The sequence below is a fragment of the Sphingorhabdus sp. M41 genome (assembly GCF_001586275.1).
Lineage (GTDB): Bacteria > Pseudomonadota > Alphaproteobacteria > Sphingomonadales > Sphingomonadaceae > Parasphingorhabdus.
In genome coordinates, this window is record NZ_CP014545.1 from 2,323,075 (window position 1) to 2,784,447 (window position 461,373).

435 protein-coding genes and 4 tRNA genes (2 of these 439 cut by a window edge) are annotated in these 461,373 nt (G+C 56.9%); 200 read left to right on the forward strand and 239 right to left on the reverse strand.

From position 1 onward, the window contains the following. From AZE99_RS11030 to AZE99_RS11070, 9 genes are all read left to right on the forward strand, one after another. Window positions 1-6,017: the 3' portion of a hypothetical protein gene (locus AZE99_RS11030; RefSeq protein WP_156472223.1), read on the forward strand. It extends 3,205 nt beyond the left edge of the window; only the last 6,017 of its 9,222 coding nucleotides appear in the window; its start codon lies off the left edge, out of view; its stop codon occupies window positions 6,015-6,017. Window positions 6,018-6,075: 58 nt separating this feature from the next. Then, window positions 6,076-7,527 carry a cysteine--tRNA ligase gene (gene cysS / locus AZE99_RS11035; protein ID WP_067200997.1) on the forward strand — a complete coding sequence of 484 codons (1,452 nt, stop codon included), beginning with the start codon at window positions 6,076-6,078 and terminating at the stop codon, window positions 7,525-7,527. 150 nt (window positions 7,528-7,677) lie between these two features. Next, entirely contained in the window at window positions 7,678-8,628 is a 951-nt protein-coding gene (locus tag AZE99_RS11040; protein ID WP_231862594.1) for a D-2-hydroxyacid dehydrogenase, read from the forward strand. A gap of 145 nt (window positions 8,629-8,773) precedes the next feature. Next, the gene (locus AZE99_RS11045; protein WP_067200998.1) at window positions 8,774-10,420 is read left to right on the forward strand and encodes an acetolactate synthase large subunit; all 1,647 of its coding nucleotides are present in this window, start codon (window positions 8,774-8,776) and stop codon (window positions 10,418-10,420) included. An 11-nt stretch (window positions 10,421-10,431) separates the two neighbouring features. Further along, the gene (locus tag AZE99_RS11050; protein WP_067201001.1) at window positions 10,432-11,871 is read left to right on the forward strand and encodes an aldehyde dehydrogenase family protein; all 1,440 of its coding nucleotides are present in this window, start codon (window positions 10,432-10,434) and stop codon (window positions 11,869-11,871) included. Between the two features lie 313 nt (window positions 11,872-12,184). Then, on the forward strand, window positions 12,185-13,489 hold the full coding sequence (locus tag AZE99_RS11055) for a cytochrome c family protein (RefSeq protein ID WP_231862736.1): 1,305 nt from the start codon (window positions 12,185-12,187) through the stop codon (window positions 13,487-13,489). Between the two features lie 11 nt (window positions 13,490-13,500). Then, complete coding sequence (locus AZE99_RS11060) at window positions 13,501-15,540, forward strand: heme-binding protein (RefSeq protein ID WP_067201007.1); 2,040 nt, start codon at window positions 13,501-13,503, stop codon at window positions 15,538-15,540. Window positions 15,541-15,854: 314 nt separating this feature from the next. Further along, window positions 15,855-17,651 carry a hypothetical protein gene (locus AZE99_RS11065; protein WP_443027820.1) on the forward strand — a complete coding sequence of 599 codons (1,797 nt, stop codon included), beginning with the start codon at window positions 15,855-15,857 and terminating at the stop codon, window positions 17,649-17,651. After that, window positions 17,651-21,847: a hypothetical protein gene (locus tag AZE99_RS11070; protein WP_067201009.1), complete on the forward strand. Its 4,197-nt coding sequence runs from the start codon at window positions 17,651-17,653 to the stop codon at window positions 21,845-21,847. Before AZE99_RS11065 ends, AZE99_RS11070 begins: the two co-directional genes overlap by 1 nt. A gap of 125 nt (window positions 21,848-21,972) precedes the next feature. Here AZE99_RS11070 and AZE99_RS11075 read toward each other — a convergent pair whose 3' ends face one another. Then, entirely contained in the window at window positions 21,973-22,377 is a 405-nt protein-coding gene (locus AZE99_RS11075) for a glycine zipper 2TM domain-containing protein (RefSeq protein WP_067201011.1), read from the reverse strand. Between the two features lie 232 nt (window positions 22,378-22,609). Between AZE99_RS11075 and AZE99_RS11080 the strand changes: the two genes are divergently transcribed. Beyond that, window positions 22,610-23,386: an SDR family NAD(P)-dependent oxidoreductase gene (locus AZE99_RS11080; RefSeq protein WP_067201014.1), complete on the forward strand. Its 777-nt coding sequence runs from the start codon at window positions 22,610-22,612 to the stop codon at window positions 23,384-23,386. A gap of 43 nt (window positions 23,387-23,429) precedes the next feature. Here AZE99_RS11080 and AZE99_RS11085 read toward each other — a convergent pair whose 3' ends face one another. Continuing rightward, a complete protein-coding gene (locus AZE99_RS11085; RefSeq protein WP_067201016.1) occupies window positions 23,430-23,648 on the reverse strand; it encodes a hypothetical protein in 219 nt (72 codons plus the stop codon). Between the two features lie 240 nt (window positions 23,649-23,888). Between AZE99_RS11085 and AZE99_RS16435 the strand changes: the two genes are divergently transcribed. The 3 genes from AZE99_RS16435 (at window position 23,889) to AZE99_RS11090 (ending at window position 24,734) form a co-directional block, all read left to right on the forward strand. Next, window positions 23,889-24,011, forward strand: a complete 123-nt coding sequence (locus AZE99_RS16435) for a hypothetical protein (protein ID WP_257721883.1) — start codon at window positions 23,889-23,891, stop codon at window positions 24,009-24,011. A 24-nt stretch (window positions 24,012-24,035) separates the two neighbouring features. Beyond that, the gene (locus tag AZE99_RS16440) at window positions 24,036-24,158 is read left to right on the forward strand and encodes a hypothetical protein (protein WP_257721884.1); all 123 of its coding nucleotides are present in this window, start codon (window positions 24,036-24,038) and stop codon (window positions 24,156-24,158) included. A gap of 105 nt (window positions 24,159-24,263) precedes the next feature. Next, window positions 24,264-24,734, forward strand: a complete 471-nt coding sequence (locus AZE99_RS11090; protein ID WP_231862596.1) for a thermonuclease family protein — start codon at window positions 24,264-24,266, stop codon at window positions 24,732-24,734. Here the strand turns inward: AZE99_RS11090 and AZE99_RS11095 are convergent. Continuing rightward, complete coding sequence (locus AZE99_RS11095) at window positions 24,731-25,087, reverse strand: hypothetical protein (RefSeq protein ID WP_067201018.1); 357 nt, start codon at window positions 25,085-25,087, stop codon at window positions 24,731-24,733. The genes AZE99_RS11090 and AZE99_RS11095 overlap by 4 nt on opposite strands. A gap of 224 nt (window positions 25,088-25,311) precedes the next feature. Between AZE99_RS11095 and AZE99_RS11100 the strand changes: the two genes are divergently transcribed. Continuing rightward, window positions 25,312-25,677, forward strand: coding sequence for a hypothetical protein (locus AZE99_RS11100; protein WP_067201020.1), 366 nt, complete (start codon window positions 25,312-25,314; stop codon window positions 25,675-25,677). A 226-nt stretch (window positions 25,678-25,903) separates the two neighbouring features. Here the strand turns inward: AZE99_RS11100 and AZE99_RS16515 are convergent, their stop codons facing one another. Together AZE99_RS16515 and AZE99_RS11110 are read right to left on the reverse strand one after the other, a co-directional pair. After that, a complete protein-coding gene (locus AZE99_RS16515) occupies window positions 25,904-26,383 on the reverse strand; it encodes a DUF1294 domain-containing protein (RefSeq protein WP_082788342.1) in 480 nt (159 codons plus the stop codon). Window positions 26,384-26,574: 191 nt separating this feature from the next. Beyond that, a complete protein-coding gene (locus tag AZE99_RS11110; RefSeq protein WP_067201022.1) occupies window positions 26,575-26,958 on the reverse strand; it encodes a DoxX family protein in 384 nt (127 codons plus the stop codon). A gap of 225 nt (window positions 26,959-27,183) precedes the next feature. On the opposite strand from AZE99_RS11110, the gene AZE99_RS11115 reads away from it, so the two are divergent. Next, the gene (locus AZE99_RS11115; RefSeq protein ID WP_067201024.1) at window positions 27,184-27,522 is read left to right on the forward strand and encodes a hypothetical protein; all 339 of its coding nucleotides are present in this window, start codon (window positions 27,184-27,186) and stop codon (window positions 27,520-27,522) included. Window positions 27,523-27,814: 292 nt separating this feature from the next. Here the strand turns inward: AZE99_RS11115 and AZE99_RS11120 are convergent, their stop codons facing one another. From AZE99_RS11120 to AZE99_RS11135, 4 genes are all read right to left on the reverse strand, one after another. Continuing rightward, window positions 27,815-29,344, reverse strand: coding sequence for an ATP-binding protein (locus AZE99_RS11120; RefSeq protein WP_067201027.1), 1,530 nt, complete (start codon window positions 29,342-29,344; stop codon window positions 27,815-27,817). A 2-nt stretch (window positions 29,345-29,346) separates the two neighbouring features. Further along, window positions 29,347-30,399 (reverse strand): ribonucleotide-diphosphate reductase subunit beta, encoded by a 1,053-nt coding sequence (locus AZE99_RS11125; RefSeq protein ID WP_067201029.1) that lies wholly within the window; start codon window positions 30,397-30,399, stop codon window positions 29,347-29,349. Window positions 30,400-30,606: 207 nt separating this feature from the next. After that, complete coding sequence (locus AZE99_RS11130; RefSeq protein ID WP_082788343.1) at window positions 30,607-32,679, reverse strand: ribonucleoside-diphosphate reductase subunit alpha; 2,073 nt, start codon at window positions 32,677-32,679, stop codon at window positions 30,607-30,609. A gap of 508 nt (window positions 32,680-33,187) precedes the next feature. Beyond that, window positions 33,188-33,532, reverse strand: a complete 345-nt coding sequence (locus AZE99_RS11135; protein WP_067203586.1) for a hypothetical protein — start codon at window positions 33,530-33,532, stop codon at window positions 33,188-33,190. A gap of 431 nt (window positions 33,533-33,963) precedes the next feature. Between AZE99_RS11135 and AZE99_RS11140 the strand changes: the two genes are divergently transcribed. Both AZE99_RS11140 and AZE99_RS11145 read left to right on the forward strand, forming a co-directional pair. Further along, the gene (locus tag AZE99_RS11140; protein WP_067201034.1) at window positions 33,964-34,290 is read left to right on the forward strand and encodes a DUF6481 family protein; all 327 of its coding nucleotides are present in this window, start codon (window positions 33,964-33,966) and stop codon (window positions 34,288-34,290) included. 218 nt (window positions 34,291-34,508) lie between these two features. After that, entirely contained in the window at window positions 34,509-36,032 is a 1,524-nt protein-coding gene (locus AZE99_RS11145) for a fumarate hydratase (RefSeq protein ID WP_067201035.1), read from the forward strand. 157 nt (window positions 36,033-36,189) lie between these two features. Here the strand turns inward: AZE99_RS11145 and AZE99_RS11150 are convergent, their stop codons facing one another. Beyond that, window positions 36,190-36,414: a hypothetical protein gene (locus AZE99_RS11150; RefSeq protein ID WP_067201038.1), complete on the reverse strand. Its 225-nt coding sequence runs from the start codon at window positions 36,412-36,414 to the stop codon at window positions 36,190-36,192. Window positions 36,415-36,794: 380 nt separating this feature from the next. Between AZE99_RS11150 and AZE99_RS11155 the strand changes: the two genes are divergently transcribed. The 8 genes from AZE99_RS11155 to AZE99_RS11190 all read left to right on the forward strand — a co-directional run bounded on the left by AZE99_RS11155 (window position 36,795) and on the right by AZE99_RS11190 (window position 47,337). Beyond that, a complete protein-coding gene (locus AZE99_RS11155) occupies window positions 36,795-37,064 on the forward strand; it encodes a hypothetical protein (RefSeq protein WP_067201040.1) in 270 nt (89 codons plus the stop codon). Between the two features lie 139 nt (window positions 37,065-37,203). Continuing rightward, window positions 37,204-39,345, forward strand: coding sequence for a TonB-dependent receptor plug domain-containing protein (locus tag AZE99_RS11160; RefSeq protein ID WP_197460173.1), 2,142 nt, complete (start codon window positions 37,204-37,206; stop codon window positions 39,343-39,345). Window positions 39,346-39,410: 65 nt separating this feature from the next. Next, window positions 39,411-41,219 carry an ABCB family ABC transporter ATP-binding protein/permease gene (locus AZE99_RS11165; RefSeq protein WP_067201045.1) on the forward strand — a complete coding sequence of 603 codons (1,809 nt, stop codon included), beginning with the start codon at window positions 39,411-39,413 and terminating at the stop codon, window positions 41,217-41,219. A gap of 80 nt (window positions 41,220-41,299) precedes the next feature. Next, window positions 41,300-43,078, forward strand: coding sequence for a DNA helicase RecQ (gene recQ / locus AZE99_RS11170; RefSeq protein ID WP_067201048.1), 1,779 nt, complete (start codon window positions 41,300-41,302; stop codon window positions 43,076-43,078). Between the two features lie 104 nt (window positions 43,079-43,182). Then, window positions 43,183-43,608, forward strand: coding sequence for a TIGR01244 family sulfur transferase (locus tag AZE99_RS11175; RefSeq protein WP_067203588.1), 426 nt, complete (start codon window positions 43,183-43,185; stop codon window positions 43,606-43,608). Window positions 43,609-43,654: 46 nt separating this feature from the next. Further along, on the forward strand, window positions 43,655-44,554 hold the full coding sequence (locus AZE99_RS11180) for a sterol desaturase family protein (RefSeq protein WP_067201050.1): 900 nt from the start codon (window positions 43,655-43,657) through the stop codon (window positions 44,552-44,554). Window positions 44,555-44,776: 222 nt separating this feature from the next. Then, window positions 44,777-45,817 carry a phosphatase PAP2 family protein gene (locus AZE99_RS11185; protein ID WP_231862597.1) on the forward strand — a complete coding sequence of 347 codons (1,041 nt, stop codon included), beginning with the start codon at window positions 44,777-44,779 and terminating at the stop codon, window positions 45,815-45,817. Beyond that, window positions 45,751-47,337, forward strand: a complete 1,587-nt coding sequence (locus tag AZE99_RS11190) for a GMC family oxidoreductase (protein WP_067201053.1) — start codon at window positions 45,751-45,753, stop codon at window positions 47,335-47,337. Before AZE99_RS11185 ends, AZE99_RS11190 begins: the two co-directional genes overlap by 67 nt. A gap of 25 nt (window positions 47,338-47,362) precedes the next feature. On the opposite strand, the gene amaB is transcribed toward AZE99_RS11190, so the two are convergent. From amaB to AZE99_RS11250, 12 genes are all read right to left on the reverse strand, one after another. Further along, window positions 47,363-48,871 carry an L-piperidine-6-carboxylate dehydrogenase gene (gene amaB, locus AZE99_RS11195; protein WP_067201055.1) on the reverse strand — a complete coding sequence of 503 codons (1,509 nt, stop codon included), beginning with the start codon at window positions 48,869-48,871 and terminating at the stop codon, window positions 47,363-47,365. Between the two features lie 220 nt (window positions 48,872-49,091). After that, window positions 49,092-50,402: an ammonium transporter gene (locus AZE99_RS11200; RefSeq protein ID WP_067201058.1), complete on the reverse strand. Its 1,311-nt coding sequence runs from the start codon at window positions 50,400-50,402 to the stop codon at window positions 49,092-49,094. Between the two features lie 15 nt (window positions 50,403-50,417). Next, window positions 50,418-50,756, reverse strand: coding sequence for a P-II family nitrogen regulator (locus AZE99_RS11205; protein WP_067201060.1), 339 nt, complete (start codon window positions 50,754-50,756; stop codon window positions 50,418-50,420). A gap of 142 nt (window positions 50,757-50,898) precedes the next feature. Then, on the reverse strand, window positions 50,899-51,729 hold the full coding sequence (locus AZE99_RS11210) for a patatin-like phospholipase family protein (protein ID WP_067201063.1): 831 nt from the start codon (window positions 51,727-51,729) through the stop codon (window positions 50,899-50,901). After that, window positions 51,726-51,938: a putative signal transducing protein gene (locus AZE99_RS11215; RefSeq protein ID WP_067201066.1), complete on the reverse strand. Its 213-nt coding sequence runs from the start codon at window positions 51,936-51,938 to the stop codon at window positions 51,726-51,728. Before AZE99_RS11215 ends, AZE99_RS11210 begins: the two co-directional genes overlap by 4 nt. A 3-nt stretch (window positions 51,939-51,941) precedes the next feature. Further along, window positions 51,942-52,499 (reverse strand): pyridoxamine 5'-phosphate oxidase family protein, encoded by a 558-nt coding sequence (locus AZE99_RS11220; RefSeq protein WP_067201069.1) that lies wholly within the window; start codon window positions 52,497-52,499, stop codon window positions 51,942-51,944. 12 nt (window positions 52,500-52,511) lie between these two features. Next, on the reverse strand, window positions 52,512-53,030 hold the full coding sequence (locus AZE99_RS11225; RefSeq protein WP_067201072.1) for a CPBP family glutamic-type intramembrane protease: 519 nt from the start codon (window positions 53,028-53,030) through the stop codon (window positions 52,512-52,514). Next, window positions 53,024-53,557, reverse strand: a complete 534-nt coding sequence (locus AZE99_RS11230; RefSeq protein ID WP_067201084.1) for a DUF924 family protein — start codon at window positions 53,555-53,557, stop codon at window positions 53,024-53,026. Before AZE99_RS11230 ends, AZE99_RS11225 begins: the two co-directional genes overlap by 7 nt. 36 nt (window positions 53,558-53,593) lie before the next feature. Then, on the reverse strand, window positions 53,594-55,021 hold the full coding sequence (gene tldD, locus AZE99_RS11235) for a metalloprotease TldD (RefSeq protein WP_067203590.1): 1,428 nt from the start codon (window positions 55,019-55,021) through the stop codon (window positions 53,594-53,596). A gap of 48 nt (window positions 55,022-55,069) precedes the next feature. Next, complete coding sequence (locus AZE99_RS11240; RefSeq protein WP_067201087.1) at window positions 55,070-55,279, reverse strand: zinc-finger domain-containing protein; 210 nt, start codon at window positions 55,277-55,279, stop codon at window positions 55,070-55,072. 46 nt (window positions 55,280-55,325) lie between these two features. Then, window positions 55,326-55,871: a DUF4402 domain-containing protein gene (locus tag AZE99_RS11245; RefSeq protein WP_067201091.1), complete on the reverse strand. Its 546-nt coding sequence runs from the start codon at window positions 55,869-55,871 to the stop codon at window positions 55,326-55,328. A 168-nt stretch (window positions 55,872-56,039) separates the two neighbouring features. Next, a complete protein-coding gene (locus AZE99_RS11250; protein ID WP_067201093.1) occupies window positions 56,040-56,573 on the reverse strand; it encodes a DUF4402 domain-containing protein in 534 nt (177 codons plus the stop codon). A gap of 194 nt (window positions 56,574-56,767) precedes the next feature. Between AZE99_RS11250 and AZE99_RS11255 the strand changes: the two genes are divergently transcribed. The 3 genes from AZE99_RS11255 to AZE99_RS16545 all read left to right on the forward strand — a co-directional run bounded on the left by AZE99_RS11255 (window position 56,768) and on the right by AZE99_RS16545 (window position 59,818). After that, window positions 56,768-57,706, forward strand: coding sequence for an ABC transporter ATP-binding protein (locus AZE99_RS11255; RefSeq protein WP_067201095.1), 939 nt, complete (start codon window positions 56,768-56,770; stop codon window positions 57,704-57,706). A 94-nt stretch (window positions 57,707-57,800) separates the two neighbouring features. Beyond that, window positions 57,801-59,402, forward strand: a complete 1,602-nt coding sequence (gene nadB / locus AZE99_RS11260) for an L-aspartate oxidase (RefSeq protein WP_067201097.1) — start codon at window positions 57,801-57,803, stop codon at window positions 59,400-59,402. Window positions 59,403-59,404: 2 nt separating this feature from the next. Beyond that, window positions 59,405-59,818: a DUF4279 domain-containing protein gene (locus AZE99_RS16545; protein ID WP_067201099.1), complete on the forward strand. Its 414-nt coding sequence runs from the start codon at window positions 59,405-59,407 to the stop codon at window positions 59,816-59,818. Window positions 59,819-59,922: 104 nt separating this feature from the next. Here AZE99_RS16545 and AZE99_RS11270 read toward each other — a convergent pair whose 3' ends face one another. Together AZE99_RS11270 and AZE99_RS11275 are read right to left on the reverse strand one after the other, a co-directional pair. Then, window positions 59,923-60,213: a GIY-YIG nuclease family protein gene (locus AZE99_RS11270; RefSeq protein WP_067201102.1), complete on the reverse strand. Its 291-nt coding sequence runs from the start codon at window positions 60,211-60,213 to the stop codon at window positions 59,923-59,925. A gap of 110 nt (window positions 60,214-60,323) precedes the next feature. Then, window positions 60,324-62,528 (reverse strand): acylase, encoded by a 2,205-nt coding sequence (locus AZE99_RS11275; protein WP_335339208.1) that lies wholly within the window; start codon window positions 62,526-62,528, stop codon window positions 60,324-60,326. A 159-nt stretch (window positions 62,529-62,687) separates the two neighbouring features. On the opposite strand from AZE99_RS11275, the gene clpB reads away from it, so the two are divergent. Together clpB and AZE99_RS11285 are read left to right on the forward strand one after the other, a co-directional pair. Continuing rightward, entirely contained in the window at window positions 62,688-65,282 is a 2,595-nt protein-coding gene (gene clpB / locus AZE99_RS11280; protein ID WP_067201108.1) for an ATP-dependent chaperone ClpB, read from the forward strand. Between the two features lie 37 nt (window positions 65,283-65,319). Next, window positions 65,320-66,366, forward strand: a complete 1,047-nt coding sequence (locus AZE99_RS11285) for a hypothetical protein (protein ID WP_067201110.1) — start codon at window positions 65,320-65,322, stop codon at window positions 66,364-66,366. Between the two features lie 14 nt (window positions 66,367-66,380). Here AZE99_RS11285 and AZE99_RS11290 read toward each other — a convergent pair whose 3' ends face one another. The 3 genes from AZE99_RS11290 to AZE99_RS11295 form a co-directional block, all read right to left on the reverse strand. After that, window positions 66,381-66,746, reverse strand: a complete 366-nt coding sequence (locus AZE99_RS11290; protein ID WP_156472226.1) for a hypothetical protein — start codon at window positions 66,744-66,746, stop codon at window positions 66,381-66,383. A 6-nt stretch (window positions 66,747-66,752) separates the two neighbouring features. Beyond that, window positions 66,753-67,076: a hypothetical protein gene (locus tag AZE99_RS16155; protein ID WP_156472227.1), complete on the reverse strand. Its 324-nt coding sequence runs from the start codon at window positions 67,074-67,076 to the stop codon at window positions 66,753-66,755. Window positions 67,077-67,300: 224 nt separating this feature from the next. Beyond that, on the reverse strand, window positions 67,301-70,282 hold the full coding sequence (locus tag AZE99_RS11295) for a TonB-dependent receptor domain-containing protein (RefSeq protein ID WP_067201113.1): 2,982 nt from the start codon (window positions 70,280-70,282) through the stop codon (window positions 67,301-67,303). Between the two features lie 354 nt (window positions 70,283-70,636). Here AZE99_RS11295 and AZE99_RS11300 point away from each other — a divergent pair, with 354 nt between their 5' ends. Beyond that, window positions 70,637-71,206, forward strand: a complete 570-nt coding sequence (locus AZE99_RS11300; RefSeq protein ID WP_156472229.1) for a hypothetical protein — start codon at window positions 70,637-70,639, stop codon at window positions 71,204-71,206. A gap of 19 nt (window positions 71,207-71,225) precedes the next feature. Here the strand turns inward: AZE99_RS11300 and AZE99_RS11305 are convergent, their stop codons facing one another. From AZE99_RS11305 to xseA, 3 genes are all read right to left on the reverse strand, one after another. After that, window positions 71,226-72,107 (reverse strand): M23 family metallopeptidase, encoded by an 882-nt coding sequence (locus AZE99_RS11305; RefSeq protein WP_067201116.1) that lies wholly within the window; start codon window positions 72,105-72,107, stop codon window positions 71,226-71,228. Continuing rightward, entirely contained in the window at window positions 72,104-72,313 is a 210-nt protein-coding gene (locus AZE99_RS11310) for a DUF2093 domain-containing protein (RefSeq protein ID WP_067201117.1), read from the reverse strand. The genes AZE99_RS11305 and AZE99_RS11310 overlap by 4 nt, the downstream gene beginning before the upstream one ends. A gap of 82 nt (window positions 72,314-72,395) precedes the next feature. Continuing rightward, complete coding sequence (xseA, locus tag AZE99_RS11315) at window positions 72,396-73,862, reverse strand: exodeoxyribonuclease VII large subunit (RefSeq protein WP_067201119.1); 1,467 nt, start codon at window positions 73,860-73,862, stop codon at window positions 72,396-72,398. On the opposite strand from xseA, the gene purD reads away from it, so the two are divergent. Next, a complete protein-coding gene (gene purD, locus AZE99_RS11320; RefSeq protein ID WP_067201121.1) occupies window positions 73,861-75,141 on the forward strand; it encodes a phosphoribosylamine--glycine ligase in 1,281 nt (426 codons plus the stop codon). The genes xseA and purD overlap by 2 nt on opposite strands. Before the next feature lie 649 nt (window positions 75,142-75,790). Here purD and AZE99_RS11325 read toward each other — a convergent pair. The 4 genes from AZE99_RS11325 to AZE99_RS11340 all read right to left on the reverse strand — a co-directional run bounded on the left by AZE99_RS11325 (window position 75,791) and on the right by AZE99_RS11340 (window position 78,749). Then, entirely contained in the window at window positions 75,791-76,408 is a 618-nt protein-coding gene (locus AZE99_RS11325; protein ID WP_156472230.1) for a hypothetical protein, read from the reverse strand. A gap of 180 nt (window positions 76,409-76,588) precedes the next feature. Then, window positions 76,589-76,897 carry a CcdB family protein gene (locus AZE99_RS11330; RefSeq protein ID WP_067201125.1) on the reverse strand — a complete coding sequence of 103 codons (309 nt, stop codon included), beginning with the start codon at window positions 76,895-76,897 and terminating at the stop codon, window positions 76,589-76,591. Beyond that, window positions 76,884-77,147 carry a type II toxin-antitoxin system CcdA family antitoxin gene (locus AZE99_RS11335; RefSeq protein WP_067201128.1) on the reverse strand — a complete coding sequence of 88 codons (264 nt, stop codon included), beginning with the start codon at window positions 77,145-77,147 and terminating at the stop codon, window positions 76,884-76,886. The genes AZE99_RS11330 and AZE99_RS11335 overlap by 14 nt, the downstream gene beginning before the upstream one ends. Before the next feature lie 306 nt (window positions 77,148-77,453). Then, the gene (locus AZE99_RS11340; protein WP_197460174.1) at window positions 77,454-78,749 is read right to left on the reverse strand and encodes a M20/M25/M40 family metallo-hydrolase; all 1,296 of its coding nucleotides are present in this window, start codon (window positions 78,747-78,749) and stop codon (window positions 77,454-77,456) included. 228 nt (window positions 78,750-78,977) lie between these two features. Here AZE99_RS11340 and AZE99_RS11345 point away from each other — a divergent pair, with 228 nt between their 5' ends. After that, complete coding sequence (locus AZE99_RS11345; protein WP_067201130.1) at window positions 78,978-80,264, forward strand: OmpP1/FadL family transporter; 1,287 nt, start codon at window positions 78,978-78,980, stop codon at window positions 80,262-80,264. Between the two features lie 33 nt (window positions 80,265-80,297). Here the strand turns inward: AZE99_RS11345 and AZE99_RS11350 are convergent, their stop codons facing one another. Further along, window positions 80,298-81,767, reverse strand: coding sequence for a UdgX family uracil-DNA binding protein (locus tag AZE99_RS11350; protein WP_197460175.1), 1,470 nt, complete (start codon window positions 81,765-81,767; stop codon window positions 80,298-80,300). Window positions 81,768-81,781: 14 nt separating this feature from the next. After that, complete coding sequence (locus AZE99_RS11355; protein WP_067201133.1) at window positions 81,782-83,023, reverse strand: putative DNA modification/repair radical SAM protein; 1,242 nt, start codon at window positions 83,021-83,023, stop codon at window positions 81,782-81,784. A gap of 361 nt (window positions 83,024-83,384) precedes the next feature. Here AZE99_RS11355 and AZE99_RS11360 point away from each other — a divergent pair, with 361 nt between their 5' ends. Next, the gene (locus tag AZE99_RS11360) at window positions 83,385-84,146 is read left to right on the forward strand and encodes an OmpA family protein (protein WP_067201136.1); all 762 of its coding nucleotides are present in this window, start codon (window positions 83,385-83,387) and stop codon (window positions 84,144-84,146) included. Between the two features lie 149 nt (window positions 84,147-84,295). Continuing rightward, the gene (locus tag AZE99_RS11365; protein WP_082788347.1) at window positions 84,296-84,889 is read left to right on the forward strand and encodes a hypothetical protein; all 594 of its coding nucleotides are present in this window, start codon (window positions 84,296-84,298) and stop codon (window positions 84,887-84,889) included. 12 nt (window positions 84,890-84,901) lie between these two features. Here the strand turns inward: AZE99_RS11365 and AZE99_RS11370 are convergent, their stop codons facing one another. Beyond that, window positions 84,902-86,218: a hemolysin family protein gene (locus tag AZE99_RS11370; protein WP_067201140.1), complete on the reverse strand. Its 1,317-nt coding sequence runs from the start codon at window positions 86,216-86,218 to the stop codon at window positions 84,902-84,904. Window positions 86,219-86,373: 155 nt separating this feature from the next. Here AZE99_RS11370 and AZE99_RS11375 point away from each other — a divergent pair, with 155 nt between their 5' ends. Both AZE99_RS11375 and AZE99_RS11380 read left to right on the forward strand, forming a co-directional pair. Then, a complete protein-coding gene (locus AZE99_RS11375) occupies window positions 86,374-87,054 on the forward strand; it encodes an OmpA family protein (RefSeq protein ID WP_067201143.1) in 681 nt (226 codons plus the stop codon). Window positions 87,055-87,121: 67 nt separating this feature from the next. After that, the gene (locus AZE99_RS11380; RefSeq protein WP_067201147.1) at window positions 87,122-87,889 is read left to right on the forward strand and encodes an SDR family NAD(P)-dependent oxidoreductase; all 768 of its coding nucleotides are present in this window, start codon (window positions 87,122-87,124) and stop codon (window positions 87,887-87,889) included. A gap of 9 nt (window positions 87,890-87,898) precedes the next feature. Here AZE99_RS11380 and AZE99_RS11385 read toward each other — a convergent pair whose 3' ends face one another. Beyond that, window positions 87,899-89,131: a UbiH/UbiF/VisC/COQ6 family ubiquinone biosynthesis hydroxylase gene (locus AZE99_RS11385; protein ID WP_067201149.1), complete on the reverse strand. Its 1,233-nt coding sequence runs from the start codon at window positions 89,129-89,131 to the stop codon at window positions 87,899-87,901. A 172-nt stretch (window positions 89,132-89,303) separates the two neighbouring features. Here AZE99_RS11385 and AZE99_RS11390 point away from each other — a divergent pair, with 172 nt between their 5' ends. The 4 genes from AZE99_RS11390 (at window position 89,304) to ribA (ending at window position 94,522) form a co-directional block, all read left to right on the forward strand. Continuing rightward, window positions 89,304-91,619, forward strand: coding sequence for a DNA translocase FtsK (locus tag AZE99_RS11390; protein WP_067201152.1), 2,316 nt, complete (start codon window positions 89,304-89,306; stop codon window positions 91,617-91,619). 94 nt (window positions 91,620-91,713) lie between these two features. Further along, complete coding sequence (locus AZE99_RS11395) at window positions 91,714-92,343, forward strand: LolA family protein (RefSeq protein WP_067201159.1); 630 nt, start codon at window positions 91,714-91,716, stop codon at window positions 92,341-92,343. Between the two features lie 290 nt (window positions 92,344-92,633). Further along, on the forward strand, window positions 92,634-93,428 hold the full coding sequence (xth, locus tag AZE99_RS11400) for an exodeoxyribonuclease III (RefSeq protein WP_067203597.1): 795 nt from the start codon (window positions 92,634-92,636) through the stop codon (window positions 93,426-93,428). Next, window positions 93,425-94,522 (forward strand): GTP cyclohydrolase II, encoded by a 1,098-nt coding sequence (ribA, locus tag AZE99_RS11405; RefSeq protein WP_067201164.1) that lies wholly within the window; start codon window positions 93,425-93,427, stop codon window positions 94,520-94,522. Before xth ends, ribA begins: the two co-directional genes overlap by 4 nt. Window positions 94,523-94,637: 115 nt before the next feature. On the opposite strand, the gene AZE99_RS11410 is transcribed toward ribA, so the two are convergent. Together AZE99_RS11410 and AZE99_RS11415 are read right to left on the reverse strand one after the other, a co-directional pair. Then, window positions 94,638-94,982 carry a YXWGXW repeat-containing protein gene (locus AZE99_RS11410; RefSeq protein WP_067201167.1) on the reverse strand — a complete coding sequence of 115 codons (345 nt, stop codon included), beginning with the start codon at window positions 94,980-94,982 and terminating at the stop codon, window positions 94,638-94,640. A gap of 35 nt (window positions 94,983-95,017) precedes the next feature. Further along, on the reverse strand, window positions 95,018-95,635 hold the full coding sequence (locus AZE99_RS11415; protein ID WP_156472232.1) for a hypothetical protein: 618 nt from the start codon (window positions 95,633-95,635) through the stop codon (window positions 95,018-95,020). A gap of 129 nt (window positions 95,636-95,764) precedes the next feature. Here AZE99_RS11415 and AZE99_RS11420 point away from each other — a divergent pair, with 129 nt between their 5' ends. From AZE99_RS11420 to AZE99_RS11430, 3 genes are all read left to right on the forward strand, one after another. After that, a complete protein-coding gene (locus tag AZE99_RS11420) occupies window positions 95,765-98,224 on the forward strand; it encodes an outer membrane beta-barrel protein (RefSeq protein ID WP_067201176.1) in 2,460 nt (819 codons plus the stop codon). Window positions 98,225-98,321: 97 nt separating this feature from the next. Beyond that, window positions 98,322-99,524: a hypothetical protein gene (locus AZE99_RS11425; RefSeq protein WP_067201177.1), complete on the forward strand. Its 1,203-nt coding sequence runs from the start codon at window positions 98,322-98,324 to the stop codon at window positions 99,522-99,524. A gap of 122 nt (window positions 99,525-99,646) precedes the next feature. Beyond that, the gene (locus AZE99_RS11430) at window positions 99,647-100,240 is read left to right on the forward strand and encodes a CC0125/CC1285 family lipoprotein (protein WP_067201179.1); all 594 of its coding nucleotides are present in this window, start codon (window positions 99,647-99,649) and stop codon (window positions 100,238-100,240) included. Window positions 100,241-100,326: 86 nt separating this feature from the next. On the opposite strand, the gene ssb is transcribed toward AZE99_RS11430, so the two are convergent. From ssb to AZE99_RS11450, 4 genes are all read right to left on the reverse strand, one after another. Further along, window positions 100,327-100,854: a single-stranded DNA-binding protein gene (gene ssb, locus AZE99_RS11435; protein ID WP_067201181.1), complete on the reverse strand. Its 528-nt coding sequence runs from the start codon at window positions 100,852-100,854 to the stop codon at window positions 100,327-100,329. Between the two features lie 47 nt (window positions 100,855-100,901). Next, on the reverse strand, window positions 100,902-102,761 hold the full coding sequence (gene feoB, locus AZE99_RS11440) for a ferrous iron transporter B (protein ID WP_067201183.1): 1,860 nt from the start codon (window positions 102,759-102,761) through the stop codon (window positions 100,902-100,904). A 3-nt stretch (window positions 102,762-102,764) separates the two neighbouring features. Then, entirely contained in the window at window positions 102,765-103,034 is a 270-nt protein-coding gene (locus tag AZE99_RS11445) for a FeoA family protein (RefSeq protein WP_067201185.1), read from the reverse strand. Between the two features lie 131 nt (window positions 103,035-103,165). After that, complete coding sequence (locus tag AZE99_RS11450; protein ID WP_067201188.1) at window positions 103,166-103,831, reverse strand: COQ9 family protein; 666 nt, start codon at window positions 103,829-103,831, stop codon at window positions 103,166-103,168. Window positions 103,832-103,961: 130 nt separating this feature from the next. On the opposite strand from AZE99_RS11450, the gene AZE99_RS11455 reads away from it, so the two are divergent. Next, window positions 103,962-105,062: an alkene reductase gene (locus AZE99_RS11455; RefSeq protein WP_067201190.1), complete on the forward strand. Its 1,101-nt coding sequence runs from the start codon at window positions 103,962-103,964 to the stop codon at window positions 105,060-105,062. A gap of 15 nt (window positions 105,063-105,077) precedes the next feature. On the opposite strand, the gene AZE99_RS11460 is transcribed toward AZE99_RS11455, so the two are convergent. Together AZE99_RS11460 and AZE99_RS11465 are read right to left on the reverse strand one after the other, a co-directional pair. Continuing rightward, window positions 105,078-105,533 carry a DUF1465 family protein gene (locus tag AZE99_RS11460; protein WP_082788349.1) on the reverse strand — a complete coding sequence of 152 codons (456 nt, stop codon included), beginning with the start codon at window positions 105,531-105,533 and terminating at the stop codon, window positions 105,078-105,080. A gap of 160 nt (window positions 105,534-105,693) precedes the next feature. Next, entirely contained in the window at window positions 105,694-105,891 is a 198-nt protein-coding gene (locus AZE99_RS11465) for a YdcH family protein (protein WP_067203599.1), read from the reverse strand. A gap of 193 nt (window positions 105,892-106,084) precedes the next feature. Here AZE99_RS11465 and AZE99_RS15955 point away from each other — a divergent pair, with 193 nt between their 5' ends. From AZE99_RS15955 to ftsH, 6 genes are all read left to right on the forward strand, one after another. Beyond that, complete coding sequence (locus tag AZE99_RS15955) at window positions 106,085-106,237, forward strand: YdcH family protein (protein ID WP_082788350.1); 153 nt, start codon at window positions 106,085-106,087, stop codon at window positions 106,235-106,237. Window positions 106,238-106,346: 109 nt separating this feature from the next. Then, on the forward strand, window positions 106,347-108,629 hold the full coding sequence (ptsP, locus tag AZE99_RS11470) for a phosphoenolpyruvate--protein phosphotransferase (protein ID WP_067201192.1): 2,283 nt from the start codon (window positions 106,347-106,349) through the stop codon (window positions 108,627-108,629). Between the two features lie 173 nt (window positions 108,630-108,802). Next, window positions 108,803-109,639 (forward strand): helix-turn-helix domain-containing protein, encoded by an 837-nt coding sequence (locus AZE99_RS11475; RefSeq protein WP_067201195.1) that lies wholly within the window; start codon window positions 108,803-108,805, stop codon window positions 109,637-109,639. A gap of 120 nt (window positions 109,640-109,759) precedes the next feature. Further along, entirely contained in the window at window positions 109,760-110,641 is an 882-nt protein-coding gene (locus AZE99_RS11480) for a hypothetical protein (RefSeq protein WP_067201198.1), read from the forward strand. A 3-nt stretch (window positions 110,642-110,644) separates the two neighbouring features. Further along, entirely contained in the window at window positions 110,645-111,598 is a 954-nt protein-coding gene (tilS, locus tag AZE99_RS11485) for a tRNA lysidine(34) synthetase TilS (protein WP_067201201.1), read from the forward strand. Window positions 111,599-111,765: 167 nt separating this feature from the next. After that, entirely contained in the window at window positions 111,766-113,718 is a 1,953-nt protein-coding gene (gene ftsH / locus AZE99_RS11490; RefSeq protein ID WP_067201202.1) for an ATP-dependent zinc metalloprotease FtsH, read from the forward strand. A 102-nt stretch (window positions 113,719-113,820) separates the two neighbouring features. Here the strand turns inward: ftsH and rpoZ are convergent, their stop codons facing one another. Next, window positions 113,821-114,168, reverse strand: coding sequence for a DNA-directed RNA polymerase subunit omega (gene rpoZ, locus AZE99_RS11495; protein ID WP_067201203.1), 348 nt, complete (start codon window positions 114,166-114,168; stop codon window positions 113,821-113,823). Window positions 114,169-114,329: 161 nt separating this feature from the next. On the opposite strand from rpoZ, the gene AZE99_RS11500 reads away from it, so the two are divergent. Next, complete coding sequence (locus AZE99_RS11500; protein ID WP_067201205.1) at window positions 114,330-115,541, forward strand: phospholipase D-like domain-containing protein; 1,212 nt, start codon at window positions 114,330-114,332, stop codon at window positions 115,539-115,541. A 126-nt stretch (window positions 115,542-115,667) separates the two neighbouring features. After that, the gene (locus AZE99_RS11505) at window positions 115,668-116,792 is read left to right on the forward strand and encodes a serine hydrolase (protein WP_067201206.1); all 1,125 of its coding nucleotides are present in this window, start codon (window positions 115,668-115,670) and stop codon (window positions 116,790-116,792) included. Window positions 116,793-116,795: 3 nt separating this feature from the next. On the opposite strand, the gene AZE99_RS11510 is transcribed toward AZE99_RS11505, so the two are convergent. Both AZE99_RS11510 and AZE99_RS11515 read right to left on the reverse strand, forming a co-directional pair. Further along, window positions 116,796-116,990 (reverse strand): hypothetical protein, encoded by a 195-nt coding sequence (locus AZE99_RS11510; RefSeq protein WP_156472235.1) that lies wholly within the window; start codon window positions 116,988-116,990, stop codon window positions 116,796-116,798. A gap of 90 nt (window positions 116,991-117,080) precedes the next feature. After that, window positions 117,081-117,416: a hypothetical protein gene (locus AZE99_RS11515; protein ID WP_067201209.1), complete on the reverse strand. Its 336-nt coding sequence runs from the start codon at window positions 117,414-117,416 to the stop codon at window positions 117,081-117,083. 235 nt (window positions 117,417-117,651) lie between these two features. Here AZE99_RS11515 and AZE99_RS11520 point away from each other — a divergent pair, with 235 nt between their 5' ends. The 5 genes from AZE99_RS11520 to AZE99_RS11540 all read left to right on the forward strand — a co-directional run bounded on the left by AZE99_RS11520 (window position 117,652) and on the right by AZE99_RS11540 (window position 124,465). Next, entirely contained in the window at window positions 117,652-118,671 is a 1,020-nt protein-coding gene (locus AZE99_RS11520; RefSeq protein ID WP_067201212.1) for an ArsR/SmtB family transcription factor, read from the forward strand. Beyond that, window positions 118,668-119,624 (forward strand): methylenetetrahydrofolate reductase, encoded by a 957-nt coding sequence (gene metF, locus AZE99_RS11525; RefSeq protein WP_067201215.1) that lies wholly within the window; start codon window positions 118,668-118,670, stop codon window positions 119,622-119,624. The genes AZE99_RS11520 and metF overlap by 4 nt, the downstream gene beginning before the upstream one ends. After that, window positions 119,621-120,670 carry a homocysteine S-methyltransferase family protein gene (locus AZE99_RS11530; protein WP_067201216.1) on the forward strand — a complete coding sequence of 350 codons (1,050 nt, stop codon included), beginning with the start codon at window positions 119,621-119,623 and terminating at the stop codon, window positions 120,668-120,670. Before metF ends, AZE99_RS11530 begins: the two co-directional genes overlap by 4 nt. Before the next feature lie 101 nt (window positions 120,671-120,771). After that, window positions 120,772-123,387, forward strand: coding sequence for a methionine synthase (metH, locus tag AZE99_RS11535; protein ID WP_067201218.1), 2,616 nt, complete (start codon window positions 120,772-120,774; stop codon window positions 123,385-123,387). A gap of 133 nt (window positions 123,388-123,520) precedes the next feature. After that, window positions 123,521-124,465, forward strand: a complete 945-nt coding sequence (locus tag AZE99_RS11540; RefSeq protein WP_082788501.1) for a hypothetical protein — start codon at window positions 123,521-123,523, stop codon at window positions 124,463-124,465. Between the two features lie 16 nt (window positions 124,466-124,481). Here the strand turns inward: AZE99_RS11540 and AZE99_RS11545 are convergent, their stop codons facing one another. Then, window positions 124,482-126,140 carry an alkaline phosphatase family protein gene (locus AZE99_RS11545; protein ID WP_156472351.1) on the reverse strand — a complete coding sequence of 553 codons (1,659 nt, stop codon included), beginning with the start codon at window positions 126,138-126,140 and terminating at the stop codon, window positions 124,482-124,484. A gap of 99 nt (window positions 126,141-126,239) precedes the next feature. On the opposite strand from AZE99_RS11545, the gene AZE99_RS11550 reads away from it, so the two are divergent. Next, window positions 126,240-128,327, forward strand: coding sequence for a protein-disulfide reductase DsbD family protein (locus AZE99_RS11550; RefSeq protein WP_067201227.1), 2,088 nt, complete (start codon window positions 126,240-126,242; stop codon window positions 128,325-128,327). A 40-nt stretch (window positions 128,328-128,367) separates the two neighbouring features. Beyond that, window positions 128,368-128,982, forward strand: a complete 615-nt coding sequence (locus AZE99_RS11555; RefSeq protein ID WP_067201230.1) for a thioredoxin family protein — start codon at window positions 128,368-128,370, stop codon at window positions 128,980-128,982. Between the two features lie 614 nt (window positions 128,983-129,596). Here the strand turns inward: AZE99_RS11555 and AZE99_RS11560 are convergent. Then, the gene (locus AZE99_RS11560) at window positions 129,597-130,394 is read right to left on the reverse strand and encodes a class I SAM-dependent methyltransferase (protein WP_067203603.1); all 798 of its coding nucleotides are present in this window, start codon (window positions 130,392-130,394) and stop codon (window positions 129,597-129,599) included. 113 nt (window positions 130,395-130,507) lie between these two features. Further along, window positions 130,508-132,685 (reverse strand): excinuclease ABC subunit UvrB, encoded by a 2,178-nt coding sequence (gene uvrB, locus AZE99_RS11565; protein WP_067203605.1) that lies wholly within the window; start codon window positions 132,683-132,685, stop codon window positions 130,508-130,510. A 139-nt stretch (window positions 132,686-132,824) separates the two neighbouring features. Here uvrB and AZE99_RS11570 point away from each other — a divergent pair, with 139 nt between their 5' ends. The 11 genes from AZE99_RS11570 (at window position 132,825) to pal (ending at window position 140,746) form a co-directional block, all read left to right on the forward strand. After that, window positions 132,825-133,367, forward strand: a complete 543-nt coding sequence (locus tag AZE99_RS11570; RefSeq protein WP_067201232.1) for a DUF3617 domain-containing protein — start codon at window positions 132,825-132,827, stop codon at window positions 133,365-133,367. A gap of 256 nt (window positions 133,368-133,623) precedes the next feature. Continuing rightward, complete coding sequence (locus AZE99_RS11575) at window positions 133,624-134,970, forward strand: amidohydrolase (protein WP_067201235.1); 1,347 nt, start codon at window positions 133,624-133,626, stop codon at window positions 134,968-134,970. Between the two features lie 2 nt (window positions 134,971-134,972). Beyond that, window positions 134,973-135,320: a TraR/DksA family transcriptional regulator gene (locus tag AZE99_RS16405; RefSeq protein ID WP_067201238.1), complete on the forward strand. Its 348-nt coding sequence runs from the start codon at window positions 134,973-134,975 to the stop codon at window positions 135,318-135,320. A gap of 84 nt (window positions 135,321-135,404) precedes the next feature. Continuing rightward, window positions 135,405-135,764: an ArsR/SmtB family transcription factor gene (locus tag AZE99_RS11585; RefSeq protein ID WP_067203606.1), complete on the forward strand. Its 360-nt coding sequence runs from the start codon at window positions 135,405-135,407 to the stop codon at window positions 135,762-135,764. After that, a complete protein-coding gene (locus tag AZE99_RS11590) occupies window positions 135,751-136,263 on the forward strand; it encodes an SRPBCC family protein (protein WP_067201241.1) in 513 nt (170 codons plus the stop codon). The genes AZE99_RS11585 and AZE99_RS11590 overlap by 14 nt, the downstream gene beginning before the upstream one ends. Before the next feature lie 108 nt (window positions 136,264-136,371). Next, on the forward strand, window positions 136,372-136,836 hold the full coding sequence (locus AZE99_RS11595) for a YbgC/FadM family acyl-CoA thioesterase (RefSeq protein WP_067201244.1): 465 nt from the start codon (window positions 136,372-136,374) through the stop codon (window positions 136,834-136,836). A gap of 64 nt (window positions 136,837-136,900) precedes the next feature. Beyond that, entirely contained in the window at window positions 136,901-137,548 is a 648-nt protein-coding gene (tolQ, locus tag AZE99_RS11600; RefSeq protein ID WP_067201247.1) for a protein TolQ, read from the forward strand. 2 nt (window positions 137,549-137,550) lie between these two features. Then, a complete protein-coding gene (gene tolR, locus AZE99_RS11605) occupies window positions 137,551-138,003 on the forward strand; it encodes a protein TolR (RefSeq protein WP_067201250.1) in 453 nt (150 codons plus the stop codon). A gap of 15 nt (window positions 138,004-138,018) precedes the next feature. Then, complete coding sequence (locus AZE99_RS11610) at window positions 138,019-138,813, forward strand: hypothetical protein (RefSeq protein ID WP_067201252.1); 795 nt, start codon at window positions 138,019-138,021, stop codon at window positions 138,811-138,813. Between the two features lie 10 nt (window positions 138,814-138,823). Then, window positions 138,824-140,164, forward strand: a complete 1,341-nt coding sequence (gene tolB / locus AZE99_RS11615) for a Tol-Pal system beta propeller repeat protein TolB (protein ID WP_067201255.1) — start codon at window positions 138,824-138,826, stop codon at window positions 140,162-140,164. A gap of 75 nt (window positions 140,165-140,239) precedes the next feature. Then, window positions 140,240-140,746, forward strand: a complete 507-nt coding sequence (gene pal / locus AZE99_RS11620; protein ID WP_067203608.1) for a peptidoglycan-associated lipoprotein Pal — start codon at window positions 140,240-140,242, stop codon at window positions 140,744-140,746. Window positions 140,747-140,822: 76 nt separating this feature from the next. Here the strand turns inward: pal and AZE99_RS11625 are convergent, their stop codons facing one another. The 3 genes from AZE99_RS11625 to AZE99_RS11635 form a co-directional block, all read right to left on the reverse strand. Continuing rightward, window positions 140,823-141,119, reverse strand: a complete 297-nt coding sequence (locus tag AZE99_RS11625; RefSeq protein ID WP_067201258.1) for a hypothetical protein — start codon at window positions 141,117-141,119, stop codon at window positions 140,823-140,825. A 47-nt stretch (window positions 141,120-141,166) separates the two neighbouring features. Further along, a complete protein-coding gene (locus tag AZE99_RS11630; protein ID WP_067201260.1) occupies window positions 141,167-144,079 on the reverse strand; it encodes a M16 family metallopeptidase in 2,913 nt (970 codons plus the stop codon). 110 nt (window positions 144,080-144,189) lie between these two features. Further along, window positions 144,190-144,816, reverse strand: coding sequence for a class I SAM-dependent methyltransferase (locus tag AZE99_RS11635; protein ID WP_067201263.1), 627 nt, complete (start codon window positions 144,814-144,816; stop codon window positions 144,190-144,192). 105 nt (window positions 144,817-144,921) lie between these two features. On the opposite strand from AZE99_RS11635, the gene AZE99_RS11640 reads away from it, so the two are divergent. Both AZE99_RS11640 and AZE99_RS11645 read left to right on the forward strand, forming a co-directional pair. Further along, window positions 144,922-145,242, forward strand: coding sequence for an antibiotic biosynthesis monooxygenase family protein (locus tag AZE99_RS11640; RefSeq protein ID WP_067201265.1), 321 nt, complete (start codon window positions 144,922-144,924; stop codon window positions 145,240-145,242). Between the two features lie 18 nt (window positions 145,243-145,260). Next, window positions 145,261-146,622 (forward strand): MFS transporter, encoded by a 1,362-nt coding sequence (locus AZE99_RS11645; protein WP_067201267.1) that lies wholly within the window; start codon window positions 145,261-145,263, stop codon window positions 146,620-146,622. Window positions 146,623-146,644: 22 nt separating this feature from the next. Here AZE99_RS11645 and AZE99_RS11650 read toward each other — a convergent pair whose 3' ends face one another. Continuing rightward, window positions 146,645-148,972, reverse strand: a complete 2,328-nt coding sequence (locus AZE99_RS11650) for a CDC48 family AAA ATPase (protein ID WP_082788351.1) — start codon at window positions 148,970-148,972, stop codon at window positions 146,645-146,647. A 344-nt stretch (window positions 148,973-149,316) separates the two neighbouring features. Between AZE99_RS11650 and AZE99_RS11655 the strand changes: the two genes are divergently transcribed. Then, window positions 149,317-150,195: a LysR substrate-binding domain-containing protein gene (locus AZE99_RS11655; RefSeq protein WP_067201269.1), complete on the forward strand. Its 879-nt coding sequence runs from the start codon at window positions 149,317-149,319 to the stop codon at window positions 150,193-150,195. A gap of 10 nt (window positions 150,196-150,205) precedes the next feature. On the opposite strand, the gene AZE99_RS11660 is transcribed toward AZE99_RS11655, so the two are convergent. Beyond that, window positions 150,206-150,769: a carboxymuconolactone decarboxylase family protein gene (locus tag AZE99_RS11660; protein ID WP_067201272.1), complete on the reverse strand. Its 564-nt coding sequence runs from the start codon at window positions 150,767-150,769 to the stop codon at window positions 150,206-150,208. A 9-nt stretch (window positions 150,770-150,778) separates the two neighbouring features. Further along, window positions 150,779-151,228, reverse strand: a complete 450-nt coding sequence (locus AZE99_RS11665) for a peptidylprolyl isomerase (protein WP_067201275.1) — start codon at window positions 151,226-151,228, stop codon at window positions 150,779-150,781. Window positions 151,229-151,389: 161 nt separating this feature from the next. On the opposite strand from AZE99_RS11665, the gene mgtE reads away from it, so the two are divergent. After that, a complete protein-coding gene (gene mgtE, locus AZE99_RS11670) occupies window positions 151,390-152,799 on the forward strand; it encodes a magnesium transporter (RefSeq protein WP_067201277.1) in 1,410 nt (469 codons plus the stop codon). Here the strand turns inward: mgtE and AZE99_RS11675 are convergent. Beyond that, on the reverse strand, window positions 152,796-153,206 hold the full coding sequence (locus AZE99_RS11675) for a hypothetical protein (RefSeq protein ID WP_067201280.1): 411 nt from the start codon (window positions 153,204-153,206) through the stop codon (window positions 152,796-152,798). The genes mgtE and AZE99_RS11675 overlap by 4 nt on opposite strands. A gap of 156 nt (window positions 153,207-153,362) precedes the next feature. On the opposite strand from AZE99_RS11675, the gene AZE99_RS11680 reads away from it, so the two are divergent. Then, complete coding sequence (locus tag AZE99_RS11680) at window positions 153,363-153,776, forward strand: DUF1489 family protein (RefSeq protein ID WP_067201283.1); 414 nt, start codon at window positions 153,363-153,365, stop codon at window positions 153,774-153,776. A 36-nt stretch (window positions 153,777-153,812) separates the two neighbouring features. On the opposite strand, the gene nudC is transcribed toward AZE99_RS11680, so the two are convergent. Genes nudC through AZE99_RS11695 form a run of 3 tightly spaced genes read right to left on the reverse strand, consistent with a single transcriptional unit; the run spans window position 153,813 to window position 157,186 of the window. Continuing rightward, window positions 153,813-154,718 (reverse strand): NAD(+) diphosphatase, encoded by a 906-nt coding sequence (gene nudC, locus AZE99_RS11685; protein ID WP_067201286.1) that lies wholly within the window; start codon window positions 154,716-154,718, stop codon window positions 153,813-153,815. Window positions 154,719-154,778: 60 nt separating this feature from the next. Next, the gene (locus AZE99_RS11690; protein WP_067201289.1) at window positions 154,779-156,122 is read right to left on the reverse strand and encodes a serine hydrolase domain-containing protein; all 1,344 of its coding nucleotides are present in this window, start codon (window positions 156,120-156,122) and stop codon (window positions 154,779-154,781) included. After that, complete coding sequence (locus AZE99_RS11695) at window positions 156,119-157,186, reverse strand: A/G-specific adenine glycosylase (RefSeq protein ID WP_067201292.1); 1,068 nt, start codon at window positions 157,184-157,186, stop codon at window positions 156,119-156,121. Before AZE99_RS11695 ends, AZE99_RS11690 begins: the two co-directional genes overlap by 4 nt. Window positions 157,187-157,213: 27 nt before the next feature. Between AZE99_RS11695 and AZE99_RS11700 the strand changes: the two genes are divergently transcribed. From AZE99_RS11700 to smc, 4 genes are all read left to right on the forward strand, one after another. Next, a complete protein-coding gene (locus AZE99_RS11700; RefSeq protein ID WP_082788352.1) occupies window positions 157,214-157,897 on the forward strand; it encodes a DUF721 domain-containing protein in 684 nt (227 codons plus the stop codon). Next, window positions 157,894-158,586, forward strand: coding sequence for a DsbA family protein (locus AZE99_RS11705; protein ID WP_067201295.1), 693 nt, complete (start codon window positions 157,894-157,896; stop codon window positions 158,584-158,586). The genes AZE99_RS11700 and AZE99_RS11705 overlap by 4 nt, the downstream gene beginning before the upstream one ends. A 32-nt stretch (window positions 158,587-158,618) precedes the next feature. Continuing rightward, window positions 158,619-159,362, forward strand: a complete 744-nt coding sequence (locus AZE99_RS11710; protein WP_067201298.1) for a thioredoxin domain-containing protein — start codon at window positions 158,619-158,621, stop codon at window positions 159,360-159,362. Window positions 159,363-159,434: 72 nt separating this feature from the next. Then, on the forward strand, window positions 159,435-162,872 hold the full coding sequence (smc, locus tag AZE99_RS11715) for a chromosome segregation protein SMC (protein WP_067201301.1): 3,438 nt from the start codon (window positions 159,435-159,437) through the stop codon (window positions 162,870-162,872). 129 nt (window positions 162,873-163,001) lie between these two features. On the opposite strand, the gene AZE99_RS11720 is transcribed toward smc, so the two are convergent. Next, a complete protein-coding gene (locus AZE99_RS11720; protein ID WP_067201303.1) occupies window positions 163,002-163,439 on the reverse strand; it encodes a hypothetical protein in 438 nt (145 codons plus the stop codon). Between the two features lie 320 nt (window positions 163,440-163,759). Here AZE99_RS11720 and AZE99_RS11725 point away from each other — a divergent pair, with 320 nt between their 5' ends. Together AZE99_RS11725 and AZE99_RS11730 are read left to right on the forward strand one after the other, a co-directional pair. Beyond that, window positions 163,760-163,945 carry a BrnT family toxin gene (locus tag AZE99_RS11725; RefSeq protein WP_231862598.1) on the forward strand — a complete coding sequence of 62 codons (186 nt, stop codon included), beginning with the start codon at window positions 163,760-163,762 and terminating at the stop codon, window positions 163,943-163,945. Window positions 163,946-163,991: 46 nt separating this feature from the next. After that, window positions 163,992-164,273 (forward strand): BrnA antitoxin family protein, encoded by a 282-nt coding sequence (locus AZE99_RS11730; protein WP_067201305.1) that lies wholly within the window; start codon window positions 163,992-163,994, stop codon window positions 164,271-164,273. Between the two features lie 14 nt (window positions 164,274-164,287). Here the strand turns inward: AZE99_RS11730 and AZE99_RS11735 are convergent, their stop codons facing one another. The 3 genes from AZE99_RS11735 to soxR all read right to left on the reverse strand — a co-directional run bounded on the left by AZE99_RS11735 (window position 164,288) and on the right by soxR (window position 166,191). Beyond that, complete coding sequence (locus tag AZE99_RS11735; protein ID WP_082788353.1) at window positions 164,288-164,884, reverse strand: DUF1989 domain-containing protein; 597 nt, start codon at window positions 164,882-164,884, stop codon at window positions 164,288-164,290. After that, window positions 164,881-165,510, reverse strand: a complete 630-nt coding sequence (gene gntA / locus AZE99_RS11740) for a guanitoxin biosynthesis heme-dependent pre-guanitoxin N-hydroxylase GntA (protein WP_231862599.1) — start codon at window positions 165,508-165,510, stop codon at window positions 164,881-164,883. The genes AZE99_RS11735 and gntA overlap by 4 nt, the downstream gene beginning before the upstream one ends. 237 nt (window positions 165,511-165,747) lie before the next feature. Continuing rightward, window positions 165,748-166,191 carry a redox-sensitive transcriptional activator SoxR gene (soxR, locus tag AZE99_RS11745; protein WP_067201314.1) on the reverse strand — a complete coding sequence of 148 codons (444 nt, stop codon included), beginning with the start codon at window positions 166,189-166,191 and terminating at the stop codon, window positions 165,748-165,750. Window positions 166,192-166,494: 303 nt separating this feature from the next. Between soxR and AZE99_RS11750 the strand changes: the two genes are divergently transcribed. From AZE99_RS11750 to AZE99_RS11760, 3 genes are all read left to right on the forward strand, one after another. Further along, complete coding sequence (locus AZE99_RS11750; protein ID WP_067203613.1) at window positions 166,495-166,896, forward strand: VOC family protein; 402 nt, start codon at window positions 166,495-166,497, stop codon at window positions 166,894-166,896. Continuing rightward, window positions 166,893-167,273, forward strand: a complete 381-nt coding sequence (locus AZE99_RS11755) for a VOC family protein (protein WP_067201316.1) — start codon at window positions 166,893-166,895, stop codon at window positions 167,271-167,273. Before AZE99_RS11750 ends, AZE99_RS11755 begins: the two co-directional genes overlap by 4 nt. 241 nt (window positions 167,274-167,514) lie before the next feature. Next, the gene (locus AZE99_RS11760) at window positions 167,515-167,898 is read left to right on the forward strand and encodes a hypothetical protein (protein ID WP_197460177.1); all 384 of its coding nucleotides are present in this window, start codon (window positions 167,515-167,517) and stop codon (window positions 167,896-167,898) included. Window positions 167,899-168,132: 234 nt separating this feature from the next. Here AZE99_RS11760 and AZE99_RS11765 read toward each other — a convergent pair whose 3' ends face one another. From AZE99_RS11765 to ubiA, 4 genes are all read right to left on the reverse strand, one after another. Further along, on the reverse strand, window positions 168,133-169,266 hold the full coding sequence (locus AZE99_RS11765) for a zinc-binding dehydrogenase (protein ID WP_067201322.1): 1,134 nt from the start codon (window positions 169,264-169,266) through the stop codon (window positions 168,133-168,135). 24 nt (window positions 169,267-169,290) lie between these two features. Further along, on the reverse strand, window positions 169,291-170,226 hold the full coding sequence (locus tag AZE99_RS11770) for an NAD(P)H-dependent flavin oxidoreductase (RefSeq protein ID WP_067201323.1): 936 nt from the start codon (window positions 170,224-170,226) through the stop codon (window positions 169,291-169,293). A 30-nt stretch (window positions 170,227-170,256) separates the two neighbouring features. Further along, window positions 170,257-171,273: an aldo/keto reductase gene (locus tag AZE99_RS11775; RefSeq protein WP_067201326.1), complete on the reverse strand. Its 1,017-nt coding sequence runs from the start codon at window positions 171,271-171,273 to the stop codon at window positions 170,257-170,259. 95 nt (window positions 171,274-171,368) lie between these two features. Further along, window positions 171,369-172,286: a 4-hydroxybenzoate octaprenyltransferase gene (ubiA, locus tag AZE99_RS11780; RefSeq protein ID WP_067201329.1), complete on the reverse strand. Its 918-nt coding sequence runs from the start codon at window positions 172,284-172,286 to the stop codon at window positions 171,369-171,371. Between the two features lie 140 nt (window positions 172,287-172,426). Between ubiA and AZE99_RS11785 the strand changes: the two genes are divergently transcribed. Both AZE99_RS11785 and AZE99_RS11790 read left to right on the forward strand, forming a co-directional pair. Continuing rightward, on the forward strand, window positions 172,427-173,191 hold the full coding sequence (locus AZE99_RS11785) for a 16S rRNA (uracil(1498)-N(3))-methyltransferase (protein ID WP_067201332.1): 765 nt from the start codon (window positions 172,427-172,429) through the stop codon (window positions 173,189-173,191). 115 nt (window positions 173,192-173,306) lie between these two features. Beyond that, the gene (locus tag AZE99_RS11790; RefSeq protein WP_231862600.1) at window positions 173,307-175,259 is read left to right on the forward strand and encodes a proprotein convertase P-domain-containing protein; all 1,953 of its coding nucleotides are present in this window, start codon (window positions 173,307-173,309) and stop codon (window positions 175,257-175,259) included. Here AZE99_RS11790 and AZE99_RS11795 read toward each other — a convergent pair. The 3 genes from AZE99_RS11795 to AZE99_RS11805 all read right to left on the reverse strand — a co-directional run bounded on the left by AZE99_RS11795 (window position 175,256) and on the right by AZE99_RS11805 (window position 179,004). Continuing rightward, window positions 175,256-175,711, reverse strand: a complete 456-nt coding sequence (locus tag AZE99_RS11795; protein WP_067203617.1) for a YaiI/YqxD family protein — start codon at window positions 175,709-175,711, stop codon at window positions 175,256-175,258. The two genes, AZE99_RS11790 and AZE99_RS11795, sit on opposite strands and share 4 nt — an antisense overlap. 20 nt (window positions 175,712-175,731) lie before the next feature. Beyond that, complete coding sequence (locus AZE99_RS11800) at window positions 175,732-177,720, reverse strand: DEAD/DEAH box helicase (protein ID WP_067201334.1); 1,989 nt, start codon at window positions 177,718-177,720, stop codon at window positions 175,732-175,734. A 99-nt stretch (window positions 177,721-177,819) separates the two neighbouring features. After that, a complete protein-coding gene (locus AZE99_RS11805) occupies window positions 177,820-179,004 on the reverse strand; it encodes an NAD(P)/FAD-dependent oxidoreductase (protein ID WP_067201337.1) in 1,185 nt (394 codons plus the stop codon). Window positions 179,005-179,401: 397 nt separating this feature from the next. Between AZE99_RS11805 and AZE99_RS11810 the strand changes: the two genes are divergently transcribed. Continuing rightward, window positions 179,402-179,641 carry a hypothetical protein gene (locus AZE99_RS11810; protein WP_156472238.1) on the forward strand — a complete coding sequence of 80 codons (240 nt, stop codon included), beginning with the start codon at window positions 179,402-179,404 and terminating at the stop codon, window positions 179,639-179,641. A gap of 25 nt (window positions 179,642-179,666) precedes the next feature. Beyond that, the gene (locus AZE99_RS11815; protein ID WP_067201342.1) at window positions 179,667-180,791 is read left to right on the forward strand and encodes an AI-2E family transporter; all 1,125 of its coding nucleotides are present in this window, start codon (window positions 179,667-179,669) and stop codon (window positions 180,789-180,791) included. Window positions 180,792-180,916: 125 nt separating this feature from the next. Here the strand turns inward: AZE99_RS11815 and AZE99_RS11820 are convergent. Together AZE99_RS11820 and AZE99_RS11825 are read right to left on the reverse strand one after the other, a co-directional pair. Continuing rightward, window positions 180,917-180,992, reverse strand: a tRNA-Ala gene (locus tag AZE99_RS11820). A gap of 50 nt (window positions 180,993-181,042) precedes the next feature. Continuing rightward, window positions 181,043-181,366: a TIGR02300 family protein gene (locus AZE99_RS11825; protein WP_067201345.1), complete on the reverse strand. Its 324-nt coding sequence runs from the start codon at window positions 181,364-181,366 to the stop codon at window positions 181,043-181,045. 183 nt (window positions 181,367-181,549) lie between these two features. Between AZE99_RS11825 and aroA the strand changes: the two genes are divergently transcribed. From aroA to AZE99_RS11860, 7 genes are all read left to right on the forward strand, one after another. After that, window positions 181,550-182,896: a 3-phosphoshikimate 1-carboxyvinyltransferase gene (gene aroA, locus AZE99_RS11830; protein WP_067201349.1), complete on the forward strand. Its 1,347-nt coding sequence runs from the start codon at window positions 181,550-181,552 to the stop codon at window positions 182,894-182,896. After that, entirely contained in the window at window positions 182,896-183,156 is a 261-nt protein-coding gene (locus AZE99_RS11835) for a CBU_0592 family membrane protein (protein WP_067201352.1), read from the forward strand. Before aroA ends, AZE99_RS11835 begins: the two co-directional genes overlap by 1 nt. After that, the gene (locus AZE99_RS11840; RefSeq protein WP_067201355.1) at window positions 183,153-183,797 is read left to right on the forward strand and encodes a (d)CMP kinase; all 645 of its coding nucleotides are present in this window, start codon (window positions 183,153-183,155) and stop codon (window positions 183,795-183,797) included. The genes AZE99_RS11835 and AZE99_RS11840 overlap by 4 nt, the downstream gene beginning before the upstream one ends. 208 nt (window positions 183,798-184,005) lie before the next feature. Further along, entirely contained in the window at window positions 184,006-185,709 is a 1,704-nt protein-coding gene (gene rpsA, locus AZE99_RS11845; protein WP_067203619.1) for a 30S ribosomal protein S1, read from the forward strand. A gap of 229 nt (window positions 185,710-185,938) precedes the next feature. Beyond that, window positions 185,939-186,220, forward strand: a complete 282-nt coding sequence (locus tag AZE99_RS11850) for an integration host factor subunit beta (protein WP_067201365.1) — start codon at window positions 185,939-185,941, stop codon at window positions 186,218-186,220. A gap of 96 nt (window positions 186,221-186,316) precedes the next feature. Continuing rightward, window positions 186,317-186,403: transfer RNA gene (locus AZE99_RS11855), tRNA-Leu, on the forward strand. A 97-nt stretch (window positions 186,404-186,500) separates the two neighbouring features. Next, window positions 186,501-186,974 (forward strand): TspO/MBR family protein, encoded by a 474-nt coding sequence (locus AZE99_RS11860; protein ID WP_067201367.1) that lies wholly within the window; start codon window positions 186,501-186,503, stop codon window positions 186,972-186,974. A 3-nt stretch (window positions 186,975-186,977) separates the two neighbouring features. Here AZE99_RS11860 and AZE99_RS11865 read toward each other — a convergent pair whose 3' ends face one another. Further along, window positions 186,978-188,159, reverse strand: a complete 1,182-nt coding sequence (locus tag AZE99_RS11865; protein ID WP_067201370.1) for an acyl-CoA dehydrogenase family protein — start codon at window positions 188,157-188,159, stop codon at window positions 186,978-186,980. Window positions 188,160-188,238: 79 nt separating this feature from the next. Here AZE99_RS11865 and AZE99_RS11870 point away from each other — a divergent pair, with 79 nt between their 5' ends. Genes AZE99_RS11870 through AZE99_RS11880 form a run of 3 tightly spaced genes read left to right on the forward strand, consistent with a single transcriptional unit; the run spans window position 188,239 to window position 191,718 of the window. Further along, complete coding sequence (locus AZE99_RS11870) at window positions 188,239-189,780, forward strand: peptide ABC transporter substrate-binding protein (RefSeq protein WP_067201372.1); 1,542 nt, start codon at window positions 188,239-188,241, stop codon at window positions 189,778-189,780. Beyond that, the gene (locus tag AZE99_RS11875) at window positions 189,780-191,264 is read left to right on the forward strand and encodes an ABC transporter substrate-binding protein (protein ID WP_067201374.1); all 1,485 of its coding nucleotides are present in this window, start codon (window positions 189,780-189,782) and stop codon (window positions 191,262-191,264) included. Before AZE99_RS11870 ends, AZE99_RS11875 begins: the two co-directional genes overlap by 1 nt. A gap of 31 nt (window positions 191,265-191,295) precedes the next feature. After that, a complete protein-coding gene (locus tag AZE99_RS11880; protein WP_067201376.1) occupies window positions 191,296-191,718 on the forward strand; it encodes a DUF4112 domain-containing protein in 423 nt (140 codons plus the stop codon). 80 nt (window positions 191,719-191,798) lie between these two features. Here AZE99_RS11880 and AZE99_RS11885 read toward each other — a convergent pair whose 3' ends face one another. Next, complete coding sequence (locus tag AZE99_RS11885; RefSeq protein WP_231862601.1) at window positions 191,799-192,470, reverse strand: ribonuclease T2; 672 nt, start codon at window positions 192,468-192,470, stop codon at window positions 191,799-191,801. A gap of 115 nt (window positions 192,471-192,585) precedes the next feature. Beyond that, on the reverse strand, window positions 192,586-193,446 hold the full coding sequence (gene nadC / locus AZE99_RS11890; protein WP_067201379.1) for a carboxylating nicotinate-nucleotide diphosphorylase: 861 nt from the start codon (window positions 193,444-193,446) through the stop codon (window positions 192,586-192,588). A 149-nt stretch (window positions 193,447-193,595) separates the two neighbouring features. Here nadC and AZE99_RS11895 point away from each other — a divergent pair, with 149 nt between their 5' ends. Beyond that, complete coding sequence (locus AZE99_RS11895) at window positions 193,596-193,871, forward strand: BrnT family toxin (protein ID WP_067201382.1); 276 nt, start codon at window positions 193,596-193,598, stop codon at window positions 193,869-193,871. Beyond that, complete coding sequence (locus tag AZE99_RS11900; RefSeq protein WP_067201385.1) at window positions 193,852-194,121, forward strand: helix-turn-helix domain-containing protein; 270 nt, start codon at window positions 193,852-193,854, stop codon at window positions 194,119-194,121. The genes AZE99_RS11895 and AZE99_RS11900 overlap by 20 nt, the downstream gene beginning before the upstream one ends. Window positions 194,122-194,467: 346 nt before the next feature. Here AZE99_RS11900 and nadA read toward each other — a convergent pair whose 3' ends face one another. The 14 genes from nadA to leuC (AZE99_RS11970) form a co-directional block, all read right to left on the reverse strand. Next, window positions 194,468-195,481: a quinolinate synthase NadA gene (gene nadA / locus AZE99_RS11905; protein ID WP_067201388.1), complete on the reverse strand. Its 1,014-nt coding sequence runs from the start codon at window positions 195,479-195,481 to the stop codon at window positions 194,468-194,470. A gap of 132 nt (window positions 195,482-195,613) precedes the next feature. Further along, complete coding sequence (locus AZE99_RS11910; protein WP_231862602.1) at window positions 195,614-196,360, reverse strand: adenylate cyclase; 747 nt, start codon at window positions 196,358-196,360, stop codon at window positions 195,614-195,616. A 107-nt stretch (window positions 196,361-196,467) separates the two neighbouring features. After that, on the reverse strand, window positions 196,468-197,547 hold the full coding sequence (locus tag AZE99_RS11915) for a Kelch repeat-containing protein (RefSeq protein ID WP_067201394.1): 1,080 nt from the start codon (window positions 197,545-197,547) through the stop codon (window positions 196,468-196,470). Further along, complete coding sequence (locus AZE99_RS11920; RefSeq protein WP_197460179.1) at window positions 197,544-198,176, reverse strand: DUF4230 domain-containing protein; 633 nt, start codon at window positions 198,174-198,176, stop codon at window positions 197,544-197,546. Before AZE99_RS11920 ends, AZE99_RS11915 begins: the two co-directional genes overlap by 4 nt. Before the next feature lie 80 nt (window positions 198,177-198,256). Then, window positions 198,257-199,129, reverse strand: a complete 873-nt coding sequence (locus AZE99_RS11925; RefSeq protein ID WP_067201400.1) for an MBL fold metallo-hydrolase — start codon at window positions 199,127-199,129, stop codon at window positions 198,257-198,259. Window positions 199,130-199,228: 99 nt separating this feature from the next. Further along, window positions 199,229-201,097, reverse strand: coding sequence for a M56 family metallopeptidase (locus tag AZE99_RS11930; RefSeq protein ID WP_067201402.1), 1,869 nt, complete (start codon window positions 201,095-201,097; stop codon window positions 199,229-199,231). Continuing rightward, window positions 201,094-201,462 (reverse strand): BlaI/MecI/CopY family transcriptional regulator, encoded by a 369-nt coding sequence (locus AZE99_RS11935; protein WP_067201404.1) that lies wholly within the window; start codon window positions 201,460-201,462, stop codon window positions 201,094-201,096. The genes AZE99_RS11930 and AZE99_RS11935 overlap by 4 nt, the downstream gene beginning before the upstream one ends. A gap of 424 nt (window positions 201,463-201,886) precedes the next feature. Beyond that, window positions 201,887-202,219: a Grx4 family monothiol glutaredoxin gene (gene grxD / locus AZE99_RS11940; RefSeq protein ID WP_067201407.1), complete on the reverse strand. Its 333-nt coding sequence runs from the start codon at window positions 202,217-202,219 to the stop codon at window positions 201,887-201,889. Between the two features lie 10 nt (window positions 202,220-202,229). Further along, complete coding sequence (locus AZE99_RS11945; protein WP_067201410.1) at window positions 202,230-202,463, reverse strand: BolA/IbaG family iron-sulfur metabolism protein; 234 nt, start codon at window positions 202,461-202,463, stop codon at window positions 202,230-202,232. Between the two features lie 4 nt (window positions 202,464-202,467). Continuing rightward, a complete protein-coding gene (locus AZE99_RS11950; RefSeq protein ID WP_067203623.1) occupies window positions 202,468-202,794 on the reverse strand; it encodes a DUF1476 domain-containing protein in 327 nt (108 codons plus the stop codon). Window positions 202,795-202,864: 70 nt separating this feature from the next. After that, window positions 202,865-203,866 carry an NADPH:quinone oxidoreductase family protein gene (locus AZE99_RS11955; protein ID WP_197460180.1) on the reverse strand — a complete coding sequence of 334 codons (1,002 nt, stop codon included), beginning with the start codon at window positions 203,864-203,866 and terminating at the stop codon, window positions 202,865-202,867. A 30-nt stretch (window positions 203,867-203,896) separates the two neighbouring features. Further along, window positions 203,897-204,490, reverse strand: coding sequence for a 3-isopropylmalate dehydratase small subunit (gene leuD, locus AZE99_RS11960; protein WP_197460181.1), 594 nt, complete (start codon window positions 204,488-204,490; stop codon window positions 203,897-203,899). Next, a complete protein-coding gene (locus tag AZE99_RS11965; protein ID WP_067201415.1) occupies window positions 204,490-204,828 on the reverse strand; it encodes a hypothetical protein in 339 nt (112 codons plus the stop codon). Before AZE99_RS11965 ends, leuD (AZE99_RS11960) begins: the two co-directional genes overlap by 1 nt. 3 nt (window positions 204,829-204,831) lie before the next feature. After that, entirely contained in the window at window positions 204,832-206,268 is a 1,437-nt protein-coding gene (leuC, locus tag AZE99_RS11970; protein WP_067201417.1) for a 3-isopropylmalate dehydratase large subunit, read from the reverse strand. A 103-nt stretch (window positions 206,269-206,371) separates the two neighbouring features. Between leuC (AZE99_RS11970) and AZE99_RS11975 the strand changes: the two genes are divergently transcribed. Beyond that, window positions 206,372-206,887 carry a sterol desaturase family protein gene (locus AZE99_RS11975; protein ID WP_067201420.1) on the forward strand — a complete coding sequence of 172 codons (516 nt, stop codon included), beginning with the start codon at window positions 206,372-206,374 and terminating at the stop codon, window positions 206,885-206,887. Here AZE99_RS11975 and AZE99_RS11980 read toward each other — a convergent pair. The 4 genes from AZE99_RS11980 to AZE99_RS11995 all read right to left on the reverse strand — a co-directional run bounded on the left by AZE99_RS11980 (window position 206,884) and on the right by AZE99_RS11995 (window position 210,922). Further along, window positions 206,884-207,747, reverse strand: coding sequence for a DMT family transporter (locus tag AZE99_RS11980; RefSeq protein ID WP_156472242.1), 864 nt, complete (start codon window positions 207,745-207,747; stop codon window positions 206,884-206,886). The genes AZE99_RS11975 and AZE99_RS11980 overlap by 4 nt on opposite strands. 6 nt (window positions 207,748-207,753) lie before the next feature. After that, window positions 207,754-208,386 carry a glutathione S-transferase family protein gene (locus AZE99_RS11985; protein ID WP_067201424.1) on the reverse strand — a complete coding sequence of 211 codons (633 nt, stop codon included), beginning with the start codon at window positions 208,384-208,386 and terminating at the stop codon, window positions 207,754-207,756. 188 nt (window positions 208,387-208,574) lie between these two features. After that, window positions 208,575-210,062 carry a SulP family inorganic anion transporter gene (locus tag AZE99_RS11990; RefSeq protein WP_067201427.1) on the reverse strand — a complete coding sequence of 496 codons (1,488 nt, stop codon included), beginning with the start codon at window positions 210,060-210,062 and terminating at the stop codon, window positions 208,575-208,577. A gap of 176 nt (window positions 210,063-210,238) precedes the next feature. Next, window positions 210,239-210,922, reverse strand: a complete 684-nt coding sequence (locus tag AZE99_RS11995) for a glutathione S-transferase family protein (RefSeq protein ID WP_067201429.1) — start codon at window positions 210,920-210,922, stop codon at window positions 210,239-210,241. Window positions 210,923-211,002: 80 nt separating this feature from the next. Here AZE99_RS11995 and AZE99_RS12000 point away from each other — a divergent pair, with 80 nt between their 5' ends. Then, window positions 211,003-212,412, forward strand: coding sequence for an alkaline phosphatase PhoX (locus tag AZE99_RS12000; RefSeq protein WP_082788355.1), 1,410 nt, complete (start codon window positions 211,003-211,005; stop codon window positions 212,410-212,412). A 25-nt stretch (window positions 212,413-212,437) separates the two neighbouring features. On the opposite strand, the gene AZE99_RS12005 is transcribed toward AZE99_RS12000, so the two are convergent. Next, window positions 212,438-213,286, reverse strand: coding sequence for a hypothetical protein (locus AZE99_RS12005; RefSeq protein ID WP_067201434.1), 849 nt, complete (start codon window positions 213,284-213,286; stop codon window positions 212,438-212,440). Continuing rightward, the gene (locus AZE99_RS12010) at window positions 213,286-214,449 is read right to left on the reverse strand and encodes an isovaleryl-CoA dehydrogenase (RefSeq protein WP_067201437.1); all 1,164 of its coding nucleotides are present in this window, start codon (window positions 214,447-214,449) and stop codon (window positions 213,286-213,288) included. The genes AZE99_RS12005 and AZE99_RS12010 overlap by 1 nt, the downstream gene beginning before the upstream one ends. Before the next feature lie 93 nt (window positions 214,450-214,542). Here AZE99_RS12010 and AZE99_RS12015 point away from each other — a divergent pair, with 93 nt between their 5' ends. Further along, window positions 214,543-215,580, forward strand: coding sequence for a quinone-dependent dihydroorotate dehydrogenase (locus AZE99_RS12015; protein WP_067203626.1), 1,038 nt, complete (start codon window positions 214,543-214,545; stop codon window positions 215,578-215,580). A gap of 14 nt (window positions 215,581-215,594) precedes the next feature. On the opposite strand, the gene ggt is transcribed toward AZE99_RS12015, so the two are convergent. Continuing rightward, the gene (gene ggt, locus AZE99_RS12020) at window positions 215,595-217,331 is read right to left on the reverse strand and encodes a gamma-glutamyltransferase (RefSeq protein WP_067201440.1); all 1,737 of its coding nucleotides are present in this window, start codon (window positions 217,329-217,331) and stop codon (window positions 215,595-215,597) included. Between the two features lie 247 nt (window positions 217,332-217,578). Here ggt and AZE99_RS12025 point away from each other — a divergent pair, with 247 nt between their 5' ends. From AZE99_RS12025 to AZE99_RS12040, 3 genes are all read left to right on the forward strand, one after another. Next, window positions 217,579-219,336, forward strand: coding sequence for an AMP-dependent synthetase/ligase (locus AZE99_RS12025; protein ID WP_067203628.1), 1,758 nt, complete (start codon window positions 217,579-217,581; stop codon window positions 219,334-219,336). 823 nt (window positions 219,337-220,159) lie between these two features. Then, window positions 220,160-220,522: a type II toxin-antitoxin system RelE/ParE family toxin gene (locus AZE99_RS12035; protein ID WP_067201445.1), complete on the forward strand. Its 363-nt coding sequence runs from the start codon at window positions 220,160-220,162 to the stop codon at window positions 220,520-220,522. 2 nt (window positions 220,523-220,524) lie between these two features. Beyond that, window positions 220,525-220,842: an XRE family transcriptional regulator gene (locus tag AZE99_RS12040; RefSeq protein ID WP_067201448.1), complete on the forward strand. Its 318-nt coding sequence runs from the start codon at window positions 220,525-220,527 to the stop codon at window positions 220,840-220,842. A gap of 275 nt (window positions 220,843-221,117) precedes the next feature. Here AZE99_RS12040 and AZE99_RS12045 read toward each other — a convergent pair whose 3' ends face one another. After that, window positions 221,118-222,125 carry an acyl-CoA thioester hydrolase/BAAT C-terminal domain-containing protein gene (locus AZE99_RS12045; protein WP_067201451.1) on the reverse strand — a complete coding sequence of 336 codons (1,008 nt, stop codon included), beginning with the start codon at window positions 222,123-222,125 and terminating at the stop codon, window positions 221,118-221,120. A gap of 559 nt (window positions 222,126-222,684) precedes the next feature. Between AZE99_RS12045 and AZE99_RS12050 the strand changes: the two genes are divergently transcribed. Beyond that, window positions 222,685-223,428, forward strand: a complete 744-nt coding sequence (locus AZE99_RS12050) for an extensin-like domain-containing protein (protein ID WP_231862603.1) — start codon at window positions 222,685-222,687, stop codon at window positions 223,426-223,428. Between the two features lie 353 nt (window positions 223,429-223,781). On the opposite strand, the gene AZE99_RS12055 is transcribed toward AZE99_RS12050, so the two are convergent. Both AZE99_RS12055 and gloB read right to left on the reverse strand, forming a co-directional pair. Then, a complete protein-coding gene (locus AZE99_RS12055) occupies window positions 223,782-224,192 on the reverse strand; it encodes a hypothetical protein (RefSeq protein ID WP_067201454.1) in 411 nt (136 codons plus the stop codon). Between the two features lie 84 nt (window positions 224,193-224,276). Then, entirely contained in the window at window positions 224,277-224,999 is a 723-nt protein-coding gene (gene gloB / locus AZE99_RS12060) for a hydroxyacylglutathione hydrolase (protein WP_067201457.1), read from the reverse strand. Window positions 225,000-225,110: 111 nt separating this feature from the next. Between gloB and AZE99_RS12065 the strand changes: the two genes are divergently transcribed. Further along, the gene (locus tag AZE99_RS12065; protein ID WP_067201460.1) at window positions 225,111-226,835 is read left to right on the forward strand and encodes a sensor domain-containing diguanylate cyclase; all 1,725 of its coding nucleotides are present in this window, start codon (window positions 225,111-225,113) and stop codon (window positions 226,833-226,835) included. A gap of 14 nt (window positions 226,836-226,849) precedes the next feature. Here the strand turns inward: AZE99_RS12065 and AZE99_RS12070 are convergent, their stop codons facing one another. Then, window positions 226,850-227,269, reverse strand: coding sequence for a VOC family protein (locus AZE99_RS12070; protein ID WP_067201462.1), 420 nt, complete (start codon window positions 227,267-227,269; stop codon window positions 226,850-226,852). Window positions 227,270-227,402: 133 nt separating this feature from the next. Between AZE99_RS12070 and AZE99_RS12075 the strand changes: the two genes are divergently transcribed. Next, entirely contained in the window at window positions 227,403-228,122 is a 720-nt protein-coding gene (locus AZE99_RS12075) for an SIMPL domain-containing protein (protein WP_067201465.1), read from the forward strand. A 55-nt stretch (window positions 228,123-228,177) separates the two neighbouring features. Here AZE99_RS12075 and AZE99_RS12080 read toward each other — a convergent pair whose 3' ends face one another. The 7 genes from AZE99_RS12080 to AZE99_RS12110 all read right to left on the reverse strand — a co-directional run bounded on the left by AZE99_RS12080 (window position 228,178) and on the right by AZE99_RS12110 (window position 233,085). Further along, entirely contained in the window at window positions 228,178-229,626 is a 1,449-nt protein-coding gene (locus tag AZE99_RS12080) for a peroxidase family protein (RefSeq protein ID WP_067201468.1), read from the reverse strand. A gap of 245 nt (window positions 229,627-229,871) precedes the next feature. Further along, complete coding sequence (locus tag AZE99_RS12085; protein WP_197460182.1) at window positions 229,872-230,600, reverse strand: tetratricopeptide repeat protein; 729 nt, start codon at window positions 230,598-230,600, stop codon at window positions 229,872-229,874. Window positions 230,601-230,743: 143 nt separating this feature from the next. Further along, on the reverse strand, window positions 230,744-231,490 hold the full coding sequence (locus AZE99_RS12090; RefSeq protein WP_067203632.1) for an alpha/beta hydrolase: 747 nt from the start codon (window positions 231,488-231,490) through the stop codon (window positions 230,744-230,746). Window positions 231,491-231,670: 180 nt separating this feature from the next. Further along, a complete protein-coding gene (locus AZE99_RS12095) occupies window positions 231,671-232,018 on the reverse strand; it encodes a hypothetical protein (protein ID WP_067201474.1) in 348 nt (115 codons plus the stop codon). Window positions 232,019-232,070: 52 nt separating this feature from the next. Beyond that, window positions 232,071-232,262, reverse strand: coding sequence for a helix-turn-helix transcriptional regulator (locus AZE99_RS12100; RefSeq protein ID WP_067201477.1), 192 nt, complete (start codon window positions 232,260-232,262; stop codon window positions 232,071-232,073). Continuing rightward, the gene (locus AZE99_RS12105) at window positions 232,259-232,654 is read right to left on the reverse strand and encodes a hypothetical protein (RefSeq protein ID WP_067201479.1); all 396 of its coding nucleotides are present in this window, start codon (window positions 232,652-232,654) and stop codon (window positions 232,259-232,261) included. Before AZE99_RS12105 ends, AZE99_RS12100 begins: the two co-directional genes overlap by 4 nt. Then, a complete protein-coding gene (locus AZE99_RS12110) occupies window positions 232,651-233,085 on the reverse strand; it encodes a hypothetical protein (RefSeq protein WP_067201482.1) in 435 nt (144 codons plus the stop codon). The genes AZE99_RS12105 and AZE99_RS12110 overlap by 4 nt, the downstream gene beginning before the upstream one ends. 336 nt (window positions 233,086-233,421) lie before the next feature. Here AZE99_RS12110 and thrS point away from each other — a divergent pair, with 336 nt between their 5' ends. Together thrS and infC are read left to right on the forward strand one after the other, a co-directional pair. Further along, a complete protein-coding gene (gene thrS, locus AZE99_RS12115; protein ID WP_067201485.1) occupies window positions 233,422-235,428 on the forward strand; it encodes a threonine--tRNA ligase in 2,007 nt (668 codons plus the stop codon). A gap of 136 nt (window positions 235,429-235,564) precedes the next feature. Continuing rightward, complete coding sequence (infC, locus tag AZE99_RS12120) at window positions 235,565-236,104, forward strand: translation initiation factor IF-3 (RefSeq protein ID WP_082788356.1); 540 nt, start codon at window positions 235,565-235,567, stop codon at window positions 236,102-236,104. Window positions 236,105-236,317: 213 nt separating this feature from the next. On the opposite strand, the gene msrA is transcribed toward infC, so the two are convergent. The 5 genes from msrA to AZE99_RS12140 all read right to left on the reverse strand — a co-directional run bounded on the left by msrA (window position 236,318) and on the right by AZE99_RS12140 (window position 240,545). Next, entirely contained in the window at window positions 236,318-237,055 is a 738-nt protein-coding gene (msrA, locus tag AZE99_RS12125; RefSeq protein ID WP_231862604.1) for a peptide-methionine (S)-S-oxide reductase MsrA, read from the reverse strand. 6 nt (window positions 237,056-237,061) lie between these two features. Beyond that, window positions 237,062-237,217 carry a hypothetical protein gene (locus AZE99_RS16160; protein ID WP_156472245.1) on the reverse strand — a complete coding sequence of 52 codons (156 nt, stop codon included), beginning with the start codon at window positions 237,215-237,217 and terminating at the stop codon, window positions 237,062-237,064. 475 nt (window positions 237,218-237,692) lie between these two features. Then, the gene (locus tag AZE99_RS12130) at window positions 237,693-238,895 is read right to left on the reverse strand and encodes a pyridoxal phosphate-dependent aminotransferase (protein WP_067201491.1); all 1,203 of its coding nucleotides are present in this window, start codon (window positions 238,893-238,895) and stop codon (window positions 237,693-237,695) included. A gap of 73 nt (window positions 238,896-238,968) precedes the next feature. Next, window positions 238,969-239,271 carry an alkylphosphonate utilization protein gene (locus AZE99_RS12135; protein WP_067201494.1) on the reverse strand — a complete coding sequence of 101 codons (303 nt, stop codon included), beginning with the start codon at window positions 239,269-239,271 and terminating at the stop codon, window positions 238,969-238,971. Next, window positions 239,271-240,545: an O-acetylhomoserine aminocarboxypropyltransferase gene (locus AZE99_RS12140; RefSeq protein ID WP_067201497.1), complete on the reverse strand. Its 1,275-nt coding sequence runs from the start codon at window positions 240,543-240,545 to the stop codon at window positions 239,271-239,273. Before AZE99_RS12140 ends, AZE99_RS12135 begins: the two co-directional genes overlap by 1 nt. A gap of 217 nt (window positions 240,546-240,762) precedes the next feature. Here AZE99_RS12140 and AZE99_RS12145 point away from each other — a divergent pair, with 217 nt between their 5' ends. Further along, a complete protein-coding gene (locus AZE99_RS12145; protein WP_231862605.1) occupies window positions 240,763-241,257 on the forward strand; it encodes a pyridoxamine 5'-phosphate oxidase family protein in 495 nt (164 codons plus the stop codon). Between the two features lie 48 nt (window positions 241,258-241,305). Further along, on the forward strand, window positions 241,306-241,497 hold the full coding sequence (locus tag AZE99_RS12150) for a DUF3008 family protein (protein WP_067201500.1): 192 nt from the start codon (window positions 241,306-241,308) through the stop codon (window positions 241,495-241,497). A gap of 105 nt (window positions 241,498-241,602) precedes the next feature. On the opposite strand, the gene AZE99_RS12155 is transcribed toward AZE99_RS12150, so the two are convergent. The 3 genes from AZE99_RS12155 to AZE99_RS12165 all read right to left on the reverse strand — a co-directional run bounded on the left by AZE99_RS12155 (window position 241,603) and on the right by AZE99_RS12165 (window position 244,372). Then, window positions 241,603-241,968: a PRC-barrel domain-containing protein gene (locus tag AZE99_RS12155; protein WP_067201502.1), complete on the reverse strand. Its 366-nt coding sequence runs from the start codon at window positions 241,966-241,968 to the stop codon at window positions 241,603-241,605. A 319-nt stretch (window positions 241,969-242,287) separates the two neighbouring features. Beyond that, window positions 242,288-243,295: a DNA topoisomerase IB gene (locus tag AZE99_RS12160; protein WP_067201505.1), complete on the reverse strand. Its 1,008-nt coding sequence runs from the start codon at window positions 243,293-243,295 to the stop codon at window positions 242,288-242,290. Between the two features lie 114 nt (window positions 243,296-243,409). Continuing rightward, window positions 243,410-244,372 (reverse strand): sulfite exporter TauE/SafE family protein, encoded by a 963-nt coding sequence (locus tag AZE99_RS12165; protein WP_067201508.1) that lies wholly within the window; start codon window positions 244,370-244,372, stop codon window positions 243,410-243,412. Between the two features lie 425 nt (window positions 244,373-244,797). Between AZE99_RS12165 and AZE99_RS12170 the strand changes: the two genes are divergently transcribed. The 3 genes from AZE99_RS12170 (at window position 244,798) to AZE99_RS16550 (ending at window position 248,712) form a co-directional block, all read left to right on the forward strand. After that, the gene (locus AZE99_RS12170; protein ID WP_067201511.1) at window positions 244,798-245,772 is read left to right on the forward strand and encodes a HamA C-terminal domain-containing protein; all 975 of its coding nucleotides are present in this window, start codon (window positions 244,798-244,800) and stop codon (window positions 245,770-245,772) included. Beyond that, a complete protein-coding gene (locus AZE99_RS12175) occupies window positions 245,772-248,375 on the forward strand; it encodes a DEAD/DEAH box helicase (protein ID WP_067201513.1) in 2,604 nt (867 codons plus the stop codon). The genes AZE99_RS12170 and AZE99_RS12175 overlap by 1 nt, the downstream gene beginning before the upstream one ends. A gap of 103 nt (window positions 248,376-248,478) precedes the next feature. Further along, on the forward strand, window positions 248,479-248,712 hold the full coding sequence (locus AZE99_RS16550; RefSeq protein WP_443027821.1) for a DCL family protein: 234 nt from the start codon (window positions 248,479-248,481) through the stop codon (window positions 248,710-248,712). Between the two features lie 56 nt (window positions 248,713-248,768). Here AZE99_RS16550 and pabB read toward each other — a convergent pair whose 3' ends face one another. Beyond that, window positions 248,769-250,601, reverse strand: coding sequence for an aminodeoxychorismate synthase component I (pabB, locus tag AZE99_RS12180; RefSeq protein WP_067201516.1), 1,833 nt, complete (start codon window positions 250,599-250,601; stop codon window positions 248,769-248,771). 70 nt (window positions 250,602-250,671) lie between these two features. Between pabB and AZE99_RS12185 the strand changes: the two genes are divergently transcribed. Then, window positions 250,672-252,612, forward strand: coding sequence for a S9 family peptidase (locus tag AZE99_RS12185; protein WP_067201519.1), 1,941 nt, complete (start codon window positions 250,672-250,674; stop codon window positions 252,610-252,612). Window positions 252,613-252,653: 41 nt separating this feature from the next. Beyond that, complete coding sequence (locus AZE99_RS12190; protein WP_067201522.1) at window positions 252,654-253,022, forward strand: VOC family protein; 369 nt, start codon at window positions 252,654-252,656, stop codon at window positions 253,020-253,022. 17 nt (window positions 253,023-253,039) lie between these two features. Here AZE99_RS12190 and AZE99_RS12195 read toward each other — a convergent pair whose 3' ends face one another. The 10 genes from AZE99_RS12195 to AZE99_RS12240 all read right to left on the reverse strand — a co-directional run bounded on the left by AZE99_RS12195 (window position 253,040) and on the right by AZE99_RS12240 (window position 267,184). Further along, on the reverse strand, window positions 253,040-253,726 hold the full coding sequence (locus AZE99_RS12195; RefSeq protein ID WP_067201525.1) for a crotonase/enoyl-CoA hydratase family protein: 687 nt from the start codon (window positions 253,724-253,726) through the stop codon (window positions 253,040-253,042). A 142-nt stretch (window positions 253,727-253,868) separates the two neighbouring features. Next, entirely contained in the window at window positions 253,869-254,990 is a 1,122-nt protein-coding gene (locus AZE99_RS12200) for a kynureninase/PvdN C-terminal domain-containing protein (protein WP_231862606.1), read from the reverse strand. Beyond that, complete coding sequence (locus AZE99_RS12205; RefSeq protein WP_067201530.1) at window positions 254,987-255,784, reverse strand: tryptophan 2,3-dioxygenase; 798 nt, start codon at window positions 255,782-255,784, stop codon at window positions 254,987-254,989. Before AZE99_RS12205 ends, AZE99_RS12200 begins: the two co-directional genes overlap by 4 nt. A gap of 42 nt (window positions 255,785-255,826) precedes the next feature. Beyond that, window positions 255,827-257,341 carry a type II secretion system ATPase GspE gene (gene gspE / locus AZE99_RS12210; RefSeq protein WP_067201533.1) on the reverse strand — a complete coding sequence of 505 codons (1,515 nt, stop codon included), beginning with the start codon at window positions 257,339-257,341 and terminating at the stop codon, window positions 255,827-255,829. Between the two features lie 213 nt (window positions 257,342-257,554). Then, window positions 257,555-260,260 (reverse strand): TonB-dependent receptor domain-containing protein, encoded by a 2,706-nt coding sequence (locus AZE99_RS12215; protein ID WP_067203637.1) that lies wholly within the window; start codon window positions 260,258-260,260, stop codon window positions 257,555-257,557. A gap of 73 nt (window positions 260,261-260,333) precedes the next feature. Beyond that, window positions 260,334-261,863, reverse strand: a complete 1,530-nt coding sequence (locus AZE99_RS12220) for a hypothetical protein (RefSeq protein ID WP_197460183.1) — start codon at window positions 261,861-261,863, stop codon at window positions 260,334-260,336. A gap of 313 nt (window positions 261,864-262,176) precedes the next feature. Further along, window positions 262,177-262,560 carry a hypothetical protein gene (locus AZE99_RS12225; protein ID WP_067201536.1) on the reverse strand — a complete coding sequence of 128 codons (384 nt, stop codon included), beginning with the start codon at window positions 262,558-262,560 and terminating at the stop codon, window positions 262,177-262,179. Between the two features lie 328 nt (window positions 262,561-262,888). After that, window positions 262,889-264,220: a DUF1552 domain-containing protein gene (locus tag AZE99_RS12230; RefSeq protein ID WP_067201538.1), complete on the reverse strand. Its 1,332-nt coding sequence runs from the start codon at window positions 264,218-264,220 to the stop codon at window positions 262,889-262,891. Beyond that, a complete protein-coding gene (locus AZE99_RS12235) occupies window positions 264,217-265,968 on the reverse strand; it encodes a DUF1592 domain-containing protein (RefSeq protein WP_067201540.1) in 1,752 nt (583 codons plus the stop codon). The genes AZE99_RS12230 and AZE99_RS12235 overlap by 4 nt, the downstream gene beginning before the upstream one ends. After that, window positions 265,961-267,184, reverse strand: a complete 1,224-nt coding sequence (locus AZE99_RS12240) for a hypothetical protein (protein WP_197460184.1) — start codon at window positions 267,182-267,184, stop codon at window positions 265,961-265,963. Before AZE99_RS12240 ends, AZE99_RS12235 begins: the two co-directional genes overlap by 8 nt. 204 nt (window positions 267,185-267,388) lie before the next feature. Here AZE99_RS12240 and AZE99_RS12245 point away from each other — a divergent pair, with 204 nt between their 5' ends. Together AZE99_RS12245 and AZE99_RS12250 are read left to right on the forward strand one after the other, a co-directional pair. After that, window positions 267,389-267,976, forward strand: coding sequence for a TetR/AcrR family transcriptional regulator (locus tag AZE99_RS12245; RefSeq protein WP_067201545.1), 588 nt, complete (start codon window positions 267,389-267,391; stop codon window positions 267,974-267,976). Beyond that, complete coding sequence (locus tag AZE99_RS12250; protein ID WP_067201547.1) at window positions 267,973-269,277, forward strand: cytochrome c; 1,305 nt, start codon at window positions 267,973-267,975, stop codon at window positions 269,275-269,277. The genes AZE99_RS12245 and AZE99_RS12250 overlap by 4 nt, the downstream gene beginning before the upstream one ends. Window positions 269,278-269,471: 194 nt before the next feature. On the opposite strand, the gene AZE99_RS12255 is transcribed toward AZE99_RS12250, so the two are convergent. Beyond that, window positions 269,472-269,545, reverse strand: a tRNA-Cys gene (locus AZE99_RS12255). 251 nt (window positions 269,546-269,796) lie between these two features. Between AZE99_RS12255 and AZE99_RS12260 the strand changes: the two genes are divergently transcribed. From AZE99_RS12260 to AZE99_RS12285, 6 genes are all read left to right on the forward strand, one after another. Further along, entirely contained in the window at window positions 269,797-270,450 is a 654-nt protein-coding gene (locus AZE99_RS12260; RefSeq protein WP_197460185.1) for a protein-L-isoaspartate O-methyltransferase family protein, read from the forward strand. 21 nt (window positions 270,451-270,471) lie between these two features. Continuing rightward, window positions 270,472-271,935: a TolC family outer membrane protein gene (locus tag AZE99_RS12265; RefSeq protein WP_067201550.1), complete on the forward strand. Its 1,464-nt coding sequence runs from the start codon at window positions 270,472-270,474 to the stop codon at window positions 271,933-271,935. A 56-nt stretch (window positions 271,936-271,991) separates the two neighbouring features. Then, window positions 271,992-272,477: a DUF2497 domain-containing protein gene (locus tag AZE99_RS12270; RefSeq protein ID WP_082788360.1), complete on the forward strand. Its 486-nt coding sequence runs from the start codon at window positions 271,992-271,994 to the stop codon at window positions 272,475-272,477. 55 nt (window positions 272,478-272,532) lie between these two features. Further along, window positions 272,533-274,626, forward strand: a complete 2,094-nt coding sequence (locus tag AZE99_RS12275; protein ID WP_067201555.1) for a dipeptidyl-peptidase 5 — start codon at window positions 272,533-272,535, stop codon at window positions 274,624-274,626. Beyond that, a complete protein-coding gene (locus tag AZE99_RS12280) occupies window positions 274,623-275,294 on the forward strand; it encodes an enoyl-CoA hydratase/isomerase family protein (protein WP_067201557.1) in 672 nt (223 codons plus the stop codon). The genes AZE99_RS12275 and AZE99_RS12280 overlap by 4 nt, the downstream gene beginning before the upstream one ends. A gap of 134 nt (window positions 275,295-275,428) precedes the next feature. After that, window positions 275,429-278,149 carry a valine--tRNA ligase gene (locus AZE99_RS12285; protein ID WP_067203642.1) on the forward strand — a complete coding sequence of 907 codons (2,721 nt, stop codon included), beginning with the start codon at window positions 275,429-275,431 and terminating at the stop codon, window positions 278,147-278,149. Window positions 278,150-278,253: 104 nt separating this feature from the next. On the opposite strand, the gene AZE99_RS12290 is transcribed toward AZE99_RS12285, so the two are convergent. The 9 genes from AZE99_RS12290 to AZE99_RS12330 form a co-directional block, all read right to left on the reverse strand. Then, window positions 278,254-278,688, reverse strand: coding sequence for a hypothetical protein (locus AZE99_RS12290; protein WP_067201559.1), 435 nt, complete (start codon window positions 278,686-278,688; stop codon window positions 278,254-278,256). 129 nt (window positions 278,689-278,817) lie between these two features. Then, window positions 278,818-280,521: an ATP-binding protein gene (locus AZE99_RS12295; protein ID WP_082788362.1), complete on the reverse strand. Its 1,704-nt coding sequence runs from the start codon at window positions 280,519-280,521 to the stop codon at window positions 278,818-278,820. Between the two features lie 113 nt (window positions 280,522-280,634). Beyond that, complete coding sequence (locus AZE99_RS12300) at window positions 280,635-281,354, reverse strand: TIGR02186 family protein (RefSeq protein WP_067203646.1); 720 nt, start codon at window positions 281,352-281,354, stop codon at window positions 280,635-280,637. A gap of 50 nt (window positions 281,355-281,404) precedes the next feature. Beyond that, a complete protein-coding gene (locus AZE99_RS12305; protein ID WP_067201562.1) occupies window positions 281,405-282,319 on the reverse strand; it encodes a sulfite exporter TauE/SafE family protein in 915 nt (304 codons plus the stop codon). Window positions 282,320-282,422: 103 nt separating this feature from the next. Next, window positions 282,423-283,106, reverse strand: a complete 684-nt coding sequence (locus AZE99_RS12310) for a hypothetical protein (protein ID WP_067201564.1) — start codon at window positions 283,104-283,106, stop codon at window positions 282,423-282,425. A gap of 442 nt (window positions 283,107-283,548) precedes the next feature. Further along, window positions 283,549-284,976, reverse strand: a complete 1,428-nt coding sequence (locus tag AZE99_RS12315) for a glycosyl transferase family protein (RefSeq protein ID WP_082788505.1) — start codon at window positions 284,974-284,976, stop codon at window positions 283,549-283,551. Between the two features lie 87 nt (window positions 284,977-285,063). Further along, window positions 285,064-285,507: a hypothetical protein gene (locus AZE99_RS16165; protein ID WP_156472246.1), complete on the reverse strand. Its 444-nt coding sequence runs from the start codon at window positions 285,505-285,507 to the stop codon at window positions 285,064-285,066. Window positions 285,508-285,569: 62 nt separating this feature from the next. Continuing rightward, the gene (locus AZE99_RS12325) at window positions 285,570-285,932 is read right to left on the reverse strand and encodes a hypothetical protein (protein ID WP_197460186.1); all 363 of its coding nucleotides are present in this window, start codon (window positions 285,930-285,932) and stop codon (window positions 285,570-285,572) included. Between the two features lie 84 nt (window positions 285,933-286,016). Next, window positions 286,017-286,751 (reverse strand): helix-turn-helix transcriptional regulator, encoded by a 735-nt coding sequence (locus AZE99_RS12330; RefSeq protein WP_197460187.1) that lies wholly within the window; start codon window positions 286,749-286,751, stop codon window positions 286,017-286,019. A gap of 109 nt (window positions 286,752-286,860) precedes the next feature. Here AZE99_RS12330 and AZE99_RS12335 point away from each other — a divergent pair, with 109 nt between their 5' ends. Further along, window positions 286,861-288,285: a spinster family MFS transporter gene (locus AZE99_RS12335; RefSeq protein WP_067201575.1), complete on the forward strand. Its 1,425-nt coding sequence runs from the start codon at window positions 286,861-286,863 to the stop codon at window positions 288,283-288,285. A 38-nt stretch (window positions 288,286-288,323) separates the two neighbouring features. Then, a complete protein-coding gene (locus AZE99_RS12340) occupies window positions 288,324-288,758 on the forward strand; it encodes an acyl-CoA thioesterase (RefSeq protein WP_067201577.1) in 435 nt (144 codons plus the stop codon). A gap of 111 nt (window positions 288,759-288,869) precedes the next feature. Here AZE99_RS12340 and AZE99_RS12345 read toward each other — a convergent pair whose 3' ends face one another. The 6 genes from AZE99_RS12345 to AZE99_RS12370 form a co-directional block, all read right to left on the reverse strand. After that, complete coding sequence (locus AZE99_RS12345) at window positions 288,870-289,694, reverse strand: crotonase/enoyl-CoA hydratase family protein (protein ID WP_067201580.1); 825 nt, start codon at window positions 289,692-289,694, stop codon at window positions 288,870-288,872. Between the two features lie 106 nt (window positions 289,695-289,800). Further along, window positions 289,801-290,424, reverse strand: a complete 624-nt coding sequence (locus tag AZE99_RS12350) for a 2-hydroxychromene-2-carboxylate isomerase (RefSeq protein ID WP_156472247.1) — start codon at window positions 290,422-290,424, stop codon at window positions 289,801-289,803. 75 nt (window positions 290,425-290,499) lie between these two features. After that, window positions 290,500-291,189 (reverse strand): glutathione binding-like protein, encoded by a 690-nt coding sequence (locus AZE99_RS12355; RefSeq protein WP_067201586.1) that lies wholly within the window; start codon window positions 291,187-291,189, stop codon window positions 290,500-290,502. A 49-nt stretch (window positions 291,190-291,238) separates the two neighbouring features. Beyond that, window positions 291,239-292,450, reverse strand: coding sequence for an LL-diaminopimelate aminotransferase (locus tag AZE99_RS12360; protein ID WP_067201589.1), 1,212 nt, complete (start codon window positions 292,448-292,450; stop codon window positions 291,239-291,241). A 171-nt stretch (window positions 292,451-292,621) separates the two neighbouring features. Then, the gene (locus AZE99_RS12365; protein WP_067201592.1) at window positions 292,622-294,256 is read right to left on the reverse strand and encodes an alkaline phosphatase D family protein; all 1,635 of its coding nucleotides are present in this window, start codon (window positions 294,254-294,256) and stop codon (window positions 292,622-292,624) included. 4 nt (window positions 294,257-294,260) lie between these two features. After that, window positions 294,261-295,427 (reverse strand): DUF3667 domain-containing protein, encoded by a 1,167-nt coding sequence (locus tag AZE99_RS12370; protein WP_197460188.1) that lies wholly within the window; start codon window positions 295,425-295,427, stop codon window positions 294,261-294,263. Between the two features lie 855 nt (window positions 295,428-296,282). Between AZE99_RS12370 and AZE99_RS12375 the strand changes: the two genes are divergently transcribed. From AZE99_RS12375 to AZE99_RS12385, 3 genes are all read left to right on the forward strand, one after another. Then, a complete protein-coding gene (locus AZE99_RS12375; protein ID WP_067201597.1) occupies window positions 296,283-298,799 on the forward strand; it encodes an ATP-binding protein in 2,517 nt (838 codons plus the stop codon). A 138-nt stretch (window positions 298,800-298,937) separates the two neighbouring features. Then, entirely contained in the window at window positions 298,938-299,711 is a 774-nt protein-coding gene (locus AZE99_RS12380; RefSeq protein WP_067201600.1) for an SDR family oxidoreductase, read from the forward strand. A gap of 81 nt (window positions 299,712-299,792) precedes the next feature. Further along, a complete protein-coding gene (locus tag AZE99_RS12385; protein WP_067201603.1) occupies window positions 299,793-301,334 on the forward strand; it encodes a bifunctional GNAT family N-acetyltransferase/carbon-nitrogen hydrolase family protein in 1,542 nt (513 codons plus the stop codon). A 93-nt stretch (window positions 301,335-301,427) separates the two neighbouring features. Here AZE99_RS12385 and AZE99_RS12390 read toward each other — a convergent pair whose 3' ends face one another. Beyond that, window positions 301,428-302,333 carry a LysR family transcriptional regulator gene (locus AZE99_RS12390; protein WP_067201607.1) on the reverse strand — a complete coding sequence of 302 codons (906 nt, stop codon included), beginning with the start codon at window positions 302,331-302,333 and terminating at the stop codon, window positions 301,428-301,430. A 102-nt stretch (window positions 302,334-302,435) separates the two neighbouring features. Here AZE99_RS12390 and AZE99_RS12395 point away from each other — a divergent pair, with 102 nt between their 5' ends. The 8 genes from AZE99_RS12395 to AZE99_RS12430 all read left to right on the forward strand — a co-directional run bounded on the left by AZE99_RS12395 (window position 302,436) and on the right by AZE99_RS12430 (window position 311,513). Next, the gene (locus AZE99_RS12395; protein ID WP_067201610.1) at window positions 302,436-302,933 is read left to right on the forward strand and encodes a lactoylglutathione lyase family protein; all 498 of its coding nucleotides are present in this window, start codon (window positions 302,436-302,438) and stop codon (window positions 302,931-302,933) included. A 132-nt stretch (window positions 302,934-303,065) separates the two neighbouring features. Beyond that, on the forward strand, window positions 303,066-303,740 hold the full coding sequence (locus AZE99_RS12400) for a type 1 glutamine amidotransferase domain-containing protein (protein ID WP_067201613.1): 675 nt from the start codon (window positions 303,066-303,068) through the stop codon (window positions 303,738-303,740). A 22-nt stretch (window positions 303,741-303,762) separates the two neighbouring features. Beyond that, a complete protein-coding gene (locus tag AZE99_RS12405) occupies window positions 303,763-304,371 on the forward strand; it encodes an SDR family oxidoreductase (RefSeq protein WP_067201614.1) in 609 nt (202 codons plus the stop codon). Continuing rightward, on the forward strand, window positions 304,364-306,049 hold the full coding sequence (locus tag AZE99_RS12410; RefSeq protein ID WP_067203648.1) for an MFS transporter: 1,686 nt from the start codon (window positions 304,364-304,366) through the stop codon (window positions 306,047-306,049). The genes AZE99_RS12405 and AZE99_RS12410 overlap by 8 nt, the downstream gene beginning before the upstream one ends. Next, complete coding sequence (locus AZE99_RS12415; protein ID WP_067201617.1) at window positions 306,046-307,197, forward strand: HlyD family secretion protein; 1,152 nt, start codon at window positions 306,046-306,048, stop codon at window positions 307,195-307,197. Before AZE99_RS12410 ends, AZE99_RS12415 begins: the two co-directional genes overlap by 4 nt. A gap of 4 nt (window positions 307,198-307,201) precedes the next feature. Next, window positions 307,202-308,599, forward strand: a complete 1,398-nt coding sequence (locus tag AZE99_RS12420; RefSeq protein WP_231862607.1) for an efflux transporter outer membrane subunit — start codon at window positions 307,202-307,204, stop codon at window positions 308,597-308,599. A 224-nt stretch (window positions 308,600-308,823) separates the two neighbouring features. Further along, the gene (locus AZE99_RS12425; RefSeq protein WP_082788363.1) at window positions 308,824-310,761 is read left to right on the forward strand and encodes an AsmA family protein; all 1,938 of its coding nucleotides are present in this window, start codon (window positions 308,824-308,826) and stop codon (window positions 310,759-310,761) included. A 167-nt stretch (window positions 310,762-310,928) separates the two neighbouring features. Beyond that, window positions 310,929-311,513, forward strand: coding sequence for a nitroreductase family protein (locus AZE99_RS12430; protein WP_067201620.1), 585 nt, complete (start codon window positions 310,929-310,931; stop codon window positions 311,511-311,513). 68 nt (window positions 311,514-311,581) lie between these two features. On the opposite strand, the gene AZE99_RS12435 is transcribed toward AZE99_RS12430, so the two are convergent. Genes AZE99_RS12435 through AZE99_RS12455 form a run of 5 tightly spaced genes read right to left on the reverse strand, consistent with a single transcriptional unit; the run spans window position 311,582 to window position 316,663 of the window. Continuing rightward, window positions 311,582-312,292: a hypothetical protein gene (locus tag AZE99_RS12435; protein ID WP_067201622.1), complete on the reverse strand. Its 711-nt coding sequence runs from the start codon at window positions 312,290-312,292 to the stop codon at window positions 311,582-311,584. After that, window positions 312,289-313,782, reverse strand: coding sequence for an aldehyde dehydrogenase family protein (locus tag AZE99_RS12440; protein WP_067201625.1), 1,494 nt, complete (start codon window positions 313,780-313,782; stop codon window positions 312,289-312,291). The genes AZE99_RS12435 and AZE99_RS12440 overlap by 4 nt, the downstream gene beginning before the upstream one ends. Beyond that, on the reverse strand, window positions 313,779-314,942 hold the full coding sequence (locus AZE99_RS12445) for an FAD-dependent monooxygenase (RefSeq protein WP_067201628.1): 1,164 nt from the start codon (window positions 314,940-314,942) through the stop codon (window positions 313,779-313,781). Before AZE99_RS12445 ends, AZE99_RS12440 begins: the two co-directional genes overlap by 4 nt. Continuing rightward, window positions 314,942-315,856 (reverse strand): polysaccharide deacetylase, encoded by a 915-nt coding sequence (locus AZE99_RS12450; RefSeq protein ID WP_067201630.1) that lies wholly within the window; start codon window positions 315,854-315,856, stop codon window positions 314,942-314,944. Before AZE99_RS12450 ends, AZE99_RS12445 begins: the two co-directional genes overlap by 1 nt. Window positions 315,857-315,904: 48 nt before the next feature. Continuing rightward, window positions 315,905-316,663 (reverse strand): maleate cis-trans isomerase family protein, encoded by a 759-nt coding sequence (locus AZE99_RS12455; RefSeq protein ID WP_067201632.1) that lies wholly within the window; start codon window positions 316,661-316,663, stop codon window positions 315,905-315,907. A 181-nt stretch (window positions 316,664-316,844) separates the two neighbouring features. Here AZE99_RS12455 and AZE99_RS12460 point away from each other — a divergent pair, with 181 nt between their 5' ends. Then, a complete protein-coding gene (locus AZE99_RS12460; protein WP_067201634.1) occupies window positions 316,845-317,354 on the forward strand; it encodes a VOC family protein in 510 nt (169 codons plus the stop codon). 4 nt (window positions 317,355-317,358) lie between these two features. On the opposite strand, the gene AZE99_RS12465 is transcribed toward AZE99_RS12460, so the two are convergent. From AZE99_RS12465 to AZE99_RS12480, 4 genes are all read right to left on the reverse strand, one after another. Continuing rightward, the gene (locus tag AZE99_RS12465) at window positions 317,359-318,918 is read right to left on the reverse strand and encodes an FAD-binding oxidoreductase (protein WP_067201639.1); all 1,560 of its coding nucleotides are present in this window, start codon (window positions 318,916-318,918) and stop codon (window positions 317,359-317,361) included. Further along, entirely contained in the window at window positions 318,915-319,256 is a 342-nt protein-coding gene (locus AZE99_RS12470) for a hypothetical protein (RefSeq protein ID WP_197460190.1), read from the reverse strand. Before AZE99_RS12470 ends, AZE99_RS12465 begins: the two co-directional genes overlap by 4 nt. Window positions 319,257-319,282: 26 nt before the next feature. Further along, a complete protein-coding gene (locus AZE99_RS12475) occupies window positions 319,283-320,500 on the reverse strand; it encodes a class I SAM-dependent methyltransferase (RefSeq protein WP_067201643.1) in 1,218 nt (405 codons plus the stop codon). A gap of 106 nt (window positions 320,501-320,606) precedes the next feature. Beyond that, the gene (locus AZE99_RS12480; RefSeq protein ID WP_231862609.1) at window positions 320,607-322,109 is read right to left on the reverse strand and encodes an aldehyde dehydrogenase family protein; all 1,503 of its coding nucleotides are present in this window, start codon (window positions 322,107-322,109) and stop codon (window positions 320,607-320,609) included. 193 nt (window positions 322,110-322,302) lie between these two features. Between AZE99_RS12480 and AZE99_RS12485 the strand changes: the two genes are divergently transcribed. Together AZE99_RS12485 and AZE99_RS12490 are read left to right on the forward strand one after the other, a co-directional pair. Further along, complete coding sequence (locus tag AZE99_RS12485; protein WP_067201646.1) at window positions 322,303-322,590, forward strand: DUF1330 domain-containing protein; 288 nt, start codon at window positions 322,303-322,305, stop codon at window positions 322,588-322,590. Between the two features lie 23 nt (window positions 322,591-322,613). Next, window positions 322,614-323,813 carry an FAD-dependent oxidoreductase gene (locus tag AZE99_RS12490; RefSeq protein WP_067203656.1) on the forward strand — a complete coding sequence of 400 codons (1,200 nt, stop codon included), beginning with the start codon at window positions 322,614-322,616 and terminating at the stop codon, window positions 323,811-323,813. Between the two features lie 72 nt (window positions 323,814-323,885). Here AZE99_RS12490 and AZE99_RS12495 read toward each other — a convergent pair whose 3' ends face one another. Next, window positions 323,886-324,692 (reverse strand): IclR family transcriptional regulator domain-containing protein, encoded by an 807-nt coding sequence (locus AZE99_RS12495; RefSeq protein ID WP_067201648.1) that lies wholly within the window; start codon window positions 324,690-324,692, stop codon window positions 323,886-323,888. A 280-nt stretch (window positions 324,693-324,972) separates the two neighbouring features. Here AZE99_RS12495 and leuC (AZE99_RS12500) point away from each other — a divergent pair, with 280 nt between their 5' ends. Genes leuC (AZE99_RS12500) through AZE99_RS12510 form a run of 3 tightly spaced genes read left to right on the forward strand, consistent with a single transcriptional unit; the run spans window position 324,973 to window position 327,840 of the window. After that, window positions 324,973-326,382, forward strand: a complete 1,410-nt coding sequence (gene leuC / locus AZE99_RS12500) for a 3-isopropylmalate dehydratase large subunit (protein ID WP_067201650.1) — start codon at window positions 324,973-324,975, stop codon at window positions 326,380-326,382. Beyond that, window positions 326,379-326,993: a 3-isopropylmalate dehydratase small subunit gene (locus AZE99_RS12505; RefSeq protein ID WP_067201654.1), complete on the forward strand. Its 615-nt coding sequence runs from the start codon at window positions 326,379-326,381 to the stop codon at window positions 326,991-326,993. The genes leuC (AZE99_RS12500) and AZE99_RS12505 overlap by 4 nt, the downstream gene beginning before the upstream one ends. After that, window positions 326,986-327,840: an isocitrate lyase/PEP mutase family protein gene (locus AZE99_RS12510; RefSeq protein WP_067201656.1), complete on the forward strand. Its 855-nt coding sequence runs from the start codon at window positions 326,986-326,988 to the stop codon at window positions 327,838-327,840. The genes AZE99_RS12505 and AZE99_RS12510 overlap by 8 nt, the downstream gene beginning before the upstream one ends. 251 nt (window positions 327,841-328,091) lie before the next feature. On the opposite strand, the gene AZE99_RS12515 is transcribed toward AZE99_RS12510, so the two are convergent. Genes AZE99_RS12515 through AZE99_RS12525 form a run of 3 tightly spaced genes read right to left on the reverse strand, consistent with a single transcriptional unit; the run spans window position 328,092 to window position 332,654 of the window. Further along, on the reverse strand, window positions 328,092-328,715 hold the full coding sequence (locus AZE99_RS12515) for an isochorismatase family protein (RefSeq protein ID WP_067201659.1): 624 nt from the start codon (window positions 328,713-328,715) through the stop codon (window positions 328,092-328,094). Between the two features lie 5 nt (window positions 328,716-328,720). Beyond that, window positions 328,721-330,589: a hydantoinase B/oxoprolinase family protein gene (locus AZE99_RS12520; protein WP_067201662.1), complete on the reverse strand. Its 1,869-nt coding sequence runs from the start codon at window positions 330,587-330,589 to the stop codon at window positions 328,721-328,723. A 16-nt stretch (window positions 330,590-330,605) separates the two neighbouring features. Continuing rightward, entirely contained in the window at window positions 330,606-332,654 is a 2,049-nt protein-coding gene (locus AZE99_RS12525; protein WP_067201664.1) for a hydantoinase/oxoprolinase family protein, read from the reverse strand. 331 nt (window positions 332,655-332,985) lie between these two features. Between AZE99_RS12525 and AZE99_RS16170 the strand changes: the two genes are divergently transcribed. Both AZE99_RS16170 and AZE99_RS12530 read left to right on the forward strand, forming a co-directional pair. Further along, complete coding sequence (locus tag AZE99_RS16170) at window positions 332,986-333,141, forward strand: hypothetical protein (protein WP_156472248.1); 156 nt, start codon at window positions 332,986-332,988, stop codon at window positions 333,139-333,141. Further along, window positions 333,128-333,952: an alpha/beta fold hydrolase gene (locus AZE99_RS12530; protein WP_067201667.1), complete on the forward strand. Its 825-nt coding sequence runs from the start codon at window positions 333,128-333,130 to the stop codon at window positions 333,950-333,952. Before AZE99_RS16170 ends, AZE99_RS12530 begins: the two co-directional genes overlap by 14 nt. Before the next feature lie 62 nt (window positions 333,953-334,014). Here the strand turns inward: AZE99_RS12530 and AZE99_RS12535 are convergent, their stop codons facing one another. From AZE99_RS12535 to AZE99_RS12550, 4 genes are all read right to left on the reverse strand, one after another. Next, complete coding sequence (locus AZE99_RS12535; RefSeq protein WP_067201670.1) at window positions 334,015-334,779, reverse strand: GntR family transcriptional regulator; 765 nt, start codon at window positions 334,777-334,779, stop codon at window positions 334,015-334,017. Between the two features lie 249 nt (window positions 334,780-335,028). Further along, window positions 335,029-335,616, reverse strand: coding sequence for a 3-isopropylmalate dehydratase small subunit (gene leuD, locus AZE99_RS12540; RefSeq protein WP_067201673.1), 588 nt, complete (start codon window positions 335,614-335,616; stop codon window positions 335,029-335,031). Further along, window positions 335,613-337,055 (reverse strand): 3-isopropylmalate dehydratase large subunit, encoded by a 1,443-nt coding sequence (locus AZE99_RS12545; protein WP_335339209.1) that lies wholly within the window; start codon window positions 337,053-337,055, stop codon window positions 335,613-335,615. The genes leuD (AZE99_RS12540) and AZE99_RS12545 overlap by 4 nt, the downstream gene beginning before the upstream one ends. Window positions 337,056-337,241: 186 nt before the next feature. Beyond that, window positions 337,242-338,342, reverse strand: coding sequence for a CaiB/BaiF CoA transferase family protein (locus tag AZE99_RS12550; RefSeq protein ID WP_067201676.1), 1,101 nt, complete (start codon window positions 338,340-338,342; stop codon window positions 337,242-337,244). Window positions 338,343-338,419: 77 nt separating this feature from the next. On the opposite strand from AZE99_RS12550, the gene AZE99_RS12555 reads away from it, so the two are divergent. From AZE99_RS12555 to AZE99_RS12585, 7 genes are all read left to right on the forward strand, one after another. Further along, the gene (locus tag AZE99_RS12555; RefSeq protein ID WP_067201678.1) at window positions 338,420-339,364 is read left to right on the forward strand and encodes a hydroxymethylglutaryl-CoA lyase; all 945 of its coding nucleotides are present in this window, start codon (window positions 338,420-338,422) and stop codon (window positions 339,362-339,364) included. Beyond that, the gene (locus AZE99_RS12560) at window positions 339,361-340,038 is read left to right on the forward strand and encodes an isochorismatase family protein (protein WP_156472250.1); all 678 of its coding nucleotides are present in this window, start codon (window positions 339,361-339,363) and stop codon (window positions 340,036-340,038) included. The genes AZE99_RS12555 and AZE99_RS12560 overlap by 4 nt, the downstream gene beginning before the upstream one ends. After that, window positions 340,038-340,949 (forward strand): polysaccharide deacetylase family protein, encoded by a 912-nt coding sequence (locus AZE99_RS12565; RefSeq protein ID WP_067201681.1) that lies wholly within the window; start codon window positions 340,038-340,040, stop codon window positions 340,947-340,949. Before AZE99_RS12560 ends, AZE99_RS12565 begins: the two co-directional genes overlap by 1 nt. Then, on the forward strand, window positions 340,946-341,875 hold the full coding sequence (locus AZE99_RS12570) for a polysaccharide deacetylase family protein (protein ID WP_067201684.1): 930 nt from the start codon (window positions 340,946-340,948) through the stop codon (window positions 341,873-341,875). Before AZE99_RS12565 ends, AZE99_RS12570 begins: the two co-directional genes overlap by 4 nt. Window positions 341,876-341,891: 16 nt before the next feature. Continuing rightward, window positions 341,892-342,212, forward strand: coding sequence for a hypothetical protein (locus AZE99_RS12575; protein WP_067201687.1), 321 nt, complete (start codon window positions 341,892-341,894; stop codon window positions 342,210-342,212). Continuing rightward, window positions 342,209-343,378, forward strand: a complete 1,170-nt coding sequence (locus AZE99_RS12580) for a class I SAM-dependent methyltransferase (RefSeq protein ID WP_067201689.1) — start codon at window positions 342,209-342,211, stop codon at window positions 343,376-343,378. Before AZE99_RS12575 ends, AZE99_RS12580 begins: the two co-directional genes overlap by 4 nt. Window positions 343,379-343,549: 171 nt before the next feature. After that, window positions 343,550-344,389, forward strand: coding sequence for an alpha/beta fold hydrolase (locus AZE99_RS12585; RefSeq protein ID WP_197460191.1), 840 nt, complete (start codon window positions 343,550-343,552; stop codon window positions 344,387-344,389). Between the two features lie 114 nt (window positions 344,390-344,503). Here AZE99_RS12585 and AZE99_RS12590 read toward each other — a convergent pair whose 3' ends face one another. Next, the gene (locus AZE99_RS12590) at window positions 344,504-345,856 is read right to left on the reverse strand and encodes an LLM class flavin-dependent oxidoreductase (protein ID WP_443027766.1); all 1,353 of its coding nucleotides are present in this window, start codon (window positions 345,854-345,856) and stop codon (window positions 344,504-344,506) included. A 164-nt stretch (window positions 345,857-346,020) separates the two neighbouring features. On the opposite strand from AZE99_RS12590, the gene AZE99_RS12595 reads away from it, so the two are divergent. The 10 genes from AZE99_RS12595 (at window position 346,021) to AZE99_RS12640 (ending at window position 360,753) form a co-directional block, all read left to right on the forward strand. Beyond that, window positions 346,021-347,382, forward strand: coding sequence for an MFS transporter (locus AZE99_RS12595; protein WP_067201695.1), 1,362 nt, complete (start codon window positions 346,021-346,023; stop codon window positions 347,380-347,382). Window positions 347,383-347,408: 26 nt separating this feature from the next. Continuing rightward, the gene (locus AZE99_RS12600; protein WP_067201696.1) at window positions 347,409-348,227 is read left to right on the forward strand and encodes an alpha/beta fold hydrolase; all 819 of its coding nucleotides are present in this window, start codon (window positions 347,409-347,411) and stop codon (window positions 348,225-348,227) included. A 278-nt stretch (window positions 348,228-348,505) separates the two neighbouring features. After that, complete coding sequence (locus AZE99_RS12605; RefSeq protein WP_067201699.1) at window positions 348,506-350,971, forward strand: TonB-dependent receptor; 2,466 nt, start codon at window positions 348,506-348,508, stop codon at window positions 350,969-350,971. A 79-nt stretch (window positions 350,972-351,050) separates the two neighbouring features. Continuing rightward, window positions 351,051-352,775, forward strand: a complete 1,725-nt coding sequence (locus tag AZE99_RS12610) for an N-acyl-D-amino-acid deacylase family protein (protein ID WP_067201702.1) — start codon at window positions 351,051-351,053, stop codon at window positions 352,773-352,775. Window positions 352,776-352,811: 36 nt separating this feature from the next. Then, window positions 352,812-353,990, forward strand: a complete 1,179-nt coding sequence (locus tag AZE99_RS12615; RefSeq protein ID WP_067201704.1) for a M24 family metallopeptidase — start codon at window positions 352,812-352,814, stop codon at window positions 353,988-353,990. Beyond that, complete coding sequence (locus AZE99_RS12620; protein WP_197460192.1) at window positions 353,980-355,320, forward strand: MFS transporter; 1,341 nt, start codon at window positions 353,980-353,982, stop codon at window positions 355,318-355,320. The genes AZE99_RS12615 and AZE99_RS12620 overlap by 11 nt, the downstream gene beginning before the upstream one ends. Window positions 355,321-355,331: 11 nt before the next feature. Continuing rightward, window positions 355,332-356,702: an LLM class flavin-dependent oxidoreductase gene (locus tag AZE99_RS12625; RefSeq protein ID WP_067201708.1), complete on the forward strand. Its 1,371-nt coding sequence runs from the start codon at window positions 355,332-355,334 to the stop codon at window positions 356,700-356,702. A 65-nt stretch (window positions 356,703-356,767) separates the two neighbouring features. Next, window positions 356,768-357,817, forward strand: coding sequence for a DUF3089 domain-containing protein (locus AZE99_RS12630; RefSeq protein ID WP_197460193.1), 1,050 nt, complete (start codon window positions 356,768-356,770; stop codon window positions 357,815-357,817). Between the two features lie 369 nt (window positions 357,818-358,186). Beyond that, entirely contained in the window at window positions 358,187-360,298 is a 2,112-nt protein-coding gene (locus AZE99_RS12635; protein ID WP_156472252.1) for a putative bifunctional diguanylate cyclase/phosphodiesterase, read from the forward strand. Further along, the gene (locus tag AZE99_RS12640) at window positions 360,295-360,753 is read left to right on the forward strand and encodes a BLUF domain-containing protein (protein WP_067201714.1); all 459 of its coding nucleotides are present in this window, start codon (window positions 360,295-360,297) and stop codon (window positions 360,751-360,753) included. The genes AZE99_RS12635 and AZE99_RS12640 overlap by 4 nt, the downstream gene beginning before the upstream one ends. Window positions 360,754-361,619: 866 nt before the next feature. Here the strand turns inward: AZE99_RS12640 and AZE99_RS12650 are convergent. The 5 genes from AZE99_RS12650 to AZE99_RS12670 all read right to left on the reverse strand — a co-directional run bounded on the left by AZE99_RS12650 (window position 361,620) and on the right by AZE99_RS12670 (window position 365,809). Continuing rightward, window positions 361,620-362,495 carry a sigma factor-like helix-turn-helix DNA-binding protein gene (locus AZE99_RS12650; protein WP_067201720.1) on the reverse strand — a complete coding sequence of 292 codons (876 nt, stop codon included), beginning with the start codon at window positions 362,493-362,495 and terminating at the stop codon, window positions 361,620-361,622. Window positions 362,496-362,638: 143 nt separating this feature from the next. Then, window positions 362,639-363,559, reverse strand: a complete 921-nt coding sequence (locus tag AZE99_RS12655) for a peptidoglycan-binding protein (protein ID WP_231862611.1) — start codon at window positions 363,557-363,559, stop codon at window positions 362,639-362,641. Window positions 363,560-363,633: 74 nt separating this feature from the next. Then, the gene (locus AZE99_RS12660; RefSeq protein WP_067201722.1) at window positions 363,634-364,065 is read right to left on the reverse strand and encodes a hypothetical protein; all 432 of its coding nucleotides are present in this window, start codon (window positions 364,063-364,065) and stop codon (window positions 363,634-363,636) included. Continuing rightward, window positions 364,062-365,393, reverse strand: a complete 1,332-nt coding sequence (gene fliI, locus AZE99_RS12665) for a flagellar protein export ATPase FliI (protein WP_067201724.1) — start codon at window positions 365,391-365,393, stop codon at window positions 364,062-364,064. Before fliI ends, AZE99_RS12660 begins: the two co-directional genes overlap by 4 nt. Before the next feature lie 8 nt (window positions 365,394-365,401). Next, window positions 365,402-365,809 carry a flagellar biosynthesis repressor FlbT gene (locus AZE99_RS12670; protein WP_082788369.1) on the reverse strand — a complete coding sequence of 136 codons (408 nt, stop codon included), beginning with the start codon at window positions 365,807-365,809 and terminating at the stop codon, window positions 365,402-365,404. A 165-nt stretch (window positions 365,810-365,974) separates the two neighbouring features. On the opposite strand from AZE99_RS12670, the gene AZE99_RS12675 reads away from it, so the two are divergent. Genes AZE99_RS12675 through AZE99_RS12685 form a run of 3 tightly spaced genes read left to right on the forward strand, consistent with a single transcriptional unit; the run spans window position 365,975 to window position 370,314 of the window. Further along, window positions 365,975-367,270 (forward strand): flagellar hook protein FlgE, encoded by a 1,296-nt coding sequence (locus AZE99_RS12675; protein WP_082788370.1) that lies wholly within the window; start codon window positions 365,975-365,977, stop codon window positions 367,268-367,270. Between the two features lie 23 nt (window positions 367,271-367,293). Continuing rightward, a complete protein-coding gene (locus AZE99_RS12680; protein ID WP_067201728.1) occupies window positions 367,294-369,390 on the forward strand; it encodes a FlgK family flagellar hook-associated protein in 2,097 nt (698 codons plus the stop codon). A 15-nt stretch (window positions 369,391-369,405) separates the two neighbouring features. Further along, on the forward strand, window positions 369,406-370,314 hold the full coding sequence (locus AZE99_RS12685) for a hypothetical protein (protein ID WP_067201731.1): 909 nt from the start codon (window positions 369,406-369,408) through the stop codon (window positions 370,312-370,314). 16 nt (window positions 370,315-370,330) lie between these two features. Here the strand turns inward: AZE99_RS12685 and AZE99_RS12690 are convergent, their stop codons facing one another. Together AZE99_RS12690 and AZE99_RS12695 are read right to left on the reverse strand one after the other, a co-directional pair. Then, window positions 370,331-372,106 carry a hypothetical protein gene (locus AZE99_RS12690; protein WP_067201734.1) on the reverse strand — a complete coding sequence of 592 codons (1,776 nt, stop codon included), beginning with the start codon at window positions 372,104-372,106 and terminating at the stop codon, window positions 370,331-370,333. Continuing rightward, a complete protein-coding gene (locus AZE99_RS12695) occupies window positions 372,103-372,345 on the reverse strand; it encodes a hypothetical protein (RefSeq protein WP_067201736.1) in 243 nt (80 codons plus the stop codon). The genes AZE99_RS12690 and AZE99_RS12695 overlap by 4 nt, the downstream gene beginning before the upstream one ends. Before the next feature lie 91 nt (window positions 372,346-372,436). On the opposite strand from AZE99_RS12695, the gene AZE99_RS12700 reads away from it, so the two are divergent. Then, window positions 372,437-372,835, forward strand: coding sequence for a hypothetical protein (locus AZE99_RS12700; protein WP_067201739.1), 399 nt, complete (start codon window positions 372,437-372,439; stop codon window positions 372,833-372,835). On the opposite strand, the gene AZE99_RS12705 is transcribed toward AZE99_RS12700, so the two are convergent. The 4 genes from AZE99_RS12705 to AZE99_RS12720 are packed head-to-tail and all read right to left on the reverse strand — an operon-like array spanning window position 372,802 to window position 375,648. Next, entirely contained in the window at window positions 372,802-373,386 is a 585-nt protein-coding gene (locus AZE99_RS12705) for a MotE family protein (RefSeq protein ID WP_082788508.1), read from the reverse strand. The two genes, AZE99_RS12700 and AZE99_RS12705, sit on opposite strands and share 34 nt — an antisense overlap. A gap of 2 nt (window positions 373,387-373,388) precedes the next feature. After that, a complete protein-coding gene (locus AZE99_RS12710; protein WP_067201745.1) occupies window positions 373,389-374,078 on the reverse strand; it encodes a DUF6468 domain-containing protein in 690 nt (229 codons plus the stop codon). Next, window positions 374,075-375,121, reverse strand: a complete 1,047-nt coding sequence (gene fliM / locus AZE99_RS12715) for a flagellar motor switch protein FliM (RefSeq protein ID WP_067201747.1) — start codon at window positions 375,119-375,121, stop codon at window positions 374,075-374,077. Before fliM ends, AZE99_RS12710 begins: the two co-directional genes overlap by 4 nt. After that, window positions 375,118-375,648, reverse strand: a complete 531-nt coding sequence (locus tag AZE99_RS12720; protein WP_082788371.1) for a flagellar basal body-associated FliL family protein — start codon at window positions 375,646-375,648, stop codon at window positions 375,118-375,120. Before AZE99_RS12720 ends, fliM begins: the two co-directional genes overlap by 4 nt. Window positions 375,649-375,780: 132 nt before the next feature. Between AZE99_RS12720 and AZE99_RS12725 the strand changes: the two genes are divergently transcribed. The 6 genes from AZE99_RS12725 (at window position 375,781) to AZE99_RS12750 (ending at window position 380,084) form a co-directional block, all read left to right on the forward strand. Continuing rightward, window positions 375,781-376,524, forward strand: a complete 744-nt coding sequence (locus tag AZE99_RS12725; RefSeq protein ID WP_067201749.1) for a flagellar hook-basal body complex protein — start codon at window positions 375,781-375,783, stop codon at window positions 376,522-376,524. A 37-nt stretch (window positions 376,525-376,561) separates the two neighbouring features. Beyond that, window positions 376,562-377,347 (forward strand): flagellar basal-body rod protein FlgG, encoded by a 786-nt coding sequence (gene flgG / locus AZE99_RS12730; RefSeq protein ID WP_067201751.1) that lies wholly within the window; start codon window positions 376,562-376,564, stop codon window positions 377,345-377,347. Window positions 377,348-377,352: 5 nt separating this feature from the next. Beyond that, a complete protein-coding gene (gene flgA / locus AZE99_RS12735) occupies window positions 377,353-377,658 on the forward strand; it encodes a flagellar basal body P-ring formation chaperone FlgA (protein WP_156472256.1) in 306 nt (101 codons plus the stop codon). Continuing rightward, window positions 377,658-378,422, forward strand: coding sequence for a flagellar basal body L-ring protein FlgH (flgH, locus tag AZE99_RS12740; protein ID WP_067201757.1), 765 nt, complete (start codon window positions 377,658-377,660; stop codon window positions 378,420-378,422). Before flgA ends, flgH begins: the two co-directional genes overlap by 1 nt. A 191-nt stretch (window positions 378,423-378,613) precedes the next feature. After that, window positions 378,614-379,501 carry a flagellin gene (locus AZE99_RS12745; RefSeq protein WP_067201759.1) on the forward strand — a complete coding sequence of 296 codons (888 nt, stop codon included), beginning with the start codon at window positions 378,614-378,616 and terminating at the stop codon, window positions 379,499-379,501. Window positions 379,502-379,625: 124 nt separating this feature from the next. After that, window positions 379,626-380,084, forward strand: a complete 459-nt coding sequence (locus AZE99_RS12750) for a hypothetical protein (protein ID WP_156472257.1) — start codon at window positions 379,626-379,628, stop codon at window positions 380,082-380,084. Between the two features lie 194 nt (window positions 380,085-380,278). Here AZE99_RS12750 and AZE99_RS12755 read toward each other — a convergent pair whose 3' ends face one another. Further along, a complete protein-coding gene (locus AZE99_RS12755) occupies window positions 380,279-380,947 on the reverse strand; it encodes a flagellar hook assembly protein FlgD (RefSeq protein ID WP_082788372.1) in 669 nt (222 codons plus the stop codon). Window positions 380,948-380,958: 11 nt separating this feature from the next. Then, the gene (locus AZE99_RS12760) at window positions 380,959-382,107 is read right to left on the reverse strand and encodes a flagellar hook-length control protein FliK (protein WP_067201764.1); all 1,149 of its coding nucleotides are present in this window, start codon (window positions 382,105-382,107) and stop codon (window positions 380,959-380,961) included. On the opposite strand from AZE99_RS12760, the gene AZE99_RS16300 reads away from it, so the two are divergent. Next, the gene (locus tag AZE99_RS16300; RefSeq protein WP_067201766.1) at window positions 382,106-382,468 is read left to right on the forward strand and encodes a hypothetical protein; all 363 of its coding nucleotides are present in this window, start codon (window positions 382,106-382,108) and stop codon (window positions 382,466-382,468) included. The genes AZE99_RS12760 and AZE99_RS16300 overlap by 2 nt on opposite strands. A gap of 42 nt (window positions 382,469-382,510) precedes the next feature. On the opposite strand, the gene flhA is transcribed toward AZE99_RS16300, so the two are convergent. The 6 genes from flhA to fliG form a co-directional block, all read right to left on the reverse strand. Continuing rightward, entirely contained in the window at window positions 382,511-384,625 is a 2,115-nt protein-coding gene (gene flhA, locus AZE99_RS12770) for a flagellar biosynthesis protein FlhA (RefSeq protein WP_067201768.1), read from the reverse strand. A gap of 31 nt (window positions 384,626-384,656) precedes the next feature. Next, the gene (locus AZE99_RS12775; protein ID WP_067201771.1) at window positions 384,657-385,979 is read right to left on the reverse strand and encodes a sigma-54-dependent transcriptional regulator; all 1,323 of its coding nucleotides are present in this window, start codon (window positions 385,977-385,979) and stop codon (window positions 384,657-384,659) included. Further along, window positions 385,976-386,404, reverse strand: a complete 429-nt coding sequence (gene fliN, locus AZE99_RS15965; RefSeq protein ID WP_231862612.1) for a flagellar motor switch protein FliN — start codon at window positions 386,402-386,404, stop codon at window positions 385,976-385,978. The genes AZE99_RS12775 and fliN overlap by 4 nt, the downstream gene beginning before the upstream one ends. Next, the gene (fliF, locus tag AZE99_RS12785; protein WP_197460194.1) at window positions 386,401-387,942 is read right to left on the reverse strand and encodes a flagellar basal-body MS-ring/collar protein FliF; all 1,542 of its coding nucleotides are present in this window, start codon (window positions 387,940-387,942) and stop codon (window positions 386,401-386,403) included. The genes fliN and fliF overlap by 4 nt, the downstream gene beginning before the upstream one ends. A gap of 254 nt (window positions 387,943-388,196) precedes the next feature. Further along, window positions 388,197-388,826: a FliH/SctL family protein gene (locus AZE99_RS12790; RefSeq protein ID WP_067201777.1), complete on the reverse strand. Its 630-nt coding sequence runs from the start codon at window positions 388,824-388,826 to the stop codon at window positions 388,197-388,199. Between the two features lie 3 nt (window positions 388,827-388,829). Beyond that, on the reverse strand, window positions 388,830-389,867 hold the full coding sequence (gene fliG / locus AZE99_RS12795) for a flagellar motor switch protein FliG (protein ID WP_067201789.1): 1,038 nt from the start codon (window positions 389,865-389,867) through the stop codon (window positions 388,830-388,832). A gap of 103 nt (window positions 389,868-389,970) precedes the next feature. Here fliG and AZE99_RS12800 point away from each other — a divergent pair, with 103 nt between their 5' ends. Then, entirely contained in the window at window positions 389,971-392,667 is a 2,697-nt protein-coding gene (locus tag AZE99_RS12800; RefSeq protein WP_067201791.1) for a hypothetical protein, read from the forward strand. A 24-nt stretch (window positions 392,668-392,691) separates the two neighbouring features. After that, the gene (locus AZE99_RS12805) at window positions 392,692-393,096 is read left to right on the forward strand and encodes a flagellar basal body rod protein FlgB (RefSeq protein WP_067201794.1); all 405 of its coding nucleotides are present in this window, start codon (window positions 392,692-392,694) and stop codon (window positions 393,094-393,096) included. A gap of 60 nt (window positions 393,097-393,156) precedes the next feature. On the opposite strand, the gene AZE99_RS12810 is transcribed toward AZE99_RS12805, so the two are convergent. Genes AZE99_RS12810 through AZE99_RS12820 form a run of 3 tightly spaced genes read right to left on the reverse strand, consistent with a single transcriptional unit; the run spans window position 393,157 to window position 395,035 of the window. Further along, on the reverse strand, window positions 393,157-393,591 hold the full coding sequence (locus tag AZE99_RS12810) for a hypothetical protein (RefSeq protein WP_067201796.1): 435 nt from the start codon (window positions 393,589-393,591) through the stop codon (window positions 393,157-393,159). Beyond that, complete coding sequence (locus tag AZE99_RS12815) at window positions 393,591-393,908, reverse strand: rod-binding protein (protein ID WP_067201799.1); 318 nt, start codon at window positions 393,906-393,908, stop codon at window positions 393,591-393,593. The genes AZE99_RS12810 and AZE99_RS12815 overlap by 1 nt, the downstream gene beginning before the upstream one ends. Next, entirely contained in the window at window positions 393,905-395,035 is a 1,131-nt protein-coding gene (locus AZE99_RS12820) for a flagellar basal body P-ring protein FlgI (RefSeq protein WP_231862613.1), read from the reverse strand. Before AZE99_RS12820 ends, AZE99_RS12815 begins: the two co-directional genes overlap by 4 nt. A gap of 83 nt (window positions 395,036-395,118) precedes the next feature. On the opposite strand from AZE99_RS12820, the gene AZE99_RS15970 reads away from it, so the two are divergent. Beyond that, a complete protein-coding gene (locus AZE99_RS15970; RefSeq protein ID WP_082788374.1) occupies window positions 395,119-395,553 on the forward strand; it encodes a flagellar assembly protein FliX in 435 nt (144 codons plus the stop codon). Window positions 395,554-395,557: 4 nt separating this feature from the next. Here AZE99_RS15970 and flhB read toward each other — a convergent pair whose 3' ends face one another. Genes flhB through flgC form a run of 5 tightly spaced genes read right to left on the reverse strand, consistent with a single transcriptional unit; the run spans window position 395,558 to window position 398,451 of the window. Further along, the gene (gene flhB / locus AZE99_RS12830; protein WP_067201806.1) at window positions 395,558-396,631 is read right to left on the reverse strand and encodes a flagellar biosynthesis protein FlhB; all 1,074 of its coding nucleotides are present in this window, start codon (window positions 396,629-396,631) and stop codon (window positions 395,558-395,560) included. Between the two features lie 4 nt (window positions 396,632-396,635). Then, the gene (gene fliR / locus AZE99_RS12835) at window positions 396,636-397,400 is read right to left on the reverse strand and encodes a flagellar biosynthetic protein FliR (protein WP_067201809.1); all 765 of its coding nucleotides are present in this window, start codon (window positions 397,398-397,400) and stop codon (window positions 396,636-396,638) included. Between the two features lie 10 nt (window positions 397,401-397,410). Next, the gene (locus AZE99_RS12840; RefSeq protein ID WP_067201812.1) at window positions 397,411-397,674 is read right to left on the reverse strand and encodes a flagellar biosynthetic protein FliQ; all 264 of its coding nucleotides are present in this window, start codon (window positions 397,672-397,674) and stop codon (window positions 397,411-397,413) included. Further along, complete coding sequence (locus tag AZE99_RS12845; protein WP_067201814.1) at window positions 397,674-398,006, reverse strand: flagellar hook-basal body complex protein FliE; 333 nt, start codon at window positions 398,004-398,006, stop codon at window positions 397,674-397,676. Before AZE99_RS12845 ends, AZE99_RS12840 begins: the two co-directional genes overlap by 1 nt. A gap of 34 nt (window positions 398,007-398,040) precedes the next feature. Further along, window positions 398,041-398,451, reverse strand: coding sequence for a flagellar basal body rod protein FlgC (gene flgC, locus AZE99_RS12850; protein WP_067201817.1), 411 nt, complete (start codon window positions 398,449-398,451; stop codon window positions 398,041-398,043). Between the two features lie 118 nt (window positions 398,452-398,569). On the opposite strand from flgC, the gene AZE99_RS12855 reads away from it, so the two are divergent. From AZE99_RS12855 to fliP, 3 genes are read left to right on the forward strand one after another with little or no spacing between them, the layout of a single operon-like run. After that, a complete protein-coding gene (locus tag AZE99_RS12855; RefSeq protein ID WP_067201820.1) occupies window positions 398,570-398,806 on the forward strand; it encodes a FliM/FliN family flagellar motor switch protein in 237 nt (78 codons plus the stop codon). Beyond that, the gene (locus AZE99_RS12860) at window positions 398,803-399,213 is read left to right on the forward strand and encodes a FliO/MopB family protein (protein WP_067201823.1); all 411 of its coding nucleotides are present in this window, start codon (window positions 398,803-398,805) and stop codon (window positions 399,211-399,213) included. The genes AZE99_RS12855 and AZE99_RS12860 overlap by 4 nt, the downstream gene beginning before the upstream one ends. Beyond that, on the forward strand, window positions 399,210-399,959 hold the full coding sequence (gene fliP, locus AZE99_RS12865; RefSeq protein ID WP_082788375.1) for a flagellar type III secretion system pore protein FliP: 750 nt from the start codon (window positions 399,210-399,212) through the stop codon (window positions 399,957-399,959). The genes AZE99_RS12860 and fliP overlap by 4 nt, the downstream gene beginning before the upstream one ends. Before the next feature lie 65 nt (window positions 399,960-400,024). Here the strand turns inward: fliP and AZE99_RS12870 are convergent, their stop codons facing one another. Genes AZE99_RS12870 through motA form a run of 12 tightly spaced genes read right to left on the reverse strand, consistent with a single transcriptional unit; the run spans window position 400,025 to window position 408,735 of the window. Then, window positions 400,025-400,468, reverse strand: a complete 444-nt coding sequence (locus AZE99_RS12870; RefSeq protein ID WP_067201827.1) for a hypothetical protein — start codon at window positions 400,466-400,468, stop codon at window positions 400,025-400,027. A 12-nt stretch (window positions 400,469-400,480) separates the two neighbouring features. Then, the gene (locus AZE99_RS12875) at window positions 400,481-401,323 is read right to left on the reverse strand and encodes a flagellar motor protein MotB (protein ID WP_067201831.1); all 843 of its coding nucleotides are present in this window, start codon (window positions 401,321-401,323) and stop codon (window positions 400,481-400,483) included. A 1-nt stretch (window position 401,324) separates the two neighbouring features. Continuing rightward, on the reverse strand, window positions 401,325-401,627 hold the full coding sequence (locus AZE99_RS12880; protein WP_067201834.1) for a hypothetical protein: 303 nt from the start codon (window positions 401,625-401,627) through the stop codon (window positions 401,325-401,327). Between the two features lie 33 nt (window positions 401,628-401,660). Beyond that, the gene (locus tag AZE99_RS12885) at window positions 401,661-402,143 is read right to left on the reverse strand and encodes a chemotaxis protein CheD (RefSeq protein ID WP_443027767.1); all 483 of its coding nucleotides are present in this window, start codon (window positions 402,141-402,143) and stop codon (window positions 401,661-401,663) included. A gap of 56 nt (window positions 402,144-402,199) precedes the next feature. Continuing rightward, window positions 402,200-402,589 carry a response regulator gene (locus AZE99_RS12890; protein ID WP_067201836.1) on the reverse strand — a complete coding sequence of 130 codons (390 nt, stop codon included), beginning with the start codon at window positions 402,587-402,589 and terminating at the stop codon, window positions 402,200-402,202. Window positions 402,590-402,613: 24 nt separating this feature from the next. Then, window positions 402,614-403,693 (reverse strand): protein-glutamate methylesterase/protein-glutamine glutaminase, encoded by a 1,080-nt coding sequence (locus AZE99_RS12895; RefSeq protein WP_067201839.1) that lies wholly within the window; start codon window positions 403,691-403,693, stop codon window positions 402,614-402,616. Next, window positions 403,690-404,538, reverse strand: a complete 849-nt coding sequence (locus tag AZE99_RS12900) for a CheR family methyltransferase (RefSeq protein ID WP_067203675.1) — start codon at window positions 404,536-404,538, stop codon at window positions 403,690-403,692. Before AZE99_RS12900 ends, AZE99_RS12895 begins: the two co-directional genes overlap by 4 nt. An 8-nt stretch (window positions 404,539-404,546) precedes the next feature. Continuing rightward, window positions 404,547-405,038 carry a chemotaxis protein CheW gene (locus AZE99_RS12905; RefSeq protein WP_067201842.1) on the reverse strand — a complete coding sequence of 164 codons (492 nt, stop codon included), beginning with the start codon at window positions 405,036-405,038 and terminating at the stop codon, window positions 404,547-404,549. Further along, the gene (locus AZE99_RS12910) at window positions 405,035-407,161 is read right to left on the reverse strand and encodes a chemotaxis protein CheA (protein WP_067201845.1); all 2,127 of its coding nucleotides are present in this window, start codon (window positions 407,159-407,161) and stop codon (window positions 405,035-405,037) included. The genes AZE99_RS12905 and AZE99_RS12910 overlap by 4 nt, the downstream gene beginning before the upstream one ends. Further along, entirely contained in the window at window positions 407,158-407,523 is a 366-nt protein-coding gene (locus AZE99_RS12915) for a response regulator (RefSeq protein WP_067201848.1), read from the reverse strand. Before AZE99_RS12915 ends, AZE99_RS12910 begins: the two co-directional genes overlap by 4 nt. Further along, window positions 407,520-407,858, reverse strand: a complete 339-nt coding sequence (locus AZE99_RS12920; protein WP_067201852.1) for an STAS domain-containing protein — start codon at window positions 407,856-407,858, stop codon at window positions 407,520-407,522. The genes AZE99_RS12915 and AZE99_RS12920 overlap by 4 nt, the downstream gene beginning before the upstream one ends. Then, entirely contained in the window at window positions 407,851-408,735 is an 885-nt protein-coding gene (gene motA, locus AZE99_RS12925; protein ID WP_067201855.1) for a flagellar motor stator protein MotA, read from the reverse strand. Before motA ends, AZE99_RS12920 begins: the two co-directional genes overlap by 8 nt. 212 nt (window positions 408,736-408,947) lie before the next feature. On the opposite strand from motA, the gene flaF reads away from it, so the two are divergent. Beyond that, window positions 408,948-409,310 (forward strand): flagellar biosynthesis regulator FlaF, encoded by a 363-nt coding sequence (gene flaF, locus AZE99_RS12930; RefSeq protein WP_067201856.1) that lies wholly within the window; start codon window positions 408,948-408,950, stop codon window positions 409,308-409,310. Between the two features lie 617 nt (window positions 409,311-409,927). Here the strand turns inward: flaF and AZE99_RS12935 are convergent. Then, window positions 409,928-411,331 (reverse strand): methyl-accepting chemotaxis protein, encoded by a 1,404-nt coding sequence (locus AZE99_RS12935; protein ID WP_335339211.1) that lies wholly within the window; start codon window positions 411,329-411,331, stop codon window positions 409,928-409,930. Between the two features lie 1,040 nt (window positions 411,332-412,371). On the opposite strand from AZE99_RS12935, the gene AZE99_RS12940 reads away from it, so the two are divergent. Further along, entirely contained in the window at window positions 412,372-412,992 is a 621-nt protein-coding gene (locus AZE99_RS12940; protein WP_156472261.1) for a response regulator transcription factor, read from the forward strand. On the opposite strand, the gene AZE99_RS12945 is transcribed toward AZE99_RS12940, so the two are convergent. Continuing rightward, window positions 412,966-413,406, reverse strand: a complete 441-nt coding sequence (locus AZE99_RS12945) for a hypothetical protein (RefSeq protein ID WP_067201863.1) — start codon at window positions 413,404-413,406, stop codon at window positions 412,966-412,968. The genes AZE99_RS12940 and AZE99_RS12945 overlap by 27 nt on opposite strands. A 652-nt stretch (window positions 413,407-414,058) precedes the next feature. Between AZE99_RS12945 and AZE99_RS12950 the strand changes: the two genes are divergently transcribed. Together AZE99_RS12950 and AZE99_RS12955 are read left to right on the forward strand one after the other, a co-directional pair. Beyond that, complete coding sequence (locus tag AZE99_RS12950; protein WP_067201866.1) at window positions 414,059-415,693, forward strand: putative bifunctional diguanylate cyclase/phosphodiesterase; 1,635 nt, start codon at window positions 414,059-414,061, stop codon at window positions 415,691-415,693. Between the two features lie 46 nt (window positions 415,694-415,739). Next, a complete protein-coding gene (locus AZE99_RS12955) occupies window positions 415,740-416,465 on the forward strand; it encodes a hypothetical protein (RefSeq protein WP_067201869.1) in 726 nt (241 codons plus the stop codon). A gap of 452 nt (window positions 416,466-416,917) precedes the next feature. Here the strand turns inward: AZE99_RS12955 and AZE99_RS12960 are convergent. The 10 genes from AZE99_RS12960 to hisB form a co-directional block, all read right to left on the reverse strand. Further along, window positions 416,918-416,993 (reverse strand) — tRNA-Phe (locus tag AZE99_RS12960). 101 nt (window positions 416,994-417,094) lie between these two features. Further along, window positions 417,095-417,298, reverse strand: a complete 204-nt coding sequence (locus tag AZE99_RS12965) for a DNA gyrase inhibitor YacG (RefSeq protein WP_067201871.1) — start codon at window positions 417,296-417,298, stop codon at window positions 417,095-417,097. 3 nt (window positions 417,299-417,301) lie between these two features. Then, the gene (locus tag AZE99_RS12970; protein WP_067201873.1) at window positions 417,302-418,735 is read right to left on the reverse strand and encodes a sodium-dependent transporter; all 1,434 of its coding nucleotides are present in this window, start codon (window positions 418,733-418,735) and stop codon (window positions 417,302-417,304) included. Between the two features lie 52 nt (window positions 418,736-418,787). Beyond that, window positions 418,788-419,168, reverse strand: coding sequence for a histidine triad nucleotide-binding protein (locus tag AZE99_RS12975; RefSeq protein ID WP_067201875.1), 381 nt, complete (start codon window positions 419,166-419,168; stop codon window positions 418,788-418,790). Beyond that, window positions 419,168-419,488: a phosphoribosyl-ATP diphosphatase gene (locus AZE99_RS12980; protein WP_067201878.1), complete on the reverse strand. Its 321-nt coding sequence runs from the start codon at window positions 419,486-419,488 to the stop codon at window positions 419,168-419,170. Before AZE99_RS12980 ends, AZE99_RS12975 begins: the two co-directional genes overlap by 1 nt. A gap of 84 nt (window positions 419,489-419,572) precedes the next feature. Beyond that, on the reverse strand, window positions 419,573-420,334 hold the full coding sequence (hisF, locus tag AZE99_RS12985; protein ID WP_067201881.1) for an imidazole glycerol phosphate synthase subunit HisF: 762 nt from the start codon (window positions 420,332-420,334) through the stop codon (window positions 419,573-419,575). A 96-nt stretch (window positions 420,335-420,430) separates the two neighbouring features. Next, window positions 420,431-421,159: a 1-(5-phosphoribosyl)-5-[(5-phosphoribosylamino)methylideneamino]imidazole-4-carboxamide isomerase gene (hisA, locus tag AZE99_RS12990; protein WP_067201884.1), complete on the reverse strand. Its 729-nt coding sequence runs from the start codon at window positions 421,157-421,159 to the stop codon at window positions 420,431-420,433. Between the two features lie 94 nt (window positions 421,160-421,253). Continuing rightward, window positions 421,254-421,874, reverse strand: coding sequence for an imidazole glycerol phosphate synthase subunit HisH (gene hisH, locus AZE99_RS12995; RefSeq protein ID WP_067201887.1), 621 nt, complete (start codon window positions 421,872-421,874; stop codon window positions 421,254-421,256). Window positions 421,875-421,882: 8 nt separating this feature from the next. Beyond that, window positions 421,883-422,047 (reverse strand): hypothetical protein, encoded by a 165-nt coding sequence (locus AZE99_RS16175; RefSeq protein ID WP_156472262.1) that lies wholly within the window; start codon window positions 422,045-422,047, stop codon window positions 421,883-421,885. Next, on the reverse strand, window positions 422,040-422,633 hold the full coding sequence (hisB, locus tag AZE99_RS13000; protein WP_067201889.1) for an imidazoleglycerol-phosphate dehydratase HisB: 594 nt from the start codon (window positions 422,631-422,633) through the stop codon (window positions 422,040-422,042). The genes AZE99_RS16175 and hisB overlap by 8 nt, the downstream gene beginning before the upstream one ends. Window positions 422,634-422,747: 114 nt before the next feature. Between hisB and AZE99_RS13005 the strand changes: the two genes are divergently transcribed. The 4 genes from AZE99_RS13005 to AZE99_RS13020 all read left to right on the forward strand — a co-directional run bounded on the left by AZE99_RS13005 (window position 422,748) and on the right by AZE99_RS13020 (window position 426,571). After that, the gene (locus AZE99_RS13005) at window positions 422,748-423,233 is read left to right on the forward strand and encodes an SspB family protein (protein ID WP_067201892.1); all 486 of its coding nucleotides are present in this window, start codon (window positions 422,748-422,750) and stop codon (window positions 423,231-423,233) included. Continuing rightward, window positions 423,230-424,624 carry a class II fumarate hydratase gene (fumC, locus tag AZE99_RS13010; RefSeq protein WP_067201894.1) on the forward strand — a complete coding sequence of 465 codons (1,395 nt, stop codon included), beginning with the start codon at window positions 423,230-423,232 and terminating at the stop codon, window positions 424,622-424,624. Before AZE99_RS13005 ends, fumC begins: the two co-directional genes overlap by 4 nt. Before the next feature lie 18 nt (window positions 424,625-424,642). Further along, the gene (locus tag AZE99_RS13015; RefSeq protein WP_067201897.1) at window positions 424,643-424,906 is read left to right on the forward strand and encodes a hypothetical protein; all 264 of its coding nucleotides are present in this window, start codon (window positions 424,643-424,645) and stop codon (window positions 424,904-424,906) included. Between the two features lie 381 nt (window positions 424,907-425,287). Further along, window positions 425,288-426,571: an MFS transporter gene (locus AZE99_RS13020; RefSeq protein ID WP_067201899.1), complete on the forward strand. Its 1,284-nt coding sequence runs from the start codon at window positions 425,288-425,290 to the stop codon at window positions 426,569-426,571. A 9-nt stretch (window positions 426,572-426,580) separates the two neighbouring features. On the opposite strand, the gene AZE99_RS13025 is transcribed toward AZE99_RS13020, so the two are convergent. Further along, entirely contained in the window at window positions 426,581-427,699 is a 1,119-nt protein-coding gene (locus AZE99_RS13025) for an AI-2E family transporter (RefSeq protein ID WP_067201902.1), read from the reverse strand. 118 nt (window positions 427,700-427,817) lie between these two features. On the opposite strand from AZE99_RS13025, the gene gmk reads away from it, so the two are divergent. After that, the gene (gene gmk, locus AZE99_RS13030; protein ID WP_067201904.1) at window positions 427,818-428,486 is read left to right on the forward strand and encodes a guanylate kinase; all 669 of its coding nucleotides are present in this window, start codon (window positions 427,818-427,820) and stop codon (window positions 428,484-428,486) included. A gap of 27 nt (window positions 428,487-428,513) precedes the next feature. Here gmk and AZE99_RS13035 read toward each other — a convergent pair whose 3' ends face one another. Then, on the reverse strand, window positions 428,514-429,131 hold the full coding sequence (locus AZE99_RS13035) for a hypothetical protein (RefSeq protein ID WP_156472265.1): 618 nt from the start codon (window positions 429,129-429,131) through the stop codon (window positions 428,514-428,516). A gap of 100 nt (window positions 429,132-429,231) precedes the next feature. After that, window positions 429,232-429,867, reverse strand: a complete 636-nt coding sequence (locus tag AZE99_RS13040; protein WP_156472267.1) for a hypothetical protein — start codon at window positions 429,865-429,867, stop codon at window positions 429,232-429,234. A 269-nt stretch (window positions 429,868-430,136) separates the two neighbouring features. On the opposite strand from AZE99_RS13040, the gene AZE99_RS13045 reads away from it, so the two are divergent. From AZE99_RS13045 to AZE99_RS13065, 5 genes are all read left to right on the forward strand, one after another. Beyond that, on the forward strand, window positions 430,137-432,167 hold the full coding sequence (locus AZE99_RS13045; protein WP_067201912.1) for a hypothetical protein: 2,031 nt from the start codon (window positions 430,137-430,139) through the stop codon (window positions 432,165-432,167). A gap of 160 nt (window positions 432,168-432,327) precedes the next feature. Further along, complete coding sequence (locus AZE99_RS13050) at window positions 432,328-433,347, forward strand: hypothetical protein (protein ID WP_156472268.1); 1,020 nt, start codon at window positions 432,328-432,330, stop codon at window positions 433,345-433,347. 9 nt (window positions 433,348-433,356) lie between these two features. Continuing rightward, window positions 433,357-433,653: a hypothetical protein gene (locus AZE99_RS13055; protein WP_067201917.1), complete on the forward strand. Its 297-nt coding sequence runs from the start codon at window positions 433,357-433,359 to the stop codon at window positions 433,651-433,653. 283 nt (window positions 433,654-433,936) lie between these two features. Further along, complete coding sequence (gene uvrA, locus AZE99_RS13060) at window positions 433,937-437,008, forward strand: excinuclease ABC subunit UvrA (protein WP_067201919.1); 3,072 nt, start codon at window positions 433,937-433,939, stop codon at window positions 437,006-437,008. Then, window positions 437,005-437,340: a low molecular weight protein tyrosine phosphatase family protein gene (locus AZE99_RS13065; RefSeq protein WP_067201922.1), complete on the forward strand. Its 336-nt coding sequence runs from the start codon at window positions 437,005-437,007 to the stop codon at window positions 437,338-437,340. The genes uvrA and AZE99_RS13065 overlap by 4 nt, the downstream gene beginning before the upstream one ends. Here AZE99_RS13065 and AZE99_RS13070 read toward each other — a convergent pair. Both AZE99_RS13070 and AZE99_RS13075 read right to left on the reverse strand, forming a co-directional pair. Further along, the gene (locus AZE99_RS13070) at window positions 437,337-437,708 is read right to left on the reverse strand and encodes a DUF4345 domain-containing protein (protein WP_067201925.1); all 372 of its coding nucleotides are present in this window, start codon (window positions 437,706-437,708) and stop codon (window positions 437,337-437,339) included. The genes AZE99_RS13065 and AZE99_RS13070 overlap by 4 nt on opposite strands. Window positions 437,709-437,931: 223 nt before the next feature. After that, a complete protein-coding gene (locus AZE99_RS13075; RefSeq protein ID WP_067201929.1) occupies window positions 437,932-439,329 on the reverse strand; it encodes a cytochrome P450 in 1,398 nt (465 codons plus the stop codon). A gap of 168 nt (window positions 439,330-439,497) precedes the next feature. Here AZE99_RS13075 and AZE99_RS13080 point away from each other — a divergent pair, with 168 nt between their 5' ends. Together AZE99_RS13080 and AZE99_RS13085 are read left to right on the forward strand one after the other, a co-directional pair. After that, window positions 439,498-440,229, forward strand: coding sequence for a hypothetical protein (locus tag AZE99_RS13080; RefSeq protein ID WP_067201931.1), 732 nt, complete (start codon window positions 439,498-439,500; stop codon window positions 440,227-440,229). A gap of 336 nt (window positions 440,230-440,565) precedes the next feature. Further along, on the forward strand, window positions 440,566-441,651 hold the full coding sequence (locus AZE99_RS13085) for an acyl-CoA desaturase (protein WP_067201933.1): 1,086 nt from the start codon (window positions 440,566-440,568) through the stop codon (window positions 441,649-441,651). A 19-nt stretch (window positions 441,652-441,670) separates the two neighbouring features. Here AZE99_RS13085 and gspM read toward each other — a convergent pair whose 3' ends face one another. The 10 genes from gspM to AZE99_RS13135 form a co-directional block, all read right to left on the reverse strand. Beyond that, complete coding sequence (gspM, locus tag AZE99_RS13090; protein WP_067201935.1) at window positions 441,671-442,144, reverse strand: type II secretion system protein GspM; 474 nt, start codon at window positions 442,142-442,144, stop codon at window positions 441,671-441,673. Then, window positions 442,141-443,265 carry a hypothetical protein gene (locus AZE99_RS13095; RefSeq protein ID WP_067201938.1) on the reverse strand — a complete coding sequence of 375 codons (1,125 nt, stop codon included), beginning with the start codon at window positions 443,263-443,265 and terminating at the stop codon, window positions 442,141-442,143. The genes gspM and AZE99_RS13095 overlap by 4 nt, the downstream gene beginning before the upstream one ends. A 12-nt stretch (window positions 443,266-443,277) precedes the next feature. After that, window positions 443,278-443,751 (reverse strand): type II secretion system major pseudopilin GspG, encoded by a 474-nt coding sequence (gspG, locus tag AZE99_RS13100; protein ID WP_067201941.1) that lies wholly within the window; start codon window positions 443,749-443,751, stop codon window positions 443,278-443,280. Window positions 443,752-443,772: 21 nt separating this feature from the next. After that, on the reverse strand, window positions 443,773-444,996 hold the full coding sequence (gspF, locus tag AZE99_RS13105) for a type II secretion system inner membrane protein GspF (RefSeq protein WP_067201943.1): 1,224 nt from the start codon (window positions 444,994-444,996) through the stop codon (window positions 443,773-443,775). Continuing rightward, window positions 444,989-446,536, reverse strand: coding sequence for a type II secretion system ATPase GspE (gene gspE / locus AZE99_RS13110; protein WP_082788378.1), 1,548 nt, complete (start codon window positions 446,534-446,536; stop codon window positions 444,989-444,991). Before gspE (AZE99_RS13110) ends, gspF begins: the two co-directional genes overlap by 8 nt. After that, complete coding sequence (gene gspD, locus AZE99_RS13115; RefSeq protein ID WP_067201946.1) at window positions 446,536-448,683, reverse strand: type II secretion system secretin GspD; 2,148 nt, start codon at window positions 448,681-448,683, stop codon at window positions 446,536-446,538. Before gspD ends, gspE (AZE99_RS13110) begins: the two co-directional genes overlap by 1 nt. Beyond that, window positions 448,683-449,492, reverse strand: a complete 810-nt coding sequence (locus AZE99_RS13120) for a type II secretion system protein N (protein WP_156472270.1) — start codon at window positions 449,490-449,492, stop codon at window positions 448,683-448,685. The genes gspD and AZE99_RS13120 overlap by 1 nt, the downstream gene beginning before the upstream one ends. Before the next feature lie 116 nt (window positions 449,493-449,608). Beyond that, complete coding sequence (locus AZE99_RS13125) at window positions 449,609-450,256, reverse strand: HAD-IA family hydrolase (RefSeq protein WP_067201951.1); 648 nt, start codon at window positions 450,254-450,256, stop codon at window positions 449,609-449,611. Further along, window positions 450,253-450,951, reverse strand: a complete 699-nt coding sequence (locus AZE99_RS13130) for a VIT1/CCC1 transporter family protein (RefSeq protein WP_067201954.1) — start codon at window positions 450,949-450,951, stop codon at window positions 450,253-450,255. The genes AZE99_RS13125 and AZE99_RS13130 overlap by 4 nt, the downstream gene beginning before the upstream one ends. Window positions 450,952-450,960: 9 nt before the next feature. Continuing rightward, on the reverse strand, window positions 450,961-451,881 hold the full coding sequence (locus AZE99_RS13135; RefSeq protein WP_067201957.1) for an SMP-30/gluconolactonase/LRE family protein: 921 nt from the start codon (window positions 451,879-451,881) through the stop codon (window positions 450,961-450,963). Window positions 451,882-451,967: 86 nt separating this feature from the next. Between AZE99_RS13135 and AZE99_RS13140 the strand changes: the two genes are divergently transcribed. Continuing rightward, a complete protein-coding gene (locus AZE99_RS13140) occupies window positions 451,968-453,401 on the forward strand; it encodes an NAD-dependent succinate-semialdehyde dehydrogenase (protein WP_067201960.1) in 1,434 nt (477 codons plus the stop codon). A 195-nt stretch (window positions 453,402-453,596) separates the two neighbouring features. Beyond that, entirely contained in the window at window positions 453,597-455,246 is a 1,650-nt protein-coding gene (locus tag AZE99_RS13145; RefSeq protein WP_197460195.1) for a thiamine pyrophosphate-binding protein, read from the forward strand. A gap of 6 nt (window positions 455,247-455,252) precedes the next feature. Here the strand turns inward: AZE99_RS13145 and AZE99_RS13150 are convergent, their stop codons facing one another. The 9 genes from AZE99_RS13150 to AZE99_RS13190 form a co-directional block, all read right to left on the reverse strand. Further along, window positions 455,253-455,813, reverse strand: a complete 561-nt coding sequence (locus AZE99_RS13150; RefSeq protein ID WP_067201966.1) for a manganese efflux pump MntP — start codon at window positions 455,811-455,813, stop codon at window positions 455,253-455,255. Window positions 455,814-455,861: 48 nt separating this feature from the next. Further along, window positions 455,862-456,359, reverse strand: coding sequence for an EVE domain-containing protein (locus AZE99_RS13155; protein ID WP_335339212.1), 498 nt, complete (start codon window positions 456,357-456,359; stop codon window positions 455,862-455,864). A 13-nt stretch (window positions 456,360-456,372) separates the two neighbouring features. Further along, window positions 456,373-456,942: a fasciclin domain-containing protein gene (locus AZE99_RS13160; RefSeq protein ID WP_067201968.1), complete on the reverse strand. Its 570-nt coding sequence runs from the start codon at window positions 456,940-456,942 to the stop codon at window positions 456,373-456,375. A gap of 178 nt (window positions 456,943-457,120) precedes the next feature. Then, the gene (locus AZE99_RS13165) at window positions 457,121-457,702 is read right to left on the reverse strand and encodes a fasciclin domain-containing protein (RefSeq protein WP_067201971.1); all 582 of its coding nucleotides are present in this window, start codon (window positions 457,700-457,702) and stop codon (window positions 457,121-457,123) included. Window positions 457,703-457,826: 124 nt separating this feature from the next. Continuing rightward, window positions 457,827-458,594 (reverse strand): SDR family oxidoreductase, encoded by a 768-nt coding sequence (locus AZE99_RS13170; RefSeq protein ID WP_067201974.1) that lies wholly within the window; start codon window positions 458,592-458,594, stop codon window positions 457,827-457,829. Beyond that, entirely contained in the window at window positions 458,591-458,962 is a 372-nt protein-coding gene (locus AZE99_RS13175) for a dihydroneopterin aldolase (RefSeq protein ID WP_067201977.1), read from the reverse strand. The genes AZE99_RS13170 and AZE99_RS13175 overlap by 4 nt, the downstream gene beginning before the upstream one ends. A 37-nt stretch (window positions 458,963-458,999) precedes the next feature. Continuing rightward, window positions 459,000-459,884, reverse strand: coding sequence for a class I SAM-dependent methyltransferase (locus tag AZE99_RS13180; protein WP_082788379.1), 885 nt, complete (start codon window positions 459,882-459,884; stop codon window positions 459,000-459,002). Then, window positions 459,877-461,280 (reverse strand): threonine synthase, encoded by a 1,404-nt coding sequence (thrC, locus tag AZE99_RS13185; protein ID WP_067201979.1) that lies wholly within the window; start codon window positions 461,278-461,280, stop codon window positions 459,877-459,879. Before thrC ends, AZE99_RS13180 begins: the two co-directional genes overlap by 8 nt. Window positions 461,281-461,293: 13 nt before the next feature. Next, window positions 461,294-461,373, reverse strand: partial view of an SURF1 family protein gene (locus AZE99_RS13190; protein WP_082788380.1) — the 3' portion only. 526 nt of this gene lie beyond the right edge of the window; the window shows 80 of its 606 coding nt (coding positions 527-606); the start codon falls outside the window, past its right edge; it ends in the stop codon at window positions 461,294-461,296.

Below are 461,373 nucleotides of genomic sequence, written 5' to 3' on the forward strand. Positions count from 1 at the left end.
GCGGAACCGCAACCTTCAATCTGGACGGGACCGCAACCATTGCGGCTGGCACCGTTGTTATCAGCGCCAGAGCCGACGGTGGCTATGGTGGTTCTTCCACTTCCACAACCGACGGGGCTGGCACGACACTTCTGGCCGGCGTGGGCGGCGCGGGCGGGAACGCAACGGGCGGCAACGCGACGTTCAACAACACCACTGGCACGATAAATTTTGCCCAGTTATCGGTAACGTCGGTCGGAACCGGCGGTCTTGGCGGCAATGTTTCAGGCCTGTCCTCCAGCGACGGGGACAATAGCGGCGGCGCTGGCGGCTCCGGCACCGGCGGCAATGCCACCATCAACATCAATCAGGACGATCTCAATAATGCGGTTTACGTAATCAATGCCAGCGGCATCGGCGGTGATGGCGGAGATGGTCTGGACGGAGGCAATGGCGGCGCAGCCGCAGGCGGTGTCGCTGCGATCAATATCAATAATGTTACGGCCCAACTGGACGATCCGACGATCATCGCCAATGCCACAGGCGGAGACGGTGGAGAGGGGCTGCGTAATTCGGCGAATAGTGCCACCGGCAATGCTGGTGATGGCGGCAATGCAACGGCGGGAACGGCCCGCTTGCAAGTCACCGGCGCCAGCGGCAATATCGACATTGCCGCCCTCACCTTGCAAGCCAATGCCAGCGGCGGAAACGGCGCGGAAGGCTTCTATCAATTCGGCGGCGGCATCGAAGCAGGCGACGGCGGATCGGGCGGTGACGCGACAGGCGGCACGATCGAACTGATCGCCCGGACGGGTGGAACGCTGTCCATCACATCCGACGATTTCACCATGACCAGCACCGGCACTGGCGGAACTGGCGGAGATGGAGGCAATTCTTATGATAGTGCCGCCGGCGACGCCGGTGACGGCGGCGACGCCACGGGAGGCACCAGCCGAATCTTGGCGCAAGGCGGCACCATTACCGGCAATAATCTGACGATAACCACAACCGGCCTGGGCGGTAATGGCGGAGCTCGCGGTCAATATAGTGTGTTCGGCACCGACGGGGCTGACGGAACAGGCGGAAACGGCTCGGGCGGAACCGGGATTATCGAGATTCAGGAAGGCAGCCCCGGTATCGTGACATTCACCGATGTTGCCATGAATGCCAGCGGTACGGGCGGCGGCGGCCCCACTGCCGGGACCGGCGCGGGTGGACGTATCGAAATTTCCGACAGTTCGACCGATCCTGCGGGACTGATAAGCTTCGACAGCCTGACAGCGAATGCCTTTGATACCGCAATAGGTACCGGCACCGGCTCGAGTTCGGCCACTCTTGGTGGCTTCTTCACCACCGCCGACAGCGGAGCTATATCGATTCTCGGCAATCTGACCGTGAACATGGCGGGCAATATCTTATATGATCTCGATGGCACGGCCCAGATGACGGTCGGCGGCAATGCCAGCCTGATCAGCGGCCAGAATATCCAGATCGACCATATAAATAATGCAACAGCGGTGAATTCCCTGGACATTGCGGGCACATTTTCCGCGACGGCGCAGGGCAATTTTGTCAGCACGGACGGATCGGTCATCGATGCGGCGGGTACCGCTTCGGTTCGCGCAGAACAAAATGCCACGGTTGCCGACCTCTCCGGGGTGGACTCGGTAAATATTACCGCGCTGCAGAATGTGACCGTCGATAACGCTGCCGTCACCGGTACTCCGGACATTTTCTTGTCAGGTTCGCCACCCTTTGTTTTTACCCCGTCATTGACGATCAATGCTGGCTATAATCCGAACAGCTCACCCTCGCCGACCTTCGATCCCGTTTACAACGCGACCATTACCGGCGACCTTACATCGACCGGGATCATCACGGTTGGCGCCGGCGGCAGCGCATTTTTCCGCACGGGAGCTGCCGTTGTATCGGACAATAGTCTGGCAGTTCGGACCGGTGATGATATTGTCATTGAGTCCGGTGCCAGCTTGACGGCAGCAAACAATCCGGGACTCGCCGCTGATCCTACCTTCACATTCACCAATCCGGGCAATCTGATCCTCCAGGCGGGCGACTTTACCGGCCTGTTCGGCTCACCCATCGGAACGCTTTCCACCACCATCCTGACGCCGATTTCCTCCATCACTGCGGCAGGGAATCTCGACGCCAACAGCTATGCGGTCGTGATGACCGCAAATGCGATCGACGGCCTTGGCGGAACGATCACCGCCAGTTCGATCAGCGTCGACATCAATGATGCTCCCGCCAATGGTGTGATTCAGAGTAATGATGATGGGCTGCTGAGCGCGCAATGTGTCGAGGGCAATGTCTGTCTTGGCGCGCTGAACGCGGACAATCTTGTTCATATCGGACAGGCGAGCAACAATGACGTGATTCAGGGCATCGTGGAATCGGGCACGGTTTCTGCCAACGACATATTGGTCACCATCCGCAACGACATCATCATGGGTAGCGACGGCATTGCCACAGTGCTCGATGCGTCCAACCAGTTCCTCGTCGAAAGTACCGAAGGCGATGTCGATCTGCGCGATGCGTCGATCACCAGTGCGAGCGTGCAGGTCAGCGCGGTGAACGGCAGCCTGCTGGGCTCCGCGTCGCTGACCAGCGGGAATGATATCGGCATCACCGTCGGGTCGGACATAGGCGCGGCATCGATCACGACCGGCGGACAATTGACGACCATTGCACTGGTCGGTGGTGCATCGGAAAGCCTTTATACCGTTTCAGGCAGCATCAACGTCGACGCCTATACGCAGGGCACCGCCCAGCGCTTCCGCGTGGAAGCGGGCAATGATATCTCATTTGGTCAGGTCACTGTCCCGGATAGCGCCATCGAGTTGATTGCCGCGCAAGCCGGATCGGGCGACGTGTTCCTGGGCACGACCAGCGGCGCCAGCAGCATCGTGCTAGAGGGCGACAACGCCGGTTACACAGATCTCGATGCCACCGTATCCGCAGCCAGCAGCATTAGCATAGCGGCGACCAACGGCGATATCAGCGGCGGCGATTCCGTCTCCAGCTCCACTACAAATCTGGATGCAACAGGTGGAATCTCTTTCGGTTCGCTGACTGCAACTGGGGCGGTAACAACAGACGCTGGCGGAGATATTGATTTCACTGCCGTTGACGGGGACGATACTATCACGATGACCGCTGGCGGCGGCATCAATGGCGGTGACCTGACGGCGGCCGATACGCTCAGTCTGAACGGCGGCAATATCACCATCGGCGATGCAAGCGGCGGAAATGTCGGGATGACCAGCGATCTGGATATATTGTTCGACACCATCAGTTCGGCTGGTTCAACCACGATGACCGCAACCAGCGGGACCATAGGCGTGAACACGGCCGCAGGGGATATCACCGGGACGGGCCTCGGCTCGGGAATCAATCTGTTCGCAAATGATGTCACGATTGGCGCCATCACGACCAATGGCGGCGATATCCTGATTTCAGCGGCACAGGACATAACGCTCGGTTCGGCTGCGACAGGCGCCGGAACCCCGACTGCTGCAACTATTGGCTTGCTGGCCGGAAACGATATTTCCGCAACGGGTTCGCTCAGCGCTGGCGAGGATGTTTCTATCCGGGCGCTGGGCGACCTTGCCCTGGGGACGATATCGGCCGGAGACGATTTCACGGTTCAGGCAGATGGCGCAATTACGCTGGACAGCGCCACGACCAGTGGAACCGGAGTTGACCTGTTTGCGCTATCGTTCAACTCCGCCAGTGCCGGTCAGGCCGGATCCATCGCCTTTGCTTCAGAAACCTCCACAGGCTCGAACATTCGATTGACCGGCTCAAGCGATGTGACAGCCACTGGTACGCTTAACGCGAATGAAGCTATTATCATTGTCGCGACCGGTACGCCAACGCTGGCCAACGCCGTCAGTGGCGGCGACACCAGCATCACCGGTGCTGCGGTAACGCTGAACAGCGGAACGATCAGCGGCGACCTGATTCTCAACGCAACCGCTGGCAGTCTCGATGGCAATGGTACGGTCACAGCCGGCGGCAGCATCGATCTCGACGCGACCAGCGATATCGGCTTTGGTGATCTTGACGCGCAGGGCGGCACATTCACGATCGACGCGGGAGGCAATATCAATTTCAGCCGCGCCGCAGCTAGCGACGATATAACACTCAACGCATTCGGCAGCATCGACGGCGGCGATATAGACGGAGCCGCTGCGGTGATGATCGACTCCGGCAGTGATATCATTCTCGACGATATCACTGGCAGCGGCGATATCGGGATCGTTGCCAATAACGTCAGCGATGTGACGGTCGGATCAGTGGATAGCGCGGCAAACATCAGCGTGCAGATGCAGGGGATGTTTGTCGCCGACGAAGTGACCGCGGCACAAGCCGGCGGAGGACAGGTTGCAATCCTCGCCGATAATGGGATTGTCATGCGCAATGTCACGGGCAACGACATCGACCTGCAAGCCATCAATGGCTTGATCAACGTAACCAACGATGTCGATGCCACTAACGTCCTTACCGTTTCCGGTGCAGCCATTTCTGTCGTAACGCAGCATGACATGCGGGTCAGCGCGGAAGCCACCGGTGGCAACATGATATTGTCCTCGACGGCAAATCTGGATATTCAGGGCGCGGAGGCGAGCGGAGATATTGTCCTGTCCGCCGGCGGTTCGGTAACGATCAACGACACGCTTTCCCTCACCACCTCTGAGCCGATCATCTTCACGGCACCGCTAAATGTCGCTTCAACCGGCGGGGACATTTCGGTCAGTGCAGCCAACGACGTTGCAATCAACAATCTGGTGAACGCAGCAAATAATTTGCAGATCACGGCAGGCAGCCTGATCAACATTGATGCCAGCACGGTGGCTAGTGATATTCGAACGGTGAGCGCGGACATGAATATCGGTTCATCAGGCAGTCTTGGCCAGAGCGCTGTGACCAGCGATATCCGGATATCCAGCAACGGCACCACGCAGATGATGCTTGGCGACGGGACGGATTTGAGTGGAACCTTCTCACTCAGCAATGACGAGTTCAGCCGCATCCAGTCGGGCGGTGACTTGACGATCTACGCCGCCGAGACAGGTGTCGTAGGGTTTGACCTGACGGTTCAGGACCTTTCGGCAAGCGCCTTTTCTGACGGCAATTTCGGCACGGATGGAAACTTCAATCTCTCAGCAGACCAATCGATTAGAGTGAGCGGCAATTTGTCGGTCCAGGGTGGTCTGGACACAAACCTCAATCTCGCCGCTGGCGATGATCTGTTCGTCAATGCTACGACCGGCTCGATCGGAATGGGAAATGACAGCAGCCTGTCGGGTAATCTGTCCCTCACCGCTCGCAATATATATGCGATGACGGATCAGGCCTTTGACGATATTCAAGGTCTGAGCACCGCCGATATTGATGCGCGACTTTCCGAGAATGATGGCAATGTTCGAGACAGCGGTTTCATCATGGCGGACGCGATCAGCGTCACTCTGCTTGCCAGCCAGATCTACGTCCAAAATACGGGCAGCGGCACGGATTTCGATGCTCGGCGAGGCTTTGTCGCCGGCGCTGGCGGACTTGCCATCAATGCTGGTCCCAGTGGGATCACACCCATTGTGATCAATGGGACTGTCAATGGCGCAACGGGCATTTCGGCTATTCCAGCCACCACGATAACGGGATCTGGTTTTGACCAACAATCAACAATCAACGGCTGTGTAATCGCCAACCCTGCGAGTTGCGCGCCGACACCGACGCCAACACCAACCCCGAGCCCGCCGACACCGAAAATCGACGATCCGGTTCAGGATGTGATCGAAGAAGAGGTGACGCCGGAAGAATATGCGGCCGACCCATTCGCTTCCAATCCGATCGAGATTAAGGAGAATGAGGACTTGGCCGAAGAACCGATAATCGACGAGCCGGTAACCGGCGCAGGTAATGATGACCTGTGGGCGGGCGGATCAGAATGCGAGCTTGATGACAGTGGCAAATGCCTGAGCGATAAAGACGAGGAAGTGCTCGAACCAGCAGAATGATGCTGCCGGCCAATTGATCTGTTGACCTTTTGCGCGGAAAGCCATTAGGCGATGAGGGATGAATGACACTGCCGCACATCCGCTGAAACTGTTCAACAGCCTGACTCGCCAGATGGAAGAGTTCGTGCCTGTCCATGCAGGCGAAGCGCGCGTCTACACCTGCGGTCCGACCGTCTATAATTATCCCCATATTGGCAATATGCGCGCTTATGTGTTCGCCGATCTTCTAGGGCGAACATTGAGCTGGAAGGGTTACAAGCTCACCCATGTCATCAACATCACCGATGTCGGACATCTGACCGACGATGCGGACGCTGGCGAAGACAAGCTCGAAAAAATGGCGGCCGAGAAAGCCCAGTCGATCTGGGAAATCGCGAAACATTATACCGAAGCCTATTGGCAGGACATCAAGGCGCTGAATATCCGGCAACCGGCCCACTGGTCAATTGCCACCGATTATGTTCCGGCGATGATCGAATATGCCAAGGGCATCGCCGAAAAACATTGCTACGAGCTCGACAGCGGCCTCTATTTCGACGTGTCGACCGTGGCAAATTACGGCACCCTCGCCCGCGCATCGACCGACGATGGCGAAGGCCGGATCGAAACGGTAGAGGGCAAGCGCAACGCCGCCGATTTCGCGATCTGGCGCAAGACTCCGCCGGGCGAGAAACGGCAAATGGAATGGGACAGCCCCTGGGGCAAGGGCGCGCCGGGCTGGCACCTGGAATGTTCGGTCATGTCGGAGGCCTTGCTCGGTCTCCCGTTTGACATCCACACCGGCGGCATCGACCATCGCGAGATTCACCATCCCAACGAGATCGCCCAGAACCAGGCACATAGCTGCTCCGATCATTCGGGCGCAAAAATCTGGATGCACAATAATTTCCTGATCGACCGGACCGGCAAAATGTCCAAATCGTCTGGCGAATTTTTGCGGGTGCAGTTGCTGATCGACAAGGGCTTCCACCCCCTCGCCTATCGCCTGATGTGCCTGCAGGCCCATTATCGCAGCGAGCTGGAATTTAGCTGGGACAATCTGGTCGCGGCGCTGACTCGGCTGAAACGGATCGTGATGGGCGTCGAACGGCTGCGGGAGAAAGCGGATGGACAGACAGCGACGATAGAACATCCAGCCCTCCTGCAATTGCGGGACAAGTTCGATGCCGCCCTCAGCGAGGACCTGAACAGCTCGAAAGGCCTGCCGCTGCTCGAAGAATTGCTCGGGCTGAAGAAAATTCCCGCTGACCAAAGACTCGCTCTTCTCACAGAAATGGATTCAGTTCTGGGTCTTCAGCTATCATCCCTGACGCGCAGTGAATTACGGGTTCGCCCCGCAGATGCATCAATCGACGAAAGCAGTATCGAAGCGAAACTTGACCAGCGCCAGCAAGCGAAAGCCGAAAAGGATTTCGCAACCGCCGACGCGATCCGCGATGAACTGACCGCGAAAGGCGTGGAATTGATGGACGGCGACCCGCTACGCTGGGACTGGAAGATAGAGATATAGCCCAATTTATAAGCCCCTCCTCTTCAGAGGAGGGGTTGGGGTGGTGGCTTACCTCAAAAAAATTCAGAAAGCGGCATCGAGCCACTTTCATCATATTCCACCCCTTCCCCTCCCTTGAAAGGGAAGGATAAAAAAGGAAGAGATGACTTTATGACCGTCAAACCAAAAGCCGCCATGGCTTCCCTCGTCCGTCCCTTGGTCGAACCGCATTGCGGCGATCTGGATGTGACATGGTTCAACACCACCGAGGAAGCGATGGAAATCGCGCCGCATGCCGAGATCGGCTGGTTCGACATGTATGACAAGGACAAGATGGCGGAGATCATCGGTGCTGCAACCAGCCTCAAATGGCTCAACAGCATCTATGCCGGAGTCGAGCATTTCCCGCTCGAGCAGCTCAAGAACCAGGGCACGATCCTGACCAACGGCGCTGGCCTGAACAGCGCGCCCATCGCCGAATTTGCGGTGATGATGATGCTGGCCGCCGCCAAGCGCAGCGATATCATTCTCGACAACCAGCGCCAGCACAACTGGCTGGAAACGCCCCCGGGAACGGCAGAGATTGACGACAGCAAGGCGCTGATCATCGGCTATGGCGGCATCGGCCAGCAGATAGCCCAGAAGCTGTCGGGCTTTGACGTCGCCGTAACCGCTGTCCGGCGCACCGCGACCGGCGAACCCAATGTCATCGGGCTGGACGACTGGCGCGACCGGCTCGGCGAATTTGACTGGGTCTTCGTTTCCGCCCCCGCAACCAGCGACACGAAACATATGTTCGGAGCGGACGAGTTCGCCGCGATGAAATCATCTGCCTGGCTGGTCAATGTCGCGCGCGGGTCTCTGGTCGATCAGAATGCCTTGCTGGCAGCGCTCAATGACAAGGCAATCGGCGGCGCCGCTCTCGACGTTGCCGATCCCGAACCTTTACCGGCTGACCATCCATTATGGGACGCGCCCAATTGCATCATCACCATGCATTTGTCGGGGGTAGCGCAAACCCGGATGTTCCAGCGTGCAGCGGCCCGCTTCGTCGAAAATCTGAAACGCTACAGGAATGGCGAGACGATGATTGCCGTCGCGGACTTCGACCGCGGATATTGAGGGCGTGACTTTCCGCCTAATTTGACTTATCAACCAAGAACATAGGGGTAGAGTGAGTCTCGTTCTTGAGGGGGATTGAGGGTCATTGGGGTCGTTGCCATTTACTCGCACAAACACTGGTCCTCGCGATCAGGGAAGGACCCACATGACCAAAGCATCCGATCTGTTCGTAGAATGTCTCGAGAATGAAGGCGTTGAATATCTGTTCGGCGTTCCCGGCGAAGAAAATCTCGACATGCTCGACAGCCTGTCGCGCTCCAAGAAAATCAAACTCATTCTCACTCGCCACGAACAGGGTGCAGGCTTCATGGCGGCAACCTACGGACGGCATACCGGCAAGACCGGCGTCTGTATGGCGACACTCGGCCCCGGCGCCACCAATCTGGTTACTGCTGCGGCTTATGCGCAGCTCGGCGGCATGCCGATCCTGATGGTCACCGGCCAGAAACCGATCAAGAAATCCAAACAGGGCCGGTTCCAGATTCTCGACGTCGTCGACATGATGGGCCCGATCACCAAATTCACCCACCAGCTGGCCTCGGCGGACAATATCCCGAGCCGCGTGCGCGAAGCGATCCGTCTGGCCGAGGAAGAAAAGCCCGGCGCCACCCATATCGAATTCCCGGAAGATATTGCCGACGAGGAAACGGATTCAACCCCGATCACACCCAGCCTCGCCCGGCGGCCTGTCGCAGAAGCAAAAGCCGTGCGCGCGGCAACCAAGAAAATCGAAAATGCCAAATCCCCGATCATCGTCGTCGGCGGCGGTGCCAACCGCACCACCACCGGACGCATGCTCACCCAATTTATCGAGAAGACCGGCATCCCCTTTGTCACCACCCAGCTCGGCAAGGGCGTGGTCGACGAAACCCACAAGGAATTCATGGGCTGCGCAGCGCTGTCGGCCAATGACTTCGTCCATCGCGCGATCGAATCCGCTGACCTGATCATCAACGTCGGTCATGACGTGATCGAAAAGCCGCCCTTTTTCATGGCCACCGGCAGCACCGAAGTGATTCACGTGTCGATGAACAGCGCGGAGGTTGATCCGGTCTATTTCCCGCAGATCGAGGTGATCGGCGATATCGGCAACGCGATCTGGCAGATGAAGGAAGATATTGTTCCCTCCGGCAGCTGGAATTTCGACGCCATGTACAAGGCGCGCCGGGCCGAGGAAGAGCATACGGATTCGATGGACGACGATGTCCGTTGTCCGATCTATCCCCCTCATCTCGTGAAGGTTGTTCGCGAAGCGATGCCGGCCGACGGCATCATCTGTCTCGACAATGGCGTTTATAAAATCTGGTTTGCCCGCAACTACAAGGCTCGCCAGGCCAATACCGTATTGCTGGACAATGCACTGGCCACGATGGGCGCCGGCCTACCCTCTGCCATGGCTTCGGCGATGGTCTATCCCGACCGCAAGGTCATGGCGATTTGCGGCGATGGCGGGTTCATGATGAACAGCCAGGAAATGGAAACCGCTGTTCGGTTAAAACTCAATATCACCGTGCTGGTTCTCAACGACAACAGCTATGGCATGATCCGCTGGAAGCAGGCAAATATGGGCTTCAAGGACTGGGGACTGACTTATGGCAATCCGGATTTCGTCAAATATGCCGAAGCTTATGGTGCCAATGGCTACCGGATCAGCAGCGCCAAAAACCTGCGGGAAACAATCGACAAATGCCTTAACAGCGAAGGCGTGCATCTGATCGAAGTGCCGGTTGATTATTCGGACAATGATCGGATCTTGAATCACGAGATCAAGGAACTCAGCGCAAAGGTTTAAACGAGACACGTATGACAAAGTTAAAAGACGTCTATCCGCTTTATCTGAACAACGAAGCGGTCCAGCCCAATACCGATCTGGAAGTCACCGACAAATATACCAATGAAGTCGCCTTCCGGACCGCATTGGCGACACCCGATGTGATAGAAGAAGCGATTGCGGGGGCCGTAGCCGCCACGGAACCGATGGCCAGGATGGCCAGTTACGAACGGCAGAATGTGCTGCAACATTGTGTTGACCGGTTCAAGGAGCGGTTCGATGAACTCGCTTATTCGCTGTGCATCGAAGCCGGCAAACCGATCAAGGATGCAGAAGGTGAAGTCGGACGTCTGATTGATACATTCCGGATCGCCGCCGAAGAATCCGTGCGCAATTATGGCGAAGTGCAGCCGCTGGACATTTCGGCGCGGGCCAAAGGCTATATGGGCATGTGGAAACGTGTGCCGATCGGCCCGTGCAGCTTCATTTCTCCGTTCAACTTCCCGCTGAATCTGGCCGCGCATAAAATTGCACCAGCCATTGCCGTGGGATGTCCGTTCGTCATGAAACCGGCCAGCAAGACACCGCTGGGCGCGATCATCATGGGCGAGATATTGGCAGAGACCAATCTGCCGAAAGGCGCCTTCTCGATTCTGCCCGCTAGTCGGGACGGCGCCGATTTGTTCACGGTCGATGAACGCCTGAAGCTGCTTTCCTTCACCGGTTCGCCCGGGGTTGGCTGGGATCTGAAAGCCAAGGCCGGCAAGAAACCGGTCATCCTGGAACTGGGCGGCAATGCGGCTGTCATCGTCGATGCGGATGCCGATCTTGACGATGCGCTCGAACGGATTGTCTTTGGCGCCTTTTATCAATCCGGCCAAAGCTGCATCGGCGTGCAGCGGATCATCATTCACGAGCGCATCTACGACAAGTTCAAGGACATGCTGGTTGCCAGGACCAAGACGCTGGTCTCCGGCGATCCGAAAGATCGCGACACGTTCATCGGCCCGATGATTTCCGAAGGCGAAGCCAGCCGCCTGCACGGCTGGATCGAAAGCGCCGTGGCCGGCGGCGCATCGCTGCTCTGTGGCGGCAATCGCAAAGGCAATATGCTCGAAGCCACGCTGCTGGAAAATGTCGACACCAATGCGGATGCCTATCGCGAAGAAGCGTTCGGCCCACTCGCCCTGCTTTCCAAATTCAGTGATTTCGGCGCAGCGCTGGACGAGGTGAATGACAGCAAATTCGGTCTGCAGGCCGGTATCTTCACGCGGGACCTGTTCAAGACACTCGATGCCTGGGATCATCTCGATGTCGGCGGCGTGGTAATCAATGACGTGCCATCCTACCGGGTTGACAATATGCCTTATGGCGGCGTCAAGGACAGCGGACTGGGCCGTGAAGGCATCCGTTTCGCGATGGAGGACATGACCGAAATCCGCAATCTGGTGATCCGGCGCAAGCCGGGCTAGCTACCTGGCCGACAAACGTGGCCGATCTGCCACACCATGGCTCCGGTGCTGCATGCTTCCGTTGGCAAGGTCCTAGAAAATAGAAGAAATCGGTCCTTTTTCCTTTGCATTAGGGGTCGGTTGGCGGATAGGTAATCAGACCGTTATGATAAACGGCAAGGGTCGCGTCGCGCTGAACGAGGGGCCGGTTTGAAAACCGGATTGGCCAACGATGCAAATGGGGGATAAAATTTTGTGGGTGCCTAGCTGGTCCGTACTGGCCGCTAGCCTGTTCTGTTCGGCACTGGTCGCAACGGCATTTTTCCTCTCGACCATGGTAAGCCCCGCTCCGGTGGAGGCCGCCACCGACCTTCCCGGCGGAACCTATCTGGGCGTCGCGACCTGCGGCGGATCCACATGCCACGGGCGACAGGAAGCCGATGGCAAGATTGTCCGGCAGGACGAAATCATGCGCTGGCAGGAAGATTCCACACCCGGCGGCGCCCATAGCCGCGCTTTCCGGGTCCTGCGCGAACCGCGCAGCATCGCGATAGCCAAGCGTCTCGGCATCAAGGATGCAGCGTCTGCTTCCGAATGCCTCGGCTGCCACAGCACCGCGGCGGCGAGCAAGGGGCCGCGGTTCCAGACCAATGACGGTGTCGGCTGCGAATCCTGTCATGGTGCTTCGTCCGCCTGGCTCTCCAGCCATTATGCGGTTGGCGCCAGTCACGCCCGCAATGTTTCGCAGGGTCTGGTACCGCTCGACAATCCCAAGGCCCGCGCCAGCGTCTGCCTCGACTGCCATTTCGGCAGCGCCAAGAAAGGCCAGTTCGTCGATCACCGGATCATGGCCGCCGGCCATCCCCGCATCTCGTTCGAGATGGACCTGTTCTCGACCCTGCAGCAGCATCATGACGAGGATGTCGACTATATCCGCCGCAAGGGCCGGACCAACAGCGTCCAGTTCTGGGCCGTCGGTCAGGCGATGGCGCTGGAGCGTTCGCTCAATCTGTTCACCAAACCGGCTCTCGCCACCGAAGGCATATTCCCGGAATTTTACTTCTACGACTGCCACAGCTGTCACCGCCGGATCTACGACGACGCGTCCGCCCGTCCGACGTCCGTCGCCAATCCCGGACGTTCGATCCCCGAAGGCATGCCGCCCTATAATGACGAGAATATGATCATGCTCAGCGCCGCAATCAAAGTGGCAGCGCCGGACATTGCGGGTGAATTCGACGGCCGGTCGAAGGCATTTCATGCCGCCATGGCGCAAGGCCGCGGTCCTGCGGTCGAGGAAGCCGCCCGTTTGCGGCAATATGCTACCAGGCTTGCGGACCGTTTCTCCCGCGCCAGCTTTGGCCGCGACCAGACCTTCCAGATCATGGAAACCATCGCCGGCCAGGCAATCTCGCCGCGCTTCACCGATTATGAAGGCAGCGTACAGGCGGTCATGGCGATCGACACATTGCTCAACGGACTGGTCAATAGCGGTCAGGTCAGCGAAGCCGCAGCCGCCAGCCTGCGCGGCCAGATCAATGTCGCTTATGCTGCGGTCGCCGAACCCAATGGTTACGAGCCGCTGAAATTCCGCCGCGCGCTGGGCAGCGCCGTCCGCACGATCCGGTCGCTCAGATAAGGGATTTGGTGATGCGCAAACCCTTTTTTACATCTGCCATTTCTGCCGCAGCACTGCTGCTGACCTCATGTGGCGGCGGTGGTGACAGCAATGATTTTGGCGGCACACCGGCACCTTCCCCAGCACCGTCTCCAGCCCCTGCCCCGCCGCCGACCGGAACCGGCGGCCTGTTCGCGGCACCGTTACAGAGGTCGCTGACGGTAACCGATGTACAAACAATCATTGCGCAGGCCGTTGGCGAAGCCCGGGCCCGTAATTTGCCTTCGGTGATCGCCGTGGTCGACCGGGTTGGCAATGTGCTGGCCGTATTCGACATGAATGGCTCGAACAACGGATCGACCGAGATCACGATCAGCAACAGGCAGATTGGCGGCCTGGCCGGTCCGACGGACCTTGTCGGGCTGCAGGGCCAGCAAGTCCCGGCTGCAGCAGCGGCAATCGCCAAGGCGGTAACCGGTGCCTATCTGTCCAGCGGTGGCAACGCATTTTCCAGCAGGACGGCCAGCCAGATCGCCCAGGAACATTTCCCTCCTGCACCAACCACAGTCGGACTCGAGAGCGGACCATTGTTCGGCGTCCAGTTCAGCCAGCTCCCCTGCTCGGACCTGTCGCAGCGTTTCAGTTCCATGGGCGGTACCGGAGCGCTGATCGGTCCGAAAAGATCGCCGCTCGGACTCGCCGCTGATCCCGGCGGACTGCCTCTGTACAAGGACGGTGTCGTCGTCGGTGGCATCGGCGTCATGGGCGACAGCGACTATGGCTTCGACCCCAATATACTTGATGTCGATGTCGATAACGAGGAAGCCATTGCTCTGGCTGGAATGCAGGGCTTTGCCCCGCCTGCATCTATTACCGCCAACCGGATATCGGTCGATGGCACATCCTTGCGCTTCAGCGACATGGTGGTCTCCGACCTGTCACCGCTGCAGAATAATTTTGCCGCCATCAACAATATCGCCATCGGCCAGCTGATAGCCGTCACGGGCTATACCAATGGCCCGATCATCGCCGGCACCGCTTATGGAACCGAAGCGTCCGGCATCCGGGCCTCCAGTGCAGCCGAATTCAAGAATAGCGATGCCTTTGTGCTGACCGACGGCACTGGCGCCAATCGCTATCCGATCCGCGGCGGCACAGATGCTGCTGCAGTGACCACGCCGCTGTCGGAAGCCGAAGTGCGCGCCATATTGGAAGAAGCCTTCATCGTCATCAGCCGGGCAAGAGCGCAGATTCGCCAACCGCTGGACAGCCGAATGCAGGCCACCGTCAGCGTGGTCGATACCCATGGCCAGATATTGGGCATCGTACGGACACCCGACGGTCCGATCTTCGGTACCGACGTGTCCCTGCAAAAGGCAAGAACGGCGGCCTTTTTCTCGAACACAGTCGCAGCCCAGCAATTGCTTGCAACACCGGTCTTCGCTCCCTTCGCCAATGTGCCGGTCCATGTCCAGCGGGTACGCAATTTTCTCGGCGACCCCAATGCCCTGACCGGCACTGTCGCTTTCGCCGATCGTTCCGGCGGCAATCTGTCCCGGCCCTATTTTCCCGATGGTGAAATCGGCCGTCCTCCCGGGCCGTTGTCGATCGATCAGTCATCCAGATTCAGCCCGTTCGCGGTTGGCCTGCAGCTTGACCTGGTCTTTCCCAATATTGTCCAGCATGTCGGCTTTGTCCGGTCCAACGGTGCCAGCGCCGACACCGACCAGCGCTGCACGCAATTGCCGGCCATAGCCGGAACCGGCGGACAGAACCGTCTCTCCAACGGCATCCAGATTTTCCCGGGCAGCGTGCCAATCTATCGCGGTGACAAGCTGATCGGCGGCATCGGCGTCTCCGGCGACGGTATCGATCAGGACGACATGGCCAGCTTCCTCGGCCTTAATAACGCCGCTGTCCGGCTGGGGACTATCAGCAACGCACCAAAAGCGATCCGCGCTGACAATGTCGTTGTCGATCTGGGCAATGCCAATGTCCGGCTGCGCTATGTAAACTGCCCCTTCGCGCCGTTCCTCGACAGCAACGAACAAAATGTCTGCGAGGGGCTGTAGGACTGATGGCGGGACTTTCAGCCTCCTTTGTACCGATCCTGGCGGTGATGTCCGGTCAGGCCGAGCAGATGGAGTCCCAGCGTGCCTCAGTCGAGGATATGGAAGCGTCATTGGCTGCTTTGCTGGCAGGGGAAAGATTTGCCTGGATTCGTTCAAATTCTGCCGATTTTGGTACAAAATTTGGCATGGGCGGACCAGATCCGGACGAAGAAGAGGCAGAAAAGGACGAAAAAACCGCAGCGGACCCTACGGCCCTGAAACATGCCTCCAATTCTTCCAATCCGGAGCAATCCGAAACCCCGGATCAGCTGGAAATGGACTTTGACAGCCTGGCTGCCGATGACGCCCTGATCGACGGCCGACGCCGGCCCGGTGTCCAGAAAAGCCTGCCCGATCCGGTGACCCAGAATAATCCGGGTGCCGTCAATGCCCCGCCGCCCGAAGCTTTCCCCACCGACGAATTTCCGGTCCCCGACCGCTGGCGGATCATGCAAAGCCTCTGCCCCGCCAAGGGCGGCGACCAGTCGATCTACACCCTGTTCGGCGCCTTGCGGAACAACTGCCAAAGCACGCTCAATCCCTATGCCCAGAATGTTCTGAAAGGCGACAAGCCGATCCCGGCGGACAAAAAACCCGGCTTTCTCAAGGGCGATGACTGGTTCTTCGTCGCCAATCTTATTTCCGATACGGTCGTCGAACCCCGCAGCTTTCCTATCCCGGTCGGCGTCCAGACGACAGAACGCCCGAACAGTATCGACGTGTTCGGACGCTCCGGTTCGGAAGTCTATGCCCAGACTTTCATCACCGGATTTGCCCTGATCAAGGGTTCCACCGCTTATAAACCGCCGGACGTGGAATATCGCCTGACACTGGCAACCCAGGTCAATCATGTGAATGTGCCGGAACGCCGGGTCCTGTTCGTCGAACCATCCAAATCCTCGCACCGCACCGACTGGTTCGTCGGCGTGCAGGAGGCGTTTTTCGACTATCATATCCGCAACACTTCGGCGCGTTATGACTTCGACAGTTTCCGCATCGGTATCCAGCCGATGCAGGCGGATTTCCGCGGCTTCCTGTTCCAGGACAACCAGCTCGGTTTCCGCCTGTTCGGTACCCGCGACAACAACCGGATCCAGTATAATCTCGGTGCCTTTGTCCAGCTGGAAAAAGACACCAATTCCGGTCTCAACGACATCACCCAGACCCCGCGCGAAAGCTATATTTTCTTCGCCAATCTATACCGACAGGACTTGCCCTTTGTCGGCCTGACCAGCCAGTTCAGCCTGACCTATAATATGAACCGCGAAAAGTCCGACGTCGAAATTGACGACAACGGTTTTCCGGTCCGTCCCGCATTGCTAGGCGACCTCAGGGGCCGGGCCTATGATGTCGTCTATCCCGGCTATGCCTTTGATGGCCGGATCGGGCGGATCAATCTCACCGGGCAGGTTTACGGCGCCTTTGGCGAGGACCGGAACAGCTTCTTCACCAGCGAACCGGCGAAAATCGAAGCCTATTTCGGCGCGCTGGAAGCCAGCTATGACTTCGATTTCCTGCGCTTCCGCGCATCCGGCCTGTTCGCCAGCGGCGACGGCAATCCCTATAATAATACCGAAGCCGGCTTTGATGCGATCTTCGAGAATCCCATCTTTGCCGGAGCCGACACCAGCTACTGGATCCGCCAGACCATTCCGTTCGCCGGTGGTGGCCGGGTGATCTCGATCAATGGCCGCAACGGCATTCTCAACAGCCTCCGTTCCTCCAAGGAACAGGGTCAGAGCAATTTCAACAATCCCGGCACGATATTGACCGGCGTTGGCGTCGACGCTGATCTGACCCCCGATTTCCGGCTCTCCGGCAATGCCAACCATCTCTGGTTCCACAAGACAGAAGGCCTCGAAGCCTTGCGCGTCGAAGGGTCGATTCCGAAGGATATCGGCTGGGATCTGTCGCTGGCTGCCATCTACCGCCCGAAAGCCACGCAGAATATGGTATTTCGCCTCTCGGGCGCTGCTTTGATACCCGGAAAAGGATTCAAGGATTTGTTCGACCAGACCGATAAACGCGACTTCCACTATTCAATTTTGCTCAATGCGATACTGGCTTTCTGATGCGCTGGCGGAACCTCCTGACCGGCAATAGCAAATTGATCCTCGCAGGACTGGGCGCCTTGGCCCTGACCGTCACTCCGGCATCGTTGTTGCTGGCGGCAGGCAAGGAAAAGCCGCAGAAAGTCGATTACAGTTTCACGCCCCCTGCCCCGCAAAACCAGACCTGGGACGAAGCGCAGGTCAAGAGCAGCGGCTGCCAGACCTGTCATACGGACAGCGACCAGAAAACCATGCACGAGACGCCAGCAGTGGTGCTCGGCTGCGTCGATTGTCACGGTGGCGATGCTTCGGTTGTCGGTGACAACAAGTGGGGCAAGAACAGCCTCGCCTATATGGACGCGCTGACCAAGGCGCATGTCCTGCCCAAATATCCGGAAAGCTGGCACTGGCCCTCTTCCGCCAATCCCAAACGCAGCTATGGCCTGCTGAACAAGGAATCGCCGGAATTCGTGCGTTTCGTCAATCCGTCGGACTATCGGGTTGCGCGCGAATCCTGCGGTGCCTGCCATATGGAAATCATCGAGGCTTCCGAGCGCTCGCTGATGGCAACCGGTGCGATGCTATGGGGTGGCGCTGCCTATAATAACGGCATTGTACCTTTCAAAAATTATGTCTTTGGCGAGGCTTACACCCGCGATGGCGAGGCCGCGACGATCAAGTCTCCGGGCAATCCGCACGGCACCGTGACCGAGGCCGAGAAGAAACGCGGCGCGCTGCCGATCCTCTATCCGCTGCCGACCTGGCACACGGTTCCGCCGGGCGACATCTTCCGTGTGTTCGAGCGCGGTGGTCGCAATATCAACACCCAGTTCCCCGAGATCGGACTGCCCAATATCGGCGGCATCATCCAGCGGCTGGAAGAGCCCGGACGTCCCGATCTCAAGCAATCCAATCGCGGCCCCGGAACCGGCCTGCGCGTCGCCATTCCGGTGCTCAATATCCACAAGACCCGGCTCAACGATCCGTTCATGTGGTTCATGGGCACCAATGACCAGCCAGGCGACTATCGCCAGTCCGGCTGCGCCGGCTGCCACGTTGTCTATGCCAATGACCGCGAACCGCGGCACAGCTCGATCTGGGCGAAATATGGCCGAGACGGCCAGACCCAGACCAGTGATCCGACCATAAGAAACCTGAAAGAGGGCGAGCATCGGTTCGGCAGCTTTGGCACTTATGATGCTGCCCACGGTGCAAAAGGCGTCCATGGGGATGACAAGAAGCCAGCCGCAGATGGGCATGGCAAAGACACCGGCCATGGCGATGATCATGCCGATGAGACGGATCCCGCCAAGCGCGAAAAAGGCCATCCGATACAGCATGCCTTCACCCGCGCCATCCCGACCGCACAGTGCATGAACTGTCACATGCACCAGCCGAATATCTTCCTGAACAGCTATCTTGGCTATACCATGTGGGATTATGAATCGGACGCCCCCTATATGTGGCCGGGTCCGGACAATCTCACTCCAAAGCCAGAGGGAATGAGCGACGAGGAATATCAGAAGAAATATAAACAGCAGAAATATCCCGATGCCGAGGAAGTCCGCAAGGTGCTCGACCGCAATCCCGAAGGCGCCGCACCAAAGGGCCTCTGGGCGGATATCGACTTCCTGCGCAACGTCTATGACCTCAACGGCGATGCGAAGGACACGCAATTTGCCGACTATCACGGCCATGGCTGGAATTTCCGGGCGATCCTGAAACGGGACCGCGACGGCAATCTGCTCGATGCCGAGGGCAATCAGGCAAGCTACGGCACCGATGCCGACAATATCGTCGCCAATGATGACCCGGAAAAATTCCGCAAGGAAGGCGAAGGGAAATTTGTCGAACCGGGTATAAATCCGGGAAAATCCGTCCATATGATGAGCATCCATGCCGAAGTCGGCATGCAGTGCGCTGACTGCCATTTTTCGCAGGACAGCCACGGCAACGGCCTGATCTACGGCGAAGTGGCCAATGCGGTCGAGATCAGCTGCAAGGATTGCCACGGCACCGCCGACGCTTATCCGACCCTGCGGACCAGCAATCTGGCGGCACGACCAAAAGGCAGCAATCTTGGTCTGTTGCGCAACGCCAATGGCGAGCGGCGCTTCGAATGGTTCGAGAACCCCGAGGGCAAGCGGGTGCTGATCCAGCGGTCTATCGTCGATCCCGAGCTCAGCTGGCAAGTCAGTCTGGTCAAGGATAGCGTCGATCGTTCGCATCCCGACTTTAATCTCAAGGCGGCGCGGGCGAAGCTTATGTCCAAAAGCGGAGCAGAAACGGGCAAATATGCATTCGGAAGCGGCGTTCCGAAAGAAGAACGGGCGCATAAAGACGAGAATATGGTCTGTTTCACCTGTCATCTCAGCTGGACGACAAGCTGCGGTGGCTGCCATCTGCCAATCGAAGCCAACTGGCAGGCCGACAGCCACAAATATGAAGGGGGTACGACAAGGAACTACGCAACCTATAATCCGCAGGTCGCCCGCGACCAGATGTTCCAGCTCGGTCGCCACCAGACGAGCAAAGGCAATGTCATCGCTCCGGTCCGCTCGACATCGGCCCTGATCCTGTCCTCGACCAATATCAACCGAGAACGCATCTACGTCCAGCAGCCGCCGATTTCCGGTATCGGCTTTTCATCGCAAGCTTTTGCGCCGCATTTCCCGCACACCGTGCGCAAGAACGAAACCAAGCAATGTTCCGATTGTCACGTCAGCGAGGCTAATGACAATAATGCGATCATGGCCCAAACACTTCTGCAGGGTACGAATTTCGTGAATTTCATCGGCCTTCACGCCTGGGTCGGGCTGGAAAAGGGCTTTGAAGCGGTCCGGGTTACCGAATGGGATGAACCGCAGGCCGTCATCGGCTCCTATCTGCAGAAATATGCCTATCCGGACTATTGGAAGATGCATGTCGAGAATAACAACCGCGAACTGATCGACTGGGTACGCGGTGAACGGCTCGACAAGAATCTGTCCGGCGAAACCAAGGCGCTCGAAGAGTTCAAAAATGTCGTTCAGGGCACCAGCGATGCCGTTCGCTGTCTACAATTGCGCGGCGAATATATGTTTGTTGCCGAAGGCAAAGGCGGTTTCCGCGCCTATGATGTCGCGTCAATCGGCAACAAGGGATTCTCGGAACGCATCGTCAAGGCGCCCTTCTCGTCGCTTGGTCATGACACGCATGTAGACACCAAGAACGCCACCTGCATGGCACTGGCCACCAACCAGCCGATTGCACCAACCCGCAACACCAAGGAACTGCGGGAGGTCAACGAGGAACAGGCTTTCCATCCGATCTATAATTATGCAGTGATCACCGACAGCGAAGAAGGCCTGATCCTGGTCGATATCAACACATTGGCCGATGGCGAATTCCGCAACAACTTCTTCAAGCGCAGCCTGACCTGGAACGAAGGCGGAGTGCTTGACGGAGCACAGCATATCACGCTGGCCGGTCATTATGCCTATATTACCACGGTTGCAGGATTGACTCTGATCGATCTCGATGACCCGCTGAAACCGCGGCATATCATCACCATTCCGATGACCGATGCCAGAGCCTCGGCGCTGCAATTCCGCTATCTATGGGTTACCGATGTCGACGGCGTGAAACTCTTCAATGTTACCGACATGGAAAAGCCCGTTGCAGTGCCTTCAGGGACGATACCGCTGCGCAACGCCCGGCGTCTCTACCTCGCCCGTACCTATGCCTATATTGCGGCGAAGGACGAAGGTCTGGTGATCGCCAATATCACGCGGCCGGAAGCACCTACCGTTTACCTGAAGGAAACCTTCGGCGGTTCCATGAATGATGCAGAGGATGTGATCGTCGGGTCGACCAACGCCACTCTGTTTGCCTATGTCGCCGATGGACGCAATGGCCTGAAGGTGGTCCAGTTGACCACGCCCGACAGTCAGAAAAACTTCTATGGCTTCTCACCCGCTCCCAAGCCGGAACTGATCGCCTTTGCCCGTACTCCCAAACCGGCACTGGCCTTGTCCAAGGGTCTGGACCGCGACAGGGCGGTGGATGAGACAGGCGGACAGATGGCGGTCTTCGGCCGGCTCGGTTCGCGACCATTCACCCGCAGCGAGATGCAGCGCTTCTACCTGAACAGCAAGGGGGAGCCCTATTTTGTGAGGGACGAGCCGGATCTGGCAGACTGGATCGGACCGGTTCCGCCGTTGCTTGCCAGACCATAGAAATGAGCGGGGGCCGCGCTATAAAACAGCACGACCCCCTGTCCCCCAATACGCAACTCGAGGGAATTAACGACCCTGCGCAACATGGCGCCGGATTTAGTTCAAAAAGTTGAAACGCAAAGGCGTCAGCAGTTGCCGTCGATCGCACGACCGGCCAATGCACCTACTGCACCGCCAATGATCGCACCTTCGGTCTTGTCACCGCGACCGGCAATTTCATTGCCCAGCAGACCACCGGCTATCGCACCGATGATCGTGCCACCGGTTCCGCGGTCACAGCCCCGATAGCGACGGTTGCTGGAATAGCGATTGTCACGGTAGCGGCGCTGGTCCCGATAGTCTCGGCGATCACGATAGCGGTCGCCACGATAATAGTCTCCGCGCCGATATTCGCGATATCCGTCGCTACGCGCCTGCTCGTAATATCCGCCATTGTAATAGCCGCCGCGTGCTTCTGCAGGAGCGGCAAAAGCCATTGTTGCAATAGCTGCGGTTGAAATGGCTAGACTTCCCAAAATTTTGTTGATCATTTTCTTCACTCCAAAAGGGTTCTCCCGGAACCCGAATCAATTGCTGCCTGACAAACATGCTTCTAGGAGCGCTGGCTTGACCAATTGCTGAATGCTGACTTTATCTAAGGTTCATATTTGACGCCGTTTTTATGAATATATTGAACCAAAGCATCAGGACTAGCTTTTTAATCCATTGTCGCCTGTCACCCCGTCCGATAGCAATTGGCCGATATAAAAAAAGGGAAGAGCGATGAAATTGAACGGCAAGACAGCGGCGATTACGGGCGGCACGGCGGGTATTGGTCGCGGGATTGCCGAGGCTTTTCTGGCGGAAGGGGCCAATGTTGCCTTGATGGCGCGGAATTCGGAGAAAGGTGCCGAAGTTGTCGCGGAACTGGGGGTTGGGGATCGGGCGATTTTTATTGCGGGGGATGTGATGGAGCAGGATCAGGTTGAGGGGTTTATTGACCGGACCATCGCGCATTTTGGCGCGATTGATATTCTTGTTAATAACGCGGGCGGCGCGGGGGATCTGGCCTCTCTCGTGGATCTGACCGACGAAGCCTTTGATATGGCTATGAAATGGAACATCTATTCTACTTTCTGGGCGACCCGCCGGGCGCTCAAGCCGATGATTGCGCAGCAATGGGGCCGGATCATCAACATCAGCTCGACCGAGGGCAAGATGGGCAAGCCGACCTTCGCGCCCTACACGATTGCCAAACATGGCATCAACGGCATGACCAAGGCAGTGGCCCAGGAAGTTGGCACTTCGGGTGTCACGGTCAACGCGATCTGCCCCGGCCTGATCCTGACCGACCTGATCATGCAGGGTGGCCCTGCGACGGCGGAAGGGCTCGGCATGACGTTCGATGAAATGATCGACATGTTCTCGCAGGAGAGCGCGCTCAAGCGGCCGGGCAAGGTCGAGGAGGTCGCGGCGATGGCGGTGCTGCTGGCATCGGAGGCGGGCGGCGGGATTACCGGCGGGACGCTGAGCGTCGATGGCGGCACCGCGCAATATTGAGGCGAGCTGCCTGAACCGGCGCTAGCATTCCCGACTTCAGGGCTCAGGGCAGCAGTTCTTTGCGCTTGCTGGCGACATCCTTCATGTCGGCCCAGGGATCGGCGGGCTTCCCGTCGGCTCGAGACACGGCCGCATCCGGCGCGGTCGCCACTTCGGCTGGCGGATCGGCGGCGACGCAATAAGCGGTGACCAGCACCATCGCTGACCACCACAGCGCGTTGCCGCGGCTGGCGAAGACTCGTGTGAGGCGGGGTCCGAACATGGCTTTGCCGATAGCATCCCCAGATTAACAACTTGTCGGCGTGAGCTCGCGAAATTGAATGCCAAATATTAGTATATTTCCCCATTATTCAGTTTCGGTTCATATTCGCCCGACTGCTAAATGTAGCTATCCACCTGTTATATATAGTTTTTCCAAAACTGGCACGCCCTGTGCAATGCTATTGGCATCTTCGCAAGATAATTTGCGAAGCAGCAGTTTAAACCAAAAAGGAAATTCAACATGACCAACGCAAACATCCAGAACCAAGTCGCCGCCGCTTTTGCCGCTCTTTTCACCGCCGCAATTTTCGTCAGCGCTTCGATCGCCCCCGCCATGAACAACGCTACCGCTCTGGTCGCTTAATCCACTGATAAAGGAACCCCGAATATGTTGTCCTCCAAATTTCAAAACCGTCTCGCCGCAGCCTTTGCCTCTTTTGTTTCGGCTGCCATCCTGCTCAGCGCCTCGATCGGCCCTGCAGTGAACAACAGCGCATCTTTGGTGATCTGATCACCGAAGATGCCCCGGGCGGCATCAACCGCCCACCTTTGTTTCTCCGCCATTCTGACCGCCAAGTTTAAGCTCTTTTAACATCTCCCCGCTATTTTCCAGCCGGTGAACAACATCCGCTGGCCCACCTTCATCCTGATCACCGTCGCCATGTGCACGGCGCTGTTTCTGGCGATCTTCCTCAGCGGCGGACCGGCCACCACCACAGCAGCGGTCGGCATCGATCCGAACCGCGCCAGCTTCGGCATCTGCTTTGGCCCGGACCGTTACAGCTGCGTCGTCGACGGCGACACGATCTGGTTCGAGGGCCGCAAAATCCGCATCGCCGATATCAACACCCCGGAAATATCCAGCCCCGGCTGCGCCGCCGAAGAGCGGCTCGGCCAGCAAGCCAAGGTCAGGCTGCAGGCTCTGCTCAACCAGGGCGCTTTCTCGCTGCAATCGATCGACCGCGATCAGGACCAATATGGCCGCGATCTGCGCATCATCACCCGCGACGGGCACAGTCTGGGCGAGACATTGGTCGCCGAGGGTCTCGCCGAACGATGGCAGGGCTATCGCCGCAACTGGTGCTAGGCCGCCTGCCCCGCCTTGCGCGACACCAGCCAGGCCAGCGCGAACATAGCCATGAACAATCCGTCGACCATAGCGCCGAAAAATACCGGGCCCATCGCCACCCGTCCCTGCGTATAGAGGATGGTCACCGGCAGGAAAAAGGACAGCTTCTCCAGTATCGAGATCGGGATCAGCGCGCGATAGCGGCCGGGATCGATGGCGATCAGGATGAAGATCAGCTGGAACACCAAAGCGATGCCGATGAAACCATAATAATATTCCGGTCGCGGACCGGCTTCGGCGAACAATCCGGGGACCAGCGCGAGGAAGCCCCAGGCGGCGGCGAGAGCAAAAATGATTCGGATGGATTTCATGGCGACTCCGGGTTGAACTTTACAAACTTTACAGTGTTAAAAGGAAAAATTCCTGCTCGCCCCAAAATCACGATTTATCGCATTTTTTCAAAAGGCTGGATCAAATTGGCGGCATAGTTTCTCATGACCCGGCCTTTAGCATAAAGGCCGGATGTAGGACAGAGCACGCGCCGGAAAATTGCCAACAGGATAGCAAATCCGGCGCGGCGTGATATTGGGCGTTCATGGAAAAATATCGTCACATAATCGGCTGGGGCGCGATCGTCGTTGCGGCGCTCAACTTTCTCCCGCTGCCCCTGCCCGCGCTGCCACCGATGCTGACCGGCTCGATGCTGCTGCTGTTGCCCGGCCTTGGTCCGATCCTGATGATGCTGTCGCCGATGCTGCTCTTTGCCGCTGGCATCGGTCTGGTGAAAGGCTGGGATGGCGGGCGGAAGCTGTTTGTTGTCTGGTCGGTGATTGGCGGATTGTCGGCGCTTGCGGGGCTGGAATATGATCTGGTGCGGGCAGTGGTGGATCTGGCGGTGATTGGGGCTTCGCTGACTGTGGTGCTTTGGGGTGACTGGCGAAGGTTGTTGCCGCGGCGCTAGGGATGTTCGGTTGAAATTGCCCTCTCCCATAGGGAGAGGCAACGAAGACTTCCCCGGATGAAATCCGGGGTTAGTCGTAGTCGATGAGGGGTTGTGCACTTCGGGAGGTTCCGACCCCTCACCGAGTTGCGCTAGTCAGACAAGCTGACAAGCTGACAAGCTCCACTTGCCTCTCCCTATGGGAGAGGGCAATAATCCGGCCCGTTGTTCATTTTCAAATACCAGCTCACCGCCCGCGATAAGGTTCGCAGGCTATGCCGTCACCATCCCGATCCAGTTCGAACCGATAGCCTGGGTCACCAACATATAGCGGCGCAGCGCCGGCGCTACGGGCGGCGGTGCAATTGGGATAATAGGCGCTGGATTGCGGCCGCTGGGCGAAACTCTGCACCATTTCGGCCTGCGCCGGTCGGGACAGACCGCCCGGCTCGTAAAAATAGACGCCGCAGAAGGTCAGGCCGATCAGCTGGATCATCGCGATATTCTGCAATCTGCCATTGAACGGTTGCTTGCGGGTCTTGTGGCGGAACAAAGCCCGGCCGGCATAAGCGCCCAGTGATCCGCCGAACAGCGCCAGTTTCAACAGCGTTGCCTCCGACACCCGCCACCGGAATTTTTCCGCCTGGATCTTGTCCCAGCCGAACAGGACGAACGTCCAGGCGTTGATCAGGATGAAAGCCAGCAGAATGTTGGGCGCGGTCAACATGATGCGAATGTATCGGGGGATGTTTAAAAACTGGTGAAAGGTGCGTTTGGGGTAAGAGGTCCGACAAGAGCAGTCGTCATCCTGAACTTGTTCCAGGACCTCCATCGGCAGCGCGCGAACCTTGAGGGATCCTGAAACGAGTTCAGGATGACAAAGGATGGATGGCGAAGGATGGATGACGATATGTCGCGTTACGCTTTGCCCCGCTTGCCATCGACGCTCCAGATGCCGGCGCCGCGGGTGGCGATGTACAGGAAGAGGAAGCAGTAGAGCGCGATCGTCTCGCCGCCATTGGCGATCGGGAACAGGCCCTGCGAGCCGTGCGCCATCCAGTAGCCGACCGCGCACATGCCGCTGGCGATGAAGGCGGCGGGGCGGGTGAACAGGCCCAGCGCAATCAGCGTGCCGCAGATCACCTCGATCCCACCGGCGGCGTAGAGCATCGGGTTCATCGGATATTCGAAGGCGATGGGAAAATTGAACAGTTTCTGGTCGCCGTGCATGGTGAACAACAGACCCGCGATGATCCGCAGCAGCGCGTAGCTATGCTCTTTATATCCATCCAGAAATTTCATGATTATTCTCTCCCCCTGTTGATGGAGAAAGCTATGGCAGGCCTTTCGTAGCGTCAATGTGGTTTCGTCATTGCGAGCGCAGCGCGGCAATCCTGTGCGTCGCCCGCCGCCCTGGATTGCCGCGTCGCTTTGCTCCTCGCAATGACGGGGCTTCCCTCTGCAACCGCGCTTCACGGAACAAATCCCCCTCCGGGGTGTTGAAAGACCAACAGAAAGAGGAACAGCATGACCGAAGACCAGAACAGCAACCAGTCCCAGCGTGACGATGCGCAGGCGCAGAAATTTGCCGAGAAGGCGCAGCAGCAGACCAAGGCCAAGCGCGAGGATGTCGCGCAGAGTCGCCATGGCGGCGAGCCCGACCCAGCGCAGATCATCCCCGACGACACGCAGGACACGGTCGACCATATGAAACAGATGGTCGAAAGCGGCCGCATCGAAGGCGGCGCCTTCGCCGGCGAGCGCAATGATGATGACGAAGAAAGCGATCTCGGGATTTTGGACGAAGCCGAGGATGATGCGCCGTTGAGCGAGAAGGGTGGCGCGGATTTTGGGAATTCGGGGTGAGGTTTTGAGGGGAGCTTTGGCGCTCCTTTGTCATTCCCGCGCAGGCGGGGATCCAGTTCAAAGAAAATGTCGCGCAGCGGCTTTGTTCATTCACTGGTTTCCCGCCTGCGCGGGGATGACAAGCAGGGAATTCGGGCACTGTCACGGCAGCGAATCGTTATCCTAAACTTGTTTCAGGACCTCCCGAGGGTGCGCGCTCTGTCGGAAGGGATTCTGAAACGAGTTCAGAATGATAAAAAAAGGAATTACTATCTGGAAATTAGTGTATTTATTAAACTGACTCCATAATTCCTTATATACCGAGATCCGTTACAAATTGAGTGGCTTTGTCTAGAACATACTTTTTTATATGAGCTTCAGTGAGTGTATTCTGCGTTGCAACCATTTCACCTTTTATGCCCACACCAGTTGTGCGCCAGGTTGGCTCCAGACAGATAAAATCATTCTCACCAATTTTAATCAATATATCTGGCTTCAATGAACTATTTGGCAAACTCTGCTTTTCTGATGTCACAACTAGAGTTGACGCGTCTTCTGCCAAACACTCCGCTAACAAGCCCCCAACGGCTTTGTTAAGCGGCTTATCGTTGGAAGAGGCGAGAGCTTGGATTCTTTGATATTCATCTGCCGTTTCCTGAACAAACTTTCCGCTACTCTTAAACGGAGTATTAGGTACATTTACCTCGGTCAATATAGCTTTATACAGCCTACTTGCCCTTATGGCCTTCTTCGCGCCCTCCCGATTTGTAGAAGGCTGCTTTAGCTGCCCCTTTACATCCGGCGACCCCATCGATCTGATCGCAGCTAGACATACATTTGGTGGAAGCGGAAAGAGCCTAACGTCAATAGCCCGTAACAAATGAGCAAGACTAGTACGTCTCTCTCGCCATTCTTTAACATAAATGCTATCATTTCCAGGCTGATCTATGAACTCGCCGATAAGGTCAATATCGACCTTATTGCGAGTACCTTGAGTTAAAGCAGAAGCGGTTGCATTTACCGCCTTTAGATCATCTCCTGGCAATACCACCCATAATCTAGCTCTAACTTTTTCTTTTAGAACGGACCAAGTGCTATCTCGGGTTTCATCTGCTATCTCATCCAGTTCAGCGAAATAATCAGATATTGTTTGACAGTTTGGAATGATTTCGTTTGCCGCAGCTCTAGTGATTCCGAAAGCTTCCAAGCCATCACCCGTTAAAGTACGGCTAGTATTATCTGCTAAATCAAAGTATTTCTCTGAGGGCACACCTTTGAAATGAAAACGCCCCCTACTTTTGGCATCAACCATACTATCACGGCCGATCTGCCAAGCAGTTTGAGCCACTTGGGTTGCCTTCTCGTCATCGGTAATAGGCCAAATAACTAGTACTTGCCCTTCTGGAATACGAAATGTTTCTAGAAGATCAGCAAACATTTCTTCAACTTCATCGAGATCACTAGGCTTAGGATTGTCACGCTTCTCAATAAGTATAATTCTTTGTTTCCGATCTTCAGCGAGGTGGTTTTGCTCAACAAACCTCGGCAAGTCCCGAATTGGCCTATCAGATGGGAAAGACTTTACTCGAATTTGTTCAAAGAATCGTGGCAGAGTTTTTAAGAACGTTGTTTTTCCTGAACCAGACAGTCCATAGAAAACCTCAATCAGGCCACCGCCGCCAGTCCTTACACGACGAAGCAGTGAGTCAACTTGCTTCGCTGCACTTTCTACCCTTTCAACAATTTGAGATGGGTCGATCTCTGCAATTTTTGCTTTTTGCTCTAAGAACTCCCATCGCCTTGGCAACTGCAGCTTTGGCAAAATGTTCTCAGCATTATTCATAACTACTCCGCAGCAACCCCTGCCTCTTCAAACATATCCGGCCCGTCATCGGCAACCGCTTCGTCCTCGTTCGCGACCTTGCCCTTGCGCTGGTCGAAGCTCGACCAGACGTCATTCCATTCGCCCTTGGTCGCCCCTTTGGAATATTCGGTGGCGCGGGCTTCGAAGAAATTGGCGTGTTCGACGCCGTTGAGCAATGGCGCGAGCCAGGGCAGCGGGTGTTCTTCGACCATGTAGATCGGCTGGAAGCCGAGCTGGCCGAGGCGCCAGTCGGCGATATAGCGGATATAGCGCTTGATTTCCTTGGCGGTCATGCCGGTGACCGGGCCATCGCTGAACGCGAGGTCGATGAAGGCATCTTCCAGCCGCACGGTTTTCTGGCAGCAGTCGATGATATCGTCGCGGACCGACTTGGTCAGGCAGTCGCGTTCCTGCACGAAGGTGTGGAACATCTTGATAATGCCTTCGCAGTGGAGGCTTTCGTCGCGGATCGACCAGGTGACGATCTGGCCCATGCCCTTCATCTTGTTGAAGCGCGGGAAGTTCATCAGCATGGCGAAGCTGGCGAACAGCTGCAGTCCTTCGGTGAAGCCGCCGAACATCGCCAGCGTCTTGGCGATATCCTCGTCATTCTCGACGCCGAATGTGCCCATATAGTCATGCTTGTCCTTCATCGCTTCATATTCGAGGAACATCGAATATTCGCTTTCCGGCATGCCGATCGTGTCGAGCAGATGCGAGTAGGCGGCGATATGGACGGTTTCCATGTTGGAGAAGGCGGTCAGCATCATCTTGATTTCGGTTGGCTTGAACACACGGCCATATTTGTCGTGATAGCAATCCTGCACCTCGACATCGGCCTGGGTGAAGAAGCGGAAAATCTGGGTCAGCAGATTGCGTTCGTGATCGGTGAGCTTCTGCGCCCAGTCACGGCAATCCTCGCCGAGCGGCACTTCTTCCGGCATCCAGTGGATCTGCTGCTGCCGTTTCCAGAACTCGTAGGCCCAGGGATATTCGAAGGGCTTGTAGGTTTTGCGTGCTTCCAGAAGTGACATGGTTACTCGTTCTCCGCTTTACTCGTCGCCCCGGCATTGGCTGGGGCCTAAATCAATCTTGTTTCACACACCATATTTTGGTCTGGATCCCAGCCTTCGCCGGGATGACAATTGATGTGCTGCGCGCGCCTTTACTTTCAAAAAACGGCCCCCTCCCAAAAGGAGCAAAGGGAGGAGGCAGTGGGCAAACTGCCTGTGCCGCGCCGCCTATTGGCAGGCGAGACATTCGTCATAGTCGGTGGTGCCGGCGGTGGTCATCAGTTCGACCGTTTTCGGATCGAGCGTATTGTCCGCCTCGACGCCCCCCGAGATATTGCCGGTTGCCGGTTCGCTCATCATCGTTTCGCCACCGGCAAAACCGGCGCGCTGGATCGATTTCGAGCGCAGATAGTAAAGCGACTTGATGCCCAGCTCCCAGGCGCGGAAGTGGAGCATCAGCAGGTCCCACTTGTCGACATCGGCGGGGATGAACAGGTTCAGCGACTGTGCCTGATCGATATAGGGCGTACGGTCGGCGGCGAGTTCGAGCAGCCAGCGCTGGTCGATCTCGAAGCTGGTCTTGTACGTGTCCTTTTCCTCGGTGCTGAGGAAATCGAGATGCTGGACGCTGCCACCCTTTTCGAGGATCGAGTTCCAGATATTGTTGCTGTCCTTGCTCTTCTCCTGCAGCAATTTCTGCAGATGCGGGTTCTTGACCACGAAGCTGCCGGAGAGCGTCTTGTGGGTGTAGATGTTCGCCGGGATCGGTTCGATACAGGCCGAGGCACCGCCGCAGATGATGCTGATCGACGCGGTCGGCGCGATTGCCATCTTGCAGGAGAAGCGCTCCATCACGCCCTGATCGGCTGCGTCGGGGCAAGGGCCGCGTTCCTTGGCGAGCATCATGCTGGCTTCGGACGCTTTCGCCGAAACATGCTTGAAGATCTTGAAGTTCCACGATTTTGCCAGCGCGCTTTCGAAGCCGAGGCCGCGGGCCTGAAGGAAGCTGTGGAAGCCCATCACGCCGAGGCCGACGCTGCGTTCGCGCATCGCGCTATATTTCGCCCGCGCCATTTCTTCCGGCGCGCGGTCGATATAATCCTGCAGGACATTGTCGAGGAAGCGCATGACGTCCTCGATAAAGCCCTTCTCGACCGACCACTCGTCCCATTTTTCGAGATTGAGCGAGGACAGGCAACACACTGCCGTCCTGTCCTCGCCCAGATGATCACGACCCGTCGGCAGTGTGATCTCGGAACAAAGATTGGAGGTGGACACCTTGAGACCCAGATCGCGGTGATGCTTGGGCATCATCCGGTTCACCGTGTCGCTGAAGATGATATAGGGCTCGCCGGTGGCCAGCCGTGTTTCGACCAGCTTCTGGAACAGGCTGCGCGCATCGACGGTGCCGCGGACCGAACCGTCTTTCGGCGACTTGAGATCAAATTCCTTGCCGTCGCGGACCGCTTCCATGAATTCGTCGGTCAGCAATACACCGTGGTGCAGGTTCAGAGCTTTCCGGTTAAAGTCACCGGAAGGCTTTCTGATTTCAAGAAATTCTTCGATTTCCGGATGATTGACGTCAAGATAGCAAGCGGCCGAACCACGGCGCAAGGACCCTTGCGAAATCGCCAGGGTCAGGCTGTCCATCACGCGGACGAACGGAATGATGCCGGATGTCTTGCCGTTGAGGCCGACCGGCTCGCCGATACCGCGAACGCTGCCCCAATAGGTGCCGATGCCGCCGCCGCGCGATGCGAGCCAGACATTTTCGTTCCAGGTGTTGACGATGCCGCCGAGACTGTCGTCGACGCTGTTGAGATAGCAGCTGATTGGCAGGCCGCGACCGGTGCCGCCATTCGACAATACCGGTGTAGCCGGCATGAACCAGAGCTTGGAAATCGCGTCATAGAGGCGCTGCGCATGTTCCTGATCATCGGCATAAGCGTCGGCCACGCGGGCGAACAGATCCTGATAGGATTCGCCGGGCAACAGATAGCGGTCGTTGAGCGTTTCCTTGCCGAAATCGGTCAGCAGATCGTCGCGGCTTTCGTCCTGCGTAATCTTGAAACGGCGTTTTTCAACACTGTGGCTGTCACGCTCGGCCTTCAATTCCTTTTCGTCATTGGCCTTGGCCGAAGCGGCCTCTGCGGCTGCCTTCTTGCTGACTTCCGGTTCGCTGGTTGGTCCTGTATTTTCGGTTTTGCTTTTTGGCGTATCCAATACTTCCGCGCCCATTTCACTCTCACTCACATCTGTTCCCGACAAGGTCTCGTTGTCGCGGTTGTCTCTAAAATCCATCAAAGCCCCCTAAAATCACTCTACTAATTCAACAATCACAACGGCCTACAGGCCAATTGACCACCGGGATTTCAATAGGGCATTTGTTCCTGTCTTGTTCGACTCGAGCCGAAGCCCTTATCCTAACAGTATTAACGCCTCAGAGGGCATTTATTTTGCTGCCCAAAACCCCGTTTTTTTCGTTGTCATTTGGCACAAAGGGAGACGTCCACCGAGTCGGCGTTCCATACGACTAATACTATAAGTTGGTGTGCCCCCTATGCCGAACCACAACCTATAGTGGCTGAATCGAAATTTTATGCAAGGGGGTAAATGACGTTTTAAGGACTCAGTTCGTCGTATAAATGAATCGCTTCGTCGAACAGCGATTCTTGCCGACAGGCCGCGACGCGTGGTCGCGCTAGGCCTCCCGCAATGTGCAATAGCAGATAGCAATATTTACAAAAATAACTGTCCACCATTCATGCACAGGGGGTTGTTACGCAATTGTGGCACCATATCTGGTAGCTCACTCTTTCGCTCGCGTCTGGCCGAGCAACAATTTGCGCACATCACCATCCACCTGCCCTGCGACAATGAAAAGATAGACGGACAGAAACAACATCCCGCCCACCGATGCGATTGCGCCAAGCGCGAAGCCGGACGGCGAAAAATTATGGCGCCACGCTACCCAGAGCGCCGACAGCAGCAGAAAGCACATGAAGTCAAAGTTGAACTGGCCGGGCCAGCCCATCGCTACCATGTCACCAAAGAAAATCGGGAGCAGGTTCCAGCCATGGGCGGAAATGGTGATTCCGGTATAGATCGTGATTGCGATAAAAATCATCGCCATGAAAATTCTGAATAGCGTCATGATTTGCCCCTCTCCAGGCTTGAATTTGATCGACATACTATAGGCCAGGAACATCCTGCCATAAATTGTCTGCCACATAAGCGGCGAAAATATCAATTCTTCCTCGCCAGCCCGACAATCGCTTGCCTATATCTAGCCGCCCTGACCAATTTTCATCTTCGCTGCAGGCTCCCCAATCAGACAGCATGATGAGCAGCTCGGCTGGTGGCCCCGTTGCAGAGATCGGCAATCACTCACTCAATATTATATCTGCCGGGCACCCGGTTGCTGCCATTCCAAGGTTCAAACCCACCTGCATCGCCAACGGTTATATTCCCGTTTCGTCTTCTACAACTTGCCCGAAGGCTCTAATGACTGTAGGACTTGCCACGCTTTTCGCGAACTATCCGATGCTTAAGCACCATCGCTCAATCAAGGAATAATGAACTCAGATGCCGCCATTTTCAGAACCGACTTTTCAAGAACGCACTCAAATGGCGGCCAAAGCCAAACAGGCTGCACTCAAAAAATTGAAGGCAAAGGCGCCGCTCAGCCCGGAAGTCATAGCCGAACGCAAGGCAGCCCAGTTGGCACGCGAACAGAAGCAGGCGATCGCACGCGAGGAGAAACGTGCGGCATTCGAGCAGTTGAAGGCCGAACGGAAAGCCGCGAAAGAGCAAGCGAAACCGAAGCTCGCACTTGGCCTGACCGAAACCGAGAAAAAAGCCGCCCGCGACGAGCGCTACGCGAAACGGAAAAAACGCAAGAGCAAGAGATAGGCCGCGCAGGAATAGCCCTTTCGGTTTCGACAGGCTTTCGTAATTCGTCGTGATTGGATTTGCGGCTTCAATGCGCCGATCACGCAACTGCAGGGCCGCTCTCCTGTCTCCGCAATCAGACATGTCTGGTCGCGGGCTGTATCACAAAAACTTGCTCGGTCCGGTCATATCCGTCAATAGGCAGTCCGATCTACAATCGTCAGTTTTTCGGAGCCAATATGACCGTCACCATCAAGACCGCCGATCTCATTGAAAGCGTCGCCGATGCGCTGCAATTTATCTCTTACTATCATCCGATGGATTATATCCGGGCGCTCGGCAAAGCCTATGACGCGGAGAAATCTCCGGCAGCCAAGGATGCGATTGCGCAGATCCTGACCAATTCGAAAATGTGTGCCGAGGGGCACCGGCCGATTTGTCAGGATACGGGTATCGTCAATGTCTTCGTCAAATGGGGCATGGATTGCCGGCTCGACGATACATCGCAATCGATGCAGGAAATTGTCGATGAAGGTGTTCGCCGCGCCTATCTCCATCCGGAGAACAAGCTGCGCGCCTCGATCCTCGCCGATCCCGCCTTCACCCGGCGCAACACCAAGGACAACACGCCAAGCGTGCTGCATGTCGAGATGGTGCCCGGCGACAAGGTCTCCGTCGATGTCGCGGCCAAGGGCGGCGGATCGGAGAATAAATCCAAGTTCAAGATGATGAACCCGAGCGACAATATCGTCGACTGGGTGCTGGAAATGATCCCGCAGATGGGCGCCGGCTGGTGCCCGCCCGGCATGCTCGGCATCGGTATCGGTGGCACCGCCGAACGCGCCGTATTGCTCGCCAAGCAGAGCCTGATGGACCCGATCGACATGGGTCCGCTGAAGGAGCGCGGCCCGCGCAACGATATCGAGGAAATGCGCATCGAGATTTTCGACAAGGTCAATGCGCTGGGCATTGGCGCGCAGGGACTGGGCGGACTGTCGACCATCCTCGACGTCAAGATCAACGACTGGCCCTGCCATGCGGCGGGCAAGCCGGTTGCAATGATCCCCAATTGCGCCGCCACCCGCCATGCCCATTTCACGCTCGATGGCAGCGGCCCCGCCTATCTCGAAGCGCCGAAGCTAGAGGAATGGCCGGACGTCAACTGGACACCGTCATCGGAAGCCAAGCGGGTGCATCTCGACCAGCTGGACGCGGCAGAAGTCGCAACATGGAAGCATGGCGACCGCCTGTTGCTCAATGGCAAGATGCTGACCGGTCGCGACGCTGCGCACAAGAAGATCAAGGATATGCTGGACGCAGGCGAAGAATTGCCGGTCGAATTCAAGGGCCGGGTCATCTATTATGTTGGCCCAGTCGATCCGGTTGGCGAGGAAGTGGTCGGTCCGGCCGGTCCGACCACCGCAACGCGGATGGACAAGTTCACGGACATGATGCTCGAACAGGGCCTGCTGGCGATGGTCGGCAAGGCCGAACGCGGGCTGGACACGATCGGTTCGATCAAGAAGCACAAGAGCGCCTATCTGATGGCGGTCGGCGGCAGCGCCTATCTGGTGTCGCGGGCAATCAAGGGATCGAAGATTGTCGGCTTTGAAGAGCTCGGCATGGAAGCGATCTACGAATTTGAAGTACAGGACATGCCGGTCACGGTGGCGGTCGATGCCGAAGGGCAAAGCGTGCACCATCTGGCCCCGCTGGTTTGGCAGGAGAAGATCAAGAAGGAAGGATTGCTCGAGAGCGCCTGATATCGCGAGACAATCCCAGCCCGCAACCACGAACAATATTCGTGGTTGTTCGTCCAAAAAAGACGGAACGCGAAAATGCGCCGCCAATCAGAGGCGATTGAGCGGCAAGGGCCGAGCTGATCTGATTTGGCGGAATATCGCCCGATCGGTTACGGGTTTAAATGTCCCGGCGTGTTGTCGTGGTCGTCGTCTCTGCAACAGCGGCATCCGGCGACAGGTCGCGCGTACGGGTGCGGTTGGTTGCTGACATTAGCCCTATTCCAACCAGTATAACCGCTCCAACCGCGATATAGGTTGGCGGAGCGCCCAGCAAAAATGCGCCATAAGCCAGCCCGCCAACGAAAACGAAAAAGCCGATCATATAAAGTGAAAAAGACGACATCAACGATACTCCTGTTATACCAGGCACGCGCCCGGCATCATAGATACGCCGGACGCAGTCCGAGGTTGCACCAATGGCGAATTGTTATCGGGCCCTTTATTATCGGGTCCTGCCGGTTGGCCGCATGGGATGCGCCATTCCGATCGACCCGGTTTTCGAGTTTTGACCTCTAATATGGTCAGGCGGTACGTTGTTTTCATCATCGTCGCGGGGAGCCAATTTGCCTTACACCGCGTTTACACCGGGATCAGCCCCCCTTCCCTCCGCAAGACACTCAAGGGAGGGCCGGCCAGATAATTTCTGACCGCTTCTTCGTCCGTGACTGAAGGAATGTTCTGTCCGCGAATGACAATGGCTGCAAATGGGCTTATATTGAAGCCATGTATATTTTTATCATCTTCCTGTGCGGCATCGGCAATTTCGCCATGCACAAGGCCATGCTCGAGAGCAACCATCCGATCATGGCTGAAGCGCGTGGCAGTTTCCGGAAAATACTCGGTCCCCATGGCAGCTATTTTCTGGAGTTTTTCATGCTCGTCGCGGCGATGATTTTTGCCAATATGGGTATGCTCACCGCCGTGATTTTCTATTTTATCTATACGCTTGCCAATTGCGCGGCAGCCTGGGTGCTTTTTTCTAACAAGCATTGAGATTAGAGAGGCTTATCACCCAAGATGGGCAACGCTGTTTGTCCGACTACGAACGTAGTTTATCGAAAGCCGGTATCGGCTGCAACCAATCGAGCATAGCAGCGCTCCATTCGAAACGAACGGCTTTTGGGGGAATATCTTGAACGACAGATTACGGGTTTTGACCGGCATTGCCACAGGTGCGATAATTGCGTCATCCCTCTTCCCCACTGCCGCGCAGGCCCAGACGGCAAGCCTTACTTCCTTGCAACCGCGCACGGAAAGCGGACGCCAGATATATGATGCAGGACAATTTTCCCGTTTCAATCCCCGCACGGCACTGGACATGGTCCGTCAGGTGCCCGGCTTCACCATTGATACCGGAGACAGCGATGAACGCGGCCTGGGTCAGGCCGACGAAAATGTCCTGATCAATGGCGCGCGTATCTCGGGCAAGAATAATGACGCCTTTACGTTTCTCGGCAGGATTTCGGCGGCGAATGTGGTCCGGATCGAAATTGTCGACGGTGCCACGCTGAGTATTTCCGGCCTGTCCGGGCAGGTGCTCAATCTCGTGACCAACGTGAACGAAACCAGCGGCCCTAGTGGCAATTTCAAATGGGATCCGCGATGGCGGCGCTCGGGTAGCAACTGGTTTTCCGGAGAAGCGTCGGTCAGCAGCAAGCTGGGCAAAGGCGATTTCACCCTGTCGATCGAAAATGATGCCGCGCGAAATGGGGTCGAAGGGCCGGAACAGGTTACCGACCGATTTGGCAACCTGCTGTTCGAACGCGACGAGGTCGCCCGCTATTCTCAGGATCGACCGAAACTGAGCGCAGCTTATACCATTGCGAGTGCGGGCGGTTCGGTGTTCAACGCCAATGCTGCCTATCAGCTGTTCCGGAAACGGGAAACGGTCGCCACTGATCGCACGCAGGCTGGCCAACCGGATATTTTCGAGCTCTATTCCAGCAGCGAGAATGAATGGAATGCCGAATTCAGTGCCGACTATGAGTTTTCTCTTGGCACCGGGCGGTTAAAGCTGATCGGTTTGCAGCGGCTGGAACATAGTCCGGTGAGTGATTTTTTCGGTCAGACATTCTTTGACGGAGTCACGCCCGCCAAAAGCAGCCGGTTTGACCCGGTGACCGATGAAGGAGAGTCGATCCTGCGCGCCGAATATGGCTGGAAAACTGCGGGCGGGACCGACTGGGGCGTCAGCGTCGAAGGCGCCTATAATTTCCTCGATAATCAAGCGGCGCTGGCGGTGCTCGATGCCCAGGGGATATTCCAGCCAGTCGCGCTGACCAACGCCAATAGCAAGGTCACCGAATATCGCGGAGAAATCATCGGCTCCTATGGGCGGCCACTTACAGACAATCTGAACCTCCAGGCAACTTTGGGCGGCGAATATAGCAAGATCAGCCAGAGCGGGGCAAAAGGCGAGAGCCGGTCCTTCATTCGTCCCAAGGGATCCGTCTCGCTGGCCTGGCGGCCGGAACCCGGGCTCGATGTCAGCCTGAAGGTCGAACGGTCGGTCGGTCAGCTCAATTTCTTCGATTTTGTCGAGTCGGTCGATGTGTCACAGAATAGCGGAAATGCCGGGAACCCGGGACTGGTGCCACCGCAAAGCTGGCGAGCGGAACTGGAGACGACGCAGAAGCTGGGGCCCTGGGGGTCGCTGACCGTCAACCTTTATGGCGAGAAGATCAGCGATATCGTCGATTCCATCCCGATCACCGCCACCACCGAGGCGCGCGGCAATCTGGACAGCGCGACCAGCTATGGCGTGGAAATGGTGACCAGCATATTGTTCGATCCCATAGGCTGGACCGGAGCAAAGCTGGATATCGAAGGCGAAGTTCGCAAGAGCGCGTTGCGCGATCCGCTGACAGGCATCCACCGGCGGATCAGCGATGACAAGATATTCACCTATGAAGCCAGTTTGCGGCATGATATTCCCGGCAGCAACTGGGCATGGGGCGCCGGCGTTGAAGAATCCCGCTACTCGGATTTTCTGCGACTGGACCAGATCACCCGCTTTCGCACAGCCGCGCCCTATAGCTGGATATTTGTCGAGCATAAGGACGTGCTGGGGCTGACCGTGCAGGCCAATCTGGGCAATCTCTTCGGTCGCGCCGAGAATTTCACCCGCACGGCCTTTGGCGATCTTCTGGGTCAGCCCGGGGATCTGGACCGTGGATTCATCCGGGGCCGGCGCAATGGCCCGATTGCCTTTGTCGAAGATCGCAGCCGCCAATTCGGCCTGATTTACCGGTTGACCGTCAGCGGCAGTTTTTGACGGTCCGGCCCGCTGAAACTTTAGCCGGATAGACTTTATCGGCGGGCGGTCCTACATCCGGGGCCATGCCACCTGATTATGCTACCCAGGGTCAGATCGACCCGCCGATGATCCCCACGCTCAAGCGTTTCCTGCCCTATCTCTGGCCCAAGGGTGAGCCGGGACTGAGGCTGCGAATCATTGTGGCGGGATTGCTGGTCCTGTGCGCCAAGGCAGCGGTCCTCACCATGCCGTTCATCTACAAGGCGGTGATTGATGGCATGTCGGGCGATGCACTGGGTACCGAACTGACGGTTTTGCTGTCGCTGGTCGCTGCTTATGGACTGGCGCGCTTTGGTCAGGTTATGTTCGACAATCTGCGGAACATCGTGTTTGAAAAGGTCGGCCAGCAGGCCGCGCGCCGCCTTGCCACCAATGTCTTCACGCACCTCCACAGCCTGTCGCTGCGCTTTCATCTCGGCCGGCGCACTGGCGAAGTCACCAAGATCATCGAACGCGGCACAAAGAGCATCGATATCATGCTCTATTTCCTGCTGTTCAACATCGCTCCGACGGTCGTTGAACTGACTGCGGTGTTGATCATCTTCCAGATCAAATTCGGCTTCGGTCTGGTCGCTGCGACGATGGCGATGGTCGCCATCTACATCACCTTCACCCGCAAGGTGACCGACTGGCGCAATGCGCTTCGGGCGAAAATGAATGACATGGATACGCGGGTGATTGGCCGCTCTGTCGATGCCCTGCTCAATTACGAGACAGTCAAATATTTCACTGCCGAACAGCGCGAGGCCGAGCGCTATGACAAGGCGATGAAAGACTGGGCTGCGGCGGCAGTAAAGTCGGAAAATTCGCTTGGCCTGCTCAATATCGGCCAGTCGATCATCACCAATCTGACGATGATCGGCGCCATGGCGTTCAGCGTTTACGGCTGGCAACAGGGTGATCTGACGGTCGGCGATCTGGTATTGGTCAACGCGTTGCTGATGCAGCTGTTCCGGCCGCTCGACCTGCTCGGCATGGTCTATCGCACCATCCGGCAGGGTCTGGTCGACATGGACGCGATGTTCAAGCTGATCGACACGGAGCAAGAGGTGGTCGACAAGCCGGGCGCGAAGCCGCTGCGGGTTTCCGACGGCACGGTGCGGTTCGAGAATGTTGTCTTCAACTATGACAAGGATCGCCAGATATTGCACGAGCTCGATTTCGAGGTACCACCCGACGGGACGCTGGCCATTGTCGGGCCTTCGGGTGCCGGCAAGTCGACGATCGCCCGGCTGCTGTTCCGTTTCTATGATCCGCAAGCCGGACGGATATTGATCGACGATCAGGATATAGCCGAAGTCACCCAGCACAGCCTGCGCGGCGCGATCGGCATTGTCCCGCAGGACAGCGTATTGTTCAACGACAGCATCGGCTATAATATCGGCTATGGCCGGGAAGGCGCAACCCAGGCCGAGATCGAGGAAGCCGCGCGCGGGGCAGCGCTGGACGGCTTTATCGCCAAGCTGCCCGACGGCTATGATACACAGGTTGGCGAGCGCGGGCTGAAATTGTCCGGTGGCGAAAAGCAGCGTGTGGCGATTGCGCGGACCCTGCTCAAGAACCCGCCGATCCTCATATTGGATGAAGCCACCTCGGCGCTCGACAGCCGCACCGAGGATGAAATCCAGGCGACGCTGGCCAAGATATCGGAGCGCCGGACGACATTGATCATCGCGCACCGGCTCTCGACGATCACCCATGCTGACGAGATCATCGTGCTCAACGAAGGCCGCATTGCCGAACGCGGCAGCCACCGGCAGTTGCTGGTCAAGCGCGGGCTTTATGCCGACATGTGGAAGCGGCAGGCCGAGGACCAGCGGGAGAAGGCGTGACCATCAGTCCGGATTACAATTTCGGTCAATTTTCGCTTTTGCGGTTTCACATAGTGCCGTCTCTGGCTAGGGAATAGTCCATGACCGAAGCCCTCCTTCCCCTGCTCAAATCGACCTTCGGCTACAGCAGCTTTCGCGGCATGCAGGATCAGGTGATGGAGCGGGTGATGGCGAAGCAAAATACGCTGGCCGTGATGCCGACCGGTTCCGGCAAATCGCTCTGCTACCAGTTGCCCGCCATAGCCAATGAAGGCACGACCATCGTGATATCTCCGCTGATCGCGCTGATGCACGACCAGTTGCGCAGCGCCGAAGCGGTGGGGATCAGGGCGGCCACCCTCACTTCCGCTGACGACAATCGCGCCGAGACAATTGCCCGTCTGAAGGCCGGTGAACTGGACCTGCTCTACGCCGCGCCGGAACGCGCGTCGCAGTCGCATTTCCGCGAATTGCTCGAGCAGACCGATATTTCGCTCTTCGCCATTGATGAAGCGCATTGCGTTTCCGAATGGGGCCATGATTTCCGGCCCGACTACCGTTTGCTCCGCCCCCTTCTCGACCATTTTGCTTCGGTGCCACGGCTGGCGCTGACCGCCACGGCCGACGCGCATACACGCGACGACATACTGGTGCAGCTGGGAATCGAGCAAGACGGTCTGATCCTCGCCGGCTTTGACCGGCCCAATATCCGCTACAGCATGAGCCCGCGCAGCGGCTTGGCACGGCAGATCGGGGACTTGGTCGAGCGCGTTCCGGGACCAGGCATCGTCTATGCCCAGACCAGGGCAGCAACCGAAAAAATGGCCAGCCAGATCGCTGCCACCGGACGCAGCGCCCGTGCCTATCATGCGGGTCTGCCGCCGGAAGTCCGCCAGCAGAACCAGCATGATTTCGTCGCCTCCGAAGATATGGTGATGGTCGCGACCATTGCCTTCGGCATGGGCATCGACAAGCCGGATGTGCGCTTTGTCGCCCATGCCGGACTGCCCAAGTCGATTGAGGCTTATTATCAGGAAACCGGTCGCGCCGGCCGCGACGGCGATCCGGCCGAGGCCCATATGTTCTGGGGCGCGGAGGATTTCGCAAAAGCGCGGCAGCGGCTGGGAGAAATCGACGAGACCCGGCTGGAAAGCGAGCGGACAAGGCTGGCGGCGCTCGGCGGACTGGTGGAAACTCCGGGTTGCCGCCGTGCCGTGCTGCTTCGTCACTTCGGCGAGAACCCGCCGGCGCAATGCGGCAATTGCGACAATTGCCTGAACGCCCCGGACACCCGAAATGTCACCGAACTGGCGCGCAAATTCCTGTCCGCCGTCTATCGCACTGGCCAGAGTTTCGGCGTCACCCATCTCGAGGCGGTACTCACTGGAAAACAGGATGAAAAAATCCTCTCGCGCGGTCATGACCAGCTTTCGGTTTTCGACATTGTTGGGGAAGAAGAAGCACAGCTGATCAAGCCGGTATCCCGCTCACTTTTGCTCCGCGATGCGCTACGCAATACCGAACATGGCGGCTTGATGTTCGGCCCCGAGGCGCGCAAGATTCTAAAGGGCGAACAGGAAATCGCCATTGTCGAACCGCCCAAGCGGACATCACGCAAAAGGCGCGGCAGCAGCGCGTCTCCCAATCCGTTTGGCGATCCTTTGTTCGAGGCGTTGCGCAAGAAACGGATGGAACTGGCCAAGGAACTGGGCGTCCCGCCTTATGTGATCTTTCACGACAGCGTCCTGCGTGATATGACCGGCCTGAAGCCGAACAGCCTGACAGCGCTCAGCGAACTACCCGGTATCGGCGCGGCGAAACTCGAGAAACATGGCGAAGCCTTTCTGGCAGTCATTCGCGATGTGACCGAAGCAGCGTAGGTCGATAAATGAAATTCCTGCCAGCCCTGATGCCCATTGCCCTGATCGGCTGCAGCGCAGCTACCGCCACCAATACAGAAATTTCGACACAGGAGACCCAGAACATGTTCCGTAAAATTAACGATAATATTAGCGTTTCGCCGCAAATCACGCTGGAAGATGTCGCTGCGGCCAAGGCCGAAGGCGTCAGCCTGATCATCAACAACCGGCCCGATGGCGAAGACCCGACTGCGCCACAAAGCGCAGATATTGAAGCCGCTGCGCGGGAAGCCGGGATGAAATATATCGCGATTCCGATTAGCCACAGCGGCTTTTCCGGACCGCAGGTTGATGCCATGATCGCCGCGCTTGCCGATGGGGACAAGGCCCTCGCCTACTGCCGTTCCGGCACACGATCCACTTTGCTGTGGTCGCTGGCGCAAGCAAAACAGGGTGTCGAAGCGGACGAAATCGCCCGGCTTGCCGGTAATGCAGGCTATGACATCACCCCGGTACGCGCGATGGTAGATGCGCTTTCTGCCGGGACTTGATGCGGCAACTGGACAGCCACTGACATTCGTGTAAATAGGCGCGGTCATGGAAAGTCTACCATCCCCAACCGATTGGGCAGTCCCATTCTTCATCATCACGGTCGCCATGGAATGGCTGTGGAGCCGCAAGAATAAAAAGATCCGTTACGAGACCAAAGATGCCTTCACATCCTTGGCCCTTGGAACGGGCAGCGTTGTAGCGGGCATCCTTACCGGCGGCTTCGTCCTGGCGCTCAGCCTGTGGATCTATCAGTACCGGCTCCTAGATATCGAGATAAGCTGGCCAAGCGCTCTATGGATCGTGCCATTGGCCTTCGTGCTGGATGATCTGGCTTATTACTGGTTTCACCGCACGGCACACCGGGTCCGTTGGTTCTGGGCTGCGCATGTCACCCATCACAGTAGCCAGCATTATAATCTCACCACGGCTCTGCGTCAGACCTGGACCGGTTTTTTTGCGCTCAGCTTCCTGTTCCGCATGCCGCTGTTTTTGATCGGCTTCCCGCCCGCACTGATTTTCTTCCTCGCCGGTCTCAATCTTATCTATCAATATTGGATCCACACCGAAGCGATTGACCGGATGCCGCGCTGGTTTGAAGCGGTGATGAACACACCTTCGCACCACCGCGTCCATCATGCGACCAATCCCCGTTATCTCGACCGCAATTATGCCGGCGTCTTCATCATCTGGGACAAGATGTTCGGTACCTATGAACCGGAAACAGATGGCGAAAAAATCCGATATGGCATCGTCAAAAACCTGACCAGTTACAATCTGCTGTGGGCCGCCTTCCATGAATGGGTCGGCATTGCCAGGGACCTGTGGACGGCACCTTGGCGGCACAAGTGGAATTATCTCGTCAAGCCGCCGGGCTGGAGCCACGATGGCAGCCGCGAAAGCAGCGAGATGATCAAGCAGCGCTGGCAGGACAGTATCGAAAACTAGGCTGTTACAAGATTACATTTTTGTGACTATCCTTTCCCCAAGAAAAAGCGCAAGCGCGATTCAGAGGGTTGAGGACTCCTCCAGCCGTGCACGATTCGCACGCGGGTCGCACATTGGAATCAATTTGAAATTTTTGGGGGGAAGCAGCCGCGGTCAACGCGCGCTGGCGTATAGATATATCTGGCCTGCTGATGCCTTTTGCCAAAGGGCCTGCTCATGGACATGAGCGATCTACAGGATATTCACATCAACAATCAGGCGCCCACCTCGCGGATCGTGCCGACGGGCTGGATATTGGCCCTGCTGGCCTGCAGCCTGCTGATCGTCATCGCCATGATGGGCTGGGCCGGTCTTGGCATGGATTTCCTCAAGGCCAGCAATGGCAAATATTTTCTGGCGCTGACTCTGCTGGCCGCCGCCCGTTATCTGCTGCGCGATCATGTCGCCGGATGGCAGCGAGTGACCCGCGACTTCTGCGAATATGTCGGCTTCTTCCTGTTCATCAGCCTGCTCGGCGCGACCGCGACCTATCCCGCCGCTGCCGCCACCAGCGGATTCGTCGATCCGGCACTGGCGCGTATCGACGCATTGCTCGGGTTCGAGTGGATGGACTGGTATCTGCTGGTTGTTGCCAATCCATGGCTGCAAATCGCGGGGAGCCTTGCATATGCCAACATCTACATGTCCCCCGTACTGTTGCTTGGCGGCCTGGCCCTGAGCGGCGAGCGCGCCCTAGCGCAGCTTTTCCTGTTCACTTTCTGGCTGGCGGCGCTGATTACCATGTTGCTGTTCCTTGCCATGCCCGCGGTCGGTCCGCTGGCTTATATCTGGCAGGGTCCGATTCCCTATATGCCGACCAGCGCCCTCTACCAGGCCGAACTGCTCCCGCTATTGCGGGACAATCTGATCGGTACAGTCGATCTGGGCGCGCTTCAGGGACTGGTTTGCGCTCCCAGTTTTCACACCGCAGCCGCTGTCATCTATATCGCCATGGCCTGGCAGTGCCGATATTTGCGCTGGCCCTTGCTGATAATCAACGTCGCGATGCTGCTCTCCACACCGGTCGAAGGAACCCATTATCTGGTCGATATGATCGGCGGCGCCCTTGTCGGCTTATTTGCTCTGTGCACGGCCGGTGCAATACAATATAGCCTCCCCAAAATACGCAAACAGCGAATATGGAGAGAGACAGGAATATGGCAGAATTTGACTTCATCGTCATCGGCGGCGGTTCCGCCGGCAGTGCCGTCGCAGGACGGCTGAGCGAAGACGGCAAGCGTAATGTTTGCCTGATCGAAGCGGGCGGGCGCAATAATAATTTCCTCGTCAAGACGCCGGGAATGATGCCTTTCCTGCTGAAAAACGCCAATTGGAAATTTGATACGGTGCCGCAAAAGGGCCTCAATGGCCGCACCGGCTATCAACCGCGGGGACGCGGTCTCGGCGGATCGAGCGCAATCAATGCGATGGTCTATATTCGCGGCAATAAATGGGATTATGACAATTGGGCGGCTCTTGGCTGCGACGGCTGGTCCTATGATGATGTCCTGCCCTATTTCAAAAAGTCCGAAGCCAACGAACGCGGCGGTGACGAATATCATGGTGGTGACGGCCCGCTTTCCGTCTCCGATCAGAAATGGCCCAATCCGGGAAGCGTTGCCTTTGTCGAAGCGGCGCGCAATCTGCAGCTGCCGATTCTCGACGATTTCAACGGTGAGAAGCAGGAAGGCATGGGCATTTATCAGGTCACGCAGAAAGACGGCGAACGCTGGTCTGCGGCGCGCGCCTATGTCGAGCCGGGCCGTTCCCGTCCCAATCTGACGATCAAGACAAAATCACTGGTCGAGAAGCTGATTGTCAAAGAGGGACGGGTTACCGGTGTGCAGATCAAGCGCGGTTCCAGCAGCGAGACGATTGCCGCCAAACAGGCTGTCGTCCTGTCGGCCGGTGCCTTTGGATCGCCGCATATCCTGCAGCTGTCCGGCATTGGTCCGGCAGCACATCTGAAGGACAAGGGTGTCGATGTCGTTCTGGACAAGTCCGAAGTCGGCGAAAATCTGAAAGATCATATCGACTTTGTTTCCGGCTATCAGACTGAATCCAAGGAACTGATTGGCGATTCACTGCAAGGTACGGTGCGCATGGCCAAGGCGATCCTGCAGCACCGTTTCAAGCGGACCGGGATCATGACAACCCCTTATGCCGAAGCCGGCGGGTTCTGGAGCAGCGGTCCGGATGTCCCTGCCCCCGATATTCAATATCATTTCGTTCCGGCGATGCTCGAAGATCATGGCCGCGAGGCCGTCAAGGGCCATGGCTTCAGTTGTCATGCCTGCGTACTGCGGCCGCATAGCAAGGGCACGGTCAGGCTGAATGACGGAAATCCGCAAGCGCAACCAGCGATTGACCCGAATTTCCTCGATGATGACCGGGATATCGCGACTCTGCGCAAGGGTGTCCGGCATATGAAACGGATATTGGAAAGCCCGCCGCTGACCGAATATTCGCCGACCGACCGGCATCCGATCAACATGGACAATGATGCGGATCTCGACGCGCTGATCCGCGACCGTGCCGATACCGTCTATCACCCGGTCGGCACCTGCCGCATGGGCTCCGATGATGGGGCGGTTGTTGACGCGCGGCTGAAATTCCGCGGACTGGAAGGCCTCTATATTGCCGATGCGTCGATCATGCCGGAAATCATCAGCGGCAATACCAATGCGACGAGCATCATGATCGGTGAACGGGCTGCGGAATTTATCAAGGCGGATTTTGGCTAGACGATCCGGATGCCTGACGCTGCGCCTAGAAGTCGAAATTGACTCCCTGGGCCAGCGGCAGGTCGGCGGAATAGTTGATCGTGTTGGTCGCTCGGCGCATATAGGCCTTCCAGGCGTCGGACCCGGATTCCCGGCCGCCGCCTGTTTCCTTTTCGCCGCCAAAGGCTCCGCCGATTTCAGCGCCCGACGTGCCGATATTGACATTGGCGATGCCGCAATCGGAACCGGCGGCTGACAGAAATTGTTCGGCTTCGCGCATGTTCAGGGTGAAAATGGCGGAGGACAGGCCCGCTCCGACCGCATTTTGCAGAGCGATGGCTTCGTCGAGATCCTGGTAGCGCATCACGTACAGGATCGGCGCGAATGTCTCGCGGCAGACGATCGCGGATTGCTCTTCCATCTCGACCAGCGCCGGCTTGACATAATAAGCGCCGGCTCCACCCGTGTCATGGCGCTCACCTCCCGTGACAATTCCGCCCTGCTCGCGGGCCTGCATCAGCGCATCCTTCATGCCGTCAAAGGCTGGCTTGTCAATCAGCGGCCCGACCAGTGCATCTTGAGCAAGCGGATCGCCGACGGATATGCTTCCATAAGCGGCTTTCAGCGGAGCCAGCAGTTCATCGTAGATATCGTCATGGACAAACAGCCGGCGCATGCTGGTGCAGCGCTGGCCTGCCGTGCCGACCGCGCTGAACAATATGCCGCGCACCGCCATGGCCAGATCAGCCGAAGGCGCGACGATACAGGCATTATTGCCGCCGAGTTCTAGGATTGACTTGGCAAAGCGACCGGCGAGGCGCTGCCCCACTGCCCTGCCCATCGCGGTCGAACCGGTGGCAGAAACGAGCGGAACCTGTGGATGATCGACCAATATCTCTCCGACATCGCGGTCGCCGATAAGGAGGCCAGCGAGACCCTCGGGCGCTTCATCAAAATCGGCGGCCACGCGCGCAAAAATCGCCTGGCAGGCAATGGCGGTCAGCGGCGTTTTCTCCGACGGTTTCCAGACCACGCTATTGCCACAAACCAGCGCGATCGCTGTATTCCAGGCCCATACAGCAACCGGGAAATTGAATGCCGAGATCACGCCAACCACGCCGAGCGGATGCCAGGTCTCCATCATCCGGTGGCCGGGTCGTTCCGACGCGATGGTCAGGCCATATAGCTGACGCGACAGACCGACGGCAAAATCGCAAATATCGATCATTTCCTGCACTTCGCCAGCGCCTTCGGACGGAATCTTTCCCGCTTCGATCGATACCAGTCGGGCGAGATCCTCCTTGTGGAGGCGCAGGGCATTGCCAAACAGCCGGACCAGTTCGCCGCGCCGGGGGGCGGGGACCGTGCGCCATTGCAGAAAGGCCCGATGGGCCTGATCGACCACCGCCTCAACTTCAGCCGGCTGGCTGGTCGGCACCGCAGCGATTTGCTCTCCGGTCAACGGAGAATGCACTGGCAAGTCCCCGGCGCCTGTCCTGTCGGCACCCACACCAAGCCGGTTCAGGATTTCGGATATTTGCTGTGGATATGACATGGCGGTTCCTCATTCGATCTATCCACCGTCAGATGACATCCAGCCAGGGTGATTGCAAATGAAACAGACCGGAACCCGGCCCTGCCTCCGTCAGGCGGCTGCCGGACGAAAAAAAGGCCGGGATGTTTTCACATCACCGGCCATGAAGTTTGTTGTTCGCAGGAGGAACAAGGTGAGGCGCCGACCGGATTTTGGGAGGAGAAGGCCGGCGCCAAACTGGTTAGCCTTTGGCAAATTCCGGATAGGCTTCGACACCCACTTCGGCGATATCCATTCCGAGCATTTCCTGCTCTTCAGTCGGACGAACACCGATGGTATATTTAAGCGCAAACCAGACGATTGAGCTCGTGACCATCACGAACACGCCAGTAGCAACAACACCGGTAAGCTGTGCAACAAAAGGCACTTCGGTGTTGGAGAAAGGAACGATCAGCGTACCCCAGATACCGGCCATGAGGTGGACCGGGATAGCGCCGACGACGTCGTCGATCTTCAGCTTGTCGAGCAGAGGAACAGCGAAGACGACAATTGCGCCACCGATACCACCGATCAGAAGGGCCTGCGGTACCGAAGGAGCCAGAGGCTCAGCCGTTATCGAGACCAGACCAGCCAGTGCGCCGTTCAGGGCCATCGTGACGTCGATCTTCTTGTACATGATCTGGGTCAGGATGATCGCGACAACAACACCTGCTGCGGCAGCCATATTGGTGTTGACGAAGATCTTGGAGACATCGCTGACATCGCTGATCGTGCCCATGGCAAGCTGCGATGCACCGTTGAAACCGAACCAGCCGAGCCACAGGATGAACGTACCCAGAGTTGCCAGAGGAATGCTAGAACCTGGCATGACTGTGACCTTGCCATTGATATAGCGTCCGAGACGGGGACCGACGATCAAGGCACCAGCCAAAGCTGCCCAGCCACCAGTCGAGTGGACCAGGGTAGATCCGGCGAAATCACTGAAGCCCATTGCATCGAGCCAGCCTGCGCCCCATTCCCAGCTGACAATCACGGGATAGATGAACCCGGTCAGCACGAACACGAAAATGAAGAATGGAATGACCTTGACGCGTTCTGCAACGGTGCCTGATACAATCGACGCCGTCGTTGCACAGAAGACCATCTGGAAGAACCAGTCGGAGGCTACGGAATAGCCGGTGTCGACATCGGCTTCACCGACGCCCTGCATGGCATATGGGAAGTCGGCAATACCAAAATAGCCGCCTTCAAAGCCCGGATAGGCAATCGAGTAGCCGATGACCCAGAACATGATGCCGGCGATCGAATAGAGCCCGATATTCTTCAGGCATTGCATCGACACATTTTTCGACCGGACAAGTCCGGCTTCCAGCATGGCAAAACCGGCTGCCATCCACATGACCAGAAAGCCACCGATCAGGAAAAGCAGCGTGTTGAGGATATAAGCAGTATTGGCACTGGGGTCGGCTGCTTCAACCGCCTCCTGCGCGAGCGCAGGAGCAGCGGCACCTATGACCGCCAATCCCGCAGAAATCGTCAAAAATTTTCTCATTATCTGTTTCCCCGATTATATTGCTGTGTCGCCGGTTTCGCCGGTGCGGATGCGGACGGCGTCTTCGAGACCGAGCGTGAAGATCTTGCCATCACCGATCGATTCCGTACCCGCGGCCGTCTGAATCGCTTCGACCGCCTGAGCCGCGACAGCGCTGCTGCAGGCAACCTCGATTTTCAGCTTCGGAACCATGTTGGTGGTATATTCCGCGCCACGATAGACTTCCGTCTGGCCCTTTTGCCGGCCAAAGCCTTTGACTTCGGTTACGGTCATGCCGGTCACGCCGACGCCGGTCAGCGCTTCACGAACATCGTCAAGCTTGAACGGTTTGATTATGGCTATGATAAATTTCATTACGCCCCCTATTGTTGTTACCGGGGAGCACCTCGCAAAGCTCGTGCCAGAATCGGAAGGCCTTGGATTCAAGGGAATTTTAGGAAATTGCGGCTCTTAAGAAAGAGTAAATTTTGTGCATTGCAGCACAGATGCACAATATTTAGGCAGAGCGCTCAGCAAGTTTCGCCAATATTTCCGGGATGACTTTTTCCGTCTCGCGGCGGCCAATGTCGATCAGTTCCTCGGCGCGCGTGAAGTTCTGGATGTCGATATGGCCGACCGGCGGTGACATCGCGAAATCGGGTGGGTCGAGCGCCAGCGAATAGCGACCGAGATTGCGTAAAGACAAGCCGATCGACGCCTTGACGACCGCAAGACTATTGGGTTCCTTGCTGCAATTTTCCGTAATTCCGGCGGCTATCGTGCGGTTGAGATAATCGTCCTGCAGGTTGACCGAGAGACACAAGGCCTCCGGAGCCAATGCGCGTACCGGCGACACCGGAACCGGCAGCGCCGCACCACCGTCGACCAGCAGCCGCCCTTCATGCTGCACAGGCTTGAAGATACCGGGCAAGGACATGGATGCCCGGATCGCCGGCACCAGCTTGCCCGACTTCATCACGATCGTATCGCCGGTCCGCAGGTCGGCGGCAACCGCAGCGATCGGGAAAGCCAGATCCTCGAACGTAAGCTGTCCGAATTCGGTCTCCAGTTCTTTCTCGATATTGCGTGCGCCCATGACCGCACCGCGTTTGAAATGCGGGTCCATGAAGCGAAGCATGTTCCGGAAATTGACATTGCGAGCCATGTCCTCGAGATAATCGAGCTTGCCGACGGCATAGCTGGCCCCGGTAATTGCACCGATTGATGTGCCCGCGATCGCGGCGATTTCCAGCGGTGAATCATCGATGGCCCGCAGCACGCCGATATGGGTCCAGCCGAGACCGGCTCCACCACCCAGCGCGAGAGAAATTTTTCCGGCACCGGTCATAAAGATACGTCCTCTGCCAATATAGCCTGTGCTTCGGCCAAATCCTCCGCCAGCACCATCACTCGGGCGGGCAGCGCAATACCGGCGCCTTCGACGATATTGACATTGCTGTCGAAACAGACCGCGCCGATGCCGGCGGATTCCAGGCGGCCACGGATGATCTCGGCTTCGACGCCGTGCATGTGCCGGGACAATTCGACCAGACTCATTGCCTATTGCTCGCCAAAATAGCGGTCCGACGGACGCGTCGGCAGATCGTCGATACTTTTGACCCGGCTGGCGGACTTGGCGACCCAGGCTTCCGGATCGGCCTGCCGGTGATATTTGACCAGAGTCTCGCGCTCGGTCTTCATTTCCATGCGCGGCACGCCCCAGCCGCAGCTGGTCTGGATATTGTCGAGCCTGATGTCAAAAATCTGGCGGGTGCCGGGCAGGATTTCGAAATGCGCCGCCAGTTCGTCCCACGCGGCATCCTGCGGCAGCACTGGCTTTCCAGTGCCATAGAGCCGCATGATCAGCGCCGGGTTGGCAAAATTGTTGAACATGATGGTGATCCGGCCATCAGCGACCAGATGGGCATGGGTTTCATTGCCCGAACCGCCGAGATCCAGATAGGCGACGCGGTCAGGGCCGAGCACCCGGAATGCATCATAGCCCTTGGGCGAGAGATTGATCCGGCCGTCCGCCGCAGCGGTCGCGACAAAAAACATCGGCTGCTTTGCGATGAAAGCGACATGGTCATCATTCAGTGCATCAAAAAATTCTGCCATATTTCACCCTTCTCAGTAAAATGGCCCGCCAAATAACAGTTTCCAGCTCAGAACCAGCGACCAGTGAATCATTATCACAGGCCAAAGGGACTGCGAAACAATCCGGATATGGGTCAATACTATGCCCAGGATGAACGTAGCAAATAGAAACGAAGGCTGCAGGAAGATTGCTGACCATGATGGTTCGAAAATCAGCGCCTGCAACGGATGCCAGAGCACGAACAGTCCGATCGACAGCCAGTTGCCCCAGCGCTGCGAGAATGTTGCGAACCAGGACAACAGCAGGCCGCGAAAGACCAGCTCTTCGGCCAGCACCGGAATGAAGAACAGGATGACGGCGGCGATCAGGCCAGACGGCAGATCGGTCAGCGGGTCAAAGCGGAGCCAGCCGCCCAGATATCCCGATAATGCGATAATCACAGCAGCCGGAAGCGCGATGGCCAAGTCTGCTTTCCAGCGACCGGCAGCGGGCCAGACTTTGAGCGCTCGCCAGGTCTGCTTTGCCGCACCGCCCGGCACCGCGACTACCAACTCGCTCCTGCATCAATTGCAGCCTGTTCCTCGGCTCTGGTTTCCCGCCCAAGCACCTCGTTGCGATGAGGGAAACGGCCAAATTTCGCGATCACGTCGTGATGATCATTGGCAAATTTCTCGTTACTGCCAAGCTTGGTGAACAGGGTCACGGACCGATTTTGCAGCTGGATATCCTCCGCATGCATGAACGGCATATAGAGGAAGGCGCGCCGATCCTCGGGCAATTGCGCGTCGAGTTCCAGATCAACCGCCTTTTCGGCAATCTGTTGCGCCAGATGATCGGTGGAATAGGCATCGGCCCTGCCGCGGAACATATTGCGCGGAAACTGGTCAAAGAGGATCACGGCAGCCAGAGCAGTTTCCGGCGAATTCAGGAAATCCGGTGCAGTTTTCGATTTCTGCTCTTCCCATAGCTCCAGGAAACGCTTCTCGATCTCCTCATCGGTGGCATCATTCTTGGCCCACCAGTCCCTGGGGTCGAGTTCATCAAACCAGAAGGACAATATTTCAGCAGGCCAGTTCATCGTGATAAGCTCGATTTTGTCATGCCAAATTCAGGCTTACGCCGTCCCTCCGACCGTCAGCGAATCCACCAGCAAGGTCGGCTGGCCGACACCAGCCGGCACAGACTGGCCACCCTTGCCGCACATGCCGATGCCCTCATCGAGCGCCATGTCGTTGCCGATACCGGAGACTTTGGTCAGCACGGTCGGACCGTCGCCAATGAGGGTCGCACCCTTGATCGGCGCACCGAGTTTGCCGTTTTCGATCTTGTAGGCCTCGGTGCAGGAGAAGACGAATTTGCCCGAGACAATATCAACCTGCCCGCCGCCAAAGCTTTTGGCGTAAATTCCGTTTTTGACCCGGCTCATCAGTTCGTCTGGATCATCCTTGCCGCCACGCATGAACGTATTAGTCATCCGCGGCATCGGCGCGTGAGCATAGCTTTCACGGCGCCCGTTACCGGTGGCGGGGACGCCCATCAGGCGGGCATTGAGCCGGTCCTGCATATAGCATTTCAATATGCCGTCCTCGATCAGGACATTTTCCTGCGTCGGCGTGCCTTCGTCATCGATGCTGAGCGATCCGCGTCGTTCCTTGATCGAACCATCGTCGACCACGGTAACGCCGGGCGCAGCGACGCGCTGGCCGATTTTGCCGGAGAAGGCGCTGGTGCCCTTGCGGTTGAAATCGCCTTCGAGGCCATGTCCGATGGCTTCGTGAAGAATGATACCGGGCCAGCCGGGGCCGAGCAACACGGTCTGTTCACCCGCTGGCGCATCCACGCTTTCGAGATTGACCAGCGCTTGCGCCAGGGCTTCGTCGACGGCGCGGTTCCAGCGCGCTTCCTCGAACAGGTCGTCATAGAGATAACGCCCGCCCATGCCGAAGCTGCCGCTTTCCCGGCGGCCATTTTGTTCGGCGACGATCGATACGTTGAGCCGCACCAGCGGTCGGACATCGGTGGCGACAAAGCCGTCGGGCCGGACGATTTCGACAACGCTCCAGCTGCCCGAAAGACCAACGGAAACTTGGGAAACGCGAGGATCGCGCGCGCGGGCGGCGGCGTCAATCTGCTGGCAGAGGGCTACTTTTTTCGCGAAGGGTATCGCCTCCAGCGGATTGGCTTCGCCATATAGATGACGGTTGTTGCCGCGGGGCGGCGGGGCTTTCTCCCCCTTGGCCGGGTCGAGCAGTTGCAGAGTCTGGGCAGCGCGTTTGATCGCCGCCTCGCTGATTTCATTGCTGTGCGAAAAACCGGTCATCTCGCCCGAGACGCCGCGCAGGCCAAAGCCGCTGTCGGTGCTGTAATCTGCGGTCTTCAGACGGCCATCGTCAAATCCGAAACTCTCGACCGCGCTATATTGCAGATAGAGTTCGCCATCGTCACAAGCGGACAGGCTGTTGGAAACAAGCGCTTTGGCGCGCTCCGGGTCCAGGCCATCGGGACGGTAGAGAAAGGAGCGGGGATCAAGATTTTCTATCATCCCACCCATATAGAAATGAATCGGAGGCCTTGCACCCCCTATGTCGGATTATTCTTCGGGCTGCGCCGAACTGATGTCTGCGGGACCACCGACCAGAACGAATCGCCGGTCACAATAGCCGCAATCTACATAGCCTTTTTCGTCGATCTCGAGCCAAACACGCGGATGGCCAAGCGCTGCGCCGCCCGGAATACCGGTTGCGCCATCGCAAGCATTGCGTTTCTTGGCTGTTCTGACAATTTCCGGAGCGTCAATCATGCTAGGCGATTAGCAACGGATCGGACGCTGCGCAATCCCGCAAATATCAGTAATAGTTCATCGTGATCGGGAAAGTGCCCTGATAGACGCCAGCTCGTTGATTGGCCCGCACGTCCAGAGTGCCGCCGATCCGCAGCGTGATCACATTGGTCGACGCGATGCGGAACAGGCCGGGGAAATTGACCGGGGTCAGATTGTCCGCTTGCAGGGTCAGAGACCGCAACCGCATATTCCCGCCGCCACCGACGCGGGAGAGCCGATAGCTCGACGAGGCCGTGCTAATAAAGACATATCGGTTTCGTGTGCCATATCCCTGAAACTCGGCGTTGCTGACCGTTCCACCGGCAGCTACGACCGATCCGGACACGGTTCGGCCACCGGCCGGACTGATCACTGCGGTTCCACCTGTATCGCCCGGAATCAGATTGCCGAAATTGAGATCCTCAACCGGGACAAGCGAAAGCGGACTCACCACCACGGCATCCGTATCGCTATTATCAGCTTGCGCAAAGGCAGCGGGAGCGCTCGTCAGTAGGACAAGGGCAAAGAGGAGAGCGCCGATCAGGCGCGGGAGAATTTGGTGTCTGGTCATCACAAAAATTGTCCTAGTGCAAACGTTGTAATTAAGCATGTACCCGCATGGTTAATTTCACGGTAATCTTATGAAGTTGGCAATGCGGTCTTGTTGCGAAGCGATGTAGCTGTAGAGATTTCTCATCTCGGGCCACCCATCGCTTCGGGATTGATGGAAAGGTTCTGATCACTGAAAATCGATGGTGACATCAAATTCACCGACATAATCACCCGGCGCCTGGTTCGGAGCCACGACAAGGTCGCCCGAGGCGCGCATTTTGCGACGCCCCTGGCTGCTAAGGCGCTGATAGCCATGGAAAGTGAAATGTTCGACGGTCATCGTGTCCCCCGAACCATTGGTGAGTTCAATCGTCGGTAAACCAAAGTTGCACGAGACCCAGCCGTTCGGTGGACCGGTAATTTCAAAAGCCGCCTGGGCAATGCTTCCACCCAGATGCGTTGCCGTGCCCAGAACGTCGATCGAACCATTGTTGCTCATCAGCAGGCGGCTTTCTCCGCTGCCCGGCGCCACATCACCAAAGTTCATGTCGTTCAGCTTCCGGATCGTCAGCGGCACTTCAATCTCGGCCGAAACCTGGCTGCGCGCGCTTCGTGCGCTGGCGGGGGCAATGCCGATCATGAGCGAGCCGACGCCCAGGGCAAATATAGCTGCTGCGCCCGAGACATGCCCGCAATCGGCTGAACGTTGGTTGTTCCACATTTCAGGCGGTCTAGCCGGCATGCGTGAAGCAAATGGGTCGGTAAGATGGTTAATGTGCAAAACACTGCTCTGCACAATCGATATCGCGACGGGGCAACAGTAGATTGATGGCGGAAGCAAAAGTCTTTTGCCGCTGCCACGATGACCCTGCCAAAGCCTTTGATTATGAGTATTAATATGGGTATGCCGCCGCAATGAGTGATGCAGCAATTTCGATAAACAACCTGTCCAAAACCTACGCCGGCGGCAAACAGGCTCTCGATGACGTGACATTTGACGTGCCGCGCGGGTCGATTTTTGGTCTGCTTGGCCCGAATGGTGCCGGCAAGTCGACGCTGATCAACATTCTTTCCGGAATGGTCCGCAAGACCGGTGGCAGCGCCAGTATCTGGGGCTTTGATATTGATGACAGCCCGCGCAACGCCAAGGCCTCGATCGGGATCGTGCCGCAGGAAATCATTTTCGACCCCTTTTTCACACCTTCCGAGGCACTGGAAGTGCAGGCCGGACTCTATGGCGTCGCGAAAGCAAAGCGGCGGACGATGGAATTGCTGCGCGCGGTGCATCTGGAAGACAAAGCTGATGCCTATGCCCGCACCTTGTCCGGCGGTATGAAGCGGCGGCTGCTGGTTGCCAAGGCGATGGTCCACTCGCCACCGATTTTGGTGCTTGACGAGCCGACAGCGGGGGTCGACATCGACCTGCGGCAGCAGCTGTGGGAATATGTCGTGGATCTCAACAAAGCCGGGGTAACCATCGTGCTGACCACCCATTATCTCGAGGAAGCCGAAAATCTCTGCGATCGAATCGCGATTATCAACCATGGCAAGCTGATCGCCAACAAGCCGACCCCCGAGCTGGTCGACATGGCCCGCGAAAAGCTGGTCGAACTGACGCTGGACCGCGATATCAGCGAGGCACAGGATGCGGTCTCCTTTGCGAATGAACTGTTCGAAAAAGCCGAGATCATCGGCCCGCGCACGGTGGCGGTCACTTATAACAAGGACCGGACCAACGCCGGCGGGGTAATGGCGGCGATCCAGGAACGCGGCTTTGCGATTGTTGAGGTCACCACCAAAGAAGCGGATCTCGAGGATGTGTTTCTCAACCTGACCCGCGCCAAAGCTGCATGAGAATGTTGCTCGCCGCCAATTCCGTTGGCGGTGAACCTGTCAAACCACGGCTGTCAGCGGAGCAACATCCTTCGACACGCTCAGGACAAACGGAATTTATCAATTGAACCATGACGTCATCATTGTCGGATCCGGCGCGGCCGGACTGAGCGCAGCAATCACCCTGGCCCGTACCCACAAGGTACTGGTGCTGGCCAAGGGCGAACTGACCGGCGGCTCCACCGCATGGGCGCAAGGCGGGATCGCCGCCGTGCTCGATGCCGGTGACACGTTCGACAATCATATCAACGACACGATGGTCGCTGGGGCGGGCCTCAACCGCCGCGAAACCGTCGAATTTGTCGTGGAAAACGCACCAGCCGCGATTGAACGGCTGGAGGATATGGGCGTACCCTTCAACAAGGAGGCGGAAGTTCTGCACCTCACCCGCGAGGGTGGACATAGTCACCGGCGCATCGTCCATGTCGATGATGCCACCGGCTGGGCGGTGCAAGAGGCGTTGCAGAATACTGCTGCGGCTCATCCGAATATCACGCTCAGACCGCATATGGTGGCGATCGACCTGATCGTAGACCGCCATGCGGAAACCCCGACGGGGGCAAAGAATGTCTGGGGTGTCTACGCGCTCAACAATGCAAATGGCCGTGTCGAGACCCTGACTTCGCGCGCGACGATCATGGCCAGCGGCGGCGCTGGCCGGACCTATCTGTTCTCGACCGCCCCCCGCGGCGCGACCGGCGACGGCATCGCCATGGCCTGGCGCGCCGGCGCACGGGTTTCCAATATGGAGATGATGCAGTTCCACCCGACCTGCCTTTACAATCTCGAGGTCAAGAATTTCCTGATCACCGAAGCGGTGCGCGGCGAAGGCGGGCATCTGAAACTGCCAGCCGATGCAGGCGACGAGGCAGGCGAGCGCTATATGCAGCGCTTTGATCCGGAACGGATGGAACTGGCCCCGCGCGATATTGTCGCGCGCGCCAATGACCACGAGATCAAGCGGCTCGGGCTGGACTATGTCGATCTCGACATCTCGCACCGCGATCCGGAATTTGTGAAAGCCCATTTCCCGAATATTTATGAAAAGCTGATCGGACTGGGCATCGACATGACCAAGGGACCGATCCCGGTGGTGCCGGCGCAGCATTATACCTGCGGCGGAATCCTGATCGATCTCGCGGGTCGCACCGACCTGCCCGGTCTCTATGCGGCGGGTGAAGCGAGCGAGAGCGGCTTGCACGGTGCCAACCGGCTGGCCTCCAACAGCCTGCTCGAATGTTTCGTCTTCGGCGATGCCGCCGCCCGGGATATTTCCGAACATTGGGAAGACATGCCCGAGCCGCCTGCGATCCGCCCCTGGGATGAAAGCCGCGTCACCGACAGCGACGAAGAAGTCGTCATCAAGCAGACCTGGACCGAAATCCGCCGCTTCATGTGGAATTATGTCGGCATCGTCCGCACCACCAAACGCCTCGAACGCGCCCAGCACCGGATCGACCTGCTGCGCGGAGAAGTGCAGGAATATTACGGCAATTTCCGCGTGACCCAGGATCTGATCGAACTGCGTAATCTGATCGAGGTCGCGGACCTGATCGTGAAGTCAGCGCTGGCGCGGAAGGAAAGCCGGGGACTGCATTATATTACCGATTATCCGGATTTGTTGGATGAGGCGGTGGATACGGTATTGGTGCCTTAATCATGGGTACCGTTTCTGAAACGTCCGTAGGCCTCCGCTTTTTCGGAGATGATTTGAATCCGGATGAAATAACTATTAAGCTTGGGTGTGAAGCTACTATCGGAGTCCAGAAGGGTGGCACTTGGCTCACAGCAAAGGGAGCGACGAAGATTGCCAGAACCGGATCTTGGCGGAGGCACACACCTCGGCTTTCGCCAGGTGATTTAGACAGACAAATTGAATTATTGCTGAGTCAAATGTCGGACGACCTCGGCATTTGGAACGATTTAACAAGTCGCTTTCAGGCTGACATCTTCACGGGACTGTTCCTCAAGGATCAAAATGAAGGTATCAGTTTAAGCCCTCTTACGCTGGTAGCCATAGGATCTCGCGGCCTAAAGCTAGATCTCGACATATATAGTTCCGAAAGGGAATAGTTGCTCTGGCGGGTACAGAGCTCCGCATCAAGTGCGGAGCACAGCGTTTGTTCCAGCGACCGCTTGTGATAATGTGCTCCGCGCTTGACGCGGAGCCCTGCGGGCTAGGCGATATCGTCGAATAGATCGCGCCACTCTGGATTTTGCTCTTCAATCAAAGCTATTTTCCATTCCCTGCGCCATTTCTTGAGTTTCCATTCTCTGGCTCTTGCTTCCTGGATATCATCATGGGCTTCAAACCAGACCAGCAAGGTACAGTCATGCTCCTTTGAATATCCCTCGATCAGCTTGGTGCGATGCTGATAGGCGCGCTGGACGAGATGGCTGGTGACGCCGAGATAGGTTTTTCCGCGTCGCCGGTTGGCCATGAGATAGACGTAGCCGGCTTTGGTCATGAAATTGCCATTTCGTTTGCCTCCAGAGCTCCGCATCAAGTGCGGAGCACAACTCCCTTCATGTGCTCCGCGCTTGACGCGGAGCCCTGCGGGCTAGGCGTGCCGGTCTGTCAGTTCATCCGCACAACCCGATCACTCGTCTTGTGCTTCTCCAGATCCGCCGGATCAAACCACACCGGCTTCAGCTTCTTGTCGACAAACAGCTGCATCTGGTCGGTATAATGCGGTGACCCCGGTCGCGTGGTTGCGGCGCCGAAAGGCTGGATCGAGCGGGAGTGGACCTTGCCGTCCTTCGCCCATTCCATGAACATGATGAAACTGTCGCCGTGGCGCACCGATAGCCGCCCGTCCTCGTCGACATCCCAAAGGGTCGAAGCGCGGATCGTGTCATTGCCGCCATCGACCGGCAGATCGACCGTGCCCTGCCGCATCCGCAGCACATTCTTCATCGGCGGATCGATCTTGCCGAAATATTGGGTCAGATGGTCAACCGTTTCTTCCAGTATCTGCCGCGGATCGGGCATTTTGCCGCGGTTGTAATGCGACTTGTTCGCCGGACGCAGCACCATCAGGGCGAGCGCGTCTGCGGCGCCCTTGCCGTCGAGATTCCAGTCCCACTGGGCCAGCAATTGCTGCGCCTTCAGCAGTTTCGCGCTGTCCTTCAGGTTGAGTGCGGCAATCCTGTCGAGCCAGTTTTTCGCGTAACCCGCTTTCTCGTAGCCGGTGTCATATTTAACGGCCCACAATTCGGCATCGGTGATCTTGCCGTCGGCATTGGCCTTTTCCAGCAAGGCAATCGACCGGCGCGAGCGGTTGGTTTCGTCATTCTCAACGCCGAGCAGCGAAGAGAAATTGTCCGGCTTGAGCTCGTCGCCCGGCCCCGCTGCAATATAGGGCGTGTTGTTGGCATTCATGACATAGCCGGAAGCCGGATTGACTAGCGCAGGCACGCGGGTGAACGGCAAGGTTCCTTGCCAGAGCGTATTGGACGTATCGCCGGGCAATATCGTGCGCCAGTCATAGCCCTCGGGCCGGTCGGGGAACATCGCGTTATAATACATTCCGATATTGCCCTTGGCGTCGGCATAGATGAAATTGGTTGCCGGAACCCCCTGCCCCGCCATCGCCGCCTGCCATTCGTCGAAACTGGTCGCCTTGTTGATCCGGTAATATTGGGTCAGCATGTCGAGCTCGTCGATACCGGCATAGCGAAGCGCATAGGCACCGCTGTCGTTCATGATCACCGGCCCGTGGATCGAACGATAGGCAATCTGCGGATAGGGAATGACAAAGGGACCGAATTTGATTTTGAGCCAGACACGCTTCTTTTCGAGCGGCTTCCATTGACCATCAAAGCGGTAGGCATCCTTCTTGTCGTTCAGCGTCAGCTTGTAGACGTCAACAAGATCGGGGCGGTTGACCGTGTTGGTCCAGCCGAGGTATTTATTGTGCCCGAGAAACGGGAACGGCGATCCCGGGAAATTGGCTCCGGCAAAGTCCCAGCCCTGCTCGCTGTGCACGACCAGCTCGTACCAGGCGACATTGCCGCGCAAGGGCTGGTGGGAATTGGAGATCAGGCGGGTCTTGCCCTCGGGAGAAAGTTCCGGCGCGATCGCATAGGCGTTGGAACCATTTTCATCCGGGTCTGGACCGACCGGCGTGACCGTCTTTTCATCAACGATTTTATCCGGACTGAGCGGATGGATGGATGGCTTTGCCTGCTCATCGGACAGGCGCGGACCGCCTTCACGCGGCAGATCCTGATTCTGCACCAGCGCTTCGATCGGGTTGTTCAGCCCGAAAAAAAATGGCGAACGCAATACGAAGCCGGCGGCAATATCCTGTCCATTGACAGGGAATAATTTCGTCAGCTTGACTTGTTCGGGATGGTCTCCGGCATAGGCATTGAGACCGGACGCATAGCCGTCGAGCAGGGCACGAACATCCTGCGGCAGGTCATCATATTTGCGGTTCACCGTACCACGCACGTCCAGTAACGCGGCGATATAGTCGATTGGCGCGCTTTCTGCGCCATTGAGCGTCGCCATCCGGCCTCGCGTCATTGCGGTCACTTCCTGCAGCGTCGAAAAATCATCTTCGGAGTGGGCATATGCCACGCCATAGGCAACATCGGCGTCTGTCTTGCCGAAAATATGCGGAACACCGAATTCATCGCGGACGATACGGGCTTCGTAGGAAGATTCCGGCGGCGGACCGGGCTGGTCAACACTCAGAGGCTCCCAGACCGAGAGGCCAATGGCCATCAGTACCGCAATGATGAGCAGCCCAATGCCCACGCGCTTAAGTGTTTTCACGTATTTTTTCCTCTCCGACAGCATCATAAGCTGCGTGTACTTTTGCTACGCGAAGCGCTTACCATATCAACCCGACGGAAAAAATCATCAATATGGTTGTGTTGCACGACTGCCACACCATATTTATGACAAGACACTGAGATTAAACAGGATGAACCGATGAACCTTGAGAAATTCACTGACCGCGCCAAGGGCTTTTTGCAATCCGCCCAGACCGTCGCAATCCGGATGAGTCACCAGCAAATTACCGCGGCGCATCTCGCCAAGGCCTTGCTCGAAGACGATCAGGGCATGTCAGCGGGTCTGATCGCCAAGGCGGGCGGCGATGCCAAAAAGGCGCATCAGGAAATTGATGCGGTACTGGCCAAGATTCCGGCTGTGTCCGGTGGCGGAGCGCAGCAGACGCCGGGGCTCAACAATGATGCGGTTCGAGTGCTTGATCAGGCGGAACAGATCGCGGAGAAGGCAGGAGACAGCTATGTCACGGTCGAGCGGTTGTTGCTCGCGCTGCTATTGTCCAAGGATAGCGCCGCAGGCAAAGCGTTGCAGTCCTCTGGCGTGACCGCCGAAGCGCTGAACAAAGCGATCAACGAATTGCGCGGCGGCCGCTCGGCGGATACCGCCTCGGCCGAGGACGCCTATGAAGCGATGAAAAAATATACCCGCGACCTGACCCAGGCCGCGCGTGACGGCAAGCTTGATCCGGTCATTGGCCGCGACGAGGAAATCCGCCGCACGATCCAGATATTGGCGCGCCGGACCAAGAATAATCCGGTGCTGATCGGCGAACCCGGCGTCGGCAAGACCGCCATCGCCGAAGGCATGGCGCTGCGCATTGCCAATGGCGATGTGCCGGACAGCCTGAAGGATCGAAGACTGATGTCCCTCGACATGGGCTCGCTGATTGCCGGCGCCAAATATCGCGGCGAATTTGAAGAGCGGTTGAAGAGCGTGCTCGATGAAGTGCGTGGCGCGGAAGGCGAGATCATCCTGTTTATTGACGAGATGCACACATTGGTCGGTGCTGGCGCGTCGGAAGGCTCGATGGATGCCTCCAACCTGCTCAAGCCGGCGCTCGCACGCGGCGAACTGCATTGCATCGGCGCCACGACCCTCAACGAATATCAGAAATATGTCGAAAAGGACGCTGCGCTGCAGCGGCGGTTTCAGCCGGTGTTCATCGGCGAGCCTACGGTCGAAGACACGATTTCGATCCTGCGCGGGCTCAAGGAAAAATATGAACTGCATCATGGCGTACGGATTACCGATGGCGCTATTGTCAGTGCTGCCACACTGTCGAACCGTTATATTTCAGACCGTTTCCTGCCCGACAAGGCCATCGACCTGATGGACGAAGCGGCTTCCCGCATCCGTATGGAAGTCGAATCCAAGCCGGAAGAAATCGAAAATCTTGACCGGCGGATCATCCAGCTGAAAATCGAGCGCGAGGCGCTTTCCAAGGAGAGCGATGACGCCTCCAAGGGGCGTCTTGAAACGCTCGAGAAGGAACTGGCCGAACTCGAGCAGCATAGCGCCGAACTGACCACGCGCTGGCAGGGCGAGAAAGACAAGATCCATGCCGAGGCCCATCTCAAGGAGCAGCTGGATCACGCCCGGCTCGAATTGGAACAGGCCGAACGGGCCGGTGATCTCGCCAAGGCCGGCGAGTTGAGCTACGGAACCATTCCCAATCTCGAAAAAGCACTGGAAGAAGCCGCTGGCGCGACGGAAGGGGCGATGCTGCGCGAAGAAGTCATGTCCGAAGATATTGCTGCCGTGGTCTCGAAATGGACCGGCATTCCGGTCGACAAGATGCTCGAAGGCGAGCGCGAGAAGCTGCTGGCGATGGAAGAAATCATCGGCAAGCGGGTGATTGGCCAGAAGGATGCAGTCGCGGCGGTATCCGCCGCGGTCCGCCGCAGCCGAGCCGGCCTGCAGGATCCCAATCGTCCGCTGGGCAGCTTCCTGTTTCTCGGCCCCACCGGCGTCGGCAAGACCGAGCTTACCAAGGCGCTGGCCGGATTCCTGTTCGATGACGATCAGGCAATGGTCCGCATCGACATGTCCGAATTCATGGAGAAACACAGCGTCTCCCGCCTGATCGGCGCTCCTCCGGGCTATGTCGGCTATGATGAAGGTGGCGTGCTGACCGAAGCGGTGCGCCGGCGTCCTTATCAGGTGATCCTGTTTGACGAGGTAGAAAAGGCGCATGGCGATGTGTTCAACGTATTACTGCAGGTTCTCGACGACGGTCGCCTGACCGACGGTCAGGGCCGGGTTGTGGATTTCTCCAACACGCTGATCATCCTGACCTCCAACCTCGGTAGCCAATATATGGCGAGCATGAAGGAAGGCGAATCCGTCAAGGATGTAGAGCCACAGGTGATGGAAGTGGTCCGGGCGCATTTCCGGCCGGAATTCCTGAACAGGCTGGATGAAATCATCCTGTTCCACCGGCTTGCCGAAGAGCATATGGCGCCGATTGTCGATATTCAGGTTCTGCGGGTGCAGAAATTGCTCAAGGACCGGAAGATCGAACTCGACCTCACCGATGCCGCAAGGCGCTGGCTGGGACGGGTTGGCTATGATCCGGTCTATGGTGCACGGCCGCTGAAACGCGCAATCCAGAAATATCTTCAGGATCCACTGGCAGACCTGATCCTGCGCGGTGACGTGCCGGACAACAGTACGGTCAAGATTGACGAAGGCGACGGCGGGCTGAAGATGGAGCCGGTGGCAACCCTCGCAGCTTAGGCTTGCGCAATTTGCTCGTGACGGGCATTTAGCGTCGATGAACTTAGCCGCCAAACAAGCCGAAATCATAAGCGATGCGGATTATCTTCCGCATCGCTATGATGAAGTCGCCGATGGTTTTCGCTTTGTCCACGTCCCGCGTGACGTACACCGCAATTGCACGTTCATTACCGATGAGCATTTGCCCAATGTGGACCGATACGAACTGATCAACCGCGCGGATATCGCGGACGTGAAACTGGAGTCCGCGCCGGTCCATTTCATTTTTCATTCCGCTTATTGCTGCTCGACGATGATGGCGCGGGCTTTCGACATAGAGGGTGTGTCGATGGGCCTGAAAGAGCCGGTCATACTCAACGACATGATTGGCTGGCGGAGACGAGGCGCAGACAATCAGAGGCTGGCGGCCGTTCTTGACAAGTCACTCGAGCTCCTCGCCCGACCCATGGGCAATGACCGGGCGGTGATCGTCAAGCCGTCCAATATCTGCACGCCACTGGCTATTCCAGCGCTTAAATTGCGTCCGGAATCCCGGGCGCTATTATTATATGCGCCGCTGGAATCCTATTTGCAGTCGATCGTCAAAAAGGAAATGTGGGGCCGCATCTGGGTGCGCGACGTGCTGCTGGGAACCTTGAAGGATGGCTATGCGGTCGGCGGATTTTCGCCGGAAGAGCTGTTACAGCTCACCGACCTGCAGGTCGCGGCGATTGGCTGGCTCTCGCAACATGCCGCCTTTGCCAAAATTGTCGAGACAATTGGTGCCGACCGTGTGCGAGTGCTCGACAGCGACAGCTTTCTCGCCAATCAGCGGGAAACGCTCGAAGCTCTCAATCTATTTTATGGCCTCGGCATGGATAGCGCAAAAATCGCGCAGATCCTTGAGGGACCAGCGTTCAACAGCCACTCGAAGCTCGACCAGGCGAAACGGGGCGAGGTTTTCGATGCAAAGGCACGCCAGCAAGAACAAAACCAGATGGCTGCGCTACATGGCGCAGAAATAAAGATGGTCGTCAAATGGACGCAAGCGGTTGCCGACAGCCAGAAAATCCGATTGGAAATCGGCAGCCGACTTTTCAACTAACCGTCAAGACCGCATCAGTTGTTGCCGGAAAGGCCCGACTGCATGTCCTGTACAAACTGATTGGCATCCCGCGAACCGGAACGGGTAAATTTTACCCACTGAGCATTGGTCATGCAAATCCGCTTCTTCCTTGTCAGCGAACCGATGACAGGCTCGGACCGGCAACGGACATAGTCAGGATGGCGCCGATCAGTAATTTTCTTTGGTTTTTTGGATTTTTTTGCCTGCGCTTCAGGCTTGTCGATATCGGCAGCCATCGCTGACGGAACAGCCAAGGCTGTTGTTGCAAGCGAGCCAATGATGATCGTTTGAATGAGGGATTTCATATTAACTCCAAAATTTTCTAGCGTTACAGACCAGTTGAAGCCTGCTGGCAGCAAATGATTCTATTTAGGCGTCCACATAAAGCCCGGCTGGTTATCGTCAACAAACTCCTTGGAATACCGGGATCCGGTCCGGACATAGTGGGCCCATTCCTTGTTCGTCATGCATATTCGCCGCTTCTTGGCCAAAGAGCCGATAATGGGCTCTGATCGACAGCGAACATAGTCAGGATGCCGCCTGTCGGATAATTTCAGCGTTTTCTTCGCTGGTTCTTCTACCGTGTCCGTACCAGCGAAAGCAGCCGCTGGAGTGGCCGATGCACTGGTCGGGCTCATCGCGACCAATGCTAATAGTGAAAATGTTGGCACGAAAATATTTATCGGCATTTCCATATCCTGTTCAACGGCCCGTCAGAACAAGATCCATAAAAATCATTATCACAAGACGAGTCCAGATTAGTTTTCCTGTCGAACAGCATCTTTGTCTTTCCCAAGAAACTAATACCGACAGTTATAAAGGATATATCATAAAACAGCCAAGGTCTCAACAGTACAACAAAAAAGGGCGGACCAGATGGCCCGCCCTCTTTATTCAATTCTAATCGCTGAGATCAGAAAGTGAATTTCACGCTCGCACCATAACGACGGCCCAGAGCGTCATAAGACGATGGATAGACGTTACCGGAGTTGTACGATGTCGAACCGATGTCCGAACCAACCAGCTTCGGCTTGTTGTCCAGCAAGTTCTGCGCTGTCAGCGTGAACAGTACATTTTCACTAACATCCCACTGGAATGACAGATCGAAATAATGTTCAGCCGGGATGGTTGTGAACTCAGGGTTTACAACGCAACCACCGGTATCCGCACCAAGTGGATCAGGGCAACCAGTTGGATCAGCAAGAGCAGCCGCGATTTCTGCATTATTCTGGGTAGGCTCATACTGGAGACCACTCAGATAGCGCCAGCGCAATGACAACGTGTAATCTTCGTCAAATGTCATCGATGTACGCTGAGAAAACGCGAATTCCGACTGAGGCGAGAGACAGTTAACCGAGTAGAAGCCAACGCAATCCCGATCCAGCCCCGTTGGTGAAGCCTGGAACTTGTTCTTGTTCGTCCAGGTACCGTCGAAGGACAGGCTCAGGCCGATCATATCGCTCAGGTCCGTGTTGTACCGCAAGCTTACATCGATACCGTCAGTCGCAATCGCGCCCGAGTTGGTCTGTTGCAAGATCAAGCCCCTTGTGGTGGCCGGATCGCCGTCAAGACCGCCTGTTGCCGGGTTACGCGAAATGAACGCCGGTGAGCAGAATGGATTCGCAACCGATGGATTGTCAAAACAAGCATCTTTAGCATCACCAACGGTTGGCGACGAGATTGCTTCCGTGACGTCGATGTTGAAGTAGTCCACGGTCAGAGCAAGCCCTGGGATCGCATCTGGCTGGAACGCCACACCGACAGTCCAGGTTTTAGCGGTTTCCGTTCCCAGATTTGGGTTACCGCCAGTGGTGACGTTGATCTGGCCAGCAGCTGGCTGAAGCAACGTACCTGCCTGAATTGCGGCAGCACCGGTGCTTCCAGCAGGGACCTGCGACAAACAAGCGGCAAGCAAGTTGCCAGTTGGAGCCGTTGGACCTGCGCAAGGATCGGAACCCAAGTTGCTCAAGCCGGTCGAAACTGGCGTGAACAATTCACCGATATTCGGTGCGCGCGATGAACGCTGATAGTTACCACGGAAGGTCAGTCCAGGAATGACTTCCCAGCTACCACCAGCTTTCCAAGTGAATTCCGTACCCGCAGAAGAATAATCGGAATAACGGGCACCGAGGTCAATGGTCAGGCTTTCTGCGAAAGATTCACCTTCGAACACCGGAATGCTTACTTCGCCAAAGGCGTCATACACATCATACTGGCCGTCGATGTCAGGAGCGGCACCACCAGCACCGACAACGGCACCTGGAGTTTTCGTGGCATCATCCGATTTCCGGGTCGCAGTGAAACTACGATATTCGCCACCAACAGCAAACTGGATCGGGGTTTCAGCCAAGCCGAAGCCGAGATCACCGGTAATCGAACCGCTTACGGTTGCGATCGACGTGCTGGTGATAACCTGTTGAGTCAGTCCACCCACATAGTCGATGGCTGCCTGCGAACCGAGGTTGCCTTCCAGACCAAAGAGGTTGATCGGCGCACATCCGTCATTGCCCGAAATACATTCCCCGTTCGGAAGAACATAAAGTGCATCATCAAGACGCGAACGACGGAAGAAGCCGGTCTGGGTCTGGATGCGTTCGCTTTCGCCATAAGTACCCGAAACATCATAGCTAATGTTGTCGGTGATCGCGCCACGAGCACCTACGACCATGTTGAACAGGGTCGAAGCATAGATCGAGTCACGCGTACCTGCTTCGATCGAACGACGACGAACCTGAGTGTTGACATTAACAAAGTCAGGGTTCGTTGCACCACCAGCCAAGGTTGGACCGAATGGCGTGTTGATGCCAGCGGTACACTGAGCTGCAGTCAAACCGAGACCCGCACAGAACTGATTGGCGATACCGACCGGAATGGTTGGGTTGTTCAGGTTGATGTCATAGTTGTTGAAGAACGAGCCACCGGGAGCGATGATCGTTTTAACCGTCTGCTTGGAGAAGACAGCCTGAGAGTAAAGCTCAACATTTTCGTTGATTTCATAACGAGCGGAGCTGAAAATGTTGAACCGTTCAAATGGCGTCTGGAAGATGTTGAACGGGTTGAAGTTGAATGGACGATCAAAAACACCGCTCAGAACGGTCTGTCCGTCTGGAGCAATCTGACCGAAGCCGCCTGGGATGGGGCCAATGATAACAGCTGGGATGGCATTGGAAGAACCGCCAGCTTCGCCAGAGAACGAACTGATGTTAAATTCACCAAAAGAACGATCGCCCTGATATACAGCGTCCTGATCCTGATAACCAACGCTCAGTACAACGTTACCGCGTCCGTCGTCGAAATTAGCACCAATGGTCAGGTCGGTACGGAAAACATTGCCGTCGCCTTCTTCGGTGATTTGCTCCGAAACATTCATCTCAACGCCAGCAAAGTCGCGCTTGGTGATGAAGTTAACAACGCCGGAGATTGCGTCCGCACCATAAGTGGTCGTAGCACCACCGGTCAGAACATCGGTACGCTCGATAACAGCCAATGGGATGCTGTTAAGATCGACGCGGCCGGTTGTGTCGGCAGGAACGAAGCGACGTCCGTCGAGAAGAACCAGGTTACGCTGCGAACCGATACCGCGAAGGTTAACGAAGGACGAACCGCCGTTGCCGTTGTTTACGGCAGAGCCGGTTGATGGAATTGCCGATGGCAGCTCACGAAGGAATTGTTCAGCGGTGTTGGTCTGACGCAGTTCCAGTTCTTCGGAAGTTACAACGCCAACCGGGCTTGAAAGCTCCAGGTTAGGGTTGCTGATACGCGAACCGGTAACAACGATAACACTTTGATCCGCTTCAGCGGCTTCCTGATCTTGCGCGAAGGCAGGCGTAGAAACCATAGCGAGTCCGAGCACCATAGGTGCAACAGATGCCTTTAGGTTTGAAAATTTTCTCATGTAATCCAGTCCCTTATTCTGGAGAGGTAGACCAACATAGCCTATCCCCGGTTGTTGACCGATGGCAATCTGCACGCCCCAAACGCACGGATTCGACCATCGAGTTGGGCGTCAATTGCAACAAGGCATCTGGCCTGTAAAGCTTCTGTTCAGCAAAACCGGCGGATTTTGTACAGATTGTAACTATTTTGTCACAGTCTGTAGCGCGCGGGAATGTGGCAAATTTTCCGCTGCGACATCGCGAAATTTTTGTTCTCGCAGAACCATCACGGCTGGCAGAACAATGAATTGCCTCTGATGACGCTATTGCTTATGTCACATGACATAGGGAATGAAATGACAGGAAAAACGGCAATGGTTAATTCTAAATGGTTTTTCACCGGCATGCTTTCAGCAACCGCGGCGGTCGCTGCCAGCCTTAGTATCCCGGCAGTTGCTCAGGAAACGGACCGGAAAAAGGCGCTGACCGCGCCACCGGCTATCTATACAGACTTGATAGCTTGCAAGGATGTTGCAGAACCAACGGCAAGACTGGCCTGCTACGATGACAAGGTTACCGCGCTGCAAACCGCGCAGGCGAGCAATCAGGTGGTTATCGCCGACCGCGAACAGGTTCGCGAAGCCCGACGCGGCCTGTTTGGGCTGACGCTACCAAGGATCAAGCTGTTTGACGGTGATGGTGATGAAGGCGAGCAAATCGAGGCAATTGAAGGGATCATCCAGTCTGCGCGGACGATTCGCAGCGGCAAATGGCTAATCCAGCTGGAAGAGGGTGCGGTTTGGCAGCAGACCGAGCCTCCTCGCAGCACCATGCGTCGGCCAAAGGCGGGAGATTCGATCACGATCGAACGTGCGGCCTTGGGAAGCTATCTGGCCAAAGTGAATGATGGTCGCGGATTCAAAGTCAAACGGGTCGCGAACTGAACCCCGGGATATTATGAAATCAATCCATCGGTCCGGTCAGCAGGATCGGGTCAATCCGGGCTGCGTTCCATTTCATCGACCAGTGCAGATGCGGGCCGGTGGCGCTGCCGGTTGCGCCGATCCGGCCAATGGGTTCGCCGCGTTTGACTTGCTGTCCCTCTTTGACCAATATCTCTGAGCCGTGCAGAAAGGCGCTGTTGAGGCCCATGCCATGGTCGATCATCAGCAGATTGCCCTCGAGCGTGAACGGGCTGGATGCTGCCAGCGTTACCACGCCATCGGCGGGGGCGACATAATAGGTGCCGGCGGGCGCAGCGATATCGACGCCGCTGTGATAGCTACCGGGATCGCCATTATAGATGCGCTGCGATCCGAACTGGCCGGAGATACGGCCCTTTGCAGGCCAGATGAAGGTTTCACGCCAGCCCTTGCTGTCGCTGGTGACCGAGCGCGCGGCGTTGATCTGGGCGAGCTCGGGACCACGGCGCGCGAGGAAGGCGGCGCTGCGGGTGGTCGCCCGGCGGTTGATGCTGACATGCTCGATCTTCCAGTTACGGGGAGCAATGTTGATGAATTTGCGGACGGTCTCGCCATTGTCGAGCGTTGCGATAATGTTGGCGGCCTGTCCGGCGTCGCGGTTGAAGGCGATGATGAACTTGCCATCCTCGTCGAACGGGACCGGCTCGCCGTCAAAAGACAGGCTGCGGGTTCCTGCGGGCGCGTCGCCGATCATCACGCCGCCCTGTATCGCTTCGCCGCTGAAGCCGAATTTTATCGCTTCGCGGAAGGCTGACTGTTCGGTGTCACCGGTTCCGGCGGTTTTGGCATAGACGATGGCCGCTGGTGCAGCGGCAGCGGAGATGGCTAAAAGGGCCAGAACGGTTCTAAACCGTCCGATCATTTTTCGCTTTCCGGAAGATGAGCCTGCGCAGAAATCTGTGCCGTGGCATAGGGCTCCTGCTTTTCGACGCTCCAGTAACGGAGCTCGTCGAGCGGGATCGCTTCGCCGGTCACCGCGCAGAGGACATGGTCTCCCGAGGTCAGCGGCCGGAAGCCGTTCGGCATATAGTGCAGCTTTGCCACCTTGTTGCGATTGGACATTAACATAGGACGCTTATACTCCCTCGATCCTTTACCTGCGATTTACGGTCATGATCGCCACAGCGGGACGATCCTACCGCAAATCCCCCTAGAATAAATCCTGCTGCCTGTCATCCGGCGCTTTTTTGACTCTGCTGGGCGATGGCGGAGCAGGCTTCGGCTTGGCCGGCGCCTCATCCGTCACGATCGCGCCAACGACCCCGTCCTGGAAATGCAGGTCGAGATCACCGGCCTTTATCGCGGCGGCGCGATTGGCGATCAGGCTGCCGTCCGGACCGGAGACCCGGGCATAGCCGCGTTTCAGCGGACCGTCGGGCGAGACTTGCTGGGCCAGCCGCCACAAGGCGTCGAGCCGCTGCCGCGCCTCGTCGAGCGGGCGCTGCACCAGGCTGACCGGCAGATCGAGCCGCTTGTACTGCTCCTGCGAACGGGCCAGCCGCTGTTTCAATATCGACGGCCGCAAGGCCCCTGCACTGCTGGCAAAGCGGCTGCGGGCGTGGGCGATATTCTGGCTCATGCCATATTTCATCCGTTCGGACGTCTCGTCGACCCGCTGCTGGTGCGGGCGGAGCAGATCGGTCAGCGCCGGCATCAGCCGTCGTTGCGCCTCCAGCCGCTCCTGGGCGGTGCTCAGGCTGCGCTGCACGCTGCGCGCCATCCGCGCCTTGCCCTCGGCAAGTGTGGCCAGCCATTCCGCCCGGACCGGCACCGCCATTTCGGCGGCAGCGGTAGGCGTCGGCGCGCGCAGGTCGGCGGCGAAATCGCAGAGCGTCGTGTCGGTCTCGTGGCCCACGGCGGAAATGATCGGGATCGAGCAATCCGCCACTGCCCGGACCACGATTTCCTCGTTAAAGCTCCACAGGTCCTCGATCGACCCGCCACCGCGCGCGACGATCACCAGATCGGGCCGGGCGACCGGACCATCCGGCGCCATCTCGGAGAAGCCGCGAATGGCGTGGGATATCTGTTTTGCGGCGCCCTCGCCCTGCACCAGCACCGGCCAGACGATGACATGGCTGGGGCAGCGATCGGCGAGCCTGTGCAATATATCGCGGATCACCGAACCGGTCGGGGAGGTGACCACGCCAATCGTCTTGGGCAGGAACGGAATCGGTTTCTTGCGGTCCTGATCGAACAGGCCCTCGGCGAGCAGCTTGGCCTTGAGCTTCTCGAACAGGGCCATCAGCGCGCCCTCGCCCGCCAGTTCCATCTTGTCGATCACCACCTGATATTTCGAGCGGCCGGGATAAGTGGTCAGCTTTCCCGAGACCACGACCTCGATGCCATCCTCCGGCCGGAATGGCAGCCGTCCGGCATTGCCCTTCCACATCACCCCGTCGATCACCGCCTTGTCGTCCTTCAGCGCCAGATAGACATGGCCCGAGGCCGCGCGTTTGAAGCCCGAGATTTCGCCGCGGATCCGGACATAGCCGAAGCGATCCTCGACCACTCGCTTGAGCGCTCCGGATATTTCCGAAACCGACAACGGCGGGGCGTTGTCACCCTGCCCGCTCTCGGCTAGGAGCTTCGCGTCTAATGAGAGGGAATCGTCCATGAATATCCTGTTGATCGGTTCGGGTGGCCGCGAACATGCCTTGGCCTGGAAGCTGGCGCAATCCCCAATGCTCGGGAAATTTTACGCGACGCCCGGCAATCCCGGCATCGCCCAGCACGCCGATCTGGTCACGCTCGACATCAGCGACCATGGCGAAGTCATCCTGTTCTGCGGCGAGCATGACATCGATCTGGTCGTCGTCGGCCCGGAAGCACCGCTGGTCGACGGCCTCGCCGAAAGCCTGCGCACCGCCGATATCTTCGTCTTCGGCCCCGACAAGGCGGCGGCGCAGCTGGAAGGCTCGAAGGGCTTTACCAAGGACCTTTGCGCCCGCGCCAATATCCCGACCGCCGGCTATGTCCGCGCCACCAGCGCGGCCGATGCGCTCAAGGCGCTCGACGATTTTGCCATCCCCGTCGTGATCAAGGCCGATGGCCTGGCCGCCGGCAAGGGCGTGATCATCGCCGAGACCCGTGACGAAGCCGAGGCCGCGATCACCGACATGTTCGACGGCAGCTTTGGCGAAGCCGGCGCGGAAGTGGTGATCGAGGAATTTCTGACCGGCGAGGAAGCCAGTTTCTTCGCGATCACCGACGGCGAGAATGTCGTCCCCTTCGGCAGCGCGCAGGACCACAAGCGCGTCGGCGAAGGCGATGTCGGCCCGAACACCGGCGGCATGGGCGCATACAGCCCCGCCCCCGTCCTCACCCCCGCCCTGCAACAACAGGTGATGGAACAGATCATCCAGCCGACCGTCGACACATTGGCCGCCGAGGGCACGCCCTATAGCGGCGTCCTGTTCGCCGGGCTGATGCTGACCGACAGCGGCCCGCAGCTGATCGAATATAACGCCCGTTTCGGGGACCCGGAATGCCAGGTGCTGATGATGCGGCTGGAAAGCGATCTCGCCAAGCTGATGATGGCGACCGCCAAGGGCGATCTCGCCCAGACCAGCGCCCCGGTGTTCGCCCCGGAAACCGCGCTCACCGTGGTGATGGCCGCGAAAGGCTATCCTTCCACGCCGGAAAAGGGCGGGAAGATCCAGAATCTCGCCAGAGCCGAGCGTGAGGGCGCCAAGATATTCCATGCCGGCACCGCGGAAGTCGAGGGCGCTTTGGTCGCCAGCGGCGGCCGGGTGCTGAGTGTCACCGCCGTGGGAGCCAATGCCACCGAAGCGCAGGACAAGGCTTATGCTGCGGTTGACCAGATCGATTTCGAGAGCGGCTTTTGTCGGCGCGATATCGGCTGGCGCGAGGTTACGCGGGAAGCGGGGAACTAGACTCAAAAGGCGGTACAGCGCGTCCGGGGTTTTTCAGACCTGGGGCCAGAGATCGGTTCTCGCCTGCCCTTTTGTGGCGAGCGGCGTGATGGGACTCGCGCGAAGACACGAAGGCGCAAAGAGATTGCGCTTTGTGACTTCATGTCTTCGTGCGAGCCCGGCAATTTTGCGTCGCGCCGTGAACTTTACACAGACATCCGCTTTTATTTTCTGTAATCTTTGCCCCCAGGCCGCAGAAATCCTGCCTTTGTAGGAAGCCAACCGGTCGTCGAGTGTAACCTTTGGGATTGCCGCCCAAACCGGTCCCCGAGAAACAAGCGCGCAGCCGCCAGCGCCGCGATCCTATCGAGATTGTCAAAGAGCCCGCCCCGCGCATGGCGCGGAGCAGTTGCGATAATAGCGGATTGAGCCAGATGTAGGACAGCGCTTTTTCCACCTTCTCCCGTGCGGGAGAAGGATACGAAGCCTTATCCGAAGGATTAGGCGAAGTTGGATGAGGGTGTTCCGCCGGGTTGGGTGCTGTGCAAATAAGGTCCGGTAGACCCTCACCCAGCTCCGAGGAGGTGTGAGACACGGTGATGGGCGGCCGAGTTTTAAGGTTGTTGCAACTCTGACCGTTGCACTGGGATGTCCCGCGTCATCTCGCCACCTAGTCGAAAAGTGCCAACATCTCATTAGAAAGATCGCGCCGACAAACGACGACCTCTTTGCCGTTCGTCACGTCCATTGGATACCACAAGACGGCTCCTGTTTCGACACACAGACCCTGAGGCGCCATATAGGAACCATCATCCTGATATAGTTCCGGCGTGGCATCGCCTAGCCTTCTCAGCAAGGGCGGATTATCTTTGTGCGGCTTCCTATTCATACCTTGAATAACACCCTTGGCAGCGGGCATGCGAACGAGTGCAAGCCGATGCTCAAGCGCGAGTAACCGGGACGCATCTGTACCACTTGCCTTGAATGGTGCTTTCGCCGCGCGGGCAACCTCATAGGCCGACAATAGCCAGTTCTCCGACAAAGCGAACTGTAAATCCAAAGACCATATTGGTTCATCGGAAGCATCATCCTTCATTCGCTCCAGTCGTTCGGCCTCAATCAACCGCAGCATCAAGTCGAGACGGCCATTGCGCTGCAACGCTATGAGGTGAGCATTCCCTGCAACGGAACCGAGCGCAAAGGATACCGAAATCCATTTCTCATGGAGCTCTTCGTCGCTGGCCATCGCCATCCCGTAGGCGGACAGAAGAAGTTCAGTAGCTGTCATCACTATTGCCCTAGCGTTAACGCGCATTTGCGGTGCCTGCAACGGTGCCCGCAGCGATTATATCTCCTGACCTAAATTAGGTATCCACTCGTCGGGTCGAACCCTCGCACCCGACATAGGGACAATGCGGGAATTACGGTGACAGTGCGCTCAATTATTCCACGGCACTCGCCTCATTCGTCAAAACCCCTGAAACAGAAAATCCAGCGCATCGACAATCACCGCTCGATAGGGCTCTTCCACATTGACCACCGGCTTGCCCAGCGACGCGCGGCGCAGGGTGCCGATGTCGGTGGTCATCAGGCAGAAGCCTTCTCCCTTGATGATGATTTCCGGTTTCAGCTTGCGCATCGTTTCGGCCTTGGCGACGCCTGCCGGAACCAGCGGCACGACTACCACGCTGGCGAGTTCGGACAGCAGGTCGGCCTGCACCTCCAGCACATAAGGCACTTCTGCCCGGTTCAGCGCATAGATATCAAAGCGCGCCATTATCGTCGGCCCAGTCGGGAACCAGCAGCGGACCGGATTCCGCGACACGCTGGTTATGCGCGGCGATTCTATCCAGATTTTCGGCCAGCCAGTTTGCTTCGCGCGCTTGCTTGATCGCCGCTTCGATACCCGCCTCTGCCGCCTTCGAAGCGTTGAGTTTCAGGGCCTTGGCCTCGCTCAATATATCTTCGCGGATGGTCAGGTTTATCGGGCGTCGTTTCGAGTTTTGCGGATGGGCGGTAGTAGCCATCGGAGACTCCGTTGATTGAGCATGTGCATACCTTATGCGCATATAGCGGGCAACACAATACGGGGGCGTTTAATTTCCAAGTGCCGTAGGATCGTTACACCTTCTCCCGTGAGAGAGAAGGATACGAAATCTTGCCGCCGGAGCGTCAGCGCAGGCGGCTCGATGCAGTTGGATGAGGGTGTTATGCTGGTGGGTTGCTTCGCATCATCGTGCTGTACACCCTCACCCAGCTTCGACTAGGCAGCGAGCTGCCAAGTCTGCTCATCCCTCTCCCTCACGGGAGAGGGGGTTCGTCATTGCGACAGATCATTGCCCCAGCAAATCCGCTATCAGCAAGGCGGTGCGCTCTGTAGCTTGGCGCAGGCTGCCGAGGTCCATTTCTTCCTCGACGGTGTGCGCGCCGGTGCCCGCGACGCCCAGTCCGTCCATGCTGGGGACATAGGGGGCGACGAAGCTGATGTCCGCCGCGCCGCGGCCTTCCGGCGGGAAGGATTTCGCGGGTTCGAGGCCGAGCCGCGCGTGGACGGCGTTGAGGCGGGCGAGCAAAGCTTCATTCGCTTCGGTCAATTCCATCGCGGGATAGCGATCCTCGAAGGTGATGGTTGCCTGCGTGTGCGGCAGGTTATCCTCGACAATGCCGCGCATCAGGGTTTCTGCGGCGCGCAATTGCGCTTCGTTCATGAAGCGCAGGCCGCCCGTGGCGATGGCGGTCTCGGCGATCACATTATTCTTGCCGCTGACCGTGACCGCTCCGGCGCTGCCGACGGGGTCGATGGCCGAGCCCGCCGCGACCATGCCGGGGTTGAAAGTCAGTCCGACCGGTCCGCGCACCTCGCCGTAGAAGCGGTTCAGGATGCGCGCCATTTCGAACGCGGCACCGGCGCCGCTATTGTCGCTGAAAATGCCGGAGGAGTGGGCGCGCTTTCCCGTTACCTCGAGCTTCCATTTCGAGGAACCGCGCCGGCCCACCACGGCCCATTCGGGGCTGCCGCCTTCGAAGTTGAGCGCATAATCGGCGGCCTTGCCGGCCGCGATCAGGTCCTTGCGGGCCATGGCGAGCGGAGTGCCGGTGCTTTCCTCGTCACCGGTGAAGAATATCGTCACCTTGCCGCCCTTGATCGCTTCCGCCTCGATCAGCGCCCGCATGGCGTAAATGACCACGGCATTGCCACCCTTCATGTCGACCACGCCGGGGCCGCGCAGCTTGTCGCCGTCACGCTCGAAACGCTGGAAGGGACTGTCGGGTTCGAACACCGTGTCGAGATGGCCGATCAGCAGCAGGTTCGGCCCCTCGCCAAAGTCCCGTTCAGCGACCAGATGACCGCCGCGCGCCATTGCTTGCGGCATGTCGATCCAGCGAACCGCAAAGCCGATATCCTCCAGTTCGCGCCGGTAGATTTCGCCGACCTTGCGGACCCCTTCGACATTGAGCGAACCGGAATTCTGGTTGACCGTCGCTTCGAGCAATTGCAGCTGCTCCGCGCCATTGGCGTCGACGGCGTCGAGAATGGGCCGGTCATTGGCGCTGGCGCTCGTGATTGAGACCGTGATCGTGGCAAACAGCAAGCAGGCAGACGTAGCGGCTTTCATAATCGCGAACATATGGGAGGCCTTTTCTCTTCGATCGTGGACGGGGCGATGATGCTCGAAACTAGCGCCCCTGCGCCCAACCGCAAGGGGCATCTGTCGGCTGCGCCCTTCCCGCCAAGCTCAGCTACGTCGCCCGCAATCTTTCCTAACTTGCTGCGCGCGGGTGCGGGTCGCTAGGGACGCGCTCCGGCAAACACCCTCTCCCGTTGCGCCGGTACATCAACAGAAAGTAGTATCGTCATGTCCCGTATCATTGCCCCTGCCGCCAATCGCCAGATCCGTTCGCTGGCCAGCCTCCTGCTTGCCGGTGCGGCGCTTTGCATGCCGGGTACGGCGCAGGCGACCGACGGCTATTTTGTCAATGGTGTCGGCGCCAAGTCCAAGGGTGCTGGCGGCGTATCCATCGCGATGCCGCAGGATGCGTTCGGGATTGCCACCAACCCGGCTTCGGCGACCGCCATCGAGCATCGGCTGGATGTCGGCTTCGAGATTTTCATTCCCGATCGCGGTTCCGAGATTATCGGCAATCAGGCCGGGCTCGACGGGGTCTATTCCGGCAATGATGCCAATCCCTTCATCCTCCCCGAATTCGCCTATGTGCGGCCGCTGTCCGACACGGTTTCGATCGGCATTGCGGTCAACGGCAATGGCGGCATGAACACCGATTACAAGAGCAATCCCTTCGCCAGCTTTGGCGCCACCGGATCAGCAGGCGTGAACCTGCGGCAAATTTCGATTGCGCCGACCATTGCGGTGGAGATTGCCGAGGGGCAGAGCCTCGGCGTGTCGCCGCATTTTGTCGTGCAAAGCTTTGAAGCCAAAGGCATCCAGCCGTTCGCCGCCAATTCGCAGGACCCTGCGAATTTCACCAATCGCGGCGAGGACTGGGCTTTCGGCGCTGGCTTCCGCGTTGGCTATCTCGGTAGTTTTGGTGACAATTTCCGCGTCGGGGCCTTTTACCAGTCGAAAGTCTGGACCACCGAGTTCGACCGCTATGCCGGTCTGTTCGCCGAACAGGGCGGCTTCAACATGCCTGCCTCCTGGGGCGCGGGCGTTTCGATCGACGCGACGCCAAAGCTGACGCTGGGCGCGGATTTCAAGCATATCGAATATTCGCACGTCAATTCGGTCGGCAATCCGATTGCATCGCTGCTTCAGGGCGTCCCCTTTGGTGCGGACAATGGCCCCGGTTTTGGCTGGGACGATGTCGATGTATGGAAATTCGGCGCGGTCTATCAGGCCAGCGACAGGCTTGCCCTGCGCGCCGGCTATGGCCGCTCTGCCAACCCGATCCCGCAGTCGGAGACCTTGCTCAATGTGCTGGCACCGGGCGTGGTGCGCGATCACTTCACCGTGGGCGCGACGTTCAAGCCGTCGGAGAAATTCGAGATCACCGGCTATGCGATGCGCGCGCCGCGGCAGACGGTGAACGGCTCCGGATCGATTCCAGCGCCCTTTGGCGGCGGCGAGGCGAATATCCATCTTGCCGAAACGGCTGTCGGTTTCTCGCTGGGCTTTGGTTTCTAGGCAAGGCTGCCCGTCATCATGGTCCGGGCATCATCATGATGCCCGGTCCTGCCGCACGAAGGCGGCTGCCAGCTGCAGATCGCGGACAAATTTTGCCTGTTCGACCTGTCGGCCCTGCTCGTCGGGAATCCGCAGCAGAAAGGATGGATGCACGGTGATCAGGATCGACCGGCCATCGGCGCCGGACAGGATCTCGCCGCGGTGGCGGGAGATTTTTACCGGCTTGCCGGTCAGGCTTCGCGCTGCAGTCGCGCCCAGCGCGACGAGCAGCTTCGGATCGACCAGCCGTATCTCCTGTTCGACCCACCAGCGGTAATAGTTGATTTCGCCGACATTGGGCGTCTCGTGGATGCGCCTTTTGCCGCGTTGGGTGTATTTGAAGCGCTTCACCGCATTGGTGAGGAAGATTTTTTGTCGGTCGATCTGGGCTTGTTCCAGCACGCGGTCGAGCAATTGACCAGCGGGCCCGACAAAGGGCCTTCCCTCCCTGTCCTCCTGATCGCCGGGCTGCTCGCCGATGATCATGATATCGGCATGGTCCGGTCCGGAGCCCCGCACCAGCCGGTCGGAGAATTTTTCCATCGGAGCATCGGTCTGCTGTTCCAGCAGCGCGTAAACCTGGTCCAGCGAGACCGGAAGATTGGCAGCCGCTCCGTCCATATTCTGATCGAATAGCATATCCTCACGAACGCGCACCACCATCGCCTCGACCCGCGTCCCGGCCTGTTCCAGCAGAGAGGGAATCAGCTCCGCTTCCGGCAGGTTTTTCCAGTATTTCATCGGCATTTCCGATTTCATCGCGCCGATCTTGACCCGGGCGGGGTTGAAGATATTGGCATAATAGGTTCGCCATTCTGCCTCGACCATGTCTTGCTGCGGCACGTCTTCCTTGCAGCCACCGGGACCGACTGCGAGCTTTTGCCCGTCCCAGGCGATGCTCGCGCCGGGAGTCACGATCAGCCAGTCCATGCCGGTGAAGCGGTTGCGGAAAAAGGAAGCGACCGATGCGGTGATATGATGGTCCGGTTCGAACCATGCAACAAATTGCTCGCGGCCCCCGCTCTTGCCGATTTTGCGGAAGCGGACGAAGGCGTGCATCTTGTGGATGTCGCGGCGGATTGCCTTGGCGTAGCGGTTGAGTCTGAGCATATCGGCATCTGCGGGATTGAGATGCAGGTTCGGCACAGATTGGGCGCGGTAAAGGATGCGATAGGCGAGATCGAAACGGTCCTCGTTTCTGTGCAGCAGGGCGGTGTTGATCAGGGACAGCAGCGTCTTTGATATGCGAAGCGGGCGCGAGGGTTGATCGCTGCTTTGCTCCGGCAAGGCAGCGGGTGGCGACAGATCCAGTTCGCTCGTCTGGCGCCTTCCCTCGACCGTCCAGCTAACCTGCTCCGGCGCGATATTGGCTGGCAAAAGCTTGCGCGCATGGTCGCGCCAGCCTTCCAGATCGACTTCGCTGGCAAGCAATATCCGGTACGAGCTGACGATAAGGGCTGGCATGCTGTCCGGCATGGCTAGGCCGGAAACAGGCTGAGCTGTTCGGGAGGCGGTTTGAGCCGGTCGTAGAGGTTCAGGGAGTCCAGCTGCTTGCCGGGATGCCAGTCGACGGTGGTGATGAATGGCAATATTTTCTTCACCGACTGGCAGATGCGCTCGAGGTCGGCCAGCCGCAGGCCGGTAAAACGGCGCGCCTGCAATATCTTGCCGACGCCCTTGCCGCCCAGTCCGGGGATACGCAGCAGGCTTTCCTTGTCGGCGAGATTGATATTGACCGGAAAGCGCGCGCGATTTTGCAGCGCCCAGGCCAGCTTCGGGTCGATGGTCAGGTCAAGCTGTCCGGCGCTGCCGCCCTGCATGATCTCGGCGACGGAAAAGCCGTAGAAGCGCAGCAGCCAGTCGGCCTGATACAACCTGTGCTCGCGCAACAAGGGCGGGGCCTGGACCGGCAGGTTACTGCTGGCGTCGGGGATCGGGCTGAAGGCAGAATAATAGACCCGCTTCAGGCCATAGCTGCCATAAAGACCGTTACTGGTTGTCAGTATCCTGGCGTCGTCGGACGAGTCAGCACCGATGATCATCTGGGTGCTGTGCCCGCCCGGCGCGAACAGCGGCGCCTTCCGGGATGTCTTGCGCTCTGCTTTCGCCTCGCGCACCCGTTTGCCGAGATTGTCCATCGTGCGGCGGATCAGCTTGCCATCCTTTTCCGGGGCCAGCCGGGCGATCGATTCATCGTCGGGCAATTCGATGTTGATCGACAGACGGTCGGCATATTGGCCTGCCTGCTTGAGCAGCTCCGGATCGGCCTCGGGGATGGTCTTGAGATGGATATAGCCGCCGAAGCGGTGCACGACCCGCAGCCGGCGGGCGACTTCAACCAGTTGCTCCATTGTATAGTCCGGACTGCGGATGATGCCGGAGGACAGGAACAGGCCCTCGATATAATTGCGCTTGTAGAAATCCAGCGTCAGGTCGACGATCTCCTGCACCGTGAAGGCGGCGCGGCGCACGTTGCTCGACGAGCGGTTGATGCAGTAGAGACAGTCGAACATGCAATAGTTGGTCATCAGGATCTTGAGCAGCGAGATACAGCGCCCGTCCGGCGCATAGCTGTGGCAGATGCCCATGCCTCCGGTCGACCCGATGCCCCCCGATTTCGCCGAATTGCGCTTCACCGACCCGCTCGACGCGCAAGACGCATCATATTTGGCGGCATCGGCAAGAATCGCCAGCTTTTCGGATCGGGAGAGTTTTGACATATTGCCACGATAGGCTGTGTTCTTGTTTTGTTCAATAACCTAGATTAATATTGGCGTGATTCATCGGGTGCTGCACAGGTTATGCGGTTCTTTATAATCTCAATCTCGGAAAGCCGCCTTTCGCACAGAATGAATGGAACCGGACTGGCAGGGTAGAGCCAGATATCTGGCTGCGCTTCGGATCGATAAATACCGAAAAATTAACCTTATCTGGTAACCTTCTGTTTCAAATAGAGACAAATTGGGCTCCGCTGGGGGGCGTTATGGTCGGGACAAGCTGGACTCGGGCGTCGTTATCCGTCATTTTGACCAATTATTTCGAGCAGTGGCAATCGGCCGGAAAAGGGACTTAGGTTAGCTAATGAAAATCGGAAGCAAGATATTGGCCGGTGCAGCGGCGACAGTGGTTTTGGCGCTGGTCGGCCATGCGGCAACGGGCGAAAATTTCGTTTCAGGTCTGGAACAAAAGGCGCAGACCGAACTAGCCGCACGGGGACTGGATGGCGCCAGCGTCAGCTTCAGTCGCGATCCTCTGTCGCGCAGCGCCATTCTGGACGGCGAAGTCACGAATGACATGAAGCAGAAAGCCTTGGCCGTGGTCATGGCTGTTCCCGGCGTCTCGGGTGCAAGCTGGAAAGGCAAGGAAGATGCTGGCCCGGTCGACGATGCCGACAGGATCGCGCCAGCTGCGGACTCCGCCACCCCCGAAACGGTCGCCAATTGCCAGAAACAAATCGACAAGATTATCGCAGCGAAAAACATCAGCTTCCGCTCCGGCAGCGCCTATGTTTCGCCGGAATCCAATAGAATTCTCGATGAACTTGCGGTCGCCTTGAAGGCCTGTGGTGACCTGTCGATAGCGGTTGAAGGACATACCGATGACAATGGGGACCGCAGCGTCAATCGGGTGATGTCGCAAGAGCGGGCGGACCGGATCAAAGCCGGCCTGATCAAGCGCGGCATTTCGGAAAGCCAGGTCACAGCAATTGGATATGGATCGGAACGGCCTCGCGCCAAGGGTTCGGACGCTGCGGCCGATGCGAAAAATCGCCGGATCGAATTCCGGATTGGCTCGGCAAATGGCCCACTGGAAGATGATGCCAAAGCGCAACAGGAGAAATGATCCATGCCACTTTTACTTGAAAATCTGTTGCTCCTACTGGTTACTTTTGCAATTGGCCTCGCTATTGGTTGGTTCATCTGGGGCCGGAATACCGAAGAATATTAGCCTGGACCGGCTATGAACAAGATTCAGAACGAGGTTTTGAGAAGATGATCACGCTGATTACGGCCAACTGGCTGTTATACCTGATTGCACTGCTGATTGGTGTCGTCACCGCTTTCTCGGTCTGGGCTGGAACCGGTCGGGAATCCTCTGCCGTGGAAGATTTTTCTGCCGACGATGGCCTGCTTGAAAAAGCGGGCGAGCCGGTCCAGCCGGCTGAACCAAAGCCCGAACCATCTCCGCCCGCAGCCGCTGTACCAGAGACTGCGCCACCACCACCGGCACCAAAAGCGGTCGTGGCCCCCGTTGCTACCGTGCCCAAAGCCGAGGCAAAACCGGCGGAATCACCAAAGACTGCACCCGCAGTATCCGGGAAACCCAATATACCGGCGGCAGTGGGCGAACCGGACAATCTGCGGCTTATCAAGGGCGTTGGCCCGAAACTCAATACGCTGCTGATCAGCCTCGGCGTTACCCGGTTCGACCAGATTGCTGACTGGAAAGAAGCCGAAATCACCGAGGTCGATCAATATCTGGATACGTTCAGCGGACGGATCACGCGAGATGCATGGATCGATCAGGCCAAGTTTCTTGCCAAGGATGATATTGCCGGGTTCGAGAAGAAATACGGCAAGCTCTAGCGCCAGCCCCGCTCAATCCATGTCCGGGTTGCTCGCCCGGACAATCAGCTTGTCGATCTTGCGACCATCCATGTCGACAATTTCGAATATCCAGTCCTGATCCTCGAAGCTTTCGCCTTCTTCGGGCAGGTGGCGCAATTGCGCCAGCGCATGACCGGCAACCGTCGCATAGTCGCGGTCCTCTGACAGCCTGATGCTGAGCCGCTCGGCCAGCGCATCAATTGCCATGGCACCAGAGACCAGATAGCTGCCGTCCGCTCGCTCGATCAGGCTGCGCTGGGTTTTCTCATCCTGATCCGAGACAAATTCACCGGCGATCGAACTGAGCAGGTCATTGGGCGTGACGATACCCTCGAAATGCCCATATTCATCGTGTACCAAAATCATCGGCACTTCGGCTTCCCGCAATATGTCGAGCGCGTCGAGCGCATCAAGCTGATCCGGCACTTTCTCGAGCGGACGCATCAATCTGCGCAGATCCAGCTCTTCGCCGCCGAGTTGCGCCGCAACGATATCGCGAGCCTGAACCACGCCCAGAATCTCGTCGACGGAATGTTCCGCAACCGGAAAGCGGCTGTGCTGGGATCCGATCAGCAGCTTGTGAATATCTTCCCTTTTCGCGTCGATATCCAGCCAGTCGACTTCGGTCCGCGGAGTCATTACCTCGCGGATCGGGCGGTCGGCCATGCGGACGACTCCGGCAATCACGGCGCGTTCATGTTCTTCGATGACACCGGAACGCGTCGCTTCGGCAAAGACCATCTGCAACTCATCTGCGGTCACATGATTGACCTGATCGCGCTTCATCCGCATCATCCGGAAAATCAGAGCGCTGCTATTGTCCAGCAGCCAGACCAGCGGCGCGGAAATACGCGCCAGCAATTCCATCGGCTGGGCCATGGTCAGCGCGATCCGTTCCGCCGAGCGCAAGGCAATCTGCTTCGGCACCAGTTCACCGACCACCAGCGACGCATAAGTGGTCAGGCCTATGACAATTGCAAAGCCGACTGTACCAGAGAGTTCCCGGCCCATGCCCAGCGCCTGCAGTCGCTCCGCCACCGGGCCGCCGAGACTGGCTCCGGAAAATGCACCGGCGATGATACCGATCAAGGTGATGCCGATTTGCACGGTGGAGAGAAATTTGCCGGGATCGCCAGCGAGGCGGAGCGCAGCTTTCGCTCCCCGGCTGCCTTGATCGGCCAGACTGTGCAGCTGCGCCTTGCGCGCAGAAACGATCGCCAGTTCCGACATGGCAAATACGCCATTGATCAGCACCAGCACAATTATGATCGCAACGTCAAACCAGGGAAAGGGTGTCATATTGTCCATTGATAGGGCGAAATGCCATAAGCCCTTTAGCAGCAAGTTTTACACAATCTCAAGTTTGCTGTCAGATGCTGTTCATTTATCCTGCGCTAGGCGGAACCTTCTGGTCGGCGGGGCGTTAACTTGATCGAACAGAATTACCTAAAAGGGAGAAGAACATGCGGATGAACAAATCAATAGTTACAGCGGTTTCGCTTGGCGCCTTGGCACTGACCAGCGGCTGCGTAACCGACCCCGAAACCGGAAACCGGACCATCTCCAAAGCAGCCATTGGCGGCCTCGGCGGCGTTGTCGGCGGATATCTGCTCGGCGACGTGCTGGGTGGTCGCAATGACCGTACGGCCAAGATCGTCGGCGCCGGCCTCGGTGGCCTCGCCGGTGCAGGCATCGGCTATTATATGGACGAGCAGGAAAAGAAGCTGCGGCAGCAAACCGCCGGCACCGGTATCGATGTCACCCGGGAAGGCGATAATCTGATCCTGAACATGCCGTCGAGCGTCACTTTCGCCGTCGACAGCAGCGCAATCAGTCCAGCCTTCCAGACGACATTGGGCAATGTTGCCAACACTTTGTCGCAATATGAGAAAAGCTATGTCGATGTGCTCGGCCACACCGACAGCACCGGCAGCGATTCTTATAATCAGGCTCTGTCCGAGCGGCGCGCCGAAGCGGTTGCCAATTTTCTTGCCAACAGCGGCGTACAGCGCGCCCGTCTGGCAACAAAGGGCTATGGTGAAAGCCAGCCAGTCGCCAGCAACAGCACCGAAGAAGGCCGGGCAGCCAATCGCCGGGTCGAAATCAAGATTGTCCCGATCGCGCAGGATGATCTGAACAACTAAATTAGCGCTTGCGCTTAACGCATGATCACGGGCATCCCCTGCAAAAATTTGCAGAGGATGCCCGCACATGACCAAAGTCAATTTTTCCATCGATCTCACAGGACGGACTGCCATCGTAACCGGTGCGTCAGCCGGATTGGGCCGTCGTTTTGCCAAAATATTGGCGGCTTGCGGCGCGAAGGTCGCATGCACTGCCCGCCGCAAGGACAAGCTGGACGATCTGGTCAGCGAGATCACCGCTGCTGGCGGCACCGCCAAAGCCTTTGCACTGGATGTCCGCGATGCCGCTCAGCTTCAGGCCATCATCCCAACGGTTACCGAAACGCTCGGCCAGCCGGATATATTGGTGAATAATGCAGGGATCGTTGACGCCGAACATGCCACCCGGATGTCGATAGACCTGATCGACGATGTGCTGGATACAAATCTGCGCAGCGTGGTCATCTTGTCGAACGAGTTTGCCCGTCCGCTGATCGCAAAAAAAACGCCGGGACGGATCGTCAATGTCGCGTCTATCGCAGCGACTAGCTATGGTGGTGGCGGGGCAGCTCTCTATTCAGTAACCAAGGCCGGTGTGGTTCGTGTCACCGAAACGCTGGCAGTCGAATGGTCGAAATTTCACATCAATGTGAATGGCATTGCGCCGGGCCTGTTCGCCACCGACATGGCCGATGGCATGATCGAGCGTGCTGGCGATTTTTCGGTACATTTCCCGCGCAAGCGGGTGGCTCAGCCGGAGCAGATGGACAGCACCCTGCTGTTTCTGGTGTCGCCGTCTTCTGATGCGGTGACCGGCACCGTGATCAAGATCGATGACGGTCAGGGTTCGCGCTAGAGTTAGTTCCTAGACCAGTTCGCCCTTGAGCAATTTGGGCAGATCGCCTGTTTCGCCTTTGGCCTCGGCCATGAATTGCGCCTTGAGCGGCGGAATCCGCTGAACCAAGCCGATGCCCATGCGGCGAATCTTCGAAGAGGTCTCTCCCGGCAGGCCGAACAGCCGCGTCAGCAGGTCGGTTGCCGCCGAAACCATCATATTGTCGAGGCTGCGCCAGCGGTCATAGCGCGCGAGAATTTGCGCATCGCCAAGATCGAGGCCGGTGCGCGCGCCCTCAACCAGACATTCGGTCAGCGCCGCGACATCGCGCAGGCCAAGATTGAGCCCCTGCCCCGCGATCGGGTGGATGCCATGGCCGGCATCACCGATCAGCACCAGACGATTGGCGGTCAGATGGGAGCTATGGTGAAAGCCCAGAGGGTAAGTCTGGCGGTCGGTCAGCAATTCAAGTTCGCCGAGAAAACCACCGGTTTTCTTCATCATTTCGGCGATGAAGGCGCGCTCGTTGATCTTGGCATAGGCCGGGCCGTCTTTTCTCGAGACCGTCCACACTACCGCCGAGCGGTGCTTGCCATCCGCATCGTCGAGCATCGGCAGGATGGCGAACGGGCCGGACGGGAAAAACAGCTCATAGGCGGTGTTGCCGTGCGGCTTCTCATGCGCGATCTTGCAGACGATCGCGCTATGATCATATTGCCAGTGCGCCATGATGATGCCGGCTTCCTCGCGCATCCGGCTACCGCGGCCATCGGCGGCGATCAACAGCGGCGCGGAAAGCTGGTCGCCATTATCGAGGATGATATCGACGAGATGTTCTCCGCGTTCGCAGGACGCGACCTGTGTCGACAGATATAGTGCAATGCCGTCATGGGCCTGAACCGCCTCGAACAACAGCCGCCGAAGCACGGCATTTTCCACCATGATGCCCATCGGGCCTTCGTCCTGCCCCGGGACAAAGTCCAGAGTGCCGGGCTTGAGTCCGTCGTTGACCAGTATTTTTGCGATATCACAGCCATGCGGCCGCAATTTGTCCGCCAGTCCGATGGCGTCAAACATGTTCCAGCTGGCGCTGTTGATCGCCGAGACCCGGGCATCATTTTGCGGGTTCAGCAAGTCGGCCGGATCGGCGCGGTCGATGATCGCTACGCGCAAGCCATGGGCGGCCAGGGTCAGCGCCTGGGTCAGGCCGATCATGCCCGCTCCCAATATGATGATGTCGCTTTGCCGAGAGTCAATTCCCATGGAGACGCCTTTCCGAGCCCGAATATGGGATATAGTTAGGCATCGACGGCCGGGAAGGAAAGGCAAATCCGGTAAAATAAAGCCAAGAAACTTGACGGCGAGTCCCCGATTCGCGCAAAGGAGCAGTTAGTTAACGCGCGCCTTCGGCTGGGGTGACGCACGGGAGTATATGATGGCGGAAAAAGCCAATGAAGCAAACTGGCGCGAGATCATGCGGCTCAGCCTGCTGCGCAGTGGTGCCCTGATCGGGGCCATCGCGATCTTTCTGGCGACCGTGTTCCTGTTGCTGGCACTGGCCAGCTATTCTCCCAGCGACCCTTCGTTCAATACATCGGCGGGCAGCGTTGAACATAACTGGATGGGGATTTTCGGTTCCTATATGTCCGACCTGTTATTGCTGCTGATCGGCTTGCCGGTCATATTATTCCTGCCGCTGCTATTGTTGCTCGCCAATCGCCTGTGGCGCGACATTCCCCAGCCCGACTGGAAGCAGCAGCTGCTTTGGTGCCTGGTAGCGACTTTGCTGGTGAGCACCGGCCTGGCGCTCTGGTTCCCCGAACCGGAAATGGAATTGCCTTCGGGCCTTGGCGGACTTTCCGGCATGCTGATCGCTAACGGAACCAGCGCCGGTCTCAACGCGATATCGGCCAGCTGGAGCGGCCTGATTTCCGGCATCCTGGTTGCGTTGACCGTGACTGGCGGTCTGGTCCTCGGCTATTTCAGCCTGAGACTCGACAGGCCGCTCTTCTCTGGAACATCTTTCAAAATCCCGGCGATGAAAAGCCCTTTTGCCGAGAAGGAAGACGGTCTGGTAATCGAGCCTGATCGGTCTGGCGTAACCAAACCCAAGTCCAAGAAAGAACCGGCTCCGCGCAAATCGGTCAAACCGGACAACCGGCCACCACCGGAAATCAGCGAACGGGCGTTGCCGCCGAAGAAAGCCGGCGTCAGCAAAGGCAAGCAGGGCGATTTCTTCGGGCCTTATGTGCTGCCATCGCTCGACCTGCTGACCCCTGCGCCGGAACAGAATAACAATGTGATCGACAAGGCCGGTCTGGAACGCAACGCGCGCCTGCTCGAATCCGTGCTCGACGACTTTCACGTCAAGGGGACGATCAACGCGGTCCGGCCCGGTCCGGTGGTCACCATGTACGAACTGGAACCGGCGCCGGGCATCAAGGCAAGCCGTGTCATCCAGCTGGCCGAAGATATTGCCCGCAACATGTCGGCGCTGTCGGCGCGTGTTGCCGCGATTCCCGGGCGCACGGTCATGGGGATCGAATTGCCCAATGCCAATCGCGAGATGGTGGTGCTGCACGAAATGGTCGGCAGCGACAGTTTCGCCGAGCAAACCGGCAAGCTGCCGATCATTCTCGGCAAGAATATCTCCGGCGATCCGGTTATCGCCGATCTGGCGCCGATGCCGCATCTGCTCGTCGCCGGCACCACCGGTTCGGGTAAATCGGTCGGCCTGAACTGCATGATATTGTCATTGCTCTACCGGCTGACGCCTGACGATTGCAAAATGATCATGATCGATCCGAAGATGCTGGAACTCAGCACCTATGACGATATTCCGCACCTGCTGTCGCCGGTGGTGACCGAACCGGCCAAGGCCATAAGAGCGCTGAAATGGGCAGTCGAGCAGATGGAAGAACGCTACCGGATGATGTCCTCCATCTCGGTGCGCAATCTGGCCAATTATAACGAGAAGGTGAAAGCCGCCAAAGCCAAGGGCCAGCCGCTCGGACGCCGCGTCCAGACCGGCTATGATCCCGAAACCTCGCGCCCGATTTACGAGGAAGAGCAGCTCGACTTTGAAGTATTGCCGCAGATCGTGATCATCGTCGACGAGCTTGCCGACCTGATGATGACCGCAGGCAAGGAAGTCGAATTCCTGATCCAGCGGCTCGCGCAAAAGGCGCGTGCGGCCGGTATCCACCTGATCATGGCGACGCAGCGGCCCTCGGTCGATGTCATCACCGGCGTGATCAAGGCCAACCTGCCGACCCGGATCAGCTTTCACGTCACCTCGAAGATCGATTCCCGGACTATTCTGGGCGAACAGGGCGCGGAACAGCTGCTCGGCAAGGGCGACATGCTGTACATGCCCGGTGGCAAGCAGCTGACGCGCGTTCACGGACCGTTCGTCTCCGATGACGAAGTCCGGCGGGTTGCCGACCACTGGCGCTCGCAGGGAACGCCCGATTATATCCAGGCGGTGACCGAAGAGCCCGAAGATGGCAGCTTTGCCTTGGACGGCGCGGATCTGAGCGACAGCAAGGAAGATCGCCAATATACGCAGGCTTGCCAGATTGTCTTCGAAAGCCAGAAAGTCTCGACCAGCTGGCTGCAGCGGCAATTGCGGATCGGTTATAATACCGCCGCGCGGATCATCGACCGGATGGAGGAAGATGATTTCATCAGCGCGCCCAACCATATCGGACGCCGCGAAGTGCTGCGCGACCAACATGGCGAGCCGCTCTAGGAGCAATATCCGGTCTGCTTCCTGACCGAATGATTAAGCCATTGTTCAATCGCCACTGGCTAGGCGGCCATCTGGATAATCTGGAGTTTTCGTAATGTTTAAATATGCTTTCGCCTTGATCGCTGCGCCGCTGGCACTGACGGCAAGCCTGCCCGCCACCGCACAGCAAAGCCCCGCCGACAGTCTGTCGAAAATTCAAGCCCATCTGCGCGCCATGTCGACGATGACCGCGAATTTCACCCAGACCGATCGCGGCGGGCAATTGCTGACCGGCACGCTCACCTTGAAGCAGCCCGGCAAGATTCGCTTTCAATATCAGAAAGATGCCAACTTGCTGATCGTCGGCGACGGGAAAGCGCTGACATTGATCGACTATGAAGTGAATCAGGTCCAGCGCTGGCCGATCAGCAATAGTCCGCTCGCCGCACTGCTCAATCCGGAACGGGACCTGTCAAAATATGGCAAAATCATTCCGACTCGCAATCCCGGGGTGCTGAGCGTCGAAGTCCGCGACCCGAAACGGCCGGAATATGGCATAATCACGATGGTTTTCACGAAAAAACCCGGCGCGCCCGGCGGTTTGAGCCTGGATGGATGGGTGTCGCTCGATTCGAAAAATAATCGCACATCGATCCGCCTGTCCAATCAGAAATTCGGTGTTCCGGTCTCCAACGGCAGCTTCAACTGGGATGATCCGCGGAAAAAAAGCCGCGGCAAGCGATGAACCGAGACCGGCTAAGGATCAGCAGAACATGATCTTTCTTTCGTTCATATTCCCGACAGAAACAGAGGACTATAACCAAATACAGGATGAGAAGAGACAGTCAGGTTTTCCCCCTGTTACCTGATCAAACAAGTCTCAACCCATCCGATGCGTGACGAACGCGAGTTTGCCCCCACCTCCTAAATGCCCCCGGAGGTGGGGGTTTTCCTTTCCCCGTCCTGCGAAATTTCCCGACATCTCTATCGCCTTTGGGCTTGGGTTTCGGCGCAAGCGTGGCTATCAGACTCGCCATGAGTGATAGTCTGAAAATCGTCAGCTGGAATATTAACAGCATCCGTGCCCGCCTCGACATTGTTGAGCGTTTCCTGACAGAGGAAGCACCCGATGTCCTGTGTCTGCAGGAAACCAAAGTGCGCAACGAACAATTTCCCGAAGGGATGTTCCGGCGCCTCGGCTATAATCACATGATATTGCACGGTCAGCCGATGCACCACGGCGTCGCGATCATCAGCCGCGTGCCGCTGCACAAGGATGAACGGTTTGACTGGCAGAATAATGGCGAAGCCCGCCATGTCGGTGCGGTGCTGCAAAATGGCATCAGAATCGAGAATGTCTATATTCCCGCTGGCGGCGAGATTGCTGACCGTGAACTCAATCCGAAATTCGGGCAGAAGCTCGATTTCTTCGGCCGGATGACCGAATGGTCGCAAAATCTGAAAGAGCCGACGATCCTGATGGGCGACTTCAATGTCGCGCCACTGGAATCCGATGTCTGGAGCCACAAGGCGCTGGTCAAGGTTGTCAGCCACACCCAGATCGAGATCGACCATCTCTACAAGATGCGCGACGCGCATGGCTGGGTCGATGTCGGCCGCAAGCTGATCCCCGATCCCGAGCGCCTCTTCACCTGGTGGAGCTATCGCGCCAAGGACTGGCGCGCCTCGGACAAGGGCCGGCGGCTCGACCATGTCTGGGTCAGCCCGGAGCTGGGAGACAAGGCGGTCAGCCATTCGGTCCTTGAAGACGCGCGCAGCTGGGGCAAGCCATCGGATCACGCGCCACTGATCACGGAATTCGAATTTTGAACGCAGCGCCTCACGACGAGGCCCGCAAGGCAGATGGGGCCCGGCAGGCTGCCGCTCGCCGAGCGGCCCGCGCGATTGACGCGCTCCGTCGGGGCTGGCCGATCGGCGTCAAAGCGAATGGCAAGCGGCTGAATCTGTTGCCGGTCGAGACCGGCAATCTGGATGAGGCCCTGCCCTCGTCCGGGACGGTCTCTTTGCTCATCTCAGCCAGCCGCGCAGCGACGCTGAAACTGCTCAACCAGTTCGCTGCCGCCGACCCGAACCTGCCGATCCAGATCAGCCTTCCGGCGCCCGTGACCGCAGCAGAGATTATAGCGATCGTCGATCCGGTGCTCGACATGCAATATCCGATGAAGGGACCGTTCCGCAGCGAGACTCTGACCAATGCGCCAGCCGCCACCGCCGCAATGGAACTGGCGCGCCAGGGCGGATTGCTCCCGGCGTTCGTGATCGTCGATGATGCGGAGGATAAAGTAGATGCAGAGGATGCCGCGGCCTATGCCGATTCCACCGCGCTGGCGATCAGCGCCCATGCCCGGCTCCCGGTCGCAGCCAATTCAGAAGCGCATATCTACGGCTTTCGCAGCGACGCCGATGCTACCGATCATGTCGCGCTGGTGGTTGGCAAGCGCGACAGCAGCACGCCGGTCGTGCGCCTGCACAGTGAATGCCTGACCGGCGACGTTCTCGGCAGCCTGAAATGCGATTGCGGGCCGCAGCTCCACGCCGCGCTCGGACAGATGACCGAGGCGAACTGGGGCGTCCTGCTCTATCTGCGGCAGGAGGGACGTGGGATCGGCCTGATCAACAAGCTGCGCGCCTATGCGCTGCAGGATCAGGGCTTTGACACGGTCGATGCGAACCAACGGCTGGGTTTCGCCATTGATGCGCGGGACTTTTCCATCGCCGCCCGGATGCTGGAGCTGCTCAACGTGCCCAAGGTCAGATTGCTAACCAACAATCCGGAAAAAGTGGAAGGTTTGGAAGCATGTGGCGTGACCGTGGAAGAACGGCTGCCGGTCAAGATTGCCGCCAATCCGCATAATGAATTCTATCTCGACACCAAGCGGGACCGGACGGGACATAAATTATAACGGTAGATGCAATTGGCGAAAGCAACGAAAGCACGCGCCGCCGACCGATGCCATCCAGCCTATTTTCAAGCCATGAACCAAGATGTGGCCAGAAAAACAATCCCCGTCCACACCCTCACCGCTCTCTCCAGCGCCCCGGTGTCCGGTACCAACCCTGTTTGCTGTGCACCCAGCGGCTCTTTTCCCAAACTCTGTTCCGCGGCGGATTGGGGTCCCAGAAGCCGTCAACCCAGACGAAGCGGACGCCGGTCCAGTCCCAATAGCCGTCAATCCAGACCGCTCCGACCACCGGGCGCGGCGGAATGATGACGCGGCGCGGCGGTGGTGGCGCATTGGCGATGAACGAAACCTGCAGACCGATGGGCACGCGTCCGTCCCGATAGGGTGAATGCATATGTCCGGCGCATCCGGTCAATATCATCGTGCCAGCCATGCATGCGGCAATATATTTGTTCTTCATGATTTCTTGCTCCTGTTTCGGGTGGGAGGACGGGTTTATAACGACCCCGGTTCTCTCAGTTTATCCTGATCCCGGTCACGGTCCTGGTCAGCATCCGGATCGATGATACGATCCCGGTCCTGGTCGCGATCCTGATCAGCATCCGGGTCGATAAGGCGATCCCGATCCTGGTCGCGGTCCTGTTCCGCATCCGGATCAATGATACGATCCCGATCCTGATCGCGATCTTGATCGGCATCCGGATCGATAAGGCGATTCTGATCCCGGTCGCGGTCCTGTTCCGCATCCGGATCGATGATACGGTCCCGATCCCGGTCACGGTCCTGATCGGCATCCGGGTCGATAACGCGATCCCGATCACGATCCCTGTCGCGGTCTTGATCCGGTTCAGCCTGACCATCCAATATCGGGTCACAGTCTTTTGTCTGATCGCAATCCCGATCTTGCAGCCGGTCCCGAGTCTGCAACATGTCCTGAGCGCCATCGGGCTTCATGTCCGGCGCACCGGTCCGTGGTGGCATCGGTGGCGACGGGCGGCTTGACGATGCCTGATCTGCAACGTCCGCATCTATAGCGGAGGCGCTGGCAATGGTGAGAGGCGCAACGGCGAACATCATCGACGCGGCGGCGGGTATGACAAGTAGTTTTTGCATTTGAGACTCCTTTGCTGGAACCCAAAATCTATCAGTGCGACCTGCTTCAACACAATCGGGGCAATTACGTATAGGAACAAAAGCCACGCCGACTATCTGTTACCCCAAGGAAAAACGGGGTTAAATTCAATGAACTATTCACGATTCAAACATGGTTGCGGTGTGTCCCTGCTCTGCCTGATGGCCGGTATAAGCTATCAGGCTCAGGCCCAGCCCGAAACGCAGGCACCTCCTCTGGAAGAGGATAGCGAGCCAGCGCAAACGGTTGCTTCCGATGCGATAAGCTTTGATGCCGAGCTTGATATGGCGTTTGGCTATCTCGACAATATTTTTGCCACGCAAAATGACGAGGTCGATGATCTTATTGGTATAGCGCGGCCCCGGCTTGACGTTCTGGCCAAGGGTGAAAATTACCAAATTTCCGTCACCGGCCGCGGTGAAATCGGGCGCTATGAAAGCAACAGCGCAGAAGATTATGATGATTGGCAGATCGGCCTGAACAGCCGCGCGCGCCTGTCATCCGAACTGACTATAGTTGGCGGCGGAGACTATCGCTGGGATCATGAAAACCGGTCGTCTCCCGAAGATGTCAACGGCCTGAACCCGACCGAATATCAGCGCGGCTATGGTTTTGCGGGGCTGCTCTGGAACAAGGGCGATATATCGGCCCGCATCGCGGGAACCATTACCGATCTCAATTTCTCCGACATCCCGTCCACATTCGGTACGATCAACAATGATGACCGTGACCGGGTCCACTATGAGCTGGGCGGGCGGTTCGGCTATGAACTGTCCTCGGGGACGGATATTTTCGTTCAGGCCGCTTATGACGAGCGGCGCTATGATGATGATTTTGACGATTTTGGATTTGCGAGAAGCAGCGATGGCTATTCGGCGGCGCTTGGTCTCCGTCACAAATTTTCTCCACAATTGAGCGCCGAAATATACGCCGGTATATTGGAACAAAATTATGACAGCCCTTTGCTGCGTGATGTCAGTACGGTTGATTTTGGCGCGCTGCTCGACTGGCGGGATCCGACCGGGATATCCGCTACCGTCCGTGTTGATCGCACGGTCGAGGAGACGACCCTGCCAGGTGCTTCCGCCTATATTCTGACCAGTGGCCAATTTTCCTTGCGCGCGATCAATACGCCGCGGTTAACCTCGGGCTTCATCATCCAGGGTTCGCATTATGATTATTTCGGCGCATCACGATCCGAATTTGTCACGTCCACCGGACTGTGGGCGCGCTACTGGCTCGACAAACGGATTTATCTGGGTGCCGACTATGACTTTGCCCAAAGGACATCCAATCGGGCCGGTTTCGATTATGATGAAAACCGGCTGTTCCTGAGGATTGGCGCGCAGTTGGAACCGCGCAAGAATTGGGACGCCGCAAGCCAATTCTCCTTATCGGGTAAATCCGGTCCGGGCGGCGGCTACGGCGCATTGTTGTTCAGTCACGGCACCATGACCACTGGTCTCGACGGGCCGCGGGGAAATGGCGGCAGCAACACTGCGGATTTCGGTGATGATGGCGCTGCGGCTGTTGCAGCAGCCGGCTATGGATTTGTCACCGGACCAATTTATCTGGGGCTGGAAGTGGAAGGCCAACTGGCCGGACCGGAATGGAATCACAACGCCAGCCGCGTGTTTTCGTTGGAAAAGAAAGACAGTTTTGGAGCAAGCCTCCGCCTTGGCTATGTCAATGCAGGTTCCGACCTTGTCTATGGCCGTTTTGGCGTTGTTTCGAGCCGGTTCCGGACCATCTATGATCATCCGGGCAGCTCTGCCGATATCAGCGAACGGGAGACCGGTGTCGGGTTCGGACTGGGCATGGAAGCCGGCTTTGGATCGCGCGGTTTTGTTCGCGGGGAATATTCTCTGGCCTCATATGGTGACTATGATGTGCCCACAGGCCAGGGCGAGTTCGACAATTTTTCCAACAGCGAAAATCAGTTTCGCCTGGGCATCGGTTTTCGCCTTGGTGCCACGCCGGAATCCGATCAGCCCGCTCATGATTTTTCCGGAGCCTATGCCGGCGTCCAGTTTGGCCACGGATCGGTGATCAGCCAGAATTTCGGATTTCGGTCCGGCGGCGTACCGATCGACATCTCGCGCAGCAGCGCCGGGCCGGTTTTCGGCCTGCTGGCCGGCGGGGGAATTGTCTGGGAAAAATTCTACCTTGGCGCGGAGATTGACGCAGATATATCCAATATCGACTGGAATATTGACCGGGACCCCTCGGGCAGAATTTTCTCAACCGAGCATGAATATTCCTACGGAAGCAGCGCAAGACTGGGTTACCAGATCAGCGATTCAGCACTGCTATATGGGCGAATTGGTGTCGTCCGCACCAAGTTCGACACACAGTTTTCCACCAGCAATATTTCTGTCCGCGAGAAAAACTGGAAAACCGGCACCCGCTTTGGCGGAGGGGTGGAGTTGGGGCTCAGTTCGAGCGCCCGATTGCGAGTTGATTACACCCATACCGACTATGGCGCTTTCGACATCGAGGCTGATCAGTCGGTCGACAGATTCGACAATAGCGAGAATCTTTTCCGCATCGCCCTGGCGTTCAAACTGTGACCGGCTGCTACTGACAAGCACGTAAGTATCATTCCTTAGAGACACAAATCACTCGTCAGCTAATTTGCAACGGTACCTATAAACAGAGGAACTTATCGTGAAGAATACAAGCAAGATTACATCTTATAAGAAGCTTTCCATCACCACAGCAATGGCAGCGATTCTGGCACTGGGTGTTGTACCGTTCGGGTCAACCCATGCAGCCAATGCCGCCATCCAGGACAGTCATAGCAGCGGCTCATCCGACCATAGCGATCATGACAGCGATCACGGATCAAAGGGTCAGAAGGGCGGCAAAGGCGATGCTGCCGGTGAAAAGGGACAGGGTAAAAAAGGTGGCCATGACAGTCTGGAAGATATTTTCCGGGATGTGACTGCCAGTTCCGACGACGGAGAGGAAGATTCGGACAAGCCCGCATGGGCCGGCGGTGGCGGCGGAAAAAATGACCGCGGAGAAAAGCCTTCGACCGCGGGCAGCGCCAGAGGAGACCTTTATGGTGACATGTATGTCATCCTGCGCGATGACAATGGCGTTCCGATCCTGAGTGAAGATGGTTTTGTTCAGCCGATTGATGCGGACGGCAATCCGCTCCCGCTGGACGAGGAAGGCGCACCGATTGATCCTTCGCTCGCTACCGAAGTGGAATTGGGCCGCTTGAACGTCGGCCGCGCGCCAACACAAGTTCTGGATCGCCGGGCCGAAGAGGTTATCACCTTGCTGAATACAGCAACCGATGTTTCCCTCGATGCTGCTGGCCGTCTGGTTCTGACTGTCGATGGCGTCGCTAAGACGATTGACTCGCCACTGGAAAATCTGGCCATCTATGTGGCGCTGATGACCACCGGAACCATTCCGGGTGTCGAAGACCTGCCGGGCACCGAATTCGATCATCTGGTTGATGGTGTCCTGACAATGGAAGATCTGGTCTCGGCAGCCGCTTTCGCTGCCGGAGCCACGGACAAGACCGGTTCATTCTCGGTTGATGAAGTTGCCTATCTCAATGCCTTCCTCGGCATCAATATCGAGAAAACCGGTGATGTGGCCTATTCGGTCTTCGACTTCAGCGAATTCTCCTACGATCGATCCGATATGTATGAAGATATCACGGTTGAAGTGCTGATCAAGCAACCAGATGGAACCTATGCTCCCACGGTTATCAACGTTTATGAAGTGATCTTCAACAACGAGGATTATAGCGGCAGCGGTTCGATCTCTGTGTTCTCGCAAGCAGCAGATGATGCCCGGGCAATCATCAACTTCATCCATGAATATGAAGTTCCTGCCGACAGCGTGAACTAGGACTGCGGCTTTCGATAAAAGTGCCCCGCCCGGAAGTTCCGCTTCTTTAAACGGAGTGAGAATATCCGGGCGGGTTCGCCACCAAGACATAGTCCCCCAGAAATCCAGACGGAGATGATGATATGTTTTTACCAACAGATTTGAAAAAATTGGCGGCAAAGGGCTCCGCGTTGATGCTGACGCTCATGCTGTTCGCCTGCATGACCGCGACTCCCTATCAGCCCAATATTTCCGGTCAGAAAATAGCTGGCGGATATTCGGAAACCCGCCTCGGCGAGAATCGCTACCTGGTCAGCTTTGAAGGCAACACGCTGACCTCGCAAGACCGGGTGGAGAGCTATCTGCTCTATCGCGCAGCGGAATTGACCATCCAGAATGGCGATCAATGGTTCAAGCTGCTCGACCATACCACGGAAGCTGACCGGCGAACTTATGTCGACCGCTATCCGCGGATCAGCAGATATGGGCCTTATTATGATTATTGGCGCCCCCACTGGAGCTATTATGCCGGCAGTGACTGGGTGATCTGGCATCCTTATGGCACCAGCCGCTTCTGGTCCTACGACGTTGACATACGCACGGTCGAGAAATTCAAGGCACAGGCCGAGATCAAGATGGGCAAAGGGAAAATGCCGACAAACGGCGACCGGGTATTTGATGCACGCACCGTCATCAACGATCTGGGACCAACAATCGAACGGCCGGAAGACGATTGATCGCGGAAACCGGTATTGAATCGAACAAAAAAACCTCCGCTTTCGAAGGGAAGCGGAGGTTTTTTTATTGGCTTTGCGTGGATGAACTAGAACGGAACATCGTCGTCCAGATCGCTGTCAAAGGCGCCGCCTCCCTGACCGCCGCCGGGACCGCCACCGGTCTGGCCCCAGCCGCCGCCGGAACCACCGCCAGAGCCGCCACCCGAAGGCGCGCCGCCGCCCCAGCCGTCATTGGAGCCGCCGCCCTGACCGCCGCCGCCGGGCTTGCTGTCGAGCATTTCCATTTTCGCGTCGAAACCCTGCAACACGACGTCGGTCGAATAGCGGTCATTGCCGGACTGGTCCTGCCATTTGCGGGTTTGCAGCTTGCCTTCGAGATAGACCTTGCTGCCCTTGCGCAGATATTTTTCGGCAACGCCGGCCAGGCCTTCGTTATAGATCGAGATATTGTGCCACTCGGTCTTTTCCTTGCGCTCGCCGGTTTGCTTGTCTTTCCAGCTTTCCGATGTCGCGACGCTGAAATTGCAGACTTTTCCGCCGTTTGCAAAAGTACGCACTTCCGGATCCTTGCCCAGATTGCCTACGATGATGACTTTGTTGATGCCGCCGGCCATTTCAAATTCCCCAAAAAAATAACGTGATTAACGATTCTTGGGAGACTCTATAGACCGAGGGCGACGGCACTCCAATATGTAATACCGGCCGCGACATAGGCGAGCGCAAAAAGATAGGCGAGCATGAACATCGGCCATTTCCAGCCGTTGGTTTCGCGCTTGGTCACGGCAATGGTCGAGATGCATTGCGGGGCAAAGACAAACCAGGCGAGAAAGGCCAGCGCCGTGGGCAATGACCATTTGCTTTGCAGCCGCTCGGTCAGCGATTTGGCCTCTGCTTCCTCATCCGATGCATCGATAGCATAGGTCGTGGCGAGCGCTGCCACCGCCACTTCCCGTGCCGCCATGGCCGGGATCAGGGCGAGCGCGATATCGCGATTGAAGCCGATTGGCTTGACGACGGGCGCGATGACATTGGCGATCCGTCCGGCGACGCTATAGTCAACCTGGCTCATTCCGCTGTCTTCGGGCACTTTCGGGAAAGTGAGCAACAGCCACAGCACCACAGTAGCGGCGAAGATGATCGTTCCGGCACGGCGCAGGAAAATCCAGGCGCGCTGCCACAGGCCGATCAATATGTCGCGCACGCTTGGCAGCTGATATTTCGGCATTTCCATCAGGAAGCCGCTATTCGGCCCCTTGGTTACCGTCGACCGCAGCACCAGAGCGACGATCATGGCACCGACAATGCCGAATACGTAAAGCCCGAACAGCACCAGCCCCTGCAGACCAATGCCGGGTCCGACGGTGGTCGGCGGAATGAATGCGCCGATTATGATCGCATAGACGGGCAGACGCGCCGCGCAGGTCATCAGGGGAGCAACCAATATGGTGGTCAACCGATCTCTCGGATCGGAAATGCTGCGCGTCGCCATGATGCCGGGAATGGCGCAGGCAAAGGACGACAGCAGCGGAATGAAGCTGCGGCCCGACAGGCCGACGCTGGCCATCAGGCGATCCATGATGAAGGCGGCGCGGGTCATATAGCCGCTGGCTTCGAGCAGCAGGATGAACAGGAACAGGATCAGGATCTGCGGCAGGAACACGACCACCGAACCGACACCGGCAATGGCGCCTTCGATGATGAAGTCGCGCAGGAAGCCCGGAGACAAATTCGATTCAACGGCTGCAGCAACCCACTCGCTGGCGCCTTCAATCCAGCCAATGGGTGCTTCGGACCAGGCGAAGACCGCCTGAAACATGATGAACAGGACCGCGAACAATATGAAGGGTCCGGCGAATGGATGCAAAAAGAGCCGATCGGCCCGCTCCGACCAACGTCGTCCGGCGGTTTCCGAAACAATCGCCTGATTGGCAATCAGCTTGGCCTGCTGCCGCAAACCGTGATCACGATCCTGCGCGACGATCGGTCCGACGCCGTCCTGCTTGAGCTTGAGACGGCTTTCCACAGCAGCAGATAATTCTTCCAGACCGCGCCGCCGCACGGCCACGGTCGGAATCACTGGCACGCCGAGGGCTGCCTCGAGCCTCGCCGGGTCGAGTATCAGCCCGTCCCGCTCTGCCAGATCCATCATGTTGAGCGCCACGACGACCGGATGGCCGAGCGCAATCACCTCGAGCGCAAAGCGCAAGTGATTGTCGAGATTGGCGGCATCCAGAACCAGGATGATAGTGTCGGGCTTGCGCTCGCCTTTCTGCAATCCCATGATGACGCCGCGCGTCACTTCTTCGTCGGGACTGGTCGGATCGAGGCTGTAGCTGCCGGGCAAATCCACCAGTTCGGCGGGGCGTCCGTCGGCGAACGTGAAATGACCGGATTTGCGCTCGACCGTCACGCCGGGATAATTGGCAATCTTTTGCCGCGCGCCGGTCAGTGCGTTGAACAGGGCGCTTTTGCCCGAATTGGGGTTGCCCGCGAGGACAATGAGGGGAGCAGCTTCGGTCATCAATCAGGCGGCGATCGGTACCGCGACCGGCTGGACCGATATCGCCTGCGCGTGCGATTTGCGGATGGCTATCATCATCCGCCCGACTTTCAGGGCAATCGGATCATTCAGGCCGAACATCCCCTTGTGCAATTTCTCCACCGACACGCCTTCATCAATGCCGAGCGCGCGCAGACGGCGGCCTTCGGTGTCGGAAATGGCGGCCCAGTCGATTGCCACGATTTCAGCATTTTGCTTCAGTGACAGCTGGTCAAGGGTTGTGGGTGTTTGCATATATCGCAACGGGGCCTTTCTAATTGCGATTGATTATCAATATTGATTAGTCTTGGCGAGTCTTTTTGTGCGAATTGGATTGAAACCACGGGGATAATGATCCGCATCAGCCCCACAACGACTTCAGGCGCTCAGGTTCCCCGATAGCGCAACCGGCCAACAAAGCGGGCCATGCTGAACCGGTCGCCACGCCGGCCAGTGACCCTGGCCTTGACCTTTTCGAACTGCATGACATTTTCGATCCGGCGGTCGAGAAAGGCTTTGGTTTCGGAATAGCCTTCGCTTTCATCATCGAGAAAAACGCTGAGCGTGCTGCCATAGACACCCGACAACAGGGTGCGCTTGGTATAATGATTATAGTCGGTCGCGACATCACCGGCGAGCCGCCACATCTTGTCGGCTGCCCGCCAGCCCATTTTCGCGGCCCGGCGCAAATGCGGCGGTGCCGCCAATATCGCCAGCGCGCGCCGCAATCCTTCGCGATCTCCCTCAAGCGCTTCCAGCCGGGCTTCGACCAGCGCCTTGATGCGCTCCCGTATTTTCATGGCGGCGAGTTCATCGGCGCTGTATTTCGCCGCCATTTTCTCATCCACAGCCTGAAACCAGGCGTCGATCATATCGACCGGGCCTTCGTTGAAAGCGAGTCTGGCTAGATCGGCATCTACGCCGGCAAGGTCCGCAGCGGCCAATACGGCCTTCTCGTTCCAGCCGTCAAACGCCGCCTGCGCGGCCAGTGCGGGCGCGAGAAAGGCGCGCACTTCATCCAGGGTCGGATCTTCGGGAAGCGATGCGGACATGAGAGTTCCTTTGAAATCAGAGCTATCAATATAGACAGAAATTGCTTCGTTTCAAACCATTGCATTCGGGCCCACGGCATCTTAACTGTCTGATTAACAATCCATGCCTCTTGTTTCAGGGAATTTCATCTTGACCACATTGTTCGATCCGATCACCGTTGGCGCCATCGAGGCCTCCAACCGCATGTTCATGGCTCCGCTCACCCGCTGTCGTTCGACCATGGAATTTGTCCCGACCCCGATCATGGGCGAATATTATGCCCAGCGCTCCGGCGCCGGCCTGATCATTTCCGAAGCCACCGGAATCAGCCAGCAGGGCCTCGGAACGCCTTTCGCACCGGGCATATGGAATGAAGCGCAGACCGAAGCATGGAAGCCGGTTATCGAACGCGTCCATCAGGCCGGTGGCAAGATCATCTGCCAGCTGTGGCACATGGGCCGCATCGTCCATCCCGACTTCCTGGATGGCGAGAAACCGGTTTCCGCTTCCGCGACAACCGCACCGGGCAGCGTCCGCACCTATCAGGGCAAACGCGACTATGAAGAAGCGCGCCCGCTGGAAATCTCGGAAATCCCCGGCTTGCTCGATGATTATCAAAATGCAGCCGAGAACGCGAAAAAGGCCGGCTTTGACGGGGTGCAGCTGCACGCCGCCAATGGCTATCTGATCGACCAGTTCATTCGTTCCGGCACCAATTTGCGAACCGACGAATATGGCGGCCCGGTAGAGAACCGTATCCGTCTGCTCGGCGAAGTGACCCAGCGGCTGGTTGATGTCTGGGGCAGCGACCGGGTTGCGGTTCGCCTGTCACCCAATGGCGATTCTCAAGGCGCCGATGACGCGACGCCAGTCGAAACATTCACCGCAGCGGCGAAACTGCTCGACAAGATCGGCATCGCCTTTCTCGAGCTGCGCGAGCCCCCTGCCCACGGCACCTACGGCAATACCGATGTGCCGCCAGTAAGCCCGCAGATCCGACCCGTGTTCAACGGCCCGCTCGTGCTCAACAGCGATTATTTTTATGACAATGCGACCGCAGCGCTGGTCGAGAACAAGGCCGATGCGATCAGCTTTGGCCGGACCTTCATGACCAACCCCGATCTGCCCGAACGCTTCCGCCAAGGTGCAGAGCTCAACCCGATCGACTTTACCCCGACATGGTATAGCCAAGGGCCAGAAGGATATGTCGACTATCCGACGATGGAACAAAAAGAGGCAGAGTCTGCCTGAACAAAGGGCGCTCGGCTAAAAGGCGCTCTTCAAGCGGCGGAACATGTCCTGAACCGCTGATTCGTCTTCAATTTCCTGCTCCAGCCGCGTCGAGAGGCGCTGCAGGCGCAGGAACAATTCTTCGCTGGCCATGATAATCTGGCGCGCCTCTTTCGGGAACCGGTTCACCATCCGCGGATCGGAGACCGGCGCGTCGCCGAGCCTGCGGTCATGATTCCAGACCTCTCCTTCGGACAATTCCCCGCTCTGAAGCGCTTTCTGGTTCAGCAACCAAGCAATGCAGTGCATCAATCTTGTCGTCACTTTCAGTGATTCACAGGAAAAGGATACGACCAGGAGATCGCCCGAATCGGTTTCATCATTGAAACGGCCCGATTCAAAATAGGATCGCGCCTCATCCGCCAGGACCATCGCTTCAGTATAAAGGGCGTCCATCAGTCTCAGCGTCAAAAGGGATTCACGATCTGGCATATTTGCTCCGTAGCAACTTATCGTTGTCGGTTGACAGGCAATTTTACAATAGAGATAGCTCCGTAAGGCGTCTGTTTCAAACTGACACGCGGGGATTTCTGGGGTTAACTGGTGGACAGTTGTGGTTAACGATTTGTAAGCCCGCAGAACAGCTTGCGCGTCAGGCAATGATGTCGGGAATGAGCTGGTTTTCGATCAGGATGATACGATCGCGCAACTGCAATTTTCTTTTCTTGAGTCGAGCCGTCCGGAGCTGATCTATATTGCCTGCGTCTACCAGCGCGGCGATCGCTTCGTCGAGATCGCGATGCTCCGTTTTCAGCAGTTCGAGCCGCATTTGCAACTCTTCATCGCTCATCCCCATTTCGGTTCAATCTCCCCCTTGCGCCATTGCAACAATTTTGTAATCTTATTCCTATTCATGGTTCATGTCGAAACCAAGACAATTTAATCATGAAGACGAAACGCCACGGTCAATTGGCTGGTACAGCAGGAAAGGAAGCTTTCATCCTCTTTCAATTTCAAAAAACAACATTTTTGAGGAGACTTTAATGATTCAGAATCACATGTCAGCATTGCGCAACAAACACGAAGCGCTGGAACGCAAAATCAATGAAGAAGAAACCCGGCCTCTTCCCGACACGATTCGAATCCACAGTCTCAAGAAAGAGAAGCTCCGACTGAAAGAAGAGCTGCAGGATTAGCACGGGCTCGGCGACCCCGTTCAAACCAGACTGGCAATAAAAATCTGTTTTGGCCAAAGAGCTCTTTTTCAACATCGCGCTCACTTGGCGTTTCTGCTAGGCGACTATCATGCCCACAACAGATCCTTCGAGTACCAAGACCGCCCGTAGCATCCTGACCGGCCTCCGGTCGATCATGGCATCGCGCGGTAATGCCCAGATTAAATTGAACCAGGTCGTCGATACGATCGCGGATGCGGTAAGCAGCGAGGTCTGTTCGATATATCTGCGGCGGGATGGCGTATTGGAATTATTCGCCACCCGCGGCCTGAACGCCGAAGCGGTTCACGTCACGAAACTCGCTATGGGTGAAGGTCTGACCGGCTATATCGCCAAAAATGTCGAGACACTGAACCTCGACGAAGCGGCCAGTCATCCCGATTTTCAATATCGGCCGGAAACCGGGGAAGAAAAATTTCATAGCTTTGCCGGCGTGCCGATCATCCGCAACCAGCAGGCAATCGGTGTATTATGCGCCCAGCATGTCGAACCGCGTCGATATTCCGAAGTGGAGATTGAGGCATTTCAGACAGCCGCGATGGTGCTGTCGGAACTGATCACCAGCGCTGAATTTGTTGATGACAATTTCGCGGAAGAAACCGCGTCGCTGGACAATGGTGCCACTCGTCTGAGCGGCTTGCAACTGGTCAAGGGCAAGGCCAGCGGCCACGCGGTATTCCACCAGCCACGGGTGAAAATCGAACATACGGTAGCGGAAGACACCGAAGCCGAGCGGCATCGGGTTTACTCCGCCTTCGACAAGATGCGCGACCAGATTGAACAGATGACCAGTCAGGCGGAATTCGGCATCGGTGGCGAGCATGAGGCCGTGCTCGAGACCTACAAGATGTTTGCTTATGATGAGGGCTGGAGCCGGCGCATCAATGAAGCGATCGACAGCGGCCTGACCGCCGAAGCGGCGATCGAAAGAGTGCAGCAGCATACCAGGATGCGGATGCGGCAGATTGACGACCCACTGCTGGCGGAGCGCATGCATGATCTGGAAGATCTGGCCAACCGCCTGTTGCGCACCGTTTCCGGCCAGATGGGCACCGCGGCAAAAATGGGCCTGCGGCAGGACACTATCCTGATCGCCCGCAATCTGGGACCGGCGGAATTGCTCGAATATGACCGGCGCAAGTTGAAAGGCGTGGTCCTCGAAGAAGGCTCTCTGACCGCCCATGTCACGATCATTGCACGAGCAATGGGCATTCCCATACTCGGCCAGGTCAAGAATATCCGGCAAGTCGTCCGGGAAGATGATCATCTCCTGCTCAATGTCGACGAAAATGTCGTATTTGTCCGGCCCGGCCCTTCGGTCGAGGAGGCGTTTGAAGCGCAGCTCGAGCTCAGCCAGAAAAAGCGCGCTGCTTATTCCGAACTGCGCGACAAGGAAGCGATCACCAAAGACGGGGTGCGGATCACCGTCAATATCAACGCGGGCTTGCGGGACGATCTGGCATTGCTCAATCTAACCGGGGCGGACGGCATCGGACTGTTCCGGACCGAATTCCAGTTCCTGGTCGCCGCGACCATGCCGGGACGGGCTGGCCAGACCCGTTTCTACCGTGATGTCCTTGATTCTGCGGGCGAAAAGCCGGTGATATTCCGCACTATCGATATCGGCGGCGACAAGCCGCTCCCCTATTTTCAGGCAAGCGAGTCCAAAGAAGACAATCCGGCCATGGGCTGGCGGGCGATCCGCATCGGTCTGGAACGGGATGCCCTGATGAAAGTCCAGGCGCGAGCCCTGATCGAGGCTGCGGCCGGTCGAAAGCTGAACGTCATGTTCCCGATGATCGCGGAGCCATGGGAATTCGATGAAGCCAAGGCGGTATTCGAAAATCAGCGCGCCTATCTGCTCAGCCAGAAAAAACGCCTGCCCACGCAAATCAGATATGGCGCCATGCTCGAGGTCCCAGCCCTGGCAGAATGTCTTGACCTGATGGCAGACCGGCTCGATTTTCTGTCGATCGGGACCAATGATCTCACCCAGTTTCTGTTTGCGGCGGACCGCAGCAATCCCAAATTGGCGGAACGATTTGACTGGATGAGTCCGGCGATTCTCAGATTCTTGCGCCGCGCCTCGGTCGATGCCGAACGGTTCGGCATCCCGCTGAGCGTATGCGGGGAAATGGGTGGCCGCCCGCTGGATGCTCTGGCGCTATTGGGGCTCGGCATTCGCAGTCTGTCAATCACCCCGGCATCGGTTGGCCCGATCAAGGCGATGGTCCGGTCGCTGGATCTCGGTCAAGCCAAGCTGGAAATTGAATCCATCCTGAAAGAAGCACCTGCCGAACCGCGATCGCGTCTCGAACAATGGGCCAGTCAGCGCAATGTCGACCTGGACTGATCAGTTTTAAGACCATCAGCCGACAAATTTTCTGTTGAAGGGCGTAAAATGGTAAAATCCAGCGTCTAGAACATGATAGTCATTGACTTTTGTTGGCCAAACTGGCTTTTTTCAAGGAAATATCCGGGAAGTGCGAAAAGGGTCGCAAATTGATCCGGCCAAGGGAGTATTGAGTGGCCGAAGAAACCAATGACGACGAAAATGTCGAACTGAATCTGCACAGCACCGGCGAAATATTGCGCCGTGCTCGCGAGCAGAAAAGCATGTCGCTGGAAGACATATCCAAGAAAACCCGAATTCCGCAGCGCCATCTGGAATCGATTGAAAGCGGTGATTTTGACGCTCTTCCCGGACGCACTTATGCGATCGGCTTTGCCAAATCCTATGCCCGAACGGTCGGTCTGGTCGATGCGACCATCGGTAGCCAGTTGCGCGAAGAAATGGAAGAACTGGGTCATGGTGCATTCCAGCCTGAAATGAGTGGATATTCTCCCGCCAATCCCTCCAGTGTCCCGCCGCTCTATCTCGCATGGACTGCCGCAGCTATCGCTGCATTGGTATTGATCGGCTATCTTGTTTGGCGATCATTGGTCCTCAATCCGGATGCCATTACGCCGACAGCAGAAAGCGAAATCGCAACGCCGGTTGAAAGCGCGGCGGAGAATATTAATCCGCAGACCGTAGAAGATGGCAGTCCGCTGCCATCGAGTCAGGGAACTGTTGTACTGACTGCTACCGAAAATGTCTGGATGAAAATCTATGATGCCAAGGGCGAACGCCTGTTTGAAAATGAATTGGCCGCCGGGGATACGTTCACTGTTCCAGCGGATGCCGACGACCCGCAGATTCTGACCGGACGTCCGGCAGCACTGACTGTGACGATAGACGGCCAGGTTGTCCCGCAACTGGGTACTGCAGAGCGAACCATCAAGGATGTCGGCGTCAGCGCGGCAGCTTTGCTTGCTCGTGAAACAGTCAGCGATCCGGCAGCCGATTTAACGTCTGACTGAGGACGGCGCGCATCATCATGATAGCGAAGAGCGGCAGGACAAGGGCCGCTTTCCTTCATGTATTTCTTTACTTTTCAGTGTAGTATATGGTTATTATACGCGAAATCAGCGGAGGCCTCGATGAAGAAATTCGGTATCACAATTCTGCTCACCAGCTTGCTAGTCAGCACGCCGGCATCGGCTCAGAATGCAAATGTCGACAAGCGCGTCGATCGGCTGGAGCAGGAAATGCGCGCGGTTCAGCGCAAGGTTTTCCCTGGCGGGTCCAGCCGCTATTTCGAACCTGAAATCACCGCCGAAACCGGCCCTGCATCGCCGGCAGCGGCGACCACGACTTCGGCCGTTTCCGATTTGATCGCGCGCGTGGATACGCTGGAGCGCAGCTTGGCCAACCTCACCGGTCAAGTTGAGGAAAACGGGTTTCGACTGAAAAAAATCGAAGACCGGTTGGCCGCAGCCGAAGCGTCCGCAGCGATCCCCACGGCCACGAGCGCTGCCGGAACTGCACCGATAGTGGCCCCAAAAACCACTCCCAAAGCAGCAGCGGCTGAGGCTGCCCCCGATCCCAAGCGGGTGGTTGGCGTTGCCGCGATTGTCATGCCGGATACCGGCGATGCCGGTGAAGACGCCTATGTATATGGCTATCGCTTGTGGGAAGCCAAATTCTATCCCGAAGCGCAGGCGCAGCTGAAGAAAATGGTCGAGGATCATCCGGCCCATCGGCGCGCGAGCTTCGCCCAGAACCTGCTCGGTCGTGCCTATCTTGATGATAAGAAACCCGCTCTGGCTTCGGTTGCTCTCTATGAAAATTATCAGAAAAGACCGCGCGGAGAACGCGCTCCGGACAGCCTCTATTTCTTGAGCACCGCCCTGGTACAACTGGGCAAGAAGCCTGATGCCTGCCGCGTATTGGCAGAAATGCAGGATGTCTATCCCGAAGTTGCCAGTGGCCGGCTTGCCGATCGCGTGATATCGGGCAAGGCTGCCGCCAACTGCAAATGAATCATGGATGATGAAGCCGCCTCGCTCGACGAACGGTTTGTGCAGGCGCTTGATCGGCTGATTCCCGCATTTGCATCGAACGAGGAAAAGCTGGGGCTGGCCGTATCCGGCGGTCCCGACAGCCTGGCTCTGCTGCTGCTCGCATCGCAAGCCCATCCGGGCCGGATTGCCGCAGCAACCGTCGATCACGGCTTGCGCCCTGAGGCTCTTGCGGAAGCAGAATTCGTGGCATCAATCTGTAGCGATCGCGGCATCCCACACGAAATATTGCGACCGGTCGTCCCGATCCGCGGCAGTATCCAGAGCGCGGCAAGACGAGCCCGTTATGGATTGCTGCTCGACTGGATGAAGGACAAGCATATCCAATGGCTGGCCACCGCCCATCATGCCGATGATCAGCTGGAAACAATGATCATGCGCATTTTGCGCGGCAGCGGTATCGACGGCATGTCGGGGATCAGGGAGAAACGGGCCCATATCATCCGGCCCCTGCTGCATTTTCAAAAGGCGGAACTGATCTCCTATGTTGCCAATCAGGGTCTGGACGCGGTCGATGATCCATCCAATCGCGATCAGGGCTTTGACCGGGTGCGGGTGCGCAATGCGCTTCGCGATCTCGAAGGCTTCGACACCAGCCTTGCCAGCCAGAGCGCAAGCGCCCTGGGGTCGGCGCGCGAGGCACTGGAATGGATGGTGGAGTGGCTCGCCGAGGAACATGTCACAGCCAACGACACAGGCTGCACCCTCGCTCATACCAACTTTCCGCACGAGATCCAGCGGCGGCTGTTGCTCAGATGCCTGCATATCTGTGACCCTGCCCTCTCGCCGCGCGGTAGCCAGATCGACCAGACGATCAGTGCGCTGGAAAAGGGCGAAACCGTCACACTCGGCAATATATTGTGCCGGGGCGGTGAGAGCTGGTCCTTTCAGACCGCTCCAAAGCGCCGCAACAGCTGAATGTTCTCAATCTGGCATATTCTGATCGATTACGATCACACTGATCGGTAAAAACATTGGCCTTCATATTGTCATCCGCAGCAAAAGGACTATCTTTAGAGAAATGAAAAAATCTCGGCGCGATGCCATTCATCCGCCGCGACAGTGATTACAGGATAAGATGCGCGATGAATGACGAACAGGATCCCAAAGAAAACCCCTGGATGAAAAGCATGTTCATCTGGGCCGGCGTCATCGTGGCGCTGCTGCTCACGGTTTCGATGTTTGGCGCTGGTGCGGCCTCGGATGCTGGCACAGGAATCAGCTACTCCTCCTTCCGCAACAAGGTTGAAGAAGGCAGCGTGAAAAGCGTTTCCATCGCGCCGGACAAGATCACCGGTGAACTGACCAATGGCGACATGTTCTCTACCACGCCGGTTGGCAGCGATCCGTCGCTGGTCAATCTGCTGGATGAAAAAGGCGTCGAATATAGCGGCAAGGCACAGGAACAGGCCAGTATCTGGCAGATCATCCTCGTGCAGTCCCTGCCCTTCCTGCTGATCCTCGGCATCGCCTTCTTCGTGCTGCGCCAGATGCAAAAGGGCAGCGGCTCTGGCGCCATGGGCTTTGGCAAGTCCAAGGCCAAGCTGCTGACCGAAAAGCAGGGCAAGGTAACCTTTCAGGATGTGGCCGGGATCGACGAAGCCCGCGAAGAGCTGGAAGAGATTGTTGAATTTCTGAAAAACCCCGGACGTTTTGCCAAGCTTGGTGGCCAGATACCAAAAGGCGCACTGCTTGTCGGTTCGCCTGGTACCGGTAAAACCCTTCTGGCTCGCGCCATTGCGGGCGAAGCGGGCGTGCCGTTCTTCTCCATATCCGGCTCCGATTTTGTCGAAATGTTTGTCGGCGTCGGCGCCAGCCGTGTCCGCGACATGTTCGAACAGGCCAAGAAAAACGCACCGTGCATCGTCTTCATCGACGAAATCGACGCGGTCGGTCGCCATCGTGGCGCCGGTCTTGGCAATGGCAATGACGAGCGCGAGCAGACTCTGAACCAGCTATTGGTCGAGATGGATGGTTTTGAAGCCAATGAAGGGATCATCATCATCGCCGCGACCAACCGTCCCGACGTGCTGGATCCGGCACTGCTGCGTCCCGGCCGGTTTGACCGGCAGGTTGTCGTACCGCGTCCCGATATCGAAGGACGCGAGAAGATCCTTGCTGTCCACATGAAGAAAGTACCATTGGCTCCGGACGTCGACGCACGCACGATTGCGCGCGGCACGCCCGGCTTCTCGGGTGCTGATCTTGCAAACCTCGTCAATGAAGCCGCGCTGATGGCAGCTCGCCGTGGCAAACGGATGGTCGCGATGAGCGAGTTCGAGGATGCCAAGGACAAGGTCATGATGGGCACGGAGCGCAAGTCCATGGTGATGACCGACGACGAGAAGAAGATGACCGCTTATCATGAAGCAGGCCATGCTATTGTCTCGGTGCACGAGGAAGCATCCGATCCGATCCACAAGGCGACGATCATTCCGCGCGGCCGCGCGCTCGGCATGGTCATGCGGCTGCCCGAGCGTGACAATTACAGCTATCACCGCGACAAGATGCACGCCAATATGGCGGTATCCATGGGTGGACGCGTCGCCGAGGAAATCATCTTCGGCTATGATAAAGTGTCTTCAGGCGCTTCCAGCGACATCCAATATGCCACGAAGCTTGCACGCGACATGGTTACCCAATGGGGCATGTCCGACGAGATGGGACCGCTGCAATATGAAGAGGAACAGGGCGAAACCTTCCTCGGCTATTCGCAGTCCCAGCGCGTGCACATGTCAGACGAGACCGCGAAGAAAATTGACCTAGAGATCCGCAAGTTGATCGACGACAGCTATAATCGGGCGAAGCATCTGCTGACCAAACATAATGACCAGCTCCACGCGCTGGCTAATGCCTTGCTCGAATATGAGACCCTGTCCGGCGAGGAAATCGACGAACTGGTCAAGAACGGGAAGTTCGAACGGCCGGATGGTGGCGTTGTCAAACCGGCGGCTGTGCCATCAGTCGGCGCATCGATCCCGAAAGCGGGACGGAAGAAAAAAGGCCCGTTTGGCGATCCCAAACCACAAGGCGCTTAATCTCCGTCCGGCAACGGAACAAGAAACAAGAAAGGCCGCTCGGGATATTCCCAGCGGCCTTTTCTTTTGTCTCAATGATATTTGCGGCGAACCGCAAGCCGTTTAGCGGCGACCGTAGTCTCCGGCGACACCAGCGCTGCGTGGTGGTGCAGCGGCAGTGAGGCGAAGCGCTTCAGCCGACTGGCTGATCGAACCGATTTCATCCGGCGTATCATCATCGTCGATGAGAACCTTCTGCAACGACTGAATCAGGCTTTCCTGCAGATCCTTCGGCTTGACCGTTTCTTCTGCGATCTCGCGCAGGGCGACAACCGGGTTTTTATCGCGATCGCGATCGACAGTCAGCTCTGCGCCGCCTGAAATCTCACGTGCGCGCTGGGCAGCAAACAACACCAGATCAAACCGGTTTGTGACTTTATCAACGCAATCTTCAACCGTAACGCGAGCCATAAGGCGCTCCTGATTCTGCAAACTATAGGAAAAGAGGCCTGCATCTAGGGCGATGAGCGGGATTTGTCAACAAATCCGGACACTCGCAAGCATCGGCCCGGAAACTAATCGGCAATCTAATGGTTTGTTGCTATGCCGATGATAATCTATGCCCCGGAACAATGAAAATCACCACTGATAAGAACCAGTTATCGCAACCCGCTGCACCGCAATGGTTCGATGTCGGCGGAAACCGCTTGCGGCTCGTCCGCACGGCACCGGAGCGCCTTTCCGCGCTGGTGGACATGCTCGAGGGAGCAGAAAAAAGCCTGAAATTATTCTTCTACATGTTCGAGGATGACGGCTTGGGCCGAAGGATTCTGGATATTCTGATTGCCGCCTGCGAGCGCGGCCTGGCGGTGGAAATGATGGTCGACAGTTTCGGATCCAATGGCGCTCCGCGCAGTTTTTTTGATCCGCTGATCGATGCAGGCGGCAAATTCAGGGTTTTCAGCCCGCGTTTTTCCACCAGCTATTTTGTCCGCAATCATCAGAAGATGATCATCGCGGACGATTGCTGCGCCCTGATCGGCGGATTCAATATCGCCGATGAATATTTCGATATGCATTCGCAGGCTCAGGATAATGGCCCGAGTGCGGAAAGCTGGGAAGATCTCGGCCTCCAGATCGAGGGGCCTGAGGTCGAAAATCTGGCCGATTATTATCGGCTTTTGTCCAACTGGGTTTACCGGGACAATGGCAACATGCGTTTGCTGCGGAGGATGGTGCGCCACTGGGAGGCAGGCGAAGGCCAGTTTCAGTGGCTGCTCGGGGGGCCGAGCAATCGCCTGAGCCGCTGGGCACGGGCGATCAAGAATGATCTGGAGAACGGCAGCAGGCTTGATCTCGTCACCGCGTATTTTTCCCCTGGCCAAGGGCTTTTGCGCCGGATCGGCGGATTGTCAAAGCGCGGCGGGCAAAGCCGGATCATATTGCCGGGCAAAACCGACAATGGCGCAACCATGGGGGCGAGTCGGCTGCTATACGGATATCTGCTGAAGCGACACGCTCATCTTTTCGAATATCAACCCAGACGACTCCACACCAAATTGGTGATCGTCGATGACGCCGTCTATGTCGGTTCGGCCAATTTCGATTTGCGCAGTCTGTTTATCAATGTGGAAATGATGCTGCGGATCGAAGATGCCGGCTTCGCCAATCATGCGCGTACCGTGATTGATATCTTGCACGAAGATGCCGAGACGATCACGCCGGAACTGCACAAATCCCGCCGGACTTTTCTCAATCGACTACGTTGGACAATATCCTATTTTCTCGTCAACACGCTCGACTATCGCGTTACCCGCAGATTAAATTTCGGCATCCGGAAATAGTTGGCACATTCCGCAGATCTGCTGATTTGCCAGCCTGCGGGAACAACCTGCCGCAGCAGAAGAATCATTCACCGCAATCGGCAATTTTGCCCCTGTTCAGACTGAGGCGCTTAGCTAGAAGGATATATGAACATTCAAACAGCAGAGAAGCGTGAACGCTTGAGATATTTTCGCCATATATCGATATTGGTGCTGACCGTCACGCTGAGCGCCTGTGTTTCGGCGCCAAACCGGCCGGTGGCGCGACCGGACAATGCTCCGCCCCCCGTCTATCAGAACCGGGCACCATCAGCGCCACCTCGCGTTGACAATGCTCGGGAACTGCCCAATCCTGCTCTGGTGCGGGAAATCGATCAGCTATGGCGGACTTTTCCTGGAAAAACCGGGATTGCCGTCAAACGGATTGATGGTGGATGGGAATTCGGACACCGGTCCGACGAATATTTCCCGCAGCAAAGCGTTTCCAAGCTTTGGGTGGCGATGGCCATGCTCGACAAGATCGATCAGGGCCGCGCATCCCTGTCCGACCCGATCCGCATCGGCAAGGAAGACCTGACCGTCTTTCATCAGCCAATGGCGGTCGAAGTGGAACGGGAAGGCTCGGTCGTAAAGTCGGTTTACACATTGCTCGAAAAGGCGCTTGCCAGCAGCGACAATACCGCCAATGACGCCTTGCTTCGTCATGCCGGCGGGCCGGATGCCGTCCGCCGTTTCATCGCGAAAAATTCGCTCGGGAAAATCCGCTTCGGGCCCGGCGAGCGATTGCTGCAAAGCGGTATTGCCGGAATGGAGTGGAAGCAGGACCTGTCCTACCGGCGAACTTTCTACGCGGCCCGCGCCAAAATACCGGTCGAGCAGCGACGGCAATCTCTCAACGCCTATCTCGCCGATCCGGTTGATGGCGCCAGTCCGATTGCGATCGTTCGCGCCCTCGACAAATTGGCCCGCGGCGAATTGCTCTCCGATAATTCGACGAAGTTGCTGCAGTCCATATTGAAACGCACGCGGAGCGGTCCGAACCGGCTAAAGGCGGGCGTACCGGCAGGTTGGGAATTCCTCCACAAGACCGGGACCGGTCAAGTTCTGGGGTCGATGGCGACCGGATATAATGATATCGGCATCATGACCGCACCCGACGGCACGCGCTATGCGGTGGTCGTGATGATGGGAGATACGACCGCTTCGATCCCCGAACGCATGCGTATGATGCAGGCGGTGACACGCGCGGTCGCCCGCTACCACCCTGGTTAGCGCTTATTCGGTTTCGGCGGGAACAGCTTGCCCGTCGTCGATTGAATCAGGCGGCGTGTTGCGCTCGTCGAGCATTTTTGCCGCTTCGTCCAGCGCCTGAGCTTCGCCGACGGTAACGCCACCGGGGCCCGGATCATTTTGCGCCGGACCGCAAGCCGCCAATCCGGTCAATAAGAGGGCACTGAAAATCTTTCTCATCGCATCTCCATAACCGCAATTCAGGCCCGGCCAAAGACAAAAAAAAGGGCCATCCGAAGACAGCCCTTTTTCGCAAACTGATAGAAAAGCTTAGTTAACTGCTTTTTTCGCAGCAGCGGCAGCTTTGTCTACTGCATCGTTGGCAGCTTCTTTAGCAGCGGTGCCAGCAGCATCAGCAGCAGCGCCGGCAGCGACAGCAGCTTCGCCAGCTGCATCAGCAGCTTCTGCGGTTGCTTCAACAGCGGCGTCGCCCATTGCGTCAGCTTCGCCTTCAGCAGCTTCCATGGCATCGTCAGCGGCTTCTTCAGCGGTTGCTTCTGTGCCTTCTACTGTTTCTTCAACGCCGGTTTCAGCATTGTCTGCGCCAGAACATGCGGCCAGGCCTAGTGCAGCGGCCAAAACGATTGATGTTGTAACTTTTTTCATTGGGGTAACCCTCTATTATATTCCTCAAAAACCACGCATGCCGGGATTTCTTCGATTTCCTTTGGCATGCGGTGCGCATCTTTACCGATATGGCGGATTGAACGCAATGAAGAACCTGTTTCCGGAATTTCCCGCTTTGTAAATTCTCGTAGACTGCCCGCCAGAAACAAAAGCCAAAGGTAGAATATCAAGCCGATTGACCAGATATAAAGATTTCTTTATATAGCCTTTCGACATGGACCATATCTTGAACATATTCCGAGCACTCGCCGACCCGACGCGGTTACGAATCATGCTTTTGCTGCAAAAAATGGAACTGGCCGTCGGCGAACTTGCTCAAATTCTGGATCAAAGCCAGCCCCGCATCTCCCGACACATCAGAATATTGGATGAAGCCGGGCTGGCAGAACGCCGAAAAGAAGGCAGCTGGGTGTTTCTGAAACCCGGTCCAGCATCCGAGCTGGAAATATTGGGACGCATCTTTCGGTCGGCCAAGGTTGCGAAGTCCGAGCAGGCGATTCAGGATCAAGCGCAGCTATCACTGGTACGCAAGGCACGGGCCGAAATGGCGGAGCGCTATTTTTCGGCCCATGCCGAAGAATGGGACGCAATCCGGTCGCTGCATTTGCCCGAAGCGGAAGTCGAGCGGGCGATGCTCGCTCTGCTGCGAGACGCGCAACTCGGCAAGATGCTGGATATCGGGACCGGGACAGGACGGATGGTCGAACTGTTCGGACCATCAGCCATATCGATCATCGCGCTCGACAAAAGCCCGGAAATGTTACGGCTGGCCCGAGCGAAATTGCTCGAAAGCGAGACCGAGAACGGATCCAACCTGATTGAAAAGACCGAGCTCAAGCAAGGCGATTTCAACCGGCTGCCTGTCGACAGCAATGCCGTCGACAGTGTCATCCTGCATCAGGTATTGCATTATGCCCAGCATCCGGAAGCCGTGCTCGTCGAAGTGTCCCGCGTGCTGAAATCCGATGGTCTCGTTCTGATCGCGGATTTTGCTGCGCATGACCGGGAAGATCTTCGTACCGAACATGCTCATGCACGTCTCGGCTTTAGCGATGACAGCATGAAACGCTGGCTCACCGAGTCAAAGCTCGAGCTGGTGCAAACCAGAACGCTGGACGGGGGCGAACTGACGGTCAAAATATGGGTCGCCAGAAAGCCGCGCATTCCAAGCCTGCATCCCGATTCCTCCGAATTGGCCTCCCAAACTGAACATTTGAAAAGAGCATCAGCATGAACAATCCAGCACGGCCAAAGGGTTTAATCGAACTGGAAGAGGCCAAACGCGCGCTTGATGTACCCTTGTTCGCAGGATTGAGCGGAGACGCCGATGTTTCGTTCGAATTTTTCCCGCCCAAATCCGAAAAGATGGAACAAACCCTGTGGGATAGCGTGGTCACTCTCGAGCCGCTCAATCCGCGATTTGTATCGGTGACCTATGGTGCCGGCGGCACCACCCGTGAGCGCACCCATGCGACGGTGGCCAGGATTGCGAAGGAAACCAATATTCCGGCTGCGGCACATCTGACTTGCGTCGGCGCGAGCAAAGCGGAGATCGCGGAAGTTGCCCGGTCCTATTGGGACGCGGGCGTACGCCATATTGTCGCCTTGCGCGGCGATCCACCCGCAGAGGGCCAGGCCTTCGAACCACATCCGCAAGGCTATGCCAGTGCCGCAGAGCTGGTAAAGGGGCTGACCGATATCGCGCCATTTGAAATTTCGGTTGCCGCTTATCCGGAAACCCATCCGGAAGCCAGTTGCCCGCAAAGCGACCTCGACAATCTCAAGCGCAAGCTTGATGCCGGAGCCAGTCGGGCAATCACCCAGTTTTTCTTTACCGCAGAAGCTTTTTTCCGCTTCCGCGATGCGGCGGCTGCAGCCGGCATCGACGCCGAGTTGGTGCCAGGTATCTTGCCGGTTTCCAATGTAGCTCAGACGCGCAAATTTGCCGGCATGTGCGGCGCGGAAATCCCGCCATGGATGAATGATCTGTTTGAAGGGCTGGACGACCATCCCTCGGCACGGCAACTGATCGCCGCCACGGTAGCAGCGGAACTCTGCCGCAAGCTTTATGCCGGCGGCGTTCGCCAGTTTCATTTTTACACGCTCAACCGAGCAGAACTTAGCTACGCCATTTGTCACTTGCTCGGCAAGCGACCCACTGGCGAACGACAGGAGAAAGCGGCATGACCAACGCACGCGAACAATTGCAGAAACTGGCCGCCGAACGCATTCTGGTGTTCGACGGCGGCTATGGCACGGCGATCCAGAACTACCGTCTCGGCGAAGAGGATTATCGTGGCAATCTTGATCTGACCGATGATCAGAAGGGCAATAACGACCTGCTCAGCCTGACCCGGCCGGACATCATTGAAGCCATCCATACATCCTATCTCGAAGCCGGCGCTGACATCGTCGAAACCAATACATTCAGTTCCACCGTGATCAGCCAGGCCGATTATGGTTGCGAGCATCTGGTCCGGGATCTGAACGTCAAATCGGCTGAAATTGCGCGGGCCGCCTGCGACAAGGCAGAAGCCAAGGATGGCCGGCCGCGCTTTGTTGCCGGGTCCGTTGGCCCCACCAACAAGACGCTGTCCCTGTCCCCCGATGTCAATGACCCCGGTTTTCGGGAAATCGATTATGATTATCTGAAGGGCGTCTATCGTGACCAATGCGATGCCTTGATCGACGGCGGGGTCGACTTTCTGCTGATCGAAACCATCTTTGATACGCTCAACGCCAAATGCGCCGGCATGGCAGCCATGGAAGCCGCCGAAGCAAGCGGCCGGGACGTGCCGCTGATGATATCGATGACCCTGACCGATCTGTCCGGGCGAAATCTGTCAGGCCATACGGTCGAGGCTTTCTGGCACGCGGTCCGGCATCTGAAGCCGCTGACCATCGGGCTCAACTGTTCCTTCGGGGCCGACCAGCTCCGCCCGCATCTGGCGATGCTGTCGAAAGAGGCGGACTGCCTGATCATGGCCTATCCCAATGCCGGCCTGCCCAATGATCTCGGCGAATATGACGAAATGCCGGATGAGACGGCGGAATTGATCGGCGATTGGCTGAAGGACGGATTGGTCAATATCGTCGGCGGCTGCTGCGGGACCACACCGGACCATATTGCAGCCATTGCAAAGGCGCTGTCTGACCAGGAACCGCGCAAGATACCGACGATTGCCGTACACACACGCCTCTCTGGCCTGGAACCGTTCAACATGGCGGCGTGAGCGGCCTGCCTTCGCTTCGCATTGTGCAGCCAAGGCGCAAATAACGTAATTATAATTGTCTCTCGGCTGCGGTCGGGACAAACGGATAATATCACAAGATTATGACACAGTCCTCTTCTACCAATTTCGTCAATATCGGCGAACGCACCAATGTTACCGGCTCTGCACGTTTCAAGAAGCTCATCCTCAACGATGACTATGAAGCTGCGGTCGAAGTCGCCCGCCAGCAGGTCGAGAATGGCGCGCAGGTGATCGATATCAATATGGACGAGGGTCTGCTCGACGCGCATCATGCGATGACGACATTTCTGAAGCTGATTTCCGCCGAGCCGGATATCGCGCGCGTGCCGGTGATGATCGACAGCAGCAAATGGTCGGTGATCGAAGCGGGGCTGAAATGCGTATCCGGCAAGCCGATCGTCAACAGTATCTCGATGAAGGAAGGCGAAGAGGAGTTTCTCAACCATGCGCGCAAATGCATGGCTTATGGCGCCGCCGTTGTCGTCATGGCCTTTGATGAAACCGGACAGGCCGATACCAAGGACCGCAAGATCGAGATTTGCGAACGCGCCTACAAGCTGCTCACCGGAATCGGCTTCCCGCCGGAAGATATTATCTTCGACCCCAATGTCTTTGCGATCGCGACCGGTATTGACGAACATCGCCGCTATGGCCTCGATTTCATCGAGGCGACCCGCGAAATCCGCAAGCGCTGCCCGCATGTCCATATTTCCGGCGGCCTTTCCAATCTCTCCTTCAGCTTTCGCGGCAACGAGCCGGTGCGCAAGGCGATGCACAGCGTCTTTCTCTATCATGCGATTCCCGCGGGCATGGACATGGCGATCGTCAACGCCGGCCAGCTGGATATTTATGATGATATCGATCCGGAACTGCGCGAGCTTTGCGAAGATGTGATATTCGACCGCCGCGACGATGCCACCGACCGGCTGATCACGCTCGCCGAAAAATTCCGTGGCACCGATGAAGTCGCGGAAAAGGCGGCGGCAGAATGGCGCGGCTATGAAGTGCACAAGCGTCTGGAACATGCGCTGGTAAAAGGCATCGACGCGCATATCGTCGAAGATACCGAGGAAATGCGACTGGCGGTCAAGAATCGTTCAGGCCGGCCGATCGAAGTGATCGAAGGCCCGCTGATGGATGGCATGAATATCGTCGGTGATCTGTTCGGATCGGGCAAGATGTTCCTGCCGCAAGTGGTGAAATCCGCTCGTGTCATGAAAAAGGCCGTTGCCCATCTCTTCCCTTATATCGAGGCAGAGAAAGACGAAAAGGCCAAGGGCAAGGGCAAGATCATCATGGCCACGGTCAAGGGCGATGTGCACGATATCGGCAAGAATATCGTTGGCGTTGTGCTGCAGTGCAATGGCTTTGAAGTCATCGATCTCGGCGTGATGGTATCGTGGACCGATATTTTGAAGGCCGCCAACGAGAACAATGCGGATATCATTGGCCTTTCCGGCCTGATCACGCCTTCGCTCGACGAGATGGTGACGGTCGCGGAAGAAATGGAACGGGCAAAAATGCAGACGCCGTTGTTGATCGGCGGCGCAACCACCTCCAAGACTCACACGGCGTTGCGCATCGAACCCGCCTATACCGGCCCGACCATCCATGTGCTCGATGCCAGCCGCGCCGTCGGCGTGGCCTCGCAACTGGTCAGCGACACGCAGGCCGTCGGCTTTATCGCCAAGACCCGGGAAGATTATGAACAGGTCCGCATCGCGCGAGCGGGCAAGACCGGAAAGAAACTGGCGACGCTCGAAGAAGCCCGCGCCAATGCGGCCAAGGTCGACATGTCCCTCAAGGCTGCGGCACCGGCTAAACCGGGGTTGCATGTGTACGAGGACTGGGATCTGGCGGAGTTGCGGAATTATATCGACTGGACTCCGTTTTTCCGGGCCTGGGAACTGGCCGGCAACTATCCCGCCATCCTGACCGACAAGATCGTCGGCGAAAGCGCCAGCGATCTGTTCCGCGATGCCCAGGTGATGCTCGACAAGATTATCGAGGAGAAATGGCTGACTGCTAAGGGCGTGGCTGGCATCTGGCGGGCGCGGCGGGAAGGCGATGACATATTGGTCTCGCCGGAAAATGAAGAATTCACCCTGCCTATGTTGCGGCAACAGGTGGTCAAGCGCGGCGGCAAGCCGAATAATTGCCTCGCCGATTTTATCGACAGCGCGGATGACTGGATCGGTGGCTTTGCCGTCACCGCCGGCCATGGCATTGACGAGCATGTCCAGCGGTTCGAGATGGACAAGGATGATTATAACAGCATCCTGTTAAAAGCACTGGCAGACCGGCTGGCCGAAGCCTTTGCCGAGCGCATGCATGAACATGTCCGGAAAGACCTGTGGGGCTATGCCGCAGACGAGAATCTCAACAACAAGGATCTGGTTCGGGAAAAATACAAGGGCATTCGCCCTGCCCCCGGCTACCCGGCTTGCCCGGATCACAGCCTCAAGCCGATATTGTTCGATATGCTCAATGCAACGGAGAATACCGGCATCGAGCTGACCAGCGGCTTCGCGATGACGCCGACTGCAGCGGTTTCGGGTTTCTATTTTGCCCACCCGGAGGCTGACTATTTCGGCGTAGCGCGGATCAGCGAAGATCAGGTTGAAGAATATGCGACAAGGCGCGGCGTATCCGTCGACCAGGCGCGGCAATGGTTGCGGCCCAATTTGAACGAATAAGCGGTTTCTATAAATTTCTTAATCCTCTTCGCTCAGGCTGAATTCATCTGGGACAGCCAAAGCATTGCTATTGTTTGACGTAGCTGCAATCGATAATGAGACTGCCTTATTCTTCCGACTCAGGATGGCCGATATGAATTTCAAGACCCCGTTGTTCACCGCAATAATTTCGGTCGCTGTCGCTGGAACCACAGTGCAGGCGCAGCGCGCGGCGCCATTCACCGTATCGGAAACTGGCAAATCCTATTCTCGACTGTCGGACGCAGTCGATGCAATCGGTGGCAGCAACGCGACGATCGTCATCGCACCGGGTGCTTACGGCGATTGCGCAGTGCAGTCAGCCGGTCGCATCACCTATAAGGCCTCCGTTCCCGGCCAAACCGTCCTTGATGGTGGTATTTGCGAGGGCAAGGCGAGTCTTGTCCTGCGCGGCAAAGCGGCCACCATCAACGGTATCATATTTCAGAACCAGCAGGTTGCCGATGGCAATGGTGCGGGTATCCGGATCGAGCGTGGCGATCTCTATGTCTACAACGCCATGTTCCGCAACGCCGAACAGGGCATATTGAGCGCCGCCGATCCCAGCGCCGAAATAGTCATCGACCGCTCGACCTTCCAGCGGCTGGGACGTTGTGATCGCGGGCTGTCCTGCGCGCACAGCATCTATATCGGTGATTTTGGGTCGCTGAAGGTGACCAACAGCCGGTTCGAAAAAGGCAATGGCGGCCATTATGTCAAAAGCCGCGCACCCCGCGCGACGATCAATAACAACAGTTTTGATGACACCCAGGGCCGCAATACCAATTACATGATCGACTTGCCGGCAGGAGCAACCGGTGTAATCAGCGGCAACGTTTTCGTGCAGGGCCAGAACAAGGAGAATTGGAGCGCGTTTATCGCGGTTGCGGCCGAAGATACCGACCATAGTTCGACAGGCCTCAACATCCATTCCAACAGCGCGTCACTGGCCAAGGGCGTGAAACGCAACACCTGGTTCGTCGCCGACTGGAGCGGCGATCAACTACGGATTGCGAATAATAGCCTCGGCCAGGGCCTTACTCGCTACCAGCGGCGCTAGGCTCCCGCCACCAGCTTCATTTGCAGCTATTCGCCGGTCCGCCGTCGATATCCAGACATTGACCGTCGGTTTCGTCCGTGGGAATATCCACACCGATCAGCGCGCTCAGTGTCGGGGCAATGTCGACAGTCATCACCGACAGCGGCTGTTCAAAATGCTGGATACCATCCCGCCAGAACAGGATCGGAACGCGGCGATCATAGTCCCACGGGCTCCCATGCGTTGCCACATATCCGCGCGCGGTCGAAGCAATCGGGGTCACTCCTTTCCTGAGCAAAACAATAAAGTCGCCAGACCGGTCCGGGTGGAAAGATGCGCGGGCGCGCTGCGGCAGGGTCCACATTTCAGGAGATCCCCGTGGAACCTCTATCGTCGCAAGGTCGTCATGATCCAGCACTGCTTCGACCTGCGCATGGGCTGCCAGTAGCGCCATGGCGCTGTCCTTGACTTGTGCCCGCTGCTTTTCGGACAGATCGCGACTGATATAATAATCGCCAAACGGGCCGTCTGCATAAAGCAGGGGTTTGTCGCTCGCGATATTCAGGGCCTCTGCAACCGTCTCGCCAATCGCATTTGCGTTCAGTTTTGGGTCAATCCGCTGGGCTGTCGGCACACCCTGCAGGCTCATCCGTTCCGGCAGGTCCAGCCCGCCATGGTCGGCCGTCAGCATCACAACATAGTCGATGTTCTTGCTATCCAATATGGTGAAAAACTCGCCGAGTGACCGATCCAGTTCACCCATCTGGATGCACATTTCGAGACCCTCCGTGCCAAAGGCATGACCGATATAGTCGGTCGCGGACAGTCCGATGGATATCACGTCGGTGGCCTTGCCCTGACCCAGTTTGAGATCGTTCAGCAGCACCGTTGCCGCCGTTATCACCGACCCGTCAAAGTCGGGAGAACCGCGGTAAATGCTCGCTGCGCCATCAGGACGCTGGAACGCATAGTCACCGACGGACTTGTCTTCGCCGTGCATGATCCTGGCGCTATGGGCCACACATTGCGCCGGGATTGCAAAAGCGGGCCGGGCCTTGTCAATTTTTGCTGCAATTGTTTCGTTGAGCGAGGCCACCGAGGGCGATATCTTGCGCCCCTGAAGGGTGGAAAAACCCTTGCCCTTCCACCAGTAAATTTCGTCGACATCGTGGCCGCCCATCATCAGGGCTGCCCGGTCCTTGCCCGCCACCGCAACATTGCGCGATTCAGGCGAGACTTTCTTGAGCCGGTCGCCCAGCGTCGGCACCAGCAGATGCCAGACCGACGCAACATAATCGCCCTGTGTGGCAGCGGTGATATCACCAAAGCTGGTGCCGTCGATCCGCTCGTCCTCGGCGCAATAGACGGTCTTGTCGTCGCGCTTGATCGACAGGTCGATCCAGTTATTGGCAATGATCCCGGCGCGGCCCGAATGGACCCCGGTCATGATCGTCGAATGGCCGGGACAGGTTTCGGTTGCCGCATGGGATTGATAACCGGCCGGAAACACCACTCCGTTCGCCAGCCGTTTCAGGCCACCGGTGAAACTGCTCCGATATTCGCTGAACAGATCGGCGGAAAACTGATCGACCGAAATGGCGACGACCAGTTTCGGCTGGGCTTTGTCCGCAGCGCTGTGATCCTCGGCATTGGCGGTTCCGGTAAACAGGATAGATGCGGTCAGGGCTGTAACTATGGTCAATTTTCGCACGAATGGTCCTCACTGTTAAATGCCGCTATAGAAAGCTGCCTTCCAATAGACTAAATGCGTTTAAACAGGAAATAGTGAGTTTATATGACATTTGATTTTCGCATTTTCTCGATAATGCTGGCGTTCGTAGCGCTGGCCATTGCTCCGGCGGCGGATGCGCAGAACCGGCTGGGCAATACCGAGTTAAACGTACCCGCTACGCTGGTGGCTGAAGCGCAACAGGTGAAGGCCGGGCAAAGCGTCACTCTCGCCTTTGTCATGGAGCCGAAGCCGACCTGGCACGGCTATTGGGAAAATCCCGGCGATGCGGGCATCGGCATGAGCTTTGACTGGTCTTTGCCGGCAGGCGTAACGTCCGGCAAGGCGCAGTTTCAGGTTCCCGACAGGCTGCTGATTTCCGGCATCATGAACTATATCTACAAGGGCGACTATGCAGTGCTTGTCACCCTCAGCCTGTCCAACGAACTTCGCCCCGGCCCACTGCCGATATCGGTGAAATCCGAATGGCTGTCCTGCACCGACGAGATTTGCGTGCCCGAACAGGATGAACTGTCGATCACATTGCAGGTTGTCGGCAAGGACGCGCCGGTGCTGCTGGACAAACGATTCGACGGCTTTCGCGCAGCCCTGCCCCGGCCGCTGGGCAGCGAAGCGAAATTTTCTGCCAGCGATGACCGGTTCCGCCTGTCGATCCCGCTTCCCGCCAGTGTCGGGATGGATCAACCCTATTTCTTCATTCTGGAAGACGGCATAATCGACTATGCCGCACCACAGAAATTCAATCGCGATGGCGACCGGCTGATTCTGGAAACCGACGCGCGCGGGGACGGACTGGACACGATCAGCGGCATTTTGAAGATCGGGAATCACGATGGCTTCCTGATCACGGCAACAAAAGGCGAAGTCGCGATGACCGGCCTGCCGCTTGCTGGAGACGGCGCCAAGAATGAGGCTGGTGCCTCGCTACTCTTTTTTGCTCTGGGCGGTGCCATATTGGGTGGACTGCTGCTCAACCTGATGCCCTGTGTCTTCCCGATACTCAGCCTGAAAGCGATCAGTCTCGCCAAGGCCGGCGGCAATGAGGCCGAAGTCCGGCGCGATGCGCTGGCCTATACGGCCGGCGTGGTGCTGGTCGCCACGGCGCTTGGTGCGGTCCTTCTCGGTCTGCGCGCAAGCGGAGCTGCTGTCGGCTGGGCGTTTCAGTTACAAGATCCGCGGATCATCTTTGTTTTGCTCGCGCTGGTCACCGCCATCGGTCTCAATCTAGCTGGGCTGTTCGAGCTGCCCAACATCAATTTCGGCAATAAGCTGACCAAGAAAGACGGCGCAGCGGGATCCTTCTGGACCGGCGCGCTGGCCGCCTTTGTCGCCACGCCCTGCACCGGCCCGTTCATGGCCGCTGCGCTGGGTGCAACCATCATTCTGCCGCCGATTGCCGCACTGGTCATTTTTGCCGGCCTCGGCGTTGGCCTCGCCCTGCCCTTTCTGCTCATCGCTTTCGTACCGGCGATCCGCAGCCGCCTGCCGAAACCCGGTCCCTGGCTGGACAGCTTTCGCAAGATCATGGCGATCCCGATGTTTCTTACCAGCATCGGCCTGATCTGGCTGCTCGGTCGCCAGATCGGCACCGATGCGCTGGGCCTGTCGCTGATCTTCCTGCTCACGGTCAGCCTGATCCTGTGGTGGTTCGGTGGCGGGCAGATGAAAGGCCTGTCGCGCGGCGCGCTGACCAGCGCAGCCATGGTCGCCGCTCTATCGGCCGGTATCATCGCCCTGCCCGGCGAAGAGGCCATGAACGATCAAAAGCTGGCACAATCATCAAACGCGACTCTCCCCAGCGAAGCCTTCAGCGAAAGCCGATTGTCGGAACTGCGCGCAGCCGACCAGCCGGTTTTCGCCTATTTCACCGCCGACTGGTGCATCACCTGCAAGGCCAATGAAGCAGCCGCCATCCAGCGCAGCGAGACCGCCGAAGCGTTCAAATCTGCCAAAGTCGCCGTCCTGATGGGTGACTGGACCCGGCCCGATCCTGAAATCAGCCGGTTTCTGGAAAAACACGGGCGAGCCGGTGTCCCGCTCTATCTATATTATGCGCCCGGCGAAAAACCGGTCATTCTTCCACAGATTCTCACCGTCGCGACATTGACGGAACTGGTCGCAAAGCCGGTGTAAAATGCATCCCTCGCCATCCTCAAATGAACGGAGACAATAAGTGCGAAACCTTCCAACTTTTGCAGCCACAGCCATAGCCGCGATCGCACTGGCAAGCCCGCTGGCAGCAGCGCAGAAAAACGGCGCCATTGCCCAGGATTTCAAGCTTACCGATGTGAATGGCAAGACGATTCAGCTGTCGCAATTTCGCGGCAAAACCATAGTCCTCGAATGGCATAATCCCGGCTGCCCCTTTGTGGCCAAACATTATAGCAGCGGCAATATGCAGGCGACGCAAAAGGCGGCGCGGCAACAGGGCGCGGTCTGGCTGACGATCAACAGCGGTGCCAAAGGAAAACAGGGGCATATGACCGGTCCCGAGGCAAAAGCGCTGATCGCCGAACAGAATATCCAGTCAACCAACTATCTGTTCGATACGAAGGGCGTGGTCGGCAAGGCCTATGGCGCGAAAACCACACCGCATATGTATATCATCGATGGTTCAGGGACATTGGTTTATCAGGGCGGTATCGACGACAAGCCAACAGCGAATATCGCGGATATAAAAAATGCCCGCAATCACGTTCTTGCGGCCCTGAGCGAGATGAAATCCGGTAAAAAGATAAGCGTGGCGCAAACCCGGCCTTATGGTTGCTCGGTCAAATATGCGTCCTGAATAGCGCGGGAATAGCAGGACTGGCACGCAAACTCTACGCGCGCACCAGCCCTGCACCCCAGCGTCTGGGGATAGGACGATGGCCTGCGACCCCCCGTAGGCCATTCGTCAACAGGTCCCCGGACCCAATTGCGAAGCAGATGCTACTCAACACTATTTCCGAAAGTTGGGAGACAGATCCAGTACACAACACGGATCTGCCTCCCCCTTTGCTCCGACGGCGTGCGACCCTCGTTAAAGGCACCGCCGGTCAAACTCGTCCAGTCCGCCCAGCAAGCTCGCGCCGGCGGAAAAGGGAAGCCATATTTTTTGATGCTGACCTCAATCTATTCCAGCGTGTCGGAATATTGTTGCCGGGCCAGTTCTTGTCTCTGCAATCTCTATGGCGGTCCTCTAGCTAACCTAAGATGAACGGTCATGTAAACTATGGTAACAACTGGTAAACCATTGAAATAATATTACATTTTTGGGTAATTTATGCATAATCCATCTGCGTGCGATCAGGTCGCAACGGCGGGATTTCCAGGGCAATAAAAAAATGCCTTATTTTCCAGAAGGTTACAATTGCGACCGATTCGGGCGCTGAAATTTCACCGACAAGGCGCCTCGGACAGCTAGCCGGGTTTGCGGAAACGCATGACAAAACGGCTGGTTTTCCCGCGCACCGCTGGATCAAACACGTTCTTTTCCAGATCATCTTCCGGATTGGCGAACATCTCGCTTTCCCCATCGAGCACGAAACCGGCCTTGATAAAATCAGCCCGGGCGGTGGCCGGATCGATCCTGTGGGTTTTCTCTACCACCATGCGGGTCTCGCCCGGTGAACCGACATGGTCGATCACGGCCACGACACCGCCCGGCTTCATACCCGCATAGAGATTGGCCAGCACGACAGCCGGATCCATTTTTTCAAATTTGAATTTTTCGCTCTGCCAGTAGAAGTCATGATAGATCAGGTGGAGCATGGCAAAATCAATGCTGTTCTCAGCCGGCTTATAGTCCGGCAGCTGCGATGGCACCATGGTCACATTGGGTTGCCGCGCGGTGACGCTAGCCCATTTTGCCTTGGACTGTTCGCTGGAAACAAATTGTGGAGGGTTGACCGCGATGACCGTTCCGTCGGGACCAACGGCGCGGCCAAGTATTTCGCTATAATAGCCGCCGCCTGCAAAGATATCGAGCACGGCATCGCCGGTTTCGAGGCCCATGAAGGCCAGAACCGCTGCCGGATCGCGACTTTCGTCGAGCGCCACATCCGCGTCATCCCGCCCCGGAGCAGTGACAGCTGACGCAAAATCAGGTGCCGCTGCTTCTGCGGCAGCAGCCGATACAGGCACCGTCTCTCCCGCATAGCCGGGAGCGGCGAAAGCCAAAGCAGAGGTTGCCAATGTCAAAAATATCGATGCACGCATGATGTCTCTCCCCAAAATATTGGTGGCAACATGCACCGACAGGAATTTGCACACAAGTCATTGCCGAGCGGTTAGTCTAGTTCAGCATGCCGTTTATCGAAACAGCGGCGCTATCACATCTTCCGCTGCACCTTCCCATAGCCCATTTTCCGCGTCCCCGGCCGCCCCTCGGTCGACCGGCCTTTCGGCTGCGCAACCTGCAGATCGGCGGGCAGGCCGAGTTCTTCCGCTTCCAGCTTGCGGATTTCGTCGCGCAAACGCCCGGCGGTTTCGAACTCCAGATCGGCTGCTGCATCGCGCATCTGTTTTTCCAGGCTTTCGATATGGACGCGCAGATTATGGCCGACCAGAGGCTTGCTGTCGTCGTCGACCGCGCCGGTGACCATATCCTTGGCCGTGGCATGAGCGACAATATCGCCGATATTTTTCTTGATCGATTGCGGGGTGATGCCGTGCTCGAGATTATATTCGACCTGCTTCTCGCGGCGGCGGTCGGTTTCGCTGATCGCGCGCTCCATTGATCCGGTCATCCGGTCGGCATAGAGAATGACCCGGCCATCGACATTGCGCGCGGCGCGGCCAATGGTCTGGATCAGAGAGGTTTCACTGCGCAGGAAACCTTCCTTGTCGGCGTCCAGTATCGCGACCAGCCCGCATTCCGGAATATCCAGACCTTCGCGCAACAGGTTGATGCCGACCAGCACGTCATAGACGCCCAGCCGCAGGTCGCGGATCAGCTCGATCCGCTCCAGCGTCTCGACATCGCTGTGCATATAGCGGACCTTGATCCCTGCCTCGTGCATGAATTCGGTCAGATCTTCGGCCATCCGCTTGGTCAGCGTCGTGATCAGGGTGCGATAACCCTGTTCTGCAACCTTGCGGCATTCGTTGATCACATCATCGACCTGATCCTCAACCGGCCTGATCTCGACCGGCGGGTCAATCAGCCCGGTTGGACGAATGACCTGCTCGCTGAACACTCCACCGGTCTGCTCCATCTCCCACGAGCCGGGCGTGGCCGAGACGCTGACCGTCTGCGGCCGCATTGCATCCCATTCATTGAAGCGCAGCGGCCGGTTGTCGATACAGCTCGGCAGGCGAAACCCATATTCCGCGAGATTGATCTTGCGGCGATGATCGCCCTTCGACATGGCCCCGATTTGCGGCACGGTCTGGTGGCTTTCATCGACGAACAGCAGCGCATTGTCCGGCAGATATTCGAACAGGGTCGGCGGCGGTTCGCCCGGCAGGCGCCCGGTCAGGAAGCGCGAATAATTTTCGATGCCCGCGCAGCTGCCAGTGGCCGCGATCATCTCGAGATCGAAATTGGTTCTCTGCTCCAGCCGCTGATGCTCGATCAGCTTGCCTTCCGCTTCCAGCTCCTTCAACCGCTCGGCAAGCTCGAACTTGATCGCTTCCATCGCCTGTTTCATCGTCGGTCCCGGCGTCACATGGTGCGAATTGGCATAGACCCGCACCTTGTTGAGGGTCGCGCCCTTCTTGCCGGTCAGCGGGTCAAATTCGACAATTTCCTCTATCTCGTCGCCGAAAAAACTGATCCGCCAGGCCATATCCTCATAATGCGAGGGAAATATCTCGAGATTGTCACCCCGCACCCGGAAATTGCCGCGGGCGAAGGCCATGTCATTCCGCTTGTACTGCAGCGCCACCAGCTTGCGGATGATATCCCGCTGGTCGACTGCCTGGTCTTTCGTGAGATCAAAGACCATCGCCGAATAGGTTTCGACCGAGCCGATACCGTAGAGACAGGACACCGAGGCGACGATGATCACGTCATCGCGTTCGAGCAGCGAACGGGTCGCGCTGTGCCGCATCCGGTCGATCGCCTCGTTTACCGAGCTTTCCTTCTCGATATAGGTGTCCGACCGCGCGACATAGGCCTCGGGCTGATAATAGTCATAATAAGAGACAAAATATTCTACGGCATTTTCCGGGAAGAAATTCTTGAACTCGCCGTACAGCTGCGCCGCCAATATCTTGTTGGGCGCCAATATCAGGGCGGGCCGCTGCAATTTCTCGATTACCTTGGCCATCGTGAACGTCTTGCCCGACCCGGTTACACCGAGCAGCACCTGATCGCGTTCCTCCTCACGCATCCCCGCGATCAGCTCCTTGATCGCCGCCGGTTGATCGCCGGCGGGCTCAAAATCGCTAACCAGCTTGAATGGCCGGCCGCCTTCCGATTTAGCAGGACGGCTGGGCTTGTGCGGGACGAAATCTTCGCCTGTTTCCGGTTCGGCCAGACCTCTTCTGATTATCAATTCTGTCATCTGACCAATATGGAACAAAAAGGGTCCATTGTCATCCCCGGAATGGAGTTTTCAGCAGATAGGGTTGATAGAAAATTTACATCTCGGGCGCATCGGCTTAAGGCTATTTGCAGGGCATCATAGTTAAGGGAAAATTCTCGTGAGAAAAATATTGATATCAGTGGCCGTTATCGGCTTGATGACCGGCTGTTCAGAACAAGGCGCTGACCTTGACGGTGACGGCAAGATCACCGCGGAAGAAGTCGCCGAGGAAATGAACCGGGTCACGCTCGAACCGGGCGAATGGGAAAATACCGTTGAAATCGTGGATGTGAAAATCGAGGGACTGCCAGAAGGCGTTCCGGCCGGTGTCATGGACAAAATGAAGGGCAAGGTCACGACCTCAAAGTCCTGCATAACCAAGGAAGACGCCGAGAAACCCGGTGCCCAGTTTTTTGCTGCACAGAAAAAAACCAATTGCGAAGTCACGAAATTCAACATGAGCGGCGGTGCCGTGTCGTCCGAAATGACTTGCAACAATATGGGCGGTGCTCCCGGTGAGATGACCATGAAGATGGACGGCCAATATGGCCCGAGCAGCTATGACATGGCCATGAATATGGTTGGCGGCGCAGCCGGTATGAAAATGAACATTTCTGCCAAGAGCAATGGCAAGCATATAGGCAGCTGTCCAACCGGATAATGCTGAACAAATCTGCAAAATTTGCAACAGATGACAGGAAGGCAGGAGCGTATCGCTCCTGCCTTTTTTGTGCCGGGCACCGGCCTCTTCCACAAGGCTCTCGTTTCGGGCAATCGAAGCCCATGCGCGCTGGGCGGCCGTCGCGAAAAGCGCTCTATGGCTTTATTATGTCGCCAGTTTAGGGCTCCCGAAGACAACAGGCTTTGCGCATTTCCTCCGGGCGTTGCATAAGGTTACAAAATACAGGGAGATACATATGAAACATCTTTTGGCTCTGGCTGCGACAACCGCCTTGATCTGGACCACTCCGGTGCTGGCGCAGAACCGTTCGACTTCGCCCGATCTGGCTGCGGCGATTGCAGCGGATTATGACAAAGAGTTGAAAGCGCTGTTTCTCGACTTTCATCAAAACCCCGAGCTTTCCTACAAGGAAACCCGTACTGCCGCGATTATCGCAAAGAAATGGCGCGAGGCAGGCTTTACCGTCACCGAGAAAGTCGGCGGTACCGGCGTCGTCGCGGTGATGGAAAACGGCGAAGGCCCGACCCTGATGCTGCGCGCGGACATGGACGGCCTGCCGCTCGTCGAGGATAGCGGGCTGGACTATATGTCGACCGCGAAACAGGTGAGCATCGACGGCGAGGAAAAGCCGGTGATGCACGCTTGCGGTCATGATGTGCACATCACTTCGCTGATCGGCACCGGCCGCCAGATGGCGACCCGAAAGGATCAATGGTCCGGAACATTGGTGCTGATCGCGCAGCCGGCCGAGGAACGGATCGGCGGCGCCAAGCTGATGATGGACGACGGCCTCTATACCCGCTTTCCCAAGCCCGATTTTGCTCTGGCCTTCCACGTTTCCGCCGACACGCCGACCGGCCAGCTTTCGATCGGCGAAGGCATCGAGAGCAGCTCATCCGACAGCGTCGACATCATTGTCCACGGAGTTGGCGCACATGGCGCTTCGCCGCATCGGGGAAAGGACCCGATCGTGATGGGCGCAGAAATCATCATGGCGCTGCAGACCATAGTCAGCCGGGAAATCGCCCCGCTCAAGCCCGCTGTCATCACCGTCGGCTCCTTCCACAGCGGCTTCAAGCATAATATCATCTCCGACAAGGCGACCATGCAACTGACGGTCCGCTCGGATGACGAAGACACGCGGGCAAAATTGCTCGAAGGGATCAAGCGGATCGCGACCAATGTCGGCCGGATGAACGGTCTGCCCGAGGACAAGCTGCCGGAAGTTATGGTGTCGCATGAATCGACCCCGGCCAATTACAATGATGCGGCCCTGACCAAGCGGGTGAAAGGCGTTTTTGCCACGCGCTTTGGCGAAGACGTGTTCGACAACAAACCGCGTGAAGGCATGGGCGCAGAGGATTTTGCCTATTTCGTCGAGCCCAATACCGATGTTCCCGGCGTCTATTTTTCTGTCGGCGGGACACCGCAGGCCGATTTTGATCGCGAGAAAGCGGGCGGCGCACCAGTGCCTTCCCATCACTCGCCCTTCTTCAAAATTGCGCCCAGAGAATCGGTAACATTGGGCACCGAGGCAATGACCGCTGCGGCGCTGGATCTGCTGGCACCAAAAGCAGATTAGGCTTGGCCGAGGAGCTTTCCTCTTCCCAGCTTGTCAGTTTGAAAAAGCTGCTGCTCGCACAGCAATCGGAACTCAAGGCACGCGACAAGCTAGGCGCCAGCTGGCGGGGACCGGTCGAACTCGATCAGCAAAGCGTCGGCCGCCTGTCGCGGATGGACGCGATGCAGCAGCAGGAAATGGCCCAGGCCGAAGCGCGGCGGAGAACCAGCGATCTGGCAAGAATGGAGATAGCCCTGAAGCGAATGGCCGAAGGGGAATATGGCTGGTGCGCCGAGTGCGGAGCAGCCATCGCTTACAGGCGTCTCGAAATCGATCCGGCTGCCCATGTGTGCGTGACCTGCGCGCGCTGACTCCGTCCAAAGCCAGTCAAAGTAAGGGCCAATGAAGTCCTTTTGATCCTTGACATGCAACCAAATGGTTTCATATACGAAGCCATGGCCGATGTATTTGCTGCCCTCGCCGATCAAACACGCAGATCTCTGCTCGACCGACTGTTCATCAAAAATGGCCAAAGTCTGACCGACCTGCACAACGGCATGACCATGTCGCGCCAGGCGGTGGCCAAGCATCTGCTTATTCTCGAAACCGCCAATCTCGTCTCGATCCACTGGCAGGGCCGGGAGAAGCTCCATTATCTCAACCCCGTTCCGCTCGGCGATATCGTCCATCGCTGGGTGGGCAAGTTCGAGGATGCCCGGATCGGAGCATTGACCGATTTCAAACAACAGATCGAAAGCGCTTCCAATCCTTCCAACGCCAGCAAGCCAGAGGAGAAACGCCGTGTCGGCAGATGAAACCGCCAATATCGAAACCCGCGCATCAACCGGCGAGCGATGTGCCCCGGATTTTGTCTATACGATCTTCATCAAGGCCAGCGTAGAAGCTGTCTGGAACGGCCTGATCGACCAGGATATGACCAAGGCTTATTGGGGCCATTATAACGAGTCCGATTGGCTGCCGGGTTCGCGATGGAACCATGTCCGCAGCGATGGCAGCGGCAAGGTCGACACTTGCGGCCGGATCGTCGAAATCGAACCGCCCCGTAAGATGACATGGACATGGTCCTTCGAAAGCGACGCGGACAGTCCCGCCAGAATTTCACGGGTGATCTATGAACTCACGCCTCTGGGACCGGACACGAAGCTAACCGTGATCCATGCAGAACTCGAGCCCGGGTCGCCGATGGACACGGGAGTCCGCGACGGATGGCCAGCCGTGCTCAGCAACCTCAAATCCATATTGGAGACCGGGACCGTTCTGTCCGAAGAGCTATGGCCTGAAAGCCAGGCTTGATGCGAAGGCAAGCCGGACGGGTTCAATCGAGTCATATTTGCGCCCAGTGAACCGTCGCTACGCTTTTCACCCTTTCCCGCTGCTATACATGGCTCTAATGTGCGGATCATGGAAATTCCCGCCGATATCAAGCCATTTGATGGCCGCTTTGTCGACGGAAAACATTATTTTGCAACCCGGATCTATTTCGAAGACACCGATTTTTCCGGCATCGTCTATCATGCCAATTATCTCCGCTATATGGAGCGCGCGCGCTCGGACATGCTTCGCCTGCTCGATATGGACCAGCGTGCAGCTTATGAAAGCGGTGAAGGCGTATATGCAGTCGTCGACCTGACGATGAAATATCTGCTGCCGGCGAAACTAAATGATGACCTGATTGTTATCAGCACGGTCGAGACGCTGCGTGCCGCCAGTGTGATTATCGACCAGAAGATTATGCGCGGCTCAGACCATATTATGTCAGCTTCCGTTCACGCAGCGTTTCTTACTCCCGCCGGACGTCCGAGACGACAACCGAAGGCGTGGACAAAGGCATTCGCCAGCGTCATGGATCAGGCTGATACGAAATGAAGGATAATATATCTTGCTAGACCAACTTTCCGTGGGAGCGACCGCCGGCAATTTCTCTCCCTTCATGCTGTTCATGGAAGCCGATATTGTCGTCAAGGCGGTGATGATCGGCCTGCTGCTCGCCAGTGTGTGGACCTGGACGATCATCGTCAGCTTCGGCATGAACATTGCGCAAATCTCGCGCAAATCGGACAAGTTCGAGCGGGCCTTCGCCAAGACAGAGGATATGGACCGGTTTTTCGATGAATATGGCCAGTCTTCCCTGCCCAGTGCCAGGGTTCTGGCGTCCGGTGTCAAGGAATGGCGCCGTTCGACCTCGAAGGGACCCATCGACCGGGAAGGCACCCGGCAGCGGCTGGCTTCTGCGATGAACACGACGATCGCTCATGAAGTGGACCGGATCGCCGACCGGCTCAATTTTCTCGCTACGGTCGGCAGTGTTGCTCCTTTTGTCGGTCTGTTCGGTACGGTATGGGGAATCATGCGCAGCTTCTCTGCCATTGCCGCCGAACAGAATAGTTCGCTCGCCGTGGTTGCGCCCGGCATTGCCGAGGCATTGTTCGCAACGGCCATTGGACTGTTTGCAGCAATCCCGGCCGTCATTGCCTATAACCGCTTTTCCCATCGCCTGAACAAGCTGGAGGCCCGCATGGGTCGCTTCGCCGACGGGTTTCACGCAACGCTCAGCCGCGAACTGGAGCTGGGGAACTGAGCATGGGCATGAATATGGGATCCGGAATTGGCAGACGCGGCGGTTCCCGCGGGCGGGCTCCGATGGCCGAGATCAATGTTACGCCCTTTGTTGACGTGATGCTGGTGCTGCTGATCATTTTCATGGTGACGGCACCGTTGCTGGTTACCGGCGTTCCCGTCGACCTGCCGGAGAGCCGCGCCAATGCGCTGGAACAGGAGCAGGAACCGGTCCAGATTTCAATCGATACCGACGGTCGCATCTTCATTGACGACGAAGAACTGAGCCGCGGTGCACTGGAGACACGGTTGCGCGAAATTGCCGCCGAGCAGAATCCGGAAGATCAACGGCAGATCATGCTGCGCGGCGACAAGACGCTAGACTACGGGCTTATCATGGGCGTGATGGGCGAACTCAACCGGGCCGGATTGAACCGGGTTTCGCTGGTCACTACAGGTTCATCGGAGACACCATAGTAGTGGACCGCTGATATGGAAAAAGCTGAAAAAATTGGCTTGGGAATAGCGGCTGCGGGTCATGTGGCCCTGTTCGGCGCGCTATCCTTGAGCGTCCTGAGCAGCACCAACGAGGCCTTTCGCAACAAACCGATCGAAGTAATGATCGCCGATGAAGTGGGACTGGAAAGCGCCGCGCCCGATCCCGCAAAAATTACCCCGGCAACAAGCGTTGCCCCGGAACTTGGTGCGCCGGAGGAGAGCAGCTTTGCCGAACCGGAGCCGCTTCCGGACCCACCGAAGATCGAAGCAAAACCGACACCGGCGGTCAAACCGGCGCCGGTGTCCCGCGAGCCCCGCAGACGGCCGGACAAACCGGCCAGCGTCGCCGCCAAGGCAGAGCCCAAGCCTGCTCCGAAACCGAAACCCCGCGGTTCGCGACTGGGCGACGATTTCCTGAAAGGCGTCACCGATGCGCCTTCGGTCAGCCGGAACCAGAATATTGCCGCCGAAAAAGCTTCTCCGGCGGCTGTCGCCTCTTTGGAACGCGAATTATACCGGCTGATCAAACAGAAATGGCGTCCGCCGACAGGCGCCGATGCCGAGCTTTTGCGCACGACGGTGACGGCCCGTCTCGACAGCAACGGCCGGATCATTGGTACCCCGACAGCGACAACGACCGGCATCACGCCGAGCAACCGTTCGCAAGTCGATATTCATCAGGAACGCGCCATAGCCGCCGTCCAGCTTGCTGCGCCTTTCACAACTTTCCCCGAAAAATTTTACGATGAATGGAAGGTTATCGAACCTGTCCTCTATCTTGGTGTCTAGGAGACCAGCCATGCATTCCGCCGCCCCTTATGTTCGAACATTGATCCTTGGCCTTGTCGCCTGTTTTGGATTGAGCACGATTGCGCAAGCCCAGTTGACCGTCGATGTCGACAATAGCGCATCGGAAGAGCTGATCATTGCCGTTCCCGGCCTGCCCACGCCGCTAAGCGTGAACACGGCCGCCGGCAGCACCAGTGAACTGGGCGGCAAGATAAGCGATGTCATCGTCAGCGACTTGCGATCAAGCGGCCTGTTCAAGCCGATTGGCCGCAATCAGGTCCGCGGCATCAGCTATGCCGAAGTCACCGCTCCGCAATTTCCCTATTGGAGCGGTTCCAATGCCTCTGCCCTGATCCAGGGTTTTGTCCGTGCGAACCCCGACGGCAAATTGACGGTCGGCTGCTATCTCTACGATGTCGCTCTGGAAACCGAACTCACGCGTCAGGGCTTCGTCGTCGAACCCGGCGACTGGCGGCGAGCCGCGCATAAATGCGCTGATGCCATCTATTCGCGACTGAGCGGAGAATCACCCTTCTTTGACAGCCGCATAGCCTATATTGCCGAGACCGGGCCCAAGGGTAACCGGGTCAAACGACTGGCGATCATGGACAGCGACGGCGCCAACCACCGGTTCATCACCAACGGCCAGGCCACTGCCCTCACACCGCGCTTTTCTCCCGATTACAAAAGCATTGTCTATCTCAGCTTTCTCGATGGCAATCCGCGCATCTATATCTACGAGATCGGCACGGGCCGGCAGCGGCTGATTACCCAGAGCACCAACCCGACCTTTGCACCGCGCTGGTCACCCGACGGCAAGTGGATACTCTATTCCATGGCCATTGCCGGCAATACCGACATTTACAAAATCTCTGCGGCGGGCGGCGGCAGACCGCAGCAGCTTACCTTTTCTCCCGGCATTGACATTGGCGGCAGCTTCTCGCCCGACGGCAGCCGGATAGTCTTCGAAAGCGACCGCTCGGGTAGCCAGCAGCTCTATGTCATGAATGCTGACGGCAGCAATGAGCGGCGGATCAGCTTTGGCGGCGGACGCTTTGCCACGCCGGAATGGAGCCCCCGCGGCGATTTGATCGCCTTCACCAAGATGGCGGGCAATTTCCGTATCGGCGTGATGACGCCCAGCGGTGGCGGCGAGCGACTGCTCACCAACAGCTGGCAGGATGAAGCGCCAACCTGGGCCCCCAATGGCCGGGTGATCCAGTTTTTCCGGACAACCAGGGGAAGCGGCGGCACCGGTATCTGGCAAGTCGACCTGACCGGCCGCAACGAACGGCAGTTGCCGACGCCGGTCAATGGCTCCGATCCGGCATGGGGACCATTGCTGCCATAAATTCAAAACGCGACAAACCACTGGAAAAACGCTATATCTCCCGGAAGGGCCGATTCAACAAGGAGCAGAATGATGATGAAATATGCGACCCCCCTCCTGATTACCACCAGCCTGGTATTGGCTGGTTGTGCGAAGAAACCACCTGAAGAATTGCCGCCGGCCCCGATTGGCACAGCGCCAACGCCAGCACCGACTGGTCCTGCCGGACCGGGCTATGCTCCGGGCTCGCAGGGAGATTTCCTGGCCAATACAATGTCCGACAGAATTCTCTTTGATACCGATCGCTTCAATGTCGACTCACAGGATCAGGCGATCTTGCAAAGCCAGGCGCAATGGCTGGCGCAAAACCCCAATGCACGGATCACCATCGAAGGCCATTGCGACGAACGTGGCACGCGTGACTATAATCTCGCGCTGGGCGAACGCCGTGCCAACGCCGCGAAAAACTATCTCGCTTCGCTGGGTGTCAGCCCGTCGCGGATGACGACTGTAAGCTATGGCAAGGAACGCCCAGAAGCGCTTGCTTCCACCGAGAGTGCCTGGGCGCAGAACCGCCGGGCCGTGAGCATCGTGGTCCGCTAAACCGAACCAGAACAACAGACAAAAAAAGGGCCGCTACCTCTTCGGGTAGCGGCCCTTTTTTTAATCTGAAAATCAATTATTTCTTGGTGCCGGTCATCGCCATTTCACCAAAGGCACCCGCCTTTACCGAACCGGCCAGCTGACCATCGGTAATCGTCGCATCGCCTTCCAGCTTCATCGGCATGGGAACCGTCATGTTCATTTCCCAGGTGATGTGATTGCCGTCGACCTTGCCGTTTTCGACATCCATCGATCCCATTCCGCCGGCGTTGACGCCGGTGAACGTGTCACCATCGGTTACGATGGTAAATTCCGAGGTCTGGTCTCCCATCGGGGATTTCGTCACACAAGCATAAGTTCCATCAATAGACATTCCATTCTCCTTTTATGTCAAAGCCCTGATCCGGCTCAGACTAGCGATCACTCGTCGCCTTCTGCCGAATCGTTTGAACTACTCTCACTATTAACAGCAGTGTCACTAGCTTCATAGCCGCGATATTCGATCGGCATATCGAGCGAGTCCAGCTGGGTTTTGATCTTGGACACGTCACCGACAACGACCCAGGTGAATTTATCCGGATCGACCGCGTCAGCCATGGCTTTGTTCAAATCTTCCACCGTCAACGCCTTGTAGCGAGCTGCAACCGTTTCTGCATAGTTCGAAGGCCTGCCCAGCATCACGTCACCCTGCATCTGGCTCAATATGCTGGGCGTGCGCTCGAACTGGCCTGGCAGCTCGCGCACATTGCCATTGACCGTCCGCTCCAGTTCCGCCGGCGTAACGCCGTTTTCGCCCATGAAGTCGCGAACCTGCGCATCAATTGCGGCAACGGCAGGGCCGGTCTGGTTGGTCTGAACCGGCGCGCGCATCGTGTAGAGCACCCGGTCTTCACCGCGCAATACGGTGTTGCGTGTTCCGTAGCTCCAGCCCTTGGTTTCGCGCAGGTCCATGTTGATCCGCGAGAGGAAATTGCCGCCCAATATTTCATTGGCGGCATTGAGGGTCAGCAGATCGTCCGACCCCTTGTACGGCAGGACCTGTCCGGCCAGGATCATCGATTGCGGAGAATTGGGACGATGAACGACAATGATCCGGCCCTGCCCTTCGGGAATGGCGGCATCAAAATTCTTCGCTGGCGCCGCTTTTCCGCTGCCTTTCCACTTGCCGAAGCGCATCTCGAGCTTGTCGATCAGCTCCTGTTTGCCGATTTTGCCCGCAGCAAAGATGGTCGCCTTTGCCGGATGCATCCATTGTTGATGGAAGGCCGCGAGATCATCGCGGGTGATCGCCGATACCGTTTCCTTGGTGCCGTTACCCGACAGGCCGCGGCCATAAGGATGTTCGGAACCGAATACCAGCGGCGGAAGCAGATTGCTGGCAATGCTCAGCGGATCGCTTTCTTCCCGGTCGATTGCCGTGAGCAGCTGAACGCGGATACGTTCGATATCATCGGTCTTGAACGCCGGATTTTTGACAATGTCTGCCATCAGGTCGAGCGAAGCATCAAGGTTTGGATTGACCGCGCTCAGATCGACATCGGTCCGGTCGCGGCCACCGCCGATGCTGATATTGGCACCCAGCCGTTCCTGCTGTTCGGCGATTTCAACCGATGTCAGGCTGGTCGTGCCCTCTTTCAATATTCCGGTGACGAAATTCTGCAGTCCGAGCTTGTCGGAAGAATCAGCGCTGGTGCCAGCATTGAAAGACAGAGACACACGGGTCATCGGCACCGCATCGCGGTGGGCGAAATAGACCTTGATGCCATTGGACAGGGTTGCGGTTTCGACATCCGGAAAATCGACGTTGGGAATGTCGCCCACGGTTGGCAGTTTGGAGCGGTCGGGGACGGTGACCGTCCCGGCTTCACCATCCTGCATATAGAAAGCGGGTGCCGTCAGGACGCCGGTGCGCGCGCCTTTGCCAGCGCCCACTTCCTGATATTCTTCCCGCTCGCCCGGAACGACGGTAATGCCAAGGACGGGACGGGTCAGCCATTTCTGCATCGCCGCCTTCACCGCTGCCGGTGTCGTCGAAGCCAGCCGGCCCAGTTCCTTCTTGTAATATTCCGGATCGTCGGAATAGAGTTTGCCCTGCGCCAGAGCGACCGCCTTGCCGCTAAATCCGCCAACCTGTTCGAGGCCGGCGATCCGCGCTGCGGCATCGCGCGTTGCCACCCGCTGCACTTCGTCCTGGGTCGGGCCATTGGCAATAAAGTCGGCGATGATTTCATCGAGCCGCGCAGCAACGGCATCCGCATCTTCACCCGGTTTGACGTCAGCCTGAACGTTCACGAAGCTTCCATGCACAAACGGGATCACATAAGCGGAAACGGAAACCGCATTTTTCTCTTCCCGCACCATGATATTGTCGAGCCGCGAACTGGCCAAGCCGCCGAGCACGGTCATGCCAACGTCAAGCGGCGTATAATCGGGATCATTCAGGCCCGGCACCACCCAGTTGCGATAGATGCGCGTGGTCGCGACCTTGTCCTTCATCACCTCGTAGATCGGAGCATCGAGAGTCGGCAATGCGGGATCGAGCTGCGGGATTGGCTTGCCAGCCGGTATCGCGCCAAACCATTTGTTGACCTTGGACCGCGCGGTCGCAACATCGATATCACCAGCCAGCACCAGGATCGAATTGTTCGGCCCATAATGATCGGTGAACCATAGCTTCATATCATCGAGCGAAGCGGCTTCGAGATCTTCCAGCGATCCGATCGTGTCGTGGCCATAGGGGTGATCCGAAGGGAACAGCAATTCGGTCTGGCGATAGCCGACCAGCCCGTAAGGCTGATTGTCGCCCTGGCGCTTTTCGTTCGAAACCACGCCTATCTGGTTGTCGAGCTTCTCCTGCGTCACCGCGCCGAGCAGGTAGCCCATCCGGTCGCTTTCGAGGAACAAAGCAACATCAAGCGCGGAGGTCGGAACGGTCTGGAAATAATTGGTCCGGTCCAGCCAGGTCGTGCCGTTGAGATCGGTCGCGCCGATCTGCCGCAGCGGCTCAAAAAAATCGCCCGGTGCATTTTCGGAACCATTGAACATGATATGTTCGAATAGATGCGCATAGCCGGTCTTGCCCTTCGGCTCGTTGGCAGAACCGACGCCATACCAGATCGAGACGGCCACAACCGGCGCCTTGCGATCGGTGTGGACCAGGACTTTCAAACCATTGTCTAGCGTGAATTCTTCATAGGGAATATCGACCGCGGCGACCAGTTCGCTCACTGGCGCGGGTTTGGCGGATTCATGATGTTTGGCCAGTGCGGGCGCAGCAACCGTCAAGGCTGTGGTAGTCAGCGCCAGCAACAGGGAACGGGACAAACGGGACATCGGGATATTCCTCTCAATCAAATGCAAATTTCGTAGCTTAGAACATGGCGGCAAATCGCGTCTGGCCGATTGCCGGCTTCGACAAACGCCATTCAGCCGTCGACCAACAGCTATTTTGCCTTCCACCCCCAGAATAGATGGCAGGGCAGGATATTCCAGAAAGAATAGCCGCTATCGATATGGTCAAAATGCGGCGTCATGAAGTCGCGTGCTTTTTTGACGAACTGGTAGACCAGAAAGGCGCCGCCCGGACGGATAACGTCGTAGGTTTCCTGGGCAATTTTGGGCCCGAGCTGGTCGGGCAGCGTCGAGAAAGGCAGGCCGGAAAGGACATAGTCGGCTTTCTCGTGCCCGAGTTCCCTGATGATCTTTTGGACGTCGGCGGCAGACCCGTGGATCGGGTAGAAACGGCTGTCGCGGATCGACTTGCCCAGATAATCGATGAAATCTTCATTCAGGTCGATCACGATCAGGGTCGCACCGGGCTTCATCCGTTCGAGCACCGGGCGGCAGAAAGTCCCGACGCCCGGGCCATATTCGACGAACAGGTCACACTCGTCCCATTTGACCGGTTCGAGCATCTTTTTGATCGTGATATCGGACGAAGGCATGATCGAGCCGACCATCACCGGATGTTTCAGGAAGCCCTTGAAGAACACGCCCCAGGGACCGAGGCGGCGTTCAAGTCGTGACTTGATGCGGTCCACGATTTTCGTTTTGGCGACACTATTTGACAAACCATTCCTCCGGCGACTGATCAAACTGTCTTACTAGAGCGTTACAGCGCTGGTGACAAATATAATAGCGGTTGCCCGGTGCAAACGACCGGTTAAAAGCAAGCCATGCAACTTCATCCAAACGACTCCATCGCGGTGATTTTTTGTGCGCAGCGTTGCGGCAGCGATGATCAGGCCTATCAGGCCGCGGCAACAGCGATGGGCGATCTGGCTGCGCAGCAGCCCGGTTATCTCGGTGAAGATCATGCCAGGTCCGCAGATGGATTCGGCATTACGGTGAGCTATTGGCAAGATGATGCCAGCGCCAAAGCCTGGCGCGATCATCCGGATCACACCCTTATCCGCGAACGGGGTCGCGACAAATGGTACAGCGCCTACAGCCTTCATGTCACCCGCGTCGAACGTGGCTATGACTGGCAGAAATAGCGTGGCATAGGAACGCCCATGGCCGATTCTCCCGACTTCGAACCGCTGAACCGGAAAGCTTCATCCTTTCCCGAAGCAAAACCGATCGACAGCACTCGCATGGCGGTGCTGTTCTCTGTCATGCTGGTCACGGCGTCGGGCAATACTGCCATGCAATCGATTTTGCCGACGATCGGGACGCAGCTTGATATTCCCGATTTCTGGGTGAGCGCAGCGTTCAGCTGGTCGGCTTTATTATGGGTCTATACCGCTCCGAAATGGGCGCGCCAGTCGGATCATCGCGGTCGCAAAGCGCTGATGCGTCTTGGCATGATCGGCTTCACCACGTCCTTCGCACTGGCCGGTCTGGCCCTGTTTCTCGGGCTGCTGGGCTGGTATAGTGCGCTGTGGACATTTGTCCTGTTCGCTGTTTTCCGCAGTCTATATGGTGGCCTCGGTTCCGCTGCACCGCCAGCAGTGCAAGCCTATGTGGCCGCCCGAACCGCGCGCGCCAACCGGACCAAGGCGCTGTCGCTGATTTCATCCTCCTTCGGGCTCGGCACGATCGTCGGCCCGGCGATTGCGCCCTTGCTGATCATTCCCGCTCTTGGTCTTTCCAGCCCGATGTTTGCCTTTGCCGCAATCGGAATATTGGTGATGGTCGCACTGGCCCTGAAACTGCCCAATGACAATCCCGGCTATAAAGCGCGCGGTGTGGTCACGTCGGAGCCCTATAGCTCTGCCCCGTCTTCCAACAGCTTGAAAGACGAGGATGATGAGGGGGAAGAGGAAAATAGTCTCCCGCCACGATTGCGCTGGGGTGACGACCGAGTCAAGCCGTGGCTGATCACCGGTATCCTGGGCGGCAATGCCCATGCGCTGATATTGGGCGTAGTCGGATTTCTGGTGCTTGACCGGCTGGGCCTGCGCGGCGATCCTGAAATGGGCATTCAAATGACCGGTCTCGTGCTGATGTCCGGCGCTGCGGCAACCCTGCTGGCGCAGTGGGGCCTGATCCCGCTGCTGCAAATGGGCCCGCGCTCCTCAATATTGTGGGGCATGGTTCTCGGCGCCTCTGGCTGCCTGATCATCGGATTTTCTCACGACTTGCACGGTATCATCATCGGATTTGCAGTGGCATCACTGGGCTTTGGTCTGTTCCGTCCCGGTTTCACTGCCGGAGCCTCGCTGGCCGTCAGACGATCCGAGCAAAATGGCGTCGCCGGCATCGTCGCATCGGTAAACGGCATGGCTTTCATTGTGTCACCGGCCTTTGGCGTGCTGCTTTACACCTATGCCGGCCCCCTGCCTTTCTGGCTGGCGACCGGCATCTGTATCTTCCTGTTCGGCTGGGGCTTCAAGACCCTCAAACTCGACGACCGGATTATCTCCGACAACTAGGGCATGAGTCTCGGGTCAGGCCCTAGTGCTTGCTGTCCTTGACCGGAGTCAGCATTCCCGGGGAGACAAAGCCAATCGGTTCAACGCGCATGGCATTTTGCTTCAGCTGCGATTCCATTTTGGAATATTCTTCCTCCATTTCCGGCGTCACCGAAGCCCGGCTGTCTTTCAGTGCCTGTTCGAAATGTTTCATCTGAACCGTTTCAACCAGTCCGCCAAATTCCCGCAGCGCGTGAAGCCCTGCGCGGCGGACCAGATCTTCCAGATCAGCGCCAGAATAGCGATCGGTACTATCCGCCATCTCATCGAGATCGACATCCTTGGCGAGCGGCATTTTCGACGTGTGGATCGCCAATATCCGGCGTCGACCGTCTTTACCGGGAACCGGAACATAGACCAGTTCATCAAAGCGGCCCGGACGCAGCAAGGCTGGATCGACCAGACCGGGACGGTTGGTCGCGCCGATCAGAATCACCGACTGCATTTCCTCCAGCCCGTCCATCTCGGCGAGTATCGTGTTGACAACCCGCTCGGTCACCTGAGGTTCGCCCATACCGCCACCACGTGCCGGGACGAGACTTTCGATTTCATCAATGAACAGGATCGTTGGCGCTACCTGACGCGCCCGGGCAAACAGCCGCGCGATCTGCTGCTCGCTCTCGCCATACCATTTGGAAAGCAGGTCGCTCGATTTGGTGGCGATAAAATTGGCTTCGGCTTCGCGCGCAACCGCCTTCGCCAGCAAGGTCTTGCCGGTTCCGGGCGGTCCATAAAGCAGAAAACCCTTGGCCGGACGAATGCCAAGCCGGGTGAAGGCTTCCGGATTTTTCAGCGGTAGCTCGATACCCTCCTTCAGCCGCATTTGTGCATCGTCAAGGCCGCCAATATCTTCCCAGCGGACATCGGGGACCTGAACCATGACTTCGCGCATCGCCGATGGCTGGACCCGTTTCAGCGCTTCGACAAAATCATGCCGCAGAACAACAAGTTCCTCGAGTACTTCCGGTGGTACGGTTTCCGCTTCAAGATCCAGTTTCGGCATGATCCGGCGCACGGCTTCAATCGCTGCCTCACGGGTCAGGGCCGCCAGATCTGCTCCGACAAAACCATAGGTTGTGCGTGCAAGCTCTTTTAAATCCACGGCTTTGTCGAGCGGCATGCCACGAGTGTGGATCCCCAGTATCTCGCGCCGGCCGGCAACATCGGGAACGCCGACGATGATTTCCCGGTCAAAGCGGCCGGGACGGCGCAACGCCTCATCAATGGCCTCGGGGCGATTGGTCGCCGCAATGACCACCAGATTGAGCCGCGATTCGAGCCCGTCCATCAAGGTGAGCAACTGCGCCACCAGACGCTTTTCGGTTTCACCCTGCACCTGCCCGCGCTTCGGTGCGATCGAATCGATCTCGTCAATGAACAGTATCGAAGGGGCTGCCTTGGTTGCTGCCTCAAATATTTCGCGGAGTTTCTTTTCCGATTCGCCATATGCGGAGCCCATGATTTCCGGACCGTTGATCAGGAAAAACTCAGCATCGCTCTCATTGGCAACCGCTCGGGCGAGCCGCGTCTTGCCGGTGCCCGGAGGCCCATGCAGCAACACCCCGCGTGGCGGGTCAACGCCAAGCCGGGTGAAGAGCTGCGGATAGCGCAGCGGCAATTCCACCATTTCACGGAGCTGATCGATGGTTTCGTGCAACCCGCCGATATCGTCATAAGTAACATCGGCCCGGCGATGCTCGGTCGATTCTTCATATTCGGGACGCAGCTCGACCTCGGTCTCTTCATCGATATGGACGATTCCCTTGGGCAGGGTCGAAACGACGTTGAGCCGGATCTGCGTGAGCGAAAAGGCCGGTGCCGCAAGCATCTGCCGCAATTGCGGCGGCATGTCGCTACGATCCACCTGCTGCTGGCCATGGGTAGCGACAAAATCACCGGATTTGAGTGGCCGTCCCATGAAGCTGCGCTTCAGTCCGCCGCCATTGCCTTGCAGACGGAGGTCCTTCTGCGCTGGCGCGAAGACGACTTTCTTGGCTGGCTTCGATTCGACCTTGCGAATTTCAACATAGTCGCCCGCTCCCACACCGGCATTGGCGCGTTGCAGGCCATCCAGCCGGACAAAATCCAGGCCTTCATCTTCCTGATAGGGCAAAACCGCTCGTGCCGGGGTCGTCTGCTTGCCGATAATTTCGACGACATCGCCCTCAATCAGTCCCAATTTGCCTAGATTATCCCGGGACAATCTCGCCAGACCGCGACCGCTATCCTCGGGCCTGGCATTGGCAACTTGCAGTTTTAGCAGCTTGCTATCGTCTTCGGGCGTTTCATTTGTGGGCGCAGGATCGGACACGGGGGCGGATCTCCTCAATATCGTTTCGGTTGTTTCCAACAAGATAGGGATCACGCTGTCGATATGCGACTCTGATTTTCAATTGTAGAGTCGGATGGCAGAATTCGGCCAAAAAAAAAGGCCAGTTCCGAAGAACTGGCCTGAAAAGTTTTTAGGAGAGGATGCCTGAAAGGCCCATCCTAAATGCGTCGAAACCCATTATTGTGCAAGTGCGAAAAGAACATTAAAGGTTGCACATATTGCAACTTAGCAATAATGGTAGCGACAGTTTTCCGCCATTCCCGTTGATTCGCATTCATTTTTGCGTTGCACAAAGCTGATTTAGCCACAATATCGATCATAATATGCGCCGACTTCCTCCCCTTCGCGCCCTTGAGGCCTTTATCCGTGTTGCTCGCCTGGGCTCTTCCAAGGCCGCTGCAGCAGAGCTGGCGCTGTCTGCACCTGCGCTGAGCCGGCGAATCAAATCGCTCGAGGATCATATCGGCAAACCGCTGTTCGAACGGCGGAACCAGTCGATGGTGCTCAACGAAGATGGCCACGCATTGCTGAAAGCCGTCGCTCCGGCGATGGAAACCATTGGCGAAGCAGTCGACCAGATGACCGTTACCGGTGGTGACATGCGTCTGCGGCTCGGCGTGCTTCCCCTGTTTGGTGCCACGCGCTTGCTGCCGCGCCTTCCGGAACTCAAAAAACTTTACCCGAAGCTGCACATTGACGTCGACACCTCATCCCATGCAGAAAATATGCTGGGTGATGCCGTCGATGCAGCGATCATCATCAGCGACCATGTCGATCCCAACCTTTACGCAGTGAAGCTGGACAGCAACAAGGTGTACGCGATCGCATCCGCAGAACTGACCAGCGGCCCGAATGCCGTGAAACATCCGGAAGATCTGAAGAATCACAATATTCTGATCCACAGCAATATGACCCGGGCCTTTGACCAGTGGAAAGAAGCGGTAGGCCTGCCCGATCTGCAACCCGCCGGTATCGACCATCTCGATAGCGGCCCGCTGATGCTGGAAGCCGCAGCCCAGGGCCTCGGCATCGCGATCATGCATGGCGGCCATTTTTCCGACGCCAATGATGCGCGGCTGGTCCGGCTGTTCGACCATCAGGTCGACAGCCCCTACAGCTACTGGTTCGTGTGCCGCAAACGCGACATGAAGAACCGCGCGGTGCGGATATTCCATGACTGGGTTGTCAAAGCGGGTCTCTAGACCCGGGGCACTAGGCCTTGAGATCGGGGTCCAGCTCCAGATCATCGTCGAGCTGCACGCCAAAGCTGTTCAGCAGCATCGATACCTGGCTATATTGCCCCACGGTCATCACCAGATCCATGCGCTGTTTCTCGGTCAGCTCCGCTAGCGCGGCCCAGGTCGCATCGCCAACATGCCCGTCACCGGTCAGTTCGTCGGTGGCCTGCAGCAATGCACGCTCCAGCGCCGTCCATCCCGGTGCATCCGGTCCCGCCTTGATCCGCTCGATCTCTTCATCGGTCAGACCGCAATCCTTGCCGATGCGGACATGCTGCGCCCATTCATAGCCGGACTTCCAGTTGAAACCGGTGCGCAGGATGATGATCTCGCGCTCCCGCGCCGGCAGGTCATTATGATCGGACAGTATATAGCCGCCCCACCACATGAACGCCTTATAGGCTTTCGGGGCCCTGATCAGGGTTCGGAAGATATTGAGTATCTTGCCGGTCTTGAAGCGCTCGCCCAGCATCGCCCGATGCTCTGGACCGAGTTCTGACTCGGCGAGCGGGGCGATCCTGGGTTTATCGAGACGCATTTTTGTAAATTAGCCGAGGGTTACGGACTTGATCGCGCCTGGCTTCGCTGGTGGTTCGCCCTTTGGCAGCGCGTGCACCGCTTCCATGCCGGAGGTCACTTCGCCCCAGACCGTATATTGGCCATCGAGGAAGCCTGCATCGTCGAGGCAGATGAAAAACTGGCTGTTGGCGCTGTTCGGGTCCATCGTGCGGGCCATCGAGCAAGTGCCTTCGACATGCGGTTCTTTCGAAAATTCCTGCGCAATATCGGGCTTGTCGCTGCCGGACATGCCGGTACCGGTCGGGTCGCCGCCCTGCGCCATGAAACCGTTGATGACGCGGTGGAAAACAACGCCGTCATAAAAGCCTTCGGATGCCAGCTCGGTGATCCGCGCGACATGATTAGGTGCAAGATCAGGCCGGAGCTTGATTTCAACATCGCCTGTGTCGAGGTGGAAAGTCATTTTTTCGTGGGACATCGGGTCTATTCCTTTTCGGTCATTGAATCAGTCTTGGGGCGCATATAGGCAACGCTTCCGGAAAAATCACCCTGTCTGGCGATAATTGTCACAAAAGATTGCAATTGCAACGTTGCAGCGACTAATAAGCAGCCGAACGCGCACATCAGGGGAGCATCGCGATGACCGATATCAACGATCCCCAGCACGCCACCATCGAACGCGAAGATGTTCTGGATGATGACAACCGGCTAACCGACGAATTTGTCCGTTCGGTCTCCGATGCGGTCGACAATAATGATAGCACGCTGGCGCAGGAACTGGTCAACCCGCTCCATAATGCCGACATTGCCGATCTGTTCGAGCTGATAGATGCAGATGAACGCGCGCCGCTAGCCAGCGCTCTCGGCGATCTGGTGAGCGCCGACGTGCTCGCGGAGATGAACGAGCATGTTCGCGAAGACCTGATCGACGTGCTCGATGCCGGGCAGATTGCGGACCTCACCGAACAGCTGGACACCGATGATGCGGTCGCAATCATCGAGGATCTCGACGAGGGCGAGCAACAGGCGGTTCTGGCCGAGCTCGATGCCGAAGACCGAGCCGCGATCGAAAGCGCCCTCACCTATGAGGAAGAAACCGCTGGCCGGATCATGCAACGCGAATTTGTCGCGGTGCCCGAGCATATGCGGGTCGGCGATCTGATCGACTATCTGCGCAAGAGTGATGATCTGACCACCGAATTCTGGGAAATCTATGTTGTCGACCCGGCGTTCCGGCCGATTGGCACCTGCCAGCTCAGCTGGATTCTCAGAACCCCGCGCGAAATCGCTATCGCCGATGTGATGAAGCGCGAGCAGACCCTGATCCCGGTCGACATGGACCAGGAAGAAGTGGCGTTGCGCTTCCAGAAATATAATCTGATTTCCGCCGCTGTCGTCAATGATGACGGGCGCCTGATCGGGATGATCACCGTCGATGACATTCTCCATATTGTCGAGGATGAGGCCAGCGAAGACGTGCTGCTGCTCTCCGGTGCCGGCGACGGCGACATCAACGAGCCGATTCGCGATAGTTACAAGGCGCGTGTCCGCTGGCTGATCACCAATCTGGCGACGGCTCTGGTGGCCAGTTTTGTCATCTCGATCTTCGGCGCGGCCATCGAACAGATGGTTGCGCTCGCGATTCTCATGCCGATCGTCGCCTCGATCGGCGGCAATGCCGGTACCCAGACCATGGCCGTCTCGGTCCGCGCCCTGGCGATGAACGAACTGACCCGCTCCAACACCCGCCGGATTATCGGGCGGGAATTCAGGATCGCATTGCTCAACGGCGCCACCATTGCCGTGCTGGTCGGACTCGGCACCGGCCTGGCCTTCGCTAATCCCGTGCTCGGCGGGGTTATCGCGCTGGCCATGCTGATCAATATCGTGATCGCCGGATTTGCCGGCATATTCGTTCCCGTGATGCTCGACCGGCTGGATCAGGATCCGGCCCTGGCCTCTTCGGTCTTCGTCACCATGATCACCGACACCATGGGCTTTCTGGCCTTCCTCAGCCTCGCCGTTGGCAGCGGGATGGTCAGCCTCTAGGCCCTCGTATAGGCTGCGACAAAATTTCCCAGGTCGGTATATATCCGTTCCCGCTCGCATTCGCCCAGCATTTCGCAACTGAGTGAATCAAAGCCAGGCCGGTTTGCGCCAGCCGCCAGCCGAATGGCCGCGACCAGCCATATTTCATCTGGCGTGGTTTGCGAACAGCAGGGACGCCCGATCTGGAACGGTTCCTGCCAGGCGGATCCGATGGTCTCTGCCAATATCAATATCCGCGTCGCCGCCCGCCGTCCTCCCAGCCTGTCTGACAGATGGTCCAGACAGTCATATGCATTTTGGCTTGCGACCACCGCTAGGCGAAAGGCGATGATCAATTTCGCTTCGACCGATGGCAATGTTCTGATGTCCGGCAGTGGTAACAAAAGCTTTTCCAGTATCTCACCCAATCTGTCTCTCCTCTATGTCCGAGTCCCCTACAGTATGATATTGATAATCATTTGCAATAAGATTCTTGCAAGAAAGATATTTGGGCGAGCTTGATTTGGCGGATACGGCACCTGAACATGCTTGACTAAACCGGTCGTGCACCACAGATAATCGCCATGCCACTCAACATGACCAAGATCGCCTATCGCAGCGAAAGCCCGGAAACGCTGCGAAAATGGCTTGAATCCCACAAAGACAATAGAGCGACCGGCGGCGAAGCCCGGCTCACCACCCGCTATCTGCCGAAGCGCCACGCAGAAATGATCGGCGGCTCACTCTACTGGATTCACGCAAAGAAAATCGTCGGTCGCTCGCCGATCATCGGCTTCATGGACAATGGCGAAGGGCGGCAGTGGATCAGGCTGGAACCGCGGCTTGTCGCGGTCCAACCGATCCCCAAGCGCGCCCATCAGGGCTGGCGCTATCTCGAGGAAAATGACGCGCCATCCGATCTCGGCGGCGACGTGGAAGGTGCCGAGGAGATGCCCGCCGAGATGCTCGGCGAACTGGCGAATCTGGGACTGGTCTAGACATCCGCAAACAGGGGGTGTGCCAACCGGATCCGGTCACCCCTTTCCATCCACCCAATGCTTGAGCAAATTATAGGCAATCGCAAAAGGCGGCGGCGCAACGAACAGCGCTCCCGGGTCACCGGCCATGGCCGCTTTGACCTCGTCGAGCGAGAACCAGGCCGCTTCCTCGATTTCCTCTTCGTCAAGCGTCAGCGTCGGATCGTCGGTGACGCTGGTGCAGGCAATCATCAGCGAAGAAGGGAAAGGCCAGGGCTGGCTCGCGACATAGCGGACGTCCCGTACCTTGATCCCGGCTTCTTCAAACAGCTCGCGCTTGACGCAGCCTTCGATACTCTCGCCCGGCTCCAGAAATCCGGCAAGCGCGGAAAAGCTTTTCGGCGGGAAGCGCGGCTGACGGCCGAGCAAAACCTTGCCTTCGCATTCCGACAGCATGATCGCCACCGGATCGGTGCGCGGGAAATGCTCTGCTCTGCAACCGTCTTTGTCGGGATCGCACAGGCGCGCCCAGCCGCCCTTGCGGGACTCGGTCGGCTTGCCGCATTGGGCGCAAAATTTATGCCGCGCATGCCAGTCGACCAGGCTCCGTGCCGTGGCATAAATTGCCGCCTGATCCGCGGGCAAGCTCCCCAAAGTCTGCCAGAGCGCCCGATTGGCGGCAGGTCCGGCATCCCCGGCTCCGTTCAGCTCTGCGAAAAAGGGCGTATCGTCTTCGATGCCGAGCAAAAGCAGATCATGATCCGGCGAGGCTTCATAGGCTGCGCCCCAGGCAAGATCGCCATGGTCATCAAAAACCGGATTCAGGCCGTCCAGCTTGAGCAGCCTGGCCCGCGGATTCATCATCGCGGCGCGCAGCTTCTCCGGATTGACCCGCACCTGATCGGTGCGGTCCAGCGTCCCGCCGGCAAAAGTGGGCACTATGGTATTTTCAACAATCGACATCTTGTCTCCCGGACATTTTATATTGTGGCTCCCTTGCGAAAGGGAGAGAATTTATTGTCCTTACGGACTGGTATTGCCCGCGCCCGCCTGCGCGTTCCCGGTCAGATCGGCATAGACATATTTCGGGAAATCCGACTGGAAGGGATAGCTGTTCGACGGGATATATTGAGTGTAGCCGCCAGCGCGGAGACCGCGGGCTGTGTCGACAAAGGCCGATGTCCCGGCTGCTCCACCCCAGCCGAATGTGCCGGCCGGGCTGACTGCGGTACCTAGACCGGACCGTCCGCCCGCGCCGAAGCCGTGATTGGCCACCCAGGTCCCGGCGGTACTGGCGGTTTCGGGTAGCAGGTTGGACATGCCGAGTTTCACCGTATCCGGCTTCATCACCTGCACATCGCCGACCTTGCCAAATCCGAGCAGCATCTGAAGGAACTTGTCATAATCGCCAGCCGTTCCGACCAGGCCGGTGCTGCCAAAGGCAAAGGGCGGCTTGTCGAGATAGATGCTGGTGGCACCGGGATCGATCGGGATCAGCGATCCCGCGAATGGCGCATAATTGTCTGCGAGATCAGCCGCGCGGTCGGCAGGAACCCGATAGAATATATTCTTCATGCCCAATGGTCCGAACATCCGCTCCTGCAGGAACTGGTCGAGCGGTTTGCCGGAGACCTTCTCGATCACCGCGCTCAATACATCATGGCTCAGCGAATAGCTCCACTGGGTGCCGGGTTGATAGACCAATGGCAATTCCGAGAGGCGCTTCACGAAGGTCATGATATCCGGAGTAGCCGCGCCCGGATCAATGCCGGGAATCGAGCTGCGGCTGATACGACCGGGGGTCAGTCCCGCTGCAAGATAGGCCTTCTGGATCGGGCCTTTCGAAATGATCGTATAGCCCAGCCCTGCCGTATGGGTCTGTAGCTGGCGGATGGTAATCGGCGTCTTGGCCGGCTCGACATTGTCCAGTGCGCCTTCGGGATCGACCAGCACCTGCATTTCGGCAAATTCGGGGAAGATGTCGGACAAAGGCTGATCGAGAGAAATCAGACCATCCTCGACCAACATCATAGTCGCCATACCGGTAATCGGCTTGGTCTGCGAATACATCCGCCACAGCGTATCGGTGCCGACCAGCCTGTCTCCGCCGAGCTTTAGCGTGCCGGCAGAAATCACCTGTGGTGCCGCCTGACCGAAGCCGATCATCGCCATCATGCCGGCGACCTTCTTTTCCGCGACATATTGATTGATGATCTTGGTCAGACCGGGGAAACTGATTCCCATTTCCTTGGCGAAGACAATGCCGGGCGTTCCGGCCAGAAAAGCACCAGCGCCAATCCCGCCGAGAACAGAGCGTCGGGAGAATGGGGAACCAAGCGACGATATTGCAGGTTTTGCGGCGATCATTTTTTTTCCTTCAGTTTCCATCTCACGGCCTTGGCATACAGGGTCGGTAATCCCGCCTCCGCTATCTGGTCCAGCGCCCACCAGATATTGTCATCCTTGTTAGTAGCGATTTTCTCATCCTGATAAACTGCCAAATCCACCTCAAGCGAAAAATGCGTGAAGCTGTGCTGAACAATATTGTCATGCACCTGCCATTTGCCCGCCATTGGCGGCTTGGCATGGCCGTCGTTTCCCGCTGCCCAGCCGTCATCGGGCAGCGCCCGCATGCCGCCAAGCATGCCTTTCGGCGGCCTGGTGGCCAGCAATATTCTGCCCTGCTGCTCGACCCAGAAAAACCGGGCGCGGCGGACCGGCTTGGTCTTTTTCGGCGGCTTGACGGGAAAGAACTCCATATTGCCGAGTGCATGGGCAGCACACTGCTCTTGCACCGGACAGATTTCACATTTCGGATTTTTCGATGTGCAGATAGTGGCGCCGATATCCATGCAGGCCTGAGCAAAGTCTCCGGCTCCGTGTTTCGGCGTGATCCTGTCCATCGCCGCCCGGATTTCGGCCTTGCCCCTTGGCAGCGGCGTATCGATGGCGAACAGCCGTGACACCAGCCGTTCGATATTGGCATCCACCACCACCGCCCGTTCGCCAAATGCAATGGCGGCGATGGCGGCCGCGGTATAGGCGCCCACCCCGGGCAGCTGAAGAAGTTCAGACTCTTTCTGAGGAAATCTTCCATCCAATATATCAGTGACATGCACCGCGCATTTGCGAAGATTTCTTGCCCGTGCATAGTAACCGAGGCCGGCCCAGGCGGCCATCACATCCGCTTCATCGGCACGCGCCAGCTCCTGAACCGTCGGCCAGCGCCGGGTGAATTTCTCGAAATAGCTTTTGACCGCGCCCACCGTCGTCTGCTGCAGCATGACTTCGGACAGCCAGACATGATAGGGATCGGGCAAATTGCTGCCCGGCGGCGACCGCCACGGCAGCTTTCGCGCCTTATCCACATAATGTGCACCGATATTGGCAGAAATTTTACGCGCTTTGGCGGGGAAACTATCGACGGCCATGGCCGCGCCATGCCATAAAAGGACATAATGGCGAAGAAAATTGACAATATTGGATCTGAAAAGGCGAAAACCGTCGAAAACGGTAAGCCCGTGTCCAAAAAATTGCCGAAAAAAGCCGCAAAAAAACCGGCCGCCAAAGCATATCAGAAATACCAGCGCCCGCGCGGTGGCCCGGCGAAAAGCATCTCCGATCTGGTACCGGAAATCGGTCGTGCGGCCTTTCGCCGCTATGGCTTCATCCAGAGTTCGGTGGTCAGCCGCTGGGCAGAAATTGTCGGCGAACGCTATGCTGGCGTGTCCCTGCCCGAATCGATCCGCTTTCCCCGCGGCGAAAAAGAAGGCGGCACGTTGCATCTGCTGGTCAGCGGCGCTTATGCGACCATGATGCAGCATATCGCGCCGGATATTATCGAGCGGGTCAACCGCTTCTTCGGCTATGGCGCCGTCAGTCAGATAAGATTCAGGCAAGGCGTCGTAACACCTAAGAAAGACAAGGAAAAAAGGGTCCCCCTGCCCGCTTCGCTGAAGCCTGCGCCACTCCAGCTGGGCGAGAATCTGCGCGATATCGGCGATGCGGAGCTGAACCGGGTGCTCGAATCGCTCGCATCGGCGGTTGCAAAGGCGGAAGCGGCCCCTAAGAAAGATGCGAAGTTGACCATAAAGGTCGTCGGCAAGATTGGCGGCGGTGACAAGAAGAAGGACCGAATATGAATCTGGGAAGCGCGTATCTTGCTTCGGCATTGGTAACAGCAGCGGTGGTTGCCGCCCCGGCATCCGCTCAGCAGAACGACACCGCCAGCCGGGTCACTCTGTCCTCGATCGGCGGCCATGTCATGGGCAACCCCCTCGCGAAACACAAGCTGACCGAATATATGAGCTACACATGCAATCACTGTGCGGCATTTGAAAAAGATTCCCACAGCACCCTGATGAACAATTATATCAACAAGGCCCATGTCAGCTTCGAGGTTCGCAATCTGGTTCTCAACCCCATAGACCTTACCGCAGCCATGCTCGCTCGTTGCGGCGGGCGCACCAAATTTTTCGGTAATCACCGGGCTCTGCTGCTGAAACAGTCAGAGTGGCTGAAGAAATTCCATTCTGCTACCCCCGAAGTGATGAAGACCATGAACGACGGTACCGTTCCGGAGCGCATGAAGAAAATCAGCAAGGCCGCCGGTCTCGATACATTGATGAAAGCGCGCGGATTTACGACAGCCCAAATCAATGCCTGCCTGTCCGATCAGGCCGAACAGGACAAGATACTGGCGATGACAAAATATGGCACAGAGACGCTCAAACTGACCGGAACACCCAGCTTCACGATTGGCGATCAACCGCTTGCCAAGGTCCACAGCTGGACGGCATTGCAACCCAAATTGGCGGCACTTCCGCAATAAACCTTCGATAATCTCAGAAACAGGAACTGAACATGCGTAGATTCAACTATATTGCACCTCTGGCATTCGCTCTGGCACTAACCGCCTGTGGCGAAGCAACCGAAGGCGAAAGCGGAGCAAGCGCCTCCGGGTCGGTCGACGGAGTCGAAGCGCCAGCCGGACAGAAATGGTCCGAGATGGTATCGAAAACCGAAGCCGGCGGCATTGTGATGGGCAATCCCGATGCGCCGATCAAGCTGGTCGAATATATGTCGATCACCTGCTCGCACTGCAAGGATTTCGGCGAACAGGCCTTTGCACCGCTGCGCGACAATTATGTCGAGAGTGGCCGGGTCAGTTTTGAAATCCGTAATTTTGTTCGCGATCCGCTGGATCTGTCCGCTGCCATCCTGTCCCGTTGCGGCGGCGAAGCGCCTTTCTTCCCGCTGACCGAGCAGGCCTTGAGCAATCAGGGAACCATGTTCGAAAAAGCGCAGGCGATGGGCGAAGACACTTATAGCAGCATATTGCAGTCCGAACCGAAAACGCGATTTGTCCGTCTGGCCGAACAGCTTGGCCTGATCAGCTTCTTTCAGCAGCGCGGCATTTCCGAAGATCAGGCGAAGGCTTGTCTGGCGGATACGGCAACAGCGGAAGCGCTGATGAGTGACACCCAGAAGGCAGCCGAGGAATTTAACATCGAGGGAACTCCGACATTCCTGATCAACGGACAGAAAATTGACGGCTCCAACTGGGCGATGGTCGAAACCAAGCTGAAGGAGGCCGGCGCCAGATAGGCACCGGATCAGTCGCAAGAGAGGGCGCGATTTGAATTTGGTCGTGATCAGATACGGCATGGGAACCATTTCATGCAGATAAAGAAGCTCAGACTCTCGGGCTTCAAAAGCTTTGTCGATCCGACCGAACTGCGTATTGAAAAGGGACTGACCGGCGTGGTCGGTCCCAATGGTTGCGGCAAATCCAACCTTCTCGAAGCCATCCGCTGGGTGATGGGCGAAAATAGCGCCAAGTCGATGCGCGGCGGTGGCATGGAAGATGTGATCTTCGCCGGCACCCAGGACCGGCCCGAACGGCAATTTGCCGAAGTCGCTCTGACCGCGGAACGGGAAATCAACGACGTATCGTCATTGCATGTCGGCGACAATGACAGCGAACTGGAAATTGTTCGCCGGATCGAGCGCGGTGCCGGTTCCGCCTATCGCGCCAACGGCACCGATGTCCGGGCCAAGGACATCGCGCTGATCTTTGCCGATGCCGCGACCGGCGCGCACAGCCCTGCCCTTGTCAGCCAGGGCAAGATATCCAACATCATTTCCTCCAAGCCCGAAGCACGGCGGGAAATGCTCGAGGAAGCCGCGGGCATTTCCGGCCTTCACGTCCGGCGCAAGGATGCGGAACAGAAATTGCGCGCGGCGGAGAAGAATCTCTCCCGTCTCGACGATATCCTCGGCGATATGGAACAGCGGGCGGCTAATCTCCGGCGGCAAGCAAAGCAGGCAGAGCGTTACAAGAAACTGAGCTCGGAAATCACCCTCGTCGATGGCCGCCTGATCTACGCGCGCTGGAAAGAGGCCGCAGCCGCCTCCGATCTCGCCAAGGCGGAAGCGGAAGCCGCAGAAGCCAAGGTCGTCGCGGCACAAAATGAGCAGCAGGCAGCTGTATCCGCCCAGAATGAAAGCGCCAAAGCGCTCGGAATTCTCCGCGCCGATGTCCAGCGCGCACGCGAGGAAGCCAGCGAGTCGAGTCACCGACTGCTGACTCTGACCAACGAGCGCGATAATCTGAAGTCGCGGCTGCTCGATTTGCAGGCACAGGCCCAGCGTATCCACGAAGACAATGCGCGCGAAGACCAGCTGACCCGCGATGCGATGGAGGCTCTGGATCGTCTCGAACAGGACGAGAAGCGGCTTTCGACCGAATTGACCGATCTGAACAAGGAACGGCCGGATCTGGAACGCGCTGTGGAACGGTCCGAACGCGCGGCCAGCGAGGCCGAAGTCGAACTGGCCAAGGCAGTCGCCGAAGAAGCCCGCATTCAGGCGGAGATAAAAGTCGCCAATGCTGCCGTCGATGCAGCACAGGCCCGGCATGACCGGCTGGCTGTGGAACTCGGCCGGCTCAATGCCGAACGCGCCGAGATGGGCGATGAAGCAGAACTGCAAGCGGCTCTCGCCGAAGCGATTGCAACGCGGGACGCTGCACAGGCTGCGGCTGACGGCAGCGGCGGCAGGATTGCAGCGCTCGAGGAACAGCGGATAGAAGCCACGGCCGCCCGCGATACCGCACAATCCGGGCTAGCGACACTGAAAGCGGAACTGGCCGGACTGAAATCCGAACATGACGCCTTGAATCGCGAGCTGTCGAAGACCGAAAGCACGAACAAGGCGATTGATCAGGTCAAACCGGCACCAGGCTATGAGCGTGCCTTGGCGGCGGCACTGGGTGATGACCTGCTCGCGTCGATCGGCGAAGACGGCCACCGCTTCTGGGGCGGCGGTGACATGACCGTTTCCGGTGACGCGCCCGCCGGAACCGAAAGATTGCTCGACCGGGTGCAGGCCCCGGCAGAATTGCACAATCGCCTGTCGCAGATTTTTGTCGCCGATAGCGATGACGACCAGATGCTGGCGGTCGGTCAGCGGCTGGTTACCAAGGCCGGTGCGCTGCGCCGCTGGGACGGCTTTGTCGCCCGCGATGACGGCAATGCCAGCGCCGAACGGCTGGTCCGCGCCAATCGGCTGCGCGAATTGCAGCAACTGCTGCTCCCCGCCCAGGACAAGGTTGCGGCGGCAGAAACCGCGCTTGTTGCGCAACGCGAGGCAATCTCGTCAATCGAGACACAGCTTGGTGAAGCGCGCACTGCGCGGCGCGATGCCGAGGAAGCCTTGCGCCGGGCATTGCGCGAAGCCGATCAGGCGGAAGAAGCGCTGGCCTGGTTGCAGAAGCGCACCGCCAGCCTCGCCGAACGCGATGCGGCGCTGAAAGCGGAAAATGCGACTGCGCTCGCCGAACTGGAAGCGGCGCAAAAGGAACGCAGCAGCCAGCCCGATGGCGCCGCACAGGAAAGCGCGCGGTCGGCTCTGCAGGACCAGCGCGATAGCGCGCGGCAACGGGTCATGTCCGCGCAGGCGGCGCTTTCCTCGATCGACCAGAAACTCGCGCAGGTGAAGGAACAGAAAGCTGTCGCCAGCGCCCAGATCCGGTCGTGGCAGGACCGCTCCGGCGAGGCCGAAGCGCGAATGAAGGAAATGGCCAAACGCGGCAAGCTGATCGAGACCGAAGTCGAAAATCTCGCCGATCGCCCGCGGGTGATCGAGGTCGAAGTCACCCGGCTGGCGGAACATCAGGACGCACTCAATGCGAAGGTGGTCGAAAAGGATGCCGCGCTGCAGGCGGCCGAACTCGCCCAGCGCGATCATGAGGACCGGCTCAACCAGGCAAGCGAGATGCTCAGCCAGGCGCGCGAACTGCGCGCCGGTGCCAAGGCCCGCGCCGAAAACCAGGATTTGCGCCGGATCGAAATGGGGCGGATTTCAGCCGAAAAATTCGAATGCCCCGCAGTGGTATTGCCGAAGAAACTGGAATTTGACGAAGATACGGTCGGCGATGCGGCACAAGAGTCAGAGGAACTCGAGCGCCTTTCGCTCAGCCGCGAGCGGATCGGCCCGGTCAATCTGGTCGCCGCCGACGAACTCGCAGAACTGGAAGGCGAGTGGGAGAAATCGACCAGAGAAAGCCAGGATCTGAACGAGGCGATCCACCAGTTGCGCGGATCGATCGGCAGCCTGAACCGCGAAGGCCGGCAGCGCCTGCTCGCGGCTTTCGAGGAAGTCGACCAGCATTTCCAGCGGCTGTTCGCGACCCTGTTCGACGGCGGCAAGGCCCATCTTGAAATGATCAACAGCGACGATCCGCTGGAGGCCGGGCTGGAAATCATGGCACAGCCACCCGGCAAGAAACTGACTTCGCTGACGCTGCTATCGGGCGGCGAGCAGGCTCTAACCGCTGTTGCGCTCATCTTCGGCCTGTTCCTGACCAATCCGGCACCAATCTGTGTGCTCGACGAAGTCGACGCGCCGCTGGATGACGCGAATATCGAACGTTTCTGCGACCTGCTCGACAAGATGGTGGCAGAGACCAATACCCGCTATCTGATCGTCACCCATAATGCCGTAACCATGAGCCGCATGCACCGCCTTTTCGGCGTGACCATGGTCGAGCGCGGGATTTCGCAGCTGGTGTCGGTCGATCTGAACGCAGCGGAAGAGTTGCTGGCGGCGGAGTGACAAATACGTCTATCGCAGCAATCATAATAACCGTTGGCGACCAATCTAATCTGGTAAAATGCTTCCATCTATGGAAATCATATCGACAGATAATGTCGAATATGCACTAAAATAGGGAAGCTTTTCCGGCTATTTGTGAGGAACGACTTTGATTTCCACAGGGAGGGGCACATCTGGAAGTCCGATACTCGCTGCAGCAAGCCGACCGGATTCAAAATAGAAGCCTACTGACTGGACTTCTACCTTCGCCGGACATTTCCATCGCACCAATACAGGGCCTACGCCAGGCATTGGATATGGGAGATCGATAGCATGCAGAGGACATTGGCTGGCATATTCGCTGAGCTCTGCAAAAGATGCTAGTTCGCGGCTTGGATGTTTGTAGATTCTCAGCTTCGACCTGAAGCCGTCAGGTACTTTGCCCGTCCGAAGATCGCCGACAAACCTTATGACAGAAATTACCTCAACCGTTCTATCTTGGAAAGTCGCCATTTCTTTAGCTAGAGATACTTCGGTTGAAAATAGTAAGGCGAACAGCCCCAAAATTGGTTTGACGGTCAGATGCATTACTTGTCCTGTCTTTTGATCCCAATGCAAAAAGATGATAGTTAGGTACTTGGGCCTTTAATATTACCGGCTGCGTCCGGTGATTTCCAGCGTCCAATATTCATGCTCTACATCTAGATAGGCACAATTGACCGTTGCTATCAATCTTCCAAAAGCCATTTATGGGTAGGTGATCAGGATGCGGCTATCGATTCGCTAGCACTTGTGTAGCCATTGACATTTTTAATAAATGTAACTACATGAATTATTGAGTTTGGCAGATTAGGCCAGACCAATAGCCATCGCGGGCGCTTTGGATGATAAACCCATAAGCTGGCCGAATGAAAATAACATTTGATCCGGCAAAGCGCCAGTGGACCTTGAAAAACCGGGGACTGGATTTTGCGGATGCGGCAATCGTCTTTGCAGCTGATTTTGTCGAGTTGCTGGATGACCGGAAAGATTATGGTGAAGTCCGCTATCGGGTTTTTGGAACGCTGAAAGGCCGCCATGTTGTGATTATCTAGACCCCGCGCGGACGTTCCAGACGCATTATTTCGATGAGGTATGCCCATGACGAAGAAATCGAAAGACATCGTTGAACCGTGGCTCGAGCCCGAAGATCTCGCAGAATGGACGGAAGATCAGTTTCGCCGAGCAGCGCTCTGCAAAAATGGTAAATTAGTCCGCCCCGCCGATGGCACCCTCACCAAGCCGGGTCGGCCAAAGCTGAAAAACCCTAAACAGCAGGTGACTTTGCGACTGGATAAAATCGTTTTGGATACATTCAAAGCGTCAGGCGCGGGTTGGCAAACGCGGATCAACGAGGAATTGCGCAAGGCGTTAAACCTCTAGTTCCCCGAAACAAGCTACGTGCCTTCGGACAACACCCGATAATCGATAGGCTTGAACGTCCCGCCATTCGACGCATAGGCCGAGCAAGCCGTCAGACCGATCACCAGATCCATTTCAGCGCGCAACCTCAAACGGTCACCGGCCTTGCTGGTCGGCGGCAGAACTTCGAGCTTGCCCGTTGCCTGGTCAACCGGCACATTCATGAACACGTTGAACGCGCAGGGAATGGCATCCGGCTCTACTCCAAAGGGTGCCAGCGCTTCCGCCAGATTGCCGAAACATCCACGATGAACCGGCTTGTCGGGATAGAAATGATTGAACGTATCTTCGCTGCATGGGGTCAGCAGGAAATCATGAGATCCGACAGTATCTTCGACGATGGTCAGCATCGGATTGGAGCGGTTGGACCACAGGCGATTGCCGGTGCTCAGCTGGATTGTTTCCTCATAATCAAAGGTTCGTCCGTTCGACAGCACTTCCCTGACATCGTCAATATTATAGGCCAGCAGATCGGACACCTGCCCGCCGTCGGGATCGATCACCTCGAGATATTCCCCTTTTGCCAGCCGGAATGCCGCACCCGAGCGCGGCGCAATACGCACATCGCTCATGTGCTGCGCCGATCCTGAAACGGGCATTTCCAGTCATCGCTGACCTGACGACCACTATATTGGCGCGCTTCGCTGGACTCGCCATATTTTGCCAGCATCGGGTTGATGTTGCCGGCCAGCTTTTCGTCACGGGCAAGTATAGTGTCGCGCATCTTCTCATATTTCCCATGTTCTCTCAGCCGTTCAAACTGGTCGTGGAGATTGAAGACCAGCACCGGATGGGAAAAGCGGCGAGCCGGGCGCGATGCATTCGGATGCAGGCCGATCACGAAAAAGGCTTCACCTCCGAAACTGAGAGAAAAATGTGGATCATTGGGATCGGCGCTGACTCGTTCGTCATAGCTCTGGCCCAGCCAGGCATCCTTGTCCGCCATCGACTGGATTCGATCCCACAATAATTTTTCGAATTCCGCTTCGCTAAGGTCCGTAGGTCCGTCAAATATCACGGCCAGGCTCCGCAGACCGTCAGTGGAATCGCGATATTCCCGCGCCCAGTCGAGCAGTTCGCGGTGGATTTCCAGATCGTCCCAATTGCTGTCGAGACTATGTCCGGCAATCACCTTCAGATTGTCGCGGGCCAAAGCGGATTTCGCTCCGACGCACGGAAATTGCGGTTGCGAGATCATATCCGCAATGGCGCTTTGGAGCTCTTCCTGGCGCTTGGCGCGACAATTCCGGTCTAGAAGTTTTGAGTGTGTCATGGCCGTAATTACGCGCCAGATAGCGAAGCGTTCCCAAGGCAGTATCGAAAAAAACAGCAGTGAATGCAGACCCTTGCGCGTCGGATATCAATCTAGCGGTTGCTTTGCCGACCGGGAGTTGATCACGTCCAGTCTGCTATCGAAATGACGCAGTCGTCCAGCTCACCCTTCCAAAATCAACTGCGGACCCGGCCCCTTCAATCCCGCCCGGTCCTCCGGATTATAAAGCGCGCATTTCTTGAGGCTCAGGCAGCCGCAGCCGATACAGCCGTCGAGCCGGTCGCGGGTCCGTTCCAATTGCGCAATTCTGGCATCGATCACCCCGCGCATCGCCTTGCTGATCCGGGTCCAGTCGGCCTGGGTCGGTGTACGTCCGTAGGGCAAATTGGCGAGCAGATGTTCAATTTCGACAATGCTCAGCCCCAGTTGCTGGGCGATCAGAACGAAGCTGAGCCGACGGATGTCCGAACGGAGAAACCGCCGCTGGCCGCCAGCGGACCGGAACGGTTCGACCAGCCCCTTTTCCTCGTAAAATCGGATCGCCGACACCGACAGGCCAGAGCGGGCGGCGAGCGCGCCAATGGTCAGGGCATTTGTTTCGGGCACGTTCGCCTCCTCTCTTTCCTCCCCGTTGCGCAGCAATGGGGAGGTGGCATCCGCCGAAGCCTTGGCGAAGGCGGATGACGGAGGGGCCTTTTCCCGCCATCAACCCCTCCACCATCCTCCGGATGGTCCCCCTCCCCATTGCTGCGCAATAGGGAGGAAAATAATATCTTGACCTCAACTTAGCTTGAGGTTGTACGAATCGCAAGCATGGAGAATTGGCGGGCTCGGACAGCCGCCGCAAAGCGGCAAACATGCTTCCAATTCTTCCAATGGACCGAAACCGAAATTGCGAGGAAACAGCATATGAAACTCAACCAGATCACCGTCGGATGTGTCGACTATGGCCGGTCGGTGGCGTTTTACCGCCAGCTTGGCCTCGAGCAGATCGTCGACTCCCCGCCCCGCTACGCGCGGTTCGAGACCGCCACTGGCGAGACCTTCTCCATCCATATCGTCGAGAAGATCGGCGCGCCGACGACCATGGTCTATTTCGAATGCGATGATCTCGACACAAAAGTCGCGGAACTGCAATCGGCTGGCATCACCTTCGACACCCAAGCCACCGATCAGCCCTGGGGCTGGCGCGAGGCGCGGCTTCGCGATCCGGCGGGCAATCCCGTCTGCCTGTTTTACGGCGGCGCCAACCGCCGCTTCCCGCCCTGGCGGATCAATCATCAACCCAAGGAGAAAGGAAATGAAAAATGACCCAAGCAACTCTGGAGCACGTCAACATAACGGTCAGCGACCCGCAACGAAGCGCCGACCTGCTCCGCGATCTTTTTGGCTGGCATATCCGGTGGGAGGGGCCATCAATGTCGGCTGGCCACACGATTCACGTCGGCACCGATGACGACTATATCGCACTCTACACCAACCCGGAGGTCCGGGCGGTCGATCCCGTGTTCAACAAGGGCGAGCCGCTGAACCATATCGGCGTGACCGTCGATGATCTGGATGCGGTAGAGGCGAAAGTCGTCGCAGCGGGGCTCAAGCCATTCGGCCACGATGACTATGATCCCGGCCGGCGCTTCTATTTCTTCGACTGGAACGGGATCGAGTGGGAAGTGGTGAGTTATCGGTAGAACTCGTCATCCTGAACTCGTTTCAGGACCCGGAGCGGCAAGCACCAAAATGGTGCATTGCCGCTCGGGCCCCCGGATCAAGTCCGGGGTGACGAATTATCACTGATCCGCTAGTCTCCATGACATGCCAGACACAGTCTTAACCTCTAAATGCCAATGCGGAAAAGTGTGTTGTCAGGGCGTCGGCCGCCCCATCATTAGTGGCGTCTGCTATTGCGATGACTGTCAGGCGGGTGCGGCAATGCTCGAAGCGCTGGATGGTGCTGCGAAGATCACAGAGGATGACGGTGGGACCCATTATCTAACCTATCGCGACGACCGGTTTAGCTGCATCGCAGGGGCTGACCTTCTGGAAGCGCATCAACAAACTGAAAATTCTCCCACCCGGCGAATGGTCGCGTCCTGCTGCAACACGGCAATGTTTCTGAAATTTGCCAAGGGCCACTGGACCTCGGCTTATGCAAGGCGGTTCGCGGGCGATATCCCGCCGGTCGAAATGCGGACCCAGACGCAATTCAGGACTTCCGGCCTGCCCCTACCCGACGATGCGCCGAGCTACCGGACATTCGGAGCGAAGCTCTTCTGGCGGCTAATCAATTCCCGCATCGCGATGATATTTGGATGAGGCCCTTCTCCCTCCAGGGAGAAGGATACGGAGGCTTGCCAGCTCTGCTGGTTAGCCGCAGTTGGATGAGGGTGCTCGGGGGGTGGTGGAACGCACAAACCAATCGGAAGCGCCCCCCCTCAAAAGCAAACGCCCCTCTCCTTATGGGAAGAGGGGCGCTCATATTCTGGATAGGGGAAAGACGCCCGAGATCCTGAAACGAGTTCAGGATGACGAGAGCAATGCCGCTATGGCTTAAAGACTAGGATTAACCAGCACCTTCTCGCCGGTCGCCTTCTTGTCATAACCCTTGGCAATTTCCGGATCGATCATGTCCATCAGACTGATCTCGCTGGAATAGTCGCTGTGGAAAATGCCGTTGCGTTCGGCGACCGTGTACATGCGCATTTCCATCATCCGCTCCATGCCGACCTTTTCGAGATGCGGGGTGAGCAGCCAGCCGCCGACGCCCCAGTAGAGGCCGAGACCGCCGCCGAGGATGGTTTCGCCGGTGTCGAGACGGCCATAGATATAGACCTGCTTGTTGACGGTCGAGCCATAGACGCTGAATTCCGCGCCGCGCACCGCCGCAGCCTTTTCCATCGCGGTCAGGATGTAACTCGCCATCTTGCCGCCGCCGATGGCATCAAAACCGAGCGTCGCGCCGGTTTCGGCGAGAGCCGCGATCAGCTGCTCCATGAAATCGTCCTTGGTGCTGTCGATCACGTGGGTCAGGCCGATGTCGGTGAGGATCTTCTTCTGGACATCGGAACGCACGATGGCGACCAGTGGCACGCCTTCCTTGAGGCAAAGCTTGGCGAGCATCTGGCCGAGATTGGACGCGGCCGCGGTATGGACCAGCCCTTCATGGCCTTCGGCCCGCATCGTGTTGAGGAAGCCCTGAGCGGTCATCGGATTGACGAACAGCGAAGCACCTTCCTTGGCCGGTGCGCCTTCGGGCAGCGGCACGCACATCATCGCCGGCATCACGCGGTGCGTGCGATACATTTCGCCGCCGACAATCGTGACAACCTTGCCCATCAAGGCCTGTGCCGCGTCGGAAGAACCGGCGGCGACCACGGTGCCCGCGCCTTCATTGCCGGCAGCGAGTTTCTTGCCCGCGCGTCCCTTGAAGAAAGGCTGCATCGCGGCATCCACATCGGCAACCAGCGCCGGATGGCCATCGACGGTTTCGCTGCGGACCGTGTCCATATTGGCCGCTGCGGTCAGCAGGCCGAGATCGGACGGATTGATCGGTACCGCTTCCATCCGGACGACGACTTCATGCTCTTTCGGTTCGGGCACGGCATAAGGCTCGATCGACAATATCGACTTGCCGTCCTCGGTGACGGTGGTGAACAGTTGCTTTGCGTCGGGAAACTGGCTCATTGGAAATTCCTCTCTCTTGTGTTTCTAGAAACTTTTGGCAGCGGCTAGCGCGCCAAATCGTGCGGTGATCTCGAAAAATTCGGTCACCGTTTCATCGATAATCTGTCTGGCAGTTTTTACCTCGTCAATCAAACCGGAAGACTGTCCGGCCAGGCCGACGGACGCTTCCATGTCGCCGCCGAAATAGACATCCATGATGCCCGCGAACGTGTCCGCCGGCATCAGGCCGTCTTCGTATATTTTCGTCGTGCGCTCTGTCTTCAGCGCGCGGATACAGGGCGAGGCTTTCTTGTTCAGCACATAGGTGCCGGTTTCCTTGGCATCGAGTATCGCCTGCTTGTAATTCATATGCACCGGGCTTTCGGCGCTCGACACGAAGCGGGTGCCCATCTGGACAGCTTCTGCACCCAGGGCAAAAGCCGCGGCCATGCCCTTGCCGTCGGCAATCCCGCCAGCCGCGACCATCGGTATGTCGGTCTGCCTGCGGATCGCCTGCAGCAGGACCAGAGTCGACACTTCCTCCGGATTCTTGAAGCCGCCGCCTTCCGCGCCCTCGACAATCAGACCATCGACACCTGCTTCGACACAACCCATTGCCGCAGCAACGGTCGGCACCGCATGATAGACGATGATCCCCGCCTCCTGCAGCGGCCCGACAAATTTGCGCGGGCTACCGGCAGAGGTCGTCACGAATTTCACGCCGGACTCACAGACGCGGGTCAGGATCGCGGGGTCCTTGAGGAACATGATCGGCAGGTTCACGCCAAAGGGCGCATCGGTCAGGTCCTTCATCTTCGCGATTTCGACCATGCAATTTTCAGTCTCGCCCGAACTGGTCTCGATAATGCCCAGCCCGCCAGCGTTGCAGACAGCCGAAGCCAGTTGTGACCGGGCGATCCAGCCCATCGGTGCCTGCACGATCGGATATTTCGCGCCGCTATGTTCGAGGAAACGATTCATATATGGTCTTTCTTCATTGTCGCTGGCCGGTCAGCCCATCGGATACATGATTTCCCGGCTGATCTTGTAGATCCGCTTCATGATCTCGGGGCTTAGCTCGAGATCGGCAGCAGCAAAAATCTCGGGAAGCTGATCAGTATGGGTCGCGCCGACAATGGTCGAAGCAACAAAATCATGCTGTTTCGACCAGGCGGTGGCCAGAGTAACCGGTGCCACGCCCAGTTCCTCGGCAATCGCCATGAAACGCTTGGTCGATTCCTCCGACTTGGGATTGACGAAACGCTCCGCCATTTTCGCCTGACGTCCGCCCATTTTCAGATAGGCTGAGAAACGCGCGCCTTCCGGCATCGCGCCGTCATTATATTTGCCCGACAGAGCCCCGCCCCCGAGCGGCGAATAAGGGATCAGGCTGACCCCTTCCTGACGGCACACTTGCGCTAGTTCGTCCTCGAACCGGCGGTTGTTCATGCTGAAATTATTCTGGATCGTGCAATAGCGGGTGACGCCCAGCCGCTCGGACGCCTCGAGCGATTTCATCAGGCCCCAGCTGGTTTCGTTGGAGCAGCCGATGGTGCGAATCTTGCCCTTGCGGATTTCCTCGTCGAGCACTTCCATCGTCTCGTCATAGGCGGTGCCATGATCGGGCCAGTGGGTCTGGTAGAGATCTATATAGTCGGTCTGCAGCCGCTTGAGGCTGTCGTCGAGCGCCTTGACGATATTGTGGCGGTCCATGGCGGTCATACCGGCACGCTGTGCCGATTCTATCCAGCCATGGCTGGGACCGGAAACCTTGGTCGCGATGATCAGACTGTCGCGATCCTTGCCCTTCATCCAGCGACCGACAATATTCTCGGTCTCCCCTGCCCACTCCCGCTTGGGCGGCACCGGGTAATTTTCCGCCGTATCGAAGAAATTGATTCCGGCCTCGACCGATTCATCCATGATCCGGTGCGACATGGCTTCGTCGGCGCCACTGCCGAAGGTCATCGTCCCCATGCAGATTTCGGATACATATATCGGGCTTCGGCCCAGGCGGCGTTTTTTCATGATAATGTCTCCGGGAAGCAGGACGTTGGCTTAACTGTGCGATTAAGTAGCATAACCCGCATGGGTTGCGAAATGCAATCCAATATCTCTACCGTCTAGCCAGCCTGACCGATAACCAGGCAGGCGAGAAACATCAGGAAACCGGCGAAACGATTGGACCGGAATTTGGCGAGCGCATCATCTCCATCGCTGCCTTTCAGCGTCGTAACCTGCCACAAGAAATGCAGTCCGACCGGAACAAGAGCCACAAGCCCAAGCCATTGGGGGCGCAATATCCAGAAAGCGGCCGCCCAGCTGGTGAGCGCAATCAGGTAGAAAAGCAACACGCCGAAACGCACATTGTCGCCCAGTCGTAGCGCGCTCGAGCGAATTCCGACCAGCGCGTCATCTTCCCGGTCCTGCAACGCGTAGATCGTGTCATAGCCGATCACCCAGAAGATCGAGCCGGCATAGAGAAAGACCATCGCCCAGTGAAATTCAGGCGCAATCGCCAGCCAGCCGACCAGCGCACCCCAGCAGAACACCAGTCCCAGCCAAGCCTGCGGCCACCAGGTGATGCGCTTCATGAACGGATAGGCCGCCACCAAAGCCAGACTGCCGAGCGCCACCAGCTTGGCGATGCCATTGATCTGCAACCAGACCAGCAGACCGGTCAGGCACAGGATCCCGAGCCAGATCCACGCCGCCTTCAGGGACGTGGCCCCGCTGGCCAGGGGCCGCGACCGGGTACGCTCCACCTTACGATCAAGGTCACGGTCGACGATATCATTATAGACGCAGCCCGCCCCGCGCATCGCAATTGACCCGAGCAGCAGCCAGAGCAGCAAGTCCCATCGCTCGATTGCCCCGCCTGCCAGCGCTATGCCCCACGCGCAGGGCCAATAGAGCAGCCACCAGCCGATTGGCCGGTCAAAGCGGGCAAGCAGGGCGAAAGGCCGGGCCGCTGCGGGCAACAGGCCGATAATGCCCTTATGTTCGGAATCGGGGACGATCTGGTCTGGCTGATTGGACATGTAATCCGCTTATCGTCATTTCTTTCACCCGTCATCCTGAACTTGTTTCAGGACCTCCGTCGGACATGTGCGTTCTTCCGGAAGAGATGCTGAAATAATTCAGCATGACGAGATCGAAAGCCCTCGCTAAACACTATCCCATGCCAGCCACACCAGCCTACCCCCCGCACAGCGCCCCGCGCCTCTATCTCGATGTCGAACTTGCCGACGGAGCGGAAATCCGGCTGGACGGTAGCCATGCCCATTATCTGCTCAAGGTGATGCGGATCAAACAGGGCGATCCAGTCAAGCTGTTCGATGACCGCACCGGTGAATATCTCGCCCATGTGGCGGTGCTGGGCAAACGCGATCTGATCCTGATGATCGACGGCAAGACCCGCGAGCGGGAATCGGTCCCCGATCTGTGGCTGTGCGCAGCCCCGATCAAGAAGGACCGCTTCAACTGGATCGCCGAGAAGGCGACCGAACTGGGCGTGGACAGGATCATGCCGGTGCAGACCGCACGCACGCAGGGTCAGGCGATCAAACCGGAGAAATTGCGCGCCCATATGATCGAGGCGGCAGAGCAATGCGAACGCACTGCCCTGCCCTCGCTCGAACCGCTGACAAAATTCACCGACATGCTGGAGCAATGGCCAGCAGACCGCCATCTGTTCTTTGCTGATGAGCGCATCCATGAAACCGGTGAAGGCAGTTTCCGCAAGGCACTGGTCGCCCATGACGGTCCGGCGGCGATCCTTATCGGCCCCGAAGGCGGCTTTTCCGACGCGGAAAATGAGATGATCCGCGCCCTGCCCCAATCCGTCCCGGTATCGCTCGGCCCGCGCATATTGCGCGCCGACACAGCCGCGATAGCAGCGATCAGCCTGTGGATGGCGGGTCGTGGGGACTGGAATCCGGCCTGATTGTCGGTTTTATTGAGTGCGTCAGCGACCTAACCATCCTGAAATCTTTGTAAAATCCGATCATCCCCGCCGCGTGGTTAACCAATAATTAGCCCTACCCGGATAGGGAAAGCCCATGTTTTTGGGGAAATCTATCGGGGGCCAGAGCCGATTGACGATCCACACATTGGTGTGGGGATTGCTCTGCCTGTGCGCGATGGCGCTGTTTCCGGGTGGAAAAGCCGAAGCACAGACAGTCAGCACCTATTCGAACAGCAGCACGGTTTCGATCCCGGACAATGCCTGTCCGGCGACGGTCAGCCGAACCTTCAGCGTTGGCACAAGCTATGTCGTAGGGGACGTCGATATCGGCGTCTTGATGGATCACACCTACCGGCGCGATCTGGAAATCACTTTGACCGCGCCAAGCGGGACCACGGTCACGCTGATGGATTATGTCGGCGGCAGCGCGAATAATCTCAACGTCGAATTTGACGACGAAGGTACTGACGGAACGATTGCCGCTCACACATCCAATGATTCTCTGACCCCGGTATATGGCAGCACCAGAACCCCGCAAAGCAGCCTGTCCGCCTTTGATGGTCAGAACGCCCAGGGGATCTGGACTCTGAAGATTTGCGACCAGCAAGGCATAGACACCGGATCGTTTCGCCGTGCCGATCTCTATATCACGCAACTGCCAAGCAATTTTGCCGATCTTTCGCTGACCAAGGCGGTCAGCAACGCAAGTCCCGTCAACGGCGCGAATATCGCCTATACGCTGTCACTGACCAATTCCGCAGCATCGAACCAGACCGCAGCAGCAACCGTCAAAGACCTGCTCCCGCTGGGCCTGTCCTTTGTCAGTGCGTCCGGCTACGGCACCTATAGCAGCAGCACCGGCTTGTGGAACGTGACCTCCATAGCGCCAGGGCAGACCCGAACTTTAAACATCATAGCAACGGTGACGGCGACTTCGGCAGCCACCGTCTCCAATATAGCCGAAGTAGCATCGTCTGATCGCCTTGATCCGGATTCCACACCCAATAACGGCAGCGCTGGTGAAGACGATTATGCCAGCAGGAGCATCACCGTTTCCGGTGCCCGAACGGCGGGCATAGCGCCCAGCCTGACCAGCGTCTGTCCGATCACCAATCAGATATTGTTCGACTGGAATGGCAAAGCGTGGAGCGGCGGTTCGACCAACAATAGCTATAATTTGACGGGGATCGGCTTGATCAACTTCGCGATCACCAAGACCGGTGGAAGCTATGATGATGGCTCTCCGGCTGTGAACAACAACAATTACGCGAACCTCTCGAATAGCGAACAGTCGCTCTATGAGAATCTGCAATTTTCTGACAAAAACCAGACGGCAACTACCGTGCTAACCCTGCCAACGGCGGTACCCGGACTGCAATTCACCGTGTTCGACATTGACTACAATAACAATGACTTTGCCGACAAGCTGACGGTGGTGGGCAGTTACAATGGCAGCCCCGTGTTGCCGACACTGACCAACGGAGTGGCCAATTATGTCATCGGCAATGTCGCCATTGGTGATAGCGGATCCAATTCCAATTCAGCCAATGGCAATGTGGTGGTGACCTTCACCTCGCCGGTAGACAAGGTCGAGATTATTTATGGCAATCACAGCACCGCACCCGACGATCCCGACGGGCAGGCAATTTCGATCCATGATATCAATTTCTGCCGTCCGGCGACAACCCTGAGCGTCACCAAGATCAGTTCGATCATCAGCGATCCGGTCAACGGCACCAACAATCCCAAACGCATCCCGGATGCAATCGTGCAATATTGCATCCTGATCAGCAACAGCGGTTCAGCGAGAGCAGATGCCATTGCCGCAACGGACAATCTTTCCGGTCCATTCACCTATACTCCGGGTTCGATGCGCAGCGGCAGCAATTGCGGGTCCGCGGCTACGGTAGAAGATGATAATGCCGCGGGCACCGATGAAAGCGACCCCTATGGCGGATCCCTGTCCGGTTCAACCATCACCGCCACCGCGGCGACCTTGGGACCGGCAAGCAGCTTTGCCCTGACCTTTCAGGTTACGATAGACTAGCCAAGCCGTTTCAGCCGCACCAGTATTTCATCCAGAGACGACAGGAAGCGGGAGCGATCCGCTTTGCTGAACGGCGGTGGGCCACCGATATTCTCGGTTCCCATGCCAGCGCGCAAATCGGCCATGATCGCTCGTGTTGCCACGGCTGCACCAATGGAATCGGCTGTAAATGGCTTGCCATTAGACCCGACCACCGCAGCGCCCGCTTTGACGCAGCGATCCGCCAGCAATATGTCGGACGTAACCACTACCGTACGCGAGCCGGTGCGCTCCGCGATATAGTCATCGGCCGCATCAAAGGCATCGCTGACCACCACCCGGCTAACCAGCGGATGATCCGGCACCCGAAACGGGCTGTTGCTGACTATGACCACCGCCACGGCATGGCGGTCCGCCACCCGGTAAATTTCGTCCTTTACCGGGCAGGCGTCCGCATCAACCAATATTTGAATGGCGGTGGTCATAGTTTAGTTCAGTCGGCTTTGGGTCCGCGCGGTTTTCCGCCTTCAAACGGGCGTTTTCCGCGATGTGGCTTCTTGTCACCACCACCGAAATTGCCGCCGGAACCGGATTTGCGATCGCCTTTAAAGTCGGACTTCTTTTTGAACTCGCCGCCAAATTCGCGCTTTGGTCCGCCGCCGTCAGAACCGCCTTCGCCTTCCGGCTTGCGCTTCTGATAAGGCTTGCCGCCACCCGATTTGTCACCGAATTTCTTGTCGCCAAATTTCTTGTCGCCAAACTTGTTCCTGCCGAACTGTTTGCCGCCATGTTTCTTGCTGGCGTTGCTGTAATCGCGCTGACCACCCGCATTGTCGCCGCGCCCGCCCTTGCGGTTGCGCTTGGCTTCATCGCGCGGCTTGCCTGCAAACTGGGTGATCACGATATCATCGGTATCATCCCCGCCGGATTCTCTCTTCTCAGCAATGGCTGCGGTAAATTTGTCGACGACGCGACGCGGAATTTCGAACAATGTATCATCGCCATTGATCCGGATCGCGCCGATTTCATTCTTGGTGATATGACCACGGCGGCACAATACCGGCAACAGCCAGCGAGCGTCGGCACGCTGGTTATGACCGACGTTCATCTTGAACCAGACGGTATCTTCAAATCCGGGACGCGGGCCGCCTGGTGCAGCTTGCGACTGGGCACCACGATCGAGCATCTGTTCCGGAGCCGGCATTTTCGCGCGGTGCGACTGCACCAGCATCGCTGCGATTTCTTCCGGCGTTTTTTCGGCCATCAGACGTTTCGCCAATGCCAGATCATCCTCGTCGATCTCGACCGGCTGCAACAATGTCTCGATCAGCCGCTCGGCGTCATTTTTGCGAATGTCGGCCCGTGTCGGCGCATCTTTCCACTCGGCGTTGATTTTCGCGCCGCGCAGCATGGATTCAACCCGCTTGCGCCGCTGGTAAGGCACGATGATAACCGCCGTACCCTTTTTGCCGGCACGGCCCGTACGACCGGACCGATGCTGCAAAGTCTCGGCATCGCGCGGCATGTCAACATGCACAACGAGGCTCAAGGTCGGCAGATCGAGTCCACGAGCGGCAACGTCGGTTGCGACACAGACGCGCGCGCGTTTGCTGCGCAAGGCCTGCATCGCCTGGTTGCGTTCGCTCTGGGTATGTTCGCCGGACAATGCCACGGCACTGAAGCCGCGATCGACCAGACTGGCGTGCAGACGGCGGACTGCTTCGCGCGTACCGCAGAACAGCATCGCCGATTCCGCTTCATGGAAGCGCAGCAGATTGACCACTGCATTCTCTGTATCGGCCGGAGCAACGGTGATAGCCTGATAGGCAATATCGCCATGGCCGCGATCTTCCCCGACGGTAGAAATGCGCAGCGCATCATTCTGATAGCGTTTGGCAAGATTGATAATCGGTTTCGGAATGGTTGCCGAGAACAGCAAGGTCCGACGGTTTTCGCCGGTCGCATCGAGAATTTCTTCCAGATCCTCACGGAAGCCCATGTCGAGCATTTCATCCGCTTCGTCGAGCACGGCGGCGCGAAGATTTTTCAGGTCGAGCGCACCGCGTTCAAGATGGTCGCGCAAACGGCCGGGTGTACCGACGATGACATGCGCGCCGCGACGCAGAGTGCGGCGCTCTTTCGAAGCGTCCATACCACCAACACAAGTCGCGATCTGGGCACCGGCGGGCTGATAGAGCCAGGTCAGTTCGCGACTCACCTGCAGGGCGAGTTCGCGGGTCGGCGCGATGACCAGAGCCAGCGGCTCGACCAGGAACGGGAAACGCCCGTTGTCATCGAGCAATTGCGGTGCCATCGCCAGACCGAAGGCTACGGTCTTGCCGGAGCCGGTCTGGGCGGAGACAATAAGGTCGCGGCCATCCGCTTCTGGTTCAAGCACTGCGGCCTGAACCGGCGTCGGCTTGTCATATTCGTGCGCCGCAAGCGCCTCGGCGAGAAGCGGGGATAATTTCGTGAAAGGCATAATATCTGTATTCCGTGGCAAATGTGAAAGCCGCGCGGAACTGCCAGTCGCCTGCGGTTTATGAAGATCATGTTGTTATTAAACGGTCTGCACTGGGGATCATATTGCCTTGCCGGCAGCATGGCCACTCGCCCAAGCCCATTGAAAATTATAGCCACCGAGCCAGCCGGTAACATCAACAGCTTCCCCAATAGCATAAAAACCGGGCACTTGCCTAGCTTCCATATTTTTGGAAGAAAGTTCGGCCGTGCTGATACCGCCAGCCGTGACTTCTGCCTTAGCAAAACCCTCGGTTCCATTGGGCATGAAGCGCCAATGGGACAGGCGGCGCGCCGCCTCGTCGAGCTTCTTGTCGGTCAGATTACCCAGTTCCCCTTCCAGGGCGATCCGTTCGATCAATGTCTCGGTCAAGCGCGTTGGCAAATGGGCATTTATCGCTTTTTTCAGGGACAGCCGGGGCAATTGCAGCTTCGCCTGACTGAGCCAATCGCCCGCCAAATCGGGCAGAAAGTCGATTTCAACCGATTCGCCATGTTGCCAGTAAGATGAAATCTGCAGAATTGCCGGACCCGACAATCCTTTGTGGGTGAACAGTGCAGCTTCCCGGAACGCGGTTTTCCCGCATCGCGCGATCACCGGCGCCGACACGCCGGACAGCTCACGGAATAATGTTTCTTCGCCGCCCAGGGTCAACGGCACCAGCGCCGGCCGGGGCTCGACTATTTTCAGGCCGAATTGCCGCGCCAGATCATAAGCGAAACCCGTCGCACCCATTTTCGGGATCGACGGACCGCCGGTCGCGACCACTAGCGACGGCGCAAAGGCAGTCTCTCCGCCATATTCGACGCGATAGCGACCATCGCTATGACTGATATTGGTTATCGATTTTCCGAGCGACAGACTGACAGCGTCAGTCGGGCACTCATCCATCAGCATCGCGACAATCTGCTTGGCCGATCTGTCACAGAACAGCTGCCCTAATGTTTTTTCGTGCCAGTCGATGCCGTAGCGATTGACCAGAGCGATAAAATCATTCGCCGAATAGCGGCTCAATGCCGATTTCGCAAAATGCTTGTTCTGCGACAGATAGCGGTCAGGCGCGGTCCCGATATTGGTGAAATTACACCGACCACCGCCGGAGATCAGAATTTTCTTCCCCGGCTCATCGGCATGATCGATCAGCAATATCTTGCGCCCGCGCTGTCCGGCAACGGCAGCGCACATCAGGCCAGCGCCGCCAGCGCCAAGAATTATTGCGTCATAATGGGTCGGGACTTTGGGCATCGGATTATTGGAAACTCTCTAATATCAGCAGATCCGCGATTGCCATTCGCGCAGGGCCTTTGACTGTCGCTCAGGAGAACAACGGCCGGACTTGCCCGACTGCCTTGTTATAAAAATCAGCCTGTCCCGCGAGCAACCGCTCAAGCGAAGCCGAGGCTGCGCGAGGGCGCGTTTAACAGCGATGCTGACCATTTGCAACGGCTGCCAGGCGGGGGCTTGAAGACATGATCCGGCGCGGGGGGTTCGATCTTCCTTTCTCCGCAAAGAACGATCTCGTGCGGTACGCGCGCTGCGCAGAACAGGCTTTGCCGGCCCGTCATTCCCATCAACCTTCGCAACCTTTTATCTGTGGCTGCGTTTTCACACCAAGAGCAACAATAAGTCGATGGAGCCAGAAATGTTCAGTAGTCTCGCCTACGCTATTATCTTGATGGGATGTTCGGATGACATGACCCTGTGCAGGGAAATGGTCAGAGACAAGCGTATTTTTGCAACGCTTCAGGAGTGCGAAAACACCGAAGGCAAGGCGTTGCAATCCGATATAGCGCTGGAAATCGACTATCCCGTAGTGGCGAGCAAATGTACCGTAGCTGCCGACAAATTCGCTCAGACGGGTCAGCCCAATATTGGCGGATAATAAAGATCTCGATATTGGAGAGGTCATGGTAGCGCCCGCAACCGGACATCCCCTCAACCAGAGCGCCCCGACCAAAAGACAGCTTTCGACTGCAATCTTTCTTTTGTCGCTCGGGGTGTTTCTGGCCCTGCCGTTTGTTCTGTCGGCGGGTGCCGTTTTCTTCAGGCCCTTGTTCGCCGCCATGGTCATCATGCTGATGCTGCTGCCGTTGACCAACGGGTTAACCAAACGGGGAATACCAAACGCAATCTCAGCCTTTCTTTCCGTCCTCACCTTACTCTTCTTTCTCGCATTCGGGTTTCTGCTAATCCTGCAGCCGGCTCTGGAACTGGCGGAGCGGTTTCCGGATATCACGAATATATTGCAAGAACGGCTGGTTGATATCCGTCAGTTCACTGCTTCGGTATCCCAGATGGGCACTGAATTCTCTTCAACGATCGGTGAATCCCGTGGACGTGAGGTGGTGCTGGCAAGCCCCACGGTCATGGAAGAGGCCGCTTATGCCACTCCTGCCGTCCTCCTCGAACTTCTGCTGGTCATCCTGCTGGTATATTTCATGCTGGAATCCCGCCTGCGGCTGAAGCGGATCATATTGTCAAAACGGTCGACTCTGGCAACTTCGCTGAAAGCGGCCCGGGCGGGGCGCAGCGTTACCGAAGACCTGTCGCACTATATTGGAGCCGTAACCACGATCAATATTGCGGTCGGCATCATAGTCGCTTTCGGCGCATGGGCGCTCGATATCGAATCGCCTCTGATGTGGGGCGGCCTGGCAGCCATATTGAACTTCATTCCCTATCTCGGACCGATGTTGATGGCCGTACTTTTGTTCGGTTTCGGCGCGGCCTCTACCGGCGATCTGGGAGGCGGATTGGTTCCCACGCTGGCCTATATCGGCCTGCAGGCCATCGAAGCCAATTTGATCACACCCTCGATTCTGGGCCGGCGCTTTTCAATGAACCCGGTCGTCATCCTGCTGGCGATCAGCTATTTCACCTGGATCTGGGGATTGGGTGGCGCCTTGATAGCGGTCCCCTTGCTGATTGTGGGCAAAGCGCTGCTGACCCAGACGGGAAGCCCGAATATTATCGGCTTCATTCTCGGAGAACCGCTGTTCGATTCTCCGGCACAGCAACAAGACAGAGGATGAAGGTCTTGAGACGACCCGAGAACGCAAATCTTCTAACCACAGCGGGAAAATTCCGCTCATAGTTTGCCGATAATTTCTTCCTGCCAATTGGCAGAACGGATCAATATGTTGGGAGATATAGGAAATGGTGGAGCCTAGCGGGATCGAACCGCTGACCTCTTCGCTGCCAGCGAAGCGCTCTCCCAGCTGAGCTAAGGCCCCATTTGAAGAGCGCCTTTAATCCAGACGCCCTTCAGAAAGCAAATCAAAAATTACGTATCGGCTGGCTCGTCGTCGCCTTTGCCTTTGCTGACACCCAGATCATCGTCACCGCCGAGATCAACTTCATTGTCCGGCGATGGATCATCATCATCAATATTGATGTCCAAATCATCATCGTCAACCGCGTCTTCTTCCTTCTTGACCGCCTTCTTCGGCGCTTCAAAAGGCATAGGCTGCTTGGATTTCAGTACAGCTTCCGGCACAAAGCTTTCCCCGCATTCAACGCAGGTTGCCGGGTCTTCTTTGCCCAGATCGTAAAAGCGTGTTCCACATTTCGGGCATGTGCGTTTTGTGCCCCATTCCGGTTTAACCATGGCTGGTGTCCAAATCCTGTCTAAATCAATTCGTTGATAGGTAAGTCTGCTATGCGCCGAGTCAAGCATTGCCTAAATCAGCCGCGAAATCCGGCGCGCCTTGCCATAGCTTTGCTGCGCTGTCAAAAGCCGTTTGATATTCCTGCACGAATCATTTGTGCGTTCCGCTAACAAAGCTCTGACATGACAAGCAACACTCCCAAGCCAGTAACGTTCAAACCGTCTGGCTCGCTCTCTGGTAAAATTTCCGTTCCCGGAGACAAATCCATTTCCCACCGGGCTTTGATACTGTCGGCGCTAGCCGTAGGTAAGAGCCGGATTACCGGACTGCTCGAGGGCGAGGACGTCCTTGCGACTGCGGCCGCCCTGCGGGCAATGGGGGCGAGGATCGAGAAAAAGGACGATGTCTGGACAGTCCATGGTGTCGGTGTCGGTGGCCTCATGCAACCCGGCAATGCTCTCGACATGGGCAATAGCGGCACATCGACGCGGTTGTTGATGGGCTTGGTTGCATCACACGGGATCAGCGCAACGTTCATCGGCGATGCGAGCTTGACCAAACGCCCCATGGGCCGGGTCATTGATCCACTCTCCCAGATGGGCGCGGACATTCGGGCGCGCGAGACTTCGGACCACAAGTCCTGCCTGCCGCTGACGGTCAGAGGCCTGTGCCCGGCCATTCCGATCGAATATCGGCTGCCGGTCGCCTCGGCGCAGGTTAAGTCGGCGATTCTTCTGGCCGGCCTCAACACCCCCGGCATTACCCGCATCATCGAACCCGTCCTCACCCGCGATCATAGCGAGACCATGCTGAAAGGTTTCGGCGCAGACATCAGGGTGGAGACCGATGCGGAGGGTTGCCGGATCATATCGCTGACCGGCGAGGCCGAGCTAAAACCGCAAAAGATCAAGGTTCCGGGTGATCCGTCATCAGCCGCATTTCTGGTTGTTGCCGGGTTGATCGTCCCTGGGTCGGATATCATCATCGAAAATGTCGGCATCAATCCTACCCGCGCCGGCCTGTTTGAAGTGTTGCAGAATATGGGCGGCAATATCAGCTTCAAGAAGGAACGGATCGTCGGCGGCGAACCGGTCGCGGACATATATGTCAGCCACAGCCCGCTCACCGGGATAGAGGTGCCCGCGGATATTGCGCCGAGCATGATCGATGAATTTCCGATATTATTTATCGCCGCGGCTATGGCCAGCGGCGAAACCACAACCAGCGGCCTGCACGAATTGCGGGTCAAGGAATCCGATCGCCTGTCGCAAATGGCGAAAGGTCTTGAAGCGCTCGGCGTCAAGCTTGCCGAGAAGGACGACGGCCTGGTTATCGAAGGTAGCGGTGGCAAGCTGCTGGCAGGCGGGCGCCCCAAACCGGTGATCGAAACCGCGCTGGATCACCGTATTGCGATGAGCTTCGCGGTTGCCGGCCTGGTAACGAAATCCGGTCTGGCGATCGACGATATTGCTCCGGTACAAACCAGTTTTCCCGGCTTTCAAGACCTTGTGACGGGACTTGCATCCTGATGATCGGCGGACTGACTGCCAACGTGATAGGCATAATGGGCAGCATTTCGGTGGTATTTGCCTATGGCTATAATGTCCATGCCGAGACGGTGAATCCCTTCGTCTATAACGGCGCCAATCTGCTCGGTGCCGTTTTGCTGACCATTTCTCTCCTGGTGCACTTCAATCTGGCATCCTTTCTGCTGGAAATGGTGTGGATTACCATTGCTGTTAGCGGTCTGTGGAAAGCATATCGGCATGGTGCGAGGCAACAATCATGATCATCGCTGTCGACGGTCCAACAGCCTCGGGCAAAGGCACGATCTCGAAGCAATTGGCGAAGCATTTCGCCCTGCCCTTTCTCGATACCGGCCTGCTCTACCGCGCGGTTGGCTGGACCCTCCGAGAACAGGGGGGAGACGCAGACAATGCTGCCGATGCGCTGGCCGCCTGCATGTTCGATGGCGCTCTGCTCGACAATCCGGGCCTCCGCAGCGAAGTGGTCGGCGGCCTCGCCAGCCGGGTCTCGGTTCATCCGGAAGTAAGGCGAGCGCTGGACAAACGGCAAAAGGACTTTGCCTATCAACCCGCTGGAGCCGTACTCGATGGTCGCGACATCGGCACGGTCATCGCGCCCGATGCGGACGTAAAATTATTCGTGACAGCCTCATCCGAGGCGCGTGCGGTGCGACGTTTTGAGGAAATGAAGCGGCGCGGCGAACCAGTCAATTTCGATGATATCCTCGCCGACATATTGAAACGAGACGAACGCGATCAAAATCGCGCAGCGGCACCGCTCAAGCCCGCTGCAGATGCATACTTGCTTGATACCACCAATTTGACTATAGACGCCGCCATTCAGCAGGCGATTGCCTTGGTGAATGCGAAGATAAGCAGCCGGCGCGACAAAGATCCGGCATAGCAAACAAATGGTGCGCAAGACGGGCTGGTAATCAACCGGACCGGCTTTGGCGCAGCTTTTGGTATTTGTGCTTGGCCTCGCATCCACCAAATATTGGTAGTTTTCTGCAGGATGCTGTGGTCACATGAGGTGGCTGTGGCAATTTTGGTCCAAGACCGGCGGAACCAACCGCCTGGCCAGAAAAATTGACTATCAAGGATTAAACCATATGGCCTCAACGGCATTTCCAACCCGCGACGATTTCGCGGCAATGTTAAACGAATCACTCGGTGGCGAAGACCAGGGCTTTGAAGGCCGCGTCGTCAAAGGCACCGTAACCGGCATCGAAAATGACATGGCTGTCATCGATGTAGGATTGAAATCAGAAGGCCGTGTAGCGCTGCGCGAATTCGCCGCTCCCGGTCAAAAAGCCAACATCTCCATCGGTGACGAAGTCGAAGTCTATGTCGACCGCATCGAAAATGTAAATGGCGAAGCCATGCTGTCCCGCGATCGCGCCCGCCGCGAAGCAAGCTGGGACAAGCTTGAAAAAGAATATGACGAAGGCAATCGCGTTGAAGGCGTTATCTTCGGTCGCGTCAAAGGCGGCTTCACAGTCGATCTTGATGGCGCTGTAGCCTTCCTGCCCGGCAGCCAGGTCGACGTCCGCCCCGTGCGCGACGTGACTCCGTTGATGGACATCACCCAGCCCTTCCAGATCCTCAAGATGGATCGCAAGCGCGGCAATATCGTTGTCTCGCGTCGCGCCATTCTCGAAGAAACCCGCGCCGAACAGCGCAGCGGTCTCATTGAGTCGCTGGCTGAAGGTCAGGTTACCGAAGGCGTCGTCAAGAATATCACCGATTATGGTGCATTTGTTGACCTCGGCGGTATCGACGGTCTGCTCCATGTTACCGATCTTTCCTACAAGCGGGTCAATCACCCGAACGAGATGATCAACATCGGCGACACGCTCAAAGTCCAGATCATCAAGATCAACAAGGACACGCAGCGTATCTCGCTTGGCATGAAACAGCTTGAAAGCGATCCATGGGATAGCGCAACCGAGAAATATGCGGTTGGCACCAAGCTCACCGGTTCGGTCACCAACATCACCGAATATGGTGCTTTCGTCGAACTGGAACCAGGCATCGAAGGCCTTGTCCATGTTTCCGAAATGAGCTGGACCAAGAAGAACGTCCATCCTGGCAAAATCGTTTCCACCTCGCAGGAAGTCGAAGTCATCGTTCTCGAAGTCGATACCGAAAAGCGCCGGATTTCGCTTGGCCTCAAACAGGCTCAGTCCAACCCATGGACCGACTTTGCGGATACGCACCCAGTCGGCAGCACGGTTGAAGGCGAAGTCAAGAACGCTACCGAATTCGGTCTGTTCATCGGCCTTGAAGGCGACGTTGACGGCATGGTTCACATGTCCGACATCGCTTGGGGTATCTCCGGCGAAGACGCGCTCAACCTCCATCACAAGGGTGAGCAGGTCAAAGCGATCGTTCTCGACATCGATGTCGACAAGGAACGCATCTCGCTCGGCATGAAGCAGCTTGAAAAAGGTGCGCCTGCCATGGGTGGTGCCGATACCGGCGGCCTCAAGAAGGGTTCGGTTGCAACCGTTACCGTTCTCGAAGTTCGCGATGGCGGCCTCGAAGTCCAGATGGGCGACGACGGCGCAACCGGCTTCATCAAGCGCAACGATCTGGGCCGCGATCGCGACGAGCAACGTCCGGACCGTTTCCAGGTTGGCCAGAAGCTCGATGCCATGATCACCGGGTTCGACCGTTCGAAGAAACCGAACTTCTCGATCAAGGCACATCAGCTGGCAGAAGAGAAGCAGGCTGTGGAACAATTTGGTTCAACCGATTCCGGTGCGAGCCTTGGCGACATCCTGGGTGCCGCGCTGAAGAAGAAAGAAGAATAGTTCTTCAACCACAGGACTGAATTACAAAAAAAGCCCGCCCCTTAAACGGGGTGGGCTTTTTCTTTGCCACGCGCCATTTCACATCAGTTTTTCACAAATCTGCCAAGACCATTGAAAACAGACGTAATTTCTGGCATCTAAGAGCTCTAAAAAATAACAGACTGCACGATTCTTGGAATCTCCAACAAGGGAATCCACTATATCAACCGGGAATCGGAAAGGCGCACCGATGATACGTTCTGAACTATTAGAAAAACTGGCTGAAGAAAATCCGGAACTGAAACCGGATGAAATCGAAAAAATGGTGGACTTGTTTTTCAACCAGATCAGCCAGAAACTGGCCGAAGGTGGTCGTGTTGAACTTCGTGGATTTGGAGCTTTCTCGACCCGCCAGCGGAAACCGCGCACCGGTCGCAACCCGCGCACAGGGGAATCGGTAGAGGTCCCGGCTAAACGAGTACCCTATTTCAAGCCCGGCAAGGAAATTCGTGAGCGGTTGAACAAAAGCTGATTGCTGAAATTTCCAGATTTAATTTGCCTACCCACTTGACCACAGGCCCGCAATAATGCTTGTCGCTAGGCTCCGGCGAAAGTTGGTCCTACCGGTGCGGACGTGGCGAAATGGTAGACGCAGCAGACTTAAAATCTGCTATCCGAAATGGGTGTGCGGGTTCGAGTCCCGCCGTCCGCACCAGTTTTAGAATCTCGGCCCTCTCACCGACGAATTTGACCAAACTTCCCGGACGGCTGCGACGCACTATCCCGTCAAAACCATCATCGAGGCAAAATCCATGCTTAGTCCTGTCATTATCGCAGCAGTCCTCTGGGCCATCATCCTCGCCGGTGCAGGCGGACTGTTAACCGACATCGGGCCTTGGTACCGGGAGCTCAAAAAACCCGCATGGCAACCGCCGGACTGGCTGTTTGGACCGGCCTGGATGACGATACTAGGACTAGCGGCCTGGGCAGCTATCCTGTCATGGGAGCAAGCCGGCAGCGAATCCGAGCAAGCCCTGCTGATCGCCGCCTATGGAACAAATTTCCTGTTTCACCTGCTCTGGTCGCCGCTGTTTTTCAAATATCAGCGACCCGATTGGGCGTTGGTCGAGGTTGTATTTCTGTGGCTTTCGGTCACCGCAATGCTGGCTTTGACATGGAGCCTCGACTCGCTGGCGGGCATCCTGATCCTGCCCTATTTCCTGTGGGTCTCCTTTGCCGCCTTGCTCAATGCAAAGATTGTGCAGCTAAACCGTCCCTTTGGCTAGTCGCTACAACATCGCCATATCCACTGGCTGGTCCAGCAGAACCCGACCAGCCAGTTCGAACACTGCCGGCGCGGTAGCGATATGCTGAGTGGCAACATGGGCATCGCGGAAACGGCGTTGCAGGCTATTGTCCGAATAGACCGCGCTGCCGCCGCCCAATGTATAGGCGGTCTTGCAGGTTTCAGCAGATATTTCGGTGGCATGGGCACAAGCCAGACGCAGATTGGCACGGCCTTTGGCGGAGATTTCTCCGGAACCCTGGGCTTCTTCCCAGCATTTGCTGACGGCATTTTCCAGAAAGCTGAAAGCGCCTCCCAGCAGTGCCGTCGCGCGCGCCAGTTCGGCCTGTACGGTCGCCCGCTGCGCCATTGATCGACCGCCGCCGGGTGTTTTCTTGTTGATCGCGATCATCCTGATTTCTTCGAGCGCGGCCCAGGCATTGCCCAGGGCAACCGAAGATACGCCGAGCGCGAGCAAGCCAAAGAGCGGGAATTTATACAAAGCGCCCGGATCGCGCGGCTGGTCGCCAACAAAAGACACGCTACGGTCCTTGGGAACTTTCAAATTCTCGACCGAAAAATCTCCGGAACCCGTGCCTTTCAGCCCTGCAACATGCCAGCTGTCGATGAATGACACGTCTTTCGCCGGGAAGAACAGCATCCGGTGATAAGGGGCACCATTGTCGAATTTCTGCAGCTCGCCATTCTTGAAGATCATCGCACCGCCGCCGAGCCAGGAACAATTGGCCGAGCCGGAGCCCCATTGCCACTGGCCGCTGAGCAGATAATGATCGCCCTTGTCCTCGGCCTTGCCCATCGGCGCGAAAACACCGCCGGTGACAACATCGTCCGCGCCGAAAATTTCCCGCGCAGCCGGTTCCGGCATATAGGCCGCGCCCAAGGTAGAGGTAACCGCAATCATCACGCACCAGCCAGCACTGGCATCCGCTTCGGCAGTCGTGGCGACGATTTTCATGAAGTCGAGAGGCTCCAGCTCCAACCCGCCGAGCGATGCCGGTTTCGACAGATTGAACGCCCCCGCTTCCGCCAGCTTTGCCGCTAGATCAGCGGGCAAACGCCGTGCTTTCTCGGTTTCTTCTGCTCGAGCGGCAATTTCGGGAAGCAGAGCCAGAACTCTGGGACCGACCTCACCGATCGTGGAAATATCATATTGTAAACCGGTCATCCAGAAATTCTCCTCAGCAAAGGAAACAAGCACACGAGTTCCCCTTTGTCGAGCCAGCAAAAACATCTAGACGAGGGACATGCGTTATCCCGTTCTTCTTTCCGCGATCCTGATGCTGCTATCCTGCACCAACGATCCGGCTATTGATACGGTACCTGGCCCGGCGCAAATCGTCCGCCTTTCCGATTCGGAGATAAAGGGACTGGACCCGCAAAAAGTCTCCGATCTCTCTTCGCTCCGCGTGGCCGCTGACCAGTTCGAGGGCCTGACCCGGCTCGATGCCAAAGGGAATGCGGAGCCAGGGCTGGCCCATGACTGGAAAATCTCGTCCGACGGACTGATCTGGACTTTTGCCTTACGGAATGATTTGCGCTTCTCCGATGGCACAGCTTTTGATGCGACGCTATTCCCCGCCCTGCTGGACCGTTTGCGCGCGCTGGAAACCGCTGCGGCCGCAAAGGCTCTGTTCGGCAATATTGTGACTGTAGAAGCGCCCAGCGGGAATAGCGTGATCATCACCCTCGCCTCTCCCGACCCGTCCCTGCCCGCCTTGCTGGCGCATCCGGCAATGGCTGCCCTTCCGCTCCACCGGATCAGCGAAGCCGGCGACAAATGGACCTCCGACAGGCCGATGATTGTGAGCGGACCTTATCGATTGTCCGAATGGAAACTGAACGATCACGCCCGGCTGGACCGCAATCCCGCGTGGCACGACGAAGCGGCACCAACCAAGACCGTCATCTGGAAACCGATGGATGAAAGTCTCTCGGCAATGCGCCTGTTCCTGTCCGGTGGTGCTGATATCGCCGCGGATTATCCCGCAAGCCGCCATCAATGGCTGAAACAGAACCACCCGGATCTCGCACATAGCGTGCCCTATCTCGGCAGCTATTATTTTGCCTTCAACACCCGCACCCCTCCCTTTGACGACCGCAGGGTCCGGACAGCCCTGTCCATGGCGGTCGAACGCGAGTGGATCGCCGACAAGGTGATTGGCATTGGCAATATCCCGGCATGGGGGTTGCTGCCGCCAGGACTGGCTGGCCCGGCATCGGCAAAGCCCGAATGGGCGGACTGGCCCCGGGACAAGCGCCTGCAAAGCGCGCGCGCATTGCTCGAAGCCGCCGGCTATGACGCAAAACATCCCTTGCGGTTCGAAATCCGGTTCAACAGTTCCGCCGAACATCGCCGGGTGGCCGTTGCAATGGCCGCAATGTGGAAACCGCTGGCGGTGGAAGCCAGCCTGTTCAACAGCGAGGCCGCATTGCATTTTGCCGCCCTGCGTCAGCATGAATTTGCATTGTCCCGCTCCGGCTGGATTGCCGATCTGCCGACACCGGAAAATTTCCTGCTGGTCCACCAGCAGGCCAATGGCGGCGGAAATTATTCAGGCCATGACAATCCGGACTATGACCGGGTTTTAGCGCGCGCAATCGCCGAGCCCGACCCTGCCAAACGCCAGATATTGATGCGGCAGGCGGAAGCGATCCTGATCGCCGACATGCCAATCCTGCCCCTCTATTTTTACGTTACCCGCAGCCTGGTGGCGAAGCGCATTGCCGGATGGGAAGATAATATTTCCAATGTGCATCCCAGTCGCACTCTGCGTATAAGGCCGTGATGAATTTTCGCTCGACATTCTGGCTGAACAGCTTTTCCGCAGCTTTTGCCGTGACGATGCTGGGAGCCTGCGGCTTTGCCGGCAACGAGGATCAGGTGCGAGTCACTGTGGTCGAAGACGGCGATGCCCGGATCAATCCGATCGGGACGCGGCTGAACTTCGCATCTTCGACCATGCGCGCGGCAATGGCCAAGGGTCTGGTCGGGCTCGATGAAGAAGGCCGGGTGGTACCTGCGCTCGCCGCTCGCTGGATCGTCACCGATGACGGTCTGAGCTATATTTTCCGTCTTTTCGATACCAAATGGGATGATGGCAGACAGGTAACCGCCGAACGGGTGGTGCGCTTGCTCCGCGAGCGCTTTTCCGAGCTGCGCAACAGCCGTTTGCGCTATGATGTCACGGCGGTAGATGAGGTCGTCTCAATGACCGGTCGGGTGATCGAGATCAAACTGGACGCCCCGCACCCCAATTTCCTGCAGCTGCTCGCCCAGCCGGAAATGGGTCTTTTCCGAGCCGGTCACGGAGCCGGGCCGATGCGCCTGCTGAACGAGGAGAATGGCATCAAACTCGGTCGGTTTGACGAGCTATCACCGGACGAACAGGAAACGGCAGAGGAAGATGACCGCTGGGTGTCACTGCGCAGCGAACCCGCAGCATTTGCCATCGCTCGCTATCGGGCCGGTGGCGCCCAGATCGTGTTGAACGGCAAATATCATCACCTCCCGCTGATCGAAGCAGCCGGTATCAGCAGCGGCGACTTGCGGCTCGATCCGGTTGCCGGACTGTTTGGACTGCGGTTCATCCGCGCCAATGGTTTCTGGGCGGTTCCGGCGAACCGGGAAATATTGGCGATGGCGATCAATCGTCCGGCTCTGCTCACTTCATTTCCCGGGGTCAGCGCCTGGCAGAGCCGCCTCAAGATCATCCCCGAAGCGCTCGATGTCGCCGGGATCAACACTTATCCGGACTGGGCCAGCATGACGATGGAGGCACGGATAGTTTTTGCCAAAAATCATGTAAGCCGATGGAAAGCTTCGGAAGGGCCAGTCGTCCCGCTGACCATCGCGCTGCCCGAGGCAGCCGGGGCCGACATCCTGTTCAAGCGTATCCAGTCTGATCTCAGAAGAGTGGGACTGGATGCAAGGAAGGTCAGCAGAAACGAGGATGCCGACGTCCAGTTGATGGACGAGATAGCCCCTTATGACAGCGCCCCGTGGTTTCTGAAACAGTTCACCTGCGTCAAAACCACGGTCTGCCTGAACGATGCCGATTCAAAAATTGCCGAGGCCGATACGGCAACCAATTTGCAAATCAAGGCCCGACTCTATGCCGAGGTGGAGGAAATGCTGGTCGATCACTATAATTTCATCCCGATCGCGGTTCCGATCCGCTGGTCGATTGCACGGCAGGGCCAGCGTGGCTTTGCCGTCAACCCGCGCGGATGGCATCCATTGAACCCGTTGATCGGGATACCCATATCCTGATTATATTAGTAGCGTATGATAGGGAGGTCCCATGGCTATTTCCGAAGAACAGTTAAAACGTCTGGCCGAACAATTGCCCGACGTCAGCCGCGATCCGCAAGCGGTGAGAACCCGCGTAGAGGCGATGGAGAAAGTGCTCGAACGGGCATTTGTGATCCCCGGAATCAATCGACCAATAGGACTGGATTCGCTGGTCGGCCTGATCCCGGTAGTGGGTGATATCGCCACCGCACTCATGGGCGCCTATATCGTCTGGGAAGCGCGCAATCTGGGCATGTCCAAGCTGCAACTGACGCGCATGGCAGCCAATGTCGGCATTGATACCGCACTTGGCGCGATACCGCTGGCCGGCGATCTGTTCGACTTTATCTGGCGCTCAAACAGCAAGAATCTCAAGATCATCACGAAGCATCTCGACAAGCATCATCCGGGAACACGGACGCTGGACGGTTAGGCATATGCTACCCACCCTATGCGGAGCCCTGATTTCACCATTGCTTCTTGCCGGCAGACCTTCGCCCGGAGCAGGATATTCTAGCCCCCGCGCCAGATTTTGACCGGCATATCGTCCTTCACCGACCGCATATAGGCCGGACAGCGCTGCGGCCGGAAACTCTTGCCGAGACAGAGCTTCACCTCCTGTAACCAACCGCGCTGGTTGATTTTCAGCCGCAACATGTCAGGCCGCAGCCCTTCATTCGCCGCTGCAAAGGCATTGCGAAACTGGCCCGCTGTCAAAGGCTTGCGAGACAGTCTATCCATATCCGGAAAGCGCACCGCATCAAACATGATCCGCGACACCCGGAAATAGGTTTCCGGCCGCTTGGTCATGCAAGTGCCATGCTTCACCCATTCATGCGCCATCATCCGGGTCGACGGCATCATGCAGAAATTGCGCTCCACCACGACCGGCGGCAGCGCCTTGGTCGGCGCGCAATATTGCGGATAGGCGGGACCGCGTGTGTCGGGCCACAGACCGTGGAGAATGAAGGCGAAACTGCCATCCTCCCCGCTGCACTGGGTCTTGTCGCGACGGCTGTCCTTGCGAGTCCGGCAATATTCCGGCGACCAGCTGAGTGCCAGCGTATAGCTAGTGATGGGCTTGATGCGGCGCGGTTCGAACGCCGGCTTGCGTTCGGCAGGGGCACTGAGGCCGGATGGGGGGCGGCATTGGTAGGGTTGGGCGTTGGCGGGGGTTGCTGCCATTGTCAATAATATGAAGAGAGCCAAAGGTCGCCGCAGCGAAGGCTGGGGCCTAACCCGAGTTTCACGTAGCTCAGACGATTGGCATGGATCCCAGCCTTCGCTGGGATGACGATTTCTAAACCTGTTCAAAGTCCAGCCCGATATCCGCAGCCGGTGCCGATTGTGTCAAACGCCCCACCGAAATAAAATCCACCCCGGTCTCCGCCTTGTCGCGGATCGTCTCCAGCGTCACGCCGCCGCTTGCCTCCGTCGGCACGCGCCCGCCAATCAAAGTCACCGCGCCGCGCAGGGTCGCCGGTTCCATATTGTCGAGCAGCAGATGCGTTGCTCCCGCCGCCAGTGCCGGTTCGATCTGGTCGACCCGGTCGACTTCACAGATAATGTTTTCGACTCCGGCTTCCTTGGCGCGCCGGACCGCTTCGCCGACAGAACCGGCAACCGCGACATGATTATCCTTGATCATCGCCGCGTCCCACAGGCCCATGCGATGGTTCTGCGCCCCGCCCATCCGCGTCGCATATTTCTCCAGCACCCGAAGGCCCGGTATCGTCTTGCGCGTGTCGAGCAAGGTACAGCCCGTCCCCGCGATGCTCCGGACATATTCGTTGGTCATGGTCGCGATGCCGGTCAGATGCTGCACCGTATTGAGCGCGCTCCGCTCGGCGGTCAGCATCGCGCGGCCCCTGCCTTTCAGCCGCATGATATCGGTACCAGCTACAACAGCTTCGCCCTCCGCGACCAGAATTTCAATCTCGACATCCGGATCAAGATAGCGGAAAAATGCCTCCGCAATTGACAGCCCGGCGATCACCGCATCATCGCGGCTATCCATCACACCGGAGAATATCGCATCGGCGGGGATCACCGCCTCAGATGTCACGTCGCGGCCTCCTTCCCCATAAGGCGCGCCGAGGTCTTCGGTGAGGGTGGAAGCGACGAAAGCGTCGAGGTCGAAGCGGTCTAGGGTGAAGGTCATGACTATCGACCTAACCCAATCGACTGTCTGGTGAAAGCTCGAATCTGCCTTCTCCCTCACGGGTGAAGGAGCAAAGCATTGGCCGAAACTGTCATGGCTTGTCGCAGTGCATCGCTTGTGATAACTATGTGTTTCACATATATAGCGGCATGGATTTCGAATTTGATCCAGGCAAGGATGCGATCAACCGGGCGAAGCATCATCTGCCGCTGTCGTTCGGCCAGCGGATTTTTGATGATCCATTTGTCGAGATTCTGCCTTCCTTCAGACCGATCGACGGCGAAGACAGGTACAAGGCGATTGGTCTGGTTTACGGCAAGCTTTTTACCGCAATCTATGTAGAGCGCGGCGCGGCAACAAGATTGATTTCAGTTAGGAGGAGCAATGGCCGGGAACAAAGAGACTATGATCGCAATCCCCGCTGATCCGAATGATCCGGAGGACTTCGACGTCAGCGTCGCGGGTCTGGAACGCGCCCATATGGGCCGCTTTATCCGGGTGCTCCGATACGACCTCGGCATGACGCAGGAGGAATTCGCCAAAACCTACGGCATCCCGCTCGCCAATATCCGCCAATATGAAATCGGCCGCCACATGCCCCCACCCGCAGTCCGCGCCTATCTCAAGGTGATCCGCGCCGAACCCGAACTGGTGAAGCGGGTGATGGCTGGGTAAGCGACTCCCTCTCCCTCAAGGGAGAGGGTTGCGCAGACTTGGCAGCTTGCTCCCTAGTCGTAGCTGGGAGAGGGTGCACTGCTCTCGCTAGTGAGGAACACCCTCATCCAACTCCGCCTAATCCTGCGGATAAGGCTTCATATCCTTCTCCCTCACGGGAGAAGGGACAAGGACTGCCCAAAAGTGACAATCCGTTCCACCACCGTGTCATTCCCGCGCAGGCGGGAACCCAGTTTGCACAATTCATGATAGCCGAGCTGTTCGTTCCCAAGCTTGTGGTATGGAAACCGCAAAACATGTTCCATGAGGCCATTGATCCGCTGAATCGCGACCTTGATTTTTTTCCCTACCCCTCATGTGCCAGATCAGTCGGCCCCAGGTCCCCCTGCCCGACCGTCGCACTCGCCATTTCCATCATGCGGTCGATCGACTTGCGGGCCTGCAGGCGCAGTTCCTCGTCCATCTCGATGCGCGGCTCGAGATCGCGCAGCGCGACGTAGAGTTTCTCCATCGTGTTGAGCGCCATATAGGGGCAGATATTGCAATTGCAGTTGCCGTCCGCGCCGGGGGCGCCGATGAAATTCTTTTCCGGCACCGCTTTTTCCATCTGGTGGATGATATGCGGTTCGGTGGCTATGATGATCGTATCACCTTCGAATGACTTGGCATATTTCAGGATCGCGCTGGTCGAACCGACCATGTCGGCGTGATCGAGAATATAGGCGGGGCATTCGGGATGCGCGGCGACCGGTGCATCGGGATGCTGCGTCTTCAGCTTCAGCAGCTCGGTCTCGCTAAACGCCTCGTGAACGATACAGACGCCGGGCCAGAGCAGCATGTCGCGGCCGGTTTTCTTGGCGATATAGCCGCCGAGATGCTTGTCGGGGCCAAAGATGATCTTCTGGTCGAGCGGGATTTGCGAGAGAATATGTTCCGCCGACGAACTGGTCACGATGATGTCGCTGAGCGCCTTCACCTCGGCCGAGCAGTTGATATAGGTCAGCGCGATATGATCGGGATGCTCGTCGCGGAACGCCTTGAACTTGTCCGGCGGACAGCTGTCTTCGAGGCTGCAGCCGGCATCCATGTCCGGCAGCACGACAATCTTCTCCGGCGACAGGATTTTCGCGGTTTCAGCCATGAACTTCACGCCGCAAAAGGCGATTACGTCGGCATCGGTCTCCGCCGCCATTTTGGAAAGCTCGAGACTGTCACCGACAAAATCGGCAATATCCTGGATTTCCGGCTTCTGGTAATAATGGGCGAGGATGATCGCGTTGCGCTCCTTGCGCAGCTTGTTGATTTCCTCAACAATATCGACGCCTGCCAAGCTGCCACCAATTCCACCACGTGCGTCCATTATTCCACTCCTCTAACATGCGTGCCCGCTCCATATAGGAAGCGAAAAGCCATTTGTCTTGTGCGGAACGCCGGTCCCTGCGTAAAATGATCTTCACGGTCCCAAGCAACCCCGGACGAGAATGTCTCCGCTCTAGCCGGCAGCCGCAATCGATTCCGCTATCCGCTGAAACGGTGGAAAGAGCGACAGGCCGGTAATCACCACATGCACAGCCGTCACGATGGCCCCCGACGCCAGTGTCGCGGGATGGATATGTCCGGCAATTTTGCGATCATGCCGCGCCATCACGGCAACAAAGACCAGCTGACAGACAAGAATGAGCCACTCGCCCCAGTCCCCGAGCAACGGCATCGGCAACAGCCGGCCAAATGCCGGTTCCAGAGCGATGATGGTGGCACCGAACATGATCCGGCGATGCCACTGGGTCTGTCGCCGGAGCATGATTGCCCAGACCACCATGACGGCAAAAACCAGCATCTCGACTAGTACAAGCGCCAGAAAATAGGAATTGGTGAAAAATGGCGGAAAGCGCTGCAGCTGAACCGCCATATATCCGGTGTAGAGACCGGTCACGCATATGATCAGGGCCAGTCCACCACCGAGCCAGCCGAGTTTTCTGTGAAGGGCAATATTGGAGCGCTGGATCAGGAGATTCTGCGTAACCAACAGTCCCAGCCACCCCAGCATCAGGATAGCGTGTAGATGCACCCATTTGGGCACCGCCGGCAAATCCACCATTCCGCGCGCGGCAAATTGCGCGAAGCCTAAAATGATGACTACTGCCATGATGATGGAAAACCGCACAAAAAAGCGCTGATCCAGCGCATAGCCCGATCCCGGGCTCATCCCCCGGTTACCGATATTCCGTTCTGCTCCCACGATTTCATCTCCCCCGAAATTTCTCCCGAAGCGACCCTCGTCCTGTCCAGACCGGTTGGAAATATAGTGCAAAAGCCCCGCAAATGTCCATTGCGGGTTCTACAGGTTCACTGGCTGATGCGGAATTTGACGATCCGGTCGATCACCTTCTGCTCTGCATCCATGCCGCCAAGAATATAATAATTGCTGCCTGCCTTGGCGAGAGCGCGGTGATCCATGCTCGGCTCGGCCAGCCGCCCCAATTCGATCCATCGGTCGCTTTTCAGATCATAGGCGAAGAAACCGCCCGAAGGCTTTGCCGGCACCCCGTCATAGCCAATGCCGTCATAATTATAGGGATTGTCGCCGCCTCCAGCAAAGATGATCCGCTGACCGGCCTCGTCGCCAATTGCTGCCATTCGATATTGGGCGGTACCGGCATGGGCATTGACCCCGCGCCAACTGATCTGCGTCGGGTTTTTCGGGTCGATATCTCCGCGCCAGGTCAGCTTCGCCGCGACAAATTTCCGTTTCCCGTCAGCAAAAACAGAGGCCACCCCGTCGCTGACGATGATGCTATCGCCCGCGATCCCGCCGCTATGGCCAAAGACCGGAGTCCCGGGAAAAGGTGTCGCCTCGGTCCATGCTCCGGTCTGCGTATCGAACATCTGCACGATGCTGACATTGCCTTCGTCGTGCCAGCCGGAAATCAGATAGATGAAGCGGTTCTGATAGGGCACGGCAAGCGCATCATCGACCGGCGTCGGCATATCGGCCTTTTGTTCATAGCGCCCGGTTGCCGGATCAAAGGCGAAGACTTCCGGCGTGGAAAGCTCATCGCCATTGGGTGCGACAGTGTAACCGCCAAAAATATAGATTTTCCCGGCCACGGTAACCGCCGCACTGGCCAGCCGCCCTTCGGGCACCGGCACAGAAGCTATGGTCTTGCAGGATTCCGTTGCAATCACGCAGGCAAAAGCCGCGTTGCTGGTGTCCTTCCAGGCCTTGCCCGCTTTTAGGCCATTGAAACTGTAGAGGGTCGGGCCTTCCGGTCCGTCAGCGACCGCCACCGCATTATTGCTGATCGGTTCCGGCAGGACAAAGCCGGCGATCGTCGATAACGGTTCCGGCTGCGGGCTGCGTTCGCACCCACTCAGGCCCAGTCCGGCCAGAGCTATCGCTGCAATGGCGCTATTCGGCAATTTCATTTCGCCTCTTCCCTCTTCTGCTGCTGTTCCGCCAGCACCGCCCGGATCGGCCGCGAATAGTCCCACCGCTCCTTGTAGCGGCTGCGCTCATAAGGGAAAAAGGCGTCAATTTTCGCTTCGACGCCAGCGGCCTGCAGCGGCACGGCGAAATTATGGCGGACCGCTCGCCGCGCAGCCTCCCGCGCCAGCCGGACCTGCACCGGGTTTTGCGCCTGTTTAGCCAGTTCCGCGACACCCTTCTTGCGATTGGCCTGATCGAGGACATTTTCCGCATCGGTCAGGGCCATCAATATGCCGCCGTCATCATAGGTCTGGATCTGCTCGATATGGACCTCGGGCCGGGCAATCTCGATCGCCGGAATTTCGACATAGAGCGTGTCATCGCGGGCATCCCAGCGGACATTTTCCGCGCCAAGCTTGGACAGATCGAGTTCGTAGCGCACCGTGCCGGGCATGATCAAAGTCTTGCGCGCCGACAGGCCGAGCTTGGTCAGCGTGGTGGTGACTGTGGCATTATAGCTCGCCGAGAATACGGTAAGCCGGTTCTGTTCCTGCATATGGGTGAGACTGGCATTGGCGATCGAGACCGGGTCGGGACTGATGCTGCTTTCGACGCGTGAGAAAAGCATCCACGCAAGCGCAATGGTCAGAATGAGAAACCCACAGATTATAGCAACCGGGGCCCACAGGCGCCAAGACGACCGGATATTCATCCCGCCATCGCCCAGACTTCACCCGACTGCGTCACCCGCCCCTTGTTCTGCAGGTCGATCAGATGGGCGCGTACCGATTGCCCTGCGGCGCCGTTCAGCCGCGGGTCCAGCCCCTTGTACATGCGCGGCACCATATCGGTGATCAGCGCCGGGCCTTCTTCCAGCAGCTTCAATATCTGCCGCTCGCGCTGCTTGCGATGTCCCATCATCCCGCGCACCAACTGGCGCGTATTGGTGATTTTCTTGCCATGGGCGGGATAATAGACCTTGTCCTCGCGCTCATAAAGCTTCTGCAGGCTGGCCATATAGTCGGCCATATCTCCATCGGGCGGAACAATGACGCTGGTCGACCAGGCCATGACATGGTCGCCGGTAAACATCGCGCCGGATTCCCGAACCGCGAGACACAGATGGTTGGACGTGTGGCCCGGCGTCGCCACCGCTTCGATGGTCCAGCCGTCACCGGACACCGTTTCGCCATCGGCGAGCACCCGGTCGGGCTTGTAATCCTTGTCAAAACTCTCGTCGGCGCGCGGGCCGTCGTCTGCCAGCACCAGAGGCGCACAACCGATAATCGGGGCGCCGGTACGCGCAGCCAGCGGCGCAGCGGCCGGGCTGTGATCGCGGTGGGTATGGGTGCACATGATCGCGCTAATCCGTGCGTCGCCTACCGCTGCCAATATCGCATCGATATGCGCATCTATTGCCGGACCGGGGTCGATCACCGCTCGATCGGTCTTGTTGCCGACAATATAGGTTTGCGTGCCGGTGTAGGTATAGGGGCTGGGATTGCCGGCCAGTACGCGGGCGACCAGCGGCTCCATCTGTTCGCACAGACCGGTGGGATAATTTGAGGGGTCAAAGTCCATGGACCTGATGTGGCATATCCCGCCCATAAAACAACCACGAAAAAGGGCGGTCCGCAAAACGAACCGCCCCAATGCCCCGTCAAAAACGGTTTCCCCGGCTTAAGTCATCGAGAGCTGCGCCTTCACTTTGGCAATGCTGCGATCAATTTCCTTGATTTTTCTGGCCTTATCAACATTGCTATCCTTGCATTTTACGGTGTCGGCGCGCTCTTTTTTCAGCCCTTGCAACGCTGCATCGAGTATCGCCGTCTTGTCGATCTTGACTTCAAAACCGCCGCAGCCTGCGACAACAGCCCAAGCCTGTCCGGCGAGGCCTTTTTCACCACCCATGGCGATCTGCCTGTTCATTGCGGTGCAATCGGGGCCACTGACCTTGTCACTGCGAGAACTGGATCTATTCCGACCAGTTTGGGTTGCTGCGTTGGATGTAGCGTTGGAGATTGATTTTTGGACAGTATAGAATATCGAGGATATGCGCGCTGCTGGCTCAGCTTCCTCTGCCGCTTCGCGCTGCACTTGCCACGCTTCTCGCTGCGCCTCTCTGGCCTCGGCCATAGCCTCCCGCTTGGCTTGACGGGCTTCCTGCAGCGCCTCGCGAACTTCTTGATCCGCTTCCCGCAGCTCTTGCTTCATTTCCCGCTCGGCCTGAGCAAGTTCCCGTTCAACTTCGCGCATGGTCGAATGCCTGTCTTTGCGATCCAGTCCACTTTCACGCAGCGCCCGATCCGCCTCGAGACGTGATTTTTCGGCTTCGGCAACCAGTTTGCGAATTTCTTTTTCGCTCAGCTTCTTGTCCGTGCGCAGAATGACGGTTCTGCCATCATGCTTTATCTTGTGCACATAATCTTTCGACAGATCGGCATTCTTGCGACCGTTGAGCATCGTAATGTTAATCTCGTCGCTTTCCGGGATCGGGGGAACCGGAGCGAGCGGCACGGAAGGAGCAGCCGCTGCGGACACCGCTGTCGGCGGAAGCGGTGCAAGCGGCGGCGAGGGAGCCACAGGCGCGAGCGGCGCTGACAGGTCCAGCGGATCGACTGCCTCGGCATAGGTGATCGTCGCAGTGAGCGGCAAGGTGACGACCGTACCGACGGCAACCAGTCCCGCTCCCAATTTCCGGCGCAGTGAAGATTTCTCCGATCGTCCGAGCATTTTGAGACGCCCCTTGATCTTGTCTTTCTGGTTCAGCGGGCTCGCAAGCCCCAGCCGGTGGCCGGAGGCAGACTTGGCGATTGTCCGGCCATAGACGGCCCGGACTTCGCGGCCGCTTTGCGCCAATATACGCGCATCGCATGCGGTTTCCTGATCCTGCCGAAACGAGATCCACGCGAACCAGGCAACCGGATTGAACCAGTGGAGGGATAATATGGTAAGTCCGACAAAATTGGCGGCCAGATCACCCGCTTCATGATGCGCGATCTCGTGTTGCAACGCCAGTTCCCGTTCCCGCGGCGCATAGTCGCGGAAGAAATTGGTCGGAACGGCAATATATTTTTCGAACAATCCGAACGCAAGCGGACCAGCAACGGCTGCGGTTTCCAGTATCTTGATGTTCCCGTGGCGACCGATCAGCCGACCGTCCGCGACAATATCTTCCCGGAATTGCAGATAGGAAGCAAGTTTGCTGATGAATAGCAGACCCGCTCCACCAAGCCAGAGGATGATCGCGATCATTGTCCAGTCAAGGGACGCCAGTGCGCTGAATGTGGTGGATTGTACCGGCACGGCAGCCACCATGTCCGAACCAAGCGCCATGGGCGCAAAGCTGGCGACGGGTTCGGTCACGGCGGGTGCCTCGAGGGTAAGCGTCGGCATGAACAGGCGCGCCAGCGGCAATATCCAGAGCAGATAGGCAATGCGCGCGCCGAAAAAATGGCTGACCGGTTTGCGGATCATCAACACCAGCACCATCAACAGGGTCATTGAGAACATGGTATCCCAAATCCATTGGTTCAATTCGCCGCTCATTTTTTCAACTCCCTCAAAAGCTCTTCGATTTCGCGGATGTCATCGGCGCTCAATTCGTCGGCTTCAGCCAGATGAGCGACCAATGGCATGACTTTTCCCCCGAAAAGTCGATCCACAAAATTTCGTGACACGCCGGTGAGATAGGCATCCCGTTCGACCAGCGGAGAATAGAGAAAACGACGACCATCGCGCTCGGTGCCCACAACCGCCTTGGCGGCCAGCCGGGACAACAGGGTCTTGACTGTCTGTAAAGACCAGTCCTTTTCCTCAACCACCTGATCCGCCACTTCTGTGGCGGTCATGGGGGCGCGTTTCCAGAGGACTTCCATGACGGCATGTTCGGCGTCGCTAATGCGCTCGGTCACGGTAATCGTCCCTCCATTCAGAATCGTCAGTGACTACACCTGTAGTTGCATTGACTACGAATGTAAACAATCAATCCGGCGATCAATGTCGTTGGTGGACGGACAGCTGCGGTTTGTCGAAAAGCCGGCGATTGTCGAATTATCTTACAATTTTACAATCGTTAACGGCAGTGAAACTATCCAAGCAATTGTAATAGAAGGATTTTGAAAAACTGGCACAGTCGATGCAGACTATTGGGGGTAATTGACGTTTCACGCCCAACCCCTCCTTTCAGGAGGTATCAATGAGAGGGACAACCTACTGGTCTTCGTTGTTCCTCCTCATTAAAAGTTTAGACAACGCTTACCCAAAATAAAACGGCTCGGTCCTCCTAGACCGAGCCGTTTTTCATTTTCAAAGTCAGATATTGTAGCAGGCAGGCGTTCAGGCCTCGGCGGGAGCAACCTTTTTCTCGGCCATCAATTCACCGAGTTCGCCAGCCTCGTACATTTCCATCATGATATCGCTGCCGCCAACAAATTCGCCTTTGACATAAAGCTGCGGGATGGTGGGCCAATCGGAATATTCCTTGATCCCCTGCCGCACTTCCATATCCTGCAACACATCGAAGGAGTCAAAGCCAACCCCCAGATGCTCGAGGATGGCAATCGCACGGCTTGAAAATCCGCATTGCGGAAAAAGCGGCGTGCCCTTCATGAACAGCACCACGTCATTGCTGTTCACCACGGCTTCGATTTTTGCTTTTACATCGCTCATATATATTCTCCTAGTCGGGAAGCGCGGTGGTCAGTTGCAGCGCGTGCAGTTCACCACCCATTTTTCCCTTTAGTGCAGCGTAAACCGCCTGATGCTGTTTAACCCGGTTCATACCCGCGAACATAGCGGATGTAACCTTCGCGGCATAATGATCACCGTCACCGGCCAGATCGGTAATCTCGACCGAAGCATCCGGAAAGGCTGCCAGTATCATCGCCTCGATATCTGCACTTGCCATCGGCATCTGCCTAGCTGGCTTCTTCGATAAATTGACGCCTGGCTTCCACCATCTTGTCGGACAGAGCCGTGCGGATACCGGCATCGTCCATCTCGACACCAGCCGAGGTCAGATCGCCAAGAAGCTTGCGAATAACATCTTCGTCACCGGCTTCTTCAAAATCAGCCGCCACGACCTCTTTCGCATAGGCGTCGGTTTCCTCGGGTGTCAGCCCCATTTTTTCTGCCGCCCATTGGCCGAGCAGGCGATTGCGCCGCGCGGTAACCCTGAACAGCATCTCTTCATCGCGCGCAAATTTCGCTTCAAACGCGTGTTCGCGATCCTTAAAACTTGTCATGAGCATCCCTTGATCTGAGTTGATATAAAAATAGGCATCACCGACGCGTCCTGCAAGTGGCGCAGGTTAATCAGTCGGCGACTTTGACGACCAATTTGCCAATGGCACCACGATCTGCCATTTTCTGAATGGCTTGGCCGGCATCTTCAAAAGCGAAAACTTCCGACACACGGGGTTGAATCTTGCCCTGTTCCCAGAGCGAGAACAGCCGGTTGATATGCGCCCGATTCGCTTCCGGTTCGCGCATTGCAAAAGCGCCCCAGAACACTCCGCAGACATCACAGGATTTGAGCAGGGTCAGGTTGAGTGGCAATTTTGCGATACCAGCCGGAAATCCGACCACCAGAAAGCGGCCTTCCCAGGCAATCGACCGGACCGCCGGTTCGCTATAGTCGCCGCCGACAGCATCATAGATGACATCCGCGCCACCCGGGCCAACAGCAGCCTTGAACTGGCCTGCCAGCGCCTTCGATTGATCCTTGTCAAACGGAGCCCGTTCATAAATCACGGTTTCGTCAGCACCCGCAGCTTTTGCAAATGCCGCTTTTTCTTCGGAGGACACAGCCGCAACGACGCGCGCGCCAAAAGCCTTGCCCAGTTCGACGGCCGCGATACCGACGCCGCCGGAGGCACCGAGCACCAGCAGGGTGTCCCCTTCCTTGATATGGCCGCGATCAACCAAGGCATGGATCGATGTACCGTAGGTCAGCAGCAGGGCCGACGCATCTTCGAAGCTGACGCTGTCGGGAATTTTGAAAACGCTATTCTGGTCAGCAATGATCTTCTCGACCAGACCGCCATGGCCGGTGGTGGAAGCGACCCGGTCGCCAACGTTCAAATCGGTAACGCCTTCGCCGACAGCTGCGATAATGCCGGAAACTTCTCCGCCTGGCGCGAATGGCCGTGGCGGCTTGAACTGGTACATGTCCTGAATGATCAGCACATCGGGATAGTTGATCGAGCAAGCTTTGACATCGATAAGGACCTGGCCCTTGCCCGCCACCGGATCGGCGACATCCAGCATCTCCAGCGTGTCCGGTCCGCCCACTTTCGTTGACATCAAAGCCTTCATTTTATTTCCCCTCTGGAATATGGTTCGGATCTATGCCGCGACCGGCGTTAGCCAGGGCTGGGCAGAATCACTGTTTTTCTCGTGCCGCTCTATGGCATCCGATTTGGCCATTGTCAGGTCTATTTCGTCCAGCCCCTCGACCAGGCACTGGCGCCGGAAGGGATCCATCTCGAATGCGAACCGGTCCTGAAAAGGCGTGGTCACGCTCATGCTTTCCATGTCGATGGTGATCGGATCGGTTCTGGCGACCTCCATCAACCGGTCGATCGCTTCCTGCGGTACGGCGATCGCGAGCAAGCCGTTCTTGAAAGCATTGCCGGAGAAAATATCGGAGAAGCTCGGTGCAATAACAGCTGTGATACCCAGATCGGCCAATGCCCAAGCGGCATGTTCGCGGCTCGAACCGCAGCCGAAATTATCGCCCGCTATCAGAATATTGGCACCGGCATATTCCGGATCATCGAAAATATTGCCTTCCTGCGCGCGGATCGCCTCGAAAGCGCCCTCGCCCAAACCTTCGCGAGATATGGTTTTCAGCCATTTCGCCGGGATGATGACATCGGTATCGACATTTTTCTGACCAAAAGGGATGGCGCGACCTTCAACGCGAGTGACGGGCTTCATTATTCTTCCTCGTCGGCGCCATAAACATCGTCGGCCAGATCGTCGTCATCCTCATCAAAAACAGGCTCATTTTCAAAGCGCGTCGTCGGAGTTGTTTTGGCAGCCTTGAAATCATCATGCTTTTTCATCTGGTGCCGGCCAGCGTAGATCAGCGCAGCAGCGATCGCAGCGGAACCGACGGCCGCCCCCACTTTTGCGCCGGTGGACCAGTCACCTTTTTCATCTTTCACGGCGCCGCGGACAGCCTCGCTCGCATCGCTTGCTGCTGATTTTGCCTTTTCTCTGGCCTTTTCGCCCAGTTCCTTGGCGGCTTGGGTAAGCTTCTCTTTATCCGTCATTTTCTAGTCCTGTTTTTGCAGTTCGCGTACATCTGTAAGCCTGCCGGTAACGGCCGCTGCCGCAGCCATTGCGGGTGACATCAGATGCGTTCTAGCACCTGGGCCCTGCCGGCCAACAAAATTGCGATTGGAAGTGGATGCACAGCGTTCGCCTGCGGGCACCTTGTCCGGATTCATGCCGAGACAGGCCGAACAGCCCGGCTCGCGCCATTCAAAACCGGCGTCGGTGAATATCCGATCGAGTCCTTCGGCCTCGGCCTGCGCCTTGACCAGCCCGGACCCCGGTACGACAATCGCCCATTTGACATTGCCGGCCTTCTTGCGGCCTGCCAGTATCGAAGCGGCGGCCCGCAAATCCTCGATCCGGCTGTTGGTGCAACTTCCAATGAAGATATTTTCCACTGCCACATCGCGCAGCGCCTGCCCCGCTTCGAGCCCCATATAATCCAGCGACTTGCGCGCGGCATCCTGTTTGGACGGGTCGGCAAAGCTTTCCGGCGACGGTACAACGCCGTTTACCGGGACAACATCCTCCGGACTGGTTCCCCAGGTCACGGTCGGCGACACATCGGCGGCGTTGATGGTGACGCTCTTGTCAAATATCGCGCCTTCGTCGGTCGGCAGCGTCTTCCAATAGGCCACGGCCGCATCCCAGTCGGCACCTTTGGGTGCCATCGGACGGCCTTTCAGATAGGAAAATGTCTTTTCATCCGGCGCGATCAGGCCAGCGCGCGCGCCACCCTCGATCGACATGTTGGATACAGTCAGGCGTCCCTCGATCGACATTTCCTCAAACACCTTGCCGCGATATTCGATGACATGGCCGGTGCCGCCCGCCGTACCGATCACGCCGATGATATGGAGGATCAGGTCTTTCGGGCTGATGCCAGGACCAAGATCACCCTCGACCCGGATTTCCATCGATTTCGAGCGGGTCAGCTGCAGCGTCTGGGTAGCCAGCACATGTTCAACTTCGCTGGTGCCGATGCCAAAGGCCAACGCGCCCAAGGCGCCGTGGGCGGCGGTATGGCTGTCGCCGCAGACCAGAGTCGTGCCCGGCAGGGTAAAGCCCTGCTCAGGCCCGATGACATGGACAATGCCCTGATTGATATCGCTGGCACCGATATATTTGATGCCGAAGGCGGGTGCATTGGCTTCCAGCGCTTCCAGCTGCGCCGCGCTCTGCGGGTCGGCGATCGGGATCTTGTTGCCCTGCGCATCGAGCCGCGCCGTGGTTGGCAGATTGTGATCGGGAACCGCCAGAGTCAGATCGGGGCGTCGCACCTTGCGGCCCGCATTGCGCAGCCCTTCAAAGGCTTGCGGGCTGGTCACTTCATGCACCAGATGCCGGTCGATATAGATCAGCGCCGTGCCGTCGTCGCGCTGATCGACGACATGCGCGTCCCAGATTTTCTCGTAGAGGGTTCTTGCTGTGGTCATAAGTTCCTGTTTTCCCGATATGGGGTTTCGTTTAACCAGATCAATTGTCGGCGCAAGTCAGAACTGGCTTCAAAAGCCCGTCGATAACGCCTATCTTCGCACTATGAGCATATTTGCGATCCTGGCCACTATCATTGCGTCCGTCATCGCGATGGAATTCATCGCCTGGGCGAGCCACAAATATATCATGCACGGCTTCGGCTGGGGCTGGCACCGCGACCATCACGAGCCGCATGACAAGGCTCTGGAGAAAAACGATCTCTACGGCATCGTCGGCGCAGTGATGAGCATCTCGATGTTCGCCATCGGCAGCCCTATGATCATGGGCGCGAGCGCGTGGGAGCCGGGCACATGGGTTGGCCTCGGCATCCTGTTCTACGGCATCATCTACACGCTGATCCACGACGGCCTGGTGCATCAGAGATATTTCAAATATGTGCCGAAGCGCGGCTATGCCAAGCGTCTGGTGCAGGCGCACAAGCTGCACCATGCGACGATCGGCAAGCATGGCGGGGTCAGCTTCGGCTTTGTCTTTGCCCGCGATCCGGCGAAGCTGAAGGCGGAGTTGAAGCAGCAGCGCGAGGCCGGGGTTGCGGTTGTTCGGGATGCGGTTGGTTAGGAGCTGCCGGTTCTGATCGACGCCCAACTGGTCAATCCGATACCGGCAAAGATTATCAGTCCCCCGATCATCAGTCGCGCCGTCAATATTTCGCCCAGCAACAGCACGCCCCCGAAAGCGGCAATCGCCGGAACCGAAAGCTGCGATACGGCGGCGCTGGTGATCGATATCCGGGCCAGCATATTATACCACAGGACATAGCCCAGAGCCGACGTCACGCCGCCCGAAATCACCGCCATGACGACACCCGTCCCAGTGAACATCGACCAGTCGACCAGCGGAAACAGCAGCAATGTCAGCAGGCTCGCACCTACAAAATAGCGAGCCGTGGTCCGCGAAGGGTCCGCAACCGTCTTTCCGGCCCAGCTCGAAACACCCCACGCCACTCCTGCGCAGATCATTGCCACGGTGCTCAGCAGCGGTGGTGCCGTCGCGCCTGGGAACATCAGATAGACCAGACCGATCAGGGCGATAGCCGCTCCGGCCAATTGCCCCTTCGATGGCACAATTTGCCGTGTGAGACCGATGACCTGCATGGTAATCTGCCCGGCAGGAAACAGGATCAGCGCACCAATCCCCGCCTCCAGACCGATATAGGCGCAGGAAAAAGCTGCGGCATAGACGAATAGGGACAACGCGCCGACCAGATCGCGGCGCTGCGGCAGGACTGACTGGCGTTTCTGTGCTCCGATCAGGAGCGATAGGACAATGGCACCCGCTGCAAGCCGAACAATTGTGTAGCCAGCCCAGTCGATTTGTCCGTCTGCCAGAGCAGCACGCGCCAGCAGCGAATTGCCGGCAAAGGCGGACAGAGTAATGGCCAGCAGGCAGCCTGTTGCCAGCCTGCCTTCAAATTTCACCACGGTTCAGCTAGGCTTGGCCAACAACACTGTCCCGCCCAGTTCAACCGTCTTGTGATAGCCCGGCCGCGCCACCAGCGCCTCGAAATAGCGCGCGCAATTCGGACGGCCGTCGAGCTGCCCCAGAGCCGCGCGCCCTTCGAGCATATAATGCAGATTGATATCCGCGCCGGTAAATTTATCCGCGACGAGGAAATCCTTGCCCTCCAGTTCAATCTCGAGATGGTCGAGCAGCTTGTCGACTTCGGCCTGCAGAAAGCCCTTCATGATATCGGGCAGCCCGCCGAGCATCGGCGCGATGCCGGTTATGATGAAGCTCATGCCCATCGTGCCTTCGGCGAAATGCAGCCATTCGAGATATTTGGCCCGTTCGGGATGATCGACCGCCACGCCGAGCGCGCCATCGCTGTGCCGCTCGATCAGATATTCGATGATCGCGCCGGATTCGACCATTACATGGCCGTCCACCTCGACCGTAGGCGCCTTGGCCAGCCGATGCACCTCACCCAGTTCCGGCGGCGCGCGCCGGGTCTTGGGGTCCCGGTGATAGGTCACCATCTCATATTCGATCCCGCCCTCTTCGCAGAGCCAGATGATACGGGACGAGCGGGAATAGTCGAGATGGTGCAGCTTGATCATGGGAAATTCTCCTTTGCGGCCACCTATACCGTTCGTCCTGAGCTTGTCGAAGGACAAATTGCACCCACTCACCGTGCTTCGACAGGCGCAGCACGAACGGAGTCCTGTGCTCCGCACTTGATGCGGAGCTCCGGCGTCTGCAAATGGCAGGCTGGCGCAAGGCTCCGCATCAGGTGCGGAGCACCGACCTAATGCCCGACCACGCCCAGACTCTCGAACGGCTTGTCATTCTCGCTATATTTCTCGACCAGCGTCGCACTCGCCTGATTGAGGCCGATGACCTCGACCGACTTGCCCTCATTCTTGAGGCGTTCGACGATCTTGTCCAGGATGCCGGTCGCGCTGATGTCCCAGAAATGCGCGTCATGGACATCGATGATCACGCTGTCGATGCCTTCCTCGTTGAACTCCATCGCCTCGTAGAGCATGTCGACAGAGCCGAAGAAGATCTGGCCGCCGAAGACATAGCGGTGAGTCGTCACCTCGACGAAATCCTGAATCGTGACCAGTTGACGGACTTTCCAGGCGAAGAATATGCCCGAGAGCAAGACGCCGGAGAGCACGCCAATCGACAGATCATGGGTGGCCACAACCATCACCACGGTGGCGATCATAACGACATTGGACGGCCATGGGTGATGGGTGATTTCGGTAAAGCTCTTCCAGCGGAAGGTGGAAATCGAGACAAAGATCATCACCGCGACCAGCGCCGGCATCGGGATCTGCGCGACCCACTGGCCGAGACCGACGATCAGCACCAGCAGCATCACACCCGCGACAAAGGTCGACAACCGCCGCCGGCCGCCGGATTTTATATTGATCACTGATTGCCCGATCATTGCGCAGCCACCCATGCCGCCGATCCAGCCGGTGACAAAATTGGCAAGGCCCTGACCATAGGTTTCGCGCTTCTTGTCGCTGCGCGTTTCAGTCATGTCATCAACAATAGAGGCGGTCAGCAGGGATTCGAGCAGCCCGACCGCAGCCATCGCCAGCGAATAGGGCGCGATGATCTGCAAGGTTTCCCAGCTGATCGGGATTTGCGGGATATGGAGCCACGGCAGACTGTCAGGCAGTTCGCCCATGTCGCCGACGGTAAACACATCGGCCCGGAAATACATGCTGACACCCGCGAGCACGATGATGGCCGCGAGCGGCGATGGCACCAATGTGGTAATTTTGGGAAGACCGTAAATGATCGCCAAACCGGCGGCGATCATTGCATAGGTTTCCCAGGTAAAGGCTTCACCGCTCATCTGCGGAATCTGCGCCATGAAGATCAGGATCGCCAATGCGTTGACGAAGCCGGTAATCACCGAGCGCGACACGAAACGCATCAACAGATCGAGCCGCAGCAAGGCCGCTATCGCCTGGAATATCCCCATCAATATGGTGGCGGCAAACAGATATTCGACGCCATGATCGCGCACCAGCGGCACCACGAGCACCGCCACCGCAGCGGTAGCCGCGCTGATCATCCCCGGACGTCCGCCGACCATCGAGATGATGACGGCGATCGAGAAGCTGGCATAAAGTCCGACCCGTGGATCAACTCCGGCGATGATCGCAAAACCGATGGCTTCCGGAATCAGCGCCAGTGCAACGACCAGCCCGGCCAGAAATTCGGTTTTGGGATTCGACAGCCAGTCGCGCCGAAAATCACTGTGAATCGCCATGGGCAGGCTCCATCATTAGAAAAAATGCTGCGCCGCAACATTGGAAAAACGTGCCTTTGCCGGAAGGGCTGGATTCAGTCAAGTTCAGCGGCCGTGCTTCGCAACGATGCGGAGCATATGCCGCCACAACACTGCCTCCAGCCTCCAAAGCTCCGCATCAGGTGCGGAGCACAGGATCAGCCAGCCCGAAAATCTGCCGTCACGGTGGCTACCGCGATGATCTCCTGCTCGTGACCGATTTCGCGCTGCGGCTCGGCCAGCGCTTGGCGCTGCCATTCCTGCATAGCCGGATGGGATATGATATGATCCACCCACGCCCGACCTGCAGCACCGATATCGAGGTCAAAACTGCGCACCCGAAAGGCAACCGGCGCATAAAAGGCGTCGACGATCGTGAACCGGTCCCCTGCCAGCCATGGCCCGCCAAAATCATCCAGCCCCTGCGCAAACAGTTCGCCGATCCGGTCAATATTCCGCTGCAGGCCGGGCTCGACCGCGTGCAGTGTCGCCCGCACGCCGACATTCATCGGACAGGTATTCCGCAGCGGCGCAAACCCGCCGTGCATTTCCGCCGCCGCGCAACGCGCCCAGGTCCGCGCCTTTTCGTCTTCCGGCCAGCATCCCGGATGCCGCTCCGCGAGATATTCCATGATGGCGAGCGAATCCCAGATGGTTTCGTCACCATCCTTCAGGCAGGGTACCTGCCCGTTGGGCGCGAACTTGCGAAACCGCTCATAATTATCTTCTTCGAAATAGATAATCTGCTCCGCAAACGGAATATCGAGCGCCTTCATCAATATCCACGGGCGCAGCGACCAGCTGGAATAGTTGCGGTTGGCGGTGATCAGGGTGTAGGTCATAAATCTGTTTTCTTTTATGAGTAGGGGCCAGAATCATTCGAACCGGGCTATGCTAGCACCGACAACGGGAAGATTGAACAATGACATTATCCAGAAGAGATTTTATCCGCTCAGCTCAAGCCGTGGGCCTATTCTATGCTTCCGTGTCAATCGCAGGATGCGCCCGCGCACATAGTGCCAATCGCTCCTTCGCCCTGATTCCCGACCCCGCCAAACGTCTCGATCTGCCGGAAGGTTTCTCCTATACGTTGGTCAGCGAGACCGGCGGCATAATGTCCGACGGCTTTTTCCGCCCCGGCCGGCCCGATGGCATGGCCTGTTTCGCGTATCCGGATGATGCCGACAAATGCATATTGATGCGCAATCATGAAAATTGGAACAGCGTCCCTCTTGGCAGTCCGTTCGGCAAGGACAATGAACTGCTCGACCGGGTTTCCGATAGCCAGCTCTATGATCGCAAGAAAGACGGCTCGCCCTTTTTCGGCGGCGTGACCAAACTGGTTTATGATCTCAAACACAAACGCATGGAACGGGATTTCCTGGTGCTTACCGGCACCGCGGCCAATTGCGCTGGTGGATCGACCCCCTGGGGAAGCTGGCTCAGCTGTGAAGAGGAAATGCTCACGCCGGAAGAAGGTCCGGGAAAATATCACGGATTCGTCTTCGAAACCCCGTCCAGCGCGACCGGCCTGATTGACGCCATACCGCTGACAGCCATGGGCCGCTTCACACACGAAGCTGCCTCTGTCGATCCGAAAACCGGCATCGTCTACATGACCGAAGATTCCCGGACCGGATTATTTTACCGGTTCATCCCGAAGGTACCGGGACAATTGCATGAAGGTGGCCGCCTGCAGGCGCTTGTCCTGACCAACAGAAAAGCCGCCATTACCTCAAACTGGCCCAAAGACTGGGGCGGCAATGCAGCCGCACCATTCATCGTCGGGCAGGATCATGTAGCCCAATGGATCGACCTCGACGATGTCGAAGCGCCCGATGGAGATCTGTCCCAGCGCGGTCATGCTGCCGGAGCCGCCATATTCATGCGCGGCGAAGGGCTCGACTATGCCGTGCGCATGGACGGAACAACTGGCGATTTCTATTTCACCTGCACCGAAGGTGGCGCGCAACGCGTCGGCCAAATATGGCGTTATACGCCCGACCATAGCCCGGACAGCGGACCGGAATCCGGCGGTACGTTGCAGCTATTCTTCGAATCCACCAGCGCCGATTCCCTCGACATGTGCGACAATCTGGTGGTTGCACCGTGGAACGACATCATCCTCTGCGAGGACGGACGCGGCGACCAATATCTGCGCGGCCTTACCCCCGACGGCAAAATCTACGACCTCGCCCGCAACGCGCACAAGGACCAGAGCGAATTCTGCGGCGCCTGCTTCTCGCCCGACGGCACGACCATGTTCGTCAATGTGCAGGAGCCGGGATATACTTATGCGATCACCGGGCCGTGGGAAACGTTGAGGGTCTGATAGTCAATAAGGGCGGCAATGGGGTTTACCTGATCCTTTTCCGTTCCAGGGTTTCAGTACGGCTCTCGATCGTTTTATTGCCGTCTGCATCCGTTATCACCAAAAGGCTTACCCGAACACGTTTTGAGATATTGTCGTCTGAAGCAGGGAAATAGGTCTCGGTAATCGTTCCCGCTATATCTTGCTGGCACCGCTCTTCAGTGGCATCGGCCAGAGCCACCGGCTCACCCATTATCTGGCCAACTATCACGTCGCTTTCGGCTTGATTACGGCAAACAAAATCGGGGTCGACGGAAAAATGCGCTGTTAGAACCGACTGGTCTGCTTCTGATGTTCCAGATTCAAGAATGGCCGAGTCCAATGCTCCTACCAGCGAAAGCTCTGCCCCTTCGACATATTTTGACGAATCTAATTCATAGTCCTCAAAAATGCCAATGGCGGACTGGGGATCGCAATCAACGAGAAACGCGCTCCAGGTAAAAATCCACTGCCCGCATAAATCTCGCGTCCAATTGGCTTTTTGTAGCCACGCTTCCAATCGCTCCTCCAACTCGGATTCGTTCAACAATTGCAGTGGCCCATTTTTTGGTTTGAAAATACGGGCCGGAAATCTCCATTCCCTTGCTCTGGCTTCTTCGTCCGGAAGATCAATTTCCAGTTCGACGCCTGCCGGCGTTACTGCAATCACTCTCTCTATTGCGGCTTGGCGGCCCGATGAACTACCGGTTGATTGACCGTCGCCATTCTTACTATCGGTTTTATAGGACAGTTTCAGTTCAAATATATTGCCGGGCTGCCGCTGCGTGTCCGATGCCACGGCCGGGAGCAAAGGCAGCGAGACAAAAAACAAAAACGCGACAAGCCCTCTGAACATCACCCCGCCCCGATCAATTCCCGGCCAATCAGCATCCGGCGAATTTCATTGGTACCGGCACCAATATCGAGCAATTTGCTATCGCGCCAGTAACGCTCGACCGGCCAGTCGGTGGTATAGCCGGCGCCGCCTAGGGCCTGGATCGACTCCTCGGCCACCCGGACACTATTCTCGCTCGCCAGCATCACCGCGCCGGCCGCATCGAAGCGCGTGGTCTGACCGGCGTCGCAGGATTTGTTGACATTATAGACATAGCTGCGCGCGCTGTTCAGGCGGACATACATGTCGGCGATCTTGCCCTGCATCAGCTGGAAGCTGCCAATCGGCTTGCCGAACTGCTTGCGCTCGCGGACATAGGGGATGACCGTGTCGAGACAGGCCTGCATCAGCCCGAGCGGGATCGCCGCCAGCACGGCCCGTTCGTAATCGAGACCGGACATCAAGACACCGACGCCGCCGTTGAGCGGCCCCATGACATTTTCTTCCGGTACTTCGCAATCGTCGAACACCAGCTCCGCCGTCGGACTGCCCTTCATCCCGACTTTCTCGATCTTCTGGCCGATGGAGAAGCCCTTCATGCCCTTCTCGATCAGGAAAGCCGTGATCCCGCCCGAACCCGCATCGGGGCGGGTCTTGGCATAGACCACCAAAGTATCGGCGCAGGTGCTGTTGGTAATCCAGAATTTCGTGCCGTTCAGGACATAGCCGCCCTGCACGGCTTCGGCCTTGAGCTTCATCGACACCACATCGCTGCCCGCTCCGGCTTCCGACATCGCCAGCGCGCCGACATGTTCGCCGGAGATCAGCTTCGGCAGATATTTGGCTTTCTGCTCCGCATTGGCCCAGCGGCGGATCTGGTTGACGCACAGATTGCTGTGCGCACCATAGCTCAGGCCCAGCGCCGCGCTGCCACGACTGACTTCTTCAACCGCAATCGCATGTTCGAGATAGCCGAGCCCCAGTCCGCCGTCTTCCTCGTCGACCGTAATCCCATGCAGGCCCAAATCGCCCATCTGCTCCCAAAGCTCGCGCGGGAACCAGTCCTCGCGGTCCATTTTCTGGGCCAGCGGCATGATCTTCTCTTCGGCAAAGCGGCGCGTGGTGTCGCGGATCTGGTCGGCCATTTCGCCGAGCTGGAAATCAAATTGTGGAGTGGCAATCATCGTTCGTTCCTCAATAAATCTGCCCCGCTTTAGCAGATTGCAAAGCCGTTTCCAGTGCTTGCGCGCAGCATGGTCCAATGCCATAGCGCGGCCATGCTCTATAACCTTGCAAAGCCCTTCATATTCGCGCTCGAAGCCGAACGCGCCCACGGCCTGACCATCGCCGGCCTGAAGACCCTCCCGATGGGCCCCGCGCCCAAATGCGATCCCGTTCTGGCGACCAGTGTCGCCGGTCTCGCCTTCGTCAATCCGATCGGCATGGCCCCCGGCTTCGACAAGAATGGCGAAGTACCCGACGCGCTGATCCGCATGGGCTTCGGCTTTGCCGAGGTCGGCACGCTGACCCCGCTGCCACAGGCAGGCAATCCCAAACCGCGCATCTTCCGGCTGGTTGAGGACAAGGCGGTGATCAACCGGCTCGGCTTCAACAATCGCGGCCAGCAGGAAGCCCTGCCCCGCCTCAAGAAGATGCGCGGGCGGATGGGCCAAGGCGTGCTCGGCATCAATATCGGCGCCAACAAGGACAGCACGGATCGCATCGCCGATTATGTCACCGGCGCAAAAAACATGGCGCCGCTGGCGGACTATCTGACGGTCAATATCAGCTCGCCCAACACCCCGGGGCTGCGAGCCTTGCAGGACAAGGGCGCGCTGGCGGAACTGCTGGCCGCCGTCATGGCGGCGATGGGCAAATCGAAGACTCCGGTCTTCCTGAAAGTGGCTCCCGATCTGGAGCCTGCCGACATCGACGATATTGTCGACGTCGCGATGGACCAGAAGATCGCCGCGCTGATCATTTCCAACACCACCATCACCCGGCCCGATCTGAAATCCGATAACCAGTCCGAAACCGGCGGCCTGTCGGGCGCACCGCTGAAAGATCTGGCGCTGCAACGCCTCAAGGATTTCCGCAAGACCAGCGGCGGCAAAATCCCGCTGATCGGGGTCGGCGGCATTGCTACGGCGGAGGACGCCTATGAGCGCATCCGCGCTGGTGCGTCATTGGTACAGCTTTATACGGCGATGATCTATGAAGGCCCGACCATAGCCGCCGCGATGAGCTGCCAGTTGGCCAAACTGGTCAAACGGGACGGCTTCACCAATATTGCCGAGGCTGTCGGCACGGCATAAAGCCTGTTGTTGCGCTATTCGCCGGCTCCCACCAGCACTACGCCTTCGCGGCGCGGATCAAAGCCACCGTCGACCTTGCCATTGCGGATCATCACGGCATGCACGCCGCTATCTTCGCCCTGGCCCGGCTTGAGATCAATCCCGCGCGCCGCAAGCCCCTGCAGAACCGCCGGATCGAACTTGTCCAATTCACCGCCAATGGCTGCCCCCCGGGCAACAAGATTGGGCAAGGCCAGAGCCTGCTGCATGGACAGGTTCCAGTCGATCGCACCGACCAGCGACTTTGCCACATAGGCCAATATGCTGTTGCCGCCCGCCGATCCTATAGCGCCCGCGAACTTGCCGTCGCTGTCGAGCAGGATCGCTGGCGTCATCGATGAACGGGGCCGCTTGCCCGGTGCCACCGCATTGGCCGCCGGGCGCCCCTCGGCATCAACCGGATTGAACGAAAAATCGGTGAGCTGATTGTTCAGAAAGAAACCGTCAACCATGCGGCCGCTGCCAAAGATCGATTCAACCGTCGTCGTAATCGAAACCACATTGCCCTGCGCATCGCGGACGATGAAATGGGATGTTCCAGCGGGTTCCAATGTATGATCAGCAGCAGCCTGCACCGCTCCGCGCGGCGTTCCCGCTTCGGGTGGAGCAGCGGCTGCGGTCTCGCCGATCAGGGCCGCACGCGAGGCAACATAGGCCGGCTCCAGCAGGCCCTTAACCGGAACCGAAGCGAAGGCTGGATCGCCGACATATTGGTCGCGGTCCGCGTACATCAGGCGGCTGGCCTCGGCGAACAGGAACCAGGCTTGCGCATCATCGGGGCTTCGCGTGGCAATATCGGTTTGTTCCAGCATCGACAGCAATTGCAGCAAGCCGACGCCGCTCGACGGCGGTGGTGGCACGCAGACAAGATAGACGCGATAGGGATTGCACAAAGCTTCCCGCTTGACCGGCTGGTAAGCGGCCAGATCGGCAATCGTCATCCGCCCGCCCAGCGGCGCCGAGCGGGTCTTGTCGACGATTTTCGCGGCCGTTGATCCGCTGTACAGCGCCTCGGGTCCGTTCCTCGCCAAGCGCCTCAGAAAATCGGCATATTCCGGATTGGTGATCCGATCGCCGGTGGTCTTCCGCTTGCCATCGGGGTTGCCGAAATAGGCGGCGGCATCCGGCGTATCGAGTTGCGGAAAGGAAAATCCCAGAAAACGCCCCAGCCGCGGGCTGATGACAAAGCCCTCCTCCGCCGTCCGCTCTGCCGCCGAAAACAGGCTGCTCCAGTCAAGCGCGCCATGCTCCTCATGCACCAGCGCCAGCATCCCGACCGCGCCCGGCACACCGGTGGCCCGGCCGCTGGTTACCGCCTGGCGATAGCCGAGCGGCTTGCCTTCCGGCCCGAGAAACATCGACGGACTGGCCTGTGCCGGCGCCGTTTCCCGGCCATCATAGACCGTCAGTTTTCCGGTCGTGCCGTCGAGATAGGTCAGGAACGCACCGCCGCCGAGCCCGGAACTTTGCGGCTCGACCAGCGACAGCATCGCCTGCACGGCAATCGCCGCATCAATCGCGCTGCCGCCCCGTTTCAAGACATCCTGTCCGGCCTGCGCCGCCAGCGGATTGGCCGCGATGACGAACGGCTCTTCCTGCGATGGTGCGGAAGCCGTCGGCGCTGAAACAGCAGCCGGTTCAGATAGCCCGGTCTGGGCACAGGAAGCGGTGAGCAACGCTGCCGCAGCAACGATAAGACGGGATATTTTCATATGGTCGAAAGCTATAGACCAGGTCGAACGGCGATGTCCATTGGCAGTGATTGTGCCGCCGCCGATCAGGAAAATGGCAACCGTTTTTACCTAAATAATTGCCGAGCGGTTTCAACCGCGCTAGTCCATAGGCAAATGATCCAGCGCCGGTAGGATTTCCGGAGCATGAGAGAGGAAGCATCGCGTGGGCCAGAAAAAGCCGGAAAACCGTTATCTAGAATTCGATCAATATCCCAATCTGGTGTCGATGTTTTTCGATCGCGCCAAACAGGGCGGCAACAAGCCATTTCTGAGCGCCAAGATTGATGGCGCCTGGCAGGCCACCAGCTGGACCGAAGCGGCACGGCAAGTCGCAGCCTTTGCGAAATCGCTGAAGCGCATCGGCCTGAAAAAGGGCGACCGGGTCATGCTGGTGTCGGAAAACCGCCCCGAATGGTGCATCGCCGATCTCGGTATCATGGCGGCTGGCTGCATCACCGTGCCGACCTACACCACCAATACCGCCTCCGATCATCAGCATATCCTGGACAATAGCGGCGCCCACGCAGTCATCGTCTCCAACAGCAAGCTGGCGCAAAATCTGCTGCCGTCGGTGATCGGTTCTTCCGACGCCAATATCATCATCGGCATCACCGATCTGCGTATCGGCCAGTCGGGCGATTTCGACCTGTACAGCTGGGGCAAGCTTGTCCAGGGCAGCGACAAGGATGTCGCCGAAGTCACCGAACAGGTCGCCAGCATCACCCGCGACGAGACCGCCTGCATCATCTACACCAGCGGCACCGGCGGCAAGCCGCGCGGCGTGATGCAGCATCATGGCGCGATCCTGCACAATACCAAGGGCCCCGCCGAGGTTATCGAAAGCGACTTCGGCTGGGACGACGAGGTCTTCCTCTCCTTCCTGCCCTTGAGCCATGCCTATGAACATAGCGCCGGCCAGTTTTTCCCGATCGGTCTCGGCGCACAGATCTTTTATTCCGAGGGTCTCGAAAAGCTCGCCTCCAATATCGAGGAAGTGCGCCCGACGATCATGGTCGTGGTGCCGCGCCTGTTCGAAGTGCTCCGCGCCCGATTGATCAAGACGGTCGAGAAACAGGGCAAGATGCCCAATTACCTGCTCGGCAAGGCGCTCGCCATCGGAGATCGCAAGGCCGAAGGCAAAGGCCGCAAGCGCGACAAGCTGATGGACATGTTTCTCAACAAGACGCTGCGCCCGAAAGTACAGCAGCGCTTTGGCGGACGGATCAAGGCGATGGTCTCCGGCGGCGCGCCGCTCAACCCCGAAATCGGCACTTTCTTCCAGTCGCTCGGCCTGACCCTGTTGCAAGGCTATGGCCAGACCGAATCCGGCCCGATCATCGCCTGCAACCGCCCGCGCACCGGCCTGAAAATGGACACGGTCGGCCCGCCGATGGTCGATACTGAGGTTAAGATCGCCGAGGACGGTGAAATCCTGGTCCGCGGCGAACTGGTCATGCACGGCTACTGGCGCAACCAGGAAGAGACCGACAAGGTGCTCAAGGACGGCTGGCTGCACACCGGCGACATCGGCCATATCGACGAAGCCGGACGAGTCGCGATCACCGACCGCAAGAAGGACCTGATCGTCAACGACAAGGGCGACAATATCGCCCCGCAAAAGGTCGAGGGCATGCTTACCATCCAGCCGGAAATATTGCAGGCCATGATCACCGGCGACCGCAAACCCTATATGGTCGGCCTGATCGTCCCCGACCCCGAATGGGCGCTCGAATGGTCGCGCGAACAGGACATGCCCTATGATTTCATCGCCCTGCAGGCCAACCCGGCGTTCAAGGCGGCGGTGCGGGAAGCGGTAGACCGGGTCAACAAGGACCTCTCCGTCATCGAAAAAGTCCGCCGCTTCGAATTCGCCGACGAGCCGTTTGCGATCGAGAATGAGGAACTGACCCCGAGCATGAAGATCCGGCGGCATGTGATTAGGGAGCGGTATCAGGAGCGGATGGACGGGTTGTATAAGAAGTGAGGCAGGTGGCGACAGTGAAAGAGGGACAGTTTTTTCGATGGCGTTGATGATCCGCCAGCACAATCCGGAATGAAAGATGTTTAGAATTATATCAGCGTACAGACTTTTGAAGTCCCTCAAATACCTTCAAAAGAACGACGCCTCACAATCTCGTCAGTATCTCGATAAAGTACTCGGAGTTCACGACAAACATTTTGATTTTATAGTCGCTTTCGACGCGATGGTTATGGGTGTTGAATCTCGTCACGACGAGTCTTTGAAGCGATTCAGAGAGGCTCGGATTCTTTGGGAAGAATATTCCGATCCTGATAGCCAATACATCGTTCTTTTTTGCCGATATTGGGAATGCATATTGGTTGAAGGCGGAAATTGCGAAAAGTTTAAGAACCAGGCTCTTGGATTGGATACTGGAAAACGTGTCAGGATGTTTTTGAGACTGTAGCCTTCACGGCCGCTAACTAAAACTCGATGACAGTTGCACCAATCCCCTCTCCCTCAAGGGAGAGGGTTGCGCAGACTTGGCAGCTTGCTGCCTAGTCGGAGCCGGGTGAGGGTTTACCGGCCCCAAGTTGCACAGCAACCAACCAGCGGAACACCCTCATCCAACTGCGCCTAGCCGCCTTGCGCTGCCGCTTCGGTGGCAAGGCTTCGTATCCTTCTCCCTCACGGTAGAAGGTGACTTGATTGAAGGGAGGATGGACCAGCTCGATCCATCGACGTTCCGTGATTCAGGCGGGCTATCTTGCTCAATCTCCGAACTATTTACTCAAAATATAGCCTCAGAGCTATTGACATCTATATAGCCTCTAAGCTATAGAATGCCATGCCTTGGGTCGTTGAGCTTTATAGCGATTTCGAAAGCGAGTTCGCGAAGCTCGACGAGGCTGTTCAGGATGAACTGCTCGCGATGGCGGGGTTGCTGGAAATCTATGGCCCGCAGCTTGGCAGGCCTCATGCCGATACCCTCTCGGGTTCAAGACATGCCAACATGAAAGAGTTGCGCTTTGGTGCCGCTGACGGCGTATGGCGCGTGGCATTTGCATTTGATCCAGAGCGAAAAGCCATGATTCTGGTCGCAGGAGACAAATCCGGTGGCAGCCAGAAGCGCTTTTATAAAAATCTGATCAACAAGGCGGACGAGAGATTTGACGCACATTTGGCGGCACTCGCCAAGAAGGAGAATTGACGTTGGGACGGAATATCAAAACCATTCGGGATGCGTTACCGGCCGAACGGCGCCAGAAAATTGCTGCGCGCACCGAAGAACTGGTTGCCGAAGTGGAAGGGCTTAAAGCCTTTCGCAAACTGGCCAATCGCAGTCAGGTGCAAATGGCCAAGGCGCTTGGCGTTAAACAGCCATCAGTACATAAAATCGAGCATCAAACCGATCTCTATCTTTCGACATTACGCAAGTTTGTGGAAGCAGCGGGAGGCAAGCTGGAATTGCGCGTGGAAATGCCAGGCAAAGGCGTTGTAAACATCACCAATGTCGGTGACCTTGGATAGTGAAATTTGAGGATTGCGAGCTGCAGGAACGATGCCAGCTTGCCAAATGCACCTGTTCCCTCTCCCGCAAGGGAGTTTGGTCTCTGCAGACTTGACAGCTTGCTGCTTGGTCGGAGCCGGGTGAGGGTTTACCGGACCCAAGTTGCACAGCAACCCACCGGCGGAACGCCCTGATCCAACTGCGCCTAGACGCCTTCGCCAAAGCTTCGGCGAGCTTTGCGCCTTCGCGGCTTCGCGTGAACCTGGTGCCCTCGCCGACACCGTGATTCCGGAGCCTAATTGCTATCCGCTCCCAAATTCTGCTTGAAAAAAGCAATGATCTTGGGCCAGTTATCTTTACGGGCATCGTTATTGCCTTTCGCGGTGCCGCCCATCTCGCTCAGGCGCTCGTAATTTTCAGCGGTTTCCTCTCTGGGCTTGCCGGTGACCGAGTGCCCAGCGTCTTCATAGGCCAATAATGTGACGTCCGGCTGCCCGAATTTCTTTGCTCTCGCCTCGACCGCCCGTGCCATGTCGCAGGATGGCCAGAGATTATCCTTCTCCCCGCAGATCAGCAGCACCGGTGCTTTGGTTTTCTCGATCTTGATCACGGCATCGGGATATTCGGGCAGTTGCTTGAGGCTGTTTTTATACATTGTGACATAGGCACCCGGAGCGAACAGTTCCGGAAACCCTAATGGTATATACGGAACATAGGTGACCGGTTTGCCGCCCAGGCTCCATGACGAGCTAAGCTTTGTGGCGTCCCAGCTCTCCCAGCTGAACCCCTGCCACACAACATTGCTGGGCATCTGCGAGACCACCGCCTTCAGTTCAGGATGCCGGGAAGCAACGAGCAATGCGGCTTCTCCGCCTTTCGATCCACCCATGATGCCAATGGCGTCCGCGTTAACATCATCGCGGGACTTCAGCCATTCCAGCGCCATGTCAAAAGTCTCCAGTGGCACCAGATTGAAGTCGGAATTGGCTTTTGATGTCCGATAATAGCCGGGATAGAGCACCGAAAATCCTTCCGCGTTCAGCATCCGCGCCATCACGTGGTGCGCTTCCTGTAATCCGCCTTCCGAGCCGCCGAGCATCAATATGGCGGGGCGCCTGCCCTCGCCATCGCCGTGGAAATAATGGGCAGGCCGGTCGTTGATCGTAATACGGATCCCGCCTTCTCCGGGCTCGTCGACGGTAATCGGAAATCCCGGCATGAAATACCAGGCAGCACCGCCACCCACCACAAGCAGTGCTATCAATCCCAAACAGCCAAATCCGAAAATTTTCTTCCAGCGCATGATAGCCCCCCGTTATTTGCACTCTGCAGCATGTTCCAGTGATAATATGATCGAAATATTGATTTGAAACAAGAATTACGAACTACTGTGGCACAAATTACAAAAATATTGTGACAGGTTACTAAATGTACACAGCCCTCTCTCTTGAGTGAGTCTGTTTCTGCAGGCTTGGCAGCTTGCTGCGTGGTTGCAGTTGAGTGAGGGTTTACCGGACCTCGGTGGCACAGCAACCAACCAGCGGAACACCCTCATCCAACTGCGCCTAGCCGCCTGCGCTATCGCTTCGGCGGCAAGGCTCCGTATCCTTCTCCCTCACGGGAGAAGGTGAAATCACTTGGCATCTTCCGCTTTGCGTCTTCGTGGCTTCGTGTGAGCCCAATCGACCCAACGGCACGGTGAACAGCGCAGCAGGGGAACTTTTCCCTCTCACCGCCGTTGGAACGACTATGCAACCCGAACGGAAACATAAACTCAAGTTTAAATCGATCCCCGCCCATGCTCCCAACTCGCGGTCGGGCAAGGCCAGCGCGGTCAGCTTTTTCGCTCTTCGCAAGCCACGGTGCCTCCAGCCATCAGCGCCACCGCAACGGGACCGCTAAGCATCACCTTCCGGGCAATTCTTCTCATCATCCTACTGGCGCTGGCTCTGCGGACCTATGAATGGGTCGCGCATGATTACCGCATGCCGTGGACGCCGCTGTCGCTGGCCGCGCCGATCGGCCCGTTTACCACCCGCAAAATCGACGCGCTCGCCGATGATACGCCCTTTTGCCATGCACTGCTCGAAGAAGCCGCTATCGGCTACTCGCCCCTTCCCCCGGTCAGCGCCGGACCGCAATGCGGCTATGACAATGGCGTCACCCTCACCCGGGACCGGCCGCAGGCCATCGCCTACAGCCCCGCCGCCAAGACCAGCTGCCCGATGGCGGTCAGCCTGGTGCTGTGGGAAAATCAGATCGTCAACGCCGCGGCTGCGCTCCATCTCGGCACCACGGTCGAGCAGATCATCACCTATGGCAGCTATAGCTGCCGGCGGATCGGCGGCGGGCAGACGGGCAATTATAGCGAACATGCCACCGCCAACGCGATCGATATCGCCGCCTTCCGCCTTGCCGACGGGCGCACGGTCTCGGTTGCCGGACACTGGAACGCGAATGACGAGCGGTCGCGCTTTCTCAAAGAGGTGCGGGACGGCGCCTGCTCCCTGTTCGCGACCACCCTGTCGCCCGACTATAATGAGGCGCATGAGGATCATCTGCATTTGGACCAGGCACCGCGCGGTGGCTCGCAATATTGCCGGTAATTTCGGATCAAAGTGACGGCCTATCAGTCCCCTCTCCCGTGCGGGAGAGGGTTGCGCAGACTTGGCAGCTTGCTGCCTAGGCGAAGCTGGGTGAGGGCGTACCGGACCACGATGGCAAAGCAACCAACCAGCGGAACACCCTCATCCAACTCCATCTAGTCGCCTGCGCTACGCTCCGGCGGCAAGATTGCATATCCTTCTCCCTCACGGGAGAAGGTTCAAAGATCACACTCGGCAACGGGCCGGGTACCAGCGAAAGCAATATATCTCCCAAAGCGCGCGCAACCGCTTCGTGTCTTCGCGCGAGACCATTGCGCCCGTTCCCTTCGCACCGGTGGACAGCTAGCGAAAACTCACTCGGCATCCTTCGTATAAGGCACAAAATCACCAAAGGCACAGCTGCCGGTCGACATTTTGGTGGTATTGTCGATCAGCTGCACGGCATCACCCCGGCACAGCGTCGATGTCGGACGGCTATAGGACAATATGCTGCGGTCCGCGTTGCGGCAGCCGCCAAGAGGCTTGTTCACATAGATGGTCTTGGCGTTCCGGCGCGAGGCGAAAATCAGGATATCATCGCTGATCACCGTCATTTCGCGTTGGTCGTTGCGGTTGATGCAGGATTGCGCTTCGCCTGCAGTCCGGCCTTCCAGGCGCTTGTCGAGCTCAGCCTGCTGTTTTTCGGTCAGCTCTATTTGCTCTCCGCTGATCGCCGGTGCAGCGAGCAGCATTGCTGCCGGAATTGCAAAAATCAGTTTTCTCATCACCAGTCTCCTCTTTCCAGTCCCTGCCGGTCATCGCTATAGCATGAATCCGACTGAACCGGCGATGAAACCGGCAGGCGCTGGCTAGAAATTGTCTTTCGCTGTCCGCCGCGCACCCAGTTCCGCCGCCGACGATGCCCGCATGAAGGGGTTGGTGGCCCGTTCCAGTCTGATCGTCGTCGGCACGGTCGCCTCGCCGCGCTCGCGCAGGGTGAGAACCTCGGCCATCCGTTCTTTCAGCGCCATATTGTCCGGCTCTGCGACCAGCGCATATTCGCCGTTGCTCTGGGTATATTCATGGGCGCAATAGATTTTCGTCGCATCCGGCAGCGCCTCGAGCTTGCGCATATTGTCATACATTTGCTCGGCCGTGCCCTCGAACAGCCGCCCGCAGCCCATGGCGAAAAGCGTATCGCCAACGAAAGCGACCTTTTCCGAAGGGATATGAAAAGCGATATGGCCAGCGGTATGGGCCGGCACGTCGATGACATCGGCGGTTATCTCGCCGAGCTTCACCGTGTCACCTTCCTTCACAAAATGGTCGAGCGTCGGAATCCGCTCCCGCTCCGCTTCCGGACCGGTGATCCGGCAGCCGGTCGCTTGTTTGATCGCGGCGTTGCCGCCGGTGTGATCGGGGTGCCAGTGGGTGTTCCAGATCTGGGTAATTTTCCATCCGCGCCTTTCGGCTTCCGCCAGCACCGGTTCCGCCACCGCCGGATCGACGACCATCGTCTCCTGCGACTGCGGTTCATGGACCAGCCAGACATAATTGTCGGACAATACGGCTATTCGGATGATTTCTAACATGATCGGCAAATTACTCCGCAAATTTAATAGTGTCGATGTTTAACCGCAAAATAAGAAATTTTACCCTATCCGGTCGGGCACTGCAGCAGTGATTTTGGAAAGGGGCGTCATTTGCGCTTATTTATCGCGTTTCTGGCTTATGTGTGCCTCTGTTCCCCGGCTCTCGCCGAGATTCCGATGCCGGACAGGCTGTGCACGCAAAGCAGCGCAGAAAACATTCCCATTGCAACCATATTGCAGGCTGGCCGATCCTTTGACTGCTCTAGCAACAAATATGCGGTGGAGGGGCCCAGAGTCTGGATCAAAATTCCTTTCCTCGACGATCCGCTTCCGGCCGGCGTGATAGAGGTTCAGGGCGATAATAACGGCCTGACCACAATGCAGGTCCATGCCGTTCTCGACGATGGGGAGATATTATCTTCGCTTTTCTCGGAGCGCGCAGTCCGGGAGAGCTGGCGGCCAAAAGGCTATTATGGCCTTGCCGTACCCGGCACCGAAAACCCGGAAATACGGAGCCGTATCCGGCATGTCTATATCGCGATCGACGATCCGAAGGTGGTCAGCTCGCTATCGTTGGTTCGGCTGGCCTCCAAGGCGGAATGGGATGATCTGGAGCTGCCGCTGGCGATCATGTTTGCGGCGCTTTGCGGGATGGCGATCATGCCGCTGCTCTATAACGTGTTCTTCTACGGCGCCCTGCGCTACAGCTTCATGCTCTGGCACAGCCTGATGATCAGCGCGACCGTCGCCTACACGTTCAGTTCGTCCGGCCTGATGTTCATTATCTTTCCCGAAGTCAGTCTGACCACGAAAATGCTGCTCAACTACTGGACGCTGGCGATCGGCGTTGGAGCCGGCGGCTTTTTCCTCGTCCGTTTCGTCGAACCGGGGAAGATCGCGCCCTGGCTGCAAGGCCTTATAACCGTGTCCGCCATGTTACCGGTTTTCGTCACGCTGTTCGTGTTCCAGATTGACGAAGGCTATCGAATGGACGCACGCACCTATTATCACGCATCGTTTCTGCCGATCTTTTTCATCGTGCTTTATGCCATGGTGCATGCGCTGCGCCGCGGCAGTAAGGCCATCTGGTTTCAGATCGCTGGCTGGACGCCGATTATCATGTTCGGCCTTGACCGGGTGGCCCGCGGCATGGACCTTTATATCGGCTGGCCGATACTCGATTACGGGCTCTATTTCACGCTGGTGCTGGAAACCGTCATCCTTGCGCTGGGTGTCGCCAACCGGATCTTGCGGCTGCGGCAACGGCACGAACTATCCATGCGCAAGCAGGTTGAACTGACCCTGCTCGCCGATACGGACGGATTGACGATGATGAACAATCGTCGGTCCTTTGAGCGAGAATTCCAGGGCAACCAGCGCGAGTTTCGCTACAGTCACCTTGCCATTTTCGACATTGATTTCTTCAAGCGGGTCAATGACCGCTACGGCCACGAAATCGGTGATGAAGTCTTGCGCATTGTCGGCAAAGAGCTTGAAGCGACACGACATTTTGCAGCCCGGATCGGCGGGGAAGAATTCACCTTGCTCATGCAGAATGACAACCGCGAGGATCGCAAAAACTATCCGGCCAATGAACTGACCGAAATCTGCGAAAAGCTGATCCAGACGGTGAATGAGCAGGTTCCGGAAATTCTGGAACCCGTGACATTCTCCGTCGGCGTCGCTTCAATCGCCAAACGCGCTTCACTGCGCAGCGTGATGGCAACCGCTGACCGGCGCCTCTATGACGCCAAGCACAATGGCCGCAACCAGATTGTCTGGATCGATATCTCGGCGGCAAAATCGGCTACACCCGTTGGAAGTGCCTCCGTATAAAGGCCGTCAGCCGCTTACCACTCGCCGATATTTTCCATGCTCGCCCAGGGTTCCCGAGCCGCCAAACTCTCGCCCTTTTGCAGCAGCTCCACCGAAATATTGTCGGGCGAGCGAACAAAAGCCATATGGCCATCGCGCGGCGGGCGATTGATCGTGACGCCGGCATCCATCAACGTCTGGCACAAGACATAAATATCATCGACGGCATAAGCGAGATGGCCAAAATTCCGGCCGCCGTCATATTGCTCTGCCGGGCTGCCATCTTCCGCCGGCCAGTTATAGGTCAGTTCGACCTCCGCGACATCCTTCTGGCCGGGACCAGCCAGAAAAATCAGCGTGAAACGCCCCTGCTCGCTGTCATAGCGGCGCACCTCTTCCAGACCGAGAAGCCCGAAAAATGCAACACTTGCATCCGGATCGCTGACCCTGAGCATGGTGTGCAGATATTTTATAGTCACAGGAAATCTCCATTCGTCGCTATTCAGAAACAGTTCATCGCAGCTATCGCAAAACCGAACCGGGTCGTTTGAAACAGCCTATGCGGCTTTTGAACTGAGGGAAAGAGTGATGAGCGAGAAATTTATCGAGAGCAAGAACAAGGTCTGGCTGGCGAGTGCCGGCCTGTTGACCATTGGCCTGATCAGCGGTGGTTATTTGCTCGGCGACGGCCTGTTGCGCGCCAAAATGGCCGATCGCAGCGTCACCGTTCGGGGCTTGGCCGAGCGCGAGGTGACCGCCGACCTCGCCACCTGGACAATCGCCTACAGCGCCCAATCCACCGACCTGCAAAGCGCGCAGACCGATATCGATCGCGACACCACGGCCATCACGACTTTTTTCAAGGAACTGGGCTTCAAGGCCGATGCTCTCAAGCCGACCGGCGCCAACGTCAACCAATATAGCAACAACGGCATCCCTCAATATACGATCCGTCAGCGTCTCAGCCTGCGCACCGATGATATCGACAAGGCCCAGGCCGCCGTCGCCCGCCAGTTCGACCTGGTCCGTCGCGGCGTCGTGCTCGAAGACGGTTCCGGCATGAGCTACACTTTTACCAAGCTGGATGAGATCAAACCGGCAATGGTTGCGGAAGCCACCAAGGACGCCCGCAAGTCTGCCGAACAATTTGCCGAAGACAGCGGCACCGATGTCGGCGGGATCAAATCCGCCACCCAGGGCTATTTCAGCATCGACAGCCGCGACGGCGACGCCGGCGGCTATGGCGTGACCGACACGCCTTATAAAAAAGTACGCGTTGTCACGACAGTGAATTTCTACCTCGACTAAAAACGGCATGCGAACCGATCCGGCGCCCGACCGGGATCGGCTCGCATCACGACTTTCAGAAAGTCAGCAGCGACAGCAGGTCTTTGACTGTGCCGAGATCATATTCTTCGTTGGCCGGAGACCATTGGCGGTTTGATCCCAGATAGGAGCCATTATCAAGCTCGAGCAGCCCGATAATCGTCTCCGCCACGATCCGTCCACCGACCGGCCCCAGCCCTTCACCTTGCACGAAGGTTCCGGGCGATGCCTCCTGACCAATCGCACCGGCTTCTGCCAATATGTAAAGCCACAAGGGTGTTCCCGCATCGAGGCTCGCGGGAGGATTCGCAGCCGCTGCCAGCGCTTTGGCCACACTGGAAACCTGATCAATTTCTGTATCCGGACGTTCGCAGGCTTCCGCGATAGTTTCACCCGAGGGCAGACGAAACGCCTGTCCGCGCAAGAAATTACGGGTAGCCAGCGATTTTTCGCCATTGGTCACAAACGGCAGGTTCAGAAGATCTTTCGCCATTTTGACATCGAGCTTGTCGGCCCGGTCAACGGTCGGGTCCGACAGATCGAGCACTTGCGGCCACTGCACCACAGCATCCGCATCATTCAAGGCACCGAAGCCGTGGCCTAGCGTGGGGCCAAACACCTCAAGCGCCGGCTTGCCAGCCTGAATCTGGATACGCTGCGGAATCATCGAATGGCCAAACCGATAGGCCGCGACGGAAAATTCGACCGGTATGTAGGGATCGGCACCAAAATGTTCGCCAAAATGGCAATCTTCCGGCCGATAAATGAAACGGCCATTGCCAAAAATATCATCCAGCAGCGGCTGCCCGACCAGAGCGCGCAGATAGTCGTTCACCACCACCCATTGGTAATGCCAGGTAACAACCCGTCGCGCTTCTTCAAACAGATGGTCTGCGGCCACTTTCTTCCCGTCCAGATGATCGACAACCTTGTTGTGGAAACGGATCATGCCCAGCTGCAGTTGCGAGATAATCCGGTTTTCATCGTTGCGCGGATCGCCGATAATGGCCCGATATTGCGGCGAGCGCAGCAGATCGTCTGTTTGGAAAGCGGTTGCACCCGGCATATCAGCACCGGTGAGCAGCTTCACGCCGTTAAACTTGGGTTGATCGTGGAAATACATGAACGGCGAGCCTTCCGGCCCGTCCCCGTAGATGCAATCCAGATCCAGAGTCGGCGTCCGGAAATTGGTCGTCGCTTCCGGCCGGTCCAGTCTTGCAAAACTGCTGGTTAGGTCCAGCGTGATATCATGATCGACGAACTGGCCGAAAAAGATATGCGCTACAGGGATATTATTAGTTTTCTGTGCAGCACCGGTTGATTTCATCGGGCCATTTTTTGCCCCGATGGCCGCCAGTGCATTGGGGTCGACATAAAGCGGGGGAAGATCACCGAACATTCGTCCGAAGCGGTCACTCCTGTTTGTGCCGCTGGTGCAAAGGGCCGGTAGCCCCTTGAACTCTTTCATTCCATGATGAGTTGCCATTGATTTCGCTCCATTTACTTTGAGTGATGACCTGCCATTATTGGTCTAGGTCCTGGAGCGACCCGCAAAAATTGTATCCTAGCGTTTCGATTCCCGTCAATCTGCATCGATCTTCAGGCGCTATGGCTTTGGCGAAAAGGCAATATTTCTGTGGTTAACGGAAATTTCATCAGGAAATCTGCCATTTTTGAGAGCCACAGGAGTGGCTTTTCGGCGCCAGAATTGGCGCGCGCCACCCCGTATGTTCACTCCTGCGCGGCATCCACCAACTGCGCGAGATAGCGGGATGCTGCCTGCCCCGCGGCGCTGTCCGCATCAAATTTGACTGCCTGCTGCCAGTTGTTTCTGGCGTTCACCATATCACCAGCCTGATAGGCAATATTGCCGGCTTCCAGCGCAATGGCGGGATCGGTGGCGACCAGTTTTGCAGCCGTTGCAATATCCGATTTGGCCTGCACGAGATCACCGGTACGTCGCGCCAGGGTAGCGGACAGCAACCAGCCCAGCGGGTCCTCGGGAGCCAGCTGGTGAACCAGGATAAATTGTTTCTTTGCCTCATCATATTGATTCAGCGCAACATATGCGCGCGCCGTATCGAGATGCACTTCGCCCTTTAACAATCCATCAAGCGTGGCCGGTCCCAGCGCAGCCTGAAAATATTTCAACGCAACCAGCGGATCTCCGCCAGCGAGCGCCGCATTACCGGCCTGCGACCAGAAATTGGCCGCTCGTTCGTCGCCTGCAGCTTGCGCTTTTTCGGCTGACTGGACAAATTCCGATATTGCTTTTTCCCAATTTTCCTGTTCCGCATAGGCAAAGCCCAGACAATTGCGCGCCAAATATCCGCCGCCCTCAATTTGCCATTTATTCGCTGCGAGCAAACCGGCGGCCGGATCGTCAGCCGCCTGATCAACGCATTGATCAAAGCGGATGTCGCTTGGAGTTTTTATCCGGGGAGATGGTGAACGGACCACAGACTCCGGCCTGGCTTTCGATGGCCGCAAAACGGGATCGATCGGGGAACCAAAAGGCGTAGCCGATTGCATCAACAAAGGCAGAATTAGCGAGGATATCATGAGCGGGATGTCCAACATTGGCTTGGGTTAAGAAGATTGGCTCACCCCAGTCGTGAAACCACGTCAATCAGCAAGGCGATATCCTGATCCCGGGACAGGCGGTGATCGCCATCCTTTATCAGATGCACCTGCACATCATCTGAACGGATTTTCTTCGCCGTCTCCAGACTATATTCCCAGGGGACATCACTGTCCCTCTGCCCGTGCAACAAACGCACAGCGCCATCAAAGGCAATTTCCTTGTGCAGCAAACGGTTGGCATCGCCCGACTGCCAGAAAGTCTGCGTGGTGACATAGGGCTCGTCGGAATATTCGCTTGCTTCCTCCAGCTTGCCGTCGCGCAGGATCGTCATTTTCTGTTCCTGGGTAAAGCCCCAGTCGGTGAAGTCAGGCGCAGCGGCAATGCCGACCAGATTTTTCACCCGCATCGGGCGCGACAATGCGACCAGCAGCATCAGCCAGCCACCCATCGACGAACCGATCAGGGTGATTGACCCCGATGTCACCTTGTCGATCAGGAACAGCACATCTTCGCGCCAGTCGATCAGACTCTGATCCTCGAAATCGCCACCGCTCGCGCCGCAGCCGGCATAGTCGAGCCGCAGCATCGCCCTGCCCTGTTGCTTTGCCCATGCGTCGAGCGCCAGCGCCTTGCTGCCTTCCATGTCCGACATATAGCCGGGCAGGAACACCAGCGTCGTCCCCTTCACGCCCGCCTTGGCCGGCGTGAAGCAATAAGCAAGCGAAGCGCCGCCGGGTCGGTCGAGGTAAATTATGTCGTCTTCCATATTGTCACCCAATAAGTGCCCCCGCGACGGCGGGGGATCATCTCTTGTCCTATAGTATAAAAACGATGGATGAGAAGGCACGTTGACGTGCGTTTGGTGGCTCAACCACCTCTGTCATTGGAATATTACCCGGAGGATGGACATCTGCCTGCGCCGGTACACGGCAGATGTCACCGGCGATCAGCTGGCCGCCAAATAGACAATCAAAAGACAGAGAAAGGCGATGATCAACATGCCGATATTGGATAGCAGCGGCGGTTTGGCCCGGGGCAATATCGCCGCCAGCTCGGCCGGAATCTCGCCCTTGAACCCGAGCTTCCACTTCGGACGATCCTTGATACCGTCCTCGAGACCGAAGACATGGGAGTCGCCTTCCTTGCCGCGATAGACCAGATCGCCGAAAAAATAGGCTTCGCTGCGCCACTGCTGCTCGTAAAGCGCGAAGGTCTTGCCAATCACCTCGATCCGCACCCGCCGCTTCAGCGCGCTTCCGCTATCGACAAGCCAGACTTGTTGCAGATCAGACATGGGCCGAGCTTAAGGCAAGATGCGGTCGAGCGCATCACAATTCTTCGCCTCCTCAATCGCGCAGGAAAACCTCCTCTATTGCCATGTCGAACAGGTCCGCGATCCGGAAGGCCAGCGGTAGGGACGGATCATATTTTCCGGTTTCGATCGCGTTGACGCTCTGCCGGGAAACCTTGAGCCGGTCGGCGAGATCAGCCTGCGACCAGTCGCGCTCGGCGCGGAGTACTTTGAGCCGGTTTTTCATGCTTTCCACCGGACCAGTCCACCGGCGATGCCGAACATGGCCAACCAGATGACACCGATCCACTGAGGTCCATGAAACAGTACCCCATAGACGTTGAGAAACTGCCAGACCGTCGCGATTCCCAATGTCATCGCGGTTCCGATGATAATTTGCTTGGTCATCAACAGGCGTTGATATTCATCATCCATTTCCACCAACAGGCGGAAGATGGTCCAGAATATGCCGAGGATCGGTAGCGCCGTCAGGATGGCCAATACGGCTGCCACCGGTTCGCCGGGAGGATTGGCGCTGTTCATCCAGCTCAGCCCACCCACCAGAATGGCGATATAGAGCGACATGAATATCGCCAGCCGGATGGAGTAGCGCTTCATATATACAGGCATCTTGCTCATTGGTTCAGCCCTCTGATGCGATAGAAAAAATAGCCAAAGCCCCACGCCGATATCAATATCGCCACGAGATTGCCCGCGCTCATCGTGCCCAGCTGCTTTTCGAAAACCAGCCAGACCATATTGGCAAAAATGGCCGAGATGATGGCGACAATCGCGCCATTGGCCATCATCTGGAAAAAATAGTCCTCGAGTTTGCGGCGGTCCAGAGCGGCTGCATAGGTCGCGACATAGGAGAGCAGCAAAACGAGCAGCGCCGCGCCGACGACCTTGGTCAGCGGCGTGACACTGCCCGGGCGGACTTCGTTCGGGTCGAATATCGAAACCGCGAGCAGGCCCATGCCGACGAGCAGGATGAAGCCGAACATCCAGTCGGGTTTCAGCAGGCGGCAGAATCGCTGCCAGATACCCGGAGAGCTGCTCCCGGTCATCATATCACACCCAAAAACAGAATAGCGAGCGCCGCCCACATGCCGATATTTTCATTGGGCGTCATGGCCCGGCCCGAACAGCGTTTCAGTTTCATGATCATTCTCCATCAAGTGACATAGACAACATGTCATGTTTGCTTGACTTATATGCGCGATTCGCATCTTTATGTCAAGTATACATGACATTCTGAATAGGGTGCTTTCCTATACGATCTTGCGCCATCCCTGATTTGGTTGACTTGAAACTCCAAAAGTCTAAGTCAAATCCAACCCGTTGATGGCTGGTTTCCCAGCCTTCACCGGCCGCAACTTTGACAAATTTTGAGATGACCAGAGCCCATGACCGAGATGATCAAGATCACCCTTCCCGACGGTAGCACGCGTGAAGTGGCCATGGGCACTACCCCCGCACAGATTGCCGCCGACATCGGGCCCGGCCTTGCCAAGGCTGCACTGGCCGCAAAGATCGACGGCGAGCTGCGCGATATCATGCGCCCGCTGGAAGAAGATACCGAGCTGGCCCTGGTCACCTCCCGCGACGAGGAAGACGCGCTGGAACTGGCGCGGCACGACTATGCCCATATATTGGCAGAGGCAGTGCAGAATATTTTCCCCGGCACGCAAATCACCTTTGGCCCGTCGACCGACGACGGCTTCTATTATGACTTCGCCCCCGCCGGTGATCCGTTCACCGACGAGGATCTGCCGAAAATCGAAGAGGAAATGCGCCGCATCATCGCCGCCGACAAGCCGCTGCGCCGGGAAGTCTGGGAACGCGACGACCTGATCGCCCGCTGGCAGAAAGACGGCGAGACGTTCAAGGCCGAATGGGCTGCCGAACTGCCCGAGGGCGACGAGATCACCGTCTACTGGTCCGGCGACGACTGGATGGACATGTGCCGCGGACCGCATCTCGCCTCGACCGGCAAGCTCGATCCGAAAGCGTTCAAGCTGATGCGCGTGTCCGGCGCCTATTGGCGCGGCGACCAGCGCAATCCGCAGCTGTCGCGCATCTACGGCACCGGCTGGCTCAACAAGAAACAGCTGGGCGCCCATCTGCTGAGACTCGAAGAAGCGGCCAAGCGCGACCACCGCAAGCTCGGCCAGGAAATGGATCTCTATCACATCCAGTCCGAAGCGCAGGGCAGTATCTTCTGGCATCCCAAGGGCTATGTGATCTGGCAGGCGCTGGAGCAATATATGCGCCGCCGCCAGATCGAGGCCGGTTATGAAGAAGTGAAGACGCCACAGCTGATGGACGTGCGGCAATGGGAGCAGTCCGGCCACTGGGGCAAATATAGCGAAAATATGTTCGCTGTCCCCGACGAGGTTCCCGATGCCGAAAGCGAAGGACCGGTGGTCACCGGCACCGCCGACATGATGGCGATCAAGCCGATGAACTGCCCGGCCCATGTTCTGGTCTTTCGTCAGGGGATCAAGAGCTACCGCGACCTGCCGATCCGCATGGCCGAATTCGGCTGCTGCCACCGCAACGAGCCGCATGGCGCGCTGCACGGGCTGATGCGCGTTCGCCAATTCACGCAGGACGACGCGCATATCTTCTGCACCAGGGAGCAGCTGATCGAGGAAGTCGGCCTGTTCTGCGACATGCTCGACCGCTGCTACCGCGATCTCGGCTTCGAAAATTACGCGATCAAGCTGGCGCTGCGGCCCGAAAAACGCATTGGCAGCGACGAAATGTGGGACTGGTCCGAACAGTCGCTACGCGACGCAGTCATTGCGACCGGACGCGATACCGAAGAATATGGCTGGGAAGAATTGCCCGGCGAAGGTGCTTTTTACGCGCCCAAGCTCGAATTCCACCTGACCGACGCGATTGGCCGGACCTGGCAGGTCGGCACGATTCAGACCGACACCGTGCTGCCAGAGCGGCTCGACGCGACCTATGTCGGCGAGGATGGCGAACGGCATCAGCCAATCATGCTCCACCGCGCGATTCTCGGATCATTCGAACGGTTTATCGGCATATTGATCGAACATTATGCCGGCAAGCTGCCGCTCTGGCTGGCGCCGACCCAGGCCGTCGTCGCCACCATCGTGACCGACGCCAATCCCTATGCGGAGCAGGTTGTTGCAAAACTGAAAGCCGCCGGCATCCGCGTCGAAGCCGATCTGCGCAACGAGAAGATCAACTATAAGGTGCGCGAACATTCAGTTGGAAAAGTGCCCAATATTCTGGTGGTTGGCATGCGCGAAGCCGAAGAAGGCAAGGTTGCGCTGCGCCGTCTTGGCCAGAAGGAGCAGGAGTTTCTGACCCTCGACGAGGTTGTTATGATGCTGAAGGAAGAGGCGCTGGCGCCGGACTTGAAATCGGCTGCAAAATGACCATATGAACAGGGAAGCTGTGGCATTCTCACCACAATTCTGATGGCTAATATGTCTTTCGCCATCAAGAAGGCTTTATTCGTATAAACTTTGCGGCTAATGAGCCAGCATAGACAACCACTCAGGAGTATTTAACATAGCTGCACCACCTCGTCGCCCCACGCCGCCTGTAAAAGGCGGCCCGCGCTTCAATGATCTGATCAATTCCGACACCGTAAGGGTTATCGACGACAAGGGCGAAAACCTTGGCGTGATGAACACGAGGGAAGCGATCGAACGAGCAGCAGAAGTTGGCCTTGACCTGGTCGAGGTTTCTCCGAACGCGCAGCCTCCGGTTGCGAAATATCTCGATGTCGGCAAATTCAAATATGAGGCCCAGAAAAAGGCCAATGCCGCACGCAAGACGCAGAAGGTTCAGGACGTCAAGGAAATCAAGATGCGTCCGAATATCGACGATCATGATTATGACGTCAAAATGCGCAATGTGAACAAGTTCATCGACAATGGCGACAAGGTGAAGGTCACCCTTCGCTTCCGCGGTCGTGAAATGTCGCACCAGCAACTCGGCATGGCATTGCTCGTCCGGGTGCAAAACGACATGAAAGAGACTGCCAAGGTCGAGGCCTATCCGAAACTGGAAGGCCGACAGATGCTGATGGTGCTCAGCCCCAAATAATCATTCAGGCCCCCGGAGACGGGGGCCTTTTTTTTGATCCGCGGCTATTGGCCGATCAGTCCGGTTGACTGCGAGCAAACCACAGCATGGCGATCCCCACGATCAGGGCCGCACCTGCGATCACAATTTCAAATTCATGGTTTACCATTTTATCCTCTGTGCTTGCCCTCATATAACAGGGCGAAGCTAACAGCGAGTTAAACGGCCCGCGTCTCAGGATACGGGACTGGCCCGATAGTGAGTCGGAAAATGCCGCTTCAGATTGGCAATCTTCGGCTTGTCCCAACGGACAATATAACCCTGGTTCGGATTATTCTGGATGAAATCCTGATGATAAGCCTCGGCAGTGTAGAAGCTTTTATAGGCTTCGACCCGGGTCACGATCGGCCGTTTCCAGTAGCCGCCCTTTTCAAGCTGCGCGATATAAGCGCGAGCCGCTTTGGCTTGCCCGGCGTTCATCGGCACCAGCGCGCTGCGATATTGTTTGCCACGATCCGGACCCTGCGCGTTGAGCATCGTCGGGTCGGCTATGACCGAGAAGAAAATCTGCATCAACTGGCCATAGCTGATCTTGCTGGGGTCATAGACCACCCGCACAGCCTCGGCGTGATCGGTCAGGCCAGCACTGACTAGCTTGTACGAAGCACTGCGCTTGCTGCCACCATGATAGCCGGAAGACGCGCTGATAACGCCCTTGGTATGTTCGAACACAGCTTCCACGCCCCAGAAACAACCACCGGCGAAAATCGCTACCGCTCGTTTTCCGGTCTCCCCTGCCCTGACACGCGGCATCGGGATGATCGTGGCTTTCTCGGCAGCATGGGCCTCCGCGACAAATGCCGGCGGATTGTCCAGATCATCGGGCAGCGCGCTCTGCACACCCGCCCAGACCACGGCGACACAGGCCAGGCTGACGCCAAATGCGATTGTTCGGGAGAGGATCGGCCCCACCGGAACCTAGCTCGCTATCTGCGCAGCAACGCTGACCGTGGACGACAGGTCTTGACCGATGTCGGACTGCTCTGCGGGCTGCATGAAGAATAATAGCAATGCACCAGCGACAAAGCCGCCGCCGAGGCTATAGGTCAAATCGGATTTGAAAAATTTCATCATCGTCGGTTCCTTGGGGGTCATCTGACAATTCGAGTCGTCCCGCCTGTTGGTTACAGCAATTAATATAATAATCCTGTCGCCGCTGTGAACCTGATCACAAGGTCATATTCAGTTTGCCAGCGAGAAGATTTTCTATCGGGAGGGGTGTTTGTTGAGCCTACGGGTGCCGGGCGGGAGGGGGCCCTTTGTCTCACGGCAGTTCGCTGCGCTCACGCCTCCGACGGGGCGTTTTGATCAAACCTCAAGCGCCGGGCGGGCGCATCCGCGCCCTCGGCTTTCGCGCCACAAGGCGCGGCGGCCGGTCGGCCTTGCCTCGGCTGCGCCTCGGTTAGAGACCAGCTAAAATTGGGAACGCGGAACCGAGCATAGCGAGGCAAGCGCGACCGCGCGTCGGGCGTTAGCCCGCCCCGTCGGAGGCGTGAGCGCAGCGAACTGCCGCGAGACAAGGAAAATGCGCCCGCCCGGCGCTTGAGGTCTAAGTTAACGCAACGCAGGCGCGCTGAATCCGCGTGCAGGCCTCGGTCAAAATCTCTTCCGATGTCGCATAGCTGATGCGGAAGGCCGGCGAGAGACCGAAAGCCGCGCCATGCACCGCTGCGACCTGTGCCTCGTCGAGGAAATAGGTGATCAGATCCTCGTCGGTCTTGATAACCGCGCCCTTTGGCGTGGTCTTGCCGATCAGGCCGCTGGCATCAGGATAGACGTAGAAGGCCCCGTCCGGCGTCGGGCATTCGAGGCCCGGCGTATCATTCAGCATCGACACCACCAGATCACGGCGGCGTTCGAAGGCGGCGTTGCGCTCGACCAGAAAATCCTGCGGGCCGTTGAGCGCGGCCACTGCGGCGGCCTGCGAAATCGAACAGGCGTTGGTGGTCGATTGCGATTGCAGCTTGCGCATCGCGTTGATCAGCCAGACCGGACCACCGGCAAAACCGATGCGCCAGCCGGTCATCGAGAAAGCCTTGGAACAGCCGTTGACCGTCAGCGTGCGATCATAAAGATCGGGGCAGACTTCGGCGATGGTCGAAAAGGGAAAATCGGCATACCAGATATGTTCGTACATATCGTCAGTCATCACCATCACATTCTCGTGCGGCAGGATCACTTCGCCCAGTGCCTTCAGTTCCTCGGCGCTATAGGCGGCGCCGGTCGGATTGGACGGCGAGTTCAGGATCAGCCATTTGGTCTTCGGCGTGATCGCCGCTTCCAGTTGCTCCGGGGTGATCTTGTATCCCTGATCCGCGCCGGCCTCTACGATCACCGGCGTGCCACCGGTAAAATTGACGATATCGGGATAGCTGACCCAATAAGGCGCCGGGATGATCACTTCGTCGCCTTCGTCCAGAGTCGCCACCAGCGCGTTGAACAGGGTGTGCTTGCCACCGCTGTTCACGGTGATCTGGTTGGTCGCATAGGTCAGGTGATTGTCGCGCAGGAATTTGCCGGCGATCGCCTCTTTCAGCTCCATCGTGCCATCGACGACGGTATATTTGGTTTCGCCTTCGCGGATTGCCTTGATCGCCGCTTCCTTGATGAAATCGGGCGTGTCGAAATCCGGCTCGCCAGCGGACAGGCCGATAATATCAATACCCTGCGCTTTCAATTCGGATACACGGCCGGTCATGGCCATGGTGGCAGAGGGTTGGATACGTCCGAGAGCTTTGGATATCATGGTCATGGGAAGTCCTGTCGCAAGGAATAAGCGTGACTGCCTAATATCATTGTTGCTGCACTGCAACAGGGAGAATCAGTCAGGCCCGCTTTTTAACAAATTCGGCTCGCAGCACGAGACCCTTGATCCCGTCGTGCCTGCAATCGATCTCCTGCGCATCGCCCGTCAGGCGGATAGACTTGATCAGCGTCCCGCGCTTCAGCGTCTGTCCAGCGCCCTTGACCTTGAGGTCCTTGATCAATGTGACAGCATCGCCGTCCGCCAGCACATTGCCAACCGCATCGACAACTTCCGGACCCGCCGACTGGACAGCAGCATCTTCGGGACTCAGCCACTCGCCAGTCTCTTCATCATAAACATAATCGCCAGCCGCATCGCTCATCACAAGGATTCCAGCGCTTGGGCCATATCGGCGATGATATCGTCGATATGCTCGATCCCGACCGACACCCGCACTACGTCCGGACCGGCACCCGCGGCGACCAGTTCGTCTCCGGACAACTGGCTGTGCGTGGTCGAGGCGGGATGGATGATCAGCGAGCGCGTGTCGCCGATATTGGCGAGATGGCTGAACAGCTTGACCGCCGAGACCAGCTTGGTGCCCGCTTCATATCCATCCTTCAGGCCGAATGTAAACACCGCGCCGCCACGGCCATCGAGATATTTCTTCGCCAGCGCATGATATTCGCTGTCGGGCAGCCCGGCATAGGAAACCCAGCTGACCTCATCGCGCGTTGTCAGCCACTGCGCCAGGGTCAGGGCATTTTCGCAATGGCGATCCATGCGCAGCGCCAGCGTTTCCATGCCGGTCAATATGTAAAAGGCGTTCTGCGGTGCCAGCGCCGGTCCGAGATCGCGCAATGACAATGCGCGCGCCGCCAGAATGAAGGCCATCTCGCCAAAGGCATCGGTAAAGACCTTGCCGTGATAAGATGGATTCGGCTGGTTCAGGAAGGCGTATTTCGGGCTCCTGGTCCAGTCGAACTTGCCGCTGTCGATGATCAGGCCCGCAAGGCTGTTGCCATGACCACCGAGAAATTTGGTGCCGCTCTCGACAACAATATCCGCGCCATGTTTGATCGGGCGGCAAAGCATCGGCGAGGCCATCGTATTGTCGACCACCAGCGGAATACCGGCTGCATGGGCGATATCGGCAATCGCCGCGATATCCTGCACCACGCCGCCGGGATTGGCGAGGCTCTCGATAAACACGCAGCGCGTGTCATCGGTGATCGCGCCTTTGACCTCGTCCATATTGTCGGCGTCAACAAAGGTGACATTCCAGCCGAATTTCTTCACCGAATGGGCCAGCTGGTTGAGCGAGCCGCCGTAGAGTTTCTTGGCGGCAACAATATGCGCGCCCGGGTCCATCAGCACATGAAAGACGATCAACTGCGCCGCATGGCCCGAAGCCACTGCCAGCGCGCCAACCCCGCCCTCCATAGCCGCGATCTTGCCTTCCAGCGCGCCGTTGGTCGGGTTCATGATGCGGGTATAGATATTGCCGAACGCATCGAGATTGAACAGATCGGCGGCATGATCGACATCATCGAAAACATAGGAGGCCGTCTGGTAGATCGGCGTGATCCTGGCATTGGTCGTCGGATCCGGCTCGGTGCCGGCGTGGACGGCCATGGTTTCGAGGTTGTGGGTCATGATACATCCTTGTTGGAAGAATAAGCCGCGTGCCTAATATCAATGCGCCTTCACCGCAACCTGGCATGTGACAGGGTAGCACCAGTTGGATCATTCCGGGGCAGAATCCTGTCGGCGCCGTCCCGCGCACCACAATATCTCCCGAATTTTCCCGATTATTTTGAAACTTTATCCGCTCTGCGCGTTGGTTGGATGAAACAGAAAAAGGAAACCGACCATGAGCAACAAAGATATGAACCAGACAAGCGACCACGACGATATCCGCGAAGAATTTTGGGAATCCGTCGCCGACAGCCCTTTCGTGATGATCGGCCTCGACGGCGATCGTCAGCATAGCATCCCGATGCGCGCACAGCTCGACAAGGATGCCAACAGCGCGATCTGGTTCTACACCTCGCGCGACAACCGGCTGGCCAAAGGCGGCCCGGCGATGATGCAATTTGTCTCCAAGGGCCATGATCTCTTCGCCTGCGTCTCGGGCAATCTGACCGAGGAAACCGACCCGGCGATCATCGACAAGCACTGGAGCAAGCCGGTCGAAGCCTGGTATGAACAGGGCCGGCAGGACCCGAGCCTGCTGATGCTGCGCCTCGACCTCGCCGACGCGGAAATCTGGGAAGCCGATCCCGGCGTCGTCGGCATGTTCAAGATGATGACCGGCATGACGATGAACGGCGATGAAATGGGCGACCATGCGAAGGTCCCGCTGTAAGGCGCGGCCGGTAACGTTGCTGTTGATAGAGTAAAAAAGGAGCAGGCCATGCCCGCACAATCCAAAGCCCAGCAACGCGCCGCCGGCGCGGCGCTGTCCGCCAGGCGCGGCGAGACCAAGGTCGGCGACCTCAAGGGCGCGTCGAAGGACATGTATGACAGCATGAGCGAAAAGGAGCTGGAAGATTATGCCGGCACCGATCACGACGGCCTGCCCGAGAAGGTTGACGGCGACGACTAGCCGCCTCTGCCGGGCCTGAACCGGCCACATCCACCAGGAACAAAAAAGCCGGGCGAAATCACTTTCGCCCGGCTTCTTGCATTTAGCCTAACGGCTTGTCGCTGCTTACCAGTAAGGCGTCACCGTCCAATATTCATAGACGCTGGCCTGATAGTCGCGGTCATAGGGGCGATCCGGCTCGCTGCCGCCAAAGCGCGGCGCGTCCATCAGCTGCTCCTTAGTCACGTCAATGCAATAGCCGCCGAGGTCGGTGTCATAATCGAGTTTCGACCACGGGATGCTGTGCTTCTCGTCGCCAATGCCAAGGAAGCCGCCCGCAGAAATAATCACGTCGGTGACATTCCCGCCGCGCTTGTCGATCAGCAGCTTGTCGACCTTGCCGATCTTCTCCTTGTCCGCGCCATAGACAGCGGTGCCGTCGACGCGGTCGCTGCCGATCACGCTGTGGTTTTTCTCGTCCTGTAACATCATTTTTTTCTCCTCTAGCTTTCAGGGCCCTTTGTCAGGGATAGCCCCACGGCGGCCCGTAGAAAGGGGGAAGGCCAATGCCCTGTGGCTACAAGGAATCTACGGACGCGCGCGCGGATTGTTCCGGATATTTTCGGAAATTTTTTGAGGGTGGGGAGAAGCCCAAGGATGCTGCACCTGCTTGCTTAATTTGCTTGGCCTACCCAAACTGTCATCCCAGCGTAGGCTGGGATCCAAACCAATCAGCGGTGTGCGAAAACTAGAGCGGTTTAGGTCCCAGCCTACGCTGGGACGACGATCTTAACAGCCGAGAGCAACGCCCTCAACGTCCCCCACCGATCAACCCGACAAACCGGTTCTCTCCCACCCGCAAGCCGGTAATATTCGCGCTCTTGCCTTCAATCATAGCCAGCCGCTCACCGGCCTCCATCTCGATCAGGTCGAACACCGCCGGATGGACATAGCTCTTGCGGCAAATCGCCGGCGTGTTGCGCAGGGTCGCGGCGGCGGCTTCGCAGGCCTGCTTGATCGTCGGGTTTTCCTCGGAAGCGATCGCGTCCATCGCGGCAACACTGCCGTGCCAGGTGCGGAACATCTTGGCGCTGAGGCTGTCCATGCCCGACGCTTCCTTCAGCCAGTCGTTGACGTCGCCGCTGTCGAGCGGATGCACCGCGTCGTCGCTGCCGACATATTGGAACAGTCGCTTGCCGGGCAGATCGTCGATCTGCTCCAATATCTTCTGCAGCCGCGTGTCCCGCAGGCTGCAGCTCACTTTCTTCCCGCCCTTGGCGCGATAGCGCAGGCGCATCAGATCTTCGCCATAGGTCACATTGCGATTGTCGAGCGTGGTCGCCCCCTTACTCATCTTGGATGTCCCGCCAACCCGGATCGCGGTCCGGTCAATCAGCCGGACCAGCGCCGCAATCGCCACATCCTTGCTCAGCACATCGGCCGCCCCCTCGGGCCTGAGCAGTTCATTCACCTTGCGCCGGATCCGCGGCAGCGTCGTCGCAAATTCGGAAAGCGACTCAAATTTCTGCTGATCGCGATAGACGCGCCACTGGTCATGATAGCGATATTGCTTGCGCGTCGCCGCATCGAAACCGGTCGCCTGAATATGGCCATTGGCCTTCACGCAAATCCACACGTCGGTATAAGCGGGCGGCACGCCCAGCTTCCTGATCCGCGCCAGTTCGACGCTGCATTTCAGCGGGCTCCTGTCGGGCAGCAGATATTGAAACCCCCGCCCCCGCCGCACCCGCGAGATGCCGGGCTCATCGTCGCTGGTATAGACCAGGCTGGGGATACGGAGTGAAGAATCATGGATCATGAGCGAAAAACTCTGGCCGCGATATTCGGTTCCCGGAGGGATGGTGAATTATCGACATCCAGATCCGGCTTCGCGGTGCGAAATCGAGGCGGGTCAGGCCGCCCGCCGCACCGCTCAATAAACCCAGTTCAGCACAATCAGATAAACCGCCGACAGCACAATCCAGGTCCCGTCCAGCGTCTTGAGCTTTCTCGCGCCCAGCCACAGCGCGATCGGACGGGCCAGAAAGCCGCCCAGCACCGCACCCGGCCCTGCCAGCAGCACGATCTCCCACGATATTGTCCCGATCTGAATATGCCAGATGCTGCCCACCAGCACGCTAACCGATGAAATGACGCAGGCGGTGCCGGTGCACAGCAGCACCGGATAGTGGCGGATGAACAAATAGAGCGCGACCAGCTCGCCGATGCCGACCGAGAAGAGCGCGGTGAGCGCGCCGCCGGGGATCGCGATGAGCAGCAGGACCACTATGTCGACCTTCTCCAGCCGCGCGCGTTCCGGCCGGTTGTGATTGATCGTCCAGGTGGTGATGATCAGCGCGAGGCCGAGAAAAATGGAAAAAATCTTGTAGCCAAGCAGGACAAGATGCCCGTCGACCATGGTCAGCCGCTGCATCGCCAGCATCGCCGGCAGTGACACAGCGAGCACGGCCCCGATGACCATGGCAAAATCGCGCGGCCGGACCCGGACATAGCCCGCGCCAGCCGCGCCAGCGACCGCCGCAACCGGCTGGTGCAGCAGGCGATCGGTCCAGCGCAGCCCGCCCATGGTCATGCCGAAACATTGAATGGCCATCGACGCGGCGGTAACCCGCAGCGGATCGAGCGCCATGACCCCGTGCTCGCGCAGCCCGTTGAACACCGGCACAAACACCACCCCGCCCCCGGTCCCCGACGTATTGGCAATCACCGCCGCCAGCGCCCCGATGCCGGGCAGAAACCAGAGCTGACCCAGCAGAGCGGGATCATAAGAGGCAAACAGCAAGATGCCGGCATAAAGCGCGAGCAGGACGGCAGCGCCCCAGATTACGAGACGGCCTTGCGCCGGTGCTGTGAATCGACGGGGGGGATTGGTCATGATTTTCCGTTGGCCAAAGGCGGGGTGCGATGCAAGAGGTAATCGGGTGGGGGTGGAGAGGTTTCCCGATTAGGAACAGTGGGTTGTGGGGTTTTTGGGGACGGGCTTTCCCGTTATTTTTCTGGGGGACTGCAAGCCGGTGACAGCGCGCCATCAAAATCCGGCCCTTCACCTACTCTCATTCATTAGACTCGCACACCAACAAAACCGTCATCCCGGCGAAGGCCGGGATCCAGACCACATTTCCGTTTGCGAAGTACGCCGGGTTAGGTTGTTCGACTTAAGAACGCACTCGTGAAGATGTCAAAACCTCTGACATGCGCCAGAGTGACTGGATAATGGAGAGAGGTTGAAATTGCGTGCAGTGTCGCTGTAATCCTTCCTTATCGATAACAATATTGTTGTAACTCTTTAGTTCTGGACTAATGTCCCTATACATCAATGGAGATCGTTCCCTGCCTGAATTTACGTCAGATGATTTAGAGGGCGTCCTGTCGGGCGATCCAGATGAGCTTGACGTTCATTTGGTTGCAATTGACCAAGATATTGAAATCGACGGGTTGGCAATCAAAATTCACTGCCATTGCTTAACGGTGGACGGGAATAGCCGCATCCGCGTCGAACGTTTGATAGAATTCATGCGCCACGCAATTGTCGACTATGCGATTCCAAAAAGTAAACTCAAAGAAGCGCAAGAGAGGGACGCAAAGTACAATTCTGGAAGCGCGGTAGCTGCGCTTCATCATCAAGCAATGGGCACATTTACAGACTTGAATAATACCGGAGAAGGTGGAGAAATGCTTCTTTTCCTCCTTGCAGAACGGTTTCTAAAACTACCGCAAGTGCTCTCCAAAATGGATTTAAAGACGGATTCTCGCGTTCATTATCACGGCGCAGATGGTGTCTATGCAGGTGTTGATGACGATGGTCTTTTGAAACTGTATTGGGGTGAATCCAAAGTTTATGGTGGGGCCTCAGACGCTATCCGCGATTGCCTTGCATCTTTGGCCCTTTTCTTGACAGAAACTGATCATGAAGGTTCCTCCAGAGAGCGTGATTTGGTGCTGTTAAGTGACAAAGCTGATCTGAATGACCCAGCACTGACTGCTGCATTTAAAAAGTATTTTGATAAAACGACCGCGCTTTCAAATCGGGTTCAATATTGTGGGGTTGCACTTGTCGGATTTGACGCAGGCTTTTATCCTGCAAACGACACAAAAGCTGTTGCTGAGGAAATTTCTAACGCTGCCAAGGCGGAAATAGAAAACTGGGTCAAACAAATCAGAAATCGAATATCGGTCGAGAAATTAGAAAGATTTCATATTGAATTTTTCTGTGTGCCCATCCCATCGGCAGATGGTTTCCGATCTGCACTATTAAAAGCATTGGGACACCGCTGATGTCGCTGCCAGATTTACAAAATTGGTTGGTCAACGAAGGCATCAACGCTGATTTGATCAAACTCATAAAAATGACTGCCGCTGCTGAGCTAGACAATGTGAATACGGAATTCGACATTGCCGCTGAAACCAACAACGTTGATTGGCAGCAGCTACTACTAGCTAGTAGCATTTTAGCACGTTCAGAGAAACGTGATCAACAAGAAGCCGCGCTGCGCATCGCGACCGCTGCCATGACTCTGGAAACGCCACCTCAGATCCGCGATGCAGCGGCGGTAGTGTTTGAGAAATTATCGAATCGACGTGCAGTACAGCTTGCCGAACAACGAGGATATTTGGAACCAAACCTAGAGGACAGACTGGGAGTATCGATGAGATTAGAGGCATCCCGCCGCGATGCAACACAAGCGATATTGGTTCAATCGGCGGGAGAATGGCTGCCGGTGAATGACTTTCAAAGCGAGTTCTGGGAAAAAGCAGGCCAGAAGGGTAGCTGGCTCTCTGCATCTGCTCCTACAGCGTCCGGCAAGACTTTCCTAGTACTGCAGTGGGTCGTTGATCAAATGCGTGTCGGTCTAGCGCAGATCACAATTTATTTAGCACCAACTCGAGCGCTGGTGACGGAAATTGAAGATAGCTTGCGGGAAATCCTCTCGCAGTCAGATAACATTGAAATAACTTCACTCCCCTTGGCTGATAAATATACTGCCGCGATAAAAGAAGGCCGCAAACTAATTTTTGTTTTCACTCAAGAGAGACTTCATCTTTTAGCAAATATGCTTGAGAATAAATTGACGTTAGACTTGTTAGTGGTGGACGAGGCTCATAAAATCGGAGACCATCAAAGAGGGGTCATTCTACAAGACGCAATAGAAAGAGTTTCAAGAAATAATCTCGAATTGAAGATTGTATTTGTTAGTCCAGCAACTCAGAATCCCGGTGAACTTTTAGACGATGCGCCTGCAAACATCACTCCGCTATCAGTTGATAGCGACAAGCCAATGGTTTTGCAGAACATTATTGTAGCAGAGCAAGTTCCTCGGAAGCCAAAAGAATGGAATCTGACACTTCGGACGGGTCACAAAGAGCATGATATTGGAAGACTTCAACTAGGTAGCTCTCCTGCAGGCTTGCGCAAGCGGTTGGCTTTTATTGCTGCTGCTGCGGGACAAAGAGGCGGCACCTTAGTTTATACTAACGGTGCAGCAGAAGCAGAACAGGTCGCAATGCTGGTGAAACAAGTCTTGCCGAAAGAAAGCGAGATTGACCCAGAATTAGCCGCACTAGCAGACTTGGCCCGAAAAGGAGTTCACCGCAAGTATCAGCTCGCTCCTTTAGTAGAAAGTGGAGTTGCGTTCCACTATGGTAACATGCCATCGTTAATACGGATGGAAATAGAACGCCTATTTAGAATGGGGAAAATTCGATTTCTTGTATGTACTTCGACTCTAATCGAAGGTGTCAATCTTTCGTGTCGTACAATCGTACTTCGTGGTCCACGAAAAGGGCGAGGAAAACCGATGGAACCGCACGACTTCTGGAATCTAGCTGGTCGTGCTGGCCGCTGGGGAAATGAATTCCAAGGTAATATTTTGTGCATAGATCCAATTGACAAAACCGCTTGGCCTAGTGGTGTACCCGCCCGCGCAAGATATCCAATCAAGAGAGAAACGGATTCCGTTCTTGATGATGCAAAAGATATGGTTGATTACCTTGAACGAAGAAAGAATAATCTTATTCAGGACCTCGAAGGCTCCGATAAGTTCGAACAAGTTAGCGCCTATTTGCTGAGTACCTATTTAAGGTTAGGCTCAGTTTCTGAGGCGGCGTTTGCAAAGCGCCATAACGCAACAGAAATCGAAAAATTTGATCAAATTTTGTCTGAACTTGCGTCAACCATTGATCTGTCGGTGGACATCGTTGTTCGTCATCCTGGCATCAGTGCCGTTAGCTTACAAGCTCTGATGAATACTTTCAGAAGATACGAAGGTGACGTCGAAAATTTACTTCCTGCACCAGCCGACAGTATCGATTCATATGATCGCTTCGTGACCATCATGCGCAGGATCAACGCCAATTTATTTCCGGCTTTTCAGCCAGATGGATTGGTTCCTTTGCATTCTCTGATTGTGCTAGAATGGCTCAAAGGGTTTTCGTTGTCTTCAATAATTAAAAAGCGGATAGAATATCAAGAAAACTCAAATAAGACTTACAAATTACCCGTGCTTATTCGCGAGACAATGGAAATAGTCGAGCAAACCGCTAGATTTAAAGCGCCCAAATATATTTCTGCATATGTGGATATACTAAAGATATTTTTAAAAGAGGTTGAGAGAGAAGATCTTATAGATGATGGGATTGATATTGGCGTAGCGTTGGAATTCGGAGTTTCAAGTCTTACATTACTTTCACTTATGGAACTTGGGCTGTCAAGAATGAGTGCTGTTGCTATGTACGAAAAAATTGCTCGAGATGATCTCGACAAAAATGGATGTATTGCTTGGTTTCAAGAATATAATTCACAACTCGAAGGTCTAGAAATCCCTACAATCATCGTAACAGAAATTAGACAAAAAATAGAAAAACTGCAGATTGAGACTTAGATATATCGACAACCGGTTAGGAATTAAAATGCCCAAACAGCCAATTTCTATAGGATCATGCGATTTTGCCAGCAAAGGAGACGCAGTAGATTTTTTTAAAGAAATGCTTAATAGCTATGATCCTGGAGACCGGGTTACAACACGAGATAATGACCTATTATCTGCACTTGTTTTGAGACATCCAGAATCATCCGAAAAAATCGGTAGCGGAATTAAGGACTTTAGCGTTAGATCTGCAGACTTTGGAACGCAGTGCTTTTGGATTAATCGAATAGATGGAACTAGCGAAAAGTTTGCTTTCAGGTCTTGTATTTATACTCCCCGAAATTCGCCTTGAAATTGAACTAAAGTAGCTGATCCATTTTGATACGCTGAATTTACAACGACAGCGCTCTAATCCATCACCTCACCCCCAACCAACCCCCGCACACTATTCCCCACCAGAAACCCGCCCGCCAGATCCGCCGCGCGCAAATCCGCCTCGACCGCCTGCCCGCTCTCCAGCAGTTCCGCCCGCAACACGCCCGGCAACACACCGCGCTCCAACTTCGGCGTCAGCAGCTTGCCGTCGCGCTCGACGAACACGTTCCAGATCGCGCCTTCGGTGACAAAACCCTCGCCATCGACGAAAATCGGGTGGGCGCCCTCGCCCGGGCCGCCCTCTTCCTTGGCGACCTGATAGACCCGCCGGTCGCTGGTCTTGTGGTGCAGGCGGAAGTCCGCCTTGTCGGCCTGCATCGGCACCAGTCGGCATTGGACCGGCCCGTCATGCGGGGCGGGCATCGGCTTCAGTTCGATCGCCAGCGCGCCGGACTGGCCGAGGTGCAGGCGGACCATCGCCGGGCTGTCCTGGTGAAAGGTGATCGCCTGGATCGCGTTGCGGGCGGCGTGGCGGTCGAATTCGAATTGCAGGGTGGCGGCGCTGGTCTTCATCCGTTCGAGATGCGCTTCCAGCCGCTTGATGCCGCTGGCGGGATCAAAGGCCATGGTTTCGATCAGGTCGACTCTATGGCCTCCTTCCGCATTGGCATCCACTTTCGCAAATCTCCCCTTGGCGAGGCATTCCCGCCACTCGTCATCCCCATCCGAGTCCGCCACTATGCCAGAGCCGAGACCGATGGAAAGCGTTTCTTTGCCCGATTTGAGGAAGAAGGTGCGGATCGCGACATTGAAGGCGGCGTCGGAGCGGCCCTGTTCGTCGGGCGCGTCAATGCGGCCGATCGAGCCGCAATAGATGCCGCGCGGGCCAGAACCATTGGGGGGGCCTCTAGCGGCCAGTTCCAGCTCGTCGATAATCTCCATCGCCCGGATTTTCGGGGCGCCGGTTATCGAGCCGCAGGGGAAAATCTGGCGGATTACATCGACCGCGTCGAGGCCGTCCTGCAGCTGCGCGGTGACCGTCGAGGTCATGGTGTGGATGGTCGGATAGGTTTCGACCGCGAACAGCTTCGGTACCTCGACGCTGCCGCGCTGTGCCACCCGCGACAGGTCGTTGCGCAGCAGGTCGACGATCATCAGATTTTCCGCGCGCTGCTTGGGATCGGCGAGCATTTGCGCCTGCACTTTCGCGTCCGCTTCGGGATCGGCGACGCGAGCGGCGGTCCCCTTCATCGGCTTGGCAGTGAGCCGCCCGTCCTTCAGCGCGAAGAAGAGTTCCGGCGAGAAGGACAGCATCCAGTTGTCACCGTCAAACAGCACGCCGCCATAGCCGGCCTGCGCCCGGTCCCGGATCGCGGCATAAAGCGCCAGCGGATGTCCGGAAAAGTCCATTTCTGCGCGAAAAGTGAGGTTTGCCTGATAGATATCGCCGGAATGGATATAATTTTGCACCTTTTCGAACGCCGCGTCATAGGCGGCGCGCGATACCAGGGGCTTGAGCCGCCCCAGCCACGCCCCGTTGCGGTCGGGCAGCGCCTCGGCGACTTCTTCCGGGCTTAATTCCCTGTAATCCTTGAATATTCCAAACCAGGCCAGCGGAGCGGGCAGATTGTCCGGCATTTTGCCCCGCAACCGCTCCTCCAGCCCGAGCCCCGCTTCGTAGGAAAGATAGCCGGCAACATGCTGCCCCGCCTTTCGCGCCCGCGACAGGGCGGCAAAACATGCTTCCAATTCTTCCATTTTATCCGCCCGGACAACCGCCACCGGATCCCGGTAAAGCCGCGCTGGCGCTGGATCAGAGGCCCGCACATCATCGAGCAGGACAAAGGGAATATTTCCATCGAACATCAACCACCCCTAATTGCTTTTGCACCCATTCGTCCATAAGCATGACGAAAGAAAACAGGGAGTGACTTGGATGCGGTTTGCGCGGGCTTGCCAGATTGGCTTGGCATTACTGATATTTGCGGGAGCAACCGAAGCCGCGGCCAATGACACGGCCGCGCGCCCGGCGGCTCTCGTCGCCGACCAGATCCCCGATATTCCGCAGGCCATGGTCGACCGCACTCAACCCTATATGGAATATCGCACCGCCAGCTTCGTCGACTGGGACCCGAAGACCAGAGCGATGCTGGTTTCAACGCGCTTTGCCGACACCAGCCAGCTGCACCGCGTCGCGGCGCCGATGGGACAGCGCGAGCAGCTGACCTTTGCCAGCGAACCGGTATATTCGGCCCAATATGCGCCCGACGGCTCGGCTCTATTGTTCGAGAAAGACAGCGGCGGCAACGAGGTTGACCAGATTTACGCGCTGACAAAAGGCCGCCCCAAGATGCTCACCGACGGCGAGAGCCGGAACGATCTCGGTCCCTGGTCGAGTAGCGGCAAGCTGCTCGCCTTTGGCTCGAACAAGCGCACCGGGCTTTACAATGACATTTATCTGATGAATCCCGCCAATCCGGAGGGCGCGCGGATGCTGGTCGCCTCAACGGGTGGCGGCTGGTTCCCGATCGACTTTTCACCGGATGACAAACAGTTGCTGGTGTTCAACTATGTTTCCGTCACCGACAATCAGCTCTATCTGATCGACATTGCCCACGGCAGCTTGCGCAAGCTGACCGACAGCAGCGTGCCGGTCGCCTATGAAGGACTGCAATTCGCACCTGACGGCAGGCTCTGGGCCGCATCGGATGATGGCAGCGACGTCAAACGGCTTGGGATTGTCAATCTGGAAACATCCTTGTTCGAACCGGTGGTCGACGAGAAAATCTGGGATATCACCGATTTCGATATCAGTCCGGACGGTCGCTGGATCGCTTTTGAAGTCAATCATGCGGGCCGTTCCGTGCTCAAATTCTACGATTTGCAAAGCGGCAAGGTCCGTGCCGTCGACAGCCTCCCGGATGGCGTGATCAGCGGCGTCAAATTCGCCCCCTGGGGTGAGCTGGGCATTACGCTGAACAGCAACCGGACCGGCACCGATGCCTATAGCGTCAATCCCGAAACGCTGGTGGTTACACGCTGGACCAAAAGCGAGACTGGCGGGCTGGATGCGGCCGACAATGTCGCGCCCGAACTGATCGAGATCGCCAGCTTCGATGGCGAGAAAATGTCCGGATTTCTCTATCGGCCCGATCCCGCCAGGCACAAGGGCAAGCGGCCGCTGATCATCAGCATCCACGGTGGTCCGGAAGGCCATGCCACACCGCGTTTTCTGGGGCGCGACAATTATCTGATCAACGAGCTCGGCATTGCGATCTTCTATCCCAATGTTCGCGGCTCGACCGGCTTCGGCAAGAGATTTGTCGCGCTCGACAACGGCCCCTGGTTGCGGGAGAATAGCGTGCTCGACATCGGCGCATTCCTTGACCAGCTGCGCGGAGACCGGAGGATTGACCGCAAGCGCATAGCCGTCACCGGCGGCAGCTATGGCGGCTATATGACGCTGGCGTCGATGCTGCGCTATGGCGAGAAGCTGAAAGCCGGGCTGGAGGTCGTGGGCATTTCAAACTTCGTCACTTTCCTCAAAAATACCGAGGCTTATCGCCGCGATCTGCGGCGGGTGGAATATGGTGACGAGCGCGTCCCCGAGCAACGCGCCAAACTGGAAGAGATCAGCCCGCTGATCCGTGCCAGCGAGATAAAGACCCCGCTGATGGTTGTCACCGGCGCCAATGATCCCCGCGTTCCAGCGAGCGAGGCCGAGCAGATCGTCGCCGCCGTCCGCGCCAACGGACGCCCTGCCTGGCATCTACTGGCCGAGAACGAGGGTCATGGCTTCCGCAAGAAAGCCAATGGCGATTATCAATTCTGGGCGAGTCTGCTATTCTGGCAGAAATATCTGCTCGAGGAGAAATAGCGACGCCCCCCGGCCATGCACCCACAACAGGGAGAATGAAAATGAAACTCGGAGCCTTTTCCATCAGTCTGGCGGTCAAGGACATCGCCCTTTCCAAAGCCTTTTACGAGAAGCTCGGCTTTGCCAAATTCGGTGGCGACGAAGACCAGAAATGGTTGATCCTGAAAAATGGTGATACAACGCTGGGCCTGTTCGAGGGCATGTTTCCAAAGAATATGCTGACTTTTAACCCTGGATGGGACCAGGATGCACAAAATGTCGATGATTTTGACGATGTTCGCACGATCGAGAAATCATTGCTGGCGGCGGGCGTGCAACTCGACAGCCAAACCGAAGGCAGCAAGGGTCCGGCCAATATCATGCTGACCGATCCCGATGGCAATCCGATCCTGATCGACCAGCACCGCTGAAAGCCAAGCGTGGGCTACTAGTTCCGCAAGTTCGGGTGGTTGCCGATGCTCGCCCGGATCGCGTCTAGCGCCGGTTTGCGCATCGCCGATTTCTGATAGGCATAGGCATGGCCTGGCAGCTTGGCGAGTTGGCCAGCGATCGCTGTCGCCTGACCGACTACCTTATCCGGTTCAACCAGCATATCGAGATAACCGGCTTCGACTGCGCCCTTGGGATCATAGATAAAAGCCTGAATCATCGCGCGGGTCTGATGCAGCGGGCTGAGCCGGTCCCGCGCCAGTTCGACCGCAAAGACCGGCAGCGTCATTCCGGTGATCGATTCATTAGCGCCCAGTTTGAAATCGCCTGCTGCGCCGATCCGGGTATCGCAGGACATCAGGAGGAAGACACCCATGGCAATGGCATGGCCAGTGCAGGCTGCGACTATGGGAGCCGGCCCACCATAGAGACGCAGCACCAGTTCCGAGGCTCGGTCGAGCAGACGGACAGAATCGTCGCGGGTAAAGCTGCTCATCATACCGAGGTCAAAGCCACCGGAAAATCGCCCTTCGCGGCCAGCCAATACGATCGACTTGGCGTCCGCCTCGGCCTTGTCCAGCGCCTCGTTGAGCACTTCCATCAGGTCAAAATTGACGGCATTGGCCTTGCCGTCATCCAGGGTGATTAGGGCCACATCATTCTGGATATCGACGGAAATGCTCATGGTGTGTCCTTTTCGAGGCGTGTTTAATTGATCGGTTAAGCCTATTGCCGAATAGGCGTAGGTCAATCAAAAAATCCGCGGCCAAAATCTCGAAAGCTGTTGATTGACGGGCCAGAGCTGAAAGGCCGTAGCGGCAAATCGCTCAGTCCGGCTCGCCTAATATTTTTAGCAAGCGCGCCACATCGTCGCGGTCATGATAAAGACCGAAGCCGATCCGCAGGACATCGCCGCGAACATCGGTTACGACATTGCGCGCGGCCAGCCTGTCATAGAGCGCGGAGGCCGTGTTACCGCGAAAGGCGAGAAAGCGCGCGTGCTGCTGGTCGCCAAGCGGATTGAGCAGCTCGAAATCTGCCAGCGGCCCATCTTCCAGAAACTGCGCCTGCAATTCGCCGACATGACTGGAAATCACCGCTGTGGTCAGCCCTTCTGCGGCCAGCATATTCTGGACCGCGTTAAATCGGTAAAGGCCGGACGGATCGAACGTGCTGCCCAGAAAGCGCCGCCCGTCCGGTGCATAACCGATCTCTCCGTGTGGCAGGGCAAGATCATCAAATGCAGCATACCAGCCGGTCACCACCGGGCGTTCCGCAAAACCCGGCGGTGCGTGCAGGAAACAGACGCCCTCCCCGGCCATGGCATATTTGTAACCGCCCGAGAGATAAAATACCCGGTCGGCGATGTGCGACAGGTTGGTCTCCACCGCCATGAAGCCGTGATAGCCGTCAATTACCACCCAGGGCCCCTCGGGACGCGCCAGCGCCGCCAGCTCGTCCAGCGCGGAGATAATTGTGCCGGAATTGAACAGCACGTGGCTGGCGAATATCAGATCATATTCCCCGGATCTGGCGGTCTCCAGCAAGCTGTCGGGCGAAGCTGTTTGCAGAACAACCTCCCCTGCCTCGACCCAGCGGCTCATCTGCCGGCGAAAGCTATGGAATTCGCCGTCGGTCGCCAGCACCCGGACGGGCCGCGACGGGATCGCAGACAAAAGGCGCACGATGAAATCATGGGTATTAGGTGCAAAGCAGAGCGTTGCTGGATCGGGCAGATTTAGCTCATCCGCAACATGCTGCTGCGCTTCGGACCAGACCGGCCCCATGATCTTGTCCCATTTCTGATCAGCCAGCGCCGCTGCGTCCTGCCATGCCGCCATATTGCCGTCGTGGTTGGCATCGGGCCAGAGATGGTGGCTATGGGCGGCAAAATGCAGCCGCTCCGGATTGGCCGACAGAGAGCGGGAGAACAGATATTTCCAGCTCATAACTGGGTACGCAGCGACCATAGTTCGGGAAAAGCGCGCTTGCCTATCGTGCTCTGCAAATAGGAAACGCCCGCCGTGCCGCCGGTCCCCATTTTGCCGCCGATAATCCGCTCGACGGTCAGCACATGCTTGTGCCGCCAGGTCGCCATGGCATCGTCGAGATCGACCAGTTTTTCCGCCAGTTGATAGAGTTCCCAATATTGCTCCGGCTTGCGATAGACTTGCAGAAAGGCCGCCTCGACCTGTTTGGACGGTTGATGGGATTGCGAAAAATCGCGGTCGAGCAAGTCCGGTGCGATATCGAAACCGGCGCGCGACAGCGCCGCTATCGCGTCATCCCAGATGCTCGGCTGGTCCAGCGCCGCCTGCATCGCCGCCTGCGCTTCCGGGCGATCCTCCTGATATTTCAGGAAGCCCTTGTCCTTGAGCCCAAGCATATATTCCACGGTGCGGAACTGGTCGGACTGGAAACCGGAGCTTGGCCCCAGGACGTGACGAAATCGGGTATAATCGCTGGGCGTCATGGTCGACAACACGTCCCAGCTCAGAGTCATCACCGCCTGGATGCGACTGACCCGAGCCAGCGCCTTGTAGGCCGGTACCAGCGCGTCAGTCCTTATCTGCTGCTTGGCATAGCGCAACTCGCGGATGATCTGCTTGAGCCAAAGTTCCTTGGTCTGGTGAATGATGATGAACAGCATCTCGTCATCAAGATCGGATCGGGGATGCTGTGCGTCGAGCAATGTGTCGAGCGCGAGATAGCGCGCATAAGTCATGGTGGATTGATCGGTCATGCGAGATAGTAACGCCGCGATGCGCTTATGGGAAGAGCCAGCCTAACCGACCATCTCGCTTTCGCGCCGGGATATTCTGATGCCTTCTTCGGCGGTGGTCAGCCCTTCGCGGACAAGGGCTCTCGCTGCGGAGCCCAGATTGGGCTGGCGGAGAAACGCATGGGATGCGATCCGCGCCTCGTCTCCGCCATTATTGATCAGTTTTCTGAGCGTGTCATCGATGCGGATCGCCTCGAACACCCCGATCCGGCCCTGAAAGCCGGTCTGGTTGCAATGGTCGCAGCCGGTCTCGCGATAGACCACCGTGCCATTGTCGAAACCGAGCAACGAAGCCAGCGAGCCATCGGCCTGGATCGGCGTGCGGCAATGTTCGCATAATTTCCTGACCAGACGCTGAGCGATCACTGCGCGCAGGGTCGAGGCGAGCAGAAACGGCTCCACCTTCATGTCGCGCATCCGGGTGATCGCACCGACCGCATCATTGGTGTGCACGGTCGAGAGCACGAGATGGCCGGTAAGACTGGCCTGCACCGCGATCTCGGCCGTTTCGCGGTCGCGGATCTCGCCGATCATCACCACGTCCGGGTCTTGGCGCAGGATCGCGCGCAGACCAGCAGCAAAGGTCAGCCCGACCTTCGCGTTGACCTGCGTCTGGCCAATGCCCTCAATCGCATATTCCACCGGATCCTCGACGGTCAGGATATTGCGGCTGCCGTCGTTGAGCTGCTTGAGCCCGGCATAAAGCGTGGTGGTCTTTCCCGAGCCAGTCGGTCCGGTGACCAGGATGATGCCATTGGGTTCGCTGAGCGCATCGGTGAGGATAGCATGCGTCGTTTCCGACATGCCGAGCAAATCGAGCGATATCCCGGCGCTTTCCTTGTCGAGAATCCGCATCACCACCCGCTCGCTTGCCCGGTTGGGCAAGGTCGAGACGCGCACGTCGAGCAATTTCCCGCCCAGCGTCAAGCTGATCCGGCCATCCTGCGGGATGCGGCGCTCGGCTATATCCAGCCGCGCCATCACCTTGATCCGGTTGACGATCACGCCCGCGACATGCGGCGGCATTCTGAGCTTCTCGGTCAGCACACCGTCGACCCGCATCCGCACGACAAGACCGGTCTCATAGGGTTCAATATGGATATCCGAAGCCCCCTGCCGTGCGGCTTCGGCAATGATCCCGTTGATCAGCCGGATCGTCGGCGCATCATCGGCGCTGTCGAGCAGGTCCTCGGCGCTGGGAATATCCCCGGCAATATCGTCCAGCCCTTCGCCGGCCAGCGCCATGTCACCCGCCATGGCGGCGGCGCTGCCGTCCATCGCATAATGGGCGCTGAGCAGCTTCTCGAACGCCGGCCCATCGACCGGTTCCACGTCAAAGGGCAGAGCCAGATAACGGCGAACCTCGAGCAAGGCCGAGGGATCGGAACCTTCGCGCATCGCGATCGAGGCGCGGTCGCCTTCCATTGAACAGATCAATACGCCGCGATCGCGGGCATAGCTGTAGGGAAGGTCGAGCAGAGGCGATGGCGAACGGAAAACATTCCGATCACCGGCCATCCTGTCGTCCGCAGAGACATTCTCCCCGTTCACTGAAATGCACCCTGACTATGGCCAGCCCATTGCTTGCTCAAGGCTGCGCAGCATGCAGCCAAAGTCTCTGGAAGTCCGCCGCGCATCACAATATCCTTCCGCTGCCATCCATGAACTGGATAGAAAAATAGTGTGACGCTGCGACGACTCCTTTTTGACAGATAGATTACAAATTTCGGCCTAGAAGTTCAGACCAATGCTCATCGAGAAACGCGTACCAACATCATAGGCATTGTTCAGGATTTGGGTGGAGCCCAAAGTCTGGGATTCGCGATAATCGGTGCCCAGAATATTCCGTGCTTCCACTTTCAATTCGAAATCCTGCCCGGCAATGTTCAATTCTTCGCGGACGACAAAATCCAGTTGCCAACCGGTCCGTTCGATCAGGTCCGGCTGGTCCTGCGGACCGCGAGCGGTGACGCGCGGGCTGTTATAGGTGACGAGCAATGTCTGCTGTGACAACGGACCATCTTCGCGTTCCATGCCAAATTGCAGATTGGCAACATGCGTGGATTGACCGGTCAATCGGTCACCATCGTCGAACACATTTGACGCATCGGTGGGCAGCAGGGTCACGGGATTGATCGCCTGATCGCCGGCAGCCACCTTAATTTCCGACTTGGTATAGGTATAGTTTGCGGCCAACAGCAGTCGACGGTCATCAAAGAAACTGCCGCCGAGATCATAGAGCGGGAAATATTTTACAAGCTCCAGTTCTGCCCCATAAAGTTCTGCTGTGGGAGCATTGGAAAATCCTGTAAACAACGTACCCCCACCCTGAACAAAAGCGACATTTTCGATTGGATTGTCGATTTTCTTGTAGAATCCGGCGATGGTGACGCGCTCGCCCCGTCCGATATAATATTCAAACCGGCCTTCAAAATTCAGCAACTCGCTATCGGTAAGCAGCGGGTTGCCGATAAACGTGCGGTCGGTTTCTAGATCAAGAAATTGCTGCGGTGCGAGTTCGCGAAATTGCGGCCGGGCAATGGTTTTCGAAGCAGCAAAGCGAAATTGCATATCATCGGCGAAATTCCAGGTCAGAGTAGCCGCCGGCAACCAATAGTCGTTAGCAAGACTGGTCGCGACAGTGGCTGCTCCGCCTTGCAACAGGATCGGGGTCACGGATTGCATTGCATCCTCGTAGCGTACGCCGACGTTCAGTCGCAAACCTTCGCTCAGCTCAGCGTCGAATTGTCCGTATCCCGCATGGACTTCAAGTTGTGCTTCATAGGCAGGAACCGAAGTTTGGGCAGCAACTTCGCGCAATTCGATCTTGTGGGTAAAAACATTATAGTCGGAGAGCAGGAAGTCGATCCGCTCCTGTTCGATCGGATTGGGCAAACCGTTGGCGGGCACAAAGCGAAAGGCACGGCGTTGGGCCTGCCGGTCGTTGAGATAATAATTATACCCCACGGTCAGATTCACCGGCACACCAATGTTGGTTTCATATCCGAGGTCGGCTCCGGCTCCATAGACATCATCATTGAGGTCGCTGAACTGGACACGCGCCGATTGTCCGGGAGAGGTCAGGTCGTTTACAAAATCCTGCGCGACGATCTTGTCAAACGCATAGCTGTAGGTCCGCTGGTAGGGTGCATCCCGCTTGGAATTGGCCCAGGCCCCACGAACATCGAGCGATATTTCATCAAATTTAAACTCGCCAACAAATTGGGTGGTGAAAAGCTGCCTTTCAAACCAGCTGGTGCGGCCTTGATTCAGCAGGGTTTCTTCATCCACGTTAATTGCATCTATCCCCGCCTTGATCGACGCTTCCTTTGATGTATCGTGAATATAGAGATTGGTGAAACGCAATTTATGCTCACCAAATTCGGCAGAAAGCCCAAGCAAGCCGTTGACGATGATCCGGTTCTCGGTGGTCACGAAATTGAAATTCTGATCGGGGCGCAACCCCTCTTCCCCATCGATATTGACGATGCCCTGCGAGGTTTGCTGGACGCCGCCACGGGTGCGCCAGCTATTATCGAAACCGGCGGTCGCGACAACGCCGACCAATGCATCACCCACATCAAATGACGTACCACCGGTAATCTCTGCGGAGAAGTTAGCGGGAATGTCCATATTGCGCTGGATAAGATTGGTTTCTGCGTTGTTCAGGCTTGCAGCAAAATTTTGCAGATCCGTACTGGAAAACTCCGTACCTGCGGAAATCGGGATGTTCTTGGCGAGAGCTTGGGCAAGGCCATTGGGAATAGCGCGCAAGCCATCATCATAACCAATGATATCGCTATCCGAACCATCATAGACATAACCCAGTTTACCGGTGGTTTCGCTGTCACCACTGACTCCGAATTTGACCTTGAGAAAGGGTTCGTCCGGAGTCGATTTTGTCGTCAGATTGATCACGCCGCCACCGAACTCCCCCGGATAATTTGCCGAATAGCTTTTCTGCACAACGGTCGACGCGATTACACTGGTGGGAAAGAGATCGAGCGGGACTACCCGGCGCAAGGGTTCCGGCGATGGCAAAGGCAGGCCGTTGAGCAAAGCGAGCGAATAGCGTTCACCGAGGCCACGAACGAATACGAAGCGACCGCCAACCACGCTAAGGCCAGTGACGCGCTGCAACGATCCGGCGATATCGCCATCTGCAGCTCGCGCAATTTCCGCTTCGCCCAATACCGACACGACTTCCGACGTGGCCCGAATTGGGTTGGGAATATATTTGCCGCGCACGATGATTTCGCCGCCAAAATCGCCGCCGGGAGCCGAAATATCGACATTGTCATCGTCATCCTGGGCATCGTCAGGCTGTATTGTCTCAACCGCCGGATCGTCCGCAGCAGTGGTCTGCGCATAGGCTGCTGGTGCTACCAGTGCAGTGCTTAGGAGCAGGCTGGCCATCATCGCGGTCCGCTTCGTCATCGGGTTTTCCTTCATAATATCAAAAATGGGATGGCGACCCGAGGCGGTCGCCATCCCACGAGAGTGTTGCTGCTCAGCCGATGGTAGGAGCGACGATGCAATCATTGGCATAGAGGCCGCACGTCCAGCCCTGGAAGCGCGTGTCATTGGCGTCGCGTACCGCGCCAATATAGCCGACATCTTCAAAGAAGCTGTTGATACCGCTGACCGCAAACGGTGTTACCGCATTCTCCGTGGCTCCGTTGATGAAGGGGAATGCCGCGGCGACATTGGCGAGGCTCGACGTTCCGGCTGCGGTGTTATTGGTCCCGGCGTTGAAGATCGTCTGGATCTGGGCAACCGTGATATTGCCATCATCCACGAACGATGTGGCACAGCTCATGAACAGGGACTGGAACACTGGTGGACCATTTTCGTCACCCGCAGCGCCAGCGGCCTGGATGGTCGTAGCACTATCAATGTCAATACAGGCAGCAGGGCTGTTGAAAACGCTGTTGTAGAACGCATAGTCACCGCCACCCCGCAACAGGATTACATGATCACCGCCATTGGACACGAAGGTGACGTTGGCAAGCTTGTGATCCTGACGCGGCTCGGCATCCTCGTCGCCATTGGAGTCGGCTTCCATCACATGGTCGCCACCATTTGCACGCTGTACCGCGAGCACAAACTGATTGTGCCCCTTGAAGCCCGAGTCAGAGTCAACCGAGTCATCATCGATACCGGTCATGACAAGATTCTTGCCGTTGACGCGGCCACCGAACCATTCGACGCCATCATCAGAACTGTTGTGAATCTGGATATTCTGGAAGAATGTCCCGCTTCCAACGCCAGCCATGGTGATACCGTTCAACTCGTTGCCTGTCGAAACCTCGAAGCCGGGATAACGAACCTGAACATAGGACATTCTACCACTCGAATCAGCTGGCAATGTGCCGCCATAGACGGCGTTAGAAGGACCTTCGACGATCGCCTCACAATCGGTGCGGGTCCCGCCCGGATTTGAAGCAGCGCCAGTTGCACAGTCGGAAATCGGTGCGCGACCAAGGATAACGATACCGCCCCATTGACCGATGCTGTCGACACCCGACGTACCCATGATATTCTGGCGCGAAGTAAAGATGATGGGATTGGAAGCCGTGCCTTCTGCAAACAACTGCGAGCCACGGTTGACCAGAAGAAAATCACCGCCCGAAGAACCGAAAATTGTGACACCCGGTTCGATTGTGAGAATGCCCTGCGCACCACCGTCGACACCGACTTCAAGTCCACCGGAAAGCGAATAGACCGTATTTGCGGTGTCAGGCCGTTTCGGAAGCACGAGATTGCCTTGGACAACGCCTGAAACCTGGCAGTTGCGAGCCTCTTCACCATTGCCTGTCGTAATAATACCGACGTTAGCGGTCCCGGCAGGGCAATCAGTCGCCGGGGTTCCGGCGGGCGTCGGCGTGGGAGTTGGCGTCGGTGCAGGCGCGGGCGCCGGTGTGGGGAGCACGACGATATTGCCTTCGCCTGGCGATGCGACATCATCTGCGCCGCAAGCCGTCACTGCAAGGGCGGCAACACCTGCAAACAGGACGGAACGGAATTGCTTATTCAACATGGATTGGTCTCCGCAAAAATAACTGGTTTGATAGCTTCAGATCAAACGATGCGGTTTCGAATCAAATGCCCCCATCGCCTTCAGGGAGGGCACTAGGGGCGGGAAATGACCCAGCGATGCTGTTTGCGTGACAGTTCGGAGACTCAATTGTGACGAAATTTTTTCAATGCGGCCGGGACGAGCGGGCAAGCTGACTTTGTACCAATTTCAGTCGGAACCGCTTAGTGGATGGAACAAAAAAAGATGGCCGCAAAAACGGCCACCCTCTGCATATTTTATGAAGCACGAGGATTTTTCCCCGAAAATATTTTATCTAGCGGGACGCAATCCGGTTGTTGAGATTCCGCAATGCAAGTTCAGCAGCTTCTCGGGAATTGATTACCTCACCGCTTGCGAGCACCAGATCGAACTGACGGTTGCTTTGTGCGGCGGCGTTGAACATGCGGGCGGCATCTCCCATCCTGCCCAGCCGCGCATAGGTCTGACCCAGATTGATCAGACGGGCAGGATCCTTGGCGTGTAGCTTTTCGGAAGCCTCCAATTGCTGCAGTGCCAGATCATTGTTGCCCGAAACCAGCGCATCATAGCCCAGCGAACCCTGCGCATAGCCAATTTCCCCGGAGGATTGGGCCAAGGCTGCACCGCTGCTCATCAAGAGCAAACCAGCTGCAGCGCCGATAATTTTACCGCATTTCATCGCATTTTCTCCTCATCCGATGCGACTTTGTTACACTTATGTGACATCGAGTGCAATATAACTGCAACATAAATGTAATATTTTTATCGCGGGAAAATTAACTCTGCATTTCCAGATAATTACAGCTGTGATAAAAACACAGGCCATTGACCTCAAGCAGATATAGTGGCCGGCGGTGTCACAACGACGCGCGACTCAATGGATCGTGCCAACAAATATTCAGACTGGATAGCCCGAGGCTAAGACTCTCGCAAAAATGGCGCAATCAAAAGAGAAAGGCACCGGCCGGGCTGCGATCGTCCCCGTTCTCAAGCTGTCCGTTGACAGATCAGGCCATTAGTTCGGTGATAGTGCGGTTAGTTTCCATCGAGAGCAGGCCCCATCGGTCTACCTGCACGCCCATGGCCTGCTGCATGGTCAGACCGATACGAGCGATGGAATCGCCCTTGCCGTTGAGGTGAAAGCCGGTGCGTATCTTGCCGCCTCCATTGCCCGCGATCATGGTCGGAATTCCTTCTACCGCATGTGCCTTGGCAATCGAACAATCGGAGTGAGCGAGGATAAGGCAATTATCCAGCAGCGTGCCGTCGCCTTCGGGAATCCTGGATATCTCATCGAGAAATTCCTTCCAGGCAATCATGCTCTGGGTTGCGAAATAGGCACATTGTTTCTGATAGCCCAGGCTCGGATCATCCTTTTCCTCATGCGTCAAAGTATGATGCGTGGTCGTTTCGCCCTTTCGGCGCAAATTGGAAGTAGTATCGGAGAGCAGAACATTGAATATCCGGGTCTGGTTGGTCTGGAGCGCCTTGGCAAGCAGTTCGGCCATGAGCCGATGATTGGCCATAACCGTTTCCATGTCTTCACCCTCGACATCGGCTTCCGGCTTTGTTGGCTTGGTAAAATCCTTTACGGGTGCCGGGGGCTGGAGCTGCAAGTCGAGCTGCTGCTCGATCTGGCGAATGGAAGTAAAATATTCGTCGAGCCTGTGCCTGTCGTTCAGGCCGACATTCGCCATAAGCTGCTGCCGGTCATCCTTGATGACCGAGAGAACGCTGCGGCGCGCCATTACGCGTGCATCCGGTTCAAAACTCATCGCATTCGGGTCCTGGAAGCCGTCACCAAAAAGGCGACGATATAGGGCGAGCGGCGAAGTTTCGCTGGGATTGGGTGAATTGGCGGCGCGGTACGAATAGGAGCGGTTTACTCCCGATGCGCTTAGCTCGAGCGAGCGAAAACGTGTGCCAGCAGCAATTTTCTGACCGATCAGCACGTCCAGAGTCGGCGCCTTTACATTTTCATTCGGTACCGGGATGCCGGTGCGCAAACCCAGGCAGCCGGTAATATGCGGTTTATTGGGTACGCCATCAAGCTTCACGTCGAAACCACTGAGAATGGCGAGCCTGTCTCGATAAGGCTCCAGCGGCGCCAGATCTTCAGGCATCAGATATTCGCTGCCGGTCGTGGCGGGCACCCATTTTTGCGGTATGAAGCCGCACCCCCAGATCCATGTGCCAAAACGAACCGGAATGCGTTCTCCAGTAGCGGCAAGAGCTGTACCATTGCCATCCAGAAACATATCGAGCAGCGGCAGGCCGACACCTATCGTGGCGCCTGCCATCGTGCCGCGCAAAACCGACCTTCGCGAAAAACTAGTCATGATGCCTCTCCGTTCTTACCATCGGGGGTTCTCGTCATTTGATCACCGGCTTCCACCGGTATATTTGCTGGATCCGCAGGATCGCGTCCGGAGCGGGTGATTGCGAAAAAATTTTTACTCAAGGCAATTTCCCGCATCAGCGAGGGTATGCGATATCCGTTGTCCTTGAACGACTCGATAAGCCAGTCGAGGAAGTAGCGCTCGTCCCATGTAATATCGCGGCCGACTGCACTGTTGTAGAGCCGCTCGACGACACAACGCGGCGCTTCAGGATGATCACGCATTGCTTCGGCGAGACCGGCCGTTGTGTCGAAGCTGGTCCCATCAAGTGAACCGGCCGTGTCGATCCGGGCACCATTTTCCAATATACGAAATGTGCCAATTCCGTCATAATTTTCCATCGTCAACCCCAAGGGGTCCATCACCTTGTGGCAGCCGGCACAGCTTGGTTGGGTGGAGTGCATTTTCAGCCGATCACGCGCTGTGACCATCTTGGCGTGGGCCTTCTCCTCGACCGCCGCGAAATCGACATTCGCTGGTGGATCAGGGACATCCTGACAAAGGAATACCTGGCGCATGCCATAGCCCCTTAGCGTCGGTGATGAGCGGCCCGGATGTGAGTGCAGCGCCAGAAAGGAGACATGGGACTGAATGCCAGCACGATTGGCTTCCTCTGCGAAAGTCACTTGCTCCCAATCACCGCGTGTCGGAACCGGAGCACGATAGATGACGCCGAGATTGCGGGTCAGATAGGTCCGTCTTGTCGTAAAAAGGTCGCGATAATCGCCTTGTCCCGACAACAGGTGATCGACAATCGTTTTCAGCGTCTGCTCCTGCGCATCTGCAGCGACTTCACTGTTGAAAGCGGGAAAGATGGCAGGATCTTTTGACAATTCCCCAAAACGATCAAATTGCAGCATATCGGCAAAGAAAGCGCGTATGGCTCCTTCAAATCGTGGCGAATCCATCAACCGGTCGACCTGGCCGGCCAACCCCCAGTCAGTGTCGAGATCCCCTTCCCCGGCCGCGCGCAACAGTTCGGCATCGGGCGAACTGTTGGTGAGGAAAAAACTGAGGCGCGACGCTTTTGAATAGGCGTCGAGTGTATCCAATTCGCCACTTTGGTCTGTTTCGACAGTTTCAATACGGAACAGGAAATCGGGGGCGATCAGCATCGTGTACAGGCTGAGCCCGAGGCCTTCGTAAAAATCGCCCAGCCGGTCATGGGACTGCCTGGCCAGCGCGACATATTTCGTCAGTTCTTCGCTGCGGAGGGGGCGACGAAAGAGCAATTTGCCTTTGGTCGCAAGAAAGCTGCGGGCACATATTTCGTCAAATTCCGACGTTTTTCGCGGACCGCACGCGACATATTCTGCGCGCCTTTTCTTGCCCATTATGGCTGCGACGATTCCTTGGGCTGCTGAATCATATTGCTCGATCGCAAAAGCCGATATGCCAGCCCTGCCAGTGCCTATCGCAACGAGACCCCGTTCCCGTACGGGCTTCTCAAAACGAGCGTTTACGGGAATGTCACTCGCGAAGATGTCGGCGATGCTTGCTCGATATTGCTCCTCGGTCAGGCGGCGGAGCATCGGTGGTCCACCGACAGGATCGGGTTCTCCAGAATTGCCAAAAAGCAGTATCGCGCAACCGATCACTATCACCAATAAAGCCACGCCAGGCCATTTCTGGGCCGGCCCATAGAAATGGGGCAGATCGTGGGTGTAAAATGCCTTCAGTCTATTCATTACGCACCAGCTTTTCGTTTGTGCTTTTCGTATCGACATCCACGACAAATGCGGGTCTCGCCTCAAAGCGATATTGAGTGGAGATAGAAGTATATTTCCCGCTTTTGTTGTCGGGATGGCCGTCTGCCAATCGATTGAGCGCCTGATAGACGCCCTGGCAGGTATAACCCAGCACGCGCGCTGCGCCGTTGGAAGATTGCAATCTCAATCCGGCAGGTGCGGGATTGCCTTCACCATCCGTCCCGTTGCGAAAACCGAAATGCAGGTCATACATGGCTTCAACCGGTGTATATCCCGCCAATATGCCTTTCAGCAGCCCATCCTTGGAAAGCGTAGCCCTTATCCTTGCGTCGCGAAGCGGGCGCTTCAAGCGGATGCTGTTCACGACGTGCCGGAATTGTATGTCCACCGGCTCCGTGGTGAGTACGCCGTCCTTTATCCTGCCCTTTGTTGTCGCGCGATAGGCCGGGTCCTGATCCATTGCATAAGTCGCATATTCCAGAGGCACCCGCGTCGGGCTGAGCTGAATGGGATCGGCATTGGCGTAAAGACCGACCTTGACCGAAACGTCATTCCGCAAGTCGTCGACATCGTCCAGCGTCACCACCATGCCCCAGGCACCGGTCAGCATCTCGATCTCGAACTGGTTGGAAGGACCATCCGGTCGATAGGATGGGCTGCAGCCAACGGCGCGGAAAAACTGATTGTCGATGCCTTTGAGGCCGCTCTTGCCGTTAAAGTCGAGCAATCCTGAAACGACATCTTTTTCCGAGCGCGAAACTTTTCCGTCAAGGTCTAGCCCTGGGACCAGAATGTCGGGATTGTCGAAAATCCGGAAGTGGGTGTCGGGTGGGGCAAGCTCGGGGTGGACGCAATAGTTGCTGCCATCAGGGCTGGCGGAAATGGCTCGGCCTCCCGCTTCCTTGCGCTCGCCATAACCTTCATCCGTTTCTCCCGGACGGCGCTGGCCTTCGACCGACATCGCAAAAATTTCGGCAACATTTTTGGACATGCCATTGGGGCAGGCCTCGGCATCGCTCGCATCATTGTCATGCGCCCAGCCAAAGGACGTAATCACGAAACCGGCTTTGTTATCGATGAGAAAACTGCCCGCCGGTGGAGTGGCGGTTTCACTGCCGAACGTCAAATATCCGGCTCCCGCTGCGATCAGCGCCCCCGTTGCGCCAATCGCCAGCAACTTTTGATATCGCGGCATCTGCTCCAGCATCGACCTCTCCAACTCGCCTGCCTCCCTGTGCACTTACAGGAGTGAAGCCCCGAACGATCGATTTTCGATTCGCTCGCCTTCAAACTTTCACCCATGTTACTAACAGTCTTGCAAGAAACGGCAAGCCGTAATAGTAAAGGCGCGATCAAGGCCTGACAGGGGCCTCCCTTTACGAAAGTTGCGAGAGTATCTATGGCGCGTCCCCTTTCTGCCACCGACGATCAGATAATGGAGGCCGCACAGAAGGTGCTGGCCTTGCGCGGGCCCAACGGGTTCAGCGTTTCCGAAGTGGCGCGCGAACTGTCGCTTTCCAGAGCCGCGATAACATTGCGTTTTAAAAGCGCACAAAATTTGAAGCAGATAGTTCTCCTTCGCAACGCCGAGCTGTTCAGGGCAAGGCTCAAAGGCTTGCAGTTGAGAAAAGGGGCAGAGGGACTTGTCGAAATTGCCGAACTTATCGGCGAAATGTCCGGAGGTCGGCAGAATTTTTCTGATTATATTTCCCGCTATGCTGCCAACGTGAATGATCCCGATGCGCTGGAAATAGAACAGCAGCGTGGACAGATAATGCGGGAAGCGATCCTTAAGGTCATGCCCGAAACGGTGGTCCTGCCGGAAGATGCAGCCGATGCTTTCATGGCTCATCTTACGGGATCGCTGATGAACTGGCAGGGACGCACCAATATTTCCGCGAGCAGTTTTTTGAAGGAACGCACGATTAAATGGCTTCGTCTTGTTGGCATATCTTGTGACGAAAGCGATATCGGATCAGCAAAATGACAGGCGGGAGAGAAAGCGCAAAGGAGCCGGCAAATAGCCGCAAATGGGAGCATGGCGGTTCCCTTGTTTTGCTACTCCTTATCATCGGCAGCGCCGTTGCCGCATTTGTTTTCTGGCCGAAACCCTTACCCCCTGCGCCTGCGCTGAACACTTTGGCAGCGAGTGCAGAAAAAGGCGCCTATCTGGCGAAAATAGGCAATTGCGCCGCCTGTCACACGACAACTGGCAAAGCACCTTATGCTGGCGGACACATGTTCGAAACGCCCTTCGGAAAACTTTTTTCAACCAATATCACATCCGATGAGAAACATGGCATTGGCGCGTGGAATTTTGCCCAATTCCACAGGGCCATGAAACATGGTCAACGGGCCAATGGCGACCATCTCTACCCGGCATTTCCCTATACTTCATTTGCAAGAATGAGCGACGAGGACATCGGGTCGCTCTATCTCTTTCTGACCAACGTGGACGCGGTCCCTGAACCCAATAGAGAAAATGCGCTCGATTTTCCGTTCAATAACCGTTTCCTCCTCTATTTCTGGAAAAGGCTGTTCCTTGACAGCGATAGTTATATCACCGACCCTGAAAAATCGGTTGCCTGGAACCGCGGGAATTATCTGGTGGAGGGCGTTGCCCACTGCGGGGCCTGCCACACGCCGCGCAATTTCGTCGGAGCAGCAAAATCAGGTCAGGCGCTACAGGGCGGAACTTATGTCGACAAAGTTGCAAGCGGTGAACATAAGCTGTGGGCAGCACCGGATATCACGCCAGGCCCCCACGGGCTTGCTGCATGGGATGAGAAGGACATCATCAACTATCTGACGACCGGGAAAAACGGCCATGCCGTTGTCCATGGGCCAATGAACGGGGTTTTTGCTTCGACCGCCAGCCTGAGCCGGGATGACGCAACCGCCATTGCTCGATATCTGCACCAGAAATCTCCCGGTGCCCGACGGATCGACTGGCCATCGCTGGGTGGTCGGGCCGCCAAAGGCGAGATCATTTATACCGTGCATTGCGGCACATGCCATCTTCCCGATGGCAAGGGTGACAAGATACTCGGCGTTCCTCTGACCCGAAATGCGCTCGTGCAGGCGGCAGACCCTGCCTCGCTCATCAACGTGATACTCTACGGTCCGGACTTGCCGCCGCCTCCCTTCGACTCGAAGCGCACGGTGATGAAGCCTTTCGGCAAGCGCTTATCGGATGAGGATATCGCCTCACTGGCAACCTATTTGCGGGGCAGCTTCGGTAATATAGCCAGCGCTGTTTCTCCCGATCAGGTCAGGAAACAGAGATAAGCAATGATCGAAGACGTTGACGAAGCTCCGGATCACTTAGATATGTCACCTCGGCTATTATCGGGCATTTTGGCGGAATCCATGGAAGCCCCCCCCCTGAGACGCCTTCCATCCTCTTCATATTAACGTAAGTGCTCGAGTTGACGCAGCAACCTACCCTGCGTCGAATCAATAATACATCAGGGAAGTTTGTCTGGAGGCCCGACCCGGAATCGAACCGGGGTGCGCGGATTTGCAATCCGCTGCGTCACCACTCCGCCATCGGGCCGGAGAGAGCGCGCGAATTGCTTCGCTTTGCCGCGAAAGTCAACCCAAAGTTGCGTCCTCCATTTCCGACGCTGAATAATATGCAAAATTGCCAATTGTCGCGCAAAAGACGCAGTCAGCACAAATTCGCCGGAATCCATCTTGGCGCACGTGCCAAGGCGGGCTAGAAGCGACAAAATCTCGGCCATAGTGTATTGTATTCATAATACAGAAATGGCATGGACGCAAAATATTCATTGCGAGGATCAACGCTTGGGCCACGAAAATTTCAAACAAATGCGGAAAGCCATGGTGGTGAGTCAGCTGCGCACTACCGAGGTCAGTGATCCGCGGGTTATTGCAGCGATGAGTCACATCGCTCGGGAAGACTTTGTCCCGTCTGCCCAGCGCAGCTTCGCTTACGCCGACCGCGGCGTGCAAATCGGCGAAGGCCGGGCTCTCAATCCCCCGCTTACCACCGGACGACTGCTGAACGTGGCGCATGTCACGAAGGATGATAATGTCCTGCTCATTGGCGCGGCCACTGGTTATACGGCTGCCGTACTGTCGCAGCTCGCTGGCTCCGTCACCGCGATTGAACAAAATCCGAAACTGGCCGCCATGGCGGTTAAGAATCTGGCAGATAATGACAACATCACCCTCGAAACGGCCAATCATGCAACCGGGTGGGACGCATCGGCACCTTATTCGGTGATCGTTATCGACGGACTGGTGGAGCAGATTCCCCAGAGTCTGATCGATCAACTCGCGCCGGACGGGAGGATAGTCGCAGCGGTCATGCATGATGGCGTGTCCCGTCTGGCCCTGGGTCATACCGCAGGCGCACATGTCGGCTATCAATATTTTGCCGATTGCGGGGCCTGCTCCCTACCCGGCTTTGAAAAAGCAAAAAGCTTTGAATTTTAAGACGTTCGGGAGAGTGATGACATGAGCAGATGCCGCCTTTTCCTTGGTACAGCTATCGTGGCCTTGCTGTCAGTTCCTGCGCAAGCCGACACACTGCGCGATGCACTGGAAGCCGCTTATCAGACAAACCCCACTCTGTCGGGTGCGCGTGCTGCACAGCGAGCTACCGACGAGTCCGTTGCCATCGCCAAAGCCGACGGCCGGCCGAGTGCCACCAGTGATTTCGGCTTTCAGGAAAATTTTCTTCGCAGCGCCAATAGCTTCACCGCGCCACTACGCCAGTCTACGGCAGGTGGATCAATAGACGTTCCGATCTATTCCGGCGGCGCCGTAAAAAATGCTGTCCGTGCCGCTCGCACGAGAGTGGAGGCTGGTCAGTTTGACCTGCGCGCGACCGAAGCGAGCATATTCAGTAATGTGGTCGCCACTTATATGGATGTCATCCGCGATTCGGCGATCGTCAAACTGAACCGGGCCAATGTCGGTGTCCTCTCTGTCAATCTGGATGCGACGAGCGACCGGTTTGAAATTGGCGATTTGACCCGAACCGACGTTGCACAGTCAGAATCCCGGCTGGAGACTGCCAAGAGCGATCTGGAAACCGTCCGCGCAAGCCTGATCCGCAGCAAGGAAAATTATATCGCCTTGGTCGGTCACGAGCCTGGTGATCTTGAGCCTCCTCCACCCTTGCCCAACTTGCCAGAAACCCCGGACCAGGCCGTTGATCTGGCGTTGACCTATAATCCGGACTTGCTCGCCGCCAAGGAGCGCAGCGAAGCCGCTGAATTTGATATAAAGACCGCCCGAGCCGGCAACAAGCCGCGGGTATCCACCTATGCCCAGGGGCGCTATTTGAATTATCATGGCACGCTGGGCGGGAATATCGCGGGCACAACCTTCATTCAGGAACAATCGACCGCCGAAGTCGGCATCCGGGCAACCATGCCAATTTATCAAGGCGGACGACCCGCTGCGCAAATTCGTCAGGCACAGGCGCGTTCCGGCCAAGCCTACGAGCAGTTGATCGCGATTGAGCGCGATGTGATCTCGCAGACCCGCGCTGCCTATTCCAGCTGGCGCGCGTCGGAACGGGTTATCCAGTCCTCGGAACGGGCCGTGGCCGCCGCGAGCCTGTCACTGGAAGGCGTGCGCGCGGAAAATTCCGTTGGCAACCGGACCATTTTGGACATTTTGAACGCCGAACAGGAATTGCTCAACGCTCAGGTGCAATTGGTGACCGCACGCCGCAACAGCTATGTCGCGGGTTTTTCGCTGCTAGCAGCCATGGGCCGGGCAGAAGCACGCGATCTCGGGCTGGAAGGCGGACCGCTTTATGATCCTGACGTCAATTACGAGAGGGTCGACGATATGTTTTACGACTATCAAAGCGATCGCAATCCACAACCACAGGCAACCAGGACCGTTGACACTCAGGCGCAAAAAGCGGAGATAGAGGCGTTGCCTGAAACACCGAAGCGCCAGTAGAGCAAGTGGTGGCAATCGGTTCCGGCATCGGGTCACTAGATTTGAGGGTTTCGTAAATGGCAGAGCAGAATCGGGAATCGTCAATGGAGGAAATCCTTTCATCGATCAAACGCATCATCGCCGAAGACAAGGCGATTGATGAGGAACGCCCCCTCCCCCGCCGCAAAGCCGCTCAGAAACCAGCGCTGCAGGCCGTTCCCGATATAATTCCTGCAGACAGGAATGAAGAAATTCTGGAATTGACCGACGAATTGCAAGAACATCAAAATTCATCCGCTCACGGTGTGTTTGGCGACCGCCGCAAGGAAGAACGGCTAATCGACGACAACAAGCTGGACAGCATGCGCCAGTCGCTTTCGGCCCTGGTTGAAAAAGAAGCGATGGAACGTCGTCCAGCGGCCTTATCCGACAGAGGCACTTCGCTGGAAGACATGACCCGCGACTTGATGCGGCCGATGATCAAACAATGGCTGGATGCCAATTTGCCGGATCTTGTCGAGGAACTGGTGGCGCGGGAAATCCAGCGACTGAGCGAGAAATAGGCCTGCATACCTGATCTCAATTGCCTTGTCGGACAGTCGTGCTAGACTGTGAACCATGACAAAAATTTTCAAAACATTCACCACGGCCCTGTTTCTGACGGGTGCCGTTATTCCTACATTCGCATCGGCCAGACCGATGACAGTGGAAGATCTCGCCACGCTGAAACGAATGGGGTCGGTCACCATTTCTCCCGATGAGAAATGGGCCGCCTATGATGTCACTGAAACCGATCCGGCGACTTACGAACGATCCAGTGCGCTATATCTGCTGGACGTCACCACAGAAAATGCTGTTCCTCGTCGCATTGTCGACAAGGCAGGGAAAAGCGAACATAGCCCGTCTTTCGCGCCGGATGGCAGTCTCTATTATCTGAGCGATGCCAGTGGTTCGGAGCAGCTTTGGCACGCAGATATTGCCGCTGGCGCTGATGGCGAAAATCCGGTTCAGGCGAGTGATCTGAAAACCGATATTGCCGGCTTCAAGCTGTCGCCAACCGGTGAACAAATCGCGCTTTGGGGTGATATTGCAAGAGACTGCCCAACCTTTGGTTGCGAGACCGATGGGAATCGGGCCGAACCCGGACCGGGCACCGGCCGCGAATATGATGAGCTTTTCATCCGTCACTGGTCGAGCTGGGAAACGCCAGGCAATTACAGCCGGATATTCGCCTTTGGCCTGGAAGACGGAAAAATTGTCGGCGAAGGATCAGCGCTCGACGGTGATCTTGTCGGCGACAGTCCCTCCAAACCATTTGGCGGCGGTGAGGAAATTAATTGGGTTCCGGGAGAGGACGGCGTCTTCTTTGCACTGAGAATTGCGGACCGCAATGAGCCCAGGTCGACCAATATAGATATTTATGGCGCCAAGGTCGATGGCGAGGAAACGGTCAATTTCACAAGCCAAAACAAGGCTACAGACACATTGCCGGCCTTTTCGTCCGATGGCGAATGGCTGGCGTGGGCGGCGATGGAGCGGCCGGGATATGAAGCCGATCAGCTTGTCGTAAAATTGCGCAAACAAGGCAGCGATGAAAGCGAAGCCATTGCTCTGACCAAGGAATGGGACCGGTCGGTCGGTTCGATCGTCTGGACGCCCGACGATAAATATCTCATTGTCACTGCGCAGGACGTGCTTGATCATCCGGCGTTCGCAGTGGAAGTCGAGACAGGCAAGGTCACCCGCCTGACAGCCGAAGGCAATGTCGGTACAACCATTCCGTTGCAGGACGGCTCGCTTATTTACACGATGAACAGCCTGCAAGCACCCACCGACCTATACAGGCGTGCGGCGGACGGGACGGTGAAGCAGCTGACCAATATAAATGGGCGCGAACTGGCCGAAATCGACAAGGTTGAGATTCAGCGTTTTAATTTTTCAGGCGCAGGTGGTGAAAAGGTCTGGGGCCAGATCATCAAGCCCGCAGGCGTGACAGGCAAGCTGCCGATGGCCTTTCTGGTCCATGGCGGGCCACAGGGCAGTTTCGGCAATAGCTGGTCGACCCGCTGGAATCCCAAAGTAATGGCGGCGCAAGGCTATGCGGTGGTCACCGTCGATTTCCACGGCTCGACTGGTTACGGCCAAAAATTCACCGACAGCATCAATCTGGACTGGGGTGGCAAGCCGCTGGAAGACCTGAAAAAAGGCTATGCGGCGGCGGTCAAGATCGACAAGCAGATTGATGGCGAGAGATCCTGCGCCTTGGGTGGCTCCTATGGCGGTTATATGATGAACTGGATTGCGGGCAACTGGCCCGACCGGTTTGACTGCCTGATCAACCACGCCGGTGTATTTGATCTTCGCGCGATGGCGCTGAGCACAGAAGAGCTCTGGTTCGATCAGTGGGATCACGGCGGCAACTGGTGGTCGCGGCCCAATCCGGAAAAATGGAATCCGGTGAACAAGATCACCAACTGGAAAACCCCAACACTGTTCATTCATGGCGAGAAGGATTTCCGGATCCCCTACACCCAGAGTATCATGCCGTTCACCGTTGCTCAGGAAATGGAGATTCCATCCAAGCTGCTGATATTCCCGGATGAAAACCACTGGGTACTAAAGGGCAAGAACAGCGTGCAATGGTACCGGACGGTGTTTGACTGGATGGGTAAATGGACAGCTGCTGGAGAGCAGGAAGGCAAAGGCCAATGAGCTTTTTTCCGACGGAGGATCGTGAAGGCACAATCATCGTCACGCTGACCAACGGCGAACGCAACACGCTCCACCCGGAACTCCTGAAAGAGGGGATCGCGGTCTTCGGGACATTGGCCGAAAACCCACCGGAGAGCGGTATTGTTCTGACCGGGGCTGGCGAACATTTCACCTGCGGAATGGATACGAAAATCGCGGCAACTCTGGACAAGGCGGGCCAGAAACAGGCGGCTGCGGCGATCGACTCATTTGCAGCGTCACTGCACCGCCTGCCATGCGCGGTAGTGGTTGCGCTCAACGGCAACACCATTGGCGCTGGCGGGATCATGGCGCTGGCAGCGGACTGGATTGTCGCGGCGCAAGGCGACTACAAAATCGGCCTGCCCGAAGCCAAGGCTGGCCTGCCTTTCCCTCCGGTGCCGCAAGCCATCCTTGATCACTGGCTCGATCCGGTCTGGCGGCGACGGCTCGCTCTGTCCTCGCATTTGCTGACACCGGTAGAAGCCTTGAGCGCGGGACTGGCTGACGAGTTGGCGGATCCGGGCCAGTTGCTCGATCAGGCCGTAGCGCGCGCACGGGAACTGGCCGCGCAACCGGGTTTCAAGGCCTGCAAACGGCAATTGCGTGCCAAGGCCAATGCCGAGATTGATGCTATTTTGAACGGTTGAGTGGGGGCCGAGTGCTCCGCACTGGATGCGGAGCTCTGAGAGGCTAGGATCGCACTTCCCTTTATAGCGCTCCGCATCAAGTGCGGAGCACAACACTGTTGTCTCCCGCCAAAAGCAATGCCAAAGACCCAGCCATGACCTTAGATAAAAATTTCGACCCCGCCGCCATCGAAGCGCGCTGGTATGAGCATTGGGAAACCAAGGGCCTTTTCCGTCCCGAGCGCGATGATCGCGAGCCGTTCACGGTTGTGAACCCGCCCCCCAATGTTACCGGATCGCTGCATATCGGCCATGCGCTGGATAATACGCTGCAGGATATCATCATCCGGCACGAACGGCTGAAGGGCAAGGACGCGCTGTGGGTCGTCGGCATGGATCATGCGGGCATTGCTACCCAGATGGTGGTCGAGCGCCAGATGAACGAACGCCAGCAGAAACGCACCGATTTCTCTCGCGAGGAATTTGTCGAGAAAGTCTGGGAGTGGAAAGAGGAAAGCGGCGGCACGATCACCAGACAGCTGCGCCGTCTCGGCTGTTCGATGGACTGGTCGAACGAACGCTTCACAATGGACGAGGGCATGAACGAGGCCGTGCTCAAGGTCTTTGTCGATCTCTATAATGACGGCCTGATCTACCGCGACAAGCGCTTGGTCAACTGGGACCCTGCGCTGAAAACCGCGATCTCCGATCTTGAAGTCGAGACGGTCGATACCAAAGGCAGTTTCTGGCATTTCAAATATCCGCTGGCCGACGGCGTGACCTTGGATGATGGGCGCGACTATATCGAGGTCGCGACGACCCGGCCGGAAACGATGCTGGCCGATATGGCGGTTGCGGTGCATCCATCGGACGAGCGCTACAAGAGCGTGATCGGCAAGGAAATCGAGCAGCCAATCACCGGGCGCCGGTTCAAGATCGTTGCCGACGAACATGCCGACCCGGAACTGGGGTCGGGCGCGGTGAAGATCACGCCGGGCCATGACTTCAACGATTTCGAGGTCGGCAAGCGCGCGGGCTTTGCGGCCAGCGAGATGCTCAACATGCTCGATGGCGAGGCCAATGTCTGCCAGACCGCCGACGGGCTGGTGCCGGGCGAATATATCGGACTGCACAGGTTTAGGAAAGATGGCGTCGATGGTGCCCGTGAACTGGTTGTCCAGCGGCTGAAGGAACAGGGTTTCCTGCTTCCGCATGTTTCAAAAAATAAGGACGGTGAAGAAGTTGAACATGACGCCGAGCCGCGCACCATCGCGACGCCGTTCGGTGATCGCGGCGGCGTGGTGATCGAGCCGTGGCTGACCGACCAATGGTATGTCGATGCAGAAACGCTTGCGCAGCCTGCAATCGAGGCAGTGAAATCGGGCGCGATCGAGATCGTCCCCAAAAGCTGGGAAAAAACCTATTATAACTGGATGGAGAATATCCAGCCATGGTGTGTCAGCCGCCAGCTGTGGTGGGGGCATCGCATTCCGGCCTGGTTTGGTGACGACGGGAAAATCTACGTCGCAATGAACGAAGAGGAAGCACAAAGCCAGGCTGGTAACGACGTAAATCTGACACAGGACGAAGACGTCCTCGATACATGGTTCTCCTCCGCGCTCTGGCCTTTCGGCACCCTAGGCTGGCCGGAACAGACCAAGGATCTCGAACGCCATTACCCCAATGACCTGCTGATCTCCGGCTTTGACATCCTGTTCTTCTGGGATGCGCGAATGGCGATGCAGGGCATCCAGTTCATGAAGGAAGTGCCGTGGAAGAGGCTCTATCTGCACGGGCTGGTCCGCGCCGAAGACGGCTCCAAGATGTCCAAGTCGAAGGGTAATGTTGTCGATCCGCTTGGCCTGATCGATCAATATGGCGCCGACGCATTGCGTTTTTTCATGGCGGCAATGGAAAGTCAGGGCCGCGACATCAAGATGGATGACAAGCGCGTCGAGGGCTATCGCAATTTCGCGACCAAATTGTGGAATGCCTCGCGCTTTTGCGAAGTGAGCGGCATTGGCGCCAGCAAGACGCTCGCTGCCCCGGAAGCCGCCTTGCCCGTCAATCGCTGGATCATCAGCGAAGTTGTCGAAACGCAGCGCGCACTCGACAAGGCGCTGACCGACCTGCGCTTCGATGCGGCAGCCAACACCATCTATCATTTTACTTGGGACCGGTTCTGCGACTGGTATCTCGAACTGATCAAGCCGGTGTTGCAGGGTGAGGATGCCGGCGCGGCAGATGAAACCCGTCTCGTCGCCGGCTGGGTGCTCGACCAGATCATTGTCATGCTCCACCCGTTCATGCCGTTCATTACGGAAGAGCTCTGGCATAGCATGGGTGATAGAGAATATGACCTGATAGTAGCCAAATGGCCCGCGCCAAAAACGGAAATCGACGAAGAAGCGAAAGCAGAAGTAGACTGGCTTATTCGCCTTATCTCGGCAACGCGGACTGCAAAAGTCGAACTCAATATTCCACCCGGAACGAAAATGTCAGCCCATGTGCGCGATGGTGATGATGCCCTCGCAAAGCGTATCGCGCGCCAAGGCTCTGCACTGGACCGCGTTGGCAGGCTGGAGAGCTTTTCCTTTGATGCTGCTCCGGAAGGCGCGACCGCCCAGATCGTGGTGGACGGCGCAACCTATGTGCTGCCGCTGGCAGGCGCAGTCGATTTCGAAGCCGAAAAGGCGCGGCTATGTAAGGCGCTGGAAGCGTCGCAGAAAGAGGCAAAGTCATTGTCTGGCCGTCTTGGGAACCCCAATTTTGTCGAGAAGGCCAAACCGGAAGCGGTCGAAAAAGCCCGCTCCGATCTGGCAGAGAAAGAGGCAGAGACCGAGCGGTTGCAGGCGGCTATTGATCGCTTGGGTTAATTTCGATTCTGCGCAGGCAGGAGGCCATTTCCATTGTAGCTAAGCCAGGAACTATCCGAAGGAGATGCCTCGCCTGTCCGGGGCACCAGCTTTAGCTATCTCGGTCAGCTATCGTCTCCGCGACGCATTTTCTCCGCCCCTGCCCGCATTTTCACGGCGCCTTCGCGCATTTTTTCCGCGCTAAGCCGCAGTTTGGGAGCGCTTTCCAGCAATTGCTGAGCCGTGACTTCAGTGTTTCTTCGCTCATTCTGGCGCACTGCCTCACCTGCACGGGAAAGCGAGTCGTTTTCTAACCGGTCAGCATAAGCCTCCATTTCATCGGCCCCGCGCAGCATCTTGTCCGCACCCTTTTCCATTCCCTCTGCACCCTCAGCCGAACCGAGTTTCACCTGGGCCTTGATGTCGCTAGCAAGCGTTTCGCTCCATGCTGCATGCTGTTGGTTTTTAACGTCCTGCGCGTCACTGGCCATCGCTGGCCATACCGACGCGGCGACCAGTCCCAATACCGCGATCAACGGAAAATAGCGCTTATCAACCATCAAATCTTCCACATCATACTGTCGCGCACAATGCGCGGCTTATGACTACAGATGTAATCGATTATGAAAGGCTTGATACTGACTATCGATCAACAGCCGAGGAAAATGGACAAACGGCCTGGAAGTTAGTTATCGGCCTTGCGCTCTCCAGCGTTTGATAACCCGCTGGATGATCTCCTCTTCGCCGCCGCGTTCGCGCCACAGTTCTGAGAATATGGGATCTTCCGAAGCCGGTCGGCGTTCCTCAGCCAGCGTATCCAGCGAGACACGGATCGGGATCGCAACACCTTCCCCACAGCAGATCACCTCACGATTCCGCAGGGCGGGGATGGAATCGAGGAAACCGCGCGCCCCTTCCGGCATGGCAGCCTTCACAAAGGACTGATCGCGGTCATTGTTCAATCGCATAGACAGGATCGTACCACATTGCGAGAGCACACCTTCGGCGAGATCGGATGGCCGCTGCGTGATCAGGCCGAGCGAAACGCCATATTTCCGGCCTTCCTTGGCGATCCGGCTGAGAATGTCCCGGACAGCGCTTTCCTCGGCAACGTCATCATTGGGAATGTAGCGATGCGCTTCCTCGCACACCAAAAGCATTGGTCGCTGTGGTTCATTGCGCGCCCAGATTGCATAATCAAATACCAGCCGACTGAGCACGGACACCACCGTAGGCGTGATCTCTGACGGCATTGCCGAGACATCGATAATTGAAATCGGCTTGCCTTCGGACGGTAGTCTGAAAATCTTGGTAAGAAAGCTTGCCATTGTATCACCGACGAGCATGCCGGAGAACATGAAGCTGTAACGCGGATCAGCCTTGATCTCGTCAATCTTGCTTTTCAGGCGCTGATAGGGAGCGCTGTTGGTTGCCTTGTCAAGCTTGCCCATTTCATTCTGAAGGATCGTTGTCAGATCGGACAGCAAATAGGGCACGGGTGAATCCACGGTCAGCTTTGCGACACTAACTCCCCCCTGATTTTTGGCTTTCGCGGCGAGCAGACATTTCGCGAGAATGTCACAGTCCATCTGCTTGGCATCGCCTCTCGACTGAACAAACACTTCGCAATGCTCTCGAAAGTTCATCAACCAGTAAGGCAGATTCAGGTTATTCACATCGAATATCTTGCCGTTATCCTTGAACGCTGCCCCATATTCACCATGCGGGTCGATCATCAGGATATGGCCTTCGGGTGCCAGATCGCAGATTTTATGCAGGATTAGCGCTGCCGCAGTCGACTTACCAGTACCGGTAGAACCGAGAAGGGCAAAATGTTTACCGAGCATGGCATCAACATAGAGTGCGCCGCGGATATCGTTTGTGGGATAGACCGTGCCGACCTCGACATTGGCGCGGCCGTCAGAAGCATAGACCTGTTTGAGATCCGCTGTCGTCACTGCATAAACTATCGACGCTGGCGTCGGGTAGCGGGTGACGCCGCGGCGGAAATTGTAAATTTGACCGGTCAGCTTTTCCTCATCCCCTTCACCCAGGAAATCGATCTCGGCAACCACCAAGCCCGACTGTCCTTCATAGAGTCTCTGAGTGCGGATATTGGCCAGCAACCAAGTCTGACCGACACGGATTTTGACCTGACTGCCCACTTGGCCAGCCATTTTCACAGTTGGATCAGGGTGCTCCAGCAATCCGCCAAGTACAGCGGTGTCCATGACAATTTTGGAACCCGATCCAGCGATTTCGATGACCTCGCCGATTTTATAGCCTTCGCTCCGCTTTGAATCGGCACCGTGGTTCTCATCACGCTGCGGTTCCCTGTCCGAATCCGGGAGTGGCCTTGCGGCAGGGAAGTTGTGAGAACCCATATCGGACATTGGCGTTTTCCTGTTTTACTGGTCAGGGCACCAGACTAGTCGATCATGGTTAAGAAAGATTTACTGCCACTATAGAAGGCAAGGCCCAAGAGTTGGCCAGCGTCAAGCACTCATCACATCTTGCGGAACAGATAGCCAGCGGACCAGCCCAGGAAAACCGAAATGAATACAGCTATGAGACCATAGAGGAAGCCGTTATTCTGGGAAAGATTGGTGATGAACCGTCCCATTCCGATTTTTTCAATGGTGATATCCTTGACTTCGGCCGCCTCCACCCTGCCGTCGATAACAAGGAAGGTTTCCGCAGTATAATCGCCCACTGGCACGCTGGCTGGCAAATTAATCCGCGCCTGATACAAGACACTGTTGGTGATTTTTACGCTATTGGGCAGGTTCTTGAAAAGATTTTCCCGGGAATTCAGATCGACCAGTCCGTCGACGAAGCGATCCAGTTCGCGACTGTCGATCGCGCCAGCCGGCGAGAGCTGCAAATGATGCAGTCCCAACTCGTAGATGTCTGCGGTTTTGCTATCCACGATATCGTCAATCGGTTTCGAGGAAGCCACCGCGTAAAAACCGGGGGAGGAACGGAATTCACTGCTCGCGGCGTTAATCCAGATACCGGCGATTTGCTGCTTTTCACGCACGACAATCGATTCAACCGGTCCCTTGAGCACAACCACGATATCAGCCCGGTCAGTATTGCGGGTGCCCGGTGGATAGGTGATAGCCCCAAAAAGCAGCAATTGGGCACCGTTGAAATCGCCTCTGATACTGATTCGGTCCTGCGATACTTCGGGAACCAGAACCGGGGTTGCGGCGATGCTGAACATGGCGATGCCGAATATCGCGAGTATACGAGAAAAAAAGATGTGACGCCGGGTCACAAGAGTTGCACCGTGTAAATTTCGTCTGGCTGGAATCCCAGCCCCAATGCCATGCGTATCGCAACAATCAGCACCATGGCTGCCAGGCTCAGCCGCAAATATTCAGGCCGCATCCGTTGAGCGAATTTTGCGCCCAGTTGCGCGCCTGTTACGCTACCCAGTAACAAAAGCGAGGCTAAAACGATATCAACCGCACGGGTGGTCATGCTGTGCATCATTGTAGACGCGATGGTTACGAACAGGATTTGGAACAGTGAGGTACCGACGACGACTTGGGCGCCCATGCCAAGCAAATAGAGCATGGCCGGGACCATGATGAACCCGCCGCCAACGCCAAGCAACATGGTCAAAATGCCCGTCAGCAAGCCGAGTATAAATGGCGCGATAGGCGAAATATAAAGACCGGAGCGGTAAAAGCGCCATCGAAATGGCAAATTGGCCACCAGGGGATGATGGCGCCTCTTCCTCGCCGGCATTGGTTTGCCAGCACGCAACGCTCTGACGCTCTGCAGGGATTCCTTGAACATCAGCCCGCCAATGCTCGATAGCATCAGGACATATAATACGTTGATGACCGTATCTATCTGTCCCCAACTCTGCAAAATCTGAAACAGCCCGGTTCCAATAATGGTTCCAACAAGACCGCCGGCCACCAATATAGCCCCCATCCGAAAATCCACCCCCTTGCGACGCATATGGGCGGCGACACCTGAAATGCTGGACCCTGTTACCTGGGTAGATGCAGAAGCGGCTGCAACTGTTGGGGGAATGCCATAAAAAATCAGCAGCGGAGTGGTCAGAAATCCACCGCCGACCCCGAACATACCCGACAAGATCCCCACCAGTCCGCCGAGCAGGATGATGACGAAAGCATTTACCGAAAGATTGGCGATTGGTAGGTAGATGTCCATATGGCTATGGGACTAATCTCTTTTTGTTGCGGGATAAAGAGCATTGCCGTCTGCAGGGCGATAAAACAGAGGACTGGCCGAGCAGATCGGGAATATGGTCTGATCAGAAGCCCGCTGAAACGGTTATCGCCGCTCCGCTCCCGGGTCGGGCATTGCCCGCGACCCGAAGCCGCCAGTCGACCGCGATGCGTGCTGATATAACCCCGACCGGGGCCACCAATGAAACGCGCGGTCCGACGTCCATTCGGCTGATGTGGCGTTGACCGCCTGCCCACGCTCCTGGACCAATTGAGAGCTTCGTGAGACCCAATTCCGCTATCGGACGTTGCAATGTCGCCGATCCGTCAAAGAAATAGGTTTCATTCTGTCCCATGACATAGCCCGCCTGTGCATATGTCTCGAGTGCAAATTTCTCGAAAATCTGTTCGGGGCCAGAACCGCCAGTGACATAGAAAGCTGTCCGGGAATCATCTCCCGAGCTGGCGTCAAACCGTTGTTCCGCGTGCAGAGTCACAGGAAGCTTTCGAACCGGGCGGATGCGCGCACCCAGGGCGATTTCCTTCTGGCTCCAAGGAGCCAGCGCAGCCGAGAGGCGACCGTAGAGGGACATTTCGGGGAGCGGCCTGTCCAATATGCGATAGGACAGAATTGCTCCGGCCTGGCTACCGCCATATTGGCCATTGGATATAGAGCCTACTCCTGTGGCGTGCCCCTCCTGTTTTATCCCGGAATCCTGACGGGCGTACATCCAGAAATAAGCGCCGATGCTGTTGCCCTGTTGATCCACCGACGGATTGGGGAAACGCTGAATTATACTGGGTGCGTTTGCTAATTCGACGCCAGACCTTGCTAAAGGGCTCTGCAGGGAAAAAGTGCGAACATCATCGGAGTCTTGCCATGGCGAAAGGCTAGGAACCGGTCTCCTTGTGACTGGCCACCCTGCAGTAGATAATCTGCCAGTACCGCGGTTCGCTGTCGCCAAGGGGAAATATCTGTGTTTTGTACCTCCGTCCTGCTGACTTTTCCTTGGCATAAGCAAAGGCGATACGAGCTGCGCTTGCTTTTTCCTTCTCTTATAATCCTTCGCGGCATTGCTGGTCACCAAATCCAACGGCTTCCAAGCGATATTCGCGGGGCTATTCGACATGACAACCCGCAACAATATCCAGATCGCCGCCAAACTTGCCATTGCACGTAACGGCGCACCGGCAGCGGACCGCAGCAAGAGGTCAGCCTCTGTCGCGTACGGAATAATGCGGCTTTAGCTGCTTTATATTCTGTGCGTCCGGATAAAAATGCGTCGTTTTTTCCCAATGGGCAGGACGACCGGCAAGCTGGCCAATATATTGGCCGAGAGCACGCCAGACGGCCATGATATTGATCAGATTGGCCACGATAGTCCGGGGGATCGACAAGAACGCTTCTCGCACTCCGTAAAGGGCAAGGACAAAATAGAATTTCATCAGCAGCCGCCACAACAGGAACCCGGCATTGAGGAACAATGTTAATTTCAGAAATTCCGAAATGGGCTGGGGTTTGTAGACTTCGATCAGGTCGGCGAATATCAATATGCCCATCAAAATAACCGCGACATAGGCGATAGCCAGAATAATGGCTGCAAAGCTGGCCTTGCGATCGCGCAGGCGCATCCAATTTTCCCGCCAGCTGTTTTTCCAGCCCAGTCGATCCCATCCTGACAAGGAAATTCCTGCCATCCACCGGCTTTTCTGACGGATGGCGTCTTCGAGTTTCTCCGGGAAAAATTCCTGCGTTGCCACCAGCTGCCCGTCTAGATCTCGCAGCCGTGCAAAAATACCACGAGCCTCTCCGCCAGTCAGATTGAGCCCCAGTTCATAATCTTCGGTCAAGCTCTCCGCATCAAAAGGTTTCCCCTGTGTTCGCACGGACAGCTTTTGCAGCGCATCCCGGGAGAATGCGCAGCCCACACCGGCCGACGGTATGGATGCGCCCAGAGCCTCGCGCAGCACCATTTGCTTGCCATGCAATTCGGCAAACTCGTCGCAATAATGACCCGCAATCCAACGCGATCCTTTGGCCCGGCGCGGAATGACCGGCAATTGTACCAAGGTGGCGCGGCCGATCAGATGTGCGAAAAGCCTTAGTGCCTCGGGATGAACGAGATCCTCCGCATCGTGCAGAATGATCGCCGCATAATTGGCCTTTTCTTCGATTTCGTCGCGACATAGGGCGTCCCAGAGATGATTGAGGCAATCCGCCTTGGTGGTCGGTCCGTCTCGTTGACAAATAACAATCCTAATCTTCGCACTACCGGTAGACGCCGATGCCACAGCCGCGATGGTTTCTGCGTCATTGGGGTAGCAGCCAACGTAAATACGATATTCGCTCGCCGTCCATTGCCGCAAACAGCGCCGTAGCATGGCACCGATAACCGGCGCCTCTTTCCAGGCGGGCACGAATATCGCCAGGCGGCATTCCGAAGTTGGAATGCTCAGACTTTCCACTGTTGCCCGCTTATATTGTGAATAAACCAGCAGCCTGCGTTTCAAACTGTGGAATATCCACAATCCGTCAAACAGCAGATCGTCGGCCGAGCCGATCAGAAAGGAAAGGCTGGCGAACAGCAGCAGCTCCTTTTGCAGAAAGTCGAGAAACGGCAAAATTTGATCGAATGCCATGAGCATGCTCCGGGGTTTGCGGAAAAGTGATTTCCGCATAAAGTTCAGAAACTAGCTAAAATATATGTGGTCCGGTGCGCTCCGGCGCTAACCGGATTCGATATTGCGATCCGGCACTGCATGCTCCTGTTCTAAGGATCCAATCGCCAGCGCCAGCAACATCGGATAAGCCCAGAACACCGCTCCGGTGCCAAAAGCCCAGGGGGTTATCTGAGGCGCTACCATCATCGCGGTATGAATGGTTACCGCAAGCAGTTGAAAGGCGGATGCCCACATCGGCCAGAAGCGATCGGACTTTAGCGTTAGGTAAATCAATGCAAGGAGCCCGACAATGTCTATGCCAAAGATGCCCCCTTCCAAGCTGGACCATGCTGTTCCAAACAATTTAGCAACCGCCAGAGTTAACAAAGACCCGGTTAGCATAATCGCAGCTCCAAAATATTCGGAACAAGCCCCACGGAAAATTGCATATCCACAACAGACTAGAAGAAATATATAGTAGAGATAAGCCCAGACCGTGTCGAAGATCACAGTGGTATAACCTACGCTAACGCCGGTTTGACTGCGGCCAGACCAACCCAGCGCGCAGACGCTTAAGCGGCATGATCAGCCAACTTGACGACATTCTCATCTTTCTCAGTTGCCATCGCCGGCGGCTTCATGTCAGTGCTTCCCATTGCCATTGCCTGCAATCCAATTTGATCTCGCGTTTTCGCCAAATGGTTATGAGTTGCAACCAGATGTCCCCTAGCTCCAACTATTGCAGACAATGTTTCCGCCGCCTCAGAAATTGCATCCTGACCGACGACCGCCGACAAATTGGCATTTGTCCTCGCTATCGGCAAATATTTGACCAAATCCGCCATTTTGCAGATCGCCTCATCAACAGCCTGTTCCGCCGCAAACAATCTGTTCGCCACATTTTCGGCTGCGTCTCGTCTTTGTTTCAGCATCATTATTCCTTTCTCGGATCTCGCAAGGCCACTCGATCGAGCACTTTATATTCAGCGGACAAATGGGCCGGACGGGATCGCAGGTGCCTAGCCTTTGAGCCGAGACAATGCTTCCAGCCCCGCTATCAGTCCGCCGAAGGACAAAGCAGCCCCGATCGCGATGGCCAATATCCACCCCAACCGTTCGACCGCGGCGAGACTATTTTTCTCGCCACGATAACGTGGAATGGGAAGCGGTCGGTGCCTGATTTCAGATTGCTCGAAACCCAGGATAGCACCGCCGCCATCCGCATTCACACCATCATCCAGTCTGCCGGTTTTTTTGGTTCTGATTCTTCCGGATGACGCGTCCTGTTCCCCGGTTTTGCTTGCTGCTTCAACAGCCGAAGATTGATATATCAATGGCTGATAGCTGTTTTCTTGATCAAGCCGGGCGAATATTCGGGCCGCTTCAAAGCGAGACTGCGCACCTAAAATACGCATCGCGATGCGAAGTCTTTGGTCCACAGTATGAGGAGATACTCCCAATTCTCGCGCAATTTCCTTGGAATTGAGATGCGCCAGCACAAGACGCAAACAGTCGCGTTGCCCGTCATTCAGCCTGTCCAGTCCGGAAACAGTCATATCGGAAGAGGCTTGCCGAATCGGATATTGGGGGACCGGAAAGGTTGAAACAAATCGGCGAACTTGCAGCGGAAAGCTGGTGAAAATAGCAGGAATCGGTTTCCATGCACCATATCTGCCCCCTGTGTCTGATGAATTGACCGACTGATACGTGCCGATACAATAACAGAAATCCGCCGTTTGGTGAAATTTATTCATATTGCGCGAAAATTGCGGCTCGGGCCCGCGCCCCGGGTCGAATCGTTGCAAAGTCCTCTGGACTTGTCGTTCCGTTCAGGCCATCAACCATAAAAAATAAGGAGAGAGTATGAGCGCTACACAGGCAACGGCTGCGCCGATGACCAATACGGGACAGGCTTTCGGAACCAGCGGATATCGGGGTTATGTTCTGTTTTCGTTGCTCGTGGTGTACACGCTTAACTTTATCGATCGCGCACTGATTGGCGTGGTTTCCGAGCCGATCATTCGAGAATTTCAACTCACTGACCTGCAATTCGGCTTCCTCTCCGGCTTCGGATTTGCCCTGACATATACTTTATTTGGAATTCCCATCGCCCGCTTTGCGGAACGGTATAATCGTGTGCGTATTATCGCATTCAGCGTCATTCTCTGGTCGGTCATGACAGCTCTATGTGGAATCGCTGGAAGCTTTATTGCACTGCTGGTATTTCGTGTTGGTGTCGGTATCGGCGAAGCTGGCTGCACGCCCCCTGCCAATTCAATCATCGCAGACTATTTTCCGCCGAGAAGCAGAGCTCGGGCGCTGGCGATTTACGCAATGGGCGTGACGCTTGGCAGCGCTTTGGCAGCAGCTTTTGGTGGTCCCATTGCCGAGGCATTCTCGTGGCGCCAGGCATTTATCATTCTGGGCTTGCCTGGGATTGTTGTCGGCCTGGTCGTATTATTCACGGTCAAGGAGCCACCCCGGGGCTATTCAGATCCTCCCGGTACACCACAGCTGGAAAAATTGGGATTTAATGCGACCCTGAAAAGGCTGAGCGGCAACAAGAGTTACTGGATCAACGCTTTGGCAGCGACGATTGTCGCTTTCGTTGGCTATGGTGTTTCCAGTTTTCAGGTTTCATTCTTTGTGCGCGTGCATGAGTTGAGCATTTCGGATGTTGCGCTGCAGCTGGTACTCCCGATTTCACTCTCGGCGGCGGCCGGTACGTTTGGGGGTGGATTTGCGATCGAGAAGCTGAGCGGTCGTTTTCCCAACGCCGTCGCCTGGGTTCCGGGCTGGTCGCTCATGGCATCGCTGCCGCTATATTGGATCGGCTTTACCACCGACAGTCAATCAACTGCGTTGATGATGCTGATCGTCGCCGCATTCCTCCATTACACTTATCTGGGTTCACAATATACGATTGCTCAAGGTGTGGTCGATGTAAAAGCACGAGCGACATCAATCGCGATATTGCTATTCGTGGTCAATCTGATCGGATATGGGCTTGGTCCTCTGTTTGTCGGAGCGATCAGCGACATTCTTTCGGCATCCTATGTGAGCAGCGCTGCAATTAATGCGCAAATGACGCTGGAGCTTTGCAAGGGAACCGATGCCAGCATATTGGCTGCTGGCAACGAAGCAATGCTGGCAGCCTGTCGCGAGGCTACGGGCGAAGGGGTCCGGGACGCACTCCGCTTCACGGCCATGATATATGGAGCTTCCGGACTTGCCTATCTCTGGCTTTGCAGACATTTGCAGAAAGATCTGCTGGCGAAAATGAACTGATCAGAGCCATTTGGCCCAATTGAAAGCGGACTTCATCTATGGCTCGACCTGAACCCTGGCAGCTTGATCCTGCCAACTATCCGGTGTCGCTGGTCACCCAGACCCGCTTTCAGGATATTGACCCCAACCGGCATCTAAACAATGTCGCCTTTGCGACGATGTTCGAAAATGCGCGGGTTCGGTTCAACCGATCATTGCGCCCCTGGGCGGAGCGACCAAGAAACGAACGCAGCATGGTAGCTGCCGTGACGATCAATTATCTGCGCGAGGGACAGTTTCCCGACGATGTCGAGATTAGCTCAGGTGTCAGCAAGATCGGAACATCAAGCTATGTAATCGCCCAGGCCATGTTCCAGAACGGCCAGTGCATCGCCACCTGCGATGCCGTCATCGTTTGCCGTACTGACGGCGAGGGCAAGCCGCTGCGTCAGGAAGTCGTCGATGAGCTGAAGAAGATGCGGACAACCGGCTAGCAACATACCGCCGGCCTCGCCGCTCGTCCTGATCTTGTCGAAGGACCTTTCAAGACCCTATCGGCACTTCAACATGCTCCATGCGAACGGCCTTCATCGGCAACACGCAATTCAGTCGGTAAAATTCGCGGTCCGTTTCTGCATGAATGCCATGACTGCCTCGACCTGATTGGGTGTGCGGGCAACCTTGTCCTGCCCCACCGACTCCATCATCAATATCTCGTCTTCGTTCATGTCGGGCAGCTTGTTGATCAGGTCCTTGGCCAGTTGGACTGCCTGCGGATGCTTGCTGGCGATCTCGGTGGCGATTTCCATAGCCTTGGCGTGCGGATCATCGGACAGATGGGTAACAAAGCCCAGTTCCTTGCCTTCCTCGCCGGTGAAGATACGGTTGGTATAGGTCAGCTCGCGCAGGATGTCATCGCGCACAAAGCTGCGCCAGGTCGTGTAGCTGCCCATGTCGGGGATCAGGCCCCAGCGCATTTCCATGATGGACATTTTTGCGTCGGGCGCAACCACGCGAATGTCGGCGGCGCTGGCGAATTGCAGGCCACCGCCAATGCACGGACCGTGGATGGCGGCAATAACCGGTGCTTTCAGCTTCCGCCAGAGCAGGACGATATGTTGATATTTATTGGCATTGCCAAAGGTACGTTCGGCCAATGTGCTGGCAAGTGGTGACTTTTCGCCGTCCTTGCTTGGGTCCGATGCAGCAGCGGCGGAAGCTGCAAAGCTGCCCATATCGAGACCGGCGCAAAAAGCCTTGCCCTCTCCCGAAAGGACGATTGCTCTTATGCCTTCCATCGCCGCCAGCTTTTCGCCCGCTTCGACAATCGCATCAATTTGCTCGCCATCGAGCGCATTCATCTTTTCCGGCCGGTTGAACCGGACATCGGCGATATGATCCTTGACGGTAATGGTGACGCGTTCTGACATGTTTGATCCTTTACTCTTCCCCGTTCGCTTCGGGCGAAGTCGAGAAGCTTGATATTCCCACTGTGTCTCGACTGCACTCGACACCAACGGAAATGTAGATTCGTTGCTATATTGAGCCCTGTTTAATCGCCCAATTAACAAGCGGCAACTGGTCATTGCCAAAATACATTCTTTCGCCGTCCTCAAAGGGCACGAATATGCTCGGCGAACCATAAGCGCCGCGTGCGATCGCCTCTTCGGTATTGGCGCGCAGCCGGTCCTTGACGTCCTGCTCCTGAATCCGTGCGGCCAGCGCTTCGCCGTCCAGGTCCACCTCATTTGCGATGGTGATCAGCACTGACCGATCATCCAGATTACGCTGATCGCCATAATAAGCGGCGAAAGCAGCGGTCGCGAACTTGTGCAGTGCCGCCTGATCCTCTTCCAGAGCGCAGCATAGCCGCATCCCGTGCACCGACTTCACCGGATGATGTTCGCTCGGAAAATTCATCGGCAGCCCGGCAAGCTTTGCCCAGTCCTTGAGCACACGAAAACTGTGGACGAATTTTCGATTATCCGGATTTTCCCGCGCCGCGTAGACGTCCTGATTGACCGCATTGAAGACACCCCCGACCAGGAACGGCTTCCAGATAATTTCCGCGTCATTCTCAGCAATGATCGGCTGAATATTATGGAAAGCGAGATACGTCCATGGCGAAGAGAGGTCAAAATAGAATTCTACCATAGTCATTTCTCAAGTCCCTTTATCATTCCCGTGTTCCGCACTTGATGGGGAACACTGGTAGCGGAGCACCTCGCGCTCGCCTTATTCCTTCAACCCGAACAATGTCTTGCGCGTCTGGGCGTCATCCTGCGGGTTGCGGTTGATCTTGTCGCGACCGACAGCCATCCCGCGCCGCAAGCCTTCTCGCTGTTTCAGCGTCTCGTACCAGCGTTTCACATTGGCGAACCCGTCGAGATCAATGTCTTGCCGCCTGTAGGTCTGCACCCAGGGAAAGCAGGACATGTCCGCGATGCTGTATGCCTCGCCCGCGAGATAATCATTGCCTGCCAGCCGCCGGTCCATCACCCCGAACAGTCTCAGCACTTCCTTGCGATAGCGCTCGGTGGCATATTCAATCCGATCCGGCGCGTAGAGTTTGAAGTGACCATGCTGACCCATCATCGGTCCCAGCCCGCCCATCTGCCACATCAGCCATTCCGTGGCCGCAATCTGGCCGCGCAGATCATGCGGCAGGAAGTCTTCTGCCTTGTCAGCGAGATAAAGCAGGATAGCACCAGTCTCGAAAACAGACACTGGCTCCCCGCCATCCGCAGGATCATGATCGACAATGGCGGGGATCCGGTTGTTCGGGCTGATCGCTAGAAACTCCGGCTCGAACTGCTCCCCTGCCCCGATATTCACCCACTTGATATCATAATCCAGCCCGCATTCCTCAAGCATTACTGAAATCTTCCAGCCATTGGGAGTCGGAGCAAAATAGAGATCGATCAAGAGGCTATCACCTTTTGAAGATCACGGATTCCGTTCAGCACATGATCCATCAAATCGCTTCGCTTTGCCCCGGCGTATTGACACCCATTTTCTGCAGATATTTCTTCACATTGCGCGCAGCCTGACGGATGCGCTGCTCGTTCTCGACCAGTGCGATCCGGACAAAGCCCTCGCCATCCTCGCCATAGCCAACGCCAGGCGCGACCGCGACGCCAGCCTGGGTGAGCAATTGTTTGGAAAATTCGAGACTGCCCATATGGGCCAGCTGCGGCGGCAGCGGGGCCCAGGCGAACATCGATGCCGCGGGCGGCGGGACTTCCCAGCCTGCCCGACCAAAGCTTTCCACCAGAACATCGCGCCGTTTGTGATAGAGCTCGCGGTTCTTGGCAACCTGATCCTGCGGACCGTTGAGCGCCGCGCAGGCGGCTGCCTGAATCGGGGTGAAGCCGCCATAATCAATATAGCTTTTCACCCGGGTCAGTGCTTCGATGAGTGTCTTGTTGCCGACCGCGAAACCGACCCGCCAGCCGGCCATGGAATAGGTCTTGCTGAGTGAGGTAAATTCAACCGCAACGTCTTTTGCGCCGGGCACCTGCAATATCGAAGGCGTCGGGTTGCCGTCATAATAGAGCTCGGAATAGGCGAGATCGGACAAGAGCCAGACCTTGTTTTCCTTTGCCCAGGCCACCAGTCGCTCGTAGAAAGCGAGATCGACCACTTCCGCGGTCGGGTTGGACGGATAGTTTACCACCAGAAGTGTCGGACGCGGAACGGTAAAGGCCATCGCCCGTTCCAGCGATTCCCAATAATGTTCGTCAGGCGTTGTCGGTACGCTGCGGATGGTTGCACCGGCAATGATGAAACCGAACGTATGGATCGGATAGCTCGGATTGGGCGCAAGAATACAGTCGCCCGGCGCGGTAATCGCCGTTGCCAGACTGGCCAGACCTTCCTTTGATCCGAGGGTCACAACGACTTCCGTCTCAGGATCCACATCCACGCCAAAGCGGCGGCCGTAATAATTGGCCTGTGCCTTGCGCAAACCCGGAATTCCCTTGGATGCCGAATAGCCATGCGCGTCGGGTTTCTGCGCCACTTCGCACAGCTTGTCGATGACATGCTGCGGTGGCGGCAGATCGGGATTGCCCATGCCAAGATCGATGATGTCCTCACCCGCCGCTCGCGCTGCCGCCCGCATGTTATTGACTTCAGCAATGACATAAGGAGGCAGGCGTTTGATGCGGTAAAATTCTTCGGACATTTTAGATCGTTTCTTGCGTTAAATGTTACAGGACCCCTGCTTTGCGTAATTTTGATACAAATGTCGAGAGCTGGCAGCTGGTTTCCGCAATTTGTCCGCAACAGGCGTGGTGGAGCGCTGATAGGAGATCAATGCAGCGCTCGATTGGCAGTGCCCACAATGACCGAGTGCTTAGGCCTGAAGCCGATTTGCCCCTCGGAAAACTGTCTGACTCTTGCTGCCGGTAAGCGCAATCGACTTGGCCCGGATCGTATCCAAAAAATGCCAGGTTGAAGTCGCTTTTTCGGGGGTTAGCGCCACTGTCATATAGCCGCGATGCTCCGTGTCAGCCCATTGCAGCTGCTTGTTGGCACCGACCACAGCTTTGGCAACCAGGTCAGGATCCACCCCTTTTGTATAGGCTTCGAAGCCCGGTGAACTGACACTATGTCCGGCGAATTCTACGCCCGCAGCGCCATCTTGTGTCCCCAGATCAAAAGCCCAGGCATTGTGACTGTCGCCCGAAAGGACGATCAAATCGGCATCGGCCTGCTGCGCGGCGGCCAGCGAGCGGGCGCGGGCCTGCGGATAGCCGTCCCAGCTGTCGAAATTGATCGGCAGTCCGATCTGGGCGGCGAGCGCGCCCACCGCGACGCGCGCCTGCGCGATCGGGGGCGCATCTTCCGGCACCCAGTTTTTGGCAACTTGCGGCAGCACCAGCTCGCCCATCACGCATTGCTGTGACCAGACTTGCCACTTCGTGCCAGAAGTCTTGGATTTCTGTAGCGCATTCGCGAACCATTGCTCCTGAACATTGCCCAGCATCGAGCGGTCCGGGTCCTGCCAGACATCGTCGCGAAACGCCTTGAGCGCCGCGGCGACATCTTTCTGCCCCTTGATCGCTTCGGCCAGGTCCACCGGCTTGTCGCGTCCGCCAATCCGGCTCTCGGTAAAAAACAGGGTCGCCAGATCGCCGATCTGATATTCGCGCCAGCGCGGGCTACCAAATTCCATATCCCGAACCGGCATCCACTCCCGATAGACGCGCTCCGCGACACGCTTGCGCACTTCCCAGTCACCCTCGCTCGGATCATGGTTCTGCGCGCCATCCCGATAGGCGTCATTGGCGAATTCATGATCATCCCATGACGGTATCATCGGCAACACCTGATGGATGCGCTGCAGGTCGGGATCGCTGCGATAGGCGGCATAGCGCAGCCGGTAGTCGGCGAGCTGGACCATCTCGTGGGCGGGATCGATTTTGCGGCCGGCCAGCGCCTCTTCTTTGGAAGGATAGGTGCCGATCGGATATTCGTAAAGATAATCGCCGGTGTGAATGATCAGGTCGAGATTTTTATTTTGCGCGGCATGGGCATAGGCGTTGAAATAGCCGAACGGCATGTTGGAACATCCAACAACGCCGATATTGAAATTCTGCACCGGCCCCTGCGGCAAGGTCCGGGTCCGACCTATGACCGATTTCGAGCCGTCCGGCCCAACGAAGCGATAGAAATACCATTTATCGGGGGCCAGCCCCTGCACCGTGATCTTGGCGGTAAAGTCCCGTTCGGCCTTTGCCTGCACTTCGCCGACCATTTTTGCGCCAGCGAAATCGGCATTGTCCGATATCTCCGCGGTCAGACTGGCGTCACCGCTGCTGACATAGCGCGTCCACAACAGCACCGATTCTTGGCCAGGTTCGCCGCTGGCGACGCCATGGGTAAATCCTTTTCCACCCATTAGCGATGCCGAGGCCGGCACGCTGAGCGCCCCAAGGCCAAAAGTTCCCAGTGCCATCAACTGACGACGATCGATATTCATGGTCATGATTTTATCCCAAAATGCCTAGAGCGAGCAGAATAGCGAAGAATAGAGACAGGCTTATGACAGTGAATATAAGCAGGAACGACACTCGGAACAGCGCCTCGGGGCGGGACATCTTGTAAGCATGTCTGAGTTGCCGATAGATGTGGAAAGGTGGATAGAATAGCAGCAACGCCCCCCATATGGACGCGGGAGCCCCAATGGCAGCCAATATGGCGCAGGTCACAAACAACAGAGACATGAACGCGATGGAATAGGTGGCGAACACCGCGTGGTCATAAAAGTGAAGACCGCGCCGACCGATCAATGTCAGCCACACGAAAGGGATGGAGATCGGAATCAGGAGCCAGGCAAATTTATAGCCATTGGCTTTCAGTTTGTAGAGAAGCAGAGAAGGATTTTCAGTAGCACGTTCGAGACCGCCCTTCAGCATCTTGCCAATCGAACTATCCTTGAATTCGTCCCAAATCTCGACTCGATTGCCGTTGCCGCCACTGATATTTCCTGCACCCGCAGCGCTTTCCGTGTTTGAGACCAGCGCCTCATCGCTTCCGAATTCTCCGATCTCTGTGCCATTCTTACCCAATCCGGCTTCCGGATAGGGAATTTCGCTCATCGTCATGGTTGCCATGATATTGCGGGCCCGCTTTATATCGAGAATTTGCTCCTGAACTTCCGTCTTGTCTTCCTCTCTCGTCGTTTCCAGTTCATTGATCTTGTCCCGCAAGCGCTTTTCAAGCTCTTGGGTTTCCACCGCTATCGCACTGTTGAATTCGACGCCTTCGCTAGCACCACCCTCTGTCGAAAACGGGTCTGCGATGAAGGAAAATACCGCAAACATCATGAATACCGAAAAGAGGAACAGAGCCATTGGAGAGATGAATTTGGCGCGTTCGCCTCGTACATAGCGACGCGTCAGATCACCCGGCTTCCAGACCAGCAGTGGCAATGTCCGCCAGAACTTTCCCTCAAAATGCAGCACGCCATGCAATATATCGTGCCAGAAGGAGCCGATCGAACGGTGGACATGCAGAGGCTGGCCGCAATCCGCGCAATAATGACTGGTCACCAGCGCGTTGCAGTTAAGGCATGTTCCGCCCTTGCCCCCCGATGCGCCGGTGCTTTCATCATCCACCGCCTTGGCGATCAAGCCGCCTTCGATGGCGGTACCCATGGCTTCCAATTCCCCTGACATGCTGCCCATTTTTGGCCCATTCGGCCAATAAGGCAAGTGGCTTTTGCATTCTACTCGATCTAGCAATATATGACATATTATATCCGGCTACGGAGAGACAGAATGGGCTCAACCATAATATAAGCACGCCAGAAAAACGCTGTCATCACGGTGGACAAACTATTTGCCGAACTCACTATCACGCCCCTGATTGATGTTCTCCTTATCCTACTGGTGACGCTCGTGTTTTTCATTCCGGCTGTCACTCATTTCGACTGGAATCGCGATCCGGAATGATATTCTGTTGGACAGCGACCGGTTACAGGTCCGGCTGGCTATGACGACCAGGGAGCCGGCAAAACCCCAACTCCATTTTGAAAACGATGCCGGAGCCCGGTAGGAACGGTTTGAACGACTTGTGGCGATGAGAAAAGGGGAAGGCGATGGACAAGTCGGTTTCTTAGACAATGAGCAATTTGCGAGCTGGGACAACCCCCGACTTCTTGATTCAGGCGAGGGAAGTCGGTCACTCGCAGACGCCCTTTCGCCGGATGCACGCTACCCTTGGGTGATACTATGCCTGAAGAGGGGCCCGATAGGGAATAACTAGGATTTGAAACTTTTTCGATGAAAAAGGCATCTCTCATCCTCGTCTGAACAGGCGGCAATATGTCTATTATATTGTTCGATAATCTGTTTGGACAACCGACCAAATCCCCAGCAATTCATTGGCTTAAAGACCAAATTCCGGAATGTACCGAAACAAGGCTTAATGCTGTGAGCAAATGATTCTTAGGCAAATGGCTTTTTGTCCGTTTACAAGGTAATGAACAAACTAGATTTAGGTGACGGAAGATGAAAGCAAAGATCGCTCACCAAATACGCTGGATTCATGGATCGACCATTTTGCTGGTGTCGATCGTTTTTGGTATTCTGGCCTGGAGCGGTGCGAGCTTAACTCAGGACGAGGGCAGGATTGCAGTCGTCTGGCTAGCCAATGCGTTTCTTGTAGCGGTCATTCTAAGGTCAGCGAAAAAGCGTGTGCCCCACTATCTAGCGGGGGCGTTTCTAGCGAATATTGCCGCTAATCTTCTGACCGGTGATACTGTCATCCACGGCATGACGCTGGCTGCCATCAATCAGTTCGAGATGATCCTGATCTGGCTTCTCATGCAACGGCTCGGCGCTGCCAAACCGGATATGCAGCGAATTCGGGAGCTAGGAATATTCTGTTTGGTGGGCGGCCTGATAGCCCCCCTGGCCTCGGGACTGCTTGCCGGGCTGTTTTTTTCCACTGGGTCTTGGCAGTCATTTCTCATGTCTTGGCTTCAGTGGACCGTCACTGACGGCCTCGGCATGATTTTGCTCAGTCCCGCCGTTATGGTACTGATTGACCTGATCAGGCCCATTCCGACGCTGAGAGGCGGCAGAAGCTTGCTGATCGTCAATACCAGTCACTGGGAGTGGATAGCGATCCAGTCGTTCACATTTGCTTCTGCAGTGATGATTTTTTGGGTTCTCAATTTTCCCGTCTTTTTCTTGGTAGCCCCTTTGGTTCTGCTGAATGCATTTAGATTGGGTACGCCTGGCACTTCAGTATCCATCGTACTCATTGCTTTCGTTGTCGTCATCGCCGCAGCTTTCGAAACAGGACCATTTTATGCCGTAGAGCTTTCGCTGACAGCGAAATTGTTTGTCCTGCAATTTTTCCTTCTGAGCTGCTTTGCAGTGGGAATGCCCACTTCGGCAATGCTGACCGAGAAAGCGTCGATCCGCAATACTTTACGCATCCATCGCGAAGTCCGCGACTCCATGCTGGAGAATATGAGCGAAGTTATCTTTCGGGCAAACAATGACCTTCAATGGCAGTTTTTAAACTCTGCTTGGGAGAAGCTGACGGGCCGTTCCGTGCGGGACAGTTTGGGACAGCACATGTCCGAGATATTTGATGTGGATGAGTTTGCCGCTCTGAAAGCTGAGCTTCAATCAATCCAGTCAGCCATGCTCAAACGCTCGCGGTTTGAAGGTTCAATCCGCCATCAAGACGGATCAAAAGTTGATGTAGAACTGAGCTTTTCCGGATTGGCCGGTGAAGATGATAAAATCATTGGTATCGTCGGCAGCATTAGAGACGTGACTGAACGCAAGCAAATGGAGCAAAATCTGATCGCTGCCAGAGTGGGTGCCGAGACAGCAGCGGATGCAAAAACACGTTTTCTCGCAAACATGAGCCACGAAATCAGAACTCCCATGAACGGTGTACTTGGATTCACTCAGCTGTTGCTAGACAGCGATCTGCCTACCGAACAAAAATATCATGCGCAGATGATTCTGGATTCCGGCAACGGCATGATGCGGCTTCTCAATAATATTTTGGACATTTCGAAGGTCGAGGCTGGCCAGACCGATTGTACGCTAGAGCCAATGTCGACACGGCATATGCTCAAAAATTGTGTCGGTCTGATGGCCCCCATCGCCGATAAAAAACAACTCGGCCTATATCTGAAAATCGAGGATACAGTGCCCAATCAAGTTCTTGCAGATGCCGATCATTTGCGTCAGATCATACTCAATCTGCTGGGAAATGCGGTCAAATTTACCCAAGCCGGTGCCGTTACAGTCACGGTCGAAGCAGACATGCCGGTTGCTGACAAAACCAATATCCACTTGTTTGTTGAAGATACTGGAATCGGCATTCCCTCGGATCGGCTCGAAGCCATATTCGTACCATTTGAACAAGCAAAACCCGATACTTCAAGAAACTTTGGAGGCAGCGGTCTGGGCTTGACGATCAGCAGACAATTGGCCTCGATCATAGGAGGAACCATTGAAGTCTGCAGCACCGAGGGGAATGGCACCACCTTTCACCTGCAATTCCCGGTCAGTATATTACCGGACGAACTGGCGGAACCACAGAAACTGGTTGAAAAAACAACAGAAGCCGGCTCGAGCCAAGCGTTGGACAAACCGGTCTCAAAAATCTGCAACGGAAGGATTTTGCTGGCGGAAGATCATGATATCAATCAGATTTTGATTGCCGAGATGATCAGGAAACTTGGTTATCAAACGGTTCTGGCCGTAAACGGCCAAGACGCCATTGCGAAGTTGGAAGCAGCCGCCAGTGAAAACATGCCGTTTGATTTGGTGCTGATGGATGTTCAAATGCCGATTATGGACGGGTATGAGGCTTCAGAAACCATTCGGTCAAAAGGCTATTCCAAAGACGTGTTGCCGATCTTGGCCATAACCGCAAACGCCTATCCCGAAGATATTGCTCATTGCCTTCAATCCGGCATGCAGGGTCATATCGCCAAACCAGTAATGATCGACAAGTTGAAATCATCTTTGCAAGAATGGATAACAGTAAACTAGCAATTTCATCAGCAATCGATATTGCTATAGAAGAGACGCAAGTGCATGTGGCTATTGGAGAACTTTACTTGCACCGGCAATAATACTCAATTTCGATATCACTATACAACCGCTGCTTGATCCGCCACATATCACTATATGGAACTGAACCTCAAAAATCGGATCGTGCTGGTTACGGCTGGCAGCAAGGGTATCGGACTGGCGACCGCATTGGGCTTTTACAAATCAGGCGCGAAAGTAGCGATTTGCGGTCGGACCCGATCGACGCTTGACGCCGCGGCTGCGCAAATGCCGGGTTGCCAGGCCCTCATCGGTGACGTGTCCAGATCTGAGGATATCGAAGGGGTCATAGCAGCGGTGGCGCAAGAATTTGGCAGCATCGATATATTGGTGAATAACGCTGGCGGACCCCCGCCTGGCCTTTTTGTAGATCTGGCTGACGAAGATTGGGACAAAGCCATAGAGTTGACTTTAAAATCCGTTATCCGCGCTACCCGGCTTGTGCTGCCGCATATGCGGGCCCAGAAATGGGGCCGGATCATCAATATTTCGTCGACTGGCGTAAAACAGCCCGTTCTTGGTCTTACCCTGTCCAACAGTATCAGGATGGCCGTATTGGGCTGGGCCAAAACGCTCGCCAATCAGGTTGCGGCCGACAATGTGCTGGTGAATACGATCTGCCCCGGTTTCACCCAGACTGATCGTATCGCCCAAATTCTCGAACAACAATCTGCCGCCTCCGGAAAGAGCATCGAAGAGATTGCCGCAGGGCTCGCAGCGCAGATCCCGATGCAACGTATCGGCCGGCCTGAAGAGGTTGCCAATCTGGCGGTCTTCCTCGGATCGGAAGCCGCAAGCTATATAACCGGTACATCGATTCAGGTAGACGGTGGATCAGTACAAGGCTTTTGAAGCCAACACATTCGCGGTCTATTGCCCACGAGCTGCACAACAATTGTTTCCCACCGGGCAAAAGCCCGCTAATGGGCGCCCATGACCGCAGAAAAACCAAAACTCATCATCCGCATGGCCGAACTGGAAGACGCCAGAAAAATCTCGACCCTTTCACGCAAGGTTTACGGTAAGGGAGAAGGTTATACGGCCGAGGAAGTGCGCGGCCAGATCAACAATTTTGCCGATGGCCAGCTGGTCGCGGAATATGAAGGCAAGATTGTCGGCCATTGCGCAACATTCCAGATATCCGAAAAAACTGCCCGCGCGGCACATAGCTGGGCCGAAATTACCGGCGGCGGCTTTGCTGCCCGGCATGACCCTGATGGTGAAATTCTCTATGGCATGGAAGTCAGCGTCGACCCGGATTACCGGCGCTTGCGCATCGGACTGCGCTTCTACAAGGTACGCCGGGAACTCTGCCAGCATCTCGGACTGAAAGGCATCATCTTTGGCGGACGGCTGCCCGGCTATGCCCGGCGCAAACGCAAATATCCCGACCCGGCGGATTATCTGGCGGCGGTGGTCAACAAGCAGCTCCGCGATCCGGTCATCAACTTCCAGCTCAATCAGGGCTTTGTCCCGCTCGGGATTTTGAAAGACTATATGCCGACCGACAAGGCATCCGGCGGCAATGCGGTGCATATGTTTTGGGAAAACCCGCTGGCGGCCGAAGCGAAGCTGGTGACGCAGACACCGCATGACCGCCTGCCCCAATCGGTGCGCGTCGCGACTGTACAGTTCCAGATGCGCAAAATTGCATCGCAGACGGAGTTTGAGGAACAAGTCGAATATTTTGTCGATGTTGCGGCCGATTATGGCGCGGACTTCGTGACTTTTCCGGAATTGTTCACGCTGCAATTATTGTCTCTGGAGGGCGAAAAACTCGACCCGGCCCAAGCGATCGAAAAAATCGCCGAATATACCGATCGGTTCAAGGAAGTGATGGAGAAACTCGCGGTTTCCTATCATATCAACATCATTGGCGGCTCGCACCCGACCCGTATGGAAAATGGTGATATACGCAATATTTCCTACGTGTTCCTGCGCAATGGTGCAATTTACACGCAAGACAAGCTGCACCCGACGCCCAGTGAAGTGCGCTGGTGGAATATCAAGGGTGGCTATGGCGCAGAAGCGATCCCGACCGACTGCGGTCCGATCGGAGTGATGATCTGCTATGACAGCGAATTTCCGGAAATGGCGCGGCATCTGGTCGATCAGGGCGCTATGATCCTGTTCGTTCCCTTCTGTACCGATGAACGGCGCGGCTATTTGCGGGTGCGTTACTGCTGTCAGGCACGGGCGGTGGAGAACCAGTGCTATGTCGTGATGTCCGGTGTGGTCGGAAACCTGCCCAACGTCGAAAATATGGACATCCACTATGCCGAAAGCGCGATATTGACGCCATCGGACTTCCCCTTCGCGCGGGACGGCGTCGCTGCAGATACCGCGCCCAACACAGAAACAATCGCGATTGCCGATCTGTCGATGACAAGCCTGTTGACCAGCCGGCAATCCGGCGCTGTGCAGAACCTGAAGGACCGCCGCTTCGATCTCTATCGCGTGCTTTGGAAGGGTTAGGCCGTTCACCCGCCTTTTCAGGGGGAGGTTGCACGAACCGAAATCGAAAAGGCAGGCGCGTAAGCGAGAATATCGCAACGGACCAATAGTCTCTCAGATGTCAGACCCGTTCGCGAGACTTTCGGAGACCGATTGTATCAGGCCTGCGATGCGCGAAACTCGAGCGGGTAGTGTTCGACCCCGTCGAGAAATCATCCACAAATCATGGTGGAGCCCGCGAGGGAGTGGAGCAATGCGCAGCTTGTCTTTGCCAGAGTAACTGTTCACGCCACTGCGTGGCAGCAGAGTATATCCGATCCCATGCGCAACGGGCGAAGGAATCTGGCTGATCTGGTTCACAAAGCTACGGATGCGCAGATGATCCGAACCTTGGAACTCTTCCGGAAAATTCAGAGAGAACAGATCATCGGCATAGGCAAATCCGTCAGGATGCGCGACGAAACCAAGTTCTTCGAGCGCTTGAAAACCGATCGGTGACTTAATCACATCATGCGGGACAACAAGGCAGAGTTCCTCTTGTCCCAGATGCTCCGCCTCCAACCGGGGATGGCGCGGATCATGGTCAGCAACCCCAAGATCAAATCGCCCCTCCAATACACCGCCTAGTACCTCGTCCTGCGGGGTAGCGACAAGCTTTATGGTCAGCTCCGGGGATTGCTGCATGGCCGTCAGAATATGGGGATATAGCAGCATGGCGAAACTGCCGGAGCAAGCGATGGCCACGTTTCCGACTGCAGGATCATCGCGCAAGACCGTTTCACGCAGGGCCCGCTCCTCTGTACGTCTTGCAAGGCCAACCGCGAGAACAGCTTCGCCTGCGGGTGTAAGGCTAAAACTCTTGCCTAGGCGCGAGATAAGCGATTGACCGACTTGCGTCTCAAGCTTCCGCAGATGCTGCGAAACGCCTGGCTGGGTCATGTTCAGCAGGCTAGCCGCCCTGGTAAAGTGACCGGTTTCGCAAAGCACGACAAAGCTTTCCAGCCATTGAGAATTCAACATCGTTCATTACTATATGTTATGATAAAATTTTGAAATCATTATTTCACATAATGGCGCGGTCCACCTATTTTCATCCCCACAGAAAATGAAAGGAACCCCATCATGCTACCAGCACCTCGCGCCTTTTCCCATATTGGCCTATCCGTACCTGACCTCGATGCTGCAGTAAAATTCTACACCGAGGTACTCGGGCTCTACACAATAATGAAACCGACCGATGTCACCGAAGATGACAGTGCGGTGGGTATTATGTGCACAGATGTTTTCGGTCCCGGATGGAGCAGTTTGCGCATTGCTCATCTCGCGACCGCCGATCGTGTCGGTATCGAGCTATTCGAATTCCCGGAAAATCATGCGCCCGACAATAATCTGGATCACAGGCGCCATGGGACCTTTCACTTTTGTATCCAGGACCCCGACGTGGAAGGCCTGATCGAGAAGATTGTCGCCGCCGGAGGAAAGCAACGCATGCCGGTGCGCGAATATTATCCCGGCAAAAAACCCTATCGCATGTGTTATGTCGAGGACCCGTTCGGAATAGTGTTCGAGATTTACAGCCACAGCTATGAACTGACCTACTCCGACGGGGCCTATTCTTAGCAGATTTACTCGGTTTAGTGGGTGGTGTTGAGCCCGTATTCGAACGCGTTCGGGACTCGGCCAAGCAACCGAAACGCTGGAAGCGCGTTATCTGCAACAAGAACAATCAAAACAAAATATAAGGCAAAAATCATGAAAATTCTAATGGTCCTCACATCGCACGACCAGCTTGGCGACACCGGCAAGAAGACCGGCTTCTGGCTCGAGGAATTTGCCGCGCCTTATTATGTGTTCAAGGATGCTGGCGCTGACATCACCCTTGCTTCGCCAAAGGGCGGACAGCCACCGCTCGATCCGTCTAGCGACACAGACGACGCCCAGACTGATGACACAAAGCGTTTCAAGTCGGATGAAGCCGCGCAAAAGGAGCTTGCCAATACAGCTGTGCTCTCAGCTGTTTCGGCCGACGGATTCGACGCAATCTTCTATCCTGGTGGGCACGGCCCGCTCTGGGACCTGGCAGAAGATAATGACAGCAAGGCGTTGATCGAAGCATTTGCAGCCAGCGACCGTCCATTCGGTGCGGTTTGCCACGCTCCGGCAATTTTCAAACATACAAAGGATGCGGACGGCAAGCCGTTGGTCTCCGGCAAAAAGGTGACTGGCTTTACCAATAGTGAGGAAGAAGGCGTCGGCCTGACTGACATTGTACCCTTCCTGGTCGAGGACATGCTGAAAGAAAATGGCGGCGAATATCGCAAAGGCGACGACTGGGCCTCTTTCGTTGTCGTTGATGGCAAACTCGTGACCGGCCAGAACCCGGCATCATCGGCAGAAGCTGCGCGTCAATTGCTAGGCCTACTGTAAATTACCAGAAACGGAGCGACTTATGAATATTCTTATCGCCGGTGCAACCGGCAACACCGGGCTGCGTCTGGTCGATCAGTTGACAGCGAAAGGCCATTCGCCAATCGCGCTGGTGCGTGAATCGTCGGATACAGCGTCTCTTCCCGACGACGTCATTCAGCGCCAAGCTGACCTGACCAACCTTCAAAGCGGTGTCTGTGATGATTGTGACGCGGTAATCTTCGCTGCCGGATCGGGCGGTTCCACCGGTCCCGAAATGACCGACAAGGTCGACCGCGACGGTGCCAAGCGGCTGATCGATCTGGCCGTCGATGCTGGTGTTTCCCGCTTCGTCATGCTGAGCAGCGCTGGCGCCGACGACCCGGATCCCGAAAGCGATCTTGCCCATTATCTCCAGGCGAAGCATGATGCAGACGAACATCTTAAGGCCTCTGGCCTCAGCTATGCCATCGTTCGGCCTGTCAGCCTCACCGACGACGACGGCAGCCGCGACATGCGTTTCGGCGATGATGTCGATCCGAAGGGCAAAGCGGCGCGGGGCGATGTCGCCGCGGTGCTGGCAAATGCGGTGGAAGACAGTGAATGGACGGGCAAGGCCCTGCTGATGCAGTCCGTTCTTGCAGGTGCCTGACAAGAGTAGCCTGACAGACGATAGCGCGGGCTATGAATTCAAGCAGCACGAATTGCCGATCCTGCCGGGATCGCCGGCCAATCCGGACCATCCAGCACAGCGCAAGTTCGCCTATCTGGCTATAGGTCTTTTTCTGGGGCTCGTCGGAGGAGCCCAGAACGGCTTCCTGCTGGCCAACACCGCTGCGCTTCAGGGTGAAATGGCGCTGACACCGGTACAGGCCGGATGGATAAGCGTCGCCTTTTACTCGACCTACGCGTGCATGAGTATGTTGCTGTTCCGTGTCCGGCAGGAATTCGGCATCCAGCCATTTGTCAAATATGCCATGATCGGCCTTGTTGCGGCCAATTTCATTCAGGTGCTGGAACTCGGCTATTATCCCGAGATTGGCGCCCGAGCGATGGCCGGGATCGCCGCCAGCGGCCTGTCCGCGCTATCGATATATTATCTGATGCAGGGGCTACCGGCATCCGCCCGGATCGGCGCACTGGTCCTAGGTATCGGTCTTGTCCAGACGGCCTTCCCGCTGGCGCGCGCCATATCCCCTTATCTGCTCGTCGACGGCAATATTAGTCGCGCCTTTCAATTACAATTTGGGCTGTCGTTAATTTCGCTTGGCGCGGTTCATTTGTTACGCCTTCCCATCGGATTTCGGAAAAAGACATTCGAAAAGCTCGACTTGCCGAGCATTACATTATTTCTCGTAGGCGTAGCGGCACTGCTCGCTTTTCTTATTCAAGGGCGGATCCAATGGTGGGACGCCAGCTGGCTGGGTTGGGCGCTGGCGCTCGCTATCTCCTGTCTGGGCGGTTGCCTCCTGATCGAGATGAACCGGCGAAGCCCGATGCTCAACACGAGCTGGCTATCAAGCCGGGCCATCCTGTCTCTGGCGATCACCGGTGCTGGGGTGAGGGTTCTGGTCGCAGAACAAAGCTTTGGCGCGAGCGGTCTTTTCTCCGCACTTGGCTATGGCAACGAACAATTGACCGGCTATTATTTCGTGCTGGCCGGAGCAACCGTGGCGGGCAGCATATTGTCGGTCGTGCGTTTGGACCCGAGAGACCTGACCCGGCCGATCCTGTTTGCGATATTGGTCATTGCGATCGGCGCTTTCGCAGACACGCGCACCGGAATCATGTCTCGTCCCAGCGATCTTTATTGGACCCAGGCCGCTATAGGCTTCGCCGCGGTTTTCGCCATGGGCCCGGTGATGATGGAAGGCATGTTACGCGCCCTTGCAGCTGGCCCGGCCTATGTTATCAGTTTCATCGCGGTCTTTTCACTCTCCCAGACTATCGGCGGCCTGGCAGGTGTTTCCGCGCTCTCCGCCTTCCACACGATCCGGCTCAAGACTCACTTGATCGACGCTGGCGCAACGCTCACTGCCACAAATCCGCAGCTTGCCAGCGAGATAGGGCGGTTAACGACAGGATTTGCAGCGACGATCTCTGATCCGGTGCGCCAACAGCAAGCGGCGGCTTCGCGCATATCCCAGGAAGTCGGCCGCGAGGCTGCGGTTTTGGCGTTTAACGATGTCTTTTTCCTGATCGGCTCGCTCGCTTCCTTCGCCTTTGTCGTGGTGCTAGTACCCTGGGTGATTAATCGCGTCAGGGGACGCAACCCGCTCAGCAAGGAACTCGTCTTTCTCGAGAATATGATCGCCAGGAGCAAGCGATGAATCAGCATAAGAATACCGACAATCCAGACGTCAGGGACCCGAAGATCGAAAATAATCCCACTATGGAGGAGATACCGGAGGCTGCTCCTGAAGATGAAGGTGGCTGGAAGCCCAACGTCTCTCGCCGAAAACTTTTGCTGGCTATATTCGTGATATTCGCGGGCGTTTTGACAGCGCTTTTTGCCTGGGGACTGACGCCTTTCAACAGCGGCAAGCAAACGACGAATAACGCTTATGTTCGCGGGATGACCACCGTGATCAGTCCGCAGGTCTCGGGCTATCTGACCGAAGTGCCCGTAAAGGATTTCCAGCGCGTGAAAAAAGGGCAATTGCTCGCCCGAATCGATCCTGCACCCTATCGTCAGCGCCTGCAACAGGGACGAGCGAATAGTGCGGCCCAAACCGCTAACCTTGCCAATAGTCAGCAGAGCCTTCGTTCCGGCGAAGCGCAGATGCGATTGCAGGACGCTTCGGTCGCCAGCGCCCAAGCGGCTCTGCAGAAGGCACAGGCCGATATGCGGCGGATTGAGGAATTGGTGGGCGAAGGCTCGGTATCACTCCGCGAACGGGATCAGGCTCGTGCTGCGCTGAAGCAGGCGGAAGCGGGTGTCCAGCAAGCGAAGGCGCAGCGCGCCATAGCGGCCGAGCAGGTGCGATCGGTTCAAGTTGGACGCGGCGCTCTCCAGGCTCAGGTACAGGGTGCTGATGCATCGGTCGAGTTGGCAGAAATAGAATTGTCCCGCACCAATGTTCGTGCACCGCGCGACGGGCGGCTGAGCGAAATTTCAGCCCGCCTGGGCCAATTGGTAACCGGCGGCACCCAGCTGATGTATCTCGTCCCCGACGATCTTTGGGTAACAGCCAATTTCAAGGAAACCCAGACTGCAAAAATGGCGGTCGGTCAGCGAGCGACATTGACGGTCGATGCGCTCGGCGGAGCGGAACTGACCGGCACGGTGCAAAGCATCGCGCCCGCCGCAGGCAGCGAATTCAGTCTGGTCAAGCCCGATACCGGCGCCGGCAATTTCGTGAAGGTCCCGCAACGAATCGCTGTGCGCATAAAATTTGATCCCGATCAGGATCTTGTCAAACGCCTGGGTCCGGGCATGTCGGTCATTGCCACAGTGCATACGAACAAAAGGCGGTAACCAGATGATCATGCCATCCCGTCTCGTCCTGGCTGCAGCAACATTGGCAGGTGCAACCGCGCTCAGTGGCTGTGCGCCCAACCTGCGCCCCCTGCCAGCATCGGTCGCTGTGCAACCGTCGCTCGAATGGCGGACCGAGCTGTCGAACACAGAAGAGCTCGAGCACAGCTGGTGGCAACGATTTGGTGACCCCCGGATGGTGGCGCTGGTCGACAAGGCGCGAGTAAATAACCCAGACATTCTTCTGGCTGCGGCAAGGGTGGAGGAAGCCCGGGCGACGGAAACAGTCTCACGCTCCCTCTTAATACCAACGCTTGAAGCGGGACTTGCAGGAGGCGCGCGGCGTGAAGTGTCGCCCTTGGGCCAGGGCCAGAATTCGCTCGTTGCAGAACCCGCCTTCCGCGCATCCTATGAAGTGGATCTGTTCGGCAAGAACCGGGCGAATATCGATGCGGCGCAGGCCGGTGTCGCAGCAAGCGAGGCAAGCAAAGAAGCGGCCTTGCTATCGATCAGCGCCGCAACGGCGAGTGGTTATGTCAGCTTGCTGGCGCTCGATGCGCGCCGCAAGGTCCTTAGCAATACGCTGGAACTGCGCACCCAGGCATTGAAGTTTGCCCGCGACCGGGCGGAAGTCGGCTATACGTCGCAGCTGGAATGGCGTCAGGCGCAGGCGGAATATCAGGCGACGGCACAACTGGTGCCGCAGATTGAAGCACAAATCGCGCGGCAGGAAAATGCCCTGTCGGTGCTCACCGGCGAGATGCCGGGCGACATCATTCGCGGTGGTTCGCTCGCCGATTTGCAGCAACCACCTCCCCCCGATGTCATACCATCGCAACTTCTGCGGCTGCGTCCCGATATTGCAGCGGCCGAATATCAGCTGGCGGCTTCCGACGCACAAATGCGCGCTGCGCGGGCCGGTCTCATGCCAAGCCTGGGGCTCAGCGCATCGGCGGGCGCGGCCATCTCCGATCTGCTCGGCGACCCGATCTCGATATGGTCGATCGGCGGCAGCCTCCTAGCACCGATCTTCAATGCAGGTCGGCTGCGGGGACAGTTTGATGCCGCAACCGCACGGCGCGACCAGGCCGCTTTCGCTTATCGGTCAACCGTTTTAAACGCCTTTCGAGAAGTGGAAGACCGGCTGGCAGTCGTGGCCCGCCTCGGTGATCAGAAACGCGCTCTGGAAGCCCAGCGCAAAGCTGTCGCCGATGCATTGCGGCACGCACGAAACCGCTACCGGGCAGGCTATACGCCCTATATCGAGCAAGTGGATGCGCAACGTAGCCTGCTGGGCGTCGAACTGTCTCTGGTGCAGCTGGAAGCGGACCGGATCAATGCGACAATCAGCCTGTATCAGGCGGTCGGTGGTTCGCCCGATGCTGCTGCAGCGGTCGAATAAACAGTCAGACAGTCTGAAGCGAAGAAACCTTACGCAACCTTTGCCTGTTCGGGACGTATTTCAGACAATGCAGGACTATTCGCCAATATTCGGCCATAGATACAGGCATCAAACGAATAGGTGTGCAGCATATGAAGTCCATATCGCGAAAGTGGAACAAACCGGCGCAGGCTGACACAGCGGCGAACCATCATCTCAGTTCGAAATCTCCAGTTCGCTAAGCCATGGACACAAGGGCCAAAAAATCTTCCGCATTTCCCCATCGACGGACCCGCAATATCGGCGTTGGAATCCTCGCTATTTCGATTCTGGCAATAATACTGCTAGGCGCGGTCCCGGCGAGTATATTCGAGACTGTGATCCGTGACAAATTGCAGGGTGCTTCGGATCGTGAAGTGGCCATCGGTTCTGTCAGCAGAGACAGTTTCTTCTCTTACTCCCCTGTTATCACCATCCACGATATACGCGTCGCGCAACCGGCTTGGGTGGGAGAAGGCGATTTTCTCAGATTGAAATCGATATCGGCGCGGGTAGCCGTGCTTGACGTTCTCACCGGCAGCGCAAGGCCTGATCGTGTCAGGGTCGACGGGCTCGATATAGCACTCATCCGGGATAAAAACGGCCGGAGCAACTGGAGTGACGATGATGGTGATGAAGACGAAGATGATCGCGGTCCCGTCTTAACCGATCTCGATATCACCAATTCGCATTTCAGTTTTGCGGACCACAAACGCAGTCTCTCGCTCAATGGCCCCATATCCGTCAGCTCGAAAGGCGGCCTTCGCGCGGAAGGCAGCGGAACATTCTTGAGATCTAAAGCGACCATGTTGTTCACAGGCGGTGCCATTGCCGGGATTGATCCCGAGGCTGATTATCCCTTCACAGTCTCGCTGCAATCGCCGGCGCTTGAATTGACGGCAAACGGTGAAATGCAGGGCGTTTTGAACACGGATCGGTTCACCGCATCGTTGTCCGCCCGTGCGCCGACGCTCAAAAATCTCGATCAGATAATCGAAGCTGGCCTGTTCGGAACTCAGAAGATTAATTTGCAGGCCGATATTCGTCACAAGGACAAGGACTGGTTTGTCGAGAAGTTGAACGGATCGATCGGACGGTCGAAGCTTTCCGGCAAAGCAACTATTCGCAAGCGCGATGGCCGAACCAAGATAGACGCAGACATAAAGGCCGCCACACTGGATTTTGACGATCTGGCCGATGATGCAGGCTTGGCACGCGCGGCTGCTCTCACCCGACGTATCGGCCCTCGGGTTCTTCCCAACACCCGCATCAATCTGTCTAATATGGGGCCAACGGACGGACAGATGAACTTTACCGTCGACCGGCTGCTCTCCCGGCGGGATACTGTGTTCCGGCGGCTGAAGGGCAAATTGTCGCTGGATCACAAAATCATCAAAATCACCAATCTGGTTGTGGGTTTGAAAAGCGGGCAACTAACAGGCAGCATTCAAGTTGATCATCGTCGCGGCGCGCCGAAACTATCGACAGACCTGACGCTCTCGGGAGCCTCTCTTTCCGATCTGATCGGCAATGGCGATATCGTGACAGCGACCATGCGGGGCCGGATAAAATTACACGGGTCAGGTGACACGTTCCGGGATGCCTTGGAAAAAGCTGACGGCAACGCCGCGATGGTCGCCTCGGGCGGCAGTGTTCGCGCCACTGTTGCCCATGTTCTCGGCCAGAATCTTGGCGGTGCGGTCGAGGAGATTATCGGCGATCCGAAAGCCCGAGCTCCGTTACGTTGTCTGGTTGCAAATTTTAAAGCGCGCAACGGCATTCTGACGCCTGCACCGCTCGCTGTTGATACAAAAGTATCGATTGGACGCGGTGAAGGAAGGATCGCGCTGCGCGGCGAAAAAATTTCACTGATCTTGCGCGGCGGTGCAAAAGGCAAAAGTGCACTGCGGATTGTCGACCCGATAAAAATCTCTGGCACGCTCACCGCTCCCGAGGTGTCCGTGGCGGGGCTCGGCAAAGCCAATGATGCAGAGAAACCCTCCTTTGGCGATGTCCTGAAAGTCGCGACAAAGTCCATCGGCAGCGCCCTGGGGATTGGGGATAGCAATGAACAGGACAAGGCTTTCATTCAAAAACCAAAGTCACTGAACTGCGATGCCGTCGTCACTGCAGCTATGAGATAATCAGTCAGCAACTACCCTCAGTGGCTCGCAAGCCTTGTACCTCTCTTGAGGGATGGCATATTGATAAGCGATTATCCGATCAGCGGATGCAAGTCAGAAAACTGGTTACACTCGCGTAAAAATCCCCTGTCAGATGGCCATTCCATTTTCGCTGAGAGCCAAATAATATGAGTATAAAAAATCGCCCAAATGTGAACCCTCGGGTTCTGCCTGTGATCGCAGATCGATGGTCTCCTAGGTCATTCGATGGCAGCACGATGCCAGAGGAGGATTTGATGGTCATGTTCGAAGCCGCTGGTCTTGCTGCATCGGCATTCAACTACCAGCCTTGGCGATTCCAATATTGCCTCCGCAGCGACCCCAGTTGGGATGATTTCGTGAACTTGCTGATTCCGTTCAATATCGACTGGGCCAAATCCGCCTCGGCCCTGATTTTTGCGATTTCCGAAACCACCGTGAATAAGGACGGCAATTCAAGCCCCTCGGCAAGCCATAGTTTTGACACGGGCGCTGCAGTTTCCTACCTCACCCTTCAAGCCCGAGCATTGGGATATCACAGCCACGTCATGGGTGGTGTGGACCATAGCAAAGCCCGCCCCGCTTTGGGCTTGCTCGATAATGAAAAGCTGGAGGTCGCCGTTGCTGTCGGCAGCAAAGCCTCTCCCGATGGCCTGCCCGACCATCTGAAATCATCGGAAAAACCAGCTGATCGCAAGAGCCTCGAGACCATCATCACACGTGGCTTCGGCTAGACAGAATTTTTCCACCGGCAAAGACAAAAGCCTGTCAGTGTTCCTTCACTGACAGGCTTTTCCTATGGTCAGATATCAAACTGCGGAGAGAGCGGGACGGATGTCTCTCCATATTTGACCAGTTCCGAAGTCGTCCCCGACACGTCCCAGGACAGACGCAGGAATAGCGCATCATCCCCATGCACCCATAGATGCGCAGCAGGCCAATAAGGCTGCCAGCAAAGGGCATAACGCCTGGCCGAAAATTTTCCGGCAGGAACTTCGATATCTTCCATTCCTACATAGGTCACGCCAATATCAATCGGTAGAGCCACAAGGCTCGTTTCGCCGTTGATGTCATAAGAACATGTCACACTCTCGATCACGCGTTCGACACCCGGTTCATCAACCCCGCGCGCCAGAGCGATCATACCATCACCAATCAACGGATGCAGACCAAGATATTGTGCACGACCTGGAAGTCTTTGCGAGCTGCGCCCCATCGCCTTCGTCAGCGATTCACATTCGGTCTCTGACTCAGAAAACCGATACCAAGCGCTGCCGATCAGCGCGCCCTTTTGAACGACACGCACATGGCCTTCAACGGGATAGTGCGCGACATCAAGCGTCCATGAAGCATCCCGGGTCAGGCCGTCGTCGTCAATCTCGCAATAGGAGCGAATGGTTCGTCCATCTTCCCGCACATCAATGGCGAAATCCTCTCGCCCTTGCACATCTTCACCCTTGAGATAATGGATGCGCCCTGCAATCCGACGGCGAGTGATATCGGTTGCGGTCATAAGGCCAGCGTAACGGCCTTCGTTTCCAGATAGAGTTCCATGCCCTCTCGACCAAACTCCCGTCCCCAGCCGGATTCGCGATACCCCCCGAACGGGATGTTGGCAGCAACGGCCCCGTGACAGTTGACCGAGACATGGCCTGACCGGATCCGCGACACCGTTCGGTGAGCGATCGACAGATCCCGCGTCCAAACGCTGCCGGACAGGCCATAAGGGCTGTCATTGGCCAGGGCTGCAATTTCGTCAAGGTCATCGGTTTCAAACGGCTGCACAGCCATTACGGGACCGAATATTTCTTCGCGCACGATCCGCATTGAGGGATCAACATCGGCAAAGATTGTCGGGCTGACAAAATTTCCTTTGCCGTCCCATTCGGTTCCGCCAGTCACCAGTCTTGCATCGCTGTTTTTCCCATCAGCGATAAAGCCCATCACTCTTTCCTGCTGCCGCTTCGATATCAGCGGCCCCTGCATGGTCTCCGGATCGAGGCCATGTCCCAGCTTCATATTTTCGGCAAAAGCGGCCATTCCTTCGAGTAGCGGCTCATAAATGTCGCGGTGAGCAAAAATACGCGTGCCGGCCATGCAATTCTGGCCCTGCAGAAAAAAGGTCGCCATTGCCACCCCGGGCACAGCCTTGGAAAGATCTGCATCAGGGAAAACCACCACGGGTGATTTTCCGCCCAGTTCCAGTGACACTTTTTTCATGCTGCCGGCACATTCGCGAGCAATCGACTTGCCCACCGCAGTCGATCCGGTGAAGCTGATCTTGGCGACATCTGGATGCGCAACAAGCGCGGTACCAGCTTCCTCTCCGCGACCGTTGACGATATTGACGACACCATCCGGAAATCCGGCTTCACCAATCAACCTGCCGAGCACCACCGCAGAAAGCGGTGTTTCCTCGGCGGGTTTGAGAACTACGGTACAGCCTGCGGCCAGAGACGGTGCCAGTTTAAGACAAGCCATCGAAAGCGGCACGTTCCAGGGCACGATCAAACCGACGACACCAACCGGTTCCTTAAGCGTGTAGGTTAGCGCCTCGCCTTGCTCCTGAACATGCGGCGGCGGTTCGGTGGTGGTACCTTCTATCCGCTCTGCCCAACCCGCGTAATAATCGAAAAGCTGAGCGCAATTGCCGACAATCATCTGCGCCAACATGAGCGGCATACCATTGTCGAGCACTTCAAGCTCCGCCAGCAACTGCGCATTGGCTTCAATGCCGCGCGCGAGTGCACGTAACAGACGTGCACGCTCATTCAGCTGTAACTTGCGCCATGGACCGCCAAATGCCGACTTGGCAGCGGCAACAGCCGCATCGATATCGGAAGCATCGCCCAAATCAAAATCGGCCAGCTTTTCGCCTGTAGCGGGGTCGAAACTGGTGGCACTCTGCCCCGCAGAACCGGACACGAACTGCCCCCCGATCAGCAGAGGAAATCCACCATCGAGGACCGCACGTGTAGCTGGATCAATTGGCAAATTTGTCATATCTCTATCTTCCCGCAATCATAAGCAAACAGGCCCAGCGTTTCTTCATTCCGTGGCTTCGACTTGCCGAAACTATCGGCATCCTTCGACTGTAGCCGGTTTGCATTGGCATTCGATTCCGACTGAATGAAGGTTGTCCGTTCCAACCGTGCGGCCTCATAGCGGTCGAGCGCCTCGGTCAGGCTATCGGATTCCTCGATCGCGCGCGCCAATATGACAGCGTCTTCGATAGCGCTTGATGCACCCTGCCCCATGAACGGTGTCATCGCGTGGGCCGCATCGCCCAGCAACGTGATCCGTCCGCCCTGATTCCATCCGGAAAGCGCCGTGCGCGCATTGATAGCCCATTTGAAGAGCTTGTCCTCCTCCAAGCGGTCGATCATACGTTGCACCGGCTCGCACCAGCCAGCAAAGATATCCTGAAGTTCGGAGCGGAATGCCGAAATCGTCCAGCCGTCCTGTGTCCACCCTTCCTGACGCGCAAAGAACACAATGTTGAGTAATTTGCCCTTGCGAAGAGGATACCAGACAACCAGTCGGTCCGGCCCGATTATATTGCCAGGATTTTCGGCAATTTCACGGATAGTATCATCAACAGGAACAACACCGCGAAACGCGACATGGCCCGTAAAATGAGCTTCGATCGGTTCGTATAAGTTACGAACGGCAGACCGCACGCCATCCGCACCGACGACAAGGTCCGCTTCGTGGCGGGAACCATCGGCGAGTTCAACCCAGGCCGCATTTTCGTTCGGACCGGCATCGACAACCCGGCTGGCTGTTTTGGTCAGGCCTCCCAATCCTTCCAGTTCGGCCAGCAGGATATTATGCAAATCGGCGCGATGTGCGTAGAGATATGGCGCACCATATTTTTTGCGCATTTCGTCACCTCGTTCCAGCGTCGAAAGTATGCGTCCATCCTGCCAGTGCCGAACCACCTGCCGCTGTGGCGAAATCGATTCTGCTTCTACCTGGGATCCCAATCCTATGGACTGAAGCCCCAACATGGCATTTGGTGCGAGGGTTACACCCGCGCCCACTTCGCCGAAGTTGCGAGCCGATTCAAACACGGTCACCTTGTTGCCAGCTTTTAGCAGAGCGATTGCAGCTGTCAGGCCGCCGATTCCACCGCCCGCGACAATGATAGAAAGATCGCGCATCAACCCAGCTGACCCGGAATATGATCCTCGTGATTTTCAAGATACCAATCCGCGATTTCTTCGCGTGTGGCCCACCAGACGCCCGGCAAGGATTTGGCATGCTCGATGAATTCGCGCAGCGCGCGCACTCTGTGCGCACGCCCGGATACGTGTGGATGCAATCCGACATTCATGATCCGTCCGGTCGTGGCACCTTCATCATACAGCACATCCAGTTCCTCGATCAACGCATCGCGAAACTGGTCAGTGGTAAAATTCTTGCGCGTGATGAACGTGAAGTCATTAATCTCATTCGAATAGGGCACCGAGACGATCGGACCGTTTGATGTTCGCAGAAGATATGGCTGATCGTCATTCATAATGTCGCAATAGAAAGTGCACCCTTCTCCGGCTAGAATATCAGCCGTGCGCGTCGTACCGCGGAGAGATGACGACAACCACCCCTTGGACTTCCGGCCCGTATATTTTTCGAACTGCTCGAGTGTTTGCAAAACCACTTCGCGTTCCTTTTCAGGGTCATGTGCATAGTTGCTTAGCAACTGCCCCTGCTCCCAATTATGGGCCAGCAGTTCCCAGCCTCTTTCCAAGACGGCATCGGTCATTGCTGCACGCCGTTCAAACGTAACCGCATTTGTGGTACAACTGGCCCTCACACCCAATTTGTCAAACAGGTCAAACAGACGCCAGATTCCGACTCGCTGGCCATATTCGCGCCAACTGTAATTGGGAAAGTCGGCAACGTTACCCGGGAGAATATCGGGCAGAATCGACGGACCGCCAGCATAATAAGGCTTGTCCGTATCCTTGGTCAGATCCCATGTCTCCAGATTGAAGGTGAGGATGAGCGCTACCCGCGCGCCGTTTGGCCATTTCAACGGCTTGCGCTGTGGCAAGGGAACGTAATCATATTCCATTTACAAAAACTCCTTCGGCATTAACGGGGTCGGCTGGAAACAGCCGGCTCAAAACTCACTGAGCAGACGGCCAAAACCGTCCATCTGATCGTTTATACCCATTGTGCGTAGCGCATGCCAATAAGTGGCGGTATTTATCGCGATCACCGGTTTCTCCAACCAGAATTCAGCAATTGCAGCAACTTCGGCGAAGGCAAGGTTGGTTCCGCACTGGATAATCGCATCCACACCTTCACTGACCGCGATCGCCGTACGCTTGAGCTTCTGCTTGCCTTCATGCGCGATCATCATCGGCGATGGCGACTTCAGGCCAATAATATTGACGACTTCATAGCCCTGATCTTCGAAAAACTTCTTCACATTGGCATCACCAACCGGTGCATATGGCGTCAATATGCCCAGCTTGCGGATAGGGGCACTCACGGTTTCATAGGCCTTGATGGCGGAATCGACTGCTGTAGACCCCATGATAACCGGAACACCTTTTGACCGTTCTACCATACGCTTGTGCAGCCGTTCCGCACCTTCCGCGCCATCCCAGAAGGTTTCGGCGGACATGCCCATGACCACGCATCCGGGATCCATAGACATGGCCACGTCAACGGTGTCCTCCGTTGCTGCACGAATATTGTTGAGCATCACCATGAAGCTGTCGTCATCGAGAACTTTGGTGTCAGGAATGGCGATACGTGCGAAATGGTTCGTCACACCTCGTGGACGCATGTCATCATATTCGGGCTGGACGCTGGTGTTTGTCGAAGGAGCAACCACGGCGAACTTCATGCGATGGCCTAGACTGTCAGGCATTGTGGGGCATTCCTTTTCGCTAATTTCAGCATAATATATCGCAAGTGATTGCCACCCAAGGCAGCCAAAACATAGCTGTTGAACTATTTTGTCCACCTGTTGGACATGCCAAGCAAACTATTGGAGAAGTGCCCTAGTCGCGCCAATCATCATGTCCGAACATTGTAAGTGAGGACAATTTATGAATCAGCCTTCGACTCCCTCTTCTGCCTTGATCCGCGCGACTATCTTCGTGCGCGATATCAAGCGATCCGTCCTTTTTTACCGCGCCATCGGCCTGAATGACACCTATTTTGAGGGATCCCTAGATCATCCTTCTGCTACCGCCGTGCTAGGCTTTCTAAATCATCGCCCGTACTCGATCCATATTCTCAAGCGGCCAGGGCCCAATTACGGAATGGTGGGTCTCTTCCAACTCGACCCGGAAATGGAGGCGGACAGTCTACCGCCCGCAACCGGACCAGCCAGAATAGGCGAAGTCACGCTCGTCTTTTATGTAGCGGACATCAAAGCGGTCTGTAGTCAGTTGCGTGATTTGGGTGCGACTTGGCTGCCCGAACCGCAGCTTTTTGCGATGGAGCACCGCTCACAGCTGGAAGTATGCCTTCGTGATCCGGATGGGGTTTTCATTAATCTTGTCGAGACCGATCCCGCAGAGCAGGAACGCACCCGTCCGGAACTCGACTATTGAGAAATCAGATGCCAAGCACCCCGGGTCCGATGCGCCCTTGGGGATCTAGCTCTCGTTTAATCGACCGGACAAGTTCGCCGGCAGCATTTTCTATGCGCGAACCATAGGGATATGCACGACCAAGCTGAAAATGAACCGCACCAAAACTGTCATATAGCGCGATAATATCTTCTTTGAGCTTCGCAACATAGGCAGCAGCTTCAGCATTGACCGGAAATTTGGGCAACTGTTCGAGATAATCATTCGGCACAGAAGCTTTGTGATAGGGCGTCTGCGCGTCGGGCCAGTATAGCGCTATCTCGTATAGGAATCCGCTTGTACCCACGGTGGAAAACATCCCCCCGCCCCAGATACCGAGCCGCTCCATTTCGGATTTGCGATTCGAATAAAAAATCTCAAGCGCGTCATGGAACGGGCGAGCCTGTTCATGCGACAAGATGCCATGTAGCGGTACCCAGCGCTCCCCCTGTGGCCCGAGAACATTGTAGAAGGGAGCAAAGGGCATCGAGCGCACAACTGCCGGAACTGTTGGCGCGATCTCGGTGCCGATATCACGAACAAGTTCGCGCAAGCGATGAAGCTTGGCCTTGCACTCGCCATCATCAAAGCCTTCGACAATATAGTGCGTCATAAACGCCGAACGTGCAATTTGGCCGCGCGCCAACAGGCCTGCCGCGAGCACCTGCTTCGCGCCAGCCATCACCGAAGGCGAGCTACGAATAATGGAAAGCGCCATTTTGAGCGCGCCGCCTGCACGATCCTGCCGAGCGATTTGTCCTTGGGACAATGCTGCATCAAGCGCAAAATGGGAATCCTCAATTCGTTCGAGCGCGATACGGCGCATGGACTCGTGCAACGCATTAAAATCGGGAAATGAGAACGAGATGACCTTGTGCGCAGGGCGCATGGCAATAATGGGTAAAGTCACCCGCGCCTTGATGCCTAACGCACCACCGTCTCCTGTGAATAGTCCGGTGAGATCCGGCCCACAATGGCGGACAAACCCCGTCTCGCCAAATGCCGAAGACCCCGTACGAAGCATCGTGCCATCGGCACGAATGATATCAAAAGCCAAAGCTGATTCAGCTGAGATACCGAAGGCGCCTGATCCATGGCTGATTGAATTCTGCGACATTGAACCGCCGATTGTCGCTTTCAGCCCGGAAAATGGGCCCCGAAACGGTGTACGCATGCCATGCTCAGCCAATGCATCCGATAAGCCAGCCCAGGTGACGCCTGCCTCTACGACCACATAACCACCAGTGGTATTGATCTCGACAATCCGGTTAATTCGGCTGGTATCGATCAGAAAATGTGCGGCGTCGACTGTGTTATACGCATCAGTATAAGACGCACCGCCGCCACGCACGGTGAAAGAAATATTTTCCCGTGCCGCCAAGGCAATGACCTTCTGCAATTCGTCAACCGTCCCTGGGCTTATGACAGCCTGAGGCATCACCTGCGCGCGATAGACATCCGTTGCATAGGGCGCGACACGCGTGTCACCTTGTAAAACATGAGCTTCGCCTACTATAGCCACGAAGCCTGTCACACCATTGCTCATAGCGAGCCATCTGCAATAGAATCGATAGTCGCAAGATAATTTTCCCGCGTTTCATTTGCCCCTGATTCCGCAGCTTCTTTGCGGACCAAATAGAAAAGCCTGTCAAGCATCGCCTGTCTGCGCGTTTCCCGTACTTCGAGCGCCTCATCGTCAAATTCCAGCTTGGCGATTTCCGTTACTGCGTCGATACCATGAGCCTTTAACACCCGCTGCGTTGAATCAATTTCGTCCGCCAGTACTGATACTTCGCCTGCCAGCACCATGATCATCGACATCATTTGATCCAGAGCAGGGTCTTCGTAGAACGAAGGGCGCTTGCCCTTGGCTTCGCGTTTCATTGTCATTTCCAATTACCTCTGCAACTTCAACCCGCTTTGCGAGCAATGAGTACTTCCCAACCGCCGCCCGGAGCAAATTCGCCAGCGGTAAACTCACGATCGGCGACGCCAGCTGCACTCTCGTCATTATACCCGCCTTGTGCGGTGGCAGCGAGTTCCATCATGGCCATCGGCGCGGTATCGAAGCGGATTGTGTCGGCGGGGAAACCCGCGTCCTTTGCCAATTGCACCTGATCCATTTCGCGCATTGCGCCCCAGAACGGCTCATTGTTGTAATATGTTTCGTTATCGAGGATGAACTGCGTAAACGGGTCCATCAAGTCAAACGGCGGTAAATCCGCATGGATCATGACGCCACCGGGCTTCAATATCCGGTGACATTCCTTAAAAATCTTCGGCATCGCCTTGCCGCTTGTTTCGTGGAGCAGGATATGGCTGACGACCAAATCGAAGCTCTCATCCTCGAAATCTACATTCTCCGCGTTCATCAGAGCAAAATTGACATCCTGTCCCATTGCTCCGGCGCGCGCATGGGCATAGCGCACCATGGGTTCACCGACATCAATGCCCCAAACCTCCGCATCGGGAAACATTTCCTTGTAAGGCAGGGTAGAATGGCCGACCGTGCAGCCCATATCCAGAATGCGCTTGGGCTGGAGATTCGGCAGGTTCCTCCTGATATAATTGCAGGCCGACCGTCCCATATCATCGTTGAACGGGCCGGTATAACCCATTGAATATAGATAGACCCCGCGATCATAAAGTACGCCGAGCGACACATCCTCGCCCGTATCCTGGTCGCCGCAATAGCCCCCTGGCATGCAATGGATATCGAGCGCACTGACGTAACGAGGCGGAACGAAGCCCTCGGGTATACGCAATTCACCCTTGTTCCGAGCCGACATTTTGGCGGTATTTTCGTTTAAGGCCGCTTGCTCCCGTTCGATGCTGTCGATGACCCCGTCCCAGAGCATTTCCTGACTGATGCGGTTTACAGCAGCATAGTTGCGGAAATATGGGTCGCCTACCATGGCCTTGCGAATGTCGTGCCGGTTCTCAGGCTCGCGCCCTTCGCTGCGAGCGAATTTCGGCGCCGCTCGTCCACGGAAGACTGGCTCCAAGCCAGGGAGCAGTCCTTGCTGCACATAATGTTTCAGACTCTTGGCAAATTCCTGCCGGGATGCTTCCTGCGGCGTAGCGGTGGGCAACATGCCATGCCCGGTCTGCTGGAAGATGTTAAGCATGGTCAAGCTCCTTTAGAGAATAGCGCACCACCATAGCCGTTGGATGAACCCGCGTCGAAAGATGACAAAAACTATCCGGCCTGCGGATAATATGGACTTTACGGAGCTACACAATGGCGCATACGGTCTTGGTCTCGAGATAATTATCCAGCGCCTCAATCCCGCTATCACGGCCATAGCCCGACTGCTTCATTCCACCAATAGGCAGCGATGCGTCGTACATCGAGTGGCTATTTATCCACACCGTTCCTGCCTTGATCCGTCGCGAGATGCGATGCGCACTGGACAATGAATCTGTCCAGATTCCTGCTGCAAGTCCGTAAACGCTGTCATTAGCACTGGCGATGACCTCTTCGACATCATCGAACTTCTGTATGGCAAGAACAGGTCCAAAAACCTCCTCCCGCACAATTTCCATATTGGCATCGACATCGGCAATCACAGTTGGGCTGACGAATGTACCGACAGGACCGAGGCGTTCACCGCCGGCGATAATCGAAGCACCTTCACTTTTGGCGCTGGCGATAAACGATCCCACCCGCTCGGCATGTTGAACCGAAACAAGTGGTCCCATCTGCGTTTCGGCGTTGAGACCGTGCCCCAAAGCCATGCCATTTGCATAAGCGGCAAGCCCTTCTGCCACGCGATCATAAATGGAGGAGTGCACATAAGCACGTGAGCCAGCAACGCACACCTGCCCGCCATTGAAGAAGATCGCATTGGCCGCCCCCGGAATCGCATGCTCAAGATCAGCGTCTGGCATCAAAATCACCGGCGACTTCCCGCCCAGTTCCAGCGACACACGCTTCAGATTCCCCTTAGAAGCATCCAGCACCGCTCGTCCGGTTGCGGTACTGCCAGTGAAAGCGACCTTGTCGACATCCGGATGAGCCGCCAGCAATGCTCCGGCCTGCTGACCGCGGCCCGTGACTATATTGAGAACGCCATTGGGCAATCCGGCTTCTGCAATCAATTCGCCCAGGCGAATGGCACTTAATGAAGTCAGCTCAGCTGGCTTCAGTACAACTGCACAACCAGCGGCAAGAGCGGGAGCGAGTTTCAACGTAGCGAGAATGATCGGAGAGTTCCACGGAACGATAGCGGCCACCACTCCCACTGGCTCGCGCAGCGTCCACGCCTCCACTTCCTTCCCTGCTGGCTGGTAGTTGATCGAGGTGCTTATAGTCTTACCTTCGATCGCCATCGCCTGCCCGGCGAAAAACCGGAACTGCGCAACCGCCCCCGGTATCTCGGCCCAGCGCGCAACATAAAGCGGCTTCCCCTGGTCCAATGCTTCAAGTTCCGAAAGTTCGTCGATATTAGCCTCGATCAGATCGGCAATTTTCCAGAGTATCCGCGCGCGTTCAGCGGGAACCGTTGCAGCCCACCCCTGCTGCGCAACTCTCGCAGAAGCGACCGCATCATCGACATCGGATGCGGTGGCATCGGGGATCATCGATATGATCTTGCCCGTAGCGGGGTCGGCACTTGATATGGTCGCTCCGTTCGATGCCGCAACCCAGGCGCCATCAATGAACATTCTTGCTTCACTCGGTTCGTTGAGCAAGCTGCGCACTGCTGCGGACTTTGGTTCAGGTATTAGATGCATAACCATTCCTATCTTTAATCATTCGGGCCGTCAGCTCGGCGGCACCGTGATCGGTGCTACAACTATAATTGCCACGTTGAGTGAGCATATCGGAATCTCAACTCCATTTCTCCGCAGCGCGAACAGTCTGCTCATCGAGGGGTCGTCCTGAGAGAGCATAGCCTATTCAGTTCATTAACAAATAGGAGTTGCTATGTCCGCTTACATTATCGCTACGGTCACCATTAATGACCCAGAGAAGTTTGCTGCCTACGGCACAGCTATCAAGGGACTTGCCGAAGAATTCGGAGGCGAAGCCGTCGTCAAGGGACCTGTCTCTGAAGTGCTCGAAGGCGAAGCTGCAGAGAATGAACGGGTCGTAGTGACTCGCTTCCCCGATATTGCAAGCGCGCGCTCCTACATCGCGTCTAACAGATACCAACAGGGACGTGCACTGCGCGAAGGCGCCGCATCAGCTCGAATCCTGCTGTTGGCCGAATGACGCTGGGTAAAAAGGGCACAAAAATGCAGTTTGACGAAGTTCGATCTCAAGTCCTGATAGCTGGTGGTGGCCCGGTAGGAATGACCTTGGCCTATTCACTTGCACTCAAAGGCATTTCTGTTCGGGTGATTGAAGCTGCACCAGGGTGCATGGAAGACATGCGCGCCTCTACCTTCCATCCTCCAACGCTCGAGATGATGGAAAGTCTTGGCCTCCTCTCGGAACTCGAGGATATGGGCTTGCGCGCACCTGTTTACCAATATGGTAACGTAGTCGACGACCGATATTATCATCTCGACATGGCAGAGATTGGTGATGTTACACCATTCCCATATCGAATGCAGTGCGAGCAATATAAGCTGACTCGCCTGATCGCCACAAAGCTTGAAGCGATCCCTCACGCCGAAGTTCTGTTTTCCCGGAGCATCTTAAACTTCGATCAAGGCGCAAACGGCGTTCAAGCTGCCGTCGAAGGACCACTCGATATCCGGCTTTTCCAAGCCGACTATCTTGTCGGCGCGGATGGAGGCAATTCAACCGTGCGAAAATGGCTGAATGTCGGTTTCGATGGGTTCACTTATCCGGAAAGCTTTCTGACGCTTTCCACCGCATACCCAATCGAAAAACATCTGCCTTGGCTAAAACAAGTAAATTATGTGAGCGATGCTCCAAGCTGGTGGGTGGTTTTGCGTGTACCAGGCTTGTGGCGCGTTCTGGTTCCACAAAATATTGAAGCGTCCGACAACGACGTCATGAGCGATGCGCGCAAAGACAAAGTCTTTTCCGAACTGCTGGGAACAAAAGACATAATCGATACAAAACATCGCACTTGCTATCGGGTCCACCAACGCGTGGCAAAAACGTTCCGAAGCGGCCGCGTAATGCTGGCCGGTGATGCAGCTCATCTCAACAACCCGTTGGGCGGATTTGGCATGAATTCCGGAATCCATGATGCCATGAACCTTTCCGAGAAGCTGGAAAAGATCTTCCACAACAACGGCGATGCAGATGCGTTGCTCGATAAATATGATCGTCAGCGCCGCACCGTCACTCACGAGTTCATTCAAAAACAAACGCTTGCGAACAAAGAGGCATTTGATGGATCATTGAACGGACGCGAGGCATTGATGGAAAATCTTATGAACCACCCCGAAAAGCGTCATCGATATATGATGGAGCAAGCTATGTTCTTCAGTCTCGAACGTGCGGCGGAAATCGAATAGAGCACTCACTTGATACCGCATATGCTCGATCACACATCCTTCGACGATCGGCCGAAGATGCATGCCGTGTCGCTAGTTTACCTGCTCCAGAATCTGGCTTTCCTTTTCGGCAAGCAAGTCAGCAGTGATTTGCCCGGCCGTTTTCTTGAGGTCAGAGAGGTAGCGTTCAATCGCTTCGTCCTGTTTCATAGCCGTAGCAAAATAGATCAGGGTCACAGCCGCCTCGAAACGTCCATGCTGGATGATCGGTACCGATATCGTCGAAGTTTTGCCCGGATTGAGATTATGCTGCCCCCAACCGATCGCGGCATAGCCTTCTTCACGAATTTTTTTCAACGAGTTGACCGATACATAAGCGGTCAATTCCCTGTCCTCGGGCATGCCGACAAGACCAACCCAGCGCATTAACTCGTCCAGCTCATGCTGTGACATGTGAGCAAGACAGACTCGACCCGAAGCGCAATCCATCAACGGCAACCGAAAGCCCGGATAATATCTCTCGAAGGTTAGCGAAGTTTCGGCATGGGTTGAATCGCGCACAACCATCTGCGTGCCCACCCGGACTGCGACCGAAACCGGCCAGCCATTCTTCTCCGTCAGCGTACGAATATGACTGCGGGCATATTCGACGACCATGCTATCGCCCTGAAAACCCTGGGACAACGATTCGACAAGTGCCGTCGCCCGGTAATATTTGCGGGCTGGTTCCTGCTCGATCAAACCCTCATGTATCAGAGTCTGGACGATGCGGCAGGCGGTAGGATAAGGCACCCCAACGAGTTTCGATATCTGCATCATCGATAAAGACCCCATCTGGTTAATCGCCTGAATCGTGCTGATCGCCCTGCTGACCGATCGGATGGGAACGCCTCTTTCCATGTAACCAACTCCGTTTTACTACAGTGTGCGAACATGCCTTATTCGCTGTGCGATCATTCGCCCGTGCGCGCCATTATCCACGGTGCGGATAAACTGCAAGTCTCGGCACGGACCGAGTCAACTCCAATGGAGAAAGCATTCGATTCCAAGATAGCAAATTATCACTACTTGTCAGAGCGTTACACTCACCCCTGATTAAAACAAACAAGCGAATATCCACGATACGGTGAAACAGCATTCCAAATTGGCTCTTCGCAATTCGATCCGCCAATGGAGCAGGATGCTTACAAAATCAGTTTCCGACTCGAGCCCAAAAACCTTGTATCAACGCCTTTGGAATGCCCATGTTGTAGCGGGCGATCCAAATGGCCGCGCCTTGCTCTATATTGATCGTCATCTGTTGCACGAAGTCAGCACTCCAGAAAGCTTCGAATTACTGCGCGACAACAACCTTGCAGTTCATCGCCCTTCTACACAACTTGCTGTGCCTGACCACTCTGTCCCCACACGCAACCGCACTTCCCTGTTGCCTCCAGGCCTCGCCCGCGATCAGGTCAATCTGCTTGAAGCCAATTGCGCGCAGTTCGGGATAGAATATCTGCCCCTGAATGACTCCCGGCAAGGCATCGTTCACGTCATATCTCCTGAGCAGGGCTTCACGCTACCCGGTATAACGCTTGTTTGCGGCGACAGTCACACAGCAACCCATGGGGCTTTCGGTGCACTGGCATTCGGGATCGGAGCTAGCGAATGCGGTACAGTCATGGCAACGCAATGCCTTTGGCAAACCCGCGCCAAAACCATGCGCGTCCGGTTTGATGGCGCAACGCAGACAAATGTCGGGACCAAAGACCTGATTCTGGCGTTGATCGCTCAAATCGGCGCGTCCGGTGCAACGGGGCACGCCATAGAATTCGTCGGCGATGCCGTTCGCAACGCGTCGATGGAAGCGCGCATGAGTTTGTGCAACATGGCTACCGAGGCAGGTTCACGTACCGGACTGGTCGCTCCCGACGACACGACATTTTCCTATCTGAAGAGCCGACCTCGCGCACCTACTGGAAAAATGTGGGATGCTGCGATTGGCAACTGGCGCAAGCTTGCAAGCGACGATGAAGCGATATTTGATTACGAAACCACCTTGGATGTCTCGGCGATTGCTCCGCAGATCAGTTGGGGCACCTCACCCGATCAGGTCATCGGCATTGATGGACGGATCCCCGCGGATACCAATGATCCGCGAGCCGCGAAGTCATTGGCCTATATGGGTCTCGAGGCTGGCCAGCCGATCAAAGGCATTCCAATTGATTTTGCCTTTATCGGCAGCTGTACCAACGGAAGAATAGAGGATCTTCGCGCGGCTTCTGGGGCGATACGTGGCCAGCGTGTAGCTGACAATGTTACGGCGATAGTCGTTCCAGGCTCTAGCAGTGTAAAAACGCAAGCCGAAGCTGAGGGCCTGGATCGCATCTTTCTCGCGGCCGGTTTTCAATGGCACGATGCCGGCTGTTCACTATGCGTCGCAATGAATGGTGATGTCGTTCCGCCAGGCCGCCGTTCAATCTCTTCCAGCAACCGCAATTTCGAGGGACGACAAGGGCCAAATGTACGCACGCATTTGGCGAGCCCCGTGACGGTCGTTGCTTCCGCCATTGCCGGATACATTGCCGATGCAAGGAAGCAGGCATGAAGAATTTCGACAAATTGATCGCTCAAGCAACCTCCCTGCCCGACGATAATATCGACACCGACATCATCTATCCAGCACGCTTCCTACTGATAACTTCGAAAAAGGGTCTGGGCAGCCATGCCTTTACCGACCGGATTGCCGCTGGCGATGACCGTATCGGCGAAGGCCGGGTCTCTCCCATCCTGTGCACAGGACAAAATTTCGGCTGCGGGTCTAGCCGCGAACATGCGGTTTGGGCGCTGGCAGATATTGGCGTCCAGGCAATTTTCGCTCCATCATATGGCGAAATCTTCCGGGGAAACTGCGTGAACAACGGCATCCTTGCAGGCCAAGTGACACCGGCTGACATGCCCAATCTACATGCAGGCGCGAAAAGTGGAGCAATGCTGCGCATTGATCTGATTCACTGCACTATCTCCGGACCTTTCGGCTCAATCGATTTTTGCATCCCTGATGCTGATCGCGAGACGCTGCTCAACGGATGGAACGAGACGACGCGCATCCTGGCCCTGCACAAACAGGACATATCAACTTTCGAACAGCAACAGCGAATTTCTGCACCTTGGCTGTGGACGCACGAATATCAACAGGAGTTACCCCAGAATGACTGATTTCCCTTTGCGCGAAAAGCTTGCTTCTCGAGAATTTTTCGTCGTGCCCGGCGTTCAGGATATGATAGCTGCGGTCGTCGCCAAAAAGACCGGTTTCGATATCTTGTATGGAACTGGCTATTGGCTGACTGCATCGGCTTACGGGCTACCCGATACAGGATTGGTCTCATATAATCAGATGCTCGACCGGATGGATACGGTCAAGCGGACAACCGGCGCGACCCTAATCGCGGATGCCGACACTGGCTTTGGCGGTTTGCTCAATGTCGATCACACTGTGCGTGGATATGAACGCGCAGGAATTGCCGCGATACAGATTGAAGATCAGGAATTTCCAAAAAAATGTGGCCATACGCCCGGCAAGCGCGTGGTCGCGGTTGAAGATATGGCAGAAAAGATACGAGTCGCGATCGACGCACGCGACGAGATGCTGATTATCGCTCGCACCGATGCAAGGCAGGGTGAGGGTATGGACGGGACATTGCGCCGGCTCGAGGCCTATGCAAAGGCAGGCGCTGATGTTCTGTTTCCCGAAGCGCTGGAAAGTGAAGAGGAAATGCGAAAGGTTTGCGAAAGTTTCGACCTTCCCATCGTCGTGAACATGTCCAATGGCGGAGCCACACCGATGATCAAGGGGGATGTCCTGGCCGACATCGGTTTCGCCTTTGCAATTTACCCCTCGCTGACCAGCCTTGCCGCTGCCCATGCGATGGAGCAAGCCCTGATCCGCCTGCGCGACAATCTCGATGGCGAGCCAGCGGATGTTCCGATCTTTAATTTCAAGGAGTTCTGCACCCTGATCGGTTTTCAGGAAGTATGGGACTTTGACAAGAAATGGGCCCGTTGACGTCCCGCACCGTAATGATTGCCGCCTTCGCCCTGCCAGTCGGCAATGCATGATCCTTTGAGAAAACCGGTGGTATGCGGATAACCGCTCTCGCCCCCGATCTGATGGGTCGGGGGTGGCCGCGTGGAGCCGGCCCGCCCCTCCATCAAACAATGAATTCACCGTCGAGGCTGTGTTGCTGAACGAGGAAGTCAACTCTATTCGACTAACTCGCTGAACGGCAACTTCAAACTAACGATCGGCAAGTCTTTTCAATCTGCCATATGGGCAAGGGCTTCAGCCTCGCTAACGACCTCGGCATATTTCTGCGACAGGTCAAACAGGTTTGATTCATGCGGGCGTTCATCACGATCCCCGCAGGCATCAGCAACGACCATCGGCACAAAGCCGTGTTGCATGGCATCAAGCGCCGAAGCGCGGACGCAACCTGATGTTGAAAATCCGGTAATGAACAAGGAATCGACACCCATCGCGGTCAGCGTGGCTGCCAGCGACGTGCCAAAAAATGCGGAGGCATATTGTTTTGTCACAATGACCTCATCGGCTAGCGGCTGCAGATATGGAGGGAATGCACCGAGCGGCGACCCTTCGAGAAAAGATTGCAACGCCGGAACCTTGCGATAGAATAATCCGCCGTCCAACCCGCCTGCGCGATAGACAACATTGGTGAAGATTACAGGGATGCCGTTCGCCCGCGCCGCACTGGCTAACCGGTCACAGCTAGCCGCAGCCTCTTCGAAACGGGGCGAATATAGCGGGCAGTCCGGGTCGAGATAAGCCATAACAACATCAACCAGCAGCAAAGCTGGACGTTTGCCCAATGCGATCGACCCTCCAAAGCCACCTGACTTATAGTCGTTTAGAAGTTCACTCATGCCGCTTATTCTACATTGGCCCATTTGGGCTGCTTGGGAGCTGGCAAGCCAGTTTCTGCCAAGCAATTTGCCCGCAGCGTTTCTATATCGGGACCGAAGTTGAAGGGACTGCCAGTCTCCTCGCGCTCAGAACGCATCTTGCTGCGCAGCGCATCGGTTTCGGCCGCATCAACTGTACCATCGACCGCGACAACAACGCCATAGTTCAACGCTCCATCCGCGGTGACCAATCCTTGCGCTATCTCTTTTACAATCAGCGCCGGGTCACGTTCAAGCGGGTCGCCCCACCCTCCCCCACCCCAGGTTATGAAGTGCAACTGATCATCGGCCTCAACCGGGTAATCCTCAACCTTGTTGCCCAGCACGATCTCTGTTCCGTCAGCCTTTACCAGAACCTTGCGAGCACGCGTCCCCGGAAGGCCGCCGTTCACGCCCCAGGGCGGAACAAACCAGCGGTCATCATGGATCGCGATCACGCCCGGCTCCAGGAAACGGTAGACCATGTTGATGCCATTGCCACCACGGTGAAGACCGGCGCCACCACTGTCCGCCACGGTTTCATAGCGTTCGATGCGCAGAGGGAAGTAACGTTCGAGAAATTCGTTCGGTACGTTGGTAAAGCCAGGCCAAAGCGAATGCCCGTCGGGCCCGTCACCCAACGGACGCCCCGGGATACCACCAAATCCAATCTGGAACAGCTGAAACCACTTTCCCTTGCTGTCCGTGCCTGCATAGAACAAATGTGGGCTGGACGAAAAACCTGCACCGTTGAGGAATTCCGGTGTCTTCTGGCCGAGCAGGCCGCCAAGAATGTCGAACAAGCGGCCAAGCGCATGTGTCCGACCCGAGAGGGCTGCAGGGAATTTCGGTTTGAGTAGAGAGCCTTCCGGAATTCTCACCTCGATCAGGTCGTAAAATCCGTCGTTAAACAGAATTTGCGGATCAAAGACCATGATCATGTAGATGCCAAAGAACATTTTCATCATATTCTCGTTCAGCAAGAAATTGATGGATGCCTGGCTCTGCGGATCAGTCCCTTCAAAATCGAGAATGACACGGTCATTCTCGCGCCACATCGTGCAACGGATCTTATAGGGACCGTAGCCTAGCCCATCATCGCAGATATAATCTTCAAAGCTGACTTTTTCTTCAGAAACCGATGTCGAAATCAGCGTCTGCATGGCGCGGCGATTGCGCTCAAGCAACATGTCCGTCGCAGAAGCATAGACATCGTCACCAAAGCGTTCGCACATTTCGATGACCCGGCGCGAGGATACTCTGCAGGCGGCGATGAGCGCGTTCAAATCGGCGGAACACCATTCGGGCGTGCGGACCTGATGCATGACCAGCTTGTATAGATCTTCGTTGAATTGACCTTGTTTCCAAAGCTTGACCGGCGGTATCCGGACCCCTTCCTGAAAAATGCTGGTCGCGTCGATCGGCATCGATCCTGGAACCTTGCCTCCGATATCGGACATATGACCGAACATCGAGGTAAAGGCGACAAGCCGTCCGTCCTTGAACACCGGCATCAGCACCAGCCAGTCGTTGCTGTGACTGATCGCGCCGTTCACCGAATAGGGGTCAGACAGGAAAATCAGATCGCCGTCTTCGACCGTGCCTTCAAAACCGTCCAGAAAAGGGCCGATGTAGCTTCCAAACTGGCCAACGATCATGCGTCCCTTGCTGTCTGCAATCAATGGGAAGGCATCTCCCTGTTCGCGGATGCCAGGTGACATGGCAGTCCGTACGAGGGTTGCGTCCATCTCCACGCGGGCATTGCGTAGCGCATTTTCAATAACCTCAAGCGTGACCGGATCGATGTCGACCTTGTTAAACGGCTTATCGTTAACCTGGATGATTTGTGCGGGCATTATGCTATTCCTTCGCTCAGGCGAGATTGATGAGGATGTTGCCCACCGCGTCGACGGTGCCGGTACAATCGGCCTCAATCAAAGTGGTGGAGTCCATTTCGACGACAATGGCGGGACCGGGGATAATATCTCCGGCACGAAGCTTCTCGCGGTCGTAGATAACGGCAGGGTGCATCTGCCCGTTGTCCCATAGTTCATGGTCGCGAATCTTCGCTTCCGACGGGTCGCCGTTACCCTGAGGCAGGTTGAACCGGCCGAGATCGAGGGCTTTGCCCAATGCCACGGCTCGCAAATTCACCAGTTCGTGCGGACTGGCCATGTTGAAGGTGAACAGCCTTTCGTGTTCCTCGTCGAATCGAGCCTGCACAGCAGCAAGCCCATCCTTGCGCAGCGTATCCGGATCGATGGAGAGCGGCACTTCAAAAGCCTGCCCTTCGTAGCGCACGTCGATTTCGAACGAGATCGTGATGTCACCCGGTGCAAGTCCTTCAGCCTCGAGTTCCGCGCTCGTCTCAACGGCCATCTCTTCAAGCGCAGCGATAACGATGGTCTCGTCCGTTTCACTGAACGGCTTGGAGAAACTGCGGGCCGTTTCCGTTCTCATTTGGGTTGTCGCATCGCCCAGAGCGCAGAGCACTCCGGGGGATACTGGCGATACAGCTGGCCAGCTTCCCATCAATCGCGCAACCGCGTTTACGTGTAGCGGTCCGGCTCCGCCAAATCCCATCAGGGCAAAATCGCGGGGATCGTAACCCTGCTGAACCGAGATCATGCGCAGAGCCCCGAACATATTCTCGTTCACAATGTCGATGATACCGCGCGCGGCCTCCATCAACCCAATGCCAAGCTTGTCCGCAATTTCCTGAACCGCCTGCTTTGCGCCGTCACGGTCCAGTTTAAATGCACCGCCGAGCAAGCTCTCCGGCAGATAACCAAGCACAACATTTGCGTCCGTCACCGTCGCTTCAACACCACCCTTGCCATAGGCAACCGGCCCTGGCACCGCTCCTGCTGATTGCGGGCCAACCCGCAAGGCGCCGGTAAGCTCCGGAACATACGCAATGGAGCCGCCGCCAGCCCCCACGGTTTTGACATCCAATGCCGAAGCGCGAACCGACAAGTGGCCGACTTCGGTGGTGCGCACGCGCCGCGCTGTAAGATTCTCGATCAGGGCAACATCCGTGGATGTTCCACCGACGTCCAGCGTCAATATATTTTTCAGACCCGCGTTCTTTGCCACCCACAGCGCGCCGGTGACGCCACCGGCAGGACCGCTCATCAGCAAGGACACCGGGTGAATCTCCGATTTTTCGGAAGACATCAGGCCACCGTCAGAACGAAGCAAAGACAGCGAACCCGCCATGCCGCCAGCTCTCAGTTGGCTACGAAGGTTGCGCACATAATTGCCAACAATCGGGCGCACCGCAGCATTGGCTACAGTCGTCAATGTGCGCTCATACTCCTGCATTTCCGGCAGAACTTCGTGGCTGAGTGAAATTGATATGTCCGGCATGATCTCGGCGGCCAGTTCACCCACACGTTTTTCATGCGCGCTATTGAGATAGCCATTCATCAGACTGACCGTCAGCGCCTCAACCCCGGCATCACGCAATTTTTCCAGAGCCGCGCGTATCTGCGCCTCATCAATGGCGCGCACCTCATTGCCTTGCGCATCCATGCGTCCATCAATCTCGATTGTGTCTTCAAGCGCTGCAAGTGGCTCGGGCTTTGGCCATACGATCCATCCGGCCAGGCCGCCCGGTACAAAGCTGCGCGCTATTTGCATGACGTCGCGATATCCTTCGGTAACGATCAGTCCTACGCGGCTGCCCTTACCTTCCAACACAGCATTGGTTGCAACCGTTGTACCGTGCAGAAAATATTCGATATCAGCGGGGACAATGCCAGCCTTCTCGCAAATAGCGGTTAGCCCGTTCAATATGCCTTCTGAACTGTCATGAGGCGTCGAGGGCGTTTTATGGCGCCAGAACGATCCACTCTCTTGGTCAAACAACAGAAGATCCGTGAAAGTACCGCCGACATCCACACCAAGCCGATAAGCCATGTTCGCATTTCCAATTGCTTAGAATTTAAAGAACCGAATTAAGAGCATCAGGACCGGCGACCTGTCTGTTCCCGGCTGGAAACTATCTACCAAGCGGATAGACCCTCCGGGATTGACCGAGCGACCCGTTCAGACTTTGCGGGCAGCGGGTTCAGGATCACGACAAACGTACCGCATTCATTATTTTATCCAACAGGCGGACGCGTCCATACTTTTCTGGTGCAAGACAACCAGCTCGCGATAAGCATATATGCTCAGGATTTTCGAAGTGCATCTACGCTCGCAACCCGGTCACCGACGTTGCTGAACCCCGTAAGAAGGACAGCCTGATATGGGCAAACAGCCAACAAGGCTCATGGCGACAACAGCGGCATTATACCGCGGCGAATTCCCGGTTTTCCACCAGCCGCCTCTGACGCTGGACATTCAGGCCGGTACGTCGGTTGCACATAACGTGTCGGAGACATTAGCCTATGACCATATCTGAAAATAAATTTCCCCGGCGGGCCTATGCAGACGGCCCATTTGGTCAGGTCCATTTCCAGTCGCTCGGCGAAGGCGACCCTCTTCTCCTCTTGCATCAGGCCCCGATGACGTCGGGACAATTTGATCTGGTATATGAACCGCTGGCCCTGCGCGGCATTCAGGCGATCGGAATCGACATGCCCGGGTTTGGCCTGTCAGACCCCACTCCAGATACGCCGACCGTTGGCGATTACGCGCATGTCATCCCATCCGTACTGGATGCACTTGGCATCGAAAGCGCGGCTTTGCTGGGCCATCACACCGGCGCGCTTGCCGCAACCGAAGGAGCGATCCTTTTCCCGGACCGGATCGATCGCCTGATCATCAATGGTGCACTGTTGGTCAGCGATGAAGACCGCGCTGACTTTCTGGCAAATTTGCACCCATGGGAAAAGAATTTCAAAGCACGCGAACACGCCGGACATCTGGCCGAGCTATTCGATATTCGTCACAAATTTGCCAAGGATACGGTCCCTCTGGAAAGGATTAGCGACTATATTGTTCAGGCCATGGTCGGACGGGGGCCTTTCTGGTGGGGGCACCACGCAGCCTACATGTATGATCAGGCGCCGCGCCTGCCGCTGATCACCCAGCCGACAATGCTGCTGACCAACAGCGGCGACATGATCAACGCTGATTCGCACGCCGCACATCAAATCCGGCCCGATTTTACCTTCGTCGAACTGGAAGGTGGAGGTGTCGATATCGTTGACCAGCAAAGCGAAGCCTGGGCCGAAGCCGTCGCCAGCTTTCTGACAAAGGCTAAAGGCTAAAATCACACGGTCCTGCGCCATTCTGGCTCAGATCCACACTAACTCACGTTCCATCTTTGCACCTATTCTGTCCGCAACATCGGATGGGGGACTGCGTCAAGATCCAGAGCAAGCTGATAGCGATCACCCCGATATTGTGCGATCGTACGCGCCATCGGTTTGCCGTCCTCACTGCGCAGCAACCGCTCGATCCGGAGAAGCGGAGCACGCGGTTCCAGCTCCAGGCGCAAGGCAATCTCTGGCCCTGCCGCCACAGCCGAAATGACCTGTTGGCCGGCCCGGATCTCCCGACCGCTATGGCTGAGCAATTCTAGCAAGGGATTGTTCGCTAGCTTCTCCTCGCTGACCCACTGTGTGGCTTCTAACGGCAAGATGCTTTCGATTATTCCCAGTGGCAAATTCTTTACAAGACGGAGCCTCTCCACTCGCAAGATGCGTTGCTGACATTCGATTTCGAGTGCAGCGGACTCTTCAAGAGTAGCCTCACTCACTTCATAGGAAATTATCTTTACCAGCGTTTCACGACCGAAGGCGATCAGCGAATCGATCGTGGTCCGACCATCGGAATCCGTTGGCAGCGGCGAACGATAGATGACCTTGGTTCCCGTCCGTCGGCGGCGTTCCACCAAGCCGTTTTCGGACAGCTCTTTCATCGCACGCCGGGCGGTTATACGGGATACACCAAACTGCTCGGAAAGTTCATGCTCGGTCGGCAACGACGCGCCATATGACAGTTCTCCGGACTTTATCCGGTCACGCAGCGAAGAATAGATCTGGTAGTAGAGAGGCAATGCTGCCGCTCGTTGACCAACTTTTGCATATTCCATTTTTCTGCGTAACAACCTCCCGATACGCCCATATCCCTTAGCACTAAGGCCCGGTCAATAGTCACGTGGACATGAGAGTTTCCATCTGGGTCGACGGTTGTTGGACAGCAGCACCTACTCTCACCATGAGTCTATCTTGAAATAGCGAGAGCATATTCAAGTGCAACGGCTGGTCGGGCCATTTTCTGATATTGAACCAGGCATGTTGAACAACCAGCACCGGTGAGGTCACCATCAATGCTCTTTTCCCTATAAATAGATCCAGGGCCGCTTGATCCGGTCTTGGCTGCGCCACGATGTGATGAGCGGTTGCGATAGCAATGTCCGGTCGATCTCGTCCTGACCGCTTATCAGGATCGCAGCGGATTCTTCGTCGATATCGAAAGACCAGCAAGAGCCATCGGTTCCGCATATCGCCCGTTCCGGGAGATTCACCGTCAAATTCATCTGCCTTGACGCTATCGGCATTGTATCAGCCGTTGCCGGCAGGATGAAATTGCGAATGCAATTGCGCTTGAATATCGGGTTGAACGATGGTGCGACGATCACCCGAAATCCATATTCTGCCAGAGCCCATACCGCCTGTTCCCGGCTAGAACCGCATCCGAAATTGGCTCCCCCGAGAAGGATGCTTGCCTCGGCAAATTCTGGACGATTGAGCACGAATTCCGGATCCGGTGTCCGGTCCTCGAGATAACGCCATCCGGCAAAAAGACCGCCTGCAAGCCCTCGCTTGGTCACCGAACGGATTTCGCGTGAAGGGATGATGATGTCCGTGTCGATATTATCCTGCAATAGTGGCACGGCCAGGCTGTCGACTGAGGTAAAAGCATTCATGCCTCGTCCTCCTGCTTTGCAGTGGCGTCCATGACAGCAAGCTCTCTGGCACTGGTGATCCGGCCGAGAATGGCCGAAGCCGCGACATTGGCCGGCGCTGCGATATGCGTGCGCGTCCCCTGCCCCTGACGATTCTCAAAATTGCGGTTGGTGGATGACATGACCCGATCCTGTGGACCAAAGCTCTCGCCGCCCACAAAGAAGCACATTGAGCATCCGGGCTCACGCCATTCGAACCCGGCTTCCAGAAAGATACGGTCGAGCCCTGCCTCTTCGGCGCGGCGCTTGACACTGCCGGAGCCGGGAACACAAATCGCCCGGACCCCTGACGCGACTTTGCGCCCCTGCAATATCTCCGCGGCGCTTTTCAGATCTTCAAAACGCGCATTTGTGCAGGAACCAATAAAAGCGCCGTCAATCGAAAGGCCGGCAACCGGCTGCGTCGCATCCACTGCCATATAGGCAAGCGAGCGCTCTGCACCCGTAACATTGTCAACGGCGATATTTGGCGCGGTGCCAATCGCCGCCGATTGCTCGGGATTGGTGCCCCAACTGACCATTGGCATGATTTCGCTTGCATCAAATCTATGCTCGATATCGAATTGCGCACCCTCGTCGCTGAAAAGCTGTCGCCAATCCGATATTGCAGCCAGCCACGCCTCACCAGTCGGCGCGTAGGGACGTCCTTGAAGATAATCGAAAACCTTGTCATCCGGAGCGATAATCGCGGAAAAGGCACCCATTTCCGCGGCCATATTGCACAATGTCATTCGCCCTTCGATCGACATTTCGCTCACTGTGGTACCTGCAAATTCGACTATATGACCTTTGGCCCCTGAAGACCCGATGTGCGAGATGATATGCAGGGCAATATCCTTGCCCGTGACATCAAGCGCGCTATCTCCGTCAATCATGATCCGCATGGTTTTCGGCTTTGCCAGACGCAGCGTCATTGTCGCCAATGCATGCTCTGCTTCGGTCGACCCGACACCCCAGGCGAGCCCGCCAAAAGCTCCCTGCGTGCAGGTATGACTATCGGGGCATACGAGAGTCACCCCTGGCAGGACAACCCCCTGTTCGGGCGAAATGACATGGACTATGCCCTGCCGCTCATCTCCAATATCGAACAGGGTCAAGCCAGCAGCCTTTGCGGCCTCTCGCGTTACACGGATAAATTCTGCGCCCGTGGGCATGGTTGTTTCATCCCCGCGACCGGGAAAAGTATCAACGACATGGTCCATAGTCACAAAGACATTTTCTGGTGCGACCACCTTGCGGCCATCTTCTGCCAAACTCTTCAGAGCAACGCCGCCCGTCCGCTCATGCAGCCATACCCGATCGATCGCGACCAGCGAAAACCCCTCGCCGACCTCAACTTCGTGAAGCTCCCATATCTTCTGGAAGATAGATTGCGCCTTACCGGAAACTGAACTTTTCATAGTCATTTGATATATTATTATACCATAATGGCCAAACAGAATTGGATCTTCATAAACTGTGTCTTTCAAAGCCGGATATGATCATAAACGCTTGATATTATTATATAAACTAACCTCGGGCCAATTGGTCTGCACAATCCGCAATTCAGACTAATCGCTCAGTGGTTATTTCGAATGCATGCGAGTCTAGTCAGCGTCAGGCAAATCGTGACGCAGTGGCATGCGATTGCCTTCGAATTCCAGGGGGAGGCCGGGCAAGCTGACCGTTTCACCGTTGGATAGCGTCACGTCCAACAGCCCGCCGGCCTGGAGATGCGGGTCGTGAAACATGTCCTCCGGCCGCATGATCGGTGCGAAAGGCAAGCCGATCGACTCCAGGCGGGCCAGCAGGTCCTCGCGGGTCATCCTTCCGATTAATTCTCGCAATGCCGGCATGAATGCATCGCGCTCCTCGACACGCTGGTTATTGGTCTCGAGCGCCGGATCAGCGAGCAGATCATCCAGAGCAAATTCCTTGCAGAAGGCATTCCACTGCGAGTCACTGACAACCCCGACGAACACCTGTTCGTCCTCGCGCGCTGTAGCGAATACGTCGTAAACCGCCCAAGCCGATACCCGAACCGGCATCGGCCTCGCAGCTTGGCCCGTCACAGCTCCCTGCGCCATATGCTGGCCGACAAGAAAGGCTGTGGTCTCGAACAGAGCGCATTGCACGTGCCCTCCCTCGCCATCTCGGTGCCGTCGCTCAAGGGCAGCAAGAATACCGATTACGCCAAACATGCCGCCAGCGACATCGATTACCGAAGCCCCTGCACGCAATGGCTTGCCGGGTGGCCCCGTCATATAGGCAAGACCGCCCATCATCTGCGCCACTTCGTCAAGAGCAGCACGTTTTTCATAAGGACCCTTTAAAAAGCCCTTGGCCGAACAATAAATCAGTCTTTCATTCTCGGATTTCAGATCATCATAGTCGAGACCCAGGCGGCGCATGGTTCCCGGTCGAAAATTCTCGATAACCACATCGGCCTTCAGGCACATTTCCCGGGCTCGGGAAGCGCCGTCTTTGCTCTTGAGGTCGAGCACAACGGCTTCCTTGTTGCGATTATACATCGGGAAATATCCCGAACCGGAACCGAGGAGCTTGCGGGTACGATCACCCCCCGGTGGCTCTATCCGAGTCACATTCGCGCCCAAATCACCGAGTATCAACCCGACCGTGGGGCCCATTACCATATGCGTGAATTCGATCACCTCTAATCCGGCTAAAGGCAGCGTACGTTCTGACATTAAAATCTCCAGTTGGCTCGACAGCTTGATTCATTTGTTATATTAACATACCAATTAGTCCTAGGAGAATTTGAACCTTGTCTATCCTGATCAGTGAAGTCGGCCCGCGTGACGGCCTGCAAAATGTATCCGCCATCATGCCTACCGAAGCCAAGAAGGATTGGATCAAAGCCGAGGCAGCGGCAGGAATTCGCGAAATAGAGGTCGGCAGCTTCGTGCCGGCAAAACTGCTTCCCCAACTGGCGGATAGTGCTGAGATTGTCGCCTTTGCGCGCACCATCCCCAATCTTGTCGTCGCCGTATTGGTTCCCAATGCGCGGGGAGCTGCGGATGCGATTCGGGCAGGCGCGCACAAAATTACTCTGCCCCTTTCCGTGTCCGAGACCCATTCTTTACGCAACCTGCGCCGCACCCATGTGCAAGTCATAGAAGAAGCGCGCACTATTGCCGGAATGATTTCAGCCTTGCCTGAAGACGATCGCCCCCATTTCGAAGGCAGCCTGTCGACAGCCTTTGGCTGCACGCTGGAAGGGTCTATTCCGGACAGCCAGATCGCTAGCCTTGCAGCAGCATTGATGGATGCGGGCTGCGACGAGGTAGGCTTGTCCGACACCACCGGTTATGCCAATCCTGTGTCGGTACGGCATCTCATCAAATTGGTGAGAGGTACAGTCGGCCAAAACGCGCTGACCGGAATTCACCTGCACAACACGCGAGGCCTCGGCCTTGCGAACGTTCTGGCCGCGCTTGAAGAAGGCCTCGACACGATCGATTCTTCGCTCGGGGGGCTAGGCGGCTGCCCCTTCGCTCCGGGTGCGAGCGGTAATATTGTAACCGAGGACCTCGCTTTCATGCTGGAATCAATGGGCCTCGATACGGGTGTGGACTTGGACAAACTGTTCGCAGTTCGGTCAATTATAGCGAATGCACTTCCAAATGAGCCTCTATATGGGTTCGTTACGGATGCCGGGATCCCACTCGGTTTTGAAAGTCGCACAGGAAAGGCGGTGCTATCGGCATGACCCTCGGCACAAAAATGATCTGCGAAGGGCGCACCGCTCGCGAGATCTTTGAAGATGTAATGGCAAAGCCGAACCGCGCCAAATTCGGGTTCGGTGAGAAGCTGGCTATTGTTAATGTCGATTTCCAGAACGCCTATACCAATATGGCCGAATTCAAAACTGCCTATGAAACCGACCCGCGCCAGATCGAATATACAAATATGATATCCCGATTGGCGAGACAAGCCGATATGCCGGTCATCTGGACGCATGTCGCTTATGCCGGCGATGCCAGCGATGCCGGCGTGTGGGGTACCCGTACCGACACACCGGACAGCCTGCAGAATATCAAATATCAATCGCGTCGACACGAGTTTGATGAGCGATGTGAAATAGATCCACAGGATATGATCTATACCAAACGCATGCCATCAGCCTTTTTCGAGACACCGCTGCAAAGCCTTCTGGTTTGGCACAAAATCGACACGCTGGTTATCACCGGTGGCTCCACGTCCGGTTGCATTCGCGCGACCGCAATCGACAGTCTTTCGCGGGGCTATCGCACGATCGTGCCCATCGAAACCTGCGCTGACAAACACGAGAGCTATCACTTTGCGAACCTGACCGATCTGCAGCTTAAATATGCCGATGTAGAACCGGTTCAGACGGTAATTGACTGGCTGGAGGCGCGTTAATGCAGGAAGGTCAAAAAGATCCGGATCTTTATGATTTTCGACGTTGGCGTGACCGTGAGCAGATACGCTGGCCAGACGACAAAAAAGTGGCTGTATGGGTATCGCCCAACCTTGAATTCTACGAAATAGACCCGCCAGCCAACCCGCATCGCAAGAGTTGGACCAAGCCTCACCCCGACGTCGTGCCATATAGCCATCGCGACTTTGCCAATAGGGTCGGTCACTGGCGCATGGCCGACGTGATGAGCAAATATGACTTTCCGGGATCCGTAAGCCTTTCGGTCGCTCTCTGCCAACATATTCCCGAAGTCGTTGAGGACGCAAATGCGCGTGGCTGGGAATTTTTCAGCCACGGCATCTACAATACCCGCTATTCTTACGGAATGGACGAGACGCAGGAGCGGGCCATCATTGAGGATTCTATCCGCACCGTGCGTGAGGCGACTGGCCAGACAATCAAGGGCTGGCTAGCCCCTGCCCTGACGCACACCACGCGCACTCTGGACCTGATTGCTGAATATGGGCTGTCATACACTTGTGATCTCTACCACGATGACCAGCCGGGCGCGGTGAATGTGAAATCGGGACAGCTGATTTCCATGCCCTACAGCCTCGAGGTCAACGACCATTACGGATTTTTTGTCTATAATATGAGCCCGCGCGATTATGCCGATGCGCTGATCCGCCAGTTCGAGCGCCTGGCCGCAGAGGGCGAGAAAGGCGGGACGGTCATGTGCATACCTTTGCACAGTTACTTGATCGGTCAGCCACACAGAATCGGTGCCTTTGAAGAGGTACTTCGCCATATCGCTGCTGACGGGCGCGCCTGGATCACTCGATCGGGAGATATTGCGGATCTTTTGACGAAAGAAAACGAACGCTCGAGCCATGCCGAGAGGAGAGCGATATGAGCCTCGATCCCGCCTATCTTGAATATCCGATGCGTCGCCGGGGCATGGACCATGATCGCTATGGTTGGAGCAACCTGTTCCAGCGTCCCCCTGTCGTCTGGCCGGACAATAAATCAGTCGCAGTTCCGGTGGTAATCAGCCTTGAATGGTTCCCAATCATTCCCGAAGACGAACCCTTCCGAGCACCCGGCCACATGGTCACCCCCTATCCGGATTATCGCCACTATACATCGCGCGAATATGGCACGCGGGTCGGCTTCTATCGGCTGCTGGACATGTGCAAGCGCTATGCCATACCCGCGACAGTGGCTATGAACGCGGCAATAGCCGAACGCTATCCGAAGATAGTAGAAGACGTTCTGACAGAAGGTCACGAGATTGTTGCGCATGCGAGCGATATGAACGGCACAATCGCCAGTGGCATTGCACCGGATCGCCACGCTTCGATCATTGGCGAAAGCCTGGACACATTGGAGCGTATAGCCGGAAAGCGGCCCACGGGATGGCTGTCGATTGCGCGCTCACAGGCTTTTGACACGCCCGATCTGCTCGCCGCGGCCGGTGTCGAATATATGCTCGACTGGGTTAATGATGAATTGCCCTATAGCTTTGCCACAACGTCTGGCCCAATCATCAACTTGCCGCTCAATCACGAGATTTCGGACCGGCAGATCATCAACGTCCAACAGCAGTCCATCGATTCTTACGCTCTGCAGATCGAGGATGCTTGCGACTGGCTAGAGAAAGAGTCCGCAGGCCATGGCGGGCGCATGTTACCGCTACACCTCACGCCCTATATCACGGGTCTTCCCTATCGTATCGAAGCGCTCGAAGCGATGTTTGCTCGACTCTCGGCGCGCGAAACCACCTGGTTTGCAACGGCGGACCAGGTGGTTGCTTCGGCCAGATCACAACTCATAAATTGAAGGAACGCTGAAAATAATGACCCGAACTCCTTTACCACGCAAGCCCAACCGGCTCGATGCAATCGAGGGAGCGCGCGATCTGGACGAGCAGTTTCTGGCCATGATCGTAAGCCTGACATCCGAAGTAACAGTGTTGCGCGCCCGGCTCGATGCTGCAGAGCGGCTGCTGGTCAAACGTGGTTCGCTGAACAAGGGGGAAGTGGACTCATTTGACCCGGACAGCGAAGCGCAAATCGAACGCGACGCGTTGCGCCGACGCACCATGCAAAAAATATTCCGACCGCTGCAAGAGGCCGCGCAAAAAGATCTGGAAGAAACCGAAAGGCGTGCACGATGAACGCTACCACCAGCTTGCCGAACATCGACGAAGGCCGCGCAAAGCTCGACCACCCGTTGATTGCCATACCCAGTCATGACGAATTGATCGAACAACTCTTCGTGCGCGACCTCAAACTCTTTGTAATGTCCGAGCTTGAACCGGTGCAGGCCAAAATTGCCAAGGCAGAAGAAGCCGCCTTGCCAGATTCCGCAAGCAACAACCGCGCATCACAGTTGCGCGATAGCATGAGCGGACACGAATCCTTCCGCTCCTGGCTGGCTTTGAAGCGTGAAAGCCAGCGCCAGCTCTGGGAAACAATTTCGGAGAGCGTCGCAAGACAGGCTGAAGAACTGGAAGCGCTTGCCGCGATAAAGGAGCCAAAGGGATCCGTTCGAACCGATCCCGGCTTTGCCGCGCCAGATTATATTCTGGATGGTGATATCCACCTGATGCCCGGTGGCAATGCACATGATGACAATTCTATATTGCAGGGTGCCGTCATGGATCGCGGCGGTGCCGTATATATGCTGGGTCGGAACGGGGGGATGCTCAACGATCTGCGCGGCCAGACAGCCATGGCTCATGCTCTGACCCGATATCCCGATTTTGCGCCAGCGCGCATTCTGGACATGGGGTGCGGGATTGGTACGAGCAGCGTGCCGGCATTCAACTGCTTCCCGGATGCGGAGGTGCACGCCGTTGATGTGGGCGCTTCCATGCTGCGCTATGGCCATGCCCGCGCGGAACATCTGGGTGCAACAATACATTTTTCTCAACAGAGCGCGGAAAAAACGGATTTCGAAGATGGTAGCTTCGATCTGGTGTTCAGTTGCATATTGTTCCACGAAACATCCCAGGATGCGACGTTGAACATTCTCGCTGAATCAAAGAGGTTGCTGCGCCCTGGCGGTCTAGCCATCCACCTTGAAGTTCCGCTCCTTCACGACAATACCGACCTCTGGACGGAATTGAGCGGCGAACTGGAAGCCCAGTATAACAACGAACCAAATTGGCGTGGTGCACTGACTGCAGATTATGCGTCCCTGCTCGGAGCGGCGGGCTTGACCGACATCCAGACCGGCTATCAGCCAACAAGCTTGAACGCCCGCGAGGGACCTTTCCGGTTCGAGCCAAAGAGCGAAGGTGTCTTCAGATCCTGGTTCGTAGCGTCCGGGATAGCCTGAACGGGTCATTTTGCTACGTTAAATTCAAGAAAAGAAGATTGACGACTCCTATAATTAATCAATTAAAAGGGAAAATATAAAATGATCAACAGACGGCAGCTAGTATCAAGCGCTGGTTTAATCGCAGCGACATCTGCGATTTCATTTTCATCCTCGATCGCAGCCCATCCAGTGCCAGATGTTACGCCCCCTGTCGGTCAATGGCAGTCCAAAGGCGACATCTCCCGTGCTGGAGGTATTCTACATTATGCTGCGATGGGACCGGATGATAGCGGCAAGCCACCGGTTGTGCTTCTCCATCGGCTAGGCGGCTGGCTTTCAGACTGGCGTCATGTTGCAGCTCTTCTCGCCGAGGGCAGAAAGGTAATCGCTTTCGATCTGCCGGGGCACGGCGGCTCTCGCTGGGAAGGTTCGCCCCCGTACATCCAGACGCTTGGCGAAACGGCGGCGCTTCTGGTTGGCGCATTTGACGAAATGGGCATCGAAAAGGTCGATCTGATTGGAACGTCACTGGGCGGCTGCGTCGGTGTCCCCCTCGCCGCTTTATGGCCAGAACGGGTCAACAGCTTCTCGATCGTTTCGTCCGCTCTGTCGCCCAAGCGATCTCTCGAAGCCGTGCGCAGCGCAGTTGATGAGGGACAGGTTGACCGGTTTGATGCCAATGGCCTGCCACTTTCCTATCCGGAAAGTCTGCTGACCGAGACGTTCGGCATTATCGACACCCATGCCATTTATGTTGAGAGCCTCGCCAGTCGCAAAGCCGCCGGCTTGTGGATCCAGCCATCCGAGCGCGGTGTTGGCGTCACAGACGTTGTCGGTACATTGGGGCGCATCACCGTCCCCACGCTTATCCTTTATGGGTCAAAAGATAAGGCCTATGGCAAATATCGGAAAAACGCGCAGGCAGCGCTTCCATCGGCAATATTCGATGATATTCCAGATACCGGCGCCTTCGCGATCCAGGAACAACCGGCGACAACCGCAAGCATGCTGCGCGACTTCATCGGCTGAAGAAAACAGACAATCAGTAATATTGGCGATGTAATCCCGTTGCTACCCAATCAAAAAGAGCCTGCACCGAAATTTCGGTGCAGGCTCTTTTTTATCATGCTCTGGCTGATATATTTACCAGATTTCGGGTTTGCTGCGTAGCGCAGGGTCTTTCTCGTAGATGTTTTCCGGATAAGAGAGATCGAGCCGATCCCGCAGCGTTTCTCCTTCATATTCCTTCCGGAACAGGCCCCGATCCTGAAGGATCGGCACCACCTTGTCGACAAAGGTCTCCAGACCTTTGGTGAGGACAGGGGGCGAAATGACAAAGCCGTCAGCTGCCCCTTGTTCATACCAGTTCGCCAATAAATCAGCGACATCCTCTGCCGTACCTACGGCGGCGCTGCTCGTCCGTCCGCCAGCAACCTGATTGGCCAGTTGACGGATTGAAGGTCCATCGCGTTCAGCTACTTCGAGCACTCTGTCCCGGGTCGAGTTCTGGCCATCCGTATACGCTGCTGGCAGCGCCGGGAGCGGCCCATCCGGGTCAAAGCCCGACAAGTCGAACCCGCCAATCAGGCGTTCAAGCTTGTCCAGTGCGATCGGCAACGGAATCAGCGCGTCAAGTTCAGCCTTCAGGGCTTGCGCCTCCTCGCGTGTTTCTCCGATGATCGGTGTGATCGCCGGCATCACTTTCAGCGATTCCGGCGTCCGCCCGAACTCCCGGAGCAACTTGTGCATGTCTTCCCGAAATGCGATTGCGGTTTCGATCGACGGGTGGGAAGTGAAGATGACTTCCGCCCGGCTCGCTGCGAAAGCTTTCCCGTCAGCAGATGCTCCGGCCTGCACCAGAACAGGATAGCCCTGGGGTGATCTGGGAACATTCAGCGGGCCGGCAACCTGAAAATGTTCACCGACATGGTCAACCGCTGTGAGGCCGTTGGAATCGACATATCGGCCACTTGTCTTGTCGGCCAGCATGGCATCATCCTGCCAACTGTCCCAGAGCTTGCAAGAGACATCGACAAATTCGGCTGCCCGCTCATAGCGTTCGGCATGCCCCATATGGGCTTCACAGCCATGGTTGTGGGCTTCATGTTCCATCGTCGAAGTGACGATATTCCACCCGGCCCGTCCGTGGCTGATGTGATCCAGCGTCGCAAAACGGCGAGCGGTCGGATAGGGTTCGTTATAGGTTGTCGATGCAGTACCGACGAGACCGATTTGCTCGGTCTTCGCTGCCACCGCAGAAAGCAACAACAGGGGGTCAAGCTTCGGCCCCTCCTGCCCTTCAAAAGCCTCAGCAGAGCGCGATCCGGGATATCCCAGAGAATCAGCAAAAAAGACGGCATCGAACTTGCCTCGTTCAGCAATTTTTGCCGCTGAGATGAAATAATCCACGTCACAAAGTGCCCGCTCCGACGCGAGGGGGTGACGCCAACCGGCGATATGGCCGCCCGTTTGCATAATGAAAGCCAGCAGTTTCAAAACATGGTCCCCTTTGTCAATTCAACAATCCAATCATCGAATAATGGCATGCTGAATGCTCCTTACAACGACTGGTCCCGTCATTTAGCCACACAGCGGTTACTTTATGAATGTCATGCACGAGAACAAGTCGTCGCTGGCATTCTGGAATAGAAGGAGCTTCGATGAACTTATCCCCGACCGAACAAGATGACGTCCGCTTTCAGCCCAATTTGGCTAAAGCCTGGTTTGCTGTCATCCTTTTGTGCCTGGCGCAAATCATCTCAACGATAGATCGCGGTATGCTTGCCCTGGTTGTTGATCCGATCCGCGCGGAACTTGGCATTAGTGATGTCCAGATAGCCCTGCTTCAGGGGCTGGCGTTCTCAATTTTCTATGTTATCGCCGGCATCGCCCTGGGCTTGGTTGCCGATGTGGTGAATCGCAAACGACTGCTGATCGCTGGCATTGTCGTTTGGAGTGCGGCTACCGTTGCCAGCGGCGTTGCCGAAACCTTTGGCCAGATGTTCGCCGCCCGTCTCTTCATCGGTATCGGTGAGGCCGTACTCGCCCCTTGTGCCGTCACCATCATTGCCGATCTGTTTCCGGTCAGTCGGCGGGGCAAGCCTATGGCGCTGTATGTTTTTGGTTCCATGATCGCCTTCGGCGTGGGTTCACTGGTCACCGGATATATTTTGGCCGCCGCCCCACAAGGCGCTTTTGACTGGATCGGATTTTTGGAGAACAAGGCGCCGTGGCGCATTGCTTTCATTCTTGCAGGAATCGCCGGTATCATATTGGCCGCCGTATTCACCATGATCGATGAACCGAAGCGCAACGATTCCAAGGTCATCGTTCGGCAAACCAACGACTTGCGAGACAGTCTCCAAGCGATGCTTGCCAACTGGAAATTATATTTGCCAGTCTATGCTACCCTTGCCTTCTTCGGAATGGGGATTTCGGTCGTCATTAACTGGAGCCCGATGCTGTTAACCCGTGTCTTCGAATATAAGATTGAAGATGTGAGCAAAATGCTCGGTATGGCTCACATAATCTGGGCCGCGATCGGTGCGTTGACCGCCGGTTTCGTCGTCGACCGTGCGGTTAAGCGTTGGGGGTCCGCCGGTCTGATATATTTGGCCAGCATGGTCTCGCTCCTCGCAATTCCGTCTACACTTGCCATTTTTACCAACAATGGGCTTTTCGCGATCATTCTTCTGTCAGAAGTAACCTTTGCTTCTGCGCTATTTGGCTCGGCTATGCTCTCCGCAATTGCCGAGATATCGCCGAAACGAACCAGGGGCTTGTCCGTTGCCTTCTATGCCTTCTCCATGACATTGATAGGCGCGTCCACGGGACCATTGCTCGTCGCCTTCATTACGGAATATTTGTTCGCTTCGGAACAAGCCGTCGGCCTATCCATTGCGATCGTTGGTAGCGTCGCATTTGGAGGAGCCGCCTTGCTCGCCTTCGTAAGCGGATCCAAATTGGTTGCAATAACGGCTGATTCCGTCCGGATACATGCTACGCGCCCCGCTGCTACTTAAACTGACAAGACTGGATGGAAAACCACATGCTGCCCATAAAAGCCTATGCACCAAGCCCATTTGGTCAATTGCATTACCGGATTGTACTGCCCGACCAAGAAGCCAGGCAACCTCCCCTGCTCTGCCTCCACCAGACCCCCAGCAGCAGCCGCGAATGGGAGCCAATCCAGGCATCCCTTGCTAAAGACAGGGTAGTTATTGCAGCAGATACACCCGGCTATGGCATGAGCGACCCCCCACAAGAGCCTCTAGAAATTGGCGATTATGCGGAGATCATGCTCAGCCTGATGGATTACCTTGCTGATACTGGTACGATTGCTTCGGGGGCCTTCGACGTCATGGGCTACCACACAGGTTCGATCACTGCGACCGAGCTTGCACGGAGTCAGCCCAATAGAGTGCGCCGCGGCGTGTTATTCGGGCTTGCCGCCTATCCCGCGGAAGCTCGCCAAGAGAAGCTCGCCACATTGCGCGAAAAATTTCCCGAACCTGACCGCACTTTACATCATGTCGAGCAACTGTGGTCCATCATCTGCCAATTGGGTGATGAACGGATGTCTGCTGAGCATATGCATGTTGCGATGGGCGAAAGCTTGCGACTGGGCTCGCGACTCCCGTGGGGCTATATTTCCGTCTATCGATATGACTTTCTCGGCGCGATGGCAGATGTGGCGCAGCCGATTCTAGTGATGAATCCCGAAGATGACCTGTGGGACGTTACAAACGAAACTGCCCACCTCTTTCGCAATGGTCAGCGCTATGACATGCACGGGGTCTCGCACGGCGTTCTTCAGATAGAACACGACCGTGTCGTCGATGAAATTGAAAAATTCCTCCGCTCCTGACAACCTGTTTAAATTATGATATTTATCTATATAGATCATGCATTTAATGCGCTATTTTGATATTTCGTATATGCTCAACAAGGCCTCATAACCGCAGTGCGAACATTATTTTCGTCGGGCATTTTTTATTCTCAACTCTCATTAGAAAAGTAGGTGCTTCAGGATATTCTCACCCTGAATAAAGCCAGGCGAATGATCGTAAACGACACGCTGAAGGTAGGGTGAGGTGTATATTGAAATCTGCACTTGAATTTCATGTCAAAACAAGGGGACCTCTCATGCGAAAACATTACATTTTGAAGTTGTTTGCCTCCACCGCAACAATCATGGTCGGCGTCCAGCCCGCCATTGCGCAGTCGGAAGAAAGCGCGACCGTCGAAACGGACGAAGCAAGCCAACAACCAGCCTATGCTGAGATCGTCGTCACTGCCCGAAAGCGGGTCGAAAACATCCTTGATACACCTATTGCTATTTCCGCTTTCGATAGTGAAGCTCTGGAATCTCGCGGCATAACTTCGGTTGCTGACTTGGCAGATTACACCCCCGGCATGAACACAAATAGTGTTAGCTCTGGCCGCAACGACCGTTCATTTCAGTCGATCATCATTCGCGGATTCGCGCCTGCTCTTTCGACCCAACAAACCTCCAGCATCTTTATCGACGGCGTTCCGGTTTCAACGCCAACCGCGATCCAGAATATCGGCGATCCGGCTCGAATCGAAGTGCTCAAGGGTCCGCAAAGCGCCTATTTCGGTCGCCAGACTTTTGCCGGTGCAGTCAACGTCGTAACCCAGGACGCTCCGGACTATTTCTCCGGAACGATCAAGGCAATGCTCGGCACCCGTGAAAACCGCGAAATTTCTGCTCAGATCGGCGGACCGCTAATCGAGGACCTGTTAAGCTTCACCGGCGGCGCACGCTATTGGAGCCGCAAGGGTTCTTATGAGAACGGCGGCCAAAGAGGTCAGACACTTGGCGATCAGTCCACCACCTCAGCCAATTTGGCGCTTGAATTCACGCCATCGTCGAATTTCAAAGCGAAGGTCGTTGGTATCTGGAGCGAAAATGACGACGGTCCTAACGCGTCAGGTCTCATCCCAGCCTATACTCTGACCGACGCCGCCGGTAACACGGTCATCCAGAGCCAGTCCAATTGCCTGATTGATGGCAATCCATATTTCTGCGGTGCATTGCCTGGCTTGCAAGCTGGTCAACCATCCATGAACGTTACGAATAGCCCTTTCATCCAGGACTTTTTGGCTAATCCAACAGGCCGCTTGCTCGACCCGGAAGATGGTACAGACGGATTTGGTCTGAAAAGCCGTTTCTACCACGTCCACCTGGCGATGGATCTGGAATTGGGCGACACCGGCGTTACCCTCAGCTCTTTGACCGGATATAATGACGAGATCAAAAGCCAGCTTTCCGATCTCAAGGTCTATAGCACCGACACTTTGCTCAACCCATTTGGCGGTCCAACCTATTTCAGCTATCCTTATCTGGTAGAATATCAGCAAAAGGATTTTTCACAGGAAGTCCGTGCCAATTACGATAATGGTGGACCATTTCACGCAGTGGTCGGTGCCAGCTATCTGTATTCCTTCTTCCAAAGTGGCGGCGGCGGATCACCGGGTAATCTCGGCGTTACGACATTCCCGACTGTCAGTGGCGCTACCAAATCGCGTACTTATGGTGCATTCATCGGCTTGACCTATGACGTAACCGATCGCCTTAGCCTCAGCTTTGACGGACGGTATCAAATCGACAAGCTTGGCGCATATGCCCGCCCGGGCGGCCAGACGCTGCTTTCCGATGCTTTTGCGCCTGCTGGCACATATGCTGATGGAGAGAAGTTGATCGGCAAGACCTATAAGAACTTCATGCCACGTGCGATCATCAACTATGACATCGCACCGGACATGATGGCTTATGCTTCATATGCAAAGGGGATAAACCCAGGCTCGTTTAACGTTGTGTTTCTCAGTCGCCCTGCATCGACCCAAGCAGCCGCAGCGGCCGCAGGTTTGCAAATCGCCGTGGAACCTGAAACGCTCGATAACTTTGAAATCGGTCTTAAAGGTCGCGCATTTAACGGCGCTTTGACATACACGTTAGCCGCTTATTATGGCATTTGGGATAAGCAGCTCAATGTGCAGCAAATTCAGGCAACAAACCCCAATACCGGGATTATCGAACTGATTTCGGCCAACGTTAATGGCGGCAAGGTTAAGGTAAAAGGCATAGAAGCTGAATTGACAGCCTTTGTGTCAGACAATTTAACGCTAACCGCGAGTGGATCGATCAACGACTCTTCGATCGATAGCTATAGCAGCCCGACTGTGACAAACCTGACCGGAATAACCGACTTCTCCGGCAAGGAAAACCCGAACACGTCCAAATATTCAGGCGTTTTCTCGGCCGAATATAAGCAACCGGTCGGCACGGGATCCACGGAAGCATTTGTCCGCGGAGATTTCATCTATCGCTCCGGCATCTATACGAATGTTTCGAACATTACCAAAACGCCCGCTTACAAGCAGGTTAATGCTCGTGTAGGTCTTGTGAATGATGATATTTCAATCGAGGCATATGTTACCAACCTGTTCAACGACGATGCATATCCATCGGCTGTTGACTTTTTCACGATAGATCCAAGCTTCGCTTACTTCGGCACCCAATCCGGTGCGGTAGTGGCTCTGCGTGAATTGCGTACTTTTGGCATCCGCGCCAAATATAACTTCTAGTGACCTATCCGGCGGAAGCGGTGCTTCCGCCGGCTTTCATAAGTCGAAACATCCAAGAATATAGTGGAGAAGGCCGGTAATGAGTGAGTTCGATCTTGTCGTCAGAAATGGAACGGTAGCGGATGGGAGCGGCGATGAGCTGCAGAACATCGACGTCGCCATATCGGACGGGAAGATTGCCGCAATTGGCCAGATCTCCGGCACGGGCAAAGAAGAAATCGACGCCACGGGCAAGCTTGTCACGCCGGGATATGTCGATATTCATACTCACTATGATGCGCAGGTCACTTGGGACTCGCGCTTCTCTCCGTCGACCAATCACGGCGTTACAACTGTCCTGATGGGCAATTGCGGCGTGGGTTTTGCGCCCTGTCTGCCTGAACAGCGCGAGCAGATGGTCGAAATCATGGAGGGCGTAGAGGAAATCCCGAATATCGTGATGACCGAAGGCCTCCCCTGGAATTGGGAATCCTTTCCCGAATATATGAACGCTGTCGAGGCCCGGCACATGGATGCGGACTTTGCAGTAGCTGTCCCCCATATTCCCGTCCGTGTATATGTCATGGGCCAACGTGCGCTTGATCGCGAGCCCGCTACTGGCGAAGATATGCAAGCCATGGCCAAACTGGTCGGCGAAGGCCTTGATGTTGGCGCATTCGGTTTTTCTACCACACGTGTTATCGGTCATCGCGATGCCAAGGGCAATCAGCTTCCCGTCACCACGGCGAGCGAAGATGAGCTGATGGTCATTGCCGACGCCATGAAAAAACGCGGCAAATCCCTCTTCATGTCAGCGTCTGAATTTGACACGAGCCTTGGTTTCTCTTCGGAACTGAATATGCTCGCGCGTATCGCCAAATCAAGCGGGCAAACTGTGACATTCCCGCTTCTCCAATATGATGAATATCCGGGTCGCTGGCTTGAAGTCGCAGAGGCTTGCGCCGCAGCCCGTACAGACGGCTCGGATATTTACGGACAGGTTGTGGCCCGCCCGGTCGGTGTCCTGTTCGGTCTCGAACTGCGCCTCAACCCGTTTCAGGGTTGCCCCACCTATGACCGGATCGAGACTCTACCCCTTGCCGAACGCATCGCGGCAATGCGCAAGCCAGAGACGCGTGCCGCGATTCTGGAGGAATATAAACTGCCGTTGAATGCCGATGTGCCAGCCATGGTCCGGCTTATCGAGCGGGCTTATGCGATGGGCAAGGAACCTGTCTATGATCCGCCCGAAGAGACTCGTTTCGACAGGCTGGCTCAGATTCGAGGCTGCACGGTTTCGGAACTGGCCTATGATGTCATGTTGGCAGACGAAGGCCGCGGCATCATCTATTTTCCGGCGCGCAATTACACATTTGAAAATTTGGACATTGTCGAAGAAATGCTCGGCAGGGCCGATACAGTCCTGGGTCTCGGCGACGGCGGCGCTCATGTTGGAGCGATCTGTGACGGAAGTATGCAAACCTATATGCTGAGCTATTGGACCCGTGATCGCAAAGGGAAAAAGCTCAGCGTGCCTGAAGCAGTCCGCATGATGACCCATGAGACAGCAACAATCGGTGGCTTTGGTGATCGCGGCCTGATTGCCCCTGGTTACAAGGGCGATCTCAACGTCATCGACTATGACCGCTTGGCCATGGGCCCTCCTCGTGTAACCTATGACCTGCCCGCTGGCGGCCGGCGCCTGTATCAGGAAGCATTCGGATATGATGCGACCATTGTTTCGGGAGTCGTTACAGCGCGGAACGACCAGCCGACTGGCGCTCTCCCGGGCAGGCTTGTACGAGGTCGCCGTCAGGCACCCTGAAAACCAATCCACTGATTCCAAAGCCGGGAAATAAATATGCTCCTCAACCGCGAACGTGCCGATCAAATTATGGATCGCGAAGATGTGCAGGCACTGATCGCCTCCACCCCGATCAACACATATTATCTAAGCAGCTGGGCGACGGATGCCAGTTGGGGGTTTGGCGACCTTGCCATGGCAATCCTGCCGCGGGATCACGCCAAGGAAAGCGCAGTTCTGACGGTTGAAGTCGATGCAGGACAGCCGCAGCAGCGCGACGGCACATGGATGCGGATCGTAAGGGGCTACGCCCGTAAGCCAGGGATCGGCGCAGGCGGTGTGCAAACCGATATGGTTGTAGAGACGGACTTGCCGCAAAACCACCAGGAGGCCGTTGCCGCCTATCTGAAAGAATTGGGTCTGGAAGGTTCGCGCGTGGCCTTTGAAGATCGAGGCCTCGGTCTGGATGTCCAGGAAATCTTGGGCGAAGGATTCGAGCCGGTAGGCGCCCGGGATCTTTTGCGCGAAATTCGCATGGTCAAAACGCCTCTCGAAATGCGCCACATAAGAGCCGCATCCCGCAAGACCGAACTGGCATTGCAAGTCAGCGCGGAGGCAATTGCCGCCGGTGCTAACTGCGCCGAGGCAGAACGCGTATTCTGGTCTGCCGCTGCATTGGCCGGTGGACGACCTGTTTTTCTGCTGATCACACCCTATCGCCCAGGTCATGGACGTCTGGCGAAAACCGATACTCTTGTCCGAGGCGACATGGTTACGTTCGACGCAACCGCAGAATTCGACCATTATACCAGCGACATCGGTCGAACGGCAGTGATTGGTGAACCAAGCGCGGAACAGCTACGATGCTATAACGCGACCCGGCAAGGTTGGAAAAACTCGCTTGGCGAATTCCGGCCAGGCAGAATGTCTTTCGAGATCGAGGAGGCCGTTTCACAGGCGATCCGTGATGCCGGCAATCCCGAATTCAAGACCTGCGGCATTCACTCCGTCGGGCTGGAGCATACGGATCACCCTCACCCGGGTGGCGGCATCCACAAGTTCGAACTGGTCGACGGCATGGTATTGAGCTGCGACCTGCCATGGATCGGACCGGAGGTAGGAAAGTTCCATTTCGAGGACCTCATCTACCTGTCCGATGGCCAGGTTGAGATCATCAACGATTCAGATGGCCGGCTTCTTTCATGCATGGATGGCAGGACTTATCTTGTCGATTGAACCCAACTATCCCGGCCTCAAACGCAGCTGGTGGCCTATGCTGCTGCTCTTTCTGGCGGCGAATCTTTACAGCATCGACAAGTCTATTGTCGGTGTCCTTGCCGAGCCAATCAGTCAGGACCTGGCACTGAACGATGTCCAGATGGGTCTGCTTCTCGGGTTGGCTTATACGGTTCTCAACGGAATCTGTGGCCTCTGGCTCGGCAGCTTGATCGACCGGCATACCCGATGCAAAATCCTGGGCGGCGCGATCATATTGTGGAGCCTGGCAACCGCCGCGGGCGGGCTCGCTCCGGATTTCAAAACCTTTTTTGCCTTACGCGCTCTCGTCGGTCTTGGCGAAGCAGCCGTCGCTCCGGCTGCCGTATCGCTGATCGCCGATATGTTCTCCCCGCAGCAGCGAGGACGTGCGATTTCGACCTATCTTTTCGGGGCAACAATCGGGACCGCCCTTTCCTCGATCATCCCCGGCTTCATTCTCGATTTGAACTTGCATCTGTCGCTGCCAATTTATGGCCTCGTGACCCCGTGGCGTGTCAGTTTTCTGATTTGCGGGCTGGTCGGTCCAGTCGTGGGCATCTTGTTTCTGACTGTAAGGGAGCCTGCACGACGGGGGCAGGCCAATGCGGATTCAGGCGCCATGAAAGTCATGAACAAGCTGCAGTTCATATGGTTGCACAAGAAAATATTCGTCCCGCTTCTCAGCGGTGTTTGCCTGTTCTACATCGCCTTTGTTGCGATCGCGTCCTGGATGGCAACCTTCATAATGCGCAAGTTCGATATCGGCCTGCCGGCATTCGCAAATGAAATGGGTCTTGCCTTGCTGATTAGTGGGGCACTCGGTTATTTTTCCGGTGGCCTGGCTGCTGATTCAAAATTTGGCCGCGGAGCGCGCGGAAAATTGACTATCATGGCCATTCTGCCCGTTTTGGCAGTGCCCGCCACCCTGGCTGTGGTCGCCCCCACACCGCTTGTCGCTCTTGTCCTATTGTGCACGATCATGGTTGTTGCACCGGTACTCAACGTGTCGCTCAACACCACGGTACAGGACCTCCTGCCGAATGAAATGCGCGGTTTCACATATGCATTTATCAGCGTTATTGCCGCGCTCCCGGCAGGCGCTGGCGGCCCACTCGCTGTGGCATTCGTTACCGAATATGTTTTTCAGGATCAGGAGGCAATTGGATTGTCCCTGCTCGTAGTCTGCTTGCCAGCGCTGGTTCTTGCCAGCCTGGCCTTTGCCATGGCCCGACGCGCAACAGCCGTTACACCCAAGGCTGCTGAAGAAGGCGAGATGGCTTCCATGCTGGTCGCCCCGAAACCAATTTAGAGGGAAGAATAATGTCCAACCAAAAACGCCAGATGATTCTCGCGACTTTCATCCATAACAGCGGTTCACATCCTGGTGGCTGGCGATATCCGCAGTCCGGGCCGGTCGATCAGCATGATTTCGGACATTATGCACGCCTCGCGCAGAAGGCCGAGCAAGGCAAGTTGCACGTCTATTTCTCCGGCGATTCCCAGGGTTTTCCTCATATCAAGGGTAAAGACGCTTTCGCGACGACCGATTATGCGGGAAAACTGGAGCCAACGACCTTGCTTGCAGCACTGGCGGCAGTCACTAGCCAGATTGGTCTGGTCGCAACGGTTTCGACCACCTTCAACGAACCATATTCAATCGCTCGACGCTTCGCGTCACTCGATCATATCTCCAATGGCCGCATTGGCTGGAATGTCGTGACATCCACCGGGTCGATCGAAGCCCGGAACTTTGGCTTCGACGAAATCATGGACCACGACCGTCGATACGATCGGGCCGAAGAATTTGTAAACGTCGTTCGAAATCTCTGGGACAGCTGGGAAGACGGCTCCATCACTCGTGATGCCGCCTCTGGCCGTTATTTCGATCCCGAAATGGTGCATCAACTCAACCACGCAGGCGAATTTTTCAAGGTAGCCGGACCGCTGAATGTCGCACGTCCACCTCAGGGCCACCCCGTCATAGTGCAAGCTGGTGGATCTCCCGCAGGACGGGCTCTAGCCGCGCGAACGGCCGACATGATCTTCACAGCACAGAATGAGCTCAGCGGTGCGAAAGACTTTTATAAGGACATGAAATCGCGCGCAAAAGGCTTTGGCCGCAATCCGGATAATCTGAAAGTGATTCCATCTGTGCAGTTCATCATCGGGGGCACGGAAGCCGAAGCCAGCCGCAAACAGGAAGAGTTGCTTGAACTAATTCCCGAAGCACTGGCTCTGCAGACCTTGCAGGTACAAATCGGCGCCGATCTCTCACATTGCTCCCCTGACGATTATCTCCCAGAAATCCCCAAGACCGAAGGTGGTCAATGGGTTCAGGATCAAATCGTCAAGATGGCACGCGACGAAAACCTGCGGATAGGCGAACTCGCCAAACGCGTCGTCGTTTCCCGGGCCAGCCTGATACGGTCCGGTACTCCGGAACAGATCGCTGACTTCTGCGCGGAATGGTTCACCGAGGGAGCCGCCGACGGTTTTTCCGTTACGCCAAACTATCTTCCCGACAATCTCGAAGAATTCATCGATCAGGTTGTACCAATACTTCAGAAACGTGGCCTGTTCCGCACAGACTATGAAGGCGGAACGCTACGCGAGAATATCGGACTGGAACGCCCGGAAAATAGCTTCGTCAACGACCCTGCGCTCGGTTGCGAACCAAGGATTTGGCAATAATCATGCGGAGGCTCTCGTTCGCACTGGCGCTGACTCTTTTTGCTCAACCCGCTTTTGCGGAGAACATGACGGCAAATAATTTCTCGCCGGCCGACGTGAGCGCGAATGCTCCTGAAGAACTCGATTATACAGACCCTGCAAGCTGGGCAGCGTTCCCCGGACAAGGCGGGCCAGCCCTTACCGTTCCATCAGAGGCAACGCCGATCGCACTCGATCCACAGGTCGATGTTTTCTACATTCATCCTACAACGGACAAGGCCCGGGACTATATCAACCAGCCAGTCCTGAAAGATGTCAAAGGACGCCAATGGACGGACGAGAGTGTAATTGCGCGACAAGCCTCTGCCTTCAACGCCTGTTGCAGTCTCTACGCGCCTTACTACCGCCAAGCGACCGCGGGCGCATTTATCAATCTTTCGGTAATGGAAACAGCTTTCGATATTGCCTATTCCGATGTGCGTCGCGCGTTCGAACATTTCCTGGCGATTCGCGAGAATGATCGCCCGTTCATCATAGCGGGCCACAGTCAAGGCGCGATGCACACGCGGCGACTGCTGACCGAACTGATTGACGGAGAACCGATTTCAGAATCTCTCGTCGCTGCCTATGTCATCGGAGTTGGTGTCAGCAATGGAGATTTCGGACGGACCTGGCATGATTTACAGCCATGCAGAACTCCCGCGCAGACGGGCTGTGTAATATCATGGAATTCCATGCTGCCTGACAGCGCTCGGGCGGAATATGCAAAACTCGTGAAATCGACTTATGTCGCAAAATTCGGCAGGGAGGGCAGCGACCTGCTCTGCATTAACCCACTCACCTTCAATACCGATGCGCCATCCGCACCGGCGGAACAGAGCCTGGGCGCAATTCCGGGAGAGCCAGGCGCTGGTCCCGTAAGCCGAATCGCATCGGGAAAACTTTCAGCCTATTGCGCCAAAGACGGGCTACTCATCGTTGAACCCGCAACCGAACTCGATTTACAACCACTACCAAGCGGTAGCATGCATTACCACGATATCGGCCTCTTTTACGAAGATGTTCGCAGCAACGCCATGTTGCGATCCAGAATATTTCTCGAGCGCAAGGCAGCATCGAAAGCGCAAAAGAAATGACTGCGCTAATCCTTTTTTAGCTCCACCATAAGATCTCACAGCAAGACTCTGGCCCTTGGGTCTGCAGATAATAGGGCACCGATGATGTCCCCGCTCCATAGATATAATGAGAACTTCATTTCATCATCTGATGCCTGCGTCGGATCCCTGCGCTGCGAGCGTCGGCTTTCAGCTTAAAGCCGCGAGGCCGTTCGATAGCGATGACTTTGGCAGCAACAATCTATCGCCGCTGGCGCGCATGCACGTCGAAGATGATTGTAAAGATGTCAGATTTTTATTGAGTGATTGGGAACCTTTTAACGAGATTTGGTTATTAGCTTGTTCAAACCGGTTCTTTTTCAACACAGATCCGAGCTTTCGGCGAATTAGGTGGGTAAACCTAAGCCGTTTAAAACCGTTAATCGCTTCGTAGTAGTTTTGATGGCGGTCTCAGGAGTTTCAATGCGCGTACTGACTTGCCTCTACCATGAACATAATCTGTGGATTGTGGCCTTGGCATCGCTGATGTGCCTGGTCGGCTCTCTAACATCAGTAAAGCTGTTTCAACGTACCTTCACTGAGTCCGGTGCACCCCGGTACCAATGGTGCTTCCTGTCCGCTTTTACTGCAGGATCAGCAATTTGGGCCACTCATTTTATTGCCATGCTCGGTTACCGCCCCGGCGTTCCGGTAACACTGGATGGTACATTGACCGTATTATCGGCACTGATCGCAGTTGTCGGCACAGCAGTGGGCTTGTTGGTCGCTTCGTCACGCAACCGCTTTATAGCTGTCGTCACCGGCGGCGGGATTATCGGTCTGTCGATAGCATCCATGCATTATGTTGGCATGTTCGCATATCGAGCCGACGGTATTGTCAGATGGCTGCCGGAATATGTGATTGCTTCCCTTGTGCTGACTGTCATCCTTTCAGCCCTGGCCATCGACCAGGTAAGAAAAATTGGCATGGCAAAAAATATCGGCCTGCCCGCAGGATTATTCGCTGCGGCTATTGTTACCCTGCATTTTACCGGCATGGCAGCCTTCACCGTGGTCCCCCTTCCCGGCGTGCAAGCGGGCGCGGACAGCGAAACCTTTACCGCATTGGCGGCGGCAATCGCAATGGTCACATTGATCATCATCGGCGCCGGCATTTCGACCCATCTGGTCGACCGGCGGACCAGATCAAGATCTCAAGAGCAGCTTCACCATATTGCACTGCACGATGCATTGACCGAAGTGCCCAATCGCCGTGCTTTTTCCGAAGCCTTGAAAGTCGAATGCGACAAGCTGAAAAATCATGGTCACCATTTTGCCTTGTTAATGATAGATCTGGATCGATTTAAGCCGATCAACGACACGCTTGGCCACCCGGTGGGTGACATAGTTCTTCAAAAAGTGGCCTGGCGGCTAGGTCACGCTGTCCGCCAAGGGGATTTGGTTGCCCGAATTGGCGGGGACGAGTTTGCCATAATTGCTTATGGGCTCACGGCGGAAGATGAAGCAGAGGCATTGGCAGCTCGGGTTGTCGAAATTCTGGGGCGTCCGTTTGTCATCGAGGGACAAGTCGCGGAACTTGGAGCAAGCGTCGGGGTCTGTCTCGCGCCCCATCATGGGAATGACCCCGAAACACTGGTACAATATACTGACATTGCATTATACTCTGCAAAGCGGAAAGAAGAGCGGGGATATCGCTTATTTGAACCATCATTGCAGGAGGTTATACAACGCCGCCGTTTTCTCGAAACCGATCTTCGCCGTGCCTGTATGCGGGAAGACTTCAGGATTGCCTATCAACCCGTCATCGACTCTGCCACGGGCGCCTATACCGGGGCAGAAGCCTTGTTGCGATGGACTTGTCCGGAGCGGGGTGAAGTCCAGCCCTCCGAATTTATTCCGATCGCAGAAGAGTTGGGACTGATTTCGAGAATCGGCGCCGGAGTTCTCAAACAAGCTTGCCTTGACGCCGCTTCCTGGCCGGAGCATCTCGACCTGGCGGTCAATATTTCCCCCGTTCAATTGCTCGACCCGCGGTTACACCAAACCGTGATGCAGGCATTAGAGAGTTCGGGCTTCCCTGCCACGCGCCTGGAACTGGAAATTACTGAAACGGCGCTGCTTGGCAACGACGAGATTGTCATGCGCACTCTCACCAATCTACGAGATTCAGGTATTCGAATTTCGCTCGATGATTTCGGCACGGGCTATTCATCGTTAAGCTACCTCCACCGCTTTCCGATTTCCCGGATCAAAATCGACAAATCTTTTGTCCAGCAGCTGCCTACCGATGTTGGCAGCGCGTCCATTGTCCGCGCGATCGCGCAGCTTGGCGCAAGCCTTCAAATGAAAACAACCGCCGAAGGCATCGAAACCGATGAACAAATGGCATTTATTACCGAGCACGGATGCAATGATGTGCAGGGCTTTTTGTTCAGCAAGCCGATTAGTGCGTCGTCCATCGGCGATCTGTTCCAGGGCGAAAAAAATAAGGCTGCAGCATGAACGCATATAGCTCGCACAAACAATTCTCACGCCTTCTCTATATCAGCTCTCTTGATGTGGAAAATTCCGGCGAACGACCGGAACAAACCGCTCGTGAAATAGCGGAAGCCTCTGCAGCGCATAACCGACTGGCTGACCTGACTGGCAGTCTGCTCTTCATTGACGGGTGCTTCATCCAAATTTTGGAAGGGCCGCCGGAAGAAGTGGAGAAGACTTTTGAACGTATTTGCTGTGATTTTCGGCATATCGATCTGCGACTGATAGACCTGATCAGTGTTTCAGAGCGATTGTTTGAGCACTGGGATATGGCTTGCCTCTGTGAAGATGAAGAGACGTCTTTGGCGTTGCGCGACGGATTGCAGGAAGTCCGGTTTCTGGTCGGGATCAACGCAAGCCAGGCCACTCTGCAAATGCGCAGCCTGCTTGATAGTCAATCTGCCGGCAGCAAAGATTAAAAATCAACCTGTGACTTGGACAACGACACTGTTTCCGTCGATATGCTGATTCCGGCGCATAGCCGGGGACGGTAGCGGACTATCTCGGCCGCGAAATACCGCAGCACTGCGTCGATTATGGCCATTTGCAAGACTACAGTCTGCACTTTTGCAAATTTCAGAAAAAGTAGTGCGAGACGCACTCTGTCGCGAACCGGCCTCGCCAATTCATTTCCCTGCATAGCAGGGGATCTACAGGGAATTTGTCATCCTGGAAGCCGTCTGCGCGTCATACCTAGTGACTCTGTCGCAGTTTTCTGGCGTTATTTTTCGGTATTTCCCTGGGTTTTCGATCAGGCAAACAAATCAGCTTTTCAGGGAGTGCCACCCGTCCAGCAGGTGATTTCGATAGCGGGGGCGAGTGCGAGCCCCGTATTTACCGGCCGGCCCTTTGGCTGCTAGATCGACGGTTTCGTTGCAGGAACAAGGTCTATAAAAAACACAAGTCAGCCAACGCAATCTACTTGGTCGATCACAATATCGACAAATTCCCGTTCCGCATTCGCGAAATCAGAGTCGACAACGGTCACAACTTCTAGGCCAAGTTCAATTGACGTGTCGAAGAGCTTGGCATCAGACACACCTGTATGAAACGTGGCACTCCACCACTCCACCACTCAACCGCAAAGCGGAACGATTCCACCGCCCTGATTAGCAGGAGTTTTACTAGCCGCAAAGCTATGGTGGCGCCGTCGATCTGGAAGCCAAACTGGATCAATGGAAGCGTCTTTTTAGATTCCTCAGATACATGGCGTGTTCAATGGAAGAACCCCCTCACGAAGCGCATATCGAAAACTTATAAGGCCTCCAACTGGATGTCTCCCCAGTCACCCGATATTATGCTCGACCCGTTGTTGTCGCATGCCCGGCAGCAATTCGAAGCGCGGGTCGCTTTCCGAAATTGCGGCCATGGTTTTCGCAGCGCGGCGGCTGATCTGGCGAATTCGTTCGCGTGTCAGGCCAGTGTGGTCGGAAATCTGGTACTGGCTGTCATTGAGGAAGATTGAGCGAACAATGATTTCGCGGTCACGCTCCAGCCGTCCCTCCAATTGGGCAAGTTCGGCTGGATCGATAGCGTTGATCGTGGAGCGAAAACCAATCGGCAGGTCCGGACGCGCTTTACGAAACGCTTTCGAAGGTTTCGCGCACTTTTTCAGTTGCTGTATCCCGGCCTTGCGCTCGTGTTCGATATAGGCGTTGATTAGCGCTTCGGTTGCGGACCGGGCGAGATAACTTCCCGCACCCGATTCGGTAAGGTCGAAGGCATTTTCGTCCTCGATCACCGTTTCAAGGGTTGCGGACTCACCATCGGAACCTGGGCTCGGCGTGTGAATAGAGACCGTTGTGGCATCGACTTTTTTGGCTGATGGTCGCTGATCCGTCATCAAGCGGAAGCGCAGCCCTTGCAACTCGCCACGCAACTGCCAGTTGATATGAGTGGTAAATTTGGCCTTGTCGGGGTCATAGCTGTTTAATGCGTTGTGGACGGCAATGGCGCAAACTTGTTCAGCGTCTTCCCAATGGTCGTGCAACCCGTATTGACGGATGAAATGGCGGATGCGCGGTGCGATCAGATTGAGGATCGCGGAAAAGGTCCGATCTGCTTCCAGTCGTTGACGAGGCGTCGCTTGTTCAACTTCCTTCGTCCGTCTTGCCAGCATTGTAGCGACGAGGTCTTCAAGCTTGCGAGTTGTCGTTGACATTATATTCTCCTCTATTCAATCTGGTATTCAGTTCGAAAGAAGAAATTAGGCCGTCATCAATAAGGTTATGGGTCCGCTGCCGTAGGTATTTTCCACTACGTATATTTACCTAGTCAGGATGCGGCGTCACGATTTTGGGATCGTTACAGAGCGTAGCGATCCGGTCGAATATTCCGGTCGATATACCCGTCCAGCCAGTTTCTATGTGCAAGCGACGCGTTTCCGGCGGCGGCAATCCGGCGGTGTGCTGCGTCTCCGCCCACCTGGGCTTTTAACAATATCTGGGCGCGCTGTTCATCGATACCACCGCGCAGATATCGCAGCGCGTCTCCCAGACCGAGATGATGGCCGAGATAGGCACTGCGCGCGAGAGTCTCGGGACTGTCATCGACCTTTGCTCCCGCCCGCCGCAAGCGACTGAGATTGTGTTGAGCATAGTCGGCAGTCGTGTGGATCGCTGCCTCACCGTCATAGCGCAGCGCCAGCAATTGTGCCCGCGCGCCGCTTTGCACTTTGCCGTTTGCACCGACCAGCCCACTCTCCTGCGCCTTTGCATTGAGCCAGGTGCCCTTGGTCCGCGCCATATCGATCCAGGTTCCAGCCAGAAACTGGCCCAGCCCTGCGGCACTCGAGCGGGGATTGCGAGAACGTATATTCCACCGCCCATCGCGGTGTTTGCTGGCCTCGGCATCAACGATCGCGGCGAGCGCTGGGGCTGGTATTTGAGTCCGCCGTGCGGCATCCGAAATTGCGCCGGCAAACTGCGCATTGGGACCAAGGCCGGCAAGTTCGGTCGCTGCAGGGAAGCGTCCGACTTCCGCTGGTGCGAGCGCGACTTGCGGGATCGCAAACGCAGTGGATGCGGATGTATCGCCTACGCCAGACAGTTTGGCCCCTCCAGATATGGTTGGTTGATGCCCGGCGCTTTCCTGTTGATCACGGATTAACGCGAGTAGCGTGTCGAGATTGGAGCCATTCTTGCTGGACGGGATGAGCGCTGACGGCCGAGCGCGATCGTTTTCCGCTGTTCCGCCCATCGCTGCCTGCCACAGGCGTTCGGACATGTCAGCGCGCGCTTGCGCATAGATGAGCCGAGCCTTTTGAACCGTGCTTAGGCCGGAAAGAAGATCACTGCCGTTTATGATGCTGCCCCTATTCTGGAAGCGCGCATATGATGGGTGAGCGCCCATTCGTCGCTCGCATCTTGTTCCCGGCGCGATGCCGCGCGCTGATGCTCATGACGAAAGCGTTCAGCGGCGTTTTCGAGAGCGTGGACGAGCGCTAAAAGCGCGCGGGATTGATCGCGTAAATCGACAAGACCTGACTCTACAGATACAAGCCGATCCTGCAGGTCGGTACGCTCGCTGCGGCACGCGGCCAGATATCTATCGCATGAGAACCCCTGACTGCTCTGGCTATGATCCTCAATTTCGCGGAGCATGGTGATAGAAAGCTGTGTTATGGCGCGCACGATATCCTTTTGCTCCTGAACCGATTGCACAAGGTCCCGGCGCAAGTTATCCAGCTCCTGCTGTCTCAGACGCAAAATAGTGTCGAAAGGCGTCTTCATTCCTCTGCATCTCCTGCAAACAGAGCAGCGAGCTCAGAAAAAGCCGTTGCGGGGCAGGCCTTATCCTGCGGTGTTTGGCCGAGAATCCGCTCGATTTCGGGGGCCAGCTGGATGGCCTTGTCGATATCGGCATTGGCCCCGGTCTTATAGGCCCCGAGACGAACCAGCTCTTCGACATCGCCATAGGTGGACAGGATCTGGGCAGCTTGCTGGCGCAATTCATTCTGCTCTGCAGAATGGCAGCCCGGCAAGGTTCGCGACACCGATTTGAGCACATCGATCGCCGGGTATCGTCCGCGTTCAGCGATCGTGCGGGTCATGACAACGTGACCGTCCAAGATACCGCGAACCGCGTCGGCAATCGGCTCATTATGGTCGTCTCCATCAACCAGAACCGTAAACAGCCCAGTGATAGAACCGCCCTGCGGACCTCCTGGTCCAGCGCGTTCCAACAGACGTGGCAATTCGGCGAAAACGGTGGGTGTGTAGCCTTTGCTGGCCGGCGGCTCGCCATTGGCGAGGCCAATCTCGCGCTGAGCCATGGCAAAACGTGTCACCGAATCCATCATGCACATAACCTGTGCGCCAGCGTCGCGAAAATGTTCCGCGAGCGCCAGCGTCGTCCAAGCAGCTTGTCGCCGCAATAACGCGGGTGCATCTGAAGTCGCGACCACCACGATGCTGCGAGCCAATCCTTCGGCGCCAAGATCGTCTTCAATGAATTCCTGCACTTCGCGTCCGCGTTCGCCGATCAGACCGACGATGGTCACATCGCACTCGCTCCACCGTGCGAGCATCGATAATAGAGTGGATTTTCCGATGCCCGATCCGGCGAATAGCCCAAGACGCTGCCCGCGGCACAGCGGGGCAAAGATATCGAGCGCCTTGACTCCGGTGGTTAGTTTGTCGCCAACCCGGAGGCGCGATGCGGCGGCGGGAGGCTCCCCCTTGATCGGGCATATGTGCGGCCCTCGCGGCAGTGGACCTTTGCCGTCGATAGGTCGGCCGAGGCCGTCTACTACCCGCCCGAGCCAGCCATGAGTGGGCCGGAGTGATAATTCGCGGGACACCAGTTCGACCCGGGTTCCCGCGGCGAGTCCCTTGGGTTCACTGAACGGCAGGCAGGAGGCGGTTCCACGGTTGAGAGCGGTAATCTCGGCATCGACCGAGCCATGTTCGCTTTCGATCACCACGTGCGAACCGATACGGCCTGCACTCAGGAACCCGTCGACCTCGATTAACGCACCGCGCACGGCCACCACGCTCCCGAAATGACGATAGGGATCGGTGCTGCGGAGAGCGCGTGTCATGGCTGCGAGATCGGACATCGTCTGCTTCAGCCTGTCACTGTTTCGGCCGACATTCTTTCGAATATGCTGTTCTCATAAACGATGAGGTCGCGGCTTACGGCCAGAGCACGATAGAAATCGCCTAGCGACACTTTCCCGGCATAGCTCGCACATAGACTTTTTGCCTCAGGCGTTTCGACCACACCGATCAGGTCTTGCAGGTGAGCCAGAATCGTTTCCTGATGTTCCGCAATCTTGTCCGGCTCGAGATAAGCCAACATGGTGACGAAATACAGCCGACGCGCAGGTGTATTCGCCTGTTCGGGCGACATGATATCTTTTCCGCGTAGCAGAGATACATCGTTTTCCAGCGTCAGGCTGGAACGCCCGCTGCTGACAATGACCGCACCGTTGATCACAACCTTCTCGCCGTCTTTCAAACTAATTCTGAGCATAAGTCTCATCCCCGTTGGTTCGATACTATTATAGTGGATGCGGCGCAGGGCCGGAGGACAAGGTGGGAAATTTTTGCCGCTTTTGGATTTAGCCTTGCGTCATCCTAGAATAGTAATGAGGCTCGGCGAGAACTGCCGGAGCCATGTGACAGGAGCGAAAAATCCATGAGCCTATATTCCGCACTATATGCAGGGGTCTCCGGCCTTAGCGCCCAATCTTCGGCGATGGCGACCGTTGCCGACAATATTACCAATATCAATACTGTGGGATATAAAGGCACTGAAGCCGACTTTCGCACGCTGGTTACCGATGGGCGTTTGAAGTCGAGCTATTCCGCAGGCGGCGTAGCGATGTCGCCGCGTGCGACAATATCCAAACAGGGTCTGCTGCAAGCCGCATCCGCTTCGACCGATCTCGGCATCGAAGGCAAGGGCTTCTTCGTAACCCGTACTGGTCCTGAAGCCGATAGCGGGGTGGCTTTCACTCGCGCGGGTGCTTTCCGGCCCGATGACGAGGGCTATCTGCGCAACACCTCCGGATATTATCTCCAAGGCTGGCGGCTCGACGCGCAAGGCGATTATGTCAATAACGGTAGCCTCAATGATCTTCAGCCGATCCGGGTTAGCGAACTGGCTGGCACCGCAGCGGCATCGACCCGGATTGCCATGCGCGCGAACCTCCAATCTACCCAGACCGTAATGACCGGATATGTCGCCGGAACGATGGCGAATGGTACGACCACACCACAATTCAGCCGCGCTGTTGAAGTGTTTGATGCTCAGGGCGGGTCGCATACCGTCACTTTGGGTTTCGTCAAAACCGGACCCAATGTCTGGCAGGGTGAAATATATGCCGATCCCGGCGAAGTGACAGCGCCAGGCGGACTGCTTGCCAGCGGTACGATCCAGTTCAACCCCGATGGCAGCCTCGACCTTGCTTCTTCCTCTCCCGCATTGTTCGACACCCTCAACATCACGTATACCAATGGCGCTGCTGCGCTCCCGATCAATCTGCAACTGGGTAGCCAGGACGGGCTCGACGGGCTGACGCAATTCGGCGGTCCATCAGCAGTGATCGCATCGGCCACAGATGGAGGTATGCTGGGCGAGATTTCCTCTGTCGAAATCAGTAGGGACGGATTGGTCAGCGCGATCTTTGCCGATGGTACGGCGCGCGCTGTATTCCAGCTCCCACTCGCGGGATTCCCCAACCCTGACGGGCTGACCCGGCTGCCGGGCAATGCTTACTCGGTCTCCCAGGATTCAGGTACAGTTGCCATCAATGCGCCGGGTTCACTAAGCGGCGGGACGATTTCGGCTGGCACACTCGAAGCTTCGAACGTCGATCTCGCGACCGAATTCACCAATATGATCCGCTTTCAACGCGCCTATTCGGCATCATCGAAAATTATCACGACAGTCGATGACATGCTTCAGGAAGTAAGCGCTCTGAAACGCTAATCGCGCATCAGAAAGACTAATATATGTCGCTTAGTGAAATACTCAGTACCGCGGTTTCGGGCTTGGGTGCGGCCCAGGGGGGGCTGCGCACGGTATCGAGTAACATCGCAAATATCAATACGCCCGGTTATGCACGGGAACGGACCGTTACCACTAGCAACGCCGTCCAGGGAAGGGGAGCCGGCGTTATCGTCGGCGAACCGGCCCGAGTGGCAGATCGGTTTCTCGAAAGCGCCGTATACACAAGGAGCTCTGCTACCAGCGCAGCGGCGACCACCGCCAACTATCTTGCACGCCTCGATGCTGCCTTGGGAGAACCGGGTGCCGCGACCAGCCTGCCCGCCCGGCTCGATGCAGTCGAAGCGGCAGCGATCAGGCTGACTGGGACACAGGCAGGAAATCTGGCTGTTGGCGAATTTACCGACACTGTCGAAGATGCGCTGTTTTCGATGCGGCAATTCGCCACCGATATCGACCAGTTGAGAGGCGAAGCCGCGGTCGACATCGCGTCATCGATCAACCGCACCAACTCGCTGCTCAGCCAGGTGCACGAACTGAACGGGGAGATCGGCCAGCTGACGGCGAGCGGTCGTACTGCATCGGGGCTCGAAAACCGCCGCAATGCCGTGGTCGAGGAACTGGGTTCGCTCATAGCGATCAACGTCCGGCATCAGACTGGCGGGCGGCTGGAGATCGAAACCGCCGGTGGCACCACATTGCTCGATCAGCGCCTGCGGGTGCTGGATTACCCTCCCGACAATTCGGATCAAGCGCAAAAGGATTACCCCCCGGTATCGCTCCGTTTCGCTGGTGAAAATGGGACTCCCGGCCCGGCCACGGGTACGGTTCTCGATGGACCGGCAATCGGCGGTCGGATCGGTGCGTTGATGAGCCTGCGCGATGCACGATTGCCGCAGGTCGCTGACGATATCGCCCGTCTGCAACGCGGGCTGGCCGCGGCCTTGAACCAGGTCGCCAACGAAGCGACTGCCTCTCCTCCTCCCACGGTCCTGGAAGGGCGAGCTACCGGGCTTGCAGGCAATGACATTGCCCGCTTCAGCGGCCGGGCGATCTTTGCCGTGACCGACCGGTCGGGTGTGATTACCGCCCGTACCGAAGTGGATTTCGATAGCTTGGGCGCCGCCGCTACGGTGGATGACGTCGTCGCCGTGATTAATGCCGGGCTCGGCGGGCGGGCGAATGCCAGCTTCACCGATGGCCAGCTGACCATCCGGAGCACAAGCGCCACCGAGGGCGTTGTGGTGGCGCCGGGCGATCCCCCTGCCATACGTGGCGGCAACGGGTTTGCCCATTTCTTTGGCCTCAACGATATTACACAAGGCACCGCGTCCAGCGTTGGTTCGGGCTTCACTGCTGCAGACCCACACGGTTTCGGCGCGGGCGAGACCGCTGAAATCGTGTTGCGCGACAGCGCCGGCCGCCTGCTTGGTCGCACCACCATGCGTGCCGACGATGGGTCGAGCTGGGGTGATATTGTCAGCAATCTCAATAGTGGATCGCTTGGCGGATTCGGTGCTTTTCGTTTGGCAACCGACGGACAGATGGTCTTTGATGCCAATCCGGCGACCGGTTCCACGGTTTTGTCCATCACCTCCGATTCCACCAATCGCCGTGCGACCGGAAACAGTTTCACGCAATTGTCTGGCCTGATACCGCGAGATCCGGGCGTTGCCGATACCGATGTGAGAGCTGCTTTCCGAGACGATCCTAGCCGGGTCGGAATAGCATTTTTCGACACAAGCGCGGTGGTCGGCCAGCGCAGTGTTGGGGCCGGTGATCGGCGCGCCGCCAACGCATACAGCGCTGCGTTCACCGAGCGATACAACCTCGCAGAAAACGGTGCGCCGGCGACCCTTTCGGCCCATTCGGCGAATATTCTGGGTGCGGTCGGTAGCGCCGCCGGTCGGGCCAGCGACAATCTGGCGCTGGCCGAGGCGCGCCAGAGCGATGCGGTCAACAGGCGGGACAGTTTTTCAGCCGTTAATATCGATGAGGAACTGGCTCAGATGGTGATCCTGCAAAACAGCTACAGCGCAGCCGCCCGCGTCGTCAGCACCGCCAGCGAGATGTATGATACGTTATTGCAAATGGTCCGCTAACCCAAGGAAACATTCATGAATAGAGTTGCCACCATCCCGTTTCAGCAGACGCTGAGCGTAGCGTTTCAGCGGAGCCAACAACGTGCAAACGACCTGCAGCTGCAGATAGCCAGCGGCAAAAGCGTACAAACTTATGGCGATCTTGGTCAGCTGGCGCCGCGGAACATCTCCGCTCATGCGATGCTCACCCGGATCGAAGCATATTCCGACACCGCCAAAAGTGTTGGCACGACGCTGTCGCTTTACGATGCTCACCTCGGCAGAGCCAGCGATGCGGGGCAGTCCCTCAAGAACAAGCTGCTCGATGCCCTCGCGATCGGCGAGAGTATGGGCCTCGACCAAGAGATTGAGAATGGCTTTGCCGCCTTCACTGGGGCCATGAACGCGAGCGAAGGTGGCAACCCGCTGTTCGGCGGAACAAACACTGCGGAGTCGCCCTTCCGTCCGGAGACGCTCGGCGATCTCGCCGCTTATGATCGCAATACCGCCTTCGCCAACGACAGCATCCGCGCCAGTGCGACATTTCTCGATGGACAAAACCTAAAATATGGCGTGGTGGCAAATGCCGTCGGGGCCGATCTGTTCGATGCATTCAAGACCCTGGCCAGTCTCGGCCCCCTGAACGGCAAGCTGACGGACGCCCAGAAATCCGCTATCGATCAGGCAATCGGCGAACTCGATCGCGGGGTGGATACGGTTTTAGAAGCGCAGGGTGTCAACGGCGGCAACCAGACGCGGCTCGAGCGGCTCGAACGTCAAGGCGAGGACCGGCATATCCTGCTGACCGGGATCGTTGGCGAAACGGAAGACGCGAATCTGGCTGAGATTGCCGGTCAACTGGCGCAAACCCGGACAATGATCGAGGCGAGCTATTCGGTATTTTCTCAGCTATCGCGGCTTAGCCTGACACAATATCTGCGCTGACCCGCGTTCGGGCTGCTCAACCCTCTTTGTTCACCATCAGCAGGTCTGCATATTTGCCGGCCGGGCTGGCTCCGGGCATTTTTCCCAGCGCTTCGGCCAGCATCTGTGTATCGCGTTCTGCCACGGGCCCGGTGAGCGCGACAAAGGCTTCACCGTTAGGCAAGTTAGCGAAGCTGGCCCCGAATTCGTTACGCAGGCGCGCCAGTCCGGGCTCGTCTCCCAGCATGGCATGAGCCACAGCCTGGCGCAGCACTATCGTTTGTTCAAGCGCAGTCAATTGGCCGGGGCGCGGCAGAACGCGATCAGGATTGGCTGCCAGGGCTTGCCAATTGTGACGCCGCCATTCGATCTCGGCGGCAATGGCGGCGCTGTCGGGAATCGATTCGAGTATCGCCAGTGCTTCGTCCGTGCGGCCGATATTGGCAAGCGCGATCGCTTCTATGCGTTGCCTGTCCCACCGCATTTCCTCGGGAAACGGGATCGCTTCCGTCTGACGCAGGATCTTCATCGCCAGTGGCGCTTCGCCTGCCAGCACATAGAGCGTAGCCACGCGGATCGAAAGCGGACCCACGGTTATCCCCACCGCCCGCTGCAGCATCTGATGTTGGAGCAGGTCGGCGGCGCGGCGATAGAGCCCGGCCCGTTGAAGACGTGTGGCAAAATTGCTGGCCATCAGATCGCCTTCGGCACCGGCCGGGACCAGATCACGAAAGTCCCAAAACATACCGGCAGCCTTGAGCAGCGGAACCTTGCTGGCGGGTTGCAACGCCCCGGCCAAGCGGGTTTGCAAGGCGCGCAAAACCGGCAAGGTAGACGAGCTCTGCACGTGATAGCGTAACAAGGTAGCGCCTGCTTCCAAAGCTGCACGATCATCGCCCAAGGCTGTCGCAGTGCGATAGGCAAGCAGTGTAGCTCGCCGTTCCAATTTGTCGCCGCGCCAGCGATAGCGCACTTTGTTCGCCAGTTTGAGCGCCTTATTCAGATCGGGGCGACTTACAGCACCCCGCTCCATTGCAAATTCGGCCAAGGCAAGGCGCGCGGACAGGCGACGGCGTTCAACCGGTCCCGCTGCCGCAGCAAGCCAGACGCTCCGCGCTGCGGCATTTTTATTCATCCGTGCAGCAGCATAGCCACGAAGGATATTGGCCAGCTGATCATCCAGCGGCAAAGCTGACAGCCAGATATCGGCCTGCGGCGCATGACCGCTACCAATGGCGGCACTCGCCGCAGCGAAGATAAAGATATGCCGGGCTGCTCCCTTGCGCGCATTGATGGCGGGCAGAGCACAATTCATTTGTAAATAGGCCTGGTCGGCGAAACCGGATGAGGCCAGCGCGACCAACCGCCATGCGCAAGCTTCGGCTTGATTTGCCAACCGCGCAGTGCCGAGCAATTCGATACCTTCCCCATATCGTCCCATGCCAATGCGCGCGCGTGCCCGCGCCAAAGCGAATGACCCGGTCAGCGCCACGTCGGGTTCGTCGGAAGCCATTACTTCCAACGCGCCTTCGGCTTCAGCGAAGCGGCCGCTATCGATCATCGCACGGGCATAGTTCCACCGTGCCTCCTGCCTGGTGTCGGATGTGCTGGCCGCAATCGCGCGCCATGCCGTCGCGCCGCTGGCTGCTTGCCAATATCCCGGACCCATGCCGAGCCGCCGGGCCGCAAGCGTTTCGGCGAAGGGCGCCAATGCCTTGTCGGTGGCAGCGCCTTGCTGTCCCTGCTCGAATGGCTGGGGCGCGGCGCTGGCCGAATTTGCGAGTAGAACGAACGCCGCCGCGAAGCCCTTCATGTCCATAGCGCCATTATCGATGCTGCAGACGCAAGACCGGTGGAGACCACAAAAAGTAATGCGACGAGCCACATGGGAAAACCTTTGGCTTCGCTTGACGCGCGCGTGGGATCACTGTCACGCTGGCCGTCCGGGCCGCCGCTGTCTGCCTCTGACGATGGCACGTCCTCGTGCCGCCGGAGCGGTGTAGCGCTGCCAGCAACGATCTTGATTCCACCAGGTCTTTGGTCACCGCTCATATTGCTCCGCCTATTGGTCTGTTTCACTCCTATTATAGTAAGAAAGACGCGTCATTGCCTGATGACGTGCGTAATTCTGTCAGGAGCAAGCATGGCGAATATTCAGACAGCGTGGCTGGTTGCGATGAGCGTGGTTGTCGCGGTCCCTTCGGCGGCGGCCAGTCTGGCGAAGACTGACCCAGAAACTTTCGTAATGCTTGACCCGGTGTCGGTACCCATCATCGATGGCGGCCGACTAGAAGGAAGACTCGATTTTACGGTAGTGATTGCGGCCAGAGATAGCGCGTCGGCGGAGGATCTTGATGGCAATGTTGCAAAGCTGCGCGATACGCTTATCGACGCCGCACTCGATTTTTCGAGCCTCTATGCCAGCAGCAAGACGCCGGTCGATGCGAGGTTGCTGGTGGCCAAGTTACAAGCAGCAATGCTTGCGAAAGACCCTCGGGTGGCGGCGATTTATTTGGTCGATGTATCGGCTCGCCCCGCCTGATTGGGCATTGCCGCTCCACTCTTTGGTCGCGGCCCCGATGCTACCTTCTGTCCCGCAAGCGCCATGCTCAGACGCGCAGCATTGCCGGGACGCATCGCGGCCATAATCTGTGCGGTGGAGCGCTCGCGCATTCTTTTAGCCACTGCGATCTGCACATCAATGTCCAATTGCTCGAACACCAAGGCCGCCTGCTTAGGTTTCATTGACTGATAAATTCGGGCGAGTTGGTCGAATTCGGGCATTTCGGCCAGACCCCCAGGGCTTGCCGATTTGCCATTCTTGCGCCCGGCCTTGGCCGGCGCAGCTTTCTGTGCCCCCTGCGTCAGCTGCGCTGCGATCCGCGATTCCGTTGCCTTGGCCGCTTGCTCGCGCAGATCGAGCGCACGCTCCCGCTCGCGTGCTGCACGGTCTTTTGCGGCAATTTCCGTACCGATTGCGGTACCTAACCGGGTTGGCGGTGATTGCTTTTCTTCCGTAGCTGCGAGCGCCGTGGCAATGCCGGATAACCCGGTGGCACTGGCCAAAAACAAGAGGAGTGTGGGACGGATCATGGTCATACCGTTAATACCTTTGCAGTTTCGGTCTTTGCTACGGTTTTTGTTTTTCTAGCATCATTGCCGTTTTTTCGTGGACCGCTGGTTCGGCTTCGAGCCTTCGGCTTGCCCGCTGCGATCGGTTTTTCAGTTTTCGCGCGGAGTTCACTGGCATCGCCTTCGGCATCGACAACATTGTCATTTTTGCTTGGACGGCTGGTTCGGCTTCGAGCCTTGGGCTTGCTCCCTGCGACCGCTTTTTCAGTTTTCGCGCGGAGTTCACTGGCATCACCTGCGGCATCGACAACATTGTCATTTTTGCTTGGACGGCTGGTTCGGCTTCGAGCCTTGGGCTTGCTCGCCGCGACCTGCTGTTCAGTTTTCGCGCAGAGCTTCCGCGCATCGTCTGCTGCATCAACGATTCGTTCAGCCATGGCGTTGGCGATCCCGACCAGCACACCTAGTTCTTCATGGATTTCCTTGCTTTCGCTCAGTCGCTGTACGCAATTTCTGGCGTCACCAGTCAGCGTAACTTTCAATTCGTCCAGCACGATGTGCGCCTGCCCTGTCGCCCGGTCCAGTGCTGTTACCAGCTGCCCCAATTCCGCGCCCTGTATCCGATCGATGCTGCGCATCATACGTACGCTCTGGACCAGCACGGCCAGGCAAAGGATGATGGTCACAAGATTGATTGACATAGCGAAAGTCATGATCGGATTCTCCGGGTTACATCGCCGCACAAAGCGACAGCTATTTTGGCGCGGCGTTGCCCAATATGGGCTTGAGCCAGCGATTGTCCTGCGCTTTGAACGTCGACCGGGTGGTCGGGCGTCTGGCCAAGAGAAACCGTCTGACCCACCTGCAGGCTCTCGATTTCGGACAGGGTCATCGTGCGTTCGCCTAATACGACATCCAGTTCCAGTTCGGTCTGTCGGACCTGATCGTCCATATGCTGCAGCCAGCTGCGATCACCACCGACATTTTCGCCCATGAAGCGCCGGATCAGCTTCGACTTTACCGGTTCGAGCGTGGCGGAAGGAAATAGCACGGTAAACGGACCGCCGCGGCCATCCATATCGATACGGAAGGTCGCGGCACTGGCGATATTCGAAGGGCTAGCGATCGCTGCGAAGCGTGGATTAGACTCGATTCGCTCAAGCTCGAGAGTGATCGGCGAAACAGGCTGGAACGCTTCCGCCAGATCCTCCAGCATCAAGTTGAGCATCTTTGATACCAGCAGCGTTTCGATGGAAGTGAAGCCCCTGCCATCAATCATCTGGCTGGAATTGCCCTTGCGCCCTCCCAATAGGGCATCGACCACGGCATAGATCAGCCCGGAATCCACTACGATAAGACCGTAATTCTCCCATTGGGGTACCTTGAATACCCCAATCATGGCGGGTAATTGCACCCGGTTCATGAAATCGCCAAAGCGAACCGTTTCAATATCGTCGAGAGAGATGTCGATCGCATCGGACGTCAGATTACGCATATTGGTGGCAAAGGTTCGCACCATGCGCTCACAGACGACTTCCAGCACTGGTAGCCGTTCATGGATAATGATGCGGCTTTCGATCACCGCTCTCAGTCCTTGCTTTACGTCGGTTTTCTCTTCCGAGCCGCCGAACAGCGCGTCGATATCAGCCTGAGCGAAGGTAGAATCCTCTCCCTCGGCTCCGCTTACTGCCGATGGCGATTCGGGCAGATCGAATTCAACGAAGTCGTCGCCATCTGTGCCGCTTTCTATACTCATTGCTGGATCAAATCCTGTACCAGAACGCCGCGAACCTTGTCTTGGCCGACGATGCCGACGGTGCGCAGCAGCAATTCTTCCTTCAGTCGGAACACTGCGGCGGATCCCGATATATCTTCTGGCCGCAACTCTCGCAGGAATGGCTGATAGGCATCGATAATATTCGGCAATGCGGCGGTTATATCTTCGCTAGCGGCTTCGTCGCTCGGTTCGATTACCAGCCTCAGTTTAAGGAACCGAGCCTGCCCGTCTGGCGAGCGCAAGTTTACGACCATATCGGGTACGTCCACGCCGGGTATATGGTCGCCAGCGGCTACATTCTCACTATGCTCGGTCTCTTCTGAACCGAGCAGGGCAAATATACCCGCACCGCTTGCAGCCAGTATGAGTACCGCTGCGCCGAGCGCGATAAGCTTTTGCTTTTTTGAAAAGCGTGGCGCTTTCTCATCTGTGCCCGCCGAGGTGGGTTCATCGATTTCAGCATCGCCAGGCTGGTCGGTGTTCGTTGCTGTCACATCGTTAGCCATCGCATCCCCCTATAGAGTAAAAAACTTGTCCGGAGGCAGTCTGCCCGCCGGTCATGCATCTATTATAGGACAACAGCCCGGCAATATTTTCCGCTTGCCGCAATTTTTTCTCGCCACCTTGAGGAGGCAATGATGGATCTTTCTGCGTTAATCCTGCTGAGCCAAGAGCAAGCCTTGCGGCGGCGGCTCGATGTCGTGGCCAATAATATGGCAAACGCAACCACCACTGGCTTCAAACGCGAACAGCCGCTGTTCCAGCAACATGTCGATCGCAATGCCGGGGCACCTGATGGGGCCCTACGCGGCGCATCGTTTGTGCTCGATTACGGCACGGTCCACGATACCAGTCAAGGCGTCTTTCAGACGACCGGCAACCCCCTCGATCTGATGATCGAGGGGCCAGGCTATTTTGCAGTCGATGACGGACGCGGGGGCACCGCCTATAGTCGCTCGGGGCATCTGCAGATACTTGAAAGCGGGGAACTGGGCACAGCAAGCGGGCACCGAGTGCTCGACGATCAGGGGCGGGCGATCACCGTTCCGGCCACCGGCACAGCTGGCCTGACCGTCCGCGCCGATGGTACGCTGGAGGGCAGTGATGGGCCGCTCGGTCGGATCGCGGTGACTGTTTTTGACAACGAGGCGACCGTCGATCCGCAAGGCGATGGCCTGTTTTCAGGGCTTGGCGGCCGTGTGCTCGATGCGGCGGATACGCGCATCGCAGCGGGTGGCGTGGAAGGGTCTAACGTTCAACCGATCGCGGAAACAACTGCGATGATCGACATCCTGCGTTCTTATCAGAGCAGCGTGAAGCTGGCCGATGCCATCAATGATATGCGCAAGCGTGCGATCGAACGGCTCGGCCGCGCCAGCTGACATCTTCTTGGTTCAATTCGTTTGAAAGGAAAAATTTATGCGTTCTTTATCTATCGCCGCGACCGGTATGCTGGCCCAGCAAACCAATGTGGACGTAATATCCAACAACATCGCCAATATGAATACGACTGGCTTCAAACGTCAGCGGGCTCAGTTCCAGGATCTGCTATATCAGCAGGTTTCTCGTCCTGGTGGCGCATCGGGTGGCGGATCCGCGATATCTCCTACCGGCATTCAGGTTGGCTCGGGCGTGCGCACCGGCAGCATCTACCGTATTGCCGAACAGGGCACGTTGGCGCAGACCGATAACCGCTATGATGTAGCGATTCAGGGCCTCGGCTATTTTCAGGTCCAGCTGCCCTCGGGCGAGATCGGATATACCCGCGATGGCGGATTCCAATTGTCGAGTGAAGGAGAACTGGTCACTGCCCAAGGCCTGACGGTGGAACCGCCGGTAACCGTTCCGCAGGGTGCACTCGACGTGGTGATTTCAAAAACCGGCGAGGTTCAGGTCAAGCTGGCGGGTGAAGCCGAAATGCAGACTGTCGGTCAGCTGGAACTGGCCAGCTTCGTCAATGAAGGCGGGCTCGAAGCTGTGGGTGACAATCTGTTCCTCGAAACCGCTGCATCGGGCGCGGCCAATGTCTCGCAGCCCGGCGAGCCCGGTTTCGGTACACTAGCGCAGGGCTTCGTGGAAGCTTCCAACGTCAATCCCGTGGCGGAAATTACCGCGCTCATCACTGCCCAGCGCGCGTATGAGATGAACAGCCGCATTGTGAAAACGGCAGACGAAATGCTGGCCACCACCAGCCAGCTGCGTTGATCATCATGCTGCGTTCAATCAGTCTGGCTTTGGCCTCCCTCAGCGTGCTTGCCTCTAGCCCGGCCTGGTGCGATCCCGGTGAAACAGCGGAAGCTGCTCCGCTCGGAGTGGAGCGCGGAGATGGTGTTGTACTGCTGTACCGCTCCGGAATGCTCGAGATTCGTGCCGATGGGCGCGCTCTGAGCAAGGGCGCTAAAGGTCAGCAAATACGCGTGTTCAATCAGGCGACCCGCCGGACAATTTCGGGCGTGGTCGAAGGCCCGGGTATGGTTGTCATAGAGGCCGCGCCGTCGGCCAGAGGGAGTTGGTAATGAGAATCGTAAGTATATTCGCCATGGCGGCGTTATTGACCGGCTGCGGCACCGTCGGGCGGATCAAGCAGATCGGGCTCGGCCCGGCCATGAGTCCGGCGGAGAACGCAGTGGCTCCGGCCATAGAAAGCTCGATCGGGCGGTCGAATGGACGTGACAGGGTTAATCCCGTCGCGGCCCAGCAGCAAGCTGGGGCAGCTTCGCCGGTGCCGCCGCCAGCGCAAAGCGCATCTTTGTTCCGCGATGGTGCAGGATCGCTGTTTCAGGATCAGCGGGCGCGAAGAATCGGCGATATTCTGACGATCCACGTGTTGGTGGCAGACAGTGCCAGCTTTGCCAATACTACCAGTCGGCAGCGCAATGGATCGGAAAGCGCCGGCATTGCCTCGCTGTTCGGGCTCGACAAGCTCTTGCCCGGGGATCCATCCAAGCTGGTCAACGCAAACAGCGGATCGAACAGCGGCGGGCAAGGTCAGACCGCACGTAACGAATCGATCGACATGACGTTGGCTGCAATCGTAGTCGATGTTCAGCCCAATGGTAATTTGGTCATCCGCGGCAAACAGGAAATGCGCGTCAACTATGAATTACGAGATTTGGTGATTACCGGAATTATCCGGCCGCAGGATATCTCCCGTGATAATACGATATCGCATACCAAATTGGCCGATGCCCGGATCGCCTATGGCGGACGTGGACATCTGACGGATTTACAGCAAGCCCGCTACGGCCAGCAGATCTTCGATACGCTGTTTCCATTCTGAGTGGGGCTATCCGGTGCATATTCTGCGATATGATGGTTAACGTGCTATAAATCTTTGAAAAATGACCCACTCACGCCAACCGCCCGGGGAATTTTCCTATAATGAAATACGAGCGAAATCGTTCGTCGCTAGGTCGGCGTTTTCGGCCTGGGTCGCAGAAAGCGGCTCAATATCTCAGAAGGGAATGAATAATGGCATTTACTGTCAATACTAATACCGGTGCAATGGCGGCTCTCCAGAGCCTTAACCAGACCAACCGTGGCATGTCGATGGTACAGAGCCGGATCAATACCGGTCTCAACGTGGCTTCGACCAAGGATGATTCCGCCAAGTTTGTCATCGCGCAAAAGCTGCGCGGCGACATGGCGGGGTTCCAGGCAGTTACTTCTTCGCTCAACAATGCGAAGAGTGTAACTGATGTTGCGGTGGCGGGCACAGAGCAGATTTCCGATCTGCTCAACCAGATGCGTGCCAAGGCTGTTGAAGCGTCCGATGGGGGCCTCGATGCTGCCAGCCGTTCTACCATCGCCGAAGATTTGACCTCGCTGAAGAAGCAGATCGGTACGATCATTTCTTCTTCGGAATTCAACGGAGTCAATCTACTCAAAACCGGTGGTGGTACGGTTGGTGCACTGAAGTCTGTCCAGGACGGCGATGGCGCAACTGCCGGCTATCAGGCCGATACGTTGACTGTGGCCAATACCGGTCTGCAGGCGACCATCGAGGCCGCTCAAGGCACCGGTGGTACCGGCGGCGGACTCGGGGCTGCTGGCGCGGCCATCACTCTGGGCACCGCTACTGCAGCTGCAGAGCTGGTCGACGACATCGACAACATCGTCACGAGCGTCAAAACCCAGCTGTCAACGCTGGGTTCTACATCGCGTACGGTTGATGCGCAGCTTACTTTTACCAGCAAGCTGTCGGATGTGGTCGAAGCCGGTATTGGTAACCTCGTGGATGCGGATCTTGCCAAGGAATCGGCGAAACTGCAGGCGCTTCAGGTCAAGCAACAGCTTGGCGTTCAGGCCCTGTCGATCGCAAACCAGGCACCGCAGTCGATCATCTCGCTATTCCGTTAAGCGCATTCGCGCAATAGCCGCTTCGGCGGTTTGACGAATATGGTTTGATCGGAGGCCGGGCAATTTTTTGCCCGGCCTCACCCACCGGCAAAATACCGGGCTTTTCATGAGAGGGAGTAAGAAAATGACGATGCAGTTCACGAACCAGGCCAGCGTTGTTCGCCCCGAAAACGTTAACATGTTGGAAAGATTCACTCGATCGCGTAAAATCAAAGATCGCCTTGGTAAAATGCACCTTGTTCTGACATTGAAACGTGAGGGGCCTTCCTCGCTGGCTACGATCACGCGCAAAAGTGACTACGAGGCAGAACGCCCGATCATGCTCTCCACACATGGCATGGAATTGCTCGCTGCCTATTTGATGGCCGCCCGTTATTCTGGCTCTACGGCGTTGCCACCCGAACAGGCATCCGACTGCAGCGGGCTGCAGATGGCACTGGTACAAAAGGTACCGGTGGCCGAGGTGGTCGTTTCGCTAAAGGACGGCGACCAGATGCTAGCATTGCCTGAAACTGTGTGGGAACAGCTGAGCACCGAGCTGCTGCTGACTTCCAGTCACGTCCGGGCACTAGATCATCCTTAAGCTTGCACGGCAGAGCCTCAGCCCTCAATTGATATAACCGTGAAAACGGGCGCGCTTATGATCGCGCTTTCGCTTCCAAGCAAAACAGCACCCCCCCCTGACTTTGAGTGTTAGACGCAGCATCGAGACAAGAGAAAGCCCGGTATCCGTCAGCGGATACCGGGCTTTCTCTTGTTCTAGAAATATGTTTGCCGCTAGCCGGAAAGAGCGACAGAGAGCAGCTTGTCGGCAGAAACCTGCTGGCCGCCAATGGTCAGCATGAGCATGCCGTTGACCTGGCTGACACCCTCGACCAGACCGACCGCGCGCAGCTCTGCCGGAATCGGCCCGCCGCTGGCGTCCTGCGCCAACAACTCCAAGCGATAGGCGCCCTTTGGCAGCGCCACGCCCGTGTCACTTTGGCCGTCCCAGGTGAATGTCCCGGTCCGGTCATTGCTGTCGAGCTGTCGCGTGGCGACGACCTTGCCCGCACTGTCAGTCACGCGGGCGCTGAGCGCTGTGGGTGAATAAGGCAGCTGCCACTGCCACTGGGAATTCACACCGGCACCGCCGCCAGTTTCATTCCCCTCGACCGTGGCTTCCCGTCCAATGAAGCCAGCAGCTTGAGCCAACGAGTCGACGCTCAGACGGGCCAGGATCTCGTTCAGCGTTCCGGTCTGCTGGATCGACTGTTCGACCTGTGAAAATTGCACCAGCTGCTGCGTGTATTGCGCCGTATCCATCGGCGAAAGGGGATCCTGGTTTTGCATCTGTGTGGTCAGCAATTTCAGAAACATGTCGAAATCACCGTTTAATTTGGTCGATGCCGATTGCGTCGACGGGGTCGCCGAACCGGTTGCGGCCAAAGCTTGATCGAAATTCATTATCTGCTCTCCTATGCGAGCATGTCGAGCCGCCCTGCGGCAGCTCGCATGGACCGCCTGTGTGGCGGAGGTGGAAGGGAAGAATCGTCGCTCTGATGGCGAGCGGATCCCGGATGTGCGGCATGGCTGTTGCCCTGCTGACGAGTGTGTCGCTGATCAGATGACCCGCCTTCAAAGCGGAAGCCTTGCGCATCGGTGCGGACACCGGCATCCTGCAGCGAACGTTGCAGTTCCCCGGCATCGCGTTTCAGCAGATCGAGCGCCATCGGCGTATCGGCACGCATTTGCACCCGCAGCGCGCCATCTTCGCCAAATTGCAGTTTGACATGGATCTTGCCCAGTTCAGCAGGATCAAGACGGACAGTGATTTCTTCGGCTCCATTTCGGAGCTGACGCAAAATGGTGACGCCCAGATCGCGGCCGATATGCTCGCCCCTGCTGCTCGTGATGAGCCCAGTTTCCGGGGTTGATTCCAATGGGTATGCGGATCGCGCCGCTGCAACATCGCCGATCTTTTTGTCAATGTCATGCTTGGCCTCGAGATACTGCGCGATTTCGAATCCTGAAGCTGGATCGGCCACCGTATTCGGCATCAACTTGGCCATATTATCGCTGGTGATCTGCAAGCCGCTCGGCAGCTGCGCGTCGGTGGAGACATCGCTTTTGGCCGGTTCAATTGCCGGCGCAGAGACTGGCAAGATTTGCTGTGTTGCGCCTTGGCTGTGCAATGGACCATATTTTTCAAACGCTGTCGGTAGATCACCGCCTAGTTGCAGCCGGGGCTCCGAACTTTCCGTCGTTTGTGGAGCAATATGCTCAATAGGCCGATGAGTGTTCAGCGCATCGGCCGGGGTTTGAGTTTCGCCGCCGGTGCCTTTGCCAGCATCTTCGGCAACGCTCGGCGGCAGCGCCATCATTTCCGCTGAAGGCGCTTGCGAAGCCGTTCCCGGGTCAGGCAAGCGGGGTTCGTCGGCCACCGCATCAGCAGCGATATCCGTACTGGTCACGATACTTTGTTGCTGAGGCAGCGCCATCACCTCCAGTGGGGGCGCTTGCAAAGCCATGTGCGGATCGGGCAGCTGCGGTGTTTGCGCTATGCTATTGGCATTGGCATCCGTGGTGTTCGCGCCACTCTGTTGCTGCGGCAAATAGGAAGCCATGTTCGTCGTGAGCTCACCAGCGGCAAGCAATGAAGAAGGTGGTTCGAATGATAACTCGGTATCGGCAATTTCTTCTGTGCTAACGGCCAGCGATGCCGACGAAATACCTGCTTTGAGCAGTGATGGGCCAAAAGATATTGATCCCGGCAAAAATATCGGAGTTTCCAGCGATGATAAAGATAATGATGAAGGTACCAGAGACAAATTACTATCACTGTCCGGCCCCGCGAGTATCTCTGCAAACCTTGCGTTAGAAGGAGCATTGACATCGAAATTAGCACCGGAATGGCTGGCTACACCGGACTGCGCGGACGCGGGAATGAATGATGTCATCGTCAAGAACCGGCGATCCTTCTACTAGCAATTAAAGTCATTATAGGAGATTGTCATCTCACCGGACGACTCAAGCCGCTACACCAAGCTGCGCCCGGCGCGTGATTGCGCCCAGCGAGCGGATTCTGACTCGGGGATGTATCTCGTTTTGTGAGACAATCATGGTTGCCGGCCGCACGCGTTCTATGATCGAACGAAGAAACGGCCGATGAGTCGGGCTGGTCAGGATGCAGGGAATCTCTCCCTCACTCGCCAAACGGTCGAACAGAATCCGGAACTGGGCGATGAATTCCTGCACCAGCGATGGGGCCAGTGCCAATTGCTGCGCGTCGCCCTCGCCCCTGATCGCCTCGGCAAATTCCATCTCCCATTCGGGCGACAGGGTCACCACCGATAGCGCTCCGTCCCGTTGCAGCGCGGCGCAAATCTGGCGCGACAGACGCACCCGGACATATTCGGTAATCTGGCCCAGGTTCTGTGTGGCCGGGACGGCTTCCGCCACGCCCTCCAGAATGGTCGGCATGTCGCGGATCGATACGCCTTCTGACAGCAGATTCTGCAGGATGCGCTGAATCCCCGAGACGGTGATCTTTTGCGGAACCAGATCAGCCATCAGCTTCTCTGCCCCGGTATGGACTTCGGTTAGCAATTTCTGCGTTTCTGCGTAGGACAGCAAATCGGCAAGATTGTCCTTGATAATTTCGGTCAGATGGGTGGTGACGACGGTCGAACCGTCGACCACAGTCAGGTTGCGGAAGCCGGCCTCGTCACGCAGATCGCGTTCGATCCAAAGTGCGGGCAAACCGAAGACCGGTTCCTTGGTCGCTTCCCCGGCCAGACCGGTACTCTCCCCGGTAGGGTTGATGACCATCAGCTTGTTGAGCCTGATTTCTCCGCGTCCCGCCTCTGTCTCGCGGATATAGACAATATATTCGCTGGCACCCAATGTCATGTTATCGAGAATCCGGACTTGCGGGAGGACGAAGCCGTAATCGGTCGCCAATTGACGCCGCAGAGCGCGAACTTGATCGTCGAGACGCGGCTCGCTTTGCGATCCGTCAATGATCGGCAGCAGGCCATAGCCAAGTTCGATCCGCACCGAGTCGATCGAAAGCATCGCAGAAACCGGCTCTTCTGCAGCCTCATCTTTCTGCGCGGTCAACTCCGCCTCGACTGAGGCTGCGAGTTTGGTTTCTTCCGCCAGGCGCTGCATTTTCCAGGCAGCAAACAGGCATAGCCCACCAATAGTAGCGAAAGGGATCAGGGGTAGACCCGGGATAACACCGAAAACCAGCATGAGCGCTCCGGCGATGCCGATAGCCTGTGGATAGCGTCCGAGCTGCTCGGACAGAGCGATGCCTGCCTTGCCCGCCATCCCGCCCTTGGAAACCAGCAGGCCTGCTGCAATCGACACGATCAGCGCCGGAATCTGGCTGACCAGGCCATCCCCTACCGTCAACAATGTGTAAGTATGAAAGGCGGTGGAAAAATCCACATCATGAATTGTAGTGCCGACGATGATGCCGACCAGGATGTTGACTCCGGTGATCAGCAATCCAGCGATCGCTTCGCCCTTTACGAATTTGGATGCCCCGTCCATGGCGCCGAAAAAACCGCTTTCGGATTCGAGTTCGGTGCGTCGCGCGCGCGCCTCATGTTCATCAACTATCCCGGCATTGAGATCGGCATCGATTGCCATTTGTTTGCCGGGCATGGAATCAAGACTGAAGCGAGCGGCTACTTCCGCGATCCGTCCGGCGCCCTTGGTGATAACCACGAAATTGATGATCACCAGAATCAGAAAGATCGTGAGGCCGATCACTGTCTGCCCGCCCATCAGGAATTCCCCGAACGCTCCGATTACGCCGCCTGCCGAATCTGGACCTTCGTGCCCGTTGCCCAGGATAAGCCGTGTGGAAGCCAGATTGAGTCCCAGGCGCAACATGGTGATGATCAGCAGGATCGTCGGAAAACCCGAAAGTTCCAGTGGCTTTTCGATGAACAGAACGGTCAGGAGGATCAAGACCGAAAAGGTGATGGAGATCGACAATCCAAAATCCAGAAGCCAAGCGGGCATAGGAAGGATCAACATGCTGATGATTGCAATCACCGCCAGCGCCAAAGTGAAATCGCGATTGGCGAGAATGAGCGCAGCCCAATGCCTGAAATTAAATTGGCGTTCCATTGATCTTATATTTCCTTCTGCCGATGCCGGCTCAGCGGGCAGGTTCGACTTGCATTCCGGCTTCGACGTACATCTTCAGTTTATTGCGCATTGTCCGCACAGAAATGCCCAGCACGGACGATGCCGAAGTTCGATTGCCACCACAGCGCGAAAGCGTTGACAGGATCAAATCGCGTTCGACATCGGCTACTGTATGGCCAACGAACGCTTTTATATTGTCGGCCATTCCACCAGCAATCGGAGAGGCATTCGCAAGGTTCAAATCTATTGTGTCGATGAGTTCGCCTTGGCAGGCCAAGCTGGCTTGCAGCAGAATAGTGCGCAATTCGTGAAGGTTGCCTGGCCAGTTATGTTTGGAAACCTGTTTCCTCGCCTCGGGCGAAAAAAAACGCTGCGGAAGACGATGTGCCTCTGCAATTTCTGCCAGCATGGAGCGGGCAATAGGTATGATGTCGCCCGCCCGCTCTCTCAACGGGGGCAGATCGATGGTGCCGCCAGCAAAGTATCGGTTAAGTTCGCTATCAAGGGTGTGATCAACTGCCTGGGAGTCGATAGATGCTACCACCCGTGGCGGGCTGTCCGGCGCACCGCTCGACGCCAGGCTATTTTCGTTCCGGATTGGCTGCTGCCGAGGGGCGTTCAACAATTTGATGCGAAGATCAGACGGCATATGGGCAATACCGCGCAGGTACAGAGTCCCGCCACTCGCCTCGGCTATTTGTCCAATTGCGTGTCCGTCCTCGCTCTCTCTGCCGAATAGAGATTGGCCTAGCGACCTGCCATCATCCGCGTGGCAATCGCATACGATGAATGGTCCATGGCGCCCGCTGTGCTGATGAATCGAGCGGGCCAGTGTCTCCCTGCCAGTGCCCATTTCTCCGCGCAGCAGGACAGGGCTATGCGTCATGGCAAGAGCCTGCGCTATCCTGAGCGTACGGATGAACGCAGGATCTTCGGCCACCAACTTCGTTTGGCGAGCAGCGACGCTCGCCAAGGCCGCCCCGATCAAGGCCGCGTCTGGTGGCAGCGGGATAAAGTCGCGTGCGCCTGCTCTGATGGCCGCCACCGCAGCGATCGGCGTTGCCGCCACGCCGCAGGCGATTACCGGTATCGTGCTGGCCAGCCGAGCTATCCCGGCGATCAGTCGCACCATGTTCGTGCCAATATCCGCGAGTACGAGATCGGCCCCGCGCAGACGGAGAAACTCCAATGCTTCATCATGCGTGTGGGCGATACTCGCCTGCGCGCCTGCCGCACTCGCAATCCTCGCTGCTTGACCCACGACCGAATCGGGCAGGCCAACGAGCATCAGGCGCATACGATGGCGGATCGCGTAGTTTGCAATCTCGGTCATTCCTCGTCCCGGCGTACTATTTCGGTGAGAGTGACGCCCAACAGGCCGTCGATCAACACAACTTCTCCACGAGCGATAAGACGACCATTTACCAGAATATCGACCGGTTCGCCCACCCGGCGATCGAGCTCGATCACGTGTCCGACTTTCAATCGCACCACGTCCGCCACCGACATTTTTGCCCGCCCCAGAATGGCCTGGATGGTGACCGGCACATCATAGACTGCATCCAGACTGGAGAGAGAATTTTCTATTTCGGTGACCGACGTAGATGCCGCAAATTCGACGGGAACGACGGGTTCAACAAGCGCCGTATCGTCCGGCTCAATAAATTCATCAGGAACGAAGCTGGGGTCCACTTCCATTTCGTCCGCCACATTGGTTTCGCTATCTGTGTTTTCGGTTGGCAAAATACTCTCCATCATGCGTTCATCCATTGGCGAATGACCGAAGCCGATTCAGCAGGACTCGATTGTACTGTTGCGCCGATCTTCTTGAGAGCGGACAGTTTGATGCTCCCTTCGACCTGGGCAAGTTCAATCCCTTCTTCGAGCTGGTTCACTTCGGCAGTGCGATCGCGCGCATCGATCAGAGCGCTGTCGCCCGAAGTAGCGCCGCCATCAGGTTGGTGCGGGGTCAAATCGATCGGATCATTTGTCCTTCTCTCGGACAGCTCGAGCGCTGTGGTGACATTTTTTTTGCCGCGGACCATTCGCAGCGCGACCAGTCCAACTGCCGCAATGAGGAGCAATTTGCCGAAATCGAGCATCACACCTATTGGCAAGTTGTCGATCAGGCTTTCCGCAAGGCCGGGCTCTTCTTCAGGTGCGGCAAAGGGCATCGCTTCGATCACCACACTGTCACCGCGCTCTTCGTTAAAGCCGACGGCACTTTCAACCAATGACTGAAGACGTTGCTTGCGTTCCTGCGGCAAGGACTTCGTATCGAGCATGACCGCAACGGTAAGCCGGTTTATCGCGCCCGGAGCCCGGATGGTAACAGTATTGCGCGAACTATTCTGATAGACAGTATCTTCGCTGGTTTCATTGCTGTTGGACAGTCGGCTATCACCGTCGCCGCCTTGCAGGTCGCCGCCATCGGGCAGCTGTTCGGATACTGTAGCCGCGCCGCCCGCTTGGGATTCGCGCGACTGGTCGCCTGCTTCCACTGAAATTTGGCGCTGGATAACTTGATTATCGGGATCGAAAGTCTGTGCTTCCTCGCGCTCTTGGTCGCGTTTTATGTCGGCCGTCACTTCCGCGCGGACTTTGCCGCGACCGACCAAGGGCTCGAGAAGCGATTCCACCTGGCTGCGGATGCGGTTTTCTACTTTCGTTTGCCGCTCGTCCGCCATGCTCGAACCAGCCGAACCGGCTTCACCGGCCCGAGCAAGCAATGCGCCGTTCTGGTCGACCACGGAAATGGCGTCAGGTGACAGTTCGGGTACAGAAGCGGCGACCAGATACCGGATCGCGTCAACATTCTCTGCCGAGAGTCTACCAGCGGTTTTGACGGTCACCGCCGCGCTGGCCTTGCGTTGTTCGGCCGCGAATAAGGCGCGTTCGGGCATCACAATGTGAACGCGTGCGCTCGAAATGTTTCTCACCGTGGCAATCGAGCGCGCCAGCTCGCCCTGGATTGCGCGGGTTTCATTCAAGCGTTCGCGCGCCGCGCTGATTCCGAAAGGCTGTTGCTCGTCGAGAACCTCGAAGCCGATCTTCCCGCCGAGCTGTTCACCGGCCATCGCCATTCGCAATTCGGCAATATGTTCACGCGGAACCATGACCGCCGTTCCGTCGGCCGTCAGTTCGAACGGGATGTCCTGTGTTTGCAGCTTTTCGACGATTGCCTGGGCAGAAGACGGTTCAAGATCGGTATACAGATAACCCATCTGCCCGCTAGCGCGCGATCCGACAGCAACGTAAGCGAGCGCGGCCATCAGCATCACGGCTACTACTGCCATAATGATGAGGCGTCGCGAGCCGAACTGAGTGGTAAAATTCCTTAGACCTTCCAACTTGCCCTCCCAAGGCGCTTAGATATTCATGAGGAATATCCCCGCGATTTCATTATAGGACAGGTTGAGGCGGCAGGTTTTGCCGGGGCGGAAATTTTTGCCGCATCGGCTGACTTTGTCGGATATTCATGCAACTTGGGTGAAAGCGAGGCCGAGAGCGCCTCGCATTTGACCGCATGCAGAATAACGCCCGAACGCATTCATGGTTCGCGCATTTGCTCCATCTCGGCTTCGATCGCGGCCTTGCGAGCCGCCGCATCGAGGATCATGGCACCGCAATCCCATTCCAGCGCGGCATCACCGTGTTCGATCTTTGCATCGCCGACAACATGTAAATTGAGATTGCGCCGATCCTCGTTCTGGCGCGCGGCGATACGCAATTCTACTTCATCGCTCAGGTCGGGATGGACCCGCACGGTAATCTCGCTGCCTCGCGTAATTTCCAGCAGGATCTTTCCGATGGCTAAGTCAATCGCCTGCCCCGGATCCGCCTCAATCGCTCGCCCAGCGAGCAATTCCGCAGCGGCAAGACCCAGTTCGGCCGCTTGTTGCGTTATGGTGTGCAAGATTCGTTCGCGGTCATCCTGCTCGATCTCAATTCCCGCTTGAAGCGCGTCGATCGCGGCCAGGATCGCTTCGTCGCGGTCTTGTCGTGCGTGGGTCAATCCGGCCTCGAATCCTTCGCTTCTTGCGCGGGCGATTTCGCGTTCCCGGTCCTCCGACAGCGCCGCAAGTTCCGTTCGCAAAGCCTGCGCATCGAGCGCAAAGTCTGCAATATTCACGTCTGAGGATGAGAAACAGCGATCGAATGAATATGCTTGGATGCTCATGGCCTAGTAAACCATCGCGTCGTCGGATTTTGGATCGACGAGCACGATTTCTCCGCGGTCAGCCAGATTCTTGGCCAGGCGGATCAGTTCACTCTGAGCCTCGTCGCATTCGCGCGCGCGCACCGGTCCCATCGATTCCATCTCGTCCCGCAGCAACTTGGCCGCGCGGTCGGTGAGCGCTCCAAAAAACACCTCCTTGATATTTTCGGGTGCGGCCTTGAGAGCGAGCGCCATGATCCGCTTGTCGGCTTGACGAACGACGACCGCCACCGATGCCGGGAGCAGATTGGCAAGATCTTCGAAAGTGAACATCAATTGCCGGATCCGGTCCGCTGAATCGGGTATTTTTGCTTCCAGCGCGGTCAGCATCGTTTCTTCGGTCTGGCGGTCCATTGCGTTGAAAATATCCGCCATGCTTTCATGGGGATCGCGCTTCTGCGTGCGAGACAGATTGCTCATGAACTCGTGCTTCAGAGTATCCTCGATTTGAGTAATTATTTCCTTCTGTACATTGTCCATCCGCAACATTCTCTGGATCACATCGACCGACATCGTGCCGGGCAATTCGGAAATCACCCGCGCTGCATGTTCGGGTTTCAGGCGCGATAGGATCACGGCTACCGTTTGCGGATATTCGTTGCGGAGATAGGCTGCGAGTACCGTCTCGTTGACATTGGAAAGCTTGTCCCACATCGTGCGACCGGATGGGCCCCTTATGTCTTCCATGATCTCGCGTACGCGGTCGTCAGGCATCATTCCGATAAGCAGTCGTTCGGTGGATTCGTAACTACCGTGAAGCGAGGCCATACTGGCAACTTCACCGGTGAAATGGACCAGCAGATATTCCGCCACCGCTGCCGGAATCCGTCCCAGCTGCGCAATCGCGGCGGAGAGCTCCTTTATTTCCTCGGTCGATAGATGCTCCCAAATCGGACCACCATGTTCTTTCCCCAGCGCCAGCATTAATGCGGCCGCCCGCTGCGGGCCGTTGAATTTCTTCATTTCGGGCGGTTCGCCCAATGTTGCAGTGTCGACAGTCATGCAAGCCCCTTCAAAAACGGTCCGTGTAGCCGCCCGCACCGGCAGCTTTCGTCCTATTATAGAATGGAGATCGACCCGGCGGGGCCGCAGCAGGGACAAAAAGATGAATTTGACAAATGGGTTGATCGGGCTGGGACTGCTGACCGGTAATGGCAGCCTGTTGGCGCTCGGTCAGACTGGCACGATAGAAACAAGAGCCATGCGCGATGCCAAAAAGGCGTTCAATCTTGCTCCCACTACACCGCCCTGGGCGGGCACAAGCAAGAATGCACCGGTGTCCGTCCGGGTTTCGCAGATAATGAAACTGGCGAGCCTGATCGACAGCGGCCAGAGTGGATCCAAAACCTTGCCCGAGGACGTGCAGACGAGTTTTGTCGCGTTCAAGGCCCTCGATCGGCTCAAGCTGCTGGCAGACGCGGCCATGAAGGCTGAAAGCGGCGCTGTCCGGGGCAAGCTCGACGCGGCCTTCCAGCGTGGCCTGGTCGATCTGAAGACATATCTATCCGATGCCCCGTCGGACAAGGTGACGCTGGCGTTCGGCCAGGTCCAGCGGCGCTTCGAGACGCTCAAGATCGATGCCCCGCCGCTGTTCGAAACATTGGGCAAGGGACTGAGCAAAACGCGCGACGCGCCGCTGGCGGATCTCACCGGGCAGGAGGTTTTCACGCTTTCCATTACCAGAGGTACCCAATCGTCGCAGTTGCGCGTGGATCTGGCTGCCGGTCCGCAGCCGCCGACGCTTGATTCTGTTGCCGACCTGATCAACGCCACCATCGCCAATGTGAAGATGACCCTGCCCGACGGCTCGATCGCCTTGGATGAGAACGGCGAAGAACGGCGCAAATGGGAAACCGCATTCATAGTCACCAAGGAAACGGGAAGTTGGGGGCTCAAAATCACCACGCCGGGCGGCGAACAGGTCAGCATGGATCAGGAGAATTCCGGCGACAGTCTGGTTCTGGCCGCCGGTCTTTCCCGTTCTGGCAGCGCTGAGGGGACGCGCGTCATGCGGCTGGACAATCCGGTCGCGCTGGACACGCGCATGACCATCGCAAGCCTGTCTGCCATCGACAGCCGAGCGACGGCACTGGCAGTAATCGAAGGCAGCGAACGTGTTACCGTACCTGGCGTGGAACCAGCCCCAACGACGGTCGCGGCGGCATTCTCGGTCAATGCGGTGGTCACGGCAAACGATGGTGGCACCTATCTGATCGGAACGACAGAAGGCGAGATAGGCACCAACCGGCTGGCGGGCGAACGCGATCTCGTGCTCACCCGGCTCAGCAGCGAAGGGGCGATCGTCTGGCAGAAGACGCTGGGAACGAAAGCCGATGTCACCGGTGCCGCAATCAGTTTGGCGCCGAATGGCGACATAGTGATTGCCGGCACGGCTCGTGGCAATGTCGATGGGACCGAAAGCGATGGCGACATGCTCGTCGCGCGCTTTAACTCTGCCGGGCGCGAGCTGTCGACCACGTTGATTCGCGCGATCGGCCAGGATGCCGCGCATGCCCTGACCGTCGGCAACGATGGCTCCATCTATGTCGCCGGGCAAACTCACTCAGGCGCTGACGCGACGATCATCCGGATCGATCCCAACGGCGTGTCCCGAGAGCGGCGATTGATTGACAGCAACGGCAATGACAAGATCTCCGCTCTAGCTATTGCAGGCGATGGCTCTCTGCTCGCCCTGACCCGTGAGGGAAGCGAAACATTCGTGCGCAAATTGGCTGCGCAGGATCTGACCGCAGAGCTCGGCGTCTACGCACTGGGCGATGTCGATGCACGAGTGCTCGCCATAAGCGATGACGGCCGGATTGCGGTCGGCGGGGCGACGACAGCAGCCATCAATGGCGTACAAGCCAATTCCTTAAGTGGCGGGCGCGACGGTTTCGTCGCCCGGATCGAAGCGGACATGTCGGCCGCGCGAATTTCCTATATTGGAACTGCGGCCGACGATCAGGTGGATAGCCTGACCTTTCTCAATGGTGATGTTTATGCAGGCGGGCGGACCACCGGCGATCTCGCCGGCCCACGGGCTGGCAGCATCGACGGTTATGTCGCGCGTCTCGACAGCGCATCGGGCGCGGTCGCCAGTCGCCACCAGGTCGGACTGGCCTTTCACCAAACCGGACCGCTGCATATCGCGGCGGCACCGGGGGGCGACAATGCTCTGGGCGCGCTGGGCCTGCAACGCGGGATTGTCAGCGGGCGCGGTCCCGCCGAACTGATTCTGAAAACCGGTTTAAAAGGTGGCGAAAGCTTCCGAATTGCCGCGGGTGACGGGACGGCACGCCGGATCGAGATTGATACGAATGAGACGATGCAAAGTCTCGCCGACAAACTGCGCGCGGTGCTTGGCAGCAATGCTACGGTTACGACACCCAATACTGCGGCTGGACTTGGGCTGACGATAACCCCCCGCGCAGGGATGGAACTGACGCTTTTTAATGGGCCAGAGGGACGCGACGCGCTCTACAAGCTCGGGCTCGATCCCGGGTTGATCAAGGCCGATGCCGTGCGAACCGACAATGCACCCAAGATCAAGCCTGGCGGAAATTTCAGCCTGAAGCTCGATACAGTTTTTGATCTATCGACCAAGGACGGCGCCGCTCGGGGGGCGGAAATTCTCGACAACGCCATCTCGATGACCAAGACCGCTTATCGCAGCCTATATTGGGATGATTTCAAAGCCCGGCTCGCAGAAGGCGGGCCTGCAGTGGGCGGCGGTTCGGTTTCGCCATATCTGTCGGCCCAGCTTGGCCGGTACCAGGACGCGCTGCAGCGGCTGGGTGGATAATATGTCAAACAAGGAGATTTTTGCATGACCAATCTCGTCGCCGGCCTCGTTGCCGGTATGAAACATCTTGCACAGCGCCAAAATGTGGTGGCTCGTAATATCGCCAATGCCGATACGGCCGGCTACAAGGCGCGCGAGCTTGAAAAACCGGACTTTGCCGCCGCCTTAGGCAAGGCCGGATCTACCGGCATTGCCAAGCCGCGCGTTACGATCAGTCCGGCAATGCAGGCGATTGGCGCGCGTGGCCCCATACTGGCGGGGTCGATGATCCTCGACCAGAATGTAAGCGAAACCAAGCCCGACGGGAATAATGTGACGCTGGAAGACCAGGTGATGAAGCTCGGAACGATCCAGGCAGACTTCACCGCATTGACCGGCCTCTACAAGAAGCAGATGCAGCTGATGCGGATCGCCACGCGCGGCAACTAGACCGCATTCGATCCAGCAACGCACCGAATATCATGCGCGCGGACGCGCACTCTGCGGATATCAGAATGCCGTGTTGATGGAAATCGGTCCGGTGCGATCGGAATGGTTGATTGTGCCGGTGGAATGATAAGAAACTCCGCCATTGCCCGAAGCGCGTTTGGCTTCCCGTGTCAAAGCGTCGAGAAGCTCGCCAGACAATTCCAGCTGTCTTTTCAGTATCTCTGCATTGGCTGAAGCGACGCGGTTCAGTTCGCTGATCACGTCAAACAGCTGCGCCCCTTCTTCGGGCGACAACCGCTCGTCCCAGCCGGTCTGTTCGCGGTTTAGCCGGGCGATCTCGACTTCGAGCTGTCCAACCAGCGTTTGCTTGGCTTTCCCCAGGGCCATGTGATCGGCGAGTTGGGCCGTCAGCGCCAGTTGCTGGGTTTCGTCCGCCATGATTTGGGTCAGCGATCTCGCCAGATCGAGCAACCTGACAAATGATAAATTATTCATTATTCACCTCCCTGCAAGCGGATCATCTGCTCGAGCACGGCCGGCGCCAGGCCGATTCCGCCACGCTCTGCCATCAGGGAGCCGATCTTTTCCGCCATGATCCCGCGAAACATGGCTTCTCCCTGGCCGCCGGAAAACTCCGGGGACTGTTCAACGCTTTCCAACATGATCTTGGCCATCTGCCCCATGAACACGCCTTCGAATTCGCGCGCTGTAGCGGCCATGTCCGCAGCGGTCCGTTTTTCAGACGCAGCTGGCAGGGGTGGCTGGCTGCGGGCAACTGCGACCGGCAGCAGCGGCTGAGACGGATCGCTCATTGAACCATCACTTCCGCTTGAAGGGCACCGGACGTCTTAAGGGCCTGGATTATGGTGATCAGGTCCCGCGGCGATACACCCAATGCGTTCAGTCCTGCGATCAGCGATTGCAGCGACGCACCTTGGTCGATCATGGCGAGTGAAGCGGTGCTTCCATCGTCCACGGAGATATCGGTGCGCGGCACGACGACCGTTTCCCCATTGGAGAATGGTCCCGGTTGGGACGGGATGGGCTGTTCGACTATTGACACTGTTAGCCCACCCTGCGCGATTGCCACCGGGCTGATGCGGACGTCATTGGTCAGCACAACCGTACCCGATGCTTCATTGATGACGATCCGAGCAGGCTGTTCGACAGCCACGTTGAGATTTTCGATTCCCGAGATAAGATCCATGATCTGCCCCTGGCCGGTTGACAACTGCACGGTCGCGGGATCAAGCGGGAGGGCCACACCGGGATAGCGGCCGTTGATAGCCTGCGCGATGCGCTGCGCTGTTGTGAAATCGGGATTTTTCAGTGCCAGTTTCATGTCGCCCGACTGATCGAGTGCGAACGGTACCTCACGTTCGATAATCGCTCCGCTGGCGATCCTGGCGGTTGTCGCAACGCCGCGGGTCACGCTGGAGGCGGCGCCTTGCGCCTTGAAGCCGGAGATTGCCACCGGGCCTTGGGCTACCGCGTAGATCTGCCCATCAAGCGCACGCAGCGAACTGGCGATGAGAATACCGCCTTGCAGACTGGTCGCATCCCCCATGGCTGAAACCTGCACATCAATGCGTGATCCTGTCCGAACAAAAGCAGGCATGGTTGCAGTAATAGAAACCGCTGCGACGTTCTTGGTCCGAAGCTGCGTGTCGCGCACATTGATACCCATGCGTTCGAGCATCGACTGCATCGACTCCTCGGTGAATGGAATATTGCGTGTCTTGTCGCCCGTTCCTGCCAGGCCAACCACCAGTCCATAACCGATGAGCATGTTTTCTCGTACATTCTGGAAATCGACGATGTCCTTGATTCGCGCCTGCTGCTGGGCCACGGCGGCATTTGGCAGGGTCAGTGCAGCGGCTGAAATCACCAGCGTCATGAAACGAAGTATCATTGATGCCGGGATAAATCTTGAAAGCATGGTGTGGGTCCAATTCCTATTGAGTGCACCGTGTCCTATTATAGGATCATGGCGACCTAAGTGGCGTGTGAAGGAGCAGCTTTATGAAGGTGACAGGGCCGGTCGAGCCGATTCGATCACGGACGTACCACCAGACCTCGGATCGCTTCGATCCGAGGGAGGGCAAGGCGAATAATGCTGCCAGTTCAGCTCAGACCGCTTCTCGCCCAATGCAAGTACCGTCCGCACATCCGGCGCCGCCATCAACGTCGATGGCGATGCTGCTCGCCGTGGCCGCCGCCAATCCGGATCGCGAAAAGCGCCGCCGTATCGCCGAACATGGTCAACTCGCGCTCGACCAGCTCGAAGCGCTCGATAACGCGCTGGCATTAGGCACTGTGGACGAGACTTTGATCGCGAGTTTGACCGAATGGGCGCAGCAACTCGGTCTAAATGAACCAGCAGAAGTGGCGGAGATCATGGGAGAAGTGGAACTGCGGCTGAAGGTGGAGCTGGCCAAGCTCAATCGCGCAGTTTGAACGATTATCTTCGTCCGGCTTCTGCTGCCAGTTTCAACACGTAGCTGATGATTTCGGCTACGGCCGCATAATGTTCCACAGGGATCGGCCGGCCCAATTCACCCTGCGCATGGAGTGCCCTGGCGAGCGGCGGACTTTCGACGATCGGCACCCGGGCCTCGCTGGCGATGGCGCGAATGCGCAGGGCGATTGCATCCACACCCTTAGCGACCACGACCGGGGCCGCCATCCCATCGTGATCATATTTGAGTGCGACAGCGAAATGAGTAGGGTTGGTGACGATCACGGTCGCAGTCGGCACATCGCTCATCATTCTGTGGCGGGATTGCTCCATCGCGATTTGACGGATGCGCTGTTTGATTTGCGGATTGCCATCGCTGTCTTTCGACTCGTCTTTCACCTCCTGCAGAGACATCATCATCTTTTTCAGGAAGGTACGGCGTTGATAGGCAAAATCAGCAATGGCCAACACGATCGCCAGCAACGCCACTGCCTGAAGCATGCTGGACAGCAGGCTGTGCGCGATCCTGCCGATGGCTTCGGGGGGGGCCCCGACTACACCGCCAAGTTCCGATGCCTTTGGCCAAACGATAAACATCGTCACTGCGATTACCAACACCAGCTTGGCCAGCGTCTTCGCGAACTCGACCAAGGCCTTTAAGCCAAACAGACGTTTCGCGCCATCCATTGGCGAGAATTTTTTCCAGTTCGGCTTGAGTCTGGCGAAGGCCAGCGTGGGGCGGCCTTGCAAGAACAGAGTGAGGAGGGCGAACACCATCAGGGTGATTAAAATTGGAGTCAAAGCGACGATGAAATGTCCCGCCAAGTAGCCTGCAAAAAGCGATGCTGAGCCCGCATCGAGCGAGACGTCTTCTGCCCCGCCCCACAGGGCTGCGCACAGATCCAACAATCGCGAGAGCGACCAGCCGCCGGTCGCCAAAACCGCAACCATAGCGCAGAACATCGTTGCATGACGCATTTCAGGCGCCGACGCGACCTCGCCTTTTTTGCGCGCCTCCGCTAGCTTGCGGTCGGTCGGATCAAATGTTTTCTCGGCTGCATCACCTTGACTGGCCATATCGCTACACCTGCCATCCGGTGCGGATAAATTCTGCCGTGGCTTCTGCGAAGCCAAGCAGCATGGCACCGATGGTTATACCTACAAGGGCCAGACCAAGCATGAGATTGAGTGGTTGGATCAAGAAGAAGACTTGTATTGTCGGCGCGATGCGGGTCGCCAGTCCCAGCGCCACGTTAAAGACGATGCCGTAGATGACGATGGGCGCAGCCAGTGACACGCCCAGCACCATGGCCTGGCCTGCTACCCCCACGGCCAGTGTTGCGAAATCGGCTGCGGCAGGAAGTCCGCCGACGGGAAACAGGCGGTAGCTGTCGAGGATCGCGCCCAGCCACATATGATGTACGCCCAACGACAGGCACAACAGCGTCGCAGCCAGCGTGGCCAGTTTTGCCAGAACCGGGACCGGTCCGCCCAATGCCTGATCGGCTACGACGGCAGCGGTAAGCCCGACTTGCAGGCTGGCCAGCGATCCGGCAATTGTAATAGCGTAAAAAAACAAACGCACGATCATGCCGATAGCCAGTCCGGTTACCGCTTCGGTAATGATAAGCAAGGCAAGTGTGCCATCGCTTGGTGGGGTGGGTAGGGCTGGACGGATCAGGCCAAATAATGCCAGCGTTAGGCCAAGGGCAAACAACAGACGTATCTGCCCCGGAATCGCGCTCTCCGAAAAGAACGGCAGCACCATCAGCACGGCACCCACCCGGGTGAATGCCACCAAGAGCAATGTTATATGCTGCGGTAGATCGGTCCAATTCAGAGACATGACGCTCCGGTCAACCGCGCGTGATCAATTGACTGATGTCAGCCATCAAATGAGACAGGGTTGCGCCAATCATGGGCAAGCTCATCAGAAAAACAATGCCGATCGCAACCAGCTTGGGCACAAAAGTGAGGGTCATTTCCTGAATCTGAGTAAGGGCCTGAAATAGGCCGATGGCGACACCCACGATCAGGCAAATGAGCAACATCGGCCCGACCACCGTGAGCATGACTATGAAAGCCGAGCCAGCCAGCTCCATAACATCGGCCGGTTCCATCAGATCTGCATCCGCATGATTTCGCCATAAGCGCTTACGACACGATCGCGCACAGCGACCACCGTGTCGAGCGCTTGTTCCGCCGCACCGATTGCGGTGACCACATCGATCAGATTGCCCTTGCCGCCGACCTGCTGCAACCCAACCTGCTCAGCAGTCTTGAGCGATGTGGCTGCGTCGGTAACCATGCCTGAAACCAGCGATCCGAAATCCCCGTTGCTGCCGACTTGCATATCGGCCTGCACACCGGCGATCGGAGTAGTGGACGGTTGGGATGTTGGTAGGGCAGTCCGGCCATAGGCCATTGCGGCGTCAAGCGCACCTATCGTCATAATTGTAAATCCATTTCAAGAGTAAGTGGAGAGATTATCTTAGCAAATCGACCGTGCGCGACAGCATCGCGCGCGCGGCCTCGATTGCGTTTAGATTGGCCTCGTAAGAACGCTGTGCTGCCTTCATATCGGCAGCTTCGACCAATGCGTTTACATTAGGCATTGAGACATATCCGGCGGCATCCGCTGCCGGATGCCCCGGCTGATGAATTCGGCGGAAATCGCTACGGTCGGTTTCCACGCCGTTGACTTTTACACCGACACTGTCAGCGCGGCCAAGTTCTGCCCTGAAATCGACCACACGTCGCCGATAGGGATCGCCGCCGGGTTCCGACGCGGTCGAATCCGCGTTGGCGAGATTTTCCGCGATTACTCGCATCCTGGTCGACTGGGCTTTCAGGCCGCTCGCCGAAATGGTGAGCGAAGTATCAAGTTCGCCAGACATAGGTCCTCCTTTTTTGCCATCGCCCGTGGGGGGCTCTTTCCAATTCTAGGAAAAATTTGCCTAGTAGCGGTCGAAAACGCGAGATTTTTCCTATCAAGGGAAATGAGGAGAGCTTTTTATGTCAGTATTGGGCGATATTTACTTGGATGTTTCCATAGTGCTCGGGACCACGAAGGTTCCGATCCATCAAATCCTGAAAATGAGTCGCGGAGCGATAATTTCGCTCGACGCGTCGCGAGACGATCCATCCGAGGTGCTCGTAAATGGTCGCGCCATCGCACGCGGCGAAGTGCAAGTGCAGAATGAAGGGATATCGCTGGAGATAACCGAAATCATGGAGCGTGAAGTCGAATGATTGAATTTGCCCCCGTTCTGCGCATGTTGGGTGCGCTCGGTATCGTTCTGGGCCTGTTATGGGCTGCCCTGTGGGTCGTCCGTCGCTATCGCATCACGTTGCCCGGTGGGCTGGCAAGCTCCGCGTGGAGCGGCCGAAATGACCGCCGTCTTGAAATAGTAGAACGATTATCACTCGACCAAAAACGCTCCGTGATTATTCTGCGTGCGGATGAACGCGAATATCTGCTGACACTTGCCGGAGATGGTGCTGTGCTGCTCGACAGCTCCGAGGCGTCGGAAGCACCGCAGCGAGAGCGTGACGAGCCGGTTGGGGGTGCCGTAATTCCCTTTAGACAATTCCTTGCCAAGGCCATGCCCGATGGGATGGCCAATCCGCTGCGCCGCCGTGCCGGAGCGACCAAATGAAGTACCACCGCATTCTGCGCATAGCCGTTGGTGGCGCGATTTGCCTGGCCGCCATGGTGACACCGGTGGTGGCGCGTGCGCAGGGACTGGATATCGGACTTGGCGGGGATGGGCCGATGTCAGGGCGGATTATCCAGTTGGTGATGATGATGACGGTGCTGAGCCTGGCCCCGGGCATATTGATGACGATCACTTCATTCACGCGGATTGTGGTTGCCCTTTCGCTATTGCGAAGTGGGTTGGGCGCGCCGGGTGTTCCGCCCAATCCGGTAATTATCAGTCTTGCCCTGTTTCTCAGCTTCTTCGTGATGGCCCCCACATTCGAGCAGGCTTGGGATAATGGGATTACCCCCTATACCGAGGGACGGATCGATGAGACTGCGGCCTTCACCCGCACAGCGGAGCCATTTCGAAAATTCATGCTGGCCGAAGTCAATGAAAGCGATCTTCAGCTGTTCATTGATCTGTCCAAGGAAAAGCCGGTCAGCCGTGCTGAGGTGAGTTTGTCGACGCTGGTCCCGGCCTTCATGATTTCTGAACTGAAACGGGCTTTCGAAATCGGCTTCCTGCTGCTGCTGCCCTTTCTGATTATCGATCTGGCCGTAGCTGCAGTGCTGATGGCGATGGGTATGATGATGCTGCCTCCACCGACCATATCGCTGCCAATGAAGATCATCTTCTTCGTGCTTGTTGATGGCTGGGCTCTTGTCGCTGGGTCATTGGTACGCAGCTTCAGTACTGGCTAGCCGCTGTGCCACGCTGAAATGAGAGAGTTTTATCATTGCGATGAACCCTGCCAATTTGGCTCATTTCATGCGGGCACAGCGCTCGTGATCGCCACGGTCTTGACCCGGCCCTTGCCGAACGCATCTTGCGCCGCCTGCTGAACAAGTCGACGAAATGCTTTGAGATCGGGTAGCAGCCCGTCTTTACCTGCAGCCATAGGTGTCCGGTAGGCACGCATGTTGATCGCATGACGGATCAGAGGCAGGCGCGCCGTGATATCCTCTACCTGATCCAGTTCCACTTCGAGACTGATGGTGAAAGTGGCATAGCCCGCGAGTTGCCCGTTAGCGAAGGCCAGCGGGGTGATGATATCCGCCACTTCGACGAACGCGAGTTCAGTTTCCGTCACAGTCTGTTCTGCTGTCTCAAGCCCGAGGACGCGAGCTGTGCTGAACGCAGCGCCGACACCGGTCACACCGCCGCCGACAAGGATCGCAAGAGGGAGGAATATGGATTTGAGATTGGGCATCGCTGGCGCCGTTCAGAACTGGAAGTCGGTCGTGGCAGGGAGCAGCGAACCTTGCGGTTCGAGTACGATTGTAATACGTCGATTTTCGGGGCGCTCGGGCTGTCCGGGATAAACCGGCTGGGTACCCGCCATGGCCACGATCCTGGCAAAGCGATCGGCGGAGAGGCCGGCCCCGGCCATGGCGCGGTGCGCGCTATGCGCACGCTGGCCCGAGAGCTGCCAGTTGTTTTCCGACAGACCGCCTACTCCGTCAGTATGGCCCTCAATCGCCAGTTGCATCCGTGATCCGGAGACATTGCGGGCAATCCGAGCCAGCAAGTTACGGGCAAAGTCGTTGAGTTGTGCGGTATTGGGTTTAAACATCGACCGGCGGGAGCTGTCCATCAGATCGATCCTCAGGCTGTCTGGGGTCTGTTCGAAGCGGATATGTTCCTTCGCGGCACGCCCCTCTTCGGACGACGAGATCGATATGCGCAATTCCTGGGCCATGACCCGCAAGGGGGCGTCAGGCACACGAGCCTCCCCGCCGCGCGCAACGCCGGCAGTTGCGGCTTCCGATGCCGGCGTGCCCTGCGAGACAACAGTATCGCCAGCAGCATTGCTCGATGCGCCGCCAGCTGAGCTGCTGCCAGCGCCCGATGAGGCTTGCGCAGAAGTTACCGTGAAATAAGTCGCCAATCCCTTGAGCACTTCCTTGTCGGGAACGCTCAGCAGCCACAAGAGCATGAAGAAAGCCATCATGGCTGTCACGAAGTCTGCATAGGCCACTTTCCAGGCGCCACCGTGATGCCCGCCAGAAACTTTCTTGACCCGTTTGATGATGATCGGGCGCTGATCATTTTGCCCTGCAGCCATCTCAGTCCGCCTCGCGGCATGCTCGGTGCAAGCGCTGCTGGATCGCCTCGAGGCTCACCATGTCAACTGCCTGCGCGCCCGAGATACCTTGCGCCATATGATCGAGTACCCTAGCTGTTTCCTCGGCGCTCTGGATCACCAAGTCAAATTGCTGGAAGCTTTCAATATGATTCAGGATAAAGTCCTCGTCGCCCATTACATTATGGGCGATTCCGGTCACGATCGTTCCTATTTGGCGCAACTCCGCCGCCAAAGCGCGGCACAATGGAGACACGTCAGACTGGATGGTAGAGAAAGCGTTCATGAATATTCCTAGTTCGATAGGCAGGTTGTGTCGTCAGAAGAGTTCGATGTCGTTGGTGGGCAGCGTTTGGGGCATCTGCTTGGGTAGCGGTACTTCATCTTGTACAGTCATCGCGCGAGCCTTGCCTGCAAACGGTTGGAATTCCACCCGCCGTGCGGCCTTGCCCCCGGTATCGAAAACGCCCACCGAAATATTTTCGGTCTCCATGAAGCGCAATGCGAAGGCGGCATTCTGGCTACCGATATGGCCCAATCCCGCTATCAAATTTGCGCCGCCGTAAATCTGGGCACGCAGATTTTCCCGGCGAGCCCCGCGCTTCATCAAGGCGTTAATCAGCACCTCTATCGCATGGCTGCCATAGCGTTGAAAGGTATCGTCACGCTGCTCTGTGCTGTCGCCTGGCTCGCCCAACAGGAAATGGTTCATGCCGCCCAATCGCGCCACACCGTCGTAAAGGCAAACGGCCACACAGGACCCCAGCAGCGTAGTGATCAAGACGTTGCCATCTCCGCTCACGGCGTGTTCGCCCTGAACGATATTGATCCGCTGAATTGGTATATGCTCCTGCTTCATCAACTCAATTCACCAAAGACTCGTTCGATTTTTTCCTTCAGCGCAGCGGCGGAGAAAGGTTTGATGATATAGTTGTTGACCCCGGCCTCCGCTGCCATTTTGACGACTTCGGCATCGGCGGTGCCGGTTAGCATGATAAACACGGTTTTGCCGATCACCGGGTCGGCGCGTACTTGCCGCAGAAAATCGAGCCCGTCCATGTCGGGCATATTGTAGTCCGACACGATCAAATGGACCCGATTGGTGCGGACATCGTCAAGCGCTTCGGCAGCACCGGGCTTGTCGCGTACATCTTTGAAGCCGAGATCCTGCAAGGTGCGCCGGATCATGGCGCGCATGCTGGATTGATCGTCGACGACCATTACTTTTATTGCGGATGCGGCAGGCATTGCATGGTACCCTTTTCTCTGATCTCAGTTGGTTCGACAGGCGGCGAGCATGGGAACTGGCAGCGCGGACAGAGCCAGTTCGCGTTCGACTGCGCCCCTTTCCATTGCCGCTCGCGGCATGCCGTAGATTACGCAGCTCTCTGCAGATTGACCGAAGGTCGCTGCGCCCGCTTGGCGCATGGTGCGCAGACCATCGGCGCCGTCTTCGCCCATCCCGGTAAGGATGGTGCCGACAGCGGCGGTTGGCGGGCATTGTTTGGCGACCGAATGGAACAATACGTCGACCGATGGACTATGCCCGGTCACAGCGGGGCCGGGTTTCAGGCGGATAGTCCCGCGCGGCCCGCCTAATATCGTCATGTGGCGCGAGCCTCCCGGTGCGATATATATCCTGCCCGGGCGTATCGGCATCGCATCCTCCGCTTCGACCACCGTGGCGGCACATGAATTGTCCAGACGCTTAGCGAACCCTGCAGTGAAACCCTCTGGCATATGCTGGACGATGAGCACGGGCGGGCAATCCGCAGGGAAGGCTGGAAGGATCGAAAACAGCGCTTCGACTCCGCCGGTAGATGACCCGATGGCAATCAGCGCGTCCTCTCGAAAATCCCCTCCCTCCTGGGGCTTGACGGCAGTGTGGTTCGCACCAAGCATTCCCGTACGGGTCGAAGCGCCGGCGGCGGCCTTTACGATTTTGCGGATTGAATGCCCATAGGCCAGCAAATCGTCGGCCTGGCCCGTCGGCTTGGAAATGCATTCAACCGCGCCCAAGCGCAGGGCTTCGATGGTCACCTCAGCACCATGGGCAGTAAGCGTTGAACACATTACGACCGGCATCGGGCGCAAACGCATGATTTTCTCGAGAAAGGACAAACCGTCCATACCGGGCATTTCGACATCGAGTGTCAGTACATCAGGATCAAGCCGCTTGATCATGTCGCGCGCTACGAAGGGGTCGGGCGCTGACCCTACCACCTCAATGTCCCCATCGGCCGCAAGTATATTTGCCAGCACGGCACGCATGGCGGCGCTATCGTCGACAATCATTGCCCGGATCGTGCGGCTTGCGGCGGTATCGTCCGCGAGTTTGACGGGTGCGTTCATACCTTGCTTCCGTTCCTGCGATAAATTGTCTGGCCGCATTTTTCGAACAACCCGTCAGCGCTTCCAGTCAGGCGTTCGCTATGTCCGATATAAAGGTGGCCATCCGGGTTCATTGCGGTCGCCATTTTTTGCTGCAACTCGGCCTGCGCCACTTCTTCAAAATAAATCATCACATTACGGCAGAAAATTACGTCGAACGCGCCGCGCATTGGCCAGTTGGCGAAAAGATTCAGCGGACGAGCAGTGATCAGAGCACGCACTTCGGGTTTCATGGCGAACCCGTCAGGCGTCTTGTCCATCCACCGGTCACGATAGCGAACCGGAACCGGCTCGACCGTGCTGGCCGAATATTCACCGCGCGCAACGGCTGCGACCACTGGTGGACTGATATCAGTCGCCAGCAGCTTTACATCGTTCTTGAATACCCAGTCGCCGTCATTGCGGCCTGGTCCGAGCAAGCACATCGCGAGAGTGTAAATCTCTTCCCCGCTCGAACAGCCGGCCGACCAGATGCGCACTTTGTCGCCTGCCAGCGCGCTTCGCTTCAGCTTGGGCAAGACGGTCTCGCACAGATGATCAAAATGATGGGCTTCACGGAAAAAATGCGTGTGATTAGTTGTCAGTGAAGTCACCATTTCGGCCCGTTCCTGCGCATCACGCTCAACGAGATCGAGATATTCGGAATAGCTGGCCAGACCGTGAAGCCGGACACGCCGAGCCAGTCGTGATTCCACGAGCGTGGTCTTGCTTTCGACCAAATGGATGCGGGCTTCGCGCTGCATGATCGCGGCGATCACCGCGAAGTCACGCGAGCCCATTCCGGCCAGGGCGGTTAGTGAAGACATCTCGATCCTCAAGCCGCAAGATCGAGATGCCGGGTAACGCTCAGCTTCTCGAGATTGAGGAGTGAGACCATGATCTCGTCCTTTTCACCCTCTTCCGCTCGCCCGCGGCGGCTTACCTGAACCAGCCCGTCGATGACATTTGCATCGTCCGTCTCGATATCGGGTGCCGGCTGGATATCCTCACGGTTGATGGTGACAATATCGGCCACTTCATCGACGAGGAAACCCGCTTGCTTTTCGCCAATATTGACCACAAGTATGCACGAGCGATCATGCAACTGGCTGGGCGGCCAGCCAAGCCGCTCGGCGAGACCAATAACAGGAACGACGTGGCCGCGCAGGTTTGTTACGCCCTTGATGAAGCTAGGAACACTAGGCAGGGGCGTAGGATCTTCCCATTCGCGAATTTCGACCAAGGCTGCCATTTCGATCGCGAACATTTGCTCGCTCAGCCGAAAAGTTACCATCTTGGTATCACCCATAGTTTTTTCTTCACTCATGCTGCTAGTCCTTTCAGGTTAAATTTGGCTTGGGTGGCGGTCGACGCGACCAACGCATCGATGTCGAGGATCAAGGCGATGGACCCATCACCCAATATGGTCGCGCCGCCGAGCCCACGAATGGGATAGAGGTTCTGGTCGAGGCTCTTGATGACGACCTCGCGTCGATCTTCAATGGTATCGACCAGCAGGCCCATGCGGCCCGCCTCGCTTTCGACGATAATGACCACCGCGTCGTCGCCAGCTTGGCGTTCGCTGACAAGGCTGAATAACTCGGTTGCTCGCTGGACTGGCACAAAATCGCCGCGCAACTCGATCACTTCGCTAGTCGGCGAGACGGGGCTCACTTGGCCGAAATCGGGTTTAACGGTTTCGACCACGCTGGCCAGTGGCAGAACATAGCGTTGCCCGGCGACGCGCACGATCATGCCATCAAGGATGGCCAGAGTAAGCGGCAAGACCATCGTGAAAGTCGTGCCTTGGCCAGGAACGGAAACGATTTCCACCCGGCCGCCAAGCGCTTCCACATTCGACCGAACGACATCCATACCCACGCCCCGCCCGGATATGTTCGATACGGTTTCCGCGGTCGAGAACCCGGGCGCGCAGATAAGGTTATCGATCTCTTCGTTGGTCAGCTGCGCATCGCTGGAAATAATGCCCTTCTCGATCGCCTTGGCTTTCACCCGTTCGCGATCAATTCCACGGCCATCATCTTTGACGCGCAGGAAAATGCGCGCACCCTTTTGTTCAGCGGAGAGTTGGAGGACGCCTTTGGAACTTTTTCCCGACGCTTCGCGCTCTTCAGGCAGCTCAATCCCGTGATCGACCGCGTTCCGGATCATATGTGTCAGCGGTTCGCCGATTTTTTCGATCACGCCCTTGTCGACTTCGGTCGTCTCACCGACCATTTCAAGTTCAACCTGTTTTCCGGTTTCGGCGCATAGTTCGCGCACGATGCGGGGCACCCGGCTGAACGCCTGGCGCACTGGCTGGGCGCGCAGCGACATTACGTTGTCCTGGATCTCGCGCGTCAGTCGCGCGAGTTCGGGCAGTTCCACGCGTTGCTGATCGGCTGCCGACAAGCGGTCGGACAGGATCGAGTTACGGATCACCAGTTCTCCGACCAGGTTCAGCAGCATGTCGAGCTTGGTCACGTCGACGCGGATGGTTTGGGGGATGATCGTTTCCACCTTGGCTTCACTGCCGCTTTCGGATGCCGCAGGCAGCGGTGCCGAAGCGGTGCTTTCAATAGCATCGCTGGCCACCGGATCGATTAGAGCGACCGCATCCACAGGAGCCGGATTGACCGGAGCATCCCGCTGGATTTCAATGACCGAACTCGGCGGTACGAAATCAAAGCATTCGTGCAAGGCAGTTTCTTCAACCGTGCCCGGTGCTTCCAAATTATAGGACAAGTAACTGTTTTCAGGTTCGAGCTCGCGCAAAGGCGGTAATTGATCGTCGATCGACACCAGCTTGCCGCCCAGCCGCTCGACCTCGCGAATGACGAGCAGGGGTTCGCCACCATTGGCCAGCGCTTCCCGTGATGGGGTGAAACGGATCGTCCAGGCGGCTGGCTCAGCGAGCCCGAACTCATCAAGCTCCGCGCTGACCGGCTGAAAATCGAAACCATCCCCATCCAGATCGTCGAGCGATACAGCTACCGGCTGAAACCCGCCGTCATCGTCCGTGGTAGCGCTCGCACCGTTATCATTTTCGAGCCCTGCCCCAACTGCAGGCTGTCCCAGAGCAAGCTGCAAGGAGGCGAGAGCAGCCGCGTCGTCCGGCGGGCTACCACCAGAACGGGCCGCACCAACGTGGTCGCTGAGGACGTCGAAGGCCGACAGCATTACCCGGCAAACAGTCTCGTCCGCCTTGATCTTTTCTCCACGCACGTCGTCGAGCAAATTTTCGAAAACATGTGCAAAATCCTGCAACGCGGAATGGCCAAAGGCTCCCGCGCCGCCCTTGATCGAATGAACCGCGCGGAATACGCCGGCGATTACATCGACGGACGCATCACCGTCTGCCATCGCAGAAAGGCCTGCCTCGGCAGTGCCAAGTCCTTCTTCGGCTTCTTCGAAGAAGATCGCCTGAATGTCTTCATAATCGTCGCTCATGGGCACACCTTCCGGATCGCCGCACCCAGTTTTTCCGGGTCAAAGGGTTTGGTTATCCAACCGGTCGCGCCGGCAGAGCGGGCGCGGGCCTTCTTTTCGTCGGAAAATTCGGTAGACAGCACGAGGATAGGTATCCCGCGAAACGCGGATTCTGCTCGCACGGCTTCGATCAGTTCGAAACCGTCCATCTTCGGCATGTTGATGTCGGTAATCAGCAGATCGGGCCGCACCTCGTGCATTCGCGCCAGGCCGTGCTCACCATCTTCAGCGTCCTCGATCGCGAAGCCCTGCTTGGTAAGCGAAGCCTTGAGCAACATGCGCATACTCGGCGAATCGTCGACGGTCAGGATCTTCTTGCTCATTTGTTTGTCCCTTCATCTTGACTGTCGGCATCGGACAAGTCCGCGTCGATGCCGGCTACGCTCGGCTCTCCAGTCAGTTTATCAATCCCATAAGCGGCGAATTGCGCCGTCAGCTGGTCGTTAAGGCCACGAATGGCGAACTTTATGTCCTCACGTTCCGCATCGCGTTGCGCGGCGATGAGCAATTGCAGCACAGCTTGGCCGATCACGACGGTGTCGCCGGCATCGATCACTAGGCCGTCAGGATTATCGAACGCCAGGACCAGACCGGCACGCAAGTCCTCGGCGGTTGTCGTGGTGCAGTTCACCGGCAGGTATAGGGCGCCGTCAGGCATTGGCTGTTCGCAGGTCATTTTTGGCCTCATCGAGTATAGTTTCGAGTTGAAGGAAGTTCGGTGCCCATTCGGACGGGACCATCCGGCGGGCGATTTCGATCGCGACCGGAATAGGCAATCCTTGCGCGTAACCCACAATCGCGGTCTTCGCGATGTGAAAGGCGCGGGATTCCTGCTCGACGATTTCGAGCAATTTCCAGGCGAGAGGTCCGACGAAACAATAGGCTAGCAGGACGCCAAGAAAGGTTCCGACGAGTGCGCCGCCGATCATTCCGCCCAGGATATTGGCGGGCTGATCGATTGATCCCATGGTCTTGATCACGCCGAGGACAGCGGCGACGATCCCGATCGCGGGCAGGCCGTCGGCCATGATCTGTAAGGCGTGCTGCGGTGCTAGCGCTTCATGATGGTGTCGTTCGATATCGGCCTCCATCGCGTCTGCCAATTGGTATGGATCTTCGAAATTGACCGTCATCATACGCAGATAATCGGCAACAAATTCGATCAGATGGTGGTCGGCCAGCAAGCGCGGATAGCGAGAGAAGATTTCACTCTCTTCCGGATTGTCGAGATGCGGCTCGATTGCAGTAGCTCCACCGGTACGAAACGTGGTCAACAACGTGAACAGGAGGGTCAGCAGGTCGCTGTAATCATTATCTTTGCGGCGCGAACCCTTGAAGGAATGGATGACGCCGATACCGGCCTTTTTCACCGTACCGATGGAATTGGATACAAGAAATGCACCGATCGAAGCGCCGCCGATAGCCAGCATTTCGTGCGGCAAAGCATGCAGCACGATGTCCAGCTTGCCTCCGCTCAAGAGAAAGCTGCCGAACACACATACAAGAATGACGATGTAACCGACGCCATTGAGCATAACCCTACGAAACTCCCTAATTACCTCAGGCCCAACGCTTGAACCTGAAATCTATATTGGAATGATAGGATGATTGCTTGCCAGCAGGCGTACCAAACGGTGCTTTACTTCACCATGTTCAATCGAGGGCAGATTGAAAATGCGCGTTTTGCGTGCTCACGGCCCGTCAAATCCGCTAAAATACGGAGTACCAACTCAGGGAGAAGAACTCCGTGTCGATATCAGCTTATCAATCAGCGATGAAAATTGCCGAAACACCGCGCGCGGCGGAGCATCGTCTGATGCGCGAGATTACTGGTGAAATGATCACCGCAAAAGAGAGCAATGCCTTTGGGGCGACGCTGATGCACAGCCTGCACCGCAACCGCGAGATGTGGACGGTTTTTGCCGCCGCTTGCGGTACCGCGGAGAATGGTTTGTCCGACGAATTGCGGGCTTCCATCATTTCGCTCGCCAATTGGGTGGATCGCCATACGAGTCAGGTCATGGCGGGCAAAGAGTCGATCGACGACTTGCTCGAAGTAAACCGGTCAATAATGTCTGGGTTACTCGGCGGTACCGATCAGGGCCGATAAATATCGCTTTTTCGTTCGGATCACAACACCGCCTTTCCCAAAGGCGAACCCAAGGGGCCGGTAGAAATGGCGTGATGTACACGCCAGTTCTACCGGCCCTTTTTTTTGGAGATGTACAGGCGATTTGCCGTCACCGGTAGAGGCGTTCAATGCATCATGTAGAGACATGAACGCGAACTGCGCTTGGGGCGTCGTGCGATCCGAATATCCCCGGAGCGCTGCTCCTGTATTTTAGGTCGCCCGGGCATGACAGAGCCGCCGCCCCAGGGGTAGCGCGGCGGCGTTCCGAAACATGCATCGGTCGTAAGCCTGGGCCCACTACCATCATGGCCGTTTGACTTGTCATTGCCCGAAGCTATGACCGATCCCGGCACGGGTGAGACGCAAGCCTGGAGCGTGTTTTCACTTTTGCCATTGGCGGCAGGCTGGCTGCCCTTCCACTGTATCAGGCTCAGGAAAGAACGCAGCCCTTCGTTTCAAGCCTTGCGGTTTGTCCTGCGGTCCGAATATTCCCCCAAGCGCACTGTGCTGCATGTTTGAATCGTCCGGACATGACAGAGCCGCCGTCCTGGGACAGGACGGCGGCTCTCCGAAGCAGGCCTCGGTTGTAAGTCTGGTTAGAAGTCGGCCCACTCACCGCTGTGGCCGTTTGACAGGCCGTTACCCGAGCCATTGGCCATTACATGCATAGGCGGGACGTAAGTCTGGGACTTGCTTTTACTTTTGCCATTGGCGGCAGGCTGGTTGGCCTTCTTTTTTGCCAAGGACTTGCGGTCGTCGCTAGCCAGTTCGAACTTTCCGGCATTTTCAGATAGCGCGTCTACCTCGGTCAGCAGATTACGTGCGGCAGCCGACGTTTCCTCGACCATGGCTGCATTTTGCTGCGTTGCCTGATCCATCAGGGAGATAGCTCCGCTGATTTCGGTAACCGCAGTCGACTGCACCTGATTGTCTGCGGCCATTTGGCCTAGAAGCTGATGGACCTCGCCGACACCCTCATTGATCGATTCAAGCGCGCTATCGACTTTGGTGACTGCTTCCACAGCGGTGCCGATGTCGGCCTGGGTGACCGTCAACTGGTCGCGCGCGGTCTGGGCCTCCTCTTCGGCGCGCATCGCCAGGGCGGAGACAAGGTCGGCGACGACCGCGAAACCGCGTCCTGCCTCCCCGGCTCGACCGGCTTCGACTGCGGCGTTCATTGCCAGGACGCGAGTCTGGAAGGCGATCTTGTCGAGGCCCTCGATGACGCTGTCGATCCCCTTGGCGCTTTCCGAAACACGGCCCATCGCCTGAACGGCCTCATCAGCGACAGAGCGACCGCTCTTGACCGAACTGATCGCATCGTCAGCACGCGATACTGTGCGATTGGCAGAAGTAGCGGTAGCTTTCAAACGATCATCGATTTGACTAAGCGAGGAGGACGTTTCCTGCAACGTTGCGGCATTTGTTTCTGTCCGACGTGCCAGATCTTCCGATGCCTGAGCGATTTCGTGCGATCCTGTGCGAATTCCCCGAGCGCCTTCGTTGACCGAAACGATCATCTCTTGCAGCTGCGTGAGGGCAGTGTTGAAGTTTTCGCTGAGTTGAGCAAAGGCACCAGGCAACGGCTCTTCGATCAATACATCGAGGCTACCTTCGGCCAGCTTGCTCAAATGTTCGGCCAACACCGTGGTCGCGGCCTCGCGCTCTGCCGAACTGGTCTGAATGTTTACTGCGTTATCACGGAAAGTGCCCATGGCTCGCGTCATCCGGCCCACGCAATCCTCGTAATCCGAGAATTGAATCAGACTGTCGAGATCGCCGCTAGCGAGTGCTTCCATCCGTACTACGGTGGTCACGTAAGGGTCGCAAATCAGCTTGCGAAGCCACATACCAGTACTGAAGATAATTATACATGATGCGATCCCGATACCGGTAGCGTGCGCACTGTCAAAAAAAGTGGCTACCGTAGTCGCCGCAACCAAAGCTGTCATTATGAGCACCAGCACCAGCATTTTCGTGCGGATTGGCGCAATTTTCACAAACCAATTCATAAGCTTTATTCCCTCTGCAAAGGAGGTAGGTAAGCACTCATCGCTCCTATCCTCCGTCCAATGTACCTGTGATCTATAGATGATCTATAGGGCGCGCTGGCGATCGGGGGCGAGAATGAGCATGAAATTATCTTTGGCATCCGCAATTGATATGCCTGACAAACAGGAACGCTTTACAGCAGCCACATCCTTGGCTGGGGCGCATGGCAACCAAAGATTTCGCATCAACGCTAGTGAAGATGCACACCAGTCGAGTTGGGCCACGGCTGATTTCCGAAGCGTGCAAACTCGATCATGAAACCGACAGCATATTGAAAAAAGTGCTTAAATTTCGATCTTTGGTCATAGTAGGATCCCCGTTCAACTTCGGAAATCTTATCTCAAGCGAATTTGTCCGAGCTTGCATTTCTACTGGCCTCAGACGGTGACCACTATGCACCCATGTGCGGGCGGCTTTACGTTGGCAGGGCTTTTTGAGTTCTTGCTTAACGGGTTGGTGCAGCCATTTCATCGCGGCTGGCAATATTGCCCTTAGCGGGATCGAACCCAACCAACTTAGCCGAACTAGCGGTCAGCGCTCAGGAGCCCGGTGCGGATCATGGTCGAAGCACTTATCCCGCAATGTTTACGACAGGTCCGAAGGCGTATTAGAAGGCTGTACTTCTGCAGTTTTGGGAATTGATCGCCAACAAGATATAAGACTGCGAATGACACCGAACAGATTTTGTTCGACATATCATCGCCGCCTGCGTTCCTCACCAATCAGGTCGCAATCATGCAATGCTGGCAGTGATTGACGGTCATGAGTATGATTTTTTCGGGCAGTAATGCTATTGCTTGGGCCAGCTCTGGCATTGGCGGTAAACCGTCCTGCGACCGAAGGCATGGCCATTCAAAAAAATATTACGTAGTCCTACTTAATTTTATCGCAGGGTGCCGTCAAGGACAATACAAATCATGGGCATTTTGGTTTGTTCACAAATTGGGTTCAAATTTCTCAAAAAATATCTATTCTTGGCGGGGGGCGCATGCAGGAATTTAGTAATATTTATATCATTGACAAGAGCTTAGAGAGAAGAAGTGACGTTTGCCGCAAAGCGACATCCGCCAATTTCGTCGCACAACCTTTTGCAAATATCGAAGAATTAGGCAACAGATGGCCAAAGAGCGGGTACTTTTTGATCGCTGACGAACACGGCGCTCTTGAAGACTTGGTTTCCGGCATCAAGGAGAGTGGCGAATACTTGCCAATCATCTCCTACAGGCCGGGGCCGTCACCTACCGATGTGTTGAGGTCCATGCGAGCCGGTTCAATTGATTATCTAGCCTATCCATTCCAATCGGCGGAACTGGTTGAATCCATTACTCGTATTGAGCGGGAATGGAAATCTGTAGTTGCTCGCAATCGAGATCATATTTATGCGACCAGGCGGATTGGAACTCTCAGTGAGCGAGAATTTTCCGTTCTGCGGTGCATGTCGATTGGCAGTTCAAATAAGGGCATTGCCCGTGAATTGGGCATCAGCCCTAGGACTGTTGAAATTCATCGCGCTAACCTGATCGATAAGCTCAATGTGGAAAATACTGTTAACGCCATCCGCCTGAACTGGGAGGCCTCGCAATCAAGCGTTGCCAAGCTCAATGTCTAAATAGGTCTTTTTGACTGCCGCAATCTGGACACTGATGAATGCGCCAAGCATTGCCAGGCCTTCTGAAACCGCTGCGAAAGTTACATCCTGTGTGGCACGTGGCAACGCGATTGATGCGATAGAGTCTCCTCGACGGTTGTGGCTCAACATATAGCTGGCTTCATTTCGAATGATGTAGATGACGGACAGCGCGACCAACCCACTCTGGTGAGAAGGTGATCTTGCGTCCTCTTTGGGCGCGCAATATCGATTAGAAAATATAGGTTGAACAGGAATCTCCGCGATCAAGGTTTCCAATTCACAAGCGATCTCAATCTCGCAACCTACTTCTACTTCCTGGATTTTCGCGCACAGTTCGATCATCTTCCCAGTCAAGGCGATGCTTTCAGCACGCTTCTTGGAGACATTTTTCAAAACTCTATCCTCTCATTGGGCACAGAGAGCCAGGTGAAAGTGAACTAGTGTTCAATCGTGAACCTTCGATTAGCAAATAGATGCACAGTATCACAAGAACATATAAATATGAAATATCCAAGAAAATTTTTAAGAAAAGCTGCTGATCTGCGAACTTCCGGCGCATCAATATTGATCGGCCTGGATTTGCAGCAAAGATATGCACAGCGTTAATCGATCAGAATTAAGCCGCTGGACATTCGAATTGTACAGCCGAACCAAAAACACACGCAATTTTACTACGCGAATGAAAGACGAGAGAATATAATGTTGTGACCGCTGGGGCTGCCAACTCAAAGCCTGTAAGGAACGACGGCCATGAAAGGCCAATCATCCTGAAGGCACTGGGCCTGGGGATCACATCAAAGCCAGCAGTTTAGACTATTCAATATTGTCAGCATAAGCCGATTTTACAGACTGCGCAGCAGGAGACCTTGGATTCGTTCCTTCACCACTATGATGAAACCAAAGCACTTCTGAATTCACAACATCAATTTGGTAAAATAGGTGCTGACGGGGAACGGGGAATACGTATTGGCCCCTAGTATCCTGCCAATGGAAAATTGAACTTAGCCCGCTCATTAGTGCGCAACGCTTTTTAGGAGTGCGGCGCTTGACCGAAAATGCAACCACTGAATTTCGGTCCCGCTGGAATGCGATGACGTCGGCGCGACGTGACTCGGCGATGATCACGGCGGTCGGGTTCCTCGCATGGCTTGTGATCGAACGGACTGAAACATGCGATCGATTCTTTGACTGGGTCGCGAACCACCCGGACTATGAAGTTGATTCGCTCATTCTCGCATTCATTCTTGCGGCGATCGGCATCGCCGTATTCGCAGTACGCCGATATCATGAGATGCTGACGGTCAGCGACGCCCGTGATTTGGCGGAACAGCACGTACATTCGCTAGCATTTCATGATCCGCTGACTGGCCTTCCCAATCGCTGGGCACTTCTGGAGCGGCTATCTGCGCTGTGCGCGGAAGGGGCAACGCAACATGCGGCGTTGATCTTCATCGATCTGGACCGCTTCAAGGATGTTAATGATTTGCATGGCCATGCCGCAGGTGATCGCTTGTTGCGATTGGTGGCGGATCGCCTTCGCAGCGAGATCGAAGACGAACAGATCTGCTACCGGTTGGGTGGCGACGAGTTCGCCATCATCGTTGAAATGCCCACAGCCGATGACAAGATGCCGCAGACTGTCGCAAGCCACCTCGTGCATACAATGGCAGAACCGTTCTTCGACAACAGCCTGGTTCATCATATCGAGGCAAGCGCAGGAATCTCGATTTTCCCAAGCGACGCCGACCAGCCTGACGCACTGGCGCGTGCGGCCGATGTCGCGCTGTACCGTGCGAAGGATGCTGGCCGCGGCCTGCACAAATCATATGAAGCAGCGATGGATGACCAGATCAAAAGGCGCGCCATTCTTAAGGGAGAACTCCGAACCGCAATTATTGATCAGGAGTTTTTCCCGCACTATCAACCACTTATAGATCTTGAAACCGGCCTAATCGTCGGGTTTGAACTGCTGGCGCGGTGGAACCGCAAAGATGATCAAACTATTGGACCAGATCAATTCATCTCGATCGCTGAGGAAAGCGGCCTGATCAATGACCTGATGTTCGGCCTGCTCGACAAGACTTGTATAGAGGCGCGCAACTGGGACCCAGCACTCACCATTGCGATCAATATCTCACCGGTTCAACTAAAAGACCCCTGGCTCAGCCAGAAAATTCTCGGCGCCCTTGCGCGGCATGGCTTTGCCCCGTCGCGTTTGGCTATCGAGATTACCGAAAATGCGATCATTGGCGACGAAGAGAACGCCAAGCGCACCATTAGGTCGCTCAAAAATCAGGGCATGCGGATCGGTCTTGACGATTTCGGGACCGGTTATTCCAGTCTCCATCATCTGCGCATGCTTCCGTTCGACAAGATCAAGATAGACAGAAGCTTCATCATGAAGCTTGGGGAAGACCCTGAAGCATTCAAGATTGTCAAAGCGATTGTCGGTTTGGCCACGACCCTTGATTTGCGGGTCATAGCTGAGGGTATCGAATGCCCCGAAGTTGCCGCGATCCTCAAGTTGATGGGATGTGCGCAGGGGCAGGGCTATCATTTCGGCCGACCCATTTCCGGAGAAGCCGTCAGCCGCAAGCTGGTCGGACCGCACACGCCCAATTGGACCCAACTCAACGACACGCCGCCATTCGACCTACCTGCTCGCGGATACTCAGTTTGAGACCGCTGAATCACCATGAAACTCACCACTCAAAAGGACTAAACCTATGCATTTAAGTACATTTTTTCGCGTGAGCGTGGCTGTGCTGGCCATGACAACCGCCGTTCAAGCCGGCGCAGAAGCGCCAGAGCAGATCTATAAGCCAGGCCCTCATGAGGGTCACTCACACCTTGAGTATAACGGCCAAATTGGCGAGACCAACCACGCAGCGCGACCGCACGCGGTCGAACTGTTTCACGGAGTTTCAGACGGTCTTGCACTTGGCATAGCAGTCGAAAGCGAAGCGGAGGATTCACATTTCAAGGTAGAGAAAATCGCCATTGGCGCGCTGGTCGGTCTGACGCGCGAAGATGCCCCGGTTCATGCGGCCATGCTTGTAATGGCTGGTGTAACGACCGACGGCAATTTTCCGCAATTGGACACGCGGTTGATCCTCGAGCATGAGAGTGGTCCATGGACTGCGCTTGGCAACGTCTATTGGCGCCGTATCGACGCTCACGAAAAAGGCACATCGCTCGGCTACGCGGCTACGCTGCACCACAAGATTGCAGACCATGTTTCAGTGGGTGCCGAAGTATCCGGTCAGGCCGCACGCCTTAGCGGCTATAGCCATGGCTTTGATGCCGCGCAATATGCTGGCCCAAGCGCCATAGTGTCGTGGGACGTAGCTGGCGGCAAGGAGATAGAGATCGGCGTCAAATATCTGCGCCGCATGGATTCGGGGAGCACTTATCGCGACACGGTTCGGATGGCATTCGGTTTTGCTTTCTGAGCTTCTTGCTGGATCTGACGAATTGCCTTTTCGCAAAAATCGCGACCAGAGGAGATGAGCGACAAGGCATGAAAGGCCCTATATCGTAACGGACCCAAACAACCTCATAATTGCTTTGGGGATATTATCTCCGCGATTGTTGATGGTGCTCAGCCGGTTGATCTGACTGGTCGCAAGATCCTACGGATTGGCAGCGTTCCGCTCTGCTGGGCGGCACAGCGGAACGCTGCTCGGCTTCAACTGAAGCTCAAAACCTGCCAATAACAATAGCGCATCTGGTGCCAGCGTTTTGGGCCATTGAGATAAACCGGCATTGGTGCCTACTATCGCTGCTGCCAAATGGTCTCTGGTCACGGGAACTCCCATGCGGCGCGAGCTACCCCTCTAAGAACTTGCCATTAAATTGGCCCACGGCGGCAGTGCTACGAGACGTTGAAAATTAAGGAAAAAGGTGGTGCCCGAGGGCGGATTCGAACCACCGACACAGCGATTTTCAGTCGCTTGCTCTACCAACTGAGCTACTCGGGCATCTGGGCCGGCGCGATGCGCTGGCCACGTTAGGAAGCGACGCTATAGGCGGGGCTATTGCTGCTTGTCCAGCCTAAAAATGGCGGTTTTATTGCGCCTGTTCACTCCTCTCCATTTCGGCCGGATTCCCCGGTAAAATGATAGGCCAACTCATCCGGCGAAACCGCTGGTCCGGGTATTTTATAACCATCACCCAGCCATTGCAGCAGATCGCGATCCTTGCAACCAGCGCTGCAGAAAGGCGCGAATTCCGTGGTTGCTGTTTGGCCGCACACCGGACATTTCGAGGGTCTGCTACCCGCCATCTGCTATCCCTGCCCCACTAGATTCGGGAAAACGGCGAAGACGAATATCAGCGCCACACCGATTGGCGAGAGCCAGGCTACCAGAAAACGCCAGAGACCGAAGAGCGAGCCTTCGAGGCCGGTTTCTGCTTCGATCAGCTTCTTGTCAGCGCGCCAGCCTATGAACACAGCGGTCAGAAAGGCGGCGACCGGAAGCAATATTTTCGACACGAAATCATCAATCGTATCGAAGATATTCTTCTCTTCAAACAATGGCCAGAAGCCGAGCGGTCGGACATCGCTCCAGACATTGAGCGAGAGCGCACAGGCGACGCCGATCAGGAATATGATCCCGCCGATGGACCAGGCGGCAAACCCTCGGTCCCAATTGAATTTGCGCATGGCCCAGGCCACTACGGCTTCCAGCAACGATATCGAACTGGTCAAAGCGGCAAAGAAAACCAGAATGAAAAACAGCAATCCGACCAGGGACCCGGCCGGCATGGTGTGAAAAGCTATCGGCAAAGACTGGAACACAAGAGTCGGTCCGGCAGCTGCATCAAGACCGACAGCGAAGACAATCGGGAAAATCATCAGGCCGGCGAGAAGAGCCACGCCAGTATCGGCAAAGGCGATCATCCCGGCTGTCGGCGCAAGCTTGGTCTCTTTCGACACATAACCGCCATAAGTGATCAGCGCGGCAGAGGCGACGCTCATCGAGAACAGCGCCTGCCCCAGAGCGTCATTCATGACAGCTGGCGTCAGCTTGCTGAAATCCGGGGTGAAGAGAAAGGAAACCGCCTTGGCAAATTCGCCGGTAAAGGCACCGTAGAGCGTGATCAGCACCAGCAGCACAAAGAAGGTCGGCATCAGATAGGTTGCCGCTTTCTCGATGCCGTCGGTCACGCCGCGCGCGACGATCCAGATGGTTATCACCATGAACAAAGTGTGCATGCCGAGCAGCATCGGGATGTTGCCAAACAGGTCTGTCATCCGGCCGGGTATGGTTTCCGGGCTTTCCGAAGCCAGCGCCCCGACAAAGGGATTGCCGGAGAAGAGTGCGCCGAGAAAATCGCCGCTCATCACCCCGACATAATAAAGCACCCAGCCAGCGACGACGCTGTAGAAGGTCAGGATCAGAAAGGCATTAAGAATGCCGATTCCGCCAAATATGCCCCAATTTCTGCTGACATTCGAATCCTCGGCAACCTTGACGACGCTGTGATAGGCGTCGCTGCGGCCATGGCGACCGATCACGATTTCGGACAATACCATCGGCATGCCGATCAAAAGGATGCAGCCGATATAGACAAGAACAAACGCACCGCCGCCATTTTCACCGGCCAGCGTCGGAAAACGCCAGATATTGCCGAGACCGACCGCGGCGCCAACCGCTGCCAAAATAAATGCGGTTCGTGAGGACCAACCCTCACCACCCGGTGCTACTGCGCCTGCCATATTTTATTCTCCCCGTTATCTCGAGCCGGTTGTGACTTTGTTACCCCTGTTACTAGCTGCGCATCAACATAGGGCCAAGCGGTTTTCCGGCAAAAATATGGACGTGCAGATGGGCGACTTCCTGATGACCGTGCTTGCCGATATTGGCGAGCAGGCGATAGCCTGGCTCGACCATACCCGCTTCACGAGCCACATGACCGACTGCGCGGACAAATCCGGCAATTTCAGCCTCGCTGGCAGACGCAGAGAAATCATCCCAACTGACATAGCGCCCCTTCGGGATGACCAGTATATGCTCCGGTGCCTGCGGATTGATATCATGAAAGGCGAGCACCCACTCATCTTCATAGACGGTCTTGTTGGGAATTTCGCCGCGCAGGATTTTCGCGAAAATATTGTCATCATCATAAGGCTGGGTTGGATCAATCGCCATCAGCTTGTTCCTCTTGCCGCTTTTTCTTCCAGACCCGACAGACCCTCGCGGCGGGCCAGTTCGGCAATCACATCATCCAGCGACAGGCCCATGTCGGCGAGCAGCACCATCAGGTGAAACAGCAGGTCCGCAGCCTCGCCAGTCATCGCCGCCTTGTCATCCAGCACCGCTGCAATCACCGCCTCTGTAGCTTCCTCGCCGAGTTTTTCGGCCATTTTGGCGCGGCCTTTGGCGCGCAGGCTGGCGACATAGCTGGCTTCAGGCTCCGCTTCGCGGCGCTCCAAAATCGTTTGTTCGAGAGATTTGAGAATATCGGTCATCGCTGGCGGTTTGCGCGACCGATCGCCTGTTCGTCAAGTCCTAGCGGTCAAACTTGCTCGACCCGCAAACAAAGTCGGGAAGAATCAGAGCCGTGCCGGCAGCTTCGCAGCACGTAGTGCAGCATGGGCGTCGGCTATACTATACTCGCCAAAGTGAAAAATTGAGGCCGCGAGTACGGCATTGGCATGCCCTTTGGTCACACCCTCTACCAGATGGCCGAGATTACCGACTCCGCCGCTCGCCACCACCGGAATGGAGACCGCATCGGCCAGCGTGCGGGTCAGCTCCAGATCATAGCCGTCACGGGTGCCATCGCGATCCATCGAGGTCACCAGCAACTCCCCTGCCCCCAGATCGGCCATGCGTACGGCATGTTCGAGCGCATCAATGCCGGTCGGCGTACGACCACCATGAGTGAATATTTCCCATCGCCCTTCGGCCACCCGCCGTGCGTCGATCGAAGCAACCATGCACTGGCTGCCAAAGCGGGTGGCGATATCGCTGATCACCTCGGGCCGGGTTACGGCAGCGCTGTTGACCGCAACCTTGTCTGCCCCTGCCATCAGCAGCGCGCGGGCGTCATCGGCCGTACGTACGCCGCCGCCGACGGTGACGGGCATGAAGCAGACCTCAGCCGTGCGCCGGACGACATCGATGATCGTGTCACGATTTTCATGAGATGCGGTGATGTCGAGGAAACAGAGCTCGTCGGCCCCGGCGGCGTCATAGGCCTGCGCCTGTTCGACCGGATCGCCTGCATCCTGCAGATCGACGAAATTAACGCCCTTGACCACCCGGCCATTGGCGACGTCAAGACAGGGGATAACGCGAATACGGACGGTCATGCTCGTACCGCCGTTCGTCTCGAGCGAAGTCGAGAGACGTTTGCGCGCGAAACCAAAGTGTCTCGACTGCGCTCGACACGAACGGACTTAGACCGCTCAACCACGATTGGCCATCGCAATCGCTGTCGCCAGATCGAGCCGCCCGTCGTAGAGCGCCCGGCCGGTAATTACACCTTCAATCCCGTCCTTGGCAAACTGGCTGAGCATATGGATGTCGTCCAGCCCCTTGACCCCGCCGCTGGCGATCACCGGGATATCGACGCCGCGGGCCAGGTCAACGGTGGCTTCAATATTGCAGCCGGTGAGCATCCCGTCGCGACCGACATCGGTGAACAGGATCGAGGCGACGCCTGCATCTTCAAACCGGCGAGCCAGATCTCTGACGCTGACATCCGAGACATCGGCCCAGCCTTCGGTCGCGACCATGCCATCCCGCGCATCGACAGCGACGACAATACCGCCTTCATATTCCTTCGCCATATCCTTGACGAAATCCGGGTCCTTGAGGGCCGCGGTGCCGATCACCAGCCGCGCGACACCCAGTTCGAACCAGCGTTCGACCGTCTCGCGATTGCGAATACCGCCGCCCAGCTGGACATAGCCGGGAAAGCTGGCGACAATGGTTTCCACTGCTTCCGCATTTTGCGGCGATCCGGCAAAGGCGCCGTCGAGATCGACGACATGGATATGTTCGGCTCCTGCAGCGGCGAACAGGCCTGCCTGCTCCGCCGGATTGTCACCATAGACAGTGGCGCGATCCATATCGCCCTCGGCCAGACGCACGACTTCGCCGGATTTGAGATCAATGGCAGGAAATACGATCATTTCGGTAATTCCGTTCGTGGTGAGCTTGTCGAACCATGGCGATCTGACGAGAAAGGTCCTTCGACAGGCTCAGGACGAACGGTATTCAACATGGTCATGGTTTCCACTCCAGAAAACGATTGAGAAAGGCCAGTCCATAAGCCTGGCTTTTCTCCGGATGAAACTGCACGCCAACGATATTATCGCGGGCAACCGCCGAGACCAGCGGAACGCCGTGGCTGGTCTTGGCCAATATGTCCGCTTCACTGGCGGCATCAAAATGATAGCCGTGCAGATAATAAGCTTCGCCCCGCTCGAGAAGATCATGTCCCTCGGTCGGGCTTACGTCATTCCAGCCCATATGCGGGATTTTTATGTCGTCACTGGCAGGCTCGATCGCCTTCACCGTTCCCTTTATCCAGCCGAGGCCTTCATGCTCGCCAAATTCGATGCCCTTGTCCGCCAGCATCTGCATCCCGACACAAATACCGAGAAAAGGCACGCCTTGACCGCGGACCCGCTGGTCCAGCGCTGCCACCATGCCATCAATCGCCACCAAGGCATCGCGGCAGGCACCAAAAGCACCCACACCGGGCAATATGATCCGGTCTGCACGCGCTACCAGTTCCGGCTCGGCGGTTACGGAGACGTTGCCCGCCCCTGCAGCAATCAGCGCATTGTGGACGCTATGCAGATTGCCTGCGCCAAAATCTATGAGAGCAATGGTTTCAGACATAGCGCAAATCAACCGCCGAAGGCGCGGAAACTGAAATGCCCGCCATCGGTTCCGCGCGAAGCCGCGAAGGCGCGAAGATCATCCGCGAGCCGCACCTTCTTCGCGGCTTCGCGGCTTCGCGTGATAAAATCCTGAAGAAAAGCCCGCTGACGCGGGACGCGCAACTCAGCCACCCAATTGCCCCTTGGTCGAGGGAATCGCGTCGCCCTTGCGCGGGTCGCGCTCGACCGCCTGACGCATCGCCCGGGCAAAGCCCTTGAAGATGCTTTCAGCAATATGATGGTTATTCTCGCCATAGAGCAGTTCGATATGCAGCGTGATCCCGGCGGCATCGGCGACGCTATGGAACCAGTGCTTGAACAGTTCGGTGTCCATCTCGCCGAGCCGTTCCTGCGTGAAACCAGCGTTCCAGACGAAATATGGCCGGCCGGAAATATCCAGCGCGACCCGGCTCAACGTCTCGTCCATCGGCGAATAGGCACTGCCGTAGCGGACGATGCCAGCCTTGTCGCCGAGCGCCTGGTTGATCGCCTGGCCCAGCGCGATGGCGCTGTCTTCGGTGGTATGATGCTGATCGACGTGGAGATCGCCCTTGATCCGCATTTTCAGATCAATCAGCGAATGGCGCGAAAATTGTTCGATCATATGATCGAGAAAACCGATGCCGGTAGACACGTCATATTGACCGGTTCCATCGAGGTTCAACTCGACAAAAATCTCGGTTTCCTTGGTATTTCGTTCGATTGTCGCTGTTCTCATGCAACAGGCCTATAATGGCTTGGACAAATCAGGCAAGAATTTCGCGGCCTTTGGGCCATGCGAAATTCATTTTACGCTCTTGACCCGATGCCCGCTACGCGCCACCTAGTGCAAATGAGCGATGATGCACCCGATAGCCTGATTCCTTACGACGAAATCGTACAGGAAGCCCTGCGCGCGGTGGTAGGCCGAGTGCTGGGAGAAGTTGTAAGAGATGGCCTGCCCGGCGAACATCATTTCTACATCACCTTCAAGACCCGCGCGCCCGGTGTCGATATTCCCGATCATCTGATCGCGCGATTCCCGGACGAGATGACGATTGTCATCCAGAACCGCTATTGGGACCTGAAGGTTGACGAGGACCGTTTCGAAGTCGGCCTGAGCTTCAACCAGATCAGCTCGATGCTGCATATCCCCTTTGCCGCGATAACCTCCTTCGTTGATCCGGCGGTGGATTTTGCCCTGCAATTCCACGTCGACGAGATCGAAGGCGATATCAATGGCCACGACCCCGCAGAAAATGACGGCGAGACGGAAGCGGTCGAAACCGTCGATGACGGCTCCAACGTGGTGACGGTGGACTTCGGCAAGAAAAAGTGAGCGGCACGCGCACCGAAACCGACTCCCTTGGCGAAATTGAGGTGCCGTCCGATGCCTATTGGGGTGCCCAGACCCAACGAAGCATAGAGAATTTCCCCTTCCCCCGTCAGGAACGCATGCCGATCCGGCTGATCCATGCGCTGGCCGCCGTCAAACAGGCAGCAGCCCGGGTCAATGGCATCCATGGACTGGAACCGGAAATTTCCGCCGCGATTGAAAAAGCGGCCAATGCCGTGCGTACCGGCGAATATGACAATCAGTTTCCATTGACCATCTGGCAGACCGGGTCCGGCACCCAGTCGAACATGAACGTCAATGAAGTGATCGCCGGCGTCGCCAACGAGGCAATATACGGCACCCGCGGCGGAAAATATCCGGTCCATCCCAATGACCATGTCAATCGCGGCCAATCGTCCAATGACAGCTTTCCCACCGCCATGCATGTAGCGGCAGCGCGGGCGCTGGAAGTCGAACTGTTCCCGGCGCTCGAACAATTGCACGACACGCTGGCGGAAAAAGCACAGAAGTGGAAATCGATCGTCAAGATCGGCCGCACCCATTTGCAGGACGCAACGCCGCTGACCCTGGGACAGGAATTTTCCGGCTATGCCGCGCAACTGGTCGCCGCCCGCGACCGGATCGAAAGCGTATTGCCCCGATTGCTGCAACTGGCGCAAGGCGGAACAGCGGTCGGAACCGGTCTCAATGCGCCGGAAAATTTCGGCGAGCATATCGCCAAGGAAATCTCCAAGATTACCGGCCTTAAATTCACCTCCGCGCCCAACAAGTTCGCCGAGCTGGCCGCACATGATACGATGGTCGAATTGTCCGGCGCGCTCAACACGCTAGCCGTGTCTCTGACCAAGATTGCCAATGATATCCGCCTGCTCGGCTCCGGCCCGCGTTCCGGCCTCGGCGAGCTCGACCTGCCGGCCAACGAACCGGGCAGCTCGATCATGCCGGGCAAGGTCAATCCGACCCAGTGCGAGATGCTGACGATGGTTGCTGCGCAGGTCATCGGCAACCATCAGGCAGTGACCGTCGGCGGCCTGCAGGGCCATCTCGAACTCAATGTGTTCAAGCCGCTGATCGGCGCCAATGTGCTGCGTTCGATCGAGATAATTTCCATCGGCATGTCCAGCTTTTCCGAACGTTGTGTGGAAGGTCTGGAGGCTAATGAAGCGCGGATCAAGGAACTGGTGGATAACAGTCTGATGCTGGTCACAGCCCTCGCGCCGGTGATCGGCTATGACAAGGCAGCGGCGATTGCCAAATATGCTCATAAAACCGGCCAGACCCTGCGCGCATCCGCGCTGGAGCTCGGTCTGGTTGACGCAGAAACCTACGATACCCATGTAAGACCTGAGAATATGGTCGGAAATCATTCCTGATCCGGGAACCAGAACAACATGTCGCTAATCAGAAATATATTCACCGCCGCCGTGGGTTACGAGGCCCGCAAGCATACCAGAGGCCATGGCTTGCGCAATTTCGGCCTCGGCATGCTCGCGGCCCGTCTGGCCACCCGGTCCGTCCCCGGTGCGCTGCTGGTCGGCGGGGCGCTGATCGCCAAGAAAGTCTATGATGATAAAAAAGAGGCCGAAGCCCTGCCCGCATCCGAAGCGGTGATTGATATCGAGGGTCGTCCGGTTCCGGAAGATCGAGTGGTTTGAATTGGGGCATGTTGCCCCTGACACTGTAATCAAAAAATACTGAATTGCAGTGACGATGGCAGTTTACCAAATGCACTAAATTGAGATCGCGCTGATCTGGCCATCCCCTGCCACCAAACCGCCCGAAACAAAATTTCCGATACGGGTAATAATCTATCCAAAATCACGCGCAATAGCGCGTGCTTGGCCCGAGCTTTGACGTACTTTGGACTTGCTCCTGCGCCTGGGGCAGGGTGACAAGCATCACCGCGATCGCGGTTGATGGAACCCGGCAGCCGAAATCCGATGACCAGACTCTCCCATCCCATTTGCAATATTGATTGCAACTGACATTGCTGTAAGCTGCGCCCAAGTCGCAGATTGCAAGCGGCACAGGAGAGCATGTTGGCAACCACCGCGCAAACGGGGCATTCCCCCCGTAAATTCTATGGCTGGACCAATGTCGGGCTGTTCTTCTTCATTCAATTTGCCGCATCCGGCTTTGTCTATTTCGCCTATTCGGTGGTCTTTCCGGTGATGGTCGAGACGATGGGGTGGAACCGCGGCACGGCTTCGCTAGCACAGTCAATCGCCCTGATCATGCTGGGCCTGGCCTATCCGTTGACCGGCTATCTGCTCAGTCGATATGGCGTGCGCCAGACAGTCACCATCGGGCTGCTGGTCATGCTGTGCGGGCTGACCTTGCTTATCTTCGCGGTTACGGAAATATGGCAGTGGATCCTGATCTGGGGTGGCGTCATGGGTCTTTCCTTTGCTCTCACCGGTCCGATCTGCTCGCAAACCGCGATGATCAGCTGGTTCAGCATCAAAAGGTCCACCACTATCGGGATCGTCATGACCGGTGGCGCGCTGGGCGGTGCCTTGGCGCAGCCGGCGCTCTCGACCATGATGGACCGGTCCGACAGCTGGCGCGCCGCCTGGATGATCGCCGCAGCCATGATCATCATCGCCCTGATTGCCACGCGGTTCATCATCAACCGGCCGCAGGACATCGGCCAGTTTCCCGACAATGTTAATCCGGGTCTGGCGGCACAGGATCCGCTGGCTCGAAACATGCGACCGAAAACCCATCGGACCGGCCACGACTGGACGATGAAGCAAGTCATCCGGACGCCAACCCTCTATCTCGTCATGCTGGTCACGCTTGGCTATCTGGCGACCTTCTTTTTCCTGCTCAACCACGGGATATTACACCTTACCGACAACGGGCTCTCCAGCCTGGAGGCGGCCTCCATCCTCGGGCTTGCGATTTTGGGCAGCGGTCTGGCGCGCATTCCTGCGGGTTGGCTCGGAGATCAGTTCGAACTGCGCTGGACCCTATTCGGTTTCATTGCCCTGATGGCCATCGGCTTGACCGGTTTCTGGCTCGGCCATGGCGTTATCCTGCTCTCGATCATGGGCATGCTATTTGGCGCCGGCTATGGCGGGCTGCTGGTATTGGGGCCGGTGGTAACGGGAAACTATTTCGGCGAACGCGCCTTTCCGATCATCAATTCGGTACTCGCGCCGGTCATGTTGCCTTTCGCCGCCGCAGCACCGGCCGGAGCAGGCTATATTTTCGAAGCGACCGGCAGCTATGATATCGCCTTTGCCGGTGCGATCGGATTGCTGATCGCAGGGCTGATTGCTGCATTTTTCCTGAAACCTCCACCAACGCCGGCCTAGCGCCAATCGCTAGATATTCCCGTCGCTGGAGAGCAGCGCCGCAATCGGACGGGTACCGGGACGGCGCGCCAGCACGATCATCAAGATGGTCGTGAACGGTACTGCCAATATTGCCCCGGGAATGCCCCAAAGGCTGCTCCAGATCGCCAGCGAAACCAGCACCACCATCGGACTGAGATTGACCGATTTGCTCAGCATCTTCGGCTCGACGATATTGCCGATAATCACCTGCGCCGTCGCCATCAGACCAGTCGCAATCAGCGGAATCGTCAAGCTGCCGAACTGGGCCACGGCAAACAGCGCCGGAAAAGCGACACCGACAAACGAGCCGATATAGGGGATATAGTTGAGTAGACCGATGATGATCGCCCACAGGGCGGCATATTCCACGCCCAATATCAGCAATATCACCCAGCAGATGAGCCCGAGGATGATGTTGATCAGCGTCTTGGTTGCCAGATAGCTGCCGATATCGTGGTTCATCCGGGTGATCATGTTGAGCGTGTCGGTCGAATCGCTGTCCGAACCGAAAGCGCGGCGGACCTTTTCCGGAAAGCCGGTGATCTCGCTGAGCAGGAAGGACGCATATAAAATGGTGATGAAAACAAAGCCACCAAAGCTGGTCAGCGACGACAGGGCCGACTGGGCCAGAGCAGCAATATCGATCTCGGTGAAAAATCTCGTGGCAAATTCGCTGATCGCCTTGGCGACCGCTTCGGTGCCCCGGTCAAATATCGCAGCCGGGGATGCCATCAGTTCGGAAATTTCCGGCCTGCCCACTCCTTGCTTGGCCGGCATCGGGAACCATGCAGCAAACAGATTTTCCAGATTGCGCTGATAGACGGGCAGCGAGGGAACAAGATTTTGCAAACTCGCCACCAGCATCCGCGTCATTGCAAAAAGCAGCGCCAATACCCCGATCAGGGCAAGCGTCGCGCGCAGCCACAGCGGAGTCTGGCCCAGCCCCGGAATTCGGGCCACGGTTGCGCTGGCGGCGTAGAGAATCTGCAGCAATATAATTGCGGTCACGATCGGCAAGATAATGTCCTTGCCCACGTAAAACAGCCAGCCGACCATGATCGTGATGCCGATCGCATAGAATATAGTACTGACACGTCCCTGGATCATAATTTTGCGATAGCCTTAATCTGCGGAACTGTCATCAGGATGATTGCGCAACCGGCGGATATAGAAACATCGGGACAAGCATCTTGACGCGATGCGCCCTTCTCGGCCAATAGCCGCTATGGCCGACAATATTGCTTCCCAGAATATCGACAATGATCACCGCGAGCTCAATCGCAGGGGGCTGCTTTTCGTGCTGTCCTCCCCGTCGGGGGCTGGCAAATCGACGCTGGCGAAGATGTTGCTGGAAGCCGATGACGAGATCGCCATGTCGGTCTCCGTAACCACCCGGCCAAAACGCCCCGGTGAGGAACATGGCAAGGATTATTATTTCGTCAGCGGCGACGAATTTGCAGAAATGGTCACCGACCAGAGCTTCCTGGAATATGCCACCGTATTCGGCAACCGTTACGGTACGCCGGCGGTACCGGTCAATCAAAGCCTGGAAGAAGGCCAGGACGTATTGTTCGACATCGATTGGCAGGGGACACAACAGCTCTACCAGCGCGCCGGACAGGATGTCGTGCGGGTCTTCATCCTGCCACCGTCACTCATCGAACTACGCAACCGGCTGGAAAGCCGCAATACCGACGCACCCGACATTATCGAAAGCCGGATGCAGCGCGCCGCCAGCGAAATCAGCCATTGGGACGGCTATGACTATGTCCTGATCAACGATAATCTCGACGCCTGCTTTACCAAGGTGAAGCAGATACTCGCCACCGAACGCATGCGGCGCTCACGGCAAACCGGCCTGATCGGATTTGTCCGGGATCTGATGGCAGAATAGATTGATCCGGCAGGTGCCGGCGCCTTCTTACGATCCGGGCGCGCAAAATCGGATTTCTCCGGCCTTGCATCTTTTCACTGCATCGCGCCATTCTTCCATTTTCATTTCATAAGCGGCCTTGCGTTCGGCATCAGCCTTTTTGTCTGCGGCGATCTGCTCCCGGTTCAGCCGCTGCTGTTCCAGAAATTGGGCTTCGGACTGTTCGTTGAGGCGATTCAAATATTCTGCCCGTAGGGCATGGGACCGGTTGCGGATGCAGGAGATCAGTAGTTCCGGTTTTTTCTGTTTGGCCCTGAATTTCTCGGAAGCACCAGCCCATCGTTTTTCGACAATAGGCCTGCATATCGCAGGTATTTCTGCCAGTCGCGTGTCATAATCACTGCTCAGACTGCGGATAAACTGCTCATTCTCTGCTATGGCGGAATCGACATGTAATTCCGCTTGTTTCCGAGAATTCACACATTGCTCACTCGACCATATTTTGTAATATTTTTCATTATTTTCAGGATCAGACCGGCTATATTGCTCAGCCAGATATTGCTTGGCGGCCGCACAGTCGGCATCGGTGTCTTGCGCCATCGCAGCGCCGCTGAAAAACAAGGCGCCCAATAACGTACTGAAGAAGAATAATTTTCGTTGCAACATATCTAGTCCTTTCGCTCAGGACCCCCGCGCATATTTCTATCGCGGTCGACAGCATGATTCAACAAACATCGTCGCGTTGATCAGCCCGTGCGCTGTCCGGTCACTCCGTGGCCCGCCTGATATAAAGGCCGTCAAAAACAGTGTTCCATGTCTTGCCGCCATCCTGCGAAGCTTGCCAGTGCTGCCTAACGCTGCCATCCTTTTGGGGCGCCCAGCCTATCTGGTTGATCACCATGCCTTTCTGGTCAAAAGGCCTATTCCGGTCGCTAAGCACCATTTCACCCCGATCATTGAGTCCGCCCTCGATATATAACGCCGCACCATCCGCGCCGATCCAGGTCTGATGCCATTTTCTACGGGCGGTATCATAGAAGCTCATGCTCATACCGGTATAGCCGCCCTTGGTCCTGTAATCCTCGCGGAGCACGCAGCCGCCATGTTCGCGCGATATCCTGTTCACCGCCGTCGGTTGATCCTTACCGGCTGCAGTCACATCCCAGATGCCGATCCAGAAATCAAAGGCGCGATGCTCATCGCTAGCACAGGCTGGAACTGGCTTGGCAACAGAGCTCTCCGCCGGCTGCGCCTGAACGCGCATAAGCAAAGGGGATGGCACCAGAAGCGTTGCAATGGCTGCGCCCAGTAGGGGGCGGACGCGATGCCTGCTGTTCCGGAAACAGGAGCTTGCCCATGCGGTAGGCAATATATCCCGGTACAGCGTTTTGCTTGTTCGCACTCTGACACCATCCCCCATGGTTAAGCTTTGATGCGACCCGAAAGCGTTATGCTTTTTCCGGATTATCACTCAGCTGATCCCTGCATAGCATCGTGCCGCGATCCTTCATTTTGGATTCGACCAACAGCAGTCGGTGCTCGACAAAAGGCCAAAGCCATGGCGCCCCGTGCAATATGGGGACAATTAACCGGGGATCGCGTCCAAAAGAGCGTTGGTTTTACGCCTCCGACCCGTTACCAAAGCGGAAGCGACGGTATCAGGGGGCAGATATGATAGAAGCACGGGAAATTGATGTTCTGATCGTCGGCGGTGGATTTTCCACGATGGCGCTGATCCGGGAACTGGACGCGAGCGGTATCAACTGGCTGATGGTGTCGGAAATGACACCGATCTGGCAACAGCTGGAAGCAGCCGGCACGCTCGATTTTGATCTGGTCAGTTCTCTCCAGAGCAGCGTCTATTCCTTCGAACTGGTCGAAATGCTGAAGGAGCAGGGCGAGGATTTCAAAGACGGCTTTCCGACCGCCCGGCAATATTACGCGATCCACAAGAAATATGCCGCACGTTACGCTGATCGCATATACTCCGGCAAAGTCGACAGCATCGACAATCATCCCGATCACAGCATCGTCCATCTCGAAAGTGGCGAAAAATTCAGGGCCAAACAGGTCGTTGTCGCAACGGCTTTCCGGCGGAAGATGAACAGCAATCTGAAACAGATCCGGGTCGATGAAAGTTTCGCTGGCAAAAGCGTAGCGGTGGCCGCCACCGGAGACAGTTCCAACCTGCTGATCGCCAGACTCGTCGCCCATGGTGCCCAAGTCCATCTCGTGTCCAACGGTTTCATCATTCTCGACAAGATGTTCGCCACTTTCTCCCCATTTGACGATGGTCCGCGCTTCGTGCCGCTCGATCAGCTCGAGTGCCACAATTTCTCCGAAATTACCAAATGGGGCTATCGCGCCTTCATCGATGGCGGCTATATTCATGGCCTGATCCATCATCTTTTCGCCAGGATTTTTGATCGCGACAGCCTGGGTGTGCGACACCCGAAATCAATCCGGCCCAGTCAGGAGATGAAAGGCTTTTTCAAAGCGAAAGCGCCAATCGAAAATGGCCATATCGCGATCAAATATTGGCCGGTTGATGTATACAAGCGCTATTGCGAAGCGACGCTCGAGCAGAAGATCAGCGAAGGCTATCTGATCAACGATCTGCCCTTCTTTCTCGAACATGGTCATGTGAAGCTGTGGGACAAGTCGGCGACAACCATTGATCACGAAGCAAAAACAATCAGCGAAGCCGGTGAAACCGCTGCATTCGATCTGTTCATCGATGGTGACAACGAAGAACCGGCAATTCCGGAAATCCGGATGCACAGCGGTGGAAAAGCAGGTAATTTTGCCTATAAACCCCGGGAACAGTTTTTCGGCGTGACATCCCCTCAACTCGACAATATCTACACGATCGGTTTCACGCGACCGTTTACCGGCGGGCTTAACAATATCACCGAAATGCAATGTCTGCTCGTCCACCGGATGATCGCAGAGCCGGCATTTCGCGGCCAGATCCGGGACAATCTACCGCAGCGGATCAGCGACTATAACGCGACCTATTATGCCAACCGCCCCGAGAAAAGGACCGATCATCTGGTCTGGTATGGCACGTTTACCGACGAAATCGCCAAGCTGCTCGGCATTCGCCCGTCGCGCAAAGAGGTGGCGGCAAAAAGCGGCCTGATGCGTTATTTCATGTTTCCGAACAATGTGTTCCGATTTCGCGAGACCGGCCGCTATGCGGTCGAAGGCGTCAGCGAACTGATCGAACATACCGCAAAACAATATCATGATTACAAAGTGCTGGCGTTACTGGTGATCCGCTATCCGTTTTTCGAGCTGCTTGCGCTCGGCACAATCCTGCTCGCGCCGGTCCCCTGGTGGCTAAAAATACCCGCAGCAATCATTCACAACCGGCTGCCCTTCACCGCGATTCTGGTAGGAAAATTCGGCCTGCCAACGCGGGATAGCAAAGCTATTTTCAACTATCGCAAGGCAATCAGCTTCCCGGTGCTGGCCTACCCGTTACTGGCCGCAATCATCTGGGCAACGGCAGGCATGAATGCAGCGTTCGGCTTTTCCGCGGGTTTGCTCGCCTATGTATACGCCATGATCCACCTCGGCACGGCCAAGGGCTGGAACCGCAAATTTTTCAATGACATGAAGAGCAAGCGTTCACCGGAAATGGTCAGGTTTTTTGAGCGGTATCGGGAGGCTTTTCGGCGGGTTTCTAGCAAAAAATAATCTCCGTCCCACCGTGAGCACCATCACGCGCACCACAATCTATCCTGCCTTATCTCCATCCCTCATCAAGCGGCGATATTTTGAGGATAGGTAATATTGTGTTACCAATTACGAAACCAAAAAATGGTCGCTATCGGAAACAATGGATTGGGGGCAGTCTATGAAGCGGCTATTGCATTCTACTATTTTAAGAACACCTGTTTTGGCAGTCGCGCTTGGCGCGGTTGGTTTGAGTGGGTGTGCGACCATGAGGGGTGCGCCGATCAATGTACTGGATGAGTCTAACGCCGCCCTCATAGCGGCACCTGACAAATCCCTGACTACTAGAGAGGAAATCATCACTCACTATGTAGGGATCGATAACGATGATCGAAAACGGGAGTTTCGCAACCGCGTCGTTGACCATTATATGGGTCAAATCGACAAACAATATGAAAAATACTCAACGCGACTGTTTTCTGAAGGAATAGAGCTGGCCCTTGGCTTCGATGCTGCAATTATCGGACTGGCTTCAACCGCATCTCTGTTCGAGGAAGTGGCGGACGATTTAGCGACCGTCATATCTGGTTTTGCCGGACTAAGGTCCGCCATAGACAAAAACCTCTATTTTGATCGAACTCTTCCAGCACTGATCGTCACGATGGACGCCGGACGAACAAGAGTTGAAACCGAGATCATTGCGAAGAAGCAGCAATCCGCGGCTGACTACACCATTGAGGCTGCCATTCGCGACTTGCGACGTTACCAGCATGTTGGGACATTGATGAGGGCTGTAACGCGGGTTACCGAGACGGCCAGCCAAGAACTTGCAGCCGCGGAAACGGATCGAATGAATATCGTGGAATACAAGTGCGAGCCAAATGCTGTGCTACGCCCGAAGCTTATCTCGATCCAAAAGCTAATCGGACCAACTATAAAAGCAGCCGAGTCCGGCAGGACACCTGCGGAAAAGCGTGCAGGTCGTGAAGGACTAGCCAAGCTTGCGGAGCCGTTTGGCATCTCTGTGCCACCCGGGTTTGCCTTCGCCGGGACGCAAGAGGACATCGACAAAATCTCCCTTGCGATGGCATCGGCCATGATCGGTAGCGGTGCGGAACGTAATTTCTGCACAGCAGCCGAGATTGAAGCTCTCGAGAAAGAGCTCGCGAAACTCGGATTCTCAACCCCCATACAACCATAGGAGTTCAATATGCAGGTCACGGTCCCGCATGATGCCAATCTCACACTCGAGAAGCTAGAAGAGCGAATTAACGATGTCGAATCCCGAATCGGGCGGATTGTCGATCTTCAGGCCGTCGATGTCGAGGAAGACGGAGAATCAAATCTTCAAACTTTTTCTGCCCACCTTCTTTGGAATCCACCGCCCGATGTTGTGATTTTAAAAAGAGAAGGAGAGGCGGCACCGGACGGCAAAGAACTTGTCATTGCGGGCACGGCCTTTATCGAAGGCGTAGAGGGCAAGGCGGTAATTAAAGTTTATCGCTAGCCCTTTTATTTCAGCGACTCAGGCTGGATAAAAACCAATTCAATATAAGTCGTGAAAACGAGGCAAGCTTGGTGAGGTTCGTCATAACTGTACACACGCACCTTGCCAAATGATCGGCCAAGAAGGGTGCCCGCTTTACACGCTATCGCTAGAGATGAATCATGTTCGGGTCGTTCCGGATATCTCCCCCTTGAAAACAGAACAAACATTGAACATATAGCGCGGACCACCCTGTCCTTTTGGCCCGCTGGACTCTCTCCGGCATCTTCTGCAAAGCACGCTCATGAGTCTGACCCACATCAAAGTAAAAGGCGCCCGCGAGCATAATCTCAAGGGCGTGGATATCGAGCTTCCGCGCGAAAAGCTGATCGTGATCACCGGCCTGTCCGGCTCCGGCAAATCGAGCCTTGCGTTCGATACCATCTATGCCGAGGGGCAGCGACGCTATGTCGAGAGCCTCAGCGCTTACGCGCGCCAGTTTCTCGAGATGATGCAGAAGCCCGATGTCGAGCATATCGAGGGCCTGTCGCCGGCGATCTCGATCGAGCAGAAAACCACGAGCCGCAATCCGCGCTCGACCGTCGCCACCGTGACCGAGATTTACGACTATATGCGGCTGCTCTGGGCGCGGACCGGAATCCCCTATTCGCCCGCGACCGGCCTGCCGATCACCGCTCAAACGGTGTCCCAGATGGTCGACCGGGTGATGACCCTGCCCGAAAAGACCCGCTTCTTCCTGCTCGCGCCCGTGGTCCGTGGCCGCAAGGGCGAGTATCGCAAGGAATTGCTCGAGTGGCAGAAGGCCGGCTTTACCCGGGTGCGGGTCGATGGCGAATTTTACGATATCGAGGAAACACCGAAGCTCGACAAGAAATACAAGCATGACATCGAGGTGGTGGTCGACCGTCTCGTGGTGCGCGAAGGCATGGAGCAAAGGCTGGCCGACAGTTTCGAGACCGCGTTGCGGCTGGCGGACGGGCTGGCGTTTGTGGATTTGGCTGATGGTACGGTTGAGGAGGCGCTCGCCAATCGTACTTCGACAAGCTCAGCACGAACGGAGAGTGAAGACGATAGTGCGGGAACGAAACCCATTCGTCCTGAGCCTGTCGAAGGACCCGGCGTCGCAGAAGCACAAACACCGTTCGTGTCGAGCGTAGTCGAGACACGCCTCTCGACTACGCTCGAGGCGAACGGACAGAATCCGAATTCCCCGCAAGGCAAGATGAAAGGCACCGGCCTCCCGCCGAACCGCATCGTCTTTTCTGAACGCTTCGCCTGCCCGGTCAGCGGCTTCACCATCGAGGAAATCGCGCCGCGGCTGTTCTCGTTCAACGCCCCGCAAGGCGCCTGCCCGTCCTGCGACGGCCTCGGCGAGAAGCTCCATTTCGATACGCAGCTGATTGTCCCCAATCCGGCGCTGAGCATCAAGAAGGGCGCGGTCGTGCCCTGGGCCAAGTCCAACCCGCCCTCGCCTTATTATATGCAGGTGCTCGGCAGCCTCGCGCGCCATTTCGAATTTGATCTGGAAACCCCCTGGAATGAGTTGAGCGAGCATCATCAGGATGTCATTCTCAATGGCACGCAGGGCCTTCCCGTAACCCTCCGCTTTCAGGACGGCCGCAAATCCTATGAAGTGAAGAAGCCGTTCGAGGGCGTCGTCGGCAATCTCAAGCGGCGTATGCTGCAGACTGAAAGCGCCTGGATGCAGGAAGAGCTGGCCAAGTTCCAGGCCGCGGCTCCCTGCGAAACCTGCCACGGCGCGCGGCTCAAGCCGGAAGCGCTGGCGGTCAAGATTGCGGGAGAGGATATTAGTATATCAACCCGACGCAGCGTCGGCGATGCCCTGGAATTTTTCGAGGGTCTCGGCGCACAGCTGAACAAGACCCAGAGCCAGATCGCCGAACCGATCCTCAAGGAAATAATCGAGCGTCTCGGTTTCCTCAACAATGTCGGCCTCGACTATCTCAATCTTGACCGGACCAGCGGCACATTATCTGGCGGCGAAAGCCAGCGCATCCGTCTCGCCAGCCAGATCGGCTCTGGCCTGAGCGGCGTGCTCTATGTACTCGACGAACCGAGCATCGGCCTGCACCAGCGCGACAATGACCGGCTGCTGACCACGCTCAAGCGGCTGCGCGATCTCGGCAATACGGTGATCGTGGTCGAGCATGACGAAGACGCCATTCGCACCGCAGACTGGGTTGTCGACATGGGCCCGGGCGCCGGTGTCCATGGCGGCGAGGTCGTTGCCGAAGGAACGCTCAAGCAGATCCTGAAATCGAAGAAATCGCTGACCGCTGCCTATCTCAACGGCACGCGCGAAATCGAGGTTCCGGCCAAGCGGCGCAAGGGCAATGGCAAGAAGCTGACCGTACACGGCGCGACCGCCAACAATCTGCAGAATGTCACCGCCTCGATCCCGCTCGGCACTTTCACCTGCATCACCGGCCTGTCGGGCTCGGGCAAAAGCTCGCTGACCATCGACACGCTCTACGCATCGGCGGCACGGACGCTCAATGGTGCGCGGGTGATTGCTGGCGCGCATGAGAAAATTACCGGCCTGCAATATTGCGACAAGGTCATCGATATCGACCAGTCCCCTATCGGCCGTACACCGCGTTCCAACCCGGCGACCTATACCGGCGCTTTCACCAATATCCGTGACTGGTTCGCCGGCCTGCCCGAAGCGCAGGTCCGCGGCTACAAACCGGGCCGGTTCAGCTTCAACGTCAAGGGCGGCCGCTGCGAAGTCTGCCGCGGCGACGGGCTGATCAAGATCGAGATGCACTTCCTGCCCGATGTCTATGTGACCTGCGAGGAATGCGGCGGCAAACGCTATAATCGCGAGACACTGGAAGTGAAGTTCAAGGGCAAATCGATCGCCGATATTCTCGACATGACGGTCGAGGATGCGGTGAGCTTTTTCAAGGCGGTCCCGCCGATCCGTGACAAGATGGCCATGCTCTACGAAGTAGGCCTCGGCTATGTAAAGGTTGGCCAGCAGGCGACCACCCTGTCCGGCGGCGAGGCGCAGCGGGTCAAGCTGGCCAAGGAATTGTCGAAACGGTCAACCGGACAGACGCTCTATATTCTCGACGAACCGACCACCGGCCTGCATTTCGAGGATGTGCGCAAGCTGCTGCAGGTGCTCCACCAGCTGGTCGAACAGGGCAATAGCGTGGTCGTGATCGAGCATAATCTCGACGTCATCAAGACCGCCGACCATATTATCGATCTCGGCCCCGAAGGCGGCGTGCGCGGCGGCGAAATCGTCGCGCAAGGCACGCCGGAAGAGGTCGCCAAGGTCAAGGCAAGCTATACCGGCAGCTATCTGAAGGACATGCTCGCGAAGTGAGCGGCCATACTGCGCAGCTTCTGTTTGTCTGTTCCCGCAACCGACTGCGCAGTCCGACCGCCGAAGCGGTGCTGAACGGCGTGGAGGCAGTGACGGCCATCTCGGCCGGCACAAACAACGATGCCGAGACGCCGCTATCCGGTGATCTGATTATCTGGGCGGACCGGATCTTTGTGATGGAGACCGCCCACAGGAAAAAGATCACGCAGAAATTCGGCGGACTGCTGAAGGACAAGCCGGTTCGCAACCTGGCCATTCCGGACAATTACAAGTTCATGAACCCGGACCTGGTGGCGATCATCAAATCCAGATTTCCGGAATATTTCTCCTAATAACGGAGCGCCTTGGCCTGCCAGAGCAGTAGCAACGGTGACAGCAGTTCAACAGCCATCGCGGCAATCTGTTCGGTCGGCGGGGGCCCCACGGTAAGATAGGACACGGCTCTCGCGCAGCCGCCGATGAAGAAGAACAGCATCGCAAAGCGGAACAGATTGGCCCGGCGCCGCAGATCGCCAGCGCTGTGGAATATCATGATGGCGACGCCAATATAGACGCCCGAAAGATAGCGATACTGGTTGTCCATCGCATTGCTGAACGGTTCCGCACCCATATGTTCGGTCGCACCCCAAAATATACCGTTCACTCCGAACCAGAGCGGGATTAGGCCGATCAATATCGTGACAATGCGAAATGCTACCATTTTGTTTTTCCCCTATTGTGCCTTTTCCCCTCAAGGAAAAAGGCTCATTGCAACCCTAGGCCCCCGGAATCGGCTGGACGATATATCCGAAAAAATATCATGATCCCCCGTGCTTAGACCTTAAGAGTGACACGGCAGGGTCAGGCTGTCAATTTCGCTCTCCCCTGCCGGGCCAGCAAATTTTTCCAATGATCGCCGCCAGATAGCGGACCCGGCTCCGCGACTAAAGCCGCTCGAGTCGCACCGGCAGCCCGTCTCTCGGTTGCGGGATCGGGAAGACCTGCCAATTGGGTTCGTAATCCGGCCCGCCTTGCAGAACCACACGATGCTGGGTCAGCATCGCGTGCATCAATATCTTGATCTGCATATAGGCGAAATGAAGTCCCAGGCACATATGCGCGCCGCCGCCAAACGGCACCCAGGCATATTTGTGCCGACCGGCCGAATTCTCCGGCGTGAAACGCAACGGATCGAACTTGTCCGGGTCGGGCCAATGCTTTTCCATCTTGTGGACAAATTGCGGGCTGATGCCAATATTGGTGCCCGCGGGGATCGTATAGTTGCGGAACGTAAAATCCTTTAGCGCACGGCGCGGGATACTCGGCACTGGCGGAATCATGCGCAGCGCTTCCTTGAACGCCATTTCGGTCAGTTGCAGCTTGCCCAGCTGTTCAATGGTGAGCACCGTGCCGGCCGGTGCAACCGACAGGCATTCCTCGCGCAAGCGGTCCTGCCATTCGGGATGCTTGGCAAGCAGATAGGTCATGCTGGTCGCCGAAGAGGTGATCGTGTCATGCGCCGCCATCATCAGGAAGTTCATGTGATCGACGACTTCGTCCTCGGTCAGCAACTCGCCATTTTCATGGGTTGCAAGACAGATCTGGGTGAAGATATCCTCGCCGCCCTTGGCGCGCCGTTCTTTCACCTGCGGCGTGAAATATTCGAGCAGATATTCGCGCGCTTTCACGCCCTTCCACATCTTGGTGAACGGGATGGGCTTGCGAACAACACCGATCGAAGCCTGCACTTCGTCGACAAAGGCCTCGTTGATCTTGTCCGCTTCCGGTCCCCAGGGAATGCCGAGAATGGCGCTCGCTGCAGTATCAAGCGACAGCGACTTGATTGCCGGATAAAATTCGAATTCGGTACCGCTCCAGTCACCAACGCGGTCCAGGATGCCGGTGCCGAGTACCTCGCAATGATGTTTCATCGGGCCGGGTTTGAAGGCCACGGAGAGCGCTTTTCGATCGGCTCTGTGCCGCTCGAAATCCATCAGCATCAATCCGCGCGGGAAAAGATTGTTGAGCACTGGTCCCCAGCCCTGTTCACTGGAAAAAATCTTGTCCTTGTTGAACATCACCAGTTCGGTCGCGTCGGCACCGAGCATCATGACATTCTGCTTGCCGAAGCTATAAGTGCGATAGACCGAGCCATAGCGCTGGAACATATATTGACCGAACCCGATCGGATCCTTGATGACCTTCAATGTGGTTCCAACGATCGGCAAGCCCTGTTCCCCGGGGATATGTGCCAGCTGTTCTTGGCTCGGCGGCTTCACCCAATGCGGGTTGGCGCTTTCCTGATAGGGATATCCATGCGGTTTTTCTGCGATAGTGGCCAAGGGAGAGCTCCTAAACTGTTATTTAATCGACTCATTAACTACTTTCACCAGTGTCAGCAAGTGACTCCATTCATAAGCTATTCAATCGCGATGAATTAAGTCTCGTACCAATATTAAAATCGAACCCTTTGTAGCCGAAGGCGCAGGCCCGATTTCTAGGAAATGACCATGAGCAAATTTGCGATGCCCCGACTATTGAAGTCTGTTGTGGCGGCTGGCGCATTGTTGAGCCTGAGCGGCTGCATCTATGGCGGCGCCGGCTATTATGGCGACGGCTATGTCAACAACGCAGGCTATGACTGCGATCCCTACGCGCCGTTCGACGACTATTATGCCTGCGACTATGGCTATGGCTTTGCCAATATCGGCTATGGCGGCGGCTGGTATGATCAATATTATTATCCCGGATACGGCATCTATATCTTCGATCGTGGGGGCAGGCGGCTTGCGATGCGCGACAATGACCGGCGTTATTGGGCCCGGCAGCGCGCCACATATGGTGGACGATATTTCAGAGAACGCCACTCGAACCCGAACCGGCACGCCGAGCGGCGTGACCATCGCTATGAGCGGGGCGACGGCGTCGGAGGGCAAAGGCGCAGCAATTATCGCGGCAATGACAATGTCCGTGACAATCGCGCTACCCGCGACCAACGCAGCAATCGCCCGACGACGAGAATAGTCAGGCCCGACAGCTCCGCGCAGACCACCCAGGATCGCAACCGCGGTGATCGGACGGGCCGTCCAGATCGCCGTCCGGCACAAGCCGTCGAACAGCGGCAGGCCCGCCCACAGCCGGCTCCCCCGCCCGTTCAGACATCCAGACCTCCCCGTCCGGAACGTCCCCGCTATTCACCCAGAACGAGCCGCAGCGAGCGCGAACGCATCAGCGACGAATAGCTCGTCCTGACGTTTATTAGCCGAGACCCCCGTCCCGTGCATGAGCCGTGCCGGCAAGTTTGTCCCTGGGACTTCTGCTATGTTTCGCGAAAAGTGCCGGGACGGACCCGCCTTAGTATAGCAGCGGAATCGTTCAACCTGATTCCCGGTTCGGGACCGATCGCCGCATCTTGGCATCTCATCTTGATTCCCAGCGAATGGCTAAATCAACTGAGCAAATCTGCGCAGAATGAACGGCTTTCTGCCACGAGAGCGGGCGAATGGTTAAGACAATTGTAATCATCGTAAATAGCCTATATCCTAAGGTTCCCTCTCAGGTTTCGAGGAATATGGTCGATGGCAACTGCATTTAGCGACATTCAACCCGACGAATACACCCCGTCGGAAAAGCATCCACAGCATGGCGTCATCATTGGCGGACCGGCTGCGCGGGCGAAGCGGCTCGAATATGGCATATTGCTCTCTTCGATGGTGCTGGGCTCTCTTGGCGCCCTGTACTGGACCCTCACCCATGCTACCGGCTGGGTCGAATGGTCTGCCTTTCTGTTCGGTTTTGCACTGATCAACATGGGCGTCGGCATCGGCTATCACCGCTATTTCACTCACCGCGCCTTTGAGGCCGGGCCAAAAATGCGCCTCGCGATTGGCATCATGGCACAAATGGCCTGTCAGGCTTCGGTACTGAAATGGGCCGCAGACCATCGCCGCCATCATGCTTTCGCCGATGATGTTGGCGATGTGCACAGCCCCTATGTCGACGGCCACGGCAAGAAAATGGGAAAACTCAAAGGGCTCGGCATCGCTCATTTCGGCTGGCTGTTCGATAATACGACATCAGACATGAAGGTTTACGGCAAGGGCCTGATCGACGATCCGCAAGTATTATGGTGCCACAAGCATCGCTGGTCGATCGCGATTTTCTCGAGCATTATCTTGCCCGCTTTGTGGGCGCTGGCCTTCGGCGGACCGGAACATATCATCGGCACCATCCTGATCGGCGGCTTTTTTCGGAACTTCTTCTTCCTGAATTTCGTCATGGGCGTGAACAGCATCGGTCATGTCTTTGGCTCGCAGCGGTTCGAGACCAAGGACGGGTCACGCAACAACTGGTTCATGGCCTGGATGACCTTTGGCGATGGCTGGCACAACAACCATCACCAGCACCCGCGCGCCGCATCATCGAAAATCGCATGGTGGGAATTCGATCTTAACGGCCAGATCATCTATGCATGGGAAAAAATGGGGTTGGTCTGGAACGTCCAGCGGGCACCAGCCTATATTCGCAATGAAAAGGGCGAATGGATCCTGAAAAACGCGAAGGTCGCAAAAGCCAATATGGCCGAACCGGAAGTGATGTCAGCCGACGATGGCGGCGTGATGTTCCCTGCAACCAGACTGCGTCACACCGAACCCGCCGAGTGATAGGACAAAATCGCTACCGCTAGTGGGACCGCAAAGTCAGCGTCGCCGAGATGGTTCCATTGCCGGTCGGATTTACGCTGAGCGCCTCGACCGCGATTCCCTCCCGTTCGACCCGGGCCAGCCAGCCGAACAGCGCGGTCGGCTTGGCTGATTCAACTACCAAATTCACTCGACCTTCCGACTGCAGGACCACGGAGCCGACGGCGATCCCGGTCTCGCCGGCGCTCTGACTGACGAAGCTATCGATCGCGCCACCAAATTTTGCTACTTTCCCGTCTACAGGTTGCTGGAGCGCAGCGACTTTAGCCTCAATCCGGGCCTGCCGTTCAACCGCACCGACATAGCGCTCTTCAGCGGATGTCATCGCGCCGAACATCGGCCGTGCGACACCATAATAGCCGACCAGTCCCGCCAACAGCAGAGCGGCGACCCCGACCAATATCCTTTCCCGCTGGCTGAGCCCGACAAACCAGTTTCTTGCATTGTCAATCATGGCGCCCTCACCGTAATATCCGCCTGCGCCGAACCTGTTGCATCGGTGCGCGGGGTTGCGGTGATGACGAATCCCGCTTCCTGCAGTGCCAGCAGCGCCGGATTGATATCCTCGTTACGAACAGCGGACAACGTAGCCGACACGATCCCGTTGTCTGCATAAGCCATGCGGGTGATCGACACGCTGGGCACCCGTTGCAGCGCGGAATAGAGTGCCGAGGCCGGAACCGGAAACATGATATTGCCGCGATTTTCGGCGATCAGCCGCTGGTCCAGCGCCCGTTCGGCGCTGTCCGGATTCTCCTGCTCGCCGACCACAGACGCAGCACTGGCCAGAGCCGCTTCATCCGCCGTGCTGGCCACCCAGTGATATTGGGCCAGCTGGACCAGCGGAATGGCCAGCGAGACGACGACCAGCGCTGCCACCATCCAGCCGAGCCAACGCTTTTGCTTCGCATCCATCGCCCGCTGCGTCTTTTTCGCAAACGGCCCGCTGCGAAAGTTAAGGTCGCTTTTCTTGGAGGCACCGACCAGCATCATATCAAAAGCATCGCCGGCAATCGGCTGGACAGTCCGGTCGGCAAAAAGAAACTCCCTGAGCGCAGGATCGTCCACGGCAATGATATTTTCCGCACGGACAACGCGGTCAAACCCGAAATCCGCAGACACCGCTCCCTCGCTGGCCGCCGGCAGCAGCCAGCCGGAAGGCATGATCGCATCGGGATCGAGATTCAGTGCCTGCAGGCGAACCAGACCGGATGACAATATATCCCGTCCGACCGATGCGGTGACCAAGTCCCCCGCGCTATCGACCGTCGCAACGATATGAACCTTCTCGCTTTCCAGGCTCTGGGCTCTGGCGGCCATGATCGCTGCAGCAAGCGCCTGACTTGGCGTCGCGTCGCTGATCGGATCGTGCGCCATGATCGTGGTCAGATGCGACGGCACCAGCGCGATCACGCTCACATCCGCCTGCGCCACATCCGGCCCATAGGCTTGCGAAGCCAGGAGCGGGTCCGGGTCACAACCCCATGCCTGTACCGCGCCATCCTTGACGTGCCACCAATAGAGCGCCTCGTCATCGGTGGCCGGAAAGGCAATCAGGAGAATATCAGGGTTCACGCGCTGCTGGTCTTATTCGGCGTAAATATCGGCATTGTCATCTTCGCCGCCCGGCGCCCCGTCGGCCCCCAGCGAGTAAAGATCAAAACCGGGACCCTGACGGCCGGGATTGTCATATTGATAAGGCCGTCCCCACGGATCCTCGGGCAGCTTCTTGATATAGCCACCCTGCCGATAGCGCGCGGTGGTCGCCAGCGAAGCCGGTGGCGCAATCAACGCCTGCAGGCCGTCAGAGGAAGTAGGATAGCCGAGATTGTCGAGCCGGTACATTTCCAGCGCCTGGCCGAGCGTTGCAATATCCGCCCGCGCCTTCTGCACCATCGCGCGGTCCTGGCTGGGCAGCACATTGATCACGACAATCGTCGTCAGCAGGCCGAGGATGAAGATCACCACCATCAGCTCGACCAGAGTGAAGCCATTGCGCTTTTTGCGCGGCTTTGCTTCCGGGGTCCGCTGCTCTTCATGATTGTCGATTTCGGTCGTCATTTTAATTCCTTCATTCCGCCCCTATAATCCGGCAAGATTCTGTAACTGCAGGATCGGCAATAATATCGCCAATATCACCACCGCGACCAGTCCGCCAAGCGCCACGATGATGATTGGCTCGAGCAGCGACAAGGCGGTGGAACTAAAATTGTCAAATTCCCGCTCCAGATAGCCCGCCGCCCGCGCCAGCATGTCGTCAAGTTGCCCCGATGCCTCGCCGCTGGAAGTCATATAGACCAGCATCGGTGGGAAAACCCCTGTATTCTTGAGCGCCGTGGACAGGCTCCCGCCACCTCTTATGGCTTCCACCATATCTTCCGAAGCCTTGCGCAATACGCTGTTATGGATCGTCTCGGTGGTCAGCCGCAGCCCCTCGATGATCGGCAGGCGGCTGGCAACCATAGTCGACAGCGTTCGCGCCAGACGCGCCGCGTGCAAATCGCGCAGCAGCCGGCCAAAAAACGGCAGGCGCAGCAGGAAAGCATCGAAACGATATTTCAGTTTCGGCTCTTTCAGCGCACGCCAACCGACCAGCAGCGCAACGCCGATCACTATGGCAATCGCCCACCACCAATCGGCAAGAAAGCCGGAAATGCCGATGACAATGCGCGTGACCATCGGCAGTTGCTGGTTCACATCGTCAAACTGCTCGACCACTTTCGGCACCACCGCGATCATCAGCAGCGCGACGACGATGATCGAAACCAGCGCCAGCACCGCCGGATAGGCCAATGTGCCGATCAGCTTGCCGCGCAATTCGGCCTGTCGCTCGAGCAGGTCGGCCAGTCTTTCGGTAATGTCGGGCAGCGTGCCGGAGCTTTCCCCCGCAGCAATCATCGCCCGGTAGAGCGGCGGAAAGCTTTTCGGTTCGCGGCGCATGGCCTCGGACAGTCGCTGCCCCTCGATGACTCCCCCATGCACCGTGGCAATCCGCTGCTGCACATGTGGCTTTTCATTCTGGTTGCCGATCAGCCGCAGCGCTTCTTCCAGTGGGCTGACTTGTGCCAGTGACGATAATTGCCGGGTGAACAGGGTCAGCTCTTTCGATGTCAGCCTTTTCGGACCGAACAAACCGGCAGATTCCTTTGCCTGCTTGCCATTCCTGCCCTGCGCCGCTTCCATCTTCACGACATAGAAATTGCGCTCGGTCAGCTTCGCCCGCGCCGCGTCATCACTGGCAGCGGCCAGACGCCCGGTCTTTTCCCGCCCCTTGGGATCGATCGCTATATAGGCAAATTCAGGCATCGACCGCTTCGCTTTCGCGCCGAGATATGCGGATAGCTTCCTCGGGCGTCGTCAACCCATCGCGGACCAGCGCTCTTGCGGCGATACCCAGATGGGGCTGGTTGCGGAAGGCATGGGCCGTAATGGCGGCCTCGTCTCCGCCATCGTTGATCAGCTTTCTGAGCGTGTCATCGATGCGGATCGCCTCGAACACCCCGATCCGGCCCTGAAAGCCGGTCTGGTTACAATGGTCGCAGCCGGTCTCGCGGTAGACCACCGTGCCATTGTCAAAGCCGAGTAGAGAGGCAAGGCTGCCATCAGCCTGGATCGGCGTGCGGCAATGTTCGCAAAGCTTGCGCACCAGACGCTGGGCAATCACCGCGCGCAAGGTGGAGGCGAGCAGAAACGGCTCCACTTTCATGTCGCGCATCCGGGTGATCGCGCCAACGGCATCATTGGTGTGCACGGTCGACAGCACCAGATGGCCGGTAAGACTGGCCTGCACCGCAATCTCGGCCGTCTCGCGGTCGCGGATCTCGCCGATCATCACCACATCGGGGTCCTGCCGCAGGATCGCGCGCAGCCCCGCTGCAAAGGTCAGTCCGACCTTGGCGTTGACCTGCGTCTGGCCGATCCCCTCGATCGCATATTCCACCGGATCCTCGACGGTCAGGATATTGCGGCTGCCGTCGTTGAGCTGCTTGAGCCCGGCATAAAGCGTGGTGGTCTTGCCCGAGCCAGTCGGTCCGGTGACAAGGATGATCCCATTGGGTTCGCTGAGCGCATCGGTGAGGATAGCATGCGTCGTTTCCGACATGCCGAGCAAATCGTGCGAGATGCCCGCACTTTCCTTGTCGAGAATCCGCATCACCACCCGCTCGCTCGCCCGGTTGGGCAAGGTCGAGACGCGCACATCGAGCAATTTCCCGCCCAGCGTCAGGCTGATGCGGCCGTCCTGCGGAATTCGTCTTTCGGCAATATCCAGCCGCGCCATCACCTTGATCCGGTTGACGATTACGCCCGCGACATGCGGCGGCATTCTGAGCTTCTCGGTCAGCACACCGTCGACCCGCATCCGCACGACAAGGCCGGTCTCATAAGGCTCGATATGGATATCCGAAGCGCCCTGCCTAGCGGCTTCGGCGATAATCCCGTTGATCAGCCTTATGGTCGGCGCATCGTCGGCGCTGTCGAGCAAATCCTCTGCGCTTGGGATATCGCCTGCAATATCGTCCAGTCCTTCGCCGGCCAGCGCCATGTCACCCGCCATGGCAGCGGCGCTGCCGTCCATCGCATAATGAGCGCTGAGCAGCTTCTCGAACGCCGGCCCGTCGACCGGTTCCACGTCAAAGGGCAAAGCCAGATAGCGGCGCACCTCGAGCAAGGCCGAGGGATCGGAGCCCGTGCGCATGGCAAGCGATAGCCGTTCACCGCTGCGATCCTGCACCAACAGGCCATGATCGCGGGCATATGCATAAGGCAGGTCCTTGACCGCCGCCTGCGTCCCATGTCCGCCATCCGCTTCGGAGACATTCGCTGCTGTTCCCCGGGCGATCTCCATCACGGCTTCCCGCTGGTCTCGCTCGCCGGCAACGGAGTCTGCTGGATCATGCCATTATCCCTGACCGCCGGCATATCACCCGGCGCGTAGATGATCTGGTCATCCGGGCGCGCCTCGACCGTTGGCGGCACGGTGCCGAGATAGTCGCGGACCAGAGCGTCAATCGACGGTTCCTGATCAGGATTGCGGCTGAGCTGCCGGTCGCGGATATAGCCGTAGCGCGCGCTCGAGAAGCGCCGTGCGTCATTGGGGTCTTTCAGGATCGTCGGGCGGATGAAGACCATCAAATTGGTCTTGACCCGCGACTTGCCGCGCGACCGGAACAACTCGCCAAGAACCGGAATATCTCCCAGAAACGGTACTTTCTGGATCGTGCGCCGTTCGTTGTCATCGAGCAGCCCGCCAAGCGCGATAATCTCGCCGTCACCCACGGTCACCGTCGTGTTGATCTCGCGCTTGTTGATGATCAGCTCGTTGAAATCGTCGGAAACCGGCCCGGCAATAGAGCTTACCTGCTGCCGCAATTCCATCCGCACTTCATCACCCGCATTGATCTGTGGCGTCACTTCCAGCTCGATCCCGACATTCTGCCGCTGGATCGTGCGGAACGCATTGTCGAAATTGCCCGACAGGGCCTCGCCGGTCGAGACCGGAATTTCCTGACCGAACAAGATGCTGCCCTTGAGATTATTGTTCACCGTCAGCGAAGGCGTCGACAGCACATTGCTGTTGCTGTCCGACTGCACCGCATTGATGATCGCACCGAGCACGGCACTGCCGCCCAGGCTGGTGGCAAAGCCGCCAAAACCACCGCGCGCGGCAAGTACCGCATCCGCTGCATTCTGACGCAACGCATCGCCGACCGCGCTATTGGTGGTCACGGTGGTAGCGGTATCGGTCGTGGTGGTCGTGGTCGTGTCAAACTGGTCCGCCAGCAAACCGCCGGCAACATCGACGATATTGGGCGAGGCGTTGGAGAAATTGGTCACCGCAAAGGGCACGTCCTTGCCGCCGACCAGCCATTGCACGCCCAGCTCCCGGGCCAGCGTTTCCGAAATCTCGACGATGATCGCTTCGACAACCACCTGTTCCTGCCGCGTATCGAGCTGCCGGATCAGTTCGCCAATCATCCGCTGCACATCGGGATTGGCCGCGACAATGATCGCATTGGTCCCTTCCAGACGGGTGACAATCGATGGCCCGCGACTGGCAATGCCATTGCTGCCGCCACTGGCAGCGGGAGCCGGTGCGCCCTCGCCACCGGCTGGCGCAACCGTCGCCGAGCCGCCTCCCGTACCTTTGCTGCCCAGCAAATTCTCGATCACCGGCAGGAGATGCTCGGCATTGGCATAGTCGAGCCGGTGGACGCGTATCTCGGTTCCCGATTCCGCGCCCTTGTCCAGTTCCCGCGCCATTTGCGCAAAGCGCGAAACCGCGCCGGGGTCGCCGCGCAGGGCAATGCTGTTGCTGCTGTCGATCGGCACCACGGTCACCGGCGCACGCAGCCCCTCGCCGCCACCCTGTGCGGCCAGCGCCTGCAGCGAGGTTGCGATTTCCCGGGCCCCGGCATTTTTCAGCGTGATGATCGTGCTGGCGGCGCTGTCGCGGTCTATCTCGCCGACCAGACTGCGGATCCTGCGAATGTTGTCGGCATAATCCACGATTACCAGACTGTTCGCATTGCGGTTGGAGGTAATGGACCCCTGTTTGCTGACCAGCGGACGCAGCGTTTCCAGTGCCTCGGTCGCAACAATCGACTTGAGCCGCACCACCTCTGTCACCAGCTGATTGCCTTCGGCACCGCGCGAACCGATCCTGCTGGGCTGCGTAGCCGCACCATCGGCGGGCTGGATGCGATAGGCGCCGCGGGTCGTCGGAATTGCGACCAGATTATTGGCGCGCAGGGTCGACAGGAAAATTTCGAAATATTCCGAGCGGCTGAGCGGACGGTCGGTGACCACCGAGACCTTGCCCTGCACCCGGCTGTCCAGAATGAAGGTACGACCGGTCACCTTTGCCGCGTCCTGGACAAAGGCACGGATATCGGCGTCGCGGACATTGAGCGTATGCTGGGCCGACACTGGCGCGGCCCACAGGCCGGCACAAAGAGCAAGCACGGCCATGATCCGGGCGAATAGACTAGGCATTATTGAGCTCCCAGATTGACAGCGACCGGAACCGTATCGGCTCCGCGCTCGACTTCGACGGACAGGCGTGCGCCGGGCCGGACTTGGCTTTTCAGCGATTCAATATCGCTGGCCGAACCAACCGGATTGCCGTTGATCGACACGATGATATCGCCATTGCGGAAACCGGCGCTCTTGAACAGGCTGCCGTCTCCCAGGGGCGAGAGCACGATACCGGTGACCCGGCCCTGATCATTGCGTGGTGCCAGCGATGCGACACCGGGTATTTCGTTGCTTTCCAGGGACAGAGAGGCCGGAGCGACGGGATCCTCGGTGCCAACCGTTTGCGCGGGGATCGACTGGTCGAGATAGAGGCTCTCGAGCACGCCGCCGCGACTGATGATCACATGATCAAATTCCACGCTGTCCAGCGTGACACCGGACATTATCTCTTCGCCGACGCCGTAATTTGTCTGCACGCCGTCCGGACCGGACAATATGGCCGAACCCAGTCCCGATGCCTCGTTCATGCGAATGCCGAAAAGCGTCAGCTGCAGTGATGTCACGACATTGGCGCTCTGCGCTGCACCGGTGCGGAAGAACGGGTCGAAGCTGCTGAACAGGGTCAGGCGCGACTGTGGTGACAGGATCTCGACATCATTGGCGCGATAATCGCCAACCGGTCCCAATGGAGTCAGCACCAGCCAGATCAGTCTGGTCGCCTGAACCAGCAACAGAGCGGCCAATATGGTGAAAAGGACAGGATAGGGACCCTGCTGGTTATACCAGCGGGTCATCATGCCAAATCTGTCCGAAAAGCTGTTACCCACGAATCCCCGCAACCTTGCAACCTTGCAATCCCCGTCGCGCTATAGCGATTTCACGACCATTCGACGACTCATTGATGACGAATATATTACAGGTTTAATCGGATTCGCACAAAGCATCAGGGCAATTGCATGTTCAGCAGAGCGCCAAGATCGTCGAGCGCCTGCTGCTCGGCCGACACCTTGATTGCCGCCATACCAAGGGCCGCTGCCGGTTTGCAGTTGATCCCGAGATCATCGAGATAGATGCATTGCGCCGGATCGGCGTCCAGCGCCTCGCACATCATCTGGTAAATTCGCGGATCGGGTTTGCGCACACCCGCCTTGCTGCTCTCGATAATATGATCGAAACGCTGCATGATATCCTTCACCGCTGCCGCCTTCTCGTCATCCATCGCCATGCCCGCGCCCTTGCCGGCCGGCACATTGTTGGTGATGCACGATATGGTGAAGCCTTCGACCTTCAACCGGTCCAGCGTTGCCACCATATTGGGACGCACATCACCGGCGAGCCGCGCCAGCACATCGGCGCCGCGCAATTCGATGCCGATGGCGCGCGCTTCCGCAGCAAAAGCTTCATCGAAGCCGGCGCTGTCCAGCTCGGCCCGTTCGAACCGTGCCCAGGCATTGTCATCGGGATTGGCACTGTTGATCCGTCGGACGCTGTCTTTCGGCACGCCTTTTTCGGCTTCCAGCCGGTTGAACGCTTCAAAAGGCGAGGATGTAATCACCCCGCCAAAATCAAAAATTACAGTTTCATATGTCATGCAACAGCAGCTCCAAAAATCCATCCAATAGCGGCGGTGGCAGCCATGGCAGCAGCCCCCCAGAAAGTCACGCGAACGACAGGCCGCAAAACCGGCGCGCCGCCGAGCATCGCCCCGGTCGCTCCCAGCACGGCGAGCAATAATAGCGCCGCACCCGAAACCACCCAGATCAGCAACTCACCACTCAACAGCGCCGCAAGAATCACGGGCAATATCGCCCCGGCCGCAAAGGCCAGCGCAGAAGCAGCAGCCGCCTGCAGCGGCTTGGCGGAAAAATGGGCGGTCAGCCCAAGCTCGTCGCGCAAATGCGTGCCCAGCGCGTCATGCGCCGTCATCTGGTCGGCTACCTGTTCTGCAAGGTCTGCCGTCAAGCCGCGGTTCTTGTAGATCGATATCAGCTCGAGACGCTCGGCCTTGGGCTGGTTTTCCAGCTCCCAGGCTTCCTTGGCGCGCTCCGCCTTTTCGCTATCCGCCTGCGAACTGACCGACACATATTCGCCCGCAGCCATAGACATCGCCCCGGCCACCAGCCCGGCGAAAGCGGTGAGCATTATGGTTTCCTGGGATGTGGCAGCTGCCGCCACCCCGACCACCAGACTGGCAGTCGAGACAATACCGTCATTGGCTCCCAATACCGCCGCGCGCAACCAGCCAACCCGGTCAAGCCGATGGGGTTCATTATGCAATCTTGACAATGGCCGATCCTATTTGTTGAGATATTCCAGTTTCAGTCCCGGCCGTTTCCAGCGGGTCTTGACCAGTTTCCCGGTCGCTGACAGGCATATCCACGCATCCATCATATCATCGCCGCCAAAGCAGATATTGGTGGTAAAGATATCCGGCGTCGGAACAAATTCGACCAGCTCGCCCTCGGGTGAAACCACGCTGATGCCGCTTTCACCGATGGTGGCGACGCAGATATTGCCGCATTCCTCCATCGCCAGACTGTCGAAAAATTTATAGCCGGAGGGCCGATAAAGCGGGATGCCCGGGCCACCGGGACCGGCATCGGGCGCGACCTTGCCGGGCGCAGTGATATTGAACTTCATCAACCGGCAGGTGAAGGTCTCGGCGGCGTAGAGCGTCTTGCCATCCGGGGAAATGCCGACGCCATTGGGATTGTTCGACGGGAAAATCACTTCTTCGAGATGGCTGCCGTCAGCCTTGGCATAGAAGATGCCGACAATGTCATGACAGCGTTTTTCATAGTCGGTCTTGCCATGATCGGTGAACCAGAAGCCTCCATGGGCATCGAACTGGATGTCATTAGGGCCGCGCAATATGCAGCCGAAATCGCCGTCATTATAGAGCGTCTCGACTTCACCGGTCTCGGGATCGACCCGCTGGATGCTGCCACCGACATAGTCCTTGGCGATACCGGCGGGGGTCAGAAAACCATTTTCATCATGATATTCAAAGCCACCGTTGTTGCAGACATAGATTTTGCCATCCGGGCCCATTGCGGCACCATTGGGACCACCACCGGTTTTCGCGACCAGCTGCTTGGTACCATCGGGCAGGACGCGGGTGAGCTGCTGCGCCTCGATCTCGACCAATATGACGCTACCATCCGGCATTGCTATCGGGCCTTCGGGAAAGCGCAGCCCTTCGGTGACTATCTCCATGAATAACTCCTCTCATTATTTGTCACAGTCATTGCGGGATTTCCGCTACAAGTCTAGTGCTTAGGCAGAAGGTTACAGGAGCAACTATGTCCAACGCTTATCCCCGAAAATTGCAATTCCATATTGATGGCGAATGGATCGACGGCGAGGACCGCGCGGTCCACGAGGTCGTCAATCCGGCGACCGGCGAAGCGATTGCCGATCTGCCCAAGGCGACGACAGCCGATCTCGACCGCGCCCTGAACGCAGCCGACCGCGCCTTCCCGGTCTGGCGCGACACACCGGTGGCCGAGCGCGCCGCAATATTGCACAGAGCCGCTGACCTGATGCGCGAGCGGGCGCCGGAAATCGGCCGCCTGATGACCTTCGAACAAGGCAAGCCGCTGGCCCAGGCGATCGGCGAAGTCACCGCTTCGGCCAGCCATTTCGATATCATGGCCGAGGAAGCCAAGCGTTGCTATGGCCGCGTCCTGGTGCGCCCGGCTGGCCAGAACAGTTTTGTCAAATATCAGCCAGTCGGACCGGTGGCGGCGTTCAGTCCATGGAATTTCCCGGTCTTCACCCCGGTGCGCAAGCTGGCCCCGGCGATTGCCGCCGGCTGCTCGATCATTCTGAAGCCCGCAGAAGAAACCCCGGCCAGCCCGATCGAAATGATCCGCTGTCTGATCGACGCGGGCCTGCCTTCCGGCGTTGCCCAGGTCGTCTTTGGCGATCCGGCGCAAGTCTCCAGCCATCTCATTGCCTCGCCGGTGATCCGCAAGATCAGCTTCACCGGCTCGGTGCCGGTTGGCAAGCATCTGATGAAACTGGCCGCCGAAGGCATGAAGCGCACGACCATGGAACTGGGCGGCCATGCGCCGGTGCTGGTCTTTGACGATTGCGATATCGAAAAGACGCTTGATCTGGTGGTCACCGGCAAATTCCGCAACGCCGGTCAGGTCTGCGTCTCGCCGACCCGCTTCTATGTCCAGTCCGGCATTTATGACCGGTTCGAAAAAGCCTTTACCGAACGCGCGCAGAAGATCAGCGTCGGCGACGGTTTCGACTCGGTCGACATGGGCCCGCTCGCCAATCCGCGCCGGCCGAGCGCCATGGGTGCGATGATCGACGATGCACGGACCAAGGGTGCCGACGTCAGGCTCGGCGGCGAACGGCGCGGCGACAAGGGGTTTTTCTTTGACCCCACCGTGCTGTCCCACGTCCCGCTCGATGCCAATATCATGAACGAGGAACCGTTCGGCCCGGTCGCCGTGATGCGGCCGTTCGACACGCTCGACGAAGCGATTGACCAGGCCAACCGCCTGCCGCTGGGTCTGGCGGCCTATGCCTTCACCGAGAGCTTGCGCACCGCCAATATGGTTGGTGACAAGATCGAAGCGGGCATGGTGGCGATCAACAATCTCACCGTCAGCCCCGGCGACGCACCCTTTGGCGGCGTCAAGGAAAGCGGCCACGGGTCGGAAGACGGGCCGGACGGGCTGAAAGCCTATATGGTGACCAAGGCGATCCATCAGGCTTGAATAATATAATCTATTCGCTTCCGCGCATGCGGAACATGCTTTTCTATTTTGTCACGCGAAGCCGCGAAGGCGCAAAGAGGTTGGGACATGACGAAATTTCTTCGTGTCTTCGCGGCTTCGCGTGATAACTATGTGATGATGTTTGAAGAGTGAGGGATATCCCCGCTTTCGCGGGGAGGTTGAGGGAATATCGATATGACAAAACGCACCGGAGCACAGATTCTCGTCGACCAGCTAGTCATCCAGGGCACCGACCGCATCTTCACCGTCCCCGGCGAAAGCTTTCTCTCCGTCCTCGACGCTCTGCACGACTGCGGCACGATCCAGACCGTCTCCACCCGTCAGGATGGCAGCGCCGCCTTCATGGCGGAAGCCGACGGCAAGATGACCGGCCAGCCCGGCATTGCCTTTGTCACCCGCGGCCCCGGCGCGACCAATGCCAGCATCGGCGTCCACACCGCGATGCAGGACAGCACGCCGATGATCCTGTTCATTGGCGACGTCGCCCGCGAAGACCGCGATCGCGAAGGCTTTCAGGAAGTCGATTTCACCGCGATGTTCACACCGCTCGCCAAATGGGCCGCGCGGATCGACAATGCCGCGCGCATTCCGGAATATATCGCGCGCGCCTTTGATACCGCCAGTTCCGGACGCCCCGGACCCGTTGTACTGTCCCTGCCCGAGGATATGCTGCGCGACGAGGTCGAAACGCTCAACCGGCCGAAGGTGATCGCCCCCGCCCAGCCGCTCTGTCCCGATGCGATGACCACGCTCACCGATATGCTGCGCGATGCCACCGATCCGATTGCAATCATCGGCGGTGCGGGTTGGAGCGAGAAGGCGAAGCATTATTTCGCCCAATATGCCGAGCGTATTGGCCTGCCGGTCGCGGTCGCCTTCCGCCGTCAGGATAATTTCCCCAACGAGAGCCCGGTCTACGCCGGCAATCTCGGCTATGGCCCCAACCCGAAGCTTACCCAGCGGATCAGGGACGCCGATCTGGTGCTCGCGGTCGGCGCTCGGCTCGGCGAGGCGACCACCGACGGTTACACATTGATCACCCCCGATCACCCCGACCAGATATTGGTCCACGTCCATCCCGACCCCGACGAACTCAACCATGTCTATCGCACCGACCTGCCGATATGCGCCGAGATGGGCGAATTTGCCGAACAGGTGGCGCTGTGGGACGACGACCTGCTGCCGTTCGACGCCGGCAAGGCGGCGCATCAGGACTATCTCAAATGGTCCACCCCCCAGCCGACCGAAGCGAAGCTCGACCTCGGCCTGTGCGTCGCGGCGATGCAGCAACAGCTCCCCGCCGATGCGATCATTTGCAACGGAGCCGGCAATTTCTCCGGCTGGTGGCACCGCTACTGGAAATATGGTGCTTTCCCCAGCCAGCTCGCCCCGACATCCGGTGCCATGGGCTATGGCGTCCCCGCATCGGTCGCCGCCGCCCTGCGCTTCCCCGACCGCGTCTCGGTGGTGATTGCCGGCGATGGCGACTTCATGATGAACGGCCAGGAACTCGCCACCGCGATCCAATATGACGCCAACCTGCTGGTGCTGGTCATCGACAATGGCAGCTTCGGCACCATCCGTCTGCATCAGGAGCGCGAATATCCGGCAAGGCTTTCGGCGACCTCTCTCAGGAACCCCGATTTTGCCATGCTGGCCAAAGCCTATGGCGGCTGGAGCGCGACGGTCGAAAGCACCGCTGAATTTGCCCCCGCGCTGGCAAAGGCGATACAGCGCAAAGGGTTGCGCTTGCTGCATCTGAAAACCGATGTGGAATTTCTGACTGCGGCGGGAGCGACGGTGAGCGGGTTGCGAGCGAAATAGCCCCGGTCAGCCGCCGCAAAACTGCTGCATCACAAATATCTTGATCCCCAGCCCGATCAGGATCAGCCCGCCCAGCACCTCGGCCCATTTGCCGATGCGGGCACCGACCAGTGCCCCCAGATAGACGCCCGGCCAGGTCAGCAGCGCCGTGGTCAGCCCGATCACCGCGCAGGCCACCGCAATCGGCGCGCCAATGCTCGGCAGGGTGATCCCCGCAATCGCTGCATCGATGCTGGTGGCGATCGCCACGACCAGCAGCGGCCACAGCGACAGCTCCTTCAACGGCTCGTCCGGGTCACGGTCCAGCCCTTCCCGGATCATCCGCAGCCCCAGCCCGCCGAGCAGCACCAGCGCGATCCAGTGGGCCACCGATTCGATGGAGGCAGCAAAGGCAATCCCCAGCCCCCAGCCCAGCAGCGGCATGATCGCCTGGGCAAGGCCAAAGGCGAGGCTCATCCGCAGGGCCATCGACCGGTTGGGGCGACTGGAAGCGCCCTGCGCCATCGCCGCCGCAAAGGCATCCATCGCCAGACCCAGGGAGAGCAGAATCAGGGAGAGCATGATCATGGCGATGCCTTGAAAGCATTGCCGAAAAAACTCAACCGCCCAATAGGCTTATTCGCCCGCCATCACCAATATCGCGGCCCATTCCCGCTCCCCCACCGGCGCCACCGAAAGTCGCGTCTGCCTGAGGATCGCCAGGTCCTTGAGCTCCGGATTCTGCTTCATCGCCTTCAGCGGCACCGGCTTGGCCAGTTTCCGCACCGGCTTCACCTTAACCACCACCCATCGATCCGGGTCAGTCGTGACATCGGGAGAAGCCTCTTCGCTCACTTCCATGACGCCAACCACTTCCAGCCCGGTGCGCGAGTGGTAGAAAAAGACCTGATCGCCTTTCTTCATCGCTTTCATATTGTTGGACGCTTGCGCATTTTTGACGCCGTCCCAGGTGCCTTCGCCCTCGGCGACCAGGTCATCCCAGCCATATTCGTCCGGCTCCGATTTCATCAGCCAATATTGCGGCATGTTTCGCTCCTTCTCTGCTCGGGTCATGCTAGCCGACAGCGCCGCAACAAAAAAGGCCCCGCAATCTTGCGAGGCCTTGCTTGTCATTCGGTTTCCGAATCTATTTGGGCATCAGCACAGCATCGATGATGTGAAGCGTTCCGTTGCTCGATTCCACATCGGCTTGCGTCACATTGGCCTTGTTGCCGGCGCCGTCTTCCAGAACGATCTTGTCGCCGTCCATGCTCGCCTTGATCACGCCGCCCTGCAAGGTGGTGATGCTGGCGGTGCCGCCGCCATCGGTGATCGCCTTGGCAATATCGGCAGAGGTCATGCTGCCCTCGACCAGACCGAATTTCGTGATGCCGGCCAGTTCATCCTTGTTGTCCGCATGCATCAGCTCGCTCAGCTTTTCTGCGTCCATCTTGTTGTAGACTTCGTTGATCGTCGCAAATGCGGTATAGGAACCTTCGCCGTCGAGCTCGGCGCCAACGCCGGAGAGACCGAGCAAGGTGCTCGCGGTGCTGAGGTCGGGATTGGCCTGCAGAACAGCGATCAAGTTGGTAGGCTGTTTTTCATCGGCGATCCGCGTGTCGAGGATTTCCTGTTCCTCCTTGCTCAGTTCCGAAGAACAGGCCGGTACCAATGCCAGCAGGGTAGATGCCAGAATAATCTTGGGGGCGTTAAACATGAATTTCCTTTCCTGTGATCAATCCGTTCGCCGCACCTTGCGATCAAACGGTGATGAAATTCGTAGGCGCGAACTAGGCCGCCCGGCAGCAGAAAGAAACCCACAATAGTCCTAATAAAAAAGGGCCCCGCCAGTTGGCGAAGCCCTTTCCAGTTCATCCTAGTTCGGGGGATGAAAACTAGCCTGGCATGACAACCGTGTCGATCGCGTGGATCACACCGTTGGAAGCCTCGACATCGGTCAATATGACGGTCGATTTTCCGCCAGCAGCATCTTCCAGAATAACGGAATCGCCTTCCAGAGAGGCTTTAATCTGCGCGCCTTGCACGGTTGTCAGCGTCGCGGTGCCGCCACCATCGGTGATCGCTTTTACGACATCGGCCGCTTTCAGTTCACCGGCAACCACATGATAGGTCAGCAATGCCGTCAGATCAGCCTTCTTTTCCGGGGTCAGCAGAGCGCTCAAGGTAGCCGGGTCAACCTTGGCAAAAGCATCATTGGTCGGTGCGAACACGGTGAACGGACCCTCGCTGCTCAGGGTTGCCCCGAGATCAGCAGCGGTCACCGCGGTTACAAGGGTTGAGAAATCAGCATTGCCAGCAGCAACATCGACAATCGTGCCGGTCTCCGCGGTCGTCGCTGAATCCATCATGGCGTCGGCAGAACTTTCGTCAACGGCGGCCTGAGGGGCTTCGGTCGAGCAAGCTGCAAGAGCGATGACAGCAGTGGTCGTCAATATCATTTTAGGGGAAATACGCATGATAAGCCTTTCAAAATTGCAAATGCATCCCTGCCAGCCGCAATGACGACCGACATTCGGGTTTTTACAAGATGGGCCATATCCGGACGGGTTCAAACCTGTCCTTTGGGGCGTATCGGGGATTTCAGTCCTTGCCGAGGTGAACAAAGTCGCGGTCAAAGCCCTTCAGACTGGCCCCGCCATCGACATAGATGATCTGGCCGGTAACAGCATTGGCCCCCGCCAGATAGACTATGGCATCGGCAATATCTTCCGGATCAGGAAGTCGTTCGAGCGGCATCATCGCGGTGATATTGGCCAGCTGATCTGCACCATATTCTCCCGCTGTCAGAGTCAGGCCCGGAGCGACACCGTTGACACGGATCCGGTCTGCGCAGGCGACTGCCAGCGAGCGCACCGATCCGGCCAGAGCCTGTTTGGAAAGCGTGTAGCTCAGCTGGTCCTGATTGGGATTACGGATACGCTGATCGAGAACATGGATGACGCACGCCCGTTCGCTGTTTTCAGGCCGGCGATGATGGAGAGCAGTGGTCAGCAATACCGGAACAAGGCTGTTGACCCGGAAATGCGCCTGCAGATCCTTTTCGAGGATTTGGCCGACATTATCCTGTCCGAAAATCGAGGCGCTGTTGATCACCAGATCCGGCGTCCGACCGAAGTGACCGACAACCGCATCCATCAAAGCTTCTGCTGCCCCCTCATCGAGAAAATCCTGCTGAAACCCGGACCATATACAGCCCGTTTCCTGCAGCCTTGCAGTCAACTGCTCATCGGGAATGGCATCGCTATTGCCGTGCAGCGCCAGCGCATAGCCGACATCGGCCAATCGTGCGGCAATCGCGGCCCCAACCCGCTTTACGCCGCCGGTGACGAGCGCGAGCGGTCGGGTCATTTCCTGCTCCGGCTTAGCGTGATACCGATCTGCTCCCCTTTTTCGGAGATCAGCAATTTGACGATCTTCACGGTAACCCGCAACACATCCTGATCCTGCAGAAACAGCGTCTCGATGATATGGTCGGCTACCGCCTCGATCAGCTTGAAATGCACGCCCTCGGGCAGTGCCGTGGTAGCGGCATGTTTGAGATCCATGTAATTTTTGGAATGATCAAGCGAGGTGTCCGCTTCATAGCGTTCCTGTATCTTGAGCTCCGCCGCGATCGAAATGCGCAAAGGCTGCGGCAAATGGGTTTCTTCGGAATAGATGCCGGTGAGTACGTCAACATCGAGATCGTTGACTTCCAGGAGCAATGTGTCTGTCATAGATATTCTCTGACCATGTTAGCGGGAAAATGGCAAGTCAGGCCGACCAGCGGGCGAAAATCGCGGTCGGCAAAAGCAGTCCCCGCGCTTCCTCGCGCACCGCCAGTTCACCCACCTCGATCGTGCCGCCAAGATGGGCCAGCTTCTCGTTGAGCAGCGAACCCAGCGCCAGCGCCGACATGCGCACGGCATAAACGGTCAGGAACAGGCAGCGACTGTCGGCGTCGAGCAGCTTCCCGCAATTCTCGACCAGTCCGGCCAGATGCTCTTCCAGTCGCCAGATTTCACCATCCGGGCCGCGACCATATTTAGGCGGGTCGAGCAGGATCGCATCATAGCGCCGTTCGCGCCGCACTTCGCGGGCCGCAAATTTGGCCGCGTCGTCAATAATCCAGCGGATCGGACGATCGCTCATTCCCGACAGAGCCGCATTGTCGCGCGCTGCCGTCACCGATTTCTTCGAGGCATCGACATGCACCAGATTGGCTCCGGCTGCGGACAGCGCCAGCGTACCGACTCCGGTATAGCCAAACAGATTCATCATCTGCGGCGATTCGAGCGCCTTCAGATTGCCGCGGAACCAGCGCCAGACCGGGTCCATGTCGGGAAAATAGGCGAGATGCCGGAAAGGTGTGCACTGGGCGGTGAAAGTCACCTCCTCCCAGTTCATCTGCCAGCCTTCTTCCGGGACATTGGCGTTCAGATGCCAGCGTCCTCCGCCATCCTCGTCCGACGCGGGAATGAATTCGCCATCGGCCTGCCAGTCGTCCTTGGCCGGTGCCCACATCGCCTGCGGCTCCGGGCGGATGAAATGATATTTTCCATATCGCTCCAGCTTGCGGCCATGTCCGGAATCGATCAGCGCATAGTCGCTGCGCGGATCGCTGATCATCAATATCGGAACGAGGCTGGATTCAGCCATCGGTCGGCGTGGCGTTGGACATGATAAATTCCTTCACCGCTTCATAAGTTCCAGGGAGCTTGGTATATTTTTCCTCCCGGTCAAACAGATCCCCCACGCGGCGCGGCAACGCCGGACGAATGCCGGTTGCCCGTTCCACGGCATCGGGGAATTTCGCCGGATGGGCGGTGGCCAGTGTCACCACCGGTACCGCGGGATCGAGATCGGCATGCTGCGCGGCCGACAGACCGATGGCGCTATGCGGATCGATCACTTGACCGGCGCGGTCCTGCGCCCAGCGCATTGCCAGCGCCATATCGTCCGCATCGACACGGTGACTGGTAAACAGCGAAGCCGCAGCCTCCCGCATGCCGGACTCCAGCTGCATGTTATGGCTCTTTTCAAAGTTGGCCATGCGCGCAGCGGTTTTGCCGCCGTCGCGGCCTTCGAGATCAAACAAAAGCCGTTCGAAATTGCTGCTGATCTGAATATCCATCGAAGGCGCGGCGGTAGGGGTCACGGTTCCGGTGGAATAATCACCTGCACTCAATGCCCGGTGGAGGATGTCATTGACGTTGGTCGCCACGATCAGCCGCTCGACCGGCAGTCCCATTTTCGAGGCGACATAACCGGCGAAAACATCTCCGAAATTGCCTGTCGGCACGGAAAAGGCGATCTTGCGATGCGGAGCGCCCAATTGGCTCGCGGCGTAGAAATAATAAACGACCTGCGCCATCAGCCGCGCCCAGTTGATCGAATTTACCGCCGAGATCGAGAAACGATTGGTCACTTCCTGATCGGCAAACATCCGCTTCACCATCGCCTGGGCATCATCGAAACTGCCATCGATCGCGATATTGTGAACATTAGGCGCGCGCACCGTGGTCATCTGCCGACGCTGGACATCGGAAATCCGGCCATCGGGATGGATCATGAAGATATCGACCTTGTCCCGTCCCGCCAGCGCGTCAATTGCGGCTGAACCGGTGTCGCCGGAAGTCGCCCCGACAACCGTCAGATGCTTGTCCTGACGGGCGAGAAATTTCTCGAAAAACAAGCCCAGCAGCTGCAAAGCCACGTCCTTGAACGCGAGTGTCGGCCCGTGGAAAAGCTCGAGCAGCCATTGCCGCCCGTCGAGCTGTACCAACGGCGTTACCGCTTCATGCGAGAACCGGCCATAAGCCTGTTCACAAATGTCACGCAGTTCCGCTTCATCAAGCGCATCGCCGACAAACGGCTGCATCACCCGGACGGCAACCTCGACATAGGAAAGACCCGCCATCGCTGAAATTTCTGCGGGGCTGAACGACGGCCAGGATTCCGGCACATATAATCCGCCATCGCCAGCCAGACCGGCCAGGGTTACTTGTTCGAAATTCAGTGCAGGCGCTGCGCCTCTGGTAGAAATATAATCCATGATGGCGAGCGGGTTAGGACAAGTTGCCGGATTGGGCAACGCCCTTGTTGCGCCCCCGGAGCGCGATCAGAAAAATGATCAACGCAATGCCGG

Bases quoted from the DNA above. Each gene is read 5' to 3' on its own strand.
- cysS (WP_067200997.1), top strand. From the start codon at position 6,076: ATGAATGACACTGCCGCACATCCGCTGAAACTGTTCAACAGCCTGACT.
- AZE99_RS11040 (WP_231862594.1), top strand. From the start codon at position 7,678: ATGACCGTCAAACCAAAAGCCGCCATGGCTTCCCTCGTCCGTCCCTTG.
- AZE99_RS11045 (WP_067200998.1), top strand. From the start codon at position 8,774: ATGACCAAAGCATCCGATCTGTTCGTAGAATGTCTCGAGAATGAAGGC.
- AZE99_RS11050 (WP_067201001.1), top strand. From the start codon at position 10,432: ATGACAAAGTTAAAAGACGTCTATCCGCTTTATCTGAACAACGAAGCG.
- AZE99_RS11055 (WP_231862736.1), top strand. From the start codon at position 12,185: ATGGTAAGCCCCGCTCCGGTGGAGGCCGCCACCGACCTTCCCGGCGGA.
- AZE99_RS11060 (WP_067201007.1), top strand. From the start codon at position 13,501: ATGCGCAAACCCTTTTTTACATCTGCCATTTCTGCCGCAGCACTGCTG.
- AZE99_RS11065 (WP_443027820.1), top strand. From the start codon at position 15,855: ATGGACTTTGACAGCCTGGCTGCCGATGACGCCCTGATCGACGGCCGA.
- AZE99_RS11070 (WP_067201009.1), top strand. From the start codon at position 17,651: ATGCGCTGGCGGAACCTCCTGACCGGCAATAGCAAATTGATCCTCGCA.
- AZE99_RS11075 (WP_067201011.1), bottom strand. From the start codon at position 22,377: ATGATCAACAAAATTTTGGGAAGTCTAGCCATTTCAACCGCAGCTATT.
- AZE99_RS11080 (WP_067201014.1), top strand. From the start codon at position 22,610: ATGAAATTGAACGGCAAGACAGCGGCGATTACGGGCGGCACGGCGGGT.
- AZE99_RS11085 (WP_067201016.1), bottom strand. From the start codon at position 23,648: ATGTTCGGACCCCGCCTCACACGAGTCTTCGCCAGCCGCGGCAACGCG.
- AZE99_RS16435 (WP_257721883.1), top strand. From the start codon at position 23,889: ATGACCAACGCAAACATCCAGAACCAAGTCGCCGCCGCTTTTGCCGCT.
- AZE99_RS16440 (WP_257721884.1), top strand. From the start codon at position 24,036: ATGTTGTCCTCCAAATTTCAAAACCGTCTCGCCGCAGCCTTTGCCTCT.
- AZE99_RS11095 (WP_067201018.1), bottom strand. From the start codon at position 25,087: ATGAAATCCATCCGAATCATTTTTGCTCTCGCCGCCGCCTGGGGCTTC.
- AZE99_RS11100 (WP_067201020.1), top strand. From the start codon at position 25,312: ATGGAAAAATATCGTCACATAATCGGCTGGGGCGCGATCGTCGTTGCG.
- AZE99_RS16515 (WP_082788342.1), bottom strand. From the start codon at position 26,383: ATGTTGACCGCGCCCAACATTCTGCTGGCTTTCATCCTGATCAACGCC.
- AZE99_RS11110 (WP_067201022.1), bottom strand. From the start codon at position 26,958: ATGAAATTTCTGGATGGATATAAAGAGCATAGCTACGCGCTGCTGCGG.
- AZE99_RS11115 (WP_067201024.1), top strand. From the start codon at position 27,184: ATGACCGAAGACCAGAACAGCAACCAGTCCCAGCGTGACGATGCGCAG.
- AZE99_RS11120 (WP_067201027.1), bottom strand. From the start codon at position 29,344: ATGAATAATGCTGAGAACATTTTGCCAAAGCTGCAGTTGCCAAGGCGA.
- AZE99_RS11125 (WP_067201029.1), bottom strand. From the start codon at position 30,399: ATGTCACTTCTGGAAGCACGCAAAACCTACAAGCCCTTCGAATATCCC.
- AZE99_RS11130 (WP_082788343.1), bottom strand. From the start codon at position 32,679: ATGGATTTTAGAGACAACCGCGACAACGAGACCTTGTCGGGAACAGAT.
- AZE99_RS11135 (WP_067203586.1), bottom strand. From the start codon at position 33,532: ATGACGCTATTCAGAATTTTCATGGCGATGATTTTTATCGCAATCACG.
- AZE99_RS11140 (WP_067201034.1), top strand. From the start codon at position 33,964: ATGCCGCCATTTTCAGAACCGACTTTTCAAGAACGCACTCAAATGGCG.
- AZE99_RS11145 (WP_067201035.1), top strand. From the start codon at position 34,509: ATGACCGTCACCATCAAGACCGCCGATCTCATTGAAAGCGTCGCCGAT.
- AZE99_RS11150 (WP_067201038.1), bottom strand. From the start codon at position 36,414: ATGTCGTCTTTTTCACTTTATATGATCGGCTTTTTCGTTTTCGTTGGC.
- AZE99_RS11155 (WP_067201040.1), top strand. From the start codon at position 36,795: ATGTATATTTTTATCATCTTCCTGTGCGGCATCGGCAATTTCGCCATG.
- AZE99_RS11165 (WP_067201045.1), top strand. From the start codon at position 39,411: ATGCCACCTGATTATGCTACCCAGGGTCAGATCGACCCGCCGATGATC.
- recQ (WP_067201048.1), top strand. From the start codon at position 41,300: ATGACCGAAGCCCTCCTTCCCCTGCTCAAATCGACCTTCGGCTACAGC.
- AZE99_RS11175 (WP_067203588.1), top strand. From the start codon at position 43,183: ATGTTCCGTAAAATTAACGATAATATTAGCGTTTCGCCGCAAATCACG.
- AZE99_RS11180 (WP_067201050.1), top strand. From the start codon at position 43,655: ATGGAAAGTCTACCATCCCCAACCGATTGGGCAGTCCCATTCTTCATC.
- AZE99_RS11185 (WP_231862597.1), top strand. From the start codon at position 44,777: ATGAGCGATCTACAGGATATTCACATCAACAATCAGGCGCCCACCTCG.
- AZE99_RS11190 (WP_067201053.1), top strand. From the start codon at position 45,751: ATGGCAGAATTTGACTTCATCGTCATCGGCGGCGGTTCCGCCGGCAGT.
- amaB (WP_067201055.1), bottom strand. From the start codon at position 48,871: ATGTCATATCCACAGCAAATATCCGAAATCCTGAACCGGCTTGGTGTG.
- AZE99_RS11200 (WP_067201058.1), bottom strand. From the start codon at position 50,402: ATGAGAAAATTTTTGACGATTTCTGCGGGATTGGCGGTCATAGGTGCC.
- AZE99_RS11205 (WP_067201060.1), bottom strand. From the start codon at position 50,756: ATGAAATTTATCATAGCCATAATCAAACCGTTCAAGCTTGACGATGTT.
- AZE99_RS11210 (WP_067201063.1), bottom strand. From the start codon at position 51,729: ATGACCGGTGCCGGAAAAATTTCTCTCGCGCTGGGTGGTGGAGCCGGT.
- AZE99_RS11215 (WP_067201066.1), bottom strand. From the start codon at position 51,938: ATGAGTCTGGTCGAATTGTCCCGGCACATGCACGGCGTCGAAGCCGAG.
- AZE99_RS11220 (WP_067201069.1), bottom strand. From the start codon at position 52,499: ATGGCAGAATTTTTTGATGCACTGAATGATGACCATGTCGCTTTCATC.
- AZE99_RS11230 (WP_067201084.1), bottom strand. From the start codon at position 53,557: ATGAACTGGCCTGCTGAAATATTGTCCTTCTGGTTTGATGAACTCGAC.
- tldD (WP_067203590.1), bottom strand. From the start codon at position 55,021: ATGATAGAAAATCTTGATCCCCGCTCCTTTCTCTACCGTCCCGATGGC.
- AZE99_RS11240 (WP_067201087.1), bottom strand. From the start codon at position 55,279: ATGATTGACGCTCCGGAAATTGTCAGAACAGCCAAGAAACGCAATGCT.
- AZE99_RS11245 (WP_067201091.1), bottom strand. From the start codon at position 55,871: ATGACCAGACACCAAATTCTCCCGCGCCTGATCGGCGCTCTCCTCTTT.
- AZE99_RS11250 (WP_067201093.1), bottom strand. From the start codon at position 56,573: ATGTGGAACAACCAACGTTCAGCCGATTGCGGGCATGTCTCGGGCGCA.
- AZE99_RS11255 (WP_067201095.1), top strand. From the start codon at position 56,768: ATGAGTGATGCAGCAATTTCGATAAACAACCTGTCCAAAACCTACGCC.
- AZE99_RS16545 (WP_067201099.1), top strand. From the start codon at position 59,405: ATGGGTACCGTTTCTGAAACGTCCGTAGGCCTCCGCTTTTTCGGAGAT.
- AZE99_RS11270 (WP_067201102.1), bottom strand. From the start codon at position 60,213: ATGACCAAAGCCGGCTACGTCTATCTCATGGCCAACCGGCGACGCGGA.
- clpB (WP_067201108.1), top strand. From the start codon at position 62,688: ATGAACCTTGAGAAATTCACTGACCGCGCCAAGGGCTTTTTGCAATCC.
- AZE99_RS11285 (WP_067201110.1), top strand. From the start codon at position 65,320: ATGAACTTAGCCGCCAAACAAGCCGAAATCATAAGCGATGCGGATTAT.
- AZE99_RS16155 (WP_156472227.1), bottom strand. From the start codon at position 67,076: ATGCCGATAAATATTTTCGTGCCAACATTTTCACTATTAGCATTGGTC.
- AZE99_RS11295 (WP_067201113.1), bottom strand. From the start codon at position 70,282: ATGAGAAAATTTTCAAACCTAAAGGCATCTGTTGCACCTATGGTGCTC.
- AZE99_RS11300 (WP_156472229.1), top strand. From the start codon at position 70,637: ATGGTTAATTCTAAATGGTTTTTCACCGGCATGCTTTCAGCAACCGCG.
- AZE99_RS11305 (WP_067201116.1), bottom strand. From the start codon at position 72,107: ATGATCGGACGGTTTAGAACCGTTCTGGCCCTTTTAGCCATCTCCGCT.
- AZE99_RS11310 (WP_067201117.1), bottom strand. From the start codon at position 72,313: ATGTTAATGTCCAATCGCAACAAGGTGGCAAAGCTGCACTATATGCCG.
- purD (WP_067201121.1), top strand. From the start codon at position 73,861: ATGAATATCCTGTTGATCGGTTCGGGTGGCCGCGAACATGCCTTGGCC.
- xseA (WP_067201119.1), bottom strand. From the start codon at position 73,862: ATGGACGATTCCCTCTCATTAGACGCGAAGCTCCTAGCCGAGAGCGGG.
- AZE99_RS11325 (WP_156472230.1), bottom strand. From the start codon at position 76,408: ATGACAGCTACTGAACTTCTTCTGTCCGCCTACGGGATGGCGATGGCC.
- AZE99_RS11330 (WP_067201125.1), bottom strand. From the start codon at position 76,897: ATGGCGCGCTTTGATATCTATGCGCTGAACCGGGCAGAAGTGCCTTAT.
- AZE99_RS11335 (WP_067201128.1), bottom strand. From the start codon at position 77,147: ATGGCTACTACCGCCCATCCGCAAAACTCGAAACGACGCCCGATAAAC.
- AZE99_RS11340 (WP_197460174.1), bottom strand. From the start codon at position 78,749: ATGTTCGCGATTATGAAAGCCGCTACGTCTGCCTGCTTGCTGTTTGCC.
- AZE99_RS11345 (WP_067201130.1), top strand. From the start codon at position 78,978: ATGTCCCGTATCATTGCCCCTGCCGCCAATCGCCAGATCCGTTCGCTG.
- AZE99_RS11350 (WP_197460175.1), bottom strand. From the start codon at position 81,767: ATGCCAGCCCTTATCGTCAGCTCGTACCGGATATTGCTTGCCAGCGAA.
- AZE99_RS11355 (WP_067201133.1), bottom strand. From the start codon at position 83,023: ATGTCAAAACTCTCCCGATCCGAAAAGCTGGCGATTCTTGCCGATGCC.
- AZE99_RS11360 (WP_067201136.1), top strand. From the start codon at position 83,385: ATGAAAATCGGAAGCAAGATATTGGCCGGTGCAGCGGCGACAGTGGTT.
- AZE99_RS11365 (WP_082788347.1), top strand. From the start codon at position 84,296: ATGATCACGCTGATTACGGCCAACTGGCTGTTATACCTGATTGCACTG.
- AZE99_RS11370 (WP_067201140.1), bottom strand. From the start codon at position 86,218: ATGGACAATATGACACCCTTTCCCTGGTTTGACGTTGCGATCATAATT.
- AZE99_RS11375 (WP_067201143.1), top strand. From the start codon at position 86,374: ATGCGGATGAACAAATCAATAGTTACAGCGGTTTCGCTTGGCGCCTTG.
- AZE99_RS11380 (WP_067201147.1), top strand. From the start codon at position 87,122: ATGACCAAAGTCAATTTTTCCATCGATCTCACAGGACGGACTGCCATC.
- AZE99_RS11385 (WP_067201149.1), bottom strand. From the start codon at position 89,131: ATGGGAATTGACTCTCGGCAAAGCGACATCATCATATTGGGAGCGGGC.
- AZE99_RS11390 (WP_067201152.1), top strand. From the start codon at position 89,304: ATGGCGGAAAAAGCCAATGAAGCAAACTGGCGCGAGATCATGCGGCTC.
- AZE99_RS11395 (WP_067201159.1), top strand. From the start codon at position 91,714: ATGTTTAAATATGCTTTCGCCTTGATCGCTGCGCCGCTGGCACTGACG.
- xth (WP_067203597.1), top strand. From the start codon at position 92,634: ATGAGTGATAGTCTGAAAATCGTCAGCTGGAATATTAACAGCATCCGT.
- AZE99_RS11410 (WP_067201167.1), bottom strand. From the start codon at position 94,982: ATGAAGAACAAATATATTGCCGCATGCATGGCTGGCACGATGATATTG.
- AZE99_RS11415 (WP_156472232.1), bottom strand. From the start codon at position 95,635: ATGCAAAAACTACTTGTCATACCCGCCGCCGCGTCGATGATGTTCGCC.
- AZE99_RS11420 (WP_067201176.1), top strand. From the start codon at position 95,765: ATGAACTATTCACGATTCAAACATGGTTGCGGTGTGTCCCTGCTCTGC.
- AZE99_RS11430 (WP_067201179.1), top strand. From the start codon at position 99,647: ATGTTTTTACCAACAGATTTGAAAAAATTGGCGGCAAAGGGCTCCGCG.
- ssb (WP_067201181.1), bottom strand. From the start codon at position 100,854: ATGGCCGGCGGCATCAACAAAGTCATCATCGTAGGCAATCTGGGCAAG.
- feoB (WP_067201183.1), bottom strand. From the start codon at position 102,761: ATGACCGAAGCTGCTCCCCTCATTGTCCTCGCGGGCAACCCCAATTCG.
- AZE99_RS11445 (WP_067201185.1), bottom strand. From the start codon at position 103,034: ATGCAAACACCCACAACCCTTGACCAGCTGTCACTGAAGCAAAATGCT.
- AZE99_RS11450 (WP_067201188.1), bottom strand. From the start codon at position 103,831: ATGTCCGCATCGCTTCCCGAAGATCCGACCCTGGATGAAGTGCGCGCC.
- AZE99_RS11460 (WP_082788349.1), bottom strand. From the start codon at position 105,533: ATGCCAGATCGTGAATCCCTTTTGACGCTGAGACTGATGGACGCCCTT.
- AZE99_RS11465 (WP_067203599.1), bottom strand. From the start codon at position 105,891: ATGAGCGATGAAGAGTTGCAAATGCGGCTCGAACTGCTGAAAACGGAG.
- AZE99_RS15955 (WP_082788350.1), top strand. From the start codon at position 106,085: ATGATTCAGAATCACATGTCAGCATTGCGCAACAAACACGAAGCGCTG.
- ptsP (WP_067201192.1), top strand. From the start codon at position 106,347: ATGCCCACAACAGATCCTTCGAGTACCAAGACCGCCCGTAGCATCCTG.
- AZE99_RS11480 (WP_067201198.1), top strand. From the start codon at position 109,760: ATGAAGAAATTCGGTATCACAATTCTGCTCACCAGCTTGCTAGTCAGC.
- tilS (WP_067201201.1), top strand. From the start codon at position 110,645: ATGGATGATGAAGCCGCCTCGCTCGACGAACGGTTTGTGCAGGCGCTT.
- ftsH (WP_067201202.1), top strand. From the start codon at position 111,766: ATGAATGACGAACAGGATCCCAAAGAAAACCCCTGGATGAAAAGCATG.
- rpoZ (WP_067201203.1), bottom strand. From the start codon at position 114,168: ATGGCTCGCGTTACGGTTGAAGATTGCGTTGATAAAGTCACAAACCGG.
- AZE99_RS11500 (WP_067201205.1), top strand. From the start codon at position 114,330: ATGAAAATCACCACTGATAAGAACCAGTTATCGCAACCCGCTGCACCG.
- AZE99_RS11505 (WP_067201206.1), top strand. From the start codon at position 115,668: ATGAACATTCAAACAGCAGAGAAGCGTGAACGCTTGAGATATTTTCGC.
- AZE99_RS11510 (WP_156472235.1), bottom strand. From the start codon at position 116,990: ATGAGAAAGATTTTCAGTGCCCTCTTATTGACCGGATTGGCGGCTTGC.
- AZE99_RS11515 (WP_067201209.1), bottom strand. From the start codon at position 117,416: ATGAAAAAAGTTACAACATCAATCGTTTTGGCCGCTGCACTAGGCCTG.
- AZE99_RS11520 (WP_067201212.1), top strand. From the start codon at position 117,652: ATGGACCATATCTTGAACATATTCCGAGCACTCGCCGACCCGACGCGG.
- metF (WP_067201215.1), top strand. From the start codon at position 118,668: ATGAACAATCCAGCACGGCCAAAGGGTTTAATCGAACTGGAAGAGGCC.
- AZE99_RS11530 (WP_067201216.1), top strand. From the start codon at position 119,621: ATGACCAACGCACGCGAACAATTGCAGAAACTGGCCGCCGAACGCATT.
- metH (WP_067201218.1), top strand. From the start codon at position 120,772: ATGACACAGTCCTCTTCTACCAATTTCGTCAATATCGGCGAACGCACC.
- AZE99_RS11540 (WP_082788501.1), top strand. From the start codon at position 123,521: ATGAATTTCAAGACCCCGTTGTTCACCGCAATAATTTCGGTCGCTGTC.
- AZE99_RS11550 (WP_067201227.1), top strand. From the start codon at position 126,240: ATGACATTTGATTTTCGCATTTTCTCGATAATGCTGGCGTTCGTAGCG.
- AZE99_RS11560 (WP_067203603.1), bottom strand. From the start codon at position 130,394: ATGCGTGCATCGATATTTTTGACATTGGCAACCTCTGCTTTGGCTTTC.
- uvrB (WP_067203605.1), bottom strand. From the start codon at position 132,685: ATGACAGAATTGATAATCAGAAGAGGTCTGGCCGAACCGGAAACAGGC.
- AZE99_RS11575 (WP_067201235.1), top strand. From the start codon at position 133,624: ATGAAACATCTTTTGGCTCTGGCTGCGACAACCGCCTTGATCTGGACC.
- AZE99_RS11585 (WP_067203606.1), top strand. From the start codon at position 135,405: ATGGCCGATGTATTTGCTGCCCTCGCCGATCAAACACGCAGATCTCTG.
- AZE99_RS11595 (WP_067201244.1), top strand. From the start codon at position 136,372: ATGGAAATTCCCGCCGATATCAAGCCATTTGATGGCCGCTTTGTCGAC.
- tolQ (WP_067201247.1), top strand. From the start codon at position 136,901: ATGCTGTTCATGGAAGCCGATATTGTCGTCAAGGCGGTGATGATCGGC.
- tolR (WP_067201250.1), top strand. From the start codon at position 137,551: ATGGGCATGAATATGGGATCCGGAATTGGCAGACGCGGCGGTTCCCGC.
- AZE99_RS11610 (WP_067201252.1), top strand. From the start codon at position 138,019: ATGGAAAAAGCTGAAAAAATTGGCTTGGGAATAGCGGCTGCGGGTCAT.
- tolB (WP_067201255.1), top strand. From the start codon at position 138,824: ATGCATTCCGCCGCCCCTTATGTTCGAACATTGATCCTTGGCCTTGTC.
- pal (WP_067203608.1), top strand. From the start codon at position 140,240: ATGAAATATGCGACCCCCCTCCTGATTACCACCAGCCTGGTATTGGCT.
- AZE99_RS11625 (WP_067201258.1), bottom strand. From the start codon at position 141,119: ATGTCTATTGATGGAACTTATGCTTGTGTGACGAAATCCCCGATGGGA.
- AZE99_RS11630 (WP_067201260.1), bottom strand. From the start codon at position 144,079: ATGTCCCGTTTGTCCCGTTCCCTGTTGCTGGCGCTGACTACCACAGCC.
- AZE99_RS11640 (WP_067201265.1), top strand. From the start codon at position 144,922: ATGCAACTTCATCCAAACGACTCCATCGCGGTGATTTTTTGTGCGCAG.
- AZE99_RS11645 (WP_067201267.1), top strand. From the start codon at position 145,261: ATGGCCGATTCTCCCGACTTCGAACCGCTGAACCGGAAAGCTTCATCC.
- AZE99_RS11655 (WP_067201269.1), top strand. From the start codon at position 149,317: ATGCGCCGACTTCCTCCCCTTCGCGCCCTTGAGGCCTTTATCCGTGTT.
- AZE99_RS11660 (WP_067201272.1), bottom strand. From the start codon at position 150,769: ATGCGTCTCGATAAACCCAGGATCGCCCCGCTCGCCGAGTCAGAACTC.
- AZE99_RS11665 (WP_067201275.1), bottom strand. From the start codon at position 151,228: ATGTCCCACGAAAAAATGACTTTCCACCTCGACACAGGCGATGTTGAA.
- mgtE (WP_067201277.1), top strand. From the start codon at position 151,390: ATGACCGATATCAACGATCCCCAGCACGCCACCATCGAACGCGAAGAT.
- AZE99_RS11680 (WP_067201283.1), top strand. From the start codon at position 153,363: ATGCCACTCAACATGACCAAGATCGCCTATCGCAGCGAAAGCCCGGAA.
- nudC (WP_067201286.1), bottom strand. From the start codon at position 154,718: ATGTCGATTGTTGAAAATACCATAGTGCCCACTTTTGCCGGCGGGACG.
- AZE99_RS11690 (WP_067201289.1), bottom strand. From the start codon at position 156,122: ATGATCGCCGCAAAACCTGCAATATCGTCGCTTGGTTCCCCATTCTCC.
- AZE99_RS11695 (WP_067201292.1), bottom strand. From the start codon at position 157,186: ATGGCCGTCGATAGTTTCCCCGCCAAAGCGCGTAAAATTTCTGCCAAT.
- AZE99_RS11700 (WP_082788352.1), top strand. From the start codon at position 157,214: ATGGCGAAGAAAATTGACAATATTGGATCTGAAAAGGCGAAAACCGTC.
- AZE99_RS11705 (WP_067201295.1), top strand. From the start codon at position 157,894: ATGAATCTGGGAAGCGCGTATCTTGCTTCGGCATTGGTAACAGCAGCG.
- AZE99_RS11710 (WP_067201298.1), top strand. From the start codon at position 158,619: ATGCGTAGATTCAACTATATTGCACCTCTGGCATTCGCTCTGGCACTA.
- smc (WP_067201301.1), top strand. From the start codon at position 159,435: ATGCAGATAAAGAAGCTCAGACTCTCGGGCTTCAAAAGCTTTGTCGAT.
- AZE99_RS11720 (WP_067201303.1), bottom strand. From the start codon at position 163,439: ATGCATCTGACCGTCAAACCAATTTTGGGGCTGTTCGCCTTACTATTT.
- AZE99_RS11725 (WP_231862598.1), top strand. From the start codon at position 163,760: ATGAAAATAACATTTGATCCGGCAAAGCGCCAGTGGACCTTGAAAAAC.
- AZE99_RS11730 (WP_067201305.1), top strand. From the start codon at position 163,992: ATGACGAAGAAATCGAAAGACATCGTTGAACCGTGGCTCGAGCCCGAA.
- AZE99_RS11735 (WP_082788353.1), bottom strand. From the start codon at position 164,884: ATGAGCGATGTGCGTATTGCGCCGCGCTCGGGTGCGGCATTCCGGCTG.
- gntA (WP_231862599.1), bottom strand. From the start codon at position 165,510: ATGATCTCGCAACCGCAATTTCCGTGCGTCGGAGCGAAATCCGCTTTG.
- AZE99_RS11750 (WP_067203613.1), top strand. From the start codon at position 166,495: ATGAAACTCAACCAGATCACCGTCGGATGTGTCGACTATGGCCGGTCG.
- AZE99_RS11755 (WP_067201316.1), top strand. From the start codon at position 166,893: ATGACCCAAGCAACTCTGGAGCACGTCAACATAACGGTCAGCGACCCG.
- AZE99_RS11760 (WP_197460177.1), top strand. From the start codon at position 167,515: ATGCTCGAAGCGCTGGATGGTGCTGCGAAGATCACAGAGGATGACGGT.
- AZE99_RS11765 (WP_067201322.1), bottom strand. From the start codon at position 169,266: ATGAGCCAGTTTCCCGACGCAAAGCAACTGTTCACCACCGTCACCGAG.
- AZE99_RS11770 (WP_067201323.1), bottom strand. From the start codon at position 170,226: ATGAATCGTTTCCTCGAACATAGCGGCGCGAAATATCCGATCGTGCAG.
- AZE99_RS11775 (WP_067201326.1), bottom strand. From the start codon at position 171,273: ATGAAAAAACGCCGCCTGGGCCGAAGCCCGATATATGTATCCGAAATC.
- ubiA (WP_067201329.1), bottom strand. From the start codon at position 172,286: ATGTCCAATCAGCCAGACCAGATCGTCCCCGATTCCGAACATAAGGGC.
- AZE99_RS11785 (WP_067201332.1), top strand. From the start codon at position 172,427: ATGCCAGCCACACCAGCCTACCCCCCGCACAGCGCCCCGCGCCTCTAT.
- AZE99_RS11790 (WP_231862600.1), top strand. From the start codon at position 173,307: ATGTTTTTGGGGAAATCTATCGGGGGCCAGAGCCGATTGACGATCCAC.
- AZE99_RS11800 (WP_067201334.1), bottom strand. From the start codon at position 177,720: ATGCCTTTCACGAAATTATCCCCGCTTCTCGCCGAGGCGCTTGCGGCG.
- AZE99_RS11805 (WP_067201337.1), bottom strand. From the start codon at position 179,004: ATGCCCAAAGTCCCGACCCATTATGACGCAATAATTCTTGGCGCTGGC.
- AZE99_RS11810 (WP_156472238.1), top strand. From the start codon at position 179,402: ATGTTCAGTAGTCTCGCCTACGCTATTATCTTGATGGGATGTTCGGAT.
- AZE99_RS11815 (WP_067201342.1), top strand. From the start codon at position 179,667: ATGGTAGCGCCCGCAACCGGACATCCCCTCAACCAGAGCGCCCCGACC.
- AZE99_RS11825 (WP_067201345.1), bottom strand. From the start codon at position 181,366: ATGGTTAAACCGGAATGGGGCACAAAACGCACATGCCCGAAATGTGGA.
- aroA (WP_067201349.1), top strand. From the start codon at position 181,550: ATGACAAGCAACACTCCCAAGCCAGTAACGTTCAAACCGTCTGGCTCG.
- AZE99_RS11835 (WP_067201352.1), top strand. From the start codon at position 182,896: ATGATCGGCGGACTGACTGCCAACGTGATAGGCATAATGGGCAGCATT.
- AZE99_RS11840 (WP_067201355.1), top strand. From the start codon at position 183,153: ATGATCATCGCTGTCGACGGTCCAACAGCCTCGGGCAAAGGCACGATC.
- rpsA (WP_067203619.1), top strand. From the start codon at position 184,006: ATGGCCTCAACGGCATTTCCAACCCGCGACGATTTCGCGGCAATGTTA.
- AZE99_RS11850 (WP_067201365.1), top strand. From the start codon at position 185,939: ATGATACGTTCTGAACTATTAGAAAAACTGGCTGAAGAAAATCCGGAA.
- AZE99_RS11860 (WP_067201367.1), top strand. From the start codon at position 186,501: ATGCTTAGTCCTGTCATTATCGCAGCAGTCCTCTGGGCCATCATCCTC.
- AZE99_RS11865 (WP_067201370.1), bottom strand. From the start codon at position 188,159: ATGACCGGTTTACAATATGATATTTCCACGATCGGTGAGGTCGGTCCC.
- AZE99_RS11870 (WP_067201372.1), top strand. From the start codon at position 188,239: ATGCGTTATCCCGTTCTTCTTTCCGCGATCCTGATGCTGCTATCCTGC.
- AZE99_RS11875 (WP_067201374.1), top strand. From the start codon at position 189,780: ATGAATTTTCGCTCGACATTCTGGCTGAACAGCTTTTCCGCAGCTTTT.
- AZE99_RS11880 (WP_067201376.1), top strand. From the start codon at position 191,296: ATGGCTATTTCCGAAGAACAGTTAAAACGTCTGGCCGAACAATTGCCC.
- AZE99_RS11885 (WP_231862601.1), bottom strand. From the start codon at position 192,470: ATGGCAGCAACCCCCGCCAACGCCCAACCCTACCAATGCCGCCCCCCA.
- nadC (WP_067201379.1), bottom strand. From the start codon at position 193,446: ATGACCTTCACCCTAGACCGCTTCGACCTCGACGCTTTCGTCGCTTCC.
- AZE99_RS11895 (WP_067201382.1), top strand. From the start codon at position 193,596: ATGGATTTCGAATTTGATCCAGGCAAGGATGCGATCAACCGGGCGAAG.
- AZE99_RS11900 (WP_067201385.1), top strand. From the start codon at position 193,852: ATGATCGCAATCCCCGCTGATCCGAATGATCCGGAGGACTTCGACGTC.
- nadA (WP_067201388.1), bottom strand. From the start codon at position 195,481: ATGGACGCACGTGGTGGAATTGGTGGCAGCTTGGCAGGCGTCGATATT.
- AZE99_RS11915 (WP_067201394.1), bottom strand. From the start codon at position 197,547: ATGAAATTGCCGAATAGCGCCATTGCAGCGATAGCTCTGGCCGGACTG.
- AZE99_RS11920 (WP_197460179.1), bottom strand. From the start codon at position 198,176: ATGCTTTTCTCACGCGTCGAAAGCAGCATCAGTCCCGACCCGGTCTCG.
- AZE99_RS11925 (WP_067201400.1), bottom strand. From the start codon at position 199,129: ATGGACTTTGACCCCTCAAATTATCCCACCGGTCTGTGCGAACAGATG.
- AZE99_RS11930 (WP_067201402.1), bottom strand. From the start codon at position 201,097: ATGAGCGGCGAATTGAACCAATGGATTTGGGATACCATGTTCTCAATG.
- grxD (WP_067201407.1), bottom strand. From the start codon at position 202,219: ATGAGCGATGTAAAAGCAAAAATCGAAGCCGTGGTGAACAGCAATGAC.
- AZE99_RS11945 (WP_067201410.1), bottom strand. From the start codon at position 202,463: ATGCCGATGGCAAGTGCAGATATCGAGGCGATGATACTGGCAGCCTTT.
- AZE99_RS11950 (WP_067203623.1), bottom strand. From the start codon at position 202,794: ATGACAAGTTTTAAGGATCGCGAACACGCGTTTGAAGCGAAATTTGCG.
- AZE99_RS11955 (WP_197460180.1), bottom strand. From the start codon at position 203,866: ATGAAGGCTTTGATGTCAACGAAAGTGGGCGGACCGGACACGCTGGAG.
- leuD (WP_197460181.1), bottom strand. From the start codon at position 204,490: ATGAAGCCCGTCACTCGCGTTGAAGGTCGCGCCATCCCTTTTGGTCAG.
- AZE99_RS11965 (WP_067201415.1), bottom strand. From the start codon at position 204,828: ATGACGGATAAAGAGAAGCTTACCCAAGCCGCCAAGGAACTGGGCGAA.
- leuC (WP_067201417.1), bottom strand. From the start codon at position 206,268: ATGACCACAGCAAGAACCCTCTACGAGAAAATCTGGGACGCGCATGTC.
- AZE99_RS11975 (WP_067201420.1), top strand. From the start codon at position 206,372: ATGAGCATATTTGCGATCCTGGCCACTATCATTGCGTCCGTCATCGCG.
- AZE99_RS11985 (WP_067201424.1), bottom strand. From the start codon at position 208,386: ATGATCAAGCTGCACCATCTCGACTATTCCCGCTCGTCCCGTATCATC.
- AZE99_RS11990 (WP_067201427.1), bottom strand. From the start codon at position 210,062: ATGGCGATTCACAGTGATTTTCGGCGCGACTGGCTGTCGAATCCCAAA.
- AZE99_RS11995 (WP_067201429.1), bottom strand. From the start codon at position 210,922: ATGACCTACACCCTGATCACCGCCAACCGCAACTATTCCAGCTGGTCG.
- AZE99_RS12000 (WP_082788355.1), top strand. From the start codon at position 211,003: ATGACATTATCCAGAAGAGATTTTATCCGCTCAGCTCAAGCCGTGGGC.
- AZE99_RS12005 (WP_067201434.1), bottom strand. From the start codon at position 213,286: ATGTTCAGAGGGCTTGTCGCGTTTTTGTTTTTTGTCTCGCTGCCTTTG.
- AZE99_RS12010 (WP_067201437.1), bottom strand. From the start codon at position 214,449: ATGATTGCCACTCCACAATTTGATTTCCAGCTCGGCGAAATGGCCGAC.
- AZE99_RS12015 (WP_067203626.1), top strand. From the start codon at position 214,543: ATGCTCTATAACCTTGCAAAGCCCTTCATATTCGCGCTCGAAGCCGAA.
- ggt (WP_067201440.1), bottom strand. From the start codon at position 217,331: ATGAAAATATCCCGTCTTATCGTTGCTGCGGCAGCGTTGCTCACCGCT.
- AZE99_RS12025 (WP_067203628.1), top strand. From the start codon at position 217,579: ATGTTTTTCGATCGCGCCAAACAGGGCGGCAACAAGCCATTTCTGAGC.
- AZE99_RS12035 (WP_067201445.1), top strand. From the start codon at position 220,160: ATGCCTTGGGTCGTTGAGCTTTATAGCGATTTCGAAAGCGAGTTCGCG.
- AZE99_RS12045 (WP_067201451.1), bottom strand. From the start codon at position 222,125: ATGCGCTGGAAGAAAATTTTCGGATTTGGCTGTTTGGGATTGATAGCA.
- AZE99_RS12055 (WP_067201454.1), bottom strand. From the start codon at position 224,192: ATGAGAAAACTGATTTTTGCAATTCCGGCAGCAATGCTGCTCGCTGCA.
- gloB (WP_067201457.1), bottom strand. From the start codon at position 224,999: ATGTTAGAAATCATCCGAATAGCCGTATTGTCCGACAATTATGTCTGG.
- AZE99_RS12070 (WP_067201462.1), bottom strand. From the start codon at position 227,269: ATGCTCAGGGTCAGCGATCCGGATGCAAGTGTTGCATTTTTCGGGCTT.
- AZE99_RS12075 (WP_067201465.1), top strand. From the start codon at position 227,403: ATGAGCGAGAAATTTATCGAGAGCAAGAACAAGGTCTGGCTGGCGAGT.
- AZE99_RS12080 (WP_067201468.1), bottom strand. From the start codon at position 229,626: ATGGCAACTCATCATGGAATGAAAGAGTTCAAGGGGCTACCGGCCCTT.
- AZE99_RS12090 (WP_067203632.1), bottom strand. From the start codon at position 231,490: ATGGAAGACGACATAATTTACCTCGACCGACCCGGCGGCGCTTCGCTT.
- AZE99_RS12095 (WP_067201474.1), bottom strand. From the start codon at position 232,018: ATGTCTGATCTGCAACAAGTCTGGCTTGTCGATAGCGGAAGCGCGCTG.
- AZE99_RS12100 (WP_067201477.1), bottom strand. From the start codon at position 232,262: ATGAAAAACCGGCTCAAAGTACTCCGCGCCGAGCGCGACTGGTCGCAG.
- AZE99_RS12105 (WP_067201479.1), bottom strand. From the start codon at position 232,654: ATGAGCAAGATGCCTGTATATATGAAGCGCTACTCCATCCGGCTGGCG.
- AZE99_RS12110 (WP_067201482.1), bottom strand. From the start codon at position 233,085: ATGATGACCGGGAGCAGCTCTCCGGGTATCTGGCAGCGATTCTGCCGC.
- thrS (WP_067201485.1), top strand. From the start codon at position 233,422: ATGACCGAGATGATCAAGATCACCCTTCCCGACGGTAGCACGCGTGAA.
- AZE99_RS16160 (WP_156472245.1), bottom strand. From the start codon at position 237,217: ATGATGAAATTTTTCAAATCCGATTTGACCTATAGCCTCGGCGGCGGC.
- AZE99_RS12130 (WP_067201491.1), bottom strand. From the start codon at position 238,895: ATGACCATGATATCCAAAGCTCTCGGACGTATCCAACCCTCTGCCACC.
- AZE99_RS12135 (WP_067201494.1), bottom strand. From the start codon at position 239,271: ATGAGCGATGCGGCTGGCGATTATGTTTATGATGAAGAGACTGGCGAG.
- AZE99_RS12140 (WP_067201497.1), bottom strand. From the start codon at position 240,545: ATGACCCACAACCTCGAAACCATGGCCGTCCACGCCGGCACCGAGCCG.
- AZE99_RS12145 (WP_231862605.1), top strand. From the start codon at position 240,763: ATGAGCAACAAAGATATGAACCAGACAAGCGACCACGACGATATCCGC.
- AZE99_RS12150 (WP_067201500.1), top strand. From the start codon at position 241,306: ATGCCCGCACAATCCAAAGCCCAGCAACGCGCCGCCGGCGCGGCGCTG.
- AZE99_RS12155 (WP_067201502.1), bottom strand. From the start codon at position 241,968: ATGATGTTACAGGACGAGAAAAACCACAGCGTGATCGGCAGCGACCGC.
- AZE99_RS12160 (WP_067201505.1), bottom strand. From the start codon at position 243,295: ATGATCCATGATTCTTCACTCCGTATCCCCAGCCTGGTCTATACCAGC.
- AZE99_RS12165 (WP_067201508.1), bottom strand. From the start codon at position 244,372: ATGACCAATCCCCCCCGTCGATTCACAGCACCGGCGCAAGGCCGTCTC.
- AZE99_RS12170 (WP_067201511.1), top strand. From the start codon at position 244,798: ATGTCCCTATACATCAATGGAGATCGTTCCCTGCCTGAATTTACGTCA.
- AZE99_RS12175 (WP_067201513.1), top strand. From the start codon at position 245,772: ATGTCGCTGCCAGATTTACAAAATTGGTTGGTCAACGAAGGCATCAAC.
- AZE99_RS16550 (WP_443027821.1), top strand. From the start codon at position 248,479: ATGCTTAATAGCTATGATCCTGGAGACCGGGTTACAACACGAGATAAT.
- pabB (WP_067201516.1), bottom strand. From the start codon at position 250,601: ATGTTCGATGGAAATATTCCCTTTGTCCTGCTCGATGATGTGCGGGCC.
- AZE99_RS12185 (WP_067201519.1), top strand. From the start codon at position 250,672: ATGCGGTTTGCGCGGGCTTGCCAGATTGGCTTGGCATTACTGATATTT.
- AZE99_RS12190 (WP_067201522.1), top strand. From the start codon at position 252,654: ATGAAACTCGGAGCCTTTTCCATCAGTCTGGCGGTCAAGGACATCGCC.
- AZE99_RS12195 (WP_067201525.1), bottom strand. From the start codon at position 253,726: ATGAGCATTTCCGTCGATATCCAGAATGATGTGGCCCTAATCACCCTG.
- AZE99_RS12200 (WP_231862606.1), bottom strand. From the start codon at position 254,990: ATGAGCTGGAAATATCTGTTCTCCCGCTCTCTGTCGGCCAATCCGGAG.
- AZE99_RS12205 (WP_067201530.1), bottom strand. From the start codon at position 255,784: ATGACCGATCAATCCACCATGACTTATGCGCGCTATCTCGCGCTCGAC.
- gspE (WP_067201533.1), bottom strand. From the start codon at position 257,341: ATGGCCGGTGATCGGAATGTTTTCCGTTCGCCATCGCCTCTGCTCGAC.
- AZE99_RS12215 (WP_067203637.1), bottom strand. From the start codon at position 260,260: ATGACGAAGCGGACCGCGATGATGGCCAGCCTGCTCCTAAGCACTGCA.
- AZE99_RS12220 (WP_197460183.1), bottom strand. From the start codon at position 261,863: ATGTTGAATAAGCAATTCCGTTCCGTCCTGTTTGCAGGTGTTGCCGCC.
- AZE99_RS12225 (WP_067201536.1), bottom strand. From the start codon at position 262,560: ATGAAATGCGGTAAAATTATCGGCGCTGCAGCTGGTTTGCTCTTGATG.
- AZE99_RS12230 (WP_067201538.1), bottom strand. From the start codon at position 264,220: ATGACTAGTTTTTCGCGAAGGTCGGTTTTGCGCGGCACGATGGCAGGC.
- AZE99_RS12235 (WP_067201540.1), bottom strand. From the start codon at position 265,968: ATGAATAGACTGAAGGCATTTTACACCCACGATCTGCCCCATTTCTAT.
- AZE99_RS12240 (WP_197460184.1), bottom strand. From the start codon at position 267,184: ATGCCGCGATATCAAAAGTTGCTGGCGATTGGCGCAACGGGGGCGCTG.
- AZE99_RS12245 (WP_067201545.1), top strand. From the start codon at position 267,389: ATGGCGCGTCCCCTTTCTGCCACCGACGATCAGATAATGGAGGCCGCA.
- AZE99_RS12250 (WP_067201547.1), top strand. From the start codon at position 267,973: ATGACAGGCGGGAGAGAAAGCGCAAAGGAGCCGGCAAATAGCCGCAAA.
- AZE99_RS12265 (WP_067201550.1), top strand. From the start codon at position 270,472: ATGAGCAGATGCCGCCTTTTCCTTGGTACAGCTATCGTGGCCTTGCTG.
- AZE99_RS12270 (WP_082788360.1), top strand. From the start codon at position 271,992: ATGGCAGAGCAGAATCGGGAATCGTCAATGGAGGAAATCCTTTCATCG.
- AZE99_RS12275 (WP_067201555.1), top strand. From the start codon at position 272,533: ATGACAAAAATTTTCAAAACATTCACCACGGCCCTGTTTCTGACGGGT.
- AZE99_RS12280 (WP_067201557.1), top strand. From the start codon at position 274,623: ATGAGCTTTTTTCCGACGGAGGATCGTGAAGGCACAATCATCGTCACG.
- AZE99_RS12285 (WP_067203642.1), top strand. From the start codon at position 275,429: ATGACCTTAGATAAAAATTTCGACCCCGCCGCCATCGAAGCGCGCTGG.
- AZE99_RS12290 (WP_067201559.1), bottom strand. From the start codon at position 278,688: ATGGTTGATAAGCGCTATTTTCCGTTGATCGCGGTATTGGGACTGGTC.
- AZE99_RS12295 (WP_082788362.1), bottom strand. From the start codon at position 280,521: ATGTCCGATATGGGTTCTCACAACTTCCCTGCCGCAAGGCCACTCCCG.
- AZE99_RS12300 (WP_067203646.1), bottom strand. From the start codon at position 281,354: ATGTTCAGCATCGCCGCAACCCCGGTTCTGGTTCCCGAAGTATCGCAG.
- AZE99_RS12305 (WP_067201562.1), bottom strand. From the start codon at position 282,319: ATGGACATCTACCTACCAATCGCCAATCTTTCGGTAAATGCTTTCGTC.
- AZE99_RS12315 (WP_082788505.1), bottom strand. From the start codon at position 284,976: ATGGCATTCGATCAAATTTTGCCGTTTCTCGACTTTCTGCAAAAGGAG.
- AZE99_RS12325 (WP_197460186.1), bottom strand. From the start codon at position 285,932: ATGATGCTGAAACAAAGACGAGACGCAGCCGAAAATGTGGCGAACAGA.
- AZE99_RS12330 (WP_197460187.1), bottom strand. From the start codon at position 286,751: ATGAATAAATTTCACCAAACGGCGGATTTCTGTTATTGTATCGGCACG.
- AZE99_RS12335 (WP_067201575.1), top strand. From the start codon at position 286,861: ATGAGCGCTACACAGGCAACGGCTGCGCCGATGACCAATACGGGACAG.
- AZE99_RS12340 (WP_067201577.1), top strand. From the start codon at position 288,324: ATGGCTCGACCTGAACCCTGGCAGCTTGATCCTGCCAACTATCCGGTG.
- AZE99_RS12345 (WP_067201580.1), bottom strand. From the start codon at position 289,694: ATGTCAGAACGCGTCACCATTACCGTCAAGGATCATATCGCCGATGTC.
- AZE99_RS12350 (WP_156472247.1), bottom strand. From the start codon at position 290,424: ATGACTATGGTAGAATTCTATTTTGACCTCTCTTCGCCATGGACGTAT.
- AZE99_RS12360 (WP_067201589.1), bottom strand. From the start codon at position 292,450: ATGTCCGAAGAATTTTACCGCATCAAACGCCTGCCTCCTTATGTCATT.
- AZE99_RS12365 (WP_067201592.1), bottom strand. From the start codon at position 294,256: ATGACCATGAATATCGATCGTCGTCAGTTGATGGCACTGGGAACTTTT.
- AZE99_RS12370 (WP_197460188.1), bottom strand. From the start codon at position 295,427: ATGGGTACCGCCATCGAAGGCGGCTTGATCGCCAAGGCGGTGGATGAT.
- AZE99_RS12375 (WP_067201597.1), top strand. From the start codon at position 296,283: ATGAAAGCAAAGATCGCTCACCAAATACGCTGGATTCATGGATCGACC.
- AZE99_RS12380 (WP_067201600.1), top strand. From the start codon at position 298,938: ATGGAACTGAACCTCAAAAATCGGATCGTGCTGGTTACGGCTGGCAGC.
- AZE99_RS12385 (WP_067201603.1), top strand. From the start codon at position 299,793: ATGACCGCAGAAAAACCAAAACTCATCATCCGCATGGCCGAACTGGAA.
- AZE99_RS12390 (WP_067201607.1), bottom strand. From the start codon at position 302,333: ATGTTGAATTCTCAATGGCTGGAAAGCTTTGTCGTGCTTTGCGAAACC.
- AZE99_RS12395 (WP_067201610.1), top strand. From the start codon at position 302,436: ATGCTACCAGCACCTCGCGCCTTTTCCCATATTGGCCTATCCGTACCT.
- AZE99_RS12400 (WP_067201613.1), top strand. From the start codon at position 303,066: ATGAAAATTCTAATGGTCCTCACATCGCACGACCAGCTTGGCGACACC.
- AZE99_RS12405 (WP_067201614.1), top strand. From the start codon at position 303,763: ATGAATATTCTTATCGCCGGTGCAACCGGCAACACCGGGCTGCGTCTG.
- AZE99_RS12415 (WP_067201617.1), top strand. From the start codon at position 306,046: ATGAATCAGCATAAGAATACCGACAATCCAGACGTCAGGGACCCGAAG.
- AZE99_RS12420 (WP_231862607.1), top strand. From the start codon at position 307,202: ATGATCATGCCATCCCGTCTCGTCCTGGCTGCAGCAACATTGGCAGGT.
- AZE99_RS12425 (WP_082788363.1), top strand. From the start codon at position 308,824: ATGGACACAAGGGCCAAAAAATCTTCCGCATTTCCCCATCGACGGACC.
- AZE99_RS12430 (WP_067201620.1), top strand. From the start codon at position 310,929: ATGAGTATAAAAAATCGCCCAAATGTGAACCCTCGGGTTCTGCCTGTG.
- AZE99_RS12435 (WP_067201622.1), bottom strand. From the start codon at position 312,292: ATGACCGCAACCGATATCACTCGCCGTCGGATTGCAGGGCGCATCCAT.
- AZE99_RS12440 (WP_067201625.1), bottom strand. From the start codon at position 313,782: ATGACAAATTTGCCAATTGATCCAGCTACACGTGCGGTCCTCGATGGT.
- AZE99_RS12445 (WP_067201628.1), bottom strand. From the start codon at position 314,942: ATGCGCGATCTTTCTATCATTGTCGCGGGCGGTGGAATCGGCGGCCTG.
- AZE99_RS12450 (WP_067201630.1), bottom strand. From the start codon at position 315,856: ATGGAATATGATTACGTTCCCTTGCCACAGCGCAAGCCGTTGAAATGG.
- AZE99_RS12455 (WP_067201632.1), bottom strand. From the start codon at position 316,663: ATGCCTGACAGTCTAGGCCATCGCATGAAGTTCGCCGTGGTTGCTCCT.
- AZE99_RS12460 (WP_067201634.1), top strand. From the start codon at position 316,845: ATGAATCAGCCTTCGACTCCCTCTTCTGCCTTGATCCGCGCGACTATC.
- AZE99_RS12465 (WP_067201639.1), bottom strand. From the start codon at position 318,918: ATGAGCAATGGTGTGACAGGCTTCGTGGCTATAGTAGGCGAAGCTCAT.
- AZE99_RS12470 (WP_197460190.1), bottom strand. From the start codon at position 319,256: ATGAAACGCGAAGCCAAGGGCAAGCGCCCTTCGTTCTACGAAGACCCT.
- AZE99_RS12475 (WP_067201643.1), bottom strand. From the start codon at position 320,500: ATGCTTAACATCTTCCAGCAGACCGGGCATGGCATGTTGCCCACCGCT.
- AZE99_RS12480 (WP_231862609.1), bottom strand. From the start codon at position 322,109: ATGCATCTAATACCTGAACCAAAGTCCGCAGCAGTGCGCAGCTTGCTC.
- AZE99_RS12485 (WP_067201646.1), top strand. From the start codon at position 322,303: ATGTCCGCTTACATTATCGCTACGGTCACCATTAATGACCCAGAGAAG.
- AZE99_RS12490 (WP_067203656.1), top strand. From the start codon at position 322,614: ATGCAGTTTGACGAAGTTCGATCTCAAGTCCTGATAGCTGGTGGTGGC.
- AZE99_RS12495 (WP_067201648.1), bottom strand. From the start codon at position 324,692: ATGGAAAGAGGCGTTCCCATCCGATCGGTCAGCAGGGCGATCAGCACG.
- leuC (WP_067201650.1), top strand. From the start codon at position 324,973: ATGCTTACAAAATCAGTTTCCGACTCGAGCCCAAAAACCTTGTATCAA.
- AZE99_RS12505 (WP_067201654.1), top strand. From the start codon at position 326,379: ATGAAGAATTTCGACAAATTGATCGCTCAAGCAACCTCCCTGCCCGAC.
- AZE99_RS12510 (WP_067201656.1), top strand. From the start codon at position 326,986: ATGACTGATTTCCCTTTGCGCGAAAAGCTTGCTTCTCGAGAATTTTTC.
- AZE99_RS12515 (WP_067201659.1), bottom strand. From the start codon at position 328,715: ATGAGTGAACTTCTAAACGACTATAAGTCAGGTGGCTTTGGAGGGTCG.
- AZE99_RS12520 (WP_067201662.1), bottom strand. From the start codon at position 330,589: ATGCCCGCACAAATCATCCAGGTTAACGATAAGCCGTTTAACAAGGTC.
- AZE99_RS12525 (WP_067201664.1), bottom strand. From the start codon at position 332,654: ATGGCTTATCGGCTTGGTGTGGATGTCGGCGGTACTTTCACGGATCTT.
- AZE99_RS16170 (WP_156472248.1), top strand. From the start codon at position 332,986: ATGGGCAAACAGCCAACAAGGCTCATGGCGACAACAGCGGCATTATAC.
- AZE99_RS12530 (WP_067201667.1), top strand. From the start codon at position 333,128: ATGACCATATCTGAAAATAAATTTCCCCGGCGGGCCTATGCAGACGGC.
- AZE99_RS12535 (WP_067201670.1), bottom strand. From the start codon at position 334,779: ATGGAATATGCAAAAGTTGGTCAACGAGCGGCAGCATTGCCTCTCTAC.
- leuD (WP_067201673.1), bottom strand. From the start codon at position 335,616: ATGAATGCTTTTACCTCAGTCGACAGCCTGGCCGTGCCACTATTGCAG.
- AZE99_RS12545 (WP_335339209.1), bottom strand. From the start codon at position 337,055: ATGAAAAGTTCAGTTTCCGGTAAGGCGCAATCTATCTTCCAGAAGATA.
- AZE99_RS12550 (WP_067201676.1), bottom strand. From the start codon at position 338,342: ATGTCAGAACGTACGCTGCCTTTAGCCGGATTAGAGGTGATCGAATTC.
- AZE99_RS12560 (WP_156472250.1), top strand. From the start codon at position 339,361: ATGACCCTCGGCACAAAAATGATCTGCGAAGGGCGCACCGCTCGCGAG.
- AZE99_RS12565 (WP_067201681.1), top strand. From the start codon at position 340,038: ATGCAGGAAGGTCAAAAAGATCCGGATCTTTATGATTTTCGACGTTGG.
- AZE99_RS12570 (WP_067201684.1), top strand. From the start codon at position 340,946: ATGAGCCTCGATCCCGCCTATCTTGAATATCCGATGCGTCGCCGGGGC.
- AZE99_RS12575 (WP_067201687.1), top strand. From the start codon at position 341,892: ATGACCCGAACTCCTTTACCACGCAAGCCCAACCGGCTCGATGCAATC.
- AZE99_RS12580 (WP_067201689.1), top strand. From the start codon at position 342,209: ATGAACGCTACCACCAGCTTGCCGAACATCGACGAAGGCCGCGCAAAG.
- AZE99_RS12595 (WP_067201695.1), top strand. From the start codon at position 346,021: ATGAACTTATCCCCGACCGAACAAGATGACGTCCGCTTTCAGCCCAAT.
- AZE99_RS12600 (WP_067201696.1), top strand. From the start codon at position 347,409: ATGCTGCCCATAAAAGCCTATGCACCAAGCCCATTTGGTCAATTGCAT.
- AZE99_RS12605 (WP_067201699.1), top strand. From the start codon at position 348,506: ATGCGAAAACATTACATTTTGAAGTTGTTTGCCTCCACCGCAACAATC.
- AZE99_RS12610 (WP_067201702.1), top strand. From the start codon at position 351,051: ATGAGTGAGTTCGATCTTGTCGTCAGAAATGGAACGGTAGCGGATGGG.
- AZE99_RS12615 (WP_067201704.1), top strand. From the start codon at position 352,812: ATGCTCCTCAACCGCGAACGTGCCGATCAAATTATGGATCGCGAAGAT.
- AZE99_RS12625 (WP_067201708.1), top strand. From the start codon at position 355,332: ATGTCCAACCAAAAACGCCAGATGATTCTCGCGACTTTCATCCATAAC.
- AZE99_RS12630 (WP_197460193.1), top strand. From the start codon at position 356,768: ATGACGGCAAATAATTTCTCGCCGGCCGACGTGAGCGCGAATGCTCCT.
- AZE99_RS12640 (WP_067201714.1), top strand. From the start codon at position 360,295: ATGAACGCATATAGCTCGCACAAACAATTCTCACGCCTTCTCTATATC.
- AZE99_RS12650 (WP_067201720.1), bottom strand. From the start codon at position 362,495: ATGTCAACGACAACTCGCAAGCTTGAAGACCTCGTCGCTACAATGCTG.
- AZE99_RS12655 (WP_231862611.1), bottom strand. From the start codon at position 363,559: ATGTCCGAACGCCTGTGGCAGGCAGCGATGGGCGGAACAGCGGAAAAC.
- AZE99_RS12660 (WP_067201722.1), bottom strand. From the start codon at position 364,065: ATGAAGACGCCTTTCGACACTATTTTGCGTCTGAGACAGCAGGAGCTG.
- fliI (WP_067201724.1), bottom strand. From the start codon at position 365,393: ATGTCCGATCTCGCAGCCATGACACGCGCTCTCCGCAGCACCGATCCC.
- AZE99_RS12670 (WP_082788369.1), bottom strand. From the start codon at position 365,809: ATGCTCAGAATTAGTTTGAAAGACGGCGAGAAGGTTGTGATCAACGGT.
- AZE99_RS12675 (WP_082788370.1), top strand. From the start codon at position 365,975: ATGAGCCTATATTCCGCACTATATGCAGGGGTCTCCGGCCTTAGCGCC.
- AZE99_RS12680 (WP_067201728.1), top strand. From the start codon at position 367,294: ATGTCGCTTAGTGAAATACTCAGTACCGCGGTTTCGGGCTTGGGTGCG.
- AZE99_RS12685 (WP_067201731.1), top strand. From the start codon at position 369,406: ATGAATAGAGTTGCCACCATCCCGTTTCAGCAGACGCTGAGCGTAGCG.
- AZE99_RS12690 (WP_067201734.1), bottom strand. From the start codon at position 372,106: ATGAAGGGCTTCGCGGCGGCGTTCGTTCTACTCGCAAATTCGGCCAGC.
- AZE99_RS12695 (WP_067201736.1), bottom strand. From the start codon at position 372,345: ATGAGCGGTGACCAAAGACCTGGTGGAATCAAGATCGTTGCTGGCAGC.
- AZE99_RS12700 (WP_067201739.1), top strand. From the start codon at position 372,437: ATGGCGAATATTCAGACAGCGTGGCTGGTTGCGATGAGCGTGGTTGTC.
- AZE99_RS12705 (WP_082788508.1), bottom strand. From the start codon at position 373,386: ATGATCCGTCCCACACTCCTCTTGTTTTTGGCCAGTGCCACCGGGTTA.
- AZE99_RS12710 (WP_067201745.1), bottom strand. From the start codon at position 374,078: ATGACTTTCGCTATGTCAATCAATCTTGTGACCATCATCCTTTGCCTG.
- fliM (WP_067201747.1), bottom strand. From the start codon at position 375,121: ATGAGTATAGAAAGCGGCACAGATGGCGACGACTTCGTTGAATTCGAT.
- AZE99_RS12720 (WP_082788371.1), bottom strand. From the start codon at position 375,648: ATGGCTAACGATGTGACAGCAACGAACACCGACCAGCCTGGCGATGCT.
- AZE99_RS12725 (WP_067201749.1), top strand. From the start codon at position 375,781: ATGGATCTTTCTGCGTTAATCCTGCTGAGCCAAGAGCAAGCCTTGCGG.
- flgG (WP_067201751.1), top strand. From the start codon at position 376,562: ATGCGTTCTTTATCTATCGCCGCGACCGGTATGCTGGCCCAGCAAACC.
- flgA (WP_156472256.1), top strand. From the start codon at position 377,353: ATGCTGCGTTCAATCAGTCTGGCTTTGGCCTCCCTCAGCGTGCTTGCC.
- flgH (WP_067201757.1), top strand. From the start codon at position 377,658: ATGAGAATCGTAAGTATATTCGCCATGGCGGCGTTATTGACCGGCTGC.
- AZE99_RS12745 (WP_067201759.1), top strand. From the start codon at position 378,614: ATGGCATTTACTGTCAATACTAATACCGGTGCAATGGCGGCTCTCCAG.
- AZE99_RS12750 (WP_156472257.1), top strand. From the start codon at position 379,626: ATGACGATGCAGTTCACGAACCAGGCCAGCGTTGTTCGCCCCGAAAAC.
- AZE99_RS12755 (WP_082788372.1), bottom strand. From the start codon at position 380,947: ATGAATTTCGATCAAGCTTTGGCCGCAACCGGTTCGGCGACCCCGTCG.
- AZE99_RS16300 (WP_067201766.1), top strand. From the start codon at position 382,106: ATGTTCGTCGTGAGCTCACCAGCGGCAAGCAATGAAGAAGGTGGTTCG.
- AZE99_RS12760 (WP_067201764.1), bottom strand. From the start codon at position 382,107: ATGGCTTCCTATTTGCCGCAGCAACAGAGTGGCGCGAACACCACGGAT.
- flhA (WP_067201768.1), bottom strand. From the start codon at position 384,625: ATGGAACGCCAATTTAATTTCAGGCATTGGGCTGCGCTCATTCTCGCC.
- AZE99_RS12775 (WP_067201771.1), bottom strand. From the start codon at position 385,979: ATGACCGAGATTGCAAACTACGCGATCCGCCATCGTATGCGCCTGATG.
- fliN (WP_231862612.1), bottom strand. From the start codon at position 386,404: ATGATGGAGAGTATTTTGCCAACCGAAAACACAGATAGCGAAACCAAT.
- fliF (WP_197460194.1), bottom strand. From the start codon at position 387,942: ATGGCAGTAGTAGCCGTGATGCTGATGGCCGCGCTCGCTTACGTTGCT.
- AZE99_RS12790 (WP_067201777.1), bottom strand. From the start codon at position 388,826: ATGAGCATCCAAGCATATTCATTCGATCGCTGTTTCTCATCCTCAGAC.
- fliG (WP_067201789.1), bottom strand. From the start codon at position 389,867: ATGACTGTCGACACTGCAACATTGGGCGAACCGCCCGAAATGAAGAAA.
- AZE99_RS12800 (WP_067201791.1), top strand. From the start codon at position 389,971: ATGAATTTGACAAATGGGTTGATCGGGCTGGGACTGCTGACCGGTAAT.
- AZE99_RS12805 (WP_067201794.1), top strand. From the start codon at position 392,692: ATGACCAATCTCGTCGCCGGCCTCGTTGCCGGTATGAAACATCTTGCA.
- AZE99_RS12810 (WP_067201796.1), bottom strand. From the start codon at position 393,591: ATGAATAATTTATCATTTGTCAGGTTGCTCGATCTGGCGAGATCGCTG.
- AZE99_RS12815 (WP_067201799.1), bottom strand. From the start codon at position 393,908: ATGAGCGATCCGTCTCAGCCGCTGCTGCCGGTCGCAGTTGCCCGCAGC.
- AZE99_RS12820 (WP_231862613.1), bottom strand. From the start codon at position 395,035: ATGCTTTCAAGATTTATCCCGGCATCAATGATACTTCGTTTCATGACG.
- AZE99_RS15970 (WP_082788374.1), top strand. From the start codon at position 395,119: ATGAAGGTGACAGGGCCGGTCGAGCCGATTCGATCACGGACGTACCAC.
- flhB (WP_067201806.1), bottom strand. From the start codon at position 396,631: ATGGCCAGTCAAGGTGATGCAGCCGAGAAAACATTTGATCCGACCGAC.
- fliR (WP_067201809.1), bottom strand. From the start codon at position 397,400: ATGTCTCTGAATTGGACCGATCTACCGCAGCATATAACATTGCTCTTG.
- AZE99_RS12840 (WP_067201812.1), bottom strand. From the start codon at position 397,674: ATGGAACCGGCCGATGTTATGGAGCTGGCTGGCTCGGCTTTCATAGTC.
- AZE99_RS12845 (WP_067201814.1), bottom strand. From the start codon at position 398,006: ATGACGATAGGTGCGCTTGACGCCGCAATGGCCTATGGCCGGACTGCC.
- flgC (WP_067201817.1), bottom strand. From the start codon at position 398,451: ATGTCTGGCGAACTTGATACTTCGCTCACCATTTCGGCGAGCGGCCTG.
- AZE99_RS12855 (WP_067201820.1), top strand. From the start codon at position 398,570: ATGTCAGTATTGGGCGATATTTACTTGGATGTTTCCATAGTGCTCGGG.
- AZE99_RS12860 (WP_067201823.1), top strand. From the start codon at position 398,803: ATGATTGAATTTGCCCCCGTTCTGCGCATGTTGGGTGCGCTCGGTATC.
- fliP (WP_082788375.1), top strand. From the start codon at position 399,210: ATGAAGTACCACCGCATTCTGCGCATAGCCGTTGGTGGCGCGATTTGC.
- AZE99_RS12870 (WP_067201827.1), bottom strand. From the start codon at position 400,468: ATGCCCAATCTCAAATCCATATTCCTCCCTCTTGCGATCCTTGTCGGC.
- AZE99_RS12875 (WP_067201831.1), bottom strand. From the start codon at position 401,323: ATGGCTGCAGGGCAAAATGATCAGCGCCCGATCATCATCAAACGGGTC.
- AZE99_RS12880 (WP_067201834.1), bottom strand. From the start codon at position 401,627: ATGAACGCTTTCTCTACCATCCAGTCTGACGTGTCTCCATTGTGCCGC.
- AZE99_RS12890 (WP_067201836.1), bottom strand. From the start codon at position 402,589: ATGCCTGCCGCATCCGCAATAAAAGTAATGGTCGTCGACGATCAATCC.
- AZE99_RS12895 (WP_067201839.1), bottom strand. From the start codon at position 403,693: ATGAACGCACCCGTCAAACTCGCGGACGATACCGCCGCAAGCCGCACG.
- AZE99_RS12900 (WP_067203675.1), bottom strand. From the start codon at position 404,538: ATGTCTTCACTAACCGCCCTGGCCGGAATGGGCTCGCGTGACTTCGCG.
- AZE99_RS12905 (WP_067201842.1), bottom strand. From the start codon at position 405,038: ATGAGTGAAGAAAAAACTATGGGTGATACCAAGATGGTAACTTTTCGG.
- AZE99_RS12910 (WP_067201845.1), bottom strand. From the start codon at position 407,161: ATGAGCGACGATTATGAAGACATTCAGGCGATCTTCTTCGAAGAAGCC.
- AZE99_RS12915 (WP_067201848.1), bottom strand. From the start codon at position 407,523: ATGAGCAAGAAGATCCTGACCGTCGACGATTCGCCGAGTATGCGCATG.
- AZE99_RS12920 (WP_067201852.1), bottom strand. From the start codon at position 407,858: ATGCCTGACGGCGCCCTATACCTGCCGGTGAACTGCACCACGACAACC.
- motA (WP_067201855.1), bottom strand. From the start codon at position 408,735: ATGCTCAATGGCGTCGGTTACATCGTCATTCTTGTATGTGTGTTCGGC.
- AZE99_RS12940 (WP_156472261.1), top strand. From the start codon at position 412,372: ATGCAGGAATTTAGTAATATTTATATCATTGACAAGAGCTTAGAGAGA.
- AZE99_RS12955 (WP_067201869.1), top strand. From the start codon at position 415,740: ATGCATTTAAGTACATTTTTTCGCGTGAGCGTGGCTGTGCTGGCCATG.
- AZE99_RS12965 (WP_067201871.1), bottom strand. From the start codon at position 417,298: ATGGCGGGTAGCAGACCCTCGAAATGTCCGGTGTGCGGCCAAACAGCA.
- AZE99_RS12970 (WP_067201873.1), bottom strand. From the start codon at position 418,735: ATGGCAGGCGCAGTAGCACCGGGTGGTGAGGGTTGGTCCTCACGAACC.
- AZE99_RS12975 (WP_067201875.1), bottom strand. From the start codon at position 419,168: ATGGCGATTGATCCAACCCAGCCTTATGATGATGACAATATTTTCGCG.
- AZE99_RS12980 (WP_067201878.1), bottom strand. From the start codon at position 419,488: ATGACCGATATTCTCAAATCTCTCGAACAAACGATTTTGGAGCGCCGC.
- hisF (WP_067201881.1), bottom strand. From the start codon at position 420,334: ATGACCGTCCGTATTCGCGTTATCCCCTGTCTTGACGTCGCCAATGGC.
- hisA (WP_067201884.1), bottom strand. From the start codon at position 421,159: ATGATCGTATTTCCTGCCATTGATCTCAAATCCGGCGAAGTCGTGCGT.
- hisH (WP_067201887.1), bottom strand. From the start codon at position 421,874: ATGTCTGAAACCATTGCTCTCATAGATTTTGGCGCAGGCAATCTGCAT.
- hisB (WP_067201889.1), bottom strand. From the start codon at position 422,633: ATGAGAACAGCGACAATCGAACGAAATACCAAGGAAACCGAGATTTTT.
- AZE99_RS13005 (WP_067201892.1), top strand. From the start codon at position 422,748: ATGAGCGATGATGCACCCGATAGCCTGATTCCTTACGACGAAATCGTA.
- AZE99_RS13015 (WP_067201897.1), top strand. From the start codon at position 424,643: ATGTCGCTAATCAGAAATATATTCACCGCCGCCGTGGGTTACGAGGCC.
- AZE99_RS13020 (WP_067201899.1), top strand. From the start codon at position 425,288: ATGTTGGCAACCACCGCGCAAACGGGGCATTCCCCCCGTAAATTCTAT.
- AZE99_RS13025 (WP_067201902.1), bottom strand. From the start codon at position 427,699: ATGATCCAGGGACGTGTCAGTACTATATTCTATGCGATCGGCATCACG.
- gmk (WP_067201904.1), top strand. From the start codon at position 427,818: ATGGCCGACAATATTGCTTCCCAGAATATCGACAATGATCACCGCGAG.
- AZE99_RS13035 (WP_156472265.1), bottom strand. From the start codon at position 429,131: ATGTTGCAACGAAAATTATTCTTCTTCAGTACGTTATTGGGCGCCTTG.
- AZE99_RS13045 (WP_067201912.1), top strand. From the start codon at position 430,137: ATGATAGAAGCACGGGAAATTGATGTTCTGATCGTCGGCGGTGGATTT.
- AZE99_RS13050 (WP_156472268.1), top strand. From the start codon at position 432,328: ATGAAGCGGCTATTGCATTCTACTATTTTAAGAACACCTGTTTTGGCA.
- AZE99_RS13055 (WP_067201917.1), top strand. From the start codon at position 433,357: ATGCAGGTCACGGTCCCGCATGATGCCAATCTCACACTCGAGAAGCTA.
- uvrA (WP_067201919.1), top strand. From the start codon at position 433,937: ATGAGTCTGACCCACATCAAAGTAAAAGGCGCCCGCGAGCATAATCTC.
- AZE99_RS13070 (WP_067201925.1), bottom strand. From the start codon at position 437,708: ATGGTAGCATTTCGCATTGTCACGATATTGATCGGCCTAATCCCGCTC.
- AZE99_RS13080 (WP_067201931.1), top strand. From the start codon at position 439,498: ATGAGCAAATTTGCGATGCCCCGACTATTGAAGTCTGTTGTGGCGGCT.
- AZE99_RS13085 (WP_067201933.1), top strand. From the start codon at position 440,566: ATGGCAACTGCATTTAGCGACATTCAACCCGACGAATACACCCCGTCG.
- gspM (WP_067201935.1), bottom strand. From the start codon at position 442,144: ATGATTGACAATGCAAGAAACTGGTTTGTCGGGCTCAGCCAGCGGGAA.
- gspG (WP_067201941.1), bottom strand. From the start codon at position 443,751: ATGACGACCGAAATCGACAATCATGAAGAGCAGCGGACCCCGGAAGCA.
- gspF (WP_067201943.1), bottom strand. From the start codon at position 444,996: ATGCCTGAATTTGCCTATATAGCGATCGATCCCAAGGGGCGGGAAAAG.
- gspE (WP_082788378.1), bottom strand. From the start codon at position 446,536: ATGGAGATCGCCCGGGGAACAGCAGCGAATGTCTCCGAAGCGGATGGC.
- gspD (WP_067201946.1), bottom strand. From the start codon at position 448,683: ATGCCTAGTCTATTCGCCCGGATCATGGCCGTGCTTGCTCTTTGTGCC.
- AZE99_RS13125 (WP_067201951.1), bottom strand. From the start codon at position 450,256: ATGACATATGAAACTGTAATTTTTGATTTTGGCGGGGTGATTACATCC.
- AZE99_RS13135 (WP_067201957.1), bottom strand. From the start codon at position 451,881: ATGGAGATAGTCACCGAAGGGCTGCGCTTTCCCGAAGGCCCGATAGCA.
- AZE99_RS13140 (WP_067201960.1), top strand. From the start codon at position 451,968: ATGTCCAACGCTTATCCCCGAAAATTGCAATTCCATATTGATGGCGAA.
- AZE99_RS13145 (WP_197460195.1), top strand. From the start codon at position 453,597: ATGACAAAACGCACCGGAGCACAGATTCTCGTCGACCAGCTAGTCATC.
- AZE99_RS13150 (WP_067201966.1), bottom strand. From the start codon at position 455,813: ATGATCATGCTCTCCCTGATTCTGCTCTCCCTGGGTCTGGCGATGGAT.
- AZE99_RS13155 (WP_335339212.1), bottom strand. From the start codon at position 456,359: ATGACAAGCAAGGCCTCGCAAGATTGCGGGGCCTTTTTTGTTGCGGCG.
- AZE99_RS13160 (WP_067201968.1), bottom strand. From the start codon at position 456,942: ATGTTTAACGCCCCCAAGATTATTCTGGCATCTACCCTGCTGGCATTG.
- AZE99_RS13165 (WP_067201971.1), bottom strand. From the start codon at position 457,702: ATGCGTATTTCCCCTAAAATGATATTGACGACCACTGCTGTCATCGCT.
- AZE99_RS13170 (WP_067201974.1), bottom strand. From the start codon at position 458,594: ATGACCCGACCGCTCGCGCTCGTCACCGGCGGCGTAAAGCGGGTTGGG.
- AZE99_RS13175 (WP_067201977.1), bottom strand. From the start codon at position 458,962: ATGACAGACACATTGCTCCTGGAAGTCAACGATCTCGATGTTGACGTA.
- AZE99_RS13180 (WP_082788379.1), bottom strand. From the start codon at position 459,884: ATGGCTGAATCCAGCCTCGTTCCGATATTGATGATCAGCGATCCGCGC.
- thrC (WP_067201979.1), bottom strand. From the start codon at position 461,280: ATGGATTATATTTCTACCAGAGGCGCAGCGCCTGCACTGAATTTCGAA.